Source organism: Pseudomonas sp. D1-36 (assembly GCF_051132205.1).
Lineage (GTDB): Bacteria > Pseudomonadota > Gammaproteobacteria > Pseudomonadales > Pseudomonadaceae > Aquipseudomonas.
Window position 1 is genome coordinate 574,186 of the sequence record NZ_CP071674.1, and the last position, 459,115, is coordinate 1,033,300.

At 60.3% G+C, this 459,115-nt stretch carries 403 protein-coding genes, 7 tRNA genes, 3 rRNA genes, 1 other RNA gene and 3 pseudogenes (1 of these 417 cut by a window edge); 232 read left to right on the forward strand and 185 right to left on the reverse strand.

The features are described 5' to 3' along the window. Window positions 1-1,824 carry the 3' portion of a DNA topoisomerase IV subunit A gene (parC, locus tag J3P76_RS02530; protein ID WP_420766173.1) on the forward strand. It extends 441 nt beyond the left edge of the window, so the window shows 1,824 of its 2,265 coding nt (coding positions 442-2,265); its start codon lies off the left edge, out of view; it ends in the stop codon at window positions 1,822-1,824. 179 nt (window positions 1,825-2,003) lie between these two features. Then, window positions 2,004-2,708, forward strand: a complete 705-nt coding sequence (locus J3P76_RS02535; protein WP_420766174.1) for a PqiC family protein — start codon at window positions 2,004-2,006, stop codon at window positions 2,706-2,708. 236 nt (window positions 2,709-2,944) lie between these two features. On the opposite strand, the gene J3P76_RS02540 is transcribed toward J3P76_RS02535, so the two are convergent. Further along, complete coding sequence (locus J3P76_RS02540) at window positions 2,945-4,459, reverse strand: AhpA/YtjB family protein (protein ID WP_434675787.1); 1,515 nt, start codon at window positions 4,457-4,459, stop codon at window positions 2,945-2,947. A gap of 133 nt (window positions 4,460-4,592) precedes the next feature. On the opposite strand from J3P76_RS02540, the gene serB reads away from it, so the two are divergent. Next, window positions 4,593-5,807: a phosphoserine phosphatase SerB gene (gene serB / locus J3P76_RS02545; RefSeq protein WP_420766176.1), complete on the forward strand. Its 1,215-nt coding sequence runs from the start codon at window positions 4,593-4,595 to the stop codon at window positions 5,805-5,807. Window positions 5,808-5,977: 170 nt separating this feature from the next. On the opposite strand, the gene J3P76_RS02550 is transcribed toward serB, so the two are convergent. The 4 genes from J3P76_RS02550 to J3P76_RS02565 all read right to left on the reverse strand — a co-directional run bounded on the left by J3P76_RS02550 (window position 5,978) and on the right by J3P76_RS02565 (window position 11,143). Continuing rightward, entirely contained in the window at window positions 5,978-7,738 is a 1,761-nt protein-coding gene (locus J3P76_RS02550) for a molecular chaperone (protein ID WP_434701455.1), read from the reverse strand. Window positions 7,739-7,868: 130 nt separating this feature from the next. Beyond that, the gene (gene asd / locus J3P76_RS02555; protein ID WP_420766178.1) at window positions 7,869-8,729 is read right to left on the reverse strand and encodes an archaetidylserine decarboxylase; all 861 of its coding nucleotides are present in this window, start codon (window positions 8,727-8,729) and stop codon (window positions 7,869-7,871) included. A gap of 17 nt (window positions 8,730-8,746) precedes the next feature. Beyond that, window positions 8,747-9,562, reverse strand: a complete 816-nt coding sequence (locus J3P76_RS02560; RefSeq protein WP_434701456.1) for a rhodanese-like domain-containing protein — start codon at window positions 9,560-9,562, stop codon at window positions 8,747-8,749. 42 nt (window positions 9,563-9,604) lie between these two features. After that, window positions 9,605-11,143: an HDOD domain-containing protein gene (locus tag J3P76_RS02565; protein WP_420766180.1), complete on the reverse strand. Its 1,539-nt coding sequence runs from the start codon at window positions 11,141-11,143 to the stop codon at window positions 9,605-9,607. Between the two features lie 166 nt (window positions 11,144-11,309). Between J3P76_RS02565 and motA the strand changes: the two genes are divergently transcribed. Both motA and motB read left to right on the forward strand, forming a co-directional pair. Continuing rightward, window positions 11,310-12,161, forward strand: a complete 852-nt coding sequence (motA, locus tag J3P76_RS02570) for a flagellar motor stator protein MotA (RefSeq protein WP_198797221.1) — start codon at window positions 11,310-11,312, stop codon at window positions 12,159-12,161. Between the two features lie 162 nt (window positions 12,162-12,323). Next, window positions 12,324-13,382, forward strand: coding sequence for a flagellar motor protein MotB (gene motB / locus J3P76_RS02575; protein WP_434701457.1), 1,059 nt, complete (start codon window positions 12,324-12,326; stop codon window positions 13,380-13,382). Window positions 13,383-13,462: 80 nt separating this feature from the next. On the opposite strand, the gene rsgA is transcribed toward motB, so the two are convergent. Next, entirely contained in the window at window positions 13,463-14,494 is a 1,032-nt protein-coding gene (gene rsgA / locus J3P76_RS02580; RefSeq protein WP_053117887.1) for a small ribosomal subunit biogenesis GTPase RsgA, read from the reverse strand. Window positions 14,495-14,612: 118 nt separating this feature from the next. Between rsgA and orn the strand changes: the two genes are divergently transcribed. Beyond that, window positions 14,613-15,155 (forward strand): oligoribonuclease, encoded by a 543-nt coding sequence (orn, locus tag J3P76_RS02585; RefSeq protein WP_420766315.1) that lies wholly within the window; start codon window positions 14,613-14,615, stop codon window positions 15,153-15,155. Between the two features lie 263 nt (window positions 15,156-15,418). After that, on the forward strand, window positions 15,419-16,030 hold the full coding sequence (locus J3P76_RS02590; protein ID WP_420766182.1) for a trimeric intracellular cation channel family protein: 612 nt from the start codon (window positions 15,419-15,421) through the stop codon (window positions 16,028-16,030). Here J3P76_RS02590 and queG read toward each other — a convergent pair. Then, on the reverse strand, window positions 16,012-17,091 hold the full coding sequence (queG, locus tag J3P76_RS02595; protein ID WP_420766183.1) for a tRNA epoxyqueuosine(34) reductase QueG: 1,080 nt from the start codon (window positions 17,089-17,091) through the stop codon (window positions 16,012-16,014). The two genes, J3P76_RS02590 and queG, sit on opposite strands and share 19 nt — an antisense overlap. Window positions 17,092-17,154: 63 nt before the next feature. Here queG and J3P76_RS02600 point away from each other — a divergent pair, with 63 nt between their 5' ends. From J3P76_RS02600 to J3P76_RS02660, 13 genes and pseudogenes are all read left to right on the forward strand, one after another. Further along, window positions 17,155-18,654 (forward strand): NAD(P)H-hydrate dehydratase, encoded by a 1,500-nt coding sequence (locus J3P76_RS02600; protein WP_434701458.1) that lies wholly within the window; start codon window positions 17,155-17,157, stop codon window positions 18,652-18,654. Beyond that, window positions 18,642-19,112 carry a tRNA (adenosine(37)-N6)-threonylcarbamoyltransferase complex ATPase subunit type 1 TsaE gene (gene tsaE, locus J3P76_RS02605; protein WP_305482479.1) on the forward strand — a complete coding sequence of 157 codons (471 nt, stop codon included), beginning with the start codon at window positions 18,642-18,644 and terminating at the stop codon, window positions 19,110-19,112. The genes J3P76_RS02600 and tsaE overlap by 13 nt, the downstream gene beginning before the upstream one ends. Beyond that, window positions 19,113-20,543, forward strand: a complete 1,431-nt coding sequence (locus J3P76_RS02610) for an N-acetylmuramoyl-L-alanine amidase (RefSeq protein ID WP_434560970.1) — start codon at window positions 19,113-19,115, stop codon at window positions 20,541-20,543. Then, window positions 20,540-22,453 carry a DNA mismatch repair endonuclease MutL gene (gene mutL, locus J3P76_RS02615; protein ID WP_420766187.1) on the forward strand — a complete coding sequence of 638 codons (1,914 nt, stop codon included), beginning with the start codon at window positions 20,540-20,542 and terminating at the stop codon, window positions 22,451-22,453. The genes J3P76_RS02610 and mutL overlap by 4 nt, the downstream gene beginning before the upstream one ends. After that, the gene (gene miaA / locus J3P76_RS02620; protein ID WP_434701459.1) at window positions 22,453-23,424 is read left to right on the forward strand and encodes a tRNA (adenosine(37)-N6)-dimethylallyltransferase MiaA; all 972 of its coding nucleotides are present in this window, start codon (window positions 22,453-22,455) and stop codon (window positions 23,422-23,424) included. Before mutL ends, miaA begins: the two co-directional genes overlap by 1 nt. 92 nt (window positions 23,425-23,516) lie before the next feature. Then, the gene (gene hfq, locus J3P76_RS02625; protein ID WP_003186419.1) at window positions 23,517-23,777 is read left to right on the forward strand and encodes an RNA chaperone Hfq; all 261 of its coding nucleotides are present in this window, start codon (window positions 23,517-23,519) and stop codon (window positions 23,775-23,777) included. Between the two features lie 12 nt (window positions 23,778-23,789). Further along, complete coding sequence (gene hflX, locus J3P76_RS02630; RefSeq protein ID WP_434701460.1) at window positions 23,790-25,091, forward strand: ribosome rescue GTPase HflX; 1,302 nt, start codon at window positions 23,790-23,792, stop codon at window positions 25,089-25,091. Between the two features lie 85 nt (window positions 25,092-25,176). After that, complete coding sequence (gene hflK, locus J3P76_RS02635) at window positions 25,177-26,352, forward strand: FtsH protease activity modulator HflK (protein WP_434701461.1); 1,176 nt, start codon at window positions 25,177-25,179, stop codon at window positions 26,350-26,352. Beyond that, the gene (hflC, locus tag J3P76_RS02640) at window positions 26,352-27,221 is read left to right on the forward strand and encodes a protease modulator HflC (RefSeq protein WP_420766191.1); all 870 of its coding nucleotides are present in this window, start codon (window positions 26,352-26,354) and stop codon (window positions 27,219-27,221) included. Before hflK ends, hflC begins: the two co-directional genes overlap by 1 nt. A gap of 323 nt (window positions 27,222-27,544) precedes the next feature. Then, the gene (locus J3P76_RS02645; protein WP_420766192.1) at window positions 27,545-28,732 is read left to right on the forward strand and encodes an ATP phosphoribosyltransferase regulatory subunit; all 1,188 of its coding nucleotides are present in this window, start codon (window positions 27,545-27,547) and stop codon (window positions 28,730-28,732) included. Between the two features lie 55 nt (window positions 28,733-28,787). Further along, on the forward strand, window positions 28,788-30,080 hold the full coding sequence (locus J3P76_RS02650) for an adenylosuccinate synthase (RefSeq protein ID WP_039592540.1): 1,293 nt from the start codon (window positions 28,788-28,790) through the stop codon (window positions 30,078-30,080). Window positions 30,081-31,205: 1,125 nt separating this feature from the next. Beyond that, window positions 31,206-31,259 (forward strand): annotated as a pseudogene (locus tag J3P76_RS02655) (hypothetical protein); the annotation flags it as partial. A gap of 201 nt (window positions 31,260-31,460) precedes the next feature. Further along, window positions 31,461-32,165: a methyl-accepting chemotaxis protein gene (locus J3P76_RS02660; protein WP_420766316.1), complete on the forward strand. Its 705-nt coding sequence runs from the start codon at window positions 31,461-31,463 to the stop codon at window positions 32,163-32,165. Window positions 32,166-32,280: 115 nt separating this feature from the next. Here J3P76_RS02660 and J3P76_RS02665 read toward each other — a convergent pair whose 3' ends face one another. The 4 genes from J3P76_RS02665 to J3P76_RS02680 all read right to left on the reverse strand — a co-directional run bounded on the left by J3P76_RS02665 (window position 32,281) and on the right by J3P76_RS02680 (window position 35,368). Further along, on the reverse strand, window positions 32,281-33,846 hold the full coding sequence (locus J3P76_RS02665) for an ABC transporter permease (protein WP_434701462.1): 1,566 nt from the start codon (window positions 33,844-33,846) through the stop codon (window positions 32,281-32,283). After that, complete coding sequence (locus J3P76_RS02670; RefSeq protein ID WP_434675793.1) at window positions 33,846-34,856, reverse strand: extracellular solute-binding protein; 1,011 nt, start codon at window positions 34,854-34,856, stop codon at window positions 33,846-33,848. Before J3P76_RS02670 ends, J3P76_RS02665 begins: the two co-directional genes overlap by 1 nt. Before the next feature lie 164 nt (window positions 34,857-35,020). Further along, a tRNA-Leu gene (locus tag J3P76_RS02675) sits at window positions 35,021-35,107 on the reverse strand. Window positions 35,108-35,281: 174 nt separating this feature from the next. Beyond that, window positions 35,282-35,368, reverse strand: a tRNA-Leu gene (locus J3P76_RS02680). A gap of 226 nt (window positions 35,369-35,594) precedes the next feature. On the opposite strand from J3P76_RS02680, the gene rnr reads away from it, so the two are divergent. The 13 genes from rnr (at window position 35,595) to J3P76_RS02745 (ending at window position 54,052) form a co-directional block, all read left to right on the forward strand. Then, window positions 35,595-38,213 carry a ribonuclease R gene (rnr, locus tag J3P76_RS02685; RefSeq protein ID WP_434608075.1) on the forward strand — a complete coding sequence of 873 codons (2,619 nt, stop codon included), beginning with the start codon at window positions 35,595-35,597 and terminating at the stop codon, window positions 38,211-38,213. Next, window positions 38,210-38,971 carry a 23S rRNA (guanosine(2251)-2'-O)-methyltransferase RlmB gene (gene rlmB / locus J3P76_RS02690; protein WP_434560962.1) on the forward strand — a complete coding sequence of 254 codons (762 nt, stop codon included), beginning with the start codon at window positions 38,210-38,212 and terminating at the stop codon, window positions 38,969-38,971. Before rnr ends, rlmB begins: the two co-directional genes overlap by 4 nt. 304 nt (window positions 38,972-39,275) lie before the next feature. Beyond that, window positions 39,276-39,704, forward strand: coding sequence for a 30S ribosomal protein S6 (rpsF, locus tag J3P76_RS02695; protein WP_420766197.1), 429 nt, complete (start codon window positions 39,276-39,278; stop codon window positions 39,702-39,704). Window positions 39,705-39,732: 28 nt separating this feature from the next. After that, complete coding sequence (gene rpsR / locus J3P76_RS02700; RefSeq protein WP_002551829.1) at window positions 39,733-39,963, forward strand: 30S ribosomal protein S18; 231 nt, start codon at window positions 39,733-39,735, stop codon at window positions 39,961-39,963. Window positions 39,964-39,999: 36 nt separating this feature from the next. Further along, entirely contained in the window at window positions 40,000-40,893 is an 894-nt protein-coding gene (locus J3P76_RS02705; protein ID WP_420766198.1) for a hypothetical protein, read from the forward strand. 18 nt (window positions 40,894-40,911) lie between these two features. Further along, window positions 40,912-41,358: a 50S ribosomal protein L9 gene (gene rplI, locus J3P76_RS02710; RefSeq protein WP_003186385.1), complete on the forward strand. Its 447-nt coding sequence runs from the start codon at window positions 40,912-40,914 to the stop codon at window positions 41,356-41,358. 117 nt (window positions 41,359-41,475) lie between these two features. After that, window positions 41,476-42,873: a replicative DNA helicase gene (dnaB, locus tag J3P76_RS02715; protein ID WP_420766199.1), complete on the forward strand. Its 1,398-nt coding sequence runs from the start codon at window positions 41,476-41,478 to the stop codon at window positions 42,871-42,873. A 203-nt stretch (window positions 42,874-43,076) separates the two neighbouring features. Beyond that, complete coding sequence (locus J3P76_RS02720; protein WP_420766200.1) at window positions 43,077-45,377, forward strand: YgiQ family radical SAM protein; 2,301 nt, start codon at window positions 43,077-43,079, stop codon at window positions 45,375-45,377. A 300-nt stretch (window positions 45,378-45,677) separates the two neighbouring features. Next, window positions 45,678-46,604 carry an NAD synthetase gene (locus tag J3P76_RS02725; RefSeq protein ID WP_420766201.1) on the forward strand — a complete coding sequence of 309 codons (927 nt, stop codon included), beginning with the start codon at window positions 45,678-45,680 and terminating at the stop codon, window positions 46,602-46,604. Further along, on the forward strand, window positions 46,601-47,062 hold the full coding sequence (locus J3P76_RS02730) for a hypothetical protein (protein ID WP_420766202.1): 462 nt from the start codon (window positions 46,601-46,603) through the stop codon (window positions 47,060-47,062). The genes J3P76_RS02725 and J3P76_RS02730 overlap by 4 nt, the downstream gene beginning before the upstream one ends. 175 nt (window positions 47,063-47,237) lie before the next feature. Further along, a complete protein-coding gene (locus J3P76_RS02735; RefSeq protein ID WP_434701463.1) occupies window positions 47,238-50,531 on the forward strand; it encodes a DUF2126 domain-containing protein in 3,294 nt (1,097 codons plus the stop codon). A 141-nt stretch (window positions 50,532-50,672) separates the two neighbouring features. Continuing rightward, complete coding sequence (locus J3P76_RS02740) at window positions 50,673-53,159, forward strand: circularly permuted type 2 ATP-grasp protein (protein ID WP_434608069.1); 2,487 nt, start codon at window positions 50,673-50,675, stop codon at window positions 53,157-53,159. Beyond that, window positions 53,159-54,052 carry a transglutaminase family protein gene (locus J3P76_RS02745; RefSeq protein ID WP_434701464.1) on the forward strand — a complete coding sequence of 298 codons (894 nt, stop codon included), beginning with the start codon at window positions 53,159-53,161 and terminating at the stop codon, window positions 54,050-54,052. Before J3P76_RS02740 ends, J3P76_RS02745 begins: the two co-directional genes overlap by 1 nt. A gap of 121 nt (window positions 54,053-54,173) precedes the next feature. Here the strand turns inward: J3P76_RS02745 and J3P76_RS02750 are convergent, their stop codons facing one another. Next, window positions 54,174-54,365, reverse strand: a complete 192-nt coding sequence (locus J3P76_RS02750) for a hypothetical protein (RefSeq protein ID WP_434649113.1) — start codon at window positions 54,363-54,365, stop codon at window positions 54,174-54,176. A gap of 68 nt (window positions 54,366-54,433) precedes the next feature. Further along, the gene (locus J3P76_RS02755; protein WP_434608065.1) at window positions 54,434-55,021 is read right to left on the reverse strand and encodes a TIGR00730 family Rossman fold protein; all 588 of its coding nucleotides are present in this window, start codon (window positions 55,019-55,021) and stop codon (window positions 54,434-54,436) included. A 339-nt stretch (window positions 55,022-55,360) separates the two neighbouring features. Here J3P76_RS02755 and azu point away from each other — a divergent pair, with 339 nt between their 5' ends. After that, on the forward strand, window positions 55,361-55,807 hold the full coding sequence (gene azu / locus J3P76_RS02760) for an azurin (protein ID WP_434560950.1): 447 nt from the start codon (window positions 55,361-55,363) through the stop codon (window positions 55,805-55,807). A gap of 111 nt (window positions 55,808-55,918) precedes the next feature. Here azu and nadE read toward each other — a convergent pair whose 3' ends face one another. The 3 genes from nadE to J3P76_RS02775 all read right to left on the reverse strand — a co-directional run bounded on the left by nadE (window position 55,919) and on the right by J3P76_RS02775 (window position 59,025). Beyond that, window positions 55,919-56,746 (reverse strand): ammonia-dependent NAD(+) synthetase, encoded by an 828-nt coding sequence (gene nadE, locus J3P76_RS02765; protein WP_420766209.1) that lies wholly within the window; start codon window positions 56,744-56,746, stop codon window positions 55,919-55,921. A 4-nt stretch (window positions 56,747-56,750) separates the two neighbouring features. Then, window positions 56,751-57,977: a nicotinate phosphoribosyltransferase gene (pncB, locus tag J3P76_RS02770; RefSeq protein WP_420766210.1), complete on the reverse strand. Its 1,227-nt coding sequence runs from the start codon at window positions 57,975-57,977 to the stop codon at window positions 56,751-56,753. A 136-nt stretch (window positions 57,978-58,113) separates the two neighbouring features. After that, window positions 58,114-59,025 carry a LysR family transcriptional regulator gene (locus tag J3P76_RS02775; RefSeq protein WP_420766211.1) on the reverse strand — a complete coding sequence of 304 codons (912 nt, stop codon included), beginning with the start codon at window positions 59,023-59,025 and terminating at the stop codon, window positions 58,114-58,116. 191 nt (window positions 59,026-59,216) lie between these two features. On the opposite strand from J3P76_RS02775, the gene amaB reads away from it, so the two are divergent. The 8 genes from amaB to J3P76_RS02815 all read left to right on the forward strand — a co-directional run bounded on the left by amaB (window position 59,217) and on the right by J3P76_RS02815 (window position 69,231). After that, complete coding sequence (gene amaB, locus J3P76_RS02780) at window positions 59,217-60,707, forward strand: L-piperidine-6-carboxylate dehydrogenase (RefSeq protein ID WP_420766212.1); 1,491 nt, start codon at window positions 59,217-59,219, stop codon at window positions 60,705-60,707. Between the two features lie 147 nt (window positions 60,708-60,854). Further along, window positions 60,855-62,138, forward strand: coding sequence for an L-pipecolate oxidase (gene amaA, locus J3P76_RS02785; RefSeq protein WP_434701465.1), 1,284 nt, complete (start codon window positions 60,855-60,857; stop codon window positions 62,136-62,138). Between the two features lie 370 nt (window positions 62,139-62,508). Next, on the forward strand, window positions 62,509-63,645 hold the full coding sequence (locus J3P76_RS02790; protein WP_420766214.1) for an ABC transporter substrate-binding protein: 1,137 nt from the start codon (window positions 62,509-62,511) through the stop codon (window positions 63,643-63,645). Between the two features lie 191 nt (window positions 63,646-63,836). Next, a complete protein-coding gene (locus J3P76_RS02795) occupies window positions 63,837-64,751 on the forward strand; it encodes an ABC transporter permease subunit (RefSeq protein ID WP_420766215.1) in 915 nt (304 codons plus the stop codon). A gap of 2 nt (window positions 64,752-64,753) precedes the next feature. Further along, window positions 64,754-66,034, forward strand: a complete 1,281-nt coding sequence (gene livM / locus J3P76_RS02800; protein WP_420766216.1) for a high-affinity branched-chain amino acid ABC transporter permease LivM — start codon at window positions 64,754-64,756, stop codon at window positions 66,032-66,034. Beyond that, window positions 66,031-66,903: an ABC transporter ATP-binding protein gene (locus J3P76_RS02805; RefSeq protein WP_420766217.1), complete on the forward strand. Its 873-nt coding sequence runs from the start codon at window positions 66,031-66,033 to the stop codon at window positions 66,901-66,903. Before livM ends, J3P76_RS02805 begins: the two co-directional genes overlap by 4 nt. Beyond that, window positions 66,900-67,616, forward strand: a complete 717-nt coding sequence (locus tag J3P76_RS02810; protein ID WP_053117959.1) for an ABC transporter ATP-binding protein — start codon at window positions 66,900-66,902, stop codon at window positions 67,614-67,616. Before J3P76_RS02805 ends, J3P76_RS02810 begins: the two co-directional genes overlap by 4 nt. A gap of 850 nt (window positions 67,617-68,466) precedes the next feature. Further along, window positions 68,467-69,231, forward strand: coding sequence for an SDR family oxidoreductase (locus J3P76_RS02815; RefSeq protein ID WP_434608057.1), 765 nt, complete (start codon window positions 68,467-68,469; stop codon window positions 69,229-69,231). A 72-nt stretch (window positions 69,232-69,303) separates the two neighbouring features. Here J3P76_RS02815 and J3P76_RS02820 read toward each other — a convergent pair whose 3' ends face one another. The 9 genes from J3P76_RS02820 to J3P76_RS02860 all read right to left on the reverse strand — a co-directional run bounded on the left by J3P76_RS02820 (window position 69,304) and on the right by J3P76_RS02860 (window position 76,875). Then, window positions 69,304-70,437: an AGE family epimerase/isomerase gene (locus tag J3P76_RS02820; RefSeq protein ID WP_434701466.1), complete on the reverse strand. Its 1,134-nt coding sequence runs from the start codon at window positions 70,435-70,437 to the stop codon at window positions 69,304-69,306. 181 nt (window positions 70,438-70,618) lie between these two features. Beyond that, a complete protein-coding gene (locus tag J3P76_RS02825; protein WP_434560938.1) occupies window positions 70,619-71,191 on the reverse strand; it encodes a HupE/UreJ family protein in 573 nt (190 codons plus the stop codon). Window positions 71,192-71,221: 30 nt separating this feature from the next. After that, window positions 71,222-71,836, reverse strand: a complete 615-nt coding sequence (ureG, locus tag J3P76_RS02830; RefSeq protein WP_420766222.1) for an urease accessory protein UreG — start codon at window positions 71,834-71,836, stop codon at window positions 71,222-71,224. A gap of 9 nt (window positions 71,837-71,845) precedes the next feature. Further along, window positions 71,846-72,520 (reverse strand): urease accessory protein UreF, encoded by a 675-nt coding sequence (locus tag J3P76_RS02835; RefSeq protein WP_434560936.1) that lies wholly within the window; start codon window positions 72,518-72,520, stop codon window positions 71,846-71,848. Next, on the reverse strand, window positions 72,517-73,017 hold the full coding sequence (gene ureE / locus J3P76_RS02840) for an urease accessory protein UreE (RefSeq protein WP_434649100.1): 501 nt from the start codon (window positions 73,015-73,017) through the stop codon (window positions 72,517-72,519). The genes J3P76_RS02835 and ureE overlap by 4 nt, the downstream gene beginning before the upstream one ends. 368 nt (window positions 73,018-73,385) lie before the next feature. Further along, on the reverse strand, window positions 73,386-73,772 hold the full coding sequence (locus J3P76_RS02845; RefSeq protein WP_420766225.1) for a hypothetical protein: 387 nt from the start codon (window positions 73,770-73,772) through the stop codon (window positions 73,386-73,388). After that, complete coding sequence (locus tag J3P76_RS02850; protein WP_434608047.1) at window positions 73,769-75,181, reverse strand: PAAR domain-containing protein; 1,413 nt, start codon at window positions 75,179-75,181, stop codon at window positions 73,769-73,771. Before J3P76_RS02850 ends, J3P76_RS02845 begins: the two co-directional genes overlap by 4 nt. Window positions 75,182-75,538: 357 nt before the next feature. Further along, window positions 75,539-76,171: a TetR family transcriptional regulator gene (locus tag J3P76_RS02855; RefSeq protein ID WP_039592574.1), complete on the reverse strand. Its 633-nt coding sequence runs from the start codon at window positions 76,169-76,171 to the stop codon at window positions 75,539-75,541. Between the two features lie 152 nt (window positions 76,172-76,323). Further along, the gene (locus tag J3P76_RS02860; RefSeq protein ID WP_434608045.1) at window positions 76,324-76,875 is read right to left on the reverse strand and encodes a hypothetical protein; all 552 of its coding nucleotides are present in this window, start codon (window positions 76,873-76,875) and stop codon (window positions 76,324-76,326) included. A 390-nt stretch (window positions 76,876-77,265) separates the two neighbouring features. Here J3P76_RS02860 and J3P76_RS02865 point away from each other — a divergent pair, with 390 nt between their 5' ends. Further along, window positions 77,266-79,341 (forward strand): AsmA family protein, encoded by a 2,076-nt coding sequence (locus tag J3P76_RS02865; RefSeq protein WP_434608043.1) that lies wholly within the window; start codon window positions 77,266-77,268, stop codon window positions 79,339-79,341. Window positions 79,342-79,457: 116 nt separating this feature from the next. On the opposite strand, the gene J3P76_RS02870 is transcribed toward J3P76_RS02865, so the two are convergent. Both J3P76_RS02870 and J3P76_RS02875 read right to left on the reverse strand, forming a co-directional pair. Beyond that, the gene (locus tag J3P76_RS02870; protein ID WP_420766229.1) at window positions 79,458-79,988 is read right to left on the reverse strand and encodes a ferritin-like domain-containing protein; all 531 of its coding nucleotides are present in this window, start codon (window positions 79,986-79,988) and stop codon (window positions 79,458-79,460) included. Window positions 79,989-80,044: 56 nt separating this feature from the next. Further along, the gene (locus J3P76_RS02875) at window positions 80,045-80,986 is read right to left on the reverse strand and encodes a LysR substrate-binding domain-containing protein (RefSeq protein WP_434701467.1); all 942 of its coding nucleotides are present in this window, start codon (window positions 80,984-80,986) and stop codon (window positions 80,045-80,047) included. Between the two features lie 130 nt (window positions 80,987-81,116). Here J3P76_RS02875 and J3P76_RS02880 point away from each other — a divergent pair, with 130 nt between their 5' ends. The 4 genes from J3P76_RS02880 to J3P76_RS02895 all read left to right on the forward strand — a co-directional run bounded on the left by J3P76_RS02880 (window position 81,117) and on the right by J3P76_RS02895 (window position 84,296). After that, complete coding sequence (locus tag J3P76_RS02880; RefSeq protein ID WP_434560922.1) at window positions 81,117-81,755, forward strand: FMN-dependent NADH-azoreductase; 639 nt, start codon at window positions 81,117-81,119, stop codon at window positions 81,753-81,755. Window positions 81,756-81,857: 102 nt separating this feature from the next. Beyond that, entirely contained in the window at window positions 81,858-82,748 is an 891-nt protein-coding gene (locus J3P76_RS02885) for an alpha/beta fold hydrolase (RefSeq protein ID WP_434608036.1), read from the forward strand. Window positions 82,749-82,899: 151 nt separating this feature from the next. Further along, complete coding sequence (locus J3P76_RS02890; RefSeq protein ID WP_434608034.1) at window positions 82,900-83,172, forward strand: PsiF family protein; 273 nt, start codon at window positions 82,900-82,902, stop codon at window positions 83,170-83,172. Window positions 83,173-83,282: 110 nt separating this feature from the next. Beyond that, window positions 83,283-84,296, forward strand: coding sequence for an AI-2E family transporter (locus J3P76_RS02895; protein WP_420766234.1), 1,014 nt, complete (start codon window positions 83,283-83,285; stop codon window positions 84,294-84,296). Between the two features lie 120 nt (window positions 84,297-84,416). Here the strand turns inward: J3P76_RS02895 and J3P76_RS02900 are convergent, their stop codons facing one another. Next, on the reverse strand, window positions 84,417-85,691 hold the full coding sequence (locus J3P76_RS02900) for an Hsp70 family protein (RefSeq protein WP_434675803.1): 1,275 nt from the start codon (window positions 85,689-85,691) through the stop codon (window positions 84,417-84,419). A 295-nt stretch (window positions 85,692-85,986) separates the two neighbouring features. Here J3P76_RS02900 and J3P76_RS02905 point away from each other — a divergent pair, with 295 nt between their 5' ends. From J3P76_RS02905 to J3P76_RS02920, 4 genes are all read left to right on the forward strand, one after another. Then, complete coding sequence (locus tag J3P76_RS02905; RefSeq protein ID WP_420766236.1) at window positions 85,987-86,925, forward strand: DnaJ C-terminal domain-containing protein; 939 nt, start codon at window positions 85,987-85,989, stop codon at window positions 86,923-86,925. 222 nt (window positions 86,926-87,147) lie between these two features. Beyond that, window positions 87,148-87,447: a chaperone modulator CbpM gene (locus J3P76_RS02910; protein WP_420766237.1), complete on the forward strand. Its 300-nt coding sequence runs from the start codon at window positions 87,148-87,150 to the stop codon at window positions 87,445-87,447. A gap of 102 nt (window positions 87,448-87,549) precedes the next feature. Continuing rightward, window positions 87,550-92,604, forward strand: coding sequence for an NEL-type E3 ubiquitin ligase domain-containing protein (locus J3P76_RS02915; protein WP_434701468.1), 5,055 nt, complete (start codon window positions 87,550-87,552; stop codon window positions 92,602-92,604). A gap of 142 nt (window positions 92,605-92,746) precedes the next feature. Then, window positions 92,747-97,804 (forward strand): NEL-type E3 ubiquitin ligase domain-containing protein, encoded by a 5,058-nt coding sequence (locus J3P76_RS02920; protein WP_434701469.1) that lies wholly within the window; start codon window positions 92,747-92,749, stop codon window positions 97,802-97,804. 46 nt (window positions 97,805-97,850) lie between these two features. On the opposite strand, the gene ureC is transcribed toward J3P76_RS02920, so the two are convergent. From ureC to urtA, 11 genes are all read right to left on the reverse strand, one after another. Continuing rightward, window positions 97,851-99,551, reverse strand: a complete 1,701-nt coding sequence (gene ureC / locus J3P76_RS02925) for an urease subunit alpha (protein WP_434701470.1) — start codon at window positions 99,549-99,551, stop codon at window positions 97,851-97,853. A 138-nt stretch (window positions 99,552-99,689) separates the two neighbouring features. Next, on the reverse strand, window positions 99,690-99,995 hold the full coding sequence (locus J3P76_RS02930; protein WP_420766241.1) for an urease subunit beta: 306 nt from the start codon (window positions 99,993-99,995) through the stop codon (window positions 99,690-99,692). After that, window positions 99,992-100,525: a GNAT family N-acetyltransferase gene (locus tag J3P76_RS02935; RefSeq protein WP_434701471.1), complete on the reverse strand. Its 534-nt coding sequence runs from the start codon at window positions 100,523-100,525 to the stop codon at window positions 99,992-99,994. The genes J3P76_RS02930 and J3P76_RS02935 overlap by 4 nt, the downstream gene beginning before the upstream one ends. Before the next feature lie 5 nt (window positions 100,526-100,530). Beyond that, on the reverse strand, window positions 100,531-101,064 hold the full coding sequence (locus tag J3P76_RS02940; RefSeq protein ID WP_420766243.1) for a GNAT family N-acetyltransferase: 534 nt from the start codon (window positions 101,062-101,064) through the stop codon (window positions 100,531-100,533). Window positions 101,065-101,073: 9 nt separating this feature from the next. Next, the gene (gene ureA / locus J3P76_RS02945; RefSeq protein ID WP_420766244.1) at window positions 101,074-101,376 is read right to left on the reverse strand and encodes an urease subunit gamma; all 303 of its coding nucleotides are present in this window, start codon (window positions 101,374-101,376) and stop codon (window positions 101,074-101,076) included. 148 nt (window positions 101,377-101,524) lie between these two features. After that, complete coding sequence (locus J3P76_RS02950; RefSeq protein WP_434608020.1) at window positions 101,525-102,367, reverse strand: urease accessory protein UreD; 843 nt, start codon at window positions 102,365-102,367, stop codon at window positions 101,525-101,527. A gap of 31 nt (window positions 102,368-102,398) precedes the next feature. After that, window positions 102,399-103,097, reverse strand: coding sequence for an urea ABC transporter ATP-binding subunit UrtE (gene urtE, locus J3P76_RS02955; RefSeq protein ID WP_434560905.1), 699 nt, complete (start codon window positions 103,095-103,097; stop codon window positions 102,399-102,401). A 131-nt stretch (window positions 103,098-103,228) separates the two neighbouring features. Further along, the gene (gene urtD, locus J3P76_RS02960; RefSeq protein WP_420766247.1) at window positions 103,229-104,101 is read right to left on the reverse strand and encodes an urea ABC transporter ATP-binding protein UrtD; all 873 of its coding nucleotides are present in this window, start codon (window positions 104,099-104,101) and stop codon (window positions 103,229-103,231) included. Continuing rightward, window positions 104,098-105,177, reverse strand: coding sequence for an urea ABC transporter permease subunit UrtC (gene urtC / locus J3P76_RS02965; RefSeq protein WP_420766248.1), 1,080 nt, complete (start codon window positions 105,175-105,177; stop codon window positions 104,098-104,100). Before urtC ends, urtD begins: the two co-directional genes overlap by 4 nt. After that, window positions 105,177-106,679 (reverse strand): urea ABC transporter permease subunit UrtB, encoded by a 1,503-nt coding sequence (gene urtB / locus J3P76_RS02970; protein ID WP_434608014.1) that lies wholly within the window; start codon window positions 106,677-106,679, stop codon window positions 105,177-105,179. Before urtB ends, urtC begins: the two co-directional genes overlap by 1 nt. Before the next feature lie 162 nt (window positions 106,680-106,841). Next, window positions 106,842-108,107 carry an urea ABC transporter substrate-binding protein gene (urtA, locus tag J3P76_RS02975; RefSeq protein WP_434701472.1) on the reverse strand — a complete coding sequence of 422 codons (1,266 nt, stop codon included), beginning with the start codon at window positions 108,105-108,107 and terminating at the stop codon, window positions 106,842-106,844. 270 nt (window positions 108,108-108,377) lie between these two features. Here urtA and J3P76_RS02980 point away from each other — a divergent pair, with 270 nt between their 5' ends. Further along, window positions 108,378-109,913 (forward strand): class I SAM-dependent methyltransferase, encoded by a 1,536-nt coding sequence (locus J3P76_RS02980; RefSeq protein WP_434701473.1) that lies wholly within the window; start codon window positions 108,378-108,380, stop codon window positions 109,911-109,913. Here J3P76_RS02980 and J3P76_RS02985 read toward each other — a convergent pair. The 10 genes from J3P76_RS02985 to cbiE all read right to left on the reverse strand — a co-directional run bounded on the left by J3P76_RS02985 (window position 109,888) and on the right by cbiE (window position 119,037). Beyond that, entirely contained in the window at window positions 109,888-110,898 is a 1,011-nt protein-coding gene (locus J3P76_RS02985) for a FecCD family ABC transporter permease (protein WP_434608009.1), read from the reverse strand. The genes J3P76_RS02980 and J3P76_RS02985 overlap by 26 nt on opposite strands. Continuing rightward, complete coding sequence (locus J3P76_RS02990; RefSeq protein ID WP_434701474.1) at window positions 110,895-111,842, reverse strand: ABC transporter substrate-binding protein; 948 nt, start codon at window positions 111,840-111,842, stop codon at window positions 110,895-110,897. The genes J3P76_RS02985 and J3P76_RS02990 overlap by 4 nt, the downstream gene beginning before the upstream one ends. After that, a complete protein-coding gene (locus J3P76_RS02995; protein WP_434608005.1) occupies window positions 111,839-112,627 on the reverse strand; it encodes an ABC transporter ATP-binding protein in 789 nt (262 codons plus the stop codon). The genes J3P76_RS02990 and J3P76_RS02995 overlap by 4 nt, the downstream gene beginning before the upstream one ends. A 202-nt stretch (window positions 112,628-112,829) precedes the next feature. After that, on the reverse strand, window positions 112,830-114,209 hold the full coding sequence (locus J3P76_RS03000) for a PepSY-associated TM helix domain-containing protein (protein WP_434560889.1): 1,380 nt from the start codon (window positions 114,207-114,209) through the stop codon (window positions 112,830-112,832). 242 nt (window positions 114,210-114,451) lie between these two features. Continuing rightward, window positions 114,452-114,892, reverse strand: coding sequence for a DUF2946 domain-containing protein (locus J3P76_RS03005; RefSeq protein WP_434560887.1), 441 nt, complete (start codon window positions 114,890-114,892; stop codon window positions 114,452-114,454). Between the two features lie 12 nt (window positions 114,893-114,904). Continuing rightward, window positions 114,905-115,384, reverse strand: a complete 480-nt coding sequence (locus J3P76_RS03010) for a copper chaperone PCu(A)C (RefSeq protein ID WP_434560885.1) — start codon at window positions 115,382-115,384, stop codon at window positions 114,905-114,907. Between the two features lie 45 nt (window positions 115,385-115,429). Next, window positions 115,430-115,828, reverse strand: coding sequence for a DUF2946 domain-containing protein (locus J3P76_RS03015; RefSeq protein WP_434701475.1), 399 nt, complete (start codon window positions 115,826-115,828; stop codon window positions 115,430-115,432). Window positions 115,829-116,001: 173 nt separating this feature from the next. Further along, window positions 116,002-116,724, reverse strand: coding sequence for a cobalt-precorrin-6A reductase (locus J3P76_RS03020; RefSeq protein WP_434702016.1), 723 nt, complete (start codon window positions 116,722-116,724; stop codon window positions 116,002-116,004). Window positions 116,725-116,735: 11 nt separating this feature from the next. Continuing rightward, on the reverse strand, window positions 116,736-117,833 hold the full coding sequence (locus tag J3P76_RS03025) for a cobalt-precorrin-5B (C(1))-methyltransferase (protein ID WP_434560883.1): 1,098 nt from the start codon (window positions 117,831-117,833) through the stop codon (window positions 116,736-116,738). Beyond that, window positions 117,826-119,037 carry a precorrin-6y C5,15-methyltransferase (decarboxylating) subunit CbiE gene (cbiE, locus tag J3P76_RS03030; RefSeq protein ID WP_434607996.1) on the reverse strand — a complete coding sequence of 404 codons (1,212 nt, stop codon included), beginning with the start codon at window positions 119,035-119,037 and terminating at the stop codon, window positions 117,826-117,828. Before cbiE ends, J3P76_RS03025 begins: the two co-directional genes overlap by 8 nt. A gap of 360 nt (window positions 119,038-119,397) precedes the next feature. On the opposite strand from cbiE, the gene cobG reads away from it, so the two are divergent. The 6 genes from cobG (at window position 119,398) to J3P76_RS03060 (ending at window position 131,176) form a co-directional block, all read left to right on the forward strand. Continuing rightward, window positions 119,398-120,717 (forward strand): precorrin-3B synthase, encoded by a 1,320-nt coding sequence (gene cobG / locus J3P76_RS03035; protein ID WP_434607993.1) that lies wholly within the window; start codon window positions 119,398-119,400, stop codon window positions 120,715-120,717. After that, window positions 120,710-121,336, forward strand: coding sequence for a precorrin-8X methylmutase (locus tag J3P76_RS03040; RefSeq protein WP_434560877.1), 627 nt, complete (start codon window positions 120,710-120,712; stop codon window positions 121,334-121,336). Before cobG ends, J3P76_RS03040 begins: the two co-directional genes overlap by 8 nt. Continuing rightward, a complete protein-coding gene (locus J3P76_RS03045) occupies window positions 121,336-122,067 on the forward strand; it encodes a precorrin-2 C(20)-methyltransferase (RefSeq protein WP_434676534.1) in 732 nt (243 codons plus the stop codon). Before J3P76_RS03040 ends, J3P76_RS03045 begins: the two co-directional genes overlap by 1 nt. Next, the gene (gene cobJ / locus J3P76_RS03050; RefSeq protein ID WP_434675813.1) at window positions 122,064-123,764 is read left to right on the forward strand and encodes a precorrin-3B C(17)-methyltransferase; all 1,701 of its coding nucleotides are present in this window, start codon (window positions 122,064-122,066) and stop codon (window positions 123,762-123,764) included. The genes J3P76_RS03045 and cobJ overlap by 4 nt, the downstream gene beginning before the upstream one ends. Before the next feature lie 337 nt (window positions 123,765-124,101). After that, window positions 124,102-130,092 carry a TcdA/TcdB pore-forming domain-containing protein gene (locus J3P76_RS03055; RefSeq protein WP_434701476.1) on the forward strand — a complete coding sequence of 1,997 codons (5,991 nt, stop codon included), beginning with the start codon at window positions 124,102-124,104 and terminating at the stop codon, window positions 130,090-130,092. Further along, the gene (locus J3P76_RS03060) at window positions 130,052-131,176 is read left to right on the forward strand and encodes a hypothetical protein (protein ID WP_434701477.1); all 1,125 of its coding nucleotides are present in this window, start codon (window positions 130,052-130,054) and stop codon (window positions 131,174-131,176) included. The genes J3P76_RS03055 and J3P76_RS03060 overlap by 41 nt, the downstream gene beginning before the upstream one ends. Before the next feature lie 99 nt (window positions 131,177-131,275). Here the strand turns inward: J3P76_RS03060 and J3P76_RS03065 are convergent, their stop codons facing one another. Further along, window positions 131,276-131,938, reverse strand: a complete 663-nt coding sequence (locus J3P76_RS03065) for a hypothetical protein (protein ID WP_434649066.1) — start codon at window positions 131,936-131,938, stop codon at window positions 131,276-131,278. A 223-nt stretch (window positions 131,939-132,161) separates the two neighbouring features. Between J3P76_RS03065 and J3P76_RS03070 the strand changes: the two genes are divergently transcribed. Next, window positions 132,162-132,986: a hypothetical protein gene (locus J3P76_RS03070; RefSeq protein ID WP_434607984.1), complete on the forward strand. Its 825-nt coding sequence runs from the start codon at window positions 132,162-132,164 to the stop codon at window positions 132,984-132,986. Between the two features lie 18 nt (window positions 132,987-133,004). Here the strand turns inward: J3P76_RS03070 and J3P76_RS03075 are convergent, their stop codons facing one another. The 8 genes from J3P76_RS03075 to prmA all read right to left on the reverse strand — a co-directional run bounded on the left by J3P76_RS03075 (window position 133,005) and on the right by prmA (window position 143,355). Then, window positions 133,005-133,601 carry a MarC family protein gene (locus J3P76_RS03075; protein ID WP_230148745.1) on the reverse strand — a complete coding sequence of 199 codons (597 nt, stop codon included), beginning with the start codon at window positions 133,599-133,601 and terminating at the stop codon, window positions 133,005-133,007. 62 nt (window positions 133,602-133,663) lie between these two features. Further along, window positions 133,664-136,438, reverse strand: coding sequence for a response regulator (locus tag J3P76_RS03080; protein ID WP_434607982.1), 2,775 nt, complete (start codon window positions 136,436-136,438; stop codon window positions 133,664-133,666). A 99-nt stretch (window positions 136,439-136,537) separates the two neighbouring features. Next, window positions 136,538-137,833, reverse strand: a complete 1,296-nt coding sequence (purD, locus tag J3P76_RS03085; protein WP_434560865.1) for a phosphoribosylamine--glycine ligase — start codon at window positions 137,831-137,833, stop codon at window positions 136,538-136,540. Window positions 137,834-138,022: 189 nt separating this feature from the next. Continuing rightward, window positions 138,023-139,630, reverse strand: a complete 1,608-nt coding sequence (purH, locus tag J3P76_RS03090) for a bifunctional phosphoribosylaminoimidazolecarboxamide formyltransferase/IMP cyclohydrolase (protein WP_434675815.1) — start codon at window positions 139,628-139,630, stop codon at window positions 138,023-138,025. An 83-nt stretch (window positions 139,631-139,713) separates the two neighbouring features. Beyond that, on the reverse strand, window positions 139,714-140,034 hold the full coding sequence (gene fis, locus J3P76_RS03095) for a DNA-binding transcriptional regulator Fis (protein ID WP_007921650.1): 321 nt from the start codon (window positions 140,032-140,034) through the stop codon (window positions 139,714-139,716). Continuing rightward, window positions 140,031-141,038: a tRNA dihydrouridine synthase DusB gene (gene dusB, locus J3P76_RS03100; RefSeq protein WP_434560863.1), complete on the reverse strand. Its 1,008-nt coding sequence runs from the start codon at window positions 141,036-141,038 to the stop codon at window positions 140,031-140,033. The genes fis and dusB overlap by 4 nt, the downstream gene beginning before the upstream one ends. Window positions 141,039-141,222: 184 nt before the next feature. Continuing rightward, window positions 141,223-142,446: a DUF3426 domain-containing protein gene (locus J3P76_RS03105; protein ID WP_434607976.1), complete on the reverse strand. Its 1,224-nt coding sequence runs from the start codon at window positions 142,444-142,446 to the stop codon at window positions 141,223-141,225. A 30-nt stretch (window positions 142,447-142,476) separates the two neighbouring features. Then, a complete protein-coding gene (gene prmA / locus J3P76_RS03110) occupies window positions 142,477-143,355 on the reverse strand; it encodes a 50S ribosomal protein L11 methyltransferase (protein ID WP_420766273.1) in 879 nt (292 codons plus the stop codon). Window positions 143,356-143,546: 191 nt separating this feature from the next. On the opposite strand from prmA, the gene J3P76_RS03115 reads away from it, so the two are divergent. Then, window positions 143,547-147,524 carry a dermonecrotic toxin domain-containing protein gene (locus tag J3P76_RS03115; RefSeq protein ID WP_434701478.1) on the forward strand — a complete coding sequence of 1,326 codons (3,978 nt, stop codon included), beginning with the start codon at window positions 143,547-143,549 and terminating at the stop codon, window positions 147,522-147,524. Between the two features lie 79 nt (window positions 147,525-147,603). Here the strand turns inward: J3P76_RS03115 and accC are convergent, their stop codons facing one another. From accC to J3P76_RS03140, 5 genes are all read right to left on the reverse strand, one after another. Further along, the gene (gene accC / locus J3P76_RS03120) at window positions 147,604-148,959 is read right to left on the reverse strand and encodes an acetyl-CoA carboxylase biotin carboxylase subunit (protein WP_420766275.1); all 1,356 of its coding nucleotides are present in this window, start codon (window positions 148,957-148,959) and stop codon (window positions 147,604-147,606) included. 17 nt (window positions 148,960-148,976) lie between these two features. Next, a complete protein-coding gene (gene accB, locus J3P76_RS03125) occupies window positions 148,977-149,441 on the reverse strand; it encodes an acetyl-CoA carboxylase biotin carboxyl carrier protein (protein WP_434560857.1) in 465 nt (154 codons plus the stop codon). 48 nt (window positions 149,442-149,489) lie between these two features. Then, complete coding sequence (gene aroQ, locus J3P76_RS03130; RefSeq protein WP_420766277.1) at window positions 149,490-149,942, reverse strand: type II 3-dehydroquinate dehydratase; 453 nt, start codon at window positions 149,940-149,942, stop codon at window positions 149,490-149,492. Between the two features lie 349 nt (window positions 149,943-150,291). Further along, window positions 150,292-150,840, reverse strand: a complete 549-nt coding sequence (locus tag J3P76_RS03135; protein ID WP_420766319.1) for a methyl-accepting chemotaxis protein — start codon at window positions 150,838-150,840, stop codon at window positions 150,292-150,294. Between the two features lie 1,449 nt (window positions 150,841-152,289). Continuing rightward, on the reverse strand, window positions 152,290-153,960 hold the full coding sequence (locus tag J3P76_RS03140) for a diguanylate cyclase (RefSeq protein WP_434607968.1): 1,671 nt from the start codon (window positions 153,958-153,960) through the stop codon (window positions 152,290-152,292). 418 nt (window positions 153,961-154,378) lie between these two features. Between J3P76_RS03140 and J3P76_RS03145 the strand changes: the two genes are divergently transcribed. From J3P76_RS03145 to J3P76_RS03170, 6 genes are all read left to right on the forward strand, one after another. Continuing rightward, window positions 154,379-155,446, forward strand: coding sequence for a DUF2333 family protein (locus J3P76_RS03145; RefSeq protein WP_420766279.1), 1,068 nt, complete (start codon window positions 154,379-154,381; stop codon window positions 155,444-155,446). 3 nt (window positions 155,447-155,449) lie between these two features. Next, window positions 155,450-156,007, forward strand: a complete 558-nt coding sequence (locus J3P76_RS03150; RefSeq protein WP_434701479.1) for an NUDIX hydrolase — start codon at window positions 155,450-155,452, stop codon at window positions 156,005-156,007. A gap of 169 nt (window positions 156,008-156,176) precedes the next feature. Further along, window positions 156,177-156,548 carry a translation initiation factor Sui1 gene (locus J3P76_RS03155; RefSeq protein WP_420766281.1) on the forward strand — a complete coding sequence of 124 codons (372 nt, stop codon included), beginning with the start codon at window positions 156,177-156,179 and terminating at the stop codon, window positions 156,546-156,548. A gap of 209 nt (window positions 156,549-156,757) precedes the next feature. Beyond that, complete coding sequence (gene speA / locus J3P76_RS03160; RefSeq protein ID WP_039593533.1) at window positions 156,758-158,671, forward strand: arginine decarboxylase; 1,914 nt, start codon at window positions 156,758-156,760, stop codon at window positions 158,669-158,671. A 237-nt stretch (window positions 158,672-158,908) separates the two neighbouring features. Beyond that, on the forward strand, window positions 158,909-160,219 hold the full coding sequence (locus tag J3P76_RS03165) for a contractile injection system protein, VgrG/Pvc8 family (RefSeq protein WP_434701480.1): 1,311 nt from the start codon (window positions 158,909-158,911) through the stop codon (window positions 160,217-160,219). Continuing rightward, a complete protein-coding gene (locus J3P76_RS03170; RefSeq protein WP_434560851.1) occupies window positions 160,216-161,013 on the forward strand; it encodes a DUF4123 domain-containing protein in 798 nt (265 codons plus the stop codon). The genes J3P76_RS03165 and J3P76_RS03170 overlap by 4 nt, the downstream gene beginning before the upstream one ends. A 3-nt stretch (window positions 161,014-161,016) precedes the next feature. On the opposite strand, the gene J3P76_RS03175 is transcribed toward J3P76_RS03170, so the two are convergent. Together J3P76_RS03175 and J3P76_RS03180 are read right to left on the reverse strand one after the other, a co-directional pair. Further along, window positions 161,017-162,366 carry an MATE family efflux transporter gene (locus J3P76_RS03175; RefSeq protein ID WP_420766284.1) on the reverse strand — a complete coding sequence of 450 codons (1,350 nt, stop codon included), beginning with the start codon at window positions 162,364-162,366 and terminating at the stop codon, window positions 161,017-161,019. 70 nt (window positions 162,367-162,436) lie between these two features. Beyond that, on the reverse strand, window positions 162,437-162,730 hold the full coding sequence (locus J3P76_RS03180; protein WP_420766285.1) for a hypothetical protein: 294 nt from the start codon (window positions 162,728-162,730) through the stop codon (window positions 162,437-162,439). Window positions 162,731-162,894: 164 nt separating this feature from the next. On the opposite strand from J3P76_RS03180, the gene J3P76_RS03185 reads away from it, so the two are divergent. From J3P76_RS03185 to J3P76_RS03200, 4 genes are read left to right on the forward strand one after another with little or no spacing between them, the layout of a single operon-like run. After that, window positions 162,895-163,200, forward strand: coding sequence for a MazG-like family protein (locus J3P76_RS03185; protein ID WP_420766286.1), 306 nt, complete (start codon window positions 162,895-162,897; stop codon window positions 163,198-163,200). Continuing rightward, window positions 163,197-163,946, forward strand: coding sequence for a methyltransferase (locus tag J3P76_RS03190; RefSeq protein ID WP_434607957.1), 750 nt, complete (start codon window positions 163,197-163,199; stop codon window positions 163,944-163,946). Before J3P76_RS03185 ends, J3P76_RS03190 begins: the two co-directional genes overlap by 4 nt. Before the next feature lie 25 nt (window positions 163,947-163,971). Further along, window positions 163,972-164,580 (forward strand): DUF4136 domain-containing protein, encoded by a 609-nt coding sequence (locus J3P76_RS03195; protein WP_434701481.1) that lies wholly within the window; start codon window positions 163,972-163,974, stop codon window positions 164,578-164,580. Window positions 164,581-164,601: 21 nt separating this feature from the next. Then, window positions 164,602-165,159: a DUF4136 domain-containing protein gene (locus tag J3P76_RS03200; RefSeq protein WP_420766289.1), complete on the forward strand. Its 558-nt coding sequence runs from the start codon at window positions 164,602-164,604 to the stop codon at window positions 165,157-165,159. A 32-nt stretch (window positions 165,160-165,191) separates the two neighbouring features. On the opposite strand, the gene J3P76_RS03205 is transcribed toward J3P76_RS03200, so the two are convergent. Together J3P76_RS03205 and J3P76_RS03210 are read right to left on the reverse strand one after the other, a co-directional pair. Next, the gene (locus J3P76_RS03205; RefSeq protein ID WP_434701482.1) at window positions 165,192-166,046 is read right to left on the reverse strand and encodes a MaoC/PaaZ C-terminal domain-containing protein; all 855 of its coding nucleotides are present in this window, start codon (window positions 166,044-166,046) and stop codon (window positions 165,192-165,194) included. 2 nt (window positions 166,047-166,048) lie between these two features. After that, window positions 166,049-167,401 carry a 3-oxoacyl-ACP reductase gene (locus J3P76_RS03210; RefSeq protein WP_434649055.1) on the reverse strand — a complete coding sequence of 451 codons (1,353 nt, stop codon included), beginning with the start codon at window positions 167,399-167,401 and terminating at the stop codon, window positions 166,049-166,051. A gap of 144 nt (window positions 167,402-167,545) precedes the next feature. Here J3P76_RS03210 and J3P76_RS03215 point away from each other — a divergent pair, with 144 nt between their 5' ends. Continuing rightward, window positions 167,546-168,823 (forward strand): acetyl-CoA C-acetyltransferase, encoded by a 1,278-nt coding sequence (locus tag J3P76_RS03215; protein WP_420766292.1) that lies wholly within the window; start codon window positions 167,546-167,548, stop codon window positions 168,821-168,823. On the opposite strand, the gene J3P76_RS03220 is transcribed toward J3P76_RS03215, so the two are convergent. Next, window positions 168,810-169,838, reverse strand: a complete 1,029-nt coding sequence (locus tag J3P76_RS03220; RefSeq protein ID WP_434607947.1) for a bile acid:sodium symporter family protein — start codon at window positions 169,836-169,838, stop codon at window positions 168,810-168,812. The genes J3P76_RS03215 and J3P76_RS03220 overlap by 14 nt on opposite strands. Window positions 169,839-169,917: 79 nt before the next feature. On the opposite strand from J3P76_RS03220, the gene J3P76_RS03225 reads away from it, so the two are divergent. Then, window positions 169,918-170,709, forward strand: coding sequence for an AraC family transcriptional regulator (locus tag J3P76_RS03225; RefSeq protein ID WP_434607943.1), 792 nt, complete (start codon window positions 169,918-169,920; stop codon window positions 170,707-170,709). Between the two features lie 209 nt (window positions 170,710-170,918). After that, entirely contained in the window at window positions 170,919-171,812 is an 894-nt protein-coding gene (locus J3P76_RS03230; RefSeq protein WP_434701483.1) for a PA4780 family RIO1-like protein kinase, read from the forward strand. 59 nt (window positions 171,813-171,871) lie between these two features. On the opposite strand, the gene cueR is transcribed toward J3P76_RS03230, so the two are convergent. From cueR to J3P76_RS03245, 3 genes are all read right to left on the reverse strand, one after another. Continuing rightward, window positions 171,872-172,273, reverse strand: coding sequence for a Cu(I)-responsive transcriptional regulator (gene cueR / locus J3P76_RS03235; protein WP_434649053.1), 402 nt, complete (start codon window positions 172,271-172,273; stop codon window positions 171,872-171,874). Continuing rightward, on the reverse strand, window positions 172,270-174,663 hold the full coding sequence (locus J3P76_RS03240) for a heavy metal translocating P-type ATPase (protein WP_434701484.1): 2,394 nt from the start codon (window positions 174,661-174,663) through the stop codon (window positions 172,270-172,272). Before J3P76_RS03240 ends, cueR begins: the two co-directional genes overlap by 4 nt. 127 nt (window positions 174,664-174,790) lie before the next feature. Further along, complete coding sequence (locus tag J3P76_RS03245; RefSeq protein ID WP_434560831.1) at window positions 174,791-175,174, reverse strand: hypothetical protein; 384 nt, start codon at window positions 175,172-175,174, stop codon at window positions 174,791-174,793. 147 nt (window positions 175,175-175,321) lie between these two features. On the opposite strand from J3P76_RS03245, the gene J3P76_RS03250 reads away from it, so the two are divergent. Beyond that, window positions 175,322-175,519, forward strand: coding sequence for a heavy-metal-associated domain-containing protein (locus tag J3P76_RS03250; protein WP_420766298.1), 198 nt, complete (start codon window positions 175,322-175,324; stop codon window positions 175,517-175,519). A 93-nt stretch (window positions 175,520-175,612) separates the two neighbouring features. Then, the gene (locus J3P76_RS03255; protein WP_420766299.1) at window positions 175,613-176,815 is read left to right on the forward strand and encodes a multidrug effflux MFS transporter; all 1,203 of its coding nucleotides are present in this window, start codon (window positions 175,613-175,615) and stop codon (window positions 176,813-176,815) included. A 1-nt stretch (window position 176,816) separates the two neighbouring features. Here the strand turns inward: J3P76_RS03255 and J3P76_RS03260 are convergent, their stop codons facing one another. Continuing rightward, the gene (locus tag J3P76_RS03260; RefSeq protein ID WP_420766300.1) at window positions 176,817-176,987 is read right to left on the reverse strand and encodes a hypothetical protein; all 171 of its coding nucleotides are present in this window, start codon (window positions 176,985-176,987) and stop codon (window positions 176,817-176,819) included. A gap of 153 nt (window positions 176,988-177,140) precedes the next feature. Further along, complete coding sequence (locus J3P76_RS03265; RefSeq protein WP_434649045.1) at window positions 177,141-178,154, reverse strand: zinc-binding alcohol dehydrogenase family protein; 1,014 nt, start codon at window positions 178,152-178,154, stop codon at window positions 177,141-177,143. 357 nt (window positions 178,155-178,511) lie between these two features. Between J3P76_RS03265 and J3P76_RS03270 the strand changes: the two genes are divergently transcribed. Beyond that, entirely contained in the window at window positions 178,512-179,246 is a 735-nt protein-coding gene (locus J3P76_RS03270; RefSeq protein ID WP_420766302.1) for an ArsR/SmtB family transcription factor, read from the forward strand. Window positions 179,247-179,331: 85 nt separating this feature from the next. Then, window positions 179,332-180,714, forward strand: a complete 1,383-nt coding sequence (locus tag J3P76_RS03275; RefSeq protein WP_434560827.1) for an MFS transporter — start codon at window positions 179,332-179,334, stop codon at window positions 180,712-180,714. A 116-nt stretch (window positions 180,715-180,830) separates the two neighbouring features. Here the strand turns inward: J3P76_RS03275 and J3P76_RS03280 are convergent, their stop codons facing one another. Beyond that, on the reverse strand, window positions 180,831-181,784 hold the full coding sequence (locus tag J3P76_RS03280) for an adenosine deaminase (RefSeq protein ID WP_420766304.1): 954 nt from the start codon (window positions 181,782-181,784) through the stop codon (window positions 180,831-180,833). A 164-nt stretch (window positions 181,785-181,948) separates the two neighbouring features. On the opposite strand from J3P76_RS03280, the gene J3P76_RS03285 reads away from it, so the two are divergent. After that, window positions 181,949-183,040, forward strand: a complete 1,092-nt coding sequence (locus J3P76_RS03285) for a calcium:proton antiporter (protein WP_420766305.1) — start codon at window positions 181,949-181,951, stop codon at window positions 183,038-183,040. Window positions 183,041-183,100: 60 nt separating this feature from the next. Here the strand turns inward: J3P76_RS03285 and J3P76_RS03290 are convergent, their stop codons facing one another. The 5 genes from J3P76_RS03290 to J3P76_RS03310 form a co-directional block, all read right to left on the reverse strand. Next, complete coding sequence (locus J3P76_RS03290; RefSeq protein ID WP_420766306.1) at window positions 183,101-184,459, reverse strand: 8-oxoguanine deaminase; 1,359 nt, start codon at window positions 184,457-184,459, stop codon at window positions 183,101-183,103. Between the two features lie 149 nt (window positions 184,460-184,608). Further along, window positions 184,609-185,295: an SDR family oxidoreductase gene (locus tag J3P76_RS03295; RefSeq protein WP_420766307.1), complete on the reverse strand. Its 687-nt coding sequence runs from the start codon at window positions 185,293-185,295 to the stop codon at window positions 184,609-184,611. Between the two features lie 423 nt (window positions 185,296-185,718). Continuing rightward, window positions 185,719-186,312, reverse strand: coding sequence for an IMPACT family protein (locus J3P76_RS03300; protein ID WP_420766308.1), 594 nt, complete (start codon window positions 186,310-186,312; stop codon window positions 185,719-185,721). 6 nt (window positions 186,313-186,318) lie between these two features. Continuing rightward, the gene (locus tag J3P76_RS03305) at window positions 186,319-186,981 is read right to left on the reverse strand and encodes a TetR/AcrR family transcriptional regulator (RefSeq protein ID WP_434701485.1); all 663 of its coding nucleotides are present in this window, start codon (window positions 186,979-186,981) and stop codon (window positions 186,319-186,321) included. A gap of 104 nt (window positions 186,982-187,085) precedes the next feature. Continuing rightward, on the reverse strand, window positions 187,086-188,006 hold the full coding sequence (locus tag J3P76_RS03310; protein WP_434560819.1) for a LysR family transcriptional regulator: 921 nt from the start codon (window positions 188,004-188,006) through the stop codon (window positions 187,086-187,088). Between the two features lie 122 nt (window positions 188,007-188,128). On the opposite strand from J3P76_RS03310, the gene J3P76_RS03315 reads away from it, so the two are divergent. From J3P76_RS03315 to J3P76_RS03375, 13 genes are all read left to right on the forward strand, one after another. Then, window positions 188,129-189,478 (forward strand): aspartate aminotransferase family protein, encoded by a 1,350-nt coding sequence (locus tag J3P76_RS03315; RefSeq protein WP_434607926.1) that lies wholly within the window; start codon window positions 188,129-188,131, stop codon window positions 189,476-189,478. Between the two features lie 62 nt (window positions 189,479-189,540). Beyond that, window positions 189,541-191,034 carry a CoA-acylating methylmalonate-semialdehyde dehydrogenase gene (locus J3P76_RS03320; protein WP_434701486.1) on the forward strand — a complete coding sequence of 498 codons (1,494 nt, stop codon included), beginning with the start codon at window positions 189,541-189,543 and terminating at the stop codon, window positions 191,032-191,034. 636 nt (window positions 191,035-191,670) lie between these two features. Continuing rightward, window positions 191,671-193,209: ribosomal RNA gene (locus tag J3P76_RS03325) — 16S ribosomal RNA — on the forward strand. A gap of 65 nt (window positions 193,210-193,274) precedes the next feature. After that, window positions 193,275-193,351: transfer RNA gene (locus J3P76_RS03330), tRNA-Ile, on the forward strand. A 27-nt stretch (window positions 193,352-193,378) separates the two neighbouring features. Continuing rightward, window positions 193,379-193,454: transfer RNA gene (locus J3P76_RS03335), tRNA-Ala, on the forward strand. Between the two features lie 250 nt (window positions 193,455-193,704). Then, window positions 193,705-196,596, forward strand: a 23S ribosomal RNA gene (locus J3P76_RS03340). Between the two features lie 154 nt (window positions 196,597-196,750). After that, window positions 196,751-196,866 (forward strand): 5S ribosomal RNA (gene rrf / locus J3P76_RS03345). Together the 16S, 23S and 5S rRNA genes with 2 tRNA genes alongside form the textbook arrangement of a ribosomal RNA operon. A 155-nt stretch (window positions 196,867-197,021) precedes the next feature. After that, window positions 197,022-200,474 carry an exodeoxyribonuclease V subunit gamma gene (recC, locus tag J3P76_RS03350; protein ID WP_434701487.1) on the forward strand — a complete coding sequence of 1,151 codons (3,453 nt, stop codon included), beginning with the start codon at window positions 197,022-197,024 and terminating at the stop codon, window positions 200,472-200,474. Continuing rightward, window positions 200,471-204,160, forward strand: coding sequence for an exodeoxyribonuclease V subunit beta (recB, locus tag J3P76_RS03355; RefSeq protein WP_434701488.1), 3,690 nt, complete (start codon window positions 200,471-200,473; stop codon window positions 204,158-204,160). The genes recC and recB overlap by 4 nt, the downstream gene beginning before the upstream one ends. After that, complete coding sequence (gene recD / locus J3P76_RS03360; protein ID WP_434701489.1) at window positions 204,157-206,244, forward strand: exodeoxyribonuclease V subunit alpha; 2,088 nt, start codon at window positions 204,157-204,159, stop codon at window positions 206,242-206,244. Before recB ends, recD begins: the two co-directional genes overlap by 4 nt. Window positions 206,245-206,390: 146 nt before the next feature. Further along, on the forward strand, window positions 206,391-206,966 hold the full coding sequence (locus J3P76_RS03365) for a YfiR family protein (protein ID WP_434701490.1): 576 nt from the start codon (window positions 206,391-206,393) through the stop codon (window positions 206,964-206,966). Next, window positions 206,963-208,231, forward strand: coding sequence for a diguanylate cyclase domain-containing protein (locus J3P76_RS03370; RefSeq protein ID WP_420765645.1), 1,269 nt, complete (start codon window positions 206,963-206,965; stop codon window positions 208,229-208,231). The genes J3P76_RS03365 and J3P76_RS03370 overlap by 4 nt, the downstream gene beginning before the upstream one ends. A 4-nt stretch (window positions 208,232-208,235) precedes the next feature. Beyond that, the gene (locus J3P76_RS03375) at window positions 208,236-208,739 is read left to right on the forward strand and encodes an OmpA family protein (protein WP_420765644.1); all 504 of its coding nucleotides are present in this window, start codon (window positions 208,236-208,238) and stop codon (window positions 208,737-208,739) included. Here J3P76_RS03375 and J3P76_RS03380 read toward each other — a convergent pair. Further along, the gene (locus tag J3P76_RS03380) at window positions 208,736-209,683 is read right to left on the reverse strand and encodes a LysR family transcriptional regulator (RefSeq protein ID WP_434702017.1); all 948 of its coding nucleotides are present in this window, start codon (window positions 209,681-209,683) and stop codon (window positions 208,736-208,738) included. The genes J3P76_RS03375 and J3P76_RS03380 overlap by 4 nt on opposite strands. A 141-nt stretch (window positions 209,684-209,824) precedes the next feature. Between J3P76_RS03380 and J3P76_RS03385 the strand changes: the two genes are divergently transcribed. Continuing rightward, entirely contained in the window at window positions 209,825-211,351 is a 1,527-nt protein-coding gene (locus J3P76_RS03385) for a CoA-acylating methylmalonate-semialdehyde dehydrogenase (protein ID WP_434607913.1), read from the forward strand. A gap of 10 nt (window positions 211,352-211,361) precedes the next feature. Next, window positions 211,362-212,249 carry a 3-hydroxyisobutyrate dehydrogenase gene (gene mmsB, locus J3P76_RS03390; RefSeq protein WP_434607911.1) on the forward strand — a complete coding sequence of 296 codons (888 nt, stop codon included), beginning with the start codon at window positions 211,362-211,364 and terminating at the stop codon, window positions 212,247-212,249. Window positions 212,250-212,368: 119 nt separating this feature from the next. On the opposite strand, the gene J3P76_RS03395 is transcribed toward mmsB, so the two are convergent. Next, window positions 212,369-212,713, reverse strand: coding sequence for a cupin domain-containing protein (locus tag J3P76_RS03395; RefSeq protein ID WP_003177747.1), 345 nt, complete (start codon window positions 212,711-212,713; stop codon window positions 212,369-212,371). Window positions 212,714-212,811: 98 nt separating this feature from the next. After that, window positions 212,812-213,693 carry a LysR family transcriptional regulator gene (locus J3P76_RS03400; protein ID WP_420765641.1) on the reverse strand — a complete coding sequence of 294 codons (882 nt, stop codon included), beginning with the start codon at window positions 213,691-213,693 and terminating at the stop codon, window positions 212,812-212,814. 213 nt (window positions 213,694-213,906) lie between these two features. Between J3P76_RS03400 and J3P76_RS03405 the strand changes: the two genes are divergently transcribed. Next, on the forward strand, window positions 213,907-214,671 hold the full coding sequence (locus tag J3P76_RS03405; protein WP_434627941.1) for a sulfite exporter TauE/SafE family protein: 765 nt from the start codon (window positions 213,907-213,909) through the stop codon (window positions 214,669-214,671). Here the strand turns inward: J3P76_RS03405 and J3P76_RS03410 are convergent. After that, entirely contained in the window at window positions 214,661-214,975 is a 315-nt protein-coding gene (locus J3P76_RS03410; protein ID WP_420765639.1) for a putative quinol monooxygenase, read from the reverse strand. The genes J3P76_RS03405 and J3P76_RS03410 overlap by 11 nt on opposite strands. Before the next feature lie 198 nt (window positions 214,976-215,173). Here J3P76_RS03410 and J3P76_RS03415 point away from each other — a divergent pair, with 198 nt between their 5' ends. After that, complete coding sequence (locus J3P76_RS03415; protein WP_420765638.1) at window positions 215,174-215,764, forward strand: NAD(P)H-dependent oxidoreductase; 591 nt, start codon at window positions 215,174-215,176, stop codon at window positions 215,762-215,764. A 42-nt stretch (window positions 215,765-215,806) separates the two neighbouring features. Continuing rightward, complete coding sequence (locus J3P76_RS03420; protein WP_434560799.1) at window positions 215,807-216,733, forward strand: LysR substrate-binding domain-containing protein; 927 nt, start codon at window positions 215,807-215,809, stop codon at window positions 216,731-216,733. 120 nt (window positions 216,734-216,853) lie between these two features. On the opposite strand, the gene J3P76_RS03425 is transcribed toward J3P76_RS03420, so the two are convergent. Next, complete coding sequence (locus J3P76_RS03425; RefSeq protein WP_434701491.1) at window positions 216,854-218,299, reverse strand: SulP family inorganic anion transporter; 1,446 nt, start codon at window positions 218,297-218,299, stop codon at window positions 216,854-216,856. A gap of 273 nt (window positions 218,300-218,572) precedes the next feature. On the opposite strand from J3P76_RS03425, the gene J3P76_RS03430 reads away from it, so the two are divergent. The 6 genes from J3P76_RS03430 (at window position 218,573) to J3P76_RS03455 (ending at window position 223,505) form a co-directional block, all read left to right on the forward strand. Continuing rightward, complete coding sequence (locus J3P76_RS03430; protein ID WP_434607902.1) at window positions 218,573-219,922, forward strand: gluconate:H+ symporter; 1,350 nt, start codon at window positions 218,573-218,575, stop codon at window positions 219,920-219,922. A gap of 21 nt (window positions 219,923-219,943) precedes the next feature. Continuing rightward, complete coding sequence (locus tag J3P76_RS03435) at window positions 219,944-220,804, forward strand: MurR/RpiR family transcriptional regulator (RefSeq protein WP_434675833.1); 861 nt, start codon at window positions 219,944-219,946, stop codon at window positions 220,802-220,804. A 1-nt stretch (window position 220,805) separates the two neighbouring features. Further along, window positions 220,806-222,272 carry an N-acyl-D-amino-acid deacylase family protein gene (locus J3P76_RS03440; RefSeq protein ID WP_434611668.1) on the forward strand — a complete coding sequence of 489 codons (1,467 nt, stop codon included), beginning with the start codon at window positions 220,806-220,808 and terminating at the stop codon, window positions 222,270-222,272. Window positions 222,273-222,403: 131 nt separating this feature from the next. Beyond that, window positions 222,404-222,772, forward strand: a complete 369-nt coding sequence (locus J3P76_RS03445) for a glyoxalase superfamily protein (RefSeq protein WP_434701492.1) — start codon at window positions 222,404-222,406, stop codon at window positions 222,770-222,772. A 71-nt stretch (window positions 222,773-222,843) separates the two neighbouring features. Further along, window positions 222,844-223,089, forward strand: a complete 246-nt coding sequence (locus tag J3P76_RS03450) for a FitA-like ribbon-helix-helix domain-containing protein (protein ID WP_434560791.1) — start codon at window positions 222,844-222,846, stop codon at window positions 223,087-223,089. Next, window positions 223,086-223,505 (forward strand): type II toxin-antitoxin system VapC family toxin, encoded by a 420-nt coding sequence (locus J3P76_RS03455; protein ID WP_434560789.1) that lies wholly within the window; start codon window positions 223,086-223,088, stop codon window positions 223,503-223,505. The genes J3P76_RS03450 and J3P76_RS03455 overlap by 4 nt, the downstream gene beginning before the upstream one ends. A 53-nt stretch (window positions 223,506-223,558) precedes the next feature. Here J3P76_RS03455 and J3P76_RS03460 read toward each other — a convergent pair whose 3' ends face one another. The 14 genes and pseudogenes from J3P76_RS03460 to phnD all read right to left on the reverse strand — a co-directional run bounded on the left by J3P76_RS03460 (window position 223,559) and on the right by phnD (window position 238,107). Then, the gene (locus J3P76_RS03460) at window positions 223,559-224,422 is read right to left on the reverse strand and encodes a methyl-accepting chemotaxis protein (RefSeq protein ID WP_434635627.1); all 864 of its coding nucleotides are present in this window, start codon (window positions 224,420-224,422) and stop codon (window positions 223,559-223,561) included. Window positions 224,423-224,464: 42 nt separating this feature from the next. Further along, a pseudogene (locus J3P76_RS03465) lies at window positions 224,465-225,478 on the reverse strand (methyl-accepting chemotaxis protein); the annotation flags it as partial. A gap of 338 nt (window positions 225,479-225,816) precedes the next feature. Further along, a complete protein-coding gene (locus J3P76_RS03470) occupies window positions 225,817-226,557 on the reverse strand; it encodes an SDR family oxidoreductase (RefSeq protein ID WP_434649019.1) in 741 nt (246 codons plus the stop codon). Next, the gene (locus tag J3P76_RS03475) at window positions 226,554-227,711 is read right to left on the reverse strand and encodes an alkene reductase (RefSeq protein ID WP_434701493.1); all 1,158 of its coding nucleotides are present in this window, start codon (window positions 227,709-227,711) and stop codon (window positions 226,554-226,556) included. Before J3P76_RS03475 ends, J3P76_RS03470 begins: the two co-directional genes overlap by 4 nt. Window positions 227,712-227,746: 35 nt before the next feature. Continuing rightward, a complete protein-coding gene (locus J3P76_RS03480) occupies window positions 227,747-229,216 on the reverse strand; it encodes an NAD-dependent succinate-semialdehyde dehydrogenase (RefSeq protein WP_434701494.1) in 1,470 nt (489 codons plus the stop codon). A gap of 93 nt (window positions 229,217-229,309) precedes the next feature. After that, window positions 229,310-229,993, reverse strand: a complete 684-nt coding sequence (locus tag J3P76_RS03485) for a type 1 glutamine amidotransferase domain-containing protein (protein WP_420765626.1) — start codon at window positions 229,991-229,993, stop codon at window positions 229,310-229,312. 318 nt (window positions 229,994-230,311) lie between these two features. Then, complete coding sequence (locus J3P76_RS03490; protein ID WP_434701495.1) at window positions 230,312-230,914, reverse strand: TetR/AcrR family transcriptional regulator; 603 nt, start codon at window positions 230,912-230,914, stop codon at window positions 230,312-230,314. A gap of 186 nt (window positions 230,915-231,100) precedes the next feature. Then, window positions 231,101-231,928 (reverse strand): phosphonoacetaldehyde hydrolase, encoded by an 828-nt coding sequence (phnX, locus tag J3P76_RS03495; RefSeq protein WP_434560780.1) that lies wholly within the window; start codon window positions 231,926-231,928, stop codon window positions 231,101-231,103. Between the two features lie 78 nt (window positions 231,929-232,006). Further along, entirely contained in the window at window positions 232,007-232,879 is an 873-nt protein-coding gene (locus tag J3P76_RS03500) for a LysR substrate-binding domain-containing protein (RefSeq protein ID WP_420765623.1), read from the reverse strand. A gap of 41 nt (window positions 232,880-232,920) precedes the next feature. After that, window positions 232,921-234,216, reverse strand: coding sequence for an MFS transporter (locus tag J3P76_RS03505; protein ID WP_434560779.1), 1,296 nt, complete (start codon window positions 234,214-234,216; stop codon window positions 232,921-232,923). Between the two features lie 114 nt (window positions 234,217-234,330). Beyond that, window positions 234,331-235,422 carry an iron-containing alcohol dehydrogenase PsrA gene (psrA, locus tag J3P76_RS03510; RefSeq protein ID WP_420765621.1) on the reverse strand — a complete coding sequence of 364 codons (1,092 nt, stop codon included), beginning with the start codon at window positions 235,420-235,422 and terminating at the stop codon, window positions 234,331-234,333. Between the two features lie 204 nt (window positions 235,423-235,626). Further along, window positions 235,627-236,445, reverse strand: coding sequence for a phosphonate ABC transporter, permease protein PhnE (phnE, locus tag J3P76_RS03515; protein ID WP_434702018.1), 819 nt, complete (start codon window positions 236,443-236,445; stop codon window positions 235,627-235,629). Window position 236,446: 1 nt separating this feature from the next. Further along, window positions 236,447-237,244, reverse strand: coding sequence for a phosphonate ABC transporter ATP-binding protein (gene phnC / locus J3P76_RS03520; RefSeq protein ID WP_434560775.1), 798 nt, complete (start codon window positions 237,242-237,244; stop codon window positions 236,447-236,449). Further along, window positions 237,241-238,107, reverse strand: a complete 867-nt coding sequence (gene phnD, locus J3P76_RS03525) for a phosphonate ABC transporter substrate-binding protein (protein ID WP_434701496.1) — start codon at window positions 238,105-238,107, stop codon at window positions 237,241-237,243. The genes phnC and phnD overlap by 4 nt, the downstream gene beginning before the upstream one ends. 111 nt (window positions 238,108-238,218) lie before the next feature. Here phnD and J3P76_RS03530 point away from each other — a divergent pair, with 111 nt between their 5' ends. Beyond that, window positions 238,219-239,103 carry a LysR substrate-binding domain-containing protein gene (locus J3P76_RS03530; protein WP_420765618.1) on the forward strand — a complete coding sequence of 295 codons (885 nt, stop codon included), beginning with the start codon at window positions 238,219-238,221 and terminating at the stop codon, window positions 239,101-239,103. A gap of 351 nt (window positions 239,104-239,454) precedes the next feature. On the opposite strand, the gene J3P76_RS03535 is transcribed toward J3P76_RS03530, so the two are convergent. The 12 genes from J3P76_RS03535 to J3P76_RS03590 form a co-directional block, all read right to left on the reverse strand. Then, window positions 239,455-242,472 carry a type I restriction endonuclease subunit R gene (locus J3P76_RS03535; RefSeq protein WP_434701498.1) on the reverse strand — a complete coding sequence of 1,006 codons (3,018 nt, stop codon included), beginning with the start codon at window positions 242,470-242,472 and terminating at the stop codon, window positions 239,455-239,457. 114 nt (window positions 242,473-242,586) lie between these two features. After that, window positions 242,587-242,811 (reverse strand): hypothetical protein, encoded by a 225-nt coding sequence (locus J3P76_RS03540; protein WP_434701499.1) that lies wholly within the window; start codon window positions 242,809-242,811, stop codon window positions 242,587-242,589. Beyond that, on the reverse strand, window positions 242,811-244,148 hold the full coding sequence (locus tag J3P76_RS03545; RefSeq protein WP_434701500.1) for a restriction endonuclease subunit S: 1,338 nt from the start codon (window positions 244,146-244,148) through the stop codon (window positions 242,811-242,813). Before J3P76_RS03545 ends, J3P76_RS03540 begins: the two co-directional genes overlap by 1 nt. After that, the gene (locus J3P76_RS03550; protein ID WP_434701501.1) at window positions 244,141-246,540 is read right to left on the reverse strand and encodes a type I restriction-modification system subunit M; all 2,400 of its coding nucleotides are present in this window, start codon (window positions 246,538-246,540) and stop codon (window positions 244,141-244,143) included. The genes J3P76_RS03545 and J3P76_RS03550 overlap by 8 nt, the downstream gene beginning before the upstream one ends. A gap of 258 nt (window positions 246,541-246,798) precedes the next feature. Then, window positions 246,799-247,074: a hypothetical protein gene (locus tag J3P76_RS03555; protein WP_434701502.1), complete on the reverse strand. Its 276-nt coding sequence runs from the start codon at window positions 247,072-247,074 to the stop codon at window positions 246,799-246,801. Continuing rightward, on the reverse strand, window positions 247,071-248,051 hold the full coding sequence (locus J3P76_RS03560; RefSeq protein WP_434701503.1) for an integrase domain-containing protein: 981 nt from the start codon (window positions 248,049-248,051) through the stop codon (window positions 247,071-247,073). Before J3P76_RS03560 ends, J3P76_RS03555 begins: the two co-directional genes overlap by 4 nt. Before the next feature lie 953 nt (window positions 248,052-249,004). Beyond that, a complete protein-coding gene (locus J3P76_RS03565) occupies window positions 249,005-250,261 on the reverse strand; it encodes an integrase domain-containing protein (RefSeq protein ID WP_434701504.1) in 1,257 nt (418 codons plus the stop codon). 289 nt (window positions 250,262-250,550) lie between these two features. After that, complete coding sequence (locus tag J3P76_RS03570) at window positions 250,551-252,098, reverse strand: ATP-dependent nuclease (protein ID WP_434701506.1); 1,548 nt, start codon at window positions 252,096-252,098, stop codon at window positions 250,551-250,553. Window positions 252,099-252,104: 6 nt separating this feature from the next. After that, window positions 252,105-253,295: an Arm DNA-binding domain-containing protein gene (locus tag J3P76_RS03575; protein WP_434701507.1), complete on the reverse strand. Its 1,191-nt coding sequence runs from the start codon at window positions 253,293-253,295 to the stop codon at window positions 252,105-252,107. An 804-nt stretch (window positions 253,296-254,099) separates the two neighbouring features. Then, on the reverse strand, window positions 254,100-254,546 hold the full coding sequence (locus J3P76_RS03580) for an Arc family DNA-binding protein (RefSeq protein ID WP_434701508.1): 447 nt from the start codon (window positions 254,544-254,546) through the stop codon (window positions 254,100-254,102). A gap of 62 nt (window positions 254,547-254,608) precedes the next feature. Then, window positions 254,609-254,989 carry a LuxR C-terminal-related transcriptional regulator gene (locus J3P76_RS03585; RefSeq protein ID WP_434701509.1) on the reverse strand — a complete coding sequence of 127 codons (381 nt, stop codon included), beginning with the start codon at window positions 254,987-254,989 and terminating at the stop codon, window positions 254,609-254,611. A 123-nt stretch (window positions 254,990-255,112) separates the two neighbouring features. Beyond that, window positions 255,113-255,952: an XRE family transcriptional regulator gene (locus J3P76_RS03590; protein WP_434701510.1), complete on the reverse strand. Its 840-nt coding sequence runs from the start codon at window positions 255,950-255,952 to the stop codon at window positions 255,113-255,115. Window positions 255,953-256,030: 78 nt separating this feature from the next. On the opposite strand from J3P76_RS03590, the gene J3P76_RS03595 reads away from it, so the two are divergent. From J3P76_RS03595 to J3P76_RS03795, 41 genes are all read left to right on the forward strand, one after another. Continuing rightward, the gene (locus J3P76_RS03595) at window positions 256,031-256,351 is read left to right on the forward strand and encodes a hypothetical protein (RefSeq protein ID WP_434701511.1); all 321 of its coding nucleotides are present in this window, start codon (window positions 256,031-256,033) and stop codon (window positions 256,349-256,351) included. Continuing rightward, entirely contained in the window at window positions 256,348-256,542 is a 195-nt protein-coding gene (locus J3P76_RS03600) for a Cro/CI family transcriptional regulator (RefSeq protein ID WP_434701513.1), read from the forward strand. The genes J3P76_RS03595 and J3P76_RS03600 overlap by 4 nt, the downstream gene beginning before the upstream one ends. Before the next feature lie 278 nt (window positions 256,543-256,820). Next, a complete protein-coding gene (locus J3P76_RS03605) occupies window positions 256,821-257,153 on the forward strand; it encodes a hypothetical protein (protein ID WP_434701514.1) in 333 nt (110 codons plus the stop codon). Further along, the gene (locus tag J3P76_RS03610; protein WP_434701516.1) at window positions 257,150-257,449 is read left to right on the forward strand and encodes a hypothetical protein; all 300 of its coding nucleotides are present in this window, start codon (window positions 257,150-257,152) and stop codon (window positions 257,447-257,449) included. Before J3P76_RS03605 ends, J3P76_RS03610 begins: the two co-directional genes overlap by 4 nt. Then, window positions 257,449-257,745, forward strand: coding sequence for a hypothetical protein (locus J3P76_RS03615; RefSeq protein WP_434701517.1), 297 nt, complete (start codon window positions 257,449-257,451; stop codon window positions 257,743-257,745). The genes J3P76_RS03610 and J3P76_RS03615 overlap by 1 nt, the downstream gene beginning before the upstream one ends. After that, the gene (locus tag J3P76_RS03620; protein WP_434701519.1) at window positions 257,742-258,470 is read left to right on the forward strand and encodes a Rha family transcriptional regulator; all 729 of its coding nucleotides are present in this window, start codon (window positions 257,742-257,744) and stop codon (window positions 258,468-258,470) included. Before J3P76_RS03615 ends, J3P76_RS03620 begins: the two co-directional genes overlap by 4 nt. Further along, the gene (locus tag J3P76_RS03625; protein ID WP_434701520.1) at window positions 258,467-259,081 is read left to right on the forward strand and encodes a hypothetical protein; all 615 of its coding nucleotides are present in this window, start codon (window positions 258,467-258,469) and stop codon (window positions 259,079-259,081) included. Before J3P76_RS03620 ends, J3P76_RS03625 begins: the two co-directional genes overlap by 4 nt. Next, window positions 259,078-259,314 carry a hypothetical protein gene (locus tag J3P76_RS03630; RefSeq protein ID WP_434701521.1) on the forward strand — a complete coding sequence of 79 codons (237 nt, stop codon included), beginning with the start codon at window positions 259,078-259,080 and terminating at the stop codon, window positions 259,312-259,314. The genes J3P76_RS03625 and J3P76_RS03630 overlap by 4 nt, the downstream gene beginning before the upstream one ends. Further along, window positions 259,311-260,120, forward strand: coding sequence for a helix-turn-helix domain-containing protein (locus J3P76_RS03635; RefSeq protein WP_434701522.1), 810 nt, complete (start codon window positions 259,311-259,313; stop codon window positions 260,118-260,120). The genes J3P76_RS03630 and J3P76_RS03635 overlap by 4 nt, the downstream gene beginning before the upstream one ends. Further along, window positions 260,117-260,902 (forward strand): ATP-binding protein, encoded by a 786-nt coding sequence (locus tag J3P76_RS03640; RefSeq protein WP_434701523.1) that lies wholly within the window; start codon window positions 260,117-260,119, stop codon window positions 260,900-260,902. Before J3P76_RS03635 ends, J3P76_RS03640 begins: the two co-directional genes overlap by 4 nt. Beyond that, a complete protein-coding gene (locus J3P76_RS03645) occupies window positions 260,899-262,275 on the forward strand; it encodes a replicative DNA helicase (RefSeq protein WP_434701524.1) in 1,377 nt (458 codons plus the stop codon). Before J3P76_RS03640 ends, J3P76_RS03645 begins: the two co-directional genes overlap by 4 nt. Then, on the forward strand, window positions 262,268-262,555 hold the full coding sequence (locus J3P76_RS03650) for a hypothetical protein (protein ID WP_434701525.1): 288 nt from the start codon (window positions 262,268-262,270) through the stop codon (window positions 262,553-262,555). The genes J3P76_RS03645 and J3P76_RS03650 overlap by 8 nt, the downstream gene beginning before the upstream one ends. Next, window positions 262,552-262,935, forward strand: a complete 384-nt coding sequence (locus tag J3P76_RS03655; protein WP_434701527.1) for an antiterminator Q family protein — start codon at window positions 262,552-262,554, stop codon at window positions 262,933-262,935. Before J3P76_RS03650 ends, J3P76_RS03655 begins: the two co-directional genes overlap by 4 nt. A gap of 160 nt (window positions 262,936-263,095) precedes the next feature. Continuing rightward, entirely contained in the window at window positions 263,096-263,566 is a 471-nt protein-coding gene (gene gvpU, locus J3P76_RS03660) for a gas vesicle accessory protein GvpU (RefSeq protein ID WP_434701528.1), read from the forward strand. Between the two features lie 62 nt (window positions 263,567-263,628). Beyond that, on the forward strand, window positions 263,629-263,931 hold the full coding sequence (locus J3P76_RS03665; RefSeq protein WP_434701529.1) for a DUF2513 domain-containing protein: 303 nt from the start codon (window positions 263,629-263,631) through the stop codon (window positions 263,929-263,931). 88 nt (window positions 263,932-264,019) lie between these two features. Beyond that, window positions 264,020-264,391 (forward strand): chemotaxis protein, encoded by a 372-nt coding sequence (locus J3P76_RS03670; protein ID WP_434701531.1) that lies wholly within the window; start codon window positions 264,020-264,022, stop codon window positions 264,389-264,391. After that, window positions 264,391-264,708 (forward strand): hypothetical protein, encoded by a 318-nt coding sequence (locus J3P76_RS03675; protein WP_434701533.1) that lies wholly within the window; start codon window positions 264,391-264,393, stop codon window positions 264,706-264,708. The genes J3P76_RS03670 and J3P76_RS03675 overlap by 1 nt, the downstream gene beginning before the upstream one ends. A gap of 45 nt (window positions 264,709-264,753) precedes the next feature. After that, the gene (locus J3P76_RS03680; RefSeq protein WP_434701534.1) at window positions 264,754-265,137 is read left to right on the forward strand and encodes an HNH endonuclease; all 384 of its coding nucleotides are present in this window, start codon (window positions 264,754-264,756) and stop codon (window positions 265,135-265,137) included. Between the two features lie 208 nt (window positions 265,138-265,345). Then, window positions 265,346-266,008 (forward strand): DUF6680 family protein, encoded by a 663-nt coding sequence (locus tag J3P76_RS03685; RefSeq protein WP_434701535.1) that lies wholly within the window; start codon window positions 265,346-265,348, stop codon window positions 266,006-266,008. Window positions 266,009-266,026: 18 nt separating this feature from the next. Then, on the forward strand, window positions 266,027-266,512 hold the full coding sequence (locus tag J3P76_RS03690; protein ID WP_434701536.1) for a phage terminase small subunit P27 family: 486 nt from the start codon (window positions 266,027-266,029) through the stop codon (window positions 266,510-266,512). Further along, the gene (locus J3P76_RS03695; protein WP_434701537.1) at window positions 266,512-268,233 is read left to right on the forward strand and encodes a terminase large subunit; all 1,722 of its coding nucleotides are present in this window, start codon (window positions 266,512-266,514) and stop codon (window positions 268,231-268,233) included. The genes J3P76_RS03690 and J3P76_RS03695 overlap by 1 nt, the downstream gene beginning before the upstream one ends. Next, window positions 268,233-269,504 carry a phage portal protein gene (locus tag J3P76_RS03700; protein ID WP_434701538.1) on the forward strand — a complete coding sequence of 424 codons (1,272 nt, stop codon included), beginning with the start codon at window positions 268,233-268,235 and terminating at the stop codon, window positions 269,502-269,504. The genes J3P76_RS03695 and J3P76_RS03700 overlap by 1 nt, the downstream gene beginning before the upstream one ends. 18 nt (window positions 269,505-269,522) lie before the next feature. After that, complete coding sequence (locus tag J3P76_RS03705; protein WP_434701539.1) at window positions 269,523-270,185, forward strand: HK97 family phage prohead protease; 663 nt, start codon at window positions 269,523-269,525, stop codon at window positions 270,183-270,185. A gap of 3 nt (window positions 270,186-270,188) precedes the next feature. Then, window positions 270,189-271,352 (forward strand): phage major capsid protein, encoded by a 1,164-nt coding sequence (locus tag J3P76_RS03710; RefSeq protein WP_434701540.1) that lies wholly within the window; start codon window positions 270,189-270,191, stop codon window positions 271,350-271,352. Between the two features lie 35 nt (window positions 271,353-271,387). After that, window positions 271,388-271,588 (forward strand): hypothetical protein, encoded by a 201-nt coding sequence (locus tag J3P76_RS03715; protein ID WP_434701541.1) that lies wholly within the window; start codon window positions 271,388-271,390, stop codon window positions 271,586-271,588. Continuing rightward, entirely contained in the window at window positions 271,585-271,932 is a 348-nt protein-coding gene (locus tag J3P76_RS03720; RefSeq protein ID WP_434701542.1) for a head-tail connector protein, read from the forward strand. The genes J3P76_RS03715 and J3P76_RS03720 overlap by 4 nt, the downstream gene beginning before the upstream one ends. A gap of 8 nt (window positions 271,933-271,940) precedes the next feature. Continuing rightward, window positions 271,941-272,303, forward strand: a complete 363-nt coding sequence (locus J3P76_RS03725; RefSeq protein WP_434701543.1) for a phage head closure protein — start codon at window positions 271,941-271,943, stop codon at window positions 272,301-272,303. Beyond that, complete coding sequence (locus J3P76_RS03730; RefSeq protein ID WP_434701544.1) at window positions 272,296-272,817, forward strand: hypothetical protein; 522 nt, start codon at window positions 272,296-272,298, stop codon at window positions 272,815-272,817. The genes J3P76_RS03725 and J3P76_RS03730 overlap by 8 nt, the downstream gene beginning before the upstream one ends. A 23-nt stretch (window positions 272,818-272,840) precedes the next feature. After that, the gene (locus J3P76_RS03735; RefSeq protein ID WP_434701545.1) at window positions 272,841-273,431 is read left to right on the forward strand and encodes a phage tail terminator protein; all 591 of its coding nucleotides are present in this window, start codon (window positions 272,841-272,843) and stop codon (window positions 273,429-273,431) included. Next, on the forward strand, window positions 273,428-273,634 hold the full coding sequence (locus tag J3P76_RS03740) for a DUF2635 domain-containing protein (protein WP_217861829.1): 207 nt from the start codon (window positions 273,428-273,430) through the stop codon (window positions 273,632-273,634). The genes J3P76_RS03735 and J3P76_RS03740 overlap by 4 nt, the downstream gene beginning before the upstream one ends. Then, on the forward strand, window positions 273,634-275,130 hold the full coding sequence (locus J3P76_RS03745) for a phage tail sheath subtilisin-like domain-containing protein (protein ID WP_434701546.1): 1,497 nt from the start codon (window positions 273,634-273,636) through the stop codon (window positions 275,128-275,130). Before J3P76_RS03740 ends, J3P76_RS03745 begins: the two co-directional genes overlap by 1 nt. Window positions 275,131-275,190: 60 nt before the next feature. Continuing rightward, entirely contained in the window at window positions 275,191-275,538 is a 348-nt protein-coding gene (locus J3P76_RS03750; RefSeq protein ID WP_217861831.1) for a phage tail tube protein, read from the forward strand. Further along, window positions 275,535-275,831, forward strand: a complete 297-nt coding sequence (locus J3P76_RS03755) for a phage tail assembly protein (protein WP_434701548.1) — start codon at window positions 275,535-275,537, stop codon at window positions 275,829-275,831. The genes J3P76_RS03750 and J3P76_RS03755 overlap by 4 nt, the downstream gene beginning before the upstream one ends. A gap of 130 nt (window positions 275,832-275,961) precedes the next feature. Continuing rightward, the gene (locus J3P76_RS03760; RefSeq protein WP_434701549.1) at window positions 275,962-277,977 is read left to right on the forward strand and encodes a phage tail tape measure protein; all 2,016 of its coding nucleotides are present in this window, start codon (window positions 275,962-275,964) and stop codon (window positions 277,975-277,977) included. Between the two features lie 3 nt (window positions 277,978-277,980). Then, on the forward strand, window positions 277,981-279,237 hold the full coding sequence (locus J3P76_RS03765; RefSeq protein WP_434701550.1) for a DNA circularization protein: 1,257 nt from the start codon (window positions 277,981-277,983) through the stop codon (window positions 279,235-279,237). 3 nt (window positions 279,238-279,240) lie between these two features. Next, window positions 279,241-280,356 (forward strand): phage baseplate assembly protein, encoded by a 1,116-nt coding sequence (locus J3P76_RS03770; protein WP_434701551.1) that lies wholly within the window; start codon window positions 279,241-279,243, stop codon window positions 280,354-280,356. Continuing rightward, window positions 280,353-280,859: a phage baseplate assembly protein V gene (locus J3P76_RS03775; RefSeq protein WP_217861836.1), complete on the forward strand. Its 507-nt coding sequence runs from the start codon at window positions 280,353-280,355 to the stop codon at window positions 280,857-280,859. The genes J3P76_RS03770 and J3P76_RS03775 overlap by 4 nt, the downstream gene beginning before the upstream one ends. Beyond that, window positions 280,859-281,257 (forward strand): phage GP46 family protein, encoded by a 399-nt coding sequence (locus J3P76_RS03780; RefSeq protein ID WP_434701552.1) that lies wholly within the window; start codon window positions 280,859-280,861, stop codon window positions 281,255-281,257. Before J3P76_RS03775 ends, J3P76_RS03780 begins: the two co-directional genes overlap by 1 nt. After that, window positions 281,247-282,284: a baseplate J/gp47 family protein gene (locus J3P76_RS03785; protein ID WP_434701554.1), complete on the forward strand. Its 1,038-nt coding sequence runs from the start codon at window positions 281,247-281,249 to the stop codon at window positions 282,282-282,284. The genes J3P76_RS03780 and J3P76_RS03785 overlap by 11 nt, the downstream gene beginning before the upstream one ends. After that, window positions 282,275-282,874 carry a YmfQ family protein gene (locus tag J3P76_RS03790; protein ID WP_434701555.1) on the forward strand — a complete coding sequence of 200 codons (600 nt, stop codon included), beginning with the start codon at window positions 282,275-282,277 and terminating at the stop codon, window positions 282,872-282,874. Before J3P76_RS03785 ends, J3P76_RS03790 begins: the two co-directional genes overlap by 10 nt. 10 nt (window positions 282,875-282,884) lie before the next feature. Then, window positions 282,885-284,090: a hypothetical protein gene (locus J3P76_RS03795; RefSeq protein ID WP_434701556.1), complete on the forward strand. Its 1,206-nt coding sequence runs from the start codon at window positions 282,885-282,887 to the stop codon at window positions 284,088-284,090. A gap of 183 nt (window positions 284,091-284,273) precedes the next feature. Here the strand turns inward: J3P76_RS03795 and J3P76_RS03800 are convergent, their stop codons facing one another. Then, the gene (locus tag J3P76_RS03800) at window positions 284,274-285,194 is read right to left on the reverse strand and encodes an alpha/beta hydrolase family protein (protein WP_434701557.1); all 921 of its coding nucleotides are present in this window, start codon (window positions 285,192-285,194) and stop codon (window positions 284,274-284,276) included. Window positions 285,195-285,275: 81 nt separating this feature from the next. On the opposite strand from J3P76_RS03800, the gene J3P76_RS03805 reads away from it, so the two are divergent. Both J3P76_RS03805 and J3P76_RS03810 read left to right on the forward strand, forming a co-directional pair. Next, on the forward strand, window positions 285,276-285,809 hold the full coding sequence (locus J3P76_RS03805; protein ID WP_434701558.1) for a glycoside hydrolase family 19 protein: 534 nt from the start codon (window positions 285,276-285,278) through the stop codon (window positions 285,807-285,809). Further along, the gene (locus J3P76_RS03810; RefSeq protein ID WP_434701559.1) at window positions 285,806-286,321 is read left to right on the forward strand and encodes a lysis system i-spanin subunit Rz; all 516 of its coding nucleotides are present in this window, start codon (window positions 285,806-285,808) and stop codon (window positions 286,319-286,321) included. Before J3P76_RS03805 ends, J3P76_RS03810 begins: the two co-directional genes overlap by 4 nt. Window positions 286,322-286,436: 115 nt before the next feature. Here J3P76_RS03810 and J3P76_RS03815 read toward each other — a convergent pair whose 3' ends face one another. The 14 genes from J3P76_RS03815 to J3P76_RS03880 all read right to left on the reverse strand — a co-directional run bounded on the left by J3P76_RS03815 (window position 286,437) and on the right by J3P76_RS03880 (window position 298,993). Then, window positions 286,437-286,655: a hypothetical protein gene (locus J3P76_RS03815; protein ID WP_434701560.1), complete on the reverse strand. Its 219-nt coding sequence runs from the start codon at window positions 286,653-286,655 to the stop codon at window positions 286,437-286,439. A 120-nt stretch (window positions 286,656-286,775) separates the two neighbouring features. Next, the gene (locus J3P76_RS03820) at window positions 286,776-287,309 is read right to left on the reverse strand and encodes a hypothetical protein (RefSeq protein ID WP_434701562.1); all 534 of its coding nucleotides are present in this window, start codon (window positions 287,307-287,309) and stop codon (window positions 286,776-286,778) included. Window position 287,310: 1 nt separating this feature from the next. Continuing rightward, entirely contained in the window at window positions 287,311-288,372 is a 1,062-nt protein-coding gene (locus J3P76_RS03825; RefSeq protein ID WP_434701563.1) for a hypothetical protein, read from the reverse strand. A gap of 227 nt (window positions 288,373-288,599) precedes the next feature. Next, window positions 288,600-288,809: a hypothetical protein gene (locus J3P76_RS03830; RefSeq protein WP_434701564.1), complete on the reverse strand. Its 210-nt coding sequence runs from the start codon at window positions 288,807-288,809 to the stop codon at window positions 288,600-288,602. Between the two features lie 166 nt (window positions 288,810-288,975). Beyond that, a complete protein-coding gene (locus J3P76_RS03835; RefSeq protein ID WP_434701565.1) occupies window positions 288,976-289,323 on the reverse strand; it encodes a helix-turn-helix domain-containing protein in 348 nt (115 codons plus the stop codon). A gap of 9 nt (window positions 289,324-289,332) precedes the next feature. Further along, entirely contained in the window at window positions 289,333-289,536 is a 204-nt protein-coding gene (locus J3P76_RS03840; protein ID WP_434701566.1) for a helix-turn-helix transcriptional regulator, read from the reverse strand. Between the two features lie 302 nt (window positions 289,537-289,838). Further along, the gene (locus tag J3P76_RS03845) at window positions 289,839-290,207 is read right to left on the reverse strand and encodes a helix-turn-helix transcriptional regulator (RefSeq protein WP_434701567.1); all 369 of its coding nucleotides are present in this window, start codon (window positions 290,205-290,207) and stop codon (window positions 289,839-289,841) included. Window positions 290,208-290,496: 289 nt separating this feature from the next. Further along, window positions 290,497-290,890, reverse strand: a transfer-messenger RNA (tmRNA) gene (ssrA, locus tag J3P76_RS03850). A 95-nt stretch (window positions 290,891-290,985) separates the two neighbouring features. Then, the gene (locus tag J3P76_RS03855) at window positions 290,986-291,267 is read right to left on the reverse strand and encodes a hypothetical protein (protein ID WP_420765600.1); all 282 of its coding nucleotides are present in this window, start codon (window positions 291,265-291,267) and stop codon (window positions 290,986-290,988) included. A gap of 128 nt (window positions 291,268-291,395) precedes the next feature. Next, window positions 291,396-294,206, reverse strand: coding sequence for an FAD-binding and (Fe-S)-binding domain-containing protein (locus J3P76_RS03860; RefSeq protein WP_434701568.1), 2,811 nt, complete (start codon window positions 294,204-294,206; stop codon window positions 291,396-291,398). Continuing rightward, window positions 294,203-294,874, reverse strand: a complete 672-nt coding sequence (locus J3P76_RS03865) for a LutC/YkgG family protein (protein ID WP_434701569.1) — start codon at window positions 294,872-294,874, stop codon at window positions 294,203-294,205. The genes J3P76_RS03860 and J3P76_RS03865 overlap by 4 nt, the downstream gene beginning before the upstream one ends. Next, complete coding sequence (locus tag J3P76_RS03870; protein ID WP_434701570.1) at window positions 294,871-296,328, reverse strand: LutB/LldF family L-lactate oxidation iron-sulfur protein; 1,458 nt, start codon at window positions 296,326-296,328, stop codon at window positions 294,871-294,873. The genes J3P76_RS03865 and J3P76_RS03870 overlap by 4 nt, the downstream gene beginning before the upstream one ends. Next, a complete protein-coding gene (locus J3P76_RS03875) occupies window positions 296,325-297,149 on the reverse strand; it encodes a (Fe-S)-binding protein (protein ID WP_434701572.1) in 825 nt (274 codons plus the stop codon). Before J3P76_RS03875 ends, J3P76_RS03870 begins: the two co-directional genes overlap by 4 nt. Window positions 297,150-297,298: 149 nt before the next feature. Then, window positions 297,299-298,993, reverse strand: coding sequence for a lactate permease LctP family transporter (locus J3P76_RS03880; protein ID WP_434607855.1), 1,695 nt, complete (start codon window positions 298,991-298,993; stop codon window positions 297,299-297,301). 264 nt (window positions 298,994-299,257) lie between these two features. Between J3P76_RS03880 and J3P76_RS03885 the strand changes: the two genes are divergently transcribed. After that, the gene (locus J3P76_RS03885) at window positions 299,258-300,025 is read left to right on the forward strand and encodes an FCD domain-containing protein (RefSeq protein ID WP_420765594.1); all 768 of its coding nucleotides are present in this window, start codon (window positions 299,258-299,260) and stop codon (window positions 300,023-300,025) included. A gap of 117 nt (window positions 300,026-300,142) precedes the next feature. Here the strand turns inward: J3P76_RS03885 and smpB are convergent, their stop codons facing one another. Further along, on the reverse strand, window positions 300,143-300,625 hold the full coding sequence (gene smpB, locus J3P76_RS03890) for an SsrA-binding protein SmpB (protein ID WP_030139770.1): 483 nt from the start codon (window positions 300,623-300,625) through the stop codon (window positions 300,143-300,145). A 118-nt stretch (window positions 300,626-300,743) separates the two neighbouring features. On the opposite strand from smpB, the gene J3P76_RS03895 reads away from it, so the two are divergent. From J3P76_RS03895 to J3P76_RS03905, 3 genes are read left to right on the forward strand one after another with little or no spacing between them, the layout of a single operon-like run. After that, complete coding sequence (locus J3P76_RS03895; RefSeq protein ID WP_434627872.1) at window positions 300,744-302,147, forward strand: sodium-dependent transporter; 1,404 nt, start codon at window positions 300,744-300,746, stop codon at window positions 302,145-302,147. 7 nt (window positions 302,148-302,154) lie between these two features. Further along, a complete protein-coding gene (locus J3P76_RS03900; protein WP_420765592.1) occupies window positions 302,155-302,598 on the forward strand; it encodes a type II toxin-antitoxin system RatA family toxin in 444 nt (147 codons plus the stop codon). After that, window positions 302,595-302,894 (forward strand): RnfH family protein, encoded by a 300-nt coding sequence (locus J3P76_RS03905; RefSeq protein ID WP_434675848.1) that lies wholly within the window; start codon window positions 302,595-302,597, stop codon window positions 302,892-302,894. The genes J3P76_RS03900 and J3P76_RS03905 overlap by 4 nt, the downstream gene beginning before the upstream one ends. Window positions 302,895-302,956: 62 nt before the next feature. On the opposite strand, the gene bamE is transcribed toward J3P76_RS03905, so the two are convergent. Then, window positions 302,957-303,484, reverse strand: coding sequence for an outer membrane protein assembly factor BamE (gene bamE, locus J3P76_RS03910; protein WP_039592330.1), 528 nt, complete (start codon window positions 303,482-303,484; stop codon window positions 302,957-302,959). Between the two features lie 97 nt (window positions 303,485-303,581). Here bamE and fur point away from each other — a divergent pair, with 97 nt between their 5' ends. After that, window positions 303,582-303,986: a ferric iron uptake transcriptional regulator gene (fur, locus tag J3P76_RS03915; protein WP_420765589.1), complete on the forward strand. Its 405-nt coding sequence runs from the start codon at window positions 303,582-303,584 to the stop codon at window positions 303,984-303,986. Window positions 303,987-304,063: 77 nt separating this feature from the next. On the opposite strand, the gene recN is transcribed toward fur, so the two are convergent. Next, a complete protein-coding gene (gene recN / locus J3P76_RS03920) occupies window positions 304,064-305,737 on the reverse strand; it encodes a DNA repair protein RecN (protein WP_434701573.1) in 1,674 nt (557 codons plus the stop codon). Window positions 305,738-305,978: 241 nt separating this feature from the next. Here recN and grpE point away from each other — a divergent pair, with 241 nt between their 5' ends. From grpE to J3P76_RS03960, 8 genes are all read left to right on the forward strand, one after another. Continuing rightward, entirely contained in the window at window positions 305,979-306,545 is a 567-nt protein-coding gene (grpE, locus tag J3P76_RS03925) for a nucleotide exchange factor GrpE (protein ID WP_039592327.1), read from the forward strand. 101 nt (window positions 306,546-306,646) lie between these two features. Beyond that, on the forward strand, window positions 306,647-308,563 hold the full coding sequence (gene dnaK / locus J3P76_RS03930) for a molecular chaperone DnaK (RefSeq protein WP_434701574.1): 1,917 nt from the start codon (window positions 306,647-306,649) through the stop codon (window positions 308,561-308,563). A gap of 290 nt (window positions 308,564-308,853) precedes the next feature. Further along, entirely contained in the window at window positions 308,854-309,978 is a 1,125-nt protein-coding gene (gene dnaJ, locus J3P76_RS03935; protein WP_420765586.1) for a molecular chaperone DnaJ, read from the forward strand. Between the two features lie 9 nt (window positions 309,979-309,987). Beyond that, window positions 309,988-310,794 carry a 4-hydroxy-tetrahydrodipicolinate reductase gene (dapB, locus tag J3P76_RS03940; protein WP_420765585.1) on the forward strand — a complete coding sequence of 269 codons (807 nt, stop codon included), beginning with the start codon at window positions 309,988-309,990 and terminating at the stop codon, window positions 310,792-310,794. A gap of 255 nt (window positions 310,795-311,049) precedes the next feature. Further along, a complete protein-coding gene (gene carA / locus J3P76_RS03945) occupies window positions 311,050-312,186 on the forward strand; it encodes a glutamine-hydrolyzing carbamoyl-phosphate synthase small subunit (protein WP_420765584.1) in 1,137 nt (378 codons plus the stop codon). A gap of 105 nt (window positions 312,187-312,291) precedes the next feature. After that, window positions 312,292-315,513 (forward strand): carbamoyl-phosphate synthase large subunit, encoded by a 3,222-nt coding sequence (gene carB, locus J3P76_RS03950; protein ID WP_434701576.1) that lies wholly within the window; start codon window positions 312,292-312,294, stop codon window positions 315,511-315,513. 2 nt (window positions 315,514-315,515) lie between these two features. Then, the gene (gene greA, locus J3P76_RS03955; protein WP_420765659.1) at window positions 315,516-315,992 is read left to right on the forward strand and encodes a transcription elongation factor GreA; all 477 of its coding nucleotides are present in this window, start codon (window positions 315,516-315,518) and stop codon (window positions 315,990-315,992) included. 28 nt (window positions 315,993-316,020) lie between these two features. Next, window positions 316,021-316,425: an MFS transporter gene (locus J3P76_RS03960; protein ID WP_420765582.1), complete on the forward strand. Its 405-nt coding sequence runs from the start codon at window positions 316,021-316,023 to the stop codon at window positions 316,423-316,425. A 10-nt stretch (window positions 316,426-316,435) separates the two neighbouring features. On the opposite strand, the gene J3P76_RS03965 is transcribed toward J3P76_RS03960, so the two are convergent. Continuing rightward, complete coding sequence (locus J3P76_RS03965) at window positions 316,436-316,744, reverse strand: YhbY family RNA-binding protein (RefSeq protein WP_181287543.1); 309 nt, start codon at window positions 316,742-316,744, stop codon at window positions 316,436-316,438. 107 nt (window positions 316,745-316,851) lie between these two features. On the opposite strand from J3P76_RS03965, the gene rlmE reads away from it, so the two are divergent. From rlmE to J3P76_RS04050, 17 genes are all read left to right on the forward strand, one after another. Next, window positions 316,852-317,502 (forward strand): 23S rRNA (uridine(2552)-2'-O)-methyltransferase RlmE, encoded by a 651-nt coding sequence (rlmE, locus tag J3P76_RS03970; protein ID WP_039592319.1) that lies wholly within the window; start codon window positions 316,852-316,854, stop codon window positions 317,500-317,502. 192 nt (window positions 317,503-317,694) lie between these two features. After that, window positions 317,695-319,605 (forward strand): ATP-dependent zinc metalloprotease FtsH, encoded by a 1,911-nt coding sequence (gene ftsH / locus J3P76_RS03975; protein ID WP_434701577.1) that lies wholly within the window; start codon window positions 317,695-317,697, stop codon window positions 319,603-319,605. A gap of 8 nt (window positions 319,606-319,613) precedes the next feature. Beyond that, on the forward strand, window positions 319,614-320,465 hold the full coding sequence (gene folP / locus J3P76_RS03980) for a dihydropteroate synthase (RefSeq protein ID WP_434607838.1): 852 nt from the start codon (window positions 319,614-319,616) through the stop codon (window positions 320,463-320,465). Window positions 320,466-320,481: 16 nt separating this feature from the next. Then, the gene (gene glmM / locus J3P76_RS03985; RefSeq protein WP_420765579.1) at window positions 320,482-321,819 is read left to right on the forward strand and encodes a phosphoglucosamine mutase; all 1,338 of its coding nucleotides are present in this window, start codon (window positions 320,482-320,484) and stop codon (window positions 321,817-321,819) included. A gap of 66 nt (window positions 321,820-321,885) precedes the next feature. Beyond that, window positions 321,886-322,641, forward strand: a complete 756-nt coding sequence (gene tpiA / locus J3P76_RS03990) for a triose-phosphate isomerase (protein ID WP_420765578.1) — start codon at window positions 321,886-321,888, stop codon at window positions 322,639-322,641. Window positions 322,642-322,645: 4 nt separating this feature from the next. Continuing rightward, complete coding sequence (gene secG / locus J3P76_RS03995) at window positions 322,646-323,029, forward strand: preprotein translocase subunit SecG (RefSeq protein ID WP_420765658.1); 384 nt, start codon at window positions 322,646-322,648, stop codon at window positions 323,027-323,029. 21 nt (window positions 323,030-323,050) lie between these two features. Then, window positions 323,051-323,136 (forward strand) — tRNA-Leu (locus J3P76_RS04000). Between the two features lie 97 nt (window positions 323,137-323,233). Beyond that, window positions 323,234-323,310 (forward strand) — tRNA-Met (locus tag J3P76_RS04005). A 136-nt stretch (window positions 323,311-323,446) separates the two neighbouring features. Continuing rightward, window positions 323,447-323,905, forward strand: a complete 459-nt coding sequence (gene rimP / locus J3P76_RS04010) for a ribosome maturation factor RimP (RefSeq protein ID WP_420765577.1) — start codon at window positions 323,447-323,449, stop codon at window positions 323,903-323,905. A 59-nt stretch (window positions 323,906-323,964) separates the two neighbouring features. Then, window positions 323,965-325,446 (forward strand): transcription termination factor NusA, encoded by a 1,482-nt coding sequence (nusA, locus tag J3P76_RS04015; RefSeq protein WP_420765576.1) that lies wholly within the window; start codon window positions 323,965-323,967, stop codon window positions 325,444-325,446. Between the two features lie 27 nt (window positions 325,447-325,473). Continuing rightward, window positions 325,474-327,993, forward strand: a complete 2,520-nt coding sequence (infB, locus tag J3P76_RS04020; RefSeq protein ID WP_434607835.1) for a translation initiation factor IF-2 — start codon at window positions 325,474-325,476, stop codon at window positions 327,991-327,993. A gap of 159 nt (window positions 327,994-328,152) precedes the next feature. Next, window positions 328,153-328,554: a 30S ribosome-binding factor RbfA gene (rbfA, locus tag J3P76_RS04025; RefSeq protein WP_181287552.1), complete on the forward strand. Its 402-nt coding sequence runs from the start codon at window positions 328,153-328,155 to the stop codon at window positions 328,552-328,554. Window positions 328,555-328,557: 3 nt separating this feature from the next. Further along, window positions 328,558-329,475: a tRNA pseudouridine(55) synthase TruB gene (truB, locus tag J3P76_RS04030; RefSeq protein ID WP_420765573.1), complete on the forward strand. Its 918-nt coding sequence runs from the start codon at window positions 328,558-328,560 to the stop codon at window positions 329,473-329,475. Between the two features lie 143 nt (window positions 329,476-329,618). Next, the gene (gene rpsO, locus J3P76_RS04035) at window positions 329,619-329,888 is read left to right on the forward strand and encodes a 30S ribosomal protein S15 (protein WP_011332409.1); all 270 of its coding nucleotides are present in this window, start codon (window positions 329,619-329,621) and stop codon (window positions 329,886-329,888) included. Window positions 329,889-330,082: 194 nt separating this feature from the next. Beyond that, window positions 330,083-332,188: a polyribonucleotide nucleotidyltransferase gene (gene pnp, locus J3P76_RS04040; protein ID WP_420765572.1), complete on the forward strand. Its 2,106-nt coding sequence runs from the start codon at window positions 330,083-330,085 to the stop codon at window positions 332,186-332,188. Window positions 332,189-332,315: 127 nt separating this feature from the next. Further along, window positions 332,316-332,388 (forward strand) — tRNA-Thr (locus J3P76_RS04045). A gap of 135 nt (window positions 332,389-332,523) precedes the next feature. After that, window positions 332,524-332,829, forward strand: coding sequence for a DUF6388 family protein (locus J3P76_RS04050; RefSeq protein ID WP_420765571.1), 306 nt, complete (start codon window positions 332,524-332,526; stop codon window positions 332,827-332,829). Between the two features lie 38 nt (window positions 332,830-332,867). Here J3P76_RS04050 and nadC read toward each other — a convergent pair whose 3' ends face one another. Further along, window positions 332,868-333,716, reverse strand: a complete 849-nt coding sequence (gene nadC / locus J3P76_RS04055) for a carboxylating nicotinate-nucleotide diphosphorylase (RefSeq protein WP_434607831.1) — start codon at window positions 333,714-333,716, stop codon at window positions 332,868-332,870. A gap of 233 nt (window positions 333,717-333,949) precedes the next feature. Between nadC and J3P76_RS04060 the strand changes: the two genes are divergently transcribed. The 4 genes from J3P76_RS04060 (at window position 333,950) to J3P76_RS04075 (ending at window position 339,944) form a co-directional block, all read left to right on the forward strand. Next, window positions 333,950-336,160, forward strand: coding sequence for a DUF1631 domain-containing protein (locus tag J3P76_RS04060; RefSeq protein WP_434607829.1), 2,211 nt, complete (start codon window positions 333,950-333,952; stop codon window positions 336,158-336,160). Window positions 336,161-336,223: 63 nt separating this feature from the next. Then, complete coding sequence (ampD, locus tag J3P76_RS04065; RefSeq protein WP_434560713.1) at window positions 336,224-336,784, forward strand: 1,6-anhydro-N-acetylmuramyl-L-alanine amidase AmpD; 561 nt, start codon at window positions 336,224-336,226, stop codon at window positions 336,782-336,784. Next, complete coding sequence (gene ampE, locus J3P76_RS04070; RefSeq protein ID WP_434701578.1) at window positions 336,781-337,617, forward strand: regulatory signaling modulator protein AmpE; 837 nt, start codon at window positions 336,781-336,783, stop codon at window positions 337,615-337,617. Before ampD ends, ampE begins: the two co-directional genes overlap by 4 nt. Before the next feature lie 1,622 nt (window positions 337,618-339,239). After that, window positions 339,240-339,944: a methyl-accepting chemotaxis protein gene (locus J3P76_RS04075; RefSeq protein WP_434676536.1), complete on the forward strand. Its 705-nt coding sequence runs from the start codon at window positions 339,240-339,242 to the stop codon at window positions 339,942-339,944. A gap of 133 nt (window positions 339,945-340,077) precedes the next feature. Here J3P76_RS04075 and J3P76_RS04080 read toward each other — a convergent pair whose 3' ends face one another. After that, the gene (locus J3P76_RS04080) at window positions 340,078-340,854 is read right to left on the reverse strand and encodes a TatD family hydrolase (protein WP_434607827.1); all 777 of its coding nucleotides are present in this window, start codon (window positions 340,852-340,854) and stop codon (window positions 340,078-340,080) included. A 16-nt stretch (window positions 340,855-340,870) separates the two neighbouring features. Continuing rightward, window positions 340,871-341,866 (reverse strand): catabolite repressor/activator, encoded by a 996-nt coding sequence (gene cra / locus J3P76_RS04085; protein WP_434607825.1) that lies wholly within the window; start codon window positions 341,864-341,866, stop codon window positions 340,871-340,873. Window positions 341,867-342,152: 286 nt separating this feature from the next. Between cra and ptsP the strand changes: the two genes are divergently transcribed. The 4 genes and pseudogenes from ptsP (at window position 342,153) to J3P76_RS04105 (ending at window position 349,454) form a co-directional block, all read left to right on the forward strand. After that, window positions 342,153-345,017 (forward strand): phosphoenolpyruvate--protein phosphotransferase, encoded by a 2,865-nt coding sequence (ptsP, locus tag J3P76_RS04090; RefSeq protein ID WP_434607823.1) that lies wholly within the window; start codon window positions 342,153-342,155, stop codon window positions 345,015-345,017. Then, window positions 345,017-345,958: a 1-phosphofructokinase gene (pfkB, locus tag J3P76_RS04095; protein WP_434560703.1), complete on the forward strand. Its 942-nt coding sequence runs from the start codon at window positions 345,017-345,019 to the stop codon at window positions 345,956-345,958. The genes ptsP and pfkB overlap by 1 nt, the downstream gene beginning before the upstream one ends. A gap of 13 nt (window positions 345,959-345,971) precedes the next feature. Continuing rightward, a pseudogene (locus J3P76_RS04100) lies at window positions 345,972-347,715 on the forward strand (PTS fructose-like transporter subunit IIB). A gap of 197 nt (window positions 347,716-347,912) precedes the next feature. Further along, window positions 347,913-349,454, forward strand: coding sequence for an alkaline phosphatase D family protein (locus tag J3P76_RS04105; protein ID WP_434607818.1), 1,542 nt, complete (start codon window positions 347,913-347,915; stop codon window positions 349,452-349,454). A gap of 135 nt (window positions 349,455-349,589) precedes the next feature. On the opposite strand, the gene J3P76_RS04110 is transcribed toward J3P76_RS04105, so the two are convergent. Together J3P76_RS04110 and J3P76_RS04115 are read right to left on the reverse strand one after the other, a co-directional pair. Continuing rightward, window positions 349,590-352,115, reverse strand: a complete 2,526-nt coding sequence (locus J3P76_RS04110) for a PepSY domain-containing protein (RefSeq protein ID WP_434607816.1) — start codon at window positions 352,113-352,115, stop codon at window positions 349,590-349,592. Between the two features lie 216 nt (window positions 352,116-352,331). Continuing rightward, the gene (locus J3P76_RS04115) at window positions 352,332-354,650 is read right to left on the reverse strand and encodes a TonB-dependent receptor (protein WP_434607813.1); all 2,319 of its coding nucleotides are present in this window, start codon (window positions 354,648-354,650) and stop codon (window positions 352,332-352,334) included. 207 nt (window positions 354,651-354,857) lie between these two features. Here J3P76_RS04115 and J3P76_RS04120 point away from each other — a divergent pair, with 207 nt between their 5' ends. The 4 genes from J3P76_RS04120 to J3P76_RS04135 all read left to right on the forward strand — a co-directional run bounded on the left by J3P76_RS04120 (window position 354,858) and on the right by J3P76_RS04135 (window position 359,763). Then, window positions 354,858-355,538: a Fe2+-dependent dioxygenase gene (locus tag J3P76_RS04120; protein WP_434560693.1), complete on the forward strand. Its 681-nt coding sequence runs from the start codon at window positions 354,858-354,860 to the stop codon at window positions 355,536-355,538. A gap of 57 nt (window positions 355,539-355,595) precedes the next feature. Then, window positions 355,596-356,306, forward strand: a complete 711-nt coding sequence (locus tag J3P76_RS04125) for a tetratricopeptide repeat protein (RefSeq protein ID WP_434628600.1) — start codon at window positions 355,596-355,598, stop codon at window positions 356,304-356,306. A gap of 257 nt (window positions 356,307-356,563) precedes the next feature. Next, complete coding sequence (locus J3P76_RS04130; RefSeq protein ID WP_434607810.1) at window positions 356,564-358,795, forward strand: alpha-xenorhabdolysin family binary toxin subunit A; 2,232 nt, start codon at window positions 356,564-356,566, stop codon at window positions 358,793-358,795. 89 nt (window positions 358,796-358,884) lie between these two features. After that, window positions 358,885-359,763, forward strand: coding sequence for a hypothetical protein (locus J3P76_RS04135; RefSeq protein WP_434627866.1), 879 nt, complete (start codon window positions 358,885-358,887; stop codon window positions 359,761-359,763). A gap of 42 nt (window positions 359,764-359,805) precedes the next feature. On the opposite strand, the gene J3P76_RS04140 is transcribed toward J3P76_RS04135, so the two are convergent. The 5 genes from J3P76_RS04140 to J3P76_RS04160 all read right to left on the reverse strand — a co-directional run bounded on the left by J3P76_RS04140 (window position 359,806) and on the right by J3P76_RS04160 (window position 364,937). Next, entirely contained in the window at window positions 359,806-360,969 is a 1,164-nt protein-coding gene (locus J3P76_RS04140; RefSeq protein ID WP_420765555.1) for a type III PLP-dependent enzyme, read from the reverse strand. A gap of 501 nt (window positions 360,970-361,470) precedes the next feature. Continuing rightward, window positions 361,471-362,628 carry an osmoprotectant ABC transporter ATP-binding protein OsmV gene (locus tag J3P76_RS04145; protein ID WP_434607804.1) on the reverse strand — a complete coding sequence of 386 codons (1,158 nt, stop codon included), beginning with the start codon at window positions 362,626-362,628 and terminating at the stop codon, window positions 361,471-361,473. Further along, the gene (locus J3P76_RS04150; protein ID WP_420765553.1) at window positions 362,625-363,278 is read right to left on the reverse strand and encodes an ABC transporter permease; all 654 of its coding nucleotides are present in this window, start codon (window positions 363,276-363,278) and stop codon (window positions 362,625-362,627) included. Before J3P76_RS04150 ends, J3P76_RS04145 begins: the two co-directional genes overlap by 4 nt. A 15-nt stretch (window positions 363,279-363,293) precedes the next feature. Beyond that, entirely contained in the window at window positions 363,294-364,196 is a 903-nt protein-coding gene (locus J3P76_RS04155; protein WP_434607802.1) for a glycine betaine ABC transporter substrate-binding protein, read from the reverse strand. 24 nt (window positions 364,197-364,220) lie between these two features. Next, the gene (locus J3P76_RS04160) at window positions 364,221-364,937 is read right to left on the reverse strand and encodes an ABC transporter permease (protein ID WP_420765551.1); all 717 of its coding nucleotides are present in this window, start codon (window positions 364,935-364,937) and stop codon (window positions 364,221-364,223) included. 333 nt (window positions 364,938-365,270) lie between these two features. Between J3P76_RS04160 and J3P76_RS04165 the strand changes: the two genes are divergently transcribed. From J3P76_RS04165 to J3P76_RS04175, 3 genes are all read left to right on the forward strand, one after another. Further along, entirely contained in the window at window positions 365,271-366,854 is a 1,584-nt protein-coding gene (locus J3P76_RS04165) for a peptide chain release factor 3 (protein ID WP_434607800.1), read from the forward strand. 425 nt (window positions 366,855-367,279) lie between these two features. Then, window positions 367,280-367,528 (forward strand): hypothetical protein, encoded by a 249-nt coding sequence (locus J3P76_RS04170; RefSeq protein WP_434611663.1) that lies wholly within the window; start codon window positions 367,280-367,282, stop codon window positions 367,526-367,528. A gap of 191 nt (window positions 367,529-367,719) precedes the next feature. After that, window positions 367,720-369,561, forward strand: coding sequence for a glycosyltransferase (locus J3P76_RS04175; RefSeq protein ID WP_434607798.1), 1,842 nt, complete (start codon window positions 367,720-367,722; stop codon window positions 369,559-369,561). A 165-nt stretch (window positions 369,562-369,726) separates the two neighbouring features. Here J3P76_RS04175 and J3P76_RS04180 read toward each other — a convergent pair whose 3' ends face one another. Beyond that, on the reverse strand, window positions 369,727-370,086 hold the full coding sequence (locus tag J3P76_RS04180) for a DUF6124 family protein (protein ID WP_434607796.1): 360 nt from the start codon (window positions 370,084-370,086) through the stop codon (window positions 369,727-369,729). Between the two features lie 198 nt (window positions 370,087-370,284). Between J3P76_RS04180 and J3P76_RS04185 the strand changes: the two genes are divergently transcribed. Then, complete coding sequence (locus J3P76_RS04185) at window positions 370,285-370,536, forward strand: hypothetical protein (RefSeq protein ID WP_420765549.1); 252 nt, start codon at window positions 370,285-370,287, stop codon at window positions 370,534-370,536. Between the two features lie 221 nt (window positions 370,537-370,757). Here the strand turns inward: J3P76_RS04185 and J3P76_RS04190 are convergent, their stop codons facing one another. The 10 genes from J3P76_RS04190 to J3P76_RS04235 form a co-directional block, all read right to left on the reverse strand. After that, complete coding sequence (locus tag J3P76_RS04190; RefSeq protein WP_030139820.1) at window positions 370,758-371,738, reverse strand: peptide ABC transporter ATP-binding protein; 981 nt, start codon at window positions 371,736-371,738, stop codon at window positions 370,758-370,760. Then, window positions 371,738-372,706, reverse strand: coding sequence for an ABC transporter ATP-binding protein (locus J3P76_RS04195; protein WP_420765548.1), 969 nt, complete (start codon window positions 372,704-372,706; stop codon window positions 371,738-371,740). The genes J3P76_RS04190 and J3P76_RS04195 overlap by 1 nt, the downstream gene beginning before the upstream one ends. Window positions 372,707-372,716: 10 nt before the next feature. After that, window positions 372,717-373,628 carry an ABC transporter permease subunit gene (locus J3P76_RS04200; protein ID WP_434607793.1) on the reverse strand — a complete coding sequence of 304 codons (912 nt, stop codon included), beginning with the start codon at window positions 373,626-373,628 and terminating at the stop codon, window positions 372,717-372,719. A gap of 10 nt (window positions 373,629-373,638) precedes the next feature. After that, window positions 373,639-374,649: an ABC transporter permease subunit gene (locus tag J3P76_RS04205; RefSeq protein WP_063322947.1), complete on the reverse strand. Its 1,011-nt coding sequence runs from the start codon at window positions 374,647-374,649 to the stop codon at window positions 373,639-373,641. Between the two features lie 76 nt (window positions 374,650-374,725). Beyond that, window positions 374,726-376,321, reverse strand: coding sequence for an ABC transporter substrate-binding protein (locus J3P76_RS04210; protein WP_434701579.1), 1,596 nt, complete (start codon window positions 376,319-376,321; stop codon window positions 374,726-374,728). Between the two features lie 75 nt (window positions 376,322-376,396). Further along, window positions 376,397-377,833, reverse strand: a complete 1,437-nt coding sequence (locus J3P76_RS04215; RefSeq protein WP_434560673.1) for an OprD family porin — start codon at window positions 377,831-377,833, stop codon at window positions 376,397-376,399. A gap of 172 nt (window positions 377,834-378,005) precedes the next feature. Further along, window positions 378,006-379,607 (reverse strand): ABC transporter substrate-binding protein, encoded by a 1,602-nt coding sequence (locus tag J3P76_RS04220; protein ID WP_434560671.1) that lies wholly within the window; start codon window positions 379,605-379,607, stop codon window positions 378,006-378,008. 300 nt (window positions 379,608-379,907) lie between these two features. Beyond that, on the reverse strand, window positions 379,908-381,533 hold the full coding sequence (locus J3P76_RS04225) for an ABC transporter substrate-binding protein (protein WP_434607785.1): 1,626 nt from the start codon (window positions 381,531-381,533) through the stop codon (window positions 379,908-379,910). A gap of 255 nt (window positions 381,534-381,788) precedes the next feature. Beyond that, the gene (locus tag J3P76_RS04230) at window positions 381,789-383,390 is read right to left on the reverse strand and encodes an ABC transporter substrate-binding protein (RefSeq protein ID WP_434607783.1); all 1,602 of its coding nucleotides are present in this window, start codon (window positions 383,388-383,390) and stop codon (window positions 381,789-381,791) included. A 697-nt stretch (window positions 383,391-384,087) separates the two neighbouring features. Then, the gene (locus tag J3P76_RS04235; RefSeq protein ID WP_434607781.1) at window positions 384,088-384,804 is read right to left on the reverse strand and encodes an SIMPL domain-containing protein; all 717 of its coding nucleotides are present in this window, start codon (window positions 384,802-384,804) and stop codon (window positions 384,088-384,090) included. Window positions 384,805-385,147: 343 nt separating this feature from the next. Between J3P76_RS04235 and J3P76_RS04240 the strand changes: the two genes are divergently transcribed. The 4 genes from J3P76_RS04240 to J3P76_RS04255 all read left to right on the forward strand — a co-directional run bounded on the left by J3P76_RS04240 (window position 385,148) and on the right by J3P76_RS04255 (window position 389,783). Further along, on the forward strand, window positions 385,148-386,410 hold the full coding sequence (locus J3P76_RS04240; protein ID WP_420765538.1) for an ATP-binding protein: 1,263 nt from the start codon (window positions 385,148-385,150) through the stop codon (window positions 386,408-386,410). Next, window positions 386,403-386,963, forward strand: coding sequence for a response regulator transcription factor (locus tag J3P76_RS04245; RefSeq protein ID WP_003177957.1), 561 nt, complete (start codon window positions 386,403-386,405; stop codon window positions 386,961-386,963). Before J3P76_RS04240 ends, J3P76_RS04245 begins: the two co-directional genes overlap by 8 nt. Window positions 386,964-387,053: 90 nt before the next feature. Continuing rightward, the gene (locus tag J3P76_RS04250) at window positions 387,054-388,781 is read left to right on the forward strand and encodes an ABC transporter ATP-binding protein/permease (protein WP_420765537.1); all 1,728 of its coding nucleotides are present in this window, start codon (window positions 387,054-387,056) and stop codon (window positions 388,779-388,781) included. Between the two features lie 255 nt (window positions 388,782-389,036). Then, window positions 389,037-389,783, forward strand: a complete 747-nt coding sequence (locus J3P76_RS04255) for a FadR/GntR family transcriptional regulator (RefSeq protein WP_420765536.1) — start codon at window positions 389,037-389,039, stop codon at window positions 389,781-389,783. 192 nt (window positions 389,784-389,975) lie between these two features. On the opposite strand, the gene J3P76_RS04260 is transcribed toward J3P76_RS04255, so the two are convergent. Then, window positions 389,976-390,359: a hypothetical protein gene (locus tag J3P76_RS04260; protein ID WP_434607778.1), complete on the reverse strand. Its 384-nt coding sequence runs from the start codon at window positions 390,357-390,359 to the stop codon at window positions 389,976-389,978. A gap of 371 nt (window positions 390,360-390,730) precedes the next feature. On the opposite strand from J3P76_RS04260, the gene kdgD reads away from it, so the two are divergent. The 5 genes from kdgD to J3P76_RS04285 all read left to right on the forward strand — a co-directional run bounded on the left by kdgD (window position 390,731) and on the right by J3P76_RS04285 (window position 397,355). Continuing rightward, a complete protein-coding gene (gene kdgD / locus J3P76_RS04265) occupies window positions 390,731-391,642 on the forward strand; it encodes a 5-dehydro-4-deoxyglucarate dehydratase (protein ID WP_186613371.1) in 912 nt (303 codons plus the stop codon). Window positions 391,643-391,770: 128 nt separating this feature from the next. Continuing rightward, the gene (locus J3P76_RS04270) at window positions 391,771-393,216 is read left to right on the forward strand and encodes an aldehyde dehydrogenase family protein (RefSeq protein ID WP_434648955.1); all 1,446 of its coding nucleotides are present in this window, start codon (window positions 391,771-391,773) and stop codon (window positions 393,214-393,216) included. Between the two features lie 85 nt (window positions 393,217-393,301). Next, window positions 393,302-394,666 (forward strand): MFS transporter, encoded by a 1,365-nt coding sequence (locus J3P76_RS04275; protein WP_434560659.1) that lies wholly within the window; start codon window positions 393,302-393,304, stop codon window positions 394,664-394,666. A gap of 12 nt (window positions 394,667-394,678) precedes the next feature. Further along, window positions 394,679-396,232: a galactarate dehydratase gene (garD, locus tag J3P76_RS04280; RefSeq protein WP_434701580.1), complete on the forward strand. Its 1,554-nt coding sequence runs from the start codon at window positions 394,679-394,681 to the stop codon at window positions 396,230-396,232. 181 nt (window positions 396,233-396,413) lie between these two features. Next, window positions 396,414-397,355: an AEC family transporter gene (locus J3P76_RS04285; protein ID WP_434607773.1), complete on the forward strand. Its 942-nt coding sequence runs from the start codon at window positions 396,414-396,416 to the stop codon at window positions 397,353-397,355. A gap of 136 nt (window positions 397,356-397,491) precedes the next feature. Here the strand turns inward: J3P76_RS04285 and J3P76_RS04290 are convergent, their stop codons facing one another. The 6 genes from J3P76_RS04290 to gatC form a co-directional block, all read right to left on the reverse strand. Beyond that, complete coding sequence (locus tag J3P76_RS04290) at window positions 397,492-397,872, reverse strand: carboxymuconolactone decarboxylase family protein (RefSeq protein ID WP_420765530.1); 381 nt, start codon at window positions 397,870-397,872, stop codon at window positions 397,492-397,494. Next, window positions 397,869-398,930, reverse strand: a complete 1,062-nt coding sequence (locus tag J3P76_RS04295) for a calcium/sodium antiporter (RefSeq protein ID WP_434702019.1) — start codon at window positions 398,928-398,930, stop codon at window positions 397,869-397,871. The genes J3P76_RS04290 and J3P76_RS04295 overlap by 4 nt, the downstream gene beginning before the upstream one ends. 49 nt (window positions 398,931-398,979) lie before the next feature. Continuing rightward, the gene (locus tag J3P76_RS04300; RefSeq protein WP_420765529.1) at window positions 398,980-399,357 is read right to left on the reverse strand and encodes a septal ring lytic transglycosylase RlpA family protein; all 378 of its coding nucleotides are present in this window, start codon (window positions 399,355-399,357) and stop codon (window positions 398,980-398,982) included. Between the two features lie 184 nt (window positions 399,358-399,541). Beyond that, complete coding sequence (gene gatB / locus J3P76_RS04305; protein ID WP_434560651.1) at window positions 399,542-400,987, reverse strand: Asp-tRNA(Asn)/Glu-tRNA(Gln) amidotransferase subunit GatB; 1,446 nt, start codon at window positions 400,985-400,987, stop codon at window positions 399,542-399,544. 10 nt (window positions 400,988-400,997) lie between these two features. Beyond that, window positions 400,998-402,449 (reverse strand): Asp-tRNA(Asn)/Glu-tRNA(Gln) amidotransferase subunit GatA, encoded by a 1,452-nt coding sequence (gene gatA / locus J3P76_RS04310; protein WP_434607770.1) that lies wholly within the window; start codon window positions 402,447-402,449, stop codon window positions 400,998-401,000. 16 nt (window positions 402,450-402,465) lie between these two features. Further along, on the reverse strand, window positions 402,466-402,753 hold the full coding sequence (gene gatC / locus J3P76_RS04315; RefSeq protein WP_039592252.1) for an Asp-tRNA(Asn)/Glu-tRNA(Gln) amidotransferase subunit GatC: 288 nt from the start codon (window positions 402,751-402,753) through the stop codon (window positions 402,466-402,468). A 214-nt stretch (window positions 402,754-402,967) separates the two neighbouring features. Here gatC and mreB point away from each other — a divergent pair, with 214 nt between their 5' ends. The 8 genes from mreB (at window position 402,968) to tldD (ending at window position 414,211) form a co-directional block, all read left to right on the forward strand. Continuing rightward, window positions 402,968-404,005: a rod shape-determining protein MreB gene (mreB, locus tag J3P76_RS04320; protein WP_002555108.1), complete on the forward strand. Its 1,038-nt coding sequence runs from the start codon at window positions 402,968-402,970 to the stop codon at window positions 404,003-404,005. A gap of 171 nt (window positions 404,006-404,176) precedes the next feature. Next, the gene (gene mreC / locus J3P76_RS04325; protein WP_434560647.1) at window positions 404,177-405,265 is read left to right on the forward strand and encodes a rod shape-determining protein MreC; all 1,089 of its coding nucleotides are present in this window, start codon (window positions 404,177-404,179) and stop codon (window positions 405,263-405,265) included. Next, on the forward strand, window positions 405,262-405,750 hold the full coding sequence (gene mreD, locus J3P76_RS04330; RefSeq protein WP_249876151.1) for a rod shape-determining protein MreD: 489 nt from the start codon (window positions 405,262-405,264) through the stop codon (window positions 405,748-405,750). Before mreC ends, mreD begins: the two co-directional genes overlap by 4 nt. 98 nt (window positions 405,751-405,848) lie before the next feature. Beyond that, window positions 405,849-406,445: a Maf family protein gene (locus tag J3P76_RS04335; RefSeq protein WP_434701581.1), complete on the forward strand. Its 597-nt coding sequence runs from the start codon at window positions 405,849-405,851 to the stop codon at window positions 406,443-406,445. 56 nt (window positions 406,446-406,501) lie between these two features. After that, window positions 406,502-407,959: a ribonuclease G gene (rng, locus tag J3P76_RS04340; RefSeq protein WP_420765526.1), complete on the forward strand. Its 1,458-nt coding sequence runs from the start codon at window positions 406,502-406,504 to the stop codon at window positions 407,957-407,959. A 60-nt stretch (window positions 407,960-408,019) separates the two neighbouring features. Further along, window positions 408,020-411,823 (forward strand): YhdP family protein, encoded by a 3,804-nt coding sequence (locus tag J3P76_RS04345; RefSeq protein ID WP_434701582.1) that lies wholly within the window; start codon window positions 408,020-408,022, stop codon window positions 411,821-411,823. Window positions 411,824-411,899: 76 nt separating this feature from the next. Then, entirely contained in the window at window positions 411,900-412,763 is an 864-nt protein-coding gene (locus tag J3P76_RS04350; RefSeq protein WP_434560641.1) for a carbon-nitrogen hydrolase family protein, read from the forward strand. Between the two features lie 5 nt (window positions 412,764-412,768). Next, window positions 412,769-414,211 carry a metalloprotease TldD gene (gene tldD, locus J3P76_RS04355; protein WP_186710681.1) on the forward strand — a complete coding sequence of 481 codons (1,443 nt, stop codon included), beginning with the start codon at window positions 412,769-412,771 and terminating at the stop codon, window positions 414,209-414,211. 44 nt (window positions 414,212-414,255) lie between these two features. On the opposite strand, the gene yjgA is transcribed toward tldD, so the two are convergent. Next, window positions 414,256-414,780 (reverse strand): ribosome biogenesis factor YjgA, encoded by a 525-nt coding sequence (yjgA, locus tag J3P76_RS04360; RefSeq protein ID WP_420765523.1) that lies wholly within the window; start codon window positions 414,778-414,780, stop codon window positions 414,256-414,258. Window positions 414,781-414,933: 153 nt separating this feature from the next. Between yjgA and pmbA the strand changes: the two genes are divergently transcribed. Further along, entirely contained in the window at window positions 414,934-416,280 is a 1,347-nt protein-coding gene (pmbA, locus tag J3P76_RS04365) for a metalloprotease PmbA (RefSeq protein WP_420765522.1), read from the forward strand. A 218-nt stretch (window positions 416,281-416,498) separates the two neighbouring features. Here the strand turns inward: pmbA and J3P76_RS04370 are convergent, their stop codons facing one another. The 10 genes from J3P76_RS04370 to J3P76_RS04415 form a co-directional block, all read right to left on the reverse strand. Continuing rightward, entirely contained in the window at window positions 416,499-416,774 is a 276-nt protein-coding gene (locus tag J3P76_RS04370) for an HPr family phosphocarrier protein (protein WP_420765521.1), read from the reverse strand. A 15-nt stretch (window positions 416,775-416,789) separates the two neighbouring features. Further along, window positions 416,790-417,647, reverse strand: coding sequence for an RNase adapter RapZ (gene rapZ, locus J3P76_RS04375; protein ID WP_420765520.1), 858 nt, complete (start codon window positions 417,645-417,647; stop codon window positions 416,790-416,792). 2 nt (window positions 417,648-417,649) lie between these two features. Further along, window positions 417,650-418,114 (reverse strand): PTS IIA-like nitrogen regulatory protein PtsN, encoded by a 465-nt coding sequence (gene ptsN / locus J3P76_RS04380; RefSeq protein ID WP_420765519.1) that lies wholly within the window; start codon window positions 418,112-418,114, stop codon window positions 417,650-417,652. 12 nt (window positions 418,115-418,126) lie between these two features. Further along, window positions 418,127-418,435, reverse strand: a complete 309-nt coding sequence (gene hpf, locus J3P76_RS04385) for a ribosome hibernation-promoting factor, HPF/YfiA family (RefSeq protein WP_090281780.1) — start codon at window positions 418,433-418,435, stop codon at window positions 418,127-418,129. A 75-nt stretch (window positions 418,436-418,510) separates the two neighbouring features. After that, a complete protein-coding gene (locus tag J3P76_RS04390) occupies window positions 418,511-420,007 on the reverse strand; it encodes an RNA polymerase factor sigma-54 (protein WP_434560635.1) in 1,497 nt (498 codons plus the stop codon). 195 nt (window positions 420,008-420,202) lie between these two features. Then, window positions 420,203-420,928, reverse strand: coding sequence for an LPS export ABC transporter ATP-binding protein (lptB, locus tag J3P76_RS04395; protein ID WP_047228667.1), 726 nt, complete (start codon window positions 420,926-420,928; stop codon window positions 420,203-420,205). Beyond that, a complete protein-coding gene (gene lptA, locus J3P76_RS04400; RefSeq protein ID WP_420765517.1) occupies window positions 420,928-421,476 on the reverse strand; it encodes a lipopolysaccharide transport periplasmic protein LptA in 549 nt (182 codons plus the stop codon). Before lptA ends, lptB begins: the two co-directional genes overlap by 1 nt. Beyond that, window positions 421,463-422,035 carry an LPS export ABC transporter periplasmic protein LptC gene (gene lptC / locus J3P76_RS04405; RefSeq protein WP_420765516.1) on the reverse strand — a complete coding sequence of 191 codons (573 nt, stop codon included), beginning with the start codon at window positions 422,033-422,035 and terminating at the stop codon, window positions 421,463-421,465. The genes lptA and lptC overlap by 14 nt, the downstream gene beginning before the upstream one ends. 7 nt (window positions 422,036-422,042) lie before the next feature. Next, window positions 422,043-422,567: a KdsC family phosphatase gene (locus J3P76_RS04410; RefSeq protein ID WP_039592232.1), complete on the reverse strand. Its 525-nt coding sequence runs from the start codon at window positions 422,565-422,567 to the stop codon at window positions 422,043-422,045. Next, window positions 422,567-423,541: a KpsF/GutQ family sugar-phosphate isomerase gene (locus J3P76_RS04415; RefSeq protein WP_420765515.1), complete on the reverse strand. Its 975-nt coding sequence runs from the start codon at window positions 423,539-423,541 to the stop codon at window positions 422,567-422,569. Before J3P76_RS04415 ends, J3P76_RS04410 begins: the two co-directional genes overlap by 1 nt. Before the next feature lie 272 nt (window positions 423,542-423,813). Between J3P76_RS04415 and J3P76_RS04420 the strand changes: the two genes are divergently transcribed. From J3P76_RS04420 to hisC, 10 genes are all read left to right on the forward strand, one after another. Then, complete coding sequence (locus J3P76_RS04420; RefSeq protein ID WP_434701583.1) at window positions 423,814-424,623, forward strand: ATP-binding cassette domain-containing protein; 810 nt, start codon at window positions 423,814-423,816, stop codon at window positions 424,621-424,623. After that, window positions 424,623-425,420: a lipid asymmetry maintenance ABC transporter permease subunit MlaE gene (mlaE, locus tag J3P76_RS04425; RefSeq protein WP_420765513.1), complete on the forward strand. Its 798-nt coding sequence runs from the start codon at window positions 424,623-424,625 to the stop codon at window positions 425,418-425,420. Before J3P76_RS04420 ends, mlaE begins: the two co-directional genes overlap by 1 nt. Further along, window positions 425,420-425,887, forward strand: a complete 468-nt coding sequence (gene mlaD / locus J3P76_RS04430; protein WP_420765512.1) for an outer membrane lipid asymmetry maintenance protein MlaD — start codon at window positions 425,420-425,422, stop codon at window positions 425,885-425,887. Before mlaE ends, mlaD begins: the two co-directional genes overlap by 1 nt. A gap of 11 nt (window positions 425,888-425,898) precedes the next feature. Further along, window positions 425,899-426,552, forward strand: coding sequence for an MlaC/ttg2D family ABC transporter substrate-binding protein (locus J3P76_RS04435; RefSeq protein ID WP_420765511.1), 654 nt, complete (start codon window positions 425,899-425,901; stop codon window positions 426,550-426,552). 8 nt (window positions 426,553-426,560) lie between these two features. Continuing rightward, on the forward strand, window positions 426,561-426,866 hold the full coding sequence (locus tag J3P76_RS04440; RefSeq protein ID WP_434702020.1) for an STAS domain-containing protein: 306 nt from the start codon (window positions 426,561-426,563) through the stop codon (window positions 426,864-426,866). 114 nt (window positions 426,867-426,980) lie between these two features. After that, a complete protein-coding gene (locus tag J3P76_RS04445) occupies window positions 426,981-427,220 on the forward strand; it encodes a BolA family protein (protein ID WP_003221710.1) in 240 nt (79 codons plus the stop codon). Window positions 427,221-427,242: 22 nt separating this feature from the next. Next, complete coding sequence (gene murA, locus J3P76_RS04450) at window positions 427,243-428,508, forward strand: UDP-N-acetylglucosamine 1-carboxyvinyltransferase (protein ID WP_144922830.1); 1,266 nt, start codon at window positions 427,243-427,245, stop codon at window positions 428,506-428,508. Between the two features lie 126 nt (window positions 428,509-428,634). Continuing rightward, entirely contained in the window at window positions 428,635-429,270 is a 636-nt protein-coding gene (gene hisG / locus J3P76_RS04455) for an ATP phosphoribosyltransferase (RefSeq protein ID WP_047699553.1), read from the forward strand. A gap of 123 nt (window positions 429,271-429,393) precedes the next feature. Continuing rightward, window positions 429,394-430,719, forward strand: a complete 1,326-nt coding sequence (gene hisD, locus J3P76_RS04460) for a histidinol dehydrogenase (protein WP_434701584.1) — start codon at window positions 429,394-429,396, stop codon at window positions 430,717-430,719. 1 nt (window position 430,720) lies between these two features. After that, on the forward strand, window positions 430,721-431,773 hold the full coding sequence (gene hisC / locus J3P76_RS04465; protein WP_434648945.1) for a histidinol-phosphate transaminase: 1,053 nt from the start codon (window positions 430,721-430,723) through the stop codon (window positions 431,771-431,773). Window positions 431,774-431,977: 204 nt separating this feature from the next. Here the strand turns inward: hisC and J3P76_RS04470 are convergent, their stop codons facing one another. The 3 genes from J3P76_RS04470 to algW all read right to left on the reverse strand — a co-directional run bounded on the left by J3P76_RS04470 (window position 431,978) and on the right by algW (window position 434,415). Further along, complete coding sequence (locus J3P76_RS04470; protein WP_434701585.1) at window positions 431,978-432,697, reverse strand: DUF4198 domain-containing protein; 720 nt, start codon at window positions 432,695-432,697, stop codon at window positions 431,978-431,980. Between the two features lie 120 nt (window positions 432,698-432,817). Next, entirely contained in the window at window positions 432,818-433,096 is a 279-nt protein-coding gene (locus J3P76_RS04475; protein ID WP_434611704.1) for a hypothetical protein, read from the reverse strand. Between the two features lie 158 nt (window positions 433,097-433,254). Beyond that, window positions 433,255-434,415: a Do family serine endopeptidase AlgW gene (gene algW / locus J3P76_RS04480; protein ID WP_420765507.1), complete on the reverse strand. Its 1,161-nt coding sequence runs from the start codon at window positions 434,413-434,415 to the stop codon at window positions 433,255-433,257. Between the two features lie 104 nt (window positions 434,416-434,519). On the opposite strand from algW, the gene J3P76_RS04485 reads away from it, so the two are divergent. From J3P76_RS04485 to cysN, 3 genes are all read left to right on the forward strand, one after another. After that, complete coding sequence (locus J3P76_RS04485; RefSeq protein ID WP_434560621.1) at window positions 434,520-435,278, forward strand: Nif3-like dinuclear metal center hexameric protein; 759 nt, start codon at window positions 434,520-434,522, stop codon at window positions 435,276-435,278. Window positions 435,279-435,531: 253 nt separating this feature from the next. Continuing rightward, a complete protein-coding gene (gene cysD / locus J3P76_RS04490; RefSeq protein ID WP_434675861.1) occupies window positions 435,532-436,449 on the forward strand; it encodes a sulfate adenylyltransferase subunit CysD in 918 nt (305 codons plus the stop codon). Window positions 436,450-436,458: 9 nt separating this feature from the next. Beyond that, window positions 436,459-438,357, forward strand: a complete 1,899-nt coding sequence (gene cysN / locus J3P76_RS04495; RefSeq protein ID WP_420765505.1) for a sulfate adenylyltransferase subunit CysN — start codon at window positions 436,459-436,461, stop codon at window positions 438,355-438,357. Between the two features lie 177 nt (window positions 438,358-438,534). Here the strand turns inward: cysN and J3P76_RS04500 are convergent, their stop codons facing one another. The 3 genes from J3P76_RS04500 to J3P76_RS04510 form a co-directional block, all read right to left on the reverse strand. After that, window positions 438,535-439,443, reverse strand: coding sequence for an acyltransferase (locus J3P76_RS04500; RefSeq protein WP_434701586.1), 909 nt, complete (start codon window positions 439,441-439,443; stop codon window positions 438,535-438,537). Continuing rightward, window positions 439,444-441,543 (reverse strand): phosphate acetyltransferase, encoded by a 2,100-nt coding sequence (gene pta / locus J3P76_RS04505; protein ID WP_420765503.1) that lies wholly within the window; start codon window positions 441,541-441,543, stop codon window positions 439,444-439,446. A gap of 89 nt (window positions 441,544-441,632) precedes the next feature. Next, window positions 441,633-441,971 carry a DUF3565 domain-containing protein gene (locus J3P76_RS04510; RefSeq protein ID WP_420765502.1) on the reverse strand — a complete coding sequence of 113 codons (339 nt, stop codon included), beginning with the start codon at window positions 441,969-441,971 and terminating at the stop codon, window positions 441,633-441,635. Between J3P76_RS04510 and J3P76_RS04515 the strand changes: the two genes are divergently transcribed. From J3P76_RS04515 to J3P76_RS04525, 3 genes are all read left to right on the forward strand, one after another. Then, complete coding sequence (locus J3P76_RS04515; protein ID WP_265066092.1) at window positions 441,940-442,425, forward strand: FKBP-type peptidyl-prolyl cis-trans isomerase; 486 nt, start codon at window positions 441,940-441,942, stop codon at window positions 442,423-442,425. The two genes, J3P76_RS04510 and J3P76_RS04515, sit on opposite strands and share 32 nt — an antisense overlap. Window positions 442,426-442,547: 122 nt before the next feature. Continuing rightward, window positions 442,548-443,030, forward strand: coding sequence for a glutathione peroxidase (locus J3P76_RS04520; protein WP_434607742.1), 483 nt, complete (start codon window positions 442,548-442,550; stop codon window positions 443,028-443,030). A 189-nt stretch (window positions 443,031-443,219) separates the two neighbouring features. Beyond that, window positions 443,220-444,323, forward strand: a complete 1,104-nt coding sequence (locus J3P76_RS04525; protein ID WP_434648939.1) for an NADH:flavin oxidoreductase — start codon at window positions 443,220-443,222, stop codon at window positions 444,321-444,323. Window positions 444,324-444,379: 56 nt separating this feature from the next. On the opposite strand, the gene J3P76_RS04530 is transcribed toward J3P76_RS04525, so the two are convergent. Both J3P76_RS04530 and cysZ read right to left on the reverse strand, forming a co-directional pair. After that, window positions 444,380-445,579 (reverse strand): glycosyltransferase family 4 protein, encoded by a 1,200-nt coding sequence (locus tag J3P76_RS04530; protein ID WP_434701587.1) that lies wholly within the window; start codon window positions 445,577-445,579, stop codon window positions 444,380-444,382. 40 nt (window positions 445,580-445,619) lie between these two features. Further along, the gene (gene cysZ / locus J3P76_RS04535) at window positions 445,620-446,375 is read right to left on the reverse strand and encodes a sulfate transporter CysZ (RefSeq protein WP_434607736.1); all 756 of its coding nucleotides are present in this window, start codon (window positions 446,373-446,375) and stop codon (window positions 445,620-445,622) included. Between the two features lie 313 nt (window positions 446,376-446,688). Between cysZ and trxB the strand changes: the two genes are divergently transcribed. Then, window positions 446,689-447,651: a thioredoxin-disulfide reductase gene (gene trxB / locus J3P76_RS04540; protein ID WP_420765497.1), complete on the forward strand. Its 963-nt coding sequence runs from the start codon at window positions 446,689-446,691 to the stop codon at window positions 447,649-447,651. Window positions 447,652-447,844: 193 nt separating this feature from the next. Here trxB and J3P76_RS04545 read toward each other — a convergent pair whose 3' ends face one another. From J3P76_RS04545 to folM, 6 genes are all read right to left on the reverse strand, one after another. Beyond that, window positions 447,845-449,095: a 2-aminoadipate transaminase gene (locus J3P76_RS04545; protein ID WP_434701588.1), complete on the reverse strand. Its 1,251-nt coding sequence runs from the start codon at window positions 449,093-449,095 to the stop codon at window positions 447,845-447,847. A 180-nt stretch (window positions 449,096-449,275) separates the two neighbouring features. Then, window positions 449,276-449,614 (reverse strand): HopJ type III effector protein, encoded by a 339-nt coding sequence (locus J3P76_RS04550; protein ID WP_420765495.1) that lies wholly within the window; start codon window positions 449,612-449,614, stop codon window positions 449,276-449,278. After that, a complete protein-coding gene (locus J3P76_RS04555; protein WP_420765494.1) occupies window positions 449,607-449,903 on the reverse strand; it encodes a DUF1244 domain-containing protein in 297 nt (98 codons plus the stop codon). The genes J3P76_RS04550 and J3P76_RS04555 overlap by 8 nt, the downstream gene beginning before the upstream one ends. Before the next feature lie 97 nt (window positions 449,904-450,000). Continuing rightward, window positions 450,001-450,381, reverse strand: a complete 381-nt coding sequence (folX, locus tag J3P76_RS04560; RefSeq protein ID WP_420765493.1) for a dihydroneopterin triphosphate 2'-epimerase — start codon at window positions 450,379-450,381, stop codon at window positions 450,001-450,003. Continuing rightward, the gene (gene folE / locus J3P76_RS04565) at window positions 450,382-450,939 is read right to left on the reverse strand and encodes a GTP cyclohydrolase I FolE (protein WP_434560605.1); all 558 of its coding nucleotides are present in this window, start codon (window positions 450,937-450,939) and stop codon (window positions 450,382-450,384) included. A 21-nt stretch (window positions 450,940-450,960) separates the two neighbouring features. Continuing rightward, window positions 450,961-451,665, reverse strand: a complete 705-nt coding sequence (gene folM / locus J3P76_RS04570; protein WP_434701589.1) for a dihydromonapterin reductase — start codon at window positions 451,663-451,665, stop codon at window positions 450,961-450,963. A 345-nt stretch (window positions 451,666-452,010) separates the two neighbouring features. Between folM and J3P76_RS04575 the strand changes: the two genes are divergently transcribed. Beyond that, the gene (locus J3P76_RS04575; protein WP_434560603.1) at window positions 452,011-452,970 is read left to right on the forward strand and encodes a MerR family transcriptional regulator; all 960 of its coding nucleotides are present in this window, start codon (window positions 452,011-452,013) and stop codon (window positions 452,968-452,970) included. Window positions 452,971-452,977: 7 nt separating this feature from the next. Here J3P76_RS04575 and J3P76_RS04580 read toward each other — a convergent pair whose 3' ends face one another. After that, window positions 452,978-453,583: a hypothetical protein gene (locus J3P76_RS04580; protein WP_420765489.1), complete on the reverse strand. Its 606-nt coding sequence runs from the start codon at window positions 453,581-453,583 to the stop codon at window positions 452,978-452,980. A gap of 49 nt (window positions 453,584-453,632) precedes the next feature. Beyond that, on the reverse strand, window positions 453,633-454,106 hold the full coding sequence (locus J3P76_RS04585; protein WP_434560601.1) for a PAS domain-containing protein: 474 nt from the start codon (window positions 454,104-454,106) through the stop codon (window positions 453,633-453,635). A gap of 154 nt (window positions 454,107-454,260) precedes the next feature. Between J3P76_RS04585 and J3P76_RS04590 the strand changes: the two genes are divergently transcribed. The 4 genes from J3P76_RS04590 to J3P76_RS04605 all read left to right on the forward strand — a co-directional run bounded on the left by J3P76_RS04590 (window position 454,261) and on the right by J3P76_RS04605 (window position 457,595). Continuing rightward, window positions 454,261-454,719 carry a flavodoxin gene (locus tag J3P76_RS04590; RefSeq protein ID WP_420765487.1) on the forward strand — a complete coding sequence of 153 codons (459 nt, stop codon included), beginning with the start codon at window positions 454,261-454,263 and terminating at the stop codon, window positions 454,717-454,719. 132 nt (window positions 454,720-454,851) lie between these two features. Next, window positions 454,852-455,634, forward strand: a complete 783-nt coding sequence (locus tag J3P76_RS04595; RefSeq protein ID WP_434701590.1) for a class II aldolase/adducin family protein — start codon at window positions 454,852-454,854, stop codon at window positions 455,632-455,634. Then, entirely contained in the window at window positions 455,634-456,536 is a 903-nt protein-coding gene (locus J3P76_RS04600; protein ID WP_434607723.1) for an alpha/beta fold hydrolase, read from the forward strand. Before J3P76_RS04595 ends, J3P76_RS04600 begins: the two co-directional genes overlap by 1 nt. Window positions 456,537-456,683: 147 nt before the next feature. Further along, the gene (locus J3P76_RS04605; RefSeq protein ID WP_420765484.1) at window positions 456,684-457,595 is read left to right on the forward strand and encodes an SDR family oxidoreductase; all 912 of its coding nucleotides are present in this window, start codon (window positions 456,684-456,686) and stop codon (window positions 457,593-457,595) included. Window positions 457,596-457,637: 42 nt separating this feature from the next. Here J3P76_RS04605 and J3P76_RS04610 read toward each other — a convergent pair whose 3' ends face one another. Continuing rightward, window positions 457,638-458,402, reverse strand: a complete 765-nt coding sequence (locus tag J3P76_RS04610; protein ID WP_434560595.1) for an N-acetylmuramoyl-L-alanine amidase — start codon at window positions 458,400-458,402, stop codon at window positions 457,638-457,640. Window positions 458,403-459,115: the final 713 nt, after the last annotated feature.

The following is a 459,115-nucleotide window of genomic DNA, read 5'->3' on the forward strand; positions in this document are numbered from 1 at the left end:
GCGGACTGGGGCCCTAACTTCGACGGCACCCTCGACGAACCCCTGGTGTTACCGGCGCGTTTACCGAATATCCTCCTCAACGGCACCACCGGCATCGCCGTCGGCATGGCCACCGACGTGCCCCCGCATAACCTGCGGGAAGTGGCCACTGCGTGCGTGCGTTTGCTGGACGAGCCGAAGGCCACGGTGGAGCAGCTCTGCGAGCATATCCAGGGGCCGGATTATCCGACCGAAGCGGAAATCATCACGCCCCGCGCCGATCTGCTGAAAATCTATGAAACCGGTCGCGGTTCGGTGCGCATGCGCGCCGTGTACCACATCGAAGATGGCGACATCATTGTCACGGCGTTGCCGCATCAGGTGTCAGGGGCCAAGGTCCTGGAACAGATTGCTGCGATGATGCAGGCAAAGCCTTCGAAAGCACCGCAAGTGGCTGACCTGCGTGACGAATCCGACCACGAGAACCCATGCCGCATCGTTATCATCCCGGTCAACAGCCGGGTCGACCACGAAGCGCTGATGCAGCACCTGTTCGCCAGCACGGACCTGGAGTCCAGCTACCGGGTCAACATCAATATCATCGGCCTGGACGGCAAGCCGCAGCTCAAGAACCTGCGGGCGTTGCTGGTGGAGTGGCTCGAATTCCGGGTCAAGACCGTGCGCCGGCGCCTGCAATTCCGCCTGGACAAGGTCGAGCGCCGCCTCCACCTGTTGGACGGTTTGCTGATTGCCTACCTCAACCTGGACGAAGTGATCCACATCATCCGGACCGAGGAGCACCCCAAGGCCAAGCTGATCGAGCGTTTTGCGCTGAGCGAAATCCAGGCCGACTACATCCTCGACACTCGCCTGCGCCAGTTGGCGCGCCTGGAAGAGATGAAGCTGCGTGCCGAGCAGGACGAACTGCTCAAGGAGCAAGCCAAGCTGCAAGCCTTGCTGGGCAGCGAAGCCAAGCTCAAGAAGCTGGTGCGCACCGAGCTGCTGAAGGACGCCGAAACCTACGGCGACGACCGTCGCTCGCCGATCGTCGAGCGCGCCGAAGCCAAGGCGTTGAGCGAGCACGACCTGCTGCCGAACGAGAAGGTTACCGTCGTGCTCTCTGAAAAAGGCTGGGTGCGCTCGGCCAAGGGGCATGATATTGACGCCGCCGGGCTTTCCTATAAGGCCGGGGATGGCTTCAAGGCCTTGGCGCCGGGGCGTTCGAACCAGTTTGCGGTGTTCATCGACTCCACCGGGCGTAGTTATTCGGTCCCGGCCCACACCTTGCCATCGGCCCGTGGACAGGGCGAACCGCTGACCGGTCGTCTGACGCCACCACCGGGTGCAACTTTTGAATGTGTGCTGATGCCTGATGATGACGGGCTGTACGTTATCGCGTCGGACGCCGGGTACGGGTTCGTCGTCAAGGGTGAGGATCTGCAAGCCAAGAACAAGGCGGGCAAGGCGCTGTTGAGCCTGCCGAACAACGCCAAAGTCATCGCGCCTCGCCCAGTCATCGACCGCGAGAGCAATTGGCTGGCGTCGGTGACGACAGAGGGCCGGTTGCTGGTGTTCAAGATCAGCGATCTGCCACAGCTCGGTAAAGGCAAGGGCAACAAGATTATCGGTATTTCCGGCGAACGGGTGGCGAGTCGCGAGGAATATGTCACGGATATTGCAGTGATACCGGAGGGTGCCACGCTTGTGCTGCAGGCTGGAAAGCGTACGCTTTCATTGAAAGCGGACGATCTTGAGCATTACAAAGGTGAACGTGGTCGGCGGGGCAATAAGCTTCCAAGAGGTTTTCAGCGGGTGGATGCACTGCTCGTCGAAAACCTCAATTGAGCGTGCTAGAGGGCTCGGTCCGCGATTAAAAGCCGCGGATCGGTGCTTTGGCGCTGGAGTCGGGACGCATATTCACGGATGATAGGCCCTTTCAAGCGCCGGCGTGGCCGAGCGTTCTTCAATAATGACCGAGTATTTTTCACTGTGGTAAGCCTTGTGGCCGCCACCTGGACGAGACGATGACTGCTCTGCGCCTTCCTATTTTGTGGCTCGCCGGCCTGCTTGGCCTGGCGGGCTGCAGCATGAACCAGCCGGTGTCGCTGTACCAACTGGACAGCGGTACCCCGGCCCAGCCTGCACAAAGCACAGGCATGGCCGTACTGCTTGGCCCGGTTCTGATCGCTGACTACCTGCAGCGTGAAACCTTGTTGCAACGTCAACCGGACGGCAGCCTGCAAGCCGCCACCGATGGTCGTTGGGCCGGCAGCCTGTCTTCGGACATCGATCAATTATTGCTGCGTCAGGTGGCCGGACACCTGGACAGCCAGCGCGTGGTACTGGCCCCCGCTACCCAGGGGTTCACTCCGGACGTACAGGTCTTGTTGTCGATTACCCGTCTGGACTCAGGCAAATCCCAACCTGCGGTACTGGATGCCCAGTGGCGGCTGATCGATCGTCGCGGCACGGTTCGCGAAAACCGTATCGTGCACCTGCAGGAGCAGCATGCAGGCACCACCGCGGCGCAGGTCCAGGCTCAAGGCGTGCTTTTGCAGCGCCTGGCCGAGCAACTGTCCGTGTCGCTCAAGCCTCTGGCCAACCAACCCCCTATCGCGGAAGTCCCGCGCAAGGCGGCGCCCGCTCCGGCCAAGCCGGTGGAAAAGGAAAAGGACAAGATTCCCATGGCTCTGCCGATTCGTACGGACATGGAAGTGTTCCGGTTCTGACGATTTGATGACTGCCAGACAAAGCCCGCGTTGATGCGGGCTTTGTTGTTTCTGCCGGTTGGAATATCTGGTGTCTGTGCTGGCCTTATCGCGAGCAAGCTCGCTCCCACAGGGGACCTACGGTCGTATGAAGATCCCTGTGGGAGCGAGCTTGCTCGCGATAGGGCCAGCGAAGGCAACAAAAAACCCGCAGATGATTACTCATCTGCGGGTTTTATTATTTCAGGGCCGAGACCTCAGGCCTGACGCTCATGCATGCGCGCCAGTTGCCGCTCCAGCATCGATGGATATGGCTCCATCAATCGTTCCACACAGCAAGCGCCTTCCGGGCTGGCGATGGGGCGAATGCGGGTGCGTTGGCGGATCAGGGCGTCATCGTTGATCTTGCGCTCCACCAGCAACAAGTTGCGGCTGTGTTGGGAGAGGGCCAATGCGTCCTGGGCGGTTTCGGTGAGCAGCAGGTCGATCTGGCTCAGGCCGAACAGGCCGTCGCCCAAGGTCAAGCCCAACTGCAATTGCAGGGTGATGCCGCTGTCGGCGACTTCGATTTGCAATTGATGACCCAGCGCGCGCAGCAGTTCACCGCAGCAAATGGCGTTGGTCAGGTAGTCGTCGCCGCTGTCTTCGGCATGGAAGAGCATCAGCGTACTGCCGTCATTGAGGGTATGCAGTTCGCCTTGATAAAGCGATGCGGCTTGGTCAAGGCAGTCGCGATAGCGTTCGAGCAGCTCCTTCAGGCGCGCCTGGGGCAGGCGGCGCAGCTGATCCTGGGCACCCAGTTGAACGGCCAGCACGGCGCTGTGCTGGGGCACGTTCGAGGCGGGGCGGGCAGCCGGTTGAGGAGCGCCGGTCACCGCGTCGTCGCGCAAATCGGCAAAGGCGTCGTCGTCTTCCTCGTCTTCGACCGTGCGCACCACATGGCGCGGCGCAGAGCGGGAGGCGGGCATCGGTGCGCTTTCGTCAAAGCCCGGGTCACGCAGGTTGCGCACCTCGAAGCCCGGCTCGGCATCGTCCTCGTCGACGTAGTCGATGTCTTCAGGCTCCGGCACCGGCTCAGGTTCCGGCGCGAAGCTGGCGTGTAGTTGCCGAGCCAGGTCGCCGATCTCATCCTGGCGCTGGGTCGCCGGCGTGTGTTCATCGATGTCCCGCAGCCAGACGCGCAATTGCAACAACGGCGTGGAGATGTGCCGTCCCAGGCGCAGGCTCAAGGCCAGGGCAAGCGCCAGCAGGATCGCGCTGAGAATGCCCATGCTTTGCAGGCTGATGGTCATCGGTTGTTGGAACTGGTCCATGTCCAGGCTGATGCGCAGTTGCCCGGCCGTCACATCCTGGAAAGTGATCTTGCTCTGGTACATGCCGCCGGTCTCGCCCAGCAGGCCAGGTTTAGGGCGCTGGCCGGCCTCCGCGAGGATGCGGTTGTCCACGCTGTAGATGGCGGCGTGGGCGACCAGTTTGTTCTTGGTCAGGTTGTTGAGCAGCACGTTGAGGCTGAGGATGTCGTTGGACACCAGCAACTCGGTGGCGGAGGTGGCGGTCTGGGTGGTCAGGCTTTCACCCAGGGCGTCCGCCTGCTCATGCATGGCCTGCTTGAATTGCAGGCCCATCACGCATGCATAGATGACCAGGGCCAGGGCGACCAGGATCACGTTATGGCTGGCGATGCGCAATGCAATCGGCACGCGGCGATGGCGCAATGCACGGAAGATCAGCAGGAAGAAGTTGTCGGTTTTGACTGGCGTGGGCCGGTTCACTGAGCTCGGCTCTTTGTCCGTGAAGTTGACGCGCAGTATAGCGACAGGCCCATGGCCGGCAAAGCACTGGCGGTGCCCGATGGTCACTGAATGTGGGTAGAATGCGGTTTTTTTCCACCTGCGGGGGTGCGCCTTGCGCGAAATCGTCCTGATAAACATCACTGGCAGCGACCGTCCGGGTCTGACTGCGGCCATTACCGGCGTTCTGGCCCAGGGTGGTGTGACCATTCTCGACATCGGTCAGGCGGTGATCCATGACACGCTGTCGTTCGGCATCCTGGTTGAAATTCCGGACGCCGAACAAAGCAAGTCGGTGCTCAAGGACATCCTGTTCACGGCCTACAAGCTTGACCAGCAGGTGCGTTTCACCCCGGTATCCGAAGCCGATTACCAGCATTGGGTAGCCGGCCAGGGCAAGAAGCGCCACATCGTGACGCTGTTGACCCGCAAGGTGACCGCCGAGCAGTTGCAACGGGTCAGTTCGATCACCGCCCAATACGGGCTGAACATCGACCATATCGACCGACTCTCCGGGCGTATGCCGCTCGATACTCCGGCTGACCAGGGCAAGGGCTGCATCGAGTTTTCCGTGCGCGGCGAACCGGCCGATCCCCAGGCGCTACGGGCCGAGTTCCTCAGCGTGGCCCAGGAGCTGAACGTCGACATCGCGTTCCAGGAAGATTCGCTGTTCCGCCGCAACCGTCGCCTGGCGGTTTTCGACATGGATTCGACGTTGATCGAAGCCGAAGTCATCGACGAATTGGCCAAGGCGGCTGGCGTGGGCGATAAGGTCTCGGCGATCACCGAGCGGGCCATGGCCGGCGAGCTGGATTTTCGTGCCAGTTTCAAAGAACGCCTGGCGCTGCTCAAGGGCCTGGACGTCAGCGTGCTCGATTCCATCGGCGCCTCACTGCGGCTGACCGAGGGCGCCGAAACCCTGTTCGCCGAACTCAAGCGCCTGGGCTACAAAACCGCCATCCTGTCCGGCGGCTTCACCTATTTCGCCAAACAGTTGCAGGCCAAGCTCGGCATCGACTACGTGTTCGCCAATGAACTGGAAGTGGTGGACGGCAAGGTCACCGGCGTGGCCGTCGAGCCGATCGTCGATGCCCAGCGCAAGGCGGACCTGCTGCGCGAATTGGCCGAAAAAGAAGGCCTTCGCCTGGAGCAGACCATTGCCGTGGGCGACGGAGCCAACGACCTGCCGATGCTGGCCATCGCCGGCCTGGGCGTGGCGTTCCGGGCCAAGCCGCTGGTCAAGCAATCGGCCCGGCAGGCGATTTCGACCTTGGGGTTGGATGGGGTGTTGTACCTGTTGGGCTTCCGGGATCGCGACGGGCAGGTTTGAGCAATTCGCCGATCGTTGGATTTCGCATACCCGTGGCGAGGGAGCTTGCTCCCGCTGGCCTGCGCAGCAGGCCCAATACGGCCCACCTGAAACGCCTGGGTGTCAGGTTTCGGGGCCGCTTCGCGGCCCAGCGGGAGCAAGCTCCCTCGCCACGCAATAGTTGTTGTTCCTTAGAGCGACTTCCACAACGAATCGAAATCCCCCTCTTGCGTGCCGTCACCCCCGTTCGCCGCTGATTTGTCCTGGCGATAAGCGAACTGGTTGAAACTGTGGGTGCTGGTCACTCGTCGATCGAGCCCAGCGCGCCGTTCCTCGCCATTGGTGTTGATCAACACCTGCTGGCCTTCCTGGAAAGGCAGGCGCGGGGCGATTACGGTGGGGGGCAAGTCGATGGCGCTGATCTCCGGAAGCAGCAGCCCGCGCAGATAGTGCCCTTGCTCGTTTTGCTCTCGAAGCAATTGCAGGCCGCACGGCTGGGCATGGGGCGCGACCAGTTCGATCCCCATCTGCATGGCGCCATTGCGCACCTGGCGAATCCAGCGCACCACGGCGATGCTCCAGCTCTGGTCGTTGGCGTCCCGGATACCCACCATTTCCCCAGCCTGTAGTTGTTCCGGCACCTCCTTCGGCCAGCCAAGGCAGTAACCTCCCGGGCTGTGGTTGATGATCGGCAAGTCGTAGGTGGGGAAATGGTGCTGGTTGTCGGAGCTTGCGGCGTCATCATCGGCCGGATTGACCGGGTATTCGATTTCTTCGTAGGGCAAAAGCTCACTGTCACCGCTGGGCGCTGCGTCGAAGGCTTGGTCCCAGGTATCGTTTTTCCGGGTGGGCGACGCCTCGAAGCGGGCCTTGCGGGTGGCCGGGTTCTTCAGGATTTCACTGAATGAGCGTTCGCCGCCAAGGTAATAATGCAAGGCGCTCATGCCCACGCACAGGGTCAGTGTGCCGTTGCCCTCGGTGCGCTGGAAACTGCGCTCGGCAGCTTCGCCCCAGGCGGCTTGCAGATGATGCAAGGTGTCGGCGCTCATGCCGGCCGGTACCGTCAACGTCGACTCGACCGGTTGCGCCAAGTGGGTGGTAATGGCACGCACCAGCGGCTGTGGGTCGAAACCCAGCAGCGTGGGTTGCTGTTCCGCCCGGAATTTCGAGCGGTAGCGCGGACCGACATCCAACTGCGGCGCGACCGCGAACAGGCTGGAGGCGGTCACGGCCGGGTCCAGCTTGACCCCTTGGCTCCAGGGTTCGAGCACTTCGGCCAATCGGGCAATCTGGCTCTGGCGCAATTGGTTGCTGCGCGAGGCGCCCAGCAATAGCGCGACGACGTAGGTTTGCTCGACGTTCAGTTGGTGAACCTGGCTGGCCAGTTCATCGCTGACGGCCAGGTGCTGCAGTTTATGCCGGCAAGCGATCCGGTACAGCTGATGCAGATCGAGCCAGAGCCCCTCGGGCACAGGGCTGTACAACTGGCTGGAGCGTAGCAACGTGCTATTGAGCGCGTGGACTGCCCGTTGCGCTGCGGTAGCCAGCAGGCGCGCCCGGTCCTTGGAAAATTTCGACGAGATACGCCCGACGATCTGTTTGTAGCCCATCGCCAGGTGGGCTTGCAGGGCCTGGCACAGGTTGACGATCTTGCGCGATCGCTCATCCAGCACGATGGCCTGCTGCAGAAAGTGCCGCTCAAGGTGCTTGCAGACGTAATAAACCTCTGGTCGCAGCAGCTCCAGCAGTTGCAGGCGATTATCGCTGGGGGTCAGCAGTTGGTTCAGCTCGCCGAGTGCCTGGTACAGCAGGCGAGCGGTTTCGCCGATGTTGGCCTTGGGCAGGTTGGCGATCCAACGCTTGAGGTCGCGTGGCGCGGCATCGCAGAAAGACAGGCGCGACTGGGTCGGTGTCAAGACGCGCAGTAGCTGGAGAGGGCTGGTCTCATTCATGCCGTGGACGGGCTCCGGCGGGAAATGAAAAGGATGTTTCCAACTCTAGCAGCTGTAGGCGAAAGAGGTGCTCTGTGATTGTCGGATACCCAGTGGGAGCGAGTTTGCTCCCACTGGGTGAGCTTTTGGATCAGGCGTTCGGCAGTGCCAGGGCCTGGCCCATCTGCACCGGCGAGCCCGCCACGAGGTCTTCGGCCCATTTCACCTGGTCTGGTCCAAACAGCACGATAGCGGTTGAACCCAACTTGAACCGGCCCAGTTCGGCGCCTTTTTCCAGGTGGATCGGCGCGCGAGCGGCCTCATCGTAGCGGAAAGTCTTCAACTCGCGCTTGGGCGGTGTCACCAGGCCGGCCCAGACGGTTTCGATGGAGGCGACGATCATCGCGCCCACCAGCACCACGGCCATCGGCCCGCGCTCGGTGTCGAAAATGCACGCGACGCGTTCGTTGCGGGCGAACAGCTCCGGGACGTTTTCGGCGGTGGTCTGGTTGACCGAGAAAATCCGTCCTGGGATGTAGACCATTTCCCGCAGGGTGCCGGCCAGCGGCATGTGTACGCGGTGGTAGTCCTTGGGCGACAGGTAGATGGTGGCGAAGTCGCCGCCCATGAATGGCGCCGCGTTGGCCGCATCCCCGCCCAGCAGTTCCAGCACGCTGAAACTATGGCCCTTGGCCTGGAACACCCGGCCATGCTCGATCGGGCCGAGTTGGCTGACGGCGCCGTCGGCGGGACTGAGGATCGCGCCGGGCGTTTCGTCCAGGGGACGCGCACCGTCTTTCAATGCGCGGGTGAAAAACGCGTTGAAGTGTTCATAGGCAGTGAGGTCTTCCACCAGCGCCTGGGACATGTCCACCTGGTAACGCTTGGCGAACCAGGCCGTGAAGGCGTTCTTGAACCAGCGAACGCGACACTCGGCGATGCAGCCGGCCAGCCGCGACAGCAGGTGGTGCGGCAGCAGGTATTGGGAGAGGATGAACAAGCGGTTTTTCATTAACTGTCCTTAAATCTTCAAAGCTCGATGGGCGTGTCGGGATGATTGCCCCATTCGCCCCATGAACCGGCATAGCCCTTGACCCGCGGATAACCGAGCGCCTTGGCCACCAGATAGGTGAAGCCAGAGCGGTGGTGGGTCTGGCAGTGGGTGATGACTTCTTTATCGGGCGTGATGCCCAGCTGTTCGAGAATCTGCGGCATGTCCTTGCGGATGCGCAGGCTGTGCGCAGGATCCATGCCGGCCGTCCATTCGAAATTGACCGCTCCGGGGATGTGTCCGCCCCGGGCCGCCACGACTTTTTCACCGGAATATTCCAGCGGGCCGCGCGCATCCCAGATCGCCAGGTCTTTCGAGCCAAGACGGCTTTGCAGGTACTCGCGAGTGGCGGTGGGTTCGTCGTGCAGCACCAGGCTGACATCGCCGGCGGCCGGCGCCGGGGTGTCGATCGACACCGGCAGGCCCTGGTCCAGCCAGGACAACAGCCCGCCGTCGAGATAGTGGTAGTTGGAGTGCCCGATCACGTCGAGCAGCCAGATAAAACGCCCGGCCCAGCCGCCGCCTTCGTCGTCATACACCACATAGACCGCGCCAGGGTTATGCCCGAGTTCGCCGAACAGCGTTTCCAGGTCGGCCTTCGCCGGCAACAGTCCCGGCGCCGGGGGCTGGCCCAGTTGCGTGCGTTTGGGATCGACGAAGCGCGCGCCAGGAATATGGCCGGTGCTGTAGCGCGCCGCGCTGGTCAGGTCCACCAGAATCAGATTGGGAGCATCGAGGCGCGGCAAGAGCTCGTTGGGCTCGATTACCAGCGGCAAGCCAGAGAAGTCAGGCATGTGAGGTCTCCTGGGGCGCAAAGGGAAAGGATTGTAGCAAGTTCAGCGGCCACGGTTGGTAAAGCTGTGCAGGGCCCTTTCGATGCATTGCACGGTCTTGCCGAAAGCCTGAACGGTCACGTCCGAGAACGGACCGCCACCCTGGTCCGCGACCACTAGCATGATCACCCGTCCATTACACGTCAGTGAGCGCAACAGCAGGTGCTCGCCTCGGAACAGGGCGCGAAGGCCCGGAGGCAGCAAGGCGGAGAACTGGGCGTTGTTCTCAGGAGTCAGGCGAACCTGGGCCTGTTGAGCCAGTAGTCGCTGCAAGACCTTGCTTTGGCTGATGGAGAAGCTCATCGCCGCCGCTTCCTTGGGCAGGCCGGCGGTCTGATGCACACGAACGCTGGTCTGGCTGCGATCGGGCATTAAAATCATCACCCGGCGCATGCCGCACGCCACCAGGGTATCTCGCGCCGAAGTGGTCAGGTGCATGGCGTTGCTGAAAGGGCTCGGTTCCACCAACAGCGCGGCGCATTGCTTGCGCCATTGGGACAGGTCCTGGGCGCTGGGCGGGGCGGCGGGCAACAAGCCGGGATGCACGCGGCGGCTGCCCGGGGGCCAGATCAGTGCCACGGCGGGGTGCCAGAGGTCCGGCATGGTGTGCTGGCGAGCACTGTTGGCGGCTTGTTGGTGCAGTTGCTGCTGAAGTTCGTCCATCGGCATCTGCAGATACAGGCTGGTGAGGTATTGCCAGCGAGCGCTGTGCGGGCTTTCCCAGGCCTCTTGCGCCGACAGTGCCAGACCATTGGCCAGCAGCACTGTATTGGCGGGTTGATTGAGCCAGCGCCGCAGCGTCGGGTCGTCGTCCAGGCGATTCTGCTGGCGTAGCGGATGTTCGCTGTCGCGGGCGATGCGCAGCACTTTCATCAGTTCGCGGCGTTCATTCAGCAGCAGGCGATAGCCTTGCGCCACCCAGATGGGCAGGCGCCACGCCTCCACCAACGCGAGGCAGATGTTCAGCAGGCTGACGCCGAACAGTTCGCGCTCGACCTGTCTGGCCGGCTGGCGTTTATGGACGACCCGCAGCTCCCATTCCGCCAGCAGGCGTGGATGGGTCAGGGCCAAGGGCCAGAGCGGCGACAGGAACAACAGGCTGCCCCAGTGGATGTCCTGCCACAGCCGCGCCAGGCGGCTGGCGAAAAAACCATTGGCCTGTTGTGTAGCGTGCTGGCTGATCAATTGCAACTGGCGCAGGGCGACCGGTATCTGGTGCGCCGGTAGCGAAGGCAGGCGCGCGAGCAATTCCTCGGTGCGCTTGAGGCCGAGGCGGTTGATCGCCACTTCGAGGTTCTCAGCCGGCTCCGCCAGGCTGCCGTGGGTGTGATGGTTGGCTTCGCGGATGACGCTCAGGGCCAGCGCGGGGCTGTCCTGCATCAATTCGGCGATGTCGCGCAACGAGCGGCGGCTGTCGGAAATGGCCTTGCAGACCAGGTCATGACTGGCCTGGGGCACCGGCAAATGGACGCCTTCGAGCAGCTTTACCCAGCCTTCGATCGTGGTCGGTCTTGGAGTTGGAACGTTCGTTTCGTTAGCCATGGTTGGACGTGATCTTCGCATGAGGTATCTACGCCCGGAACGGGGCAAATTGGCTTTTCGCCGGAACTGGCTATAGTCTGGCGCAGTTTTGCCGATAAGTAGAAGAAGAGATTTTTCAGCTTCCGAATATGACCTTGAACCCGACTTAAATAAGAACCTTCTATCTATGGCTAAAATTATCGGCATCATTGTCGTGTTCGCGAGCGTGCTCGGCGGATACGTGCTTTCCCATGGCAAGATCGCTGCGCTGATCCAACCGTTCGAGGTGATGATCATCGGCGGTGCGGCTCTTGGCGCATTCCTCCAGGCGAACCCTGGCTATATGACCATGCATGTGCTCAAGAAATCCTTGAGCATGTTCGGCTCGCGCTTCAGCCACACCTTCTATCTTGAGGTGCTGGGGCTGGTCTACGAGATCCTCAACAAGAGCCGCCGCGAAGGCATGATGGCGATCGAGGGCGACATCGAAGACGCCGCCGCCAGCCCGATCTTCGCCAAGTACCCTTCGGTGCTGAAAGACGAGCGCATGACCGCGTTCATCTGCGATTACCTGCGCATCATGTCGTCCGGCAACATGGCGCCCCATGAGCTGGAAGGCTTGTTCGACATGGAGCTGTACAGCCTCAAGGAAGACCTGGAGCACCCATCCCACGCAGTCAACGGCATCGCCGACGGCATGCCCGGCTTCGGTATCGTTGCGGCGGTATTGGGTATCGTGGTGACCATGGCGTCCCTGGGGGAAGGCGACCAGGCTTCCATCGGCCTGCACGTGGGTGCGGCACTGGTGGGTACCTTCTTCGGTATTTTGGCCGCGTACGGTTTCTTCGGCCCGCTGGCCCACTCCCTGGCCCATGACGCCAAGGAAGAACTCAATGTCTATGAAGCCATCAAGGCTTCCCTGGTGGCCTCGGCCTCGGGCATGCCACCGTCCCTGGCGGTGGAGTTCGGCCGCAAGGTCCTGTACCCGGCGCACCGTCCAAGCTTTGCCGAGCTGGAACAAGCGGTTCGCGGTCGATAGTGCTCTGCTTTGCAGATACGTTCCTTTTTTGGCGAGTGACTGTTGCTGCCAGACAAGGCGCCGCGACGAGTCATGGCCCGCTATGGCGAGGAGCGGCAACACAGTATGGCAGCAACAGGCACCGTCAAAATGGAACAGTATTTGTGAAGCAGAGCACTCGTTATGGAGAATAACCAACCGATCATCGTCAAGCGCGTCAAGCGTATAGCTGGCGGGCATCACGGCGGCGCCTGGAAAATCGCTTTCGCTGACTTTGCCACGGCGATGATGGCGTTCTTCCTGGTGCTGTGGCTGCTGTCCACGGCGACGCCGGAACAGAAGATCGCGATCGCCGGTTACTTCAAGGACCCGGTGGGTTTTTCCGAGAGCGGCACGCCGTACATCATCGATCTGGGCGGCTCGCCTGTCCTGGCACCGGAAAATACCCTCAACCCCGAGGTCAAGTCCCAGCCCCAGCCCGACAAGGCGACCGTCGACGCCAATGAGGCCGAGGGCATGGCCGAGCAGGTCGAGCGCGAGCGTCTGGAATTGCTCCTGCAAGAGTTGCAGAACAAGGTCGAAGAAAATCCCGAATTGCAGAAATTCAAGGACCAGATCCTGTTCGAGATCACGCCGAACGGCCTGCGCATCCAGATCATGGACGCCGATAACCGGCCGATGTTCGACTCTGGCAGCGCGCGGCTCAAGCCGTATTTCGAAGACATCCTGCTGGCCATGGCCGACACCATCAAGGCGGTGCCGAACAAGATCAGTATCAGCGGCCATACCGATGCCAAGCCGTACGTGGGCAAAGGCGATTTCGGTAACTGGGAACTCTCGGCCAACCGCGCCAACGCGGCACGTCGCGCCCTGGTGGCGGGCAGCTATCCGGACGAGCAAGTGGCGCGGGTGGTCGGTTATGCGTCTTCGGCACTGTTCGATCGCCAAGACCCCTTCAATCCGGTCAACCGGCGTATCGATATCGTGGTGTTGACCAAGAAGGCCCAAAAAGCCATCGAGGGTTCACAAGCAGACGATTCGGTGCCCGATTCGGTGCCCGATTCGGCCCAAGGCGAGGGCGCGCCAGGTGAAGTGTCGGTGCCAGCGGCCGCGCCAGGTGCAGCGGACGATCCGAACGCCTTGCCGGCGGACCAGCAGCCCGTGCCGGCCCACGAGTTGCGCGAACGCCTGAACCTGTTCGACGACGCCGCACCGAAACCGGCCGAGCCGCCGGCGCAGTGATCCACAAAAAAGCCGACATCATTGTCGGCTTTTTTGTGGGTATCGGTTTACCTGAGACTCGTCACCATAGTGACCAACAGTCAGTAACTGCTCTCCGGCAGGCTGGCGATGATCGAGCGGTAACTGTTCATCCGTTGCTGGTGCACGCGGCCTTCTTCCAGTGCCTTGAGCAAGGCGCACCCGGGTTCGCGATCATGCTTGCAGTCGCGGAAGCGGCAGGTGCCGATCAGCTCGTTGAATTCGATGAAGCCGGCTTCGACATCCGCCCGGCTGACGTGGCCCAGGCCGAATTCGCGGATGCCCGGCGAGTCGATCAGTTCGCCGCCGCCGGGAAAGTGGAACAGCCGCGCGGTGGTTGTGGTGTGTGTGCCCTGGCCGGACAGCTCGGACAACGGCCCGACGCGGGTCTCGACCTCCGGCAGCAGGCTGTTGACCAACGAAGACTTGCCGACGCCGGACTGGCCGACGAACACGCTGATGCGTCCGTCCAGTTGCCGCTGCAATTGTTCCATGCCGTTGCCGTGATGGGCCGAGACCTCCAACACTGGGTAACCCAGGTCCCGATAGACCGACAGCAGTGCGTTCAGCGCCGGGGCGTTGTGCTCATCGATCAGGTCGAACTTGTTGAGCAGCAGCAGCGGACGGATGCCGGCGTGTTCGGCCGCTACCAGGTAACGGTCGATCAGGTTGGCGTGGGGCTCGGGCAACGGAGCGAACACGATGACGATCATGTCGACGTTGGCGGCCACTGGCTTGAGTTGGCCCCGGCTGTCGGGACGGCACAGCTCGGTGTGCCGGGGCAGTTGCGCGACGATCACGCCGATGCCCTGGTTGCCGGCACGCCAGACCACTTGGTCGCCGGTCACCAGCGCTGGCAGGTTGGCGCGCAGGTGGCAGCGGAACACCTGGCCGGCCAGTTCGCCTTCCTGCGCCTCGACCTCGACCTGCACACCGAAGTGAGCGATCACCAGGCCGGTCTGCTCGGGGCCCAGGTCGCCGCCTTCCAAGGCTTCGACAGCGCTGGATTCGCGCTTGGCGGCACGGGCGGCACGCTCGCCCTGGATCTTTTCGATGCGCCAGTTCTGACGACGATTGAGTTGGCGTTTGGCCATGGGTGTTCCGTATGAAGAAATACATCGATTGGTTTAAAACGGCGGCGAGTTTAGCACGCCCAAGGGGCTGCCTAAGCTAAACTGCGCAGCTAAGCCGAGGAGCTCCCCCATGCAAAACCTGCAAAACCCGCAGAACCTGATCTGGATCGACCTGGAAATGACCGGTCTGAACCCTGACACCGACGTCATCATCGAAATGGCCACCATCGTCACCGACAGCGATCTCAATACCTTGGCCGAAGGGCCGGTGATCGCAATCCATCACAGTGACGAGATCCTGGCCGGCATGGACGAGTGGAACACCCGCCAACACGGCGGCTCGGGCCTGACCCAACGGGTGCGCGAGAGCAAGATCAGCATGGCCGAGGCTGAAGCCCAGACCATCGCTTTCCTCGAACAATGGGTGCCTAGGGGCAAGTCGCCGATCTGCGGCAACAGCATCTGCCAGGACCGTCGCTTCCTGTACACCCACATGAAATCCCTGGAAAGCTATTTCCATTACCGCAACCTTGACGTCTCCACGCTCAAGGAACTAGCCGCTCGCTGGGCTCCCGAAGTGCGCGACAGTTTCCAGAAAGGCAGTACGCACCTGGCCCTGGACGACATCCGCGAATCCATCGCCGAGCTGAAGCATTACCGCAAGCACTTCATCAAGTTCTGAGCCAACCCCAAGCGATTGGCGGGCAAGCTTTTGTGGCGAGGGGATTTATCGAAACGTCGCACCGCCCCGTTGGGCTGCGGAGCAGCCCCTTGACCTGATGTCTGGTTGTGTCAGGCCGGTCGGTGTTGGTTGTATTTGGGGCTGCTTTGCAGCCCAGCGGGGATAAATCCCCTCGCCACGCTCCGGCAGCCGGCGGATCTTGCCCTCTTTTGGTGCCCGCCCAAACTGGCTAGACTGCGCGCCTTCCCGCAAGGACCGCCACCATGTTGCTGATGCTGTATCTGATCGCCATTACCGCCGAAGCCATGACCGGCGCGCTATCCGCCGGGCGGCGTGGCATGGACTGGTTTGGTGTGGTGCTGATCGCCTGCATCACGGCGCTGGGTGGTGGCTCGGTGCGCGACGTGTTGCTCGGTCACTACCCGCTCACATGGGTCAAGCATCCGGAATACCTGGTGCTCACCACCGCGGCTGCGATGCTCACGGTGTTCCTGGCGCGCTGGATGCGTCACCTGCGCTCGCTATTTTTGGTGCTCGATGCCGTGGGGTTGGTGGCATTTACGCTGATTGGCTGCATGACTGCGCTGGAAATGGGCCATGGCATGTTGGTCGCCTCGGTGAGCGGCGTGATCACGGGGGTATTTGGCGGCATCCTGCGGGATATCTTCTGTAACGATATTCCGCTGATCTTCCGTCGCGAGCTCTACGCCAGCGTCTCGTTTGCCGCCGCGTGGTGCTATTTGTTATGCGTCTACCTGCAATTGCCCAGCGAGCAGTCGATCCTCATCACATTGTTTGGCGGTTTTCTGCTGCGGCTCCTGGCGATTCGTTTTCACTGGGAAATGCCTAAGTTCGTCTATAACGACGAAGTCTGACGCGTGGCGTGCTGGCGCAGCGCCCATTCCACGTGTTCGCGCACCAGTTCCGACGGATAATCGCGCCGCGCCTCCAGCGCTTGCAGCACGGGAATCGTTGACGGCGCGTTGCCCAGGCCCACCGCCAGATTGCGCAGCCAACGTTCGTACCCAGCACGGCGCAACGGTGAGCCTTCGGTACTGCTGAGGAATTTTTCCTCGTCCCACATGAACAGCTCCGCCAGCCCGGCGTTGTCCAGGTTGTGCCGTGGCTTGAAGTCGCTTTCGCCGGATGGCCGGGCGAAGCGGTTCCATGGACAAACGATCTGGCAGTCATCGCAACCGAACACCCGGTTGCCGATCAAGGGCCGCAGATCCTCTGGAATGGCGTTCTTCAACTCGATAGTGAGGTATGAAATGCACCGTCGGGCATCCAGTACATAAGGGCCGACGAAGGCATTGGTCGGACAGATGTCCAGGCAAGCGGTGCATTTCCCACAATGCTCGGTGCCGTGGGGCGGGTCCACCGGCAACGGCAGGTCGACAAAAAGCTCGCTGAGGAAAAAATAACTGCCGGCCTTGCGGTTCAGGACCAGGGTGTTCTTGCCGATCCAACCCAGGCCGGCCTGTTCGGCAATGGCTTTTTCCAGCACCGGCGCGCTGTCGACGAAGGCGCGATAGCCGAAGGGGCCGATGGCCTCTTGGATTTTTTCCGCCAGTTGCTGCACGCGCTTACGGATCAATTTGTGGTAATCGCGGCCCAACGCATAACGCGAAACGTAGGCTTTTTCCGGTTCGCCAAGTAATTGGGCCATTTGGGTGTCGCCCGCCAGGTAATCCATGCGCAGCGACACCACCCGCAGCGTGCCGGGCACCAGTTCTTCAGGGTGCGAGCGTTTGCTGCCATGGGCGCCCATATAGTCCATTTCGCCGTGGTAGCCGGCCTCGAGCCAGCGTTGCAGATGTTGTTCATGCTCGGCCAGGTCCAGGCCGCTGATGCCGACCTGCTGGAAGCCCAGCTCGCGGCCCCATTCCTTGATGGATTGGGCGAGGGTGGCAAGGTCTGTGGGAATGGCAGGCATGAGGCGAGAGAAACCGGAGCTGAGATGCGTATAATTCTGCCAGACATCGGAGCCCGAAGACGCATGCCGCAGACTAAAGATGATTTTCCCGACGCGCTGTACAGCGCCGCGCAGGTCCGGGCCTTGGATGCACAGCTGATCGCGGCAGGCACCAGCGGCTTCGAACTGATGCAGCGTGCCGCCCGCGCCACGTGGCGAGCTATCGTGCGACGTTGGCCGCAAAGTGCTGAATTGACCGTGCTGGCCGGGCATGGCAACAACGCCGGCGATGGCTACCTGGTCGCTGCCCTGGCCCGCCGAGCCGGCTGGTCGGTACGGGTCCTGGCCGTGGGCGAGCCCCGGCGCCTGTTGGGTGATGCCGCCAATGCCCATGCAGAGGCCGTGGCCGTGGGTGTGCCGGTGGAGCCTTGGACGGACGATAGCGAGCTGCGGGGAGTGCTGCTCGACGCGCTGCTCGGCACCGGGACCACCGGCGAAGTGCGCGAGCCTTATATCCGGGCGATCGATACGGTCAATGTCAGCGGTTTGCCGGTCGCGGCGGTGGATATACCGTCGGGGCTGTGTGCGGACACCGGCCGAGTGCTCGGGACCGCCGTGGCGGCTGACCTGACCGTGACGTTCATCGGCTTGAAGCTTGGCTTGTTCACCGGAGATGCGGCGGATCGAGTCGGTGAGTTGGTGTTCAACGACCTGCACGCCGACCCTGACATTGTTGAGTCGGCGCCTTCCAGTGCCCGCCTGCTCCTGCCTGTTAATCTGCCGCGCCTGACGCCTCGCCCGCCCACGTCCCACAAAGGCAAGTTCGGTCACGTGCTGTTGATCGGCGGCGACCGGGGTTTCGGCGGCGCGATCCAGATGAGCGCCGAAAGTGCGCTGCGCTGCGGCGCGGGCATGGTTTCGATGGCCACCCGCAGCGAGCACGTCGCCTCGGCGCTGGTCCGTTTGCCTGAGGTGATGGTGCAGGGCACTCATTCGGCCAATCAATTGATGGGCTTGCTCAAGCAGGCCAACGTCCTGGTGGTCGGCCCGGGCTTGGGCCAGGCTGCCTGGGGACGCAGCCTGCTGTCGGCGGCGGCCAATGCTGCGCTGCCCCAGGTGTGGGACGCCGATGCCCTGAATCTGTTGAGCCTTGGCGCGGTCAGCCTGCCCGAACATTGCGTCATTACCCCGCATCCGGGCGAGGCAGCGCGATTGCTGGGGATATCCACGGCTCAGGTGCAGGCCGACCGCTCGGCGGCGGCCCACGCCTTGAGCCAGAAATACACAGCTACCGTGATCCTCAAGGGGGCCGGCAGCTTGATCGCCAGCCCGGACGGCCGCCTGGCGGTTTGTACCCAAGGCCACCCGGCCATGGCCACCGCCGGCCTGGGGGATGTGCTCGCTGGGGTCGTCGGCGCGTTGCTGGCCCAGGGGCTGGAAGCGTTCGAGGCCGCATGCCTGGCGGTCTGGCTGCATGCCAGCGCGGGCGTCCAGTGCGGTCGCTCGGGCCGGGGATTGGCGGCGACCGATCTGATCCCGGCCATTCGTCAGTTGTTGGAGGAGCATTCACCGTGTCTGAAGTAACCCTGTACGTGGCGGACGAACAAGCCATGACACAATTTGGCGCGCGTATCGCGCAAATCACCGCAGGGCATGGCTTGATCTTTCTCGAGGGCGACCTCGGCGCGGGAAAAACCACCTTGTCCCGTGGCATCATCCGTGGTCTCGGGCACGTCGGCTCAGTCAAGAGCCCTACTTTCACCCTGGTCGAGCCCTACGAGATCGGCGACATCCGAGCGTTTCATTTCGATCTGTATCGGCTGGTCGATCCCGAAGAGCTGGAGTTCCTCGGCATCCGTGATTACTTCGAAGATGACGCCTTGTGCCTGATCGAATGGCCCCAGAAAGGTGCAGGCTTTTTGCCAAAGCCGGACCTGACCATTACCATTGGCGCGCAGAATGGCGGGCGTTCGCTGAAACTGACACCGCAAGGCTCGCGTGGCGAGTCGTGGTGTGCCGCCTTGGCTTTGGAAACTAATTAAATGATGGGGTTTGGTATGCGCTTTCGCGCGGTGGTTGCTGTCGTAGGACTGTTGCTTACGGCACTGGCCGTCGATGCTGTGGCTGAGACAAAGGTCAACAGCGTTCGCCTCTGGCGGGCGCCGGACAATACCCGGCTGGTGTTCGACCTGACAGGCCCGGTGCAGCACAGCGTATTCACCCTGACCGCCCCGGATCGCCTGGTGATCGACATCAATGGCGCGTCCTTGGGCGCGCCGCTGAACGTGCCCACCGCCAACACTCCGATTACCGCCATGCGCTCGGCCCAGCGTACGCCGACCGACCTGCGGGTGGTCGTCGACCTGAAACAAGCGGTGACCCCGAAGAGCTTCACCCTGGCGCCCAACGCCCAGTACGGCAACCGGCTGGTGGTGGACCTGTTCGATAACCCGGCCGATGCCGCGCCGACACCGCCGCCGCCGACCAAAGTCGCCACGGTGCCCGCCGTGCCGGTCACGCCCACTGAACCCGCGATCAAGCTGCCACCGGCCCCGGCCGGCAAACGCGACATCATTGTGGTTATCGACGCCGGCCACGGTGGCGAAGACCCTGGCGCCTCGGGTTCGCGCGGGCAGCGTGAGAAGGACGTGGTGCTGTCCATCGCCCGCGAACTGCAACGCCAAGTCAACGGCATGAAAGGCTTCCGCGCCGAACTGACCCGCACGGGCGACTATTTCATTCCCCTGCGCGGACGCACGGAAATCGCCCGCAAGAAGGGCGCGGACCTGTTCGTCTCGATCCATGCCGACGCCGCACCCTCCAAGGCTGCATTTGGCGCCTCGGTATTTGCCTTGTCCGACCGTGGTGCCACTTCCGAGACCGCCCGCTGGCTGGCCGACAGTGAGAACCGTTCCGACCTGATCGGCGGTGCTGGCAACGTCAGCCTCGACGACAAGGACCGGATGCTCGCCGGTGTGTTGCTGGACTTGTCAATGACCGCCTCGTTGACCTCCAGCCTGAACGTCGGCCAAAAGGTGCTGAGCAACATCGGCCGCGTCACGCCATTGCACAAGCAGCGGGTCGAGCAGGCCGGGTTCATGGTGCTCAAGTCGCCGGACATCCCGTCGATCCTGGTGGAAACCGGGTTCATTTCCAACGCCAACGAAGCCTCTAAACTGTCGTCGTCAAGCCACCAGCAGGCCTTGGCCCGATCCATCAGCAGTGGCGTGCGGCAGTTCTTCCAGCAGAATCCACCGCCCGGCACCTACATCGCCTGGCTGCGCGATTCGGGCAAGATCGCCCAGGGCCCGCGCGACCATCGAGTCAACCCGGGCGAAACCCTGGCGATGATCGCCGTGCGCTACCAGGTGTCGCCCGCGACCTTGCGCAGCGCCAACAATCTGCAAAGTGACGAGCTGAAGATCGGGCAGACCCTGACCATTCCTGGCAACGAAGTGGCGGCCAAGCAATGAGCGATGACGTGATCGACAGCACCGCCCGCATCGAACTGCTCAGCCCTCGGCTGGCGAACCAGATCGCCGCCGGCGAAGTGGTCGAGCGCCCCGCGTCGGTCATAAAGGAGCTGCTGGAAAACAGTCTCGACTCCGGGGCCAAGCGCATTGACGTCGATGTCGAGCAGGGCGGGGTCAAGCTGTTGCGGGTGCGCGACGACGGTCGCGGCATTCCCGCCGATGACCTGCCGCTGGCCCTGGCGCGTCACGCGACCAGCAAGATTCGTGACCTGGAAGACCTCGAACGGGTCATGAGCCTGGGGTTTCGTGGCGAGGCGCTGGCGTCCATCAGTTCGGTGTCACGCCTGACGCTCACGTCCCGCACCCGAAACGCCGATCAGGCCTGGCAGGTCGAGACCGAAGGCCGCGACATGGCTTCCCATGTGCAACCCGCCGCTCATCCGGTGGGCACGTCGGTTGAAGTACGGGACTTGTTCTTCAATACTCCGGCCCGGCGCAAGTTCCTCAAGGCCGAGAAAACCGAATTCGATCATTTGCAGGAAGTCATCAAGCGCCTGGCCCTTGCACGGTTTGACGTGGCGTTTCACCTGCGCCACAACGGCAAGACCATCCTCAGCCTGCACGAGGCCAACGATGATGCGGCTCGCGCCCGGCGTGTGGGCGCGGTGTGTGGCGCGGGTTTTCTGGAGCAGGCCTTGCCCATCGAGGTGGAGCGCAATGGCTTGCACCTGTGGGGTTGGGTCGGCTTGCCGACGTTTTCCCGCAGCCAGGCGGACCTGCAATATTTCTACGTGAACGGCCGTGCGGTGCGCGACAAATTGGTGGCCCATGCGGTGCGCCAGGCCTACCGCGATGTGCTGTTCAACGGTCGGCATCCCACCTTCGTGCTGTTCTTCGAAGTCGACCCATCGGTGGTGGACGTCAACGTCCACCCGACCAAGCACGAAGTGCGTTTCCGTGATGGACGCATGGTCCACGATTTCCTCTATGGCACGTTGCATCGAGCCCTGGGCGATGTTCGGCCGGAAGATCAGTTGGCGGCCCCGGCGGCCGTGGCCGGCATGGTCCGGCCGACCGGGCTGGAGGCCGGCGAGTTTGGCCCCCAGGGGGAAATGCGCCTGGCGGCCCATGCCCTGCTGGAGCAACCCCAGCCCCAACCAGCCTACAACACAGGCGGAAGCGGCGCTGGCAGCGGTTATCAGTATCAATACACGCCGCGCCCACAATCCAATGTGCCGGCAGCCGAGGCCCAGGCCGCGTATCGCGAGTTCTTCAAGCCTCTGCCTGAAACCGCTGCGGCGACATTGCCCGACGGTCAGGGAGATATACCACCGTTGGGTTATGCCCTGGCGCAGCTAAAAGGCATCTACATCCTTTCCGAAAACGCCCAGGGCCTGGTCCTGGTGGATATGCACGCCGCTCACGAGCGGATCATGTACGAGCGATTGAAGATCGCCATGGCCAGCGAAGGCTTGAGCGGCCAACCGTTGTTGGTTCCCGAATCCCTGGCCGTCAGCCAGCGCGAAGCCGATTGCGCTGAAGAGCACATGAGCTGGTTCCAGCGCCTGGGCTTCGAGCTACAGCGCCTGGGCCCGGAAACCCTGGCGATCCGGCAGATCCCAGCCTTGTTGAAACAGGCCGAGGCCAATCGCCTGGTCAGCGACGTGCTGGCGGACCTGATGGAATATGGCACCAGCGACCGGATCCAGGCGCACTTGAACGAATTGCTCGGCACCATGGCCTGCCACGGCGCGATCCGCGCCAACCGGCGCCTGGCCTTGCCGGAAATGAACGGCCTGTTGCGGGACATGGAAAACACCGAACGCAGCGGTCAATGCAACCATGGCCGGCCGACCTGGACTCAACTGGGCCTGGACGACCTGGACAAACTGTTCCTGCGCGGTCGTTGATGAGCCAGTTGCCACCCGCGATTTTCCTGATGGGGCCGACGGCCGCCGGCAAGACCGACCTGGCCATCGAACTGACCAAGGTCTTGCCCTGCGAGTTGATCAGCGTCGATTCGGCGCTGGTCTACCGGGGCATGGACATCGGCACCGCCAAACCGTCGAAAGCTTTGCTGGCTGAATATCCCCATCGGCTGATCGACATCCTCGACCCGGCCGAAGCCTATTCGGCGGCTGATTTTCGGCGTGATGCGCTCCAGGCCATGGCCGAGATCACTGCGCGAGGCAAGATTCCGCTGCTGGTGGGCGGTACGATGCTGTACTACAAAGCCCTGGTCGATGGCCTGGCGGACATGCCGGCGGCCGATCCCGAGGTGCGCGCACAGATCGAAGAAGAGGCTGCGCGCTTTGGCTGGCAAGCGCTTCACGAACAATTGGCGGTGATCGATCCTGAATCGGCGGCGCGCATTCACCCCAACGACCCGCAGCGGCTCAGCCGGGCCCTGGAGGTTTATCGGGTGAGCGGCCAGAGCATGACGGCCCTGCGGCAGCGACAATCTGCGCAAAGTACTGAAGCAGCCGCTTCGGGACTGCAACAATTGCCCTATACTGTCGCGAATCTGGCCATCGCTCCGGCGAACCGGCAAGTGCTGCATCGGCGAATTGAACAAAGATTCACATTAATGTTGGAACAGGGATTCATAGACGAGGTCGTAGCCCTGCGTGAGCGAAGTGACCTGCATGCCGGGTTGCCGTCTATACGTGCGGTGGGTTATCGACAAGTCTGGGACTACCTGGACGGCATGCTGACGTCAGCCGAGATGCGCGAGCGTGGAATCATTGCCACGCGCCAATTGGCGAAACGCCAGTTCACCTGGCTGCGCAGCTGGACTGACTTGCATTGGCTTGACAGCCTTGATTGCGACAATCTGCCACGCGCCTTGAAATACCTCGGGACCATCTCCATATTGAGCTGAGTCCTTGCAATTGCCGTCTATCCTTGGGGGTGTGACGGCCCAAGCCATCTGAATTCCGATTTTTATAATTGATCCTTAAAGGAGTGCGGCACATGTCAAAAGGGCATTCGCTACAAGACCCTTACTTGAACACTTTACGTAAAGAGAAAGTTGGGGTGTCCATCTATCTGGTCAACGGGATCAAACTGCAAGGCACGATCGAGTCGTTCGACCAGTTCGTCATCCTGCTGAAGAACACCGTCAGCCAGATGGTCTACAAACACGCTATCTCGACAGTGGTGCCGGTTCGTCCGATTCGTCTGCCTAGCGCAACCGAATCCGAAGGCGGTGACGCTGAGCCGGGTAACGCTTGATAGGAGCCTCCTTTGTTCTTTGAGCGCCACGGTGGTGGTGAGCGGACCATTCTCGTTCACTTGGAAGGACAGGACCCTGAGGCGCGCGAAGATCCGCAGGAGTTTCAGGAATTGGCAATTTCGGCCGGCGCCGAGACCGTCGCGTTTTTCAACGTGCCGCGTCATCGGCCAACCGCCAAATTCCTGATCGGCAGTGGCAAGGTCGAGGAGTTGCGCGACCTGGTCAAAGCCGAGCACATCGATCTGGTGATTTTCAATCACATCCTCACGCCCAGTCAGGAACGCAACCTCGAACGTGTCTTCGAGTGCCGCGTGATCGACCGCACCGGGCTGATTCTCGATATTTTCGCCCAACGCGCGCGTACCCATGAAGGCAAGCTCCAGGTCGAACTGGCCCAGCTTGAGCACATGAGCACGCGGCTGGTCCGCGGCTGGACTCACCTTGAGCGCCAGAAAGGCGGTATCGGCCTGCGGGGCCCAGGTGAAACCCAGCTCGAAACCGACCGGCGCCTGCTGCGGGTTCGCCTGCGCCAGATCAAAGGGCGGCTGGAGAAAGTCCGCAGCCAGCGCGAGCAATCGCGGCGCGGCCGCAAGCGGGCCGACATCCCGACGGTTTCACTGGTGGGTTATACCAACGCCGGCAAATCGACCCTGTTCAACAACGTCACCAAATCCGATGTCTATGCCGCCGACCAGTTGTTCGCCACGCTCGACCCGACCTTGCGTCGGCTCGACCTGAGCGACCTCGGGCCCATCGTGCTGGCCGATACCGTGGGTTTCATCCGGCATTTGCCGCATAAGCTGGTCGAGGCTTTCCGGGCTACGCTCGAAGAGTCGAGCAACTCCGACCTGCTGCTGCACGTGATCGATGCCGCCGAACCGGACCGGATGCTGCAGATCGAACAGGTCATGGTGGTGCTGGGAGAGATCGGGGCCCAGGACTTGCCGATCCTCGAGGTATACAACAAACTCGATTTGCTCGAAGGCGTGGAGCCGCAGATCCAGCGCGATGCCGACGGAAAGCCGCAGCGGGTCTGGCTTTCGGCCCGTGATGGCAGTGGCCTGGACCTGCTCAAACAGGCCGTGGCGGAACTGCTGGGCGATGACCTGTTTGTGGGCACCTTGAAGCTGCCGCAGCGTTTTGCCCGGCTGCGTGCGCAGTTTTTCGAGTTGGGGGCGGTGCAGAAAGAAGAACACGACGAAGAAGGCATCTGCCTGCTGGCCGTTCGCCTGCCTCGGTCGGAACTGAACCGGCTGGTCAGTCGCGAAGGGCTCCAGCCGATGGAATTCATCGAGCAACACACTTTGCAATAAAAGCCTGAGAAAGCTGTGTCAGGCATTCTGTAGCATTGGCCGGCGCGCCGTGGGTGCGTCTTTGCTTTATCAGATGGAGAGCGCTATGGCTTGGAATGAGCCGGGTGGCAACTCGAATAACCAGGATCCCTGGGGCGGCAAGCGTCGTAACAACGGCGACCGCAAGGGACCACCGGATCTCGACGAGGCCTTCCGCAAGCTGCAGGACAGCCTGAACGGTTTGTTCGGTGGTGGTAGGAAACGCGGTGACGATGGCGGCAGCCGTCCGGGCAAGGGCGGCGGTTTCGGCCTGCTCGGCATCGGCCTTGTCGTGCTCGCGGCTGTCTGGCTGTACAGCGCGGTGTATGTCGTGGACGAGCAGGAGCAGGCCGTGGTGCTGCGCTTCGGCAAATACTACGAAACCGTCGGCCCGGGCCTGAACATCTATTTCCCGCCGATCGACCAGAAGTACATGGAGAACGTCACGCGCGAGCGTGCCTACTCCAAGCAGGGCCAGATGCTGACCGAAGACGAGAACATCGTCGAAGTGCCGCTGACCGTGCAGTACAAGATCACCAACCTGCAGGACTTCGTGCTCAACGTCGACCAGCCGGAGATCAGCCTGCAACACGCGACTGAAAGCGCCCTGCGCCACGTGGTGGGTTCCACCGCCATGGACCAGGTGCTGACCGAAGGTCGTGAGCTGATGGCCAGCGAAATCAAGGAGCGCCTGCAACGGTTCCTCGATACCTATCGCACCGGTATCACGGTCACCCAGGTCAACGTACAGAGCGCAGCGGCACCGCGCGAAGTGCAGGAAGCCTTTGACGACGTGATCCGCGCCCGTGAAGACGAGCAACGCTCGCGCAACCAGGCCGAAACCTATGCCAACGGCGTTGTGCCGGAAGCCCGTGGTCAGGCCCAGCGCATCATCGAAGATGCCAACGGTTATCGCGACGAAGTGGTTTCCCGCGCCAAGGGTGAGGCTGATCGCTTCACCAAACTGGTAGCCGAGTACCGCAAGGCGCCTGAAGTCACGCGCCAGCGCCTGTACCTGGACACCATGCAGGAAGTCTTCAGCAACACCAGCAAGGTCCTCGTGACCGGCAGCAAGGACGGCCAGAGCAATCTGCTGTACTTGCCGCTGGACAAGATGGTCGAGAGTGGTCGCAACGCCGGCACACCGCCAACCGGCGCGGCGGCAGCCGCCAGCAATGAAGCCAATGCCCGCGCGGCGGCGGACCTGCAGCAACAGCAAGCACGTACCAGGGAGAGTCGCTGATGAGCAATAAATCGCTGATCGCCCTTATTGTCGGCGTCGTCGTGGCGATCGCTGCCTGGAACTGCTTCTATATCGTGGCTCAGACCGAGCGCGCGGTGTTGCTGCAATTCGGTCGCGTGGTCCAGGCTGATGTCCAGCCAGGGCTGCATGTGAAGGTGCCGTACGTTAACAAGGTGCGCAAGTTCGATGCGCGCTTGATGACGTTGGACGCACCGACGCAGCGCTTCCTGACGCTGGAAAAGAAAGCCGTGATGGTCGATGCCTACGCCAAGTGGCGCGTGAAGGATGCCGAGCGCTTCTACACCGCGACCTCTGGTCTCAAGCAGATCGCCGACGAACGTTTGTCCCGTCGCCTGGAGTCGGGCCTGCGTGACCAGTTCGGTAAACGTACCCTGCACGAAGTGGTGTCCGGTGAGCGCGACGCGCTCATGGCAGACATCACCCGCTCGCTGAACGCGATGGCGGAAAAAGAGCTGGGTATCGAAGTGGTCGACGTGCGTGTCAAGGCCATCGACCTGCCGAAGGAAGTGAACCGCAGCGTGTTCGAGCGCATGAGCACCGAGCGTGAGCGTGAAGCCCGCGAGCACCGCGCAAAAGGTAACGAGCTGGCCGAAGGCATCCGTGCCGACGCCGATCGTCAACGCCGCGTGCTGCTGGCCGAAGCCTATCGTGAATCGGAAGAGGTCCGGGGTGATGGTGATGCCCAGGCCGCTGCGATCTACGCCAAGGCCTATGGCCAGGACCAGGAGTTCTACGCGTTCTACCGTAGCCTGCGTGCCTACCGTGAAAGCTTCGCGAACAAATCCGACGTCATGGTCCTGGACCCAAGCAGTGACTTTTTCCATTACCTGGAAAAGGCCAAGCCTTGATGCGACGTTGACCTGAAGCACTCCGCCCGGCGGCTAAAACGTCGGGCGGGGTGATCCTTTGGGAAAACGTGTGTATGATGCGGCAGCCGGGAAATTCCCGGCTTTTTTGCGTCTGCGCGTTCGATTGTGGTTTATACGGTGCAGGCGTCGGGTTGAATGACCCGACAGGTTTTTCGAGGAAAGTGCTTGGCGAGGCCGATCCAGGGCCATTCGTCACGTCGCCCTTGCGCGTTGTTTGCGGTTTTTCGCATGACGCGGGCATTTTCTGCTTCACTCAAGGCCAGCCCGAAAGCTGGCCGCCCGGACCATAGGGGAATGGCGTAATGGCAACGGTAGACCGCTGGCTGCTGCCAGATGGCATCGAAGAAGTACTGCCACCGGAAGCCGCGCGTATCGAAGTAGCGCGTCGGCAGGTGTTGGATCTGTTCCAGAGTTGGGGTTACGAGTTCGTCGTTACCCCGCATATCGAGTACCTGGAATCCTTGCTGACCGGCGCGGGCCAGGACCTGGATTTGCGCACCTTCAAGGTTATCGACCCGCAATCGGGCCGGCAGATGGGCTTTCGGGCCGACATCACGCCACAAGTGGCACGCATCGATGCCCACACCTTGCGCCGCGAAGGCCCGAGCCGTCTGTGCTACGCCGGCAGTGTCCTGCATGCCCAGCCGCGTGCCTTGTCGTCTTCGCGCAGCCCGATCCAGTTGGGCGCCGAACTCTATGGCGACGCCAGCCCAGTCAGTGACGTGGAAGTCATCAGCCTGATGTTGGCCATGCTGCAACTGGCCGACGTGCCGGATGTCCACATGGACCTGGGCCATGTCGGCATCTACCGTGGCCTGGCCCGTGCGGCCGGTTTGTCCGGCGAAGTGGAGCAGCGGTTGTTCGACGCCTTGCAGCGCAAGGCCATCGATGAAGTCATCAGCCTGACCGAAGGGCTGCCGAGCGACCTGTCCGGCATGTTGCGGGCATTGGTGGATCTTTGCGGCGGCCGTGAAGTGCTGGGCGCGGCCCGCGAACGCTTGGCCGGCGCGCCGGCACCGGTGTTGGCGGCGCTGGACGACCTGTTGGCGATTGCCGAGCGTCTGTCGGTGCGTTTCCCTGAGTTGCCGCTGTATTTCGACCTGGGTGAGCTGCGCGGCTATCACTATCACACTGGCGTGGTGTTCGCAGTGTTTGTACCGGGCGTTGGTCAGTCCATCGCCCAGGGCGGTCGCTACGACGACATCGGCGCCGACTTCGGTCGCGCCCGTCCGGCGACCGGCTTCTCTACCGATTTGAAAACCCTGGTGACCCTGGGGCGTGCTGAAATCGAGTTACCGTCCGGCGGTATCTGGATGCCTGACAGTACGGATGCGGCACTCTGGCAGATGGTCTGCCAGTTGCGCAGTGAGGGTCAGCGTGTCGTCCAGGCCTTGCCTGGGCAACCTTTGGCCGCCGCCCGTGAAGCGGACTGCGACCGGCAATTGATTCAGCAGAACGGGCTTTGGCAAGTATTGCCGCTGGCTTCTTGAGTTTTCCTGCCGGCCTGGAGCCGGCACCAAGTTTGCGCGAATGAGGACAAGTGTTATGGGTAAGAATGTCGTAGTCCTGGGCACCCAGTGGGGTGATGAGGGCAAAGGCAAGATCGTTGATCTGCTGACCGAACATGCTGCCGCCGTAGTGCGCTACCAAGGTGGCCACAACGCCGGTCACACCCTGGTGATCGACGGTGAAAAAACCGTTCTGCACCTGATTCCATCGGGCGTGCTGCGCGAAGGCGTGCAGTGCTTGATCGGCAACGGTGTGGTGGTGGCGCCCGACGCCCTGCTGCGGGAAATCATCAAGCTGGAAGAGAAAGGCGTACCGGTGCGCGAGCGCCTGCGCATCAGCCCGTCCTGCCCGCTGATCCTGTCCTATCACGTTGCGCTGGACCAGGCCCGTGAAAAGGCCCGTGGCGAGCTGAAGATCGGCACCACCGGCCGCGGCATCGGCCCGGCCTATGAAGACAAGGTGGCCCGTCGTGGCCTGCGGATCGGTGACCTCTTCCACCGTGAGCGTTTCGCCGCCAAGCTGGGCGAGTTGCTGGATTACCACAACTTCGTGCTGGTCAATTACTACAAAGAGCCGGCCATCGACTTCCAGAAGACCCTGGACGAGTGCATGGAATACGCCGAGTTGCTCAAGCCGATGATGCTCGACGTCACCGCCGAGCTGCACGAGCTGCGCCGCGCCGGTAAGGACATCATGTTCGAAGGTGCCCAGGGCTCGCTGCTGGACATCGACCACGGCACCTATCCGTACGTCACCAGCTCCAACACCACCGCTGGCGGCATCGCCACCGGTTCGGGTTTTGGCCCGATGTACCTGGACTACATCCTGGGCATCACCAAGGCCTACACCACCCGCGTCGGTTCGGGGCCGTTCCCGACTGAGCTGTTCGACGACGTCGGTGCGTTCCTGGCCAAGCGTGGCCACGAGTTCGGTGCAACCACCGGTCGTGCCCGTCGTTGCGGCTGGTTCGACGCCGTCATCCTGCGTCGCGCCATCGACGTCAACAGCATCTCGGGCCTTTGCCTGACCAAGCTGGACGTGTTGGACGGCCTGGAAACCATCAACATCTGCGTGGGTTACAAGAACCAGGACGGCGCTGTCATCGACGCACCGACCGACGCCGACAGCTACATCGGCCTGGAGCCGGTTTACGAGCAGATGCCAGGCTGGACCGAGTCCACCGTGGGTGCCAAGACCCTGGAAGAGCTGCCAGTGGCCGCGCGCAACTACATCAAGCGCGTCGAAGAGTTGGTCGGCGCGCCGATCGACATTATTTCGACGGGGCCGGACCGCAACGAAACCATCGTTCTGCGTCATCCATTTGGCTGATAAGTCGTTGATGTAACAAGCAAAGGGCTCCGTATGGAGCCCTTTGTCGTTTCTGCCTGTCGGGCGGCATGACACTTGCTACGCATCTCCATTAAGGCACCCCTTCCAGGCGTGCCATCAAATTAATGGCGTTTGGTAGAGGGATTTCACGTGTCGGCCGTTCTCTCACTGTTACAAAGCCGTTTGTTGCGGCCTGTTTTCGTTACCCTCGGTATCGCCCTTTTGGTGCAGGTGCTGGTGGCCGTTGCGCTGACCCGAAGCACGGTCACCGCGCTTGAGTCCGACCTGGGCGCGCGCCTGGGCGTTGACAGCCAGAAACTGGCGGGTGAGTTGGAGCAGGCTGGGCGAGAAGTCACCTCCAGCCTGGACAGCTTGTCCACCAGTACCCGCCAGCGATTGACCGCGGGGTTGTCTTCCCGTCTGAAGGAAGAGCAGGCTCAACTGCGTGCGACCCTGGAAAAAGACCTGAGGGATTCCGCCAATGATATGGCGCAGCTTCTGGCCTCGGTCGCGCCCCGGGCAATGTGGGACAGCGACGTGCCCACCCTGTCCGAATTCGCCCGTCGGGCCCAGCGCAATCCCAATGTACTGTTCGTCATCTATGACGACGCCGCAGGGGAACACCTGACTCGCTACCTGAACCGGGAAAATCCGATCAACAAGGCCCTGCTGGAAAAGGGCAAGGGCGATCGGGCGTTGGATAAAGTATTGGATGCGGCGAAGAACGATCCATCGGTTTATTACCTCGAAGCGTCGATCAACCCCAATGGCGTCGAGATCGGCAAGGTGCTGATGGGCGTTTCCACCGCCTCGGTGGAAACCGACCTCAAGGCGCTCGACCAGCGCTTCTCCGCGCTGATTGCCAGCAGCGATCAATTGGTGGGCGACAGCCTCAAGGGCGCGGCTGCCGACAGTGCCGCAGCCATGCGTGGCCGCCTGGGCTCGGCGCAGGCCACCGCCACCGATATGCAGACCAATACCGCCGTCACGGTTCAAGAAGCCGCAGAGACCTTGCGTTGGCGCATCGGCCTGGGCCTGGCGTTGGTAGGGTTGGGCGTGTTGGTGTTGTTGGCCGTGGTGCTGGGGCGTCGGGTGGTCAATCGCTTGAAGTTGTTGATCGCCGCGATGAACGATCTGGCGGCGGGCGAGGGTGACCTGACCAAGCGCGTGCAAATCAACAGCAAGGACGAAATCGGCGACATGGCTTCGGCGGTCAACCGCTTTGTGGATAAATTGCAACCCATCGTGCGCGAGGCGGGCGATGTGGCCCAGCGTACCGGTCAGGAGATCGGCGCGATGACGCTGCGCAACTCGGGCGCCGACGCGGCGGCCGGCATGCAGCGCGATGAAGTGGCCGAGAGCCTGCGTGCGCTGTCGCAGATGGCCGATGAGGCTCAATCGGAAAGCCAGGCGATGCAGGCGGCCTTGCAACAGGTAGCGGAGATCCGTCAGGCCACCGATGAAACCACCCGCACGTCAGCCAAGGTCGGCGGCTTGATCGAAGCGTTGGCCGGGCAGGTCGACACGGGGGCGAAAGTCATCGAACGGCTGGCCCAGCAGAGCGAGCAGATCGAAGTCGTGTTGACGGTGATCCATGGTATTGCCGAGCAAACCAACCTGTTGGCCCTGAACGCGGCCATCGAGGCGGCGCGCGCCGGGGAGACTGGACGCGGCTTCGCGGTGGTGGCGGATGAAGTGCGGGCGCTGGCAAGCAAGACCCAGAGCTCGACGGGCGATATCCAGGCGCACATCGTGGCCTTGCAACAAGGCGCGCGCGAAGCCGTGGCGGCCATCGGCCAAGCGGGACGGCAGGCCAATGAAGGTCTGTCAGTGTTGCGTGACAGCGCGCGGCTGCAGCAGTCGGTGCAGGCGTCGGTCGAGCAGGTTCACGCGGCCATCGGCTTGGCGACTCAAGCAGCCGCGCATCAAGCCCAGGGCGCGCAAGCGGTACGCGGCCGGGTTGAGACCATTCACGCCCAGGCCGAGAAGGCTGCCCAGGCGGTGGTCGAGACCACGGCCAGCGGCAAGGTGCTGGATAAACTGGCGGCGCAGTTGAAGGCCAGCCTGGGTCAGTTCAGGGCTTGATTCGAGGTTGTGGCGGGCCCTTCGCGAGCGGGCTCGCTCCCACAGGTTTATTGCCGTTTACAAAACGGGTGTCCACACCAACTTTGTGGGAGCGAGCCTGCTTGCGAAAGCGGACTCAGCGACTCAGATACATCCGCGTCGTCAGCAAATAGACTGGCAACCCCGACACCAGAATCAACAGCGCCGCATAGGGCGCCGCCGCTGCGAATTCCACATTCGACGTATGTGCCCAGACCGCCGTCGCCAACGTATTGAGTCCGGTCGGGCTCAGCAACAGCGTCGCGGTCAATTCCTTCATTGCATCCAGGAACACCAGGGCGAACGCCGCGCCCAGGGCCGGGAAGATGATCGGCAGGGTCACCCGACAAAACGCACCGAGCGACGAAGCCCCCAACGTCCGCGCCGCTTCTTCCAGTTGTGGGGCGGCCTTGTTCAGCGCCGTACGCACCGGTGCTTGGGCCAGCGGCAGGAACAGCAGCGCATAGGCAATCAGTAGCAGGCCGGAAGTCTGGTACAGCGCGGGCACGTAGTGCAGGGCGAAATACACCAGGCTCAGGGCGATGACCAGGCCCGGCAGCGCGTGCAGCAAGTAGGGCAGGCGCTCGGCCCAGATCGCCAGCCGCCCCTTGTGGCGCACCACCAGCAGGCCCACCGGTACCGCCAATACGAGGCAGAGGGCGGCGCCGCCCAGCGAAAGCGCCAGGGACGACAGCAGCGCTTCGCCGATCTCGCCCGCCGGGAACGCCGCGGAAGTGCCCACGGCCAGCCAATACGCCAGCATTCCCAGCGGGATACCGCTGCCGATGATCGCCAACGCCAGGCAATACAGTTGACCGCAAAGCATCCACCGGCCCAGGCGTACTTGTTCGGCCTGGCGTGCCGCGCCTTGCCCGGTGCGCACATGGCGCCCCTTGCCGCGCACCCGCAGTTCCAGCCACAACAGGACCAGGCACAGCGTCAGCAATACCGCCGACAACATGGCGGCATTGGCGTTACTGAATTCCAGCTCGAATTGTTGATAGATGGCTGTGGTGAAGGTCTGCAGCCCGATGATTGACAGTGCGCCGAACTCCACCAGCATGTGCAGGGCAATCAGCAACGAACCGGCCAGCAGCGAAGGCCAGAGCAGCGGGAGCGTGACGCGAAAGAACACGCCCCAGCGATTTTGCCCCAGGGTGCGGGCAGACTCTTCAAGGGACGGGTCGAGATTACGCAGCGTTGCGGCCACGGGGAGGAAAATCAGTGGGTATTTGGACAGGGTCATCACCAGGATTGCCCCGCCCAATCCCTCGAATTGCGCACTGAGGGATACCCAGGTGAAGCTGCTGACAAACGCCGGCACGGCGAACGGCAGGCACAAGACAACGCCCCAGATCCGACGCCCCGGCAGGTTGCTGCGTTCCAGCAGCCAGGCCAGGGACAGGCCGACGATGCCGCAGGCCAGCGTGACGCCGGCCATCAACGCCAAGGTGTTGCGCAGCAAGCCGAATACATAGGGCCGCCACAACAGATGCAGTGCCTCGGTCCAGCCGGCCTGCCAGGTCTTGGTGACGACGTAGAGCAGTGGCAGCAGGCTCAGCAAAACGAGCAGCAGCACGGGCAGCAGCAACCCGATCGAGGGGCGCTTGCGCCGGGGCACGTAAACCCCGGCTGGAGGAGAGGCGCTCAGCGACGGCGTCATCAGTTCAAGCCGACTTCACGTTCCAGCTCCAATGCTTCTTCGGCGTTACCCAGGTCGGCGGGCGTCACTTTTGGCGGCTCCAGTTCATTGAACGGCTTGAGGCCGCGATCCGACGCCATGCCCTTGTGCAAAGGATATTCGGCGGACGTCTGGGTAATCACCCGCTGCCCCTCCTCGCTGGCCATATAGGCAAGCAACTGTTGGGCCTCCTTGGGGTGTTTGCTGGATTTCAGTGCCGCGGCGCTGGAGACGGTGACCAGGCCACCGGCATCGCCGCCAGTGAAGTAATGCAGCTTGGAATCCAGCTGTCCCTTCTCCCGCTGCAGGGCGAACCAGTAGTAATTGTTCACCAGGACCGTCGCCACTTCACCGTTCTCCACGGCTTTGAGGGCGACCATGTTGTTGCTGTAGACCTTGCCGAACGCACGTAGCCCGGTGAGCCATTCTTCGGCGGCTTCCTTGCCGTGCAATTTGATGATCGCAACGGCTTGTTCCTGGAATGCGCCGCTGGTCGGTACGAAGCCGACCTTGCCTTGCCATTGTGGCTGGGCGAAATCGAGGACGGTTTTCGGCAGGTCCTTTTCATCGATCAGTTTGGGGTTATAGGCAACCACGCGAACGCGAGCGGTCACGCCCATCCAGGAGCCGTTGCTGGCGACATAATCCTTGGGAAGCACGTTGAGGGTCGCATCGTCGATCTTCGCCAGCAGACCTTGTTCACCAAGTTTGTTCAGCGGCGGCGATTCTTCGGTATAGATCACATCGGCCGGGGAGCGGTCGCCTTCCTCGACGACTTGGCTGGCGAGCTGGTTGCTGCTGCCCTTGCGAACGTTGACGTGGATACCGGTCTTGGCTTCGAAGGCCTTGGCCAGTTCATCGCCGACTTCTTTGTGTTGGCCGTTATAGAGTGTCAGTTCAATTTTGTCGGCGGCTTGGGTGAGGGGTGTTGCGAGGGTCAGGCCGAGCAGGGTGCAGGTCAGGGCGCGGCGCAGGGTGGTTCGAAACATCATTCGCGGGGTTCCTCACTGTCGTGTAGCAAAAACTTGTAACAATGATAAACGATATTGTTTCTCATGTGCGTTGTGGCGAGGGAGTTTTCGGGTGCCGGAAACGCAAAAACCCGCTTTCGCGGGTTTCTGTGAGGTTCAAGGTGTATAACCTTGAAGCTTGAATTTGGTGCCCAGAAGAAGACTCGAACTTCCACGACCTTGCGGTCACCAGCACCTGAAGCTGGCGTGTCTACCAATTTCACCATCTGGGCAGCATCTGCAGCGTTGCCGCTGTTGATGTGGCGCACTATACGGAGCGCGTTTTGATCTGTAAACCCCTGTTTTTATTTTGATAATTGCCAAACACATTCCAGGGGCCTGAAACGCAAAAACCCGCTTTCGCGGGTTTTGTGAGGCTGGCAGGCCGTTGACCTGCTGCTCGAAATTGGTGCCCAGAAGAAGACTCGAACTTCCACGACCTTGCGGTCACCAGCACCTGAAGCTGGCGTGTCTACCAATTTCACCATCTGGGCAATATCGGCAACGTCAGTGCGTCGTCGATGGCGCGCACTATACGGAGCGTGTTTTTAACTGTAAACCCCCAGGAACAAAAAAAACGCTAAATTTCACGAGCGGTGCAATCAGGGGCTTCAAAGGCCTGTCGAAAGACTTTAGAAAAGGCATCTGCTGCTTGAAATTTCCCGTTTCATTACGCCTATGCCAAACTAACCCGCATATAGACAAGGTGAAAACTCTCTAATGGCCGATTGGCAGTCCCTCGATCCCGAGGCCGCTCGTGAAGCGGAAAAATATGAAAACCCTATTCCTAGCCGCGAACTGATCCTGGCGCATCTCGCCGATCGGGGTTCGCCTGCTAGCCGTGAGCAGCTGGTCGAAGAGTTCGGCCTGACCACCGAGGACCAGCTCGAAGCCCTGCGCCGCCGTCTGCGTGCCATGGAGCGCGATGCTCAACTGATCTACACCCGGCGTGGCACTTATGCTCCGGTCGACAAGCTCGACCTGATCCTGGGCCGTATCGCCGGTCACCGCGACGGTTTCGGTTTCCTGATCCCCGACGATGGCAGCGACGATCTGTTCATGAGCCCGGCGCAGATGCGCCTGGTGTTCGATGGCGACCGTGCGCTGGCCCGGGTGTCCGGCCTGGACCGGCGCGGGCGCCGTGAAGGCGTGATCGTCGAAGTGGTGTCCCGTGCGCACGAAACCATCGTGGGACGTTATTTCGAGGAAGGTGGCATCGGCTTCGTCGTCGCCGACAACCCGAAGATCCAGCAGGAAGTGCTGGTCACCCCAGGTCGCAACGCCAACGCGCAGATCGGGCAGTTCGTCGAGGTGAAGATCACTCACTGGCCAACCCCGCGCTTTCAGCCTCAGGGCGATGTGGTGGAAGTGGTCGGCAACTACATGGCGCCGGGCATGGAAATCGACGTTGCCCTGCGCACCTACGACATTCCTCACGTCTGGCCTGAAGCGGTCCTGAAAGAGGCCGCCAAGCTCAAGCCGGAAGTCGAAGAGAAGGACAAGGAAAAGCGCATCGACCTGCGTCACCTGCCGTTCGTCACCATCGACGGTGAAGACGCCCGGGACTTCGACGATGCGGTCTACTGCGAAGCCCGGCCCGGCAAGTTGCGCCTGTTCTCCGGCGGCTGGAAGTTGTACGTGGCCATTGCCGACGTTTCCAGCTACGTGAAGCTCGGCTCGGCGCTGGACGCTGAAGCCCAGGTGCGCGGCAACTCGGTGTATTTCCCCGAGCGCGTCGTGCCGATGTTGCCAGAGCAACTGTCCAACGGCTTGTGCTCGCTCAACCCCCATGTCGATCGCCTGGCCATGGTTTGCGAGATGACCATCTCCAAAGCCGGCGAGATGACTGACTACTGCTTTTATGAAGCCGTGATCCATTCCCACGCGCGCCTGACCTACAACAAGGTCAGCGCGATGCTGGAAACGCCGAAGCTGGCCGAGTCGCGCAAGCTTCGTGGTGAATACACGGATGTGCTGCCGCACCTCAAGCAGCTCTATTCGCTGTACAAGGTATTGCTGGCGGCGCGTCACGTACGGGGCGCGATCGATTTCGAAACCCAGGAAACCCGGATTATCTTCGGTACCGAGCGCAAGATCGCCGAAATCCGGCCGACCGTGCGCAACGATGCCCACAAGCTGATCGAGGAATGCATGCTGGCGGCCAACGTCGCTACCGCCGAGTTCCTGAAGAAGCATGAAATCCCTGCCTTGTACCGGGTCCACGACGGCCCGCCGCCGGAGCGCCTGGAAAAATTGCGGGCCTTCCTCGGTGAGCTTGGCTTGTCCCTGCACAAAGGCAAGGAAGGTCCGACGCCGAAGGATTACCAAGCCCTGCTGGCGAGTATCAAGGATCGTCCGGACTTCCACCTGATCCAGACTGTGATGCTGCGTTCTTTGAGCCAAGCGGTGTACAGCGCCGATAACCAGGGCCACTTCGGCCTCAACTACGAGGCGTACACCCACTTCACATCGCCGATCCGTCGCTATCCCGATCTGCTCACGCACCGGGCCATCCGCAGCGTGATCCATTCGAAGATGAACACCCCGCACGTCAAGCGTGCCGGTGCGATGACCATTCCGAAGGCGCGTATCTACCCGTACGACGAAGCGGCTCTGGAGCAACTCGGCGAGCAGTGCTCGATGAGTGAGCGGCGCGCCGACGAAGCGACTCGCGACGTGGTGAACTGGCTCAAGTGCGAGTACATGAAGGATCGCGTTGGCGAGTCGTTCCCGGGCGTGATCACCGCCGTGACCGGGTTTGGCCTGTTCGTCGAGTTGACCGATATCTACGTCGAGGGCCTGGTGCATGTCACCGCGCTGCCGGGTGACTACTACCACTTCGACCCTGTGCATCACCGCCTGGCCGGCGAACGCACCGGCCGCAGCTTCCGTCTTGGCGATACCGTCGAAGTACGGGTGATGCGCGTCGACCTGGATGAACGCAAGATCGACTTCGAGATGGCGGAAAAAACCATCAGCGCACCGATCGGCCGCAAGAAGCGTGGCGCCGAAACCACAGCGCCTGCCGCCAAGACCGCCGCCGAGCCCGCACCGTCCAAATCCGGACGTCGCGGTCCGGCCAAGGAAAAGGCCGGCGAAGCCTATCGTCCGAGCGATGCGGCGGCGAAGAACGCCGAATTGCGTAAGAGTCGCGAAATGAAACAGGCCTTGCTGGCCGAAGCCAAGAGCGGCGGTAAAGCGGCGTCCGGGGGCAAGGCCGGCCGGTCGGCTCCGGAGAAGGCGAGCGGCAAGCCGAGCAAACACCGTAAAGGCCCGCCGAAAGCAGGCTCGGCCCCTGCCAAGAGTGGCGGGGCGCGTAAACCCAAGGCCAAATCATGAGTCAGTTGGAAAAAATCTACGGCGTGCATGCCGTGGAGGCGTTGTTGCGTCACCACCCCAAGCGGGTCAAGCAGATCTGGTTGGCGGAAGGTCGTAGCGACCCGCGGGTCCAGACCTTGGTCGAGCTGGCCGGCGAAAACCGCGTTGCGGTCGGTCAGGCCGAGCGGCGCGAGATGGACGCCTGGGTCGAAGGGGTGCATCAAGGCGTCGTGGCCGAGGTCAGCCCGAGTCAGGTATGGGGCGAGGCGATGCTCGACGAGCTGCTCGATCGCACCGAAGGCGCGCCGTTGTTGCTGGTACTGGATGGCGTGACCGACCCGCACAACCTCGGCGCCTGCCTGCGTTCGGCGGACGCCGCCGGTGCGTTGGCGGTGATCGTGCCCAAGGACAAGTCCGCGACATTGACGCCGGTCGTGCGCAAGGTCGCTTGTGGCGCTGCGGAAGTTATCCCGTTGGTGGCAGTGACCAACCTGGCGCGCACCCTGGAAAAGCTCCAGCAGCGCGGCTTGTGGGTTGTCGGCACGGCGGGCGAGGCCGAGGTCAGTATTTATGACCAGGACTTGACCGGCCCTACCATCCTGATCATGGGCGCCGAAGGAAAGGGCATGCGCCGTCTGACCCGCGAGCATTGCGATTACCTGGTCAAGCTGCCGATGGCCGGCAGCGTCAGCAGCCTCAATGTCTCGGTCGCCACCGGTGTGTGCCTGTTCGAGGCCCAGCGCCAGCGTGGCGCCAAGTCGGCCGCCAAAAAGCCCTGATCCAGACGCGGTCAAAATGTGGGAGCGAGCTTGCTCGCGATGACGGTGTATCAGTGACGGAAATGTCGACTGACACGGCGCTATCGCGAGCAAGCTCGCTCCCACAGTGTTTTGTGTAGGGCCAGGAACGGCGCTGTTCAAATAATCACCAATTGCCTTGCGCCGCCCTCGGCCCTTCTCTACAATTGCGCCCCTTGCTGTGATGGCAGGCACTTATGTGTCTAGCGTCCTCAAGTCCATAAGTGTCATTCACTCCTTGTCTGACCGTTTTTGAGCGGCAGGCTACAACCCGTAAGGAGCATTCATGCGTCATTACGAAATCATCTTTTTGGTCCACCCGGATCAAAGCGAGCAAGTCGGCGGCATGGTTGAGCGTTACACCAAGCTGATCGAAGAAGACGGCGGCAAAATCCACCGTCTGGAAGATTGGGGCCGTCGTCAACTGGCCTACGCAATCAACAATGTTCACAAGGCTCACTACGTGATGCTGAACGTTGAGTGCACCGGCAAGGCCCTGGCCGAGCTGGAAGACAACTTCCGCTACAACGATGCAGTGATCCGTAACCTGGTCATCCGTCGCGAAGAAGCCATCACTGGCCAATCCGAGATGCTCAAGGCTGAAGAAAACCGCAGTGAGCGCCGTGAGCGTCGCGACCGTCCTGAGCATTCTGACAGCGCCGAAGGCGATGACAGCGATAGCGACAGCGACAACAGCGATAACGCTGACGAGTAATCCACGGACCTTTTAAGGAGCCAATCACATGGCACGTTTCTTCCGTCGTCGTAAATTCTGCCGCTTCACCGCTGAAGACGTGAAAGAGATCGATTACAAAGATCTCAACACTCTGAAAGCCTACGTATCCGAGACCGGCAAAATCGTTCCAAGCCGTATCACCGGTACCAAAGCTCGTTATCAGCGTCAGCTGGCCACCGCTATCAAGCGCGCCCGCTTCCTGGCCCTGCTGGCCTACACCGACAGCCACGGCCGCTGAGACCGGGCAGTCGACAAGTAGTAAGGGATTGAATGCATGCGCGCCTTAGCTGACTTCATCATGCGGGGACGTATGCAGGCCACTCTTGTAGTGGCTGGATGTGCGGCATTGCCGTTGTTGTACTGGTTGGGTGCTGCCGCCGGGAGTCTTGTACTCCTGCGGCGCGGATTGAGGGACGCCTTGGGCGTTCTTGCTCTGGGACTTCTGCCAGCCTTGCTCTGGTGGATGTATTCCGCGGACCCGCGTGCAGTCATGGTGCTGCTGGGGTCTTCGGCGCTGGCGTTGGTGTTGCGCGCCAGCGAATCCTGGAACCGCGTGCTGCTGGTCAGCATAGCGATAGGTGTGGTGTTTTCAGTGGTGCTCGGGGTGGCTTTTGCGCCCCAGATCGAGATGCTGTCGCAGGCTTTGATAAAAATCCTGCCCGAGGCGCTCGGTGATCTCTACCAACGGATGTCGGTAGAAGAGCAGGCGCGTTTCGCGTCCCTGATCGCCCCCGTCCTGACCGGACTGATTGCGGCCTTGTTGCAGATCGTCAGTGTGCTGAGCCTGGTTATCGGGCGCTACTGGCAGGCGTTGTTGTACAACCCGGGTGGTTTTGGTCGCGAGTTTCGCGCCATCCGTTTCCCGCTTGGGCTGGCGATGTTGCTGTTGGCGGGCATGCTTCTGGGGCCGAACTTCGGTCCGCAGATGGCAATGCTCACGCCGTTGTGCAGTGTACCGCTGGTCTTTGCCGCCCTGTCCCTGATTCACGGGCTGGTGGCGCAAAAGCGACTGGCCAGATTCTGGCTGGTGGGGTTGTACGTCACGTTGCTGCTGTTCATGCAGCTGATCTATCCGTTGCTGGTGGTCCTGGCCATCGTCGACAGCCTGATTGATTTTCGCGGTCGTATGGCGCCGAAAGACGCCGACAACGCGAACGGTGAAGGTTAAAAGTTAGAGGATTTTCACATGCAACTGATCCTTCTGGAAAAAATCGCCAACCTGGGCAACCTGGGCGACAAAGTAAACGTTAAGGCCGGCTACGGTCGTAACTACCTGCTGCCTTTCGGCAAGGCCACCGCTGCGACCGCTGCCAACCTGGCTGCGTTCGAAGAGCGTCGCGCCGAGCTGGAAAAAGCCGCCGCAGACCGTAAGGCATCGGCTGAAAGCCGTGCTGCCCAACTGGCCGAGCTGGAAGTGACCATCACTGCCACCGCTGGCGACGAAGGCAAGCTGTTCGGTTCGATCGGTACTCACGACATCGCTGACGCACTGACCGCCTCCGGCGTTGAAGTTGCGAAAAGCGAAGTTCGTCTGCCGAACGGCACCATCCGCAACGTAGGCGAATTCGACGTAGCCGTGCACCTGCACGCCGAAGTTGAAGCCACCGTACGCGTTGTCGTGGTAGCAGCCTAAGCAACACCTGTCGGCTGGCACCCTCGGGTGCTTGCCGGTAACATCGGGCACGATCCTGTCTACAGGTCGTGCCCTTTGTCTTTCTGCAATTGCTGAATTTCATAACCAGACGTGGCCATGAACGAAATCACCGCCCCCGAGCAATATGATCTGCAAACCGCTGCCCTGAAGGTGCCTCCGCATTCCATCGAGGCCGAACAGGCCGTGCTCGGTGGCCTGATGCTGGACAACAACGCCTGGGAGCGTGTGCTCGATCAAGTTTCCGACGGCGATTTCTACCGGCATGACCACCGCCTGATTTTCCGCGCGATCGCCAGGCTGGCCGACCAGAACATGCCGATCGACGTCGTGACCCTGGCCGAGCAATTGGACAAGGAAGGGCAGACGTCCCAAGTCGGCGGCCTCGGTTACCTGGGCGAACTGGCGAAAAACACACCGTCGGTCGCCAACATCAAGGCGTACGCACAGATCGTGCGCGAGCGGGCAACCTTGCGTCAGCTGATCGGCATCAGCACCGAGATCGCCGACAGCGCGTTCAACCCGGAAGGACGCACCGCCGCCGAGATCCTCGACGAAGCCGAGCGGCAGATCTTCCAGATCGCCGAGGCACGACCGAAAACCGGCGGCCCGGTGAGCGTCAACGACCTGTTGACCAAGGCCATCGACCGCATCGACACCTTGTTCAACACCGACAACGCCATTACCGGTTTGTCCACTGGCTACACCGACCTCGACGAGAAGACCAGCGGCCTGCAGCCGTCCGACCTGATCATCGTCGCCGGCCGTCCGTCCATGGGTAAGACGACCTTTGCGATGAACCTGGTGGAAAACGCCGTGCTGCGCAGCGACAAAGCGGTGCTGGTGTACTCCCTCGAGATGCCAGGCGAATCGCTGATCATGCGTATGCTCTCGTCCCTGGGGCGTATCGACCAGACCAAGGTCCGTTCCGGCCAACTGGAAGACGACGATTGGCCGCGCCTGACCTCGGCGGTCAACCTGCTCAACGACCGCAAGCTGTTCATCGACGACACGGCGGGGATCAGCCCATCGGAAATGCGCGCCCGGACCCGCCGCCTGGTGCGTGAGCACGGCGACATCGCGCTGATCATGATCGACTACCTGCAATTGATGCAGATCCCCGGGTCCAGCGGTGACAACCGGACCAACGAGATTTCCGAGATCTCCCGTTCCCTCAAGGCCCTGGCCAAGGAATTCAACTGCCCGGTGGTGGCCCTGTCCCAGTTGAACCGCTCGCTGGAACAGCGTCCGAACAAACGCCCGGTGAACTCCGACTTGCGGGAATCCGGAGCGATCGAGCAGGACGCCGACGTGATCATGTTCGTCTACCGTGACGAGGTGTATCACCCCGAGACCGAGCACAAGGGTATCGCCGAAATCATCATCGGCAAGCAGCGGAACGGCCCGATCGGCTTTGTTCGCCTGGCCTTCATCGGCAAATACACACGCTTCGAGAACCTGGCGCCGGGTAGCTACAATTTTGATGATGACGAATAACCTGTTCTCTTGATCAGCCTTTGTGGCGAGGGAGCTTGCTCCCGCTGGGCTGCGAAGCAGACCCAGTTGTACTTGTAATCGAGCTGTGTGGGATATCCGGCTGCTGCGCAGCCGGACGGGAGCAAGCTCCCTCGCCACAATTGGTTATTTTTTGTGCTATATTCCGCGCCCGCGATTTTTCATCCTTTATACCGGTCATCGACATGCAAGCAGCCAAGCCGTTATTTGACTATCCCAAGTACTGGGCCGAATGTTTCGGCCCGGCGCCGTTCCTGCCCATGAGCAGGGAGGAGATGGATCAGCTCGGCTGGGATTCGTGCGACATCATCATCGTGACCGGTGATGCGTACGTCGATCACCCGTCGTTCGGCATGGCGATCATTGGTCGTTTGCTGGAAGCCCAGGGCTTTCGTGTCGGTATCATTGCGCAGCCGAACTGGCAGTCCAAAGACGATTTCATGAAGCTCGGCGAGCCTAATCTGTTTTTCGGTGTCGCGGCCGGCAACATGGACTCGATGATCAACCGCTACACCGCCGACAAGAAAATCCGTTCCGATGACGCCTACACCCCAGGTGGCCTGGCGGGCAAGCGGCCGGACCGTGCGAGTCTGGTCTATAGCCAGCGCTGCAAGGAAGCCTATAAGCACGTACCCATTGTGCTGGGCGGTATCGAAGCGTCCCTGCGTCGCATTGCTCACTACGATTATTGGCAGGACCGGGTGCGCAACTCGATCCTGATCGACGCCTGCGCCGACATCCTGCTCTACGGCAACGCCGAGCGAGCGATCGTCGAAGTCGCCCAGCGCCTGTCCTACGGCCACAAGATCGAAGACATCACCGATGTGCGCGGCACCGCCTTCATCCGCCGTGACACGCCGCAAGGCTGGTATGAAGTCGATTCCACGCGCATTGACCGTCCGGGCAAGATCGACAAGATCATCAACCCGTACGTGAATACCCAGGACACCGCTGCTTGCGCCATCGAGCAAGAGAAGGGGCCGGTTGAGGACCCGAGCGAAGCCAAGGTCGTGCAGATCCTGGCGAGCCCGAAGATGACCCGCGACAAGACCGTGATCCGCCTGCCGTCGGTGGAAAAGGTCCGTGGCGACGCGGTGCTCTACGCCCACGCCAACCGTGTGTTGCACCTGGAAACCAACCCGGGGAACGCCCGTGCGCTGGTGCAGAAGCACGGCGAAGTCGACGTCTGGTTCAACCCGCCGCCCATTCCGATGACCACCGAAGAAATGGATTACGTGTTTGGCATGCCTTACGCACGTGTTCCTCATCCAGCGTACGGCAAGGAGAAAATCCCGGCCTACGAGATGATCCGTTTCTCGGTGAACATCATGCGCGGCTGCTTTGGTGGCTGCACCTTCTGCTCGATCACCGAGCACGAAGGGCGGATTATCCAGAACCGTTCCGAAGAGTCGATCATTCGCGAGATCGAAGAGATCCGCGACAAGGTTCCAGGCTTCACCGGTGTCATCTCCGACCTCGGCGGCCCGACCGCGAACATGTACCGCATCGCCTGCAAGAGCCCGGAAATCGAATCCGCGTGCCGCAAGCCGTCCTGCGTGTTCCCCGGCATCTGCCCGAACCTGAACACCGACCATTCTTCGCTGATCCAGCTGTACCGCAGCGCCCGGGCCTTGCCTGGGGTGAAGAAGATCCTGATTGCCTCCGGCCTGCGTTACGACCTGGCGGTCGAGTCGCCGGAATACGTCAAGGAGCTGGTGACGCACCACGTCGGCGGTTACCTGAAGATCGCCCCGGAGCATACCGAGGAAGGCCCGCTCAACCAGATGATGAAGCCGGGCATCGGCAGCTATGACAAGTTCAAGCGGATGTTCGAGAAGTACACCAAGGAAGCGGGGAAAGAGCAGTACCTGATTCCGTACTTCATTGCCGCCCACCCAGGCACCACCGACGAAGACATGATGAACCTGGCGCTGTGGCTCAAGGGAAACGGCTTCCGCGCCGACCAGGTGCAGGCGTTCTATCCGTCGCCGATGGCCACGGCCACCGCCATGTATCACTCGGGCAAGAACCCGTTGCGCAAGGTGACCTACAAGAGCGACGCGGTGACCATCGTCAAGAGCGAGGACCAGCGCCGTCTGCACAAGGCCTTCCTGCGCTATCACGACCCGAAAGGCTGGCCGATGCTGCGCGAGGCGCTGACCCGCATGGGTCGCGCCGACCTGATCGGGCCGGGCAAGCATCAGTTGATCCCGCTGCATCAGCCTTCGACCGACAGCTACCAGAGCGCTCGTCGCAAGAACTCGACGCCGGCTGGCAGCCACAAAGTGGGCAAGGAAACCACGAAGATCCTGACCCAGCACACCGGCCTGCCTCCGCGCGCCAGTGATGGCGGCAATGCCTGGGACAAGCGCGAGCAGGCCAAGGCCGCCGCGTTCGCCCGCAACCAGAAGGCCGCCAAGGAGCGCAAGGACGCGGCCAAGGGCAAGGGGCCCAAGCCGGCGCGCAAGCCTGTCGTGCCGCGCTGATCATCCGCCACCTCGTAAAACGCCAGCTTAAATGCTGGCGTTTTGCTTTCTAGCGGGCGTGCTGGCTGTTTGTTATCGTGGCGACCGCCAACGGCGTGACGGCGGATGCATAGCTTTTTGTGGCGAAGGAGCTTGCTCCCGCTGGGCTGCGAAGCGGCCCCAACAATCCCATGCAATGTTCCCAGGCAGACCGTGCCGGCCGGTTTACGACGGCTTCGCCGCCGAGCGGGAGCAAGCTCCCTCGCCACAGGGGTTCTGTGTGGAAAGAATTAAATCCATCGATTTTCAAGGACGATTCATATGAGCAGCGCTACAACGGGCATCGGCATGGACCTGAACTTCTCCCAGTTCATGGCCCGCAAACGCATTGAAAGCCAAGTCAACCTGCCACGTCTGTTCGCCGCCATCGATGCCGACCCCAACATTGCCGGGGCGGGCGTGGTGTACATCGATTCCGAGTACAACGTAGTGACGCTGCGCGAATTCAAGCCGATTTGCAGCATCGCGCCCAAGCGAATCATCTTGCGCGAGGCCAAGAAGTACATCGCCCCGCAGCAATTCATCGATCAGGTAAAAAGCAGCCCGCGTGAGTCAAAGCTCGGGACTGAGTCGATGAATGCCGGTTTTTCCTGTGTCGCCGCTGTCATCGGTTGGGTGGTGGTGTTCAGTGGGAGCGTCGCTGTGCCGTTTACGGCGGGGGCCAGTGCCTTTGTCGTTGCGCTGGGCGCCGCTGCCGCGACGGCCAGTACCGCGCAATGCGTCATAGGCGGGATGCGGGTGGCGAATGAGTTGACCAATCCTACTGGCAACGATGAGATGAACGACGCCGATTGGTACAACATCGTAAGCCCCATTCTTGACGGTGTTTCCCTTGTCGGCGTCGGTGGCTCAGCTCTCACGACTGTTCGGCTGCTAAAGGCCAGCAAAGCAGCGGGCACCGGGAAGAGCTGGTATCAGTTGCTCAAAGGCCTGAGTCGTCAGGAGCGCAGCAAACTGACAAAGGAATTGTTGACCCTGAAAGATCCGAGTCTTACCGCCAAGCTGCTTAAACTGCAGCAACGAGCGGGCGCCTTGCCCAAGCGTTATTCCTCCGCTGAAATCAGGCATGCCACGCTGACTCAGATAAAGGATTCTCTCGGCGGCGCTTTGGGGATCATCGGCAGTTATACCGGTGATGGCGCCGTGAAGACTGTTGCCGTCGGGCTGTATGAGGAGTTCACGGAATGATCGGCGGCGGATCACTGAGGCAGTTCCTCGCCCGTTATTTTCCGGTGTTCATGGGGGCGATCTTTCTGGGCTGCTTTTCCGGGTCTACGCTGCTCGTTTTGTGCGCAGGTACTTATTGGCGTGCCTTGGAGCCTTCCGTCAGGAGCAACTACGTTGGTCTCGGCACTTTGGCTCTAGTGAGTGTCCTGGTCTTGGGCAATCTCATGATCGCACGCGGGCGCGCCTGGGCGATCTGGTGCGTGGCGGGTTATTTCCTCGCTTGCCTGGCGGCGGTGCTGCCGACGTTCGCTTATGGACCGCACCAAGGTGTTTACGTGTTTGCAGTGCTGTTGCCGCTACTGGGGCTATTGCTGCTCAATAGCAAACGCCACCGGGAAATGCGCAGCGAACTCATCGAAATCCGTCACCAACGCGAACGCATCATCCAGTCCGCCAAGGCCTCGCGCCCGCGCCGCTGAGTCGATTCGCTACCCTCTGCGCCGCATTTATGTGCGGCCTTCGCAGATCAATACAGGCATCGCGCGGTTTTAGTGCTCTACTGCCCTGAGTAGAGGTTGAAAGTGTCCGGCCTGCCTGCATGGCATAAGTCTTGCGCCGCTTTCGATAACGCCCAGGCTCCGCAGGAGGCACGCCGTGTCGATCCATGTCGCTTTGCACCATGTCACACACTATCGCTACGAGCGCGCTGTCGAACTCGGTCCACAGATCGTTCGCCTGCGTCCGGCGGCCCATAGCCGCACGCGCATTCTTTCGTACGCGCTGAAGGTTTCCCCCGATCAGCATTTCATCAATTGGCAGCAGGATCCCCAGGGCAATTACCTCGCGCGGCTGGTGTTCCCGGAAAAGACAGATGAGCTGCGGGTGGAGGTCGATCTGGTCGCCGAGATGGCGGTGTTCAATCCGTTCGATTTTTTCCTCGAGCCTTACGCCGAGAAAATCCCGTTCACCTATGCGGCTGACGAAAAACACGAGCTGATGCCCTACCTGGAAAAGCTTCCGCTGACGCCGAAATTCAAGGCGTATCTGGACAGCGTCGACCGCACGCCGTTGCCAGCGGTGGACTTTCTGGTGGCGCTCAACCAGCGCTTGAGCGAAGACATCAACTACCTGATCCGCATGGAGCCGGGCGTGCAGACGCCGGAGCATACGTTGGAGCACGCGTCCGGCTCCTGTCGCGACTCGGCCTGGCTGCTGGTGCAGCTGTTGCGTCACTTGGGCCTGGCGGCGCGTTTTGTCTCCGGTTACTTGATCCAGCTGACCGCCGATGTGAAAAGCCTCGACGGCCCGTCCGGTACGGAAGTGGATTTCACCGACCTGCATGCCTGGTGCGAAGTGTACCTGCCCGGCGCCGGATGGATCGGCCTCGATGCCACGTCCGGGTTGTTCGCCGGCGAAGGGCATATCCCATTGGCGTGTAGTCCTGATCCGTCCTCGGCGGCGCCCATCAGTGGCCTGGTGGAACCGTGCGAGTGTGAGTTCAGCCACGAGATGTCCGTCGAGCGAATCTGGGAAGCGCCACGGGTCACCAAACCCTACACCGAAGAACAATGGCTGGCGATCCAGGCGTTGGGTCGGCAGATCGATGCGGACCTGCAGGAAGGTGACGTGCGCCTGACCATGGGCGGTGAGCCGACCTTCGTTTCCATCGATGACCCGGACGGCGCCGAGTGGAACACCGCGGCGCTTGGACCGGACAAGCGCCGCCTCAGCGCAGAATTGTTCCAGCGCATGCGCGAACATTACGCGCCGCAGGGGCTGGTGCATTTCGGCCAGGGCAAGTGGTACCCCGGCGAGCAATTGCCGCGTTGGTCGCTCAACTGCTATTGGCGGCGTGACGGGGTGCCGATCTGGCACAACAGCGCGTTGATTGCCAATGAGAAAAAAGACTACGGCGCCGATGGCGAATTGGCTGGGCGTTTTCTGGCGAGTGTCGCTGAACGCTTGAAAATTCCCACGCAATTCGTGTTTCCCGCCTACGAGGATAATTTCCATTATCTCTGGCGCGAAGGCTCGTTGCCTTCGAACGTGACGGCTGAGGATTCCCGTCTGGAAGACCCGTTGGAGCGGGCGCGATTGCGCAAGGTCTTCAGCCAGGGGCTGGGCAAGGTGGTCGGTCAGGTCCTGCCGCTGGCACGCACCGCCAAGGGCGACCAATGGCAAAGCGGGCGCTGGTACCTGCGCGACGATCATTGCCGGCTGGTGCCGGGGGATTCGCCACTGGGCTATCGCCTGCCGCTGGCGTCTCAGCCGTGGGTGACGGCGGCCGAATATCCGTTCATCCACCCCACCGACCCGAACCAGGATTTGCCCGAGCTACCCGACACCGAGCAGTTGAAGCATCACGGCGAGCCGGCGCTGGAACAGGAGCGCGTGCCAAAGGTCGACGAATCGGCCGATTGGCTGACCCGCACCGCCTTCTGCGCAGAGGCCAGGGAAGGGCGGCTGTACCTGTTCATGCCACCGCTGGAGCGGGTCGAGGATTACCTGGAGTTGGTCAGCGCCATCGAAGCGACGGCGCAGGAACTGGGTTGCCCTGTTTTGTTGGAGGGCTACGAGCCACCGAGCGATCCGCGCCTGAGCAATTTTCGTATCACGCCAGACCCAGGTGTCATCGAGGTCAACGTGCAGCCTTCGGCAACTTGGGAAGAATTGGTCGAGCGCACCGAGTTTCTTTACGAGCAAGCGCGACTGAACCGGCTGACCACCGAGAAATTCCTGATCGATGGCCGGCACACCGGTACCGGTGGCGGTAACCATTTCGTACTGGGCGGCGCGACACCGGCAGATTCACCGTTCCTGCGGCGCCCGGACTTGCTGCGTAGCCTGATCAGCTACTGGCACAACCACCCGTCATTGTCCTACCTGTTTTCCGGATTGTTCATCGGCCCGACATCCCAGGCACCGCGCGTGGACGAGGCGCGCAACGATGCGTTGTATGAGTTGGAAATAGCCTTTGCGCAAATGCCACAGCCTGGCGACGAATGCCCGCCGTGGTTGGTGGATCGGCTGCTGCGCAACCTGCTGATCGACGTCACCGGCAACACCCATCGCGCCGAGTTTTGCATCGACAAGCTCTATTCGCCGGACGGCGCCACCGGACGGCTCGGCTTGCTGGAGCTGCGCGCTTTCGAAATGCCGCCCCACGCGCGCATGAGCCTGACCCAGCAATTGCTGTTGCGGGCGCTGGTGGCGCGGTTCTGGCGCGCGCCCTATGCACCGGCCAAACTGGCGCGCTGGGGCACCGAGCTGCATGATCGTTTCCTGTTGCCGCACTTCATCGAGCAGGATTTTGCCGAGGTCATCGAAGAGTTGAATGGCGCCGGCTACCCGCTGCGTGCCGAGTGGTTCGCCGCGCACCTGGAGTTTCGCTTTCCCAAAGTGGGCGACTACGCAGTCAACGGTGTCGAGCTGCAGTTGCGCCAGGCGCTGGAGCCTTGGCATGTGCTGGGGGAAGAGGGCTCGGCGGGCGGCACGGTGCGTTATGTGGACTCGTCCCTGGAGCGGTTGCAGATCAAGCTTACGGGGCTGGCGCCACAACGTTACCTGCTGACCTGCAATGGCGTGCCGGTGCCGTTGCAGCCCACCGGCCGGGTGGGGGAGTTTGTCGCCGGGGTACGTTTCCGTGCGTGGCAACCGTTCAACTGCTTGCAGCCGACCATCCCGGTCCATGCGCCGTTGGTCTTCGATGTGCTCGACACCTGGATGCAGCGCTCCCTGGGCGGCTGCCAATACCACGTGGCGCATCCGGGCGGGCGCAACTATGACAGCCTGCCTGTCAACGCCAACGAAGCGGAGAGCCGGCGGATGGCGCGATTCTTCCGTATTGGACATACGCCCGGAAAATTGCCGATACCCAGCCTGGCGGTGGATGACGATTTTCCCTTCACGCTCGATCTGCGACGCTTTCACCGGACCTCAAAAAGCTAGCTGGACCTTGTGGCGGGGGATAAATCCCCTCGCCACGATTGCACTCTGAAAACCCAGGTCGGATCCAACACAAACACACCTATCCGGGCGTCATGCGCTTGCGCTAGTCTCACCTATCATCGCTGTCCTGCCGAGCTTTCCATGCCTGACCTGCTTGACCGTTACCCGCTGACGACGGGCACCTATCACGAACTGCTGGACGGCAGCGGCGCGGTGCGTGCGCACTGGCAACGGCTGTTCGACCAGTTGCAGCGCAGCACGCCGGGCCAATTGGTCCAGCGCCAGGCACTGCTGGCACGGCAGATCCAGGAAAACGGTGTCACCTATAACGTCTATGCCGACCCTAAGGGCGCCGACCGGCCGTGGGAGCTGGACCTTCTGCCCCACGTCATCGACGCCCAGGAATGGAAGCTGTTGTCGGCCGGCATTGCCCAGCGCGCGCGTTTGCTCAATGCGGTACTGGCCGACCTGTACGGACCGCAGCGGCTGATCAGTGAAGGGCTGCTGCCAGCGGAGCTGGTCTTCGGACACAACAATTTCCTCTGGCCTTGCCAGGGCATCGCTCCGCCGGACGGTGATTTCCTGCACTTGTATGCCGTGGATCTGGCGCGTGCGCCCGACGGCCGCTGGTGGGTCACCGCCGATCGGACCCAGGCGCCCTCAGGGGCGGGTTATGCGCTGGAAAACCGCATGATCGTCTCTCGTGCCTTTCCCGATCTCTATCGCGACCTGAAGGTGCGGCATCTGTCCGGTTTCTTCCGCACCTTGCAGGAAACCCTGGCGCGACAGGCCCCCAGCGATGGCGAGCCGCCGCTGGTGGTATTGCTCACGCCGGGACGATTCAACGAAAGCTATTTCGAACATCTCTACCTGGCGCGCCAACTCGGCTATCCCCTTGTGGAGGGCGGTGACCTGACCGTTCGGGACGCCACGGTGTACCTCAAGACCCTCAGCGGCCTGCGCCGGGTTCACGCGATCATGCGTCGGCTCGACGACGATTTCTGCGACCCCCTGGAGTTACGCACCGATTCGGCCCTTGGCGTACCCGGATTGTTGGACGCGGTGCGCCAGGGCCGGGTATTGGTGGCCAATGCCCTGGGCAGTGGCGTGCTGGAGTCGCCAGGTCTGCTGGGCTTCCTGCCGCGGATCAACCAGTATCTGTTCGGCGAAGAACTGCTGCTGCCCTCCATCGCCACCTGGTGGTGCGGCGAGCCGCCGGTGCTGGCCCAGGCGCTGGAGAAATTGCCCCAGTTGTTGATCAAGCCGGCGTTTCCTTCCCAGAGTTTCGCACCGGTGTTCGGCCGCGATCTGAACGAGGAGCAGCGCGGCCAGCTGGCGGCGCGCATGCAGGCGCGGCCCTATGCGTATGTCGCGCAAGAGTTGGCGCAACTGTCCCAGGCTCCGGTGTGGCAGGCCGAACACGGCCAGCTCCAGCCCCGGGCGATCGGCATGCGCGTGTATGCCGTAGCGGGAAAAGACGATTATCGGGTCTTGTCCGGCGGCCTGGCCCGAGTGGCCGCCGAGGCCGATGCCGAAGTGGTATCGATGCAGCGCGGCGGTGCCAGCAAGGACACCTGGGTGCTTGGAGAGCAGGCACCCGGCGGCGAGCAATGGAAGGCCCAGCGTACCGTGGGTGTTCACGATCTGGTGCGGCGTGATCCGTACCTGCCCTCCCGGGTGGTGGAAAACCTGTTCTGGTTCGGTCGCTACTGCGAGCGTTGCGATGACAGTGCGCGTCTTTTGCGGATCATGTTGGCGCGGTACGTCGATGGCGATGACCCCCAGGCCTTGCAATCGGCGGTGTCTCTGGGCGAAAGCCTGATGTTGTTGCCTGAGGAGGGGGCATTGCCCGAGCGCTTGCTGGCTGCAGTCCTGGGGGATGACTGGTCGTTCAGCCTGCGCTCCAACCTGCAGCGCTTGCAGTGGGCGGCCTCGCAGGTGCGCGGCAAGCTGTCGCGGGAGAACTGGCAGGCACTGGTGGAGTTGCAGCGTGAAGCCATGGAGCTGGAAACCAGCGAGCCGGATTTCGGCGAGCTGTTGGATTTCCTCAACCGCCTGGTGATGTCCCTGGCCGCATTGTCGGGGTTCGCCCTGGACGACATGACGCGCGACGAGGGTTGGCGTTTTCTCATGATCGGCCGACGCCTGGAGCGCTTGCAATTTCTCAGCAGCAGCCTGGCGGCGTTCCTGCGGGGCGAGGCGGTATTCGATCAGGCCGGGCTGGAATGGTTGTTGGAATTGGGCAACAGCAGTATCACGTACCGCTCGCGCTACCTGGCGGTGGCGCAGTTGATTCCGGTGCTCGACCTGTTGTTGCTGGACGAACAGAACCCCCATGCGGTGCTTTTCCAATTGAAACTGGTGGCGCGCACCCTCAAGCGCTTGAACGATGATTTTGCCGCGCCGAGAGAAACCGCCCTGCCGGAGTTGGTGGCGCGCCTTTCGCGGTTCGACTTGCGGTGCCTGGAGAATCCGCTGTTCGGTGAGGCCAGCTTGCGCGCGGCGGTCGATGGCCTGGCCGATCTGTTACAGGAAGTCGCCGACGTCAGCGCCCAGGTCTCCGATCGCCTGGCCTTGCGACACTTCGCCCACGTTGACGATGTCAGCCAACGCACGGTATCCGTCTGATGAGTGCCCGTTACCAGATCCTCCACGACACCCATTATCACTACGACAGCCCGGTGTCCCTCGCGCAGCAACTGGCTCATCTATGGCCGAGACACTGCGAATGGCAGCGCTGTACCGAGCAACAGCTGTCCATCAGCCCGGAGCCGACGACCCGCCGTGACGAACACGATGTATTCGGCAACCCGCTGACCCGCCTGGCTTTCGAGCGGCCTCACGATGAGCTGCTGGTCAACGCCCGGCTGAGCGTCGAGGTGCTGGCGCGGCCCGCGCTGGATTTCAACCTTTCGCCGGCCTGGGAGTCGACCGGTAACGCCCTGACCTACAGTGGCCGGCCCCTGACGGCACAATGGATGGACGCGTGCCGCTACCGTTTCGAATCACCCTACGTGCATCTCAAGCGCAGCTTCGTCGAGTTTTCCGAGAGCTGTTTCCCGGCCGGCCGACCGTTGATGGTCGGTGTGCGGGCGCTGATGGAAAAAATCTTCGAGGAGTTCACCTTCGATGCCGAGGCCACCCAGGTCGCGACACCGCTGGTAGAAGTGCTGGAGCGACGCCGGGGTGTCTGTCAGGATTTCGCCCATCTGATGTTGGCCTGCGTGCGTTCCCGCGGGTTGGCGGCGCGGTATGTCAGTGGCTACCTGCTGACCCAGCCACCGCCCGGCCAGGCCCGGCTGATCGGGGCCGATGCGTCACACGCCTGGGTCTCGGTGTTCTGCCCGATGCTGGGCTGGGTGGACTTCGACCCGACCAACAACGTGCAGCCGGCGCTGGAACACATCACCTTGGCCTGGGGGCGGGATTTTTCCGATGTGTCGCCGCTGCGCGGGGTGATCCTGGGGGGCGGTACCCATGATCCGGATGTTCGGGTGACGGTGATGCCGCTGGAGTCATAAGAAGATCCATCGTGGGAGCGAGCCTTCTCGCCAAAGCGGCGGTTCAGCCAGCATGGAAGGGCCAGGCAAACCGTCATCGCGAGCAAGCTCGCTTCCACAGGGCATCGGCGGAACGCTGAATTCAGGCGTCGGGTGCCTGGTCTTTCGGCACATCCACATCGTGTTCTGCCGCCACGTCGCCGTCGCCGTCGCTGTCCGGGTTCAGGGCCGCTTCTTCAGCCGAAGCCTTCTTGCGCTGGAGCTTTTCCTCTTTCTTCTGCTCCTTGGCCAGGTCTCTTTGACGTTTGGCGAAGGAATAATTGGGTTTAGCCATGGGCGATCCTCTGGGGTCGAAGGTGAGGTTGAGCGGCGCGTATTCTGCCCTGTATCGGGACCGAGCCGTTAGCTTGGTTTTTGTTCGGCCCACTTTGGCTGCACGGACGGTTGCCATTCGTCCAGCGCATCGAGCAGTGTGTGCGCAGATTCGCTTACCTGCAGCATGTCACGATGCGGCGCGCGGACGAAGCCTTCGCCGACGATATGATCGAGGAAGCCGGTGAGCTTGCTATAGAAACCGTTCACTTCCAGCAGCCCCAGCGGCTTGCCGTGATAACCGAGCTGACCCCAGGTCCAGACTTCGAACAGTTCCTCCAGGGTGCCGAGCCCGCCGGGCAAGGCGATGAAGGCGTCGCTGAGCTCAGCCATGCGGGCCTTGCGCGCATGCATGCCGTCTACCACTTCAAGGCGCGTCAGGCCGCTGTGACCGATTTCCTTGTCTTTCAAACTTTGCGGGATGATGCCAATCACTTCGCCGCCAGCGGCGAGGGCTGCATCGGCAACGACACCCATAAGACCGACCGCGCCACCGCCGTAGACCAAGGTGAGTTTTCGTTCGGCCAAAGCACGGCCCAGGGCCTGGGCCGCTTCCAGATAGGCCGGGTGGCTGCCGGTGCTGGCGCCGCAAAATACACAAACAGACGCTATGGACATGCTTCACTCCGCGATTCGATGACCGGACCAGAGTAAAGCCTGCCCTTTGTTGCGCAAAGAATTAAACCTCGCGGCGAGGTTTTTCATAGGTGCCACTGGCACCGCAGGCGTAGGCGGCGAGCAAGCTGCATAACAGGCTGTTGAGGTTCATGACCAGCACTCCAGGGTTGATGGGACAGATCTTAGAGGTGCGTCATACTTCTGGCCGGTTGATTCTGTCCATCAGGCTGATAGTCTTAAGTTGTATACAATCTTTGACTCAGGTCATAGGAACTTGCCAGAAAATCAGGCAGTCTTCCCCTCTGACGGATTTCGTTAACCATGCTTTGGAGATTCATGATGTTCGCCAAACTTGTAGCAGTATCCCTGTTGACGCTGGCCAGCAGCCAACTGATGGCAGCGGAGTGCAAGACCACCATCGATTCCACCGACCAGATGACCTTCAGCACCAAGGCCATCGAAATCGATAAGAGCTGCAAGACGTTCACCGTTGAGCTGACTCACTCGGGTAACCTGCCGAAAAACGTGATGGGTCATAACTGGGTGCTGAGCAAAGAGGCCGACATGCAGCCGATCGCCACCGATGGCCTGGGCGCCGGTATCGACAAGAACTATCTCAAGGAGGGTGACGCCCGCGTTATCGCACACACCAAGGTTATCGGCGCCAAGGAAACCGACTCGGTGACTTTCGATGTCTCTAAGCTGGACGCTGCCGAGAAGTACGGTTTCTTCTGCTCGTTCCCGGGCCACATCTCGATGATGAAAGGCACGGTTACCCTGAAGTAACAAATTTCAGGCAGAAAAAAGCGCCCCCGTGCAGGGCGCTTTTTTTATACCAGGCAATAACCTTTGTGGGAGCAAGCTTGCTCCTACATGGGCCTGTCCACCAAATGGTGGTCAAGGAGCGTACGGCATCACTCGCTTGTGCTCGGTCTTGCGGTAGGTGTCGCAGATAATCTTCGCCGCTTCTTCGCGAATCGGTTGGCCATGCAGGAACGCGTCGATCTCGGCATAGGTCACGCCGTGGGCCGCTTCGTCCGGCTTGCCAGGCGACAGGTCTTCCAGGTCGGCGGTGGGGACTTTTTCCACCAGCGATTCCGGCGCGCCAAAGTCGCGGGCGATGGCCCGGACCTGGTTTTTCACCAGCCCGCTCAGCGGCGCCAGGTCGCAGGCACCGTCACCGAACTTGGTGAAGAACCCCATCACCGCTTCGGCGGCATGATCGGTGCCGATCACCATGCCCTGTTCGGCGCCGGCGATGGTGTATTGCGCCACCATGCGCATCCGCGCCTTGGTATTGCCCAACACGAAATCCCGCGAGCCCGGCGCCTTGCCCTCAAACGCGAGGACTTCCTTGGCCAATGCCTTGACCGCCGGGCCGATATTGACGGTATGGCGCTCGTCTGGCTCGATGAAATCGACACAGGCCTGGGCTTCGTGTTCGTCGAACTGGGTCTCGTACGGTAAGCGCACGGCAACGAACTTGTACGCCGCATTGCCGGTTTTTTCCCGCAACTCGCGCACGGCACGCTGGGCCAACAGGCCGGCGGTCAACGAGTCGACCCCGCCGCTGATGCCCAGTACCAGGCTCTTGAGCCCGGAGTTGACGAGGCAGTCCTGGATGAAGCTCACCCGACGAGCGATTTCGGCCTTGAGGGCGGCGTCATCGGCAAATGGCGGTTGGACCTTGAGCTGTTCAGCAATCTCACGCTGTACGGCTTGCATGAATTCACTCCTTGCTTGATGTGCCAGAAAGGGCGGCAGGTACTTGGAAAACATGTCGCATATAGGCGACGAAATTCGGGTCCTTGCAGTGGGTCTTACCGGGCTCGTCTGAAATCTTGGCCACGGGTTGCCCGTCACAACTGATCATTTTAAGCACGATGCTCATGGGCTCCACGCCTGGAATGTCACAGGTCAGGTTGGTCCCGATACCAAAGCTCACATTAATGCGACCACGCAAGGCGCGGAAAATCTCCAGGCATTTTGGCAATGTCAGGCTGTCGGAGAACACCAGGGTCTTGCTCATCGGGTCGATACCCAGCTTGTGATAGTGGGCAATGGCTTTCTCGGCCCAGATGACCGGGTCACCCGAATCATGGCGCAAGCCGTCAAACAGCTTGGCGAAGAACAGATCGAAATCCTTGAGGAAGGCGTCCATGGTGATGCAATCGGTCAGCGCGATGCCCAGCAGCCCTCGGTATTCGCGCACCCAGCAGTCGAGCGCGGCGATCTGACTGTCGATCAGCCTTGGGCCCAGTTGCTGGTGAGCCATGATCCACTCATGGGCCATGGTGCCCAAGGGTTTCATGTCCAGTTCACGGGACAGATGCACGTTGCTGGTGCCGACGAAGCGTCCCGGAAAGTCGTGCTTGAGCACGTTGACCACTTCTTCCTGGGTTCGGTAGGAGAACCGACGGCGGGTGCCGAAATCGGCCACTTGCAGTTCGGACAATTCCTCGGCACTGGCATTGGCGTTCAGCCAGTCGAACTTGCGATAAAGCTGTTCCCGCGCCTGTTCCAGAACGATTTCACGGTAGCGATAGCGGTTGCGCACTTCGCTGACAATGGCCAGCAAAGGCACTTCGAACAGGATGACGTGCAGCCATGGCCCGCGCAGGCGGATAAACAGCTCGCCGTTTTCGATGCCCGTGTGCACATAGCGCAGGTTGAAACGGAACAGGCCCAGAAAGCGCAGGAAATCCGGTTTCAAGAAGCAGATGCGTTCGAGAAAACCCAACTGGTCGGCGCTCAGGCTCAGCTCGGCCAAGCGTTCGATCTGGAAGCGGATCTCCGCAAGGTAGGGCCGCAGGTCTTCGCTGTTTCGGCAGCGGAACTCCCACTCCACTTCGACGTTGGGGTAGTTATGCAGCACCGCCTGCATCATCGTCAGCTTGTAGAAGTCGGTGTCGAGCAGGTTCTGCACGATGCGATCGGCAAATACACTCTCGCTCATAACGTGAATCTCCAGACAGGTGGCTGCGGCGGGCAGCGGCGTACGGCAGTTCGTAGTGAAAGGGCTAGTGGCGCATAACCGTGGTGGGTTTTGCCAGTGTTTTTTGCCTCACACGCCTTCGTGGCGAGGAGCCCTCTTATTGTTGCGCAATATCAGCACCGTCGATCTGCTCCAACATCCACTCCACGAACATCCGCACCTTGGGCACTTCCGCCGAATGTTCCGGATAAGCCAGATAATAGGCATTGGTGCTGGGCATCGCATGCTGCCAGGGAATGACCAGCTTGCCGTCGGCCAGTTCTTCTTCCACCAGGAACCTGGGCAGCAGGGCCACGCCGCAGCCGACCTGGGCTGCGCGGATGCACATATAGAAGGTTTCGAAGCGCGGCCCGTGGTAGCTGTGTTCGGTGTGATAACCCAGGTCTTCGAACCAGTCGTGCCAAGCCTGTGGGCGCGAGGCGTTTTGCAGCAGGACCAGATCGGTCAGTTGCGTCGGGTCGGTGAAAGGCTGGTCCGGCAGGCTGCCCGGAGCGCAGACTGGCACCAGTTCTTCGCCGAACAGTTTCAAGGATTCAGTTCCGGGTCGTGAGGCTTGGCCAAAATAGAACGCCAGGTCACTGCGACCTTGCTGTAAGTCATCGGCCTCTTGCTCGCTGCACAGGTCCAGATGAATGCTGGGATGGCGCAGGCGCCAGCCCTTGAGCCGTGGGACCAGCCAGCGCGCACCGAACGTTGGTGGCGTAGACACGCGCAGGACTTCGGTGTCACCACCGTAGGAACGCAGGTAATGAGTGGACATCTCAACTTGGGTGAGGATTTTTCGTACTTCCCCCAGGTACAAATCCCCTGCGGGAGTCAATTGCAGGCGTCGACGCACGCGACGGAACAGCAAATGCTGGAGCAACTCTTCCAACTGCGCGACCTGTTTGCTGACGGCGCTCTGGGTCAGGTTCAATTCTTCGGCGGCGCGGGTGAAGCTCAGGTGACGGGTCACCGCTTCGAAGCACTGCAGCGCGGTGATCGACGGCAAATAGCGTTTATTGAGCATGATGGAGCCTTATTTTTTGTCGCTCTGCTTTTGTGCTGAAGAGTCTGCTTCAGGGGCAGCATGAATAAACGGAATGATATCTCGCTTAAAGGTCGTTTGTTGGCAAGTCTCGGGCCAGCTACAACTACAGGTCTGATCAGCCGTGTTCGTCCGGCTGCCAACCCATTGTCTTTCGCTTGAGGAATTTACCCATGGTTGCTGCATTGCTTGATCGTCTGGGTGTTGACCCGGCCCTGTACCAGAACGGCACACAGCCAGTGCATTCGCCCATCGATGGCAGTCGCATCGGCGCGGTGAACTGGGAAGGCGCCGCCGAGGTCGAGCAGCAGGTCAGCCGGGCCGAGCATGCCTTTGACCTGTGGCGCAAGGTGCCGGCCCCCCGTCGTGGCGAGCTGGTGCGCCAGTTCGGCGATCTGTTGCGTGAATACAAGGCCGACCTCGGTGAACTGGTGTCCTGGGAAGCCGGCAAAATCACCCAGGAAGGCCTGGGCGAAGTGCAAGAGATGATCGACATCTGCGATTTCGCCGTCGGCCTGTCCCGCCAGCTTTACGGCCTGACCATCGCGTCGGAGCGCCCCGGCCATCACATGCGTGAAACCTGGCACCCGCTGGGCGTGGTCGGCGTAATCAGCGCCTTCAACTTCCCTGTTGCAGTCTGGGCCTGGAACACCACGTTGGCCCTGGTCTGCGGCAACCCGGTGATCTGGAAGCCTTCGGAAAAGACTCCGCTGACCGCCCTGGCGTGCCAGGCCTTGTTCGAGCGCGTACTGAAGAACTTCAGCGACGCGCCACCGTACCTGAGCCAGGTGATCATCGGCGGTCGCGATGCCGGCGAAGCCTTGGTGGACGACCCGCGCGTGGCGTTGATCAGCGCCACCGGCAGCACCCGCATGGGGCGTGAAGTGGCGCCGAAAGTCGCGGCGCGCTTCGCCCGCAGCATTCTCGAATTGGGCGGTAACAACGCCATGATTCTGGCCCCGAGCGCCGACCTGGACATGGCGGTGCGCGCGATCCTGTTCAGCGCCGTCGGCACCGCTGGCCAGCGCTGCACCACCTTGCGCCGGCTGATCGCCCATGAGTCGGTGAAGGAAGAAATCGTCACCCGGCTCAAGGCTGCTTACTCGAAAGTGCGCATCGGTCATCCGTTGGAAGGCAATCTGGTGGGCCCGCTGATCGACAAGCAAAGCTTCGAGAACATGCAGGACGCACTGGAGCAGGCCCTGAGCGAAGGCGGGCGGGTGTTTGGCGGCAAACGCCAGCTCGAAGACCAGTTCCCGAATGCGTATTACGTTTCGCCCGCCATCGTCGAGATGCCGGAGCAAAGCGACGTGGTGCGCCATGAAACGTTCGCACCGATCCTTTATGTGGTCGGCTACAAGGATTTCGCTGAAGCGCTGGACTTGAACAACTCCGTGCCCCAGGGCCTGTCCTCCTGCATTTTCACCACCGACGTGCGTGAAGCCGAGCAATTCATGTCGGCGGTGGGCAGCGACTGCGGCATCGCCAACGTCAACATCGGCCCGAGCGGCGCGGAAATCGGCGGCGCCTTCGGTGGCGAAAAGGAAACCGGCGGCGGTCGCGAATCCGGCTCCGATGCATGGCGCGCCTACATGCGCCGTCAGACAAACACCGTGAATTACTCGTTGGAGTTGCCGTTGGCGCAGGGGATTACGTTCGACTGAGAACCGGTCAAGTGTCCCTGTGGGAGCGAGTCTGCTCGCGATAGCGGTGTGCCAATCACTTCTGATGTGACTGATTCGCCGCCATCGCGAGCAGGCTCGCTCCCACATTGAATTGTGTGTTTGTTGGGTTTCTGTTGGAGTCTGGCAATGCCGTTACGCGAAGAATGTCTGTGGGAAAAACTGACGCCGCAAAGGCCTGAAAACACTGCGCTCACTGGCGAGATCAAGGTGGACGTCTGCGTCATCGGCGCAGGTTTTACCGGCCTGTCGGCGGCGGTGCATTTGCTGGAGCAAGGCAAGCGTGTCGCGGTGCTTGAAGCTCATCGGGCCGGGCATGGCGGATCGGGGCGTAACGTTGGGCTGGTGAATGCCGGCCTGTGGATTCCACCGGACGAGATCGAGGCTGGGTTTGGCGCGGCAGTGGGCAGCCAGCTCAACCGTATGCTGGGCGCCGCGCCGGCGTTGGTGTTCAGCCTTGTCGACAAGTACGCCATCGATTGCCAGCTGCGCCGCGAAGGCACCTTGCACATGGCCCATAACGCCCGGGGCGAGGCGGACCTGCGCAGCCGCGAAGAACAATGGAAGCGCCGTGGCGCGCCGGTTGAGCTGCTCACCGGCCAAGCCTGTGTCGATGCCACCGGCACCGACAAGATCGCCGCGGCGTTGCTCGATCGCCGGGCCGGCACGCTCAATCCGATGGCCTTTGCCAGTGGACTGGCCAAAGCCGCCAAGGATCTTGGCGCCCAGATGTTCGACCATTCGCCGGTGACGCGGTTGGAGCGCCAAGGCCAGCGTTGGTCGGTTCAGACCGCCCAGGGCTCGGTGCTGGCCGAGCAAGTCGTGATCGCCTCCAACGCCTATACCGAGGGCGACTGGACCGAATTGCGGCGCAATTTTTTCCCCGGTTATTACTACCAGGTGGCCTCGGTCCCGCTGGACGACGAGGCGGCCCGACGCGTCCTGCCGGGCGGGCAGGGCTCTTGGGATACCCGCCAGGTGTTGAGCAGCATTCGCCGGGACAAGGACGGTCGCCTGCTGCTGGGCAGCCTGGGCAACGGTAACCGCAAGCCAGCCTGGTTCCTCAAGGCCTGGGCTGACCGGGTGCAGCAGCACTATTTCCCTTACCTGAAGCCGGTGGAATGGGAATGCACCTGGACCGGTTGCATCGCTTTCACGCCTGATCATTTGATGCGTCTGTTCGAACCGGCACCCGGCCTAGTGGCAGTGACCGGTTACAACGGGCGGGGCGTGACCACCGGCACTGTCGTGGGCAAGGCATTTGCCGATTACCTGTGCCACGGCGATGCCAAGGCGCTGCCGATCCCCTTCGCGCCGATGCAGCCTTTGGCGGGTGTCGGCCTGCGCAGCTGCTTGTATGAAGCGGGCTTTTCGCTGTACCACGCGGGCCAGTGCTTGCGCATCGTCATCTGATTGTTGAAAAGTGTTTCGGATGGCGGCGTTTTTTAGTTCAACGTCTAGCCTGTTATGGTGCGGGTTGTAGCAGCCGCGCACCGACAGTGTGCAGTTCGGTGACGTAGGTTGTTACACAGTGGTTGCACGCCGTTTCATGCGGCGGTTGCAATGATGGCTCATGGAGGGTTTTACCTACTTTTAAATCAGGTTGCACCTCGTGCGGTTTAGACGGTTGCACGCCCTGTGAAAAAGGGCCCGAAACAGTCGAAATAACAATAAAGCAGCGACTTTTTTAAGAATAAAAAACCGATGGCACGGCCCTTGCTCTGAGCTTTTCAGTGAAGTGAAGTCGCAGTGCCAACTAAAAAAAACCTTGGAGCACCACCTCATGTCCCAGACGTTTTACAAGAAAGGCTTTCTGGCCCTCGCAGTGGCAACTGCGCTGGGTGTTTCTGCGTTTGCTCAAGCTGATGTGAAATTCGGTGTGGCGGGGCCGATGACCGGTGCCAACGCTGCGTTTGGCGAGCAATACATGAAAGGTGCGCAGGCAGCGGCCGATGTCATCAACAAAGCGGGTGGCGTCAACGGCGAAAAAATCGTACTGGTAGCCGGCGACGACGCCTGCGAACCCAAGCAAGCCGTGGCCGTGGCCAACCGTCTGGTTGACCAGGACAAGGTCATCGGTGTGGTCGGGCACTTCTGCTCGTCCAACACCATCCCGGCTTCCGAGGTCTATGACGAAGCCGGCGTCATCGCCATGACCCCCGGTTCGACCAACCCGGCCGTGACCGAGCGTGGCCTGAGCGCGATGTTCCGTATGTGCGGTCGTGACGACCAGCAAGGCATCGTGGCCGGCGACTACATCGTCGATGTCCTCAAGGGCAAGAAAGTCGTCGTGCTGCACGACAAGGACACCTACGGCCAAGGCCTGGCGGATGCCACCAAGGCACAACTGGCCAAGCGTGGTGTGACCCCGGTGTTGTACGAAGGCCTGACCCGTGGTGAAAAAGACTTCAGCGCCGTGGTCACCAAGATCCGTTCGGCCGGTGCCGATGTGGTCTACTTCGGCGGCCTGCATCCGGAAGCCGGCCCGTTGGTTCGCCAGCTGCGCGAACAAGGCCTCAAGGACGTGAAATTCATGTCCGATGACGGCATCGTCACTGACGAACTGGTCACCACCGCTGGCGGCGCGCAATACGTCGATGGCGTGTACATGACCTTTGGCGCCGACCCACGCCTGCTGCCCGACAGCAAGGCCGTAGTGGACGCTTTCCGTGCCCAGGGCGTCGAGCCTGAAGGCTACACGTTGTACGCCTATGCGTCGGTCCAGGCCTTGGCCGCCGGCTTCAACGGCGCCAAGTCCAACAAGGGCGAAGACGCTGCCAAGTGGCTGAAAGCCAACCCGGTGAAAACCGTCATGGGCGAAAAAACCTGGGATTCCAAGGGTGACCTGAAAGTCTCCGACTACGTGGTCTACCAGTGGGACAAGGATGGCAAATACCACCAGTTGGAAAAACAGAAGTAATTTGAAGGGATGACTAGCCTGTGGCGAGGGAGCAAGCTCCCTCGCCACAGAGACTGTGCTCACCCTGTCCTGATTGGCATTAGCCAACGGCCCGTCTGTTTTTTTCTACGAGCCGCACATTTTTGGGCGCTGGGCTTCGAACCCGTCGTCGCGTCCCCGGGATGTGCTGTCTCACTGCGTGAGATTGCGTTATGGATGGTATTTTCCTGCAGCAACTGATCAATGGCCTGACCCTCGGGTCGGTCTATGGTCTGATCGCCATCGGCTACACAATGGTCTACGGCATCATCGGCATGATCAACTTCGCCCACGGCGAGGTTTACATGATTTCCGCTTACCTCGCGGCAATCAGTCTGGCTCTGCTGGCTTACTTCGGTATCGAATCCTTTCCGCTGATGATCCTTGGCACCCTTGTGTTCACGGTCGTGGTCACCGGGGTCTACGGCTGGGTCATCGAACGCGTCGCCTACAAACCCCTGCGCAACTCAACCCGGCTGGCACCGCTGATCAGTGCCATCGGCATTTCGCTGATCCTGCAAAACTACGCACAGATCAGCCAGGGCGCCCGCCAACAGGGTGTTCCGACACTGCTTGAAGGCGCCATGCGCGTCGACATCGGTACCGGTTTCGTGCAGCTCACCTACACCAAGATCTTCATTCTGATCGCCGCGTTCGCCGGCATGGCGCTGCTGACCTACATCATCAAGTACACCAAGCTCGGACGCATGTGCCGCGCCACCCAGCAAGACCGCAAGATGGCCTCGATCCTGGGGATCAACACCGACCGGGTGATTTCCTACGTGTTCATCATAGGTGCAGCCATGGCGGCCCTGGCCGGTGTGCTGATCACCATGAACTACGGCACCTTCGACTTCTATGCCGGCTTCATCATCGGCATCAAGGCGTTCACCGCGGCGGTACTCGGCGGCATCGGCTCCCTGCCTGGGGCGATGCTCGGCGGGATCATCCTCGGGATTTCCGAGTCGCTGTTCTCCGGTCTGATCAACTCCGACTACAAAGACGTGTTCAGTTTCTCGCTGCTGGTGCTGATTCTGATCTTCCGTCCCCAAGGCCTGTTGGGTCGCCCACTCGTGGCGAAGGTGTAAGTATGTCTGCTGCCAATAAACCGCTTGATATCAAACAGAGCGTCATCGACGCGATCCTGGCCGGCCTGATCTCGCTGATTGTGTTCGGGCCGATCGTCGGCGTGGTGCTCGATGGCTACAGTTTCAACCTGCAGCCGGCCCGCGTCGGCTGGCTGGTGGCGATCGTGATGGTCGGGCGCTTTGCCCTGAGCCTGTTCCTGCAAACCCCCAAGGGACTCAAGATTCTCCAGGGTTTCGAGAGCACCGGCTCCGGCGTGCATGTGCTGCCCCCGGACTACAAGTCGCGCCTGCGCTGGATCATCCCGGCGCTGATCGTGATCGCCATCGTGTTTCCATTCTTCGCCAACAAGTACGTGCTGACGGTGGTCATCCTCGGGCTGATTTACGTGCTGTTGGGCCTGGGCCTGAACATCGTGGTCGGCCTGGCCGGGCTGCTCGACCTGGGTTATGTGGCGTTCTACGCCATCGGTGCCTATGGGCTGGCGCTGGGCTACCAATACCTGGGGCTGGGTTTCTGGACCGTGTTGCCGCTGGCCGCCATCGCTGCGGCGATGGCCGGGTGCATATTGGGCTTCCCGGTGTTGCGAATGCACGGCGACTACCTGGCCATCGTGACCCTGGGGTTTGGCGAAATCATCCGGTTGGTGCTCAATAACTGGCTGTCGTTCACTGGCGGACCGAATGGCATGCCGGTGCCTTCCCCGACCTTCATGGGCCTGGAATTTGGCAGGCGAGCGAAGGACGGTGGGGTGCCGTTCCATGAGTTCTTCGGCATCGCCTACAACCCCAACGTCAAATTCCTGTTCATTTACATCGTGCTGTTCATCACCGTCCTGTTGGTGCTGTACATCAAGCATCGCCTGACCCGCATGCCGGTCGGTCGCGCCTGGGAAGCCTTGCGCGAAGATGAAATTGCCTGCCGCTCCATGGGCCTGAACCATGTGCTGGTCAAGCTCTCGGCCTTCACCATCGGTGCCTCCACCGCGGGCCTGGCGGGTGTGTTTTTCGCCAGCTATCAGGGCTTCGTCAACCCATCCTCGTTCACCTTCTTCGAGTCGGCGCTGATTCTGGCCATCGTCGTGCTGGGCGGCATGGGGTCGACGGTGGGTGTAGTGATCGCGGCATTCGTGCTCACCGTGGCACCGGAGCTTCTGCGCAGTTTCTCTGAATACCGGGTGCTGCTGTTCGGCGTGTTGATGGTGTTGATGATGATCTGGCGCCCGCGCGGCCTGATTCGTATCAGCCGTACCGGCGTGACGCCGCGCAAGGGGGTAGCGCCATGAGCGAAGTCGTACTCAAAGTCGAAAACCTGATGATGCAGTTTGGTGGCATCAAAGCCCTCAGCGACGTGAGCCTGCAGGTCGAGCGCAACTCGATCTTCGCCCTGATCGGCCCCAACGGCGCGGGCAAGACCACCGTGTTCAACTGCCTGACCGGCTTCTACAAGGCCTCGGGCGGCAAGATCGAACTCAACGTACGCGGCGAACAGACCAACGTGATCAAGCTGTTGGGCGAAGCGTTTCGTCCTACTGATTTTGTCTCGCCGAAATCCTTCGCCAGCCGGCTGTACTACAAGATGTTCGGCGGCACCCACCTGGTGAACCGCGCCGGCCTGGCGCGCACCTTCCAGAACATTCGCCTGTTCAAGGAAATGTCGGTACTGGAAAATCTGCTGGTGGCCCAGCACATGTGGGTCAACCGCAGCCTGATCGCGGGCATCCTCAACACCAAGGGCTATCGCAAAGCTGAAAGCGACGCCCTGGACCATGCCTTCTATTGGCTGGAAGTGGTGGACTTGGTGGATTGCGCCAACCGCCTGGCCGGCGAGCTTTCCTACGGCCAGCAGCGCCGCCTGGAAATCGCCCGGGCCATGTGCACGCGTCCGCAGATCATCTGCCTCGACGAACCGGCCGCCGGCCTCAACCCCCAGGAAACCGAAGCGCTGAGCGCAATGATTCGGCTGCTGCGCGACGAGCATGATTTGACCGTGGTGCTGATCGAACACGACATGGGCATGGTGATGAGTATTTCCGACCACATCGTGGTGCTGGACCACGGCAACGTGATCGCCGAGGGTGGTCCCGAGGCGATTCGCAACGATCCGAAGGTGATCGCGGCCTACCTGGGCGCCGACGAAGAGGAGCTGGTATGAGTGGACCTATCCTCGAACTCAAGGAACTGGACGTATTTTACGGGCCGATCCAGGCCCTGAAGAAAGTCTCGATGCACATTGGTGAAGGCGAAACGGTGAGCTTGATCGGCTCCAACGGCGCGGGCAAATCCACGCTGCTGATGTCGATCTTCGGCCAGCCCCGCGCTGCGGGCGGGCAGATCATCTACCAAGGCGTGGACATCACCCACAAGTCGTCGCACTACATCGCCTCCAACGGTATCGCCCAATCGCCGGAAGGACGGCGGGTATTCCCGGACATGACCGTCGAGGAAAACCTGCTGATGGGCACCATCCCCATTGGCGACAAATATGCCAGCGAAGACATGCAGCGCATGTTCGAGTTGTTTCCCCGGCTCAAGGAGCGGCGCAACCAGCGGGCCATGACCATGTCCGGCGGCGAGCAACAAATGCTCGCCATTGCCCGGGCACTGATGAGCCGGCCGAAGTTGTTGCTGCTCGATGAGCCGAGCCTGGGGCTGGCGCCGATCGTGGTGAAACAGATCTTCGCCACCCTGCGTGAATTGGCTTCCACCGGGATGACTATTTTCCTGGTGGAACAGAACGCCAACCACGCGCTCAAGTTGTCGGACCGGGCCTATGTCATGGTCAACGGCGAAATCCGCCTGACCGGTACCGGCAAGGAACTGCTCGCCAACGAAGAGGTGCGTAACGCGTATCTTGGCGGCCATTGAGGCGGCGGCTGCAACAAAAAAACCGGCGAGTGATCGCCGGTTTTTTTATTTCCCCAAAACGCCACCAACCCCTGTGGGAGCGAGCCTGCTCGCGAAGGCAGTGGATCAGGCGACATTCATGTATCTGATACGCCGCCTTCGCGAGCAGGCTCGCTCCCACAGTGAAATTTGTAGGGCTTCAGCAATTGTGGACAACAATCCTGACCCTCTGTGAAACCGCGACATAAAGTCGCCGCAAACAGTTGTTTTGTCACGGTTTTGACTTGTCCCCGTTTGCTGTGGAACTGGCTGTGGGTAACGTGGGAGTAGCTGGCTGTAAGCCTTTGAATACGTGCCTTTCAGGCCTGTGATCGTTTTTTGATCAGGCATTTTTGGTTAAAGGGGAGCGGCTGTTGTCAACAGTTTTATGGGGGTGGAAATGGGCTCGAAAGTCTGGGGGAAAGCCTGTGGATAAGTCTGTGACTAAACTCTGGAAAGACGGCGCTCAGCGGCGTGATTGCTGGCTTGGAGCCATCGCGACATCAAGCGCCGCCTTATAGCAGATAACCTGATCTGCACAACCTGACTTGCCAGGTCAAGCGAAAAAATATTCCAAAACCCGTGCAAAGCCTTGTGCACAAAGGGTTACCGGTTTTTCACTTGCCCCCGTTTATTGTGGACCTTCCTGTGGATAAGGTGCGGGCAACCCGCTGCGGCCCTTGCTGGACAAGGCCTGACGGTCATTGTTTGTTTTTTGAGCAATCGCAGGATTAAAGCGTTGATCAAGCCTTGCCCCTGGCGGGCCAGCCCGGGCATGCTGTGGGCCGATTTCCATTCAATGGCTGTTTGAAGCCCAAGCAAGGAGAACACGATGTCTGACACCCTGTTTATCACTGGCGCGACGTCCGGTTTTGGTGAAGCCTGTGCCCGTCGTTTCGCCGAGGCCGGTTGGAAGCTGGTGCTGACCGGCCGTCGTGAAGAACGCCTCGATGCCCTTTGTGCCGAGCTGTCGAAGCAGACCGAGGTCCATGGCCTGGTGCTGGATGTGCGTGATCGCAAGGCCATGGAAGAGGCCATCGGCAACCTTCCGCCATCCTTTGCCACGCTGCGCGGGCTGATCAACAATGCCGGCCTGGCCTTGGGCGTCGATCCGGCGCCCAAGTGCGACCTTGATGATTGGGACACCATGGTCGACACCAATGTGAAAGGTCTGATCTACAGCACGCGCCTGCTGCTGCCGCGCCTGATCGCCCATGGTCGTGGCGCTGGCATCATCAACCTGGGTTCCATTGCCGGTAATTACCCGTATCCAGGCAGCCATGTTTATGGCGCGAGCAAGGCGTTCGTCAAACAGTTCTCCCTGAACCTGCGTTGCGACTTGCAAGGCACGGGTGTGCGGGTGAGCAACATCGAGCCGGGCCTGTGCGAGAGCGAGTTCTCGCTGGTGCGTTTTGGTGGCGACCAGGCGCGCTACGACGCGACCTACGCCGGCGCCGAGCCGATCCAGCCGCAGGACATCGCCGACACCATTTTCTGGGTGCTCAACACCCCGGCGCACATCAACATCAACAGCCTCGAACTGATGCCGGTGAGCCAGACCTGGGCCGGGTTCGCCATCGAACGCAACAAGGCCTGACCGCTGGCCTTATTGAGCTGGAATTGATGAGCTGTTGTGGCGAGGGTGCAAGCTCCCTCGCCACGAAAAGTGTTACGCCAGGTAGTCGGCCAGACCGCGGTAGCAGGTCAGAAGATGATAAGGGGTGGTCGAAGGCATGTCCCGGCGGCTGACGATGCCGTCGGCGTCAAGACATTCATTCCAGCCCCGGGGATGCAGGAAATGCTGCTGCAACGCTTGCAGTTGACGCAGCAAGGCATTGTCGCTTCCCGGGCGCAACGTCAATGCCCGCAGGTATTCCGCTTGGGCCCAGATGCGTTGAGTGGCGTCGCGTGGGGTCGATTGCGGCGCCAGGCTCAGCATCGCGCGTACCGCGCTGGAGTCCGGATCGACACCTTGTCGCTCGGTAAAACCAAAGCTGTGCTTTAGCGCCGTGTGCAGCTTGCCACCACGCAACAAGGGCGATGAGGCCAGCAGGAAATACCATTCGAATTGATGGCCTGGCTCGAACCAGTTATCCACAGCCTTGAGTGGTTTCTCCATCATGGCCTTCTGTTCCGGGTCCACGAAGTGCCGGTACATCCCATCGCAAAGGCTCAGCAACGCCTGGCGCACGGTGGCATCGTCGCGAACCGAGAGGGTTGCCAGGAACGCTTCGGCCAGGTGCATCAGCGGATTCTGCAACGGGCCGGATTGGCAGGTCGACCAGTCACGCCCCAGGCTGGCTTCGTAGAGACCGTCCCCGGTGGCGAAGCGCCGGCTGATCACTTCCAGCGCGGCGTTCAACGTCGATTCCACCAACGGCTCGCGAACCTTGCCCCAGTAATGGGCGCAGGCGAACAGGATAAACGCGTGGGTATAAAGGTCTTTGCCCGTGTCCAGCGGCGCGCCCTGCGGGTCGATGCTGTAGAACCAGCCGCCATGTTCGGCGTCGTGGAAATGCCGCTGCAATGAGCGGAACAATGCGGCGGCGCGCTCCTCGGCCTGCGGCACCTCACCGATCAGGCTGGCGAACACATACAGCTGCCGCGCACAGGCCATGGCCCGGTAACGCTGGGGCGGCAGCGGCTGGTGCTGGCTGTCGAGGGATTCATAGGGCAACGCCAGTTCGGCATTCCAGCCCGGGCCCTGCCACATCGGCACGATCACGTCGTGAAAATGCTGGCGCACCGTGGCGAACAGGGCGGTCAATTCAGGCTGGGGAGCGGGGCGGGAAGCATCAGGCATTGGCGGACGTCGTCACGGCGGGGGCGAATGCGCGACATGGTAGCAGAGTGACCGACTCCAGAGAGATGACGCCTGTAAGTCCGTCATCGCGAGCAAGCTCGCTCCCACAGGGCGGGGCGTACACCGATCAAAGTGGGGGAGCGAGCTTGCTCGCGATGAGGGCCGGCTGGGCGCTAGAGAATCAACCCGCCAACAGCCAAACCCCAGCCGCCGCCGAAGCCGCCCCAGCCAACCGCACCAATGGCGCCGCCGCTCGCGGCAACACCCGCACCAGCGCAAAACCTGCGCCGTGCAACGCCGCTGTCGCTGCGACAAAGCCTACGGCGTAAGCCCAGGGGCTGGACATGTCCGGCAGCTCCAAGCCATGCGCCACGCCATGGAACAGCGCAAACACCGCAGTCGCAGCGACAGCCAGGCCCAGCGGTGGACGCACGGCCAGTGCCACCGCCAGGCCCAGGGCGAGTACCGAGGCGGCGATCCCGCTTTCCAACGCCGGAAGGTGCAGGCCTTCAAAACCCAGCACGCCGCCAAGCAGCATTGCGCCGACGAAGGTACACGGCAGTGCCCAGCGCGCAGCGCCTTGTTGTTGGGCGGCCCACAAACCGACCGCGAGCATCGCCAGCAAATGATCGAGCCCGCCGATCGGGTGGCCCAGCCCGGCGATCAGGCCATTATCGCCGTGGCCGGGGTGGGCGAAGGCCAGCGCCGGGGTCAATAGCAGGGCGAGGGCGCCGCAGATACGTTTGCATGTCATGGAGAAGCTTCCTTGTTGAAATGGGAAAGATCACGCGGCCGTCAACAGGCCTTGGCGCTCGATGAAGGCGATGATGTCGTCCAGGCCCTGGCCGGTCTTCTGGTTGCTGAAGACGAACGGCTTGCCGTTGCGCATCCGCTGGGTATCGCTGTTCATCATTTCCAGGGACGCGCCGACCAGTGGCGCCAGGTCGATTTTGTTGATCACCAGCAAATCGGACTTGCAGATACCCGGCCCGCCTTTGCGGGGCAGCTTGTCGCCCGCCGAAACGTCGATGACATAGATGGTCAGGTCCGACAGTTCGGGGCTGAAGGTAGCCGACAGGTTGTCACCGCCGGACTCCACCAGGATCAGGTCCAGGCCTGGGAAACGCCGGTTCAACTGGTCCACTGCTTCCAGATTGATCGACGCGTCTTCACGGATCGCCGTGTGTGGGCAGCCGCCGGTTTCGACGCCAATGATCCGTTCCGGCGCCAGGGCTTCGTTGCGCACCAGGAAGTCGGCGTCCTCGCGGGTATAGATGTCGTTGGTGACCACCGCGAGGTTGTAGCGCTCGCGCAGGGCCAGGCACAGGGCAAGCGTGAGCGCGGTCTTGCCGGAGCCCACCGGGCCGCCGATACCCACGCGCAGAGGTTGTGTGTTCATATGTGTCTCCTAGGAACGAAACAGGCGGCTGTACTGGCGCTCATGAGCCATGCACGCCAGGGACAGGCCAAACGCGGCGCTGCCGTAATGATCGGGATCGATGTTCGAGGCGATGTGCTGGGCTTGTTGAAGCACCGGCAGCAACTCGCTCGTCAGACGCTGGGCGGCTTGTTGACCCAGGGGCAGGGTTTTCATCAGCACCGCCAATTGGTTTTCCAGCCAGCTCCACAACCACGCGGCGAGGGCGTCCTGCGGGCCGATGTTCCAGGCGCGCGCCGCCAAGGCCCAGCCCAGCGCCAGGTGGGGTTCGCCGCGCTGCTGCAGAAAGTTCCGGGCCGCACTGTCGAGTTCCGGCAGGCCGGCGAGCAGCTGCTGCAACGAGTAACCCATCTGCCGGCTTTCCTGAAACAGCTCGCGGGTTTCCCGGCTGGCGCGGTGTTGCTCGCAAAGTTGCCGCAGCCCGTCCCAATCGTCAGCCGCGGCGGCTGTGCAATGGGCCAGCAGTAGAGGCGCTTCGAAGCGCGCCAGGTTCAGCAGCATTTGGTCGCTGAGCCATTGGCGTGCGTCGTCGGGCGTCCGAACCTGGCCGTTATCCACCGCCATTTCCAATCCCTGGGAATAGCTGTAGCCGCCAATCGGCAGTTGTGGACTGGCCAGGCGCAGCAGCGCCCAGGCCGGGTTCATGTGCGCACACCAAACTGGTGCAGGCGCGGCGCGTAGTTGAAATCTTCATCGCCGTGCCGGGAATGATGGTGGCCGCCGCCGTAGGCGCCGTGTTCTGGCTGGAATGGGGCTTCGATGGATTCGGCGGTGGCGCCCAACTGTTCGAGCATCGCCTTGAGCACGTAGTCGTCCAGCAAGCGCAGCCAGCCATCGCCTACTTGCAGGGCCACGTGGCGATTACCCAAGTGGTAGGCCGCGCGGGTCAACTCGAACGCATTGGCGCAGGTGACATGCAGCAACTGCTCGGGACGCGCGCAGACACGCACGATGCGCCCGTCCTCGGCCTGCAGGCATTCGCCGTCGTACAGCGGTGGCTGGCCTCGTTCGAGGAACAGCCCCACGTCCTCGCCTTCGGCACTGAAACAGCGCAGGCGGCTTTTGCTGCGTGCGTCGAAGGTCAGGTGCAACTCGGCGTCCCAGCCTGGTTGTGTGTCGATTCTGCGGTGAATCACCAGCATCGGAGTGCTTCCAGCAATGAACATTGCTGTGTTTAGAGCAAGGGGCTTGCCAATCGAAGATGGTGTAGGAAATACCTGGGGATGGCGTTTCAGGATGGGGCGGATTGCGTGCCGTTATGGTGCGCTTGGTGGTGTTGCGCACCATCTTGTAGCTTGCACGGCGCACTGTGGAAGCGAGCTTGCTCGCGATAGCGGTAGACCAGCCGACATCTGTGTTGCCTGACCTGCCCCCATCGCGAGCAAGCTCGCTCCCACACGAAAGCGCTGCCTAGTTCAAGCCTGACAGTGCCTTTCTGGCCATATGATGTGCTGACCATCGCGATCAGAGTTGAATCACAAGACACAGGTCGAGCTATGGGACAGGAAGACTAAGCGAGACCAAACTTAACGAGCATGGCAAGAGCAATCATTACCGATAGAAGTGCGATAACACACCACTGCAGTGCTACTAGCTTGCGCTTAAGGCTCGCGGGAAAACTATTTATGTCTTCGACATTAAGTCCGCCTCTTTTGAGGTAGAAATTGGGAAAGGTGATGAGTCCGGAAATACCGCCTACCAGCATCAATTTTCCCCAAGGACCACCATGGCGCAGTGATGCGATCGTCATGACAGCTGAACAATTTTTCAAGTGATCCAATATTAGGTCCATTTTTTTGTAAGCCAAGTACAGACACATTCCAATCCAAATGAAAATTCCTCCCAAATCAATTATCCCAACGACCATAAATAATTTTTCAGAGACGCTCACAGTCATTGGGCAGCCTCATAGATAAGTTCGCCTGTTTTTTCACCCAGTATTCCTCCAAGGACACCCCCCGCAAGCGACCCCGTTCCGACCACCAGAAGACCGCACCCCACCATTGCCAACCCTCCTGTCGGCACACTTAACCCGATACAGATCGCTCCAACCACAGGCCCAGTCAGGGCGGCGCCTGCTGCTACACCACCTGCCACGCCACCCGCGAAGCTGCCAGTCTCAGCGAACTTAACTTTCTTACAAGCCTGCGCACTATCTGCCGTGCAAACATCCTGGACCTTCATATACGAAGCTCCACCACCAATAATCGGGCCAACCCACCCCCCGTACTTGATGATTTTGGCCGCTTTGGAGACACCCTCAATATGTGTCGCATAACCTGGAATCTGACCTGCGCCACCAGCCTTGGTCCAACGGTGGACCAAACTGCGACTGGAGATGCCCAAGGCGCTTTTCAAGTTTGGATGATCTGGAAGCCCAGTGCCCTTTCGCGTCAGGGTGGTCAGATGAGTGTCGAGCCTAGAGAGCAGTTGTTTGCGCTCTGCAAAAAAATCCGACGACCGTAAGTGCCCATCGCGCCGGAAAGTACGTTGATGCAACGCCTCGATATCCCGCAGAACAGTTTTAACGTCCTCCAGATTTTTGGCGAAGATGGCTTCACCAACACCGATGGCAGTCGAGCCTTGGGCGAAGAAAGTCTCGATTTCATCTCGATGCCGGGCCATGAAGTCGGCCTCGTCCGCGCTTAGCGGCTCAAGGGCATCGTTGATCCATATTGCTGTTTCCATCAACAGCGCCTCTTCGCGGGTGCATTGATGATTGTTCGGATCGCTCAGCACGATCATCGAACCGGCCTTGACCACATCGCGATAAGGATTGAGCGCGCGGAATTTGCGCATCACCGCCGGGTCGGGTGATTGGAACAGCGTCGCCTCCAGCGCTTCGCGGGTCACGCTTCTGGGCACAACGTAGAAGCCCGGTTCCAGGGGTTCTACGCGGGTGGATGTGCGGGGCGGCGGGCTGATTGACGGGGCGAGAAACGATTGGCGTGAAGCACTTGGTGCGTGGGTCGCGGTCGCGGGCTGTGGAGCCGGCTGAGCGGCTCGGTTGGCTTGCGGTGCAGAATTCGCACCTTCATAAGTGGCCCAGGATACCGAGGGGATCAGTTGCGCTTTGCAGGGGCAGGTACTGTGACTATCCAACGTGCCGGCCATTCGCTTGCCATGGCTGACCATGTGCGCTATGCCGCCCCTGATCTGATAGATTTTTCCGTCCTTTCCACACGAAACCCGGTCCCCTTCGCGGGCGTGCAGCAGGCCGAACATATTGACCCTGCCATCGCCATCCAGCACTTCACCACCACACGTGGTCTTGTCGCCCCGGCCAATGAAATAGCCTCTGTTCATTGCGTGTTCTCCTTCATTTCATTCCGGCGCGCACGGCGGCCCACGGCTGGCTCTACCGTGGGCAAAAAATCTTCTGCGTTCATTTTCATGGCTCCTATACCAGTCCGTCTTACGCAAGGGCGCGTTGACAGTTCTCGGAAGCGATGAATAAGACGATGAGCCGCTGATTGAGCGCAATTCCGGCGCGGGTGGCATTTGCAGCGAATAGGAAAGTTCGCAGGCTCGGATGCGCCTTTTCCTACATCGCGGAACATCTGTCCCGTGGTTTTTCGGGAGGCGGTGTGTCAGGTAAGCAACCAGGGGACCGAGACTCCGCCATCGCGAGCAAGCGCCTTCCCACTAAGGAAACATCAGGCGCTATTCGGTACTGCCCAATCCACGCCAATGCTTGAGGCCAATGAAGATGAACCGCAGTTGCTGGGTAATCTTCGCCTGGGGCGTGAGATGCTCGGGCAGGGCTTCGGCGGGCGGGTCGATGATGTCCGGCAAGGTGGCGAAGACACTCTTGACGATGAGATCGGCCATTACGTTGAGCCCGGCGAGGTCCAGGTGCTGGAGTTTCGGCATCAGCGCCAGGTCGGCGGCCAGGTCCGAGCTGATGTCTTCACGCAGCCTCGCGATGGCTTGTCGGACCGGCTGCGATCCACCGTATTGCTCGCGAGCCAGGAACAGAAACTGGGATCGGTTGGCATGAACCACGTCGAGAAAAATCCGCACTGACGCGTCGATGATGCCGCCCATGACGAACTCGTTGTGACGTACCAGTCGTATGGTTTCGCGAAAGGTCTGGCCGACTTCGCTGACGAGCGCCAGGCCCAATTGGTCCATGTCCTGGAAGTGTCGGTAGAACCCGGTCGGTACGATGCCTGCCGTCTTGGCCACTTCACGCAGGCTCAGGCTGCCGAACCCCCTGCCACATTCCATCAAGTGGCGGGCTGCGTCCATCAGGGCGTTTCGGGTCTGTTGTTTCTGTTCGGCGCGGGGCAGCATCGCAGGACTGACTTCCGAGTCATGGGAGCGACGCACTCTAGCAAATCGGCTTTGCCGTCGTCGAACGGTAGGAGGTAATCGGGGAAAACGAGGTGCTGGAAAATCAAAAGCCCGATTCAAGGAATCGGGCTTTTTTCATAACCACCATGGGCTCAGCTCACTTCGCCGCGGCGTTTGATGACGCGATCGCCGCCGTCCGCAGCAAGGAGTTGGCCTTGTGGAGTGCGACCGGAACCATCGGCAGCCAGGGTCTGGCCTTGTGGGGTGCGGTCGGAACCGTCAGCGGCCAGGGATTCGCCCAGTGGGGTGCGGTCGGAACCGTCAGCGGCCAGGGATTCGCCCAGTGGAGTACGGTCGGAACCATCGGCAGCCAAGGTCTGGCCTTGTGGAGTACGGTCGGAGCCATCGGCAGCCAAGGTCTGGCCTTGTGGAGTACGGTCGGAACCATCGGCAGCCAAGGTCTGGCCTTGTGGAGTACGGTCGGAACCATCGGCAGCCAAGGTCTGGCCTTGTGGAGTACGGTCGGAGCCACCTTCAACCAGGCCTTTTTCTTCCAGGCGGTCACGGCCACCTTCGGCGACGGTTTGGCTGTAGACAGAGTGGCTGTCCTTGACCTGTGGAGTGGCTTGTTCGGAAGCTGGCAGGGCGAAAGCGGTAGAGGCCAGCAGTGAAAGGGAAAGGCTCATCAGTATTTGGCGTTTCATGATCGTTGCTCCTCGGGAGGGCTGAAAAGTGGGTACGAGGGCAATGCTACTCTCGATAAGTCGATATAAAAGTTCATAAAGACAATGGTAATAATCAACAGAATTGATTGTTCCGCGCAAAGGCTCTAGAACGGGGGTTTCAGGGCAGCAGTTTTGCCCTGAAGTGGGTAGTTTGTACTCACTCGCGCCCCGCAGATGTGCGGGGGCGGTAACAGGTAGCTGTCGAGTCGGTCAGGTTCGTGCGTGTTTTTTTAGTGCCGTTCGTCACCCTTGGTGGTAAACCTGTTGGCCGTTTTGCCTGTCCAACGATCATCGCAACGAGCCGGCTACAGGTTCGTGCTGCCCCAGACGTCGCGGTCCGGACGTCCATCTGCCTCAGGAGCCTTGTGCATGACGCGCACCTCAAAAATCTTCGCCTGGGGCTTTGCCTGCCTCGTTGTCCTGCTGACCGTGCTGGTGCTGTTCATCGCGTTCTTCGATTGGAACCGCATCAAGCCTGCGCTCAATGCCAAGGTTTCCGAAGAGCTGCATCGCCCATTCGCAATCAATGGCAACCTGGCGGTGATCTGGCGGCGCGAACCCGGCGAGGGCGGCTGGCGGGCATGGCTGCCATGGCCGCATGTGGTCGCCGAAGACCTGACCCTGGGCAACCCGGATTGGTCGAAGCTCCCGCAGATGGTCACGCTCAAGCGCGTCGAGTTGCGTATCTCGCCCCTGGCGTTGCTGGCGCGGCGGGTGGCCATCCCGCGTATCGACCTGACAGGCCCCGACGCCAGCCTGCAGCGCCTGGCCGATGGACGGGCCAATTGGACTTTCCAGTTCGATCCAAAGGACCCGGACGCCGAACCGTCCAGTTGGGTGGTGGACATCGGCGCCATCGGTTTTGACAAGGGGCATGTCACGCTCGACGACCAGACGCTCAAGACCCGGCTCGACGTGCTGGTCGACCCGTTGGGCAAGCCCATTCCCTTCAGTGATATCGTCGGGGAAAAAACCGCGAAAAGAACCCGGGAACAGGGCTCGTCACCACAAGACTATGCCTTTGCCTTCAAGGTCGACGGGCAATATCACGGGCGGGGTCTCAGCGGATCCGGCAAGGTCGGCGGCCTGCTGGCGTTGCAGGATGCGGCACAACCTTTTCCATTGCAGGCCCAGGCGAAGATCGCCGACACCCGCGTCGAACTGGCCGGCACCCTGACCGACCCAAAGAACCTCGGCGCCCTTGACCTGCGTTTGAAACTGTCCGGCAACAGCCTGGCCAATCTTTATCCGCTGACGGGCGTGACCCTGCCGGATTCGCCACCGTATTCCACGGACGGCCGATTGATCGCCAAGCTCCACGAGCCGGACGGCGCACAGTTTCGCTACGAGGCGTTCAACGGCAAGATTGGCGACAGTGACATCCACGGTAACCTGGCCTATGTCGCCAGCCAGCCCCGGCCGAAACTCAGCGGTGCGCTGGTGTCCGACCAGTTGTTGTTCAGTGATTTGGCGCCGTTGATCGGCGCAGACTCCAATGCCGAACAAAAAGCCCGTGGCGGCGCCAGCAAACAACCGTCCGACAAGGTGTTGCCGGTGGAGGAGTTCCGCACCGAACGCTGGAGTGCGATGGACGCCGACGTGGAGTTCACCGGCAAGCGTATCGTTCACAGCGAGCAGTTGCCGTTCACCGATCTCTACACGCACCTGGTGCTCAACGACGGCCAACTGAGCCTGGAGCCCCTGCGCTTTGGCGTCGCCGGTGGCCGGCTCGATGCGCAGATCCGCCTCAACGGCCACACCCAGCCCCTCGAAGGCCAGGCGAAATTGACTGCGCGGGGCTTCAAGCTCAAGCAGTTGTTCCCGGGATTCGAGCCAATGAAGACCAGTTTTGGTGAACTCAATGGCGACGCGGATATTTCCGGGCGCGGCAATTCGGTGGCGGCGTTGCTGGGCACCTCCAATGGCACCCTGAAGATGCTCATCAACGACGGCGCCATCAGCCGCGAGCTGATGGAACTGGCGGGGCTCAACGTCGGCAATTACGTGGTGGGAAAAATCTTTGGCGACAAGGAAGTGAAGATCAACTGCGCAGCGGCTGATTTCGATATCAAGACCGGCCTGGCGACCACGCGCCTGTTCGTGTTCGACACCGAGAACGCGATTATCTATATCGACGGTACGGCGAACATGGCCACCGAACAACTGGACCTGACCGTCACGCCCGAGTCCAAGGGCTGGCGGTTGATTTCTCTACGCTCGCCGCTGTACGTGCGGGGCACGTTTGCCAACCCTGCCGCCGGCGTCAAGGCCGTGCCACTGATGTTGCGCGGTGCCGGGATGGTTGCCCTGGGTGTCATCGCCGCACCGGCGGCGGGGCTGTTGGCCCTAGTCGCGCCCAGCGGTGGCGAGCCGAACCAGTGCGCGCCGTTGCTTGAACAGATGAAGGCGGGCAAGGCGCCGGTCACGGTCAAGCCTACCCGGTAGCCGAGTAGTGATGCTACCGGCCTCACCGCGATCAGGCTCGCTCTCGCCTTCGATCGAGTTTCTTCAAAAGAAGAACGCGATCCCCTGTGGGGGCGAGCCTGCTCGCGAAAGGCGTATCAGAGATCGGCCAGGATATCGGCCATGTCATCAGCGTGCTCTTCTTCCTGGGCCAGGATGTCTTCGAAGATGCGCCGAGTGGTTGGGTCTTTTTCGCCGATGTATTGGACGATTTCCCGATAGCTGTCGATGGCGATACGTTCGGCGACCAAGTCTTCGAACACCATTTCCTTGAGCGTATTGCCTGCCACGTACTGGGCGTGGGAGTGCCGAGTCAACAGGTCGGGGTTGAATTCCGGTTCGCCACCCAGTTGCACGATGCGTTCGGCGAGCCTGTCGGCGTGCTCGGATTCCTGGTTGGCGTGTTCGAGAAACTCACTCGCCGCGACACCGGCCTTCAGGCCGGTGGCCATGAAATAGTGACGCTTGTAGCGCAGTGTGCAGACCAGTTCGGTGGCCAATGCTTCGTTGAGCAGGCGGATGATTTCCTGTCGATCGGCGTTGTAGCCTTCGGTGACCGCGCCGTTCTGGACGTTCTGGCGCGCACGTTCGCGCAGGGTCGTGACGTCGGATAAGTGCATGTCGCTCATCTCGTTCTCCTGGAGGCTGATCCGGTTAGGCGTCACGCTCTGCTGGCGCGATCGCTCTAGTTCTGAGTGATGCGATCCTGGAAAAGTTTTACCGGATTTTTCAAGGCGTGCCCGGAGAAGCGTGCTTCCTCCTCCACCCATTGGAAAAAAGCCCGCACGGGCGGGTGCCGCTCTCGTCCCGGCACGCAAAGCGCGCTGTAGCCGGCACCGCTGACTTGGACCTTGGGGCGATAACCCACCAGCAACCCGCTGGCGACGCTTTGCGAAGCGAGGATATTGCTCGCCAATACCAGGCCCTGGCCGGCGATAGCCGCTTGCAGGGCGTAGTGCTCTTCATCGTATTCACGTATGCAAGGTTGCCGGGTCATCCAGCTTTCCTCCGCCTGGGCGCACCAGGCGTCCCAACCGTGGGCGTACAGCTTGGCGTTATGCCAGCGCACGCTGATCAGTGTCGGCGGCTGCCGGGTGGCCAGCGCGACTTGTTCCGGCGAGCCATACACGCCGAAGCTCTCTTCGAACAGGCACATGCCATAGAGGTTCGAGTAGCCGTCCAGGCTGTAGCGCACCACCAGATCGACGCTGGCGTCCTGAAGCAAGTCGATGACTTCGCAATGGGTGTCCAGGCGTACGTTGATGTTCGGATGGCGCGCGTAAAACCGCCCCAGGCGCGGCACCAGCCACAGGGCGGCAAACGCCGCCGTGGTGGATATCGTCAGGTGCGTGGTGCTGCGTTGCGGGCGCAGGCTGTCGACGCTTTGTGCAACTTCCAGCAATGCCCCGTGCAAGCTGTGAAACAGCCGCTGTCCCGCGTCGGTGAGGCGTACCCGGCGCGGCAAGCGTTCGAACAACTGCGCCCCCAGCCAGGTTTCCAGGGAGCGGATCTGGTGGGAAATCGCTGTCGGGGTGACCGCCAGCTCTTCGGCCGCCGCCTTGAAACTGAGCAGGCGTGCAGCCGCCTCGAAGGCTCGCAAGGCATTGAGGGGCAGGGTGGCAAACATTGGAAATCTCCGTATGGATGAAAACAACTCATCCGGATGAACTAACGCTCATTTGCGATCGAGGGCGACCGGGCTCCAACCTTAAAGCCACAGGCCGTTCCGATTGTAGTCGCATTAGAAGGAGTTACAGATGAGCAGCATTCTTGTCGTACAGGGTAGCCCACGCGGTGAGCGTTCCCATTCCCGACGTCTGACGGAGGCATTCATAGCGGCGTGGCAGGCCGCCAATCCACTTTGCCAACCGACTCGCCGCGAGGTGGGCCGCACCGTCATCCCTGCGGTCAACGAAGCCTTTATTGCGGCGGCGTTTTACTCCGAGCCCCAGGCGCGGCCATTGACCATGCAGGCCGACCTGGCGCTGAGCGATGCGCTGGTTGCCGAACTGCAAGCCCACGATCGCTTGGTAATCTCGGCACCCATGCACAATTTTGGCGTGCCCAGCGGCGTGAAAGCCTGGGTCGACCAGATCGTACGCATCGGCGTGACGTTCAACCACAGCCTCGACAACGGTGTTTCCCAGTACGAGCCGCTGGTGTCGGGCAAAAAGGCGCTGATCGTGACCAGCCGTGGGGACTTCGGTTTTGGCCCCGGTGGCCAATTGGAGGCCATGAACCACGCCGACACCTGGCTGCGGGCGGTGCTGGGCTTCATCGGTATCAACGACGTGACGGTGGTGGCGGCCGAAGGCGAAGAGTCCGCCGAGCACAGCTTCGCGCGTTCCTATGCCGAGGCCGAGCAACGCTTGCTAGCGCTCGCCCGAACCTTTTGAGGACCTGGGGCTTGCCGCGATCGGGCTGAAGTGCCTCGGGTGTCATAGACTGGTCATCATCGGTACTGATGCTGACCACCTCTTGATCGCAAGGATGTCGCCATGTCGCAACGCTGTGCCACTCGCTACCCCTTGGTGCTGGTCCCGGGCATGCTCGGTTTCATTCGCCTGGTGTTGTATCCGTACTGGTATGGCATCGCAGAGGCATTGCGCCGGGGCGGGGCCGTGGTGATTCCTGTGAAGGTCTCGCCCTTGCATTCATCCGAGGTTCGCGGCGAGCAGCTGTTGGCCCGGATTGAGGAAGTGCTGCGGCAAACCGGCGCGCAAAAGGTCAACCTGATCGGCCACAGCCAGGGCGCCCTCACTGCCCGCTACGCCGCGGCCAAACGCCCGGACCTGGTGGCGTCGGTCTCTTCGGTGGCCGGCACCAACCACGGTTCCGAGCTAGCCGATTATCTGCAAACCCATTACCCGGCCGACAGCGCCAAGGGCCGGGTGCTCAGTGCCTTGCTGCGGCTGATCAACGCGATCATGAGCCTGCTGGACACCGGTTATCACGGGCCACGGCTGCCAGCCGACCTGAAGGCATCCCATGCTTCGCTCACCACTGCCGGGGTGGCGCTGTTCAACGAACGTTATCCACAGGGGCTGCCCCAAACCTGGGGCGGACACGGGCCGGAAGAGGTCAATGGCGTGCGTTACTACTCCTGGTCGGGGACGTTGCAGCCGGGCAAGACCGACAAGGGTCGCAACCTCTTCGATGGCACCAATCGAAGCTGCCGGTTGTTCGCCCGCACCTTCGTGCGCGAAGCCGGGCAGAGCGACGGCATGGTCGGGCGCTACAGTTCGCACCTGGGCACGGTGATCCGGGATGACTACCCGCTGGACCATTTCGACATCGTCAATCAGTCGCTGGGGCTGGTGGGCAGGGGGGCGGAGCCGATCCGGTTGTTTGTCGAGCATGCCGAGCGGTTGAAGGCGGCAGGCTTGTAGGACGCAGGGCGTCGCGCGTTATCGTTCGTTGCCGACATGCTCCAGACACTGGTAGTTCATGCTCGGGAAATCGAACAGATGAAGGTGTAACAGGCTTTGTCTACACTGCACCCCATCGCCACACCCTCGTGCGGCAACCAGGAGAAACACCATGAAGATGCTCCGTGTCCCTTTGTTGATGATGGGTTTGCTGCTGTGTTCCCAGGGGTTCGCCGCCACGGCCCAACAAACCAAGATGACCACCTGCAACGCCGACGCCACCACCAAGGCCCTCAAGGGTGACGAACGCAAGGCCTTCATGAGCAACTGCCTCAAGGCGACCCCACAGGACCGCATGAAAAGCTGCAATGCCACTGCCACCGAGCAGGCGTTGAAGGGTGACGCTCGCAAGGCGTTCATGAGTGAGTGCCTGAAGAAAAAATAAGCGCCGGATCTTCTGAGCCCTGGGCCAAATCGGCCGATACAATCCCTAGTGCTGCCAGCGGATCGCTGGCAGACTGCCGATCCTTTCATGCCGTTTTGTCCTGGGGCTGTATGCCAACGTTTTCTCAGCGTCATGTGTTGTTGGTGATCAGTTGGGTGATCATTTTTGGTGGGCTGTTGCTGGTGTTGCCGCTGCGCCTGTTGCCGAGCCTGTTGGCCGGGTTGCTGGTGTTCGAGCTGGTCAACATGCTCACTCCGCAGTTGCAACGATTGATCGAAGGCCGGCGTGCCCGCTGGTTGGCGGTGGCATTGCTCGGCACGTTGGTGGTCAGTGTGCTGACCCTGATCTTTGCCGGCGCCTTCAGTTTCCTGCTGCACGAAGCGGAAAATCCCGGGGCCTCCCTGGACAAGTTCATGACCGTGGTCGATCGCGCCCGTGGGCAACTGCCGCCGTTCATCGATGCCTACCTGCCGGCCAGCGCCGCCGAGTTCCGGGTGGCGATCGGTGATTGGGTGAGCAAGCACTTGAGCGACCTGCAGCTGGTGGGCAAGGACGCGGCTCACATGTTCGTGACGCTGTTGATCGGCATGGTGCTCGGCGCCATCGTCGCCCTGCAGCGCATCCCCGACCTGACCAAGCGCAAGCCCCTGGCCGCTGCGCTGTTCGATCGCCTGAACCTGCTGGTCAAGGCCTTTCGCAACATCGTCTTCGCCCAGATCAAGATTTCCCTGCTCAATACGTTCTTCACCGGGATTTTCCTGGCGGTGGTGCTGCCGCTGTTCGGCATCCAGCTACCCCTGACCAAGACCCTGATCGTGATGACGTTCCTGCTGGGGCTGTTGCCGGTGATCGGCAACCTGATGTCCAACACCCTGATCACTGTGGTCGCCCTGTCATTGTCGATCTGGGTGGCGGTGGCCGCGCTGGGTTACCTGATCGTGATCCACAAGCTCGAATACTTCCTCAACGCCCGTATCGTCGGCGGACAGATCAGCGCCAAGTCGTGGGAATTGCTCATGGCGATGCTGGTGTTCGAAGCCGCGTTCGGCCTGCCGGGGGTGGTGGCGGGGCCTATCTACTATGCGTATCTCAAGAGTGAGTTGAAGCAGGTAGGGATGGTTTGATCCGACCGTTGTATCGATTGATCTACCGCTTTCGCGAGCAGGCTCGCTCCCACAGTTCGATCGCATTCGGTCAAACTGTGGGAGCGAGCCTGCTCGCGAAGGGTGCGCCTCGGTCCTGAATCAGGCCTGACTCCCATACCGCTTCATCGCCTCGATCGCCAATCCACTGCCGATACTGCCAAAGATATTGCCTTCCACATGCCGCGCCTGGGGAAGCATCGCCGAGACGCTGTTGCGCAGCGCCGGGATGCCGCTGGAGCCGCCGGTGAAGAACACGGTGTCAACCTGGTCCACACCGATACCGGCATCGTTGAGCAGTTGCGTGACGCTGCCGCGCACCCGCTCCAGCAAGCTGTCGATGGCCGACTCGAACAGGGCGCGGCTCAAGTCCACGCTCAGGCCCGGCTCGATCCGGTCCAGGGCCACGTGGCGCTGGTCGGCGTGGGTCAGCTGGATCTTGGTTTCTTCCACTTCCATCGCCAGCCAATGCCCGGCGCGCTGTTCGATCAGCTTGAACAGCCGGTCGATGCCGCCGGTGTCTTCGATGTCGTAGCGCATGCTGCCCAGGGCGAGGGTGGATTTCTGCGAATACACCGCGTTGATGGTGTGCCAGGTCGCCAGGTTCATGTGATGGCTTGTGGGCATGTAGGCGCCGCTTTTCATGCGGCTGCCGTAGCCGAACAGCGGCATCAGGCCTTGCAGGCTGAGTTGCTTGTCGAAGTCGGTGCCGCCGATGTGCACGCCGCCGGTCGCCAGGATGTCGGCGTGACGGTTATCGTGGGTACGACGCTCGGGCGACAGGCGCACCAGGGAGAAGTCCGACGTACCCCCGCCGATGTCGACGATCAGCACCAGCTCTTCTTTCTCGATGGTCGATTCATAGTCGAAAGCCGCCGCGATGGGCTCGTACTGGAACGACACTTCCTTGAAGCCAATGGCGCGGGCGACGTCTACCAGGGTGTTCTCGGCTTCCTGGTCGGCCATTTCGTCGTCATCGACAAAAAACACCGGGCGGCCCAGCACCACTTCTTCGAATTCTCGACCGGCGGTGGCTTCGGCGCGTTTCTTCAATTGGCCGATGAACAACCCCAGCAGATCCTTGAACGGCATCGCCGTGCCCAACACGCTCGTGTCGTGCTTGATCAGCTTGGAGCCCAGCAGGCTCTTGAGCGAACGCATCAGCCGGCCTTCGTAGCCTTCCAGGTATTCGTGCAGCGCCAGGCGACCGTACACCGGGCGGCGCTCTTCCTGATTGAAAAAGACCACCGAGGGCAAGGTGATCTTGTCGTCCTCCAGCGCGATCAACGTTTCCATGCCGGGGCGCAGCCAGCCGACAGTGGAGTTGGACGTGCCGAAGTCGATGCCGCAGGCACGGGCCGGGGATGCGTTTTTCATGTCTTTCAGATTCCGGTCGAAAAAACGGCCGCGCAGTGTATGCCAGTGCGGCGCGGATTCGAAGGCCGGTTATCCGCTAATTCGCAAACACGGCCTTGAAAGACGACGTCACACCCCCAAACTTGCTGGCATGAGCCTGGCAGCCATCGGGCGGACACAAGAACCGCCACCCGCTGCCGATAAACTTCTGATGCGCCGCCCGGTCCCAATCTTGAGGCTGGTCAACCCGCTGTCCGGTCATCCGGGCATGCCGTGCGTGGCGGTGCGACATCGATAACGGATGGTGATGCTTAAGATGGACTTCAAAGACTATTACAAGATCCTGGGTGTCGAGCCGACGGCCGACGATGCCACGATCAAGGCTGCCTATCGAAAGTTGGCGCGCAAGTACCACCCGGACGTGAGCAAAGAGAAGGACGCCGAAACCAAGTTCAAGGACGTCTCCGAAGCCTATGAGGCGTTGAAAAGCGCCGACAAGCGTGCCGAGTACGACGACCTGCGCCGTTATGGTCAGCACGGACAGCCATTCCAGGGACCGCCGGGTTGGCAGAGCCGTGGCGGTTTTGGTGGCCAGGATACGGGTGACTTCTCGGACTTCTTCAGTTCGATCTTTGGCAATCGCGGGCCGGGTTTCGGTGGCCGTCAATCGGGTCGCAGCGCCGGCCGTCGGGGGCAAGACGTGGAAATGGAATTACCGATCTTCCTGGAAGAAACCCTGTCGAACGAGTCGAAGAAGGTCAGTTTCCAGGTGCCGCAATACAACGCGGCGGGCCAGCACGTGAGCAATACCAGCAAGAGCCTGAACGTGAAAATCCCGCTGGGCGTGACCGATGGCGAGCGCATCCGCCTCAAGGGCCAGGGCGCGCCCGGCATCGGCGGTGGCGCCAATGGCGACTTGTACCTGACCATTCGTTTCGCCCCGCACCCCAAGTTCGACGTCGAAGGCCAGGACCTGATCATCACCTTGCCCCTGGCGCCGTGGGAATTGGCCCTGGGGACCGAGGTGGCGGTGCCGACCCTCACCGGCAAGATCAACCTCAAGGTGCCGGCAGGCAGCCAGAACGGCCAGCGCATGCGCGCCAAGGGCCACGGCCTGCGCAACAAGGCCGGCGAGCGCGGCTACCTGTTCGTACAGCTCAAGGCCGTGATGCCCAAGGCCAGCGATGAATCGGTCAAGGCGTTGTGGGCCGAGTTGGCGAAGAAAGCTGCGTTCGATCCTCGGGAGCACTTCTGACCGGTAACCACAGGCCTGGCAACGCACTCCGTGGCGAGGGAGCTTGCTCCCGCTGGGCTGCGAAGCAGCCCCAAAACCATTCGACACGGTGCGCCAGGAAAAACCGGTAGGCAGGTTTTACGACTGCTGCGCAGCCGAGCGGGAGCAAGCTCCCTCGCCACAAAACCGGGTTTTCACAATCCTGGCTAGACTCGACAGTTGAAGCATTGGGAGAAGCAGACCATGAACGACCCGATCATCGAACTGAACCTGATGGAATTCTGTGAAGCCGCTGCGTTGGCGGATGTCCACGTGATTGAAATCGTCGAGCACGGCATCCTCGAGCCCCACGGCGCGGCCCCGACCGATTGGCGTTTCACCGATTACGAACTGGTCCTGGCCCGCCGGGCCGCCAAGCTGCGCCGTGAGTTGGAACTGGAATGGGAAGGTGTCGCGCTGGCGCTGGATCTGTTGGAGGAGGTCCAGCAGTTGCGATCCGAGAACCGTCGGCTGCGCCAGCAACTGGGCCGTTGGGTGGAGTAGGAACGCGCGGGGTCCCTGGCGGAAAAAAACGATAAATAGTTACCGCACTCGTCAGTGACGCGCTGGGTAGGCTCGGGTTTTCCACCATCAAGGATGATCCGAATGCCATTACCTATTTCTGCCGTTAGCGACCCCGGCATGACGCCGCTGCCTGAAAATCGCGGCGTCCATGTCGACCTGCTCAGGCAGCGCGTTCCCGATTGGTACATCGGGGCCGTCATGCGGCGCCAGCAGGCGTTGAGCGACCACGACCTGAAACTCCCGGCCTGGTACCCCAAGACCTCCCACGAAACCCGGACCCGCCTCAAGGACCAGCATGCGCGCTACCGCGCCAGCCTGAACCTGATCGACAACAGCTTGGGCCGCATCGAGGATATCCGCGCCTTTGCCAAGCCGTTGCTGACCCAGGCCATCCAGCAGGAATTCAAGCGAACCCTGGATGTGGAGAAGGTTTATTACGCCCGCCAGTACGCCAGCAAGACACGCAAGGACCTGGGCAGCACGCTGCTTCACCGCCTGACGGGCGAGGCCTGGGATACCTACGAGTACCGAGGTGCTTCGCTGCTGGAAACGGCACTGGCGAACTTCGAACCCGACGAAGAGCAAAAGCTCGATTGCGATGGCTGCCATGTCATCACCACCACGGCGCTGACCGTCAGCGGTACGCCTGCGCCTACGCTGGAGGCCGTTCGGGCGGGGGCGTTGCCAATCGCTCCGCACGCCTTTGCCAGACTATGCCGCAAGCTGGACCTGGGGCGCCGCTACCAGCAGCACATTCGCGCCATCGCTCGACCCGCTGACGAAGACGCCCGCCGCCGTCTGGACCAGCAAATGCGCGACCACCACCGTCAGTCGTTGGCGCTGAGTGTCGAAGTCGCCTGGGCCAAGGCCGACATCAGCCGTGACACGTACCTGATGCTGCGGCAAGTGGTCGGCGATCAGGACGGCGCCATGCTCGACGGGCGACCGGTGACGTTCACTTCGCTGAAAATCTTCGACACCGAACTGGTCGGCCCGGTACTGATGGGGCCCGACCGGGAAAATACCCGGCGCCTGGAGCGTGTGGTGGCGTATCTACCGGGCGATCCCGAGCATCCTCTCAAGGAGTATCCGTCCAGCACCGAATTCATGGTGGAACTGCGTCGGCGCCTCCATGGCATCGCCTACCGACAGTTTTTCAGCCGTTTCGTACCGCTGAGTCAGCAAGGGCATTTTTTCAAGCAGTTCGACCAGTTGTACCAACCCTCTCCCGAGGCCGATACCCAATCGGACTATCCGCTCAAGCCCTCGTTGAAAAATTTGCGCATGGCCGCATCGCCCATCACCGGCTCGCTGTGGGAAGCCTTGCGCCGCGAGCAACTGCAGAAAATCGAGATGGACGCGCGAACGGTGGCGGTGCCCACCGCCGATGAAGACAAAGCCGCCCGCCTGGCGCGCCTGGAGAGTTGGACGAACACGGTGATCGACGTGCTTAACCAATTGGCATTCGTGGTGCCTGCGTTGGGGCCACTGATGCTGACCGTGGCGGCCGTGCAGATGTTCGAAGAAGCGTTCGAAGGTATCGAGGCGTTCGAGCAAGGGGAAACCCAGGAGATGTGGGCGCACTTTTCCAGCGTGGCGCTCAATATCGCGTTTATCGTCGCAGGCGCCAAAGTGTTGCCGAAGATCCAGGCATCGGCCAGGGTGGATCGGTTGGAAGCGGTTGAACGGGCCAGCGGGGAGTCGCGACTCTGGAACCCTGATCTCACGCCGTACCGCAGTCCTTTGCGCCCACTCGCCGGCGCCGTCCCGGACAGTCTAGGGCTGTACGAGGTCAGTGGCCGCAAGGTCCTGCCATTGGACGGGCACCACTACGAAGTACAACAGGACCCGATTACCCACCGCTATCGCATCCGTCATCCTTCCCGGCCGGATGCCTACCAGCCCAAGCTGACGCACAACGGCAGCGGCGCCTGGAACCATGAACTCGAAAGACCACAGGGTTGGAAAGGCACAACCCTGATGCGCAGGCTGGGCCATCGGGTCGAGGATTTCAGCGACAGCGAACTGGAGCAGATCCGCATCGCCAGTGGCACCAGCGAGGACGTGTTGCGACGCATGCATGTGGAAGGCGAGCCGATGCCCGCATTGCTGGCCGATACGGTCAAGCGCTTTGACTTGGCGCGACAAGTCGACAATTTTATCGGGCAACTGCAAAGCGACGATTCGCTGCGACAGGACGAAGCCGATCCAGTGACGCAGTTGCACTTGCTTGCCGGTTATGGCCCCTGGCCAAGCGGGCTGAGATTGAAGGTGGTGGACGGGGCGGGCAAGACGCTCTGGCGGTATGTTCGTCCATCCCAGGGCTCGGCTCCGGTGAGTGATGTGATCATTCCCGAGGCAAAGGTGCGTACCTCTTCGGTGCTGAAGAATCTGATCGAGGCGGTGGACGCGACCGGGAAGGATCTGCTGGCCGACACCCGTCCGGCGATAGCGAAAACGAACATGGATGCTCGGATTCGCCAGCTCAGGAACAACCTCGCGGAAGTGGCGCGGCGTGAAAAAGTCCAGCTGCTCAATGATTACTACGCCAGGAGCCAAGAGCCAGTCGACCCTCGGGTGGCGTTGATCAAATCCCGCTTCCCATCGGTGCCGGCCGCGGCCATCGAGCAGATGATCACCGATGCCAACCGTGGGGAGCTTCAGCAGATGGCCGCGTGGAATGACGCCGATCCCACCCAGACCAAGCCGATTCCGCTGCGCATCGCCGAGGAACTGCGTCATTGTCAGCGAACGGTGCGTTTGAACCGGGCCTATGAAGGCCTGTACCAGCCTGCGTTGGCGACCGCGGACACGCCCCGATTGGCGCTGGCAACGCTCAAGACCCTGCCCGGCTGGAGCGACACGGTGCGTATCGAACTGCGAGACGATCATGCCTCCGGCGCCTTGGTCGACAGCATCGGGCCGCTGGAGGCGGCGCAGACCAAGATCGTGGTCAGGGACGGTGCTCGCTACCAGGCCCTTGATGACCGGGGCAATGAATTGAGCCATTGGGGCAGCGTCTTCGACGCGTTGCAACACGCCCTGCCGGACGCCGAGCGCCAGGCCATGGGGCGCCCTTCGATCCACCAGGGCGGCCTGCTGGAAAAGGCCCTCGGGAAAGCGCCAGTGCCGCGCAATTCGTTGGCGCGAATCTTGAACTTGCCCGCCATCAAGCCATCGTTCCGCTCACCGATGCGCCTGGCGTCGGGCGCGGTGGGATACCCGCTGAGCGGGCTGCGAGCCTTGTTGGGGCTGGGGCGTTCGGTGGAAAGTCGCGTTCTGGAGTTGTACCCCAACCATACGAACGAACAGGTCCGGGCGTTGCTGGCTTCATTGGGCGACGGCGCCGTGGCGGAGCTCAAGCGACGCAAGATCGAGCTGGACATGCTGGATCGGGACCTCGACCGTTGGGCTAATACGACCAGTTGGATTTATTCGGGCGACCGCATGGAGCAGGTGCCACCCGTGCGCAAGCGCGGGGTGGCCGATCAGATCAAGCGTTGCTGGAGGCGCCAGACCGCCGTGGTGACAGCCGCGGATGGCCGCGCGGCGGGCTATCAGCTCGATCTGGGCCGGCTGACAGTCGGTTACCTGCCGGAGCTGTCGGCGGATTTCAGCCACGTGGCCTCGCTGAAAATGGCAGGCATGGACCTGTCACAACAGGCCTGCGAAGGTTTTCTCTCCGGTTTTTCCTCTCTTCGCTGGCTGGACATGACTGACAACCGCCTGGCCCAAATTCCCGCGGCCTTGGGGGCAATGGATGGCCTGACCAAGCTGCTGCTCAAGGACAACACCATTACTCTGACCCCTCGTTGTGTTGAAGTCCTGCAGGGTCTTACCCGACTGAAGGTCCTCAATCTGGAAAACAACCCCGTGGGGCAGCTGCCGGATTTCAGTCGAATGTCCGATTTGCGCGGCCTGGGCCTCAAGGGCACCGGAATCGACACCTGGCCCGCCGGCCTGCACGGCTTGCCGCTGGAGTTCGTCGATTTGCGCGACAACCAGTTGACCGACGTTCCGGAGGCGCTGCTCAACCCGGCGGCGGCTGACGTCCTTGCCACGGCCCGCGTCAACGGCGTGACTTTCCTCCAAGGCAATCCATTGAACGCAGCGACCCAGCAGCGCCTGCATGATTACTGGGCGGACCTGTGGCGTGAGCATCCCGAGTGGATAACGTTGCGTCAACACGGGGCGTTTGGTCATGTCGCGGTGGGAACGGCGGCCAATGTGCAGCAGTGGGTGCAGAATTTGCCCGACAGCCAATTACCCAACAAACGCGCGTTGTGGCAAAGCCTGGCGAGTGAACCGCAATCGGGTGAGTTCTTCGAGCTGTTGAATCGCCTGGCCACCTCCTATCAAGGCGAAGAAAGCTACTCGGACCTGCAGTTGCGTGTCTGGCAAATGCTGGAAGCGGCCGAGGCTTCCACCGACCTGCGTCGTGAGTTGTTCGAACTGGCGGGGGCTCCGGCGTGTGAGGACCGCGCAGCGTTATCGTTCAGCTACCTGGAAATCAGATTGATGATTCACGACGCCAAGGCCACGGCCAATGGCGAGGCTGAGGCCGGGACGTTGATCAAATTGGCCAAGGGATTGTTTCGCATCGATGAAGTGGAGCGCATCGCTCTGGAGGACATTCAGCGACGGCGTGACGCCATCACGGCCCGCCGGGACCTGTCGGCCGAGCAGAAGGCCCGGCACCTGGCAGAGATAGAGGAAGTCGAAGTGCGCCTCGCCTACCGGGTGGGGCTGAGGGATCGGCTGGCGTTACCGGGGCAGCCGAAAGGCGGGCGTTTTGTCCACCTGGGCAACGTCACCCAGGACATGCTGGATGCAGCCGCTACCCAGGTCCTGGCCCTGGACGATTCACCTCGGCAGGTGCAATCGCTGCTGGAGCGTGAATTCTGGATCGACTTTTTGAAACAGCAGCATGAAGCCGCGTTCCAGGCGCTGACCGACACCCTTATCACCGACCAGCTTGCATTGGATGAGGCCAAGGCAGCCGGAACCCTGGAGGAGGCTGACTATGGGACCAAGTCCGAGGCACTGGGCCTGCAGCACAGCGTCAAGGAAGCGGAGCTGATCCAGTCATTGACCGAGGAAGAGCTGGACGCGCAGGTGCAAAGTACTGATCTGTAACGCGGATTCTTGGGTCCGGAGCGGGGGTGAGGCCGCGGTGGGTTGTTTGTCATGTCCTGTGATGGAAGCGATAAATAGTTACCGCATTCACGGAGCGAGCAATGGATAGGCTCGGGTTTTCCAACCTCAAGGATGACCCGATATGCCAGAGCCTACCGTTGCAAAAAGCGCCACGACTTCACCCGCTTCGAAACACGGCGAGCACGACGATCTGCTCAGAAGTCGCATTTCCTCCTGCTACATGAAAGCCACCGCGCAGCGCCAGAAGGCGCTGAGCGATCATGACCTGGAGCTTCCAGACTGGTACGTGAAGACGACCCACCAGACCAGGGCCAACCTAAAAAGCATTCACGAGCGCTACTGCGCAATTTTCAACCAGGTCGACTACGCGCTGGGCAAGGTCCAGGACATACGGACCTTCGCCGAACCCTTGCTCAGCCAGGCCATCCAGACAACCTTCAGGCGTACGCTCAATGTCCGGGAGGTTTATTTTGCCCGCAAGTTCGCGGTCAAGACGCGTACCGACATGGGTATCAACTTGCTCCATCGACTGACGGGCGAGGGCTACGACACTTACCAATACCGGGGCGGTTCGTTATTGGACGTCGCGCTGGCCAATTTCGAACCCGATGAAGAGCACAAGCTCGACTGCGATGATTGCCACCTCATTACCACCACGCCGGTGTCCGCCGATGGCACCTTGAGTCATACCCTGGAATCCGTGCGCGCGGGAGCATTGCCCATAGCCCCCGAGGCGTTCATCAAGCTATGCCGCAAGCTCGACCTGGGACGCAAGTATCGGGAACACCTCACGACGATCCTGGAACCGAACGACCGCCAGGCCCGCGAACGGTTGGATGAACAGTTGCGCGAGCATCACAAGCAACTCCTCACGATCAGTACCGAGATCGCCCACGCCAAGGCGGACATCCGGCAGGACACCTACCGAATGTTGCAGCGGGTAGTGGGTGGGCAGCCCTCGGCCGAGCTGGACGGCCGCGCGGTGACCTTCGCGACGTTGACGGTCCTTGACGTCGAGCTTGTCGGGCCTTTGCTGATCGGACCGGAGCGCGACCGCAGTACCCGGTTGGAGCGGGTCGTGGCGTATATCCCGGACGACCCCGAGCACCCGGTGAAGGAATACGCCTCCAGCTACGAATTCATGGTCGAACTGCGTCGCCGCCTCCACAACCTCGACTACCGGCGCTTCTTCAGCCGCTTCGTGCCGCTGCATGAGCAAGGGCATTTCTTCGAGCGTTTCAACCGTCTCTTCAAACCCTCTTCGCAAACCGATGCCAAAGGCGACTTCCCCCTCAAGTCGAACCTGCCCAGGCTGCCGATGAGCGCGTCCGACCTCAAGGGTTTCTTGTGGGAGACGCTACGGGTAAATCAGGTCCGCAAGATTTACCAAGACGCACGGGTCGCGGCAGTTCCTACAGGGGATGAAGACAAGAAGGCGCGTCAGGCGCGCCTGGAAAGTTGGGAAAGCACGGTCATCGATGTGCTCAACATGGCGGCGTTCGTTGTTCCCGGGCTCGGTCAGGTGATGATGGCGGTGTGGGCGTTGCAGATGCTGTACGAGGCGTTCGAAGGCATCGAGGCGTTCGAGCAGGGCGAAACCAAGGAAATATGGGCGCACGTTTCCAGCCTGGCGCTTAACGCCGCGTTCATGGTGGCAGGCGCCAAAGTGCTCCCGCGCATCATGCCATCGGCTACGGTGGATCAACTGGCGCCCGTCACTTCGCCGACTGGCGAAAGACGGCTCTGGCGACCCGACCTGGCGCCTTACCGGAGCGATCTGGAGCCGCCCGCGAATTCGCAACCCGATGCCCTGGGCTTGTACCGCGTCAACGGTCGCGACGTCTTGCCATTGGACGACAGTCACTACGAAGTCCAGCAAGACCCGGCCACCCAACGTTATCGCATTCGCCATCCTTCCCGACCGGATGCCTATCAGCCCGAGCTGACAAACAACGGCAGCGGTGCCTGGAACCATGAGCTGGAACAGCCGCGAAGCTGGGACGGTGCGACCCTGATGCGCCGGCTCGGCCACCGCGTCAAGGATTTCAGCGATGCCGAGCTCGAGCACATTCGTACCGCCAGTGGCACCAGCGAGGACGTGCTGCGGCGCATGCACGCCGAGGGCGAGCCGGTGCCGGTGTTGCTGGACGACACGATCAGGCGCTTCGACATCGCTCGCAAGGTCGATGCTTTCCTGCTGCACATGCAAAGCGAAGATCCGCTGATCTATGAGAAAGCCGATTCGATGACGCAGCTGCACTTGCTCACGGGTTACGGCCCATGGCCAGAAAACTTGAAGCTGAAGGTGATCGACAGCGCGGGCAAGTCTCTGTGGGAATACGCTCACCCAACGGATGGAACGTCCATGATCCGTGAAGTCATCGTCAGCGATACGGAAGTGGATTCATCTTCATTCCCCAGGAACCTGATCGAGGCCGTGGATGCGACGGGCAATGATCTGTTGGCCGGCACGCGGCCGGCCATCGCGAAAACCGACATGAACGCCCGGATCCAACAGTTTCGCAAGAATCTCCTTGAAGTGGCGGTGCGTGAGAAAAACCAACTGATCCATGATCACTACGCCAAGGGCGATGTGTCGAAAGACCCGCGGGTCAAGCTGATCAAATCCCGTTTTCCTTCGGTTCCGGCGGCCGCCATCGAGCAGATAATGGCCCACGCCAGTCCCGGCGAAACCCGGCAAATGGCCGGATGGGATTACACCGATGCGACCCAGACCAAACCCATCCCGCTGCGCATCGCCGAAGAGCTGCGTCACTTCCAGCGGGCGATCCGCTTGAACCGGGCCTACGAAGGGTTATACCAAGAGAGCCTGGCCACGGCGGATACACCCCGCCTGGCGCTGGCGACCCTCAAGACCCTGGCGGGTTGGAGCGATACGGTACGCATCGAACTGAGGGAGGATTTCACCTCGGGCAGATTGATTGACAGTGTCGGGCCGTCGGATTCGACGCAGGTCAAGATCGTGGTCAAGCGTGACGATCTCTATCAAGCCCATGACGACAGCGGCAACGACCTGAGCAGCGAGGGCAGCCTCTATGCGGCCTTGCAGCACGCGCTGCCGGATGCCGAACGCCAGGCCATGGGCCGCCCCTCGATTCATCATGGCGCGTTGCTGAAGACGGCTATCGGCGCGGCGCCGGTGAGGCGGGGCTCATTGGCAAAGGTCTTGAAGATGCCGGCAGCCAAACCGTTGCTCGTGTCGCCAATGCGCCTGGCCTCGGGCAGATACGGCTATCCATTAGGCGGGCCGCTGGAATGGCTGCGCCTGGGCCGTTCGCCTGAAAGACGGGTGCGAGAGTTGTTTCCCGATTATTCGTCCCAGGAAGCCCGGGTCTTCGTGCGGGAACTGGGCGACAGAGCGGCCGCGGAGATCGGTCGCCTTGAAACCGAGTACCGTACGTTGCGCGATGAGCTGGACCGTTGGGTCGCTTCCACCGAGGCGGATGAAGGGAACGACGATTTATCGGCGTCATGGCGACGAGTCAAGCAAATCACCGCCGATCGTATCCGTAAATGCTGGAGACGCCAGTCCCGGGCCATCATCGTGGTCGACGGCCGGCGTGTCGGGTATGAGCTTGATTTGAGCTGGATGCATCTGAGGTCGTTGCCGCAACTGTCGGCTGATTTCAGTCACGTGACCTTCCTGAAACTTTATAACATGGGTTTGTCGCAACAAACCTGCAACGGTTTCCTCACGCGTTTTCCTGCCCTTCGTTGGCTGGACATGAGCCATAACAACCTGACCGAAGTGCCGGAGGCGTTGGCGGCAATGCCCCGTCTGAGCAACCTCACGCTGGCATCGAACCAGATCGGCCTGACGCCGCGAGGTGTTGAGATCCTGGCCGGCCTGCCCGCCATGGAATTCCTTACCCTCAGCGACAATCCACTGGGTCGTTTGCCGGACTTCAGCACCATGCCGGCCCTGACGGAGCTGTCGCTTCGAAATACCAGGATCGACACCTGGCCCACGGGCCTGCTGGAACAGCCGCTGGAGGAACTGGACTTGCGCGCCAACCAACTGACCGAAGTGCCGGCACACGTGATCGATCCGCCCGCCGACCAGGCCCACGCCACGGCCCGGCTCAATGGCGTGACCTTTATCCAGGGCAATCCGATGAGCGAGGCGACTGGGCAGCGCTTGCGGGAATATTGGGCGAATCTTCAGCAGGCCCATCCCGAATGGGTCGCGCCGCGCAGGCCAGGAACACTCCAGCTGGCGGCCAACGCTGTGGTGGGCATGCGGCCAGACGTGCGGCCATGGCTGCGTGATCTGCCGTCCGAACAACGGGAGGATAAAAAGGCCCTGTGGCAGAGCCTGCAGGCAGATCCGTTATCCGGGGAGTTCTTCCAGTTGCTGAGTCGGTTGATCGGGTCCTATCAGGACGTGGCTGACTATTCGGACCTGCAGGCCCGCGTCTGGCAGATGCTGGAGGCTGCCAGGGATTCCACTGAATTGCGTCGTGAGCTGTTCGAACTGGCCGGCGAGCCGGCCTGTGAAGATCGGGCTTCGTTGTCATTCAGCAACCTGGAAATAAAGATGATGATCCACAACGCCAAGGCCCTGTCGGTGGAAGGGGATGAGGCTGCCACGCTGATTCGCTTGGCCAAGGGATTATTCCGGCTGGATGAAGTGGAGCGGATTGCCCTGCGGGACATCCAGGGGCGCCGTGATGCAATCAACGGCCGTGAGGGGCTCACAGCCGCGCAAAAGACCGAGCTGATCAGGCTGATCGAAGAAGTCGAGGTCCGCTTGGCCTATCGTACGGGGCTCAGGGATCGGCTGGAGCTGCCGGGGCAACCGGGAGGGGGACGCTTCACCAACCTGGGGAACGTTTCCAGCGCCATGCTCGATGCCGCTGCCGCCGAGGTCCTGGCCCTGGACGGCTCGCCCCAAGAGATGCAGTCACTGGTGGGCCGTGATTTCTGGATCGACTACTTGAAGCAGCAGCATGCGGCAGATTTCCAGGCGTTGACCTACGCCCTCACTGAGGACCTGCTGGCGCTGGATGAGCAGAAAGCGGACGGAACCCTGGAGGAGGCTGACTATGCCAACCAATCCGAGGCGCTGGGCCTGCAACACAGGGTCAAGGAAGCGGAATTGATCCAGTCGTTGACCCAGCAGGCGTTGGATGCGCCTCAGGACAGTACAGACCTGTAAGGCGAACCGGCGGCGAGGGCACTTGCCTTCTCGCCGCCGGCTCTGTTCAGAACAGGAAATAGCGCTGCGCCATCGGCAACACGTCGGCCGGTTCACACCACAGCAGCACGCCGTCGGCCTTGACCTGATAGGTCTGCGGGTCGACGTCGATACTCGGCAGGTAGTCGTTGTGGATCAGGTCGGTTTTCTGCACGTTGCGGCAGCCTTTGACCACGGCGATTCTTTTCTTGAGCCCAAGCTGTTCCGGCAGCCCGGCCTCGGCGGCGGCCTGGCTGATGAAGGTCAGGCTGGTGGCGTGTCGCGAGCCGCCGTAGCTGGCGAACATCGGCCGGTAATGCACCGGCTGCGGCGTCGGGATCGAGGCGTTGGCGTCCCCCATCAGGCTGGCGGCAATCGCTCCGCCCTTGAGAATCAGCGTCGGCTTGACGCCGAAGAATGCCGGGCGCCACAGCACCAGGTCGGCCCATTTGCCCACTTCGATGGAACCCACTTCGTGGCTGATGCCGTGGGTGATCGCCGGGTTGATGGTGTACTTGGCGATGTAGCGCTTGATGCGGAAGTTGTCGTTGCCTTCGCCGTCGCCGGGCAGGGCGCCGCGTTGCTTTTTCATCTTGTCGGCGGTCTGCCAGGTGCGCGTGATCACTTCGCCAACGCGGCCCATGGCCTGGCTGTCGGAGCTGATCATGGAGAAGGCGCCGAGGTCGTGGAGGATGTCTTCGGCGGCGATGGTCTCGCGACGGATGCGGCTTTCGGCGAACGCCACGTCCTCGGCAATGCTCGGGTCCAGGTGGTGGCAGACCATCAGCATGTCCAAGTGTTCGTCGATGGTGTTGCGGGTGAACGGCCGGGTCGGGTTGGTGGAGCTGGGCAGCACGTTGGGGAAACCGCAGGCCTTGATGATGTCCGGCGCATGGCCGCCACCGGCGCCTTCGGTGTGGTAGGTGTGGATGGTGCGGCCCTTGAACGCGGCCAGGGTGGTCTCGACGAAACCGGACTCGTTGAGGGTGTCGGTGTGGATCGCGACCTGCACGTCGTACTGGTCGGCCACGCTGAGGCAGTTGTCGATGGCCGCCGGGGTGGTGCCCCAGTCTTCGTGCAGCTTCAGGCCGATGGCGCCGGCCTTGACCTGTTCGACCAGCGGTTCCGGCAGACTGGCGTTGCCCTTGCCGGTGAAGCCCATGTTCATCGGGAAGGCATCGGCGGCCTGCAGCATGCGCGCCAGGTGCCACGGCCCGGAGGTGCAGGTGGTGGCGTTGGTCCCGGTGGCCGGGCCCGTGCCGCCGCCGATCATGGTGGTGACGCCGCTCATCAGGGCTTCTTCGATCTGCTGCGGGCAGATGAAGTGGATGTGGGTGTCGATGCCACCAGCGGTGAGGATCATGCCTTCGCCGGCAATCACTTCGGTGCTGGCGCCGATGGCGATGGTGACGTCGGGCTGGATGTCCGGGTTGCCGGCCTTGCCGATGGCCGCGATGCGTCCCTCTTTGAGGCCGACGTCGGCCTTGACGATGCCCCAGTGGTCGATGATCAGCGCGTTGGTGATCAGCGTGTCGACGACCTCGGCAGCCAACAGCTGGCTCTGGCCCATGCCATCGCGAATCACCTTGCCGCCGCCGAATTTCACCTCTTCGCCGTAGGTGGTGAAATCCTTTTCCACCTCGATCCACAGCTCGGTGTCGGCCAGGCGGACCTTGTCGCCGACGGTGGGGCCGAACATGTCGGCGTAGGCTTGTCTCGAAATCTTCATGTGCTCGCCTTGAGACTCAATTAATAGTAAGGCCGTTCGCTGCGCTCACTTTTCGCGAGCAGGCTCGCTCCCACAATTGATCGCATTCCCTTGTGGGAGCGAGTCTGCTCGCGAAAGGGCCAACGCAAATGCCGTGACCTAAAGGTCGCCCATGATCCGCCCGGCAAACCCGAACACCCGGCGATGCCCGGCCAGGTCCACCAGTTCCACCTCTCGGCTCTGACCCGGCTCGAAGCGCACGGCGGTGCCGGCCGGTATGTTCAGGCGCATGCCACGGCTGGCGGCGCGGTCGAAGGCCAGGGCGTCGTTGGTCTCGAAAAAATGAAAATGCGACCCGACCTGGATCGGCCGGTCGCCGCTGTTGGCGACCTTCAGCGTCACGGTGCGGCGGCCGGCGTTGAGCTCGATATCGCCGGGCTGAACCTGGTATTGGCCTGGAATCATTGCGGTTGTCCCAAAGTCTTGTAGTAGATGGCGGTCGGGGTATAGGTCCCGTCCGGGCTCTGGCAGTAGTCGGGCAGTTCTCCGACGCGGGTGTAGCCCATGGCGCAGTAGAACGCCTCGGCTTCGGAACCGGCCTCGGTGTCGAGGTACAGCAGCCCACGCTTGTGCTGACGGGCGCCGAGCTCCAGGGCGCTCATCAATTGCTGGCCCAGGCCCCTGCGACGAGCGTCGCCGCGCACCAGCAGTTTTTGTACTTCGGCACGGTTGAGGCCGTTGGGCTTCTGGCACAGGGCGAGCTGGACGCTGGCCTGTACCTGTTCATCCTTGACCACCACCCACAACAGCAGGTGACCCTGATTGAGGCTGGCCTGGACTTCGTCGAAATAAGCCCTGGCCTGTACGGCATCCAGGTCGGCCATGAACCCCACGCTGGCGCCATGACCCACGGCGTCGAGCAACAGGTCGACCAGGCCCTGGCGATAATGCGCAAAGCTTTCAGCGTGGATTCGACGCAACTGGGCGGCGTTCATCGGTATCACTCCTTGTCCATGGCGGGCGGTGGCGCCCCGGGGTCGAGGACCAACTGCATGAAGGTCAGGTCCAGCCAACGGCCGAACTTGGTGCCCACCTGGGGCATCTGCCCGGTGGTGACGAAACCCGCCCGCTCATGGAGGCGAATCGACGCCGCGTTGCCGCTCTCGATAGCGGCAACCATGACGTGCTTGCCGCAGGCCCGGGCGCGCTCGATCAGGTCACTCATCAGCACAGGGCCAAGGCCCTTGCCGCGCTGGTCCCGGCAGACGTACACCGAATGCTCGACGGTGTGGCGGAAGCCGTCGAACGGCCGCCAGTCGCCGAACGAGGCATACCCAAGCACGTTGTCCTCGGCATCGATGACCACCCGTACCGGGTAGCCCTGGGAGCGCCGGGCACTGAACCAAGCCTGGCGATTGCCCAGGTCCACGGGCTGCTCGTTCCAGATCGCCGTGGTGTTGAGCACGGCATCGTTGTAGATGTCGCGGATCGCCGGCAGGTCGCGATGCTGGGCGTCTCGGATCTGATAAGTCATGCCGTTGCCTCAGACGATGGGTTGGTGGACGGTGACCAGTTTGGTGCCGTCGGGAAACGTCGCCTCTACCTGGATTTCCGGGATCATTTGCGGGATGCCTTCCATCACCTGCTCGCGGCTCAGCAAGGTGGTGCCGTAGTGCATGAGCTCGGCCACGGTCTGGCCGTCGCGGGCGCCTTCGAGCAACGCGGCGGAAATGTAGGCCATGGCCTCTGGGTAATTGAGCTTCAAGCCCCGGGCCAGTCGCCGCTCGGCGACGAGGCCGGCGGTGAAGATCAGCAGCTTGTCTTTTTCGCGTGGGGTCAGGTCCATGTGCAATCCATAAGGGCAGATAAAAATTTTGCAGTAGACACATTCCACTGTGGGAGCGAGCCTGCTCGCGAAAGCGGTGTGTCAGTCAACAATCATGTTGGATGTTCTATTGCTTTCGCGAGCAGGCTCGCTCCCACAGAGGAAATAACTAAGTACTCCAGATTCTTGGTGGCACGGCTTCTTTTCCAAGCAATGCAGGCCTGAGCAAGCGCCACAACTCAATCAACCACCCCCGCGCCAACAATGCCTCGCTCGCCAGGCAGCGTGCCACGACCAGGCCGGGCAGTTGGGTCAGGTCGCCACGCACGGCATGGTCCAGGGAGCGGCAGCGCTCCAGCAGCTCGCTGTCGATCTCGCCGGTCACCAGCAAGGTGGCTAACACCGGGTCGCCGCCCAGGCCGATGGGGGAGTCGAGCAACCCATCGCCACCGGCGATGCGCTGACGCTCGTGCCAGAGCAACTGGCCGTCGCGGCGGATGTCCAGCCACGATTGAAAGTGTCCCACGTCGAACCGCTCGCCGCTGGCCGGCCGACCGAGGGCAACGATGTCCCAGTAGAACAAGCGGGCGTCGCCTTGCAGATCGATGTTCGTGCTGAGTTCGGCCTGGGCCGCGCTGAAGACGATGGTTTCCTGGGGCAGCCATTCCAGGGTCGCGCCGGGGGCCACGCTCAGGCTCAGTTGCTGGTACGCCGGGCCGGCGGCGCGGTACCACTTGGCCGCGCCGGGGCTGGTCAATTGCGCCCAGGCGCCCTGGCCGACCTGGGCCGAAATGTCCAACCGATCCCCACCGGCAATGCCGCCGGGCGGGTGGACGATGATGTGCTGGCACACCTCGGGACCTTCGGCGTACAAGTGCTTCTGCACCCGCAACGGGCCTTTGTGCCGGCGCTGGACCGGGCGCGTGCAATCACCGAATCGGGCATAGCCCAAGTCCAGCTCGGCGTGCCAGCTGGGGGTGAACAGGGCGGATGGCGATACAGGTAGATTCATGATTTTCTGATTGTCGTCGGGACGCTACAGACTAGATCGTAACCAATCCGCGCACACCCTCGGCTTCCATATTTTCTCCACGGCCCTGCTGCACGATCTCGCCCCGGGACATCACCAGGTACTGATCAGCCAGCTCGGCGGCGAAGTCGTAGAACTGCTCCACCAGCAAAATCGCCATGTCGCCCCGGGCCGCGAGTTTCTTGATCACCGCGCCGATCTCCTTGATCACCGACGGTTGGATGCCCTCCGTGGGCTCATCGAGAATCAACAGGCGCGGCCGACTGGCCAGGGCCCGGCCGATGGCGAGCTGCTGTTGCTGGCCGCCGGACAGGTCGCCACCCCGGCGTTGTTTCATCTGCAGCAGCACCGGGAACAATTCGTAGATGAAGGCCGGTACTTCCTTGGCTTCTGAGCCCGGAAAGCGCGACAGGCCCATCAGCAGGTTTTCTTCCACCGTCAGCCGCCCGAAAATTTCCCGGCCCTGCGGCACATAGGCGATGCCGGCGTGGACCCGCTGATGCGGCTTGAACGTGGTGATGGCCTTGCCTTCCCAATTCACCACGCCTTCCTTGGCCGGCAGCAGGCCCATCAAGCATTTGAGCAGGGTGGTCTTGCCCACGCCGTTGCGACCGAGAAGGCACGTCACCTCGCCGACCTTCACGTCGAACGACAGGCCGCGCAGGATGTGGCTACCGCCGTAGTATTGGTGCAGCTTGTCGACTTGCAGCATGTCTTGAATCCCCTTGTGTCCCTTGTGGGAGCGAGCCTGCTCGCGAATGCGGTGTGTCAGTCACAGTTATCCCGACTGATACCCCGCATTCGCGAGCAGGCTCGCTCCCACAGGGAACAGCATGTTTCGATCTAGCGACCGAGGTACACCTCGATCACCCGCTCATCGGCCTGCACCTGTTCCAGCGACCCTTCGGCCAGCACGCTGCCCTGGTGCAGCACGGTGACGTGGTCGGCAATCGCGCCGACGAAGCCCATGTCGTGCTCCACCACCATCAGTGAATGCTTGCCCGCCAGGGACTTGAACAGCTCGGCGGTGAAGTCGGTTTCGGCGTCGGTCATGCCCGCCACCGGCTCGTCAAGCAGCAGCAGTTGCGGGTCCTGCACCAGCAGCATGCCGATCTCCAGGAACTGCTTCTGGCCGTGGGACAGCAGCCCGGCGGCGCGGTTGACCGAAGGGGCGAGGCGGATCGTCTCGAGCACTTCGCTGATGCGGTCGCGTTGCTCGCCGGTCAGCTTCGCCCGCAGGCTGGCCCACACCGATTTGTCGGTCTTGAGCGCCAGTTCCAGGTTCTCGAACACGCTCAGGGCTTCGAACACCGTCGGCTTCTGGAACTTGCGCCCGATGCCGGCCTGGGCAATCTCGACTTCGCTCATGGTCGTCAGGTCAAGGGTTTCGCCGAACCAGGCCTTGCCGTGGCTGGGACGGGTCTTGCCGGTGATGACATCCATCAGGGTGGTCTTGCCGGCGCCGTTGGGGCCGATGATGCAGCGCAGTTCGCCGACGCCGATGTACAGGTTCAGGTCGTTCAGCGCCTTGAATCCGTCGAAGCTGACGCTGATGTCTTCCAGGGTCAGGATGGTGCCGTGGCGGGTGTTCAGGCCTACGCCGGCGGCCCGGCCGAGGCCAATGGCGTCGCGGCTGCTGCCTTGGTCCCGATTGGCATCGAGAGGGGGTTCAATAATCGGTTCGAGCATGAAATCCGCTGTCGGTGTGATTTTCATTGTTCGCCCCTTTTCTTCAACAGCCCGATAACGCCTTTGGGTAGATACAGGGTCACGACGATGAACAGGGCGCCGAGGAAGAACAGCCAATATTCCGGAAACGCCACGGTGAACCAGCTCTTCATGCCGTTGACCACGCCGGCGCCCAGCAACGGCCCGATCAGCGTGCCGCGCCCGCCGAGCGCCACCCACACGGCGGCCTCGATGGAGTTGGTCGGCGACATTTCGCTGGGGTTGATGATCCCCACCTGCGGCACGTACAGCGCCCCGGCCAGGCCACACAACACCGCGCTCAACACCCAGACGAACAGCTTGAAGCCACGGGGATCGTAGCCGCAGAACATCAGGCGGTTTTCCGCGTCGCGCAGGGCGGTCAGCACCCGGCCGAACTTGCTGCGAGCCAGGCGCCAGCCGATGAACAGGCTCGCCACCAACAGCAGCACTGTGGCAAAAAACAGCACCGCGCGGGTGCCCGGCTCGGTGATGCCAAAGCCCAGGATCGAACGGAAATTGGTGAAGCCGTTGTTGCCGCCAAAGCCGGTCTCGTTGCGGAAAAACAGCAACATCCCGGCGAAGGTCAGGGCCTGGGTCATGATCGAGAAGTACACGCCCTTGATCCGCGAGCGGAAGGCGAAGAAACCGAACACCAGCGCCAGCAAGCCCGGCGCCAGCACCACCAGGCACATCGCCCAGAGGAAGCTGTCGGTGCCGGCCCAGTACCAGGGCAGCTCGGTCCACGACAGGAACGTCATGAACGCCGGCACGCCATCGCCGGCGGCCTGGCGCATCAGGTACATGCCCATGGCGTAGCCGCCCAGCGCGAAGAACAGGCCGTGGCCCAGGGAGAGCAAGCCGGCGTAGCCCCAGACCAGGTCCAGCGCCAGGGCGACAATGGCGTAGCAGAGGATCTTGCCCACCAGGGTCAGGGTATATGCCGAGACATGCAGCGGGTTATCCACCGCCAACAGCGACAACACTGGCAGGCTCAGCAGCACGGCGAGGATCACCGCGCCGACGGCGAGGGTGACTTTGGGTCCGGCCTTTTGCGTGGCCGTAAGCATCAGGGGCTGGTTCATCAGTCGATTACCCGTCCTTTAAGCGCGAAGAGGCCTTGCGGACGCTTCTGGATAAACAGAATGATCAGCGCGAGGATCAGGATCTTGCCGAGCACGGCGCCGATCTGCGGTTCGAGGATCTTGTTGGCGATGCCCAGGCCGAACGCGGCGAACACACTGCCGGCCAACTGGCCGACGCCGCCGAGCACTACCACCAGGAACGAGTCGATGATGTAGCTCTGGCCCAGGTCCGGGCCGACGTTGCCGATCTGGCTCAGGGCAACGCCACCGAGCCCGGCGATGCCCGAGCCGAGGCCGAAGGCGAGCATGTCCACCCGCCCGGTGGGCACGCCGCAGCAGGCGGCCATGTTGCGGTTCTGGGTCACGGCGCGCACGTTCAGGCCCAGGCGCGTCTTGTTCAGCAGCAACCAGGTCAGCACCACCACGAACAGCGCGAAAGCAATAATCACGATGCGGTTGTACGGCAGCACCAGGTTCGGCAGCACCTGGATCCCGCCCGACAGCCAGGCCGGGTTGGCGACTTCCACGTTCTGCGCGCCGAACACCAGGCGCACCAGCTGGATCAGCATCAGGCTGATGCCCCAAGTGGCGAGCAGGGTTTCCAGGGGCCGTCCGTAGAGGTGGCGGATTACCGTGCGTTCCAGGGCCATGCCGATGGCGGCGGTGATGAAAAACGCCACCGGCAAGGCGATCAGCGGATAGAACTCGATGGCGTTCGGGGCGAAGCGCTGGAACAGCATCTGCACCACATAAGTGGAATAGGCGCCGAGCATGAGCATCTCGCCGTGGGCCATGTTGATCACCCCCAGCAAGCCAAAGGTGATCGCCAGGCCAAGGGCGGCCAGCAGCAGGATCGAGCCCAGGGACATGCCGCTGAACGCCTGGCCCAGCAGCTCGCCGATCAGGAGTTTGCGCTTGACCTGGCCGAGGCTGGTTTCGGCGGCGGTGCGCACGGCGGCATCGGTTTCGACACCGGGTTCGAGCAGGTTTTCGAGGCGAGTGCGGGCCAGCGGGTCGCCGGTTTCCCCCAGCAGTCGCACGGCCGCCAGGCGCACGGCGGGGTTGGTGTCCACCAGTTGCAAATTCGCCAGGGCCAGGCTCAGGGCGGCGTGGACATCTTCGTCCTGCTCGCCGGCCAGTTGCCGATCAAGGAACGCCAGTTGCGCCGGGCGGGCGCTTTTTTGCAGCTGTTGCGCGGCAGCCAGGCGCACGCCGGCATCGACGGCGAGCAGTTGATGGCTGGCCAGGGCGGTTTCGATCAGCCCTCGCAAGCGGTTGTTCAGGCGCAGGGTCTTGGGTTGGCCATCGACGGTCAACTGGCCTTGCTGCAAGGCGTTGATCAGTTCGACACGCTCAGGCTCCGGCTGCGCGGCCCAGGTTTCCAGGAGCTTGGCCTGCTGGGTCGGGTTGGCGGCGACGAAGTCTTCGGCGTCGCCGGCATGGGCGCCCAGTGGCAACAGCAGGGCCAGGGCGAGGATGAGGCGGTAAAGGGCGGTGGGCATATGCTAGGCCTTGCGCAAACTTCTTTCTTTGTGGGAGCCAGCTTGCTCGCGATAGCGGTGTGTCAGTCACATGTCTTCTGGCTGATCCGCTGCTATCGCGAGCAGGCTCGCTCCCACAAGGGGTGTGTGTCGGCCCGGGGATCAGGGCCGACTCCCATGGGCTCAGTTGCTCTTCACCGCGTAGTCAGGCTTCTTGTCGTTGCCGGCGATGAACGGGCTCCACGGTTGCGCGCGGATCGGCCCTTCGGTCTGCCAGACCACGTTGAACTGACCGTCGGCCTGGATCTCGCCGATCATCACGGGCTTGTGCAGGTGATGGTTGGTCTTGTCCATGGTCAGGGTGTAGCCCGACGGTGCGGCAAAGGTCTGGCCGGCCAGGGCTTCGCGGACTTTGTCGACGTCGGTGGACTTGGCTTTTTCCACCGCTTGGGCCCACATGTGGATGCCGACGTAGGTGGCTTCCATCGGGTCGTTGGTCACGGCTTTGTCGGCACCCGGCAAGTTCTTGGCCTTGGCGTAGGCTTTCCAGGAGTCGACGAACTTCTTGTTCGCCGGGTTATCCACGGACTCGAAGTAGTTCCACGCCGCCAGGTTGCCGATCAAGGGTTTGGTGTCGATGCCGCGCAGTTCTTCCTCGCCCACCGAGAACGCCACGACCGGTACGTCGGTGGCCTTCAGGCCCTGGTTCGCCAGCTCCTTGTAGAACGGCACGTTGGAGTCGCCGTTGACGGTGGAAATCACGGCAGTCTTGCCGCCGGCCGAGAATTTTTTGATGTTGGCCACGATGGTCTGGTAATCGCTGTGGCCGAATGGGGTGTAGACCTCTTCGATGTCCTTGTCCGCCACGCCTTTGGTGTGCAGGAACGAGCGCAGGATCTTGTTGGTGGTGCGCGGGTAGACGTAGTCGGTGCCCAGCAGGAAGTAGCGCTTGGCGCTGCCGCCTTCTTCGCTCATCAGGTATTCCACCGCCGGAATCGCCTGCTGGTTCGGCGCCGCGCCGGTGTAGAAGACGTTCGGCGACATTTCTTCGCCTTCGTATTGCACAGGGTAGAACAGCAGGCCATTGAGCTCTTCGAACACCGGCAACACGGATTTACGCGACACCGAGGTCCAGCAGCCGAACACCACGGCGACCTTGTCCTGGGTCAGCAATTGCCGGCCCTTTTCGGCGAACAGCGGCCAGTTCGACGCCGGGTCCACGACCACCGCTTCGAGCTTCTTGCCGTTGACCCCACCCTTGGCGTTGATCTCGTCGATGGTCATCAACGCCATGTCCTTGAGGGACGTCTCGGAGATCGCCATGGTCCCGGACAGCGAATGCAGGATGCCAACCTTGATGGTCTCGGCGGCCTGGACGGTCCAGGTCATGCCCATCGCGGCAATGCTTGCCGAGAGTGTAAAAGCCTTGATCAAGCTACGACGCTTCATTGTGCGATCTCCGTGGACTTATGATTTTTAAGGGCAGATGCAAACGCTGGAAGCGCTTTTGCAAGGGGTGTGCCCAGTTGGAGAAAGGCGTTGAAACGCGGGGATGGCGGCGAGGCAGGAAAATGACAATGCACCATCAGTGACCGTATCGCGGGTGTTGGTGCAATGTGCCGCTCCGCATTGGGGCGTGGATCGGGGTTGACTCAAGGTGAAATTTTCAACTGCCCGACTATGCTGACGCTTCTGCCATTCTGAAGTAGGGGAATCCGTTTGAATGACGCTGGCGTTGCGAACCATTTTCTTTTGGACGAGACGGCTGTTTTTGACGTGCTGCCTGAAGTCAGACGGGCCGAGCATCCCCGATGGATGCATGTGACGCATTTGAGGGAAGGACGGTATTCGCTGATTCTCACCGCTGGTGAACGCCTTCGAAGTAGCACGCTGAGGGTGTCTTCTGATTCAAGGTTATACGTTCGCTTTTCGGCTGCCCTGCCCAGCATCAGTTTGGATGGGCTCACCTGTGCCTTTGTTTTTTTGGATGATGGGGCCCAAGCCGAATGTCCACTTGGCATGTTTCATTTTGGAGGAGGGCCTACGCCGTCGGAATGCAGGACGGTAACGCTGGATCTGGCTTGGTTGGCCGGCAAACGTGGCCGTCTCTTGATAGAGTGCGGGCCAGGTGCGCAGAACGATCCTACCGCCGACTGGCTAGCGATATCTGACTTGTGCATCGCCAGGGAGGAGGAGATGAAGGCCCTTCTGGCGAAGACACATCATTCAATGCGCATGAAAAACGAGATAGCGCATTTCAGTAGCGTCTACCGGAACGAGTTCTACTCCAAAGTGCAGGAACAACAGCGTGCTAATGCAATGGGCGTTGCTCGCAACGTGCGCCGATTGGATGGAATGGCTCCTGCGCCAGAGCGTGGTGCGCAGGCTGATGTTGTGATCCTCGAACCGTTCGAAGGTGAGGCAGCCTACTCCTATGCGACTCGTCTCCTGAGGGCGAATGTCCCGCAAACTCCGCCTGATTTCCAAGCGAGGCTGCGCCAGAAAGTCAGGGATCATGGGGAAATAAAAGTCTTGTCGATCTGCAGTGGCGCCGCGCGGATAGAGGCGGGCCTGTCGGCGGCTATTCCCGAAGGGGTGCAGTGGTCGCTGTTGGATATCAATGAGGACCTGCTGCAGATCGCTGCAAAGCAGTTTCCGCCAGGCATCAGCCTCGACTTGATCGTGGCGGATGCGAACAACCTGGTGCCTACCGGTGAGCAGTGGGATGTCATTATTTGTGTTTCGGCATTGCATCATTTGGTAGAGCTGGAAAAGGTCATGTTCTTTATCTCCCGCAGTTTGAAAAATGACGGCGAGTTCTGGAGTGTCGGGGAGGCGGTGGGACGTAATGGCAATCGCTTGTGGCCCGACGCGATAGTCGCTGCTGATGCGGCGTTCTCAGCCTTGCCGGCGCGTTATCGGTTAAATGCCGATACCCAGGTCGTCGATTCAGTCATTCCAGACAAGGACCACTCGATTGGGTGTTTCGAGGGGATTCGAAGCGAGGACATTACCGCGCTGCTTGAACGCTGGCTCAAGCCTGTGGATGTTTACCGTACCAACTGCTTCCTCTGGCGAATGGTCAATCTGGCCTACAGTGGAAATTTCAATCTTGAACAAGCGCAAGATCGGGCGCTGGTCATTGATATGGTCCGAGCGGAGCTTGAGCATTTTCGTCATGGAGGGCTGGGGACCGAGCTGTTCGGCGTGTACAAAAAGAAGCATCTTTTCAACGACGGCGCATCAAGCCAATGAAGAAAAGCCCGCCGATGGCCGCGGTAGCGACCCCAATCGGCAAATCCTCCGGCGCGATCAGCGTGCGGGCCGCCACGTCCACCCACACCAGGAACAGGCTGCCGAGCAGCACGCAGGCAGGCAACAACCGACGGTGCTCGGCGCCCACCAGGCGCCTGGCGATGTGCGGCACCATCAACCCGACAAAGCCGATCGAGCCGCTGATGGACACCAGCACGCCGGTCATCAAGGACGCGATCAGGAAAATCCACAGCCGCACCTTCGCCGCGTTCAGGCCCAGGGTCACGGCGGTCTGCTCGCCGGCCATCAGCGCGTTCAAGGGCCGGGCCATGCCCAGCAGCAACACCAGCCCCAACAGCACGCTGGCGGCTGGCACGGCCAGCAGTTCCCAGCGCGCCAGGCCCAGGCCACCGAGCATCCAGAACATCACCGCCGAACTGGCGCGATGATCACCGAGGAATAACAGCAGGTTGGCCGCCGCCATCATCACGAAGGACACCGCCACGCCACACAGCAATAGCCGATCGCTCTCCAGGCGACCGTGGCGGGCAGCGATGGCCAGCACCAGCAACATGCTCAGCAATGCACCGATGAACGCGGCGAGGGGCAGGGTCAGCAGGCCGATGATTTCACCGACATGCAACACCACGATCACCGCACCCAGGGTCGCGCCGGAGGTGACGCCCAGCAGATGCGGATCGGCCAGTGGGTTGCGCGTGACCGCTTGCAGCACCGCGCCGATCAACGCCAGCCCCGCGCCCACCAGGGCTCCGAGCAGCAGGCGCGGGACGCGTATCAGCCAGACGATATGTTCCTGGCCGGGCGTCCAATACACCTCGCCGACACCGAAGGCCTTGTGCAGCAACAGGTCCCAGACCACGGCCACCGGCACCCGCGCCGGCCCGAAGCCCAGGGACACCACGCACGACACCAGCAACAGCGCGCCGAGAGTCATCAGCAGGGCGGCGTAGCGACGATCGTTCATTGGCCGTGGAAACCCCGCGCCAGGGTTTGCACCGCCAGCACGTTATCGATGCCCGGGGTGGCCTGCACGTAGGGGATCACGATGAAGCGCCGGTGCTTGATCGCATCCACCGATTGCAGCGCCGGGTTCGCCAGCAAGAACTGCTGCTTCTGCTCGGCACTGACTTCGCCATAGTCGACGATCACGATGACCTGGGGGTTGCGCTCCACCACGTTCTCCCAGTTCACCCGGGTCCAACTGGTTTCCACGTCATCGAGGATGTTGCGTCCGCCGGCAGCGTCGATCAGGGCCTGGGGCATGCCCAGGCGCCCAGAGGTCATGGCGCGATCTTCGCCGCTGTCATACAGGAACACGCGCTGTCTTTGGGTTGGAAGATGCTTGCGCACCTCGGCCACCTGGGCCTGCATCGTCTCGATCAGCGCATCGGCGCGGTCCTGCACGTCGAAAATTTTCCCCAGGTTGCGCAGGTCGTTGTAGGTGTCTTCCAGGGAAGCCGGCGGACGTTTCATCACGAAGGCGCAGGATTCGGTCAACTCGTACACATTGATGCCCAGTGGTTGCAGGGTTTGCGGGGTCAGGTCGCCGCCCTCGCGCATGCCGTAGTCCCAGCCGGCGAAGAAGAAATCGACGTTGGCATCGAGCAGGGTTTCCACCGAGGGGTATTTGGCGGCCAGTTCCGGCAGGCCCTCGAGGATCTTCGCCATCTCGGGTGTCACCGATTTCCAACCGCTGATGCCGCTGTAGCCGACCATGCGCGGCTTGAGGCCCAAAGCGAGCATCATCTGCGTCATGTTGATGTCATGGCTGACGGCGTGGCGAGGGGCCTCGTTGAACACCACCTGGCGATTGCAGCTCTGGATCGTCAAGGGGTAGCGGGTGGCTTCGGCCAGGGCATGGGCACTGCCCAGCAGCAGGGGTAGCAACAGCAGCAAGCGCAAGGTCATGGTTGGGTTATCCAAGTGATTCGTGGGTAGCCGGACAGGGGATGTTCGTCCACCAGGGCTTCGACGCCGAACACCTCGCGCAACAGCTCGGCGGTGAGGACATCCCTGGGCGTGCCGCTGGCGACGATGCGCCCATGTTCGATCACGTACAGGCGATCGCAGAAGGCGGCCGCCAGGTTGAGGTCGTGGAGGCTGGCGAGGGTGCCGATGCCCAGGCCCTTGATCAGTTGGAGCAATTGCAACTGATAGTGGGGGTCGAGGTGGTTGGTCGGTTCGTCGAGGATCAACAACTGCGGTTGTTGGGCCAGGGCGCGAGCAAGGATCACCCGCTGTTTTTCCCCGCCCGACAACGTGGCGAAGGCATGATCGCCAAAGCCTTCGAGCCCCGCCGATTCCAAGGCCTGGAGCACCCATCTGCGGTCTTCTTCGTTGTCGCCATCAAACAAGCCCTTATGAGGCGTGCGACCCATGGCGACCACTTCTTTCACCGTCAGGCCGAAGGCGTCGGGAAACTCTTGCAGCACCACGGCGATGCGCTGTGCGCACCAGCGCGAGGATTGTTGCCAGAGGTTGTGATGCTCGAGTCTGACCTCCCCCTGTTCCGGCCGGCTGAAGCGATAGGCGCAGCGCAACAGGCTGGTCTTGCCGCTGCCATTGGGGCCGATCAATCCGACAAACTCCCCGGCCGCCACCTGCAACGTGGCGTCACGCAGCTGGAACTGGTGATGGCAATGGCCATGGCCCAGGGGCGTCCAGGCGAGATTGGAAAGGGTCAGGGAGGTCATGCGTTCACTCAAGTTATTGGCTCGCAACCCCAGTCCATTGTGGGAGCGAGCCTGCTCGCGATCGCGGTGGGTCAGCCGATTAAGATGCGACTGACCGATTGCGATCACGAGCAGGCTCGCTCCTACAGGGGAAGGTATTCATCCTTTGGGAAGCGGGCGCGATTGTAGAGGTTTCGCGCCGCTTTTCGTTAACGCGCGGTCTTCAGCTTGAAGATGAGACGATCTCAGGTTGACGATTCAAGCGTGTGACGAGCCGGTCCAGCAACCACACCACCACCAGCGAAACCCCCACCAGCGGGAACACCACCGCCAGGGCCAGCATGATGAACACCCCGGTCTTCCACGTCGGCAGGTCGTGGCGCAGCGGCGGGACGCCGAACTTGCCCAGGGGCCGGCGCTTCCACCAGATCACCACGCCGCTCACGGCGCTGAGCAGGATCATCAGGCAAACCAGCAGCACAAGGATCTGGTTCAGCGGGCCGAACATCTTGCCTTCGTGCAGCATCACGCCGGTTTCGGTGGCGCGGGCCACGACGCTGTAATGTTCCCAGCGCACATCGGCCAGGACCTTGCCGGTGTATTGGTCCACGTGCAGAGTCGCGTCGTTGCGCGGGTCATCGGCGAACACGGCGATGGTGAACACGCCCGAGGCGGTCGTTGGGAAGGTGATGCTGTAGCCGGGCTCGACCTGGCGTTCGGCGGCGATGTCCTGCACCGCCTGCAGGCTGACGGTTGGCGCGGCGGGGCCTTCGTGCATGCCGCCGTGGGCCATGTGTTCGGCATGGTCGCCGGACATCGGCATCGGCGTGTTCTCCATGGCCCATGGCACGGTCTGGCGGTGAGCGTTGTTGAGGCTGCCGGCTTCGACGTCGGACTTGGGCACGTCATTCCACATCGCCGCCGGGAAGCGGTTCCAGAGGTCCGCGTATTGCTTGCCCCAAAAGCCGGTCCAGGTCATGCCGCTGAGCAACATCACCAGCAGGAACGCGGCGCCCCAGAAGCCGACGACGACGTGCAGGTCACGCCAGAACACCCGCCCGCGCGCGCTCCAGCGCGGCCAGAGGACGCCGGCCGACGACTGCCCGCGCGGCCACCACAGGTACAGGCCGGAAACCACCAGCACCACGCCCCAGCCGGCGGCCATTTCTACCAAGCGGTCACCCACCGTGCCGATCAGCAACTCGCCATGGATCGCCCGGGCCATGGCTTGCAAATTGTTTTTTGCATCCTGCTCGCCGAGTACGTTGCCACGGAAGGGGTCGATGAAGACGTTCAGCTCGTGGCCCTTGTCGATCACCACGAATTGCGCGCTGCGTTCGGCGCTGACCGGTGGCAGGTACTGCGTGACCTGGCCTTCGGGGTAGGCCTGGCGGACCTGCTTGAGCAGATCGTCGGCTGCCAGGGTGTGATGCCCGGCCGGTACGTTCAACAGGTTGCCGTACATCAATGGGTCGAGTTGCGGCTTGAACAGGTAAATGATGCCGGTCAGGGCCAGCATGACCATGAACGGCGCCACGAACAGCCCGGCATAAAAATGCCAGCGCCAGGCCAGGTTGTAGAAGTTCGGTTTCGGTAGGCTCATTGCAAAACGCTCCGCAGGGCAAATTCGGTTCTTCAAATGGGGGCTGAACGATGCAATCGATGTGGGAGCGAGCCTGCTCGCGAAAGCGGACCAGCCAACAATGATGTGAATGACACATCACTTTCGCGAGCAGGCTCGCTCCCACAGTTTTTTATGTTTGCTTCGGCCAAGCTGTCAGGCGCTCATACCCGCATGCAGGACAGCCTTGGGCTGTCCCGCATGCGGGTGAGCAAGCGTCAGGCTTACGCGTCGAGGGGCGGTGCGCGGGTGCGGGCGCCAGGGAAGAGCGCCGGTCGGGCATGGCCCAGGCGCGGGAAAGGGCTCGTGTAGGTGCGGGTAAACGGTGTGGCGAAGACGGTGAACGTGTGGCCGCCAGGCAACGCGGGGCAGTTGAACAGCAGGCTGCAATAACCGCATTTCTCCCACAGCGCATGATGGTCGCTCTGGGGCGGGCAATCGTCATCTGCTGGCGCTTCGTGTGCCGACATGTCCATGCCCATCTCCATGTCCATGCCTATGGATACAGGCGTGGACATGGACATGCGCTGATCCATCGGCATCGACTGGGAAACCAGCGGGCCGATAAAAATCATCAGCATGGCGAACAGGCTGATCCAGCTACCGCGGGTCAGGCTCAATGGCTGACGGCGGTGCATGGAAAGGCTGGCGCGACGAAGTTGCATGGGCGGCTATGTCTATTGGGCGTGCATGTGCGTTTGGGTGCCGTCGGGGGCTTTTTTCTGCACCGTGACGTTCACCGTGACATCCCCGGCCTTTTCGAAATGCAAGGTCATGGGGAAACGTTTGCCGTCGCTGAGCAGGCTACGGTCCTTCAGGTCCAGCAGCATTACGTGGTACGCCATCGGTGCGAAGGTCACCGTTGCGCCTGGAGCGATAACTATGCCGTCCACCGGTTGCATTTTCATCAAGTCGTTTTGCATCACATGTTCATGGAGCTCGGCCTTGCCGGCGATGGGTGAGTCGACACTGAGCAGTTTATCCTCGGACCTGCCGCTGTTGTGGATAATGAAGTAGCCGGCGACGGTCGGCGCATTGGGCGGCAATTCCTGGGACCACGGGTGGGCGATCTCAAGCTCCCCGGCCTTGTACTGGTGAGCTTGGGCGAAGCCAACGGGAAGCAGCAGGGCGACCAGCAGGATGAGTCTGTTCAACATGGCAATTCTCCGGAACGATTCAGGGCGCAGGTGGGTGCGGAAGAATCAGGCCAGAGGCGAGGCGCGGGGATTTAGACTGGGCCATTGTTGGCGTGGCGTGGGGCTGTCGAGCTTCGAATGGACGACATTGCGATGGGCCAGTTGCGCATCCAGATACAACTGCGGGGCGTGCCCGGCAATCGCCACCAACGGCGCCGGGCCTGAGCAGCACCAGCAATGCTGCATGGTCGAGTGAGGATCCTGTCGCGGCGTTCCCTGTTCGAACTTACCCAGGGAAATCGCCACCAGTTTTGTTCCGCCGGAAGAGCAGAAACTGCCCCAGAGCAATTGTTCGGTTGGCGTGTCGGCGGTCGCACCGCTGCCATTGGAAAGCGGCATGGCGAGCATGTTGAACAGCACTGCGAAGCAGGCGATCCAGGCAAATGCAAGCCGTTGTCGGGACATGGGGCAATCCGCTCGGTTGGGCGATCAGGTGGCCGGTATTTAGCCTGATCGGGAGGCAGAAGTAAAAAAGCCACGTGCGGTGTAGGGTCGCAGGGCTTGTGAGTAACAGTCGCAAAATATTTTCAGATGAGTGGTGCTGACAGGACAGGCTTGTAGGACTGTGCAGGTTTCTGTCAGGCCAACTGCCGCAGCCCCTGCAACACCTCATCCGCCGTCCCAAACTCCCGATCCACCTCCGGCAACATTGGCCGCTTCAATACCAATACCGGCACTCCTCGCTCCCGCGCCACGTCCAGCTTCGGTTCAGTCGCGGTGCTGCCGCTGTTCTTGCTCACCAGCACATCGATCCGCCGCCGTTCGAACAGCTCACGCTCGCCCTCGATATGAAACGGCCCCCGGGCTCCAATCACTTCGCAGCGCTCATTGCCGGGGTAAACGTCCAACGCCCTCAAGGTCCAGAATTGCTCTGGCGGGATTTCATGCATGTGTTGCAGCGGCTCTCGGCCAAGGGTGAACAGAGGCCGGTGGAAGGGGCGCAGGGCTTGGATCAGTTCGGCCCAGTCGGCGACTTCGCGCCAGTCATCGCCGGCCCGGGGCTGCCAGGCCGGACGGCGCAGGGCCCAGCAGGGGATGGCACAGGCGTGGGCCGCATGGGCGGCGTTGTGGCTGATTTGGGCGGCGTAGGGGTGAGTTGCATCCAACAGCAGGTCGATGCCCTCGGCGCGGATGAATTGCGCCAATCCTGCGGCGCCGCCATAGCCGCCGACGCGCACCTGGCAGGTCAGGTCGGTGGGGATGCGGCCGATGCCGGCCAAGCTGTAGATGTGCTGGGGGCCAAGCGTGCGGGCGATGGCCAGGGCTTCGGTGACGCCACCGAGGAGCAGGATGCGTTTCATTTCAAGGCTCTTCATGACAAGGCTCCCGCGTGACCGACGATCCCACCCTGACGGTCGATGGCGAAGACTTCGACCTGGACCTGGGCCGGCACCACGCTGCGGGCGAACGCCAGCGCGTGCTCGCACACTGCATCGCCGAGGGCGATGCCGGCGGCGCTTGCCATTGCCAGGGCTTGCTGGCTGGTATTGGCTTGCCGGATGCCCTGTTGCAAAACCTCATCGGCGCCGAGGGCGGCGGCCCATTCGGCCAGTTGTGGCAGGTCGATGCTCGAATGGCGGCTGTGCAGGTCCATGTGGCCGGCGGCAAGTTTGCTGATCTTGCCAAAGCCGCCGCAGAGGCTGAGTTTTTCCACGGGTACCTTGCGCACATGCTTGAGCACGGCGCCGACGAAATCGCCCATTTCGATCAGGGCGATTTCCGGCAGATTATAGACCCGGCGCATGGTGTCTTCGCTGGCGTTGCCGGTGCAGGCGGCGATGTGCAGGTAGCCGTTGGTTTTCGCCACATCGATGCCCTGGTGGATCGAGGCGATGTAGGCCGCGCAGGAAAAGGGCCGGACGATGCCGCTGGTGCCAAGGATCGACAGGCCGCCGAGAATGCCCAGTCGCGGGTTCATGGTTTTCAGCGCCAAGGCTTCGCCACCCTCGACATTGACCGTGACTTCGAAGCCACCGGCGTAGCCGCTTTCCTCGGCCAGCCGGCCCAGGTGATCGTTGATCATCTGGCGTGGCACCGGGTTGATTGCCGGCTCACCGACGCCCAGCACCAGCCCCGGTCGCGTCACCGTGCCCACGCCGCGACCGGCGACGAAGCGCACGCCGGGTTCGGCTACCAAGCGCACTTGGGAAAACAGCAGGGCGCCGTGGGTTACGTCCGGGTCATCGCCAGCGTCCTTGATCGTCCCGGCCTCGGCGCCTTGCTCGGTCAATCGGCAGAACTCCAGGCGCATCTGCACCTGCTTGCCCTTGGGCAAGACGATTTCCACGGCGTCGGCCTCGGTGCCGCGCAACAACAAGCGGGCCGCCGCCAGGCTGGTGGCGGTGGCGCAACTGCCGGTGGTCAGGCCGCTACGCAGGGGGGCGGGTTGTTCGGCGGTTTCGTCACGCATCGAGGGGCTTCGTCAGGTCCAGCAAGGTAATCGGCAGCGCCTGGCGCCAGGTGTCGAACTCACCCAACGGCTGCGCCTGGGCAATGTGGATGCGGGTCAGCTCACCGCCATGGCGTTCGCGCCAGCCCATGAGGGTCATTTCGCTCTGCAGGGTCACGGCGTTGGCGACGAGCCGCCCGCCGGGCTTGAGGTGGGCCCAGCAGGTGTCGAGTACGCCTTCGCGGGTGACGCCGCCGCCGATGAATACCGCGTCCGGCCGCTCCAGGTTTTCCAACGCTTGCGGGGCGCTGCCGCGAATCAATTGCAGGCCCGGCACGCCGAGTGTGTCGCGGTTGCGTTCGATCAAGCCTTGGCGGCCCTCGTCGACTTCGATGGCCAGGGCCCGGCAACTGGGGTGGGTGCGCATCCATTCGATGCCGATGGAGCCGCTCCCGGCACCGACATCCCACAGCAATTCACCAGGCGTGGGGGCGAGGCGGGCGAGGGTGATGGCGCGCACGTCGCGCTTGGTCAATTGGCCGTCATGTTCGAACGCGGTGTCCGGCAGACCGGCCAGGCGTGACAGGCGCTGTGTCGATGGTTCGGCCCGGCATTCGATGGCGATCAGGTTCAGGTCGGCGACGGTTTCATCGGACCATTGCGCGGCGCAACCGTCGATCCGGCGTTCTGCCGCACCGCCGAGATGCTCCAGCACAGTCATGGCGCTCGGGCCGAAGCCGCGCTCGCGCAGCAACGTCGCCACCGCGCCGGGGCTGTGGCGATCATTGCTCAGCAGCAACAGCCTCACGCCTGTGGATAAATACCCATTGAGCACCGCCAGGGGGCGCGCCACCAGCGACAGCGGGACCACGTCCTGCAGCGGCCAGCCCATGCGCGCCGCCGCCAGCGAACAGGAGGACGGCGCGGGGATGACCAGCATCTGATCACCCGGCACTTGTTTCGCCAGGCTGGCGCCCACGCCATAGAACATCGGATCGCCGCTGGCCAGCACGCACACTGCTTCGCCCTTTCGAGCCAGCAGCGGCTCCAGGGAGAACGGGCTGGGCCATAGCTCCCTTTCGCCGCGAATACACAGTGGCAACAGTTCCAACTGACGAGCGCTGCCCAGAATCCGCGGCGCCCGCAGCAATGCATGGCGAGCCGTTCGGCCCAGGCCCTTGAAGCCATCTTCACCGATGCCCACTACAGTCAGCCAGGGGGTCATCTCTGTTCCTCGAATAAATGGGGTTGTTCGGCGCACTGGTTGCGTCCGCGAACCGGGCCGCCATCATACCGCGCCCTGGCGGATCAGGCGTGGACCATCCCTCGTGGGAGCGAGCCTGCTCGCGATGCCGGCGTCACATTCAACACTCATTTTTTCAGGCACACCGCTATCGCGAGCAAGCTCGCTCCCAAGTGTTCGCCTTTACTGAACAGCATTGCTCCCACAGTGGGATGTGTGATGGATACAGGATTTGTGTATGCACGATCGGCAATCCGACCAGCAAGCTTTTCATGACCCCAGGCAAAGCAGGCATAATGGCGGCCTTTCGCCGATGCGGCGCTCCTACTTGCCGGTTATAACTTGAACGAACGTCCGTCCCGCCACGTCATACGCCCCTCGGGTTGCCCCGGGTTGCTGCGTGTCGTCCAGGCGCTGGACGGTGGGATCTGTCGGATCAAGCTCGATGGCGGTTCGATCCAGGCGGACCAGGCCGAGGCCGTGGCATTGGTGGCCGAGCGGTTCGCCGGCGGTGTGATCGAGGCGACCAACCGAGCCAACCTGCAAGTTCGTGGGATCGGCCCCGAGCGCGACGCGCTGATCGAGTCTTTGCTGGCTGCTGGGCTTGGCCCTCGCAATCCGGCCGGCGATGACGTGCGCAATCTCATGCTCAGCCCCTCGGCCGGCATCGATCGGCGGATGCTCATCGACACTCGCCCATTGGCCGAACAGATCCTCACTACGTTGCAAACCCACGAACGTTTCCATGAACTGTCGGCCAAGTTCGCCGTGCAACTGGACGGTGCAGAAGCACTGGCGATGCTGGAACATCACCACGACCTGTGGTTGTCGGCGTTGGTACGCGATGGTGAGCCCTGGCTGGCCTTCGGCTTCGCTGGCGTCCCGCTGGACGAGCCGGCGGGACGGGTACCCCTGGCCGAAGGGCACGCCTTGGTGGTGGCGGTACTTGAGCTGTTCCTCGACCTGGCCCGCCCCGACCAGAACCGCATGCGTGAGTTGCTGGCTGAACTCTCCGCGGATGAATTCGTCACGCTTTTGGCCCGCCGGGTACCGCTGCAACCCTGCCCGGATTGGCGGCGGGTTGCTTCGACTGATGGCTTGCACATCGGTATTCATCCCCAGCATGACGAGGGCGTTTTCGTTGGCGCCGCGGTTCCCCTGGGCCGGCTCGATGCCGCCATGCTGCGCGGCGCGGCGCGGCTGGCGCGGGAGAAGGGCGACGGCAGCCTTCGTTTCACCCCTTGGCAAAGCCTGTTGCTGCCTAACGTTCGCGCCGATAACGCCGCCGGTGTACTGGCGCGGCTTCAGGCGCTGGGCCTGTTGGTTTCGGTCGATCAGCCCCTGGCGCAGCTCATCGCGTGCACCGGGTCCAGTGGCTGCGCCAAGGCCATGGCCGACACCAAGGCCGACGCTCACCAATTGGCGGAGCGGCTGCACCGCCGTGGCCAGGCGCTGAGCATTCATTTGTCCGGTTGCCCGCGTTCCTGCGCGGCGGCCCATATCGCGCCCGTCACCTTGTTGGCGGTCGCCCCCGGTCGTTATGACCTGTATTTTCGCGATGCGACGCTGCCGGGTTTCGGCGCGTTGCAGGCGCACAATCTGACTATCGAAGCGCTCGACCACTGGCTCGACGCTCATCCCCGGAGCCCCCTTGATGCTTGATTACATCCGCGACGGTCAGGAGATCTATCGCAACTCCTTCGCGATCATCCGCGCCGAGGCCAACCTGGCGCGCATACCGGCCGATCTGGAAAAACTCGCGGTGCGGGTGATCCACGCTTGCGGCATGGTCGAGGCGGTCGATGGCCTGCAGTTTTCCGAGGGCGCGGGCACGGCCGGTCGCCAGGCGCTGGCGGCCGGCGCGCCGATCCTGTGCGACGCGCGGATGGTTTCCGAGGGCGTGACGCGGGCTCGCCTGCCGGCCAACAATCCGGTGATCTGCACCTTGCGTGACGAGCGCGTGCCGGCGTTGGCCCTGGACCTGGGCAACACCCGCTCGGCGGCGGCCCTTGAGCTGTGGCGCCCACACCTGGAAGGCAGCGTCGTGGTCATCGGCAATGCTCCAACGGCACTCTTCTACCTGCTGGAAATGCTCGACGCCGGGGCGCCAAAACCGGCCCTGATCCTCGGTTTTCCGGTGGGGTTTGTCGGCGCCGCCGAATCCAAGGCGGCGCTGGCGGCCAACAGCCGGGGCGTGCCGTTCGTGATCATGCAAGGGCGGCTCGGCGGCAGCGCCATGGCCGCCGCCGCCGTCAACGCCCTCGCCACGGAGGTGGAATGATGCAGCAGCCAGGACGCCTGATCGGCCTCGGCGTAGGGCCCGGTGACCCCGAACTGATCACAGTCAAAGCCTTGCGCCTGCTGCGCGAATCGCCCGTGGTGGCGTACTTCGTCGCGAAGGGCAAGAAGGGCAACGCTTTCGGCATCATCGAGGCGCATTTGCAGGTCGCGCAAACGTTGCTGCCGCTGGTCTATCCAGTCACCACCGAGGTGCTGCCAGCGCCGCTGTCCTATGAAGAGGTGATCGCCGACTTCTACGACACCGCCGCCGAACAGTTGGCGGTACACCTGGACGCCGGTCGCGACGTGGCGGTCATCTGCGAGGGCGACCCGTTCTTCTACGGCTCCTACATGTACCTGCACGATCGGCTGGCCGAGCGTTATGTCGCCGAAGTCATCCCGGGCGTGTGCTCGATGCTCGGTGGTGCCTCGGTGCTCGGCGCGCCGCTGGTCTATCGCAACCAGAGCTTGTCGGTGCTTTCGGGGGTATTGCCCCACGGGGAACTCAAGCGCCGGCTGGCCGACGCCGACGCGGCGGTCATCATGAAGCTGGGACGCAACTTCCCCAAGGTTCGACAGGTGTTGCAGGAGCTGGGTCTGGATGGGCGGGCGTTGTATGTGGAGCGAGCTACCATGGCCAATCAGAAAATCGTCCCGCTGGATGAAGTCGAGCCGATGTCCTCGCCGTATTTCTCGCTGATCATCGTCCCTGGCGAACGGTGGCAGGGATGACGGCAAAAGCTCCTGCCATTGTCATTCTCGGCACCGGCAGCCTGGCAACGGCCCGGCGAATCCAGCAGCGTTATCCCGAGGCTTTGATCCATGGGCTGGCGGGCCGGGTCGAGGGCAGCGATCGGCCATACGCCGAGTTTGGCGCAACGTTGCGCCAGCTCTATCAGGAGGATTCGCCGATCATCGCGCTATGCGCGGCTGGCATTGTCATCCGCACGCTGGCGCCGCTGTTGCTGGAGAAGGGCGTCGAGCCGCCGGTGCTCGCCGTGGCCGAGGATGGCAGCGCCGTGGTGCCGTTACTGGGCGGCCTGGGGGGCGTGAACGTCATGGCCCGCGAGATTGCCGGGGCGCTCCAAGTCGCGCCGGCCATCACCACCAGCGGCGAATTGCGTTTCGGCACATGCCTGCTTAATCCGCCAGGCGGCTACAGCCTTGGCGACCTGGAGCAAGGCAAGCGCTTCGTGTCCGACCTGTTGGCCGGTGAGCCGGTGCGGATCGAGGGCTCGGCGCCGTGGCTGGACCAGGCGCAGTTGCCACAGGATGCACAGGCGCGGCTGGCGATTCGTGTCGACAGTGCCGCGGGCGTGCCGGCGGCGGATGAGTTGCGCATCTATCCGCGCAACGTCGTGGTCGCGGTGAGCGCCGGCGCGTCAGACGATTCCACCGCCATTGTCCAAGCGCTGGCCCAGGCGGGGCTTGCAGTGCAGTCACTGGCCTGCCTGTTGGCGGCGGACAGCGACATGGCGCGCCCGCAATTGCAACAAGCCGCTTCGGCCTTGGGCGTACCGCTGCGATTCGCCGCGCCCGACGGCAGCGTCGCGCAGTGGCTGGCCGGTGCCTTGGGGCAGCCGGTATCGATTCAGACCACGGGCAATATCGCCATTGCCGTGGCCGCACAACCCGTCGATCCGCAACGGATCGGACGCGCGCGCGGACGTCTGGCGGTGATCGGTCTTGGCCCTGGCGCGGCCGAGCTGATGGTGCCGGCCGTGCGCGCCGAACTTGACCGCGCCACCGACGTGCTGGGGTATGAAACCTATGTGCGCATGGCCGGCCCTTTCCGTGCCGACCAGATGCAGCATTGCACCGACAATCGTGAAGAGATGCAGCGCGCCCGGCACGCCTTTGAACTGGCTGCCCAGGGGCGATCGGTGGTGGTGGTGTCTTCGGGTGACCCTGGCGTATTCGCCATGGCGGCGGCGGTGCTCGAAGCGTTGCATGAATCCAGTGACCCGGGCTGGCATAACGTCGACTTGCAAATCCTGCCGGGCGTGTCGGCCTCCCTGGCCACTGCCGCCCAGGCCGGCGCGCCGCTGGGGCACGATTTCTGCGTGATGTCGCTGTCGGACAATCTCAAGCCCTGGTCGATTATCGAGAAGCGCCTGGCCCTGGCGGCGGAAGCCGACCTGGCCCTGGCGTTCTACAATCCGATTTCCCGTTCTCGCCCATGGCAACTGGGCCGTGCGCTTGAGATCGTGGCAGAACACCGTGCTCCGGATACTCCGGTGGTCTTGGGGCGCGACATAGGCCGTCCCGGCCAGACATTGCGTGTTACGACACTGGGGCAGCTGACCCCGGAGCAGGTCGACATGCGCACGATGGTGCTTGTGGGTTCTTCCACGACCTGTGTCTTCCCTCGTGCCGAGGGTGGGAACTGGGTCTACACCCCACGGTGGTACGGCGATAAACCGCTCTGAAAAAATCTGGCGGCCCGTTCGGGTCGCTGTCTTTAAGTTACCCTCCTTTTTATGAGTCTGGACCGATTCGTTGAGGCGAGTTAGTTCAGGTTAGTTGTCAGGTCTTGTTTGACGGTATTCGGCTGCCTCGCGGTGAAGTGTAACTTTTTAATGGTTTTATCTTGAATGATGATTGACGGAGCGACTGGTTGAGGTTCGCCCGGGTGACGGTTATGTTTGTGTCGTCAAATGTGAACTGTTCTATTGTTTTTTAAAAGTATGCGCGAGTGCAGGGAAGTGCTCGATTAAAACAATGCCCGCCCCGTCGGGCTGTTATATCAAATGGAATTGCCGTTTTATGAAACGATTCAAAGATTCACCCGTGAGGGATTACGCCACTTTCGACAAGTTGGTGGCGCGCGATGCGCTAGAGCGAATATTGACGCCTTATACAGGTACCGAAGGATACGACGCAGCGCTTAGATACTATGACAGCTGTGTCAAAACGCGAGATACGCCTGAAATGCTGACGCCTTTGGCGTTCCTGAAAAGAACCTTGGAGTCGCTTCAGGGGCAAAGCAGGCGTAGGCGTGCGTCAGAATCGTCTTCGGACCCGGCCAGCGAGGATATGGGCCTGAGGCGTAGTCACCGCAGGGTAGAAAGTTACGAAACGCGCCTGTCCAACCGTATTGAGTTAATGAAACAACCCGTCAGCGAAGTGCCAAGAAAACTGCATTTTGTTTGGCTTGGCGGAGGCTTGGGCGATATTCAGCTGGATTACCTTCGCCTGTGGAAACAGGTAATGCCCAAAGATTTCACCGTGAATGTCTGGCATGACCCGGATGGGCTATTGGTACACGAAACTACGCGAATTATCGTTGAGGCGGCTAAGGCTGATACATGGGGTGGCGAAGAGCAGTCGGCGGCGTCTGGCGATGATCTGGCCACTCGCTACGAGATGAGAGTGACGGCGTTGAAGCGCCAGATGTCAATGCACATTGACCGAGCTATCAAACGGGGTAAGCGTGCGGACGAAGCACGCATAGACTTGTTGGTTCGCGGATATGAACGCGATGAAAGTGTTCTGCGCGCACTGAAGAATAAGAACGCTCAAGTCATGCACGGTTTGAGCGACGAAGGCATGCAACTGCGCGACGTCCGTGAGCTTCAGGCTTTCCCTCGTCTGGGGGAATTTTATCATCGTGAAATGTCCTTGCGCGGTAACCTCGCGGCAGCCTCGGACATTGTGCGGATGCTGGTGGTGCATGACGAAGGTGGTATCTACAGCGATGTGGACTTCTTGCCGCCCTTTGTCCAAGGCGTGGCGGGCGTTGATATCAACCGTCTGGAGAAGCAACCACGGCTGGGCGCGTTGCAGTTGTTGCTCAACAATAATCCCGATTGGATGCCGGGTCGCCAGGCGCTGGCCGATCGATACAAGGACTACACCGCTGCCATCCCTGAAGAGCATCGCGGGGCGTTGGAACAATTTGCAAAAACTACCCCGTCGTTGAAGCAAGTGTTTGCTCCGTTCACGGATGGCAGCGCGCGTGCCGACAGTTTGCGCCTGGCCCAAATCGAAGGGGGGGAATCCAATGCCTTGATTATCAGCCATCCGGGGTCGGCTGCGGTCAATGCCATTATCGAGCGTTTCGAGATTCATCATCAGGCACTGCTCGCTGTTGAGCGCGAAGCCCGCAAAAATAATATCGATTTCCATGAGGCCAACCGCATCTTGAATCTTGCGGAGCGAGTCCTCAAGGTTGAATTCGATATCGTCGAGGAAAAGGTCAGCATTGAAGATAGCCATGCCTTGAGGCTTCGCGTGGCAATAATGGACTATTTCAGTGACGGTTTACGTCCCCAGGCCCAGGGTTCGATATTCCTGACGGGGCCGGGCGCTGTGCGGGCGGGGCTGATGGAGTATGGGAGCAGGTTTCTCACGCCACATGGGGCTCAAGCGCTACGCAAATCCATTCGGTTGAAGACGGGCTTCAACAACAATACGGAGGAAGAGCAGGACCATTCATGGAAGGAAAACACCGAAGACATGGACGCCTGGTTCGCAGCCGAAAAAGCTCGCTGGACCGAAGGCCGGATGCAAGCCCGCTACACCGCGAACCTGGCGGAACTGCTCAAGCCGTACAGTATCGAGTTCGAGGAAGGCTGGCCGTTGATCGAGGGGCGCCATGTGCTCTCCACCGACGTGCTACAGCCACTCGCCGATGAGTTGGGTGAGCCCTTCATCACCGCGATGAGTCAGGGCCACACCGGTGAGGTGGTATTCGATGAGGTCATTCCCCTGGGGTTCGATGACCGCCAATCCATTCGTGCCCAAAGCAACGGAAAACTCATGCCAGCGCCACCGCGCGAACAGCGGGTGCAACCGTTATCCATTGGGCAACTCTTGAACGAGATGGCTGGCGGGCATCTTGACGTTCTCCAGTTGGGACCGCTGCAACGCCTTCAGATTGGGGCATTGATCGGTTTGAAGAGGCTGGACAATGCCAGTTTCGACGCGGCTCGCCCGCAGTTGGAAAACCTGCTCAATGATTTCAAGAAACCCGGGACCCTGAACCGTTACACAGCAATCGAGCGCGCGTTATATGCGCATCAGGCCCCGGCGTTCCTGGCAGGGATTGAAAGTGCGGTGAACGGTGGTCCCCGGCATGACGAAACCGCGTTGGGGCTGAGGAGGTCCCTGCTCGAAAAGCCGTTGACGTTACGTCAGTGGGGTCAATACGTAGAGCGCGTCCAGCAGGCGGCGATGCATGAATACCGGAGCCAGATAGTCAGGCGGTTGAACACTGTTCTGTTTGCCGTTGACCCGAACGCTTTCAGGTCCGTACCACAGGACCTACTGTTCCAGGGCCCGGGTGATCGCGTAGCTGGGCGTTGCTACCCATTGTCCCTGGCCATGGCGGCTGCTTTTTCTCAGGGGGCGGATGCCATTCGAACCCTGTGTAATCGATTCGAGCTGGCGATCGCGGCATCTGACGAGGGGGACTCGCCTGATTTCATGAGCAGCCTGGAATCGTTGCGTGAGATGAAAGTGGACAACGTGGGTAATGCCCTCGAACGCGCTGATCTGGGTGAGGTCGTGCATATTCTGCAGAACAAGACGGCCAGTACATTGATGCTCAATTCAGATAATCACGTCATGCTTGCCGCAAAGACTATCGAAGGCGGACACGAAACCTACCACTTCTACGATCCGAATTTTGGCGTGTTCGGTTATGAGGACGCCACGGGTTTTACGAAGGCGCTGGAAGAGTTTTTTATCACCCAGGGGATGGCCGCCCAGTACGGCGCATATGGCGAAGAGACTCATCCTTCGTTTGACTTGATCGAGCTGGATGGTAGCCGGGTGGCAAAGGAGGTATTACCCAATACGGTACGGGTTTCGCAGTTGTTGCTACCCGACGCCTTACGAGGCCAGTCGCAACGCTCTGTCAGGACGCGGATCGCCAGCGCCCGGGGACAATCGCTCCAGGACAATCCGCGACTTGGCAGTTGCTTGCTGGCCTTGGATGGCCATTGGTGGGCGCAACAGATCGCTGACGCGACAACGCGTTTGCAACAGACGAGTGAGTCTGCCTCAAGCCTCGTACCGCTGTTCGACACTCTGGAGGGTGATCCGGACGGGACGTACCGGATAACCATGGTCGATCCGGCCGATCCAGGGCATCCGGTACAGATCAAGACCGATGACCATCGTCTCCTGCGCATAAAAAACCACCTTTCGGAACGTTTCTCGACGTTGGCCAACCAGCCCACCGCCACGGACGATGCCCATGCGGTGGGCGGCGTTCATACGTTGAACGCCGGTTTCGCCATCCAGGCGTTGATGAACGCGCTGAGGGGACGGGAAGGGGCCGACCGTCCCCTCACCCTGGCGGTGCGATTGCATGCCTATGTCAATTACGCGCAAATGGCCCATGGCACTGTGGCCGACGTCGCCGGGCTGGTCGGCCTGGTTCGCAAAGCGTTGGATGAGGAGAAACTGATCGCTAGCACCGTCGCGCCGGTGGTCAAGGCCTCCGTGGGCGCCACTATGAGCGAAGCGACGGGGGGGTTGCTGCAACTGGCGAATGTCGGGTTCGACATCTACCAATTAGCGACCGCGCATAACGATGTTGAACGCGCGCAGTTCGGTACCCAACTGGCTTTCGATTCGGGCGGCCTTGCATTGTCGGCGGGTGCCCTGATGGCGGGCGCCACGACCGGGGCGTTCCTCGGCAGCGCTTCCGTGTTGCTGGCGGGGCTGGGCGTTGGAGTCGCCGCACTGGCCCAGGGGTTTGCCAACATTGCCGAGGAAGCCAAGCAGGTCGGGTTGTTTTTCGATGAGGTGGCAAAAGCCCACTTGAACGCCTATCGGCTCGACGCGGCTCATGGCGCCTGGAAGCCACGCCCGTCGCTGATCATCGACGCCGTGAATCTGGCCGATGGAACCCTGAACCTGGGCAGTCCCAAGCTGTATCCCTTGTACGATCATTTTGGCGTGCCATCGTTTTCGACCGACCGCGGCCAGCCGATCGATATCCGCGGGGAACTGGACTTGCCGTCTCGAGTCAGCTTCACGCCGCCCGCCGGCCAAGCCATCGTCTTGCCGTGCATTCCGCAGACCTGTTACCGCTACGAATACAAGGCTCTGCCCTTTGCGAACTGGCGCCATGACACCGGTTTCGACACGGCGCGACGCCTGGAGAAAAGAAAGGCGAACGGCGAATGGCTGTTCCTTTTTTCCTTCTATTCGTTTCCCAGTGACTACATCCTCCATCGTCTTTTCGAGCCGGACTATAGTTCAACCACGATCGATGTAGTGCTGGATGATACCGATCGTTCGCTGGTGATCCCCGAGCTTCCGCCGATCTGGCACAAATTGATCACTTATCGCATCCAGGGCGCCGGCAAGCGGTGTGCGGTGCTGATCAACCCCGGTGTGAAGCTGGCTCTCGGTACAACGCAATCAGGTCATTCGACCTGGATACTGGACGCTCCCTGGGCCGAGGAAAGCGATATCAAGTTTCCATCCACGGAACGTCTGTCCATTGGTGACGTTGAGGTGACATTCACTGCAACTGGAAGCCATGAGGTTTTGTTGCGGACCGCCCAAGGAAAAGTGTTCCAGGTAGACCGAGGCTCTCGCCAGCTCAATGTTGTCCTGGAGGTGGTGCCGGAGTGCCAGGGCCAGCAGGCACTGCAGGAACATTTCAAGGCCTTGAACCAACAGCACCGGCTGACGGCACCGTACACGCCGGTTCGTCAATACCTGATTCCGTTCGAAGACCCGAAACCCCCGCGACACGTTACGGCTTGGTACGACTCGAAAGAGGACCGTTTCCTCTACATCCGCGATGAAATCATAGGTGACGAACCGACATCGCTTGGGGCGGTGGTAAATGGTTATGCCTGGTTCTATGACACGAAGGATGTGAGGATCTGGCAAGTCGACGCTAAGACAGGGCTGTTGAGCCGACACTATTGGTTGTGGGGTTCAATAAGCGTAAAGGCGGTGATCAAGAGTGTCGAGGCAGACGCACAGGGGATCATCCATATCGTGCAGCAGATTACCCGCAAGGATCGCAGCATCGATGTTCTGGCTTACGTCATCCAGGATGAGAGACTGCTGCTGACTTCGATCACGCGAGGTTTGGACCCCCATCTGGAAGCACTTCTAGGGAGCAGCGAAACCCTTCGCGACTGGTCGCTAGTGCTTGCGGATGGTTTTGAATATTCGTCAACGTTTGGAGGGATGCACACTTTCGAAACTGTCACCTGGCAACCGGCGCCCTTTGTATCGATCTGCTGGAAGCTGAACGATGCAGACAGGGATATGGCGTGGGTGCGCTGGGGCGATAACCTGATCATTCGTCCCGTGCCGCCACCCAAGCATTACCGCAGCTGGCCTGACACGATCAAGGACGGGACCGAGCTGACCCTGTTGAGCCTGGCAGACGAAATCGATGCATTCATGATTTTCGACCGCAAATACCGGACGGTGTGTCGTCGGCAGCGCACCCTTGTCGATGGCAAGGCAGTTTGGTCCGATAAATGGCGGCAGAGAGGGTTCGTCGAGGATTTCGTTGCCATGGACAACGGATACGCGGCCATGAGGACCGACGGCTTGTTCTTCAACCTGACCCGCCAGGGAGACCTTCGGTTTGGGGGCATAAACGAACATTGGTTCAAGGCGCCGCCGCAGAAACAACAGCATTGGTGGCCTGCCCTGGAGTCACTCGCCCGCAAGCAAAACACCGATCGTTTCGATCTTCTGGGGCTGGTCGCTCCCCGACGGCAAGACGAGGTTGTACGCCTGGTACATCGACAACAGGCTGCTGCTGGCTAAACCGGAGCACGCGACCGTCCTTCGTCTTTTGAACGTCACCCCGGATGGCGAGGCGGCCTGGTTGTTCGATATGTCCAATGGCGAGGTCCTTCGCCAGGCCCTGATCGATCATGAACAGGTGGAGCGCGCGTTCGGTCAAGGTTCGCAGTTGCTCCAGGCTGACGTGTTGGCTCCTGCGAAACGTGAGTGGGCGCCCTGGAAGTTCGTCAACCTGACGGTCGACGGACCGGGATTGCGTGGTGTCACCGAGGAGGGCCTGGTGATCATGCTGCGAGATCCTGGACACGCTTTGCTCACCGGAGTCACCCGTGAGTGGGTGGTCACCCAGGGCGGGCGAGAGCAAGAAGCGCTTGAGCGATTGGCGAGGTCCGTCGCCCATAGCGCCCTGTTGACGGTGGAAGTGCCTGATGGCCTGGCGTGGTTCGTCGCCGATACCGGGCGCATGATCCGGGTGCCCAGGGTTGCCTTCGCGCAAGGATTCGAGGTGCTTGGAACCCAGCACCAGACCAACGTGTTACTTCGCGAAAACAAGGATGGGAAACTGCTGACATACCCCCGCGAAGGGGATGCGGGACCGCTCAGCTATGTTCAGCGTGAGGGCGAGGTGCTGGTTGTCCAGAGCGCCGAAACGAAGATTGATGATCTGCCCGCGCTGCTTCCAGACGATGTGACAACGTTGGTCCTGCGCATGGGCGAAGGTGCGGTGACTTACCGACTTCCACCGTCCATCTGGTGGCAAGTCCAGTCGGTCATCCTTGACTGCCGGCCTTCATTGCCCGACAAGGCTACCGTTCCCGGCACGTTGGTCTGGGACCTCAAGGAGCCTGAGCAACTACAGTTGAGCATTGTCGATGAACACCTGGTGATTTTTGATCCGAACAGCGGACGCAGTGTGATTTGTCGTGAGGTGTTTGCCACCGATGTCAGCTTGCGTGGCAATGTGCGGTTCAGTTTCGGCGGGGCTCGTTACTATTCCGTTTCGACATGGGTGACGCAGGTGGTCGCTTTGTCGGGTAGCCAGAGCATCACGCTAAAGGAGTTACTGGAAACATCGGCGGCGAGGGAAGTCGATTTGGCGGGTTGATCCCTGGCTAAATCGAGCGGTAAGAAGAAGGGCTGCGCATGTGATCCATTAGCAGCCTTTTTAATGGGCGCTAAACGGATAGCGCCCCCTTGAGTTCCGTTACTGGCCGCTTATGCGGCGATTGCTTCGTAGGGAAAATCGTCTCATGACTTGTTCGTCAAGTTTCTTCCGGATTAATTCCCTTCGTGTGTCCAGCGTGCTTCTGTCAAGTCTCAAGTACGCTTTGCGTTGGATCACTCGGGCAGTGCGGTTTTCCCAGTTCCAGAACAAAAAACTGCTTCTTTTTACATTTACGCTCAGTTCGAGCTTAAACAGAGCGATATGCAGGTTGCCTTGTGAGTCGTACCGGGCCGGGACGATTTGAAATGACTCGCCCTGGAGCGTTTCCGTATCGAACGATAACAGGGCAGGACTGTTGGCCTTGAAGGTGTCCAATGTATCGATCATCGCATTCGCTTGCCGTGAATCACGCATGGCGTCGGCGCTTCGTACCAGGAACTCTGCCACGGAACCGGATAAAGAGTGTTGTGTGCTTTCGAAGATAGACCCGTCATAAAGCCCCCAGCCGAGAAAATTCAGTGTGTTGACATATTCGCCAAACCAATCGCGGGGGTTGGCGTGACGGAGATAGCCGAGGTCGGCCGATAGGGTGGCTATATTGGTGCAGTCTGCAATGTCGTCGTGGTCTTGTAGGGAAAGTGCCCCGATATATGAGAACAGATTCGGGCCCGTTACGAGTCCGGTTAATGGTTTGTCGGCCATGACAAAAATTTCCTTCATTAGAGAGGGTGGGTTAGTTGAAGGGCTACTATCGCAGAGTGTTTATAAAGGTAGGAATGATAGTTGTCGTCTAAATATGTTTTTGGCGGTGGTAGGGGTGGTGCGACATATATCGTATTTGCTTTTTGATTGTGAGTTTGGTTGTGCGTGGTTTAGATTGTTTTTTGTCCGCAGGAGCGGTCAGTCATTAAAAAAGGAAAGTAGTATGGAAAAGTTTGATAGTGTCGTTAGCGTTGCGCAAAGTTTGGAGTTGGTGAGTGCTCGCATCAATAGGCGGAAGGCGTTGGTTGATACCGGGCGGCGTACGCGCAGGTCCGTTATGCAGACAGTGCAGGATAATCCCAACAAGGAAATGGATGCCTTGATGCTCGGGGATGCACTTTTGGGTTATGGCAATAATATGTCGCTCAATAACATGGCGATCATGGAGAACCTGATCACCATGTCAATCATGGAGGCCAACTATGAGGTGCCTGGCGGCAAGAATACTCATGGCTGGTATGAGGCTTTCATTCGATGCTTGCAGGATCTTGGCTGCTTTGTGGCCGATGACGGCTACTCGCGCTATTCCGAAAATTCGCTACAGGTGGATATGGACAATGTCATCAGCGACATCGTCAAAGGAGTTATCGATGGCGTGAAAGCCAGCCTACCGGCGGCAACGGTACTTGGTGCGGTGGTCAGTACGACAATTGATGGTTTGAAGCAGGACAAGGAGACCATTGACCTATTCAATACCCAAGTCAAGTCCGCCGATGGTGCGCGCCTGTCTGTCCTTCCTTGTGAGCAGTTACCCAACGGTATTCTCATCGCATCCTCCAGTTCGATAAAACAGACCGGCTCCTCAAGTAACGGTGGCGTTCTTTTCGTGAACTGGCGTGCGTCGGCACGGGATATCTTCCGGGGCAAATCGTTCGTGACCTTCAACCCGGAACGTTACGAGGCACTCAGGAACGATATTGAAGGGTATTTGGGCAAGCATCGCAGGGAAGTTCTTAGTAAACGCTTCAGCCGCCGCAAGAGCAGCTAATTCCTTTCTCGGCCAAGGTCACGGCACCAGATAGCCTCTCACCCCGGTAAAAATGATCTGGGCCGCCAGCGCACAGACAAACAACCCCATCAGCCGGCTGACAATCTGCAAGCCCTGGTCGCCGAGGATTCGCTCGATGCGGCTGGACAGGTAGAGCACCACGCCGACGGTGAAGCTGGCCAGGGCGATGCTGATGATCGCCATGAGCTTGTCGTCCCAGTGCGGCTGGCTTACGCCCATCACCAGCAGGGCGCCGATGGTGCCGGGGCCGACGGTCAACGGAATGGTCAGCGGGACGATGGTCACGTCCTGCTGAACATTATCGGTTTGTACCGCCGACTTGCCCTGGGCCATGCCCAAGGCCGAAATGAACAAGACGCTGCCGGCGCCGATACGGAACGCATCCACCGTGATGCCGAACACGCTGAAGATCACCCTGCCAAACAAATACAGCAACACGCTGGAAACCAGCGTTGCGGTCGCGACTTTCCAGGCCAGGCGACGCTGTTCCTTGCGGGAATAGCCGCGTGTCAGGCTGATAAAACACGACAGCACGAAAAAGGGGCTGTAGAGCACCAACATTTTCAGGTAAACGCTGAACAGCACATGGAGCATGGTCAAGGCTCGTGACAGAGGAAGACGACGGGAGTCTATCAGGCGATTTGGCGCCTGTCGGCTCAGGACGTATGCGCTGTATTGTTTTGCTGATCGCGCTGGGCCACCCAGTGTTCGATCAGCTCACGCAACTGCGACAGTTCCACCGGCTTGGCCATGTGCCCGTCCATGCCCGCCTGGCGAGCGCGCTCCTTGTGTTCGGCGAGGATATGCGCGGTGAGCGCCACCACTGGCGTGCGGGTGCGCTGGTTTCCGACTTCCCAGGCGCGTAGCTGTTGGGTGGCGGAGAACCCATCGAGAATGGGCATCTCACAGTCCATCAGGACCAGGTCGTAGCGTTGCTCTTTCATCGCCTTGAGCGCTTCTTCGCCGTTGCTGGCGGTGTCGGGTTGCAGATTGAGCTTGCCGAGCATGCCGCGAATGACCTTGGTGGAGATGGTGTTGTCTTCTGCCACCAGGATGCGGAAATCGCTGGGGACCTTCACTGGGAGTGGCAGGCCGGCGTTGACCGGGACATTCGGCGCCTGGCCTTTATTACGCTGGTTCAGTTCGTCCGCCAGGGTGGTCTTGAGCGTGTAACCTGCCACGGGTTTGGCGAGGATGCGCTTGACACCGCTGTTGCGCGCCACGATCTTGCTCGGCGCGTTGCTGATGCCGGTCAGCATGATCAGCAGGATATCGTGGTTGAGGCTTGGGTCTTCCTTGATCTTGGCGGCCAGTTGCATGCCGGTCATGCCAGGCATGTTCTGGTCCAGCAGCACCACGTCGAAGTAGTCGCGCAGGTGCGCCTTGGTGCGCAGCAGCGCGAGGGCTTCCTTGCCCGACGGTACGGCGCTGACGTTCAGGCCCCAAGCGCTGCATTGCTGCACGAGCACCTTGCGGCAGGTGTCGTTGTCATCGACCACCAAGACCCGCGCGCCTTGTAGCGGGCCATCGAGGTCGGCGGTCGGATGTTCCAGGCGGTCTGGGTCCAGCGGCAAGGTCAGCCACAAGGTGCTGCCTTGGCTGCTGCCACTCTTGATGCCGAATTCGCCATTCATCAGCATGATCAACTGGCGAGCGATGACCAGCCCCAGGTTGCCGCCCAGGCGCGTGGCCGATAGGACGTTCTTGCTGTGCAGCTCGGCATGCATCAGCGTTTCGCGTTCTTCGGCATCCATGGGCGAGCCGCTGTCCTGTACCGCGATTCGCAGGCGCGGTTGACTGCTGCGCTCGTCGAGGGCGACAACGATCAGGACCTCGCCTTCATCGGTTTTCTTCAAGGCATTTTCCAGCAGGCTCAACAGCGCCTGACGCAGCCGCGTCGGATCGCCGCTGATGACCCGAGGCACTTGGGGCTGGATGAAGCTGATCAGCTCGACATTCTGCTGTTCGGCCTTGGCGCGGAAGATGCTCAGGCAGTCCTCGATCAGTGCATTGAGATCGAACTGCACGTCATCCAGCTCGATTTGCCCGGATTCGAGACGGGAAATGTCGAGAATCTCGTTGATCAGGGTAAGCAGTTCATTGCCGGCGCTGTGGATCGTCTGCACGTAGTCGCGCTGTTTGACGGAGAGCGGCGTGCCCAGCAACAGCTCGGTCATGCCCAGCACGCCATTCATCGGTGTGCGGATCTCGTGGCTGATCTTGGCCAGGAACTCGGCCTTGGCGTTGATCTCGGCATTGCTCGCCGCCAGGTCGCGGCTCAGGCTGAAACGGTTTTCATTGATCGATCGCTGGCGTTCGCCCAACGCGACGCTCATCAGCAGGCCGCTGACGCAGATAATGACCAGCAAGGTGACGATCAGCCCTTGGGGCGCGACTTCGGTCAGCCCTTGCAGGGCTGGAAGAATGATCAGCGTACCCAGGTTGAACACCACCATGGCGGCGACGAAAAGCCGCGCCGGGCGGTAGCCCTTCTGCCAGTGCCAGGCGCTGACGAACAGCATGCTCAGGCCGGCCAGGGCCACCAGCGCATAAGTCATGATATTGAGGGGCAGCGTGTTGACGAATAACAGCAACAGGCTGCAGAGCATAATGAAGACAATTTCGCCCAGCAGCAGCCGGTCCAATGGATGCGGTCCCAGTGGGGCGAAATAACGATAGGCGAACATCAAGCCGCAGGGCGCGGTCAGCAACAAGGCCAGATAGGCACCCGGCGTCTGGATCGCCGGCCAGTCAGGCAGCCAGGCCCCAGCGAGGTTCAGCAGCAGTACCAGGCTGAGCATCAGCAGCCCTTCGCAGGCGGCCAGCCACAGGCAACTGCGCGACCGGGTATAAGCGTAGCGGGTGAGGTTGTGCAGGATCAGCATGGCGATACAGCCGAACAACAGCCCATAGACCAGCGTCTGGTTCTGGTTGGCCGCCGCCAGGACCGCCGGCTGCAACGTGACATAGGGGCGCAGTTCGTAGCGCGATGCCAGTCTCAGGTAGACGTCCAGCGATTTATCGCTGCGCGGCAAGGGCAGCATGAAATCGCTGCTGGGCACCGTAGGTTCGGTATGCGGCATGGCGTTGCCGGTGACTTGTTGGCTGACCAGAGTGTCGCCATCCAGCACATAAAGATTCAGGCGCGACAGATCGGGCGCGAAGACCCGCAGGATCTGTTCATGCCTGTCGGGGGAAAGCCGGAAGCGCAGCCACAGGGCTCCCCCCGGCTCGGCTGCCTTGAGGTGATCCAGGTCAATGGGGCTGAACTGGTTGGTATAGCGGGCAGAGCGGATGTCGCTCAGCTTCAGGTCGCCCTGTTCGTCGAGCAATACCGCCCAGCCGCTGCCGGGCGCAGCCTGTGCCGGGAACACGCAGAGCAGCGTCAGCAGGGTAACGGTCAAGCTTATGGCAATCCTGAGCCAGCGCACGGCGAAATCCCTTCGTAGGTTGATGCCAGATGATAACTATGCGCGGCGCCCGAGCAGACAGGCAAGAGCTCTGGACCCTTGCCTGTCTGAATGACCGGATTATTCCAGGTTTTCGCCACGCTCGCGTGCAATGGCACGGTAGCCAATGTCCTTGCGGTAGAAACAGCCTTCCCAATCAATCTGCGCGGCAAGCTTGTAGGCTTGCTGCTGAGCGGCGTCGACGCTGGCACCCATGGCAGTGGCGCATAACACTCGACCACCAGCCGTCACGACCTGGCCGTCCTTCAATGCCGTACCTGCGTGGAAAACCTTACCTTCCAACTGGGCGGCGGCTTCCAGGCCCTTGATGGCGCTGCCCTTGGCGTAGTCGCCCGGGTAACCACCGGCCGCCAGCACGATGCCAACGCTCGGACGTGGATCCCATTGGGCTTCAACCTTGTCCAGCGCTTGGGCCAGAGCGGCCTCGACCAGCAGCACCAGGCTCGATTGCAGGCGCAGCATGACCGGCTGGGTCTCAGGATCGCCGAAACGGCAGTTGAATTCGATGACTTTTGGGTTACCAGCCTTGTCGATCATCAGGCCAGCATAGAGGAAACCGGTGTAGACGTTGCCTTCCTCGGCCATGCCACGCACGGTTGGCCAGATGACCTGGTCCATCACGCGCTGGTGAACGTCGGCGGTGACCACTGGCGCGGGGGAGTAGGCACCCATGCCGCCGGTGTTCGGGCCGCTGTCGCCATCGCCGACGCGCTTGTGGTCCTGGCTGGTGGCCATGGGCAGGACGTTCTTGCCATCGACCATGACGATGAAGCTGGCTTCCTCGCCGTCGAGGAATTCTTCGATTACCACACGGGAACCGGCGTCACCGAAGGCGTTGCCAGCGAGCATGTCGCGTACGGCTTCTTCGGCCTCGCTCAGGGTCATGGCCACGATCACGCCTTTACCAGCGGCCAGGCCATCGGCCTTGATCACGATCGGTGCGCCTTTTTCGCGCAGGTAAGCCAATGCCGGTTCGATTTCGGTGAAGTTCTGGTAGTCGGCAGTTGGGATCTTGTGGCGCGCCAGGAAATCCTTGGTGAACGCTTTCGAACCTTCCAGCTGCGCGGCGCCGGCAGTCGGGCCGAAGCAGTCCAGGCCACGGGAGCGGAACAGATCGACTACACCGGCAACCAGTGGTACTTCCGGACCGACGATGGTCAGCGAGACATTTTTCTCGGCGAAATCGGCCAGTTGCTCCAGGGCCAGCACGTCGATGGCGACGTTCTCGCACTTGGCTTCGATGGCGGTGCCGGCATTGCCCGGAGCGACAAAGACCTTCTGCACGCGCGGATCCTGAGCCACTTTCCAGGCCAGGGCGTGTTCACGGCCACCGCTGCCAATGATCAAAACATTCATTTCAAAAAACCTCGATGACGCTGATTCGGTTTGGAGCCTAAGGCGTTTTTACGCCGTAGGAGGCTGCAATGAAGTCGGTAGATGCAAGGCGGAGTCGACCTTGATGAGCGGAGTTGCCTTATGGCAATGAGCATCATCGAGGTCGGCTCCAACGCAGCAGATGCCGACTTCAGTGCGGCCGTTCTCTTGTTAGTGACGGAAGTGGCGCATGCCGGTGAACACCATTGCAATCCCTGCCTCGTCGGCGGCAGCAATCACTTCTGCATCACGCATCGAACCACCCGGCTGGATCACCGCGGTGATGCCGACCTTGGCCGCATTGTCGATGCCATCACGGAACGGGAAGAACGCATCGGAGGCCATGACCGCGCCCTGGACCTGCAAACCAGCGTGTTCAGCCTTGATGGCGGCGATGCGAGCCGAGTTCACGCGGCTCATCTGACCGGCGCCGACGCCGATGGTCTGGCGGTTCTTGGCGTAGACGATGGCGTTGGATTTGACGTACTTGGCGACTTTCCAGGCGAAGATCAGGTCGTTGATTTCCTGCTCGCTCGGGGCGCGCTGGGTCACGACCTTCAGGTCTTCACTGCCGATCATGCCGATATCGCGGCTCTGGACCAGCAGGCCGCCGTTGACGCGCTTGTAGTCCCAGGCTGGCGCCCGGTCGGCCGACCATTGGCCGCAGGCCAGCAGGCGCACGTTGGCCTTGGCGGCAACAATAGCGCGGGCTTCTTCGCTGACGGAGGGGGCAATGATCACCTCGACGAACTGGCGCTCGACGATGGCCTTGGCGGTCTCGGCGTCCAGTTCACGGTTGAAGGCGATGATGCCGCCAAAGGCCGACTCGGTGTCGGTGGCGTAGGCCAGCTCGTAGGCCTGGCGGATGCCGCCCTCGGCGTCCGGGCTCACCGCCACGCCGCACGGGTTGGCGTGCTTGACGATTACGCAGGCTGGCTTGACGAAGCTCTTCACGCATTCCAGCGCGGCGTCGGTATCGGCTACGTTGTTGAAGGAAAGTTCCTTGCCTTGCAACTGGGTGGCGGTGGCGATGCCGACTTCGGCAGGCTTGGCTTCCACGTAGAACGCCGCGCTCTGGTGCGGGTTCTCGCCGTAGCGCATTTCCTGGGCCTTGACGAATTGGGTGTTGAAGGTGCGCGGGAATTCGCTGCGGCCTTCGGTGCCCAGGGTTTCGGCCGCCTGGTTCACGGTGCCCATGTAGTTGGCGATCATGCCGTCGTAGGCCGCGGTGTGTTCGAAGGCCTTGAGCATCAGGTCGAAACGCTGGGCGTAGGTCAGGCCACCGGCCTTGAGATTTTCCAGCACGCTGGCGTAGTCGCTGGCGTTGACCACGATCGCCACGTCTTTATGGTTCTTGGCCGCCGAGCGGACCATGGTCGGGCCGCCGATGTCGATGTTCTCGATGGCGGTCGGCAGGTCGCAGCCGGGCTTGTTGATGGTGGCTTCGAACGGGTAGAGGTTGACCGCTACCAGGTCGATCGGCTTGATGCCATGTTCGTTCATGATGGTGTCGTCGATGCCGCGACGGCCCAGTATCCCGCCGTGGATTTTCGGGTGCAGGGTCTTGACGCGACCGTCCATCATTTCCGCGAAACCGGTGTAGTCAGCGACTTCCACCGCGGCGACGCCGTTGTCCTGCAGCAACTTGAAGGTCCCGCCGGTGGAGAGGATCTCGACGCCCAACTGTTGCAGCTCGCGGGCGAATTCAAGGATCCCGGTCTTGTCGGAGACGCTGATCAAGGCGCGGCGGATCGGCAGGCGGGTGGTCTGGTCGGTCATTTCAGGTTCCATCAAAAGCAAGGGAAGTCAGCAAAAAAGGCGACCGTTTTTTACGCGGGCGCCTTTCTGGTTTGATTGAATGCTTAAAGTAGATCGTACTGCTTGAGTTTCTTGCGCAGGGTTCCGCGATTCAAGCCCAGCAGCTCGCTGGCCTTGGTCTGGTTGCCCTTGACGTAGTTCATCACGCTTTCGAGCAGAGGCGCCTCGACTTCGGAGAGCACCAGGTTGTACACATCCGTGACGGCAGCGCCCTCAAGGTGGGCGAAATAATTGTGCAGCGCCTTCTCGACGCTCCCGCGAAGGGTCTGGCCTTCTTCGCTGGGCGTATTGAGGTGCTGTTTCAAATTCACGTTGTCGCTCACGGGTGCTGTTCCACTCACTAAAGTCTCGGTCATCATCGTCATGCGGCCACCCCTTCGTCCCCTGTCAGGCTCTTGTAACGTTCGGCGAAAAACGCCTGAACGTCGGCGCATTGTGCTTGCGTACCATCCAAACGATTGAAACGGGCGCGAAACTCCCTGGCGCCCGGCAGGGTTGCGAGATACCAGCCCACATGCTTGCGAGCGATGCGTACGCCCATGACTTCTCCGTAGAAGGCATGCAGCGCGGCCAGATGCTCTAGCAGAATACGTTCCACCTCGGACAACTGCGGCGCAGCGAGCTTTTCTCCCGTGCGCAGGTAATGTTCGATTTCACGAAAAATCCATGGCCGCCCCTGGGCGGCCCGGCCGATCAACAGGCCGTCGGCACCGGTCGCGTCCAGCACGTACCGGGCCTTCTCGGGCGAGTCGACATCGCCATTGGCGAAGACCGGAATGGACACCGCCTGCTTGATCGCGGCTATGGTGTCGTACTCGGCTTCGCCGGTGTACAGGTCGGCACGGGTGCGGCCATGGACCGCAAGCGCCGTGATACCTGCCTGTTCGGCGATCTTCGCCACCGTCAGGCCGTTCTTGTTCTCCCGGTCCCATCCGGTGCGGATCTTCAGGGTCACCGGCACATCGACCGCGGCGACAACCGCCTGCAGGATCTCGGTGACCAGCGCTTCGTCTTTCAACAGTGCCGAGCCTGCGGCCTTGTTGCAGACCTTCTTCGCCGGGCAGCCCATGTTGATGTCGATAATCTGCGCCCCCAGCTCTACGTTGGCTCGGGCCGCTTCCGCCAACATCTGTGCATCACCACCGGCGATCTGTACCGAGCGCGGCTCGGGATCACCTTCGTGGATCATGCGCAGGCGCGATTTGCGGGTGTTCCACAAACTCATGTCGCTGGTGACCATTTCCGAAACCACGAGTCCTGCGCCCAATCGTTTGCACAACTGACGGAAGGGCTGGTCGGTGACGCCCGCCATAGGGGCCAGGACCAGACCGTTCTGCAATGTATATGGGCCGATGCGTACCGCCGACATAGGAGTTCCCTGAAGTGGGGCCGGATCATGAGACTTCGAAAAAGGGTTGGCATGATACCCGCTCTCGATGACTGGATAAAGGTCGAATTGGATAAAATCTGAACAGCTATTCCGTTATCGCCAGCGGTTTGGTTTGGGTCGGGCGAGTCAGAATGCCGTCGTCAATCGATCGACCCTGCAGCCTTCATTCGGGCGAATGGAAGCTCAGGCTGTAGTTCACCGCCTTCGGTCCCGGATCGAGGATGTCCAGGGCGATATGGATCGGCGTCTGCGGCGGCATTTCCCCCCGGCCTTCGAGATCGCCGCCCAAATACTCACCCGGCTTGAAACGGCGACTGGCGATCAGGTGGCCGTTGAGGTCGGCAAAGCGCAGCTCCAGCAGTGGGAAGGGCTGGGAGAAGGGCGCGCGGTTGTAGATGATCGCATCCACCACCAGGGCTGCGCTGAACTCTGGATGGCTGCGCACCACCAGGTTGCTGCTCTTGATCTTGGCGATGTCGACCTTGGAGGGGACGTCGCAGCCGATGGCCGGGCAGATTTGCAGGAACCACGGGCGGTACTGGTCCTGGCGAGCCAATTCCTCGAAGTGATAGGCGATGTACTGACCGCCCAGGGCGGCGGCGGCGAGCAGCACCAGCAAACCCCAAAGCAAGCGCCGGCCCCAGGGCGAGCGGCGTTTGCGCCAATCCAGTTGCAGCGGGTCGTCGTCCAGGTCCTGGAGGGCTTCGGCGCGTATGCCGGGCTCCTGGCGATCACGTTTCTTGCGCGGTGTCGCCAGCGGCTCCGGCTCGTCGTCCAGGTCGTCCGTGGCGGACAGTCGCTCCAGGTGCTCGTCGGTCTCCTCGTCCGGCGCCAGGCTCAGCGGGGCGACGGGCTCATCGTCCGGTTCCAGCGGCTCGAGGGCCAGGGACAAGGATGGCTCGGTTCGCGGCGGGCGGGCCGGTTCATGGGGCTCGAACGGTTCGAGAGGGGGCTGGATGGCGGTCTCGGCGCGCTCGGCGGTGGATTCGCTGTACAGGCTGTCAGCCCAGGGCTCCTGGTCGCTCGAAGGATGCTCGCGCAGTGCGCTCAGGTTGTCTTCGCGGCGCCGTCCGAAGGTGTCGGGTGCGCGTTTGTCGCGCCGTTCCAGACGAGCCAGTTCCTTGTCCAGGTCATCGAGATCCAGTTCGGCGGCAGTCCATTGTTTCTGGCTGATCGCCCGTGGCGCTTCGACCACGGGTTTTGCCGGGGAAGCTGGAGCAGTAGCGACGTCCTTGGTGGCGCGTTGCTCCAGCAATTGCTTCGCGGCATTGAACACTTGCAGGCACGAGCCGCAACGAACCACCCCGCGTGCGACGCTCAATTGAGCATGGCTGACGCGAAAACTGGTGTGGCAATGCGGGCACTGAGTGACGAAGCTGTCGGTCATGCGGCAATCCGGTCGATACAGGCGGTCATTCTAGCGCCGACGTCCAGTGATGCGCACCCAGCCATCGCGATTGGCGATCGGGTCCAGGTTGAAATCCGCGGCATAAGCGGCAGCGACTTCTTCACCCTGTTCGGCGAGGATGCCCGACAATGCCAGGCGTCCGCCCGGTTTGACCAGGCTCGACAATTGCGGCGCCAGGGACACCAGCGGGCCGGCAAGAATGTTCGCCACCAGCACGTCGGCCTGTACCTTCGGCAGATCCTCGGGCAAGTACAGCGGGAACAGCGCTTCGTCGATGTTGTTGCGCCCGGCGTTGTCGCGGGAGGCTTCCAGGGCCTGGACATCGATGTCGGTGCCGACCGCTTCCTTGGCACCCAGCAGCAGGGCGGCGATGGCCAGGATCCCCGAGCCGCAGCCGAAGTCAAGCACATTGCAGCCGTCCAGGTCCTGGCCGTCGAGCCATTCCAGGCACAGCGCGGTGGTGGGATGAGTGCCAGTACCGAAGGCCAGGCCCGGGTCCAGCAGCAGGTTCACCGCGTCCGGTTCCGGCGCTGCATGCCAGCTCGGCACGATCCACAGGCGCTGGCCGAAACGCATGGGTTGGAAGTTGTCCATCCAACTGCGTTCCCAATCCTGGTCTTCAATCACTTCGCTGTGATGTTCGGGCAACGGGCCGCCGGTCAGCAGCTCCAAATGGGCGAGCACGCTGGCCGCCTCGGTGCCGCCTTCGAACAGCGCCAGCAGGTGGGTGTGGGACCACAGCGGGGTGGTGTTGAGCTCAGGCTCGAAGATCGGCTGGTCTTCGGCGTCCATGAAAGTCACCGATACGGCACCTACTTCAAGAAAGGCGTCTTCGTAGGTTTCGGCTTGTTCCGGGCTGATGGCCAGGCGTACTTGCAGCCAAGGCATGGCGGGCACCTTTGAAAAATCGATAGGGGGCAGCAGGAGGCTGCAAAGGCGCGCAGTGTACGCCAGGTCGCTCCCAAAGTGGATAAGCGAGGCCTGGACTGGCCCGGTTGGTGTTTCGATATATATATGTATGACATTGGCCTGCCGCAGGGCGGATAAGGTGCGCATCCACACAACAGGGAAGGATGTGCATGGACGACATGGCCGAGTGGCAACAAGACAGGGATGGCGCGACGTCGTTATCTGACCGGAAAGAGGCATCTGCCCAGGCGATTCTGGAAAAGCTGACGGGCTGGCAGACTGTTATCGAGGCAAAGATGCAGGCCCAGAATACTTTTCTGGAGGAGCTGGAAGTTTATCTGCTGGTCGGGCTGCGTACCCATTATCGTCATGGCAACATCGATTCAGACTTCATTGGCACGCTGCTCGACGCGGTGTTGCAACGCAAGATCGACCCGTCGCCCGCGGTTTATGACGAGCATCAGGATGCGCCTTATCGCTGGGAAGGGGGGGCTGACCTGGGGTTCTCGGCTGAACGTCGGGATATCCTCGAGCAGGTCCTCGAAGGGACCGCTTCGACCATCCTCAACCATTACGAGGACTATCTTCGGCGCCATTGGAAAATGGCCGGACACGATGCTGCGCTCGAAAGCATCGTCCAGGAAAAACTCAACGAGCATGTGGCGGCAATCGACGCCATCCTTCAACCGCAAAGGTTGGTTGGGTTGGATGTCGAGCAACTGCGCGCAAGGATAGAGGAGCTGCAACAATCCTGGCGCCACATGGGGAAAGCGAATGCGCTGGCGACCCCTCGGGAGCGACGGGCATTGGAAGCGATAATGCGTGCGCAATTGCCTGATTGGCTACGGGGGTTGGGTGCAGCCGACCGTAAACGGTTGGAGGCGTTGAGCGAACATGCTGGGCAAACCCAGGCAATGGTCGATGAATTGCTCGACGGCTTGGGCTCCCTGGAAGCGTTCGCTCGGCGCCAGGCCCAAGGCTACATCAGGCGCGAGCTGGACATGGAAGTCGAACCTGACAGGGTTCGCGTGCAGCTGCAGTGGCGAGCGGTCATTGGCCAGCCTGTGCGAACCTATAACCTGAGTGAACTGGTGGCGGCGGGGCCGGTCAGGCCCGATGCGGTGACGGTGCGCCTGGTGGAGAATGGCGGCATGCTGCGCAACGAGCCCCTTGCCTCGGCATTCGTGGGGCAGATGTTGTCGAGCCTGGACGCACCTGCCGGTTACTTTTCTGCATTGTCGAGTCGGTACAACCGCGCGGACCTCAAGGACGCCCTGCTCGATTGGTTCATGGCGCGATTGCGACACAGCGCATTTGTCGCGCGGTGCGCGGGCCTAGTCACGGTGTCCAGCCACGACGAGCTCTACACCTTGCTGAACAGCTCATTTGCTGGACAAGGCGTGGGTGGATTGCAGGTTACCAATGTCGAACTGCCCAATTCGTTCCGATGCGCCGATCTGCTGCTGTTCTACCACGATGATGCACAGGGACAAGTCAGCGCCCCCCTGCTGTATGCCCCTGGTAAGCCCGATGGGCAGGAGTGGATCGCCCTGCCTTCGCTTCGGGCCGTGAGCGCCGAGATCGGTAGCTGGATTGCGAGCGAAACGGGTCGTGAATACCTGTTGCAGCAGATCTCCCCGGTTGAACGTGACAGCGCTCGGGGATATTTTGTCGGCGTGAGGCAAAAGCCGACCACGTGGGATTTGAGCAGGGACCCCAGAGGGACGCAAAAAGGGCTCAGGCATTGTCTTGAGCAGGCTGTCCTGACAGGGCTGAACCACAATCTGCAGCAGGTGGAATGGCACGACTCGCCTCGCTGGTACTCGGCCTTGCCACTTGAATCGCGGCGAAGCATCAGTGGCTTGAAGCAAGAGTCCCTGGTCCATCAGCAGGTCTTCGATGAGCAGTTGGCGGGTTATGAACTTTTTGTCGACTTTGCCAAGCGTACCGTCACGCAAGCGATTGCTCCGTATATGCGCAGCAAGGGCGTACGAGAACCGGTGGATCCGGAAACGGTTCTTATCGACTACTTCCCGGGTCTGGGAAGTGACAGGAGGGTAACCAGCCTGCTGGAACTCGCGATTTATGGGTACGACGACAACGCTGGGATAGACAACCCGAAACAAGGTGTGCGCTCGTCCGTTGGACAGGATTTGGGCCAGGTCCGCAGCGCCGACCTGGCGCTTTATGTTCGTGGGGCCTACCTGGGCGAAAAATACGCCAAGGAAATCCGTGCCAGGTTTCTCGATGCCAATGACGCGCAATACCAGAAGCGTCGCGATGCCTGTCGCTACATGCTGCTGGCGAAGATGGATCGCGACCTACGTATCGCGTATGGCCGGTCAGTGTTGAGCACCGACGCGTTCAACTGGCTCACGCGGCAAGTCACGTTGCTGAGCGACAGGAGACCGGCTGGCGGCCCCATCTATCCAGCGACGGCGGTCACGCGTGAGGGTGTGTTCAAGTTTACGGTCAACGGACATGTCGTGTTGGGCGTCTACGTTTTCGCCTACTTCGAACCGAAGGGCTCCTACTGGCTGTACACGCCCGATGCCCCGGACGGCATCCGGTTTCGCAACTATCTGGCCTTTACCGGGCGCACCGCGGCGCAACTGCACGATTATGTCGTGGAGCGGGTGGCATTGATCGCGCGCGGTTCCGTCGAACAATCGTTGCGGGCATTGGGGGCAGGTACCACGCGCGTCGATACCCTGCGTGAATTCAGCCGGGTGGTCGATATCGACGCTGAGTTCGATGCCTGTATCGAGCGGGCTATCGCCGACGTGGAAGATGTCACCACCCGTCGTGCAGAGGCCATCACGCAGCAGATTCAGAAAGGGCTGCTCTTTGCGGCTGCGCCGGTCTGCATGGTCTTCCCGCCGTTTGCCCTGCTGTTGGATATCGTATTTATCGGCCTCAGCTCCAAGCAGGCAATCGAGGCGCATAGGCAGGGCGATACCCAGGAGGCTCTCGAGCATTGGCTGGAGGTTTCCTGGGGCGCGCTGCTGGCGGTGCCAGGGGTGACCGGCATGGCTGCATTGCTGCGCCGTTCGGTGATGAGTCTCAAGCGTGCGGCCAAGCCGTTGTCGTTGTCGGCGCAACGCCTTAAAGGCGCTGCGGTATCCGCTGTGAACAAGGATACCGGGCCGCTGGTCCAGCCCATCCGTTTGAAGCCAAGGCAGGCGGTCGAGGCAACCCCTGAACATCTGCAATGGGTGAGCGAGGAGGGGATTTTCTACGGCACCTACCGCAGTCCGCCCAGCGCATCGCAGCCACGAAGTACCTATTACATACGCAGCCGGGGCCGGTACTTCCAGGTAAAGGAGGACGCTTACTTTGGCGGTCTATGCCTGGTGGATGCCAGTCGTCCCGGCGCGCTATACAACATGCCCATACGCAGGATGACGAATGGCAAGTGGACGCATAACAGCGTTGGCTTGAGAGGGGGTAATGATGGCGTGCGTAACCTGGGGCGAGTCGACGATCTACGGGAGGCGTTCCCGGGGCGCGTCGATCCTGACGTGACAAGAGGCGCGTTGCAGGGCGAGGCCGTAGTAGCACGCTTCAATGAGGCGACGGCTGACGGGTATCTGTTCTCGCTCAACGCCCAGACATGCGTGATCGCTTCGTTATATAACCCCGTTACCCGAGTGGGGGCGGTCATTCATTTCGATCACAATATTGGCAGGCTCATAGAGGAAGGTGTCGAGGCTCTGTTGCGGCGCCTTGGCGGATCCGCAAAGGATATCCGCGTCACGCTTGTAGGTGGGGACTGGTTGACGGGTCTGGACATTGGCGAGCCGGTCAGGACCGTGATGCGGCGCAAAGGCCTTGAGCCAACCTGGGACTTCTGGTCGTATTCTTCCTGCTTCGGTAATACCTATGGTGTATCGCTGAACCTCAAGAGCGGCATCACTTCGGTCTTCAAGATGTCGCAGACCCAAGTCGAGCGTTATTACGCCCCAGTGCTGTCTCGGGCCAAGTACAGTACCGATCCGGTATCGATACGTGCGCGTAGATTCATGACGCGCACGCGCAGCGAACCTTTGATGGCAAACGCCAACGGTGCCGTCCGCACCCGCCAGGGCAGGCCAGCGACAACGGCGCAACTTGCGATGAACAGGTTCTCGATGGTGAGCCTGAACTGAGTGGGTCTTCTAGCCCGACGATGGGCAAAAAAAGACCCCGGGCCAAACGGACCGGGGTCTTTTCACATCCCTTGGAGCATCAGTGCTGGTTGCCCAGCTTGTGTTCCAGGTAATGAATGTTGACGCCACCCTCACAGAAACCCTCGTCGCGGACGAGATCGCGGTGCAGCGGGATGTTGGTCTTGATCCCGTCCACCACGATTTCATCCAGCGCATTGCGCATGCGCGCCATGGCTTCTTCACGGGTCGCCCCGTAGGTGATCAGCTTGCCGATCAGCGAGTCGTAGTTCGGCGGAACCGCATAACCGCTGTACAGGTGCGAATCGACGCGAACGCCGTTGCCACCTGGCGCGTGGAAATGCTTGACCGTGCCTGGGCTCGGCATGAAGGTCTTCGGATCTTCAGCGTTGATCCGGCACTCCAGCGAGTGGCCGCGAATAACGACGTCATCTTGAGTGAACGACAGCTTGTTGCCGGCGGCGATGCTGAGCATCTCCTTGACGATGTCGATACCGGTGACCATCTCCGAAACCGGGTGCTCCACCTGAACACGGGTGTTCATTTCGATGAAGTAGAAACGACCGTTTTCGTACAGGAACTCGAAGGTGCCGGCGCCACGGTAGCCGATGTCGATGCAAGCCTTGACGCAGCGAGCCAGGACTTCCTGGCGAGCTTGCTCGTCGATGCCCGGTGCCGGTGCCTCTTCGAGGACCTTCTGGTGACGACGCTGCAGCGAGCAATCGCGGTCGCCCAGATGGATGGCCTGGCCCTGGCCGTCGGACAGAACTTGCACTTCGACGTGGCGTGGGTTGGTCAGGAATTTTTCCAGATAGACCATCGGGTTGCCGAACGCCGCGCCTGCTTCGGAGCGGGTCAGTTTTGCCGAGGAAATCAGGTCTTCTTCCTTGTGAACCACGCGCATGCCGCGACCACCGCCGCCGCCGGCGGCTTTGATGATCACCGGGTAGCCGACTTCGCGGCCGATGCGCAAAGCGGTTTCTTCGTCTTCAGGCAGCGGGCCGTCGGAACCCGGAACGGTGGGTACGCCTGCGGCGATCATGGCGTGCTTGGCGGAAACCTTGTCGCCCATCAGGCGGATGGTCTCGGCTTTCGGGCCGATGAAGGCAAAACCGGAGTTTTCGACCTGTTCGGCGAAGTCGGCGTTTTCCGCCAGGAAGCCGTAGCCAGGGTGAATGGCGGTGGCGCCGGTCACTTCGGCGGCGGCGATAATCGCCGGGATGTGCAGGTAAGAGTGCGCAGCCGACGCGGGACCGATGCAGACGGATTCGTCCGCCAGGCCCAGGTGCATCAGTTCTTTGTCGGCCTTGGAGTAAACGGCGACGGTCTTGATGCCCATCTCTTTGCAGGCACGCAGAATCCGCAGGGCGATCTCACCGCGGTTAGCGATCAGAACTTTTTCCAACTTCGCAGTCATCAAAGGCTCTCCGCGGTTCAAACGATGGTGAACAGCGGTTGGTCGTACTCAACCGGCTGGCCGTCTTCAACGAGGATGGCTTCGATCACACCGCTGGTTTCAGCTTCGATGTGGTTCATCATCTTCATGGCTTCGACGATGCACAGGGTGTCGCCTTTCTTCACGGTCTGGCCAACTTCAACGAAGGAAGGCGAGGTTGGGGAAGACTTGCGATAGAACGTGCCCACCATTGGCGAGCGGGCAACGGTGCCGTTCAGCGCTGGCGCGGCAGGTGCGGCTGGCGCTGCGGCGGCGGCCGGAGCTGCTGCGGGAGCAGGCGCAGCGGCTGGAGCCTGCATCGGTGCAGGTGCGTAGAACTGCTGGGCCGGGGTCTTGCTGTGACGGCTGATGCGTACGGACTCTTCGCCTTCCTTGATCTCGAGCTCGTCGATGCCGGACTCTTCCAGCAACTCGATCAGTTTCTTAACTTTACGGATATCCATGAATCATCAACTCCCAAGGGTCGGTCAGGGGCGTTTAACGCTTGTTGTTCAAGCTGTTGCCTGTTTTTCAAGCTGCTCTAGGGCGGCCTCCAGGGCCAGTCGGTAACCGCTGGCGCCAAGGCCGCAGATCACTCCCACCGCTACATCGGAGAAGTAGGAGTGATGGCGGAAAGGTTCGCGTTTGTGCACGTTGGACAAATGCACTTCGATGAATGGGATGCTCACCGCCAGCAGCGCGTCACGTAATGCGACGCTTGTATGTGTAAAAGCTGCTGGATTGATCAAAATGAAGTCCACGCCTTCGCCACGCGCGGCATGGATGCGGTCGATCAACTCGTATTCGGCATTGCTTTGCAGATAAAGCAAATGATGGCCGGCGTCCCGGGCCCGCTGTTCCAGGTCCTGGTTGATCTGGGCCAGCGTCACGGCGCCATAAACGCCCGGTTCACGGGTGCCAAGCAGGTTCAGGTTGGGTCCGTGCAGGACCAATAGGGTCGCCATCTGCTGTTCCTTGTTATCTGTGAGCAGGTGTCAGAACCCGGAGACTATGCCGCAAAGCCTTTATGACTGTCCAGTTCTCGGCAATAGCCAGCACGTTGACCGATGTTTACGCGAAGTTTGTGACTGAGCTTTATCATCCGGTCATTCGGTTGAACTGACCCACCGCTATCGCGAGCAGGCTCGCTCCCACAGGGGGATGTGCGGTGAGCATCTTCCTTGGGCCATACCCAATAAATGTGGGAGCGAGCCTGCTCGCGATGACGCCGGCACATTCAATACCCATGCAAACTGAGCCACCGCTATTGCGAGCAGGCTCGCTCCCACAATGGGTTTGTAGTGTTTGCTGAGGTCATACCCGAAATGCCTGGACTGCGGTGTGCAACCGCCCGCCGAGCACCAGGAGGTTGTCGCCTTGCTCGCGACCCTGGCCGATGCGCAGCAGGTTATCCCCGCCCAGTTGGTGAATGCGCTCGCTGTGGTCGCGGATTTCGCTGACAGCGCCGCTTTGCTGAGCCGTGACATCGGCGATTCGCACGGCGGTATCGGCGATGGTCTGGATGGCTGCGACGATTTCATCCAAGGCGCCGTCAGCCGCCTGGGCCTGGCTGGCGGTGGCCTCGGCGTGTTCAACCTGGGCGCGCATGCCATCCACTGATTGGCGCGCGGCCAGTTGCAAGCGGGCGATCAGCGCCTGGATTTCCGAGGTGGCGCCAGCGGTGCGTTGGGCCAGGGAACGGACTTCTTCAGCCACCACCGCAAAGCCCCGGCCCATTTCCCCGGCGCGGGCGGCTTCGATGGCGGCGTTGAGGGCAAGCAGGTTGGTCTGGTCGGCAATCGAGCGAATGACCGTCAATACGCCACCAATGGTTGCCGACTCCTCGGCCAGTTGTTCGATCATTTGCGCATTGCCTTGCACTTCGCCCACCAACGCATGGAGGCCGGCGAGACTCAAACCGATGACTTGCTGGCCATGTTCCACGGCGTTACCGGCGCTGCGACTGGCCTGCGCGGCCTGGCTGGCATCGCCAGCCACTTGCTGGATGGTCGCTTCCAGTTCGCCGAGCGAGTCACGGATCAATGCGGTGTCGCCGGCCTGGTCCTCGGCGCCACTGTGCAGTTCGCCGCTCAACTCGGCCAGGGCGCGGCTACTGCCAGCGACCTGTTCGGCGTTCACCCGAATGGTGCCCACCAGGTCCACCAGATAAGCGCGCAGGCGATTGAGGGACGCCTCGATGTCTTGCATTTCACGGTTGCTGGCGCCCATGTGGATGCCCCGGCTGAAGTCGCCTTCGGCCCAGGTGGACAAGGCCGGCGCCAGGTGCGTCAAGGTGCGGGCCAGGCGTCGTTGCAAGGTGTCGATGAGCAGCGCGATCAGCAGGATCAAGCCGATCATCACGCCCTGGATCAAGCGAACCTCCCTCTGAATCTGCCCATGCTGGGCACGTACCGCCGGTTCCAGGGTGTCGATGGCCGTCTGTGCATCAGCGATTTTCAGGTGGGTGGCGCGGCTCAGTTCGGTGCGCTTTTGGATCAGCTCCCGAGTGCGGGTCAATTCCGCAGGGTAGCGGCCGAGCAGGCTGTTGAGCTCACGCTTGAGACCGATGCCGGCGTCCTCGCTGACAGTTTTTTCCTGGGTTTGCAGGCCCATCAGCGCGGCAAAATCATCGCTACCCGATTCGCTGCTGGCGGTTACGCCCAGCAGAGGCAGGCTCTCGAGGCGTTCTGCTTGCACACGGATGCCTGCCAGTTCCCGCTCGACATCGGCGGCCAGTTCGCTGCGACCGCTGCTGACCAATTTGTCACGGGTGAGGGACAACCGACCCAGGTGCTGTGAAGCGGCGAACAATGGAGGCGAGTAGGCCGGGGCGCCACTTGCGTACTGGGCGAGTCGATCGAGACTGGCGCTCAGTTCCCGTTCGGCCTGCAACAACAGGGCCTGTGGGTCGCCGGCCAGCTTGCCGGCGGCCAGCAGGTCGGTCTTGCTGAAGTTGTCGAGGTTGGACAGGCTTGGGCGCAAGGTCTTGGCCAGGTCCGGTGGGAACTGGTCCAGCTCCTTTTGCAGGCCCTCCAGTGCTTGGGTGGCCGCGCTGAGGCGCAGGGCGTCGCCGCTGGCCAGGTAGTCCTCGATGTTGCGCGCCACTTCGCTCTGGAACTGCCGCGACAGGCCGAGGTAGCGTTCCATCAACAGGTAGGGTCGCTCCAAGGCAATCTGCGACCACCAAAGGGTCGCGCCAAGGCCAAGGCATACGGCAACTAAGAGAAGGGTGTTGAGATTGGTCAGCAGCTTCAGGCGCATCAAGGGTCTACCGGGGGCAGAATCGAAGTGCCTGAAGTTATTGCGTTTGCGTTACACGTTTATGACCGAATCAGTGGAATCCGATGAAAAGGTGGCACTTTGCTTTGATTGTCTGGCGCTCTGTACCCGGTTGCGTCCGGCATGCTTGGCGCGGTACAACGCTTCGTCCGCCTGGCTGGCCATCATCAGGCTGTCGGACGCTTCGCTCATTTCCACCACGCCGGCGCTGAAGGTGCACCACAGGTCCTGGGGTTGGGCCGGGTAATGGATTTCGGCGAAGCGTTGGCGGATTTCGTCCAGCACCTGGCAGGCTGCATCAATATCGGTGTCGGGCATGACGATAGCGAACTCTTCGCCGCCATAGCGCCCGATGAAATCGGTCTTGCGCAGGCGCTGCTTGAGAAACAGCGCCAGGCTCTTGATCACTCGGTCCCCCATGGGGTGGCCGTGGCTGTCATTGACCCGCTTGAAATGATCGATGTCCAGCATGGCGAAACTCAAGGGCTTGCCTTCGCGGCGGGCGCGAAAACTGCAATCCTCGAGCAATTGCAGGATATGGGTGTGGTTGTAGAGGCCGGTGAGGCTGTCGCGCACCATTCGCGCCTTGAGATTGCGCGCCCGGGCCGCGCGGTTGCGCACGGTGGTGATCAGGTGCCGGGGTTTGATCGGCTTGGTCAGGAAGTCGTCGCCGCCTTCGCTCATGGCGTCGAGCTGCTTATCCAGGTCGTCTTCGGCGGACAGGTAGATGATCGGCACGCTGACATAACGGTCGTTGTGGCGAATTACCTTGGCCAGTTCCGTGCCGGTGCATGCGGGCATGTACATATCGAGAATGATCAGGTCGGGCTGGAAGTCCGCCAGTTCGGCCATTGCCTGGATCGGCTCGATCAACGTCCGGGTGATGATGCCGGCGCTGTTCAGCAGCCGTTCGGTGTGCAAGGCCTGGGCGCGGGAGTCATCGATGATCAGCACTTTATAGGGCTCGTACTGGGCGACGCAGGTCAGCACTTCGATTTTTTCCAGCAGGCTCGACGCCTCGAGCGTGCCGGTTAGAAATTCCTGGCCGCCGGCGCGCACCGCCGCCAGGCGGGTGGGCGTATCGGTTTCAAGCAGGCTGAAAAAGAGCAGCGGGATGGCCTGGTCGAGGCCTTCCTGGGCTTGGGCCGCCAACGTCAGGCCCACGCCAGGGCCGCTGAAATCCACGTCCATGACGATCGCCGCGGGCAGGCGCTCGACCATCGCGGAGCGGAACGCGGCGATACTGTTCAACGCATGGGCGCTGAGGCCAAAGAATACCAACTGCTTGGCCAGCCGTTCCGCGCGGTCATGGTCTTGCAGCATCACGTAGATGGGCTTGCGCAGCGGTGGCAGAAAGGTCTGCTCGAGTTGATCGCCGTGGCGCAGGCCGGTGCGGGACAGGCGTTGCATCAAACGGTTGATGTCGCTGATCAACTGGCTGCTCAGGCGGCCGCGATTGGCATCCACCGCTTGCAGCGACTGGCTGATGCCGTGGGCAAGCTGGCAATGCTCGGGCTGTTCGAAACGCTCGGCAAAGCGCAGCAGGCGCAGATTGGCTTCGCTGAGCTCAGACAGGTCGTTACTCGACCACTCGCTGCGTTGCAGGCGCTGCCATATCTCAAGGATCTGGCGAGCCTGATGAATTACCCGCTGGGCAAAGTGGTGCTTGAGGCGCTCACGGCTGGGGTCTTCTGACTCGGTCATATCCTGACTACTAGTTAGGGGGCATGCTGAGGTCGACTGGTGGCTCTATGCTAGCACCTCTTTTCCCTTACATGAGTGTCGTACGTCAATAAACTGCCAAGAGATGCGATTCAGTTTTCGACCGCACGGTCTTCGATTGGCGGCCTGTCATGCACCGGGGGCCGAGAATAGAGGCTTTCGGGGGTTTTTTGGACTGTTTGTCCAGTTGCTTCGTTGGGTGCGCAAGCACGATTCGATTCGCTGATATCGAGTCAGCTCGCTACCAAATCATGACTGGCAGGGTTAAGGGAAACCCTTAGGTGGCTCCTGGTCTGGTGGCGGTAATTGTCCTATAAGCCCAACGACGGATGCCGGCCAAGGCACGTTGATGTAAGGTTGTGGTCGAACCGTGAACTCAAGTGATTGAAGGAACATCGCCATGCTGGACTGGAAAAACCGCGCGGGCAGCGCGCCTGAACGCGCCGCCGAGCCGAAATCGGACACCCGCAGCTACCTGGGCGGGCTGTTTTTCAGCCGGGCACTGGCCACGCTCATTGGTTTGTATCTGCTGGTGACCATTGCGGTGGGTTGGTATTGGAGCCAGGAGCCGGCGCTGTTTCCCGTGCAGCAGAACGCCCAGGCGGCGGCCGAGAAGGACGGCAGGCAAATGGTGGTCGGCTACACCACCGTCGAAACCCTCAAGACCGTGGCCGGAACCTTGCTGACCAAGCAGGGTGGCTACATTTCCAATGACCGCTTCCCGCCGGGCCTGTGGATGGACAACATGCCGAGTTGGGAATACGGCGTGCTGGTGCAGGTGCGCGACCTGAGCCGCGCCTTGCGCAAGGATTTCGCCCGCTCGCAGTCACAGTCCGCCGAAGATGCGGACCTCGCCAAGGCCGAGCCGCGCTTCAACTTCGACAACCGCAGCTGGGTGCTGCCCTCCAGTGAGTCGGAGTACCAGGAAGGCATCAATTCCTTGAGTCGTTACCAGGCGCGCCTCTCCGATCCAGGCCAGAAGAGCGCATTGTTCTATGCCCGCGCCGACAACCTGAACAACTGGCTGGGCGATGTCGGCACTCGCCTGGGGTCGTTGTCCCAGCGGCTGTCCGCCAGCGTCGGCCGGGTCAAGCTCAACACGTCGCTGAAAACCGAAATCCCCGCGCCCGGCCAAGTGCCGCAGGTCGACGAAGAAGTGGTTGAAACCCCATGGCTGCAAATCGACAACGTGTTCTACGAAGCCCGTGGTCAGGCCTGGGCGCTGTCTCATTTGCTGCGCGCCATCGAGGTGGACTTCGCCGACGTGTTGGCCAAGAAGAACGCCACGGTCAGCGTGCGGCAGATCATTCGTGAGCTGGAAGCCTCGCAAGAGCCGGTCTGGAGCCCGATGATCCTCAATGGCAGCGGTTTCGGTGTATTGGCGAACCACTCGCTGGTCATGGCCAACTATATTTCCCGCGCCAATGCGGCGGTCATCGACCTGCGTCAGTTGCTGAACCAAGGCTGATCGATGGACGAAAGCACTCGGGAGGCGGCTCACCGAGCGGCTTCGGATGCCGAGCTCATCGCTTGGGTCGACGAGCATGACAACCTGCTCGGCAGCCTGGTGCGCTCGGATCTGCGCGAGCGCGGCCTGATCGGGCGGGGCACCTACATCATGCTGTTCAATTCGGCCGGGGAGTTGTGTGTCCATCGGCGGACGCTGAGCAAAGCCATCTATCCCGGTTACTGGGATGTCGCGGCCGGCGGCATGGTGCAGGCGCACGAGAGCTACGCCGAGTCGGCGGCCCGCGAGCTTGCCGAAGAGCTCGGTGTCAGCGGCGTGGAGCTGGTCGCCCACGACCATTTCTATTTCGAAGACACCGGCAGCCGCCTGTGGTGCTCGGCGTTTTCGGCCGTGTGGGATGGTCCGTTGGTGCTGCAGCCCCAAGAAGTGCTGGAGGCGCGTTTTCTGCCCGTCGAGCAGGTGCTCGATGAAATCCGCCACAAGCCTTATTGCCCGGACTCCCTGGCGGCTCTTGGGCGCTATTTGCGCGCCTGCGAAGCCGGTGTCGCAAAGAAGCTCTAAATTGGCGCCGATTGGCCCTTAGCAAGTCGCCTTTTTGCCGTTACACTGCGCGACTTTTCAAGCTTGGCCGACATCGTTCGGCCCAGTTGCGCTGCCCCTGCCTGAGTGGGGCTTCGCGGTCGAGGCTTTCGCCCCTTGACCAGTCTTTGTCCTCCGAAGAGGATTGCCGGTGGCCAAAAAAGCCGCATCCTTCGCCGCCCTGGGTGGCCTGGTATTTTCTACCGACGCCGGTCGTCATTGCCCCGATTGCCGCCAACCGGTGGATGCCTGCATCTGCAAACAGACGATCATCCCCGAAGGGGACGGTATCGCTCGCGTGCGCCGCGAAAGCAAAGGTCGCGGCGGCAAGACGGTGACGACCATTACCGGTGTGCCGCTGGCCGAAGACGCCCTCAAAGAACTGGCGACGACGTTGAAAAAACGCTGTGGCACGGGTGGCGCGTTGAAGGACGGCGTCATCGAGATCCAGGGCGATCACGTCGAGCTGCTGTTGGCGGAACTCACCAAACACGGTTTCAAGGCAAAGAAATCCGGCGGCTAGCAGCCTCTGTGAAAACCACCCCGGCTTGATCCGAACCCCGGTTCGGGGTCGCCCACATGGTTTTCACAGAGCCTGTTCTGAACGGGTTCTAAACTCAGCGCTGCGGGCAGGGTCTACCGTGCTTACAGGCAAATCGTCATTTCCATTCTCTACACTGCGCCAGCCTGCGACCGGGTGGGTGCATTTTGACTTCTTTATAGGGGACTTCGATGTCCGTACGACGCACACGCAAAGACGATGGCAGCCAATGGACAGTTGCGGACAGCCGCAGTGTTTACGGGATTCGCCATTGGGGGGCCGGGTATTTCGCGATCAATGAAGCCGGTCGCGTCGAAGTCCGTCCGAACGGCCCCGACAGTTCGCCCATCGATTTGTACGAGCAAGTCGACCAGTTGCGCCAGAGCGGCCTTTCGCTGCCCTTGCTGGTGCGCTTCCCCGACATCCTGCAAGACCGGGTGCGTCAGCTCACCGGCGCGTTCGACAGCAACATCGCGCGCCTGGAATACCAGAGCCAGTACACCGCGCTTTACCCGATCAAGGTGAACCAGCAGGAAGCGGTGATCGAAAACATCATCGCGACACAGAACGTGTCGATCGGCCTGGAAGCCGGCTCCAAGCCCGAGCTGCTGGCGGTGCTGGCCCTGGCGCCGAAGGGCGGGACCATCGTCTGCAACGGCTACAAAGACCGCGAGTTCATCCGCCTGGCGCTGATGGGCCAGAAGCTGGGCCATAACGTTTTCATCGTGATCGAGAAAGAATCCGAAGTCGGCCTGGTGATTGAAGAAGCCGCGTCGCTCAAGGTCAAGCCACAGGTCGGCCTGCGGGTTCGCCTGTCGTCCCTGGCGTCGAGCAAGTGGGCCGACACCGGTGGCGAAAAATCCAAGTTCGGCTTGTCGGCCGCGCAGCTGTTGTCGGTGGTCGAGCGCTTCCGTGGCGCGGGCCTGGACCAGGGCATCCGCCTGCTGCACTTCCACATGGGTTCGCAGATCGCCAACCTGGCGGACTACCAGCATGGCTTCAAGGAAGCGATCCGTTATTACGGCGAGCTGCGCAACCTTGGGCTGCCGGTGGATCACATCGACGTCGGCGGCGGCCTGGGCGTGGACTACGACGGCACGCACTCGCGCAACGCCAGCTCCATCAACTACGACATGGACGATTACGCCGGTGTCGTGGTGGGCATGCTCAAGGAGTTCTGCGATGCCCAGAGCCTGCCGCATCCGCACATCTTTTCCGAAAGCGGTCGTTCGCTGACCGCGCACCACGCCATGTTGGTGGTGCAAGTGACCGACGTCGAGAAACACCACGATGACGTCCCGGTCATCGAGAACAAGGAAAGCCTGCCGGAAACCGTGCAGTGGCTGGTGGACCTGCTGGGCCCGACCGATATCGAGATGGTCACCGAGACTTACTGGCGAGCCACCCATTACATGAGTGACGTGGCAGCCCAATACGCCGATGGCAAGCTGACCCTGGCGGAAAAAGCTTTGGCCGAGCAGTGCTACTTCGCGGTGTGCCGTCGCCTGCACAATTCGCTGAAGGCCCGCCAGCGTTCGCACCGCCAGGTGTTGGACGAGCTCAACGACAAGCTGGCCGACAAGTACATCTGCAACTTCTCTGTCTTCCAGAGCCTGCCGGACACTTGGGCGATCGGCCAGGTATTGCCGATCCTGCCGCTGCATCGCCTCGACGAAGAGCCACTGCGCCGTGCCGTGCTGCAAGACCTGACCTGCGACTCCGATGGCAAGATCAAGCAGTACGTCGACGAGCAGAGCATCGAGACCAGCCTGCCGGTCCACTCGCTCAATCCAGGCGAGGATTATTTGTTGGGTATTTTCCTGGTGGGTGCCTACCAGGAAATCCTGGGTGACATGCACAACCTGTTTGGTGACACCGACTCGGTGAACATCTACCAGAACGCCGATGGCAGCGTGTACCACGCCGGTATCGAAACCCACGACACCATCGAAGACATGTTGCGCTATGTGCACCTGTCGCCGGAGGAGTTGATGACTCACTACCGTGACAAGTGCGCCAGCGCCCGGATCACGGCGGCCGAGCGCACTCAGTTCCTGGATGCGCTGCGTCTGGGGCTGACGCGTTCGTCCTACCTTTCTTCCTGACGGCGGCCCCTTGCGGGGCCGCTGTTGCAGGCTAGAGCGATTCATCGTGGCGAGCTTCCTCGCCACGTTGTTTCTGCATTGCAAACCCGTGCGCCGCGTTTATCGGCCTATTGATGCCGTTTAGCTGACGGCGTCCTAATTTCATGTAGTCCCTTTCCTAAATAGTGCTTGAGCCCTCTACTCGTCCTCTGCTGTCGGCGAGAATGCCCGGTCGCCCCTCCTGTAGAGAAAACGCCGATGTCCGATCCAGCCTGCGAGCTACCTTTTCGTCTGGAGATAGCCGGTCTGTCCGAACCTTTCGTCGTCGTAGCCTTAACAGGCAATGAAGCCATCAGCGAACCCTTCGTTTTCGAAGTGGAGCTGTCGGTCAGCGACATGGCCCTGGACATGGCCGGGTTGCTGTACCGCAACGTCTGGCTGAGCTTTGGAATCAAGGATCAAGGCATCCACGGGCGACTTCACGAAATCGTCCACCGCCATGGCGAGAGCTGCCGGGTACGAATCGGGCCGAAGCTGGCGAGCCTTGCGCAGCGTTTCAGTCAACGGGTCTTCAATGCCTGCTCGGTGCCACAGATCATCCGCCAGGTCCTGGGCGGGCATGGTATCAACGGCCGCAGCCTGTGCCTGGATCTGAGCAACGCTTATCCTTCGTTGGATCTGTATACCCAGTACCGCGAATCCGACCTGCATTTCCTACAACGAATGTGCGCCCAGGCGGGTATCCACTTTCATTTCGATCACACCCGGGACGGGCAATGCCTGGTTTTTGCGGATACGGCGGGCAACGTTCCGACGATGGACAAGGCTTTGTACAGTGTTGAAGGGCGGGCCCGCGCAGTGCGTGCGTTCACGGTGAAGGCGGATATCCACGGAGCGTTGATCGCCCAGGGCCGTAGCGATCTGACGCACTTGCACGCCGGCCAGATCCTGTCGCTGAAGGGCCATCCTCATGGGCAGTGGAACCAGGGCTGGTTATTGACGCAGGTTGAACACCACGGTCATGCGGGCGGTTATGGCAATCTTTTCCAGGCCATTCCCTGGGGGATGCCCTTCCTGGTGGACAGGGCGCCGGACAAGCCTGTCATGGTGAGCAGGCAACGCGGCTGGGTCGTGGAAGTGGATGAGCCGCGAGTGGCCGGGCGAGTGGCGGTGCAGTTCGACTGGGCCTATCAGGGAGAGGGCGCCATCCCCAGCCATTGCTGGCTGCCCTTGGCACCCGAGCTTGCGGCGCGTGGCGTGGGGACGATTGCCGAGGGCACCGAGGTTCTGGTGAGTTTTATCGAGGGCGACCCGGACCGTCCCCTGGTCAGCGCATTCCTGGGTGGCGCCCCCGGCGCGCAGTCAACGCAGGCGCCTTCTCCCACCGCGCCTGCCGGGGAAATTCCCGGGGCTTCTGGAGTCGATTCATCCTTGTTGTCCGCAATCAAGGATGGTGAGCCACTGGTCTTGCTGTGCCTTTTGCCAGGCGGGGGGCGTTTCAGCCCTTGTGCGCAGCCGGTGTGTACCTGTCGCATGGTGATGGGACAGGGCGCGGGCGCGGCGCCATGAATGTGGCCACCTTGCCGGGTCCCGCTCCCCAATGGCTGCTGTTAGACGTTCCGGACGCGCCCGAGGCCGCACAGCGCCTGAAGGAACAGTTTGCCGAGGTGCCGCGTTTTGCCCTGTTCGAGGGAACCGAGTTCGACGGAGCGAGATCACACGGCCCGTTGTTGGTGGATCTTAGGCAATCGCCTGCGCTGGCCAGCCTGTGCCATCTGGACGCTCGATCCTGGCCCGGGTTGCTGTTGGTGACCTCGACGCCAGCCGAGTCCTTGCTGGTACATTTGCGGCGCATGCTGACGGTGACGCTGGGCCTGCATTACAAGGCCTTCCTGAGTTATTACAACCCGCACACCGCCAGCTATTTCTTCGATGCCTGCGATCCCCGGGAGCTCAGTTGCTGGCTGGGACCGATCAGCCTGTTGCGCTGGTTCGGTGGCACCTGGTCCGATCGGACGATGGGGTGCCAGGGGTGGCAACAGCTCTCCAATCCCAGGCTTGCGGTGCCTGCGCTGGAAAACGAGCATGGCCTCAGCGACAGGCAACAGGTCAAATTGCAGGAGTGCTTCCTGGAACGTCACGTCTGGCGATGGTCTCGCTCCACTGGCCATGACTATTGGGTGCTCTGGGACTACGTGCAACAGGGGCGCAAGCTGGGGTTCAGCGAGCAGGCCGTTCTCGACGGCTGGTTATGGCTGCGCTTGCAATACCCCGATGCCGAGCCCGTGCCGGGGCTGCCTGGTGGTTCCCAGCGAGAACGTCTCGATCATTTGCGACGCCTCTGGCAAGGCAAACAGGGCTGAACATCATCGAGTTTCGGCATCGACCCAGCCGCCACGACGGTGCAAGAGCCAGGCGACCGTCCCGAGCGTCAGGCTGCGCACCGTCATGAACAACAGGAAAGTGATCCACAGTCCGTGGTTGCCGAGTCCTTGCAGCGCCCAGGCCAGCGGCAACACCAGCAACAGGGTCAGGAGCATGCCGTTGCGCATTTCCCGGGCGCGGGTGGCGCCGATGAACAGGCCATCGAGCAGATAGCTCCACACGGCAATCAATGGCAGCGTTGCCAGGTAAGGCAGGTAGCGGTAAGCGGTGTCGCGCACGTCGGCAATGTCGGTCTGCATGTCGATGAACAAATGTCCGGCCAGCAGAAACAGCAGTGCGAACCCGACGCTCGCGATCAAGGACCAACCGCAGGCGACCACCAGCGAACGGCGCAGGGCCAGTCGGTCGCGAGCGCCAATGGCGTGGCCGCACAGCGCTTCCACCGCATGGGCCAGGCCATCCAGGGCATGCGCGGTAAGCAGCAGGCCATTGAGCAGCAGCGCATTGGCCGCCACCGTCGCGTCCCCCAGCCGCGCGCCTTGCACGGTGATCAGGAAAAACACCGATTGCAGCACCAGGCTGCGGATGAAAATGTCCCGGTTTACCGCCAGCAGCGGTCGCCAGCTCTGCCACAGGCTCAGGGCGGCCCAGGCGATCCGCCCTGGCCAGGCGCGCAGCGTCCTTCGGGCCAGGGCCAGGCCCACCAGCGCGCCCGCCCACTCGGCGATGACCGAGGCGCGTGCCGAACCCGTCACGCCCCAATCCAGGCCGATGACGAACCACAGGTTCAAGGCGATGTTCACCAGGTTGGTGACCAACAGGATCGTCAACGGTGCGCGGGCGTTCTGGGCGCCAAGGAACCAGCCCACCAGCGCGTAACTGGCCAGCGCCGCCGGCAGGCCGAAAAGCCGGGTGTGGAAGAAATCCCGGGTCAATTGGTCGAGCTCGGCCGAGGGCTGCATGAAGTGCAATGCCACGTCGCTCAACGGAACCCCGACCGCCCCGAGCACCACCGACAGCCCCAACGCCAGCAAGAGTCCTTGCAGCAAGACCTGCCGCAACGCAGCGCCATCGCCACGCCCGGCTGCCTGGGCGGCGAACCCGGTTGAGCCCATGCGCAGGAACCCCATGGCCCAGGCCAGCACCGTGTACAGACTCGCCCCGACCGCCACCGCGCCCAACTGATGGGCATGGGGCAAGTGGCCGATGACGGTACTGTCCACCAGTGCTACCAGCGGTACGGATATATTCGAGAGGATCATTGGCGCGGCCAGCGCCCATACCCGACGGTGGGTGAGGCGGTCGCGCCAGTCGGCGATCAGGTTGGACATGGTGGCTCCTTGATGGAGCGCGATTGTAGCGTTATCGCAGCGTTCGTTCCTGATGTCGCCCTGTTTGTCTTCAGTGGATGATCCAGCTCAGCAACCACAACCCCAATACCAGCCAGATAATACCCATGACAATCGAGGCCCGCATAAAGGCGCGGATCGCCGAATACAGCAGCATCAGCCCGAGGATCAGTGCGACGATGCTGATGATCGAGGTGTCCATGCCAAGCGTGCGGGACAGGCCATCGACAAAATTGCCACCGGCATTGGCCAAGGTGTTGAACAGCCCGCTGAGCAGGTCGACGATGAAACGGATCACCGAACCGAGCGCCTGGCCGAGCCATTCGAAGAAACTTTCTACCTGCATGTTTGCATCCTGATGGAGAGGAATCGGAATCGAGCCGTCGGCCCCTGACTGTAGGAGTTGTGGCGGCTGCGATCGTTCGATTATGGAGCAATTCACCGCTTCGTACCGAGACGCTTGCCTTCCCTCGTCATCGCCCCGAAGCTATGCGCATTCAGGAGAACCCGATGAACCTTGTTGAACTGACCGAACGCCTGCATGCCATTCGTGACCGTAACGATTGGCGGCAATTCCACAGCCCGAAGAACCTCGCCATGGCCGCCAGCGTCGAGATGGCCGAGCTGGTCGAGATTTTCCAATGGCTGACCGAGGACCAGTCGCGCCAGCTGCCCGCGGATAAACTGGCCCACGCCGGGCAGGAAGTCGGTGACATTGTGTTGTACCTGTTGCTGCTGTGCAGCGAGTTGGGCTTGGATATGGACGCCGTGGTGCGCGGCAAATTGGCCGACAGCGAGCGGCGGTTCGCCCCATGAGTGACCGTCATTTCGACCAGCTCGCCACGCGTTTCGCGGAAAAAATCTACGGCGGGGCCAAGGGGGCGATCCGCCTGGCGGTGCTCCAGGCCGATTTGCTTGAAGCCTTGCCTGACCGGCCGTTGCGTATTCTGGATGTTGGCGCGGGCCTGGGGCACATGTCACTGTGGCTGGCCGAGCGTGGTCACCAGGTCACCTTGGCTGAACCGGCCGAGCCCATGCTTGAGGGTGCCCGTCAGCGGTTTGCCGAGGCCGGCCAGGACGCAACGTTCATTCAGGCGCCGTGGCAGGACCTGCTCGGCCAGCTCACCGAACCGTACGATCTGGTGCTGTGTCACGCCGTGCTGGAGTGGCTGGCCGAGCCCCACGCGATCCTGCCGGTTCTGCATCAACTGACGGCGTCTGGCGGCTGGTTGTCGTTGGCGTTCTACAACCGCGACGCGCTGGTTTATCGAAACTTGCTCAAAGGGCATTTCCGCAAGTTGCGCAAAAACGACCTGGCCGGTGAAAAACAGAGCCTGACCCCGCAACAACCCCTTGATCCTCGCCAATTGGCGGCGCAACTTGAAGACCTGTGGCAGGTCGAAATTCAAAGTGGCGTGCGGGTTTTTCATGACTACATGCCGGTGCAATTCCAGGGCCGCGTAGAACTCGCGCAATTGCTGGAAATGGAACTGGCCCACCGGCGCCACCCAGCGTTTGCCGGGTTGGGACGCTACCTGCATTGGGTCTGTCGTCCCCTCTGATCCGGAAGAGCAGTCGGAGAGCGAAATGAAAGGTCGTTCAGGATTATTGGTGTTATGCCTTGGGCTGGCAGCCTGCCAGAGCGACAATCCGTATGTCGCGACTTCCAATCCGTTGCCGCCGGCGCCGCCCGAGGCCGCCAAAGTGTTCGATCGCAGCGCCTATCCGGCGCCGCCCCGTGACTATGGCCGCTATCGCAGTTGGGCCTGGCTCAACGGTCGGTTGCCGCCGGGTACTGCCTGGGCGGATTCGGCCCAGGTGGCCGAAGCGGTAAGCGCAGCGTTGGACCAACGCGGGCTGCGTCCGCTGCATGACAATCGCCCGGCGGACCTCTTCGTCAGTGCCGACCTGCGCCTGGAAACCCGGCTGCGGCAGGTCCGGGACGACTATGACGCGGGCTATTACGGCGGCTACAACCGCTACGGGCCGGGTTATGGCATGTACAACACCATTCCCGTGGTGCGCACCTATCAGGAGCAGGTCGTGGTGGTTCGGGTCGATCTGTTCGACGCCCGCAATGGCCAGCCCGTGTGGAGCGCCAGCGCCGAGACCAGCCAGCGCGGCAATCAGAGCGAGCGCACCGATGCCATTCGTGACGCGGTGGAAAAGGCCATGTCGGCCTATCCTCCCAGTTGATTCAAACAACGGAGAAAAACCATGTTTCGCCGTCTTGTCCCGCTTGCCCTTGCCCTGTTGCTCAGCGCCTGCGCTTCCAACCAGGTCAATCATGATTTCGACACCAGCCGCGACTTCGCGGCCTACCGCAGCTGGAGCTGGAAGGAGCCGGCGTTGCAATATCGCCCGGACGATCCGCGCATCAAGAGCGACCTGACCGAACAGCGCATCCGCCAGGCGGTCGCCGATCAACTCGACCAGCGTGGCCTGCGTCCGGCTTCGGGCGGCGCGCGGGGCGATGTGCAGGTCCAGGCCTACCTGATCGTCGAGGATCGCCAGCAACAGGTGACGACCAACTATGGCGGCGGTTGGGGCGGCCCATGGAATGGTTATTGGGGCGGACCGATGTACAACGAAACCCGTAACCTCAGCTACAAGGTCGCCACCGTGCAGATCGACCTGCTCGACGGCAAGGATGGCAAGCTCGTCTGGCGTGGCAGCGACGAGCAATTGCTCAGTGATTCACCCAACCCGATGGATCGCAGCGCGAAGGTGCGCGAGACGGTGGGGCGGATCCTGTCCAACTACCCACCGCGTTGATTGGTTGACCCATAGGTTGGGTGGAAATACTTTCAAGCAACCGGCTGCCAAATTCCCAGCATATGCTCCAGCTCACCAGCCCCCACCAATCGCAATTGCCCGCTGGAACCGGCCGCGCTCGCCAACAATGTCACCTCGCTGGGCAGGCGCACTGGCTTCTTGAACGTTACGTCGATTTCGATATTGGCTTCGGGCAAATGATCATCGAGCGCCGCCAACGTCCTTGCCTTGTTCCACAGACCATGGGCGATGGCAGTGGGGAAGCCGAACAACCGGGCGCTGGCGCCGCTCAGGTGGATCGGGTTGTAGTCGCCTGACACCTTGGCGTATTGCCGGCCAATATCCACGGGTGCGGTCCAGCGTGTCACTTGCGTCAACTCGGGGCTGTCCTCGGATGAGTCCTCGGCCAATGCGCCGTCAAGCTGGACGCCTTTGCAGAGCATCTGGCTTTGGGCCTGCCACAAGGGGCCCAACTGATCTTCGATACGGGTCACCAGATCGAATACCGCCCCCTTGGCATGAGGCCGCAGGTTCTCGACGTTGACGCTCGCCCGCACCTGGCTGACACCGCCCATGGGCCGCAGCACGCGGATGCGGTTGTTCAGGTGGATCAAGCCCAGCAATGGGAACGGGAAATCCCGGGCGGTCAGCAATTGCATCTGCAAGGCGAACGCCAGCACGTGTGGATAGGTCGGCGGCAATAGTCCGCTTTCGCTGAAACCACACACTTTGCGATAGGCCGCCAGGTTCTTTTGGTCGACCTGGATCACTTGGCGCAGCCCGACGTCAGGCAGGACCGTGCCGGTGATCTTGCGGCGAGTCGCGGCCTTGGCGTAGAGCCCTGACATCGAAGGGGCGGTGTTTATTTCCTGCCATTGGATCGTCATGGTCACGCCCCCAACAAGCTTTGCCCGCACACGCGCAGCGCCTGCCCGGTTACGGCGCCGGTGCCTGGTTGTGCCAGCCAGGCCACGGCTTCGGCGACGTCCTGGGGCAAGCCGCCCTGGCCCAGCGAACTCATGCGGCGCCCGGCTTCACGCAGGGCGAAGGGAATGTCGGCGGTCATGCGTGTCTCGATAAAGCCCGGTGCCACCGCGTTGATGCTGATTCCCCGCGCCTCCAGGCCAGGCGCCCAGGCTTGGGCGAGGCCGATCAGGCCGGCCTTGCTCGCGGCATAGTTGGTCTGGCCGCGATTGCCGGCGATGCCGCTGATGGAGGCAAGCAACACGATCCGGCCATTGTCCCGCAGGGTGCCGCTGTCGAGCAGGGCCTTGGTCAGCACCTGCGGCGCGTTGAGGTTGACCGCCAGCACCGCGTCCCAGAACTCGGGCGTCATGTTGGCGAGGGTCTTGTCCCGGGTGATGCCGGCGTTGTGCACCACGATGTCGACGCCGTCGGGCAGGTGTTCGATCAACTGCGCGGCGGCATCTTCGGCGCAGATGTCCAGCGTCACGCTGCGCCCACTCAGGCGCGCGGCCAGGGCGTCCAGGTCGGCCTTGGCTTGCGGGACATCGAGCAGGATCACATCGGCGCCGTCACGGGCCAGGGTTTCGGCGATGGACGCGCCGATGCCACGGGCGGCGCCGGTTACCAGCGCCTTGAGCCCGGTGAGCGGTCGCGTCCAATCCTGGACCTGGGTCTGGCAGACCTTGAGGCGGATAACCTGCCCGGAAACGTAGGCACTCTTGGGCGACAGGAAAAACCGCAGGGCCCCCTCCAACTGCGCTTCGGCGCCGTCACCGACATAAAGCAACTGCAGCGTCCCGCCATGGCGCAACTCCTTGGCCAGGGAGCGGCTGAAGCCTTCCAGCGCCCGTTGCGCACTGGCGGCAAACGGGTCATCGAGGCTTTCCGGGGCGCGACCGAGGATGACGACATGGGCGCTGTGGTCGAGGTTTTTCATGAGGGGCTGGAAGAATTCGCGCAACTGCTTGAGCTGCTCGACCTGCACCAGATGGCTGGCGTCGTACACCACCGCCTTGATTTTCGGGCCGTGGCCGGGGATCCATTCGGTCGCCAGCGTCGGTTCGCCACCGTAGATGAAAATCGCGTCGGTCAAGCGCTTGGCGAACGTGGCGACCTGTTCGGTCAGGGGGCCACCGCCCAACAGCAGGGCGCCCTCGATAGGCCGCAGCCGCCCGGCCTGCCAGCGTTCCAGGCGCACCGGCGAGGGCAAGCCCAGAGCGCCAACCAGACGCAGGCCAATGGGCGAATTGGCGAAGTCTATGTAACGGTCTGACATGGAACATACTCCGGCTGATGAGGTTCCAAGTGTGGACCATGTTTGGCAATTGGTCGTTCGATCGCCCGGATAAAGCCTAAGCTTGTGGCTGGGCACGTTACCGCAGGCCAATTTCACACATTCGCGCATACAGGGGAGTTCTTCATGGCACAGCTACGCCGCGTCGCGATCATCGGTGGTAACCGCATTCCGTTCGCCCGCTCCAACGGGCCCTATGCCACCGCCAGCAACCAGGCGATGCTGACGGCTGCGCTCGAAGGTTTGATCGAGCGCTACAACCTGCACGGTGCTCACATCGGGGAAATGGCCGCGGGGGCGGTGCTCAAGTTTTCCCGGGACATGAACCTGACTCGCGAATGCGTGCTCGGCTCACGGCTGGCACCCAGCACCCCGGCCTATGACGTGCAACAGGCGTGCGGCACGGGGCTTGAGACCGTGCTGCTGGTGGCGAACAAAATCGCCCTGGGCCAGATCGACAGCGCCATCGCCGGCGGCGTGGACACTACCTCCGACGCGCCCATCGGCGTCAATGAGGGGCTGCGCAGGATCCTGCTGCAAGCCAATCGCTCCAAGACCACCGCCGATAAGATCAAGGCTTTTCTGCAACTGCGTCCCCAACACTTGGTTCCCGACCTGCCGCGCATCAACGAACCGCGCACGGGCCTGAGCATGGGCGAGCATTGCGAGTTGATGGCGCAGACCTGGCAGATTCCCCGAGACGAGCAGGACCGTCTGGCCCTGGAAAGTCATCAGAAAATGGCCGCTTCCTATGCCGAAGGCTGGCATAACGATTTGATGACGCCGTTCCTGGGCCTGACCCGCGACAACAACCTGCGCCCGGACCTGACCCTGGACAAGCTCGCGTCCCTCAAGCCGGCCTTTGAAAAAAGCGCCAAGGGCACGCTGACCGCAGGCAATTCCACGCCGCTGACCGATGGTGCCTCCCTGGTATTGTTGGGCAGCGAAGAGTGGGCGAACGCCCGCGGACTGCCAATCCTGGCCTACCTGCGTGACGGTGAAACGGCAGCGGTGGATTTCGTCAACGGCGCTGAAGGCCTGCTGATGGCGCCGGTCTATGCGGTGCCGCGCTTGTTGGCACGCAACGGCCTGACGTTGCAGGATTTCGACTACTACGAAATCCACGAGGCGTTCGCGGCCCAGGTCTTGTGTACATTGAAGGCCTGGGAGGACCCGGATTACTGCAGATCCCGGCTGGGCCTCGACACGCCGCTGGGCGCCCTCGACCGCAGCCGATTGAATGTGAAAGGCAGCTCATTGGCCGCCGGGCATCCATTCGCCGCGACGGGCGGCCGTATCGTCGCCAACCTGGCCAAACTGCTGGACGCGGCCGGGAAGGGCCGGGGCCTGATTTCCATCTGCGCGGCGGCCGGCCAAGGTGTGACGGCGATCATCGAGCGCTGACCATCGCCTCGCGCGTGGGCGCAGCCTGGGCTCGCTGGCGGCTGGCGTAGCGTTCGGCGAGGATCGAACAGACGATCAGTTGCATGGGGTGATAGATCATGATCGGCAGCAGGATCAGCCCCAGGCCGGGATCGGTGCCGAAGATCAACGCCGCCATCGGCACCCCGGCGGCCAGGGATTTTTTGCTCGCGCAGAACACTGCAGCGATTTCATCGGCGTTGCTGAACCGCAGAGCGCGGGCGGTGCGGGTGGTCATCCACAGGATAATGGCCAGCAGTACGGCGCTGCCGAGCACCGCGCTAACCAGCACGCCATTGCCTTGTTGTCGCCAGATCCCGGAAACCATCGAATTGCAGAACGCGGCGTACACCAGCAGCAGGATGACCAATTTGTCGATGATGCTGGTATAGCGCTTGTATCGGGCGAAGAAACCGGCCAGCCAGCGCCGCAGGAATTGCCCAAGCACCAATGGCAGCAGCAACATCAGGCACAGATCGAGAAGGGTCGAGCCCAGGTCGATGCCACCGGCACCGCTGCCGACCACCAGGCTGACCAGCAGTGGCGTCAGGAAAATCCCGAGCACGCTGGACAGGCTGGCGTTGAGAATCGCCGCCGGCACGTTGCCGCCCGCGCTGCCTGTGAGGGCCACCGACGAGGAGATGGTCGAGGGCAGGGCGCACAGGTAAAAGAACCCCAGCATCAATAGCGACGGCACATGGCGGCCCAATGACCAATCACCGATCAGCCAGATCAAGGGAAACACGACGAAGGTAAAACCTTGCACCATCAAATGCAGCCGGACGTTCTTCAAGCCGTGGCGGACCTGCTCCCCGGACAAGTTGATCCCATGGAGGAAAAACACCACGAAGATGCCGATGTTGACCACCCACTCCGCATGCATCGCGCCGCCCGTGGCGCCGAATCCGGGAAAGAAATACGCCAACAAGGTGGCAAGCAACATGCCGCACAGGAACCAGTCGGTCACCAGGCGTTTGAGGTGTCTGAGGATGTGCATAGGGCACCGCAAGTTGTATGAGAAGTCGACTTAGCCTAACGTCGGCCTGAACAGTCGTCTTGCGATATAAGGCCAATCAATGCCGACTAACGGACAGCAGCAGCTTGAACGGCGCATTCCCGACCTGACGGAACTGCCTCGGCCACTTTATGCTCGGGTCGAAAGCCTGGATGCGGGTTCATGGACCCAGGTGCATCGACACGATTGGGTGCAGTTTTCCTATGCCATCAGCGGTGTGCTCGGCGTTCATACCGCCGAGGGCAGTTTCTTCGCGCCGCCGCAACGGGGCATCTGGATCCCGGCCGACCTCGAACATCACGTCGTGACATCCACCCGTGCGGAAATGCGCAGCCTTTATGTGCATCGCCAGGCTTGCCCGTGGGGCGATGGGCGTTGCCGGGTGCTGGAGGTCACGCCCTTGGCGCGAGAGCTGATCAAGGTCTTCTGCCAATTTCCCGCCGCCTACCCGCAAGGCGATACCCAGGAGGCGCGGCTGGTGCAAGTGCTGCTGGACCAGTTGGCGGCATTGCCGGAAGTGGGTTTTTCCCTGCCGCTGCCACGGCATGCCCGCCTGCTGGAGCTGTGCAACGAGTTGATCGAACAGCCCGAATCCTGCGTCACCCTGCAAGCCTGGGCCGAGCGACTGGGCACATCGGAAAAGACCCTGACCCGTTTGTTTCTACGTGAAACCGGCCTCAACTTTCGCGCGTGGCGCCAACGCATGCGGCTGTTGTCCTCCTTGGGATCGCTGGAGAAAGGCGACAGTGTGACCAGCGCGGCGCTGTCTTGCGGGTATGAGTCGACGTCCGCTTTCATCGCGGCATTCAAGGGATTGTTCGGTTTCACCCCGGGCGAACTGTTCACGCATTGAGCCCTTGTCAGTTCTTGTCGCAAATACTTGCTTATCCAATGACCTGCGACGGGCCGGGTCTCGGCTATGATCTTGCGCGGTTGATCTGATCCGGCACAGTGTGTGCATTCAGGGTTCATAGGTCGGAACCCCTCCCCGTGAAGGGAGGATTGCCGTATAACGACCTGTCATTCGCGTGTTTGGTAATAAAGGACCCAGAATAAAAGCTGATGAAGACTCCAAAACGCATTGAACCCCTGATCGAGGACGGTCTGGTCGACGAGGTGCTGCGCCCACTCATGAGTGGCAAAGAAGCAGCTGTTTATGTGGTGCGCTGCGGCAATGAGCTGCGTTGCGCCAAGGTCTACAAGGAGGCGAACAAGCGAAGTTTTCGCCAGGCGGCCGAATACCAGGAAGGTCGCAAGGTCCGTAACAGTCGTCAGGCCCGCGCCATGGCAAAAGGTTCGAAGTTCGGGCGCAAGGAAACTGAAGACGCTTGGCAGAACGCCGAAGTGGCTGCGTTGTTCCGGTTGGCCAACGCCGGTGTGCGAGTGCCCAAGCCGTACGACTTCCTTGAAGGCGTGCTGCTGATGGAACTGGTGGCCGACGAGTATGGCGATGCTGCGCCACGCCTGAACGATGTCGTGCTGGAGCCGGAACAGGCACGCGAATATCACGCCTATCTGATTTCTCAGATCGTACTGATGCTGTGTACCGGCCTGGTGCACGGCGACCTGTCGGAGTTCAACGTGCTGCTCACGCCGACAGGCCCGGTCATCATCGATCTGCCGCAAGCGGTGGACGCCGCTGGCAACAACCACGCCTTCAGCATGTTGGAGCGGGATGTCGGCAACATGGCGTCTTACTTCGGCCGTTTCGCTCCGGAGCTGAAACGCACCCGGTACGCCAAGGAAATGTGGGCGCTTTATGAAGCCGGCACGTTGCACCCGGGCAGTGTGTTGACCGGTGAGTTCGACGAGCCCGAAGAGCTGGCGGATGTTGGCGGGATCATGCGCGAGATCGAGGCCGCGCGCCTGGACGAAGAACGACGCCAGGCTGTGCGCGCCGCCGACGATGCGCCGCCAGGCAAGACCGAGGAGCCGCCTCCGCCTTGGATGCAGTGATCGGTTGTCCCAGAAACCCGGCCCAGGCCGGGTTTTTTATTTGTGTTCGGTATAGGGCATCACTTCTTGCAACACCCCGATTCCAGCTCCTTGAGGATCGGGCAGTCGGGCCGGTGATCGCCCTGGCAGTGCTCCACCAAGTCCTGGAGGGTATCGCGCAGCTCCGCGAGTTCACGGATTTTCTGGTTCAGTTCATCGATGTGTTGCTTGGCCAGGGTCTTCACGTCGGCACTGGCACGTTGGCGGTCCTGCCAAAGCGTCAACAGTTTGCCGACTTCCTCCAGGGAAAACCCCAGGTCCCGGGAGCGCTTGATGAACGCCAGCGTGTGCAAATCATCGGTGCCGTAGATCCGGTAGCCGCTGTCCGTGCGATGGGCCGCCTTGAGCAAGCCAATGGATTCGTAATACCGGATCATCTTCGCGCTAAGGCCACTCTGGCGGGCCGCTTGGCCGATGTTCATCGCTTGTCCTCCAGATCTGCGGGTGTCCAGAACTTCAACAGTAATGCATTGCTGACCACGCTGACGCTCGACAGCGCCATGGCCGCGCCGGCCAGCACCGGGTTGAGCAAGCCGAACGCGGCCAGGGGAATCCCGACCAGGTTATAGACGAAGGCCCAGAACAGGTTCTGGCGGATCTTTGCGTAGGTCTTGCGGCTGATATCCAGCGCCGCCGGCACCAGGCGAGGGTCGCCGCGCATCAGCGTGATGCCGGCGGCGTGCATCGCCACGTCGGTGCCGCCGCCCATGGCGATGCCAATGTCGGCTGCGGCCAGGGCCGGGGCGTCATTGATGCCGTCGCCAACCATCGCCACCACCGAATGGCCCCTCAGTCGCTCGACGATGGCGGATTTGTCGGCCGGCAATACTTCGGCGTGGACGTTGTTGATTCCCAGCGCCTGGGCCACAACCCGAGCGCTGCCTCGGTTATCGCCGGTGAGCAGATGGATGGTGATATGACGCTGGTTCAAGGCCTCCACCGCCGCCAAGGCGCCCGGCTTGAGTGTGTCGCCGAAGGCAAACAGGCCGAGGACGCGAGGTGTCGAGCCTTGATCGATCAGCCAGGACAACGTCCGACCTTCGGTTTCCCAGGCCTGCGCCGCCTCGGCCAGCGACTCGGGGTCTGGCCCGAGCTCTTCCAGCAAGCGCCGATTGCCCAGCGCCAGGCGGTGCCCGTCGAGGCTGCCGGCAATGCCGCGCCCGGTAAGCGACTGGCTATCGCTGATGTCCGGTACGTTCAAGCCGCGCTCGGCGCAGACGTCCAGCACTGCTTTGGCCAGCGGATGCTCGCTGCCCCGTTGCAGGGCGCCGGCCATTCTCAGCAGCGCATTTTCTTCACCTTCGAGCGCCGCCAAGTGAGCAATGCGCGGCGCGCCGGACGTCAAGGTTCCGGTTTTGTCGAACACCACTGTGTCCACATCATGGGCGCGCTCCAGCGCCTCGGCGTCCTTGATCAAGATGCCGTGGCGCGCGGCGACGCCGGTGCCGGCCATGATCGCTGTCGGCGTCGCCAGGCCCAGGGCACAGGGGCAGGCGATCACCAGCACGGCGACGGCGTTGATCAGTGCTGTCTCCAGCGGCGCTCCGTAGAGCCACCAGCCCGCCAATGTCGCAAGAGCCAAAAGCAACACAACCGGCACGAAGACCTGGCTGACTTTGTCCACCAGCTTCTGGATGGGGGCCTTGGCCGCCTGGGCGTCTTCCACCAGGCGAATGATGCGCGCCAGGACCGTCTCTGCGCCAAGGGCCTGGGTGCGCACCAGCAAACGACCTTCGCCATTGATCGCGCCACCGGTGACCTTGTCACCGGGTTGCTTGGGCACGGGCAGGCTTTCGCCACTGATCAGTGCCTCGTCGGCATGGCTCTGGCCTTCGATCACTTCGCCGTCCACCGGGAATCGCTCGCCAGGCTTGACCAACACCCAGTCATTCAAGCGCAGCGCGTTGATGGCAACATCCCGTTCCTCGCCGTCGATCACCTGAACAGCCCGCTCCGGTCGCAGGGCTTCGAGGGCGCGGATGGCACTGGCGGTTTGTCGTTTGGCACGGCTTTCCAAATATTTGCCGAGCAATACCAGGGCAATCACCACGGCCGAGGCCTCGAAGTACAAGTGCGGCATGCTCCCGGGCTGGGCAATCGCCCATTCGTAGAGACTCAGGCCATAACCGGCGCTGGTGCCCAGGGCGACCAATAGGTCCATATTCCCGGCCCCGGCGCGGACAGCTTTAAAAGCCGCGACGTAGAAACGTGCACCGAAGATGAATTGGACGGGCGTCGCCAACGCGAACTGCAGCCAGGCTGGCAGCATCCAGCTCACGCCGAAGGGCTGCAACATCATCGGCAATACCAAGGGCAGGGACAGCAGAATTGCCAGTATCAGTGCCAGCCGCTCGCGGTTCAGTCGATCGCCCTGGTTTTTTCGCGGTTGTTCCACCTCCCAGACACTGGCGTCATAGCCGGCGCGCTTGACCGCTTCGAGGAGCGTTTGCGGGTCGATCTGGCCCAGCAATTCGAGGTGAGCCCGCTCATTGGCCAAGTTCACGCTGGCGCGATGCACGCCGGCGACTTTGCTCAATGCTCGCTCGACCCGTGCAACGCAAGAGGCGCAGGTCATGCCTTCGATGCTCAATTCCAGGGTCTGCACGGGAACGCCGTAACCTGCTTGTTCGACTGCCTCCATCAAGGCGGGCAGGCTTCCTTCTGGCGCCTGGACCCGCGCCTGTTCCGTCGCCAGGTTGACGCTGACGGCACTGGCGCCGGTCACCTTGCGCAACGCTCGCTCGACTCGCCCGGCGCAGCTGGCGCAGGTCATGCCGCAGATCGGCAGATCAAAAATAGTGGGTTCAGGCATGGGGCAGGCTCCCTGTAGTGGACGACCACAGGATCAACCTTGCCATGTTGGCAAGGTCAAGCGCCAATGCAAAAGCTTGCACGTTGCACTGTGGGAGCAAGTTCGCTCCCCCATGTTAGGGGCAACGTCAGTATCCGAGGTCAGCCTGCTTGAGGTACATGCCTTCCCCATTCGCTGCGATTCGGTATTTCAGAATGTCGCCGGCCTTGAGCGTGATGTCCTGCGATCCCGGAGCGAGCATGCCCGGGGCGCAACCCGCGGCCTGGCCAGGCAGTAGTTTCAGGCGCAAGGAAAACCGACCGGGCGGCAGATTGAAGGAGGTGCTTTGCTCTTGGAATAGCCTGGCCGAGAGCTGATCCTCGATGTAGATGCCGATTTCGCAACTGGTCGGCACTTCCAGGCGCTCACGAGAAATGATCAGCACACCATAGTCTTCGCCAACAGCCGATGCCTGGGGGGCCACTGCTGAAAGACCGAGCATGCAAAACAGGCTGAACGCTGACCAGCGCATGGCTGAACCTCCGGTATGAAATCCTGATAGGTGCAGCTTGGCCGAGCAGGACGCCGATTGCCAGCCCGGCAGTTTTTGCCAAAACTTGACCTTGCCATGATGGCAAGCTTGAAACTGTGGGCAATTCCAATCCCAAGGAGTAATTTCATGCAAATCTTCAATGTTCGAGGAATGTCTTGCGGTCATTGCGTAAAGGCCGTTACCCAGGCTGTGCAGGCTCAGGATCCAACGGCGCAGGTGCAAGTGGATCTGGGGGCTGGGACCGTCCAGGTCCAAAGCACGTTGCCGCAGAAGACGGTGATCGATGCGATAAGGGAGGAGGGCTACGAAGCCAGTCCCGCCTGAGATTCTTAATCGTTAGCGACCTATCGGAATGTTCAAGAGCGCTCAGCCCGGCTAAACTGTCGGGCTGCCGACTGACGCTGATCTGGACGCCTGATGAACCTCCGTACCATTCTGATTCTTGGCGCCTTGAGCGCTTTCGGTCCCTTGGCGATCGATTTTTATCTGCCGGCGTTCCCGGCGATGGCAATCGCTTTTGGCACCGATGAAAAACATATCCAACTGACCCTGGCGGCTTATTTCCTCGGGCTGTCCCTCGGCCAACTGGCCTACGGGCCGGTGGCGGATCGCTTCGGACGGCGTATCCCGCTGCTGGCGGGGGTCGGCTTGTTCACCGTGGCATCCCTGGCCTGCGCCTACGCGCCAAGCCTCGAATGGCTGATCGGCGCCCGCTTCGTGCAGGCCTTGGGCGGATGCGCGGGAATGGTGATTTCCCGGGCGGTGGTCAGCGACAAATGCGACGCAGTGGGCTCGGCCAAGGTGTTTTCGCAGTTGATGCTGGTAATGGGCCTGGCGCCGATCCTCGCGCCGATGCTTGGCGGCCTGCTGGTGAACGTTTACGGTTGGCAATCCATTTTCATTGGGTTGACGTTGTTCAGTGCGCTTGCGGCGACGGCGGTTGCCTTGTGGTTGCCGGAAAGCCTGCCTGAGCATGTGCCACGGCAACCGTTGTCCGGGGCATTGCGCCAATACGGTCGCCTTCTCAAGGACTCTGTTTTCCTTGGTCATGCCTTGACAGGCGGCATCGCGATTGCCGGGATGTTTGCCTACATCGCCGGTTCGCCGTTCGTTTTCATCAAGCTCTATGGCGTGCCCGCTGAGCACTTTGGCTGGCTGTTTGGTACCAACGCGGCGGGCTTCATCCTGGTGGCGCAAGTCAATGCCAGGCTGTTGTCCAAACGCGGTCCGGCCTTCCTGCTGGCCCGCGCGGTCTGGGTCTATTGGATTGCCGGGCTGAGTTTGTTGGCCATCAGCGCCTTCCAGCCGGAGCGGTTGTGGCCGTTGTTGATCCCGCTCTTTATCTGCATCGCCAGTCTGGGTTGCATCATCCCCAATGCGTCGGCTTGCGCCATGAACGGGCAGGGTGCCCGGGCGGGGAGCGCCTCGGCCATGTTGGGATGCCTTCAGTTTTCCGTCGCTGCGGGTGCCGCCGCGTTGGTGGCAGCGCTACATGACGGCACGGCGGTGCCGATGGCGATCGTCATCAGCCTTTGCGGATTGTTGGTGGTCGGCGCGGCAATGCTGACCCGTCGTCTGCAAAACGCTTTGGCGCTTGCCCAGGCGAGTCAGCGAAGCTGATTCAACCGGCCGCGCGCTGCTGATGTTCGGGAAAGTGATGGGGCGCTCGAATGCGCGCTTGCAGGGTGTTCGCGAAAGCCTGGGCTTCGGCTTCGGAGCGAAAGGTCACGACATGCTGGTCAAGGCGCACTTGCCATTGAGATTTTGCCACCTCTTTTATCAGGATCTTCATTGCTGACCTCCTCGTGTAAAAGATTGCGTTGCAAAGGCCTCGAGTGTAGACCCGATTGCGAGCGCAGTTGTGACAACGGTCAATTGTCGGACTGACGGTGCAGGCTTTTGTGGCGAGGGAGCAAGCTCCCTCGCCACGGGCGACTGCCCGGCATCAGAATCCTTCAAGCACGATCTTACCCTTGGCCTTCCCACTTTCAAGCAATGCGTGGGCTCGGCGCAGGTTCTCTGCATTGATCACGCCGAAATGTTCGCCCACCGTTGTTTTCAAGGTGCCGGCGTCGATCAATCCCGCCACGCGATTGAGCAGCTTGTGCTGTTCAAGCATGTCGGCTGTCTCGAACAGGGAACGGGTGTACATGAACTCCCAATGCAAGGACAGGCTCTTGCGCTTGAGCTTGGTCACGTCCAGGGATTTCGGGTCGTCGATGAGGGCCAGCTTGCCTTGGGGCGCCAAGGCTTCGACCAATTGATCCAGGTGCTGGTCGGTCTGGGTCAGGCTGGCCACGTGGGTCACTTGAGCCTGGCCTGCCTGCTTGAGGACTTCGCTCAGCGGCTGGCTGTGATCGACCACCAGGTCGGCACCCAGGTCACGCACCCAATCCACTGTCTGCGGTCGGGACGCGGTACCGATGACCTTGAGGCCGGTGAGCTGGCTGGCCAGTTGCGTCAGGATCGAACCCACGCCCCCGGCGGCGCCGACAATCAGCAGGGTCTGGCCCTGGTCATCCTGGCCTTCTTTTATCTGCAGCCGGTCGAACAGTAGTTCCCAGGCGGTGATCGCCGTGAGCGGCAGCGCGGCGGCTTCGGCGAAACCGAGGGTCTTGGGCATGTGGCCGACGATACGCTCATCCACCACATGCATTTCGCTGTTGCCACCGGCCCTGGCGATGGATCCGGCGTAGAACACCTTGTCGCCAGCCTTGAACAGCGTGACTTCGCTGCCCACGGCCTTGACGACTCCAGCCACGTCCCAGCCCAATACCTTGCCGGCACCGCCTTCTGGCTGCACGTTCTGGCGAACCTTGGTATCGACGGGGTTGACCGAGATGGCCTTGACCTCCACCAGCAAATCTCTCGGGCCGGCAACCGGCTCCGGCAGCTCGACGTCTTGCAGCGCGCGAGGATCGCTGATGGGCAGTGATTGGTAATAGGCGATGGCTTTCATGAAGCGGCTCCGTAAGCAGGGACGATGGCGCCCATGTTTGGCGATTTGGGGGCGGGGTAAAAGCGGCTAAACCAACAGGCTCTTTCAGTGTTTTTTTGATAATGACCATTAGTCGCGGGCAAATAGAGATTTTTCCCTCACGCACAATCGCCTCCAAAGGTTTCTGGAGGACAGGAAACCTTGATCCGCACGCTTATACTAGCGGCCGCCTGTGTCAGCGTTGAAACGGGCACGACGGCAAGCGAAGTCCGCACGGGCATGCCGGTCTTCCAGGCGGTCAGCCGCTTTGGGCGGCACCTTCTTACGGGTCAATATGCCCCAAAGCAGTAGACAGACGATTCAACAGGGAGTGAATACATGGAACATGCACCTTGCATCAGCCAGATTGCCACGCTGCTGGCCGACCCAAAGCGTAGCGCGATGATGTGGGCGTTGATGGATGGTACGGCCCGACAGGCCGATGAATTGGCTTTGCTGGCCGGGCTTTCGCCCTCTTCGGCCAACGCCCACCTGGGGCGGTTATCCACGGGCGGTCTGTTGAAAGTCGAAGTCCGCGGCCGCAAGCGTTTTTTTCGCCTGGCGGCCCCCGAGATCGGTGCCGCCGTCGAGGCGTTGGCGAGTGCAACCCTTGCCAGCACGCCGCGACAGGTTCCAGAAGTTTTCAAACGCGGCCTCATGCCAACCAAGGCGCCGACGGCACCGGCTTCGCTGATGCGCGCCAGGCTTTGCGATGATCATCTGGGCGGTACCCTGGCGGCGGATCTGTATCAGCGATTGTTGGATGCCGGATGGCTTGAACAGGTTGAGCAGCGGGTAATCGTCACGCACAAGGGCGCGAACCAGTTGGCCGGGCGTGGCCTGTTCATCCAGGCACTGGCTCATCGCAACGCGCGCATTGCTTGCCCCTGCCCTGATTGGAGTGAGCGGCGCCCGCACTTGGGTGGCGCGCTGGGGGCTGCGTTGCTGCAGTTGTTCATGCAATCGGGTTGGCTGAGCCTTCCAAATGACTCGAGGGCCCTGCAGGTGACCACCCTCGGCCAGCAGGAAATCCATCGGTTCGCCAGGCAGGACACCTTGGAAATGGCGCTCTAGGGCTGTCGGCAGGTCGCTATCAGCAATAGTCGCCTGTGAGGTTCGCGCACACTCGGTCTGGGGTTCTTTCGGATTGGGGAATGCAATGGACACTCACGTTTACAGTGCCGCGGAACGACTGGAGCGATTGCCGATCAGCGGCTATCACCGGGTCATATTCATCATCATCGCCTTGGCGTTTTTCTTCGACTCCATGGACCTGGCCATGATGACGTTCTTGCTGGGGTCGATCAAAACCGAGTTCGGCCTGAGTTCGGCCCAGGCAGGGTTGCTGGCCAGCTCGAGCTTTTTTGGCATGGTGGTGGGCGCCTCGCTGTCGGGCATGTTGGCCGATCGGTTTGGGCGAAAGCCGGTGTTCCAGTGGAGCATCGTACTGTGGGGGGTGGCCAGTTACCTGTGTTCCACCGCCCAGGACATCGAGACATTGACGTTGTTTCGTGTCCTGTTGGGCGTCGGCATGGGCATGGAGTTTCCAATCGCCCAGTCGATGCTTTCGGAGCTTATTCCAGCGAAGCGCCGTGGACGCTACATCGCCTTGATGGACGGCTTCTGGCCGCTGGGCTTTGTGGCGGCGGGCGTGTTGTCGTATTTCCTCCTGCCGGTGATCGGCTGGCGTGACATTTTCCTGGTATTGGCGGTGCCGGCGGTCTTCGTCCTGGTGATTCGTTTTTTCATTCCCGAATCGCCGCGTTGGCTGGAGCAGGCTGGCCGGGGCGATGAAGCGGATGCCGTGCTCAAGCGGATCGAAGACAAAGTCCGCGCCTCGCTGGGCACGCACGATTTGCCCGAGCCCATTCGCCTGCCGAGGCTGGCGACCGTGCCTGGCAACTTTTTCTCGGCTTTGGCGCAGATTTGGTCACCGTTGTATCGCCAACGCACGGTGATGATCTGGAGCGTCTGGTTCTTTGCCCTGCTCGGGTTCTACGGGCTGACGTCCTGGCTCAGCGCCTTGTTGCAGCAATCGGGTTTTGCGGTGACGCAGTCGGTCTACTACACGGTTCTGATTTCTCTGGGCGGGATCCCCGGTTTCCTGATGGCGGCCTGGCTGGTGGAACGTTGGGGGCGCAAGCCGGTGTGCATCATCACGCTGCTGGGCGGCGGGGTCATGGCATTTCTGTATGGTCAGAGCGCGGTGTTCGGCGGCAACGTCGGCCTGCTGATAAGCACCGGACTGTTGATGCAGTTCTTCCTGTTCGGCATGTGGGCGGTGCTTTACACCTATACACCGGAGCTTTACCCCACTTCGGCGAGAGCCACGGGATCGGGCTTTGCCTCGGCGGTCGGACGCATCGGTTCGCTGCTTGGGCCCTTGGTAACAGGGTTGGTATTTCCGATCACCGGGCAAGGCGGTGTGTTTGCCCTGGGCGCGCTGTGCTTTGCGGTGGCGGCGGGTGTGGTCTGGTTGTACGGAATGGAGACGCGGGGCAAGACGCTGGAGGAGTTGAGCGAAGCGAATGTCGCTGACTGAACACAGTCTCCTGTGGGAGCGAGCTTGCTCGCGATAGCGCCGGGTCAGCCAACATCAATGTTGAATGATCGACCGCCATCGCGAGCAAGCTCGCTTCCACAGGCGTTGAGACGGGCTTAAGGTTTTACCAGTCGCGCATCCAGGCTGTTTTGCGCCAAGCGCTTGGCCTGGTCTTGAGTCATGCCCAAATGCGTATGCAGCGCATGGAAGTTTTCGGTGACGTAGCCGCCGAAATACGCCGGGTCATCGGAGTTCACCGTTACCTTCACGCCGCGTTCGAGCATATCGAGGATGTTGTGCTGCGACATGTCGTCGAACACGCAGAGCTTGGTGTTGGACAACGGGCACACCGTCAGCGGGATTTGCTCGTCGATGATTCGCTGCATCAGCCGTTCATCTTCGATTGCCCGAACGCCGTGGTCGATGCGCTGGATCTTCAGCAGGTCCAAGGCTTCCCAGATGTACTCGGGCGGACCTTCCTCGCCAGCGTGGGCGACGGTCAGGAAACCTTCGTTTCGCGCGCGGTCGAACACCCGCTGGAATTTGCTTGGTGGATGGCCCATCTCCGAGCTGTCGAGGCCGACGGCCACGAACGCGTCACGGAACGGCAGCGCCTGGTCGAGGGTCTGCTCGGCCTGTTCTTCGCTCAGGTGGCGCAGGAAACTCAGGATCAGGCCGCTGGTGATGCCCAGTTGCTGTTCGCCGTCCTTGAGGGCGGCGGCGATGCCGTTGAGCACCACTTCGAATGGAATGCCGCGATCGGTGTGGGTCTGGGGATCGAAGAACGGTTCGGTGTGGATCACGTTCTGCGCCTTGCAACGCAGCAGGTAGGCCCAGGTCAGGTCATAGAAATCCTGGGAGGTGCGCAGCACGTCGGCGCCCTGGTAGTACAGGTCGAGAAATTCCTGCAGGTTGTTGAAGGCGTAGGCCTGGCGCAGGGTGTCAACGTCGTTCCATGGCAGGGCGATCTTGTTGCGTTCGGCCAGGGCAAACAGCAACTCAGGCTCCAGCGAGCCTTCCAGGTGCAGGTGCAGTTCAGCCTTGGGCAAGGCGTTCAGCCAGTCGTACATGTCTTTTTCTCATCAGCGAATCGATGGCGGGCATTCTACAGGGGTAGGCGCCGATGTCTGGTAAAACCTGACCGGGTGATCCACTGCGCAGGCCGCATCCGCACGAAACGTTCCCGGCCCGTCACAGTCTAGTAGCTCATGACCCGTCCATTGCCAGGCCCACGATGTTCTCGTTGATCAAGCAAGAAAAACTGCTGTTGTTGGCCCTGCTCGCCGCCTTCGTCGCCTACCCGCTGGAACATTGGTTTCTGGGCAGCGGGCAGGCCGTGGCGCTGGCGAGTGGGTTGGTGCTGATCGGTTTTATTGTTTCTGCGTCCATGCGCGTTGCTCATCACGCGGAACTGTTGGCGGAAAAGGTTGGCGATCCCTACGGCACCATGATCCTGACCTTGTCGGCGGTGCTGGTGGAAGTCGTGATCCTGGCGATCATGATGAGTAACGAGGCATCACCCACCCTGGTACGAGACACGATTTATTCTGCGGTCATGCTCGACATCAACGGCATTCTCGGGCTCGCGGCTTTGATGGGGGGGCTCAAGCATGGCGAGCAGGTCTATAACGATGACTCGGCGCGCACCTACAGCGTGATGATTCTCACCGCCATGGGCGTGTCGATGGTGGTGCCGGAGTTCATTCCACAGGAAAACTGGAAACATTATTCGGCGTTCACCATCGGCGCGATGGTCGTGTTGTATACCTTGTTCCTACGGATGCAGGTGGGACCCCACAGCTATTTTTTCAGCTACAGCTACCCGCAAAAGCGCCGCAGGAAAGAGCCCGTGGAAACCGAGCCGAAACCCATCAGCCTGGCATTTTCCATCGGCGCATTAGTGTTTGGCGTAGTGGTAATCGGTGCGCTGGCAGAAGTCATGTCCAAAGCCATCGACCTGGGGCTGGAGGGCTCCGGCGCGCCGCCGGTGGTCACGGCAATCCTGGTGGCGGCCATCTCCGCTGCGCCGGAGATCCTCACGGCCCTGCGCGCAGCCCTGGCCAATCGCATGCAGTCGGTGGTCAACATCGCGCTGGGGGCGTCGTTGTCCACCGTGATCCTGACCGTGCCGGTGATGGAAGCGATGGCGCTCTACACCGGGCAACCTTTCCAGATGGCGATGACGCCGGTGCAGACGGTGATGATTTTCATCACCCTGATCGTCAGCGCCATCAACCTCAACGATGGCGAAACCAACGCCATCGAGGGGATGACCCATTTTGTGTTGTTTGCGACGTTTGTGATGTTGTCGTTGCTGGGCCTTTAGCTTGTCAGAGTCCTTGTAGGAAGCGAGCAGACTCGCTCCCACATTCGTCCTTTGATTGGGTCACGATGCAGCAATCAGCTCCCGCGCGGCCTGGCTGTGATCGGCAATCAACCCTTTCAGGTCGAGGCCTTCGATCTGTCCGTCGATCACACGCCACTCGCCTGCAACCATAACTCGATCCGCCCGATCGGCACCGCACAGCAGCAGTGCCGAGATCGGGTCGTGGCTGCCGGAAAAGCGCAACTCATCAAGTTTGAATAGCGCCAGGTCAGCCTGCTTGCCCACCGCCAATTCACCGATGTCGCTGCGCCCCAGCAATTGCGCCGAACCCCGGGTGGCCCAGCCCAGTACTCGTTCCGGTGTGATCGCTTGTGCGCCGTAGCGCAGGCGCTGGATATAGAGCGCTTGGCGGGCTTCCAGGATCATGTTCGAGGCATCGTTGGAGGCTGAGCCGTCAACCCCCAGGCCCAGCGGGGCGCCGGCGGCAGTGAGTTCTAGCGTCGGACAGATCCCCGAGGCCAGGCGCATGTTCGAGCTGGGGCAATGACAGATACCGGTGCCGGCGGCGCCGAGACGGACGATTTCGTCCGGATTGAAATGAATGCCATGGGCCAGCCAGGTGCGCGGGCCCAGCCAGCCGACGCTGTCCAGGTAATCGACGGTGCGCAGGCCGAAGCGTTGCAGGCAGAAATCTTCTTCGTCGAGGGTCTCGGCCAGGTGCGTGTGCAGGCGTACGTCGAGTTTTTCCGCAAGTTCGGCGCTGGCGCTCATGATCTCGGGCGTGACTGAAAACGGCGAGCACGGCGCCAAGGCAATCTGGATCTGCGCGCCATCGCCTCGTTGGTGATAGCGGGCAATCAATCGCTGGCTGTCGTCGAGAATCACCTGGCCCTGCTGGACGGTCTGTTGCGGCGGCAAGCCACCGTCGGCTTCGCCCAGGCTCATGGAGCCGCGAGTCAGCATTGCGCGCATGCCCAGCTCGCGAACGCTTTGAACCTGCACATCGATCGCATTTTCCAGGCCTTGCGGGAACAGATAATGATGATCGGCCGCCGTCGTGCAGCCTGAGAGCAGCAGTTCAGCCAGCGCCACCTTGCTTGCCAGGGCGAGTTTTTCCGGCGTCAGTCGTGCCCATACGGGATAGAGGGTTTTCAACCAAGGGAATAGCGGCTGGTTGACCACCGGTGCCCAGGCGCGGGTGAGGGTCTGATAGAAGTGGTGATGAGTGTTGATCAGCCCAGGCAGGATTACATGATCGCGGGCGTCAAAGACTAGGTCGCAGGGCTGGCGAGGTTGCTGGCCGAGGCCCAGCAGTTCGACGATCGCACCGTCCTGCAGGACGAGACCGCCACGGGCATCGAGGCCGTTGGCCGTGAAGACGGCGAGGGGATTTTTTAACCAGGTACGGGTCGCAGGCATGATGGCCGGCTCCTCTGAAAGTGGGTTCAGGTTAGCCAGCTCAGTGATGCCCTGTCTGCTGATCCAGGGGCGCCATGGGAGGGCGCGGGTCGGAGTTTACTCAGGTTGTTCGGCACATATCCAGTCCCCGGCGACGTAATGGGTGGCGTTTACCAGGGAATCGTCTCGCCCCTGTAATTGACGAAGTGATGCCCGCCCTTGCCGGTGAAGGCATTGACCTGGTCGATCAGCCCACGGGTACTGGTCGGTACGTCTATCTCGGCACCTTCACCGCCCATGTCGGTCTTCACCCAGCCCGGATGCAGGGACAGTACGGTCAGCGACTGCTCGCCCAATTGACTGACGAAACTGTTGGTCATTGAGTTGAGGGCGGCTTTGCTTGCCTTGTACAACGCCAGTTCCGGCGCGTCGGGCATGGTCACGCTGCCCAGTACGGAGCTCATGAAAGCCAGCACGCCGCTACGTTCGCGAATCTGCCCGACGAAGCGCTGGGCCAGATTGATCGGTGCCACTGCGTTGGTGAAGAACAATTGGCCCACCTCCGCCAGCGTTGCGCCGCCAGGGTTCTGATTGGCCGGGCCCTTTACGCCGGCGTTGACGAACAGCAGGTCGAAGATTTCGCCCTTGAGTTGCTGGCTCAAGGCGATGACGGCTTGCTGGTCGTCCATGTCGAGCCTTTCGATTCGCACCGGACCCAGCGCTTTCAAGGCGTCCGCGTGCTGCGGGTTGCGCACGGTAGCAGTGACGTTCCAGCCGTCGCTGAGCAACGTCTTTACCAAACCCAGGCCCAAGCCCCTGGAAGCACCGATGATCAATGCATTTTTCGCCGAATTCATGAAGGCATCCTTGAAAGAAAAGGCCATGGATTTAATGGACAACATTGCCCGAGCCGTTGTTTCAACTCGTGACGCAACGCGTCGGGTTTGTATCACCGTATCGATTGATTAAAAATTGATCAAGCGGCTGCGGTCCATGCCGTTACTGAGGCTGCTGGACCCATGAACGGGTTATCCACAGCTTGTTCCACAGTAATTGTGCGCAAGCTCCAAGGTCGGGAATAAGCCCCGGGCGGCTTTCTTCTAAAGGTGATAAAGCGCCGCAAGTGATTGTTTTGCTGACGGATCTCTGAAGTCTGGATGCCCCTGTACGAAAAATGTACAAATCCCCGAAAGCCGCATGACAGAAGGGTTACAGCGTGGTACGCCCAGGTTATCCACAAGCGGGTGCACAGCGCGTGTGGGCAAATCCGCGTTTTGCCGTCACACGGCGGTCTCACGCTCCAGGCGTATGTGCCCGCGACTCAGGTCGGCCAGCCGTGCCTGCAGCGTTTCGATGTGTTCTTCGCCCACCGCCAATTGAAGCTCTACACCATCGGCGGTGAAATGCTCGGCGTTCACCAACCCCCCGCATTCGGTTGTGCGCAGTTTCACCAGGGCCAGTTCCGCGAACCCGCAAACGCAGCGCAGCCCCACGCGGCTGATCAATTCAATCTTCTCGGCGTTTTGCAGGCATTTGTTTGCACCGCCGCCGTACGCCCGCGCCAACCCACCGGTCCCCAGCTGGATTCCGCCGTACCAGCGGATCACGAGCACCACCACCTGATCGCAGGCTTGGGCCTGGATGGCTGCCAGGATCGGACGTCCGGCGGTACCGCCTGGTTCGCCATCGTCGCTGCTGCGGTACTGGTTGCCGAATTTCCAGGCCCAGCAATTGTGCGTGGCGGCCAGGTCGCTGTGCTGTTCGATAAAGGCCTGGGCCTCGGCAGGGCTGTTGATGGCGGCGGCAAGGGTAATGAAACGGCTTTTGCGGATTTCTTCACGGTACTCACAAAAGCCGGCGAGGGTATAAGGCATGTAGTCCTAGGATCTGTATGAGAGGTCAGGTGTCAGGCCGCAGCCTTTTAGAATGATACGGATCAAGTTGTCGCCAGCGTCGATCATGTCTTGCTTGGTCAGCTTGCTGCGACCGGTCACGCGGCAGATCTGGGTAGCAAAGTCGGCATAATGCTGGGTGCTGCCCCATAGCAGGAAGATGAGATGCACCGGATCGACCGGGTCCATTTTTCCTGCATCGATCCAAGCCTGGAAAACAGCCGCTCGGCTCTTGAACCAGGCCTGATAGTCCTGGTTGAAATATTCGCTCAGGCACTCGCCGCCACTGATCACTTCCATGGCGAAGATCCGCGATGCCTGAGGTTGGCGCCGCGAGAACTCCATCTTGGCGCGGATGTAGCGGGTCAATGCCTGCGCCGGATCGTCTTCGGCCGTCAGGGAATTGAACGTGCTGTCCCATAACTCGATGATGTTGCTCAATACCGCCACGTAGAGCCCGAGCTTATTGGTGAAATAGTAGTGGAGGTTGGCCTTGGGCAATCCAGCCTTCAAGGCAATCGTATTCATGCTGGTGCCCTTGAAACCGTGACGAGCGAACTCATCCTCGGCGGCCCTGAGGATGGTCTCTTCGTTCTGTTGACGAATGCGGCCGGTAGGCTTGCCGCCATGGGCGGGAACTTCAAAAGTCATGGACGTTTCCGGGCTGGGTCTGTGGGTGCGGGCAAATGCGTTCATAGCGCACCGGCGCGGATCAGACAAGTGCTGCGGCTATAAAAGCGGCACGTTGAAGAAATTCAGCGTGTTGCCGCGAGATTTTCGAGGAAGCTTTCCAGCACCAAATGAGGGCGACGTCCCTTGCGCGTGACTGATGCCAGGCTCAGGTCGTAGAAACGCGCGAAGGGTTTGAGCGCGCGTAGGCGACCTTGTTGTACCCAGAGATTGGCGTAGTGATCTGGTAGATAACCGATATAACGACCCGTGAGAATCAGAAACGCCATGCCTTCGCGGTCCGATGCGCTGGCCGTGCAGTTCAGTGCCTGGTAATGGGCCTGGATGTCGGCCGGCAAGCGAAAGGTTGGCGCGATGGCGTCTTGGGTATTGAGGCGAGCGTCTTCGAGTTGCTGGTCGTCCACGTAAAACAGTGGATGACCGACCGCGCAATACAGCAGCGAGCGTTCGCTGTAGAGCGGTTGGTATTCAAGACCTGAAAGGGCGCTGGCCTGGGGGACCACGCCGACGTGAAGGCGACCGTCGAGTACGCCTTGCTCGACTTCGTTGGGTGCGATCATGCGAATCTGGATTTGCACGTCTGGCCCGCGTTCTTTCAACTGGGCCAAGGCGTGGGTGATACGCATATGCGGCAGGGTGACAAGGTTGTCCGTCAGGCCAATGATCAATTCGCCGCGTAAATGTTGATGGAGGCCGTTGACCTCGGTACGGAAACTTTCCAGCGCACTTAATAGTTGCAGCGCCGACTGATAGACCTCGCGGCCTTCTTCAGTCAGGGAAAAGCCCGCGCGGCCACGCTGGCACAAGCGCAGCCCTAGGCGTTGTTCAAGATCATTCATCTGCTGGCTGATAGCCGAGCGGCCGATCCCGAGGACCGTTTCGGCGGCAGAAAAACCACCGCATTCCACCACGCTGCGGAAAATGCGCAGCAAGCGGATATCGAAGTCGCTGACCTGGGCCAGCGGATCGGAACGACGCATGCTCATAGTTTAGTAATCCGCTGACTGAAGGTTAGAAAAGCTGGGTTTCACCGACTTTATCGCCGTGGCAACGTAGTCGCAAGAACGCTCCTGATTTCATACCGTTTATGTCTTGCGAGGTTTTGTCGATGAACATGCCCGAACACGCTGTCGGTTCCCTGGCCAGCCAGCTCAAGCTGGACGCTCATTGGATGCCTTATACGGCCAATCGCAATTTCCAACGCGACCCTCGCCTGATCGTCGCTGCCGAAGGTAGCTGGCTGACCGATGACAAGGGACGCAAGGTCTACGATTCGCTGTCGGGATTGTGGACATGCGGCGCCGGGCACACCCGCAAGGAGATCCAGGAAGCGGTCGCCAAGCAACTGGGCACGCTCGATTACTCGCCGGGATTCCAGTATGGACATCCGTTGTCGTTCCAATTGGCGGAAAAGATCACCAACCTGACCCCGGGCAACCTCAACCATGTGTTCTTCACCGATTCAGGTTCCGAGTGCGCCGATACCGCAGTGAAGATGGTTCGCGCTTATTGGCGCCTCAAGGGGCAGGCCACCAAGACCAAGATGATCGGTCGTGCCCGCGGTTATCACGGTGTGAATATTGCCGGCACCAGCCTGGGCGGGGTCAGCGGCAACCGCAAATTGTTCGGCCAAGCCATGATGGATGTTGATCATTTGCCCCATACCTTGCTGGCCAGTAACGCCTATTCCCGCGGCATGCCCAAGGAGGGCGGGATCGCCTTGGCCGATGAGCTGTTGAAGTTGATCGAGCTGCACGACGCTTCCAATATCGCCGCCGTGTTTGTCGAGCCGATGGCTGGGTCCGCCGGTGTGCTGGTGCCGCCAGAGGGATACCTGAAGCGTCTGCGGAAAATCTGCGACCAGCACAACATTTTGCTGGTGTTTGACGAAGTGATCACCGGGTTCGGTCGTACCGGCGCGATGTTTGGTGCCGACAGCTTTGGCGTGACGCCGGACGTGATGTGCATCGCCAAGCAAGTCACCAACGGTGCAATTCCGATGGGGGCGGTCATTGCCAGCAGCGAAATCTACCAGACGTTCATGAGCCAGCCGACACCTGAATATGCCGTGGAATTTCCCCATGGCTATACGTACTCGGCGCACCCAGTGGCGTGCGCGGCGGGACTGGCGGCGTTGGACCTGCTGCAAAAAGAAAATCTGGTGCAGGGTGTGGCCGAGGTGGCGCCGCATTTCGAGACCGCATTGCATGGCTTGAAAGGCTCGAAAAACGTTATCGATATTCGCAACTTTGGCTTGGCCGGGGCGATCCAGATCGCCCCCCGTGACGGCGACGCTATCGTGCGTCCTTTCGAGGCGGGAATGGCACTGTGGAAGGCTGGGTTCTATGTGCGCTTTGGCGGCGATACCTTGCAGTTCGGGCCGACGTTCAACAGCAAGCCGCAGGACCTGGATCGCCTGTTCGACGCAGTTGGTGAAGTGCTGAACAAGATCGACTGATTTCTTCTATATAGAGAGACGCTCGTTAATGGGCGTCTGGTGATCATTTTCCTGGAGTCCCCATGAGCCTCATCCCGCATTTGATCAATGGCGAACTGTTGACCGATAACGCTCGTACAGCCGATGTGTTCAACCCGTCCACCGGCCAGGCAATCCATCAAGTACCGCTGGCGGATCGCGCAACTGTCCAGCAGGCGATCGATGGCGCCAAGGCCGCTTTCCCGGCCTGGCGCAACACGCCGGCGGCGAAGCGCGCCCAAGTAATGTTCCGTTTCAAGCAGTTGCTGGAGCAGAACGAGTCGCGCATCGCCCAGTTGATCAGCGAAGAACACGGCAAGACCCTGGAAGACGCGGCGGGGGAACTCAAACGGGGTATCGAAAACGTTGAGTTTGCCTGTGCGGCGCCGGAAATCCTGAAGGGCGAATACAGTCGCAATGTAGGGCCGAATATCGATGCTTGGTCAGATTTCCAGCCTTTAGGTGTCGTGGCGGGTATCACGCCGTTCAACTTCCCGGCAATGGTGCCGTTGTGGATGTACCCGCTGGCTATCGTCTGTGGGAATTGTTTCATTCTCAAGCCGTCGGAGCGCGATCCGAGTTCGACACTGCTGATCGCCCAGCTTTTGCTGGAAGCCGGTTTGCCCAAAGGTGTATTGAACGTAGTCCATGGCGACAAGGCGGCAGTGGATGCTTTGATCGAGGCGCCGGAGGTAAAAGCGCTGAGTTTTGTCGGGTCGACACCGATCGCTGAATACATCTATGCCGAAGGTACTCGTCGAGGTAAGCGCGTCCAGGCGCTGGGTGGTGCGAAGAACCATGCGGTGCTGATGCCGGATGCAGATCTGGACAACGCAGTCAGCGCCTTGATGGGCGCGGCGTACGGTTCGTGCGGTGAGCGCTGCATGGCGATTTCGGTGGCGGTATGTGTCGGCGATCAAGTAGCGGATGCCCTGGTGGCCAAGTTGGTGCCGCAGGTCAAGGCACTGAAGATAGGTGCGGGGACTACTTGCGGATTGGACATGGGGCCGCTTGTTACCGGGCAGCACCGTGACAAGGTCAGTGGGTATATAGAGGAGGGCGTGTCGGCGGGGGCATCATTGATTGTCGATGGTCGTGGCTTGAGCGTTGCTGGGCACGAGGAAGGCTTTTTCCTGGGTGGCTGCCTGTTTGACCGCGTGACGCCTGAGATGCGCATCTACAAGGAAGAAATCTTCGGGCCGGTGCTGTGTATCGTCCGGGTCAATAGCTTGGAAGAGGCGATGCAACTGATCAACGATCACGAATATGGCAACGGCACCTGCATCTTTACCCGTGACGGCGAAGCGGCGCGGTTGTTTTGCGATGAGATTGAAGTCGGCATGGTCGGCGTCAATGTTCCATTGCCAGTGCCCGTCGCCTATCACAGCTTCGGTGGTTGGAAGCGTTCACTTTTTGGTGACTTGCATGCCTATGGTCCGGACGGGGTGCGTTTTTATACCCGTCGCAAGGCCATTACCCAACGCTGGCCGCAGCGTGCCAGCCATGAGGCTTCGCAGTTTGCATTTCCCAGTTTGTAACCTGTAAGTGAAGAGGCCGGCGCCTCTGGGCGTCGGCCTCTGTATTCCCGGGGTTTCTGACTGATATGACAGAACTATGAAAATAAAGGGTTGACGGCAAATTCTGGATGTCTATAATTCGCCCCACTTCCGGCGCAGTCGAAACGGAAAACTCCTTGAGTTTCAACGAGTTAACCAGGTTTCGGTAAGTGCTTCGCTTCAGTTCATCGAGGCGCGGAAGGAGTGGGTAGGCCGGTTTGTTGGGCGCTATCGACGGTTCGATCTTCTCGGTCGAAAGCGGTAAAAAAGAGGTGTTGACAGCAGCGAGTAACGCTGTAGAATTCGCCTCCCGCTAACGAGAGATCGGAAGCGCAAGTGGTTGAAGTTGTTAAGGATTTCCAAGCGAAACTTTGAAAACTTCTTAAAATAACCGCTTGACAGATACACGGGGCGCTGTAGAATGCGCGCCTCGGTTGAGGCGAAAGGCTCAACCCACCGCTCTTTAACAACTGAATCAAGCAATTCGTGTGGGTGCTTGTGGAGTCAGACTGCTAGTCAACAGATTATCAGCATCACAAGTTACTCCGCGAGAAATCAAAGATGTAACCAACGATTGCTGAGCCAAGTTTAGGGTTTTCTCAAAACCCAAAGATGTTTGAACTGAAGAGTTTGATCATGGCTCAGATTGAACGCTGGCGGCAGGCCTAACACATGCAAGTCGAGCGGCAGCACGGGTACTTGTACCTGGTGGCGAGCGGCGGACGGGTGAGTAATGCCTAGGAATCTGCCTGGTAGTGGGGGATAACGCTCGGAAACGGACGCTAATACCGCATACGTCCTACGGGAGAAAGCAGGGGACCTTCGGGCCTTGCGCTATCAGATGAGCCTAGGTCGGATTAGCTAGTTGGTGAGGTAATGGCTCACCAAGGCGACGATCCGTAACTGGTCTGAGAGGATGATCAGTCACACTGGAACTGAGACACGGTCCAGACTCCTACGGGAGGCAGCAGTGGGGAATATTGGACAATGGGCGAAAGCCTGATCCAGCCATGCCGCGTGTGTGAAGAAGGTCTTCGGATTGTAAAGCACTTTAAGTTGGGAGGAAGGGCATTAACCTAATACGTTAGTGTTTTGACGTTACCGACAGAATAAGCACCGGCTAACTCTGTGCCAGCAGCCGCGGTAATACAGAGGGTGCAAGCGTTAATCGGAATTACTGGGCGTAAAGCGCGCGTAGGTGGTTCGTTAAGTTGGATGTGAAATCCCCGGGCTCAACCTGGGAACTGCATTCAAAACTGTCGAGCTAGAGTATGGTAGAGGGTGGTGGAATTTCCTGTGTAGCGGTGAAATGCGTAGATATAGGAAGGAACACCAGTGGCGAAGGCGACCACCTGGACTGATACTGACACTGAGGTGCGAAAGCGTGGGGAGCAAACAGGATTAGATACCCTGGTAGTCCACGCCGTAAACGATGTCAACTAGCCGTTGGGAGCCTTGAGCTCTTAGTGGCGCAGCTAACGCATTAAGTTGACCGCCTGGGGAGTACGGCCGCAAGGTTAAAACTCAAATGAATTGACGGGGGCCCGCACAAGCGGTGGAGCATGTGGTTTAATTCGAAGCAACGCGAAGAACCTTACCAGGCCTTGACATCCAATGAACTTTCCAGAGATGGATTGGTGCCTTCGGGAGCATTGAGACAGGTGCTGCATGGCTGTCGTCAGCTCGTGTCGTGAGATGTTGGGTTAAGTCCCGTAACGAGCGCAACCCTTGTCCTTAGTTACCAGCACGTTATGGTGGGCACTCTAAGGAGACTGCCGGTGACAAACCGGAGGAAGGTGGGGATGACGTCAAGTCATCATGGCCCTTACGGCCTGGGCTACACACGTGCTACAATGGTCGGTACAGAGGGTTGCCAAGCCGCGAGGTGGAGCTAATCCCACAAAACCGATCGTAGTCCGGATCGCAGTCTGCAACTCGACTGCGTGAAGTCGGAATCGCTAGTAATCGCGAATCAGAATGTCGCGGTGAATACGTTCCCGGGCCTTGTACACACCGCCCGTCACACCATGGGAGTGGGTTGCACCAGAAGTAGCTAGTCTAACCTTCGGGAGGACGGTTACCACGGTGTGATTCATGACTGGGGTGAAGTCGTAACAAGGTAGCCGTAGGGGAACCTGCGGCTGGATCACCTCCTTAATCGACGACAGCAGCGGCTCCATGAGCTCCCACACGAATTGCTTGATTCATTGAAGAAGACGATTGGGTCTGTAGCTCAGTTGGTTAGAGCGCACCCCTGATAAGGGTGAGGTCGGCAGTTCGAATCTGCCCAGACCCACCAATTTCATGGTGTACCCTGTAGCGATACGGGGCCATAGCTCAGCTGGGAGAGCGCCTGCCTTGCACGCAGGAGGTCAGCGGTTCGATCCCGCTTGGCTCCACCATTACAGATTGGTTCCAACGTTTAAAGCTTAGAAATGAGCATTCCATCCGCGGGATGATGAATGTTGATTTCTAGTCTTTTGATTAGATCGTTCTTTAAAAATTTGGGTATGTGATAGAAAGATAGACTGAACGTTACTTTCACTGGTAACGGATCAGGCTAAGGTAAAATTTGTGAGTGGCTCTTAGAGCCAGATCGAATTTTCGGCGAATGTCGTCTTCACAGTATAACCAGATTGCTTGGGGTTATATGGTCAAGTGAAGAAGCGCATACGGTGGATGCCTTGGCAGTCAGAGGCGATGAAAGACGTGGTAGCCTGCGAAAAGCTTCGGGGAGTCGGCAAACAGACTGTGATCCGGAGATGTCTGAATGGGGGAACCCAGCCATCATAAGATGGTTATCTTATACTGAATACATAGGTGCAAGAAGCGAACCAGGGGAACTGAAACATCTAAGTACCCTGAGGAAAAGAAATCAACCGAGATTCCCTTAGTAGTGGCGAGCGAACGGGGACTAGCCCTTAAGCTTCTTTGATTTTAGCGGAACGCTCTGGAAAGTGCGGCCATAGTGGGTGATAGCCCTGTACGCGAAAGGATCTTAGAAGTGAAATCGAGTAGGACGGAGCACGAGAAACTTTGTCTGAATATGGGGGGACCATCCTCCAAGGCTAAATACTACTGACTGACCGATAGTGAACTAGTACCGTGAGGGAAAGGCGAAAAGAACCCCGGAGAGGGGAGTGAAATAGATCCTGAAACCGTATGCGTACAAGCAGTGGGAGCCCACTTTGTTGGGTGACTGCGTACCTTTTGTATAATGGGTCAGCGACTTATTTTCAGTGGCGAGCTTAACCGAATAGGGGAGGCGTAGCGAAAGCGAGTCTTAATAGGGCGTCTAGTCGCTGGGAATAGACCCGAAACCGGGCGATCTATCCATGGGCAGGTTGAAGGTTAGGTAACACTGACTGGAGGACCGAACCGACTACCGTTGAAAAGTTAGCGGATGACCTGTGGATCGGAGTGAAAGGCTAATCAAGCTCGGAGATAGCTGGTTCTCCTCGAAAGCTATTTAGGTAGCGCCTCATGTATCACTGTAGGGGGTAGAGCACTGTTTCGGCTAGGGGGTCATCCCGACTTACCAAACCGATGCAAACTCCGAATACCTACAAGTGCCGAGCATGGGAGACACACGGCGGGTGCTAACGTCCGTCGTGAAAAGGGAAACAACCCAGACCGTCAGCTAAGGTCCCAAAGTTATGGTTAAGTGGGAAACGATGTGGGAAGGCTTAGACAGCTAGGAGGTTGGCTTAGAAGCAGCCACCCTTTAAAGAAAGCGTAATAGCTCACTAGTCGAGTCGGCCTGCGCGGAAGATGTAACGGGGCTCAAACCATACACCGAAGCTACGGGTATCACGTAAGTGATGCGGTAGAGGAGCGTTCTGTAAGCCTGTGAAGGTGAGTTGAGAAGCTTGCTGGAGGTATCAGAAGTGCGAATGCTGACATGAGTAACGACAATGGGTGTGAAAAACACCCACGCCGAAAGACCAAGGTTTCCTGCGCAACGTTAATCGACGCAGGGTTAGTCGGTCCCTAAGGCGAGGCTGAAAAGCGTAGTCGATGGAAAACAGGTTAATATTCCTGTACTTCTGGTTATTGCGATGGAGGGACGGAGAAGGCTAGGCCAGCTTGGCGTTGGTTGTCCAAGTTTAAGGTGGTAGGCTGAGATCTTAGGTAAATCCGGGATCTCAAGGCCGAGAGCTGATGACGAGTTACCCTTTGGGTGACGAAGTGGTTGATGCCATGCTTCCAAGAAAAGCTTCTAAGCTTCAGGTAACCAGGAACCGTACCCCAAACCGACACAGGTGGTTGGGTAGAGAATACCAAGGCGCTTGAGAGAACTCGGGTGAAGGAACTAGGCAAAATGGCACCGTAACTTCGGGAGAAGGTGCGCCGGTGAGGGTGAAGCACTTGCTGCGTAAGCCCACGCCGGTCGAAGATACCAGGCCGCTGCGACTGTTTATTAAAAACACAGCACTCTGCAAACACGAAAGTGGACGTATAGGGTGTGACGCCTGCCCGGTGCCGGAAGGTTAATTGATGGGGTTAGCTAACGCGAAGCTCTTGATCGAAGCCCCGGTAAACGGCGGCCGTAACTATAACGGTCCTAAGGTAGCGAAATTCCTTGTCGGGTAAGTTCCGACCTGCACGAATGGCGTAACGATGGCGGCGCTGTCTCCACCCGAGACTCAGTGAAATTGAAATCGCTGTGAAGATGCAGTGTATCCGCGGCTAGACGGAAAGACCCCGTGAACCTTTACTATAGCTTTGCACTGGACTTTGAATTTGCTTGTGTAGGATAGGTGGGAGGCTTTGAAGCGTGGACGCCAGTCTGCGTGGAGCCATCCTTGAAATACCACCCTGGCAACTTTGAGGTTCTAACTCAGGTCCGTTATCCGGATCGAGGACAGTGTATGGTGGGTAGTTTGACTGGGGCGGTCTCCTCCTAAAGAGTAACGGAGGAGTACGAAGGTGCGCTCAGACCGGTCGGAAATCGGTCGTAGAGTATAAAGGCAAAAGCGCGCTTGACTGCGAGACAGACACGTCGAGCAGGTACGAAAGTAGGTCTTAGTGATCCGGTGGTTCTGTATGGAAGGGCCATCGCTCAACGGATAAAAGGTACTCCGGGGATAACAGGCTGATACCGCCCAAGAGTTCATATCGACGGCGGTGTTTGGCACCTCGATGTCGGCTCATCACATCCTGGGGCTGAAGCCGGTCCCAAGGGTATGGCTGTTCGCCATTTAAAGTGGTACGCGAGCTGGGTTTAGAACGTCGTGAGACAGTTCGGTCCCTATCTGCCGTGGACGTTTGAGATTTGAGAGGGGCTGCTCCTAGTACGAGAGGACCGGAGTGGACGAACCTCTGGTGTTCCGGTTGTCACGCCAGTGGCATTGCCGGGTAGCTATGTTCGGAAAAGATAACCGCTGAAAGCATCTAAGCGGGAAACTTGCCTCAAGATGAGATCTCACTGGAGCCTTGAGCTCCCTGAAGGGCCGTCGAAGACTACGACGTTGATAGGCAGGGTGTGTAAGCGCTGTGAGGCGTTGAGCTAACCTGTACTAATTGCCCGTGAGGCTTGACCATATAACACCCAAGCAATTTGTAGACTCGAAAGAGGCCAGATTGCGGTGTTGTGAAGACGAAACGAACCGAAAGTTCGAGATACTCACAAGCAACACGCTATCACATACCCATTTGCTGGAACGTGACCGCAAGGCACGCGCTGGCTACCGAATTTCTTGACGACCATAGAGCATTGGAACCACCTGATCCCATCCCGAACTCAGAAGTGAAACGATGCATCGCCGATGGTAGTGTGGGGTTTCCCCATGTGAGAGTAGGTCATCGTCAAGATTAAATTCCGAAACCCCTATCTGCTGATGCAGGTAGGGGTTTTGTTTTGCCCGCAGGAAAGTTCTTACGATAAGCGCGGACAGCTCCCGGCTGCCACAGCCCACCGACAGTGCTAAGGTTCTGCCCTAGCTTTTGCACTTTTCAAGGATGCCTTTATGCCGGACGCGACGTCCCTCAGCCCTGCTTTCATGGTGGTTCATGGGAATCGCCTTGATGAGTTGCGCAGCCTGGTTATCAGCCTGATGCGACGCTATCCGCTAGGCCCGCTTGAAAATGAAATCGCCCTCGTTCAAAGCAACGGCATCGCCCAATGGCTGAAGTTGGCACTGGCTGAAGATCCTGAAGACGATGACAGTGGCGGCTGCGGAATTGCGGCTGCCATCGAGGTGCAGCTGCCCGGCAGTTTCATGTGGCAGCTCTATCGAATGGTGCTTGGCAGTGATGAAATTCCGGCTAAATCCTTACTGGATAAGGCGCCGCTCACATGGAGGCTGATGCGTCTCCTGCCGCAGCTAATTGAACAGCCTCATTTCGAACCGTTGCGACGTTTCCTGTCTGACGACACTGATTTACGTAAGCGCTACCAATTGTCCGAGCGTCTGGCTGATCTTTTCGACCAGTATCAGGTGTACCGAGCCGACTGGCTTGAAGATTGGGCGCAGGGACGGCACCAGACAAGGAGCGTGCGTGGTGAAACAAAGCCGCTCGCGCCGGCAAATTGCTGGCAAGCGGAGCTGTGGCGAGCGCTGCTGTTGGATGTGGGTGAAGAGGGCATGGCTCAAAGCCGTGCCGGCGTTCACCAGCGCTATCTTGAGCGCATCAATCACCTTGAAGCCGCTCCCGAAGGCCTACCGGCTCGCGTAATCGTGTTCGGTATTTCTTCACTGCCAGCCCAAGCGCTTGAGGCCCTGGCCGGTCTTTCACGGTTCAGCCAGGTTTTACTGTGTGTTCACAACCCCTGTCGTTACCATTGGGCGGACATCGTCGCCGACAAGGACCTGCTTCGTCACCAATACAAACGGCAGGCACGAAAAAGCGGCATGCCAAATGTCCTGGATTCGCAGACTTTGCATCAGCATGCACATCCGCTGTTGGCTGCCTGGGGAAAGCAAGGGCGCGACTACATCAACCTTCTCGACAGCTATGATGATCCAAACACCTATCGCTCGGTATTTCGCGAAGGGCGTATCGATCTGTTCAGCGACGGTAATCCCACGACCCTTCTTAGTCAGTTGCAGGACGATATCCTGGAATTGCGCCCCTTGGATGAAACCCGGCAACACTGGCCTTCAGTCGATACGCAACAAGACGAGTCGATCCGTTTCCATGTGGCCCACAGTGCCCAGCGTGAAGTTGAGATCCTTCATGATCAATTGCTTGCGCACTTCAGCAAGGATTCGTCCCTGCGTCCCCGGGATATCATCGTCATGGTCCCGGATATCGACAGTTATACGCCGCATATCCGCGCCGTGTTTGGCCAGCTTGATCGGGGTGACCCTCGTTTCATCCCCTTCACCCTGACAGATCAGGGCCAGCGTGGCCGTGACCCTTTGCTCATCGCCGTCGAGCATTTGCTCAGGCTCCCGGATAGTCGGTTTCCGGTCAGCGAGATTCTCGATCTGCTGGACGTGCCAGCGTTGCGCGAGCGGTTTGGCATCAATGAGGCCGACTTGCCGATACTGCACCGCTGGATTGAGGGAGCAGGCATTCGCTGGGGGATGAATGCCCGGCATCGCGCCAGTTTGGGTTTGCCCGCAGAGCTTGAGCAGAACAGCTGGCGTTTCGGCCTGCGTCGCATGTTGCTGGGGTATGCGGTTGGCGATTCAGAGGCTTACGAGGGCATCGAGCCCTATGACGAAATCGGTGGCCTCGATGCGGCTTTGATCGGTCCGCTGGTGGCTTTGCTGGATGCGCTGGAAGTCGCTCACCGGGAGCTGAGCCAGCCAACCTCTCCCAAGGAATGGGGGGCGCGTTTGCATGACTTGATGCAATTGTTCTTCCTGGCAAGCAACGAGCACGACGATTATCTGCTGGCCCAACTCGAGGACCTGCGTGAAACCTGGCTGGAAACCTGCGATTCGGTCGGGCTGGAGGATGAGCTTCCTTTGACGGTTGTCAGGGAAGCCTGGCTGACCGGACTGGATCAGGGGAAGTTGTCCCAACGTTTCCTCGCCGGAGCGGTCAACTTTTGTACGTTGATGCCGATGCGAGCGATACCCTTCAAGCTGGTTTGTTTGCTGGGAATGAATGACGGCGACTATCCACGAGCTCAGCCACCGCTGGATTTCGACCTCATGGGCAGCGATTACCGCCCAGGCGATCGTTCCCGGCGTGAGGACGATCGGTACCTACTGTTGGAAGCGCTGCTTTCTGCCCGGGAAAAGCTCTACATCAGTTGGGTCGGTCGCAGTATTCGTGACAACAGCGATCGGCCGGCATCGGTCTTGATCGGCCAGTTGCGTGATCATCTTGCCAGTGGGTGGCGGTTGGCAAATGGTGATGAGGGTCTACTCGAGGCGTTGACTCAGGAGCATCCTTTGCAGCCGTTCAGCGCCCGGTACTTTTATCAGGGTGACGGGCTGTTCAGCTATGCCGGTGAATGGCGTTCGCTTCACGAGGCCCAAGAACACAGCGCGCTGCCTGCAATGTTGGAGCCCTATGCCCAGGAAGAGCCATTGGGGATCGCTCAGTTGCAGGATTTTCTGCGCAATCCTGTTCGTCATTTCTTCAGCCAGCGACTCAAGGTGTTCTTCGAGACTTTCGAAGCCCCCCTGGCCGATGACGAACCTTTCGTTCTTGATGCCCTGCAGCGCTACAGCTTGAGCGACAGCCTGCTCGAGGCCGCCCTTGTTCGCCTCGACCAATCGGACCTGGCGTTGGCGGCGCACGCCAAGCGGTTACAGAACAGTGGCCTGCTGCCCATGGCGGGTTTCGGTGAAAGCCTGCAGCGCGAGTTGATCGAGCCGTTGCCTGACCTGCTGCAGCGCTACCAGCAGCTCCTGTCTTCATGGCCCACTCCACTGACCAGCGCCGTCCCCGTCAGCCTTCGTATACACGATGTCAGCATAGAAGGATGGCTTAGCGGCCTGCATCAGCGAGGCGATGGCTCGGTCCTCGCCATTACCGCTATCCCCAACAGCATCGGATCTACCAAGACCCGCAAATGGCATCGACTGATACGGGTCTGGGTCAACCATCTTGTAGCCTGCGCCAGTGGGCTTTCGATGACTACGGCGTTGGTCGCCAGTGATGACAGCTTGCTGCTCGCCCCTTTTGACGAAACCGTAGCGCGCCAGGTCCTTGGCGACCTGCTGCAAGCCTGGCGGGCTGGTATGCGCCAACCCTTGCCAATCGCGGTGAAGACCGCGTTCGCCTGGCTCGACCAAAGCGACCCGGAGAAAGCCCTGGCGGCGGCTCGCAAAGCCTACGAAGGTGACGGGCTGACGTTTGAGGGGGAGCGCCGGGAAAGCCCTGCCCTGGCACGACAATACCCCGACTTCAATGCGCTGGTCGCTGACGAAACATTTCCCGACTGGTGTGATGCGGTTTATCGGCCGCTACTCGAAGCGCCTTGGCGCTCACTGGTGAGCGAGGACGTACATCCATGAGCCGGAAAACTCCCTTGGCCCTGGCCTTCCCGCTACGTGGCAGTCAATTGATCGAGGCCAGTGCCGGTACCGGGAAAACCTTTACCATTTCGGCGTTGTATTTGCGCCTGGTGTTAGGGCATGGCGACCCGCAGACGCGGTTTGACCGCGAGCTGCTTCCTCCGCAGATTCTGGTAGTGACCTTCACCGATGCCGCGACCAAGGAACTGCGGGAGCGTATCCGTACGCGCCTGGCGGAAGCGGCGCGTTTTTTTCGCGATGAGATTCCCGCCCCGGACTCGTTGATTGCCTCGTTGCGTGATGAGTTCGGGGAAGGGCAATGGGCAGCCTGCGCGAACCGGCTCGATATAGCCGCGCAATGGATGGACGAAGCGGCCGTTTCGACTATCCATAGCTGGTGTCAGCGAATGCTTCGCGAGCATGCCTTCGACAGTGGCAGCCTGTTTACGCAAACCCTGGAAACCGATCACAGCGAGTTGCTCGCAGAGGTGCTGCGCGACTACTGGCGCCTGTTCTGCTATTCGATGCAAGGTGAAGCGCTGCACTGGGTGCGGGCTCACTGGGGCGGGCCTGCCGCCCTGCTGCCCCGGGTAAGGGGTTTGTTTTCCAGTTCTCGAGGTGAGGCGCAGGGGATCGAGCCGGCCGAGCTGATCGTCGCATCCCTTCAGGAACGCAGCGCGGCATTGCTCGACCTCAAGGCTCCTTGGCGACAATGGGCCGTGGAGTTGTTGGAAATCTGCCAGCAGGGCGTTGCCAATAAAAGCGTCGACGGACGCAAGATGCAGGCTCGCTATTTCGAACCCTGGTTCCAGAAGATCACGGCCTGGGTCGAGGACGAAAGTCTCGAGCTGCTGGACATTGGCACCGGCTTCACACGGCTGACGCCCGAGGGCATGGCCGAGGCCTGGAAAGGCGATGTGCCCAGTCATCCCGGGCTGGATGCGATGTCGGGCCTCAAGGCCAGCCTGGACGCCCTGCCCACCCCGGACGCGGCGGTGTTGCAGCATGCCGCGCAATGGGTCGGGACACGCTTCGAAGCGGAGAAACGGCGCCGGGCTGAAATGGGTTTCGACGACATGCTGCTGCGCCTGGACGCGGCGTTGCAGGCTGAAGGCGGGGAGCGGCTGGCTAGCCTGATTCGCGAGCAGTTCCCAGTGGCGCTGATCGATGAATTCCAGGACACCGATCCGATCCAGTACCGAATCTTCGAAAGCATCTATCGCATTGAAGACAACAATCCGCAAAGCGGGCTGTTCCTGATCGGTGATCCGAAGCAGGCCATTTATGCGTTTCGCGGCGCCGATATCTATACCTACCTGCGCGCCAGGGAAGCCACCGCTGGCCGGTTGCATACGCTGGGGACAAACTTCCGCTCCAGCCATGCCATGGTCGGCGCGGTGAATCAGGTTTTCCAACATGCCGAGGCGCGTCAGCAGGGGCGAGGGGCTTTCCTGTTCCGCGAGCCATCGGGTGACAATCCCGTGCCGTTCCTGCCCGTCGAGTCCCAAGGGCGCAAAGAGAGCTTGCGGGTTTCGGGGCAGACTGTCGCTGCCCTTAATGTTTGGCACCTGGTCTCTGACCAGCCAGTTTCCGGAGCGGTGTATCGGCAGCAGATGGCTGCAGCCTGCGCCAGCGAAATCACTGCGCTGCTCAACGGCGGACAGTCGGGGCGCGATGGCTTTTTCCATGATGGGGAAATGCTTCGTGGTCTTCTGCCGGCCGACATCGCCATTCTCGTGCGCGATGGCAAGGAAGCGCAGGCCGTGCGCGGCGAGTTGTCCGCACGAGGCGTGCGCAGTGTCTATCTATCAGACAAGGACTCGGTATTTGCTTCCCAGGAAGCAAGGGATTTGCTGACCTGGCTCAAGGCATGCGCCGAGCCGGATGTGGAGCGACTGCTGCGCACAGCCCTGGCCAGCACTACGTTGAACCTGCCGCTCACAGAGCTTGAGCGCCTGAACCAGGATGAGTTGGCGTGGGAAAGCCGTGTGATGCAATTCCGGGGCTATCGGATGGTCTGGCGCGCGCAAGGTGTGCTGCCGATGCTGAGGCGCTTGTTGCACGACTTCAAATTGCCTCAGTCCCTGATGGCACGTGATGACGGCGAGCGGGTGCTGACCAACCTGCTGCACCTTTGTGAGTTGTTGCAGCAGGCCGCCGTCGAGCTGGATGGCGAGCAAGCCATGATTCGTTACCTGGCCGAGCATCTGGCCATGACCGGGCAGGCGGGAGAAGAGCAGATCCTTCGCCTCGAAAGCGACGAGCAGTTGGTCAAGGTAGTGACGATCCATAAGTCCAAGGGACTCGAATACCCCCTGGTGTTCCTCCCGTTCATATGCTCGACGAAGCCGGTGGATGGCAGTCGACTTCCGCTGCATTACCACGATGAGCGCGGCCTGGCGCAGATCAGTCTCGCCCCGACCCCGGAATTGATCGCCAAGGCCGATGACGAGCGTCTGGCAGAGGACCTGCGTCTTTTGTACGTGGCACTTACCCGTGCCCAGCACGCCTGCTGGCTGGGTGTCGCCGATCTCAAGCGCGGCAGTAATAACCGCTCGATTCTACATTTGTCTGCCCTGGGCTATCTGTTGGGTGGTGGTGCGCCGTTGAACGAGTCGGTAGAGCTCAGACGTTGGTTGGAAGACCTGCGGCAAGGCAGCCAGGCGGTGAGCTGCCTGGATATGCCCCAGCCCAGCGACGAGCACTACCGACCCGCACGCAACGACGCGGTATTGCTTGAACCCTTGATTCCGTTGCGCAAAGCCAGTGAGAACTGGTGGATTGCTTCCTACAGTGCGTTGCGTTTCGGCGACAGCCTCAACGTGGGCGGTGACACCGCACCGGAAAATCCCCAAGCCCAGAAACTGTTCGATGATGAGCGACTCGATCCAGACGCCCCGCGGGAAGTTGCGGCTGCGGGCGGTGACATCCACCGTTTTCCCCGTGGCCCCAACCCCGGTACCTTCCTGCATGGGCTCCTGGAGTGGGCTGCCGGCGAAGGATTCCCGACGGCGCCAGCCATCATTGAGGATGCCATTGCCCGACGCTGCAACCGCCGGGGTTGGAATGGCTGGATCAAAACCCTTGGCGACTGGTTGTTGCACCTGATCAAAACGCCTCTGTGTATTGGCGGCGGCCAAGCGCCGGTGGTGCTGGAAGACTTGACCCGGTTCCAAGTGGAAATGGAATTCTGGTTCGCCAGCCACAAGGTCGATGTGCTCAAGCTCGATGATCTGGTTTGCCGATTCACCCATGACGGCGTGGCTCGTGTCGCTGCGGAACCGGTATTGCTCAATGGCATGTTCAAGGGTTTCATAGACCTGACCTTCGAGCACGACGGTCGATATTATGTGGCCGATTACAAGTCCAACTGGCTGGGATTGGACGACGCCGCCTACACCATGCAGGCCATGGAGCAATCGATCCTGGATAACCGCTACGACTTGCAATACGTGCTGTACCTGTTGGCCTTGCACCGCCAGCTCAAGGCGCGCTTGCCCCACTATGACTACGACAAGCATGTTGGCGGCGCGCTGTATATATTCCTTCGTGGCACACGCGCTGCCAGCCAGGGTGTCTACTTCACCAAGCCTGCGCGCGCCTTGATAGAGCAACTGGATCGCCTGTTCCGAGGAATGCCCGAGCCCAAGGCGGAGCCGGCTTGGGTGCAGGGAGAACTGTTATGAGTCGTTCTTTTGCGGACCTGCTTCCCAAGAATTCCGACGACGAGAGCCTGGTGGATTTGGCGCCCTTGAGCGACGTGGACGACCTGTTGCTGCTGCTGACTCGCTGGGTGGAGCGCGGTTGGCTGCGAGCCTTGGACAGGGCATTCGTGGCGTTCCTCCATGAACTGTGCCCAGAAGACGACCCGCTGGTGTTGCTTGCCGCGGCCCTTGCCAGCCATCAATTGGGGCACGGGCATGTCTGCCTGGATCTGTTCGAAACACTCAAGGAGCCGGATTTTGCGTTGTCCTTGCCACCGGAGGGAGACCTGCAGCCCGGCGTGATGCTATTGCCGTCGCAGGTTTTGCAGACACTCGATGGTGCCGACTGGTGCAAAGTACTGGCTTCCAGCCCGCTGGTCGCCCTGGCAGGCGACGAGCGTGAGCAGGCACGACAACGGCCGCTGGTACTCGCCGGTAAACGTCTTTATCTGCGTCGCTACTGGGGCTACGAGCGACGAATCGACGATGCGTTGCGTCAACGGCTGGCCGACCACGGAGCGGTGCCTGATGACTTGGATGAGCGCCTGGCCGGGCTGTTTGGTCCGGCCAGCGCGACGGGGCCGGTCGACTGGCAGAAACTGGCCTGCGCGCTCGCGACCCGAAGCGCGTTCAGTATCGTCACGGGCGGCCCCGGCACCGGCAAGACCACCACGGTCGTGCGTCTGCTCGCCTTGTTGCAGGCACCCGCTGTCGAAGCAGGTAAGCCGCTGCGCATTCGTCTGGCCGCGCCCACCGGCAAGGCGGCGGCACGCCTGACCGAGTCCATCAGCCAACAGGTTCGCACGCTGGACGTCACCGATGCCGTGCGTGAACGCATTCCCTGCGAAGTCACCACGGTCCATCGCCTGCTGGGCAGTCGTCCCGGTACCCGTCATTTTCGTCATCATGCAGGCAATCGCCTGCCACTGGATGTGCTGGTCATCGATGAGGCTTCGATGATTGATCTGGAGATGATGGCCAATCTGTTGGATGCGTTGCCGTCCCATGCGCGTTTGGTATTGCTGGGGGACAAGGACCAGTTGGCTTCGGTCGAAGCCGGCGCGGTGCTTGGCGATTTGTGCCGCGATGCCGAAGAGGGTTGGTATAGCCCACAGACTCTGGCGTGGCTCGAATCCGTCAGCGGCGAAAACCTGATGACAAGTGACCTGAAGCAGGACCTCGAAGGTACTCACCCCCTCGCCCAGCAAGTGGTCATGCTCAGGCATTCCCGGCGTTTCGGCGAGGGCAGTGGGATTGGCCAGTTGGCCCGCCTGGTCAATGGACAACAGCCGGAGCAGGCGCGGAACCTATTGCGCAAGGGCCAATACCCCGATCTATCCACGTTGGCGTTGAAAGGCGAACACGATAATGCGCTGGAACGTTTGCTGCTGGATGGCCAAGCCTCCGGGCCGCAGGGATATCGGCATTATCTGAGCATCTTGCGGCAACGGCGTCCGGCGGCCTCCCGCCCGCTGGAAGACGATTGCTGGAATGATTGGGCTCGGGAGGTCTTGTCGGCGTTTGACGAATTCCAGTTGCTTTGCGCGGTGCGCAGAGGCCCGTGGGGTGTCGAAGGGTTGAACCAACGGATCACTGCCGCGCTGCTCAAGGCGCGGCTGATCGACAATGACCAGCTTTGGTATGAGGGGCGTCCGGTATTGATGACGCGCAATGATTACGGGTTGGGATTGATGAATGGCGATATCGGCATTGCCCTCAGGTTGCCTGAGCGTGACGGACCGGATGCCGGAAAACAGGTGCTGCGGGTTGCATTTCCTCGTAACGACGGCCGAGGTGGCGTGCGTTTTGTGCTGCCCAGCAGATTGAACGATGTGGAAACCGTATACGCCATGACCGTGCATAAGTCCCAAGGCTCGGAGTTCACTCACACGGCGTTGATCCTTCCGGATGCCCTGAATCCTGTACTGACCAAGGAATTGGTGTACACCGCTATCACCCGGGCCAAACAATGGTTCAGTCTGATAGAGCCACGCGCGGGGATTTTCGAAGAGGCGGTGCAACGCAAGGTCAAGCGCTTGAGCGGCTTGATGTTGGAATGGGAGTAAGGTGACGCAATGATCGGTTTTGGTGTGCCAGTGCGTTGCTTGCGCTAATGCCTGTTTTTTGTCGGAGCTCTTTGTAGGACACTGTCTCGCTGGCTTTTTGACACTGTGCTATCGTTCCGGCTCTTATCTACAACAAGAGATCATTCATGACGGCGGTGGGACGGGAGGCGGTGCGCAGCAAGGATTGCAGGCATTATTTGCTTGCCTTTCTTTTGTGGCTGCTGTCGCCTGCGGTCATTGCCCAGGAGCCGTCGGCTGTTACTCGAGCCGACCAGCGAGCCGAGGCGGTCACCCAGGTTGTATTAGGCATTCTCAGTTATGCGCGGTGGCCGGTCGAGCCAACGCAACTGCAACTGTGTATCGTCGGCCCCACCCAATATACCGATGACCTCGTCAAAGGCACCACCCAGGCGACCGGTCGCCCCGTGACCGTGCAGCGTGTGCTGGCTGATTATCCGAGCATCACCGCTGACTGCAACGCCGTCTATATCGGCAATCTGAGCACTGCTGAACGCTCCCGTCTGTTTGCTTCGCTGATTGGCCAACCTGTGTTGAGCATCAGCGAGGGCGGGGATGAATGCACCGTGGGCAGTCTGTTTTGCCTGCGGGTCGGTGATGAGCAAGTGTCGTTCGAGGTCAATCTCGACTCGGTCGCCCGTAGTGGCGTGCGCATCCATCCCAGTGTCCTCCAACTATCACGCCGCAGGCCTGCCGCCCCATGAGTTCGTCAAAACCACGAATTCGTCCCACGTTGGGGTCGGTCATCGGTCGCGGTCATTTGATCGTCGCGCTGGTGGCGATCGCCATGGCCAGTGTTTCCCTTACATTGCTGGGCGTGCTTGCCTTGCGTGTCTACGCCGATCACAACCTGCACCTCATCGCCCGTTCGATCAACTACACCGTGGAAGCGGCAGTGGTGTTCGATGACGAGGCCGCCGCCACCGAAGCGCTGGCCTTGATCGCCACCACCGAAGAGGTGGCCGATGCGCAGGTATTCAACGAGCAGGGCCGCTTGTTAGCGCGCTGGCAGCGGCCGGAGACCGGACTTCTTTCAGAGCTGGAAATGCACATCGCCAAGGCGTTCCTGGAAAAACCCATCAGCCTTCCCATCGTCCACCAAGGGCAAAATATCGGCAGGATCCTGCTGGCGGGGCATGGCGGCAGTCTGTTGCGTTTTCTGCTCAGCGGCCTGGCGGGAATCATTGTGTGTACGGCGGTCAGTGCCTGGGTCGCGCTGTATCTGGCGCGACGTCAGTTGCGGGCGATCACTGGACCGTTGCGCAGCTTGGCTGAGGTCGCCCACGCCGCGCGCTGCGAGCGAGCCTTGGACCGAAGGGTTCCCCCGGCCGACATCGCCGAGCTGGATAACCTGGGAAATGACTTCAATGGATTGCTCGCTGAGCTCGAGTCCTGGCAGACCCACCTGCAAAGTGAAAACGAGACCTTGGCTCACCAGGCCAGCCACGACAGCCTGACCGGGTTGCCGAACCGGGCATTTTTCGAAGGTCGATTGATCCGCGCCTTGCGCAATGCCAGCAAGCTCGACGAGCAAGTAGCCGTCCTGTATCTGGACAGCGATCGCTTCAAAGGCATCAATGACAACTTCGGCCACGCCGCCGGCGACGCGGTGTTGACTGCCGTCGCGACCCGGGTGCGGGCTCAGTTACGAGAAGATGACCTTGTGGCACGCCTGGGCGGCGACGAATTCGCGGTGCTGCTGACGCCGTTGCACAAGATCGAGGATGCCGAGCGAATCGCCGAAAAAATCATCGCCAGCATGGAAATGCCGATCCAGTTGCCAGGTAACGCCTCGGTGTTGACCTCCCTCAGTATCGGCATTGCCGTTTACCCCGAGCATGGGGCAACGCCCGGTGCGCTGCTCAGCGCCGCCGATGCGGCGATGTACCAGGCCAAACGCCTCGCCCGAGGCGGTCAACACACGGCGGGTGCGGAGCACCCGGTCGCGGAACTTCAAACCAGGAGCTGAATGCATGCTTTCGAATGCTCGTTTTTCTCTGCTGCGGTTCGCAGCATTTTTATTGATCACCGTATTTACCCTCGCTGGGTGTCAGACCGCCCCGCAAAAGGGCCTGACCCCAGCGCAAATCGCCGTCCTCAAGGAGCAGGGTTTCAAGTTGACGGAGGAGGGCTGGGCCTTCGGCCTCTCAGGCAAAGTGCTGTTTGGCAGCGATGTGGAAACTCTCAATCCAGCCAGCACCGAAATTGTCGAGCGCATTGGCAAGGCGCTGCTGGGCGCGGGTATCGAGCGAGTTCGCATCGATGGTCACACCGACGCATCAGGCTCCCAAGCCTATAACGAACAACTGTCGATACGTCGGGCCGACAGCGTCGGTAAAGTATTGATCGGCGTGGGCATGCGCGAAGAGAACGTCCAGTCGCGCGGCCTCGGCAGCAGCCAGCCCGTCGCGTCCAATGACACCGCCAGCGGCCGCACCGAAAACCGCCGCGTTGCCATCGTGGTCATCGCCGATTAGTCGGCAAAAACCATCTCCCGGCTGTTGCCCATCAGCAATGGCCGGTTCTGCTCAGTCACATCCCTGATGTAGTCCCACAACAACGTAATCCGCTTGAGCTTCCTCAAGTCCTCCCGGCAGTACATCCAGAACTGCCGCGTAACGGTGATTTCGTCTGGCAGCACCGGCAACAGGCGTGAGTCCTGGGCCGCGAGGAAGCACGGCAGGATTGCCAGCGACCGACCTTGCTGCGCAGCGACGAACTGCGCGATCACGCTGGTGCTGCGCAGATGTGCGTGCGCGCCGGGCAAGACATTGGCCAGGTACAGCAGCTCGGAGCTGAATGCCAGGTCGTCGACATAACTGATGAACGAATGCTTGCCCAGATCCGCCGGATGGTGGATGGGCGGATGGTTGTCCAGGTAGTGCTGGGTTGCGTAGAGCTGCAGCCGGTAATCACACAGCTTGCAGCAGACATACGGGCCATGTTCAGGGCGCTCGAGGGCGATGAGAATGTCGGCTTCGCGCTTGGAGAGGCTGATGAAGTGCGGCAGCGGCAGGATGTCCACTGAAATCGCCGGGTACGCATCGACGAAGTGGCTCAATTGCGGCGTGATGAAAAAGCTGCCGAAGCCTTCGGTGCAACCCATGCGCACATGGCCGGACAGCGCGACGCCGGAGCCAGACACCTGTTCGCAAGCCATGTGCAGCGTGCTTTCGATCGATTCGGCGTAGCCCAGCAACCGCTGGCCTTCGGCCGTCAGAACAAAACCATTGGTCCGGGATTTTTCGAACAGCAGCGTACCCAATGAAGCTTCCAGCGAGCTGATGCGTCGCGACACGGTGGTGTAGTCGACCGCCAGGCGCTTGGCGGCTGTGCTGGCCTTGCGGGTACGGGCCACTTCGAGGAAAAACTTGAGGTCGTCCCAGTTCAGCGAACCGAGGGAGGTGATGTTTTTTTGCATGATGGACCGGTTTTTATGTGCGTTCTTATTAGAAGTTTGCACATCTATACTCCATAAACCGTCTCATCACCAAGCGTGCTCGTGCGTCTTGGTCTTAGCTGAACCAGCGCTCTCTATATAAGAACAATCCCGGAGGCCAGCATGAACGTTTCCCTCACGCCCAGCGACACTGCCCTGCATACCGTCAAACTGTTGATCGATGGCGAGTGGGTTGAATCCCGATCCAACGAATGGCACGACATCGTCAACCCGGCTACCCAACAGGTGCTGGCGAAGGTCCCGTTTGCCACGGCCTCGGAAGTCGATGCAGCCATCGCCGCTGCCCAGCGTGCCTTCCAGACCTGGAAACTGACGCCCATCGGTGCGCGGATGCGCATCATGCTCAAGCTCCAGGCCCTGATTCGCGAGCATTCCAAGCGCATCGCCGCGGTGCTGAGCGCCGAACAAGGCAAGACCATCGCGGATGCCGAAGGCGATATTTTCCGTGGCCTTGAAGTGGTCGAGCACGCTTGTTCCATCGGCACCCTGCAGATGGGCGAGTTCGCCGAGAACGTCGCCGGGGGCGTGGACACCTACACACTGCGCCAGCCGATCGGGGTATGCGCGGGAATCACGCCGTTCAACTTTCCGGCGATGATCCCGTTGTGGATGTTTCCGATGGCCATCGCCTGCGGCAATACATTCGTGCTCAAGCCGTCCGAACAGGATCCGTTGTCGACCATGCTGCTGGTGGAACTGGCCATCGAGGCCGGCGTACCGGCAGGCGTTCTCAATGTGGTGCACGGCGGCAAGGACGTGGTGGATGCGCTTTGTACCCACAAGGACATCAAGGCCGTTTCCTTCGTCGGCTCCACAGCGGTAGGCACCCACGTCTATGACTTGGCGGGCCGCCATGGCAAGCGCGTGCAATCGATGATGGGCGCGAAGAACCATGCGGTGGTGTTGCCCGATGCCAATCGCGAGCAAACCCTCAACGCCTTGGTCGGCGCCGGTTTCGGCGCGGCGGGCCAGCGTTGCATGGCCACCTCCGTCGTGGTGATGGTGGGCGCGGCCAAGCAATGGTTGCCGGAGCTGAAGGCGCTGGCGCAGAAGCTCAAGGTCAACGCAGGCAGCGAGCCGGGCACTGATGTCGGCCCGGTGATTTCCAAGCGAGCCAAGGCGCGGATCCTTGAATTGATCGAAAGCGGCGTGAAGGAAGGCGCGAAGCTGGAGCTCGACGGACGGGAAATCAGCGTGCCGGGTTTCGAGCAGGGCAACTTTGTCGGCCCGACCCTGTTTTCCGGCGTGACCACCGACATGCGCATCTACACCGAAGAAATCTTCGGCCCGGTGCTGGTGGTGCTGGAAGTCGACACCCTGGATCAGGCCATTGCCCTGGTCAACGCCAACCCATTCGGCAACGGCACCGGCCTGTTCACCCAGAGCGGAGCGGCGGCGCGCAAGTTCCAGAGCGAAATCGACGTCGGCCAAGTGGGCATCAACATTCCGATCCCGGTGCCGGTACCGTTCTTCAGCTTCACCGGTTCCCGTGGTTCGAAGCTTGGCGACCTTGGCCCTTACGGCAAACAGGTGGTGCAGTTCTACACTCAGACCAAGACCGTTACCGCGCGTTGGTTCGATGACGACAGCGTCAATGACGGTGTGAACACCACCATCAATCTGCGTTAAGGAGCCGGACATGAACATCGCATTTATCGGCCTGGGTAATATGGGCGCTCCTATGGCGCGCAACCTGCTCAAGGCGGGCCATTCGCTGAACCTGTTCGACCTGAACCAGACGGTGCTGGCCGAACTGGCGGCGTTGGGCGGCACGATCAGCGCCTCGCCCCGCGATGCGGCCCAGGGTGCGGCGCTGGTGATTACCATGCTGCCGGCCGCCGCCCATGTACGCAGTGTCTGGCTGGGTGAGGACGGCGTGCTCGCCGGCATCGCCGCTGATACGCCGGCCGTTGATTGCAGCACCATCGATCCGCAGACCGCTCGTGACGTGGCGGCCGCCGCTGCGAAGCAAGGAGTGGCGATGGCTGATGCGCCCGTCTCGGGCGGTACTGGCGGCGCGGCGGCGGGCACGTTGACCTTCATGGTTGGGGCTACGGACGAGCTGTTCGCCACCCTGCAACCGGTGCTGGCGCAAATGGGCCGCAACATCGTGCACTGCGGCGAAGTCGGCACCGGGCAGATCGCCAAGATCTGCAACAACCTGCTGCTGGGGATTTCCATGGTGGGTGTCAGCGAGGCCATGGCGCTGGGCGATGCCTTGGGGATCGACACCCAGGTGCTGGCCGGCATTATCAACAGCTCGACCGGGCGGTGCTGGAGTTCGGATACCTACAACCCATGGCCGGGCGTGATCGAAACGGCACCAGCGGCGCGCGGTTATACCGGCGGTTTCGGCGCGGACTTGATGCTCAAGGACTTGGGCCTGGCCACCGAAGCCGCGCGCCAAGCCCGTCAGCCGGTGATATTAGGCGCGGTGGCGCAGCAGCTATATCAGGCGATGAGCCAGCGGGGCGAGGGCGGCCAGGATTTCTCGGCGATTGTTAACAGCTATCGCAAGCCGCAGTAAAACTTGAGGCGCTCTGAAGTTTTTGTGGCGAGGGGATAAATCACCTCGCCACAGGGTGATGCATTCTGGAAGTTATTTGCCGAGCGACCGCGTCGGGTGGTCTCTCGGCTTTTTTTATGTCAGGCAAACACGAAATACTTGCGCACGGTCTCGACCACTTCCCAAGTGCCTTTCATGCCCGGCTCGACGACAAAAATGTCACCGGCGCGCAGATGGATCGGCGCCATGCCGTCCGGGGTGATCACGCAATAGCCTTCCTGGAAATGGCAGTACTCCCACTTCACATAGTCCACACGCCATTTGCCGGGCGTGCAAATCCAGGTGCCCATGATCTTGCTGCCGTCTTCGCTGGTGTAAGCATTGAGGTTGACGGTGTGCGGATCGCCTTCGAGTTTTTCCCATTTGCAGGCATCGAGTACGGGCAGCGGATGGGTGTCGCGCAGGACGGTGATGGGGGCGGTCATGTGAGCTCCGAAAAGGGGCAAAAAAGAAGCTGCACCCTAGCGCGGAGCAGGACTGGGCAGATGCCTGTGCTCGACACCGGGCTGTCCAGAAGCGCGCATTATTCGGCCAAATGCTGAGCCAGGGCTTTGGCATAGGGCGGCAAACCTTCGAAGTTACGGGCGCAGAGCAGCAGCGCTCGTCGGGTCCAGGTCTCTTGCAACGGGACGCACCGATACGCGGGCTCGGACGGTCGCCGGTCGATGGCAGCCTTTGGCACGATAGCGATGCCAGCGCCGTGGGCCACCATGCGAATCACCCCATCGAAACTGTCGGCGCGAATGCGGATCTGCATGCGTGAGCCGATGTGCAGGGCCTGTTCTTCCAAGTGGATCGCCAAGGCGCTGGAGGCGTTCAGGCCGATATAGTCGTGATTGAGGGTCTCGCTGAAACGCACGGCTCGGCCGTCAGCCAGCGAATGTCCGGTCGGTAGGATCAATACCAGCGGGTCGTCGCGAAATGGCCAGGCCTGAAGGTCATCGGTGTTCACCGCGTCGGAAACGATACCCAGGTCCGCTGTGCCCTGGCGCAGCGCATGGGTGATCCGGGAGCTGGGCAACTCCTGCAGGTCGATGTCGAGATTGGGATGGGCCTTGAGAAAACCGGCGAGCAATTCGGGCAGGTACTCGGTCATGGCGCTGGTGTTGCAGAGCAGCCGCACCCGGCCTTTCGCGCCTCGGGCGTATTCGGCCAGATCCTGCTGGAGGCGTTCGGCATGTTGCAGCAGGATCCGCGCATGTTCGGCCAGCGCCTTGCCGGCCGGCGTCGGGGTGACGCCGCGTCGCCCGCGTTCAAGCAGGTCGATGCCCAGGGACGCCTCCATGGCACGGATTCGCGCACTGGCCGCAGCCAGGGACAAATGGCTGCGGGCCGCGCCGGCGGTGATGTTGCCAGCGTCGAGGACGTTCAGGTAGAGGCGCAGGTCGGTGAAGTCGAGGTGCATGGCCGGGGTTCCTGTCTCAGTGTTGCGGCGCCGGGTTTATCGTCATCGCGAGCAAGCTCGCTCCCACAGTTTCGAATGCAATCCATTGTGGGAGCGAGCTTGCTCGCGATGGCGCCAGTAGCATCGCCAAAGTTACCAGCCTCTTGCAGGAAGAGAGGCACCCTCAGTATATGGCACATTTCAAAACCAAGGCCCGGGGCGCACGATAGCCCTATGGACACACTCTTCGCTTTCTACCAGGACCTCGGTCTGGCCCTTTCGTTGCTGGTCATTGGCACCTTCCTGCTGGCCGGTACCGTCAAGGGGGTGATCGGTCTCGGCCTGCCGACCATCGCCATGGGCTTGCTCGGGCTGGCTATGGCCCCGATGCAGGCTGCAGCGCTGTTGATTATTCCGGCGACACTGACCAATGTCTGGCAGTTGACGTTTGGCGGGCATTTGCGCGCGCTCATACGGCGGCTGTGGCCGCTGCTGCTGGCGATTTTCATCGGCACCGGATTCGGTACGTTGTGGATCGGCATGGTGGGCGGGGCATGGGCAATAAAGGGACTGGGCGCCGCGCTGATGGTTTACGCGTTGAGCGGCTTGTTTCTACCAACGTTGCGGGTCGGTGTCGGGCAAGAAGGCTGGCTTGCTCCGCTTTGCGGCTTGCTCACCGGTGTGATCACTTCGGCCACTGGCGTGTTCGTGATTCCAGCGGTGCCTTATCTCCAGGCGTTGGGCTTGAACCGAGATGAGCTGGTCCAGGCCCTGGGCTTGTCATTTACCGTTTCAACATTGGCCTTGGCGGCCGGGCTGTTGTGGCGAGGCGCCTTGGGCGGCGGCGAGTTGAGCGCGTCGCTGCTGGCGCTAATACCGGCGTTGCTGGGGATGTGGTTGGGGCAATGGTTGCGCCAGCGGCTCAGCGCCGTGCTGTTCAAGCGGGTGTTTTTCATCGGCCTCGGCGTGCTCGGCGGCCATCTTTTGATCAGCGGTTAGCCGAAGAGGGGCTGAGCATGTCGACGCGACGAATCTCGAAGTCTCGTTCCAGGTAATCCATACGTTGTTCGAAAAATTGCTTCATATGCGGCAGGTTCGAGTGCACATCCAGATCGGCCTGGGATGCCCAGATTTCATAGAAGATGAACAACGTCGGGTCCTGCTGGTCCCGCAACATGTGGTACTCGATGCAGCCGGGCTCGGCCCGACTCGGTTCGACGTAAGCGCGGAACAAGGCTTCGAAGGCTTCGGCTTTTTCCGGTCGGGTCTTGGCATGCAGGATGAAACCGTGCAATTCACTCATCAGGGCTCGGGCTCCAGGATTAAAGGACTGTAAGAGTTTAAGGCAACAATCGGGCAGCGATTCGTGCATATGGATCAAAACAGTTTTGCCGTTCGGGTGCTTATTCCACGCGAGTCTCATCGGTACTCTGCCGCCATCTTTTTAATCTTCCAGTGAGCGACGGCCCAGCGGCCACGCCTGGAATCGATGAGGCTTGCAATGAAAAAAGTCCTGTTGCTCAACGGCGGTAAGCAATTCGCCCATTCCGACGGTCGCTACAACGCCACCCTTCACGACACCGCGCTCAGCGTCCTGGACCGAGGCGGCCTTGATGTGAAAACCACCTTCATCGACGGTGGCTACGACATCAAGGAAGAAGTCGCCAAGTTTCTCTGGGCCGACGTAATCATTTATCAGATGCCCGGCTGGTGGATGGGCGCTCCGTGGACCGTGAAGAAATACATCGACGAAGTCTTTACCGAAGGCCACGGTAGCCTCTATGCCAGTGACGGCCGGACTCGTTCCGATGCGTCGCAAAAATACGGCAGCGGTGGTTTGGTACAGGGCAAGCAATACATGTTGTCGCTCACCTGGAACGCCCCGCAGCAAGCCTTCGACGACCCGACGGACTTCTTCGAAGCCAAGGGCGTGGACGCGGTGTATTTCCCGTTCCACAAGGCCAATCAATTCCTGGGCATGACCGCTCTGCCGACCTTCCTGTGCGTGGACGTGATGAAGCGCCCGAACATCGAAGAAGATGTGGCGCGGTATGAGCGGCATCTGATCGAGGTGTTCGGCCTTTCGCGGTAATCGGGCTACTATCGGGACTTGCCTGAAAGCGAGAGGACACCTGTGAAAGCCAGATCCGACGAGTTGCAGATCTTCGTCTGCGTGATCGAATGCGGGTCGATCTCCGCCGCCGCCGAGCAAGTCGGGCAGACACCCTCGGCGGTCAGTCGCACCTTGTCGCGCCTGGAAGCCAAGCTCGACACCACGTTGATCAACCGCACCACGCGGCGCATGGACCTGACTGAGGAGGGCAAGTACTTCTTCGAGCAGGCCAAGGGCATTCTCGACCAGATGGATGAGCTGGAAGAGCGGCTGTCGTCTCGCCATAAGACCCCCGCCGGGCGCTTGCGGATCAACGCGGCATCGCCGTTCATGCTCCACGCCATCGTCCCCCACATCGAAGAGTTCCGCACGCTGTATCCGGATATCCAGCTGGAGCTCAACAGCAACGACTTGATCATCGATTTGCTCGAACAAAGCACGGACGTCGCCATTCGTATCGGTACGCTCACGGATTCGACGCTCCATGCCCGCTCACTGGGTTGCAGCCCGTTGCACATTCTTGCCAGTCCGGCTTACTTGAAGCGGCGGGGGACGCCCTCAAGCGTTGCCGAGCTGGCGGAACATTCGCTTTTGGGGTTTGCCCAGAACGACGGGCTCAACCAGTGGCCACTGCGTCACATCCACGGCGATCGCTGGCCGATCCAGCCGGCCATCAGTGCGTCCAGCGGCGAAACGGTGCGTCACCTGGCGCTGCAAGGGCAGGGCATTGCCTGCCTCTCGGACTTCATGACCCGGGACGACATCCGCGCCGGTCGGCTCAAGGTGTTGCTCGCCGATGCCAACAGCGGTTATCGCCAGCCGATCAATGCGGTGTACTACCGCAACTCCCAACTGGCCCTGCGCATCCAGTGCTTCCTGGACTTCATCCAAGGCAAGCTCGCCGGGTACGCTTCGAGTCCCAAGAGAGCCGACCAGATCGTTAATTAAAGCGTGGAACCTGTGGGAGCGAGCTTGCTCGCGATGGCGCCGGGTCAGTCAGCATTGATATGGCTGGCCCAACGCTGTCGCGAGCAAGCTCGCTCCCACAAGTTTTGTGCCGGGGTCCTGTCAATCCTGGTGCACATCCGCGCGCTTGAGCATTTGCTTGCAACGCTCGGACAGATGAAACACCCGCAGGTGCTTGCCGGCCTTGCTGTAGCGCTCGCGCAGGGTCATCAGCGCGGCGATGGCCGAGTAGTCGACGAAACTCAGGTGACGACAGTCAAGGGTAACGAGATCAGGGTCGTTGGCCGGGTCGAACTGGTTGAGAAACGGCGTCGTCGAGGCGAAGAACAAGGTGCCGTGCACGCGATAGAGCTTGCTGCCGTCCGCTTCCAGTTGCGCGTCGGCATACAGCTCCCGGGCTTGTTGCCAGGCGAAGTTGAGCGCCGCGATGATAATCCCGCAGAGCACGGCGACGGCCAGGTCGGTGAATACCGTGATGACGGTCACCGCGATGATCACCAGCACATCGTTCGCCGGTACCTTGTTGACCACTCGCAACGAGGCCCAGGCGAATGTCTGCTGCGACACCACGAACATCACGCCCACCAGCGCCGCCAGCGGAATGCGCTCGATCAGCGGCGACAAGAACAACACGAACAGCAACACCATCACCCCGGCCACGACGCCCGATATCCGCCCGCGCCCGCCCGAGCTGAGGTTGATCATCGTTTGGCCGATCATGGCGCAACCGCCCATGCCGCCGAATAACCCGGAGGCCATGTTGGCCGCGCCCAGCGCCACGCATTCACGGTCAGGATAACCGCGGCTCTCGGTGATCTCGTCGGTCAGGTTCAGGGTCAGCAGGGTTTCCAACAAACCGACCATCGCCATGATGACGGCGTAAGGCGCGACGATCAGCAGGGTTTCGAGATTCCAGGGAATGTCCGGCAGGGCGAAAACCGGCAAGCCGCCTGCAATGTGCGCCATGTCGCCCAGCGTTCGGGTAGGCAAGCCAAGCAGATAGACCGCCAGGCCAACGCCGAGGATCGCCACCAGGGCGGGCGGCACGCTGCGGGTCAGGCGCGGCAGCAGGTAGACGATGGCCATCGTCAGCGCCACCAGGCCGACCATCAGGTAGAGCGTGGGGCCACTGAGCCAGGCGCCGTCGCGCTTGAAATGCTCCAGTTGCGCCAAAGCGATGACAATTGCCAGGCCATTGACGAACCCCAGCATCACCGGATGCGGCACCATGCGCACCAGCTTGCCCAGTCGCAGCAGCCCAAACGCCGTCATGATCAACCCGCCCAGCAGCACGGTCGCCAACAGGTATTGCACGCCGTGCTGTACCACCAGCGCGACGATCACCACCGCCATGGACCCCGCCGCGCCCGACACCATCCCGGGCCGACCACCGAACAACGCGGTCAGCGTGCAAATGATGAACGCGCCGTACAGCCCCATCAGTGGGTTGAGGTGCGCCACCAGGGCGAAGGCGATGCATTCGGGGAGCAAGGCGAAAGAGGTCGTGAGGCCGGCGAGGGCGTCGGCGCGAAGGCGTGCTGGTTTCATGGTTTACCTGACTGGGCGCCGGTGGACGGTCGGCTGCCGGGGAAGCGGTGTGAAGACAGGTGCGGATGGTACGGAATTGAGTGCAGGGCGGCCAGTCGTCTGTGGGCGATGAAAATCTTGCGCTGAATTTTCATCGTCGCCCTGTCGCGATGTCCATCAGCGACATTTTTTGTCTGTGCGCGAAAATTACTTTCAGTGGGTTTGAAGATTTCCCGTCGAAATGATTTATGACTTTCACAACACATCGACGTGACCCCATTCGAGGAGTAACGCATGGCACCTGCTTTCGGTTATTGGCTATTGGTCTACGCGGCCATCGCCATCATTGCACTGATCGTTTTGATTGCGCGCTACCGGCTCAATCCGTTCATCGTGATTACCCTGGTTTCCATCGGCCTGGCGTTGCTGGCCGGGATGCCGCCCTCGGGTGTGGTGGGGGCGTACGAGGCGGGTGTCGGCAAGACGCTGGGGCACATCGCGTTGGTGGTGGCCTTGGGCACGATGCTTGGCAAGATGATGGCCGAGTCCGGCGGCGCGGAGCGGATGGCGCAGACGTTGATCGAACGATTCGGCGAGCGCAATGCCCATTGGGCAATGGTCTGCATCGCATTCCTGGTCGGTTTGCCGCTGTTTTTCGAAGTCGGTTTTGTGCTGTTGGTGCCTATCGCCTTTACCATCGCCCGACGCGTGGGCGTGTCGATTTTGATGGTGGGGCTGCCCATGGTCGCCGGGCTTTCGGTGGTCCATGCGCTGGTGCCGCCGCACCCGGCGGCGATGCTGGCGGTGCAGGCGTTCCAGGCGTCGGTGGGGCAGACCTTGCTGTACGCGATCCTGGTCGGCATTCCCACTGCGATCATCGCCGGACCTCTGTACGCCAAGTTCATCGTACCGCGCATCCAACTGCCCGCTGAAAACCCGCTGGAGCGCCAATTTCTCGATCGGGAGCCACGGGCCAATCTGCCTGGCTTCGGCATAACGCTGGGGACGATTCTGTTGCCGGTGATCCTGATGCTGATTGGCGGCTGGGCCAACCTGATCTCCACGCCGGGGAGCGGTTTCAATCAGTTCCTGTTGTTTATCGGCAACTCGGTGATCGCCCTGCTGTTGGCGACCATCCTCAGCTTCTGGACCCTCGGCCTCGCCCAAGGCTTCAGCCGCGAGTCGATCCTCAGGTTCACCAACGAATGCCTGGCGCCGACGGCCAGCATCACCTTGCTGGTGGGGGCGGGCGGTGGTTTGAACAGGATTTTGGTGGATGCCGGGGTCACTCAGCAAATCGTCGGCCTGGCCCAGGAGTTTCAATTGTCGCCCCTGGTGATGGGGTGGCTGTTCGCCGCATTGATGCGTGTTGCAACGGGGTCGGCCACGGTGGCGATGACGACGGCGTCGGGCATTGTCGCGCCCGTGGCGATTGGCCTGGGTTATCCCCATCCCGAGTTACTGGTGCTGGCGACCGGAGCTGGGTCGGTTATCTTGTCCCACGTCAATGACGGCGGCTTCTGGCTGATCAAGGAATACTTCAATATGACCGTCACGCAAACGTTCAAGACCTGGACGGTGCTCGAGACATTGATATCCCTGGTCGCGTTCGCCTTGACCCTTGGGCTTGCCCGCGTGCTCTGACCGCCATTGCAAGGAACCGTCATGGACATCCTCTACCAGATCCGCTCCCGTCAGGATTCTTTCAGCGCCGGCGAAGGAAGAATCGCCCGGCTGATGCTCGACGACGTAGGATTTGCCGCCTCCGCCAGCCTGGAAGAGTTGGCCCAGCGCGCGGAAGTCAGCAGCGCCACGCTGTCGCGCTTTGCCCGTACCGTCGGTTGCCGCGATCTGCGAGACCTACGCCTGCAACTGGCCCAGGCCAGTGGCGTCGGCAGCCGCTTCCTCGACCCCGCCGGCGCGCCCGAGCAATCGGCGTTTTATGGACAGATCGTTGGGGACATCGAATCGACGTTGCGTCAGCACTTGGCAGCGTTCGAAGAGCCGCAGTTCGGCGATGCGGTACGGATGATCGGCAAGGCACGAATGGTCCATGCGTTCGGCCTCGGTGGCTGGTCGGCGCTGTGTGGCGAAGAATTACAGGTGCGCCTGGTGCGTTTCGGCTACTCGATCGCCGCCTGCCGCGACCCGGTGATGATGCGCATCACGGCCACTTCGCTGAGCGATCAACACTTGGTGATTGCCTGTTCACTGACTGGTATCACGCCAGAGTTGTTGAGCGCGGTTGAACTGGCCCGCGGCTACGGTGCTCCGATCTTGGCCATCACCCGTGCCGACTCGCCACTGGCCCGCCTGGCCGACGTGGTGCTGCCGCTGCAAGGCGCCGAAACCTCGTTCATCTACAAACCCACGGCGGCGCGCTACGGCATGCTGCTGGCCATCGATGTGCTCGCCACTGAACTGGCGCTGGCTCATCCGCAAGACAATCAAGAGCGCCTGCGGCGGGTCAAGCTTGCCCTGGACGATTACCGTGGCGGCGACGATCGCCTGCCGCTGGGAGACTGAAATGCTGTACGACACACTCATCCGCAACGCCTTGGTGATCGATGGTCACGACAAGCCTGGCTATAACGCCGACGTGGCGATTCGCGCGGGTCGCATCGAGCGCATCGGCGATCTGGGCGACACCCGGGCGGTTGACGAAATCGACGCCGCTGGCCGCGTGCTGGCGCCAGGATTCATCGACGTGCACACCCACGACGACACGGTGGTCATCCGCCAACCGCAAATGCTGCCCAAGCTCAGCCAGGGCGTGACCACGGTGATCGTCGGCAACTGCGGCATCAGCGCGTCGCCGGTTCGCCTTCAGGGCGATCCGCCGGACCCGATGAACCTGCTCGGCACCGCCCAGGCGTTTGCCTACCCACGCTTCGCTGATTATCGTTCGGCGGTGGAGGCGGCGACACCAGCGGTCAACGTAGCCGCCTTGGTCGGGCACACGGCGCTGCGCAGCAATCATCTGGACGACTTGTTGCGCACCGCCAGCGCAGGAGAAATCGCCGCCATGCGTCAGCAACTGCGTGAAAGCCTGGAGGACGGTGCGCTGGGCCTGTCCACCGGCCTGGCCTATGCCAACGCGTTCTGCGCATCCACTGACGAGGTCATGCAATTGACCGAAGAGTTGGCGGCGTTCGGCGCGGTCTACACCACCCATCTGCGCAGCGAATTCGAGCCGGTGCTGGAAGCCATGGACGAGGCGTTTCAGATCGGTCGTCATGCCCAGAGCCCGGTCATTGTTTCCCACCTCAAATGTGCCGGCGCCGGTAACTGGGGACGTAGTCCACAGGTGCTCGCGGCGTTGGAAAACGCGGCGAAAACCCACCCAGTTGGTTGTGACTGCTATCCCTATGCGGCGAGCTCTTCGACACTGGACCTCAAACAGGTGACCGATGCCCATCGCATCACCATCACCTGGTCGACACCGCATCCGCCCATGGGCGGTCGAGACCTGGCAGACATCGCCGCCGAATGGGACGTGTCGCTTCTGGAAGCGGCGAGTCGCCTACAGCCGGCAGGTGCGGTGTATTACGGCATGGATGAAAGCGATGTAAGACGAATCCTCGCGCACCCTTTGTCCATGGTCGGCTCTGATGGCCTGCCCGAAGACCCCTTTCCGCACCCACGGCTGTGGGGCGCTTTCCCTCGAGTCTTGGGACATTTCAGTCGAGACATCGGGCTTTTTCCGCTGCATACCGCCGTCCACAAGATGACAGGGCTTTCAGCCGCGCGCTTCGGCCTGAAGGAGCGGGGCGAAATACGTGAAGGACATTGGGCGGACCTGGTGTTGTTCAATCCACAGACCATCCGCGACGTCGCGGACTTCAACGAACCGCAACGGGCGGCGGAAGGCATTGACGGCGTGTGGGTCAACGGCATCCTGAGTTATTGCAAAGGGCAAGCGAATGGCAAAAGAGAAGGACGTTTCCTGGCGCGTGAAGGCGACCTGCGCCACGGATTTCACTGCTCCCGATAGCATTCAAAGACAAGCAGTTGCATTAGTTGACGTCACAATAATGGCACTACGACACTAAAGAAGCCCAATCACAGGCCGAAGCATTGGGGTCAACCCATCTAAACTGGGTCTTTTCAGCCAGGGAGCAACCCATGAGCTTCGGTAAAACCACTCCGATCCTGCGGATCTTCGATGAAACCAAGGCGTTGGCGTTCTATGTCGACTTCCTGGGCTTTACCGTCGACTGGCAACACCGCTTCGATGACGACTTTCCGTTGTACCTGCAAGTCTCCCGTGGTGACTGCGTGCTGCACCTGTCCGAGCACCATGGCGATTGCACGCCGGGCTCGGCGTTGCGAATCGAGACTGATGAACTGGAAGTCTTCCAGCAGCAATTGATCGCCAAGCAATATCGCTACGCCCATCCACAGATCCAGGCCATGCCGTGGGGTAGCCAGGACATGACCGTGATGGATCCGTTTGGGAATCGGTTGGTCTTTACGAACGCGATCAGTGTGTAACGGCGGCTGGACAATTCGACGACTCGTCGACTAATCTTGCAGTCAATGATTTCATTGATTGCGGTGGCGTTATGGCTAGTATCACGATTCGAAATCTAGATGATCAAATAAAAGAGCAACTGCGTATCGCTGCGGCTCACAATGGTCATTCAATGGAGGAAGAGGCTCGTCTTATCCTGGGGCGCGCACTGGCCACGGTTAATTCTGCGGGAGGATTGGGAAGTCGTATTCGAAACAGGTTCCGGGCCCTGGGGGGCGTTGAGCTTGACCTACCGTCCCGTGACGAAAAAGCAAAGGCGTTGGATTTCTCTGAATGATAATCCTCGATACCAATGTGATTTCCGAATTCATGCGCGTTGAGCCGGATACAAAAGTTCTGACTTGGGTCGATTCACAGCCAGCGATGGATCTGGTCATCTGCGCTATCACGGTAGCGGAAATTCTTCATGGTATAGCCAGGCTGCCCTTCGGCAAGCGAAAGCAGAAGCTCGAATCCCATGCGATGGCAATTTTTGAAGAGGATTTTGCAGGCAGAATTTTATCTTTTGATGCCCATGCGGCTGTTGAGTACGCAACGCTTGTTGCGTCGTGTGAGGCCAAGGGTAAGGCGGCGGGTATGGCCGATGCGCAAATTGCGGCTATTTGCCGGTCTCACGGCGCGCCGATTGCCACACGCAACATAAGAGACTTCGAGTTTCCGGGGATTGAGGTGATCAACCCCTGGAACGCTTGAGCTGCATCGGTAGGCAAGACGCCCGTTTCCATTGGAAGCGGGCGTTTGCGTAATCAAACCCTGAAATGACTGACCATCTGCTGCAACTGACCGCCCAACCGCGCCAGTTCAACACTGGACGCTGCGGTCTCTTCGCTGGCGGCGGCGGTTTGTTCGGAGACATCGCGCACGTTGATGATGCTGCGGCTGATCTCTTCGGCCACGGCGCTCTGTTGCTCGGCGGCGGCGGCGATCTGCTGGTTCATCGACTGGATGTTCGACACCGTGCGGGTGATGTTCTCCAGTGACACGCCGGCCTTGCGGGTCAGTGCCACGCTACTGTCGGTGAGGTTGCGGCTGTTGTTCATCACGGCGGCCACTTGCTGGGTGCCGTTCTGCAGGCCGGCCACCAGGCCTTCGATTTCCTCGGTGGATTTCTGCGTGCGTTGGGCCAGGCCACGGACTTCGTCGGCGACGACTGCGAAGCCACGACCGGCTTCACCGGCGCGGGCCGCTTCGATGGCGGCGTTGAGCGCCAGCAAGTTGGTCTGCTCGGCGACGGCCTTGATGACGTCCATCACCGCGCCGATCTTGTCGCTTTCCTGCTGCAGAACGGTCATCGCATCGGTAGAGCGCACCACTTCACTGGCCAGGCGTTCGATCTGAGCGATGGCTTCGTTGACCACCTGGTCGCCATCACGGGCTTCGCCGTCGGCGGCGGCCGCGGCTTGGGACGCTTCTTCGGCGTTGCGGGCGACTTCCTGGACCGTGGCGGTCATCTCATGCATGGCGGTCGCGACCTGGTCGGTCTCGACTTTCTGGCTGTTGACCCCGGCGCTGGTCTGCTCGGTGACGGCCGACAGCTCTTCGGCGGCGCTGGCGATCTGCGTCACGCCATCGCGGATGCCGCTGATGAGGTCGCGCAAGGTCACGCCCATGCGGGCGATGCCTTGTTGCAAGACGCCGAGTTCATCGCGACGGGTAACGATAACGTTCTGCGACAGGTCGCCGCCGGCGATGCGCTCTACCACGGCGAGCGTTTCACGCAGCGGGCGAGTGATCTGGCGAGTGATGACCACGGCGGCAATGACGCCCACCAACAAGGCCAGCAAGGTGCTGACCAGTTGCAGCGTGCGGGCTTGGGCGCTTTCGGCGTCGCGACGATCGAGTTGGATCTGGTACAGCTGCTCGCTCAGGGAGACGATGGCCGCGCCTTGGTCAGTCATTTCCTTGCGTGCCTGTACAACATCGGCCGTGGCCAATTTGAAAGCCTGTACGGCGCTGCGGTATTGGACCAGGGTCGACTCAAGCTGGCGCAGCTCACCTTGGCGGGTACTGGCGAAGTATTCATCGAGCGGCTTGAGCGACGCGATGGCGGCATCCAGTTGGGCGAAGGCCTTGCGTTCGGTATCGGCGTTGGGGTTGGCGGTATAGCCGCGCACTTCATAACGAGCCAGCATGAACGCCTGCTTGGTCTGGGTAATGGCCTGGAACTGCTCAAAGCGTTCATCGCTGAGGGCCATTTGCTTGACGTCCGAATCGATTGCTTCGATCAGCTTGTAGGCCGTCTCGGCGTTTGCGCCCATGACCTCACGGGCGGAGTTGCCGGTACGGTAGGCGCTGCGCATTTTGTTCAGCGACACTTGATAGGCGTTGATGGTCGCATTCTGCTCTTTGAGCAGTTTGACGTTTGCAGGGCTTTTGAAACTGTTGAGCAGCGCGTTCTGCTGCGCCAGGAAACCATCAAGGGTGGTCTGTACATTTTGCGCGGCGGTCTCGTCGCCGTTGGTCAGCATGTATTGCAGGCGCGTGACGCGCAGCTTGGTCAGGCCAGCGTTGAGCTGGGTGATGTCGCTCATCCAGTTGCTGCGGTCGATCAAGCCACCCAGGCTGGTCCAACTGGTCAGGGCCAGGAGACAAGTCAGTACCAGCACCAGGCCGAAGCCCAGGCCCAGTTTCATGTTGACGCTAATGTTGCCAAACCAGCTATTCATCAAATTCCTCCAGGAACGTTGCGCTGCTTGATCGTCGGTTGGCTGGAAGATTGTTGTTGTTAAGAGCCAGCAAAAACGTTTAACGGAGCTGTATCGGCGGCTGGTCCTGAATCTGAAAGTTTTTTTGTCGGGATGAGGAATGACAGGCAAAAAAAAGCCCGCGGGAGAGCGGGCTAAAACCTTAGTTTCTTGAATGAGCGAGGGGACTGTAACGGATCACATGAAGACCCGGGGTGAAGAAAAATTCATTCGATGCGGCTACGTATGTCCCGAGTACCGGTGGACGATCCGCACCTGAAGTCCTCTACCGTCAAGTCCCCTTTTGTCTTTCCCTTTTGTCAAAACTCCTGTTGAGTCGGACGGAGCACGATTTCGTTGATGTCCACATCGTTCGGCTGCTCGATCGCGAAAGCGATGGCACGAGCCACCGAGGCAGCCGGGATTGCTTTCTTGTAGAAGTCCAGCACGGTGTCTTTGGCTGTGCCGAAGGTGCTGTGCTTGAGGTCGCTGTCCACCGCGCCGGGTGCGATGGACGTCACGCGAACCTTGTCGCCTACTTCCTGGCGCAAGCCTTCGGAAATGGCGCTGACGGCGAACTTCGTTCCCGAGTACACCGTTCCACCGGGTGCAAAGACTTTCACTCCAGCCACGGAGCTCAGGTTGATGATGTGTCCGCTTTCCTGCGCGAGGAAACGTGGCAGCGCCGCTGCAATACCGTAAAGCGTGCCCTTGAGATTGACGTCGATCATGGCGTCCCATTCATCGGTGTTGACCTCTGCCATGGGGCGAATCGGCATCAGTCCGGCGTTGTTGATCAGCACGTCGAGCTTGCCGAAGTCGGTCACGACCGCGGCGACCACGGCCTCGACCTGGCGTTTGTCGGTGACGTCGAGGGTGTAGGCTTTGGCCGCGCCACCCTGGCGAGCGATCCCGGCCACCACGGCCTCCAGTTTGTCAGTCCGCCGTGCGGCCACTGCCACCTTGGCGCCGCGTGCGGCCAGCAGGCGAGCGACTTCGGCGCCGATGCCGGTACTGCCGCCGGTAATCAGGACGACTTTGCCTGCGATTCCTTCGTTCATGCCAATACCTCTTCTTTTACGTCAGATGTGGAGGGGCTGTACCGCGGGTAGTCGGTGAACCCTTGCTCGTTGCCGCCATACAGCCCAGCGGCGTCCAGAGTGTTCAGCGGCCAGCCGTTGGCGATGCGCTCAGGCAAGTCGGGGTTGGCAATGAAGGGACGACCGAACGCAACCAGGTCGGCCAGGCCCGCTTCGACCAGGCGTGCCGCGCGATCCGCAGTGTACAAACCGGCATAGATGATGCGACCGCTGAACGTGCGTCTGACCTCGCGACGAAACGCGTCGGGCAGGTCCGGCGCATTCGGCCAGTCGGCTTCGGCGATCGAGAGGTAGCCTACGCCTGCTTGCTCAAGCACCTTGATGGCCTCGATGTAGGTCTGGTGCGGATCTTCTTCGACAAAGCCGATGTACACCCGGTCTTCGTCGGTGCTGGTGAACAGCGGCGTGAAGCGCACCCCGACGCGTTCGGGCCCGACCACGGCGCTGACGGCTTGCACCACTTCGCGCAAGAAGCGCAGGCGGTTGTGCAGCGAGCCGCCGTATTCATCGGTGCGCTGGTTGGCATGGGTCGAGATGAACTGATTGACCAGATAGCCATTGGCCGAGTGGATTTCAATGCCATCGAAGCCGGCGCTCAGGGCATTGCGTGCGGCCTGGGCATAGAGTTCGACCAGCGTCTTGATCTCGGCGACGCTCAATTCCCGAGGCATGGACGGCTCCACCAGAGTACCGGTGCCATGGCCGGTTTCGATGAAGGCCTTGGCCTTTTGCGCCTGGATCGGCGACGGCGCGATGGGGGCGGCGTTGTCGGGCTGCAGTGCGTTGTGGGACACCCGGCCAACGTGCCAAAGCTGGGCGAAAATCACCCCGCCCTTGGCATGCACGGCGTCGGTCACGGTGCGCCAGCCATCGATCTGCGCCTGGCTGTAGATGCCTGGCGTCCAGGCATAACCTTTGCCCCGAGGCTCGATCTGGGTGCCTTCGCTGATGATCAGGCCGGCGCTGGCCCGTTGTTGGTAGTAGCGCGCCATCAGGGCCGTGGGAATGTCGCCGGGCTGTCCGCTGCGTTGGCGGGTGAGTGGCGGCATGACGATGCGGTTCTTCAGCGTGATGGAGCCCAACGAGGTGGGCTCGAACAACGAGCGATGTTCCATGATTCGATTCCTTGTCGCGTCAATGTCGGGTGGGCTTACAAACCACCGAGGCTGAGGTATTTGAGGTTGAGGTATTCATCCAGGCCATGAGTCGAGCCCTCGCGGCCGATACCGCTATCCTTGACCCCGCCGAAGGGCGCTTCGACGGTGGTGATGACCCCGGCGTTGATGCCGATCATGCCGCTCTGCAAGGCGCGGGAGACGCGGAAGGTGCGCGCCAGGTCGCGGGTGAAGAAGTACGCGGCCAGGCCGAACTCGGAGGCGTTGGCGGCGTCGATGCCTTCTTGTTCGGTGTTGAAGCGGAACAGCGCGGCCACGGGGCCGAAGGTTTCTTCCTGGGCGATGAGCATGTCGGCTGTGGCGTCAGCGATCACGGTGGGCTCATAAAACGTCGCGCCGAGCGCATGGCGTTTACCACCCAGCAATACGCGACCGCCTTTGGCTTGGGCGTCTCGCACGTGCGCATCGACCTTGCTGACGGCGGCCTGGTTGATCAGCGGGCCTTGCTCGACGCCCTCATCGAAGCCGTTGCCGATTTTCAGCTGCCGGACCCGCGCCGTCAGGCGCTTAGCGAACTCGTCATAGATACCGTCCTGGACATAGAAGCGGTTGGTGCATACGCAGGTCTGGCCACTGTTGCGAAATTTTCCGGCGATGGCATTTTCGACGGCCAGGTCGAGGTCGGCGTCGTCGAAAATGATGGTCGGTGCGTTGCCGCCCAACTCCATCGACAATTTCTTCATGCTGTCGGCGGATTGCTTGTACAGCAGCTTGCCGACGCGGGTGGAACCGGTGAAGGTGATCTTGCGCACCAACGGGTTGGCGGACAGTTCGCCGCCCACCGCGGCACCGTCGCCTGTGACGACATTGACCACACCGGCGGGGATGCCCGCTTGCTGCGCCAACACACCATAGAGCAGGCCGGAGAACGGCGTGAATTCGGATGGTTTGATGACGATGGTGCAGCCGGCCGCCAGCGCCGGAGCGACTTTGCGCGAGAGCATGGAGAAGGGGAAGTTCCACGGCGAGATCGCTCCCACCACGCCGACGGGCTCGCGGGTGACCAGGATCTGCCGGTCTTTCCAAGGCGAGGGAATGATCTCGCCATTGATGCGCCGCGCCTCTTCGGCAAACCACTGAATGTAGTCGGCGCCCAGTTTCATTTCGTTGCGCGCTTCGGCCAGCGGCTTGCCTTGTTCGAGCGTCAGCATGCTGGCGAGGATGTCGAGGTTGTCGCGTACCAACTGCGCCATGCGATTGAGCAGAATGGCGCGCTCTGCCGCGGTGGTCAGTGACCAGGATGCGAACGCTGCCTGTGCGGCGTCGATGGCGCGGCGTGTTTCAACAGCGCCGCTCCAAGGGATCTGGCCGATCTGGCTCTCGGTGGCTGGGTCGTTTACCGCGAAGTGGCTGGCGTCATCCGCTGCCACCCACAGGCCGTCGATATAGTTGGCTTCTTTCAGCCAGCCAGCGTCTTTGATCTGCTGCAAGTTGAACGCAGTCATGGGTGTCTCCAGGAATGTGAGGGCTTTTGCCGATGGCGTCGGGGGATGTCGTAGAGTGCGGGAGACCTGCGGCGTCTCCCGCCCAAGGCTTGATCAGGCGTTGTTCAGCAGCTCTGTCAGGACCTTCGCGGCTTCGCTGGACGAGCCGGGGTTCTGGCCGGTGATCAGCAGGCCGTCGCGAACCACGTAGGAGGCCCAGTCCGGGCCTTTCGAGTACAGGCCGCCGTTGGCCTTGAGCATGTCCTCGACCAGGAACGGCACGACGTGGGTCAGGCCGACTGCCTCTTCTTCGGAATTGGTGAAACCGGCAACTTGCTTGCCTTCGACCAAGGGTGTGCCGTCAGCCTTCTTTACATGGCGCAGGACGCCCGGGGCATGGCACACCAAGGCAGCGGGCTTGCCGGCGGCGATGAAGGACTCGATCAACTGGATCGAGACCGGGTCTTCTGCCAGATCCCACAGCGGGCCGTGGCCGCCTGGGTAGAAAACCGCATCGAAATCGGCAGGCGATACGCTGTCCAGGCGCACGGTGTTGGCGAGCAGCGCGGTGGCTACGGCATCGGTTTCGAAGCGGCGGGTCAGGTCAGTCTGGAAGGACGGCTCGTTGCTCTTCGGATCGAGCGGCGGCTGGCCACCCGCTGGGGACGCCAGGACGATCTCGGCGTTGGCGCCCAGGAAGGTGTAATAAGGCGCTGCCAGCTCTTCGAGCCAAAAACCGGTTTTGCGGCCGGTATCGCCAAGGGTGTCGTGTGAGGTCAGAACCATGAGAATTTTCATTTTGTGCTTCCTTTTTTCAGTTGGGTCGTGAGGTCACGACAAATCGTGAAATTAGACCGGTCGTCTAGTTGGTTGGCGGCGAACGATCATTGGTTGACTGGCTAAGGCTGTAGTTCTTTGTTCCCAGAGGTGAACGTGCTGCTACGGTATTTCAAATTAGACCGGTCGTCTAGTAACTTTTTGAAATTTTTTACGGGTGCTGTTCAGGGGCTGCAAGTGAGCGTAGGAAGCATCGCAGAAACGTCGGGGAAAAAGCGGCGAGGGATGACGCGAGCAGTGCGACGCCGTGACGGGCGCTACATCGCTCATGCCGGTGTATCAGGACAGGTTGAGAAGCTGGCGAGTCGTGGACATCGCCGTCTCGAAGGGTTGGGCGCTCTTGGTGATCTTCACCATGACGCTAGCGCCGACCCAAAGTTGATAGAGGCTCTGCGCAACCTCGTGGGGAGTACCGCTGATGGTCAATGAGCCCTCGGCCAAGCCGGACTCGATCCCACTCGCCAGGCGATCGATGATTCCTGACGTACCGCGGTTAAGCACTGCACGCATGGCCTCGGAAAGGTCAGCGACTTCCACGCCCAGCTTCACCGCCAGGCACTTGCCCTGGCAATCATGAAAGGACTGGGTGTCCTGCCAGATGCGGAAATAGTCCAGCAGACGCTGCGCCATCGTCAGGCCCGGCTGGGCGAGGGTCCGGTCGATATCGTCGAGATAAGTCTCGAAATAGTTCTCGAGCAGGGCCTCGCCAAACGCGTCCTTGGAGCCAAAGTAGTGATAGAACGAGCCCTTCGGCACACCGGCAGTCGCCAGGATCTCGTTCAGACCCACCGCGGTATAACCTTTGGCGGCCATGATTCTTTGGCCCACATCAAGGATGCCTTGGCGGACGTCGGATGTTTCGCGGATCTTTAGAGTATTCATGGGGGCGATGCTAATCGTTTCTAGTCGATCGGTCTACTAGTAGGAGATGAATGCCGCTGCTTCGTGGGTTATGAAATGGCAGACACAAAAAAAGACGCCTTTTGGACGTCTTTTTTGTTGGGCTGCGCCAGGGTCGGCGCGCCTGATAGGGCAATTGACGATGCCAGCTGCCCGGTACCCGGGAACTCAGGTGTTTTGAGGCATTTCGCCTCTCGACAGGCGTGCATTGATGTCATCGATCACTGCCGGCAACTCGGCGATGGTGTCGATCAAGTAGTGCGGGCGCGAACCCTCGAACATGCGACCGATGCGGTTGCGCTCCTGATCCAGCTTATCCCCAGGCATGCTCTTGTATTGCTCGTAGGTCATCCCTAGAGCATTGCCCGAGCAGGTCAGTGCGACCGTCCACATGCCGGCGCTGCGACCTTCCAAAATGCCTGGCCAGGTGTCATCGACTTTCACACAGGCCGCGACATCACTGATACCCAGTGCGATGACGTTGGCCAGGGACTGTGCCGGATAAGGGCGGCCATTGGGCACTTCATCGGTGGCCACGACGTGATCAGGCTCATAACCGTTGCGGCGAGCCAGCTCCACGACCTTCTCCATCACCACCGCCGGGTAGCCCGAACAGGTGCCGATCTTCAAACCCTTATCACGCAACACCGTGATGGCCTCCAGCGCGCCCGGAATCAATGCCGAATGAAGGCCGATCTTGTCGATCTGCAGCGGCATGAAGCGCTCATAAATCGCCGTGACGTCCGCATCCGTAGGCGTACGGCCAAATTTTGCGCGGTAGCGCTCGGCAACCGCGGGCATGTCGCACAGGGTTCGGATGTGATCCCACTTGCCCATCCCCATCGGACCGCGTGCCTCTTCAAGGGACACCTCGACCCCGAACTCGCCGAACGCTTCGACAAAGATCTGCGTAGGCGCGAAGGAGCCAAAGTCAACGACGGTACCTGCCCAGTCGAGAATGGCCGCTTGCAGTTGTGTCGGTTGGTTGTAGTTCATGGTGCATCTCCAAATGACGAGTGAAAAAGTCCTGCCCCCCCATTGAATGGGCAGGCTGAGTGATGAAATCGATGGCATTCAGGTCGGTGGCGGTGTGCAGTTTTCGAACAGCTCGACAATCATTGGTCGGTTACGACGAATGCCCAGGCAGCACAGGTGATATTCGATGTGAAACGGATGATCGACAAAGGTGACCGGCCGGGTACCGGGCGTTTCCGCGTATTCCACCGCCGAGACGAAACCGATACCTATGCCCTGAGCGATGGCATGCACGATCGCTTCGCGGCTGTTGAGCTGCATGGCGCAGTCGAGCTCGATGCCGGCTCGATGACAGGCCTCTTCCACCAACTGCCGGGTGCGTGAAGCCTGCTCGCGCAAAACCACTCGCTCGCCGCGAATCTGTTCGATCCGAACCTGTTCCAGCCCTGCCCATGGATGATCCTCGCGGACCACGCCGACAATCGGGTAACGCCGATATAACTGTGTGTGCAGGCGATGATCGAACTCCGAGAGCGCCAGGATCGCCACATCGATGTCGAAGTTGTAAAGCCGATCCAGTGTTTCCCGTTCAGAGGAAAAAGAGGTTTCCAACTCCACATCCGGGTACTGCTGCATCAACGCATACGTCAGGCTCATGGCGATGGGCGGCGAAACTGCGCCGAGCCTCAACAACCCTGCCTTTCGTTGGCGGAAGCTCTGCAGCAATTGCACGGCTTCATCCTCCTGACCGAACAGGCCCTGGGTGATCGCATAGAGTTGGCGACCGGCAGCCGTCATCTCGATGGAACGCCCGCGACGATGGAAGAGCTCGACGGAGAACATGTTCTCCAACGCGCTCACCTGCTCGCTGACAGTCGGCTGTCCCACGCTCAGATACTCAGCAGCAAGCGTGAAGCTGCCATTGCGAGCGACTGCGTGAAAGGAGCGAAGCCATTTGTGGTACTGATACATGGCGATTACCGATTTCGTGAGTTCCGCTGGTTAAGCCTAGGTCAGCGCCGTACGAACAATGCGACCATTGCACTGCAGATACAGGCAGAAGCGACGACTACGAATATCAATGACGTGTTGCCCGTGCTGTCCAGCATGCTGCCGATCAATGGCTCAGCCAGGCCGGCGAACAGGTAAGAGGAGAAATTCATGATGCCGGTGGCGGTGCCTGCGCGCTTGGCGCCAACCAGATCGGGGCACAGCGCCCAGAAGCTGGAGGCGGGGCCGTAGACGAAGAAACCGCAGAGGAACAGGGCGATCAAGCCGACGGTGCTATGTGCCGGCAGGCTCCACATCCATAGGCTGGTGGCTGCGCCGAGGAACATGTACAACATGATGGCCAGGTAGCGCTTGGAGCCGAATAACTTGTCGGACACCCAACCGTTGCTGAGCGCACCTACCGCCATGCCAACCGGCAGCGCGACGGTGATCCATTTCGGATCGATCCAGCTGTCGCCGCTTTTCCAGTCGGCACCCAGGAAATGCACCGGCACCCAGACGATCAAGCCATACCGCGCCGCATTCTGAAACCCGAGAGAAACGGCGGCGATGATCAGGCGCGTATTCTTCAGGACTGCTTTGTAGCGCTGAGCCGAGGTCTCGACTTCATCCGAGGCTTCTTGTCCCTTGTCATCGGCGTTTGCCACGCCGGTGTCGGTAAGCGGCTCGAACCCCATGTCCTGTGGGCGCTCCCGGGCGATGAAGTAAAACAGGATACCGCCGGCCAGCATGAGCAACACTGGCAGACGGAAAATCCAGCGCCATTCGAGCTCTAACACTTCCAGCACGACCACCGATGTGACATAGGACAGAATCGAGGCACAACCTGCCGCGAACACGTAGAACCCATATACCTTGCCGCGCTCCGACACTCCCCACCAATTGGACAGCAGACGGCTACCTGGCGCCCAGCCAAGCGCCTGAAAGTAGCCATTGACGCCCCACGGTAGGATGAGGCTGACAATGCCGCTGGCGAAGCTGGTCACCCAATTGGCGGCGCAGGAGAGGACAGCCCCCAGCGTCATGATGCGGCGCCCGCCGAACTTGTCCGCCAGGTTTCCATTGATAGCTTGGCCGATGGCGTAAGCCCACAGCATCGCCGCAGAAACCCAGCCCAGGGTCTCCTTGCTCAGGCCGAACTCAGCCTGCATGCCGGGAATTGCGAAGCCGAACGTTTGCCGACCGGTGTAGAAAAACAGGTAGCAGAACATCGCCGCCAGCAGCATTCGCCACTGAGCCAAGCGAAAGGATGGGGCTGCGGACACAGCGAGACCAGACAGAGCATGCTCACGATTCATCATGTTTTCCTTTTTGTTACGCCTTCAACCAGGTGGTCGAAGAACGGCACTCTTATTCGGTGCAACAGGAAATAGGCGGCCTAATCAGTCGCCCTCGTTTGGGTAAGCGACGTATCAGGCAGCCCGCGAGCCGATGAAATTCTTGCCGCGGGCGCCCTGCATGGCAGAAAGGATCATCTCCTGCGCCTCGACCTCCGTCACCCCGTAGTCGGTGAACTCGGTCTTCACGTCCAGGTGATGGAGAAAGCTGCGCAAGCGCTCCTGGGCCTCGGCCAGGTCAGTTCCAAAGACACGCTGTAGCGTCTGGTCCCGAGCGGCGTCGCGGCCCCACGCCAGCCCCAGTACGTGTGGCAGCGTAAAGGAGCAGGCGATGCCGTGCGGCAAGCCATGACGCAGCGTCATCTCGTAGGAAATGGAATGGGCCAGTGCGGTCTTGGTGTTGGAAAATGCCAGGCCCGCTTTCAGGGCTGCCAACGCCATTCGCGAACGAAGCTCGCGGCTGGACAGGTCTTGGCGCAAGCGAGGCAGGCAGTCCAGGATGTCTTCGATGGCAGAGGTCGCAAAAGTGTCGGAGATCGGGTTGGCGTTGACGTTCCAGATCGACTCCAGCGCATGTGACAGGGCATCAAGGCCGGTGGATACCGTCACACCTGCCGGCACAGTGAGCATCAGGTCCGGGTCAATGATTGCCGCTTTGGGCCAGGTACATTCCAGATGCAGCGAGTACTTCTTTTGCTGGCCTGAATCCCAGATCGTTGCCCATGGCGTCACTTCGCTGCCAGTACCGGCTGTTGTAGGTGCTGCAATGAGCGCCTTGCAGCGCGCCGGCGTAAAGGGCTTGCCACTGCCCAGCAAAGTCAGCAGTTCATCGAAACGCCCTGATGCCGTACCGACGATCAGAGCCTTGGCGGTATCGATCGCACTGCCCCCTCCCACCGCCAACACGGTTTCACAACCTCCGGCCTGTGCCCAGAAGCGCTCGTAAGTGGCGCTCAACTGCGAGACATCCGGGTTGGGCTGCACATCTTCCACGATATGAATAAGACGCTCACCCAGCAGCGCCTGGATCTTATCGATCACGCCCAGGCCACGGGCTTCCGGGAAAGTCACCAAGGCGACCGTCTGGCCCTCGGTGAGTGCAGTGATCTGGCTCAAGCTACCGCCGCCAAAGTAAGTGGCGACCGGATTATGGAAGTGGGCAGGCATGACGTTCCCCTTGTTATTGGAAGGTGCGGCCATGTTCGCTGGCGCATTACATGAGCTCAAATCGATTGATACGAGTTCTGCATCGGCCAGGCCGATACTGCCAGGCGTTGAATGGGTGTGCGTGATCACCTGGGATACTCCGCTGGATCAGGTCGGGTAAAAGGGCGTGATCGCCCGCTGAAACGCGGCGACGAGCGTGATGGGCTAGTGTCTGCCGCCCTGCTGAATCGAGGCTCGCAAGCGGTTCGAAACCATGTCGGCGGCGATTACCATCACCGTGATCACAATGATGCAGGTGGCAGTCTCCTGGTATTTGAACAGCTTGATGCTGCTCACCAGCTCGAATCCGAGACCACCAGCACCGACCATGCCCAGCACGGTCGCCGAGCGCAGGTTGACCTCGAAGCGATAGAGGATCACGGCGATCCAGGCTGTGATGACTTGCGGTATGACCCCGAACACAATCACCTGCAGCGGTCGCGCGCCCGTGGCTCGAAGTGCTTCCAGAGGGCCCTGATCAATCTCTTCGATGCTCTCGGCGAAAAACTTGCCGAGCATGCCAATGCCATGGACGGCAAGCGCCAGTACGCCGGGAAAGGGTCCCAAGCCCACAGCGGAGACAAAGACCAGCGCGAGGATCAGCTCGTTGATACTGCGAATGACGTTGAGCGCTTGTCGGGTTCCTTGATACAGCCAGCGGTTGCTTTGCAGATTACGTGCAGCGAGAAAGGCCAGCGGCACGGCGAAGAGGATACCCAGGAGCGTGCCCCATATTGCGATCTGCAAGGTCTCCAGAGCCGGCGCTATCAACTTGGGCAAGATATCCAGGTTGGGTGGCACTGACCGAGACAGGAAGTCGCCGATTTGCGGAAGGCCGGCCGCCAACTCCCCCCAACTGAGCTGAGCGCCATTGGCACTCCAGTGCAAAGCGACCATCAATATCAGTACCAGCGAGGCTGTTGAAGCCCAGCCGCGAAGGCTGTCCGGCGTTTTAACCATCCAGCGGTAATTTTCAGTGCGCATGTCAACCTCCCAAGCTATTGCTGTAACGCAGCGGCGAGGAGCATTCAATGTCCGTCGCATTGTCATCCGCGCCTGTCGCTGGATAGATACGATTTAGCGTGGGTTGATCGAGACCGCTCGCGTCACCGTCATAAACGAGGCGACCATGGGCAAGGCCGATGATTCGGTCGCCAAACTCTCTTGCGAAATCAACTTGGTGCAGGTTGCACACCACGGTAATGCCGAGCTCGCGACTGGCATCACGCAGGTACTGCATGACCAGCCGCGCCGTCTTTGGATCAAGACTGGCAACGGGCTCGTCAGCGAGAATTACCTTGGGTTGCTGGGCGAGTGCGCGTGCGATCCCGACCCTTTGCATTTGCCCACCCGACAGCGAGTCGGTGCGCGCGTCAGCTTTGTGCAGCAGCTCTACTCGGCGCAGGCATTGTTGCGCTAATTCCACGTCGGCTCGACTGAACAGCTGGAGTACCGAGGCCAGTGTCGACAGCGATCCCAGGCGTCCAGTGAGTACGTTCTTCAACACCGAGAGGCGCGGTACCACGTTGTGATGCTGGAAGATCATCGCCACCTGACGACGCAGGGCGCGCTCGTCACGTGACTGCATCGCGTCGACCCCAGCGATGTGAAGCTCGCCACCATCTGCCTGGGCCAGCCGATTCATGCAACGCAGCAGCGTGGATTTTCCAGCACCTGATTGCCCAAGCACGACGACGAACTCACCGGCTCCGATCTGCAGGTCGATGCCTCTGAGCACGGGGTTGTCCCCGTAGTGCTTGGTGAGTTGATGAACCCTGATCATTTCATTTTGCTCAGGTCGAGATCGAGTACCTTGGCGGTCTCTCGGACCACGTCGTACGCGCCGTCGCGGGTGGGTTGAAAACCGTTGAGCATGCCCTGATCGCCCCAGGGGATGTCCTTGACCTCGGCCAGTGCTGCCGCCAGCTTCTGCTTCAGCGCCGGGTCCAGATCCTTGCGCCAAACCATCGGGGATTCGGGAATATCCGATGAGCTCCAGACGACGCGTAACTCGTCCGGTTTGACTTCGCCCTGCGTCGTCGCGGTAGCCAGAATGCGGTCAGCCACAGCGGCAGCGTCCACCTTGCCGTTGGCCACGGCCAGGATGCTCGCATCGTGCGAGCCAGAAAAAATCACGCGGGAAAACAGCTTGTCCGGCTGATAACCAGCCTTCTCGATACCGGCTTTGGGAAAGAGGTGACCGGACGTCGAACTTGGATCGACGAAAGCGAACGTATGACCCTTCAGGTCGGCCAGCGACTTCAGGCCGCTGTCGGAGCGGGCCACGATCAGGCTGCGATAGGCACTTTTGCCGGTTTTTTTAGTGACTGCCACGGCGAACGCTTCCACGTCGGCCACCTGGCTGGCAAGCACGTAGGAAAATGGCCCAAGGTAAGCAACATCCAGCTTCTTGGAGCGCAACGCCTCGATCACACCGTTGTAGTCGGTGGCCACGAACGGCTTGACGGGCATGCCCAACTTCGCCTGCAACTGGTCGAGCACCTGTTGGCTGCTCTCGATCATCGATTGAGAATCTTCGGATGGAATCAGGCCGATCCTCAGCGCCGTCTCGGCAGATACTTCACTGCTGATCAGCAGCGGTAGGGACACACTGGCAGCGCAAAACAGCTTACGAAGAGTTTTCATGGCATATCCGAGTCGTGGTTGGGTATGCCGCTTACCTTATTTTTGTAATGTGACCGTCATGCCATCGATTCAATATTGGTTTACACGAAAAAGTATTGAGGGAGTCTATGGATGTCGAACAGTAAGCTGCGCGCGTTTCTGGCTGTGGCCCGTCAGGGAAGCTTCAGCGCGGGGGCACGATCACTTGGGCTTAGCCAACCGACGGTGACCACGCAGATACAGGCGTTGGAGCGCTTGCATAACCTGGAGTTGTTCCACCGCCGTGGGCGCCGCGCCGAGCTGTCGACGGTTGGCCGCCAACTGCTGCCTATCGCCCAGCAGTTGATGGCCCTTGAAGCCGAAGCGCATGGCTTATTGCGTGACTCCGGGACAATGGTCAGGGGACAGTTGCGACTGGGGGCGGTTGGCCCGTTTCACGTCATCGAAATGGTCGATGCTTATCGTCGCGAGTTCCCCCAGGTAGAGCTGTCGATCCGGGTGGGCAACTCGGCCTCGGTGTTGGCGGACTTGGAAAACTACGTGACAGACATCGGAGTCCTCGCAGGCCTGCATGAAGATCCGTCGTTCCACTCCACGCTCTATGCCCGGCACCGGGTAATCGTGTTTGCTCATCACCAGCATCCGCTGGCACAGCGCGATGTCGTACGCCTGGAAGAACTACAGGGGCAGCCGATGTTACGCCGCGAGCAAGGCTCGACGACACGCCTGGCATTTGAGCGGGCGCTGGCCGAGCGGGACGTGACGCCGCGTATGGTCATGGAGATCGGTAGTCGAGAGGCACTACGGGAAGCAGTCGCCAGGGGCATCGGCCTGGGTGTTGTGTCCGAGGCCGAGTACATCCCAGGTGCAAACCTCAAAGCCATTCGTATCGAAGGGGATCCGGTGCATACAGAGACGTACCTTTACTGCCTCGCCGAACGCCGCAGCCAGGTCATCGAGACGTTCCTGGCCTGTGCAAACCAGGCCCGGCTCAAACGTCCTGACGGAGCTCAGTGACTCGTCACCTGAGGCGGATAGTTGGTGAATGCACGATCTGCGTGAAGTGCTATGGCGCTGGAGGCCGCGTATTTACTGGATTTCAAGCACGAAAAAAGACGTCCGTGGAGGTCTTTAGAGCCGGGGTAATTTGAAAGGGTTCTGTAGCTTGCTGTTTTTATTGGCTAATAATTGATCCGATAAACTCCTTGGAATACCAGCTGGAATGCTGCTTGGTCTGGTTTTCGATGGACCGTCATTTTTGAGTTGCGCCCCCGCCAGAGCTTCGGGGTTAAAGCTCCAAGCGAATGGGCGTGACGGCGTTAGTCGTATGGACCGGAAATACTTAGACACACCGAGCTTGCACATATCTCAGCCCAGCATGCCCCTCATGCTCTGCTGCAATGAAGACTTGAGCGCTTCATCACTGGCTACCAGCCGGTAAAGCTCTAGGTCCTGGCGGCGGCGTATCAGCATTACTTCTTCAAAAATCTTTTCGAACGCCAGTGCACGATGGTCTTCGTCCTGGCTCTTTTGGTACTTTGGCTCAAAGTCCGGATGTTCCTGAATGCCCTTTAGAATACTCAGGAACTTCACGCGCTTTTCTTCCGTGGTCACGCCCCAGCCTTGGAACCAACGCTCATTAAAGCTCTGGATGATTTGGTCAAGCAGGTCTTTTTCCTGCTCAACACCATGTACCCCACGCGGATTTGGGTTGGCTGGATCCAGCTCGGTTTCCGTGTCATCCAGCGCAATGCTGTGGTTCAACTTGACCCGTTCCAGCCCATAGGACGCGAGGTCAACCGAGTTAAGCAGAGCATCGATTTCGTCGGCGTCTTTGTCCTGCACTTTGAGTTTCGGGATCAGGAACTTGAGGAACCAGAACAGCTTTTCCCAGGCCACAATCTCATACGGCATGATCGAGGCCATCTGGCCGTAGATCTTCACGAACTGCTTGGCCTTGATCTTGAAATCGACCTTGTCCTCATCCTCTAGCTCTAGTTCTACGTCGAAACGTTCAGCGGCGATATCTATCAGCACGGCCAGCTTTTCAGCATCGACGTTGTCGAAATACTGCGCGGCAAATGCCTCTACTTCCGGCCACTCGTAGACGCCGACCTCGTCCAGCTGGTCCTTGAGTTCGTGCAACACATTGATATCCGTTGCTCCGGACAGACTGGTAGCCGTGTAGAACGGGTCGAAGGAGGCTTTGATGTCCTCCACCTGGTTGAAGAAATCCAGAACGAACAGGTCTTCGGTCTTCTTGCCCCACTTCGGCGCGGCACGATTAAGGCGCGACAGCGCTTGCACTGCGAGTACGTACTGCAGCTTCTTGTCCACGTACATGGCACACAGCTTAGGCTGATCGAAGCCTGTCAGATACTTGTTGGCCACCACCAGCAATCGGTATTCGTCGGTGTCGAATTTGTCTCGCGTATCCGCTTCGGGGAATCCGTTGATGCCGGCTTCGGTGTACTCGATACCATCAACCAATTTTTCGCCGGAGAAGGCAATTAGCGCCTTGAACGGGTTGCCGCGCGCTGCCAGCAAGCGGCTGATGGCCTTGTGATAACGGATGGCGGCTTCGATGTTTTGGGTTATGACCATGCCCTTAGCCTGGCCCTTAAGCTTTTTCGGCGTGACCACCTGCTCAATAAAATGCTCTAGCATCACCTCGGCCTTAACGTCGATGGTCTGCTGGTCGCGTTCGACATAGGCGCGTAGCTTCTTCTGTGCTTTCAGCGTGTCAAACAGCGGATTGTCCTCGATGGACTTCTGAATTTCGTAGTAGCTGCGGTACGTGGTGTAGTTGGCCAGCACATCGAGGATAAAGCCCTCTTCAATGGCCTGCTTCATCGAGTACAGGTGGAAGGGCGCGAAGCGGCCATCGGCCTGCTGCTCGCCGAACTTCTCTAGCGTGCTGTTCTTCGGCGTGGCGGTGAAGGCAAAGTACGAGGCATTGCCGCGCATCTTGCTGTTCTTGATGGCGCTGAGGATCTTCTCCTGAATGTCTTCTTGCTCGTCGCCGCCCATCACCTTGTTCATCGTGCCATGACTGCTACCGTCCTGCGAGCTGTGTGCCTCGTCGATGATCACGGCAAAGCGTTTGCCGGCCATATCGTCGATGCCATCCACGATCACGGGGAATTTCTGGATGGTGGTAATGATGATTTTTTTTCCCTGCTCCAGCGCCCGCTGGAGGTCAGAGGACTTCAGCGCCGGAGCGATGATGTTTTTCACCTCAGAGAACTCGCGTAGGTTCTCGCGCAATTGCTTGTCCAGCAGGCGGCGGTCGGTCACCACAATCACCGAGTCGAACAGCGGTACATCTAGAGCGCGCGCGCCGAAAATCTCCAGCGAAGCCGGATAGGTTTCTATCAACTGATAGGCCGCCCAGGTGATGGAGTTCGATTTGCCCGAGCCGGCCGAGTGCTGGATCAGGTAGCGCTGACCCACACCATGCTGGCTGGCATGCGTCACTAGGCGGCGCACCACATCCAGTTGGTGGTAGCGCGGGAAGAACAGCGTACGCTTGGCCAGTGGCATCTTGCTGCTGCCGTCCAGGCGCACAAAGTGCTGGATGATGTTGGCCACACTTTCGCGGCTGAAAATCTCCTGCCACAGGTAGGAACTCTTGTGCCCGGCGGGGTTTGGCGGATTGCCAGCCCCGTGGTTATGGCCCTTGTTGAATGGCAGGAAGAAGGTCGTGACACCGGCCAACTTGGTGGTCATGTAGACCTCGTCGGTGTCTACCGTCATGTGCACTAGGCAGCGGCCGAATTGCAGCAGCGGCTGGCCCGTGTCGCGGTCCTGCTTATACTGCTTTTGCCCGTGATAACGGGCATTCTGGCCCGTCCAGGGGTTCTTTAGCTCCAGCGTGGCGAAGGGCAAGCCATTGATGAACAGTACCAGGTCGATCTCTTCCAGTGGATTACTCAGGGAGTAACGCACCTGGCGGGTGCTGCTAAAGATATTCGCCGCAAACTGCTGTTTGACTCGCTCCGAACTGCTGGCAAGCGGCGCGGGGTACATCAGGTTGAAGTGCATATCGTCGATAGCCAGGCCGCGCTTGAGAAGGTGCAGCGCACCGTACTTCTTCGCGAGCCGGTCGAAGCGTTCGAGGATGCGCAAATCCCAATCATCGTAGCGCTGCTTGAGGCGTTCCAAATCATCGCCCTGGCTGGCCTCAAGAAATTGCCACAAGCAACAGCGATCCACGGCATAGCGGGCATCGAAATCCTGAGCGCGGCCCAGTTGATACCCATGGTTGAAGCCCGCCAGCACGGGCGCCGCGCTGTCACGGACCACCGCCTGCTCTTCTAGACAGGTGCCGGTCAAGTATTTCTCGATGCTAGCTTCGAGCGCCTGTTCGTTGGTCTTGCTTACCATGCCGGCTTCCTTGTGCCTGTTCTTTCTTATCTCTGCCAGGCGAGCCTGGCGCGTGGTGCAAATGTCTAAAATTATCCGGCCAACGGGACTGACATTCGCCCCTGCCCACCTCACTTACCACTGCTCGTGAAAGCGCGTAACCACAACCTGTTGGCGATCATTAACGTCGGAAACCAGCCAGGCAATATTCACGTCCCTCTGGTTGGCCTCGTTACTCAGGGCAGAGAAGTATTTACGGAGCTTAGTGATGTCATAGCCGTACTTAGCCTCCTTGAGCTCCACCAACTCGCTCTCATCACTGCCTACCAACAGGCGCTGCGGTTGCCGCTGGGCATCCATCAGGCCACCTCTATATCCGGTATAACCGGCTCCACCACACCAGGCACCTTGATCTTGCCGGTAATGGCGGTATTGATCAGGATGGCCTTGTATTCTTTGAGTTTGCTGATTTGTTGCTCTAGCAGTGCTACGGCAGCGTTCTGCTTTTGCATGGCCTGCTCGATATACTCAATGATGGATTGTTGTTCATCAATCGGAGGGACAAGGGTTATCAGTTGTTTGAAGCCATCCCAGTAGAGCCGTTTGCGGAAGTCCGTAATGCCCTTGGAATAGCGATCCATCTGTTGGATAAACCCGGGGGTACGGTACTGATACTCAAAGTATCGAGCATCTAGGCTGGGACGGGGTATCGCAATAGTGTAAGCCGGGCTGACCATGCCCTCTACTCGCACCGCACCAATGGCCCCTTGCCAGGCACGCATCATATTGAAGGCAATATCGCCTGGGCGCACGCAGATGTATTTGGATTTATCTTCAATCTTTACACGACCGCGAATGTTCTCTTCTTCGGAGATTTCTTCTTCGGATACGCCAGAATGGATGGAAACCGACAACAAAGGTAAATCCTCTCGCCCGGGCTCCACCCGCTCGCGGAATAATGCACGGTTGGCCATCATGCTCCAGTGCGCCGGAATTTCGCCAATCCATTCGAGGCCGCTATCCTGCATGGGGGCGTGCGAATCAAGGCCGCGGGTTACGACCTGCTGGATCAGTATCTGTTTGCGCTCTTTAAGACGATCGATCTGGCGTTCTTTGACCCGAATTGCCCTATCGATTTGCGTCAGTTTCTTATCGAGAAATGAAGCAATCAGAGACTGCTCTTCGAACGGAGGAACGGGCAATAACAATTCAGAAAAATCTTTAAATCTGAAATCGGTCGAGCGCTCTCGAATACCTTTAGCAAGAGAGGTCAGATAGCCGGATAGTGCCAAGTCCCGCATGAAGTATGCATAAAAGTAAGGATTCACTCGCTTGGGGTTTATCGGGGTGCACGCGGCATAGACCGGCGATGACTTACCGTCAGAGTCAGAAACGCCGATGGCACCAGCGAACGCATCCATGGCATGAATAACCAGGTCATTTTTTCTAATTCCCTGATAACCATGTTCTAGCAGAGCGTTGGTAAACCCTTCCGTTCTTCTGTTGCGCCGTAGGGTCACTTCCCCATCACGAAAGCAAGTTACAACTTCGTCTTTTTGCTGGACGGGCCTGTTCTCCTTCTTGAATAGCCACTTACCTTTTTCTACATTCCAATGGGTTGGCAGGCTCGGTAGATAATTGACCTCAGTGGGCCCTACCGAATGGTACTCGCTAAAAATTAGGGGGATCTCAACCATTTGCCACTCCCGACACATCCTTCACATCCAACCCCAGAATCTCCGCAATCAACCCCTCCGCCTGCTGCTCCAACGCGACAATCTCCCGCGCAACCTCATCCATGCTGCGCAGCGGCTGATGTTTGTAAAAATATTTGTTGAAGCTGATCTCGTAGCCTATCTTTACCGACTCCAAATTGATCCAGGCTTCTTCCAAATGGGGTTGCACTTCGGCCTTGAAGAAGCGGTGGATGGTGTCGGCCAGTGGGATGCTTTCACTGTCGCGCAAGTCGCTGTTGGATTCGTAGGTGATAAATTCGCCGGCCTTGTCGCTCGGGTAGTAGCCGAAATCGGCCAGGTCGGCCTCGCGGCAACCCAGCCGCTTCAGCAGGGTGGCCAACTCGGCACGGTCGAATTTCTCCACCTTGCGGATGACCTTGGCGGCGTTGTCGTCGTACCAGCTCACTGCATTGAGCACCTGATTGCGATCGCTGGCACCGAGCTTAATGCCGGCCTCTTTGCTCAGTTGTTTAAGCGCCTTGTCCACCAGTTTGGCGAACAGGTTGAAGTTGTCATATTCCTCGCTGCCGATGGCTTGCATCAGGTAGTTGGCCACCGTGACCAGCAGGGACTGCTTGGCCCAGGTTTCCAGGCTCAGCAGCTTTTTGCGTTGTTTGGCGTTGAGCTCCAGGCCTTGTTCTTCACACAAGGCGAGGATGGCTTTTTCATGGGTGGCCAAGGTGGCGTCCTGGTACACCGCCTCGCCCCACTCTTGGTAAATCCACTGCATGGGTTCGCGCAGGGCCTTGTCGAAACGCAGGGTTTCGATGCGCTCGGCGCTGAACTGCGCCTTGCGCCGGTCTGGCCGTTCGATGCTGACCTTGTGGTAGCCGAAGTCGCGGTTATCAAACACCTGCGCGGCAATGCCGTCGCCACCGGCCGAGCGGTCGAAGCTGGCCAGGTCGAGGTAGGTTTGGGTGATCCACTCGATATGCTCGGGGGCAAATTCACAGTTTTTGTTGCCGAGGTTTTTGCGCAGTTTGCGGTACAGCAGGCTGGCGTCGATCAGTTGCACCTTGCCTCGGCGCTGCGCCGGCTTGTTGCTGGAGAGCAGCCAGATATAGGTGGTGATGCCGGTGTTGTAGAACAGGTTGTTGGGCAACTGGATGATGGCATCGAGCAGGTCGTTTTCGATCAGGTGGCGGCGGATATTGCTCTCGCCACCGCCGGCGTCGCCGGTAAAAAGGCTGGAGCCGTTATGCACCGAGGCGATGCGCGAGCCGAGGCCGCTGTCGCCGGGTGCTTTCATTTTGTTGACCATTTCCATCAGAAACAGCAACTGGCCGTCGCTGGAGCGCGGGGTGGCGTCCTGCAACTCGGCGTTTCCCCAATAGTCCGCGAGGCTGACCTTGAAGCGCGGGTCGATCACGTCGCCGCCGTCTTTGATGAACTTCTGCTCGCTGGCCCAACTTTTACCGTAGGGCGGGTTGGACAGCATGAAGTCGAAGTGGCTGCCGGCGAATTCGTCCACCGAGAGGGTGGAGCCGGGGCGGATGTGGGCAGGGTTGTTGCCCTTGATCATCATGTCCGACTTGCAAATGGCATAGGTCTCGTCGTTGATCTCCTTGCCATAGAGGTGGATGTCGCGCTTGATAGTCGAGTCCGGGTATTTTTCTTCAATAAAATTCTGCGACTCGGTTAGCATGCCGCCGCTGCCGCAGGCCGGGTCGTAGATGGTCATCACTGTGGGCAGGCGATCCTTGATTGGGTCGAAAACCAGGTGGGTCATCAGCTCGATCACTTCGCGCGGTGTGAAGTGCTCGCCGGCTTCCTCGTTATTCTCTTCGTTGAACTTGCGGATCAGCTCTTCGAACACATAGCCCATACCCAGATTGCTCAGGGCGGGCAGGCGGTTGCCTTGTGGATCTTCGCTGTCTTGCGGGGTGAGGTTGATGGTAGGCGAGGTGAATTTTTCCAGTACATCAAGCAGCACGTCTTTGCTGGCCATGTGACGCATCTGAGACTTGAGGTTGAAGCGCCGGATGATGTCTTTGACGTTGTCGCTAAAGCCGTCGAGGTATTCCTCAACGTTGCTCAGGAGGATCTGCTGGTTGTTGGTGGCGGTCTTCTGCAGCTGGCTTAGCGTCCACTTGCTGGTGTTGTAGAACACATAGCCAGAAGCGGCACGCAGGGCGCTGTCGTCCAGTTCGGTCTGGCTCATTTCACGTTGCTGAAAGGCCAGCTCTTCCATCACCTTGGCCTTGCTGGTCTCTAGCAGGGCATCGAGCCGGCGCAGCACTACCATGGGCAGGATGACGTCACGGTATTTTCCGCGTACATACACGTCGCGCAGGCAGTCGTCGGCGATCGACCAGATAAATGAAACCAGTTTGTTGTGGACCGCGTGGTTCAACTGCAGATACTCCAAATCAAAGCGCTGAATGGCAGCGCTGCTAGGGTGGCTGTACCGCACCCATGTGCTAGCTAAGGAGCGCATCTTAACCAATGCAGAGGAGCTTTGGGCGGTGGAGATGCCAGCGGATGGAAGCCAGCCTGGTAGGCAATTGTAGCGAGGATGTTCGTGACTAGGTGTTGGAGAGCATAGAAAAGCGGTTCGAGGATCAACTATTCTGAGCTCTAAGGATTCGCCCAACTCACTGTGCATCGCTGACTAACTGTGAAATACCCAAGATTTTTCTAATCGACGAGTGAGCAGTTGCACTGTCAGCAAGTAGTAGTACCGCGTTGCCTGACTGCGCTCGGCTAGGCGATGATCGAGAAACCACGCAACGTGCTTTCTCTTCCAAGCCCAAGGTGTTTCCAACTGCCAGCGTTTAGATAACTCAGCTTGGATGAGCTTTGCTTGCCGTAAGTGGCGCTGCCGGGTTGAGTACGAACCCCTCAGCACCCCATCTAAGAACAGATCCATGTCGAATGGCTGACTCATTGCCTCCCTCCAATGTAAGCAGCGACCACATCGATCCGACCGTGCCCAAGCTCATAGCTGATTTGCCTCCGGGCCTCCCGATCAAGTCTTCTATCGACTTGGCAACATTGACCGCCGTTTATTGGCGCGCGGTGCTGAGTGATCTGCTCATAGCGATCGCAGGCATACGCCGCTCGGAGTTCATGGAAGCATTTGAGGTTGTGCGCATGCAGGATGTCCCGTGCAGGGCGGGTGATTTGTTGCAGAAGATTTAGATAGCTTTCGTGTGGCTCAATCAGGTTGCGGCTACCCGCAGGCGACACCTGCCTTGCAAACTCAAGTGCACCTCGAACATGGTCGTCCACCGCGATCCAGCGTGGCGCCGAAGCCCCCGCGCGGCCGCCCTTGGTGCCGTCCTGAATATTAATCCTGCCTAGGTCGTTGGCCTCACGGTTAAGCCTTGGCAGGTCAGCCAAAATGGCCTCACGCAACCGCATGCCGGTGGCTCGCGCCAACAAAACAATCGCAGCGGCTCGTAGCTGATGGTGGCGGCAAAGCGCATCGACGATCTGCTTAATCTGTTCTCGGTCTTGGCCTTGGGGAACCGAGTGGCGAACCCCGGTGCGCTGCATACCCAGCGCCTTACTTGGACTTGGCAATTTCACATACTGATCACCGCGAAGCGCTGCCATGGTCCTGTTAACGCTGGATAGTCGGTTTTGCGCGGTGCTGACGGCGAGATCGCCGCGCCTAACCACGACGCGCAGATACGCCGCATAGTCCGCCAGTACCTTCCGATCAATCTGCCGCGCATCGTTGATACCGGGCCCTTGTTCGGAGCGGCACCATTTGACGAATACCCGCCACCGATCACAGTGTGCCTTGACCGTGCCGTAGTGGCCTCCGCCGAACATATCTTTCAGCGCCTGCGGACCTGCGTAGCTCAATTGCCTGCCGTAGCCGAAATTACGGCCCTCGCGTCTACCCACCAATGCCATGTCGATCACCTCATCTGCAGTTCTCCGATCCTCGCCCCACGTCATCCCGCCAAGAATGCTGAGTGTTATCAGGGATCAAGGCCCCTGCGACCTGTGGGGAATGTCCTCTACGCGGGACTGGCGGCTCCTTACAACCGGGAGCAAGGGCATCTCATGATCTGGCCTCCTTAACACCGTTACCGGTGGGCGGGTGGAGGCAGTGCTGGCTGACGAAACCAGCACCTGAAGATCCTGAGTCGGGTGAACACAGCGATGCGATGACCGGGGCATGCCTGACTGTCAGTCAGGTGCAGTCCATTCCTTGGTCTGCGGCACCATCATCTACAGCGCTGTTGCTGGTGACTTCGGCATTTGTCACGCCGATTGTCACGAGTGGAGTTGCCGCAAAGCCCTGTGCGATCAGGGCTGCAGCAGTGTTAGAAGCGCCCGTCTCTTTCCAGGAGAAAGAGACGGGCGCAGGTTGGCGCAAGATTCGGCCAAGCGGATAGGTTGTTGCAGGGCAGCGAAGTAGGAGGTGTTGTCTGGCGCACGAGGGCCAAGATGTGAAGTAGGCATCCATCACCGGGGAGGTGACCGGGCGAGCTGCCGGATGCGAATCGCCATTTGGGGGGAGAACCACCGCGAGAACGGCGTGACCTTCAAGGTTCGGGTCACCTAGGTTGCTGTCATCGACAGCGCTTGCACGGCCAGTTCTACGCCTGTGGATAAACCCGGTCAAGGGTCGAAATTCAGCGCCACTTTGGACTTTAAGAGCGGTTATCCACCGGTGGAATTCCGTGGTAAATCCTGGACAACGTGTTCGCTTTTAGCTCTTCAAAGTGAGGTCCTTCCAAACAGGGCGGCTTTGCAGCCCTGTTTGGAAGGACCCGTGCTGAGAAGCGGATAAGCGAGGCTGTTTGCCCCGAATCTTGAACGTTCAGTTGTTGCTGCTGCCGTTCTTGCGCCGTACAGAGCTAGCGGATCGGCACCACGTTCTTGTCTCTGACTTGGCCGTACGCTGAGGCGAGCAGGCTGCCGGTGGCGGCTTTCTGGATGTACTCACTCCACCAAGCCATCATTGGGCGCCGGCGCTCGATGTAGTCGGCTCGGTTGTAGGCGCTGCGCACCTCATCCTTGTCGACGTGCGCCAGTGCCACTTCGATGAGCTCCGGGTCCCACCCATGTTCATTCAAGATGGTGCTGGCCATCGAGCGCATGCCGTGGCTGACCAAGCGGTCCTGGAAGCCCATGCGTTTCAACGCCATGTTGGCCGTTTGGCTATTAGCGTGGGTGCGCGGATTTCTATCGGCCGGGAAGACGTATTCGCGGTGGCCGCTGTGAGTCTTCAGTGACTCCAACAGTGCGACAGCGTGATCACTCAACGGGATGCTATGTGGGCGGCGCTTCTTCATCCGCTCCGGAGGGATAGTCCAGACACGCCTTTCAAAGGCGATGTCTGCCCAGCGAGTAGTCGCTGCTTCTGCCGGGCGCGTCATGGTGTGCAACTGCCATTCGATCAGGCAGCGGGTGGTCCGTTTGATACTGGCGTTCGCGATCTCCAGCATGAGCTCGGGGAGTTCTTCGGGCGGAAGCGCAGCCATATTCTCTTTCTTGGGCTTCTTGAATACTGCCCTGATGCCGCTGAGCGGATTGGCGAAGATCAGGCCGGAGTTTACGCCGTAGGTCATGATCTCGTTTAGCCGCTGGCTAAGACGTTTGACCGTCTCCAGGCTGCCTTTCGCTTCGATTGGACGAAGCAATGCGATCACCATCGGCGCGGTGATTTTCGTCAGTGGGGTTGTCTTCAAATCGGGGAACACGTGCAGCGTAAGCGACCGCCAAATGTCCTCGGCGTAGGCCGGGGTAACCGAGTCTTTTTTCAGCTCGAACCAGGCGGTGGCCACATTCTCGAAGGTGTGTTCCGTTTCTGCGCGCTTGGCTTCATTCAACGTATTGCGCTGCACCTTTGGATCGATGCCCTGAGCGAGCAGCTCACGCGCATCGACTGCCATCTTTCGTGCGTTTGCCAATGACAGTTCGGGGTAGGTCCCGAAGCCGATGTTGATGCGCTTCTTGGTCACCGGTTCGCGGTAGTTGAAATTCCACAGCAACGAGCCGTTGCTGCGTACGCGGAGCTGCAAACCGTCACCGTCAGTAAGGACGTAATCCTTGGACGCCGGTTTGACTCCCTTGAGCTGTCGATCGGAGAGGCGGAGGTTTTGAGCAGGCATGAGATTGTCCTCAGGCACTGATTCGGTATTCCAAAGATTAGCACCGGACGGACTGGAATACCGTCTGGAATACCCGAACGGCTGGAACTCAAAAACTCTCAAAAGACCGCAAAAGCGCTGGAGGCCGCGTATTTACTGGATCGCAGGCACAAAAAAAGACGTCCGTGGACGTCTTTGTTTGATCATTTGGTGGAGCCGGGGGGATTTGAACCCGCATCCAACTCTGGTGTGGCGGAGCTTCCAGCTACGAAGCTGTCAAATTGCTGTCATTTATTTTTGGACATTCACGTTAAGCAGCTTTTTTTGCGCCGATTTGGGCAGATACGAACTCCATGATGTCCGTCCAAAACTCAGCGTTTTCCTCGTTGAAAATGTCGATCATTCCTCCACGAATGTAAACTGCTGACACAAAATCAAGGCGCTGACTTAGCTCGGTGAAATACAAGTGGTGATCACAAGCAGAGTTCATTACTCCCTGCAACGCACCTAATATTCTGTCTTCATCGAACTGTGATAGAAAGCACCGTTGCCTAATTATTGAGGCAAGCCTCACGCGGTTATCATAGATGTACTGGAATACAGTAGCGTCCGGATATCCCTCACCAATAAATCGAGCATGTTGGGGAAGCGCGGGATAAGTATTTGCGTCGTAAATATCTCCATCTACAAGCGCGACCGACGGAATCGCTAAAAGAGGATTTTCATTATGGAATTGACTGACCTTAACTAAGTTAGGGTAACCTCCCGCAGCGAACACTTTGGTTGATTCGGCTAACCCTTTTCCATAGCGACCTAACGCATTCTCTACCCATTCTTTTACAAAATTATCCTCGACGTAAATAACACGAGTGTTTATGATCTCGCCCGTGATAGCGCGCAGGCTTTCTATACTTAGCTTGCCATTCCAGGTGCGCTTGTTGATTGACGCCCACACTGCGTCGGCGGGCAGCTCGTTAACAGCATCTTGAGAGTGCGTAGTAAATACTATCTGGAGTTTTTTGCGTTTCGCCGCATTCTGTAAATATTGCACGAAAAGCCTCACCGCGACAGGGTGTAAGCCGTTTTCTACTTCTTCTATCAATATCAAAGCATTGTCTGGGGCTAATTCAATTCGATCAATAGTTTCAATTACTGACGCCTCCCCAGCACCGAAGTGGAACTGAGAGTAACCTGCTACGGTATCGGTAGCTCCTACATACATCTTAATCGCGGGATTATCTTTTTTTTGTACGATCTTGTAATGTTCTATGCTTTTGTCTAGAACGGCTGTGGCGTATTTAATAGTGTTGGCATTGAGAGGAGTTGTGTTGAAGTCATCCATGTTCCCTGCAAGAAACTTTTTAAACCGCGAGATTTCTCCAGCGGGAACTGTCCTTAAAATTTCAACATACTCAACATGGCGCTCACGGAAATCGTCCCGACGCCATTTCGATTGTGTGAATTTCGCAGTGCGAGAAAAGGTCCGGTCGCGAAACACACTCTTGTCGACCATTTCAATTTCAACACTCCAGTCCGACATGCTTTCATCGCCGACAAACGCTTTTGGGAAAAACTGCCCGGGTTTGATGTTTTTGTATGCCAGTGCCGCTGAGCCTAATATCGTGGATTTCCCACCACCATTGGTGCCTACCAATGCTGTTACAGGCGTTTTGAATTCGACGGTTTCATCATGGAACCCCCTGACATTACGAAGGCGCACACGTTTAATAAATTGGTTGTAACTGTTTGTTCTGACTTTTTCCATTTCCTGCTGAACTTCTGATGGCGAGAGCTTCATGCGCGTCCGTCCCTGATGGTTGTTCGACAGATCATCGCTCGATTGAAGGCGAAGTGCCATACCTTTTCACTCCTGTTTAGTGAGCCTGTTCTCTGGTTCTCTCTGCGAGGAGTGGTTGCCGAAGGCGGCAACGGCTTTCAGCCCCGAAATGACGTGGTCTTGGGGCATCCAGCGGCCATAGACTCTCGCGATCATAGTCCAATCGGTGTGCCCCATTTGCTTGGCCACCCACATAGGATGTTCGCCGGCAGATAGCATCATTGAGGCGTAGGTGTGGCGAGTCTGGTACGGCCGGCGATAGCGGACGCCAGCCTTTTTCATCGCGGGCACCCACATTGTTTTGCGGATCGGGCCATCCCCCGCCCAACGTTCAAGCGTACGCGGATTCTGGAAGATCTCGGCGTCCGCCAAGAACGTATGCGCCTTTTGCGCTTTCAATGCCTCCAGCGCGGGTCTGAGAAGCTTCACGCTGCGTCGCCCGGCGGCAGTCTTCGTGATCTCTGCCTTCCCCTTGCTCGCCTGGGTAATTGCTCGGCTCACCATCACCTCTTCGCGAAGCCAGTCGACATCGCCCCAGTCCAACGCCACCAATTCGCTGGTGCGCAGGCCAGTCCATAAGGCGAACTGCATCATGTTGCGGGCCTGGCCGGTGAGGGCGCCAAGCACTGCCTGCTGCTCCTCGGGACTGAACGGGTCGACATCGTCCTCCTTCGGCGGAGCTGCCTTGCGTGAGTAGGTCCAACCCGCTAGCGGGTTCAGCTCGATCAACTCTTCCTCGACCGCATCGTTCAGTGCGGAGCGCAGGCAGCTCTGGATATTACTGAGCGTCTTATTGCTCACCTCCAAGGTGTCGAGCCAGTCGCGAACTGTCTTCCGCTTCAAGTCCACGAGCATGGTGTCCCCCAGGGCGGGGATCAGGCGCAGGGTGACCAGCTTCCTATAGCCATCGAACGTGCTGCTCGCGACGTGCTTCTTCTTCGCCTCAAGCCACCTGGTCAAGAAGGCGTTCATGGTTTCGCGGGAGGCCTCAGGCGCGAACTTCGCCGCCCGGGCCGAGCCAGGAAACGTCACGGAATAATCGAAGGTGCCAATCGATATCGCATGCTCGATCGCCGCCTTGTGCTGCTCGGCTTTCTTCAAATTAGTGGCGGTGGGCTTGAGCGTGATCCGCTCGCGGCACCGGACGCCCCGATACATGAACGTGATTTCGATACTCGAATCGGAGACTGCCCGAACTCCCCTCCCGCCTCTACCCATGATTCATATCCCTCTATGTCGAGCAGCGTCCGGCCATCCGGTGCCTTGATCCATATCTCACCGAGCCGCCAGATTCCGTCACGGATCTTGGAGCGGATCGCGTCTTCTGTGTAGCCAGAGTCGCTGGCAAATTTCCTGACGGTCACATAGCGCATAGCTTCACCGCACTTCGTGTCGCAACATGTAAATGCATACCGATTTCGCTGAAACGTTCCTTCTGTAACATCTGCGAGAAGTCATTGACTCTCTAGCGAAGCGGTCGTATTGAACTATTGGGACCCGGAATGTAGCGACTTTCTTGAAAACAGGAGTGCGAGAAAAATGCCTCATCGAGGATCGACTTTTTGGCTTTGGGCTGACTGCGAACTGCATCACCGAACGCACAGTGAAGTGTTGGACGGGGGCATCACCATTGATGTCCAAGTCCGCCTTTCCCGACAGGGCGTTACGCAGTTGTTTTTGGGGGTTTACTCCGAAAATCTCAGAATCATCCACGAAGAGGCGTATACCGAGCGAGTCGGCGAGACGATGACCACTGCGCTCCTGTGGGGAGTGGGCAAGGCTCGAAGTGTGGCTGCGGATGCTAAAGCGCTTAGCGGGAATCGGATTAGTCACGCGCACGCTCCCGCGCGTCGTGGGCCACGCGCAACTTGAGGTTGATCCCGCAGGCCTGGGCCAGGCGCATCAGTTCGCTGACGGTGCTGCTGGGCTCTTGCATGGCCTGACCGAAGCGGACCAGGCGAGACCCGAGTTGGCTGAACTCATTCTGAAGAGCAATCCTACTTCCACCTGGCGATGTATTTGTCATGGCTGCGTCTCCGTTCCTTCTGGTTCCTTAATCGCTGTCCGGTAACCAGCGAGGAAAATCAGGTAGTCCGCATGAGTGCGTTCGTCGACGAATCCGCTTCGACCCTTCGTCAGCTCATCATCGGTGGCGCCGACTGGGTTGGCTGCGATGAACAGGTCGCGAGGGTCGGCCATCGCTCTTACGCGATTATCAATGTGCATCGAATCGTGGATGCCGGGACGCTGCGGCCCACCCACCTTCGGGATGGCAGCGCTGGCAAGAGCGTCCAGCAACAGTTCCTGGCGCCGCTGACCATCAAGGTACTGACGGACCGCCTGAACAAAAACGCTGTTCATGCTGCGATCGCTGGCATTTGCTACTGTCTCGACACCCGCTCGAAGGCCATCGGGCAGCCGTGCGACAAACTTGTCTGCAGTTCTCGAATCGTATTGGTTGGTACTCATGGCTTTCTCCAGGCCGAGCGAATCCCGGCCGCGTTGTTGGCTTTCGCGAAGATCGAGTTTGGTTAAGCGGTGAGGGCGACTTCGGTTCGACGTATTGATACGCGGGTTTCGACGCGACGCTCGCCCGGTTTGCGGATGCGGTTCAGCGAGTGGTCACTGATTGCTGACTGGCCCACGAGGATGGCGCAAAGGGCCAATATCATTGGGCTGATTAGGCCGCGGCGCATGGCTTCGGCGACAAGAGCAGGACGTTTATAGACGCCGAGCTTGAACATGGCCGATTCGATGCGGCCTTTGATGGAGCGTGGCGAGAGGCCGTCACGCCTGGCGATTTCCTTATCAGTGTGACCGGCAGCTACGGCCAGAATACATACGAGCTCGCGCTCCGCTAGACCGTTACCGAGAACGCCTTGCCAAGATCCAAATTGAATTGTCCGGTTCATTTGAGTACCCGTGGTCCGTTTGTGAACCAAGGATGGATCTTTTAAAGCGTACTGTCAAGTACCTACGGTACGCTTTTGTGGCGAAATAATAGCGCCATTGGGCGCTACATGTTCCGATTTTTTTTAGTGGAATGTGGCTGACCAGAATACGCGCCCGAGAATTACGATGTCTCGGTCCACCATTTCTTCGGGACTATAAAGCTCATCAGGATGCTCAGCTTGGTTGAAGCTTCTAAGCCTAATCCCTCCACCCGGCAGCCGATACAGCGTTTTCACTCGGAGCTGACCGTCATGGGCAATCGCATATATTTTTCCATCTACGACGCTAGTGGCGCCCTTGTTTATCGCTACGGTACTTCCGTCTGGGAGTACTGGCTCCATGGAATTGCCGTGGACTGGCACGCATACGATTTGATCAAGCTGTACACCATGCTTTCTCAGCATCATCTTATCGAATCGTAGTCTAGCGCTGCTGTGTTCTTTAATCGCTGTACGGCTATTGCCAGCGGACAGCTCTACTTCACCAAGAAAAGGGACTTCAATCTCTTCCTGCCCTTGCAATGCCTCATCGCCCGGATCATCCAGGTGTGTAGTTAAGTCCCCACGATGTGCCGCGTCTTTCTTGTCGCCACCAAGCTCTCTGAGGCTTTTGAATTCGCCGTTTTTGCTGAGGATCATCGTTTGCATTGGGCGAGAGACGACTGGTATTCCGCCGACAATCCGGTTGGTGCTGATATCGGTATCGTGACCCCACAGCAACCATTCCGGATCAACGTGCAAGACGTCGGCGATCTTAGCGATCCTTTCAAATGTGGGCATTGAGTCGCCCTGAATCCACTTGGCTGCTGCTTTCGGGGTGACGCTAAGTTCTCTCGCCAAGCGCGCAGCGCTACCGTGCCCGACGAAACCTGCGTCGCGCATCGATTGGAGTAATCGTTCTGCAAACTGTTCTTTAAGTACCATAGGTCCATTTTGCCTCTACTTGACTGCTCTGTCAGTCCTTTTTACAGTGCGTACCAACAGTCCTAATTGGTACCAATCATGAACCCGATTAAACGCGCTATCACCGCGGTTGGCGGCGTCTCCGCTGCGGCAAGGCTTTGTGGCGTGTCTGCTCGAGCGATCAACAAGTGGGTTGCGGCAGGCAAGTTACCTAGGACCGAATACACCGGAGAGACTCGCCACGCTGAAAAACTTGCAAAAGGTTCTTCTGGCGAGTTTACAGCCGGATGGCTGAAAGATGCCTCGGCTACCGCGTACCAACTGCTCAGCCATGACCAAGATCATACGCCGATGAGTACCGTGAGTTCAGCGCCAGATGTACCTGTTCGCATGTCCAGTGCCCAGCAGGAAGGTCAATGACTCCCGTATTGAGCGTCATCCCACTCCAAGATTTCATCGCGCGCAAGGGACGGAAGCTGGCAGCGTCGGAGCTGGGCTGCACCGGCCCCGCTTTGTCGAAAGCTATCGCAGCAGGAAGGAACATTTTTGTGGAACTAGCAGCAGACGGCATGGCATCGGCAAAAGAAATTAGCAAGTTTCCAGGACGCTAACGAGTTGTGTTCCTCCGATGCGCAGGTCTGGTTGTGGTTTGGCTGGATACCTTAAGTATCCTATGCGAACTGGATATAACCCCAGTGAAAGGAATTCAAGAATGAAGCACGCAGGCGCACCAGAGCTACCAACAACAGGACCGCCCTGATAGCGCGCCTACTCAAACTCTGCTTATGGCATAAGCCAAAAAGCAGAAAACCCGCCTGGCAGCGGGTTCTCAATCGGCACTTGTTGACGCAAGCGCCTAGGTACTACTTCGTCTGTGGAGGACGATTTCATGCACACAAAAAATAGCAGCAACCCACTTGCATCGCAAGCATTGCTTACAGGACTCGTTGGCTTTTGCGATACCCCTATAGACAGCCGAGGCATTCAACTGCTCAACGTCGCAGCCGGCACTAACGCGGAGGATGCAATCCAAACCGCCAAAGTCCTGTCGTCTGGGCTGGGACAGATCTGCCGCCATATGCACGACAGCCTGAACATGGGCGAGATTGCTTATTGCGACGGCATGGCAGCGCTGGGCTTTCTGGCTGAAACGGTCAGTGCGTTGGTCTGGTCGGTTCAGAAGGGCGCGGAGTCCTCACTGGAAGCCGGGGGTGAACAATGAGCGCGCTGACAATCTCCCGCTTCAAAGCCGAAGCCCAGGCGAATCATGACGCGGCCTATTTCGTGGACGCGCTGGCCAAGTTCATCGACATCGTGGGTACCTACGATCCATGCCTTTGTGAGCAGGCGCTCGACGGGTACGTCGTTGGCGGCCTCGTCACCGGTCTGCGTCAGGTTGCCGGCGAAATGATGAACCGCAACAGCGATCTGATCGACCTCCTTGAGAAACAGGAACTCGCGACACAAACCGAGGACGGCCAAAACGTGTCGCACGCTTCTGGCGGGAGGACTTCTTGATGAATAGTCTCAAGATGCAGCTGGCTGTGATTTCAATTGATGGCGAGGTCCTGCGAGACGCGGTGCTGAGTTCGGAGGACATGGCCCGCATGAACGAGGCCCGGGCTGCTTTCAAAGACCTGAGGTCGATTCTGCTCGCTCAGGTTGTGCCGGCCCTCGGTGGGTGGAGTCATCCACTCGCTACCGAAATTGAGCGCCATATCGAAATGGTGACTTTTGGGAGCCGAAACTTCCTTTGGCCGCATCGGCATGCTGGAGCCGCTCATGACGCTATCGATGTGGGGGGCAGCCAATGACCATCGCCAAATTCCAAGGCGGCGATACCGCCACAATGACCTCCCGCGAGATCGCCGAATTGGTCGAGTCCCGCCACGATAGCGTGAAGCGCACCATCGAAAGGCTGGTCGAGCGAAAGGTAATTGGTTCTCCACCAATGGTGGAATACCTCGACGGGCTCGGACGGCCGGCCACTGAGTACCTGTTCTCTGGTGAGAAGGGTAAGCGCGACAGTCTCGTTGTGGTTGCCCAGCTCAGCCCTGAGTTCACTGGCGCGCTGGTTGACCGCTGGCAACACCTGGAGCAGCAGGTTAAGGCGCCAGCTCTGCCCGGCGACTACATCTCAGCCCTAGAGCACCTGCTGGAATCCAAGCGCTCCGAACAGCTGGCGCTCGAGCAGCGTGACCACGCAATCGAGACGAAGGCCCAGATCGGCGCCCGTCGTGAAGCGACGGCAATGGCCACCGCATCCGCAGCCGTGCGTCAGGTCCGGAGGCTCAAAGACGAGCTTGGGCTTGGCACCCGGCAAGCAGCAGTGCTTGCGGTGGAAAAGGCTGTCGGCCGCAAGTTCGGCGTATCCGGCTACGTGCCCCTACGCCGCTGGTGCAAGGATCGCGGCATCACGGCCCCCAAAGTATTCCACCCAACCTTCGGTTCTGTCCGGTGCTGGCCCGCTGGCGCCTGGATGGACGTTTACCAGATTGACCTCGCTGACCTGTTTGGCGCCGATGGAGAACGAGCATGAATACAATCAACCTCGAAGTGGCGCAGAAAATTGCTGGTATCGCCCGCAAAAACCTATCACAGCGCGACATGTTCATTTTGATGCGACGTGTCATCCGTAACAGCCTGAGGCACCAGGCGCAGATCCGAGACGAGCGCCGTATCTTTCGGCGTGAGGCCGCGAAGCTTAAACCGTACCTCCCATTTGCTCAGCGCCAGATGGACATGCTGATCGAGAGGTCCAGGCGGCACCGGGACGATGAGCTGAAGGTCATCAAGCAAGGCCTTGTTGGCTTCGGCTACAACCTGATCCGGGACTCAGAAGGCGCATATGAGTCGATCGGCTTTTCAGGGATGTGCGACCTGCTAAACATCAACCCGGTGCACAGGGAGGAGGCAAGCCAGGACGCAAAAAACCTTGCTGATTTGATCTACGTCGCACGACTGGAGGACAGCGTCAGCCCGAAATCTGAGGCATGGGGGGAGGGGGGGGCGCTGTTCGAGGCCTGCTTCCTGGCCATGATCGAGTGGATAAAAACCGCTCCAGAAGAAGACCTTCCTGATCTGTTCGGCGCGGGCTCCCCGTTCGCTGGTGTGCATGTGGTGCAGGTCAAGAAGGAGACTCTGCAATGACCACCACCACCAAAACAACTACCCGGGATTTGGGCAGTTTGCCCGCCACTGCCGAAGTGGTCGCCGGTCCTTGGCCGAACTATTCGAACTGCCGTCACCTTTCTGAACGCGACCGCTGGGAGGTCTATGGCATGGCCAAGGCTGCCCGCGGCGCCCTGGAGGACCGTGGCGTCGTCATGGCTGAGGCCTATGACGACTTCGTGCGCCGCGTGACGCGGGAGTTGGACATATGACCAACCCTGACATTCTGCGGAAGTTTCAAGGGGTCTGGATTCCGGCCGAGCTTTGGAAGGACCGGACGCTATCAATTACCGAGAAGGTCATGCTGGTGGAAATCGGCAGTCTTGAGGACGACGAAAGGGGTTGCTATGCCAGCAACGCCAAGTTCGCCGAGTTCTTTGATCTGTCGATATCCAGGGTGTCTGAGATCATCAGCGGCCTTGCCGAAAAGCGGTTGGTATCGGTTGAGCAGATCCGAGACGGCGTGCGTGTGGTCGAGCGAAGGATTCGACTGATCCACCCCTTCGGAAAACCGAATACCCCTTCGGAAAACACTTCGAACCCCTTCGGAAAAGACGGTGAACCCCCTTCGGAAAACACGCAGGGGAGTAATACATTACTGAGTAATACATTGAGGGTAATCAAAACCCCTTCCGCTACCGCTCCAGGCAATGGGAAAAAGGCTGCTGGAAAGCCTAGGACTTCGAAGTTCGATCCTCTCTCCGCAAAACCGGCGAACGTTTCAGCAGACGCATGGGCTGGGTTCTGTGAAATGCGCAAGGCGAAGCGGGCACCGTTGACCCTCAGAGCCTGTGAGCAGATCGCCAAGAAGCTGGCCAACCATCCCGACCCCGATGCCGTTCTGGATAAGTCCACCACCAGCAGCTGGTCGGACATCTACCCAGATTCGGTTCTGCCAGGTGCTGGCGCCAAGAACGGCAAGCAGTCCCGCCATACCAATCTGGACCAGATCAACCATGAGGACGGCCTTGAGCGGCAGTCCGACGGCACCTACCGAATTGCGAGCGTGACCCCATGACCACAACACCCAAGTACACCCTGGAAACCCGGGCGGGCGATTGCCGTGAGCATGGCCGCTTTCCTGACAACTTGGTGGCACAGTTCGGCGCCGATCCGGTTTGGTTCGGCTGCCCTCGCTGCCACTTCGATGCTCGTCATTCTCAGGATATGGACCAACGCTCAACGGCGGTAGGCATCCAGCGCGATAGGCTGCTGAACGAGCGCCTGCTCGACGCGGGCATCCCTGAACGCTTCATGGGCTGCACGCTGACCAATTGGAGTGCAGCTACGCCAGCACAGATCCAGGCACTTGCCGCCTGCGGCGGTTTCGTCGAGGCGTTTGAGGAAAACTTCGCCGTTGGCCGATCCGCCATGCTGCTGGGCACGGTGGGCACGGGTAAAACCCACCTGGGCACGGCGATGCTTCAGGCGGTGATCCGGGAATACGCTCTCCACGGCCTGCGGGGGCTTTACTCCACCGCCGGTTCGATCATCCGTGACGTGAAGGCGACGTTTGGCAACCGAGGGCGCACTGAGGCAGACGTTTATGCCGACCTGATCCGTCCCGACCTCCTGGTGATCGATGAGGTGGGCGTCCAGCACGGTACCGACTTCGAGCGTCAGGTGCTGTTCGAAGTTATCAACGGACGGTATGAGCGGGTTAAGCCCACCATCGTGGTGAGCAACCTTGGCGTGACCGAGCTTCGCCAGTGTCTGGGTGATCGCGCTGTAGATCGCCTGAGGGACAAGAGCGGCGTTGTCGTGGTGTTTCGCTGGGCTTCGGCACGAGGTGCAGCATGAGCCGCGAATTGTTCAGCGATGAGGCCGAGTTCGGCGTGCTGGGTGCCATCCTGCTCAAGCCCGAATTGTTCGATGAAATTTCCAGCAAGGTGGCTGTGGCTGACTTCCACGACCTGGAAAGCGCAGCGCTGTATCAAGTCATGATTGATTGCCACGCTGCAGGGATCCCTATCGATGTTGTCACCCTGAGCGATCGTCGGCAGAACCTGCCCAGCGGCACGCCGACGATTGTCCATGCCGGCGAGGTCGCCAGGAACGTCCCAAGCGCTGCCAACTGGAAGGCCTACGCTCGCATCGTTCGAGAGCGGGCAGTTCTTCGGCAGGTGGTGGATGCCGCCTATGTGATCTGTGACACCGCGAACGAAGAGCGCCCGCTTTCGGAGGTTATCGCCATGGCCCAACAAGCTACGGCGGATCTGCGCGACCTGGATGACGACGGCCAGCAGGATTACTACAAGGCAAGCGAAATCCTGCCAGCGGTGGTGGACACCATCGACGCGAAGTACAAGAAGACCATGCCCACGGGCCTTTCTACCGGCTTGGAAAAGCTGGACGAGCTGGTGCGCGGCCTGCGCCCGGGCAACATGGTTGTGATTGGGGGCCTGACGGGCTCTGGCAAAACTATCCTTGGCCTTCAGATAGCCCAACACGTCACCTGCAAGCTCGGCGGCTCCGGCCTGGCGTTCTCCATGGAAATGACCAAGGAGGAACTGATCACCCGCGGCTTGGCTTCCATTGGCGGGATCAACCTGAGCGCGCTCGACAGCGGTGAGCTTGAGGACGATGACTGGCCGAGGCTTACCAGTGCCGCTGGCGAGTTAATGAATGCCCAGCTGTTCGTAAACGACCAGGCCGGCATGACGGTGGCGCGTATCCGTTCTATTGCCCGCCAGTGCCAGCGCCGGGAAGGTCTCAGCATCCTGGTGATCGATTACATCCAGCTGATCAGCGCGGAGAGCAGTTCGAACCGATCTTTGGAGGTGGGGAAAATATCCACAGCTCTGAAGAACTTGGCCAAGGAACTCAAGATTCCAGTAATCGTGCTGGCGCAGCTCAACCGCGGATCGACCAACCGGCCGGACAAGCGACCACGCCCGAGCGATATTCGCGACTCTGGGCAGATCGAACAGGACGCTGATGTCGTGATACTGGTGCATAGGGACATGGAAAGCGAGGAGGGACAGAACGGCGTCACCGAGCTGATCGTCGGCAAGGTTCGTCACGCCCGGGTTGGTTCGTGTCTGGTCCAGCAGCAGGGCAAGTTTGTTCGGTTTGTCGACTTCGAAGGGCAGCCGCCCAGTAACGAGGAAGTCGAGATGGGCAGATCGGGCTACGCCGGCAAGTACGGCAAGGGGAGGAAAGACTATGAGTAACGTCAGAGCAGTACCGTCGCGAAAGGCCATGAGCGATATCGAGTGCCAGTTCCTGAAAATCGCCGGTGAGGAGTTGGCGAAGGTCAAAATGGGCGGCCCGGCCGCGCTGGCGGCTCTGTTGGATATGGTCGCCAGTTGGCACTCGAGCCGGTTGCAGATCGGTTTCCATGATTACGGCCAGCGCTGGCTTCTTGAGGGCAATGCGAAGAAGGCCGCGGCTGACCGCTTGCTTCGAGACCTTTTCGGCCTGAGTGACCCTGACCCGAGGAAAGCAGCATGATGATTCGAAAGCCGTTGCAGCGCCCCCTGGGCGATACCGAGTACATGCTGGAACAGTGGGGCTGGTGGCGCATGGATGGGATGGGTATTCCCAGCTACGCCTCGCCGATGATGGCGATCATGCGGGAGGTGATGCCGGCCACCACCAAGTCCTATGTGATCACGGACGAACTGGCCGGCGTGGTTGATGGAGCGGTGGCCAGGCTCTGCAAGCGAGATCAGCAGATGGGCGACATGATCTGGCTTTACTACGGTGCGAAGTGGGCCGCGGTGCGAGTCGGACGCCAATACGGCATGAGCGAAGGCAAGGCCCGGGAGCTGATCAAGGCCGGCGTCGCATGGGTGGATTGCGTCTTGGAGCGGACGAGGGAGGCAGCTTGAAAAAAAGAGTTGTCCATATGGAATAGCTCTGTTTTCATAGCACCGTGTTCAGCTTTTCAAGCGCGACACCACAGAGAAAGCCCGGCCATTGCGTCGGGCTTTTCGTTTTCTTGGCTTTGGTGTATAGATCTGTCTCTATCCCAGTGGCAAGGAGCTATCAGTGACAGGCGAACAAGTAAAAACGCGCATCGAAGCACTTCGAGAGCAATTTGGTGATGAGATCTACACCAAAACTAAATGGGAGGGGCGGCAAACTGACTGGCTGATCCAATGGTTTGCCAATTTCCTCGATAGCGCCCAGGGAGTCTCGATACCTATGACTTTCACCGTCGGTGGAAATCTAGTTAGTGGTTTTTTGATCTCGGAGGCTGATTATTTTGAGCAGTTAGCGTCTGATTTCTCTGCGGCGCTGCCCCAAGCAGCCAAAGCTGCAGGTGAAGAGTTAATCAAAGCGCTTCAGCCCCAGCCCGCTATCGATGAACATAGTCAGCCGGCCTGCCAATTCGTGCATTTAAAAAGCGCACAAGTATTTGGAGCTTCTTCGCAGCCGGTTCCCATGAGCGGGGCGCTTTGGCGAGGGAAGATATCCAGCGTCGAAGGTTTCAATCTCGGCTCTCTCAGTCAAGACTGATTTAATTATGTTCACAGTCGGCCCCGTCACCGTGCGGGGCTTACACTTCGGCTGAGGTCCATATGCTAGGATCGTTGGCTATCAATATTGCAATAATGGAAAAGAAAATGCGTCGGGATATGGACTTAGTTCGTGATATTTTGCTGCGAATTGAAGGATTAAAGGGCGACTTCAACATTTACTCGATGTACCCCGAATACTTTGATCAATACAAAGTCGTGAAGGGGACCGAAGAGCAGGGTAACCTGGTGATTGCCCATTACGGCTTGCTAGTGAAGAGCGGGTTCGTAGACGGTGTAGCGCAAACCGGTAATGTGCATGGCTTGACGTGGGACGGGCACAATCTCTTGGATAAACTCCGTTAATCCAATCCTTTAACTTCACCTTTATAGCCCGCCTTGAGCGGGTTTTTTCTTGCTCCCTACTTGGGAGATACCAAGGCACGGAGTAACAATGGATCCTACCGACTTCGGCACAGGCACAGCTACCTGGCTGACCGGTAGTGCCACCGTCATTCTTGGAGGTCTTCTATGGCTGCGCAGATTCCTGTCGAAAGATGCCGCTGACCGAGCGATGGACAATGCCGATATCGGTACCGTCCGCCGCTTGAATGAACTGCTCGATTCCGAGCGAACCGCCCGAAAAGAAGCCGAGGCCCGTGCCGACCAATTCGCAAAAGAGCGAAACGATCTGGCCGCTGCCGTCGGCCGCATGGAAGGGAAGATTGAAGCGCTGACCAGCCAGGTCGCCCAGCTCACGGAGCGAGTGACACTGCAGAGCGACGAGATCAACCGCCTGCGGACAAAGCTTGGAGGTGCTGCCTGATGGACAGATGCGCACTGGAATTCATCGCCCGCCGATGGTGGAGACGCACCGAGGTATGGGCCATCGCCGTGTTGTTGGTAGGCGGTGGTGCTGTCCTTGGATACCAAGCCGCGTACTGGTCTCTCGCGGAAAAGCAGAGCAGCCAGGTACAGGACATCCGCAACGCTTATGACGCGGCAATGAACGAGCGTGACCGGCTGCTGGAGGAGCTGACACGCAAGACGGGTACCGCTGCTGAAAAGGCATCAAAGGCCGCAACTACCGCCGCCCAGGCAGCCGACAAGGCAGATGAAGCTCTCAACCGAGTGGGTCAGTGATCGCCTGCTGTGAATGCTTCGCCCAACCAAAATAGGAAATATTTGATGCCCCCAAGACCGCAAAAGCCTTGTGCTGCGTTGGGGTGTCGTGCGCTCACACGCAACCCAAGGTATTGCGATGAGCACGCCGGCTTAGCCACGGCACAGGCAGAGCGTCAGGCTGCCAAGAAGCGTGAGAGCAGCACACAGCGCCTCTACACGTACAAGTGGCAGAAGGCGAGCAAGGGTTTCCTCGCGCGCTACCCGCTGTGTGCTGAGCATGAGCGCCAAGGCGAGGTGGTTGCTGCCACAGAGGTCGACCACATCGTGCCCCATAAGGGTGACGCGACGATCTTCTGGAACCGAAACAACTGGCAGTCTCTGTGCCATAGCTGCCACAGCCGCAAAACGGCCCGTGAGGATGGCGGCTGGGGAAACCCAAGGCGCTGACCAGGCAGAATGCCCGGAAAACAGCCTAGATGAGAGGTATTCCCATCCACGGGGAGGGGGAGGGTCAAAAGTCGAGGGCTTTTGCCTTCTAGACCGTCCGCCCAGCCTTCCTTTCACGACCGCAAAATTAAAAAATCAGGACGTGGAAAAGTGAAGGCTCGCTCACATAGTGGCAGAATGGTGACTCCACACATTGAGGTGTCCCATCATGGATGCAGGTATTTGGCTTGGTCTGAGTACTGTATTTGCTACGCTGCTTGGGCCGGTCCTTGCGGTGCAAGCCCAGAAGTTTTTAGAGGCTAGGCGTGGTTTAAAAGACCAAAAAATGAGAATTTTTAGTACCTTGATGGCTACTAGAGCATCACGGCTTTCTCCCGATCATGTACAAGCATTGAACATGATCGATTTAGCGTTTAACGGCGGGAGTCGCAGTCGGCAACGTACTGAAACTGATGTACTGGACGCTTGGCGAGATTACTTGGATCATTTGAATTCTCGTTTCAACGAGCAATCAGCCGATCGCTGGAATGAGAAACAAAACGAATTTTTGATAACGCTTTTGAGTTCGATGGCTGCGGATCTAGGACTCAGATATGACCGAGTTTTACTTCGGAATGGAGCCTATATTCCCCAAGGTCATATGGATATCGAAAGTGAACAGCACCGCGTGCGTCGACTCGCCATCTCAGTCTTATCAGGGGAGCAACCAATTAGCATGAACGTCACTGGGCTACCGGTTGATCCCCAGTTCGTCAAATCGCAGCTAGAGGTTCAGGCGGGCCTGGCTAGTGTTCTAGCTGGTGAGTCCAGTATCGGTGTGCATATTCAACCCGATAATAGCCCTCCACGGACGATTGAACATAACAATTAACGTATTAGGAGGCGCGCGATGGGTGGCACCGCCACGGTCGCCGGCCGTGGTCGCAAACCCAAGCCGACGGCCCAGAAGAAACTCGCTGGGAACCCCGGTAAACGGGCCTTGAACGAGGCTGAGCCGCAGTTTTCCACCGTCACAAATATTGACCCGCCGGACTGGCTGAGCTCTCGGGCTGCGACCATGTGGCGGATGCTGATACCTGAGTTATTGCGCGAGCATGTTGTTGCGCTCACTGATTTGCACAACGTCGAAGCGTTCTGCACTGCCTACGACAAGTGGCGGATGGCAGAAGAGGCGGTCCAGCAGTTCGGCATCGTGGTCGAGTCAGCCCAGGGCAGCCCCATGAAAAACCCGGCACTCACCGCAGCGAACGAATCCATGCGGCAACTGGTGACCTTCGGCTCGCTGCTGGGCCTGGACCCGTCCAGTCGCACCAGGATCATCGGTGGTAACAAGCAAACCTCAACCAACGAATTCGCCAAACTACTGAGTTCCTGATGACCAAAGCCGCGCACGCCAACGTCGACAAGGCGATGGCGTGGGCTCGGTCTGTACTGCGGGGGAAGGTACCGGCGTGCCGATATATCCATCAGGCGATTCAACGCCACTTCGATGACCTGGCCGCTAGCCGAAAGCGCGCATTTCGCTTCAAGTTCGATCCAGCAAAGGCGGAGAAGAAGCTGAAGCTGATCCAACTCCTGCCCCACACAAAGGGTGAGTGGGCATTCAAGCGTCAGTTGATATCGCTGGAGCCTTGGCAGTTGTTCGGCCTGGCGGTGACGTTCGGTTGGGTCAAGAAGAAGGGCGGGCACCGCCGGTTCCGCGAGAGCTACTGGGAAGTGCCGCGCAAGAACGGGAAGTCTGTTGTCGCCGGCGGTGTGGGCATCAGCATGTTCGTTGCAGACGGGGAGTTTGGCGCCGAGGTGTACGCCGGCGCGACAACCGAGAAGCAGGCGTGGGAGGTGTTCCGGCCGGCCAAGCTGATGGTCAGTAAGTCGCCCATGCTGGTCGAGGCCGCCGGCATCGAGGTCAACGCCTCGAACATGAACATTCCCGCGGACTTCAGTCGCTTCGAGCCGCTGATTGGCAACCCAGGTGACGGCGCTTCACCAAGTTGCGCAATTGTCGACGAGTATCACGAGCACCCGACTTCGGCCCAGTACGACACCATGCTTACCGGCATGGGCGCCCGTCGGCAGCCGCTGATGTTCATCATCACCACGGCGGGTGCCGACATTGAAGGGCCGTGCTACGACAAGCGCCGTCAGGTTGTAGAAATGCTGGCTGGAACCGTGCCCGACGAAGAGCTCTTCGGCTGGATATGGACGCTGGATGAAGGCGACGACTGGACAGATCCGAAAATGCTGGCCAAGGCCAATCCTAATCATGGGGTTTCGGTGTTCCAGGAGTACCTGGAGAGTCAGCAAGCCAGGGCAATTCGCTCGGCTCGCTTCGCGAATACCTTCAAAACCAAGCACCTCAACCTCTGGGTAAGCGCGAAGTCCGGTTTTTTCAACATGGAGGACTGGAAATCGTGCGAAGACACCACGCTCACGCTAGAGCAATTCGAGGGTCAGGAGTGGAATGCCGGCTTCGACTTGGCGCGAAAGCTGGACATGAACTCTCGGGCGCGACTTTTCTGGCGTGTCATCGATGGAAAAACTCATTACTACAGCGTGGGCCCCAAGTTCTGGGTGCCATACGACACCGTCTATCACAGTGACAACAAACGCATGACGGAGCGTTTTCAAGCGTGGATCAACTCTGGTCATCTGGAGGTCACGGACGGTGCAGAGATCGACTATCGGGAAATCCTCGAGGACACGAAGGAAGCCAATCATCATGCGCCGCTTCGGGAGTCCCCAATCGATCCTCATGGGGCGACAGGTTTGAGCCACGATCTCGACGACGAAGGTTTCAACCCGATCACCATTACTCAGAACTACACAAACATGTCGGACCCCATGAAGGAACTGGAGGCGGCCATCACCGCAGGCCGGTTTCATCATGACGGTAACCCGATCATGACCTGGTGTATCGGTAACGTGATCGGCAAAAACCTGCCAGGTAACGATGACGTTGTCCGCCCGATTAAGCAGGGCGACGACAACAAGATAGATGGCGCGGTGGCGCTGATCATGACGATAGGCCGGATACTCGCGAATGCGGATATCCAGGGTTCTGTCGACGACTTCCTATCCAGACCGATGAGCATGTAATGGCAGAGACCGACTACAGCATTGACCTGCGCACCCGCAGCCCCTTTTGGGCGCGCATGGCGAGCTTCTTCGTCGGCGGACGGCTCGTCACTCCCGAGAAAGGTTCGCAGACTGGGCCGGTGTCAGCATCCGGTGTGGTGGGTGACTCAGTCGTCAACGATGAGCGCTCGTTGCAGATATCTACGGTTTTCGCCTGCGTCCGATTGATCTCGAGTGTTACGGCTTGCATGCCCTTGGACGTATTTGAGACCAAGGGGGATAACCGAAAGAAGGTTGGTTTGGACAATCCGTTGGCGCGACTTCTGCGATACAGCCCGAATCAATACATGACGGCGTTCGACTTCCGCGTTTCGATGACCATGCAGCTTTGCTATTACGGCAACGCTTACGCCTTGATCGAGCGGAACAGCGTCGGCGACGTGATAAGCCTCGTTCCCCTCATGTCGGTAAACATGGATGTCCGACTCGAAGGGAAGCGAGTTGTCTACCGGTACCGCCGTGACAGCGAATATGCCGACTTCAAACAGAGTGAAATTTTCCACCTCAAGGGCTTTGGATTCAACGGACTGGTCGGTCTTTCGCCTATCGCATTTGCCGCCAAGACCGCCGGCGTAGCGGTGGCGATGGAGGATCAGCAGCGCGACTTCTACGCGAATGGTGCGAAGTCTCCCCAGTTGCTGATGACGGGGGAAGGGAAGGTCCTCAACAAGGACCAGCGAGCCCAGGTTGAGGAAAACTTCAAGGAAATATCCGGCGGCCCAGTCAAGAAACGACTGTGGATTCTGGAGGGTGGTTTCACGACGCAAGCCATCGGTGTGAGCCCGCAAGATGCCGAAACAATGGCTGCAAGGAAATTTCAAGTTAGCGAACTTGCGAGATTCTTTGGTGTGCCACCGCACCTGGTGGGCGACGTTGAAAAGTCCACAAGCTGGGGGTCAGGCATTGAGCAGCAAAACCTCGGGTTTCTTCAGTACGCACTCGATCCCTACTTGGAGATTTGGGAAGGCTGCATTCTTCGCTGGCTTGTAAAGCCCCAAGACCTAGGCGTGATACACGCCGAGCACAACCGCGACGGCCTGCTGAGTGGTGATTCTACCGCCCGTGCGAATTACATGAAGACTTTGGTAGATACGGGCCTTCTGACTATCAACGAGGGAAGACGGGTGAACAACCGGCCTCCAGTGCCAGGCGGTGATGTTGCGACCCGTCAATCACAAAACGTACCGCTTACCCAACTCGGCCAAACGAACCCCGCACCCAGCGGGGTTTAGTTTTTCTGGAGCTACCCAATGTCCAATATTCAAAAGACCTTGGCCTTTGATCAGGTCGAGATCAAGTTCGATTCGTCTGGAAAAACGGGGACGTTCGAGGGCTACGCGAGTGTCTTCGGCGTGGTCGACAGCGATGGCGACATCATCATGCCTGGCGCTTTCAAAAAAGCGCTATCAAGCCAAAGCCGTCAGGTTGGAATGTTCTTCAACCATCGCACCTGGGAGCTTCCTGTAGGCAAATGGCTGTCGCTGGAGGAGGACAGCAAGGGCCTGCTTACCCGTGGCGAATTGACCCCGGGGCTATCGATGTCTACCGATCTACGCGCCGCTATGGAGCACAAGACGGTTGAAGGGATGTCTGTCGGATTCACGGTCCTGAAGGACGGCTTCGACCTGATCGGCACCGGGCGCGCCTTCAAAAGTGTGCAAGACCTGCGTGAGATCAGCATCTGCACCTTCCCAGCCAATGAGCAGGCAACCGTCGAGTCCATGAAGAGCCTGGAGTCGATCACCACTATTCGTGATCTAGAGCACTGGCTGAGGGATTCGGCCGGACTTTCTAAGTCGCAAGCCCTGGGCTTCATTGCCCGGATCAAGTCCGCAGTTCGGAGCGATTCCGAAGGTGGCGAAATCACCGCGATTCTCAATCGCCTCAAAACCTTCCCAACTGTAGGAAACTGAACCATGTCCGAATTGGCCCAGATCCAAAAGGCAATCGAAGACGCGCAAACGAACATGACCCAACTGTTCGAGGCGCAGAAGAAGGAAATCACCGAGACCGGCGCGATCAGCAAAAAGCTGCAAACCGACCTCCAAACCGTTCAAGAAGAACTGACCAAGTCCGGAACCCGACTGTTCGACCTCGAGCAGAAGCTGGCCAGCGGTAACCTAGACAACCCCGAAACCAAAAAGTCATTCGCCGAGCAGACCGCGCTGGATCTGCAAAAGTCCTGGGATGGAAAGTCGTCGGGCAAGGTTGACGTCAAGAGCTTCAACAAACAGCTCGGCAGTGGTGCAGGTTCTGCTGGCACCCTGATTGAGCCGCAGCGCAACGCCGGTATTTTGATGCCAGGCCTGCGCCGCCTGACCATTCGCGACCTGCTCGCCCAAGGCCGCATCAGTTCGAACTCGCTGGAATATGTTCGGGAGAACATTTTCACCAACAGTGCAGCGCCAGTCGCAGAGGGCACGCTGAAACCAGAGTCCAACCTGACCTTCACCAAGGAAACCGCGAACGTCAAAACTATCGCCCACTGGATCCAGGCATCTCGCCAGGTCATGGACGATGCACCGATGCTCGAGTCCTACGTAAACAATCGCCTGCTATTCGGCCTCGCGCTGGTCGAAGAAGGTCAACTGCTGAATGGCGACGGTACCGGCGACAACCTCGTCGGCCTGAACACCGTTGCCACCGCGTACGACGCAACCCTGAACGTCACCGGCGATACCCGTGCAGACAAAATCGCTCACGCCATTTTCCAGACCAGTGAGTCAGAGTTTGAAGCCTCCGGCATCATCCTTAACCCTCGCGATTGGCATGCGATCGCTCTGCTGAAAGATGCCGAGGGACGCTACATTTTCGGCGGTCCGGCTGCTTTTGCTGCGAAGGTGATGTGGGGCTTGCCGGTCGTAGCGACCAAGGCCCAAGCATTGGGCACCTTCACTGTCGGCGGCTTCGACCTGGCTTCCCAAGTCTGGGACCGCATGGATGCAACCGTTGAAGTAAGCCGCGAAGACCGCGACAACTTCGTGAAGAACATGCTGACCATTCTTTGTGAAGAGCGTCTGGCCCTGGCGCACTACCGGCCAACCGCGATCATCACCGGTCCTTTCGCCACCGCACCGTAATCGAGGGCGGGGCAGGCAACTGCCCCGTTTGAACCATGATCAAGATTCGCGCGTTGCGCCAGTTTTCACACTATCACGCCGGTAACTTCAGCCAGTTCGAGACCCGAGAGGTTAAGGAAGAATATGCCGAGGCACTGATCGGAATGGAGTTGGCGGAGTACGTCGATGGACCTGCGGCGAGATCGGAGTCAGGCCACGAAAAAGTGCCGCCCAAGAAACCAGGTACTAAAAAATGAGCGTAGCCCTTGCGGAACTGCTCTCTATCGAGTTGATCCGCAGGCATCTGCGCGTTGACCATCTCGACGAAGACGACCTGATCCTGCTGTATGCGGAGTGTGCTCTGGCATGGGCTCTTTGGTACTGCGACAACCCGAACCTGGTCGCTGCTCAGGACTTTCCAGCAAGCTTCAAGGGTGCTCTCCTGCTGCTTATCTCCCACTCGTATGCAAATCGTGAAGCGGTGGTGCTCGGTAGTTCAGGGACGGATGTTGCGACCTTGCCCCTCGGGGTTGAAGCGCTTCTATGGTCCTCAAGGAATTTCAGAGGGCCGCCTGATCCTGACCCTGAAACTCAACCGTAGGGGGAGTCATGGCTTATAGAGATTTGGGGGCGGGCGAACTGGACCGGCGCATCGTGATCCGCCAGCGCTCCGACCTTCCGGCAAGCGACATGGGCCTCGACTCTGTGATTCTCGAGCCGACACCTCGCTGGGCGAGAATCGAAGCCGTAGGCACTGCTGTTTATACGGAAGGGGTTCAAACTGATAACAAGATCACCCACAGGATATTCATTCGATACATGACTGGGATCACTACCCAGCATGAGATCGTCGAAGGCGGTGTGATCTATCGTGTGAAGCGAAACGCCCAGATGAATGGGCGAAAGCGCTTCACCATCATCGAAGTAGAAGAACTCGGGCCGGCCAAGGCTGGAGGGGGCATCTATGTCTAACTCCGCCTCGATCGACGGATACCTGCACGTCGAGGGTTTCGACAACTTCGAGCGCGATGCCTTCGACAAGCGAAAGATCCGGGCGGGCATGCGTAAGGTCGGCCTGCTGATCACCCAGCGCGCCCAGATGAACCTGGTGCTGGGCAAAGGCCAGGAGGGCTACCCAATCAATCGGACCGGGGCGACGGTCGAATCGGTTTCCTTCAAGGTGTCCCGCTCCGGCTTCCTGGTGCGGATCTCCCCAACCAAAACGTCGGCCATGGAAGAGTTCTATCCGGCCTATCTGCACTACGGCGTGAAGAAGGGCAGGAAGCTCGGAAAGCTCGCTCCCGGCCAAGGCAAAGGCCGTTCCAATCGAAGGGCAAAGGGAGTTAGAGCTGCTGCCCTGGCTGAGCGCGCTGCTGGGGAGTGGCGCATCAAGCCTCGCGACAACTACATGGCCGACGCCCTGCAGGACTCGGCCTCGCAAGTTCAATCGATTCTCTCGGCAGCATTCGCCGCCGCCCTGGGCTGATCACTGCCCCAACGGACTCAAGCATGAAACTGAACCCCATCGTTGCCCATCTGCGGCTGACGTGCCCAACCTTTGCCGGCCGAGTTTCTGGCGGTATCGACTGGGACGCTGTCGTTGACAGTGCCCAGCTCGCGCTACCGGCTGCTTACGTCATCGCCACGGCGGATGCGGCAGAGCCGAGCAAAGCGCAGAACATGGTGCTTCAGGCCATCACTGATCAGTTCAACGTGGTGATCGTCCTGGCAACCTCCGACGAGCGCGGGCAAGACGATAACGACCTGCTGCACGACATCCGTGCCGAGCTGTGGCGCTCACTGGTTGGCTGGGAGCCTGGTCCGGAATACAACCGCATCGAATACGGAAAGGGCGCGTTACTGCATATCAGTCGGGCCCGCGTCGTTTATCAGTTCACCTTCTTTTCCGAATTCCAGCTTGGCCGAAACCATGCGAGCGACCCGCCAGAGACTTGGCAGGAATACGTGCTGGACGGCCTGCCGGGCTTCACCGGCGCAAACATCAACATGGACTGCATCGACCCGGCAGACCCGAACCTGAAACGACCCGGCCCGGACGGGCGCATCGAAGCGCAATTCACTGGAGACGTAACACCATGACCAATCGCATCACTGTGGTGCCGGCCTCTGGCCGTTCTGTGCCCGACCCCGAGGCCGGCGACTTGCTGCCCAAGGAAGGCCGCGAGGTTCCAGACAACGCATGGTGGCGCCGCCGTCAGGCCGATGGCGACGTGACTCTGAAAGCCGACAAGGCCCCATCCACCAAAGCCGGCGCGCCGGCGAAAGCTGAGGAAGCGCAATAATGGCTATCGGATTCAGCAACATCCCGGCCGATATCCGGGTGCCGTTGTTCTACGCGGAAATGGATAACTCGGCGGCCAACAGCGCATCGTCGGCCATGCGCCGCTTGATCGTCGGCCAGGTCAATGACAACGCGACCAGCGAAAGCATCGGCCAGTTGGTTCTGGTATCCAGCGTGGCGCTGGCGAAGGAAATCGGCGGCCAAGGCTCCATGCTAGCCGCGATGTACGAAACCTGGCGCAAAGTTGACCCGATCGGCGAAATCTGGTGTCTGCCGTTGCAGAACGACACCGGTTCCGTGGCGACGTCGACCGTCACCATCACTGGAGCGGCGACCGAGGCTGGCCTGCTGAACCTGTATGTCGGTGGTACCCGGGTGCAGTCGGTCGTAGCATCGGCGGCAACCCCAACGGTGGCCGCAGCTGCCTTGGCGGTGAAGATCAACGCAACGCCAGACCTGCCCGTTACCGCTGCGGCGGTCGCCGGTGTGGTTACCTTGACCTGCAAATGGACGGGCGAAAGCGGTAACGACATCTCTATCGCCATGAACCGCCTGGGTAAGTCCAACGGCGAGATGACCCCGGCTGGCCTGACGGTCGTCACCACAGCAATGGCCGGTGGCGTCGGCGTGCCGGATCAGGTGGACGCCGCGGCGGCCCTGGGCGATGAGCCGTTCGAATTCATCTGCATGCCATGGACCGACACGACCAGCCTGAACGTCTGGAAGGACACGATGGACGACAACACCGGTCGCTGGTCCTGGGCCAAGCAGTTGTTCGGCCACGTCTACAGCGCCAAGCGCGGCACCATCGGCACGCTGGTAGCGGCAGGCCAGGCGCGCAACGACCAGCACGTCACCATCCAGGCCGTCGAGGCGGGCGTTCCGCAGCCGGTATGGGTGCAGGCGGCCGCATTGGCTGGGCGCACGGCCGTGTTCATTTCAGCGGACGCCAGCCGGCCCACCCAGAGCGGGAGCCTGCCGGGCCTGGACTCAGCGCCGGCCAGTGAGCGGTTCACCCTGACCGAGCGTCAGTCCTTGCTGACCTACGGCATCGCCACAGCGTATTACGAGGGCGGTTACGTGCGGATTCAGCGCTCGATCACCACCTACCAGAAAAACCCTTTCGGCCAGGCGGATAACTCCTACCTGGACAGCGAGACCATGCACCAGTCGGCGTTCATCATCCGCCGGATGCGCAGCGTGATCACCAGCAAGTACGGACGCCACAAACTGGCGAGCGACGGCACTGCGTTCGGCGCCGGCCAGCCGATCGTCACCCCGGCGGTTATCCGTGGAGAGCTGATCGCGCAATACGCCAAGCTCGAGCTGGAAGGACACGTGGAGAATGCCGAACTGTTCGCGCAGCACCTGGTGGTGGAGCGCGACACGCAGGACCCGAGCCGGGTCAACGTGCTGTTCCCGCCGGACTATATCAACGGCCTGCGCGTCTTCGCCTTGCTCAACCAGTTCCGCCTGCAATACGACGAAGCGGCGTAACCCCGACCCACGACATCCAGCCCGCCCAGTGCGGGCTTTTTCATTCTGGAGACACAGACCATGGGTCAAAAAGTAGCGGGCACCGTCTACGTCAAAGTGGACGGCGAACAGCTGATCATCACCGGTGGCGCCGAAGCCCCGTTGATGGACGTGAAACGAGAAACGGTCTACCCGGGCTATTACAAGGAAGAGGCAATGACCCCTTCCCTGAAGGTGACAGCGGTGCACACGCCGAACTTCCCGATCAAGGCGCTCACCAACGGTCGCGACATGACCGTGACCTGCGAATTCAGCAACGCATCGGTCTATGTGTTGGCCGGCGCCTACCTGGTGGACGAACCATCGTCGAAGGGCGACGACGGCACCATTGAACTGCAATTCGACGGCATCAAAGGGAGCTGGCAATGAGTCACGTTCAGAAACTTCAGGTCGCGATCGAGGCCCACGGTGAGCCGCTGACCGAGCTCTCCTTGCGCCGGCCCACCGTGCAGGAAGTGCGGACGATCAAGGCGCTGCCGTACAAGATCGACAAAAACGAAGAAGTCAGCCTGGACATGGACGTTGCCGCGAAATACATCGCGGTCTGCGCCGGCATTCCACCGTCGTCGGTCAACCAGTTGGACCTGTCCGACCTGAACGCCCTGAGTTGGGCGGTTGCCGGTTTTTTCATGAGTGCGGCGTCGCAGCCATCGGCGACCTGATTGCAGCCGCCTATGACCTGGCCTGGTTCTGGAAGGTTGACCCCGAACAGATGATGGCCAGGCCACTGGATGTGCTCCGCGAATCGCTGGAGCACGCCCAACGAATTAACGCAGCCCAGCAGGTGCAGTGATGGCGGATAAGTTTCAGCTCAAGGCGTTGATCACCGGCGTCGACAAGCTATCGCCGACGCTGGCGGGCATTCGCAAAAACGTTGCGGGTTTTCGCAAGCAGATGAACAGTTCGGGCCTGGGCAACATCGGCTTCAAGGATCTGGTCCAGGGCGGCGCGTTTGCTGCGCCATTCATTGCCGGGGCCAGAGCGGCGATGGAATTCGAAACGGCCATGGCCGACGTTCGAAAAGTCGTCGACTTCGAGACGCCCAAGCAATTCGAGCAGATGGGACAGGATGTCCTGGACATGTCCGAGCGGCTGCCAATGGCGGCTACTGGCATCGCGGCTATCGTCGCCGCTGGCGGCCAGGCCGGATTCGCCGCAGGTGAGTTAAGGCAATTCGCTGAAGACGCGGTGAAGATGGGTATCGCGTTCGACCAGACCGCCGAGCAATCGGGCGACATGATGGCGAAGTGGCGGACGTCCTTCAAACTGACGCAGCCTGAAGTCGTAAAGCTGGCTGATCAGATCAACTATTTGAGCAACGTTGGGCCGTCTTCGGCGGCGCAGATCTCCGACATTGTGACCCGCATCGGTCCGTTGGGCGCTATCGCTGGTCTTGCCTCCGGACAGATCGCCGCCATGGGCGCGACCCTTGCGGGTGTGGGCGTGCCCAGCGAGGTCGCCGCCACCGGCATGAAGAACTTCATGCTGGCCCTGACCAAGGGTAGCGCTGCTACCAAGCAACAGGCCGAGGCATTCAGGTCGCTGCGCCTGGATGTGAAGGATGTGTCCAAGAGCATGCAGAAGGATGCCCAGGGCACCATCGAGGATGTGCTTGAGCGCATCGCGAAGGTTGACCCAGCCAAGCAGGCTGGCCTGCTGACTCAGTTGTTCGGTAGCGAGTCGGTGACCGCGATCGCTCCGCTGTTGACCAACCTCGATCTTTTGAAGAAGAGCTTCGACGCGGTGGGTGCCGGCGGCAAATTTGCCGGCTCCATGGAAGCAGAGTTCACCGCGCGCTCCAAGACCACAGCAAATGCCATGCAACTGCTGACCAACAAGGTCAATCGGCTTGGCGTAGAGGTGGGTAGCGCTTTGCTCCCGCCATTCAACGATTTCATGACGCTGGTAGGTCCGCTCGTTTCTGAGCTTGCTTCGCTTGCCTCTCAGCACCCTGGGTTGATCAAGGGCGTGCTCGGCGCGGCGGTGGCCTATGGCGCGCTGCGTGTCGCGGTCACCGCGGCAATCTTTGTCATGAAGCTGCTCGACGGAACCATGAAGCGATCCATTGTGGGCTTGGCTGTCATGGGCATCGCGTTGGCAGCTGGGGTGCTGATCGCCAACTGGTCAACCGTCGCGCCGTATTTTCAGCGCGTTTGGCAGCTTATCCAGGTGCCGGTGCTCGCGGCTTGGGATCTGTTGAAGGCCTTCGCAAATTGGGGCCCCATCGCGCTCATCAGAGAGAACTGGGAACCACTGACCGAACTGTTCGGTGCTACCTGGAACCTACTCATGGCGCTCTCAACTCCGGTGATGGACTACCTCAAGACCATGTTCGACTGGTCGCCTCTGGGGATGATCATCAACAACTGGGGCTCGATCACGGCTTGGTTCCAGCAGCTCTGGGAAAAGCTGCGACCTATCATCGAGCCGATCATGAAGTGGTTCGGCGGAGGGGAGGGTGGCGAAGGCATCATCCAGAACGCCACGGACAAGGTGAACGCTTTCACTGAAGCCCAGCAAAAACGGAACGCTGGCGCCGGAGGCGGTACCGGTGAGTTGCTGCTGGCGGACGCCACTCAATCAGCCGCCGCCCGCCAAGCCATGAACAATCAGGCGTTCGGGATCAGCAACAACCAGCTCCTACAGCAGACCGCAGCCACCAACGGGCAAAAGCTCAACGGCGAACTCAACATCAACCTGAACGGCGCACCGCCGGGCACGACGATCGAGCAGCCGAAAACCAACCAGCCGGGGCTGAACATCAAGCCCAACGTCGGTACCCGTACCGTGGGCGTCATGAAGGGGTAAACCATGGCACGCAATTGGCGCGATGAACTGTTGCCGGCGTCGTTCCGTGGGATCAGTTTCTTGATCCCGCAGGCGTCGGTGCCGGTCGGCCAGAAGGGCCAGCTTCACGAATACCCGCAGCGGGACGAGCCGTTCTTTGAACAGCTCGGCAAGCAGGCCCAGGTGCACACAATGACGGCCTGGGTCATCGGTGATGACTGTTTCGAGCGGCGCGACAAGTTGCTTGAGGCGTTGCAGACCCCGGGCCCTGGTGAATTGGTCCATCCCTGGCTTGGGCGCATGCAGGTCAAGGTTGGCGATTGCAAGGTGTCCCACGAGCTGACCGCCGGCGGCATGGTCAGCTTTGACCTGACGTTCTACCCGGACAAGCCCCTGACGTTCCCGACGGCCAAGGTCAACAGCCAACAGCAAGTGGTGAAAGCTTCGGACAGCATGCTGGGATCGGCCTTGGAGCGGTACAAGCAGGCAATGGCGAAGGTTGACCAGGCCCGCCTGGGCCTGCTCCGTTTGCGCAATAGCCTGTCGAACGTCTACGCCGTCATCCAGCAGCAGTTCGCACCTTTCGTGGGGGTGTTCACCAACCTGACAGGGTTCGCCCAGTCATTGATGAATTCACCCGGGGCGCTGTCGTCGCTGTTCTCCAGCTACTTCAGCGACTTTTCGTTGCAGGATAGCGCTTTCACTGACACCAGTTCGAGCTACAAGAACGCGGTGGCCACCACCACACAGCAAACCGAGGCCGTGACCGCCATCAACACCGTGAGCCAGTCCGGCGGCATCGACTCGGCGGCCGCAGCCCAGGCGACCGCGAATCTGGTACAGGACGCGCTGTTGGTTCAGATGGCGCTGATCATCAGCGAAATGCCCATCGCCTCGCAGCCCGTCTCCAGCGGGTCAACGCCCAGCGTTGAGCAGCAGGCCATCTTGCCGGTGGTTCGGCCAGAGGTGCCCGTGGCGGACGACGTGCTACAGCTGCGCGACAGCCTCAGTGATGCGATTTTTGAAGCATCGCTGAAAGCCGATCCCGCTCATTACGTCGTGATGAACACGTTGCGCCAATCCCTAGTGAAACACCTGACGACGGTGGCCGAGTCTGGGGTGCGGCTGGTCGACATCACGCCGCCCGAAACCATGTCAACGCTGGTGCTGGCCTACCAGCGGTTCGGAGATGCCACCCGTTCGGCAGAAGTCGTGCAGCGCAATCGCATCAGGCACCCGGGCTTTGTTCCGGCGGCATCGATCAAAATCGCCCAGAGGTAGTCCATGACCGAAGATCAGAACACCGTCAGCCTCACGGTTGACGGTCTGGATTATTCCGGCTGGAAATCGGTCGAGATCGCCGCCGGGCTCGAGGATCAGGCCCGGTCGTTCACCCTGAGCATCACCTGGAAGTGGCCGGGGCAGAACGTCTCGGTACCGATCCGGCAGGGTGCCAAGTGCCATGTGCGTATCGGCGGCGACCTGGTGCTGACTGGCTGGGTGTTTTCTTCGCCGATCGACTACGACGACAAGCAAATCACAACGACCATCAGCGGCCGTTCATTGACTGCCGATCTGGTGGACTGTGCGGCCGTGAACAAGCCTGGGCAGTGGAACAACCAGAGCGTTCTCACCATTGTCAGGGCACTGGCGGCGCCGTATGGGATATCCGTGCGCACAGAGATCCCCGAGGGGGCGAAGCTGTCGGACCACACCATCGAGCCCGGCGAGACGGTTTTCGAATCCATCGACCGCTTGCTGACGTTGTTCCGGGTATTCTCCACCGACGATGCGCGCGGCATGGCCGTGCTGGCCCGGCCCGGAAGTGAAGGCCGGTCCTTCGATCATCTGGAGGTTGGCAAGAACATCCTCACCGGTAGCGCGCCGCTGGATTTCTCCGGGGTGTTCTCCGAATACCAGGTGCTCGGCCAACGCTCGGGCACGGATGATGAGTTCGGCGCGGCGGCGGCAGAGGTGTCGGCTGTCCTGACGGATGATCGAACGACCCGTAAGCGGGTGCTGATCATTCAAGAGTCTGGGCAGATGACCAGCGAGCTTGCACAGGCCCGGGCCAACTGGGAGCGCGGTACCCGCATGGGCAAGGCGCTGACCACCACCTACACCGTCCAGGGTTGGCGTCAAACAAACGGGGCGCTTTGGAAGCACAACACCCTGGTGCGTGTGATCGACCCGATCATCGGCTTCGACCGCTGGATGCTGATCGCCCGGGTGACCTACACCCTGACCGACGCCGGCATGATCACGAAAATGGAAGTTGGCCCGCCGGACAGCTACGAGCCGGAACCGCATGACCCGCACAAGAACCGCAAGCTGAAGAAGGGCGGCAAGGCCGACAACTTCGAATACCTGATTCCCGCCGACTACGAGCCAAAACAATGACCGTGAAAAACATGCTGGCCCGCGGCACCGTGGTGCTCGTCGACGCCCTGAAGAAAATGCAGTCCTTGCAGATGCGCCTCACCGCCGGCGAACTGAAGGACAACGCCGAGCACTTCGAGCCCTACGGCTTCACCAGCAACCCGCTGGCCGGCGCCGAGGTGCTGACCGCCTTTATCGGCGGCGACCGCTCCCATGCCGTGGTGCTGGTCGCGGCTGATCGCCGGTACCGGATCCAGTCCATGAAGCCCGGCGAAGTCGCGATCTACACCGATGAGGGCGATAAGATCCACTTCAAGCGCGGCCGGATTATCGACATCGAAACCGGCACGCTGAACATCAAGGCCACGACGGCTGTGAACTTCGAGACGCCGGTGATTAACCAGACCGGCCAGATTGTCTCTGTAGGTGACCAGCTGGCCGGTGGCATCAGCCAGATCAACCACGTACACACCGGTGTCCAGGCCGGTAGCGGACAAAGCGGCGCGCCCGCTGCGGGGGGCTGATGCTTACTCAAGCTTCCGTTGAATCCGCGCTGATTCGGGCGGTGGTGATCAGCCTGTACACCTGGCGCCGCGCTGATACCGATGACCCGGTAGACGATGACCAGTTGTACGGCTGGTGGGGCGACAGTTACCCGGCCATCGCCGACGACCGCATCGGCTCGCGCCTCTGGTTGCTGCGCCGGGTCAAGCTCACCGGCGCCACGCAGCGTGACGCGGAGTTCTATGCCGCGGAGGCGCTGCGCTGGCTGATTGATGACGGGCATGTCCTGGACGTTTCCGTCAGCAGCGACAGAGCGGACACCAACCGATTGAACCTCGGTGTGGTCCTGACCATAGCGGACGGCACGCGCCTGGAAATCCCATCTACCCCTACATGGCAGGTGATCTATGCCGTTTGAAACGCCTTCGTTGCCGGTGCTGGTCGACCGCACCCAGAGCGACCTTGCCAGCGACACGCTGCGCCGTTCGGACGCCCAGGTGCTGGCGCGTACGCTGGCCGGTACCGCTTATGGCCTGTACGGCTATTTGGATTGGATCGCTGAACAGATCCTGCCCGACCGGGCGGACGAAGAGACACTGGAGCGGATTGCCCAGTTGCGCCTGACCCAGCCGAGAAACCCCGCGCAGCCTGCGTCGGGGACGGCTTCGTTCACCGCTGTGGCGGGCGCCGTGGTTGATGCTGAAACTGTGCTCCAGGCGGCAGACGGGCGCACCTACCGGGTAACGGCAAACGTCACCACCGTTGCGGGGCTCAACACCGTGGCGGTGGAAGCGGTAGACGCCGGAACCCTGGGTAACGCAGACGTCGGGCTGGCGCTGACGCTGGTTCAGCCCGTGGCAGGCGTTACCAACAGCTTCACCGTTCTGGCGCCTGGCCTCACTGGCGGCATCGCGCAAGAGAGCATCGAGTCGCTTCGTGCCCGGGTCATTCGCTCGTACCGCGTCATCCCGCACGGCGGGTCGGCGGCAGATTACGAAACCTGGGCGCTTGAGGTGCCAGGCGTTACCCGGGCCTGGTGCCGAGGAAACTACGTTGGACCCGGAACGGTGGGCCTGTTCGTCATGCGAGACGGTGACGACGTGCCCGTGCCCAATCCTGCCCAGCTTGCCGAGGTGAAGGACTACATCGAGCCGCTTCGCCCTGTGACTGCTGAGCTGTACGTGCTGGCGCCCGTTGAGGTGCCGGTGACCTACAGCATTCACCCGGTACCGGACACCACGGCGATTCGCGCGGCCATCCAGGCACAGCTTATTGACCTGCACGACCGTGAAGCCGGCCTGGGTGAAACCTTGCTGCTGACGCACATTGCCCAGGCCATCAGCGGCGCGTCCGGCGAAACGGACCACGACCTTGTGTCGCCTGTGGCCGATGTGCCGGCGGGCATCAACCAGTTGCTCACCTTCGGAGGCATCACATGGCTGTAGCGCGAACTGCCGACCAATATCGGCAGCAGCTGACCGGTCTGCTGCCGTCCGGCCCCGCCTGGGATCCTGAGCTGGTGCCGGAAATCGCGCTGGTTCTCGCTGGCGTGTCGCAGGAGTTCGCCCGGCTCGATGCCCGTGCAGTGGACTTGTTGAACGAGATGGATCCGGCCTACGTGAGCGAGCTGGTGCCCGACTGGGAGGCCATCATGGGCCTACCTGATCCTTGCCTGGGCCTAACCCCCGCGTTTGATGACAGACGCCTGGCGGTTCGCCGTCGACTCGTCGAGGTTGGCGGGCAAAGCATCTCCTACTTCATCGACATAGCCGTCAGCCAGGGCTACCCCGACGCCACCATCACTGAACATCGAGCGCCCCGAATGGGGCGTTCTCGTTTCGGCGTCGCGCGCTTTGGTGGTTGGAACGCCCAGTTTATCTGGACCCTAAACACCGGAGGCCGCCAGCGTCTAGGCCGGCGTTTCGGCGCGAGTTATTGGGGCGAGCGCTTCGGCGTGAATCCAGGCAACCCGCTCGAATGCCAGATCCGGCGCGCGGCGCCAGCGCACACCGTTGTGCATATCAATTACAACTGAGGGATAAAGCGTGGACTTTCCGAAAAGCGTGCCGAGCGTAGGCCTGGTAGATGGGAAATTTGTTGATGAGGACGTGGTAGCAGGAACACCCGGTTCGTTGATTCCTGCTCAATGGGGCAACGCTGTCACTGAAGAACTTCTGAACGTCATTGAGTCCGCCGGCCTAACCCCGGACGAAGACAACAACGCCCAGCTCTTGGCGGCCGTCAACTCGAAGATTGCTGCTGCGATTCCAGCAGCGCCGCCAGACGCGTCTACTACGGTCAAAGGGCTGGTCGAGCTCGCCACTAGTTTGGAGACCCAAACTGGGACGGATCCACAGCGTGTAGTCACTCCTTCAGCACTAAGTGCACGCACGGCCACCGACACGCGCACCGGCCTTGTTGAGCTGGCGACCAACTTAGAAACGCAGACCGGTACCGACCCCCAGCGAGCTGTGACGCCAGCAGGGCTCGCCTCTACTGCGACTACCTCAACGCTTGACGCGACAGTTGGAAAGCTCGCGCGTATCGGCGACTTTGGACTTGGCGGATCAGGCCCGGATGCGGCAAATGTGGACGCGATTACAGCAATGGGAGTGTATAGCGTATCCGCAAGCACGCCGGGCACGCTGCCATCTCCTGGAATGCTAGGGACATTGTTCCATTTGGAGCGAAACAGTTCTCTTGGGCGCGCTCAGATTTTTGTCGATTCGGCGGGCGCATTTTGGTACAGAAGCACTGTGTTCGGTACTGGCGCGTGGCGGAGCTGGTCTAACAATATGCCTGTTCAAGCAACAACATCTGTGGCGGGCATTGTTGAACTTGCCACGAGTGCAGAAACTACAGCGGGTGCAGATAATACGCATGTAGTGGTTCCAAGCGGCTTGCAGACAAAAATGTCTGGAGTTGTCTCAGGGCCATACCCGATTACTCCGGGGGCTCAAGCTGTTTTTAACCACAACCTCGGCGTAGTTCCGTTTATTGTTGAGTTCAGCTTTATTTGCATAAATGCTGAAGGTGGATGGTCGGCTGGAGATGTGGTCCATCGTGGTAACTGGTATCAGAACTCGTCAGGGACAGATATCTCAGTCGGGATATTTTGGTATGGAGAAACCTCCACCCAAGTTACATTTGGGGTTGGTTCTATAGCTATGCTGTTGCCTAGCAAAACCACCGGTTTACGGTTTTCTGCTACGGCTGCGAACTGGCGGTTCACTGCGAGGGTGATCGGATGAATGAGGAATTGAAATTTTTTGCGAATGACCATGGCACCTATCTAGGCGCCATGGGAGGTGAATTGTTGCCTGACTCGCCCCATCCTTACCCCGCGGGAGTGGAAGTCGATTCTGCTCCCGAAAGTATGACTTACCGATGGGACTTCGCTGAGAAGGTCTGGCTGCCTCCAGAAGACACCGATGCTACTTAGGAGCAGACATCTGCTTGCCCGTCGTGGTCGCCTTCTGTTGCTGTGCCAGGGCCCACGCGGCGGCCATTTCATGCTCGCTCGTTGAATGCCCTTTCTTTGGTGTCAGTATTGCAGTCAGATCCACGGCGTCTGGGCTTCCTGCCTCCGTTATACCGGAAATCAAATATATGGTTTCCGTAGTTCCAACCCGGTCATCATCGTTGTTGATCTGGATAAATACGTGTTTCTTCGAAAGAGCCGGGTAATAAGGCACCAGGGTGTACACCGATTTATTGGCTTTCGAGCCATCGAACTCTCGCAAGCGGAATACATCGGTGACGGGGGCCATTGCGATGACTGTAGTGATGCTCGGTATTTCGGCCGCCGCCTTCATCGCGATGTAGCCGCCACGAGATATGCCGAGGACGGTGACGTCCCCCAGTCGAGCGTTATGTTTGTCCGCTACATCGCTAAGCACAGATTTTAGACTGCTAATATAGCTGTCGAAAATGTTATCGCTCGTGTTGTCGGCTCTCACTCGCCAGCATTCCAAGCCGCTCCCTTCTTTTTTGTTTGTATCCTTGCCGTGGCATGGAACATCGATAGCCGCCACGCTATAACCCTTCGCAGATAAAAGTGCTCCAACAGGACTGTAAGTGTTGGTCATTGATTCTTTTATGTCGGTTGTAATAATAACCAGAAGCGGCCCGCCTCCTGTGCCCTGGTGATATCCGTACTCAGCGCCTGATTCTGTTCTCTCAAGGGTGTAGTCATATGCCGATGCAATAGCAGGGAGCATCATTGTTAGGGTAAAAATGATGGTTTTTAAATCGATCATCTTGGGGTGACCAGTCTCTTGGTGTTCAGTGCGAGTGGAGGCCAGCTGCTGCGATTGGTCAGGAGTGATACGAGACAAAGTGAGTTTCCATTTCATTGATTGTGTCGAGCCCCGCGCATCATACGGGCTGGCACTATGCCCGCCTAGTTGCGGGTTATTTTTTGCCTGGAGAAAGCCATGCCTGTTACCGCGCAGCAGTTGCGACAGATCCTCCCGAACGCTGGCGCTAAAGCCGGCTTCTTTGCGCCTGCCCTCAATACAGCTATGGGCCGGTACCAGATTATCGGCCTGCAACGTGTGGCGGCGTTTATCGCGCAGATCGGCCACGAGTCCGGCCAACTGCGCTACGTCCGTGAGCTGTGGGGGCCAACGCCGGCCCAGGCCCGTTACGAGGGCAGGGCAGACCTTGGCAACACCACGCAAGGCGACGGATTCAAGTTCCGAGGCCGTGGCCTGATTCAGGTTACTGGCCGGGCCAACTATGCCGAGTGCGGCGAAGCCCTGGGCTTTGACCTGATCAGCCAGCCTGAACTGTTGGAGCAGCCAGAGTGGGCCGCGAAGTCGGCGGCATGGTTCTGGTCCACGCGGGGGCTCAACGGGCTCGCGGATGCAGGCGCCTTCGAGAAGATCACCCGCAGGATCAATGGCGGGCAGAACGGCGCTGCTGATCGCCGGGCCCTGTACGAGCGGGCCTTGGAGGTTCTTGCATGAATCCAGCCACCCTAAAATTGCTGATCGCCAGCGTGGCCGTGGCGTTGATCCTGGCGATGAGCGCGACCTGGAAGATCCAGGACTGGCGGTATAGCGGTCGGTTGGCGGAGCAGGGCCGCCTGCACCTGGACGATCTGAACAAGATTAGTAGCGCGGCCGCCGCCCAGGCCCAGGCGGAGCAGGGCAAGCGCCTGGCCCTGGAGCAACGGCTGATCGCCAATGACCAAACCCACCACAAGGAACTGAGCGATGCTCAAACGAACCAGGCTCGCCTACGTGATCGCCTTGCCACTACTGATGTCCGGCTGTCAGTCCTCCTCGCCAAGGATCCAGCCAGTTGCAACGCGGTGCCTCCCACCGCCGGCGCCGGCGGCGTGGTTCATGGAGGAGCAAGAGCCCAACTTGACCCAGCGCATGCTCAACGAATTATCGCCATCACCGACGCCGGCGACCGGGGGTTGATCGCGTTGCGGGCTTGCCAGGCCTACGCTGAAGAAGTGAGTCGGCGATAGGCCTGATCAGGTCGGGCCGAACTACGCACAATAAAAAGCCCGGCGCTGGGCCAGGTCCTTGACGCACGTTACCACGCCTTTGGGTTGAGTTCATTGTGCTGGATGTGCGATGAGATCAGTGGAGTACAGGGGAAAAGAGTGCCTTGGCGGCCTCGTACAGCTGCTTCTCGATCTCAATCAGCTCGGCTTTTTTGATACCAATCGCGCTTTCGTAGCTGCAGGCCATGAGCCGCAGTAGCTCAAGGTCAGAAATATTCGCGAGATCATCTTTTAGGTCGGGACGCTCGCTGAGTAGAAGCGCTCGCATCTCTTCTGCGGATTTCGACTTGTCCATGCGTAATCCCTCCATAGATCAACTCGATTTTAGCCTATGAGAATGTGGGGCAATGGCCGCTGATCGCCAAGCTGGCTGAGGGGGTGGTCCTAGATACAGGAAGCCCGGCGCTGGGCCGGGCTATTTGTCTTTTGGTGATTGCAGGGCTGTTAGCTTTTTTCCGAGCTGCTTGTTGCGTTGGGCTCGCTCAGAAACCTTGTTCTTGAAGTCGGCCAGCTCTCGGCTCTCACTCAAAATCAGGAAGAGGCTCGCCATACTCACACCCAAGCTCGAGCCTGTGAAAATGGTGATGAGGTGGTAAACCTTCCAATTTCCGGTTGAGAAGAGCAGGCCAAAGCCAATAATCAGTGCTGACGCCGCGTAGAACAATATGGCGAACTGAATTTGACGAAGTTTTGCGCTGACCGTCTCGGTTACCCTGCGCCGCTCGCTACCAGTTATTCCCTTAATCTCCCTCAAGCCATTGAAGTTCACCCATAGCTGAGTGGCAAACGTAAGGGGAATCAAAAAGACGGAAATCAGACCCCACTGAACAGACGGCGGGGATGCCTGATCGAGTGATGAAATGATGTAATGGGCAAGAATCCCACCCATAGCGGCGCAAAGCAGCACTGCAAGCGTGCCACCCCCTGTCCATCCGCCTTGGTTTCTCATATCACAGATCATCCGCCGTTATTGCTGGATCAGCATCTCCTTGTCTGAGCTTGCCGACCAACCAGCCGTGCATTTTATGGTACAGAATGCCTTCGTCCAACAGTCCATTTATCAATTTTGTAACCGAAATCGGACCACAAAGACGCAGGTCACCTCCTTTGAGCTCACCGCCGCCGGCCAGTTCAACCCTCACATCCGCCTCTTCGGCGTGTCGAAGCGAGGTCGCGATGTTGTCAATTACGACTTGACCGATCCTGGTTGTCTGTCGGAGGTACGTGATTTCAAGACTGACCTTGAGGTTAGCATCATCCAGATCCTCTTCAAGGTCGAGTCTATTAAACCAATCGGCCCCCATAGCGGCCTTGATCACGTCGCCAGCGAAACCAGTAGGGAAAAACCGAACCCTACGGGCGTTGACTTCCACTTCTTCTTGCTGCGCCAGGGGTTCAGGCTGGCGTTCGCCTTCGGGGATATTCTGCGCAGTAGTGATCGGTGCGCCAATTTGTATTTTTTTCACCGGAGCCCTAGCGATTCGCTCGTAAGTCTCCTGGGAAGGCTGGTCTTGCAGAATGATTGCCGTCCCGACAGCAACCCCACCAAAGCTGCCGATTAGCCAGCCAAGATGAGCTTCAAGTTCTCTGGATCTCAACTGGCTAGATTGAAGGACGACAAGGTGATTTTCGAACACGCCGAAATACAGGAACGAGTCCACAAACTCTCGTCTATGACGCTCTCTATCGAAAGGGCCTTCTATATTGTTGAGCGCCTCGTTAGTCAAGGCGTCCAGCGCGTACGAGTCTGCGTCTTCATTGAGTGTAATATAGGCCTGACTTCGACCCGGCTCAAAATAGATCATCTGACAGAACAGCATGCCATTGTAGTCGCGCTTATGGTTGACTACCCGAAAGCTGGCGGTGTCAGCATTCACAATCTCTTTGCGCTGCCCAACTCTGTGCGCTGGGCTTTCGTCGGCAAATACTCTGGCAAGGATTTCCTGTAAATTCCCGCCACCACTGATGACTGCTCGCTTGTAGTGAATCGTTTTCGTTACTGACTCAGCCATGCCCCTCTCCCTGGTAACGCAATAAGTGCAGATTCTCTGGTCTTATCTTTCTTCTTTTGAGTTTCCGACTCGCGACCTATTCCAGCTTGGTACGCGTTATCTGCCCGGCCTTCACCTCATCCGCATAGCTTATCAGCCGACTCTCGTTATCATGAAGGATGGCGGGCCGGCCAGCAATCAATGCTGTATGCGTTCCGGCGAAGCTGGGGTCGACGAGCTGCGCGACCTCACTCGAGCGTCATCAGGACCGCGAGCGTCATCTTGATGAACTCTTCGTTCTTGTCGATGGTATCCAGGGCACCCCGCACATTATCGACGACGTCGGCCGAGCCGCGCGCTTTGACCCAGTTGGAAAGCTCCATGATGTCCGCTTCGAGAGCCAGCTGGTTTTCGTTGATTTTGTACAGCAGGGAGGGAAGCAGGTCTGAATTCGGCACGTGACGATTCCTTTGGCAATGGAATCAGCGTAGCAGTCTGAGACGGGGCCGATAGGCCGGCAAGACGCCAGGGGTGCGAGGTTCTAATACTATCCTTAGCAGTGTTACAGCTGAACTCTTCGGAATCCTCACTCTCCTCTCTGGCTCGTGATTCGTCTGAGGTTGATCAAAGGTTAGGATTCTTCGGTCTGGCCTGGAGCAGCTCGTCGAGTTCTTGGGTGAGTTGGGCTGGAGACTTTGATCCTCTGGCTCCTGCTTGATTTGCAATGCTGGGGGCAGGGTTGCAATTTGAGCGTTGGGTGGAAGTCACGCTTGCGTCGGCTTCCCCATCAACCAAAGCTTGTAGTCTTTCTGCGTGAACCCTTAATGGCCCAAAGCTTCGCACGCATGGGATGCGACCTTCCTTTGCAAGACGATAGGCAGTGGTGCGACCGATACCCAATAGGGATGCGGCCTTTGTTATTGATATCAGCGTCATGATAGTGCTCTCCTTTTCACAGATTTCAGTCGTCATCGGCGTCTTTCATTTTGGTACGAGCGAGTCCATCCACTCAATTATCGCTGACTGACGCCACGCTACTGAATTGGGGCCTATCCTCAGCTGTTTTGGAAAGGTGCCTTCCCTGATGCGGCGGTAAACCGTGTTGCGGCCAAGGCCGGTCACGTGGAGTACCTCTTCGAGGCGCATGAAACGGTCGATGCTGTTTGTTTCGGCTCTGCTTTGCATGGGCCGCTCTCTCTTCAGCGAAGAGCTACGAGCGTCGGTGGCGGCCGGCGCTTCCTGCCCACTTTCGGCGTCTTGTTTTCGCCATCCCGGCAAGCGCGCAGGAACTCCTTCACATCATCCTTGAGCCAGCAATGCCTGGAGCCCATCTTGAATCCCTTCGGCAGCCAGTCCACGCCCCGCCGGATTCCCTCCCGCACTGAAGCCTCGGTCCGCCCGAGCATTTTCCCTAGGCCTGCTACGTATACGACCTCACACTCATCATCCACAAGCAACCTCCCAGGCAACGCATGCTTGGATCCTGATTAGAGCTTCCGTTTTTGTCTGCCTAACATCGTCTCTACCAGCCTTTCAAATTCTTCCTTGGTTGCGTGAGCGGGCGCCATTTTCCTATTGGCCACTCCAGGCTGCCTTCGCGATATTGGTTGTGCAACGGCCGCCGGCGGATGCATTGACATGTAGGTTGGTGGATGTTTTTCGATAGCGTTGGCGGCAATGTACGCATCGGCCCAGGCATCAAGCTCCACACGATCAAAGCCGACGCCCCGTTTGCCGATTGGGAACTCTCGCACGTTCGGTCGGACTGCCTTATTGAACTCATCCCGGCACATGCCCAGGTAGGCTGGTGCTTGAGAAACCCTAAGGATTCGAGGCTGAACGAGTAGTTTGGCCATGGATGCACGATTTTACGTTTTATCGAAGGGATTTTACGTTTTATGGAAGGTACGGCCCCTTCTGGCTGCGCAGCGGGCGGCAGTTTCGATTGGATGGATAGGCGCCGTACCTTAGTTGAGAGTAGCAGTAATTCAGTGGTCCGCCAGTTGCGCTAGGCGAGGCCCGGACTGCTCGCGACAGTCACTGCCGGGCTGTCATAAAGCTGGCATAACCGAGCCAAAACCACCCATTCAGGCACAAAAAAGGCACTTGCGTTAGACGCTAAGTGCCTGATTTATATAGCTTATTTGGTGGAGCCGGGGGGATTTGAACCCCCGTCCGCCAGTACTCCGCTGTCGGTACTACATGCTTAGCCGTGTCTATTGAGTTAACCCGCAGCGACCCGACGGGCAGGGTGCTTTGGGCGAGTTGTGTAAGTTTTAGCCGCTTCGTCCACAACGTACTGCACGGCGATTCCGTTCTATATGACAATCACTTTGGGTTTACGGACATCCCCTGGTGATTGCTGGACCCGAAGGTACCAGAAGGGAAGGGCTAAGGCTGCTTACGCAGCGAGAGCGTATTCCCCGTAGGTTTCGTCATTGGCAACTATAGGAAGTTGCAACAGTGGATTTACGAGTTCTGTTACCAACTCGGCATGCACCTAAAGTTTCGCAACCGGCGTCGAATCCTAAACGGCCCCGAACCTGGCACTCCGTGAATCTCTGGAGCGACAGGCCTGCGTAGTGTACGCCAATCGAGCGAGCAGGCCAACCCGAAGGTTGGCCTGCTCATCGATCACTTGTTGGTGCCGTCAGAGGTTTTTCTGATTTCCAGGATGGTCCGATCGGTTTCGGCGACACAATCGTCAACTTTCCCTTCGGCCTTGAGCGCCTTTGCCTTCGCCACGCTGGTTTCCACACGGCCCTGTAAGTCGGGTGAAGACTGATACTGCGTCTTGGCGTTCTCGATGGTTTGGATATTGGTGTCACACTGGCTGTCCGGCTTACTTGCTGCGAACGAACCGGTTGCCAACATTGAGGCGGTAACGAACAGACCTAACAGTGCAGAACGCTTCATATCTATCTCCTTGAACTGAGGATCCAGACTTCGCTGGCCGTCAGGACGGATAACCGAATGGAGGGAAAGCCCCGATCTTCAGGGCTTGTTCTGTGGACTACCGTCTCGCTCAAGGGTTCTATTTTTCTTCACGTCACCCTGGCACGGGTCACTCGATCAACCAGGTAGACCAGGCCGTGGTAGTCGATTGCGCCATGCTGCGTAAGACCGATCTCACAGGTCCGGCTGGTGGAAATTCCCTCGCTGCAATGCTGTACCGCGTCCTTCAAGGTGCGTAATGAGTGGGCGTTCAGTTCCGGCGTGGTGAAACCTTTGTCACCGGCAAAACCGCAGCAATGGATGCCTTCAGGTATGACCACGTTTTTGCTGCACCTGCGCGCCAGGTCAATCAACGCCTGGCTTTCACCGAGGTGTTGGGTGCTACACGTGACATGCACTGCGATAGGCGCCTCCTGTGGCATGAAGTCGAGGCGATCCATCAAGTGCGTGCGAATGAAGCGCACCGGGTCGTAGAGATCCAGGCGTACGTCACTCAAGTCCTGGACCAGGCGCAGGGTGCAGGGGCTGGTGTCGCAGTAGATCGGGTCGAGTCCGCCCCGGCTGGCTTGCAGCAACGCGCCGATCAGTTCCTGGCGTTTCTGCTCGGCTTGGTCGGCGTAACCTTTGGACGCAAAGGGCTGGCCGCAGCAAAGGCTGTCCACATTGTCCGGGATGACAACTTGATAGCCGGCCTTTTCCAACAGGCCACGAGTCTTGTCATGCAGCGACATTTGTTCCTTGTCCCCTGCCGCAGGTCCCATGACTCGCGACACGCAGGCCGCCAGATAAACCACTCTGGGTCGTTCATCCGACACGGCGGGACTGAATCGAATGGCCCTTTCCGGCTGCGGCATGGCGTGGGTCCACTGTGGGACCTGGCCTTTGGACAAGCGTGTCAGTCCTGCGGACAAACGCGCCAGCCTCGGCGCCCCCAAGAGCATCCGCGCACCATTGGCAACATGCAGGGTAAAGCGCGCCCCTTGCAATGCGGTTGTGAAATTACTCGCAAGCCAGTCGGCGGTTTTCGTACGCGTCGCGTCACGTCCGCGGAGCTTTTTAACCAGTTCGCCGGTATTGATGCCTACAGGGCAGCGTTGGGCGCACAGCCCGGTGGCGGCGCAGGTGTCGATGCCCTGGTATTGATAGGCCGCTTCGAGCTGCGAAGTGTCCATGCCATCGCGTTTTTTCGCCTGGATGTCCCGCCAGATCACGATGCGCTGGCGCGGGCTCAGGGTCAGGTCTTTGGACGGACACACCGGCTCGCAGAAGCCGCATTCGATGCACTTGTCCACAATCTCATCGGCGGCTGGCAAGGGTTTGAGGTGCTTGAGATGAATCTGTGGGTCCTCGCTGAGCACCACATCCGGGTTGAGAATGCCGTTGGGGTCGAGCAGGCGTTTGAGTTGCCACATCAATTGATAGGCATCGCTGCCCCATTCCAGCTCGACGAACGGCGCCATGTTGCGGCCGGTGCCGTGCTCGGCTTTCAGTGAGCCGCCAAACTCCACCGCCACCAGGTGCGCCACGTCATCCATGAACGCCTGGTACCGTGCGACTTCTTCGGTATTGTTGAAGCCCTGGGTGAAGACGAAGTGCAGATTGCCCTCCAGCGCGTGGCCGAAAAGGATCGCTTCGTCGTAGTGATGTTTGTCGAACAGCGCGATCAGGCGATTCACGCCGATAGCCAGTTGTTCGACCGGGAAGGTCACGTCTTCGATGATCACAGTGGTCCCGGTCTTGCGAACCGCGCCCACGGCGGGGAAGGTGTCCTTGCGGATCGCCCAGAGGCGAGCGTTTTCCCGTGGGTCTTCGGTGAAGTCGACCTGCTTTTCCACCGGGAAGCCGGCCAATGAGGCCATGATCCGTGCCAGCTGTTCTTGCAGCAATGATGACGAAGCCGCGCGGGATTCGATCAGCAGGGCGCAGGCATTGTTCGACAAATGCTGTACGAAATCCGGCATGCCGGGTTTGTCCTGTACCGAACGCAGGCTGCGGCGGTCCAGCAGCTCGACGGCGGAAACCGGCTGGCTTTTCAACACGGTGACGGCGTTGCAGCAGGTTTCCACGTCCGGGAATACGATCAGCGCTGACGCTTTGTTCGGGTGATCGATGACGGTGTGGTAGGTCACCGCGCTGATGAAGCCGAGGGTGCCTTCGGAGCCCACCAGCAGGTGGCTCAAGATATCCACAGGCTCGTCGAAATCCACCAAGGCGTTGAGCGACAGGCCGGTGGTATTTTTCAGACGGTATTTGTGGCGAATTCGGGCGGCCAGTTCCGTGTTGGCGCGGGTCTCGCGGCCGAGGGTCGCCAGTCGTTCCAACAGTTCACCGTGGCTCGTTCGGAACGCCGCCACGCTGGCGGCGTCTTCGGTGTCCAGGCGCGTGCCGTCGGCCAGGACCAGGCGGATGCCGGCCAGGGTGTGATAGGTATTCTGTGCGGTGCCGCAGCACATGCCGCTGGCGTTGTTGGCGACGATACCACCGATCTTGCAGGCATTGATCGACGCTGGGTCAGGGCCGATCTTGCGCCCGAACGGGGCGAGCCAGGCGTTGGCCTGAGCGCCGATCACGCCGGGTTGCAAACGAATCTGCGTGCCCTGCTGGCGAATCTCGCGACCGTTCCAGTTATCCCCCAACACAATCAGCACCGAGTCGCTGATGGCCTGGCCGGACAGGCTGGTGCCGGCCGCGCGGAACGTGACGGGAACGCGATCACGCTGGGCCAGTTTCAGCAGAGCAATCACTTCGTCTTCGGACTCGACGCGTACCACCAGTTTCGGAACCAGCCGATAGAAACTGGCGTCGGTGCCGAACGCCAAGGTCGACAGCGGGTCGTCGAAACGTCGCTGCTGCGGGATCAGCTGTAGGACATCGCGCAGGAAAGGGGCCGGAAGTATCATTGGTCCTCCAGGATCAGCACCACCAGATCCTTCGGGCCATGGGCGCCATAAGCCAGGACTTGCTCGATGTCGGCGGTTTTCGACGGACCCGATACCAGCAGGGCGTTGGTGGGCATGCCCTGGGCCCACTCGAATTCCTGTTGCACTTCATAGAAGTTGTCGCGGATCTCGCTGGCCTTGAGCAAGGCGAAATGCACCGGTGGGACGAGGCTCATCAGTCGCGGTTCTTCCCGCGTCGGCCACAAAATCAGGCTGCCGGTCGCGGCGATGGCACCCAGGGTGCCGGTCAGGCTGGCGGGGGTTTCGTTGAACAGTTCGGCTTTCCATTCTTCCACAGGCCGATCGTAGGACTTAAGAGCAGGCAGGTCCGGATTGTTCGCCCAGAACTGTGCGATTTTTTGCCCGTGAGGCGTCGTCGGGGCGATCAGCAGGCTCGGCAGTTGGCGGTCCCGCAGCAGTTGCGCCAGCAGCGTCGGCCAGTTGTCACCAGAGGTCAGGTGGATCTCGGTGTGTACCGCCTCCATCAGCTTGCGCAATTGCGGGATGCGTTCTTCGGGTGCGTAGCGGTAGGTCTGCGTCACCAATTCGACGTCATAGTTGTCGGCAACCGGAGTTGTGCCTGTGAGGCTTTTACGCAATTTGGCGAGGATATTTTCCTTGGCGCTCATCGGCGGTCTCCCTGCGGGTTCAGGTGGTCGCGGGCCAGGTCATGCAGCGAGCGGGCGGCGGGTTTCGGGGCGCTGTGGTTCTGGGTCCAAGGCCCGACGTTCTGCGGTGTCAGGGCGCGCAGGCGCGTGGCGAAGAACGCGAACAACCGGTACAGCCGTGGCGAGCTGTTGAGCCGGGCCCAGGCATTCCAGATGAACCGTTCCTTGGCCGAGTATTTGCTGCCCTGGCCGCGCATCACCGGGTTAGGGCTATCCGGTGCCTTGACGTTTTCCTCTCGCAGCCGCCGCAACAGGGCCGGGATCGGAATCTTCACCGGACACACTTCGCCACAGGCGCCGCACAACGAGGAGGCGCTTGGGTGATCCGGCACCTTCGCCAATCCGACCATGTGCGGCGTGATGATTTTTCCGATAGGCCCCGGGTAGACCTCACCGTAGGCATGCCCGCCAATTCGGGTGTAGACCGGGCAATGATTCATACAGGCGCCGCAGCGGATGCAATTCAGGGTCTGGCGCAGTTCGCTGTCGGCAAATGCCTGGCTGCGACCGTTATCCAGCAGGACCAGGTGGACTTCCTGAGGCCCGTCCAACTCATCGGCCTTGCGTGGCCCGGAGATCATGTTGACGTAGGTGGTGATCGGCTGACCCAGGGCCGAGCGTGTCAGCAGCGAAAGCAGCGGAACGACGTCCCGCAGGTTTTCCACGACTTTTTCGATGCCGGTCACGGCAATGTGCACCGGCGGCACCGTAGTGGACATCCGCCCGTTGCCTTCGTTTTCCACCAGCAGCAACGTGCCGGTTTCGGCGACGGCAAAATTGACGCCCGAAACGCCGATGTCGGCTTCGAAAAATTTCTGCCGCAAGACCTTGCGACCGATCTGAATGAGTTGGTCAACGTCCTTGGTGTACTCCACGCCAAGTTTGTCGTGGAACAAGGACGCGACCTGACCGGCATTCTTGTGGATCGCCGGCATAATGATGTGGGAAGGCTTCTCGTGATCGAGCTGGACGATGTATTCCCCCATATCGGATTCGAGACACTCAATGTCCCGAGCCTCGAGGAAATGGTTCATCTCCATCTCTTCGCTGACCATCGATTTGCCCTTGATCACTTGCCGCGCCTCGTGAGCGCGGATGATCGAAAGAACGATGCCGTTGGCTTCGTCCACCGTTTCCGCCCAGTGCACTTTCACACCGTTGCGGGTCAGGTTGCTTTCAAGTTGCTCGAGCAGGTCGGGCAGCTTGGATAACGCGCGGGCCCGGACAGCGTTGCCGAGCACTCGCAAATGTTCTCTTTCGTGGGCATCGCTGAAAGACGTTGCCCGTTTTGTCATCAGTGAATCCATCGCGCTGCGAAAGTTGTTTCGCAGTTGCGTGTCGTCCAGCGCCTTGTGGGCGCGGGCGCGAAAATCTTCCTGCACCTCAACGGTCGGAATCAGCGTCGGCGTGCTCATGCGGCACCTCCGGTTCGCTGCCAGAGGAAACTTGCCAAGTGTTGGCCGCGCAACGCTTCCTGCTGTTTTTCCAAGGCGCCGTTGATGTTCATCAAGCACCCGCAGTCGGCGCTGACGACCTGGTGCGCGCCGGATTCCTTCAGCGCTCGGGTCTTGTCGGCCACCATCGCGCCGGAAATATCCGGCATGCGAACGCTGAACGTCCCACCAAAACCACAGCATTCACTCTCATGGCTGTGGTCGACTCGCTCCACATTGCGCAGCTGGGCCAACAACGCACGGCCATGCAGGTGGGTGTTCATTTCCCGTCGTGCCGAGCAAGACGTATGCAGCGCGACCTTCACTGGCGTGCCACTGTCGTTCAATTGCACCTTGCAAACGAACAGCAGGAACTCCGCCAATTCATAGGTCCTGGCGGCCAGCGCCTGGACCTGCTTGAGCATTTGCGGCTCGCCCTTGAACAGGTCGGCATAATGCTCGCGCAGCATGCCGGCACATGAGCCCGAAGGCACGACCACCGGGTAATCCTCGGCGAATAACGCCAATTGCGCCCGCGCCACTGTCCGCGCCTGTTCGGTGTAACCCGACGTGTAGGCCGGTTGCCCACAACAGGTCTGGCCCTGTGGGTAGTCCACCCGGATTCCTTCGCGCTCGAGGAGATGAATCGCATCCATCCCGGCTTCGGGGTAGAACAGGTCGACCACGCATGTCCCGAAGAGGTAGACCCGAGCAGGTTTCTCGCTGGGGTATTGCCGGGGCTCGGGCAATGGCGGGGCGACACGGGTCGCGTTCGGCACGGCGTTATAAAAAAGCTCGCTCATCAGGCGTGTCTCCGGGTGGTCCCGGTTATCCGTCTGCTGAGGCTGCTGAATATAGAGGGGAAATCTTTCAGCAGCCTTGCAGACCCGGTTGTGAATAGCGGACGACGATTACGGTTCGGCGTCGGTTTTTTCAGTGCTTCGTGTAGTACTCAGTGAACCAGCATGCCGGTGAACCAGTAGGCCTGAGCCAGCGTGATCAGGCCAACGATCGTTGCAAAGAATAGGCTGTGTTTCAGGGTGAAACGGAACAGATCGGATTCTTTGCCAACCAGCCCGGTCGCTGCGCACGCCACGGCGATCGATTGTGGCGAAATCATCTTGCCGGTCACGCCGCCGCTGGTATTGGCCGCCACCAGCAAGGTGTCATTGACGCCGATCTGGTGCGCGGTGGTCGCTTGCAGCGAACCGAACAGCGCGTTGGACGAGGTATCGGAGCCGGTCAGGAACACGCCCAGCCAACCGAGGAACGGCGAGAAGAACGGGAACGCTGCGCCAGTGCCAGCCAATACCAGGGCCATGGTCGACGACATCCCCGAGAAATTGGTGACGAAGGCGAAGGCCAGCACCATGCCGATGGACAGGATCGGCCAGCGCAACTCAAAAAGCGTCTCTTTAAAAGTGGTAAGACCAGTTCTGAAATCGATTTTCAACACCAGCATCGAGATCAACGCGGAGAAGAAAATCGCTGTGCCGGTCGCCGAAATCGGATCGAGCTTGAACACCGCCGGGATGGCGGTCGGGTTGACCACGATTGGCGCGGACTTGATCACCAACTGGTCCAGGTGCGGGATCGCGAAGTTGAACACCCAACCGTACATCGAGCCGCCAGGGGCGAACATTGCCTTGAATGGCTTCAGCGTCCAGATCGTCACCAGCACGGTGAGGATCAGAAAAGGCGACCACGCCTTGATGATTTCTCCCAGGCTGTAGGGGGACGCCACGGTGCTGCGAGGCTGGCCGAAACCACCGGCGCTGGCGGTGATGGCTGCGCTGGACGTTGCGCCGGCGATCTGGGCGCCTGCGGTGCGCTTGGGCTGCCAGATTTTCAGGAACAACGTCAGCGAGACCAGGCTGGCCAGGGCCGAGGTGATGTCTGGCAGTTCCGGGCCGATGAAGTTCGAGGTGAGGTACTGAGTGATGGCGAAACTCAAGCCCGCCACCAGTGCCGCCGGCCAGGTTTCTCGCACGCCGCGCAGGCCATCCATCATGAATACCAGCCAGAACGGCACGAACAGCGACAGCAATGGCAGCTGTCGGCCGGTCATGGCGCCGATCTTGAACGCATCGATGCCGGTGACTTGGCCTGCCACGATTATCGGGATGCCCAGCGCGCCGAATGCCACCGGGGCGGTATTGGCGATCAGGCACAGGCCCGCGGCATAGAGGGGATTGAAGCCCAGGCCCACCAGCAATGCGGCGGTAATCGCGACGGGCGCGCCGAAGCCGGCGGCACCTTCCAGGAAGGCGCCAAAGCAGAAGCCGATCAGCAGCACCTGAAGGCGCTGGTCGTCGGTGATCGACAGCACCGAGCTGCGGATCACTTCGAACTGGCCGCTCTTGACGGTCAGCTTGTAGAGAAATACCGCGGCAACGATGATCCAGGCGATAGGCCACAACCCATACGCAAAACCATAACCCGCCGCCGCGAACGCCATGTCCGCCGGCATCTGGAATGCAAAAATCGCGACCGCGATCGCCAGCGCCAGGGTGATGCTGCCGGCCACGTGCCCCTTGAGGCGAAACACCGCCAGGGCAAGGAAGAAAAATACGATTGGAATGACGGCCGCGAGTGCGGACAGGCCTAGGCTGCCGAGCGGACTGTAAAGCTGTTGCCAGGTTTGCATATTGGGTGAGCCCCTAATTGTTTTTGGTCAGGCACTGGTCAGCGGCTTTGGATAATTGGTAATACCAATTTACAAGCGCTGTCGGCTAGGGTAAAAGCCTTGGTTGTCATGTGTCAATTTGTCGCCCGGAAACTTTCGTCGCATAACACCCAGCCGATGGCATCCGCCCCGTCGGCATCCGTGGTTTTTGATAGGTGTGGAAGGGGCTCGGATGGGCCAGAATAGAGAGCCCGGCGAGCTGTCGGGTCCGTGGAGAGTCGAGTTATGGGGTTTGATCAGATTCGTCAGCGCCGTTTGTCTGACGATATTGTCGAGCGGCTTGAAGGCATGATCCTTGAGGGCACGTTGAAATCCGGCGAGCGGTTGCCGGCCGAGCGGACCCTGGCCGAGCAGTTCGGCGTGTCACGTCCTTCGTTGCGTGAAGCGATCCAGAAACTGACGGCCAAGGGCTTGCTGATCAGTCGCCAGGGCGGCGGCAACTATGTTGTGGAGTCGCTGGGCTCGACGTTCAGTGATCCGCTGCTGCACCTCTTGGAAAGCAACCCCGAAGCGCAGCGCGACCTCCTTGAGTTCCGGCATACCCTGGAAGCGTCCTGCGCTTATTACGCAGCACTTCGGGCCACGGAGGTCGATCGGGAGCGGCTGACGACAGCCTTTGAAGCGTTGCAGGATTGTTATTCGCGCCACGAGGACGTGAGCCGGGCAGAGGAGGGCGCGGCAGATGCGCGTTTTCACCTGGCGATCGCCGAGGCCAGCCATAACGCTGTCTTACTGCATACGATCCGAGGATTGTTCGACCTGCTCAAGCGCAATGTGGTGACCAATATCGGCGGCATGTACAAGCAGCGCAGCGAGACGCGCGACATGCTGATCAGCCAGCATCGGGAGCTTTATCAAGCCATCATGGACGGGCACGCCGAGTTGGCGCGGGAAGTGTCCAGCCGACACATCTTGTACGTGCAGGAAGTCTTGGAAGAGGTGCGTCAGGAAGTGCAGCGGGTGGCGCGAGCGGAGCGGCGCAAGGGCATCTGATCGTACTTGCGGACCCTGTGGGAGCGAGCTTGCTCGCGATGGCGACCTGTCTGGCACATCAATTTTGGATGGGGCGACGTCATCGCGAGCAAGCTCGCTCCCACAGGGTGATTCCCGCTAGTCTTCCTTGCCCTTGTTGCGCACCGCACGTTGCAATTCGCGACCGGCATCGCGCTCGCGTTCGGTATCACGCTTGTCGTATTCCTTCTTGCCCTTGCCCAGCGCGATCTCGCACTTGATCAAGTGCTTGCTCCAGTACAGCGATGTACAGACGCAGGCATAACCCTTCTGCTGCACGGAAGCGAAGAGCTTCTCCAGCTCGCGCTTGTTGAGCAGCAGCTTGCGCGAGCGCACAGGGTCGGCGATGACGTGGGTGCTGGCGGTGGTCAGCGGCGTGATATGACTGCCCAGCAGCCATGCTTCGCCGTCCTTGAGCAAGACATAACTGTCGACCAGTTGCGCCTTGCCGGCACGCAAGCTCTTTACTTCCCAACCGGCCAGGACCATGCCAGCCTCGAAACGTTGTTCGATGAAGTAATCGTGTCGCGCCTTTTTGTTTTGCGCGATGGTCCCTGTGGGGTGTTTCTTCTGTTTAGCCATAGGGGCGGCATTATAGGCAGTTGCGTGCGTGTCGGCTACGGTGAACCTGTGTGCTTGAGCAGGTTGCATGAATCCCGGACAATGCGGCCTCTTTTTTGAACGCTTGGGCGTGATCACGATGTCGACAGACAAGGTTTCTGTCCACGGCAGTTGGGCTAGCCGCTGGGTCTTCATATTCGCCGCGACCGGTTCGGCCGTCGGGCTGGGTAGTATCTGGAAGTTTCCGTACATGGTCGGTGTCTATGGCGGCGGCGCCTTCGTGCTGATGTTCCTGGCGTGCATCGCGCTGATCGGTGCGCCGGTGATGTTGGCTGAGACGCTTATCGGTCGTCGCGCCCGGCAAAGTCCGGCCAATGCCCTGAAAGTGCTGGCGGTGGAGGCGGGGCATTCGTCGAAGTGGTCCTGGGGCGCATTCGCCGGGATGATCACGGCGCTGCTGATCCTGTCGTTCTATAGCGTGGTCGGTGGCTGGTCGCTGGACTACATCATCGACATGGGGCGCGGCGACTTCCAGAACGCAACGCCCGATCAGGTTGGCGCCTACTTTGGGAGCGTGATCGCCGATCCCTGGAGGCTGACGCTCTGGCACACGCTGTTCATGGTGCTTTCCGCCGTCGTGATTGCCCGTGGTGTCGTCGCGGGCCTTGAGCGCAGCCTGCGAATCATGATGCCGCTGCTGTTCGTGATGATCCTGGTGCTGCTGGGCTACAGCATGACCACGGGGCACTTCATGGAGGGCGTGCATTTCATGTTCGATTTCCAGCCAGAAAAAGTCATGGATGGACTGTTGCCGGCCATGGGGCACGCTTTTTTCTCTCTGAGCGTGGGGGTCGGTTCGATCATGATCTACGGCGCCTACATGCCCAAGAGCGCCTCTCTCACCAAGACAGTTGTCGGCGTTGCGCTGCTGGACACCTTCGTGTCGTTGTTGGCTGGGGTGGCATTGTTTCCCATTGTGTTCGCTGCTGGCCTGAACCCTAGCGAGGGGCCGGGGCTGATGTTCGTCAGCCTGCCATTTGCCTTCGGCAGCATGGCGTTCGGCCAAGTGATGGGCGTGGTGTTTTTTGTCCTGGTGGCAATCGCCGCCTGGAGTTCGGCCATTTCCTTGCTCGAGCCGATGGTGGCTTATCTGGTTGAGCGGACTCGCCTCAGTCGTGCCTGGGTGACTTTCTGGCTGGCTTTCACTTGCTGGTTCGTGGGGCTGGGTACGGTTTTTTCCTTCAATATATGGAAGCAGGCAAAGTTTTTCGTGAACGAAGGCGACCTGTTCCACCTCTATCAGTGGGGAGCAACCGGAGGGCTGGATTTCTTCGGTGTGATTGATTTCTTCACGTCGCGGATCATGTTGCCCTTGGGCGGTTTGTGTTTCGTGGTGTTTGCAGGGTGGATCATGGGGCGTGAAGCCGTGCGCGATGAGCTGTCGCTACGCAGTCCTGTATTGTTCGCCTTGAGTCTGTTCTTGATGCGCTATGTGGCGCCCATTGGCATTCTTGTAGTGTTTGCCACCCAGCTGTGGAAGTGACGCTTACATGACGACACATATTCAACGCTCGGCCCTCCTGCCCTATCCGGCCCAGGCGCTGTACGACTTGGTCAACGACGTGGCGAGTTACCCGCAATTCCTGCCCTGGTGCTCGTCCGCCGAGGTGCTCGAAAGCTCCGAAACCCATATGCGCGCGAGCCTCAATGTCGCCAAGGGCGGGTTGAGCCAGCACTTCGTCACTCGTAACACCTTGGTGCCGGGCCAGTCCATCGAGATGAACCTTGAGGAAGGGCCTTTCAATCAGCTCCATGGCGTCTGGGTGTTCAAGGCGCTGGGTGAGAAAGCCTGCAAGATCAGCCTGGACCTGTCGTTCGATTACGCCGGGCCGCTGGTGCGGGCGACGTTAGGCCCGTTGTTCAATCAGGCGGCCAACACCCTGGTCGACGCTTTTTGCCAGCGTGCCAAGCAGAATGCCGAGCTCAAGCGTTGATTGAGATAGAAGTGGTGTATGCCGGTGTCGATCGTCAGGTATTGCGACGATTCGCCGTCAAGGAAGGGACGTCCGTTCGTGCTGCCCTGATGGCGTCGGGTATCGCTGCGGATTTTCCGGAGCTAGATCTGACGACGAGTCCGATCGGGATTTTTGGTCGGGTGGTTGCTGATCCGGACCGGCAGCTGGTGCAGCCAGCCGACCGGCTTGAGATTTACCGGCCATTGTTGGCTGATCCCAAGGAAATTCGTCGCCTGCGGGCGGCCAAGGCAGCCCAGGCTCGTCGAACTGAGTAAAAAACTGGCTTGTATTGCAGGCAATAAAAAACCCGGCATGCCGGGTTTTTTATTGTCGCGATTTATTGCGGCGAGGTGTCCAGAGGTTCTGGCGTCGGGACAGGTACGGTCTCGACGTTGTCCACGTCCTTCTGGATCTGATCCAGCAGCGAACCTGGCTTGGCCGGTTTTTCCGGTTTCGGCTGTTCGGTGTTCTGGGTCGGGTCGGTGACCGTGGTGCCGCTATCCTTGCCCATGATGGCCTCGTCGCGGCTCACGCCGGGCATGAAATCTCCCGACAAGCTGACGAGTTGATCATTGGCATTGAAAATAACGCTGATGCGTTCCTGCTGCCGCTCGCCGCCGCCTGGCTGCAAGCTGTACAGGTAATCCCAGCGATCGGCATGAAACGTGTCGGTCAACAGAGGGTTGCCCATGATAAACCGTACTTGCCGGCGGGTCATTCCCGGGCGTAACTGGTCTATCATGTCCTGTGTGACGACATTGCCCTGCTGGATGTCGATTTTGTAAACCCCGGGGAATGAACAACCGGCGAGTGCGAGCAGTCCCACGAAGGTGAAACTGGTTAGCAAGAGCTTGGTGTTTTGCATCGGTGGGCGACTTCCACTATCTTGGCTGGGACAACGTAAACACCGATCATACCCGCATTAAGAGAAGCTGCGAAGCAGCATCGCGAGAAAGCTGACCATGGTTGAAAATAGCGAACTACGCAAAGCCGGCCTCAAAGTGACCCTGCCAAGGGTCAAGATTCTGCAAATGCTCGACTCTGCCGAGCAGCGCCACATGAGTGCCGAAGACGTCTATAAGGCGCTCATGGAAGCTGGCGAGGATGTCGGTCTGGCCACGGTCTACCGTGTCCTGACTCAATTCGAAGCTGCCGGGCTGGTCGCTCGTCATAACTTCGATGGCGGTCATGCTGTCTTTGAATTGGCTGACGGGGAGCACCATGACCATATGGTGGATGTTGAGACCCGTGAAGTCATCGAATTCATCAGTCCTGAAATCGAGCAACTGCAAAAGGCTATTGCTGAGGAGTATGGCTTCGAGCTGATCGATCACCATCTCGTCCTGCATGTGCGCAAGCGCAAATAAGCTTGTGACGTGGGCTCAGGCCCTCAGAACAAAAGAAGGCGACCCTCGGGTCGCCTTCTTTCTTTCAACGGCCTTTGTCAGGTTTTTGCCGCAACCACCATTTTTTTAGCGTGGGCCAAGGATTCCTTGGTCAGGTCTATTCCTCCGAGCATCCGAGCGACTTCTTCCACGCGTTCATTTTTGTTGAGTTTGGACACTGCTGTACGAGTGGCGTCTTCGTCTCGCACCTTGTGGACAAATAGATGTTGGTGTCCCTGGGCGGCAACCTGGGGCAGGTGAGTGACCGTCAGGACCTGTCCACGCTCGCCCAATCTGCGCAGCAACTGGCCGACAATTTCCGCCGTAGGGCCGCCAATGCCGACATCCACCTCGTCGAACACCAGCGTTGGCACCCGCGATGTCTGCGCTGTGATCACCTGGATGGCCAGACTGATACGCGACAGCTCGCCGCCGGAAGCCACTTTTGCCAATGCCTTAAGGGGTTGCCCGGGGTTGGCGCTGACCAGCAGTTCCACTTGCTCCAGCCCGTTAGGCTGAAGATCATCACCGCCGTTAGGGTGCAGTTCGATGGTGAATCGGCCCCCTGGCATGCCCAGGCGCTGGATCTCCTGTTCTACCGCGCTCGCCAAGCCCGTCGCGGCTTGTCGGCGCAATTCGCTGAGCTCCTTGGCCTTTTCCTGATAATGGCGCGCAAAGGAGGCCAGTTCATCCCCGAGCCGCTCGATGGATTCATCATTGGCGTTCAGGCTTTCCAGTTCCTCCAGCAGCCGTTGCTGCAGTTCGACGACATCGGTTGGCTGGACGCGATGCTTGCGGGCCAGCGTATAGATAGTGTCCAGGCGCTCTTCCAGAAACTGGAGGCGTGCCGGGTCGGCATCGAAATGATCAAGGAAACGGTTCAACTCCCCGACGGCTTCTTCGACCTGGATCTGGGCGCTGGTCAGCAGGTTGCTCGCTTCGCCCAGGGCTCCCACGGCATTGCTGACGCTGGAAAGTCGGTTGATGCTTGCGGTCAGCGCACTGAGCACATTGCCGGAATCACTTTCGCTGCATTGCTCGACCACTTGCCGACAGACACCGAGGAGTGCCTCGGCATTGGTCAGGTTCTTGTGCTCCTGCTCAAGTTCCTCCAGCTCGTTTTCGCCCAGGGCCAGGTTTTCCAGCTCTTCAAGCTGGTAGCTCAACAGTTGGTGGCGGGCCCGTTGTTCATCGCCTGAGTTGGAAAGTCGATCCAGTTCCTGCCGGGTCTGTCGCCAGCGTTGGGCGGCCAATTGAACCTGGCGGGCCAGGTCGGTGGCACCCGCGTACTCGTCGAGCAAGCGACGATGTGTGTCGGTCTTGAGCAGCGATTGGTGTTCATGCTGGCTGTGAATATCGATCAGCAGTTCGCCGAGTGCCTTGAGGTCGCCGAGGGGGCAAGGGGTGCCGTTGATATAGCCTCGGGAGCGGCCCTCGGCGGTGATGACCCGGCGCAGGATGCACAGCCCATCGGTGTCCAGGTCGCGCTCGGCCAGCCAGGCGCTGGCTTCGGAGATGTCGACGAGGTCGAATGTCGCCAGGATGTCGGCCTTTTCCGCACCGGGACGTACCACGCCGCTATCAGCGCGGTCGCCAAGTGTCAGTCCCAGGGCGTCGAGCATGATCGATTTGCCGGCACCGGTTTCACCGGTAATCACGCTCATGCCTCGATCGAGTTCGAGGTCGAGATGTTCGACGATGGCGTAGTTGTGTACGGACAGGTGCACCAGCATAAGGCCGCTCCCAGGCATTAGGTCTGGTTATTTATACAGTGTTTTGTTTCGCGCTGACAATGCCTGTGCTTAGCTCGATTTGCTTGGACCAGCAGATTCCTTAGTGCTGCGAGGAATGATTATGCTGCTGCCTTTTGTAGGGTTAATTCGTCAGATGGCCCTTGAAGCTGGAAAACCCGGCCCCATATACCGGGGCAGAAGCGCGAGTCGAGCTCGCGGACGAAATTGAAAGGAGAAATCTATGGCTGACGAACAGACGCAGGACACCCAAAATCTAGACGCCAATCAGGCTCCCCAAGATTCGGGTGAAGACCTGGCGGCACGTGTACAAGTGCTCGAAGAGCAACTGGCCGGTGCGCAGGATCAGGCGTTGCGTGTAGCAGCCGATCTGCAGAACGTCCGCCGTCGTGCCGAGCAGGATGTGGAAAAGGCTCATAAATTCGCCTTGGAACGTTTTGCTGGCGACCTGCTGCCGATCATCGACAGCCTGGAGCGGGGTCTGGAGCTGTCCAACCCGGACGACGAGAACATCCGTCCAATGCGTGAAGGCATCGAGCTGACCCTGAAGATGTTCCAGGACACGCTCAAGCGTTACCAGCTTGAAGCGATCGATCCTCACGGTGAACCCTTCAACGCCGAGCACCATCAGGCCATGGCGATGCAGGAAAGTGCAGACGTCGAGCCAAACAGCGTGCTGAAAGTGTTCCAGAAGGGCTATCTGCTCAACGGTCGCCTGCTGCGCCCGGCCATGGTTGTGGTCAGCAAGGCGCCAGCGCCGGTTTCGCCTTCTATTGATGAGCAGGCTTGAAATCGGGCGAAACGGCCCCATTAAGAAGTCAAGCGTTTAAGTGCTACCGCAGTTAACCACCAATGCTGCGGCAACAAAATCCAAGTTCCGGGAGAGTCAAGATGGGCAAAATTATCGGTATCGACCTGGGGACCACCAACTCGTGCGTCTCCGTGCTGGAAAACGGCAAGGCCAAGGTTATTGAAAACGCTGAAGGCGCGCGCACCACGCCGTCGATCATCGCGTACGCCAACGATGGCGAAATCCTGGTGGGTCAGTCCGCCAAGCGCCAGGCTGTGACCAATCCGCATAACACCCTGTACGCGGTGAAGCGTCTGATCGGTCGCAAGTTCGACGAAGAAGTCGTTCAGAAAGACATCAAGATGGTGCCTTACAAGATCGCCAAGGCTGGCAACGGCGACGCCTGGGTTGAAGTGAACGGCCAGAAAATGGCGCCGCCACAGATCTCGGCTGAAATCCTGAAGAAGATGAAGAAAACCGCCGAAGATTACCTCGGCGAAGCAGTGACTGAGGCTGTTATCACTGTCCCTGCTTACTTCAACGACAGCCAGCGTCAGGCGACCAAAGACGCCGGCCGCATCGCGGGCCTGGACGTAAAACGCATCATCAACGAACCCACCGCGGCCGCTCTGGCCTACGGCATGGACAAGGCCAAGGGCGATCACACCGTGATCGTTTACGACCTGGGTGGCGGTACCTTCGACGTTTCCGTGATCGAGATCGCTGAAGTCGACGGCGAGCACCAGTTCGAAGTGCTGGCGACCAACGGCGACACGTTCCTCGGTGGTGAAGACTTCGACATCCGCCTGATCGACTACCTCGTCGATGAGTTCAAGAAAGAAAGCGGCATGAACCTCAAGGGTGACCCGCTGGCCATGCAGCGCCTCAAAGAAGCCGCTGAAAAAGCCAAGATCGAACTGTCCTCGAGCCAGTCGACCGACGTGAACCTGCCGTACATCACCGCAGACGCCACCGGTCCGAAGCACCTGAACGTGAAGATTTCCCGCGCCAAGCTCGAAGCGCTGGTTGAAGACCTGGTTCAGCGCACCATCGAGCCTTGCCGCATTGCGATGAAAGACGCCGGTATCGACGTGGGTTCGATCAACGACGTGATCCTGGTCGGCGGCCAGACCCGTATGCCGCTGGTGCAGAAGCTGGTAACCGATTTCTTCGGTAAAGAAGCTCGTAAGGATGTGAACCCTGACGAAGCCGTTGCCATGGGTGCCGCCATCCAGGGCGCCGTTCTGGCTGGTGACGTGAAAGACGTTCTGCTGCTCGACGTCAGCCCGCTGACCCTGGGTATCGAAACCATGGGCGGCGTGATGACTGCGCTGATCGAGAAAAACACCACGATTCCTACCAAGAAATCCCAGGTGTTCTCGACTGCCGATGACAACCAGAGCGCCGTGACCATCCACGTGCTGCAAGGCGAGCGCAAGCAAGCCGCCCAGAACAAGTCGTTGGGCAAGTTCGACCTGGCCGAGATTCCACCGGCTCCACGTGGCGTGCCACAGATCGAAGTGACCTTCGACATCGACGCCAACGGCATCCTGCACGTCGGCGCGAAAGACAAGGCCACCGGCAAGACCCAGTCGATCGTGATCAAGGCCAACTCCGGCCTGTCCGAAGAAGAAATTCAGCAGATGGTTCGCGATGCTGAAGTCAACGCCGAGGAAGACCGCAAGTTCGAAGAGCTGGCAAGCGCGCGTAACCAGGGCGATGCCTTGGTGCACTCGACTCGCAAGATGATCGCCGACGCCGGTGACAAAGTGACCGCCGAAGAAAAAACGGCGATCGAAGCGGCTGTAGTTGCTCTTGAAGCTGCCGTCAAAGGCGACGACAAGGCGGCCATCGAAGCGAAGATCGAAGAGTTGTCGAAAGTCTCCGCGCCAGTGGCTCAGAAGATGTATGCCGAGCAGGCCCAGCCCGCTGAAGGCGCAGCGCCGCAAGGCGAGTCGGCCGAGAAAACCGACGATGTCGTCGACGCTGAGTTCGAAGAAGTGAAAGACAACAAGTAATCGCTTGTTGGTCGGCCGGTTGACTGCTTTTGTGCGGTGGCTGGTAGGATGTCGCCGCGCGGGAGCTTGCTCCCGCGTTGGCGTGTCTGGAGGCAGCGAATTTTTGCAGCATGCGACAAAGCTCGGGTGCTGACGGTGGGTTCGGGAATGCTCCTGCTTTCCGGGCGATATGCACCGAGACCAGGATCGTTGAATCGACGTGAGTTGGGTTCGGGCCTGTATGGAGGCCCAACGAGTTTGGCGAGGTTCAGGAGAGGTTTGCCGAACGTCCTATAAGAGTGCAAAGACTAATGGCAAAACGTGATTTTTACGAAGTATTGGGTGTTGAGCGGGGGGCCAGCGAAGCAGAGCTGAAGAAGGCCTATCGTCGCCTGGCGATGAAACACCACCCGGACCGTAATCCCGGCGACAAGGCTTCGGAAGAGATGTTCAAGGAGGCCAACGAGGCCTATGAAGTCCTGTCCGATTCCAGCAAGCGCGCGGCTTACGACCAGTACGGCCATGCCGGCGTCGACCCTAGCATGGGTGGCGGCGGTGCCGGTTTCGGCGGACAGAACTTCTCCGATATTTTCGGCGATGTGTTCAGTGATTTCTTCGGTGGCGGCCGTGGCGGTGCCCGTGGTGGCGCTCAGCGAGGCAGTGACCTGCGCTACACGCTGGAGCTGAGCCTCGAGGAGGCGGTGCGGGGGACCACGGTCAATATCCGTGTTCCGACGCTGGTCAATTGCAAACCATGCGACGGCTCGGGTGCCAAGAAGGGTTCCTCGCCAGTCACTTGCCCTACCTGTGGCGGTATCGGCCAGGTTCGCATGCAGCAAGGCTTCTTCTCGGTCCAGCAGACCTGTCCGCGCTGCCATGGCCAAGGCAAGATCATTTCCGATCCGTGCGATGCCTGCCATGGCGAAGGGCGTGTCGAAGAGTACAAGACGCTGTCGGTGAAAGTGCCGGCCGGTGTCGACACGGGCGACCGTATCCGCCTGTCCGGCGAAGGCGAGGCAGGTGCCCAGGGTGGTCCGACTGGCGACTTGTATGTGGTCATCAACGTGCGCGAACACGCGATCTTCCAGCGTGACGGCAAGCACTTGTTCTGCGAAGTGCCTATCAGCTTCGTCGATGCGGCGCTGGGTGGCGAGCTGGAAATCCCGACCCTCGATGGTCGCGTCAAGCTGAAGATCCCTGAGGGGACGCAAACAGGCAAGCAATTCCGGATTCGCGGCAAGGGCGTGGCGCCGGTGCGTGGCGGTGGTGCGGGTGACCTGATGTGCCGCGTTGCGGTAGAGACACCGGTCAACCTGAGCCGGCGTCAGCGAGAACTGTTGGAAGAGTTCCGCAGCTCGTTGGCGGATGACAATAGCCACTCCCCTAAAACCACTGGCTGGTTCGAAGGCGTGAAGCGCTTCTTCGGCGACCTGTAAGGAGTGGGCATGCGACGTATTGCTGTGATGGGCGCCGCGGGGCGCATGGGCAAGGCGCTGGTCGAAGCGGTGCAGCAACGCTCGCCGCTTTCGGGCCTGACCGCTGCCATCGTGAGGCCCGACAGTACGCTGGTAGGCGCCGATGCTGGCGAGTTGGCCTCGCTTGGGCGTATCGGCGTGCCAATGTCCGGTGGGCTGGAAAAGGTGCTCGACGAGTTTGACGTCCTGATCGATTTCACCCTTCCGGAAGTGATGCTCAAGAACCTTGCCATCTGCCGCAAGGCTGGCAAGGCCATGGTGATCGGCACGACCGGCCTGGATGCCGCGCAAAAGCAATTGCTGGCCGACGCAGGCAAGGACATCCCGATTGTATTTGCGGCGAACTTCAGCGTCGGCGTGAACCTGTCGCTGAAGTTGCTGGACTTGACTGCTCGAGTGTTGGGCGACGATGCGGATATCGAAATCATCGAGGCACATCACCGGCACAAGATCGATGCGCCTTCGGGCACCGCGTTGCGCATGGGTGAAGTGATTGCCGATGCGCTGGGTCGCGATTTGCAGGAAGTGGCCGTGTACGGGCGCCAGGGGCATACCGGTGCTCGGGACAGAGACACCATCGGTTTCGCGACCGTGCGTGGCGGCGATGTGGTGGGTGATCACACCGTGCTGTTCGCGACTGAGGGCGAGCGTTTGGAAATTACCCACAAGGCATCGAGCCGGATGACCTTCGCCAAGGGCGCTGTGCGTGCCGCGCTTTGGTTGGATGGTCGTGAGCCTGGTTTGTACGACATGCAGGATGTTCTCGACCTGCGTTGATGTCTCTGAAGACGGGGTTCAGGTTATACTGAGCCCCGTTTTACGCCGCTTCGCGACGACCTGTCGCATTCCCCTGCCTTTCAGGCTCATTAGCGGTGGACCAAAAAAGCCTTTTTCTGTAAGCTACAGCTTTAGTGTGTCCACTAAAAGCGCGCAGAATAATTCAGTGAACAAGCGGGGTGACGTGTCCATACGTCACTCCGCTTTTTTACAACCTGCGATCGCCCTTTCAGGCTTTATTTACGGGAGGTCTTCTTGACTAAGCCAGCCATACTCGCCCTTGCTGATGGCAGCATTTTTCGCGGCGAAGCCATTGGAGCCGACGGTCAGACCGTTGGTGAGGTGGTGTTCAACACCGCAATGACCGGCTATCAGGAAATTCTTACCGATCCTTCCTACGCCCAACAAATCGTTACCTTGACCTATCCGCACATCGGCAACACTGGCACCACGCCGGAAGACGCTGAGTCCGATCGTGTCTGGTCCGCTGGCCTGGTCATCCGCGACTTGCCGCTGGTAGCGAGCAACTGGCGTAACACGATGTCCCTCTCCGACTACCTGAAAGCCAACAATGTCGTGGCGATTGCCGGTATCGATACCCGCCGCCTGACCCGCATCCTTCGGGAAAAAGGCGCGCAGAACGGCTGCATCATGGCCGGCGACAACATTTCCGAAGAGGCGGCCATCGCCGCCGCCCAGGGGTTTCCAGGCCTCAAGGGCATGGACCTGGCGAAGGTCGTCAGCACCCAGAAGCAATATGAGTGGCGCTCCTCGGTCTGGGATCTGAAAACCGACAGCCACGCGACGATCGAAGCCTCCGAGCTGCCGTACCACGTGGTCGCGTACGACTACGGCGTCAAGTTGAATATCCTGCGCATGCTGGTCGCACGTGGCTGCCGCGTGACGGTAGTGCCAGCACAAACCCCGGCGGCTGACGTCCTGGCGCTCAAGCCTGATGGCGTGTTCCTGTCCAACGGTCCGGGTGACCCGGAGCCTTGCGACTACGCCATCCAGGCGATCAAGGATGTGCTGGAAACCGAGATTCCGGTATTCGGTATCTGCCTCGGTCACCAATTGCTTGCCCTGGCCTCGGGTGCCAAGACCGTCAAAATGGGTCATGGCCATCATGGTGCAAACCACCCGGTCCAGGACCTGGACACCGGCGTCGTCATGATCACCAGCCAGAACCACGGTTTTGCCGTCGACGAAGCGACCCTGCCGGCCAACGTGCGCGCGATTCACAAGTCGCTGTTCGATGGCACGCTGCAAGGTATCGAGCGTACCGACAAGAGCGCGTTCAGCTTCCAGGGCCACCCAGAAGCGAGCCCGGGCCCGAACGACGTGGCGCCGCTGTTCGATCGCTTCATCAACGAGATGGCCAAGCGACGCTGACCGCGTGAAGCCCGAGGGCGGCCCCGAAAACGGCGGCCCCCTCGGGCGCTTCAAAGATTGTTCGACGGCCTAGCCGACTGACCTGCGGATTTGAGTGACAAACCCATGCCAAAACGTACAGACATAAAAAGCATCCTGATTCTCGGCGCTGGCCCGATCGTGATCGGCCAGGCCTGCGAATTCGACTACTCCGGCGCCCAGGCCTGCAAAGCCCTGCGCGAAGAGGGCTATCGCGTCATCCTGGTGAACTCCAACCCGGCCACCATCATGACCGACCCGGCCATGGCCGACGCCACCTACATCGAACCGATCAAGTGGCAAACCGTTGCCAAGATCATCGAGAAGGAGCGCCCGGACGCTCTGCTGCCTACCATGGGCGGCCAGACCGCGCTGAACTGCGCCCTTGAGCTGGAGCGCGAAGGCGTCCTGGAGAAATTCGGTGTGGAAATGATCGGCGCCAACGCCGACACCATCGACAAGGCCGAGGACCGTTCGCGTTTCGACAAGGCGATGAAATCCATCGGCCTGGACTGTCCGCGCTCGGGTATCGCCCACAGCATGGAAGAAGCCAACGCGGTCCTGGAGCGCCTTGGTTTCCCGTGCATCATCCGTCCGTCCTTCACCATGGGCGGCACCGGTGGTGGCATCGCCTACAACCGCGAAGAATTCGAAGAAATCTGCGCCCGTGGTCTCGATTTGTCGCCGACCAAGGAATTGCTGATCGACGAATCCCTGATCGGTTGGAAAGAATATGAAATGGAAGTTGTCCGTGACAAAAAGGACAACTGCATCATCGTCTGCTCCATCGAGAACTTCGACCCGATGGGTGTGCACACCGGTGACTCGATCACCGTTGCGCCGGCCCAGACCCTGACGGACAAGGAATACCAGATCCTGCGTAACGCCTCCCTGGCGGTATTGCGCGAGATCGGCGTGGAAACCGGCGGCTCCAACGTCCAGTTCGGCATCTGCCCGAACACCGGTCGCATGGTGGTCATCGAGATGAACCCGCGGGTGTCCCGTTCCTCGGCACTGGCCTCCAAGGCCACCGGTTTCCCGATCGCCAAGGTCGCCGCCAAGCTAGCCGTGGGCTACACCCTGGACGAGCTGTCGAACGACATCACCGGCGGCAAGACACCGGCGTCCTTCGAGCCGTCCATCGACTACGTCGTGACCAAGCTGCCACGCTTCGCCTTCGAGAAGTTCGCCAAGGCCGACGCTCGCCTGACCACCCAGATGAAGTCGGTCGGTGAAGTCATGGCCATCGGCCGGACCTTCCAGGATTCCCTGCAGAAAGCCCTTCGCGGCCTGGAAGTGGGTGTTTGCGGCCTCGATCCGAAGCTGGACCTGAGCAACCCGGAAAGCATGAGCGAGCTCAAGCGCGAGCTGACCGTGCCGGGCGCCGAGCGTATCTGGTACGTGGCCGATGCCTTCCGCGCCGGCATGACCGTCGAACAGATTTTCGGCATGAACATGATCGATCCTTGGTTCCTGGTGCAGATCGAAGATCTGATCAAGGAAGAAGAGAAGGTCAAGACCCTGGGCATGTCCAGCATTGACCGCGACACGATGCTGCGCCTCAAACGCAAAGGCTTCTCCGACCAGCGCCTCGCCAAGTTGCTGGGCGTGACCGACAAGAGCCTGCGCGCCCATCGTCACAAGCTGGAGGTTTTCCCGGTCTACAAGCGCGTCGACACCTGCGCCGCTGAGTTCGCCACCGATACCGCCTACCTGTACTCCACGTACGAAGAAGAGTGCGAAGCCGCGCCGTCGAGCCGTGACAAGATCATGATCCTGGGTGGCGGCCCCAACCGGATCGGCCAGGGCATCGAATTCGACTACTGCTGTGTACACGCGGCACTGGCCCTGCGCGACGACGGTTACGAGACCATCATGGTCAACTGCAACCCGGAAACCGTATCCACTGATTACGACACGTCCGATCGTCTGTACTTCGAGCCTGTCACCCTGGAAGACGTGCTGGAAATCGTCCGCGTCGAGAAGCCAAAAGGCGTGATCGTCCAGTACGGCGGCCAGACCCCGCTGAAACTGGCTCGTGCCCTTGAGGCCGCTGGCGTGCCGATCATCGGTACCAGCCCGGATGCCATCGACCGCGCGGAAGACCGCGAGCGCTTCCAGCAGATGGTCGAGCGCCTGAACCTGCGCCAGCCGCCAAACGCCACCGTGCGCAGCGAAGACGAAGCCATTCGCGCCGCCGCGAAGATCGGCTACCCGTTGGTTGTTCGTCCGTCCTATGTATTGGGCGGTCGCGCGATGGAAATCGTCTACCAGGAAGACGAACTCAAGCGTTACCTGCGCGAAGCGGTCCAGGTGTCCAACGACAGCCCGGTATTGCTTGACCACTTCCTCAACTGCGCCATCGAGATGGACGTGGATGCGGTCAGCGACGGCAAGGATGTGGTGATCGGCGCGATCATGCAGCACATCGAACAGGCCGGTGTTCACTCCGGTGACTCCGCTTGCTCGTTGCCACCTTACTCGCTGCCGGCGCACATCCAGGACGAGATGCGCGAACAGGTCAAGAAAATGGCCTTGGAGCTGGGCGTCATCGGCCTGATGAACGTGCAACTGGCCCTGCAGGGCGAAGACATCTATGTCATCGAAGTCAACCCGCGCGCTTCCCGGACCGTGCCGTTCGTTTCCAAGTGCATCGGTGTTTCCCTGGCAATGATCGCTGCACGGGTCATGGCTGGCAAAACCCTGCAAGAGCTGGGCTTTACCAAGGAAATCATCCCGAACTTCTACAGTGTGAAAGAAGCGGTGTTCCCGTTCGCCAAGTTCCCGGGTGTTGACCCGATCCTCGGCCCGGAAATGAAATCCACCGGTGAAGTCATGGGCGTGGGCGATACTTTCGGTGAGGCTTTCGCCAAGGCCCAGATGGGCGCCAGCGAAGTGTTGCCGACGGGTGGCACGGCGTTCATCAGTGTGCGTGATGACGACAAGCCACTGGTTGCAGGCGTGGCCCGTGATCTGATCAACTTGGGCTTCGAAGTGGTCGCCACTGCCGGTACTGCCAAGCTGATCGAAGCAGCAGGCCTGAAAGTGCGCCGCGTGAACAAGGTGACCGAGGGCCGTCCGCACGTGGTCGACATGATCAAAAATGACGAAGTCACGCTGATCATCAACACCACCGAAGGTCGCCAGTCGATCGCTGATTCCTATTCCATCCGTCGCAATGCGCTGCAGCATAAGATCTACTGCACCACGACCATTGCTGCCGGCGAAGCGATCTGCGAAGCGCTCAAGTTCGGCCCTGAGAAGACCGTACGTCGCTTGCAGGATCTACATGCAGGATTGAAGGCATGAGCATAACCAAGTACCCCATGACCGTTCAGGGCGCTCGCGCCCTGGAAGAAGAGCACGCTCACCTGACCAAGGTCGAGCGTCCTCGCTTGAGCCAGGCCATCGGTGAGGCCCGTGAACTGGGCGACCTGAAGGAAAACGCCGAATACCACGCTGCCCGTGAAGAGCAGGGCATGGTCGAGGCGCGTATCCGTGACATCGAAGGCCGTATGCAGAACGCGGTGATTATCGATGTCACCACGATCCCGCACACGGGCAAAGTGATTTTCGGCACCACCGTGGAAATCGCCAACGTCGAGACTGATGAAAGCGTCACTTACCAGATCGTTGGTGAGGACGAGGCGGACATCAAGCTCGGCAAGATTTCAGTCGGTTCCCCTATCGCCCGTGCCTTGATTGCCAAGGAAGAGGGTGACGTGGTTGCCGTGAAGACGCCTGGCGGTGTCATCGAGTATGAGATTGTCGAAGTCCGTCATATCTGAACGAAGGCGCCCGCTGCGAGCGGGCGCCATGATCTGGCAGCTCGCCCAGATGTTGTGGGTGGGCGGCGTCTGGTTGCTGCACATCGGTCTGCTGCCGGTACTGGGCAAAATTGGCCTGGCGCCGCTGCTTATCGATGAAATCGCGAGCATGCTGACGGCGCTGCTGGTGGGATTTTCCGCAGCGTGCGTGCTGTTTCAGGCTCTGGTGTTGGTTCAGGCTGAGGGTTTTGTCAGTCTATGGCGCGACATTCGTGGGCAATTGCTGCTCATGTCGTTGTACGCATGCGGAATGTTCCTGGCGGTGCGTCTCGGTTGGCCAAGTGCAACGCAGTGGCAGGTATTCAGTTACCTGATACTGGGCTTTTCCGGATTGGTGCTAGTGTTGCAACCGGTTCCCGGCTGGAGCGGCAGGGTGTGCGAAGCACACCCTTGACCCTTTGGTATCACTTGAAGCGGTGAACGTTCGACAATTGCTTGTTGACGCTGAAGTTCTTGCGGTAAATCAGCGCCATCTTGCCGATGACCTGCACGAGGTCTGCCTTTCCGACTTTACACAGTTCGGCAACGGCAGCCAGGCGGGCTTCGCGGTCGAGGATGTTGAGCTTGATCTTGATCAGCTCGTGATCGCCCAAGGCGCGTTCCAGTTCGGCGAGCACACCCTCAGTCAAACCGTTATCAGCCACAGTCAAAACCGGTTTCAGATGGTGGCCAATGGATTTGTATTGTTTCTTCTGCTCTTGAGTGAGCGGCATAATCTGACCCCTGCGTCTGATCTTGTAAAAAGCGGCGGCCAGTTTACCCGAGCGAGTCCGGGACCGCCCAGTTAATCACGACGCGATTTATTTTTTAGAGGTGGCCCGTGGCCCGTTCCAAGACTAGCCAGAACTGGCTCAAAGAACATTTCAACGACCCGTACGTCAAAATGGCGCAAAAAGACGGCTATCGTTCGCGCGCCAGCTATAAATTGCTGGAGATCCAGGAAAAAGATCGCCTGATTCGTCCTGGCATGACCGTGATCGATCTCGGCGCAGCGCCGGGAGGCTGGTCGCAAGTGACCAGTCGTCTGATTGGCGGCCAGGGGCGGCTGATCGCTTCCGATATCCTGGAAATGGACGGCATCCCCGATGTCACCTTCATCCAGGGCGACTTCACGGAAGACGCGGTGTTGGCGAAAATCCTGGAGGCCGTCGGAAATACCGAAGTCGACCTTGTGATTTCCGATATGGCCCCCAATATGAGTGGATTAGCGGCTGTCGACATGCCTCGTGCGATGTTTTTGAGCGAGCTGGCCCTGGATCTGGCTGGGCGGGTTCTGCGTCCGGGTGGTGACTTCCTGATCAAGGTTTTCCAGGGTGAGGGCTTCGATGAGTACCATAAGGGTATCCGCAAGCTGTTCGACAAAGTGCAGATGCGCAAGCCGTTGTCGTCCCGTGACCGTTCTCGCGAGCAGTACCTGCTGGCGCGTGGGTTCCGCGGGATTGAAGGCGCTGCCAGTGATGAGCGTCTTTAATCAGGGGCGATAGTTTTTTTTGTCTCGCCTTGAAAATGGCAGGTAACGAAAATTCCGCGAGTCAAAGTTTCACAAAGGGTTACAGACGGCGCCTGCCAAGTCGCAGGTAATGTAGTAAGTTAGGCCGGTGAATATCATGCGAAGCGCGCGCCAGTAGCGGAGCTTGCTTCAGAGGGTAGTTAATTGAACGATATGGCAAAGAATCTGATCCTGTGGTTGATCATCGCTGCTGTCCTTGTGACCGTGATGAACAACTTCTCCAGCCCTAACGAGCCGCAGACCCTCAACTATTCCGACTTCCTCCAGCAGGTCAAGGAAGGCAAGGTCGAGCGCGTAGCCGTTGATGGCTATGTGATTACCGGCAAGCGCGCCGATGGCGACACTTTCAAGACCATTCGTCCGGCTATCCAGGACAACGGCCTGATTGGCGACCTGGTGGACAATCATGTCGTGATCGAAGGCAAGCAGCCCGAGCAGCAAAGCATCTGGGCCCAGCTTCTGGTCGCCAGCTTCCCTATCCTCGTGATCATTGCGGTGTTCATGTTCTTCATGCGCCAGATGCAGGGTGGAGCCGGAGGCAAGGGCGGGCCGATGAGCTTCGGCAAGAGCAAGGCTCGGCTGTTGTCCGAAGATCAGGTCAAGACCACCCTTGCCGACGTCGCGGGTTGCGATGAGGCGAAGGAAGAAGTGGGTGAGCTGGTCGAGTTCCTGCGCGATCCGGGCAAGTTCCAACGCCTGGGTGGCCGCATCCCACGTGGTGTGCTGATGGTTGGCCCGCCGGGTACAGGTAAAACGCTGTTGGCCAAGGCGATTGCCGGCGAAGCGAAAGTACCGTTCTTCACGATTTCCGGCTCCGACTTCGTCGAAATGTTCGTCGGCGTGGGCGCCAGCCGTGTTCGTGACATGTTCGAACAAGCCAAGAAACACGCGCCGTGCATCATCTTCATCGACGAAATCGACGCGGTCGGTCGTCACCGTGGTGCTGGTATGGGTGGTGGTCACGACGAACGTGAGCAAACCCTCAACCAGTTGCTGGTGGAGATGGACGGTTTTGAAATGAACGACGGCATCATCGTGATTGCCGCCACCAACCGTCCTGACGTGCTTGACCCCGCGCTGTTGCGTCCAGGTCGTTTCGACCGCCAAGTCGTGGTGGGGCTGCCAGACATCCGCGGTCGCGAGCAGATCCTGAAGGTCCACATGCGCAAGGTGCCAATGGGTGACGATGTCGCTCCAGCGGTCATCGCCCGCGGTACGCCGGGTTTCTCCGGTGCGGATCTGGCGAACCTGGTAAACGAAGCGTCGTTGTTCGCGGCCCGTTCCGGCAAGCGCGTCGTTGAAATGAAAGAGTTCGAATTGGCCAAGGACAAGATCATGATGGGCGCCGAGCGCAAATCGATGGTCATGTCGGAAAAGGAAAAGCAGAACACGGCTTACCACGAGGCGGGTCACGCTATCGTCGGTCGAGTGGTGCCTGAGCATGATCCGGTTTACAAGGTTTCGATCATCCCGCGCGGTCGCGCGCTGGGTGTGACGATGTTCCTACCGGAAGAAGACCGCTACAGTCTCTCCAAGCGTGCCTTGATCAGCCAGATCTGTTCGCTGTACGGCGGTCGTATCGCTGAAGAGATGACGTTGGGTTTCGATGGCGTGACGACTGGTGCGTCAAACGACATCATGCGTGCCAGCCAGATTGCGCGAAACATGGTGACCAAGTGGGGCTTGTCCGAGAAGCTCGGGCCGCTGATGTATGCCGAGGAAGAAGGCGAAGTGTTCCTTGGCCGCGGTGGCGGTGGTCAACATGCAAGCTTCTCCGGTGAGACTGCCAAGCTGATTGACACTGAAGTTCGCAGCATCATCGACCACTGCTACGGCACGGCGAAGCAGATCCTCACGGACAATCGCGACAAGCTGGATGCGATGGCTGATGCCTTGATGAAATATGAAACCATCGATGCCGAGCAGATCGACGACATCATGGCAGGCCGCACGCCACGTGAGCCTCGGGATTGGTCCGGTGGCACGGGTGCCTCAGGTACGCCTCCGGCGGTGCAGGGCGAGCGCCCGGAAACACCCATCGGCGGCCCGGCTGCCGACGTTTAAGGCTTGAAATGACTTCTGTTCAGTCCTCGACCCGGTTGCCTTGCGGCAACCGGGTTCTTGATTTGGCCCGTGTGCATGTCATGGGCATCCTCAATGTCACTCCAGATTCCTTTTCCGATGGTGGGCGCTTCAGTCAGCTCGACGCTGCGTTGCGACATGCGCAAGCCATGGTCTGCGCTGGCGCGACGTTGATCGATGTTGGCGGAGAGTCCACTCGTCCCGGTGCGCGGGCGGTTTCGCCTACGGAAGAGCTGGAGCGAGTGGCGCCGATTGTCGAGCGCATCCATCGCGAGCTCGACGTCGTCATCTCAGTCGATACGTCCACGCCGGCAGTCATGCGGGAGGCGGCGCGCTTGGGGGCGGGGCTTATCAATGATGTTCGCTCCTTGCGTCGAGATGGCGCTCTGGATGCGGCCGCCGCTACGGGCCTGCCGGTTTGCCTGATGCATATGCTGGGCGAGCCTGGAACCATGCAGGACGACCCGCATTATGACGACGTGACCAAGGAGGTGGGCGAGTTCCTGGCGGAGCGCATGAACCAGTGCGCTGCCGTGGGCATTCCCGCCGAGCGCATTATCCTTGACCCTGGATTCGGTTTTGCGAAGACAGTGGCCCACAATCTAAGCCTGTTCAAACATATGGAAGCCTTGCATGCCCTTGGGCGACCCTTGTTGGTTGGGGTTTCGCGAAAGAGCATGATAGGCAACGCCCTGGGGCGTCCGGTAGGAGAGCGCCTCTATGGAGGTCTCGCCCTGGCGGCCCTGGCCATTACGAAAGGCGCGCGTATATTACGGGTGCATGATGTGATCGAAACAATGGATGTCGTGCGGATGATCGCCGCGGTGGATTCAGCCGAATAAGAATGATGGAGCACTTATGAGCAAAAAATACTTTGGCACCGACGGTATCCGTGGTCGGGTCGGCGAATACCCCATTACCCCCGATTTCATGCTCAAGCTTGGCTGGGCTGCCGGCATGGCGTTCCGAAAGATGGGGGCCTGCAAGGTCCTGGTCGGAAAGGACACGCGCATATCCGGCTACATGTTCGAATCGGCCCTTGAGGCCGGCCTGACCTCCGCAGGTGCCGATGTCATGCTGCTCGGACCGATGCCCACACCTGCCATTGCCTACCTGACGCGTACATTCCAGGCGCAGGCTGGCATTGTGATCAGTGCGTCGCATAACCCTCATGACGACAACGGCATCAAGTTCTTCTCCGGCAAGGGCACCAAGCTGCCGGACGAAATCGAACTGATGATTGAAGAGTTGCTGGACGCGCCCATGACGGTCGTCGAGTCGAGCAAGATCGGCAAGGTATCCCGGATCAACGACGCATCGGGTCGCTACATCGAATTCTGCAAAGGCAGTGTTCCAACCGGTACCAGTTTTTCGGGGCTGAAGATCGTTGTCGATTGTGCCCATGGAGCAACCTACAAAGTTGCACCGAGCGTTTTTCGAGAGCTGGGCGCCGAGGTGGTGGTGCTTTCTGCCCAGCCTAACGGGCTGAACATCAACCATAACTGCGGTTCGACCCACACCGAGGCATTGCAGGCGGCTGTACTGGCTGAGCATGCGGATCTCGGTATCGCCTTTGACGGTGATGGCGACCGAGTGCTGATGGTCGATCACACCGGTACGGTTGTCGACGGTGATGAGCTGCTGTTCATTATTGCTCGTGATTTGCACGGTCGGGGCAAGCTGCAAGGTGGTGTTGTCGGGACATTGATGAGCAACCTCGGACTTGAGCTGGCCCTGGCTGACCTGGATATCCCCTTCGTGCGCGCCAATGTGGGCGACCGCTACGTGATTTCCGAGCTGCTGGAGCGCAGTTGGGTGATTGGTGGTGAGAACTCGGGGCACATCGTTTGCTTCGACCATACCACCACCGGTGATGCGATCATTGCCGCGTTGCAGGTGCTGATGGCGCTCAAGGCGCGCAACGAAGGGCTCGCCCAGTCGCGCCAGGCGTTGCGCAAGTGTCCGCAGGTATTGATCAACGTACGTTTCGGTGGCGGTGTGAATCCACTCGAACACACGATGGTCAAGCAAGCCAGCGAGCGAGTGACCCAGGCGATGGCTGGGCGCGGAAGGGTTTTGTTGCGCAAGTCAGGGACAGAGCCTTTGGTGCGTGTAATGGTCGAAGGCGAGGATGAAGCACAGGTCCGTGGTTATGCCGAAGAGTTGGCAAAACTCGTTACTGAAGTTTCTGCCTGAATTCGGCTTGCCAGTCATGAAACGGTTGGGTAACATCTGCGCCCACTTTGACCGACGAGGTACAGCATGCGTCGCCCTATGGTAGCTGGTAACTGGAAGATGCACGGTACCCGCGCCAGCGTCGCTGAGCTGATCAAAGGCCTTCGTAGTCTGGCCTTGCCAAGCGGTGTTGATGTCGCGGTATTCCCGCCTTGCCTGTATATCAACCAAGTGGTTGATGGCTTGAAAGGCAAGTCGATTTCGATCGGTGCGCAGAACTCTGCGGTGGAATCCATGCAAGGCGCGTTGACCGGTGAGATTGCACCGAGCCAGCTCGTTGATGCAGGTTGTTCGCTGGTTCTGGTAGGGCACTCCGAGCGCCGCATGATCATGGGCGAGCAGGATAAAGCCCTGATCCGCAAGTTTGCTGCGGCCCAGGCCTGTGGCCTTGTTCCGGTGCTGTGCGTAGGGGAGACCCTGGAACAGCGTGAATCCGGGCAGACGCTTGAAGTGGTAGGGCGCCAACTGGGTAGCATTATCGAGGACCTGGGTGTCGGAGCCTTTGCCAAGGCGGTCATCGCTTACGAGCCTGTCTGGGCCATTGGTACCGGACTGACGGCTTCGCCGCAGCAGGCGCAGGATGTGCACGCCGCCATCCGAGCGCAGCTGGCGGCAGAAAATTCTGAAGTGGCACGAGGTGTGCGGCTTCTATACGGCGGCAGCGTGAAGGCGGCCAATGCGGTCGAACTGTTCGGCATGCCGGATATCGATGGGGGGCTCATTGGTGGAGCGTCCCTGAATGCAGATGAGTTCGGTGCGATCTGTCGCGCCGCGGGAAACTGAAAAAATGCTGGAAACAGTCGTAGTCGTTTTTCATCTGCTGGGCGCGCTGGGTGTTGTCGCTCTCGTATTGCTGCAGCAGGGTAAAGGTGCGGATGCTGGTGCGTCTTTTGGTGCAGGTGCTTCAAATACTGTATTCGGAAGCCAAGGTTCCTCTACCTTTCTTAGTAAGTTTACTGCTATACTCGCCGCCGGTTTCTTCATAACCAGCTTAGGGTTAGGTTACTTTGCTAAAGAGAAGGCTCATGAGCTGACTCAGGTAGGTTTGCCAAACCCAGCGGTGTTGGAAGCGCCAAAGCAACAACCGGTTTCTGATGATGTCCCGGTGCTTCAAGAGCAAAAGTCGGCCAACTCGGCGACTGACGTGCCTCCAGCTCAAGAGCAGAAGTAGGAAAGTTTCAAACGCTGTATTGCCGAGGTGGTGGAATTGGTAGACACGCAACCTTGAGGTGGTTGTGCCCATAGGGTGTAGGGGTTCGAGTCCCCTTCTCGGTACCAATTATCAGGAGAGCCCGCTATTGCGGGCTTTCTTGTAGGTGGAAGGGTTACATTGACCCTATAAGGGATCGGTCGTATACTTCCGCCCCAGCTTTGTCGCGGGATGGAGCAGCCTGGTAGCTCGTCGGGCTCATAACCCGAAGGTCGTCGGTTCAAATCCGGCTCCCGCAACCAGTTTCAGGGCCCCTTCCAAGGGGCTTTTTGTTAGCTGGACACTTTACAACGCCGCTGTTCAACGGCGTTTCAAGGATGGGCGTTTCGCCCATTTTTTATTTTGCACAGCATGCACTACATGCACGAGGGGGTTCAGGTGTCGAGCAAGCTAGAAGAGTTGCAGGCCTTGTTGGCCCCGGTGGTCGTGGCCCTAGGCTATGAATGCTGGGGTATTGAGTTTTCGGCTCAAGGTCGCCACTCAATGTTGCGCGTTTATATTGATAAAGAAGGCGGTGTGCTGGTGGACGATTGCGCCATTGTCAGCCGTCAGATCAGCGGTGTGCTGGATGTTGAAGATCCAATCACATCCGAATACACCCTTGAAGTTTCCTCGCCTGGCATGGAGCGCCCTCTGTTCACCCTTGAGCAGTTCGCTTTGTTTGCCGGTGAACAAGTGAAAATCAGGCTGCGCTCGCCTTTCGAAGGTCGACGCAACTTCCAAGGCCTTCTACGCGGTGTAGAAGAGCAGGACGTCGTGGTTCAAGTAGATGAACACGAATTCCTGTTGCCGATCGATATGATCGACAAGGCCAACATTATTCCCAGTTTTGACTGATACGTGCCAGATACTGCGGATCCCGCGGATCCAATGGCTTGCGAAAGGCGAGGCGTACGATGAGCAAAGAAGTACTGCTGGTTGTTGAGTCGGTATCCAATGAAAAGGGCGTACCGGCTAACGTTATTTTTGAAGCGCTGGAGCTGGCCCTGGCCACTGCTACCAAGAAGCGGTTCGAAGACGAAGTTGATCTGCGTGTGGAAATCAATCGCCACACCGGTGCCTACGAGACTTTCCGTCGCTGGACGGTAGTCGAGGAAGAGGACCTGGACGATCCGGCTATCGAAACCTGGCCGAGCAAGGTCGCGGAAACGCACCCGGGCGCCAAGGTCGGCGATGTCGTCGAAGAAAAAATCGAATCCATCGAGTTCGGTCGCATCGCTGCACAGACTGCCAAGCAGGTCATTGTGCAGAAAGTTCGCGAAGCCGAGCGCGCACAAGTTGTTGACGCTTATCGCGAGCGCCTGGGAGAAATCATCTCCGGCACCGTGAAAAAAGTGACACGCGACAACGTGATCGTCGACCTGGGCAACAACGCCGAAGCGTTGCTGGCCCGTGAAGACATCATTTCTCGCGAAACCTTCCGGGTCGGCGTGCGTTTGCGCGCGCTGCTCAAGGAAATCCGCACCGAGAACCGGGGCCCGCAGCTGATCCTGTCGCGTACCGCGCCGGAAATGCTGATCGAGCTGTTCCGCATCGAAGTGCCGGAAATTGCTGAAGGTCTGATCGAAGTCATGGCCGCGTCCCGTGATCCGGGTTCGCGCGCCAAGATCGCGGTCCGCTCCAAGGACAAGCGCATCGACCCGCAAGGTGCCTGCATCGGCATGCGTGGTTCGCGTGTCCAGGCCGTATCCGGCGAGTTGGGCGGCGAGCGTGTGGACATCGTCCTCTGGGACGACAACCCGGCTCAGTTCGTGATCAATGCCATGTCGCCTGCTGAAGTGGCGGCAATTATCGTCGACGAAGATGCCCACGCCATGGACATCGCCGTTGGCGCAGACAATCTCGCTCAGGCCATCGGTCGCGGTGGTCAGAACGTGCGTCTGGCCAGCCAATTGACTGGCTGGACCCTGAACGTGATGACCGAATCGGACATCCAGGCTAAGCAGCAAGCTGAAACCGGCGACATCCTGCGCAACTTCATCGAAGAGCTTGAAGTCGATGAAGAGCTGGCGCAGGTGCTGGTGGATGAGGGCTTTACCAGCCTGGAAGAGATTGCCTACGTACCGGTGGAAGAAATGCTCAACATCGACGGCTTTGACGAGGAAATCGTCAACGAGCTTCGCGCTCGGGCCAAGGATCGTTTGTTGACCAAAGCCATCGCTACTGAGGAAAAGCTGGCAGACGCCCATCCGGCCGAAGACCTGCTCTCGCTTGAGGGCATGGACAAGGATTTGGCGATGGAACTGGCGGTGCGCGGCGTAATTACCCGCGAAGACCTGGCCGAGCAGTCTATTGACGACCTGCTCGACATCGACGGCATTGACGATGATCGTGCCGGCAAGTTGATCATGGCCGCCCGAGCCCACTGGTTCGAGTAATTAGGCGCGGCCTGAGGAGAGAAGTGCATGACGCAAGTCACGGTGAAACAACTGGCCGATGAGGTCAAAACACCGGTAGAGCGCCTGTTGCAGCAGATGCGTGAGGCAGGTCTGCCGCACACCGCCGCCGAGGAACATGTGACCGACAGTGAGAAGCAGTCCCTGCTGACTCACTTGAAGAGCAGTCACAAGGCGAAAGTGGAAGAACCGCGCAAGATCACACTGCAGCGTAAAACCACCAGCACCCTGCGTGTTGCCGGTAGCAAAAGCATCAGCGTTGAAGTACGCAAGAAGAAAGTCTTCGTACAGCGCAGCCCGGAAGAAATCGAAGCCGAGCGCAAACGCGAACTGGAAGAACGTCGTGCAGTGGAAAATGCTGCTCGCCAGAAGGCTGAAGAAGAAGCCAAGCGTCGCGCTGAAGAAGAAGCGCGTCGCCAGCCTGCTGCTGCGCAACCCGCTCCAGTCGAAGCTGTCGAGGCTGCGGCCCCGGTAGCCGAGCCTGTGCGTGAAGCCGCACCGGTCGCGGCACTAGCGCCGGCTCCGGCCGACACTCGCAAGCGCGATGAGCAGCGTCGTCCCGACAAGCCACGTGCCGACGACAACCGTCGTGGCGGTAACGATGGCGAGCGCAAGAATGCTCCTCATCGTGCTTCGGTCAAGGAAAAGGCGCCGGCTCCACGCGTTGCGCCTCGTACTACCGACGAAGAAAGCGATGGCTTCCGTCGCGGCGGTCGCGGCAAGGCCAAGCTGAAGAAACGCAACGCCCACGGTTTCCAGAGCCCTACCGGCCCTGTCGTGCGCGAAGTGAAGATCGGCGAGACCATCACTGTGGGCGACCTGGCCCAGCAGATGTCGGTCAAGGCTGCTGAAATCATCAAGTTCATGTTCAAGCTGGGTACCCCGGCCACCATCAACCAGGTACTGGATCAGGAAACTGCCCAGCTGGTCGCCGAAGAACTGGGCCACAAAGTGACCCTGGTCAGCGACACCGCCCTGGAAGATTCCCTGGCCGAGTCGCTGAAGTTCGAAGGTGAAGCGGTCGCCCGTGCGCCGGTCGTGACCGTCATGGGTCACGTTGACCATGGTAAGACGTCGCTGCTCGACTACATTCGTCGCGCCAAGGTTGCGGCGGGCGAGGCTGGCGGTATTACCCAGCACATCGGCGCCTACCACGTTGAAACCGACCGCGGCATGGTGACGTTCCTCGACACCCCGGGTCACGCCGCGTTTACCGCGATGCGTGCCCGTGGTGCCAAGGCCACCGACATCGTTATCCTGGTGGTCGCGGCGGACGACGGCGTCATGCCGCAAACCATCGAAGCTGTTCAGCATGCCCAGGCAGCTGGCGTGCCGCTGGTGGTTGCAGTGAACAAGATCGACAAGCCGGGCGCTGATCTCGATCGCATCCGCAGCGAACTGTCGGTTCACGGCGTGACCTCTGAAGAGTGGGGTGGCGACACTCCATTCGTCCCGGTTTCCGCGAAGATGGGTACTGGCGTCGACGAACTGCTCGAAGCCGTCCTGTTGCAGGCCGAGGTTCTGGAATTGACCGCTACGCCTTCGGCTCCAGGCCGTGGCGTGGTGGTTGAATCGCGCCTCGACAAGGGCCGCGGCCCGGTGGCGACCGTGCTCGTCCAGGACGGTACCCTGCGCCAAGGCGACATGGTGCTGGTCGGTTCGAACTATGGCCGCGTGCGCGCCATGCTCGACGAGAACGGCAAGCCAATCAAGGAAGCCGGTCCGGCTATCCCGGTCGAGATCCTCGGCCTGGACGGTACTCCGGACGCTGGCGACGAAATGAGCGTTGTGGCTGACGAGAAGAAAGCCCGTGAAGTCGCGCTGTTCCGTCAAGGCAAGTTCCGCGAAGTCAAGCTGGCCCGTGCTCACGCCGGCAAGCTGGAGAACATCTTCGAGAACATGGGCCAGGAAGAGAAGAAGACGCTCAACATCGTCCTCAAATCCGACGTCCGTGGCTCGCTGGAAGCTTTGCAGGGCGCTCTGAACGGCCTGGGTAACGACGAAGTGCAAGTGCGCGTGGTCGGTGGCGGTGTCGGTGGTATCACCGAATCCGACGCCAACCTGGCACTCGCCTCCAACGCTGTACTGTTTGGCTTCAACGTGCGTGCCGATGCCGGTGCTCGCAAGATCGTCGAGCAGGAAGGCCTGGACATGCGTTACTACAACGTGATCTACGACATCATCGAAGACGTCAAGAAAGCGTTGACCGGTATGTTGGGCAGCGACGTGCGGGAGAACATCCTGGGCGTGGCCGAAGTTCGCGATGTGTTCCGTTCGCCGAAGTTCGGTGCGATCGCCGGTTGCATGGTGATCGAAGGTGTCGTTCACCGTAACCGTCCTATCCGTGTATTGCGTGAAGACATCGTTATCTTCGAAGGCGAGCTGGAATCCCTGCGCCGCTTCAAGGATGACGCTTCCGAAGTGCGTGCCGGCATGGAGTGCGGTATTGGCGTCAAGAGCTACAACGACGTCAAGGTTGGCGACAAGATCGAAGTCTTCGAGAAGGTCCAGGTTGCTCGCAGCCTCTGACTCGCGCACTTCAAGAGCCGCATCGGGCAGCCGCATGAACATGCGCTGCCGTGCAGGCGGACTCTAAACGCAACGCCCGGTCTGGCTTTTGCCAGGCCGGGCGTTTGCCGCTTTCAGACCTCGCGGGTTTCACCGTGGGGCAGTAACAGGTAACAAGACATGGCAAAAGAATACAGCCGTACCCAACGAATCGGCGATCAGATGCAGCGCGAGCTGGCCCAACTGATCCGTCGCGAAGTCAAGGACCCGCGCGTTGGCCTGGTCACCATTACCGCAGTGGAAGTCAGCCGTGACGTCGGTCATGCCAAGATTTTCATCACCGTGATGGGCCAGGACAGCGCCGAAGAAATCGCCCAGAGCATCAAGGTGCTCAACTCGGCCGCCGGCTTCCTGCGCATGCAGTTGGCCCGGGAGATGAAGCTGCGCAGCGTTCCGCAGTTGCACTTCCACTACGACGAAAGCGTCGTGCGAGGCGCGCATCTGTCAGCGCTGATCGAGCGCGCCGTGGCTGAAGACAGCCAGCACCCGGCTGCGGCTGAACCCGAAGACACCAAGGAGTAACCGGTGGCTCAGGTCAAACGTATCCGTCGTAACGTCAGCGGTATCATCCTGCTCGACAAACCGTTGGGATTCACCTCCAACGCAGCCCTGCAGAAGGTTCGCTGGTTGCTCAACGCCGAGAAGGCTGGCCACACCGGTAGTCTCGATCCGCTGGCTACTGGCGTGCTGCCCCTGTGTTTCGGCGAGGCGACCAAGTTCTCCCAGTACCTGCTCGATTCCGACAAGGGTTATGAAACCCTGGCGCAGTTAGGCAAGACCACCACCACGGCGGACGCCGAAGGTGAGGTTTTGCTGGAACGCCCGGTGACCGTTGGTCAGACGGATATCGAGGCGGTCTTGCCGAAGTTTCGCGGGCAAATCAGTCAGATACCGCCGATGTACTCTGCCCTCAAGCGCGATGGACAGCCGTTGTACAAACTGGCCCGTGCAGGTGAAGTAGTGGAGCGTGAACCGCGTTCTGTTACTATTGCGCGCTTGGAATTGCTGGCCTTTGACGGTAATACTGCACGGCTAGCCGTGGATTGCAGCAAAGGCACCTATATCCGTACCCTGGTGGAGGATATCGGCGAGCAACTCGGCTGTGGCGCGTACGTGGCAGAATTGCGGCGGACCCAGGCCGGGCCTTTCACGTTAGCCCAGACGGTCACGTTGGAAGAGCTCGAAGCCGTGCATGCCGAAGGCGGGAATGAAGCGGTCGACCGCTTCCTGATGCCGTCGGACAGCGGTTTGCTCGACTGGCCGCTGCTGCAGTTCTCTGAACACAGTGCGTTCTACTGGCTCAACGGCCAGCCGGTACGTGCCCCGGATGCGCCGAAGTTCGGCATGGTTCGGGTACAGGATCACAATGGTCGCTTCATCGGTATCGGTGAAGTGAGCGAAGACGGGCGCATTGCGCCACGTCGATTGATTCGGTCGGAATGACCGGAACCAGCCTGCGTAACAACAGGCTGGCGAGTGTGGCTGTTAACAGGCACGGTCACTACTCATTTATAGATACAGGGATTTGTCCCTGGCCTGTTGAAGCTGTTTCATTGAAACAGTTTCCTGACTAAAAGGATTGCCTCATGGCTCTCGACGTTCAAGAAAAAGCTCAAATCGTAGCTGACTACCAGCAAGCTGTTGGTGACACTGGTTCGCCAGAAGTGCAAGTTGCACTGCTGACCGCCAACATCAACAAACTGCAAGGTCACTTCAAGGCCAACGGTAAAGATCACCACTCCCGTCGTGGTCTGATCCGCATGGTAAACCAGCGCCGTAAACTGCTGGACTACCTGAAAGGCAAGGACGTGAGCCGTTACAGCGCTCTGATCGCTCGCCTGGGTCTGCGTCGCTAATAAGCGATTGCGCTAGAGGTTGGTGGTCTGTCGTACGTCAGGGGTTTCCCGTTGGCGCATGGCAGGCTCCCAGCCTCAAGTTTTATCTGGATGCACGTTTTACCCTGGACAGTTGCCGGGCCGATTCCCGTCATTGCCCAAGAATTTCGCAAGAAGACAAGTTCCCCCAAGAGCCACAAAGAAGGTAGGACACCGTGAACCCGGTAATCAAAAAATTCCAGTTCGGTCAGTCGACCGTTACCCTCGAGACCGGCCGTATCGCCCGTCAGGCCTCCGGCGCAGTGCTGGTCACCGTTGACGACGACGTCAGCGTATTGGTGACCGTTGTCGGCGCCAAGCAAGCCGATCCAGGCAAGGGCTTCTTCCCTCTGTCTGTCCACTACCAGGAAAAGACTTACGCAGCCGGTAAGATCCCTGGCGGTTTCTTCAAGCGCGAAGGCCGTCCTTCCGAGAAAGAAACCCTGACTTCACGACTGATCGACCGTCCGATCCGTCCGCTTTTCCCAGAAGGCTTCATGAACGAAGTGCAGGTCGTCTGCACCGTCGTGTCCACCAGCAAGAAGACCGATCCGGACATCGCTGCGATGATCGGTACCTCGGCTGCCCTGGCCATCTCCGGCATTCCTTTCGATGGCCCGATCGGCGCTGCCCGCGTCGCCTTCCACGAAAGCACCGGCTACCTGCTGAACCCGACCTACGAGCAGTTGAAGGCATCGAGCCTGGACATGGTCGTGGCCGGTACTTCCGAAGCCGTGCTGATGGTTGAATCCGAAGCCAAAGAACTGACCGAAGACCAGATGCTGGGCGCCGTGCTGTTCGCCCACGACGAGTTCCAAGTGGTGATCAACGCCGTCAAGGAACTGGCCGCCGAAGCCGCCAAGCCAACCTGGACCTGGGCGCCACAGCCAGAAGCCACCGAGCTGCTGGGCGCGATCCGTGCCGAGTTCGGCGACGCGATTTCCCAGGCCTACACCATCACCATCAAGGCCGACCGTTATGCGCGTCTGGGCGAGCTGCGTGACCAGGTCGTCGCCAAGTTCTCCGGCGAAGAAGGCCAGCCATCGGCCAGCGACGTGAAGGCTGCGTTCGGTGAAATCGAATATCGCACCGTTCGCGAAAACATCGTCAACGGCAAGCCGCGTATCGATGGTCGCGACACCCGCACCGTACGTCCGCTGAACATCGAAGTCGGCGTTCTTCCGAAGACCCACGGTTCGGCACTGTTCACCCGTGGCGAGACCCAGGCACTGGTCGTTGCAACACTGGGCACCGCCCGTGACGCGCAACTGCTGGACACCCTGGAAGGCGAAAAGAAAGACCCGTTCATGCTGCACTACAACTTCCCTCCGTTCTCGGTGGGCGAGTGTGGTCGCATGGGTGGCGCCGGTCGTCGCGAAATCGGCCACGGCCGTCTGGCCCGTCGTTCGGTCCAGGCCATGCTGCCAGCCGCTGACGTGTTCCCGTACACCATCCGCGTGGTATCGGAAATCACCGAATCCAACGGCTCGAGCTCGATGGCTTCGGTCTGCGGCGCTTCCCTGGCCCTGATGGACGCTGGTGTGCCGATGAAGGCTCCGGTTGCCGGCATCGCCATGGGTCTGGTTAAAGAAGGCGAGAAGTTCGCTGTCCTGACCGACATCCTGGGTGACGAAGACCACCTGGGCGACATGGACTTCAAAGTGGCCGGTACCGCCAAAGGCGTCACCGCACTGCAGATGGACATCAAGATCAAAGGCATCACCGAAGAGATCATGGAAATCGCCCTGGGCCAAGCCCTGGAAGCGCGCCTGAACATCCTCGGCCAGATGAACCAGATCATCGGTCAGTCCCGCACCGAGCTGTCGGAAAACGCTCCGACCATGATCGCGATGAAAATCGACACCGACAAAATCCGTGATGTCATCGGTAAAGGCGGCGCGACCATCCGTGCGATCTGTGAAGAAACCAAGGCCTCGATCGACATCGAAGACGACGGTTCGATCAAGATCTTCGGCGAAACCAAGGAAGCGGCGGAAGCAGCACGCCAGCGCGTCCTGGGCATCACCGCCGAAGCCGAGATCGGCAAGATCTACGTCGGCAAGGTTGAGCGCATCGTCGACTTCGGCGCGTTCGTCAACATCCTGCCGGGCAAGGACGGCCTGGTTCACATCTCCATGCTGAGCGATGCTCGTGTCGAGAAAGTGACCGACATCCTGAAAGAAGGCCAGGAAGTGGAAGTGCTGGTACTGGACGTGGACAACCGCGGCCGTATCAAGCTGTCCATCAAGGACGTCGCGGCAGCCAAGGCATCGGGCGTTTAATCACTCCCTCGCTTAGCCGCTGAACAAGCAAACGCCCCGACTGGTTCGGGGCGTTTTGCTGTGCGCGCAAAAATCATTTTTGCCGCGGGTTGCCTGCCCTCTGGCTCAATGCTAGGTTTAGCCCCACGCCCGTGTAGCTCAGTCGGTAGAGCAGCGCACTCGTAACGCGAAGGTCGCAGGTTCGATTCCTGTCTCGGGCAAAGTCACACTTGTTTTCAGATGATCCCCCGAATGGTTCTGAAGGCCAGGTAAACCGGGCTTCCAACGGCTTCCTGCGTCAGAGAGATCCTTGATGATCCAGATCCATCTTCCATTCCCAGATCAGCGAGAACGCCATGACCGTTAAAGAATTGAGTCAAGAAGCCAGACACCAAGAAGCCCTGGAAAAGTACTTGAACGAAACGCCGCAGCTGCGGGATGAGATCAAGGACCTACCCGCCGATGATCAGAAAGACCAGATCCAATGGGCGTTCGAAGACGAGGCCGAAGCCCAGGGGCTACAGCCTTGGGAGTTGACGCTCAAATACACCAGCACGCCTGAAGAGTTCGAGGCGCAGCGCCTTGCCTTGCACAAGGAGGCTGCCGAGGTGTTGGGTGTGGAATGGGATGAATATTGCGAGATGAACAATCTGGTGGTCTGAAGAAAACGCCAGCCTTTTGAGGCTGGCGTTTTTCGTTATCAGAGGCTCAAGCGCATCGACAAATCCACGGCCTTCACATCCTTGGTCATCGCACCGATAGAGATGTAATCCACTCCGGTCTCGGCAATCGGGCGCAACGTGCTCTCGTTGATGCCGCCGCTGGCTTCCAGCTTGGCCTTGCCGCCGTTCAGACGTACCGCTTCGCGCATGTCGTCCAGGCTCAGTTCGTCGAGCATGATGATGTCGGCACCTGCCGCCAGCGCTTCTTTCAATTCCGCCAGGCTTTCGACTTCGACTTCCACCGGTTTACCCGGTGCGATCTGCTGGGCGGCGCTGATGGCCTGGGCAATCCCGCCGCAAGCGGCAATGTGGTTTTCCTTGATCAGGAACGCGTCGTACAGGCCGATGCGGTGGTTGTGACAGCCACCGCAGGTCACGGCGTACTTCTGGGCCAGACGTAGCCCAGGCAACGTTTTGCGAGTGTCCAGCAGCTTGACCTGGGTATCGGCGACGAAGTCGGCCAGGTAGCGAGCCCGGGTGGCAACGCCCGATAGCAACTGCAGGAAATTCAGCGCGCTGCGTTCGCCCGTCAGCAGTGAGCGGGCCGGGCCTTCGAGGTGGAACAGGGCTTGGTCAGGGCTCACGCGGTCGCCGTCATGTACTTGCCAATGCACCGCGACACGTTGGTCCAACTGCCGGAACACTGCATCCACCCAAGCCGTGCCGCTGATGATCGCTGCTTCACGGGTGATGATGGTGGCCTTGGCCAGGCGTTCGGCGGGGATCAGTTGCGCGGTGATGTCGCCGCTGCCGATGTCTTCCAACAGCGCGCGGCGCACATTGGCTTCGATTTCGGCGGTCAGGTCGGCGAGATGTAGATTCGGCATAACAGGCTCCACGAACAAAGTGGCCGGATTATATCCGCTTGGCACCTGTTGGCTTGCATTTGGTCGCGTCCACGCAACATTTACCCGAAATGCCGGTCATTTATTGCGATCTCTTTGAGCCTGTTCACAGAGTCCTCTGGTATGGCGGGCTCTTTTTACCGGATAATCCGCCTTTCGTTTGACGTCATGAGTTTGACGTCGCGAGCCGAAGAATGCCGTTTCAGGAGTCCAGGATGCATAACGACGGGAATGTAGTGCCTTTGCATAAAGTGCCTACCGACCAGGCGAATCGTTCGCCGCTCGCCCGGCTGCCGGTCATTCTGCTCCAGGTTCGCGACAAGGCCGCGCAGCAGTTGCGCGTGGGTCTGCAGGGCTTGTTCGATAACGCCGATGACACGTTGTTCGAGATGGCCGACCGGGCGCGCAATGATCTCGAGCAGAACCTCTACTTCGAAGCCATGCGCGACTTGCGTTTGAAACGCAAAAGCATCGAGCGTGAATTCATTGAACAGTTTTTCGAGGCTTTTGTCAGTCTCGCCCAGTACGACCTTACCCAGGCGACCCTGGCACCCGTGGTGGGCGCCATACCGGCCCAGCCAAACCATGACGAGCTGGAGCGCCGCCTGGCGGTGGAAACCATGGTCGCCCGAGTGATCAGCCGCGACGGCGTGTCGCTCGACCAACTCACGGCGCGGCTCAGTGTGTTGCTGGACCGGCCATTGACGAACCAGTTGAACCCGTTAAGCCCAGGTTTATTGTGCGGGCATTTCCTTCAGGCTGGACGCAACCTGGGCGTGGGGATCAAGGTCAAGCTGATCCTGCTCAAGCTGTTCGAGCGTTATGTGCTCAGCGAATGCGACCAGTTCTATGCGCAGGCCAATCAATTGCTCGCCGCGACGGGCGTCTTGCCGGACCTCAAGATCTCACCGTCGCGACGGGCATCGGATCGTGTCGAGGAAGTCGCCCAACCCAACGTCGATGGCGCCGCCAGGCCAAGGGCCGATGACGTCGACGACAGCGTCCAGGAGGTCTTCGCCGCGTTGCAGAAATTGCTGGTGCAGGTACGCGGCAGCGTCGCGCCAACCTTGGAAGCCAGCGCCCCAGCCCAGCCGATTTCGAAACGGGACCTGCTGCGATTGTTGTCTCATTTGCAGCAGTACGTTCCCTCGCTCACGGTGCAGGACGAGTTCGACCTGCGCAGCCAGCTCGAACAGTTGCTGACGCGTGTCAGCGTCAAGAGTGGCAAGTCCCGGGTCGTCGACGGCGCCGACGAAGACGTGATCAACCTGATCGCGATGATGTTCGAGTTCATTCTCGACGACCAGAACCTGCCGGACTCCCTCAAGGCGCTGATCGGTCGACTGCAGATTCCGATGCTCAAGGTCGCGGTACAGGACAAGAGTTTCTTCAGCCGAGGCAATCATCCGGCCCGCCGGCTGCTCAACGAAATTGCTGCCGCTGCGATGGGCTGGGGCGATTGCGATGATCATCAGCGCGACAGTCTTTACCTGCGCATCGAGCAAGTCGTGCAGCGTTTGTTGAACGACTTCGTTGACGACCCGGCGATATTTTCCGAAGTGCTGGCGGACTTCCTGGCGTTCACCAGCGACGAACGTCGTCGCAGCGAACTGCTGGAGCAACGCATTCGCGACGCTGAAGAAGGGCGGGCCAAGGCCGAACTGGCCCGACAGCGGGTCGAAGGGGCGCTGAACCACATCATGCTGGGCAAGGTCTTGCCCCAGGCCGTGGTGGATTTCGTCCAGCAGGCCTGGAGCCAGGTGTTGTTGCTGACCGGCTTCAAACATGGCGAGCAATCAGCTGAATGGCAGGCCGACGTGCTGACCCTCGAGCAGTTGGTGTGGAGCGTCCAGCATCACGAAGAACCCGACGCCGGCCTGCGCTTGCTGGCGATGGTGCCGGAGCTGCTCAAGGCCCTGCGCGACGGCTTGAGCCGTTCGGCGTTCGATCCGTTCGCCACCAGCGAATTCTTCAGCGAACTGGAAGTGCTGCATGTCCAGGCTCTCCAACGGCTGGGCCAGGCAACGGAGCAGGCACAGCCGGCGGATTCGCCGGTGCTGGTCGAGGTGGTGGAGCCCATCGTCCTGCGGGCTGCGCCGGTAACCGCGACGGACGAACCGACCGTACGCTTGCCTGCCGATGACGTGGGCCTACTCCAGGTCGATCAATTGCGCCTGGGAAGTTGGGTCGAGTTCCAGGAAGACGAAGACAACAACCTTCGTTGCAAACTCGCGGCGATTATCCAGGCCACTGGCAAGTATGTCTTCGTCAACCGTACCGGCCTCAAGGTCCTTGAGCACAGCCGCACCAGCCTGGCCTTGGAGTTCCGCCGTGGGGCGGCGCGGTTGCTGGACGATACCCTGTTGTTCGACAGGGCGCTGGAATCCGTGCTGGGCAACCTGCGCCAGCTCAATCGCGGCAAGTGATCGCGCAGCCGGGCCCGATCGCGGCATACTGACGGCCTTCACCGTCTCATCGAAGGAACCTGTATGCAGCTGGACTCCGCGAGCGGTTGGTGCGATGGCGTGCGTCATTGCCCTTCGCCCAACTTCAATGCGCGCCCCGAGGGCGAGATCTCCCTGCTGGTCATCCACAACATCAGCTTGCCACCGGCACAGTTCGCCACGGGCAAAGTGCAGGAATTTTTCCAGAATCGCCTGGATGTCACGGAACATCCCTATTTTGCGGGTATCGCGGACCTGCGCGTGTCCGCGCATTTTCTGATCGAACGTGACGGCACCGTGACCCAGTTTGTCTCTTGTCTTGATCGTGCCTGGCACGCTGGTGTTTCGTGTTTCGAAGGGCGGGAGACGTGTAACGATTTTTCCATAGGCATCGAGCTTGAAGGCACCGATGACCTGCCGTTCACCGACGGGCAATATGTCGCCTTGGTGGACTTGACCCGGCAGCTGCAGAAAGCGTTTTCGGCGATCACGGTGCAGCGCATCTGCGGGCACAGCGACATCGCGCCGGGACGCAAGACCGATCCGGGGCCGGCATTCGACTGGGCGCGCTACCGCGCGGCCCTGACAGAAGGGGAAGGACAATGAGTTTTCTGGTGTTGCTGCTGGCGGTCTGGATCGAGAAGTTCTCGGCCTTGCGCCAGCGGGTCCAGCGTGACGGCGGCTGGCTGGGCGAGCTGAACAAACTCGAGGCGAGTCCGCGCTGGGGCAACCGGCCCTGGCTGGTGCTGGTGATGATGGTTCTGCTGCCGGTTTCGCTGCTGGCGTTGCTACTCTGGGTGTTGGAGCCGGTGGCCTATGGTTTGCTGGCGCTGCCGATTCACCTGTTGGTGGTCATCTACAGCCTGGGGCGCGGCGATCTGTTGGCTGATCTCGGGCCGTTTCGCGATGCCTGGCGACGTGAAGACCTGCAAGCGGCCACCCATGTGGCCAAGCGTGACCTGAACATCGATGCCGATGACGGTGAGCAGTTGCTCGAACGGGTCCAGGGGCATTTGCTATGGCAGGCTTACCAGAGTTTTTTCGCGGTGATCTTCTGGTACTTCCTGCTGGGACCCGTGGCCGCCCTGAGTTATCGATTGTTGGCGTTGGCCGCCGAGCACAGCCAGAACCCGGGTGTGGCCGAGCGTGCAGCGCAACTGCGCCACGCCTTCGACTGGGTACCGGTGCGATTGCTGGCGGCGAGCTTCGCCCTGGTGGGCAACTTCGTCGCGGTCAGTCGGGTCATGCTGCATGAACTGTTGAACTGGAACATCAGCGCCGCCGACCTCATCGACAAAGTCGGCTTGGTCGCCGGCGAGATTCCCACGCCGGTCGCCGGGCCGGACGGCATCAACAGCCTGGATCGACTTTGGGAATTGCTGCTGCGCGCTGCGTTGCTCTGGTATGCCGGGTTCGCGTTGTGGACGGTGTTGGCCTGATCGAACCCAGCAAGTTCGTAACGCTAAGCTGTCGTGGCGAGGGAGCTTGCTCCCGCTCGGCTGCGCAGCAGTCGTAAACCAGGATAAAAACGATCCCCTCTGCGCAAAACCCACGGGGCCTGCCGCACAGGCCAGCGGGAGCGAGCTCCCTCGCCACTGGATCGTGTGCCCTCGTTAACCTTAAGTTACAAATCTCTCCGCCGAATTAGGCTATACAGGAACAGCGTCCGAATAGTGGCTTTGTGCTGTCTCCGTGCGCAGCTCATAACAATAAAAACTACCGGGAGACTTCCCTTGTGAAGAGTTTGCTCTGGCCCGCCGTCGCCCTGATGAATCGCCTGAGCTTCGGCATGAAGTTCAGCCTGATCAGTGTTTTGTTCCTGCTGCCGATGCTGGTGACCAATTTCTTTCTGGTGCGTGATTCCTACCGCGAGTTCCAGGGCACGCAAGTGGAGCTGCAAAGCCTGGATTTGCTGGGCAGCAGCCTGGCGCTGCGGCGCGACCTGGAGACGCTGAACGACCTGGTGCAGATCAATGCCAGCCTGGGCCAGTCGGGCAAGGCCGGCGACGTGGACGCGAAGATCGCCGCGCTCGAGCACAAGGTGCTCGCCCGGTTGCAAGGCATGACGGCCATGGCGATGGAGCCCGAGCACGTCAGTGCCTTCGATACCAAGCGCGACGAAATGATCGCCGCTTTCAAGGCCCAACAAGCCGAAAGCTCGCTGCAGAGCAAAAGCGCGTTGATCGGCAATCTGCTCAACAATGCACAAATATTCGGCCAGATCATCGCCAGTCAGGCCGGCCTGAGCCGTGACAACCAGGCCGACATCCGCCAGCTCAGCGAGCTGATCGTCGGCCTGACGCCCAGGGTCACTCAAATTTTGGGCGAGGGCCGTGCCTTGGGCGCTTCTTCGTTGGGGTTGGGTTTCCTCAATTCCGCGTCGAGTACCCGGTTCGATGAGTTGCTGGTGCAAATCGAGAAGCTCCAGGGCGAATATGAGCTGAAACTGCAGGACGCGCTGGGCTCGAGCAAGGCGGTCGGACAAGCACTCGCCGATCAGGCCGGTGGCAGCAAGAGCACCCTCAAGCAAGCGGCCGAGCTGATTGAAAACCAGGTTGTCATGGCGGACACCCTCGATGCGCCATGGCCGGCATTCTTCGATCAGGTCAGCGGCCTGATGGAGCAGACCTATCGGTTGAACGAGGCGACGTTGGGCTTTCTCGGTGTGCAATTGCAGCACCGCCTGGAGCAGAACCGCAGCCACATGGTGCTACAGGCGGTGGCGCTCGCAGCGGTGTTCCTGTTGATTTTCTATCTGTACGCCGGTTTCTACGCCTCGACACGCACGACGCTCAAGCACCTGGGGGCGATGATGGACAAAGTCGCGGCGGGGGATATGACAGTCAGTTTCGTCGCCCGCAGCAAGGATGAGCTGGGCGAGTTGGGCGAGGTGTTCAATGGCACCGTGGCGAAGATCCATGATTTGATCGAACAGGTCGGCCACACCGTCGCCGAGGTCGAGCGCCAGGCCGGGCAGGTGGAAACGGTATCGGCCCAGAGCAACCAGGCCGTGGCCGGCCAGCGCAGCCAGATCGAACTGGTCGCCACGGCGATGAACCAGATGTCCGCCACTGCCCAGGAAGTCGCCCGCAGCGCTGCGGCGGCGGTCAGCAGCGCCCATAGCGTGAATGATGAAACCCTCAGTGGACGAGGCTTGGTGGAATCCCAGCAGGGCAGCATCGCCCGGCTCGCCAGCGAAATCGACCAGTCGGTGCAGGTGATCAATCAACTGGCGACCGACAGCCAGGCCATCAGCCGCGTCCTCGATGTGATCAAGAGCATTGCCGAGCAAACCAACCTGCTGGCCCTCAACGCCGCTATCGAAGCCGCCCGGGCTGGCGAGCAAGGGCGCGGATTCGCGGTGGTGGCCGACGAGGTGCGAACCCTGGCCAAGCGGACCCAGCAGTCGACCGAAGAAATCGAAGCGATGATCAGCCGCCTGCACGGCGGCGTCGGTGCCGCCGTCAAGGCGATGGGCACCAGCCATGAGATGGCCAGCGGCACGGTTGGCCAGTCGGAGAAGGTCCAGCAGGCGCTGGAAAACATTCTTGGCGCCGTTGGCATGATCGTCGACCAGAACCAGCAGATCGCCGCTGCGGTGGAGCAGCAGACCGCCGTCGCCCATGACATCGACCAGAACATCGTCGAGATCAACCGCGCCGGCGAACGCACCGCCGAAGGGGCTCACCAGACCGAAGACGCCAGCCGCGAACTGTCCTCCCAGGTGGTGCGGCTCAAGCAACTGATCAATGCGTTTCGGGTGTGATCTCCTGCCTCACCACAGGCCCAATGTGGGAGCGAGCCTGTGTGGGAGCGAGCTTGCTCGCGATGGCGGAGTGTCAGCCAATGAAAGGTTGCCTGGATCACCGCTATCGCGAGCAAGCTCGCTCCCACAAGGATCACCACTGGAATAGCTGCCGGGCGTTTGCCGTGCTGGCCTCGGCCAGTCGTTCAGGCGTCACCGCCATGATGCCCGCCAACGCCTCGCAAATCGCCGGCAAATGCACCGGGCTGTTGCGTTGCCCGGGAAACATCGACGGCGCCATGTCCGGTGAGTCGGTCTCCAGCACCAGCGCATCCAGCGGCAGTTTCGGCAGCACCCGGTGCATGCGCAGGGCCTGGGGCCACGTGGCCGCGCCGCCGAGGCCGAGCTTGAAACCGAGCTTGATGTATTCGCGAGCCTCTTCGAAGCTGCCGGCAAAGGCATGGATGATGCCCGCACGGGCCGGGCAGATGCGTTTGAGCGTCGCGATCACGGCGGCGTGGCTGCGACGTACATGGATCAGCGCCGGCAGTTCGAAATCCCGGGCCAGTTCCAGCTGCGCCTCGAACAGCGTTTGCTGGCGATCGCGGTCCAGGGTCTGGACGTAATAGTCCAGGCCGATTTCCCCCACCGCGCACAACTGCCGATGCCCGGCCAGGCGCTCCAGCCATTCGCGCAACTGCGCCAGGTCTTCGCCGCGATGCTCGTCGAGAAACACCGGGTGCAGGCCCAGCGCGGCATGCAGGTGCGGGTCGCTTTGGACCAGGTCCCAGACGCGCTGCCAATTGTCCCGATATACGCCCAGCACCACTATTTCCCGGACACCCAAGGCGCGGCTTTCGGCCAGCAGCGCCGGGCGATCCGCGTCGAAATCCGGGAAGTCCAGATGAGTGTGCGTGTCGATCAACTGCATATCCGCACCCTGAACCTCAGCCCTGGTGAATGCGCTGCTTGAACGTGCGCGCAATCGCCTGGACACCGGGTTGATAGACATCGTTTTCGATGGCCGCCAGCGCCAGTTCCAAGGCTTTGTCGGCGATCAGTTGATGCTGCTGGGACATGGCGTTGACCGGCAGCGGCAGGAAATCCAACAGTTGCGTGTCGCCAAAGGTGCCCAGGCGAAGGGGACGCGCCTTGAGCGGAAAATCATGCAGGGCATCGAACACCCCTTGCAGCAGCACATAAGAGGTGGTGATCAGCGCGTCGGGGAGATGGCCCAGGCGCGCGAGCATGTCATCCATCAGCTGACGACCGCATTCACGGCTGAACGACTCGCCGTGCTCGATCAGCACCTGGCCTTCGAACCCGGCCAGCGCCTCGCGGAAACCGGCGGTCCGCTCCTGGCTGATGCTCAGTTCGGGGCGGGCGCTGATCAGCGCGATCTGCCGTGGATTCGTTTCCAGCAGGCTTCGAGTCAGTTGCAGGCTGGCCTGGCGGTCGTCGCTGATTACCGAGCAGAACTGCGCCGGTTCCATCACCCGGTCGATGGCGATGATCGGGATGCCCTTGGCCTGCAATTGGCGGTAGCTATCGTCTTCGGCGGGCAGGCAACTGGCAACGATCAGCGCATCGCAGCGTCGGGCGCGGAACAGTTGCAGCAACTGGCGCTCGCTATCAGGCGCATCATCGGAGCTGGCGATCAGCAACTGATAACCTCGGGCGCGGGCACCTTGTTCCAGCAGCTTGGCGATACGCGCGTAACTGGGGTTCTCCAGGTCGGGCAGGATGAACCCCAACGTGCGGGTATGCCGGCTGCGCAGTCCGGCGGCCTGTGGGTTGGGCGTGAAGCCATGCTCTTGGACCACCGCCCGCACCCGTTCGACGGTCGCGTTGCTGATGCGTTGCTGTTCGGCCTTGCCGTTGATGACGTAGCTGGCGGTGGTCACGGACACACCGGCGAGCTGGGCGATATCACTGAGTTTCAACCCGGTTTTCCTTGTTTTTTCGAGTTTGCCCCGACAATGAAGGCTCATCCTACCCGATTCGGATCGATGGTCACCCCCGGACGCTTTCGACAAGTTGCACTTCAAGGATGGGAGATTATCGAGTAACGTGCCAATCTTTCTAGATTAAACGTTTCAGCAGGCGTATTTTCAGGGCTTCAGGGTTTTCGGTCGCACTGCCGCGATACCGCCGCAAGCCGTTTGCAACGCTAAGCTGATTCATTCAAAACAATACCTGGCGCCAACCGGACGCCAAAAAGGAGAAAGCATGCTCGAGCTCACTCTAGAGCAGATATCCATGGCCCAGGTGGCTGTGGATAAAGACGCCGCGCTGCAACTGCTCGCTGACAAACTGGTGGCCGATGGCCTGGTAGCCGAGGGTTATCTTGCCGGATTGCAGGCCCGCGAGGCCCAGGGCTCGACCTTTCTTGGCCAAGGTATTGCCATCCCCCACGGTACTCCGCAGACCCGCGACCTGGTGTATTCCACCGGCGTGCGCTTGCTTCAATTTCCCGAAGGCGTGGACTGGGGCGACGGCCAGATCGTTTACCTGGCGATCGGCATCGCCGCCAAGTCCGACGAACACCTGCGCCTGCTGCAACTGCTGACCCGCGCCCTCGGCGAGACCGATCTGGGCCAGGCATTGCGTCGCGCCGGCAGCGCCGAAGCCTTGCTGAAACTGCTGCAAGGCGCGCCGCAGGAACTGGCGCTGGATGCGCAGATGATCGGCCTCGGCGTGTCGGCCGACGATTTCGAAGAACTGGTGTGGCGCGGCGCCCGTTTGTTACGCCAGGCCGATTGCGTGAGCAACGGCTTCGCCGGCGTGCTGCAGCAGGTCGAAGCGTTGCCTCTCGGCGATGGGCTCTGGTGGCTGCACAGCGAACAGACCGTCAAGCGCCCGGGCCTGGCCTTCGTCACGCCCGACAAACCCATTCGTTATCTGGGCCAACCCCTGAGCGGGTTGTTCTGCCTGGCCAGCCTCGGCGAGGCCCACCAGGCGTTGCTGGAAAGGCTTTGCGCATTGCTGATCGAAGGTCGCGGCCACGAATTGGGCCGCGCTACCAGCAGCCGCAAGGTCCTGGAAGTGCTGGGGGGCGAACTGTCCGCCGACTGGCCCAGCGCGCGCATCGGACTGGCGAATGCCCACGGCCTGCACGCGCGCCCAGCGAAAATCCTTGCCCAGCTGGCGAAAAGTTTCGAAGGCGAGATCCGCGTGCGCATCGTCGACGGCCAGGACAGCGCCGTATCGGTGAAGAGTCTGAGCAAACTGCTGAGTCTGGGCGCCCGTCGCGGTCAGGTCCTGGAGTTCATTGCCGAACCCAGCATTGCCGCCGACGCGTTGCCGGCGTTGCTCGCAGCCGTCGAAGAAGGTCTCGGCGAAGAGGTCGAACCGCTGCCGCCACCGAGCGCGCCGCGAGAAACCACCATTGCCGAAGTTGCCACCGTGCTGCTCGCGCCGGAATCCGGCAGCCTGATCCAGGCCGTCGCCGCCGCGCCGGGCATTGCCATCGGTCCGGCGCATATCCAAGTGCAGCAAGACATCGATTATCCACTGCGTGGCGAGTCTCCGGCGATCGAGCGCGAGCGTCTACAAAACGCCCTAGGCCAGGTACGTCGGGACATCGAGGGCTTGATCGAGCGCGCCAAGGCCAAGGCCATCCGCGAGATTTTCATCACCCACCAGGAAATGCTCGACGACCCGGAACTGACCGACGAAGTCGACACCCGCCTGAAGCTGGGCGAGAGCGCGCAAGCGGCGTGGATGGGCGTGATCGAAGCCGCCGCGAAGGAACAGGAAGCCCTGCAGGATGCCTTGCTTGCCGAGCGCGCCGCCGATCTGCGGGATGTTGGCCGTCGGGTGCTGGCGCAGTTGTGCGGCATCGAGACCCCGGCTGAACCGGATCAACCCTACATCCTGGTGATGGACGAAGTCGGCCCCTCCGACGTCGCGCGCCTGGACCCGGCCCGCGTGGCGGGGATCCTCACCGCACGCGGCGGCGCCACCGCCCACAGTGCCATTGTCGCCCGCGCCCTGGGCATTCCGGCCTTGGTGGGCGCAGGCGCGGCGGTGTTGCTGTTGGCGCCGGGCACGTCCTTGCTGCTGGATGGGCAGCGTGGTCGGCTGCATGTCGACCCGGACGCCGCGACCCTGCAACGGGCCGCTGAAGAGCGCGACACCCGTGAGCAGCGCCTGAAAGTCGCCGCCGAACAGCGCCACCAACCGGCGCTGACCCGCGACGGTCATGCCGTTGAAGTATTCGCCAACATCGGCGAAAGCGCCGGCGTCACCAGCGCGGTGGAGCAGGGCGCCGAAGGCATCGGCCTGTTGCGCACCGAGCTTATCTTCATGGCCCACACCGAGGCCCCGGACGAAGCGACCCAGGAAGCCGAATACCGCAAGGTGCTCGATGGCCTGGCCGGTCGGCCGCTGGTGGTGCGCACCCTCGACGTCGGCGGCGACAAGCCGTTGCCTTATTGGCCGATCGCGAAGGAAGAAAACCCCTTCCTCGGCGTGCGCGGCATCCGCCTGACCTTGCAGCGCCCCCACGTCATGGAAGCGCAACTGCGCGCCCTGTTGCGCTCGGCGGACAACCGTCCGCTGCGGATCATGTTCCCCATGGTCGGCAGCATCGACGAGTGGCGCCAGGCCCGGGACATGACCGAGCGTCTGCGTCGGGAGATCCCCGTGGCGGATTTGCAGTTGGGCATCATGATCGAAGTGCCGTCCGCCGCGCTGCTGGCGCCGGTACTCGCCAAGGAAGTCGATTTCTTCAGCGTCGGCACCAACGACCTGACGCAATACACCCTGGCGATCGACCGTGGTCACCCGACCCTGTCGGCCCAGGCCGACGGCTTGCACCCGGCGGTATTGCAACTGATCGACATCACCGTGCGCGCCGCCCATGCCCATGGCAAATGGGTCGGTGTGTGCGGCGAGCTGGCGGCCGATCCGCTGGCGGTGCCGGTGTTGGTGGGCCTGGGCGTGGACGAGTTGAGTGTCTCGGCCCGCAGCATCGCGGAGGTCAAGGCACGAGTCCGCGAATTGAGCCTGACACAAGTACAAACCCTGGCCCAAGCGGCATTGGCCGTGGGCAGCGCCGATGACGTGCGCGCATTAGTGGAGGCGCTGTAATGGCGAAGATTCTTACCCTGACCCTTAACCCGGCGCTCGACCTCACGGTTGAGTTGGCGCGCCTGGAACCGGGCCAGGTCAACCGCAGCGACGCCATGCACGCCCACGCCGCCGGCAAGGGCGTGAACGTGGCGCAGGTGCTGGCGGACCTCGGCCACACCCTGACCGTCAGTGGTTTCCTGGGTGAAGACAACGCCCAAGTGTTCGAGACGCTGTTTATCCAGCGTGGCTTCGTCGACGCTTTTATTCGCGTCCCCGGCGAAACCCGCAGCAACATCAAGCTGGCCGAACAGGACGGACGCATCACTGACCTCAACGGTCCTGGCCCGATGGTCGATGAAGCCGCGCAACAAGCGTTGCTGGAACGTCTCGAGCAGATAGCCCCAGGCCACGATGCCGTAGTGGTTGCCGGCAGCATGCCCCGAGGCGTCAGTGCGCAATGGTTGCAGGCGCTGATCATGCGGCTCAAACAGCTCGGCCTGAACGTCGCCCTCGACACCAGCGGCGAAGCGTTGCGCGTCGCCCTGGCGGCGGGGCCATGGCTGATCAAGCCCAATACCGAGGAACTGGCCGATGCGCTAGGTTGCGACGTGGTGACCGAGGTCGCCCAGGCACAAGCGGCTCAGCGGTTGCATGCCCAAGGCGTGGAACATGTGGTGATTTCCCACGGCGCCGACGGTGTGAATTGGTTCAGCGTTGGTTCGGCCCTGCATGCCTCGCCGCCCAAGGTCACTGTCGCCAGCACCGTGGGCGCCGGCGATTCGCTGCTGGCCGGCATGCTGCATGGATTGCTCGCTGCCCACGCACCGGAGCAGACCCTGCGCACCGCCACGGCCATCGCCGCCATGGCGGTCACCCAGATCGGGTTCGGCATCCACGACACCGCCTTGCTGGCGTCGCTTGAACAGGGCGTGCGCGTGCGCCCCCTGACAGAACAATAAGAGGGTTCGCAAGATGAAATTAGCCATTGTGACGGCTTGCCCGAACGGCATGGTCACCAGCGTGTTGTGCGCCCGCCTGCTGGATGCGGCGGCCCAGCGCCAAGGTTGGAGCACCAGTGTCGAAGTCCATGACGCGGCCCACCCGGAACGCCAGTTGTCGGCGGCGACCCTCGAAGCGGCCGAATGGGTATTGCTGGTTGCCAGCGGCCCGGTGGACCTGTCGCGATTCGTTGGCAAGCGGGTGTTTCGCAGCACCCCGGCCCTCGCCCTGCAGGACGTTGACGCGGTGCTACGTCGCGGCGCCGAAGAGGCCCAAGTGCTGGGCGAGGCCGAGGTGCTCGCCGAAGAACCTGCGCCGTCGACCGAACGCGCCCCGCGCCTGGTGGCCATCACCGCGTGCCCGACCGGCGTCGCCCATACCTTCATGGCCGCTGAAGCCTTGCAACAGGCAGCGGCACGCTTGGGTTATGACCTGAAGATCGAAACCCAGGGCTCGGTGGGCGCCCGCAACCCGCTCAGCCCCGAGGCGATTGCCGAGGCCGATGTGGTGTTGCTGGCGACCGATATCGAGGTCGCCACCGAGCGTTTCGCCGGTAAGAAAATCTATCGCTGCGGCACCGGCATTGCGTTGAAACAAGCCGAAGCCACGCTGAAAAAAGCCTTGGCCGAAGGCGTCCAGGAAAGCGCAGCGAGTGGTGCTTCCACGGGCCCGGCGAAGGCGGAAAAAAGCGGTGTCTATAAACTTGCTGACGGGTGTTTCGTTCATGCTACCGATGGTGGTAGCGGGTGGCTTGATGATCGCTTTGTCGTTCGTGTTTGGCATCGAGGCCTTCAAGGAACCTGGCACTCTCGCAGCGGCGCTGATGCAGATTGGCGGCGACACCGCATTCAAATTGATGGTGCCGCTGCTGGCGGGCTACATCGCCTATTCGATTGCTGACCGACCTGGCCTGGCGCCAGGGATGATCGGCGGGATGCTGGCCAGCACCCTGGGCGCTGGATTCATCGGCGGCATCATCGCCGGTTTCCTCGCCGGTTATGCGGCCAAGGCGATCAACCGTTACGCGCGCCTGCCTCAGAGCCTTGAAGCGCTCAAGCCGATCCTGATCATTCCGTTGCTGGCGAGCCTGTTCACCGGCCTGGTGATGATCTACATCGTCGGCAAACCGGTGGCGGGCATGCTTGAGGGTCTGACCCATTTCCTCGACAGCATGGGCACCACCAACGCGCTTTTGCTGGGCGTGCTGCTGGGGGCGATGATGTGCGTGGACCTCGGTGGGCCGATCAACAAAGCCGCCTACGCGTTTTCCGTGGGACTGCTGGCTTCGCAAAGTTATGCACCCATGGCCGCGACAATGGCCGCCGGCATGGTGCCGCCGATTGGGCTGGGCATCGCCACGTTCATAGCCCGCCGCAAGTTCGCCAAGACCGAGCGTGAGGCCGGTAAGGCAGCGCTGGTGCTGGGGCTGTGCTTCATCTCCGAAGGCGCGATCCCGTTCGCGGCCAAGGATCCACTGCGGGTGATCCCGGCCAGCATTGCCGGCGGCGCGCTGACCGGTGCGCTGTCGATGTACTTCGGCTGCAAACTCATGGCGCCTCACGGCGGGCTGTTCGTGATGCTGATCCCCAATGCCATCAACCACGCGCTTTTGTACCTGCTGGCGATCGTGGCGGGGAGTTTGGTGACGGCAGTGGCGTATGCGCTGCTCAAGCGACCGGAAGTGGTGGAAATGGCGTTGGAGCCGGCGAAGGCCTGATCGCTTTTGAGACAGTAACTTTCCCCTTGTGGGAGCGAGCCTGCTCGCGAATGCGGTGTGTCAGTCGATGAGTTTGTTGTCTGACACACCGCTTCGCGAGCAGGCTCGCTCCCACAAAGGTCATTGATGTCCGTAAAATCCCTGTCACACCCACTTCACACAGCCATGCTTAAGTTTTCCCATTTGGGGAGAACACCATGAGCGAATTCGACCTGGGCCGCCGCCGTGTGATGCAAGTCGTTGGCGCGGGCTTGTTGCTGCCCGGGCTGGCCCCGGCCGTGATCGCTTCGGTCAAGGACCGGCCCGTGTTGACCGAAGGTGTGCAGTCGGGCGACTTGCAAGGTGATCGCGCGATGATCTGGAGCCGCAGTGACCGCCCGGCGAGGATGGTGGTGGAGTGGGACACCCGCAGTCAGTTCCCCAACCCCCGGCGCTTCGTCTCGGCGCTGGCCGATAGCCGCAGCGATTTCACCGCTCGGGTCGAGCTCACCGGCTTGCCACCCGACCAGGCGATTTTCTACCGCGTGCATTTCCAAGACGCCCAGAGCGGTGTGGCCAGCGAGCCGTGGCTCGGCCACCTGCGCAGCGTGCCGCAGTTCAAGCGCAACATCCGTTTTGTCTGGAGCGGCGACACCGTCGGCCAGGGTTTTGGTATCAATCCGGACATCGGCGGCATGCGCATCTATGACGCCATGCGCCTGCGCCTGCCGGATTTCTTCATCCACAGCGGCGACACCATCTATGCCGACGGCCCGGTGCCGGCGCAGATCACCACAGAGGGCGGGCGCATCTGGCGCAACCTGACCACCGAAGCCAAGAGCAAGGTCGCCGAGACCCTGGATGAATATCGCGGTAACTACCGCTACAACCTGATGGATGATAACGTCCGCCGTTTCAACGCCGAAGTGCCGCAGATCTGGCAGTGGGACGATCACGAAGTGGTCAACAACTGGTCGCCGGGCAAGCAACTGGACGAGCGCTACCAGACCAAGGATATCCACAGCCTGGTCGGTCGTGCGCGACAGGCCTGGTTGGAATACGCGCCGATGCGCCTGCAGAAGGCCGATGGGGGAGGGCGCATCTACCGCAAGCTCGGTTACGGGCCGATGCTGGATGTGTTTGTGCTGGACATGCGCAGCTATCGACAAGCCAATGACGCGAACCTCGGTGCGGCCAAACCGTTCCTCGGGCGGGAGCAGTTGGACTGGCTCAAGCGCGAATTGAAGCAATCCGGTGCCCAGTGGAAAGTCATCGCTGCTGACATGCCCATCGGCCTGGGCGTGCCGGATGGCGAGGTCAGCCCCGGCGTTGCGCGTTGGGAAGCGGTCGCCAACGGTGACCCGGGCGAGGCCCAGGGGCGCGAAGTCGAGATCGCCGAATTGCTCGGTTATCTGCGCAAGCATCAGGTGCGCAACTACGTCTGGCTCACCGCCGATGTCCACTATTGCGCCGCCCACCACTACCACCCCGAACACGCCGCGTTTCAGGATTTCGAACCCTTCTGGGAGTTCGTCGCCGGCCCATTGAACGCCGGCAGCTTCGGGCCCAATCCCTTGGACAAGACCTTCGGCCCTGAAGTGGTGTTCCAGAAAGCCCCTCCGGCCCAGAACACCTCGCCGTTTGCCGGCTATCAGTTCTTTGGCGAGGTGGACATCGACGGGCAGAGCGGGGAGATGAGCGTGGTGCTGCGGGACCTGGAAGGCGTGGCGGTGTTCGAGAAGAAGTTGCAGCCGGTGTGATCAGAGGCCACTACAGACCCCATGTGGGAGCGAGCCTGCTCGCGAAAGCGGTGTGCCAGGCAACACTTGTGCAAACTGACACACCGCTTTCGCGAGCAGGCTCGCTCCCACAGGGTTGATGTTGGGTGACCAGGATCAGTACACATCCCGCCGATACCGCCCTTGCTCGATCAGCTTCTCCACTTCCTCACGCCCCAGCACCAGGTTGAGCACGTGATCCACCCCTGACGCCATGCCTTGCAGGCTGCCGCAGACATAGATCACCGCGCCGTCGGCCAGCCATTGCTTGAGCAATGCCGCCGATTCCAGCAGGCGATTCTGGACGTAGATTTTCTTGTCCTGGTCTCGGGAGAAGGCCAGGTCCAGTCGCTCCAGGTCGCCGGAGGTGACCCATTCCTGAAGCTCATCGCGACAATGGAAATCGTGTTCGCGGTTGCGTTCGCCAAACAGCAGCCAGTTGCGTTGCATGCCCTCGGCAACACGGGCCTTGAGCAAACTGCGCAGGCCGGCCAGGCCGGTTCCGTTGCCCAGCAGGATCATCGGTACGCCTTGGGGTGGCAGATGAAAGCTGCTGTTGCGTCTTACCCGCAAGCTGATTGGGCTGCCCAGCGGCGCATGTTCGGTCAGCCAGCCGGAGCCGACGCCCAGGCTGCCATCGGCGCGGCGCTCCTGGCGCACGATCAGTTCCAGCACGCCATCGGCGGGGATCGATGCGATGGAGTATTCGCGCATGCCCAGCGGTGCCAACGCCTCCACCAGTGCCTGGGCGTGCAGGCCGACCAAGTGGGCGCGGTTTTCCGGCAACTGGCGTGTCGCCAGGGCTTGTTCGAGTGTCTGCTGCAAGCCGTCGACGTGTACCCGAGCAATACCGGCGATGCCCAGCCCATCGAGGAAATGTTCAATGGCCCATGGATCATTGCGCGGCAGGATTTCCACCAGGTCACCGGCCAGCCAACTGCTCGGCCCCGGTGCGGTGAGGCCCAGCAGGTATACGCCAGACCCGCAGCTGTCGGGGTTGAGCAGGGTGCGTTGGTTCAACGTCCAATGCTCGAAACTCGGCGCCTGCCAGGCGTCCGCCGGGGCCTGGCCGGTGAGTTCCGCCAGCTGTTGTTGCCAGTGGCGCAAGGCGTAAGGATCGCCGCTGTCCACTTCCACCGGCGCGAACAGTGTCTTGCCGCCGTGTTCCGCCAGCCAGGCATGCAGGCGGCGGGCGAAGCCGCAGAAGTTTTCATATTGGCGGTCGCCCAGGCCCAGCACCGAATATTGCAAGCGTTCCAGGCTCAGCGGCTGGCCCAACACCTTGCGCTCGAAACCCCGGACACTGTCGGGGCCTTCGCCATCGCCAAAGGTACTGACCACGAACAAGGCGCGAGTGGAGCTGTTCAAATCCTGCTCGCTGACGCCGGCCAATGGCCGGACCTTCACCGGCAGGCCGGCGGCCTGGAGCTGGCCGGCGGTCTGCCAGGCCAGTTGCTCGGCGAAACCGCTCTGGCTGGCGAAACCGATCAGCCACGCCGGGGCGTCACCAGGGGTTTGGGTCAGCGCCTGGCGGGCCTTTTGGACCTGGCGCTTCTTGCGTCGACGATCGAGATACAACAGCCAGCCAGTGATGAAAAACAGCGGCATGGCCAGCGCGGCGACGGTCACCAGGATCCGGCCGACCAGGCCGAAGTAGCTGCCGACATGGAGGGCGTAGATGCTGGTCAGCAATTGCGCCTTGAAGCTTTTGTCGCTGTAGCGGCTGTGACGGCTGACGACGCCGGTGGCCGGGTCGAGGATAAGCTGGTTCAGCGCCCGGTCATGGGGGGAGTTTTTCAGCAGGTAGAACACGGTCGCCGGTTGTCCCGCTACCGGCGGCATGCGCACGTTATAGGCGGACAGGTCGGGGCCGGCGGCGCTGTAGATGCTGCTCCACATGGCGCGGTAGTCGGCGATCGGCGCCGGGCCACCGGGTGCGGGGCCGCGCTTGCGCACGCGCTCATCCTTGGGCGAATCGGAAAGCAGGCGGGTTACGCCTTTGTTGTACCACTCGTAGGACCAGGTCAGCCCGGTCAAGGCGGCCAGCAGGTAGAACACCAGGCACCAGGTGCCCGCGACGGAGTGCAGGTCCCAATTGAAACTGCGGCCTTTTTTCGCCCAATCGAGGGTCAGCCAGGCGCGCCAGTTTTTCCATTGGCGCGGCCAGCGCAGGTAAAGCCCGGACAGGCAGAAAAACACCAGGATCAGCGTGCACGCGCCGGTGATCTGCCGGCCTACGTCGTCCAGGGTGAGGACGCGGTGCAGACGGAGCATCAGACCAAAGAAGTCCTGCCCCACCACATCCCCCATGAATTGCGCGTTGTAGGGATTGAAGTAGCGCATCGGGCCACGCTTTTCCCCGGGCGAGGCGGTGAAAACCGCCCGTGCGGCGTTGCCGCTGTCGGTCTCTACCCAGAGCATGCTGACGGTCTTGCCGGACGCGGCTTCGATCTGTTCCACCAGTTCGGCAGGCGGCAATATGCCGGCCGGTTGCTTTTCAACCGTCAGCACCTGTGGGTTCAGCGCGCGCAGGATCTCGTCCTGAAACGACACCAACGCACCGGTAATGCCCATCAATGCCAGGACCAGCCCGGCACTGATGCCAAAGAACCAGTGCAACTGGAACAGGGTTTTCTTCAACACGTCGCCCGCCTTGTTCGTTCAATACTGTTTGTCACGGCGTGCATTATGCCGTGTGTTATCGAGAACCATTCATAAACACACCTGAAAGCCCCGATCATTTGCATGAGCGGGGCTTTTTGCCCGGTGCCGGTCCGTGATGGCCGGGGGCTCAGTCCCGTGGGAGCGAGCTAGCCCCCACAAGTACATTGCCTGACCATCGGCATCGGGTTTTCGCCTTTAGAAGTGGAAGTTGGTACTCAACAACGCGGTACGCCCGGCCGCCTGGTTGGCGAAGTGGGTCGAGAAAGCCTTGTCGTAGTAAGTCTCGTCCGTCAGGTTCTGCACGTTGAGTTGCAGGTCCAGGTTTTTGCTGACCTTGTAGCTGGCCATGGCGTCGTAACGCACGTAGGAATCGACCATCGTAGTATTCGCCACGCTGCCAAATACATCGTCCACATAAAAGGCACCGCCACCGATGGTCAGCTTCGGCGTGAGGGCATAGGTGGTCCAGACGCTGGCGCTGTTCTTCGGTGTGTTGGGCAATTGATTGCCATCGGTAACACTCAACGGCCCGCCATCGACCTGTTCGCTGTCCAGGTAGCTATAGCCGGCGAACACTTGCCACTTTTCCGTGAGCTTGCCGCTGGCTGACAGTTCGAGGCCGTCGACGCGGGTCTTGCCGGCGTTTTCATAGGTGGTGGTGTCGACCTGGACCCGGGCGTTTTCCTTCTCGGTGCGGAAGATAGCGGCCGTCAGTGACAGGCGACTGTCGAGCAAGTCCCACTTGGTGCCGATTTCGTAGTTCTTGGTGGTTTCCGGCTCCATGTCGCTGGCGAGCAGGTTGCCGCTGCGGTCCGGCGTGCCACCCAGCGGGTTGCCTTCCTGACCTTCACCGACCGTGTTGCCCGGCGGCGTGGCCGAGGTGGCGTAGGACGCATAGATGCTGCCGTTGTCCGCCGGTTTCCAGACCAGGCCGAACTGGCCGGTAACGAACTCGCTGGTGTCATCACCCTTGGAAGTGGTGGTGCCGGCGGCATTGTAGGTTTTGTATTTCGTGTCGAAGTGGTCGTAACGCAAGCCCATGTTCACCAGCCATTGCGGTGACAGCTCCAAAGTGTCGAACACGTAAAGCGCACGGGTGACGCTGGTGGTGTCGGTGCCGGCGTAGTTGCGGGAAATCGCGCCGTTCCAGGGATCGTTCGGGTTTGGATTGGACAGCGACGTGCAGTTGTTCCCGCTTGGCGAGCCGACTGTCGCCGGGGTGCAGTTGGTGTTCGCGGCGGCGGTGCCCGGCACGGTGTCGGTGTTGACGTTGTAAGAGGATTTCTCGCCGGTTTCGCGGCTCAGTTCGATGCCTGTGGAGAAGCTGTTCTTGAATCCTGCGACGTAAAAATCGCCAAACAGATCGGTCTGGTTGGTGGTGGTGTCGACATTGCTGACGCGGGTGTTGGCCCGGCGCCAGACCGTACCATTGTTGACGTTGCCCTTGCTGTCGTCGGGCTGGGTCAGGATGTAGTCCTGCATGCTGGAGCCGTGGCGCAGGGTGTTCTTGACCGTCAGTGCATCGCTCAGGTCGTGCTCGATGGCGATGGTCGCCGTGTCGACGCGAGTCTTGCGGAAGTCGCGGTCGGTGAGGCCGTAGAAGTTACTGCTGTCGCCGCCGGCGTAGGGCTTGTCGGGGTTGGCCTTGGTGCGATCGGCCGTACGACCCGAGGCGGGCACGGTGTAGGGAATGCCCGAATCCGGCAGGTCGTTGCTTTCCAGGTGGTAGTAATCGAGGTTGACCCGGGTATCGGTGCCCAGGCCGAACGCCAGCGATGGCGCGACGCCCCAGCGGTCGTAGTTGACCTTGTCACGACCGGCGACGTTGCTTTCATGGCTCATCAGGTTGAGACGGCCGGCGGCGCTGTCGCTGAACTGGTAATTGCCGTCCAGTGTGTAGCGCTGGGTCTGGTCCGAACCCCAGGTGAAACCGCCGTCGAAGGAGTCGCCCAGATGCGCTTTCTTGCTCACCAGGTTGATGGTGCCGCCGGCGGCGCCACGGCCACCGATGGCGGAGTTGGGGCCCTTGCTGACCTCGATGGACTCGACCGCGAAGATCTCCCGGCTCTGGGAACCGGTGTCACGCACGTTATCCAGGTAAGTGTCGCCCTGGGCATCGAAGCCACGGATGAAGGGGCGGTCGCCCTGGGGGTTGCCGCCTTCACCCGCGCCGAAAGTAATGCCGGGCACGGTGCGCAGCGCGTCTTGCATGTTGAGCGCGCCGGTGTCCTTGAGCACTTGCTGGGGGATGACCGTCACCGAGCGTGGCGTGTCGACCAGCGGCGCGGTGTATTTCGAGGACGAGGCTTTCTCGACCTGATAGGACGTCGTGTCCTGGGCTTCGCCGGTGATACTGGTGGCATCCAGGGAAATGGCATTGCGCGGGGCTTTTTCTTCGGTATTTTCTGCCGCCTGGGCCATCTGCGCCACGGAGGTTGCACTGAGCGCGACGCCGATGGCGGAAGCCAGTAAACGAGGTGAATGGGCCGGTGATTGTAGTTGTTGACGCGACATGAACAGTGCCTTCCCCAAGGTTTGAGGCCGCGGAATATAGGGGAAACAGGTATTTGTATCAATTGCGAAATATTGCTATTTGAGAGGAATTTACATTCTTTACAATTTGCCCTTACGGTTTCCGTCGAGTGGTGCGTTGTGCGGGGTTGTGCACAGCCAATAAGAATCACTACCATTGGCGCCCCTCTATCCACAGGTCCGAATGCCATGTTGTTGCACATCCCCGGTGTGTTTAGCGCCGAAGAAGCGCAGCGTATTCGTGAAGCGCTGGAGCAGGCCGAATGGGAGGACGGCAAGGTCACCGCCGGTTATCAATCGGCCAAGGCCAAGCACAACCTGCAACTGCCCGAGGGCCATCCCCTGGCCAAGGAGATCGGCGCGGCCATGCTTGAACGGCTGTGGAAAAACCCGCTGTTCATGTCGGCGGCCCTGCCGCACAAGGTGTTCCCGCCATTGGTGAACTGTTACAGCGCTGGCGGCAGCTTCGATTTCCACATCGACAATGCCGTGCGCCAGCCCAAGGGCAGTGCCGAGCGGGTGCGCACCGACCTATCGGCGACGCTATTCTTCAGCGACCCGCAGGACTACGACGGCGGTGAGCTGGAAATCCAGGACACCTACGGCACCCAGCGGGTCAAGCTGCCGGCCGGCGACATGGTGTTGTATCCGGGGACCAGCCTGCACAAGGTCAACGCCGTCACCCGGGGCGCGCGCTACGCCTCGTTTTTCTGGACACAAAGCCTGGTGCGCGAAGACAGCCAGCGGGCACTGCTGTTCGAGATGGACGGCGCGATCCAGCAATTGACCCGGGACGTACCCGACCACCCTTCGTTGATCCGCCTGACCGGCACCTATCACAACCTGTTGCGCCGCTGGGTCGAGGTGTAAGTGGCGGATTTTCGTCTGCGCCGAGAAGAGGTGCTCGACGGCGAAAGCCTCAAAGCCATGCTCAAGGACAGCCCGGCGCGCGCGGCCCAAGCGATTCTCATCGCTGCTGGCGCTGGCGTGCTGGAGGCCCAGGCGCTGCTTGGGCAAATTCTGTTGGATGGGCAGGGCATCGAACAGGACAAACCCCTGGCCCTGCGCTGGTTCGACATCGCCGCCCAACGCGGGCACTTGATGGCGCGCAACATGCTGGGCCGTTGCCATGAGCATGGTTGGGGCTGTGTTGCCGATCCTGCAGTCGCTGCCGCCCATTATCGACAGGCCGCCGAGGCAGGGCTGGATTGGGCGATGTACAACTACGCCAACCTGTTGGCGACCGGGCGTGGGGTTACTGAAGATCAGCCGCAGGCGTTGGCCCTGTACCGCCGTGCCGCAGAATTGGGCCACGCCAAGTCAATGAACCTGCTGGGGCGTTATCTGGAGGACGGGCGCTGTTGCCCGGCGGATCCAGTTGCGGCGGCCGAGTGGTATCGGCGTTCGGCCGAAGCTGGAGATTTCCGAGGCCAGTTCAGCCATGCGGCGGTGCTGGCGCAAGAAGGTCGCATCGACGAGTCCCTGACTTGGCTGCGCGAGGCGCTGGCGGGTGGAAATGTGAGTTTCCTTCGCGTGAGCAGTGAGGCGTTGCGGGATGCTCTGCATCCGGAAGTTCGTGCCATGGCTTGTGCTTATCGGCAGCGGCTTTTTCAAATAACGGGCAGCAACAACTCATAACTAGGCCTGCCGCCAGCCCTATGTCTTTCAACAGTGTCGCTTTCCATAAACATATTTGGACCTTTTTAACTTTCAGGATTTGTCGGGTCGACAGTTTTGCGCTTTGGCGCGCTCGGCTGTTTTTTTTGTTAATACTTGAATCGTTGTCGGTGGTCATGGATCTGCTCTAGAGTCTTTTCGCGATCGGCTATTAATAAAGTAGGTATTTATGCGCGGTCGATGGCGGTAATCTATCAATTGAAGACAGGAAGTCTTTTATGGAATTCAAGTTGAGGAAAGAGGTGGTCGAGGCGGCCGCTAAAGCGCCCAAAGTTTTCGTCGAGGCGTCGCTTGGGGGGGGTGGTCAATATAACAGAGCGCCTGGGATACAATTAACCAAGGAACAGGTCATCAGCTTGAGACGGTATGAAATGTTGGGATTGTCGCTTCCTCAGCGGCTAACTGACGTGATTAGCTATTTGAACTATGGCGCCGGTGATGCGGGTCGCCCAGGGCTGACGCCCATGGATTTTTTGGGAACATTTACCACGACGTATGATCATGCTAGGCGTTGGTCACCGTTACGTGAAAAAATTCAACTGACCGGCGCTGACCTGCAAGGCTTTGCCCGTATTATCGTCGGGCGGGGAGCTGCGATCTCCGAAGTTTATGGTGATCTTAGATCGTCCAGGTATCTGGAAGAACACAACATAACTACCATTGAAGAATACCTGAAGCTGAAGGTTGAAATTCCGCACCTTCCTGATCTGGCGCTCCCATCGGGGGATATCCGGGAAATAAAGTTCTATCTCAACAGCATACTGGATGGGGTCAAGAGCCGTCATGTCTCCGCTGAAGCGGTCCGACGGGAGCTGGATAGTTTCGGGACCGACATGCGAGAAAAGGTATTGCCGAGAATTAAGTTGCGCTTGAAAGCTGTGACTGAAAACCCCTATGAAGACGAAATTCGGAGCATTCAGGAGGACATCGATCAACGTGCCGCTGAGATTGATGAACTCAACAACCAATACGATGCCATGGTCAAGGAAGCGATTGTTGCCGCAGCGACATTGAATGTCGGCGGTCTGATCATGGGTATTTACCAGGGCGTTCAGGCCGAGAACATACGCAAAAAGCGTAACGAACTGAAAAGCACCCAAGATACCGCTATCGCGAAATTGGGTAGCAAACATCAAACACTTTCTTCATTGAACCGGGTGCGGGGTGATCTTCAAAATCTCAGTGCGGTCACGATTGAAGCGGAAGTCGCTACGCAGAACCTTATGTTGGTCTGGAATTCGCTCAGCCAGTTCATTGAGGACTCTCTGAAGACAGTCGATGAGGTACACGATGCGGTGTCTCTGAGATCGTTCCATAATAGTCTCAAACTGGTGGTTGAACCTTGGGGCGAAGATATAGGCCCTACCGCGCGGGCGCTGAACGCGATTTTTGAAGAGGCTCAACGGGAAATTGATGCCGGTAATTTGATCAGGACAAGGAGCGTACAAATGTATTCGTTATCAAGTGGTGTGGATTATCCGCAAATCAATATCATGGCGTTGTATGGCTACAACTCGAATGTCCAGACTGCAAAGACGCAAACGCAGTTTCTCGCTGAACGGCATGATTACCTACCGGCCGTGGTGGGCAGAATGACGGGTTTGGCCACCGCTATTGACAGCCAGACGTTCAACCTTCGCAACACCGCACAGAGTGCGCTTCATATCCTGAATAGAACAAACGGACGGCTTGAAAGATATCAGGACGAACTTGAAGAGCCTGGCAGTGAGTCGGATAAGCAAGAGGTACGCTACGATATGGAGAAAGCGCTTCGAGCCACATCCGGAGAAATTAGCCAGCAGGTCGACAACCTCAAGCAGATCGAACTTAACCTGAGCGCCCGATACGACAGGGAAGCATCGAAACAATGGACGCTTGCATTGCTGCAAGACCGGACATTTGTAGAAGAGCAAAAAGATAAGGCCGAAGCCAAGCGTGTCGAGCTGCTTGAACAGGTCGCTTCGGTGTCCAATGCTATCGAGTTGATTGGAAGAAACGGCGTCGAAAAAATTGGCCAGGAAGCTCAGCTGACAGTGGAGAGTCTGATGGCAATGGGTATGGCACCTCCTCAGATGCAGGTGGCATTGTTGGCGATGGACACTTTGAAAAAAACGATCGCAGGTATAGGAGAAACCCTTTCCTACCTCAATATGGTTGCCGGGCGCGACAGGCTTCGTGACAGGGCTCATCAACTGATGATGGAGGCGGGAGACCGGCACAAGGAACTTTCTGAGGTCCAAGGGAAAATCGACTTGGTTGAGAGTCTGGATAGGTTGGACAGTGTTCGCTGGGACTACCTCAAGGAGTTTGGAAATGTCGTGGCTGCCTATGAGAAGTTTTCAAAGGCATTCGCGTGGGAAAGGTCGCGGCCCGTCGAAGAGAATGTCCGTAACGCGCGCGCGCTCATTCCTGGATTCACGCAATACTTACGACCCATTCTCCAGCCATGAAAAAGTCTGGCACCGCGTCGGCATGCGCCGATTGAATTAATGCTATAGGCGATGGCGGTCCGAGAGGCGGCCATCGCCAGGAACATCTCATGGATCGATATGGACATGATTTTACTGAGGGGCAGCGCAGGGCATTGGACCGTTATATTTCTTTCCTTGGCGGCTTGCGCTCGGTCTTTGACAGGATATCGGCAGTTCTTGAAAGGAGCCGCGTCAGCGGTCATCAGGCAGCGTCGCTTCCTAGGGATTCGCGATTAGACAACGCGTACTTCAACGGGCGGGCCCTTTCGGCATTAGGGGGGGATGTCAGTGATACCAAGGCGCTCGTCGATACTCATGTGGCTGAACTGAGGCTGTTCGCGGGAGAAGCGTTGGGTCTGGCAGAGAAAACCCCCAGGCAAACGCCACTTTCTGAAATTGACTACAGACGTTTCAGTCTTTCTCGTTCCGAACGTTGGAAACTAACGTCACCGAAGAATGTTGGGGATCTGGTCCATGAGCTTTACCTTCGTCTTGTTGACGTCAGAAGTGCCATCAGGCAACTCGACTTCAAGTTCGCCGGGATAAACCAGGACTCGTTTGGGGTGTACTCGATATTCACGAGGGCCATGGATCACCGAAGCTGCTATTGCCATGATCGACCGACGCTGGCGCAGGCACTGTTCCAGCAGGCCAGCACTTCACCGTCATGGGACCTGGGTTATTCCTCCACGGATGCGTCAATCAGGGCTACGGAGTACAAGGCTGATATTGCCGCCCTGTTCAATATTTTCAGTAACCTTAATTCCCAGATGGGGTTGCTTGCCCGAGCGTTATACCTGTCCATGGACGCTGCGATGCTAGAGGTCGAGCGAGCAAGTTATGCCGGCAATCTCAAAGAATTGAATTTTGGATTGGGCGCAGCCATTGAGACACTCGAGCAATGCACGACGATGCTGGATGACTTTCACAGGTGGCTATGCAGATAAAAAAGGTCCATGGTTTCCCATGGACCTTCTCATTCAGCCGTATTAAACGTAAAACGACTTCAACGGCGGAAACCCATTGAACTCCACCGCGCTGTAGCTGGTGGTATAGGCGCCGGTCGACAACCAATACAGGCGATCACCGATCGCCAGGTTAAGCGGCAAGCCGTACTTGTAGTTCTCATACATGATGTCGGCGCTGTCGCAGGTCGGGCCGGCGATCACTACTTCTTCCATCTCGCCTTTTTTCTCGGTCCAGATCGGGAACTTGATGGCTTCGTCCATGGTTTCGATCAGGCCGGAGAACTTGCCCACGTCCGTGTACACCCAGCGCTCGACGGCGGTACGGGACTTGCGCGCCACCAGCACCACTTCGCTGACCAGGATACCGGCGTTTGCAATCAACGAACGGCCCGGCTCCAGGATGATTTCCGGCAGGTCGTCACCGAAGTCTTCCTTGAGGAAACGGATGATTTCCTCGGCGTAGGTTTCCAGGCTGTTGGTACGAGTGATGTAGTTGGCCGGGAAGCCGCCGCCCATGTTGATCAGCTTCAAGACGATGCCGTCTTCTTCCTTCAGGCGCTCGAAGATCACCTTGACCTTGGCGATAGCCGCGTCCCAGACGCTGATGTCGCGCTGTTGCGAGCCAACGTGGAACGAGATGCCGTACGGCACCAGGCCCAGGTCGCGGGCGAGGATCAGCAGGTCCATGGCCATGTCGGTCTGGCAGCCGAACTTGCGCGACAATGGCCAGTCAGCGGTGGTCGAGCCTTCAGTGAGGATCCGCACATAGACCTTGGAGCCCGGCGCGGCCTTGGCGATGTTGCGCAGGTCGGCTTCGGAGTCAGTGGCGTACAGGCGCACGCCCTTGTCATAGAAGTAGCGGATGTCTCGGGATTTCTTGATGGTGTTGCCGTAGCTGATCTGCTCCGGGCCGACGCCACGGCTCAGGACCTTGTCCAGCTCGTAGATCGAGGCGATGTCGAAGTTCGAGCCTTTTTCCTTGAGCAGGTCGATGATTTCCACCGCCGGGTTGGCCTTGACGGCATAGTAGACCTTGGCGAATTCGAAACCGGCGCGCAGGTCGTCATAGGCCTGGGCGATCATCGCGGTGTCGATCACCACGAACGGGGTTTCCTGCTTGTCGGCGAACGCCTTCATTTTCTGAAAGGTTTCGCGCGCGAAATAATCTTCGACCTGGATCGACATACTTGGGACTCCTACTGGCAAACATCAGAATCAATGGGTTTGAGGGCAAGCTGCCCCCGCGAACGTCCTCCGTATCCCCACTTTGGTTCGCCTACTTCCCAAGGCATGTCGCCGAAAGCAAAAAGGCCATGGGACGCTTGATTCCCTTGGCCTTGCTGTCTCGTCGTCAGTACTTGAGCCGGATGGATCGTTTCCAGCATGGACGTTCGGCGCGAACTTTAGGGCGTGAGGGACCTGAGATCAACTAAAAATGTCGCGTTTTTGCACGCATCCGTCGTGCGGTCCGCGACAGCTCATGATGTAACCGACCTGCGTGACAGATTGACGTTCCCCTCGATCGGTTTTCGAGCTTGCTCAATATGGCTTTTGCCTTTGTGGCGAGGGAGCTTGCTCCCGCTGGGGCGCGCAGCGGCCCCAAAAAAGCGACGAGCGCTTCGCACTGGAGCGCCAGCCCGGTCAAGCGGGAGCAAGCTCCCTCGTCACAAAAGCAGTCGTGCTTGGTCAGACTGAGGCAGCCTCCGCCGGCGAGACAATACTGGTCTTGCCCCCACGGGACTTGCCGGAGCTCAGGTACTCGGCAATCGATTCCTGCGTCACTTCGCCGAGGAACACCCGCTCGGCGTCCATCACCGGCAGCCACGAGCGATTGAACTCGTACATGCGTGACAACAGGATCCGCAGATGTTCGTCGTAGGCGGCGGTGGCATTGAATTCCCGCAGGTACTGGCCGCAGGTTCCGGTCTGACGGTACAGGTCGCGGCGTCTTACATACCCCAGGGCCTTATTCTCGGCACAGGTGACCACCACGTAGCGCCGGTCATGTTCGTCCATCAGTTCCAGCGCCTCGGCCACCGGGGTTTCGGGGCTGACCGAGGGGGCGTTGTCCGCCGCGTCTTCGGCCTTGACCAATAGCAGGCGCTTGAGCGTGCTGTCCTGGCCGACGAAATTGCTGACGAACTCATCGGCGGGATGTGCCAGCAGCGTGTCCGGGTGATCGCACTGGATCAATTTACCGGCGCGGAAGATCGCGATCTTGTCCCCCAGCTTGATGGCCTCGTCGATGTCGTGGCTGACCATGATCACGGTCTTGTTCAGCGCCCGCTGCATCTCGAAGAACTCGTTCTGGATCATCTCGCGGTTGATCGGGTCGACCGCGCCGAAGGGCTCGTCCATCAGCAACAGCGGCGCATCGGCCGCCAGGGCGCGGATGACACCGATCCGTTGTTGCTGGCCGCCGGACAATTCGCGCGGGTATCGGTGCAGGTATTGCTTGGGTTCAAGCTTGATCATGCTCATCAATTCGCGGGCGCGGTCGTGGCATTTCTGCTTGTCCCAGCCCAGCAGGCGTGGGACGACGGTGATGTTTTCCTCGATGGTCATGTTCGGGAACAGACCGATCTGCTGGATCACGTAGCCAATATTGCGGCGCAGGGTCACCTCGTCCAGGCCGGTGGTGTCTTCGCCATTGATCAAGACCTTGCCCGAGGTCGGCGGGATCAGTCGGTTGATCATTTTCAGCGTGGTGCTCTTGCCACAGCCCGACGGCCCGAGGAACACGCAGATCTCGCCTTCGTTGACGGTCAGGTTCACCGAGTCCACGGCTTTCACATCCTTGCCGTTGCTCTTGAAGGTTTTGCTGAGGTTTTGTAATTCGATCATTTCAGTAATCCTTTCGGAGTCAACGAGCGTTGCAGCCATTGCAAAAGCAGGTCGGCGAAGATGGCCAGGAGGCTGACCAGCAAGGCGCCGACGATCAGCATCGACATATCGCTGCGGCTGATGGAAGCGAGGATGAGCACGCCCAGGCCACCGGCGCCGATGGTGGCGGCGATGGTCATGACGCCGATGTTCATGACCACGGCGGTGCGCACGCCGGCCAGGATCACCGGCACGGCGATGGGCAGTTCGACCATGCGCAGGCGCTGGCCGAAGGTCATGCCGATGCCGCGGGCGGCTTCGCGAATACCGGGTTCGACCCCGGTCAGGGCCAGGTAGGTGTTGCGCATGATCGGCAACAGTGAATAAAGAAACACCGCGGTGATCGCCGGCATCGGCCCCAGGCCTTGGCCGAACTTGGAATAGAACGGCAGCAGCAGCCCGAACAGGGCAATCGACGGAATCGTCAGCAGCACCGTGGCGCTGGCCTGCAACGGGCCGGCGAGCGCCGGGAAGCGGGTCATGAAAATGCCCAGCGGCACGCCGATCACGATTGCCAGGGTCACGGCGATGCCCACCAGGGTGATGTGCTGCCAGGTCAGGTGCAGCACCAGCGGCCAGTCCAGATGGGAAAAGGCGTCAAGAAAATCCATGGCTTTTCCTCCAGGTCATTGGGTTGAGAGCAGCGAATGCTGACGCAGGAAATCGGCGGCAACGGCGGAAGGGCTTTCATGATCCACGTCCACGCGGGCATTGAGCTGGCGCATGGTTTCGTCGTCGAACAGTTCGGCCAGGGGCTTGAGTTGCGCGGCCAGTTGAGGGTGCGCGTCAAGGAATGCCTGGCGTACCACCGGCGCGGCGGTGTAGTCGGGGAAGTAATGCTTGTCGTCTTCCAGCAGCTTCAGTTTGAAGGCATTCAGGCGCCCGTCGGTGGTGTACACCAAACCGGCGAAAACCTGGCTGTTGCGCAGCGCCGTGTAGACCAGGCCCGCGTCCATCTGGCGGATGTTCCTGCGGGTCAGGTTCATACCGTACTGCTTGACCATGCCGGCCAGGCCGTCGGAACGGTTGGCGAACTCGGTGTCCAGGGCAACCAGATGGTTCTCGTCGGCCTCGGCCTGCAACACCGCGTTCAACTGGCTGATGGAATTGATCTGCGGGTACTTCTTCGCGACTTTTTCAGGAAGGGCCAAGGCGTAGGTGTTGCTGAATTTCGACGGAGCAAGCCAGACCAGGCCTTTTTTCGCGTCGAGTTCTTTCACTCGAGCGTAGGATTGGGCGCTGTCGAGTTTTTCGGTGACATGGTTGTAGGCCACCAACGACACGCCGGTGTACTCCCAAAGCAAATCCAATTGCCCGGATTCCTGGGCGCTACGGGCCAGGTTGCTTCCCAGGCCGCCGGTGACTTGCGCGTCGTAACCTTTGTCACGCAGGTATTGCGCGGTGATTTCCGCCAGCAATGTCTGCTCGGTGAATACCCGGGCGCCGAGGCGGATCAGCGGTTTTTCAGCGGCTTGGGCAAACCCTGCGAACAGCAGCAGGCACCCCAGAATCAAGCTCATCTTCTTCATAACGTTTCCTTTATCCAGCCAGGCTCAGGACGGTCGTAGACCGCGTTCCAGCCAGAGGCGGCTGGCCAGTGTCACCAGCCCGTCGAGCAGCAAAGCGAGCAGGGCGGTGCAGGCTGCGCCGAGCAGCAATTGCGGCTGGTTGTTCAAGGCGATGCCGGGGAAGATCAGGCTGCCAAGGCTGTTGGCGCCGATCAGGAACGCCAGGGGCGCGGTGCCGACGTTGATCGCCAGGGCCACGCGCACCCCGCCGACTATGATTGGCACGGCGTTGGGCAATTCGACTTTCCACAACACCTGGCGCGCAGTCATGCCGATGCCGATAGCGGCTTCCTTGAGGGAACCCTGAACGTTTTTCAGGCCTTCATAGGTGTTGCGCACGATGGGCAATAGTGAGGCGAGGAAGAGGGCGAAGATGGCGGGCCCGTTGCCGATGCCCAGGACGCCTAGGGCGATGGCCAATACGGCCAGGGGGGGCACGGTGTTGCCGATGTTGAACACTTGCATGAAGCGTTCGGCACGCCCGACCATGCCGGGGCGGCTGAGGAGTATGCCGGCTGGGATGCCGACTATCAGGGCCGCCAACATGGATGCCAATACAAGCATCAGGTGCGCTTGCAGGTAAAACAGCAGATCGTCGCGGTAGCGTTGGATCGTATCGATGCCAATCCAGTGGACCAACAGGGCCAGGAGTGCGACGACGAACGCAGCCCCTGTCAGCCCTTTGCCATAGCGGATAGCCACAGGCGGACTCCTTTTTCTTTTAGTCGGCGCACGCTTTGCTCGGGCGGCAAACCATCATGGGATGCCGGGAAAACGTTCGCGAGAAGCAGCTCTTTTCGAGGCGGGTCAAAGGACCGTCGAAGCGAGCCATGGGCGCAGCCTCGTCAGGCTAACTTGCTGATTTTGCAGGCCCCGACGGTTGCTCATATCAGGGTTGTGGACGGCTCCACGCGGCAAAAGGTTCCCATGCTGGGCAGCATTTGGCCACCCTCGATGTGCTCAACGGTTCGGTTCCTGGCCCAAGTTGAGCTATAATCGCCGCCCTTTTTTGAATCACCTGCCAGGCGATTTCCCATGACCAAACAGGCCGCCGAAGTCGCGAAACGCCGCACTTTCGCCATTATTTCCCACCCCGATGCCGGTAAGACCACCATCACCGAAAAGCTCTTGCTGATGGGCAAGGCGATTGCGGTGGCCGGCACGGTGAAATCCCGCAAGTCCGACCGCCATGCCACCTCTGACTGGATGGAGATGGAAAAGCAGCGGGGTATCTCCATTACCACGTCGGTCATGCAGTTCCCGTATCGCGATCACATGATCAACCTGCTCGACACCCCGGGCCACGAAGACTTCTCGGAAGACACCTACCGCACCCTGACCGCGGTGGACTCGGCCTTGATGGTTCTCGACGGCGGTAAGGGCGTCGAGCCACGGACCATCGCGCTGATGGACGTCTGCCGTCTGCGTGACACGCCGATCGTGAGCTTCATCAACAAGCTCGACCGCGACATCCGCGACCCGATCGAATTGCTCGACGAGATCGAAGCCGTCCTCAAGATCAAGGCCGCGCCGATCACCTGGCCGATCGGTTGCTATCGCGACTTCAAGGGCGTGTACCACCTGGCCGACGACTACATCATCGTCTACACCCCAGGCCACGGCCATGAACGCACCGAAACCAAGATCATCCAGAAGCTCGACTCCGACGAAGCCCGCGCGCACCTGGGCGATGAGTACGAGCGTTTCGTCGAGCAACTGGAGCTGGTGCAGGGCGCCTGCCATGAGTTCAACCAGCAGGAATTCATCGATGGGCAACTGACCCCGGTGTTCTTCGGGACCGCCCTGGGCAACTTCGGCGTCGACCATGTGCTAGACGCCGTGGTCGACTGGGCCCCGCGCCCGCTGCCGCGCGTTGCCAACGAGCGCACCGTGGAGCCGGTGGAAGAGAAGTTCGCAGGCTTCGTGTTCAAGATCCAGGCGAACATGGACCCCAAGCACCGCGACCGCATTGCCTTCATGCGTATCTGCTCCGGCAAATACGAAAAAGGCATGAAGATGCGCCACGTGCGCACCGGCAAGGACGTGCGTATCGGCGATGCCTTGACCTTCTTCTCCTCGGAACGCGAGCAACTGGAAGAAGCCTTCGCCGGTGACATCATCGGCCTGCACAACCACGGCACCATCCAGATCGGCGACACCTTCACCGAAGGCGAAGCCCTGGGCTTCACCGGCATCCCGCACTTCGCCCCGGAACTGTTCCGCCGCGTACGCCTGAAGGACCCGCTCAAATCCAAGCAGTTGCGCCAAGGTTTGCAGCAATTGGCCGAAGAAGGCGCCACCCAGGTGTTCTTCCCGGAGCGCAGCAACGACATCATCCTCGGCGCCGTCGGCGTGCTGCAGTTCGACGTCGTCGCCAGCCGCCTGAAAGAGGAATACAAGGTCGAATGCTCCTACGAGCCGATCACCGTTTACTCCGCCCGTTGGATTGAATGTGACGATAAGAAAAAGCTCGAGGAATTCTCCAACAAGGCCGTGGAAAACCTTGCGCTGGATGGTGGTGGGCACTTGACCTACCTGGCGCCTACCCGGGTGAACCTGGCGCTGATGGAAGAGCGCTGGCCGGATGTGAAATTCCGCGCGACGCGGGAGCATCACTAAGCAGTAAGCGTTTAAAGCCAAAAGCTGTGGGAGCGAGCCTGCTCGCGAAAGCGATAGGTCAGCTTGCCTGGATGTTGGTTGTGCCGGCCTCTTCGCGGGCAAGCCCGCTCCCACAATGGTCTTGTGTCAGATCCTCGATCTCCCGGTCATCCATAGCCCCTGTGGGAGCGAGCCTGCTCGCGAAAGCGGTGGGTCAGGCTGCCTGGATGCTGGATGTGCCGACCTCTTCGCGAGCAGGCTCGCTCCCACACTGGGTTTTGGGTGTTAGTTGGTTTTGAAATAAGGCTTATTCGAAACCATTCTGTCGTGTGGGGGCATTTCTGGCGGTTCGGTGGCGTCTTATCTGGTGAACCGGGCAGTTCAGAACAAGATTTTCTTGAGCGCCGTCGGGCCCCGGCTTTATCCGGAAAAAGAAGGAATTGGTCATAAATAAGCTGCTACGCATGATGTTTTTGCTGAAGGTGTTGGTGATGCTGTCTCTCGGTTCAACGGTTGCCTGGGCTGAGTGCGATGAGCATGAAAAACATGCATCAAGCGGATCGGTGGCGCAGGGTGAGTTGATGCTTGCCGCGACCGATGCGGACGCAGGCGATCCGGACGATGGCGAGGATGATGATGGTTCGCCAATCGATACGCCGGATGATGAGGATCCGGAAGGCGATAGCCAGACGTAGATTTTTGACCTGAAGAAAACCCCTCCAGCCCCAACTGAAACTTAGTTGGGGCTGGAGGGGTTTTTTGTTTACTACTTGCTAATAACTTAGGCTGTCTACTGTCATCTTTGACAGTAGACAGCCCTATCCCGACGCGCATAGATTCGGCTCGACAAACGCTTCACATGTAATGTCAATACAGGGAGACGATCGTGGAGTCGTTATATTTTGCTGCCACACTTAACGTCTTAAGTGCGCTTATTCTTTGGGCCAGATATTCCTATGCCAAGCCGTCGGCATATTTTTGGAGTGGTCTCTGGATAACGAGTTTCATATCGAGTCTCATCTCAGTCGCCGTCGTTACAGGAGAGATGGAGGGGGCGTTGTTTTCTTTGCTAGGCGGAGTAGCTTTAGGGTTTTTAGTTCGTTTTTATATTCCAATTATCAGTCTGTTTGGTGTCGGGCTGCTGGTGGCTAGGTTTACTGTGCCTGTGGCTATCCTGATTTTTGTAAATCAAAAAATTCAGCAAGTGGAGTTGGGGATTTTACTTTGGGGTTGTATCTATGTTTTTCAGCTTATTTGTCTGCTCATCGCGGTATTTTATATGCTTTGCAGAGTGCTTGAAGACTTGCCGAGATTTACCATCAATTTTCCGAAGCGTGATGCTGCGCTGCAAAAAATAAGTATGGCCGATGGGCGGTGGAATCCGTTGATTTCCATACATGTTCCTTGTTATGCGGAACCTCCGGCTTTGGTTATTGCCACCCTAAGTGCAGTGGCGAACCTTGAGTATAATAATTTTGAGGTGTTGGTTGTTGACAATAACACAAAAGATCCTGAGCTTTGGAAGCCGGTTGAAAAATTCTGTACAAAACTAGGGCAACGATTTTGTTTTTTTCATGTCGATCCTCTCGCTGGTGCAAAGGCGGGCGCCATAAATTTTGCGCTACGTCACTCGAACGTCGACGCAGAAATTGTTTTGATTATCGATGCGGATTATATAGTGGACCCTGCGTTCATAAGGCGATATATCGCACTTTTTGAAGATGAAAAAACGGGGTTCGTGCAGACCAGTCATGACTATCGGGAGTGGCGGGGTAATCCGTTTTTATCTGGCGTTTATCATCACTATTTAATTGGCCATAAAACAGTACATCCTGCCTTGAACGAATACGGTGCCGGTTATTTGGTGGGTACGGTGTGTATGGTTAGGCGTCATTTGATTGAAGAACTCGGCGGGTGGGCAGAATGGGCGCTTACCGAGGATCTGGAGCTGGCCATGAGAATTATGGCTAAGGGATATACAGGGCATGTATTCAGCGACACATGGGGCAAAGGGCTTATACCAGAAACTCTGGACGGGATAAAAAAACAACAGTTTCGTTGGTGGGCGGGAGCCACCCAGGAGTTCAGGGTGAATTGGCGTCGATACCTTGGGCTGACTAACGAAAAAATGACGGTGGCTCAAAGAAGCTTGAGATTGTATACGACCTTTAAAGATTGTATCGGTGCGTGCGCATTTTTGGTGGATATATCTTTTTTTCTCGTTTGCGTCTTTCTGGTGTCGAGTTCGCAGGTATTGCAAATACCCCATGGTTTCTTGGGTTTGATTGGGGCGGCAGTGGTTGTAAAATTTCTTGAAATATGGATCGGCGTCAGAGAACTGGGGAGCAACGAAGTGCGTGATTATTTCATGACATTGATGCTCAAAGGTGCCCTGAGATGGGTGGGTGTGAAGGCGTTCATTTTACCTTTATTTAAACTCCAGATTTCGTGGGTTAGAACGAATAAGTTCAAACAATCCGGAAATTTTCTGCGAGGGGTTAAGTCGTCTTCGGTCGAAATTTTGATAGGGCTCATTTATCTCCTGTGTGCTCTGTTTCTCGTGCCTTTTGCACATTTCGTAGAGTTTGACCTCGTGGCGTTGGTGTCCATCTGGTTTTTTATTCAAGGCGGATCGTTCTTCTGTACGCTAGTCATGGCAATCGTTAGTGAGAGCGCATTGGATCAGGAGCGACTGGAATTAGCCAAGGTGACTGATAGCGAGGTGTGAGGATCTAGCGCTTGGCGCTAAGTTGACGCGCGGCTTGTGGGGGCGAGCTTGCTCGCGATGGCGGCGTTTTTCAAGGTAGTGGTTCAGCTTGCATGGACGGGCTGCCGGCCTTGTAGTCGAGGCGCCTACAAATGCCGGCCAGCCCTTTTGATGTGCGGCGAGTTGCTAGCGTGGATCGGCGATATCCAGCGCCCGATTCGCCAGTAGCTCACTCACCTCTGTCACTTGTAGGATCCCCATCGCAACATGCCGGCGAGAACCCTCAAGATCGAACGCCAAGTCGCTGATCATGGCGTTGGCGGAGGCCAGGTTTTCGCTGAGGTTGGCGAGCAGGCTTTCAGTATCGATGCTCTCGACGACAGTGAAGAGCTGCGCTGCTGACGGGGCTTTCTTGGCTTTGGCCTGTTCCGGCTTCAAATAATAATCGAGCGCCCGCTCAGTGGCTTCGTGGAATTTTTCCGGGGCGAGGCTTGAATAGGACGAGGTGGGGTCTGATTCTGGTGGGTTTTTGTGCCACTTCTCCATTCTTGATCACCCAAACCCAGGCAATGGGAAACGGCGATCAGCACCTTTTGTAATAAGGTTTATTCAAAACTTGTCTTTACGATGGCGGCATTTCTAGCTGTTTCGGGGCGTCCTATCTTGTGTGCTACTTTGTTCAAAATTAGCTTCCCTTAAGCGCCATCGGGCTCTGCTGTATCCGGATAAAGAAGGAATTGGGCTATGAATAAGCTGCTGCGCATGATGTTTTTGCTGAAAGTTTTGGTGGTGCTTTCCCTCGGCTCAACGGCTGCGTGGGCCGAGTGCGATGAGCATGAGAAACACGCCTCGAGCGGTTCGGTGGTGCAAGGCGAGATGATGCTGGCCGCGACCGATGCGGACGCAGGCGATCCGGACGATGGCGAGGATGATGATGGTTCGCCAATCGATACACCGGATAGCGATGAAGATGCAGAGGGCGATAGCCAGACGTAGATTTCTGACCTAAAGAAAACCCCTTCAGCCCCAACTGAGAGTCAGTCGGGGCTGGAGGGGTTTTTTATGCCAGATGTACTGCCCCCAAGGCGAAGATTCACCCCTGTGGCGAGGGAGCTTGCTCCCGCTGGCCTGCGCAGCGGGCCCAAGAAAGGGGGGCCGCTGCGCGGCCCAGCGGGAGCAAGCTCCCTCGCCACAAGAGCTTTATCTACCTTCTGCGTTTATGCAGCACCGTCGAGGAACCGCTCGGCGTAGTGACACGCCACCAACCGGTTATCCAACGGCCGCAACGCCGGTTCTTCAGTCTTGCAGCGCTCGGTCGCGTACGGGCAGCGCTTGTGGAAGGCGCAGCCGGACGGCGGGTTCAACGGATTGGGCAGTTCGCCGACGATTTTGATCTTCGGCTTGTTCGGGTCCGGGTGGATGGTCGGGGTGGCCGACAGCAGCGCCTGGGTGTACGGGTGCAGCGGGCGGCTGTAGATCGACTCGTTGGGGCCCATTTCCACTGGGCGGCCGAGGTACATCACCATCACGTCGTCAGCGACGTGCTGGACCACCGCCAGGTTGTGGGAAATGAACACGTAGGCGGTGTTGAATTCCTGTTGCAGGTCCATGAACAGGTTCAGCACCTGGGCCTGGATCGATACGTCCAGCGCCGAGGTCGGTTCGTCCGCCACCAGCACCTTGGGTTGCAGCATCATGGCGCGGGCCAGGGCGATGCGCTGGCGCTGGCCGCCGGAGAACATGTGCGGGTAGCGCTGGTAATGCTCGGGACGCAAGCCCACCTGCTTCATCATCGCCTGGACTTTCTCACGCCGCTCGGTGGCCGACAGGTTGGTGTTGATCAGCAACGGCTCGGCCAGTTGATCACCGATTTTCTGCCGCGGGTTGAGGGACGCATACGGGCTCTGGAACACCATCTGCACGTCTTTACGCAGTTGCTTGCGTTCGGCCTTGTTGGCGCCGGCCACTTCCTGACCGGCGATTTTCAAGGAGCCCGCGGACGGCTCTTCGATCAGCGTCAGAGCCCGGGCGAGGGTGGATTTGCCGCAACCGGATTCGCCCACCACGGCCAGGGTCTTGCCGGCCTCCAGTTCGAACGACACCCCGTTGAGGGCGCGCACAGTCGCATGGCCCTTGAACATGCCACGGGACACTTCGTAATGACGGGTCAGGTCACGGGCGGTAAGTACGACGGCCATCACGCCACCTCCTGGTTCAACGGGTAGAAGCAGCGGGCGAGGCTGTTGGTTTTCGGATCGAGGGCAGGGCGCTCCTGGCGACAGTTGTCGCGCACATACGGGCAGCGCGGCGACAGCAGGCAGCCTTGCGGACGGTCATAGCGACCGGGAACGATACCCGGCAAGGTCGCCAGGCGCTCGGCGCCCATGCTGTGTTCCGGAATCGCCGCCAGCAGCGCTTCGCTGTATGGGTGGGCGGGAATGTCGAACAACTGAGGCACCTTGCCCACTTCCACGGCCTGGCCGGCGTACATCACGCACACGCGCTGGGCGGTTTCAGCCACGACGGCGAGGTCGTGGGTGATCAGCACCAGGCCCATGTTCTGCTCTTTTTGCAGGGCCAGCAGCAGGTCCATGATCTGCGCCTGGATGGTCACGTCCAGGGCGGTGGTCGGTTCATCGGCAATCAACAACTTCGGCTCGCCGGCAATCGCCATGGCAATCGCCACGCGCTGGCTCATGCCGCCGGACAGTTGGTGCGGGTACGCGTCCATGCGGCTCGCGGCGCCGGGAATTTCGACTTTTTCCAGCAGTTCGATGGCGCGCTTGCGGGCGGCTTTGCCGGACATCTTCAGGTGCAGGCGCAGCACTTCTTCGATCTGGAAACCGACGGTGTAGCTGGGATTGAGCGCGGTCATCGGGTCCTGGAACACCATCGCCAGGTCCTTGCCGACGATCTGCCGACGCTGGCGGTTGCTCAGCTTGAGCATGTTCTTGCCGTCGAAGTTCAGCGCGTCGGCGGTGACGATGCCGGGGTGCTCGATCAGGCCCATCAGCGCCATCATGGTCACGGATTTACCCGAGCCCGATTCGCCGACGATCGCCAGGACTTCGCCTTTGTCCACGCTCAGGTCCAGGCCGTCGACCACCGGCACGGCGGTGGCGTCGCCGAAGCGGACGTTGAGATTCTTGATTTCTAGCAGTGACATGGGAATCTCCTCAGGCGGCATTCTTGAGTTTCGGGTCCAGCGCATCGCGCAGCCCGTCGCCCATCAGGTTGATTGCCAGCACGCTGAGCAAAATGGTCAAGCCAGGCAGGCTCACGACCCACCAGGCGCGTTCGATGTAGTCGCGGGCCGAGGCCAGCATGGTGCCCCATTCAGGGGTTGGCGGCTGCACGCCGAGGCCGAGGAAGCCCAGGGCGGCGGCGTCGAGGATCGCCGAGGAAAAGCTCAGCGTCGCCTGGACGATCAGCGGTGCCATGCAGTTGGGCAGCACGGTGATGAACATCAGGCGCGGCAGGCCGGCACCGGCCAGGCGGGCGGCGGTCACGTAGTCGCGGTTCAGTTCGCCCATCACGGCGGCGCGGGTCAGGCGCACGTAGGATGGCAGCGAGACGATGGCGATGGCGATCACGGTGTTGATCAGGCCTGGGCCGAGGATGGCGACGATCGCCACGGCCAGCAGCAAGGACGGCAGGGCGAGCATGATGTCCATCAGACGCATGATGGTCGGGCCGAGGATGCGCGGGAAGAACCCGGCGAACAGCCCCAGCAGGATGCCCGGGATCAACGACATCACCACCGACGACAAGCCGATCAGCAGCGACAGGCGCGAGCCCTGGATCAGGCGCGACAGCAGGTCGCGGCCCAGTTCGTCGGTGCCCAGCAGGAATTGCATCTGCCCACCTTCCAGCCAGGCCGGTGGCGTCAGCAGGAAGTCACGGTATTGCTCGCTCGGGTCATGAGGCGCGACCCACGGAGCGAAGATCGCGCAGAACACGATCAGGGTCATGAACATCAGCCCGGCGACGGCGCCCTTGTTGCGGGAAAACGCTTGCCAGAATTCTTTGTAAGGGGACGGGTACAGCAGGCTTTGATCGACTGCTACCGCGGTAGTTGGAGTACTCATGGTCTTGATCTCAGCGCTGGTGACGGATACGTGGGTTGGCAAAGCCGTAGAGGATGTCCACGACGAAGTTGACCAGAATCACCAGGCAGGCGATTAACAGGATGCCGTTCTGCACCACGGGATAGTCCCGGGCGCCGATGGCTTCGATCAACCACTTGCCGATGCCCGGCCAGGAGAAGATCGTTTCGGTCAGGACCGCACCGGCCAGCAGCGTGCCCACTTGCAGGCCGACCACGGTCAGCACCGGGATCAGCGCGTTGCGCAGGCCATGCACGAACACCACGCGCGACGGCGACAGGCCCTTGGCCTTGGCGGTGCGGATGTAGTCTTCGCGCAGCACTTCGAGCATCGAAGAGCGGGTCATGCGGGCGATCACCGCCAGCGGAATGGTGCCCAGCACGATCGCCGGCAGGATCAGGTGATGCAGCGCATCGAGGAACGCGCCCGGCTCGTCGGCCAGCAGCGTGTCGATCAGCATGAAGCCGGTTTTCGGCTCGATGTCGTAGAGCAGGTCGATCCGCCCCGACACCGGCGTCCAGCCAAGGGACACCGAGAAGAACATGATCAGGATCAGGCCCCACCAGAAGATCGGCATCGAGTATCCCGCGAGGGAGACGCCCATCACCCCATGGTCGAACAGGGATCCTCGCTTGAGTGCCGCGATCACCCCAGCCAGCAGGCCCAGGATACCGGCGAACAACAGGGCGGCCATGGACAGTTCCAGGGTCGCGGGGAACAGGGAGCTGAACTCGGTCCATACGCTTTCACGGGTACGCAGCGATTCGCCGAGATCGCCCTGGGCCAGTTTGCCGATGTAGTCCAGGTATTGGGCATACAGCGGTTTGTTGAGGCCAAGGCGTTCCATTGCCTGTGCATGCATTTCGGGATCGACCCGACGTTCGCCCATCATCACTTCCACGGGGTCGCCGGGGATCATGCGAATCAACGCGAAGGTCAGCAAGGTGATGCCGAAGAACGTGGGGATCAATAATCCCAGTCGGCGGGCAATAAAACTAAACATCTTCAGGTGTACCTCATCAGCCGGTTAGGCGTGCCCTTCGAGGCTTGGGGTCAAGCGTCGAAGGGCGTTTTCTTATCTACTTCACCTGGGTGGTGGCGAAGTTGTTGGTGGTGAGCGGGCTAATCACGTAGCCCTCTACGTTCTTGCGCATTGCCGTGAACATGCGGGTGTGGGCCATGCTGATCCATGGCTGGTCCTGGTTGAAGATCACCTGGGCCTGTTCATAGAGCCTGGCGCGCTCCTCGGGGTTCACTGTGGCGCGTGCCTGGTCGAGCAGCGCCTGGAATTTCTCGTTGCACCAGCGCGCGTAGTTTTCGCCGTTCTTGGCGGCTTCGCAACTGAGCATAGGCGTCAGGAAGTTATCCGGGTCGCCGTTGTCGCCCGCCCATCCGGCGGACACCATGTCGTGCTCGCCGTTTTTCGCGCGCTTGAGCATTTCGCCCCACTCCATCACGCGGATGTCGACCTTGATCCCGACTTTCGCCAGGTCGGCCTGCATCATTTGCGCGCCGAGCATCGGGTTGGGGTTGGTCGGGCCGCCGCCGTTGCGGGTGAACAAGGTAAACACGGTGCCTTCCGGCACGCCGGCTTCCTTGAGCAACTGGCGGGCCTTGTCGAGGTCGCGGGTCGGGTTCTTCAGTTCGTGATTGAAGCCCAGCAGTGTCGGCGGGTACGGGTTAACCGCCACGGTGGCGTTGCCCTTGCCGAACAGGGCGTTGACGTAGGCTTCCTTGTCGAAGGCCAGGTCGATGGCCTTGCGTACACGCACGTCGCTCATGTACTTCTTGCTGGTGTTCAGCGCGGTGTAGGAAACGGTCATCGCGTCCAGCTCGGTGACCTTCAGGTTCGGGTCTTTCTTGATGCTGGGGATGTCATCGGGTTTTGGGTACAGCGCGATCTGACATTCGTTGGTCTTGAGTTTCTGCATGCGCACGTTGTTGTCGGTGGCGATGGCCAATACCAGCGCATCGGCCGGTGGCTTGCCACGGAAGTAGTCCGGGTTGGCCTTGAAGCGAACCTGGGCATCCTTGCTGTAGCGCTGGAACACGAATGGGCCGGTGCCGATCGGCTTGCTGTTGAGGTCGCCGGCCTTGTTGGCCTTGAGCAACTGGTCGGCGTATTCAGTCGGGTAGATCGAAGAGAACGCCATGGCGATGTCGGCCAGGAACGGCGCTTCGCGGCGGGTCAAGGTGAACTTGACCGTGTGCTCGTCGACTTTCTCGACGTTTTTCAGCAGCTCCTTGAAGCCCATGCTTTCAAAGTACGGGAAGCCCACGCTCGACAGTTTATGCCACGGATGATTCGGGTCCAGCTGGCGCTGAAAGCTCCAGACCACGTCGTCGGCGTTCATGTCGCGGGTCGGCTTGAAGTAATCGGTGGTGTGGAACTTGACGCCCTTGCGCAGGTGGAAGGTGTACGTCAGGCCATCGTCGCTGATGTCCCAGGATTCGGCCAAGGCCGGAATCACTTCGGTGGTGCCGGGCTTGAAATCAGCCAGGCGATTGAAAATGGTTTCCGCCACGGCATCGGCGGTGACTGCAGTCGTGTACTGGACCATGTCGAAGCCTTCCGGACTGGCTTCTGTGCAAACCACAAGGGGTTTGGCCGTGGCGCCAACGGCGACACTCAGCAGCGCGGCGGCGATGGCGGCGCGTAGGGGGTTCATGTTCATCGTCAATCCTCTGCAATCGGGTAATTGGCAAAAGACCGGGCGGGCGACCTTATGAGTCGACCGCCCGGTGGCAGTTTAGAGAATGTTGAACGGGATGGTGGTGACCAGACGGAATTCATTGATGCTGCCGTCGGCCTGGTTCTCGCTGGCGCGGTGAGCGGTGTAGGTCGCACGAATCGCGGTGGCCTTCAACGGACCGCTCTGCACGGCGTAGGAAGCACCGATGCCGTACTCGTAGTGATGTTCACCGTCCATGGCCTGGACGCCGTCGTAACCCTTGCCAACTACGCCTTTGTTACCGGTGTAGTGAGTGCCATCGATACCCCAGCCGCGGGCTTGGTAGACGTTGAACTTCAGGCCCGGCACGCCGTACTCGGCCATGTTCAGGCCATAGGCGATCTGGAAGGATTTCTCGTTCGGGCCGTTGAAGTCCGACAGCAGGGAGTTGGCCAGGTAGATGCCGTTGGTTTCGTGCAGGTAGTCGAAGTACTCGTCGCCATTGATTTCCTGGTACGAGAAGGTCACGGTATGAGCCTGGTGAGTCAGGCCGAACGACAGCGAGTAGGTATCGTTGTCGATATCGCCCAGCAGGGCAGAACCCGAATCGACGGTCTTATAGTAGTTCAGGCCAGTGGTCAGGCTCAGTACCGAGCTGTCGCCAAGCACGTGGCTGGCGCCGAAGTAGTACTGGTTCCACAGGTCTTCGGCCTGGGTGCCCCACAGGCTGGTGGTCAGGCTGGCGAGCGGCTGGTAAGTGATACCGGCGGTATTTACATGGTCGGCTTCAGCCGAGGAGTTACCGTATTCGGAGCGGAACTTGCGCTGGCTCTGTTCGGTACGAGGCGAGTTGCGATCGAAGGTGCCGATATCGAAAGACAGGTTCTCCAGCTCTTCGCTGTGCAGGCTCACACCTTCGAAGCTCGAAGGCAGGGCACGGTTGCCGATCACATCGACCATCGGGCTGCTGAAATTCTGGCGACCTGCAGTCAGGGTAGTGTTCGAGACACGGGCCTTGACGTTGGCCAGGCCCAGCTTGCTCCACTGGTCGACAGCATCGCCGCCACTCTCAGTCAGGGTACGGTTGTTTCCGCGGCCGCCTCGTCCTGGCTCTGGAGCGCCACCATTGGCCGATGCCAGATTCTTGCGGTCGCGCTCCAGCGCGATAGCGTTGTAGGCAGCCACTTCGGTACTGAAGCCAACAGTGCCCTCGGTGAAGCCCGAGTTGTACTTGATGATGGTGCCTTGCATCCAGTTGATGCGGCGATCAGTTGGAGCCAGGGCGCCGTTCTTCTGATACGAGAATTTTGCGCCACGCTTGAGTTGTTCGTTGGAGTACCAGTTACGGGTACTGCCCTCAAGCTTTTGCCCTTCAATAAAGCCCTTGGCTTCGGATTGAGCGCTGCTGGTCTTGACCGTCACCGGCGTAACCGCCTGGCTCTGGGACTCTGCATAGGCCGTCGCGGTGATGCTGCTGATGGCCAAGGCCAGTATCGCGGTGCTGCTCAGTTTCATCGGTAACGCTCCTTTTTCTTTCTTTTTTATGCCGTTCTTTTTTGGTGATACGGCTATTTGGTTTACAGCTCATTTGCAGCGTGCAAACGTTTGCCTGGCGCCGGATCGGCGAATTACGGCAAGACGTCTGCGTGAGGGCTTCCAGGAAAGCCCTCGCTGTGCGGCGATACGGTTATGGGTTCAGGCTGACGCCCGAGAAGACGTTGCGACCGAAGGGGCTGACTTTGAACCCTTCGACTTTGGCGCTCAGCGGCTGGTTGACCGTCGAGTGGGCAACAGGGGTGATCGGCACTTGCTGCTTGAGCAACTGCTGGGCCTGTTTGTAGAGCACGGTGCGCTTTTCGCGGTCGGTGACGATCTTGGCCTGCTTGATCAGCTTGTCGTAATCCTGGTCACACCACATGGAGTAGTTGTTGCCACCAATGGCGTCACAGCTGTATAGCGTGCCCAGCCAGTTGTCCGGGTCACCGTTGTCGCCGGTCCAGCCGATCAGGCTGATGTCGTGCTCGCCGTTCTTGGTGCGCTTGATGTACTCGCCCCATTCATAGCTGACGATCTTCACTTTCAGGCCGATTTTCGCCCAGTCGGCCTGGAGCATCTCGGCCATCAGCTTGGCGTTGGGGTTGTACGGGCGTTGCACGGGCATGGCCCAGAGGGTGATTTCGGTGCCTTCCTTGACTCCGGCGGCCTTGAGCAGCTCTTTGGCTTTTTCCGGGTTGTAAGGCGTGTCCTTGATGGTCTCGTCGTAGGACCATTGGGTCGGTGGCATGGCGTTCTGCGCCAGTTGCCCCGCGCCCTGGTACACCGCGTTGAGAATCCCTTGCTTGTTCACCGCCATGTCCAGCGCACGGCGCACTTCGACCTGGTCGAAGGGTTTGTGGCGAGTGTTATAAGCGATGTAGCCGAGGTTGAAGCCGGGCTTCTCGATCAACTGCAGCTTGGGATCGTTTTTCAAGGCGGGCACGTCGGCAGGACGCGGATGCAGCGTGACCTGGCATTCGTTGGCCTTGAGTTTCTGCACCCGCACCGACGCATCGGTGTTGATGGAGAAGATCAGGTTTTTCAGCTTCACCCGCTCCGGTGCCCAGTACTTGTCGTTGGCGACGTAGCGAATGTTGGAGTCTTTCTGGTAGCTCTTGAACTCGAACGGCCCGGTGCCGATCGGCTTTTGGTTGATATCGCTCGGCTTGCCGCCCTTGAGCAACTGGTCGGCATATTCAGCCGACAGGATCGAGGCGAAGCTCATAGCGATGTTCTGGATGAACGCGGCGTCGACGCTGTTCAGCGTCATGACTACCGTCAGCGGCCCGGTCTTTTCTACCTTGGCGATGTTCTTGTTCAGGCTCATGCCGTTGAAGTACGGGAACTCAGTGGGGTAGGCCTTGCGGAACGGATGCTGCGGGTCAAGCATGCGGTTGAAGGTGAACAGCACGTCGTCGGCGTTGAAATCCCGGGTCGGCTTGAAGTAATCGGTGGTATGAAACTTCACCCCTTCGCGCAGGTGGAAGGTGTACTTCAAGCCGTCTTCGGAAATGTCCCAGCTTGTTGCCAGGCCCGGGACGACATTGGTCGCGCCTTTTTCAAACTCGGCCAGGCGGTTGTACAGCGGCTCGGCGGCGTCGTTATCAGTGGCGGTGGTGTATTGCGCGGTGTCGAAACCGGCGGGGCTGCCTTCGGAACAGAACACCAGGCTGCCGCCGGCGGCCTGGGCTGCGGATGTGGCGGCCAGCAGGCCGGTGCCCAGCAATGCGGATAAAACCAAGGTATGGCGCATGACGCTCCCTCTCTCGTTCGGGGTGTTTGTCAGCGAACCGGCGTCCTTCTTCGGGGACAGGTCCGGGGCACTGGGCTCATTCCATTGCGTAAAACAGCGATGCCACAGCATTAGCAAACCGGTAGCCCGACGGTATGAGTCGTGGGCGAGGCGGTAAATGCGTAACGCCTGAAAGACATGTGGGAAAAGGCGATGCCCTCTCGGCTACCGCTGTGTGCGGTGCTTCCAAAGGCAGGCGGTTTCCTTGGGTCTTGGCGGATAGCACAACGGCGACGTTGAAAGCGCCGCCGTTGCCTATCGTTATTTGCTGACGCTGACGCCGTAGAAGGAGTTCAAGCCAAATGGGCTGATCTTGAAGTCCTGCACGTTGGCGCGCATGGGTTGATACACCGTCGAGTGAGCGATAGGTGTCATCGGCACAGCATCCTTGAGGACGTGTTGTGCCTGTTTGTAGAGGTCGGTGCGCTTGGCCTGGTCGGTGGTGCGCTTGGCTTCTTTCACGAGGCCGTCGAACTTCTTGTCACACCATTTGGAAAAGTTGTTGCCTTGCAGCGAGTCGCAGCCGAACAGCACGTTGAGCCAGTTGTCCGGGTCACCGTTGTCACCGCTCCAGCCAATGATCATGGCCTGGTTCTCGCCACCTTTGGAACGCTTGATGTACTCGCCCCATTCGTAGCTGGTGATCTTGACCTTCAGGCCGATCTTGGACCAGTCATTCTGCAGCATTTCCGCCATCAGTTTGGCGTTCGGGTTGTACGGACGCTGAACCGGCATGGCCCACAGAACGATCTCTGTGCCTTCTTTGACGCCGGCTTCCTTGAGCAGCGCCTTGGCTTTCTCTGGGTCGTATTTGGCATCTTTGATGGTGGTGTCGTAGGACCACTGGGTCGGTGGCATGGCGTTGACCGCCAGCTGGCCCGCTCCTTGGTACACAGAGTCGATGATCTGTTGCTTGTTCACAGCCATGTCCAAGGCTTGACGAACTCGAAGGTCAGCCAGTGGGTTGGGCTTGTCGTCGCCTTTGACTTTGTCCATCACGTTGTAAGCTACATAACCCAGGTTGAAACCCGCCTGGTCAGGCATCTTCAGCGCTTTGTCGTCCTTAAGGGCCTGGAGGTCGGCCGGGCGTGGGAAGAGAGTGATCTGGCACTCGTTCTTCTTCAATTTCTGGATACGCACCGACGGGTCGGTGGTGATGGCGAAGATCAGGTTGTCGATCTTCACGTCTTCAGGCTTCCAGTATTCCTTGTTGCCTGTGTAGCGGATGTTGGAATCTTTCTGGTAGCTCTTGAACACGAACGGGCCGGTGCCGACCGGCTTCTGGTTGATGTCCGGGGCCTTGCCTTCCTTGAGCAGTTGGGCGCTATATTCGGCGGACTGGATCGAGGCGAAGCTCATGGCCATGTTCTGGATGAACGCGGCGTCGACATCTTTGAGGGTGAACTTGACGGTGTGGTCGTCGACTTTATCGATCTTGGTGATGTTGGTGTCCATCCCCATGTCGGTGAAGTACGGGAATTCGGTTGGGTACGCCTTACGGAACGGGTCGTCCTTGTTGATCATGCGATTGAACGTGAACAGCACGTCGTCGGCATTGAATTCACGGGTCGGCTTGAAATACGGGGTGGTGTGGAACTTGACGCCTTCACGCAGGTGGAACGTATAGGTGAGGCCGTCTTCGGAGATGTCCCACTTGGTGGCCAGGCCAGGAATCACGGCGGTGCCGCCGCGCTCAAACTGGGTCAGGCGGTTGAACATGGTTTCTGCAGAGGCATCGAAGTCGGTTCCGGTGGTGTACTGACCGGGGTCGAAACCGGCCGGGCTGCCTTCGGAGCAGAACACCAGGTTAGTCGCGGCGGAAGCGAAAGGAGCGCTGGCTAACAAGCCTGCACCGACTAAAAACGGAATGACCGCGTGTTTAAGCATGTTGGCCTCATGATTTGTTGTCATTTTTGGATTTGAGGGCGACCTCGTGAGTCGTCCTGCGGATACTTATGCAGGCCCCATACCCAATGCAAGATCTAGAGCGGTTTCAACTCTGAAACAGTGGCACGAACGTACCTTAATGTCGCATCTTTGTAACTTTTGACGCATTTGATCGTTTGCGCAGGTTTTTTTGGGGCAAAAGGCGCCCGCTGGCGGTGCGGCGCAGGGCTGCTGCGCACCGCCATGGGGCGGGTTTTACTTGTTCAAACCCACGCCGTAGAAAGGTGTCAGGCCAAACGGGCTGAGTTTGAAATCCACCACTTCCTTGCGTATCGGCTGGAACACCGTTGAGTTGGCAATGGGTGTGATGGGCACCTGCTGCTTGAGGATTTTCTGCGCCTGCTGGTACAGCTCGATCCGTTTTTGCCGGTCGGTCGCGACCTTGGCCTGCTGGATCATCCGGTCATAGGCCGGGTCGCACCACTTGGCGTAGTTGCTGCCCTTGACCGCCGCGCAGCTATAAAGCACGCCGAGCCAGTTGTCCGGATCACCGTTGTCGCCGGTCCAGCCATAGATCATTGCGTCATGCTCGCCGTTCTTGGCGCGCTTGATGTATTCGCCCCATTCGTAGCTGACGATGTTCGCCTTGATACCAATCTTGGCCCAATCCTGCTGGATCATTTGCGCCGACATCCGCGCGTTGGGGTTGGAGGCGCGCTGCACCGTCATCGCCCATAAATCAATGGTTGTACCGGGCGCAACCCCGGCTTCCTTGAGGAGCGCCTTGGCCTTGGTCACGTCATGGGGCGCGTCCTGGATCGCAGGGTCGAACGACCATTGGGCCGGTGGCAAGGCGTTTTGCGCCAGTTGCCCAGCGCTCTGGTACACCGCTTTGATGATCGCTGGCTTGTCGATGGCCATGTCCAGCGCCTGACGGACCTTGAGCTGGTCCAGCGGCGGGTGCGTCACGTTGTAGGCCAGGAAGCCCAGGTTGAAGCCGGGCTGCTTGAGCACCTGCAGGTTCGGGTCTTGCTCCATCACTTCGATATCGGCCGGGCGCGGATAACCGCTGACCTGGCATTCGCCACGCTTGAGCTTTTGCAGGCGTACGGCGGCGTCCGGGGTGATGGAAAAAATCAGGTTGTCGAGCTTCACGTCCTCGGGTTTCCAGTACGCGGTGTTGGCGACGTAGCGGATCTGCGAATCCTTCTGGTAGCGCTTGAACACGAACGGCCCGGTGCCGACGGGTTTCTGGTTGAGGTCGCCGGCCTTGCCTTCTTTCAACAATTGCGCGGCGTATTCGGCCGATTGCACCGAGGCAAAACTCATCGCCAAATTTTGCACGAACGCGGCGTCGACGTTATTGAGGGTGAAGCGGACGGTGTGCTCGTCGACCTTCTCGACGCTCTTGATCGTGGTGTTCAGGCCCATGTCGGTGAAATACGGCGATTCGGTGGGGTAGGCCAGGCGGAACGGGTGTTGTGAGTCGAGCAGACGCTGGAAGGTGAACAGCACGTCGTCGGCGTTGAAGTCGCGGCTCGGGGTGAAGAAGTCGGTGGTATGAAATTTCACACCCTCGCGCAGGTGGAAGGTGTAAGCCAGGCCATCGGCGGATACGTCCCAGCTTGACGCCAACCCGGGCTCGACCTCGGTGCCGCCGCGCTTGAACTGGGTGAGGCGGTTGAACACGGTTTCGGCCGAGGCATCGAAGTCGGTGCCGCTGGTGTATTGGCTGGGGTCGAACCCGGCGGGGCTGGCTTCGGAGCAGTAGACCAGGGTGGTGGCGGCTTGGGCCATTGGGGCGCTGCTGATCAGGGCCAGCGCGAGCAGGAGGGGCTTGAAGGTGGTTCTGTCCATGAAATCCCTTGGGGGCGGTGAGGTTTTCAGGAGAGTAGCGTTGCGGGTGGGGGTGGGGGAAATATCGAAAAGTGAGGGGGACCGTGGGGTTTGGGTATAGCGTTTCTCCCGGGTCGTACACCTGTCAGGTCTGTGGGAGCAAAGCTGAACTGGTAGTCGACCTGGCTCTCCCGGTCATACCCAATCCATTTGTGGGAGCGAGCCTGCTCGCGAAGGCGGCCTTGTAGCCTGCCTATCTTTTCACGGATGTACCCGATCAGTTGTGGGTGGGTTTGTTCGCGAAGGTCACCTGAAGGCCCAGGTGTGAAGGCTGTACATTTCATGCCTGAGAAAAACATTTTGACTTTTCAAGGAGGCCTAATCTTTCGCTGTCCACGTTCCATAAAACGTGGCCAGTTCTCTCGTGCTGCTTTTGGAAATGTCAAAACTATTGTGCGACTCCGTTCCGAGAAGACCCCAGCAGAGGTCGAAGCAATATGCCTATGTCCCGCCGACCACCAAACCTGTGGCGAGGGAGCTTGCTCCCGCTGGGGCGCGAAGCGGCCCCAACAGCAGCGACTGCATCCATCTGATACACCTAGGTGTCTGGTTTGGGGCCGCTGCGCAGCCCAGCGGGAGCAAGCTCCCTCGCCACGGAGTTTTTGTCGCTCGGCTTCGGTGGTTCAGTCAGTAAAATTAACTGAACCACCGCCGATCATCACTGCATCAACACCTCAACAACCCCATCCGCCGTCATCGTCACTTTGCTGGTGCCTGCTTCCACTTCCGGCGTGACCGACTCGGCATCCATGGACGCCGCTTTCATCATCATCTGCGGGCGCATGTACGGTTGTGGATAACCGTTGGTGTTGAAGTTCAGGTTGACGATCTTGTAACCCTTGCCGCCCAAGGCTTCGGTGGCGAGTTGGGCGCGGGCCTTGAAGGCGTTGACGGCGTCCTTGAGCAGGGCGTCTTCGCTGGTCTGGCGGGTGGCGGTGGCGATGGCGAAGTCCATGCCGGCCATTTTCATGTCGGTGAGCAACTCGCCGGTGAGTTTGGACAGGGCGGCGAAGTCGGCGCTTTCCAGGCGCAGCTCGGCGCGTTCGCGCCAGCCGGTGATCTTCTGACCCTTGTTATCGTAGACCGGGTAGCTGTTGCGGCTGCCTTGGCGCAAGTTGATGTCCTTGACCTGCTTGGCCTGGCCAATGGCTTTGTTCAGTGTGGTGCTGACGGTGGCCGCGAGTTTGGCCGGGTCGGTGTTCTGTTCCTCGGTGTAGAGGGTGACGATCATCAGGTCGCGGGCCACTTCCTGGCTGGCTTCGGCGCGCAGGGATATCTGGTTGTAATGAAGCTCATCGGCGGCCACGGCCGGCAGGCTGGCGACGGTGCCGAGGCTGAGGGCGAGCAGGGCGGCGGGGCGACTGAACGTGTGCATGAAAGCTCCTTGGGATGATGCGCAGGGGTAGGTTCCGGGCCTGCGTGAACGATAAGACTCTAGCGTTTATGGTGCGGTTCGCACAGTTACAACTTCTATACAGATTGCGGCCCAGTGGCTTTTCGTGGCGAGGGAGCTTGCTCCCGCTCGGCTGCGCAGCAGTCGTAATCTTTTGGGCCTGCTGCGCCCGAAGCGTCGGACCGGTCCAGCGGGAGCAAGCTCCCTCGCCACAGGGGGCTATGTAGCGTCCAAAGCTGTGGCGCTTTGCCGCATATCCGCCGCTGCAAGCCCTGCCTTGGTTATACTCCATGCGATCCGCCTGGAGCGCTCATCAGGAGAGCTCATGCTCGCCCCTTTGCAAATGACTTCCGCTTCGCGCCAGAACCTATGGCGCCTGACGTTTATCCGCATTCTGGTCCTCGCAGCCCAGGCCGGCTCGGTGGGGCTTGCCTATTGGTTCGACCTGCTGCCGCTGCCTTGGCTGCAACTGGCAATCACGCTGGTCTTTTCCAGCGTACTTTGCGCGTTGACTGCGATTCGCCTGCGCACCTCATGGCCAGTGACCGAACTTGAATACGCTGTGCAACTGGCCTGCGACCTGTTTATCCACAGCGCGCTGCTGTATTTCTCCGGCGGCTCCACCAATCCTTTCGTCTCTTATTACCTGGTGCCGCTGACCATCGCCGCCGTGACACTGCCGTGGCGTTTTTCGCTGATCCTGTCCGGCATCGCCCTGGCGCTGTACACCTTGTTGCTGGCGCGCTTCTATCCGCTGGAAACCTTCCCCATCGCCCGGGAAAACCTGCAGATCTACGGCATGTGGCTGAGCTTCGCCCTGGCGGCTGCGGTCATCACCTTTTTTGCCGCGCGCATGGCCGAAGAATTGCGTCGCCAGGAAGAGTTGCGCGCGATCCGTCGTGAAGAAGGCCTGCGGGACGAGCAACTGCTGGCCGTGGCGACCCAGGCCGCCGGCGCTGCCCATGAACTGGGCACGCCGCTGGCGACCATGAGCGTGCTGCTCAAGGAAATGCGCCAGGACCATAAAGACCCGGCGTTGCAAGAAGACCTCAGTGTGCTGCAAGACCAGGTCAAGCTCTGCAAGGAAACCCTGCAATACCTGGTGCGCGCCGCCGAGGCCAACCGCCGGCTGGACATCGACATGCAGGCGGTCACGTTCTGGCTCGACGATGCCCTGAACCGTTGGCACCTGATGCGCCCCGAAGCCAGTTATCGCTTCCAGTGCCTGGGCAAGGGCACGGTGCCGCGCATGGCGCCGCCGCCGGACTTGACCCAGGCCTTGCTGAACCTGCTGAACAATGCCGCCGACGCCTGCCCGGAAAACTTGGAAGTGGTGCTGGACTGGGACGCCTATGAACTGACGATCTGTATTCGCGATCACGGCGCCGGTGTGCCGCTGGCGATTGCCGAGCAGATCGGCAAACCGTTTTTCACGACCAAGGGCAAGGGTTTCGGCCTGGGCCTGTTTTTGAGCAAGGCCAGCGTGACACGCGCCGGCGGCTCGGTGAAACTCTACCCCCATGAGGAAGGCGGTACGCTCACCGAGCTGCGCCTGCCCCATGCCGACCGAGGAGACGAATATGAGTGACGAGATCCAAGTCGACGGCGAAGAACTGCCGCACCTGCTGCTGGTGGATGACGACGCCACCTTTACCCGCGTCATGGCCCGGGCCATGTCCCGTCGCGGTTTTCGGGTCAGCACCGCCGGTTCCGCCGAAGAGGGCCTGACCATCGCCCAGGCCGACCTGCCGGACTACGCCGCCCTCGACCTGAAAATGGACGGCGACTCCGGCCTGGTGCTGCTGCCCAAGCTGCTGGAGCTGGACCCGGAGATGCGCGTGGTGATCCTCACCGGTTATTCGAGCATTGCCACCGCGGTCGAGGCCATCAAGCGCGGCGCGTGCAACTACCTGTGCAAACCGGCGGATGCCGACGATGTGCTGGCGGCGCTGCTGTCCGAGCACGCCGACCTCGATACCCTGGTGCCGGAAAACCCCATGTCGGTGGATCGCCTGCAATGGGAACACATCCAGCGGGTGCTGACTGAGCACGAAGGCAATATTTCCGCCACGGCTCGTGCCTTGGGCATGCACCGGCGGACCTTGCAGCGCAAATTGCAGAAGCGTCCGGTGCGTCGCTGAACCTGCGCTGAACGAATGCTGTCCCTCTCGCGACAGATCGGGCCGTTGCTCTATCATCGGCCCGAGTTATTCCTTTATTGAGCCTTAACCATGAATCAGAACGCTGAATATTCCGCGGTCAATGACGCGGTGCGCGGCCATTTTTTGCGCCGTGTCTGGCAGATGACCACGCCATACTGGCGCAGTGAGGAGAAGGGCAAGGCCTGGACGCTATTGATCGCCGTGATCGCGCTGTCGTTGTTCAGCGTGGCGATTTCGGTGTGGGTCAACAGTTGGTACAGGGATTTCTACAACGCCCTGCAAGAAAAGGACACCGTGGCATTCTGGCGGTTGATCCTGTACTTCTGCGGCATCGCGGCGGTAGCGATCCTGGGGGCGGTGTACCGCTTGTACCTCACGCAAATGCTCACCATCCGCTGGCGGGCCTGGCTCACCGAGCAGCATTTCGCCCGCTGGCTCAACAACAAGAACTACTACCGGCTGGAGCAGGGTGGCTACACGGACAACCCCGACCAGCGGATTTCCGAAGACCTCAACAGTTTTACCAGCAACACGCTGGAGCTGGGCCTGGGGCTGCTTCGCACGGTGGTCAGCCTGGTGTCGTTCTCGATTATCCTGTGGGGCGTGTCTGGCAGCATCGAGGTGTTCGGCTACACCATCCCTGGCTATATGTTCTGGTGCGCGTTGGTCTATGCGGCGGTGGGCAGTTGGCTGACGCACCTGATCGGCCGTCGCCTGATCGGTCTGAACAACAACCAGCAGCGCTTCGAAGCCGACCTGCGTTTCTCCATGGTGCGGGTGCGCGAGAACGCCGAGAGCATCGCGCTCTATGGCGGCGAGCCTAATGAGAATCGTCGCTTGAGTGGTCGTTTCGGCCTGGTCTGGCACAACTTCTGGGACATCATGCGGGTGTCCAAGCGCCTGACATTCTTTACGTCCGGCTACGGCCAGATCGCAATCATTTTCCCATTCATCGTCGCCGCGCCGCGTTATTTCGCGGGCAAGATCCAACTGGGCGAGCTCATGCAGATCAACTCGGCGTTCGGTAATGTGCAGGAGAATTTCAGTTGGTTCATTACCGCCTACGCCAACCTCGCCGCGTGGCGCGCCACCTGTGACCGTCTGCTGAGTTTCCGCCAGGCGATGAGCGACAACGAAGAGCGCGTGCCGGCCATTGATGTACAGAGCCAGGGCAACGAGCTGAAGGTCCACGATCTCGGGCTGGACCTGAACGATGGTCGGCATCTGCTGACCCATGGCGAACTGAGCGTGGAGCCGGGCGAGCGGGTGATGCTCAGTGGTCGCTCCGGCAGCGGCAAGTCAACGTTGCTGCGGGCGATGGGGCATTTGTGGCCTGCGGGGCATGGCAGCATTCTCCTGCCCTCGGCGCGTTATCTGTTCCTGCCGCAAAAGCCCTACTTGCCGATTGGCAGCCTGCGGGAAGTGCTGAGTTACCCACAGGCGGGCGATGTCTACCCCAACGAACGTTATGCACAGGTGCTCGAAACCTGTCGCCTGCCGCACCTGGTGGCGCGGTTGGATGAAAGCAACCACTGGCAGCGCATGCTCTCGCCCGGCGAGCAACAACGCCTGGCCTTTGCCCGTGCGTTGCTTTACGCGCCACTGTGGTTGTACATGGACGAAGCGACTTCGGCGATGGATGAAGAAGACGAGGCGACGTTGTACCAGGCGCTGATCGACCAGTTGCCAGGCCTGAGCATTGTCAGTGTCGGGCACCGAAGCAGCTTGAAACGTTTCCATCCGCGACATGTGCGTATCGAAAATGGCCAACTGGTGGAGCAGGCCGTGACCGCTTGATTGTCATTGTCGAACGCTGTTGTGGCGAGGGGATTTATCCCCGCTGGGCGCGAAGCGCCCCTTTCAAATCAACGGTCTCGATATTGAGTCTGCCAATAGACCAAGGGGCTGCTACGCAGCCCAGCGGGGATAAATCCCCTCGCCACAGCGATGCATGGCAGTAACCTTTGAAAAGGCCCACCAGTGAGCACGGTGATCGTACAACCACGTTGCGCTATGATGCATACTTAGCCGCCTGTCAGATAGAGACACACCATGGAAAACCCGATCAACGTCCCACGCCTTCCCCGCAAGCGCCGCAGCCTGGCGCAGGAGCTGGTGACGGTGCTGACCGAGCAGATTCGCGACGGCCTGCTCAAGCGTGGCGATAAGTTGCCCACCGAGTCGGCGATCATGGAGGCCCATGGCGTCAGCCGCACGGTGGTGCGCGAGGCAATTTCCCGTTTGCAGGCGGCCGGCCAGGTTGAAACCCGCCATGGCATCGGCACCTTCGTGCTGGACACGCCCAGCCCGAGCGGCTTTCGCATCGACCCGGCGACGGTGGTCACGCTGCGCGATGTGCTGGCGATCCTGGAGTTGCGCATCAGCCTGGAAGTGGAATCCGCCGGGCTCGCGGCGCAGCGCCGCAGCGATGAGCAACTGTCGGCGATGCGGGCGGCGCTCGATGCCTTGAACGAAAGCGCGGCCCACGCCAGCGACGCGGTGGCCTCGGACTTCGCCTTCCATCTGGAAATCGCCCTGTCCACCGGCAACCGTTACTTCACCGACATCATGACCCACTTGGGCACCAGCATCATCCCGCGCACCCGGCTGAACTCGGCGCGCCTGGCCCATGACGACCAACAGCACTACATGGATCGACTGAGTCGCGAGCACGAGGAAATCTACGAGGCCATCGCTCGCCAGGATTCCGATGCGGCCCGTGCGGCCATGCGTTTGCACCTGACCAACAGCCGCGAGCGGCTGCGCCAGGCCCATGAAGAGGCGCAGGCGCAGGGCTGAAAGTCGCTCACTGCTAGGGCGCCGAGGATGCTGTTGTGGCGAGGGAGCTTGCTCCCGCTGGGCTGCGAAGCGGCCCCAGGTTGATGGCGGTTGCTGCGCAACCGAGCGGGAGCAAGCTCCCTCGCCACAACGGTGCTTTGTTTGACTTCGGATCTTTGTGTCGACCTTACGTGCAGGTATGTGGACAATAACTTACGGCTCGATCTTCAGCCTTATCGGCTTGGAGTACCTGTATTCCTCCGACTCACCATATGTCTGATAGCGCAGTTGGACCTCTTCGCCTAAGTACTTTTTCAGTGCCTCCTTGGGCAGAGTCATCACAGTGTTCTCGGTTTTTTGCTGGGGATTTTCAGGGTCCGTGAAGTCCACCAATGATCCACGTTCTCCCGTCCACCCAGGTTTTTCCCCATCGGGAGCGAGTATCAAAAAGGCATCGTCGTATAGAGGTACTTTTTGCTTTCCCGCAATCACAACGGTGAGTCCACTTTCTTGCATCGCTGACAGGCTGATGTTGACCGTCCCTGTGGATGGGTTTTCTGGATAGTTCTGAACGGTTGGCTTCGCATATATTTCCATGATGTCACTCCTTGTGAGGCAGCCCTGATCGTCGCGTACGGGCGACTCACTTAAAAGATTGTGAAAAGGGACTACGGCCGTGTCCAGCACAGCCATGTCTGGTTATGCCCCCATGCAGTAACGACGCCTACTGACAGAGTTGACAGTGGCGACGAGCGGTCGTGGAGGCCCGGCCAGCAAGTTTCATCCGTCTCCCAATCACGCCCAAAGCCCCGGTTTACAAGGCCTCGCGCGGAACACCCCAACCCCGACACCCGACAAAAGACGAAATACAGTTGACGCCCACATTTTAAGTTGTACGATGACCTACAACTTCACATGAAGCTGAACCATTTCCACAACACAACATTTGCGTCCAGGGTGTTCGAATAATGAATCCACAAGAACTGAAGTCCATCCTCTCGTCGGGCCTGCTGTCGTTCCCGGTTACCGATTTCACTGCCAATGGCGATTTCAATCGCGACAGCTACATCAAGCGCCTCGAGTGGCTGGCCCCGTACGGCGCCTCTGCATTGTTCGCGGCGGGCGGCACCGGTGAATTCTTCTCCCTGGCCGCCAGTGAGTATTCGCAAGTCATCAAGACTGCCGTCGATACCTGCGCCACCAGCGTGCCAATCCTCGCCGGCGTCGGCGGTGCCACCCGCCAGGCTATCGAATACGCTCAGGAAGCCGAGCGCCTGGGCGCCAAGGGTCTGTTGCTGCTGCCGCACTACCTGACCGAAGCCAGCCAGGACGGCGTTGCCGCCCACGTTGAAGCCGTGTGCAAATCGGTGAAGATCGGCGTGGTGGTGTACAACCGCAACGTCTGCCGCCTGAACGCGACCCAGCTGGAACAACTGGCCGAGCGCTGCCCGAACCTGATCGGCTACAAGGACGGCCTGGGCGACATCGAACTGATGGTGTCGATCCGTCGTCGCCTCGGCGACCGTTTCAGCTACCTGGGCGGCCTGCCGACCGCTGAAGTCTACGCCGCGGCCTACAAGGCCCTGGGCGTGCCGGTCTACTCCTCGGCGGTGTTCAACTTCATCCCGAAAACCGCGATGGACTTCTACCACGCCATTGCCCGCGAAGATCACGAGACTGTCGGCAAGATCATCGACGACTTCTTCCTGCCATACCTGGACATCCGCAACCGCAAGGCGGGTTACGCGGTGAGCATCGTCAAGGCCGGCGCGAAGATCGTTGGTTATGACGCGGGCCCAGTGCGCACGCCGCTGACCGACCTGCTGCCAGAAGAGTACGAAGCCCTGGCCGCGCTGATCGACAAGCAAGGCAAGCAGTAACAGACCCGACAAGGCCGCTGAGCAATCAGCGGCTTTTTGCGTAAGGCTTGATCGTTTCCACGTGCGCGTGGAAACGCAGCCAGGGACGCCCTGCGTTCCTAGACAGCTTTTGTGAGAGGAGAAGCTCCGTGGCAGATGCAAAGCGTTTCGATAACTACATCAACGGTGAGTGGGTGGCCGGTGCTGACTATTGCACCAACATCAACCCGTCTGACTTGTCCGACGTCATCGGTGAATACGCCAAGGCTGACGCAGCGCAAGTCAACGCCGCCATCGAAGCCGCCCGTGCCGCGTTCCCGGCCTGGTCGACCTCGGGCATCCAGGCCCGTCACGATGCGCTGGACAAAGTCGGCAGCGAAATTCTCGCCCGTCGCGAAGAGCTTGGCCAACTGCTGGCCCGGGAAGAGGGTAAGACCCTGCCCGAAGCCATCGGCGAAGTAACCCGCGCCGGCAACATTTTCAAATTCTTCGCCGGTGAATGCCTGCGCCTGTCGGGCGACTACGTGCCGTCGGTGCGCCCGGGCGTCAACGTCGAAGTGACCCGCGAAGCCCTCGGCGTGGTTGGTCTGATCACTCCGTGGAACTTCCCGATCGCCATCCCTGCGTGGAAAATTGCCCCGGCCCTGGCCTACGGCAACTGCGTGGTGATCAAGCCCGCCGAGCTGGTGCCGGGCTGCGCCTGGGCCCTGGCCGAGATCATTTCCCGTGCCGGTTTCCCGGCCGGTGCGTTCAACCTGGTGATGGGCAGCGGCCGTGTGGTCGGTGACATTCTGGTCAACAGCCCGAAAGTCGATGGCATCAGCTTCACCGGTTCCGTGGGCGTCGGCCGGCAGATCGCGGTAAACTGCGTGGCGCGCCAAGCCAAGGTCCAGCTGGAAATGGGCGGCAAGAATCCGCAGATCATCCTCGACGACGCCGACCTCAAGCAGGCGGTCGAATTGGCGGTGCAGAGCGCGTTCTACTCCACCGGCCAGCGTTGCACGGCATCGAGCCGACTGATCGTCACTGCCGGTATCCACGACAAGTTCGTTGCCGCCATGGCCGAGCGCATGCAATCGATCAAGGTCGGTCACGCGCTGAAGGCTGGCACCGACATCGGCCCGGTCGTTTCCGAAGCCCAGCTCAACCAGGACTTGAAGTACATCGACATCGGCCAGAACGAAGGTGCGCGGCTGGTCAGCGGTGGTGGTGTAGTGACTTGCGACACCGAAGGTTACTTCCTGGCGCCGACCCTGTTCGCCGACAGCGAGGCTTCGATGCGCATCAGCCGCGAAGAGATCTTCGGCCCGGTGGCCAACGTCGTGCGCGTGGCTGACTACGAGGCGGCGCTGGCGATGGCCAACGACACCGAGTTCGGCTTGTCGGCCGGTATCGCCACCACGTCGTTGAAGTATGCCAACCACTTCAAGCGCCACTCCCAAGCAGGCATGGTGATGGTCAACCTGCCGACCGCCGGCGTGGATTACCATGTTCCGTTCGGTGGGCGCAAAGGTTCGTCCTACGGTTCGCGCGAGCAAGGTCGCTACGCGCAAGAGTTCTACACCGTGGTGAAGACCTCCTACATCGGCTCGTAATACGCAAGACCGGCCGGCGCCGGGCTCTGGCGCCGACCGTACAATTTGATTTCCCGCATAAAAATAAATAGTGGAAGTAGATTACATGCAAGAGACCAAGCCGACGCACGTCCGCTATTTGATCCTGCTCATGCTGTTTTTGGTGACGACGATCAACTATGCCGACCGCGCCACCATCGCCATCGCTGGTTCCAGCCTGCAAAAAGACCTCGGCATCGACGCCGTCACCCTCGGTTACATCTTCTCCGCTTTCGGCTGGGCCTACGTGGCCGGGCAGATTCCTGGCGGCTGGCTGCTCGACCGTTTCGGGTCGAAGAAAATCTATGCACTGAGCATTTTCACTTGGTCGCTGTTCACCGTGCTGCAGGGCTACGTCGGTGAGTTCGGCATGTCCACGGCGGTGGTTGCGCTGTTCATGCTGCGCTTTCTGGTCGGGCTGGCCGAAGCGCCTTCTTTCCCCGGCAACGCCCGTATCGTCGCGGCCTGGTTTCCCACCGCCGAACGTGGCACCGCCTCGGCGATCTTCAACTCGGCGCAGTATTTCGCCACCGTATTGTTCGCGCCGCTGATGGGCTGGATCGTCTACCGCTTCGGCTGGCAGCACGTGTTCATCGTCATGGGCGTGATCGGCATCGTGTTCTCGCTCGTCTGGCTGAAGGTCATCTACAGCCCGCGCCAGCACCCGATGATCAACGAGGCCGAGTTCAACCACATCGCTTCCAATGGCGCGATGGTCGACATGGACCAGGACAAGGGCAAGGAAAAGAAAGCCGACGGTCCGAAGTGGGATTACATCCGCCAACTGCTGACCAACCGCATGATGCTCGGCGTGTACCTGGGCCAGTACTGCATCAACGGCATCACCTATTTCTTCCTGACCTGGTTCCCGGTGTACCTGGTGCAGGAGCGCGGCATGACCATCCTCAAGGCCGGTTTCATCGCGTCCTTGCCGGCCATCTGCGGTTTCATTGGTGGCGTCCTCGGCGGGGTGATTTCCGACTACCTGCTGCGCAAGGGCCATTCGCTGACCTTCGCCCGCAAGGCGCCAATCATCGCCGGGCTGCTGGTGTCCAGCAGCATCGTGGCGTGCAACTACGTCGATATCGAATGGATGGTGGTGGGCTTCATGGCCCTGGCATTCTTCGGCAAGGGCGTGGGCGCATTGGGTTGGGCCGTGGTGTCCGACACGTCGCCAAAACAGATCGCCGGCTTGAGCGGTGGCCTGTTCAACACCTTCGGCAACCTGGCGTCGATTACCACGCCAATCGTCATCGGCTACATCATCAGCGCCACCGGTTCGTTCAAGTGGGCCCTGGTGTTCGTCGGTTGCAATGCGTTGGTGGCGGTGTTCAGCTATCTGGTCATCGTGGGCCCGATCAAGCGTGTGGTGCTCAAGGAGCCCACGGCCAGGGAAGCCGACCTATCCAGCCTGTCTGAAGCCAAATCCTGAGGAATGGCGTCCATGAATCTGATTGAACATGCCGATTCGCCCCGTTACATCCGCCTGCACGAGCGGGACAACGTGGTGATTGTTGTCAACGACCAGGGCGTACCCGCCGGGACCGAGTTCCCGGACGGCCTGGTCACCGTGGACTTCGTGCCACAGAGCCACAAGGTCACCCTGGTGGACATTCCCGAGGGTGGCGAGGTGATTCGCTACGGCCAGGTCATTGGCTACGCGCTGCAACCGATCCCTCGTGGCAGCTGGGTCAAGGAAGACCAATTGCGCATGCCCACCGCGCCACCCTTGGACAGCCTGCCGCTGTCCACCGATGTGCCGGCGGCGGATGCGCCACTGGAAGGCTACACCTTCGAGGGCTACCGCAACGCCGACGGCACCGTCGGCACGCGCAACATCCTGGGCATCACCACCACGGTGCAGTGCGTCACCGGGGTGCTGGACCATGCGGTCAAGCGCATCAAAGAAGAGCTGCTGTCCAAGTACCCGAACGTCGATGACGTGGTGGCGCTGACCCACAGCTATGGCTGCGGTGTGGCGATCACCGCCACCGACGCCTACATCCCGATCCGCACCGTGCGCAACCTGGCGCGCAACCCGAACCTGGGTGGCGAGGCGCTGGTGATCAGCCTGGGCTGCGAGAAATTGCAGGCCGGGCAGGTGATGCACGAAGGCGATAGCTCGGTGGACCTCAGCGAGCCATGGTTGTATCGCTTGCAGGATTCCAGCCACGGCTTTACCGAGATGATCGAGCAGATCATGGAGTTGGCCGAGACGCGCCTGAAGAAACTCGACCAGCGTCGGCGCGAAACCGTGCCCGCCTCGGAGCTGATCCTGGGCATGCAGTGCGGCGGCAGCGATGCGTTCTCCGGCATCACCGCCAACCCGGCCCTGGGCTACGCCTCGGACCTGTTGCTGCGGGCCGGTGCGACGGTGATGTTCTCTGAAGTCACCGAAGTGCGCGATGCGATCTACCTGCTGACCTCCCGGGCGCAAACCCAGGAAGTCGCCCAGCAACTGGTGCGCGAAATGGACTGGTACGACCGTTACCTGGCCAAGGGCGAGGCCGATCGCAGCGCCAACACCACGCCGGGCAACAAGAAGGGTGGGTTGTCGAACATCGTCGAGAAGTCCTTGGGCTCGATCGTCAAATCCGGCAGCAGCGCAATCAGCGGCGTGCTTGGCCCGGGTGAGCGCTTCAAGCAAAAGGGCCTGATCTTCTGCGCCACGCCGGCCAGCGACTTTGTCTGCGGCACGCTGCAACTGGCGGCGGGGATGAACCTGCACGTGTTCACTACCGGTCGGGGCACCCCGTACGGCTTGGCCATGGCGCCGGTGGTGAAGGTCTCGACCCGTACCGAACTGGCCCAGCGCTGGCCGGACCTGATCGACATCGACGCCGGCCGCATCGCCACCGGGCGCGCGACCATCGAAGAGTTGGGCTGGGAGCTGTTCCACTACTACCTGGACGTGGCCAGCGGCAAGAAACAGACCTGGGCCGAGCAGCACAAGTTGTTCAACGACATTACCTTGTTCAACCCGGCGCCGATTACCTGATCCGGCGCTGATCGCGAGCAGGCTCGCTCCCACAGGGATGTGGGGGTGAATGTGGATTCTGTTATCGCTGGAGATCCAATGTGGGAGCGAGCCTGCTCGCGAAGAGGCTCGACCAGACGCCAACGTCGTGAGTGGCTTATCATTAGCCACCTAACGACACCTCCTTCTCAAGGTCCTCGGCATGCTGGCAATTTTCCTCGAAACCCTGAACGTCACCGCGCCGGTGTTCGCCATGCTGTTTCTGGGGACGCTGCTCAAGCGCATCGGCTGGATCAACGACAACTTCATCCACATCGCCTCGTCGCTGGTGTTCAACGTCACCATGCCGGCGCTGTTGTTCCTTGGCATTCTGCACGCTGATTTGCACGCGGCTTTGCAGCCAGACCTGCTGATCTATTTCTCGATTGCCACCCTGGTGAGTTTCGCCATGGCCTGGGGCTGGGCGATCTGGCGTTGCCCGCGGGAGGATCGCGGGATCTACACCCAGGGCGCGTTTCGTGGCAACAACGGCGTGATCGGCCTGGCATTGGCCGCGAGCATGTATGGCGACTATGGGATTTCCCTGGGGGCGATTCTGGCGGCGCTGGTGATCCTGTTCTACAACACCCTGTCGACCATCGTGCTGGCGGTCTACAGCCCGGTGATCAAGTCCGACCCCTGGAGCATCTGCAAGAGCGTGATCAGCAACCCGCTGATCATCAGCGTGCTTGCCGCCGCGCCGTTCGCCTATTGGCGGATCGGCCTGCCGAACTGGTTCGAGACGTCGGCCAAGTATCTGTCCCAAATGACCTTGCCCCTGGCGCTGATCTGCATCGGCGGCACGCTGTCCCTGGCGGCCTTGCGCAAGAGCGGCAAGATGGCCCTGAGTTCGAGCCTGGTGAAGATGGTCGGCTTGCCGTTGGTGACTACTCTGGGCGCATGGTTGTGGGGTTTTCGCGGGGCGGAACTGGGGATCCTGTTTCTGTACTTCGGCAGCCCCACCGCCGCCGCCAGCTACGTCATGGCCCGCGCCGCGAATGGCAACCACGAGCTGGCGGCGGCGATCATCGTCATCACCACCTTGATGGCGGCGATTACCACCAACCTGGGGATCTTTGTGTTGCAGTGGGGTGGGTGGATCTAGCTTCAGGTTTGCAGCGTTCTATCGATCCTTTCGCGAGCAGGCTCGCTCCCACAGGGGATTTTCGGTGGGCACAAATCTTGTGTTCACCACCGGCCAAATGTGGGAGCGAGCCTGCTCGCGAAGGCGATCGCCCAATTCACTCAGGTTTTTGGTAACTATCGATCACTTCCTGCGCCGCCCGAAACGCATCGATCGCCGCTGGCACGCCCGCGTACACCGCGCAATGCAGCAACGCTTCGCGAATTTCTTCTACCGTGCAGCCATTGTTCAGCGCACCACGCACGTGGCCCTTGAGTTCCTGCGGGCACTTGAGGGCGGTGAGGGCGGCGAGGGTGATCAGGCTGCGGGTCTTCAGCGGCAGGCCTTCGCGGCTCCAGACGCTGCCCCAGGCATGTTCGTTCACGAAATCCTGCAGCGGCTGGGTGAATTCGGTGGCGCTGCCCAGGGCGCGGTCGACGAACGCATCGCCCATCACTTTGCGACGCATATCGAGGCCGGTCTTTGGATTGTCGGTCATGGCAAATCCCTCTTGTGGTGTTGGCGGCGCCAGGCGCGCAAGGAAGTGAACAGCAGAAACGCGAGCAGGGCCGGCAGCACGTAGAACAACATCAATCGTTCAAGCTGGCCGGCCAATGGCATGCCGGTGGTGAACGACACCACATGCAGCCCGTACGCCGTGTACAAGCCCAGGAACAGCAGCCCTTCGGCACGGGTGACGCGATAGCCGGAATAGAACACCGGCAGGCACAGCACCGCGACGCCAAGCATCACCGGCAGGTCGAAGGCCAGGGCATTGGGCGAGACCGAGAGCGGAGAGGGCGCGGCGAGGGCGGTCACGCCCAATACACCCAGAAGGTTGAACAGGTTGCTGCCGATTACGTTGCCTACTGCGATGTCCCGTTGACCCCGAAGGGCGGCGATCAACGAAGTGGCTAGCTCCGGCAGCGAGGTGCTCACGGCAACGATGGTCAGGCCGATGATGCGCTCGGACAACCCCAGGTCGGTCGCCACTTCCACCGCCGCGCCCAATAACAGGTTCCCGGCGAAGACCAGCATCGCCAGGCCCGAAACGATCATCACCAGGCTCTTGGGCCACGAACCATGGGCAACTGCGCCTCCCAGCGGATGTGGTCGCGCGGAGTGCCGGGACTGGCGCAGCAACAGGCCCAGGTACACCGCCAGGGCTACCAGCAGCAGGACGCCGTCGAGTCGGGTCAGTTCTTCGTTCCAGGCCAGCACGAACACCAGCAGGCTGGCGCCGATCATCAGCGGGATATCCAAGCGCACCAATTGACGCGAGACGCGCAGCGGAATGATCAGCGCCGACAGCCCGAGGGTGACGAGGATGTTGAAGGTACTGCTGCCGATCACACTCCCCACGGCGATGTCAGCGTTCTGTGCCAGGGTCGCTTGCAGGCTGACAGCCATTTGCGGTGCGCTGCTGCCGAATGCGACGACGGTCAGGCCGATAATCAGCGGCCGCACCTGCAAGCGTGCCGCCAGCCCCACGGCGGCACGCACCAGCAACTCGGCGCCGGCGACCAGCAACAGCAGGGCGCCACACAGTTCGATCAGGCTGAGCAGCGGTAAAGCATTGATCAGGGAAATGGCCGGGCTCCGTCTATCAGTCGTCGAGGGCTTGCACACGCACGCGCGCGGTACCGCTGCGCAGCATGCCCAATTGTTCGGCCGCGGCGCGGGACACATCGATCAGGCGCCCACGGGTATACGGGCCACGATCGTTGATACGGACCACGACGCTGTCGTTGTTTTTCAGGTTGGTGACTTTCACCCGGGTGCCGAACGGCAACTGGCGATGCGCGGCGGTCAGGCCGTGCTGGTCGAAGCGCTCGCCGCTGGCGGTACGCTTGCCATGGTGCCTGGAGCCGTAATAGGAGGCGACGCCGGTCTGGTCGTAGCCGTGTGGATCGACCGTCCCGCTCTGGCTGGCGCAACCGGCCAGCAGGGACAGCAGGGCGCAGGCGCCGAGGAGACGCTTCATGTAGGGGGTTCCACATCAGTGTGGTTGTGAAAATTATTGTGGCGAGGGAGCTTGCTCCCGCTGGGTCGCGGAGCGACCCCCAACAATCTGTTGCCAGACACAGGGGGCTGCTGCGCAGCCCAGCGGGAGCAAGCTCCCTCGCCACGGGGGATCGAGCCAGACCGGAATACTGGCTCCATGGCAATCAGCCCTCGAGCTTGCTTTTCAGCAGTTCGTTGACTTGCTGAGGGTTGGCCTTGCCCTTGGAAGCTTTCATGGCCTGGCCGACGAAGAAGCCGAACATCTTGCCGCGCTTGGCTTCGTCCGCCGCACGGTATTGCTCGACCTGCTCGGCGTTGGCCGCGAGCACTTCATCGAGCACGGCGCTGATCGCACCGGTGTCGGTGACCTGCTTCAAGCCGCGCTTGTCGATGATCTCGTCGGCGCTGCCCTCACCATTGGCCATGGCTTCGAACACCATTTTGGCGATCTTGCCGGAAATGGTGTTGTCCTTGATCCGCAACAGCATGCCGCCCAGTTGCTCGGCCGAAACCGGCGACTCGTCGATTTCCAGGCCCTGCTTGTTCAACAGGCTGCCCAACTCGACCATCACCCAGTTGGCCGCCAGCTTGGCGTCGCCGCCGATGCTCACGACTTTCTCGAAGTAGTCGGCCTGTTCGCGGCTGGTGGCCAGGACGTTGGCGTCATAGCTCGACAGCCCGAACTGCGCCTGGAAGCGCTCGCGTTTCTGTGGCGGCAGTTCCGGCAGGGTGGCGCGTACTTCATCGAGGAACGAATGCTCGATGACCACCGGCAGCAGGTCCGGGTCGGGGAAGTAACGGTAGTCGTTGGCTTCTTCCTTGCTGCGCATCGGACGGGTCTCGTCCTTGTTCGGGTCGTACAGGCGGGTCTGCTGGATGACCTTGCCGCCGTCCTCGATCAGTTCGATCTGGCGTTGGATCTCGCTGTTGATCGCCTTTTCGATGAAGCGGAACGAGTTGACGTTCTTGATCTCGCAGCGGGTGCCGAACTCGGCCTGGCCTTTCGGACGGATCGACACGTTGCAGTCGCAACGCAGCGAGCCTTCGGCCATGTTGCCGTCGCAGATGCCCAGGTAGCGCACCAGGGCATGGATCGCCTTGACGTAAGCGACGGCTTCCTTGGCGCTGCGCATGTCCGGCTCTGAGACGATTTCCAGCAGCGGCGTGCCGGCGCGGTTCAGGTCGATGCCGGTAGCACCGTTGAATTCTTCGTGCAGGCTCTTGCCGGCGTCTTCTTCCAGGTGCGCGCGGGTGATACCGACGCGCTTGACCGTGCCGTCTTCCAGGGCGATGTCCAGGTGGCCCTTGCCGACGATCGGCAGCTCCATCTGGCTGATCTGGTAGCCCTTGGGCAGGTCCGGGTAGAAGTAGTTCTTGCGGGCGAACACGTTGTGCTGGCCGATCTCGGCGTCAATCGCCAGGCCGAACATCACCGCCATGCGCACCGCTTCGGCGTTGAGCACCGGCAATACGCCGGGCATGCCCAGGTCAACCAGGCTGGCCTGGGTGTTGGGCTCGGAACCGAAGGTGGTCGAGCTACCGGAAAAGATTTTCGACCGGGTGGTGAGCTGGGTATGAATCTCCAGCCCGATCACGACTTCCCATTGCATGTGTTTCTCCTCAGAAGCCGGTTGGGGTGCGGGTGTGCCAGTCAGTATTCAATTGATACTGGTGGGCGACATTCAACAGGCGGCCTTCCTGGAAATACGGCGCGAGCAACTGCACGCCCACCGGCAGGCCATCGACGAAGCCGGCCGGCATGGACAGGCCCGGCAAGCCGGCGAGGTTGGCGGTGATGGTGTAGACGTCTTCCAGGTACTCGGCGACCGGGTCGCTGTTCTTGGCGCCGAGCTTCCAGGCCGGGTTCGGCGTGGTTGGGCCGAGGATGATATCGACCTCGTTGAAGGCGGCCATGAAGTCGTTCTTTACCAGGCGGCGGATTTTCTGCGCCTTTAGGTAGTAGGCATCGTAGTAGCCGGCGGACAGCGCGTAGGCGCCAACCATGATCCGGCGCTGCACTTCGGCGCCGAAGCCTTCGCCACGGGAGCGCTTGTACAGGTCGACCAGGTTTTGCGGGTTCTCGCAGCGATAGCCGAAGCGCACGCCGTCGAAACGCGAGAGGTTAGAGGAGGCTTCCGCCGGGGCGATCACGTAATACGCCGGAATGGCGTGCTGCATGTTCGGCAGGCTGATTTGCTTGATGACCGCGCCGAGCTTTTCCAGCTCCTTGATGCTGTTTTGAATCAGATCGGCGATGCGCGGGTCGAGGCCGGCGCCGAAATATTCCTTCGGCACGCCGATGCGCAGGCCTTGCAGCGAACCGTTGAGGCTGGCGCTGTAGTCCGGCACCGGTTCATCGATGCTGGTGGAATCGTTCGGGTCGAAGCCGGCCATGCCTTGGAGCAGGATCGCGCAGTCTTCGGCGGTGCGGGCCAGCGGGCCACCCTGGTCGAGGCTGGAGGCGTAGGCAATCATGCCCCAGCGCGAGACGCGGCCGTAGGTCGGTTTCAGGCCGGTGAGGTTGGTGAACGCAGCTGGCTGGCGAATCGAGCCACCGGTGTCGGTGGCGGTGGCGGCCGGCAACAGGCGCGCGGCCACGGCGGCGGCGGAACCACCGGACGAGCCGCCCGGTACGTGTTCAAGGTTCCACGGGTTTTTCACCGCGCCGTAATGGCTCGACTCGTTGGCCGAGCCCATGGCGAACTCGTCCATGTTGGTCTTGCCCAGGGTCACGGTGCCGGCGGCGGCCAGCTTGGCGACCACGGTGGCGTCGTACGGGGCCTTGAAATTGTCGAGCATCTTCGAGCCGCAGCTGGTGCGGATGCCCTGTGTGCAAAACAGGTCCTTGTGGGCAATCGGCGCGCCAAGCAGGGCGCCGTTCTCACCCTTGGCGCGACGGGCGTCGGCGGCCTTGGCCTGGCTCAGGGCCAGTTCTTCGGTGAGGCTGATGAAGCTGTTGAGCTGCGGATCGAGCTGGGCGATGCGCGCCAGCAGGGCCTTGGTCAGCTCTTCGGAGGAAAACTTTTTGTCGGCGAGTCCGCGGGCGATCTCGGCCAGGGTCATCTGATGCATGAGAGGCTCTTTCCCTTTAGTCGATGACTTTCGGAACCAGGTACAGGCCGTTTTCGACCGCTGGCGCGATGGACTGGTAGGCCTCGCGGTTATTGGACTCGGTGACGACGTCGGCGCGCAGGCGCTGGCTGGCTTCCAGTGGGTGGGCCAGCGGCTCGATACCGTCGGTATCGACCGCCTGCATTTCGTCGACCAGCCCGAGGATGCTGTTCAGGGCAGAAGTGATGTGTGGAAGATCGGCTTCATTGAGGCCCAGGCAGGCCAGATGAGCGATTTTTTCCACGTCGGAGCGTTCAAGCGCCATGGGATTCTCCAGTGGAAAACAAAACGGACGCAGTCTGTCCGTGTGTTAGATTGTCGGAACACTACCGCATTTCTACGGCGCTACGGCCGCGATTGTAGGGTTTGGTGCACAGAAAAGCGGCCAATTTAACATATTGGCGCCTTGCCCAAAATCCCTGTCGTTGTTAGAGTTTGCCGCACTTTTTTACCCACGCGTTGCCTAGGGTCCCTTTCCCATGTTCAAGAAACTGCGTGGCATGTTTTCCAGCGATCTCTCCATCGACCTGGGCACTGCCAACACCCTTATTTACGTGCGCGAGCGCGGTATCGTCCTGAATGAACCCTCGGTCGTGGCCATCCGCACCCACGGTAACCAGAAAAGTGTCGTGGCTGTCGGTACGGAAGCCAAGCGCATGCTGGGCCGTACACCGGGCAACATTGCAGCCATTCGCCCCATGAAGGACGGCGTGATCGCCGACTTCAGCGTCTGCGAAAAGATGCTGCAGTACTTCATCAACAAGGTTCACGAAAACAGTTTTCTGCAGCCCAGCCCTCGTGTGCTGATCTGCGTGCCCTGCAAGTCCACCCAGGTGGAGCGTCGCGCCATCCGTGAATCGGCCCTGGGTGCCGGTGCTCGCGAAGTATTCCTGATTGAAGAGCCAATGGCCGCAGCCATCGGTGCCGGCCTGCCGGTGGAAGAAGCCCGTGGTTCGATGGTCGTCGATATCGGTGGTGGTACCACTGAAATCGCCTTGATCTCCCTCAACGGTGTGGTCTACGCCGAATCCGTGCGTGTGGGCGGCGACCGTTTCGACGAAGCGATCATCACCTACGTACGTCGCAACTACGGCAGCCTGATCGGCGAATCCACCGCCGAGCGCATCAAGCAGGAAATCGGCACGGCCTACCCGGGCGGTGAAGTGCGCGAAGTCGATGTTCGCGGTCGCAACCTGGCCGAAGGCGTTCCACGCGCGTTCACGCTCAACTCCAACGAAGTGCTCGAAGCGCTGCAAGAGTCGCTGGCAACCATCGTCCAGGCCGTCAAGAGCGCCCTGGAGCAATCGCCGCCGGAGCTGGCCTCGGACATCGCCGAGCGCGGCCTGGTGCTGACCGGTGGTGGCGCGCTGTTGCGTGACCTCGACAAACTGCTGGCCCAGGAAACCGGCCTGCCGGTGATCGTTGCCGAAGACCCGCTGACGTGCGTTGCCCGCGGTGGTGGCCGTGCGCTGGAAATGATGGACAAGCACACCATGGACCTGCTCTCCAGCGAATAAATCTGGCGCAGTGGTCTATGTTGTTTGCGCTCGGGCGGCACTTTGCAGTGCTGCCCGTTGGCGTTTATCTTCTGTCATTCGTATCCAGGCCGGTTCGATACCGTATGAATAAAGACAACGTTTGCCTGGGAGGAGCGGCTTATTAAACCGCTTTTTGCCAAAGGCCCCTCATTGGGTGTACGCCTGCTGGTGTTGACCGTGCTGTCGGTTGCGCTGATGGTGGTGGATGCCCGCTTCACGCTGCTCAAGCCAGTGCGCAGCCAGATGTCGCTGGTGTTGATGGAGTCCTACTGGATCACCGACCTGCCGCAACGGTTGTGGCAGGGTGTGGCCAGCCAGTTTGGCAGCCGGACCGAACTGGTCGCCGAGAACGAAAAACTCAAGACTGAAAACCTGCTGCTGCAGGGGCGCATGCAGAAGCTGGCGGCCCTCACCGAACAGAACGTGCGGCTGCGCGAGTTGCTCAACTCCTCGGCGCTGGTCAATGAGAAAGTCGAAGTGGCCGAGCTGATCGGCATGGACCCGAACCCGTTCACCCACCGCATCATCATCAACAAGGGCGAGCGCGACGGCGTGGTCCTCGGCCAGCCGGTGCTCGATGCCCGTGGCCTGATGGGGCAGGTGGTGGAATTAATGCCTTATACGTCTCGTGTGCTGTTGCTGACCGATACCACCCACAGTATCCCGGTGCAGGTCAATCGCAACGGCTTGCGGGCAATCGCAAGCGGCACCGGCAACCCCGAGCGCCTCGAACTTCGCCATGTGGCCGATACCGCCGACATCAAGGAAGGCGACCTGCTGGTCAGTTCCGGCCTCGGCCAGCGGTTTCCGGCTGGTTATCCCGTGGCGACGGTCAAGGAAGTGATTCATGACTCTGGCCAGCCGTTCGCGATCGTGCGGGCGGTGCCAACGGCTGCGTTGAACCGCAGCCGCTACCTGCTGCTGGTATTCAGCGACAACCGCACGCCTGAAGAGCGCGCCAACGATGCCGCCGTGGCCCAGGAGGCCCAGGACCAGCAGAGCGGCGAATCGCCTGCTCCGGCCACACCTGCGCCCGCGCCCGCACCTGTACCAGCCACTGTGCCCAAGCCCCAGGCTGCGACGGCCCCGGCAACAACAGCTCCGGCCGCACACGCCGCGGCTCCCGCCCGACCGGCCGCAGCCCAGCAGCCGGCGGTCCAACCCGCCCGGCCCGCGACCAAGCCACCGGCCCCAGCGCCTGCCGCTACGCCCGCCACCAGGGGAGCACGTGAAGAATGAGCAGTACTCGATCCGGTAATGGCTGGATGGTCTGGCTGACCTTTGCCATCGGCCTGTTGCTCAGCGTTTCCCCGCTGCCGCAGTTCATGGAAATCCTGCGCCCGCTGTGGCTGGCCTTGCTGCTGGCCTTCTGGGCCCTGGCCTTGCCGCACAAGGTCGGCATGGTCACGGCCTGGTGCCTGGGGCTGGCCGAAGACGTGCTCTATGGCACGTTGCTGGGTCAGAACGCGCTGATCCTGACCTTGATCACATTCCTGGTGCTGTCGTTGCAACAACGCCTGCGCATGTTCCCGATGTGGCAACAGTGCTTGGTGATCCTGGTGATCTTCGGGTTGGCGCAACTGGTGCAATTATGGCTCAGCGCCTTGACCGGTAATCGCCAGCCGACCCTGGCGCTGGTCTTGCCGGCCCTGGTCAGCGCATTGCTCTGGCCGTGGATAAGTTTCGGTTTGCGCGGCTTGCGGCTGCGTTTCAAAATCAACTGATTCGGTCAGGATATCTACACTTTTTTGATGACTTACATCCCTGTGGCGAGGGAGCTCCCTCGCCACAAAAGCCGGTCGCCTATAAGGGAGATGTCTTGATGAAACCGCTTTACCTCGCCTCAGGGTCGCCGCGCCGGCGTGAATTGCTCACGCAGATCGGGGTGCCATTTACCGCCATCGGTGCGGACATCGACGAAACTCCTCACGATCACGAAACCCCATCGGCCTATGTAGAGCGCTTGGCGCGTGGCAAGGCCGATGCTGGACGACGTGCCCTATCAAATGACATCGATGGCTGCGTGCTCGGCGCGGACACCGCCGTGGTGCTGGATGGACGAATTCTCGGCAAGCCTCAGGATCAGGCCGACGCCGTGTCGATGCTCATGGGCCTGTCCGGGCGCGATCATGAGGTATTGACCGCCATTGCCGTGCTGGATGCCGAACGCTGCGAATCCCGGGTGGTTCGCAGCCGCGTGCGCTTTCGCCTGATCACGGAACAGGAAGCGCTCGCCTATTGGGCCAGCGGCGAACCGCGAGACAAGGCCGGCAGCTATGGTATCCAAGGGCTGGGCGCGGTGTTCGTCGCCGGGCTTGAGGGCAGTTATTCGGCCGTGGTCGGCCTGCCGCTCTGCGAAACCGCAGAATTGCTCGGCCATTTCGGCATACCCTGTTGGCAAACCTTGAGCGCGCGTTGAGCGCCGTCTGACTAGATGCGGCCATAATCGTGAATATGCCTGAACGAGACCCTGCCATGAGTGAAGAGATTCTGATCAACATCACGCCGATGGAGTCGCGCGTGGCGGTGGTTGAAAACGGTGTCCTGCAAGAAGTTCACGTCGAGCGCACGCAAAAGCGTGGCATCGTCGGCAATATTTACAAGGGCAAGGTGGTGCGGGTTTTGCCGGGCATGCAGGCAGCCTTCGTCGACATCGGCCTGGACCGCGCGGCGTTCATCCACGCCTCGGAAATTTCCATGCGCGAAGGGCCGGCGGTGGAAAGCATCAGTGCGCTGGTCCATGAGGGCCAGAGCCTGGTGGTGCAGGTCACCAAGGACCCCATCGGCTCCAAGGGCGCGCGCCTGACCACCCAGCTGTCGATTCCGTCGCGCTACCTGGTGTACATGCCGCGCACCGCCCACGTCGGCATATCCCTGAAGATCGAAGACGAAGCCGAGCGTGAGCGCCTCAAAAAAGTGGTCAGTGACTGCGTGGAAAAAGAAGGCATCAAGGAAGCCGGCGGCTTCATCCTGCGTACGGCCGCCGAAGGCGCCGGGGCCGATGAGATCCTCATGGATATCCGCTACCTGCGCAGGCTCTGGGACCAGATCGCCGCGCAGATCAAGACCATCGCCACTCCCAGCGTGATCTACGAAGATCTGGGACTGGCGTTGCGAACCCTGCGTGACCTGGTCAGCCCGAAGATCGAGAAGATCCGCATCGATTCCCGGGAAACCTTCCAGAAAACCACCCAGTTCGTCGCCGAGCTGATGCCGGAAATCGCCGACCGCCTGGAGCACTACCCTGGCGAGCGGCCGATTTTCGACCTGTACGGCGTCGAAGATGAGATCCAGCGCGCCCTTGAACGCAAGGTGCCGCTCAAGTCCGGCGGTTATCTGGTGGTCGATCCGGCCGAGGCGATGAGCACCATCGACGTCAACACCGGTGCCTTTGTCGGCCATCGTAATCTCGAGGAAACCATCTTCAAGACCAATCTTGAAGCGGCCACGGCCATTGCCCGGCAATTGCGCCTGCGCAACCTCGGCGGGATCATCATCATCGATTTCATCGACATGGAAGACGAAGAGCACCAGCGCCAGGTGCTGCGCACCCTGGAAAAACAGCTGGAGCGCGATCACGCCAAGACCAACATCATCGGCATCACCGAACTGGGCCTGGTGCAGATGACCCGCAAGCGCACCCGCGAAAGTCTTGAACAAGTGCTGTGCGAACCATGCAGCAGTTGCCAGGGCCGGGGCAAGCTCAAGACCCCGGAAACCGTGTGTTACGAAATCTTCCGGGAAATCCTCCGGGAAGCGCGCGCCTACCAGGCCACTGGCTATAGAGTGTTGGCGAACCAGAAAGTAGTGGACCGGTTGCTCGATGAAGAGTCGGGCAACGTCGCGGAGCTGGAAACCTTTATCGGCCGCACGATCCGTTTCCAGGTGGAGACCATGTATTCGCAGGAACAATACGACGTGGTGTTGCTCTGACGTGGCATGCGCAGTGGCGAGGCCGCGGCGAGAATGCCTTTGCCAAGGGGGGCTGCTGACATGGAGCGTCTGACACGCCTGTTGGGCACATTGACACGCTGGGGGCTTGGCCTGTGTGCGCTGCTGCTGGTCGTGCTGGCCTTGTACGTGAGCCTCGGCCGGGAGTTGGTCCCGCTGGTGGCTGAATACCGTAGCGAGGTCGAGGCCCGTGCCGGCGAAGCGCTCGGCATGCCGGTGCACGTCGGTAGCCTCGAAGGCGGCTGGAACGCCCTGGCCCCCATCTTCGCCGCGCGCGATGTAGTGGTCGGCGACGGCCCCAATGCCCTGCACCTGGATCATGTGCGCGCCGTGCCCGCGGTGTGGGACAGCCTGGTGGCCCGCCAGGTGCGCATCGCCCATCTGGAAATCAGCGGCCTGAAGATCAGCCTCAAGGAAGGCGCCGACGGGAAATGGGCCCTGGAAGGCCTGCCAGTACGGGACGACCAGCCACTCGATCCGCAGCAACTGTTGAACCGCATGCAAATGGTCTCGAAGCTGTCGGTGCTCGACAGCCAAGTGACGTTGCAGCCACTGGACCATCCGCCCCTGAGCCTCACCTACGTTGGCTTGAGCCTGCGCACCGGTGCCTCCCGCCAGCGCCTGGACGCTCGGCTGACCCTGCCCGACGGCCAGCCCGTGGCGATCAACCTGCGTACCCGCATCCGCGCCAGCGATTGGAAAAATGGCGTGGCCGATGCCTACCTGAGCCTGCCGCAAAGCGATTGGTCCCAATGGCTGCCTAAACGCCTGACCCGGCAATGGAATTTTTCCGAAATCAAGGCGGGGGGCGAGTTCTGGCTCAGCTGGGGCGCGGGCACGGTGCAAAGCGCGGCCGTGCGCTTGAACGCGCCGCAGCTCCAGGGCGCCTATGCCGACCGCAAGCCCGTGCAGATCCATAACCTGGCCCTCAACGGCTATTTCCAGCGCAGCAGCCAAGGATTTATCGCAACCTTCGACACTCTGGCGATGAGCCTGGGTGACACCCGCTGGGAGTCGCGCCTGCAGCTGCAGCAGACCGACGCCTCCGACAAGGCCGAGGAACGCTGGCACGTGCAGGCCGATCGTCTCGACTTGACGCCGCTCACGCCGCTACTCAATGCCCTGGCGCCATTGCCGGAAGGCGTCGCCACCGCCATCGACCGACTCAAGGTGACCGGTGGCTTGCGCAACGTCTTGCTCGACTACCGGCCACACAATACCGGTGATCAAAAAGTCAGCTTCGCCACCAACCTCGACGCGGTGGGTTTCAACGCCTATCACGGGGCCCCGGCGGCACGTAATGTTTCGGGCAGCCTGAGCGGCGACCTCGGCGGCGGCGAACTGCGCATGGACAGCAAGGATTTCTCCCTGCACCTGGACCCGATCTTCGCCAAGCCCTGGCAGTACTTGCAGGCCAACGCACGGCTGACCTGGAAGTTGGACAAGCAAGGGTTCACCTTGATCGCGCCTTACCTGAAGGTGCTGGGCGAGGAGGGCCGGATTGCCGGGGATTTCCTGATTCGCCTGCATTTCGATCACAGCCAGGAAGATTACATGGACCTGCGGGTCGGCCTGGTGGACGGTGATGGGCGCTACACCGGCAAGTACCTGCCGGCCGTTCTCAGTCCGGCGCTGGACGAGTGGCTGCGCACCGCAATTGTCAAAGGCGCGGTGGATGAGGGCTTCTTTCAGTATCAAGGCTCGCTGAACAAAGGCGCCGAGGATGCGGCTCGCAGCATCAGCCTGTTTTTCAAGGTGCATGACGCTGAGCTGGCGTTCCAGCCCGGCTGGCCTTCGGTCAGTAAGGTCAGCGGCGATGTGTTTGTCGAGGACAGCGGCGTACGCATCTTCGCCAGCCAGGGGCAACTGCTGGGCACCCAGGTAAAAGACGTTTCGGTGAACATTCCCCACGTGCCGACCGGGCAAAACTCTCATTTGCTGCTCGACGGTGGGTTTGCCGGAGGGCTCGGCGACGGGTTGAAGATCCTCCAGACCGCGCCCATCGGCACGGCCGAAACATTCGCCGGCTGGGAAGGCGAGGGCGACCTGCGCGGCAGCGTAAAGCTCGATATCCCGCTCGTGAAAGGCGAGCAACCGAAGATCCTCGTGGATTTCTCAACGGACAAGGCTCGGCTCAAACTCAGCGAGCCGGCCTTGGAACTGACTCAGCTCAAGGGGGATTTCCGCTTCGACAGCAGCAAGGGGCTGAGCGGCAAGAACATTGCGGCCCGGGCATTCGACCGACCCGTGACCGCGCAGATATTCGCCGAGGGCCGCACCGGCGCGCTCAATACGCGTGTCACGGCGTCCGGACGGGTTGAGGTGAAGAAACTCACCGACTGGCTGAGCGTGACCCAGCCGTTGCCCGTCTCCGGCGTGATTCCTTACCAGTTGCAAGTGATCCTGGACGGCGCCGACAGCCAGCTGTCGATCAATTCCAATCTCAAAGGCGTCGCGGTGGATCTGCCGGCGCCCTTCGGCATGGCGGCTGATGCCGAGCGCGACACCGTGTTCCGTATGACATTGCAGGGGCCGGAGCGGCGTTACTGGGCCAATTACGGCGACCTGGCCAGCTTCACTTATGCCGCCCCGAGCGGAAAAACGGCCGATGGCCGTGGCGAATTGCTCCTGGGCGGGGGCGATGCAGTGCTGCCGGGAGCGAAGGGGCTGCGCCTGCGAGGCACGCTATCGGAGCTGGATGTGGGTCCCTGGCAGGATCTGTTGGGCAAATACGCCGGCCAGGACCCGGGCGGCAGCGCCCGGCAAGTGCTCAGCGGTGTCGACCTGAAAGTGGGCAAACTCACGGCGATGGGCACGACGCTGGACCAGGCATCGGTGCAACTGGACCGCAAGCCGGACGCCTGGGCCATGCGGCTCGACAGCCAGCAGGCCAAGGGCAGCGTCAACGTGCCGGACGCAAAGGCCGCCCCCATCGGTATCAAGCTGGACTACGTGCGCCTGCCCGCTGCCGACCCGACGGTGCAGGCCGACGAAAACGCCCCGGATCCGCTGGCTTCGGTTGATCCGAGCAAGATACCGGCCCTGGATATCGCCATCGACCAGTTGTTCCAAGGGCCTGATCTGATCGGCGCCTGGTCGTTGAAGGTGCGTCCAACCGGTAAAGGTATTGCGTTGAACGATCTGGACATGGGCCTCAAGGGCATGGTCCTCAATGGCAATGGCGCTTGGGAAGGTGCGCCGGGCTCGACCAGCAGTTGGTACAAGGGGCGGATCAAGGGTAAGAACCTGGCCGATGTGCTGAAAGGCTGGGGATTCGCCCCCAGCGTGACCAGCCAGGAGTTTCGCCTGGACGTTGACGGCCGTTGGCCTGGTTCGCCCGCCTGGGTGGCCACCAAGCGCTTCTCCGGAAGTCTCGATGCGTCGCTTACCAAGGGGCAGTTCGTCGAGGTCGAAGGCAGCGCGCAGGCGTTGCGGGTATTCGGCCTGTTGAACTTCAACTCCATCGGCCGCCGCCTGCGCCTGGATTTCTCCGACCTGTTTGGCAAGGGGCTGAGCTATGACCGGGTCAAGGGCTTGCTGGTGGCGAGCAATGGCGTCTATGTAACGCGTGAGCCCATCGCCTTGACGGGACCTTCGAGCAACCTGGAACTGAACGGAACGCTGGACATGGTCACTGACCAGGTCGACGCCAAGCTGCTGGTGACGTTGCCGGTGACCAACAACCTGCCCATCGCCGCGCTGATTGTCGGCGCCCCGGCGGTGGGTGGGGCATTGTTTTTGATCGACAAACTGATCGGTGACCGCGTAGCGCGTTTTGCCAGCGTAAGATACGACGTCAAGGGGCCGTGGAAAGAGCCAAAGATCAGCTTCGACAAGCCGTTCTGACGAGTAACGCTAGCCCTTGTGGGAGCGAGCAAGCTCGCTCCCACAAGAGGATGATGCACAAAATGAGGGAGGCAGCATGCCAGTCGCCGTGATTCAAATGGTCAGCCAAAGCGATGTCCTCGCCAACCTGGCCCGCGCCCGTGTGCTGTTGGAACAGGCAGCGGCTGGCGGTGCGAGGCTGGCGGTGCTGCCGGAAAACTTCGCCGCCATGGGGCGGCGGGACGTTGCCGACATCGGTCGCGCCGAAGCCTTTGGTCAGGGACCGATCCTGCCTTGGTTGAAACAGGTCGCTCGCGACCTCAGGTTATGGATTGTCGCCGGCACGCTGCCATTACCGCCGGAGGACGAGCCCGAAGCCAGGGCTCATGCCTGTTCGTTGCTAGTGGACGACCAGGGCCAGATCGTGGCGCGTTACGACAAGCTGCACCTGTTTGACGTGGACGTGGCGGACAATCGTGGGCGCTACCGCGAATCCGATGACTATGCTTATGGTCGCAACGTGGTGGTCGCCGATACTCCCGTGGGCCGGGTGGGCCTGACGGTCTGTTACGACTTGCGTTTCCCGGAGCTCTACAGCGAGTTGCGAGCGGCCGGGGCTGAGTTGATCACCGCGCCTTCGGCCTTTACAGCAGTAACCGGCGCCGCCCATTGGGACGTATTGATTCGCGCCCGAGCCATCGAGACCCAGTGCTACCTGCTGGCGGCAGCCCAAGGCGGGACGCATCCGGGGCCAAGGGAAACCTTCGGCCACGCTGCAATTATCGACCCATGGGGGCGGGTGCTGGCGCAACAGGATCAAGGCGAGGCGGTGCTGCTGGCCGAGCGCGACAGCAGCGAACAGGCGTCCATCCGGGCGCGCATGCCGGTGGCGAGCCATCGGCGCTTTTTCTCGCAGGGCGCCCGACAGCGACCTGCCCAAGACGACGAATTCAAGGCGTAAAACATATGAGCGGGTTGTTGTCCTCAGTCAGTGAACACCTTTTAGCCCCCGGTGGCGTGACCCTCGAAAGCCTGCAAGGCGTGCTGGGTGACCTGGCCGGCCCGGGCATCGATGCCGCCGACCTGTATTTCCAGGGGCAGATTTCCGAGTCCTGGTCGTTAGAAGACGGCATCGTCAAGGAAGGCAGTTTCAACCTTGACCAGGGCGTCGGCGTACGGGCCCAGTCCGGTGAAAAGACCGGTTTTGCCTACAGCAACGCCATCACCCTCGAAGCCCTCGGCGCCGCGGCCCGTGCCGCTCGTTCGATCTCGCGCGCCGGGCAAAACGGCACGGTCCAGGCGTTCAGCAGCCAGGACGTGGCGCAGCTGTATGCGCCGGATAATCCATTGGAGGTCATGAGTCGCGCCGAGAAAGTCGAGCTGCTCAAACGCATCGACGTTGCCACTCGCGCCCTCGATCCGCGGATCCAGCAGGTGTCGGTGAGCATGGCGGGCGTCTGGGAGCGAATCCTGGTGGCGTCCACCGATGGTGGCCTGGCGGCGGACGTCCGGCCCCTGGTGCGGTTCAATGTCAGCGTGATCGTCGAGCAGAACGGCCGGCGTGAGCGCGGCGGTCATGGCGGCGGCGGGCGCACCGACTATCGTTATTTCCTCAGCGAAGACCGCGCCATGGGCTACGCCCGCGAAGCCCTGCGCCAGGCGCTGGTCAATCTGGAAGCGATTCCGGCCCCGGCCGGCACGTTGCCGGTGGTGCTGGGCTCCGGCTGGTCCGGCGTGCTGCTGCATGAAGCGGTCGGCCACGGCCTGGAAGGCGATTTCAACCGCAAGGGCAGCTCTGCCTACAGTGGTCGCATGGGTGAAATGGTCGCCTCGAAACTCTGCACGATCGTCGACGACGGTACATTGGCCGGGCGTCGGGGCTCCCTGAGCGTTGATGACGAAGGCACCCCGACCGAGTGCACCACCTTGATCGAAAACGGCGTGCTCAAGGGCTACATGCAGGACAAGCTCAATGCTCGCCTGATGGGCGTCGCTCGCACCGGCAACGGTCGTCGCGAATCCTACGCGCACCTTCCGATGCCGCGCATGACCAATACCTACATGCTGGGCGGCCAGAGCGATCCGGCGGAAATCATCGCCTCGGTGAAAAAAGGCATCTATTGCGCCAACCTCGGCGGCGGCCAGGTGGACATCACCAGCGGCAAGTTCGTGTTTTCCACCAGCGAGGCCTACCTCATTGAAGACGGCAAGATCACCGCGCCGGTCAAGGGCGCGACCCTGATCGGCAACGGGCCGGAGGCGATGAGCAAAGTGTCGATGGTCGGTAATGACCTGTCGCTGGACAGTGGCGTGGGCACGTGTGGCAAAGACGGCCAGTCGGTGCCGGTGGGTGTCGGCCAGCCGACCTTGAAGATCGATGCGATCACCGTGGGTGGCACGGGCGCATGACGGAGCCTTGGGTGGAGTGCAAGGCCTCCACCCAAGGACGAGACTCAGCGCAGGCCGCGTTGAGTCTCGTCTAGCTCACGGATGTATTTGAAGATTTTACGGCTCGAGGCCGGCGGCTTGTTGTGCGCCAGTTCGTGCTGGGCCTGACGGATCAGGGAGCGCAATTGCTGGCGATCGGCCTCCGGGTAGTCGATGACGAATTTTTCCAAGGTGCCGTCATCGCCAGCGATCAAGCGATCACGCCAGCGTTCCAGGTTGTGGAAGCGCTCGTTGTACTGCCGGGTGGAGGCATCGAGCTGGTCTAGCAAAACCAGGATCGCGTCAGTGTCCTGGTCGCGCATCAGTTTGCCGATGAACTGCAGGTGCCGTTTACGCGCGATATTCGCGGTGTGCTTGGGCGCATCGGCCAGGGCCCGGCGCAAGGCGTCGGTCAACGGCAGTTTGGCCAGCAAGTCAGGCTTGAGTGTTGTCAGGCGCTCGCCGAGGTCAACCAGAGCATGCAGCTCGCGTTTGACCTGGGATTTGCTTTTTTCACCCTCGTAGAGGGAGTCGTCGTAAGAATCAACCATGGTGGCAGTCCGCAAAGAAACGCCGCCATGATAACCAGTCGGGGGCCGCTTGTCCGGCCCGGTCGCTAGAAGGCCAAGGGTTTGTACGAAAAACAGCGCAGGCAGTTTGCGTGCAAACCCGATACCGAAAGCAGAATTTGAGTGGAGAACACCATGAGTGCAGTTCAGAGCGTCGGTCCGCAGGCATTGCCGGCACTGCAGGAGCAAGTCGAGCAGATTCTCGCCGAGGCCAAGCGACAAGGTGCCAGCGCCTGTGAGGTGGCGGTATCGCTGGAGCAGGGATTGTCGACTTCGGTGCGCCAGCGCGAAGTGGAAACCGTTGAGTTCAATCGGGATCAGGGTTTCGGCATTACCTTGTACGTAGGCCAGCGCAAGGGATCGGCCAGCACTTCGGCCAGCGGGCCCGACGCCATTCGTGAAACGGTGGCCGCGGCGCTGGCGATCGCCAAGCACACGTCCGAGGATGACGCCTCGGGGTTGGCCGATGCCGCCCTTATGTGCAAGGAACTGAAGGATTTCGATCTGTTCCACGCCTGGGACATCACGCCCGAGCAAGCCATCGAACAGGCGCTGCGCTGTGAGGCGGCGGCATTCGATGCCGACCGCCGGATCAAGAATGCCGACGGTACGACGCTCAATACGCACCAGGGTTGCCGGGTTTATGGCAACAGCCATGGCTTTATCGGCGGTTACGCTTCGACCCGTCACAGCCTCAGTTGTGTGATGATCGCCGAGGCGGACGGGCAGATGCAGCGCGACTACTGGTATGACGTCAGTCGCCAGGGCACGTTGCTGGCGGACCCGGTGAGCATCGGCCAGAAAGCCGCACAACGGGCAGCCAGCCGCTTGGGCGCGCGGCCGGTGCCGACCTGTGAGGTGCCGGTGTTGTTTTCTGCCGAGCTGGCCGGTGGTCTGTTTGGCAGCTTCCTGTCGGCGGTGTCTGGCGGCAACTTGTACCGCAAGTCGTCGTTCCTGGAAGGCGCGCTGGGGCAGAAGCTGTTCCCGGAGTGGATGACCATTGACGAGCGTCCGCACCTGATGCAGGCCATGGGCAGCTCGGCATTCGACGGCGATGGCCTGGCCACTTACGCCAAGCCGTTCGTGGAAAACGGCGAGCTGGTGTCCTACATCCTTGGTACCTATTCGGGCCGCAAACTCGGCATGCCGAGCACCGCCAACGCTGGCGGTGTGCATAACCTTTTCGTTACCCATGGCGAAGAAGACCAGGCGGCATTGCTTCGGCGCATGGGCCGGGGGCTGTTGGTAACGGAGTTGATGGGCCATGGGCTGAACATGGTGACCGGGGATTATTCCCGTGGCGCGGCGGGTTTCTGGGTCGAGAATGGCGAGATCCAGTTCCCGGTTCAGGAAGTCACCATCGCCGGAAACATGCGTGACATGTTCAAGCAGATCGTGGCGGTGGGGAATGATTTGGAGCTGCGCAGCAACATCCGCACGGGCTCGGTGTTGATCGAGCGGATGACCGTGGCGGGTAGCTGATACTCAAGGCCACAAAAAAAGGCGCGTCATTCATGTGGATGACGCGCCTTTTTTGTGTCGATTAGAGCTCATGGCAAGTCCGTTTTTGTGGCGAGGGAGCTTGTTCCGCTGAGCCGCGAAGCGGCCCCAACATCTTGCGGCCGCTGCGCACTGGAGCGCCAGCCCGGCCGAGCGGGAGCAAGCTCCCTCGCGACGAAATGGCCTTGGGTCCGGAGGAGTTATTCCCCCTCGTCGAAATAGTTGTTGATCAGCGCCACCAAGGCATCCATCGCCTCCTGGGCCTGTTCGCCCTCGGTGCTCAAGTGGATCTTGGTGCCCTTGCCAGCGGCGAGCATCATCATCGCCATGATGCTTTTACCATCGACGGTACTCTCAGGCGTGCGCCCGACCCGGATCGTGGTCTCAGGAAACTGACCCGCCACACCTACGAATTTCGCCGACGCTCGGGCATGCAAACCCAGCTTGTTGATGATTTCAATTTCACGAGCAGGCATCGCGGTGTGAATCCTTTAGCTGAGGTCGCGGTGGCGAACCTGGACGTTCTTCAGGGATTGTTGCAGGAGCTGACCCAGGCGTTCGGTCAGGTAGACGGAGCGGTGATGGCCACCCGTACAGCCAATGGCGATCGTGACGTAGGCGCGGTTGCTAGCGGCAAAGCGGGGCAGCCATTTGAGCAGGTAGCTGGAAATGTCCTGGTACATCTCTTCGACATCCGGCTGGGCGGCCAAGTAGTCGATTACCGGTTGGTCCAGCCCGGACTGCTCGCGCAGTTCCGGTTTCCAATAAGGGTTGGGTAAACAGCGGACATCGAACACCAGGTCGGCATCTACCGGCATTCCGCGTTTGAAACCGAACGATTCGACGAGAAAGGCCGTACCCGGTTCTGGCTGGTTCAGCAGGCGCAACTTGAGGGTGTCGCGCAGTTGATACAGGTTCAGGTTCGTGGTGTTGAGCTTGAGGTCCGCCAGGTCCGCGATGGGCCCGAGCAGTTGGCTTTCGTCATGGATCGCTTCGGCCAGGGAGCGGCTCGCATTGCTCAGTGGATGGCGCCGGCGAGTTTCGGAGAAACGCTTGAGCAAGGTTTCTTCGTCGGCATCCAGGTAGAGCACATCGCATTGGATATGGCGGCTGCGCACTTCCTCGAGCAGTTCGGGGAAGCGCGACAAGTGGCTGGGCAGGTTACGGGCATCGACCGACACGGCGACCAGCGGTTGCGCCAGTTCGGTGTGGATCAGGGCGCGCTCGGCCAACTCCGGAAGCAGGCCTGCCGGCAAGTTGTCGATGCAGTAGTAGCCGCTGTCCTCGAGCACATTGAGGGCGGTACTTTTACCGGAGCCGGAGCGGCCACTGACGATGATCATGCGCATGTTTAATGACCGTTCTGCTCGTCCAGGACAACCTGATACAAAGCGTCGTTACTCGTTGCGCTGCGCAGTCTTTCGCGCACTTCCTTGCGGTCCAGCATGCTGGCGATCTGGCGCAGCAGCTCAAGGTGCGCATCGGTCGCCGCTTCCGGAACCAGCAATACGAACAGCAGGTCGACCGGGGCGCCGTCGATGGCGTCGAAATCTATGGGTGCTTCAAGGTGCAGTAGCGCGCTGATGGGCGACGTACAGCCTTTGAGGCGGCAATGTGGAATGGCGATGCCGTTGCCAAAACCGGTGGAGCCTAGTTTTTCACGGGCGATAAGGGCCTCGAAGACGTCCTGCATTTCCAGATCCGGCACTTCGCGGTGGATCAGGTTGGCAATTTGTTCGAGGGCTTTCTTCTTACTGCCACCCGGCGCGTTCACCTGGGAACGGCCGGGGGTCAGGATGGTTTCTAGTCGGATCATGGATTGGGGGGGTTAACGACCGGTTGCGCCCTGGAGGAGGCTCTGGGTCTTTTCCTTATGCTTTTTGAGTTGGCGATCCAGCTTGTCGGTCAGCAGGTCAATCGCGGCATACATGTCATCATGCTCCGCATTGGCAACCACTTCTCCGCCGGGAATATGCAGTGTGGCTTCGATCTTCTGCTTCAGCTTTTCGACGTTCAGAATGACTTGCACGTTGGTGATCTTGTCGAAATGCCTCTCCAATCGGTCGAGTTTTTCGCCGATGTAGGTGCGCAGGGGTTCGGTCACTTCCAGTTGGTGTCCACTGATGTTGACTTGCATACAGCTTCTCCTTCGTTGCCAGTGCATAAAGCGGCAGGCTGGGTGCCTGCCACTGGAACGCTGTGGCGTGGCCTGTTACATCAACCGCTTGCGTTCGCTCGAAGGTGCGATCCCCAGGGATTCGCGGTATTTGGCGACGGTACGGCGGGCCACCTGAATGCCTTGTGCCTCCAGTAAACCAGCGATCTTGCTGTCACTCAACGGCTTTTTCTGATTTTCCGCCGCGACCAGTTTTTTGATGATCGCGCGGATGGCCGTGGACGAGCATTCGCCGCCTTCGGAGGTGCTGACGTGGCTGGAGAAAAAGTATTTCAATTCATAGATGCCCCGAGGGGTATGCATGAATTTCTGGGTGGTCACCCGTGAAATCGTCGATTCGTGCATGCCCACCGCCTCGGCAATGTCATGCAGGACCAACGGCTTCATCGCTTCGTCGCCATATTCCAGGAAGCCGCGCTGATGCTCGACGATCTGGGTGGCGACTTTCATCAGGGTTTCGTTGCGGCTCTGCAGGCTCTTGATGAACCAGCGCGCTTCCTGCAACTGGTTGCGCATGAAGGTGTTGTCGGCGCTGGTATCGGCGCGTTTGACGAAACCTGCGTACTGGGCGTTGACGCGCAGCTTGGGCATCGACTCCTGGTTGAGCTCCACCAGCCAGCGATCGTTGTGCTTGCGCACGATTACGTCGGGGACGACGTATTCGGGCTCGGTGGATTCGATCTGTGAGCCAGGACGCGGGTTGAGGCTTTGCACCAGCTCGATGACCTGGCGCAGTTCATCTTCCTTGAGCTTCATGCGACGCATCAGTTGGCTGTAGTCGCGTCCGCCCAAAAGGTCGATGTAATCGGTCACCAGGCGCTTGGCTTCGGCCAGCCACGGGGTTTTGGCGGGCAATTGGCGCAGCTGCAGCAACAGGCATTCGCCCAGGTTGCGAGCACCGATGCCGGCGGGTTCGAACTGCTGGATGCGATGCAAGACGGCTTCGATCTCGTCCAGCTCGATGTCGAGCTCGGGGTCGAAGGCTTCGAGGATTTCTTCCAGCGTCTCGTCCAGGTAACCCTGGTTGTTGATGCAATCGATCAGGGTCACGGCGATCAGGCGATCGGTATCGGACATCGGCGCCAGGTTCAATTGCCAGAGCAGATGACTCTGCAAGCTCTCGCCGGCGGACGTGCGGGTAGTGAAATCCCATTCGTCGTCATCGCCGCTCGGCAGGCTGCTGGCGCTGGTCTGATAGACGTCTTCCCAAGCCGTGTCCACGGGCAGGTCGTTGGGAATGCGCTCGTTCCATTCGCCATCCTCAAGGTTGTCCACCGTGGGGGCGGCTTCCTGTTGGTAGGTTGGTTCCTGGATTTCCGGGGTGGTTTTCTGCTCGACATTGTCGGCCAGTGGATCGGTGTTGTCGAAGTCGTCGCCCTCTTCCTGGCGTTCGAGCATCGGATTGGATTCCAGGGCCTCTTGGATTTCCTGTTGCAGGTCCAGGGTCGACAATTGGAGCAGGCGGATGGCCTGTTGCAGCTGCGGTGTCATCGTCAGCTGCTGGCCCATTCTCAAGACTAGCGATGGTTTCATGGCAGGGGCTTAACACCTTATTTGCCGGCGCACATGCGCCATCCACTACAGGGCGCCGGAGCGCCAAACTTAAGCAAATTATATGCCTGAAACTGAAGTGTTTGCCTAGGGGGCGTCTTCAATTAATTGAGAGTGCCCCACGGGTCGTCATCGGACATTCGGCGCCACCCAGGCCTTCGCCTGAGGCTTCGTGGCTTAAAGGCGGAACTCGTGGCCCAGATACACTTCCTTGACCAGCTCGTTGGCCAGGATGGTGGCCGAGTCGCCCTCGGCGATCAACTGGCCGTCGTTGACGATATAGGCGGTCTCGCAGATGTCCAGTGTCTCGCGCACGTTGTGGTCGGTGATCAGCACGCCGATCCCCTTGGCCTTGAGATGATGGATGATCTGCTTGATGTCGCCCACCGAAATCGGGTCTACGCCGGCGAAGGGTTCGTCGAGCAGAATGAATTTCGGCGCGGTAGCCAGGGCGCGGGCAATTTCCACGCGACGACGTTCGCCGCCGGACAGGCTCATGCCCAGGTTGTCGCGAATGTGGCTGATATGGAATTCCTGCAGCAAGCTCTCCAATTCCTGACGGCGGCCGGCCTTGTCGAGCTCCTTGCGGGTCTCGAGGATGGCCATGATGTTGTCGGCCACCGACAGTTTGCGGAAGATCGACGCTTCTTGCGGCAGATAACCGATACCGGCCTTCGCCCGGCCGTGCATCGGCTGGTGGCTGACATCCAGGTCGTCGATCAGTACGCGGCCCTGGTCGGCCTGAACCAGCCCGACGATCATGTAGAAACAGGTTGTCTTGCCCGCGCCGTTGGGGCCGAGCAAGCCAACGATCTGGCCGCTGTCGATGGACAGGCTGACATCGCGCACAACCTGGCGGCTCTTGTAGCTCTTGGCCAGGTGCTGGGCTTTCAGAGTTGCCATTACTGCGCCTTCTGCTCGTCGGTTTTCTTTTTCGGCTGGATCACCATGTCGATCCGCGGACGCTGTTCGGTCACCTTGCTGCCAGTGGCACGGCCGGCGCTGGCCAGCTTCTTGACCGTGTCGTAGACGATCTTCTCGCCTTGGGTCACGTTGTTGTCCTTGTCGACGACCTTGGCGCGGTCGATCAATACAACGCGGTCCTGGGCGGCGTGATACTGGATGGTGACCCCGTAACCCTGCACAGGCTTGGTGTCGCCTGCGGTCTGCAACTGTTCGAAGTACGCCAGGTTGCCCACGGATGTCACTACGTCGATATCGCCGGACTGGGTGCGGGTGATGGTGACGGTATTGCCGGTCACCTTCATCGAGCCCTGGGTAATGATCACGTCACCCTTATAGGTGGCGACACCGTTCTTGTCGTCCAGTTGCGCGTCGTCGGCCTGGATGCGGATAGGCTGGTCGCGGTCGTTGGGAAGGGCCCAGGCGCTCGCGCTTCCCAGTGCAGCGCCCAGACTGAGCAAAATAGGGAGGGTTTTAGCGAGCTTCATACTGTCCTCTTACTTTCGATAGCAGGTGTATCCTGCTTTCCTTCAAATACGCCTTCATTCCCACGCCGGTCGACACGCCGCCAGCGCCGTCGATTCTAACGGGTTGCTCGGTCTGCGCATATTCTCGCTGCGGGAAGACCGTCATGCGACTGCTGGTGATGATGGTCGTACGGTTCTTTTCATCGGTCCGTGCGATGCGCACCGAGTCGATCAGTTCGACTTCGGTGCCGCCGGGATTGACCTCGGCCCGTTCGCTCTGCACGTGCCATGGAAATTCGGTACCCCGGAACATGTTCAGGTCCGGTTTGGTCACCAGCGTGACGTCGCTGGCCTTTACATGATCGACCTTGTCGGCCGTCATTTCGTACTGCACCTTTCCGTCCGGCAGGTATTGCAGGGTATGCGTATTGGTCGCATACCAGTCGATGTCATTTTCCTCGACCTTGGCCGCGGGTTGGTCAAGGAAGCGTTCCGGGCTGATGTTCCAATAGCCCACCGCAGCGAAAATCGCGGCGATGCAGCTGAACACCAGAATGGTGCGAATCTTCTTGCTTAGCATAAATGGCTCACAAGTATGCGGCGTTGGCCGCTTCGAGGTGGCCCTGGGCACGCAGGATCAGTTCACAGAATTCACGGGCTGCACCTTCGCCGCCCCTTGCCGTGGTGACGCCATGGGCGTGCTCGCGCACGAACGCCGCTGCGTTGGCCACTGCCATGCCCAGGCCGACCCGACGGATGACCGGCAGGTCCGGCAGATCGTCGCCCAGGTAGGCGACCTGTTCATAGCTTAGATTGAGTTGGCCAAGGAGCTCGTCCAGAACCACCAGTTTGTCTTCGCGGCCCTGGTAAAGGTGGGGGATGCCCAGGTTCTTCGCCCGCCGTTCGACCACCGGGGTCTTGCGGCCGCTGATAATGGCCGTTTGCACGCCCGAGGCCATCAGCATCTTGATGCCTTGGCCGTCGAGTGTGTTGAAGGTCTTGAATTCGCTGCCGTCTTCGAGGAAATAAAGGCGGCCGTCGGTGAGTACACCGTCGACGTCGAATACGGCGAGCTTGATGGTCTTGCCCCGTTGCAGCAGGTCGGTCGTCATTACATTACTCCAGCACGCAGCAGGTCGGACAGGTTGAAGGCGCCGATCGGGCGGTCTTCGTCATCCACTACCACCAGTGCGTTTATCCTGTGGTCTTCCATGATTTTAAGGGCTTCGGCGGCAAGCATGTCGGCGCGGGCGGTCTTGCCGTGCAGCGTCATGACTTCGTCGATGGTTGCGTTGCGAATGTCGATCGCGCGGTCGAGGGTGCGGCGCAGGTCGCCGTCTGTGAAAATCCCGGCGAGCTTGCCGTCGGCTTCGAGGATCACGGTCATGCCCAGGCCCTTGCGGGTCATTTCCATCAGCGCATCTTTGAGCAGCGTGCCGCGTTGCACCTGCGGCAGCTCTTCTCCGGCGTGCATCACGTTTTCGACTTTCAGCAGCAGGCGACGGCCCAGCGCGCCACCGGGATGGGAAAAGGCGAAATCCTCCGCCGTGAAGCCACGGGCTTCCAGCAGGGCCACGGCCAGGGCATCGCCCATGACCAGTGCCGCGGTGGTGGAGGAGGTCGGGGCCAGGTTCAGCGGGCAGGCTTCGTGCTCGACATGGACATTGAGGTTCACCTCGGCGGCCTTGGCCAACGGGGAGTCCGGGTTGCCGGTGATGCTGATCATCTGGATGCCCAGGCGCTTGATCAGCGGCAGCAACGTGAGGATTTCATTGGTCGAGCCGGAGTTGGACAGGGCCAAGATGACGTCGTCCCGGGTAATCATGCCCATGTCGCCGTGGCTGGCTTCGGCCGGGTGGACAAAAAATGCCGTCGTGCCCGTGCTCGCCAGGGTGGCGGCGATCTTGTTGCCGATGTGGCCGGACTTACCCATGCCGACCACGACCACGCGGCCCTTGCTGGCCAGAATCATCTCGCAGGCACGTACGAAATCAGCGTCGATGTGGGCCAGTAAGCCTTGTACGGCTTCGAGCTCGAGGCGGATGGTACGTTGTGCCGATTGAATCAGGTCGCTGGATTGGCTCATGTCAGATCGTATAGCCCGATGAAAAGGCGGCGATTATAGCGGTAATGAACGATTCCCTCACGTTAGTTCGTCACGCTTTGTTCGAACGGTTGCAAGGCTGGACATAAAATGTGGTGTTTTACCTTAAGCCAGGCTTAACGGGCGGGGGGTTGGCCTTGGGCGCCTGACGCTTGCAGTGATATAGTTCGCCGCCGGTTCGTGTGCCCGGCGGTACCGGCATTTGTCGGCTGGCCTGGGCATTCGGATATGAGGCTGCATCGCAAGGAGTTTAGATGAGTGCCGACAACGCCTACGCGGTCGAGCTGAAGGGACTGTCCTTCAAGCGAGGGACGCGCAGCATTTTCAATGACATCGATATTCGCATCCCGCGCGGCAAGGTGACCGGCATCATGGGGCCTTCCGGGTGCGGAAAGACCACGCTGCTGCGGCTGATGGGGGCACAACTGCGCCCTAGCGCCGGCGAAGTCTGGGTCAATGGCGAGAACCTTCCAAAGTTGTCGCGCAGCGATCTGTTCGATGCGCGCAAGCATATGGGGGTGCTGTTCCAGAGCGGCGCGCTGTTTACCGACCTCGATGTGTTCGAGAACGTGGCGTTTCCCCTGCGGGTCCATACCGAACTGCCGGACGAAATGATCCGCGACATCGTTTTGCTCAAGCTGCAGGCCGTCGGGCTGCGCGGGGCTCTGGATTTGATGCCGGATGAACTGTCCGGTGGCATGAAGCGTCGCGTGGCGTTGGCGCGGGCCATCGCCCTCGATCCAAAAATCCTCATGTACGACGAGCCCTTTGTTGGCCAGGACCCCATTGCCATGGGCGTGCTCGTGCGGTTGATCCGCCTGCTCAATGACGCCCTGGGCATCACCAGCATCGTGGTGTCCCACGACCTGGCCGAAACCGCGAGCATCGCCGACTACATCTATGTCGTTGGCGATGGCCAGGTGCTGGGGCAGGGTACGCCCAAGGAATTGAAGGATTCGGACAACCCACGCATTCGCCAATTCATGAAAGGTGACCCGGACGGTCCGGTGGCGTTTCATTTTCCGGCCACGGATTACCGTACCGATCTGCTGGGGAAGCGCTGATGCGCAAGAAATCATTAATAGAAAGAATTCGCCTGTTCGGCCGTTCCGGCATCGACGTGCTGGCCGTGCTGGGGCGTTCCACGCTGTTCCTGATGCACGCACTGCTCGGACGCAATTCGACCGGAGGCGGTTTTGGCCTGCTGGTCAAGCAATTGCATTCGGTGGGGGTGATGTCCCTGGTGATCATCGTCGTCTCGGGCATCTTCATTGGCATGGTACTGGCGCTCCAGGGCTTCAGCATCCTGTCCAGCTATGGATCGGAGCAAGCGGTCGGGCAAATGGTCGCGCTGACCTTGTTGCGCGAGCTCGGGCCCGTGGTGACGGCGCTGCTGTTCGCTGGGCGTGCCGGGTCGGCGTTGACCGCTGAAATCGGCAACATGAAGTCCACCGAGCAGTTGTCCAGCCTGGAAATGATTGGTGTCGACCCACTCAAGTACATCATTGCCCCGCGCCTGTGGGCCGGCTTCATCTCGCTGCCGGTGCTGGCGATGATCTTCAGTGTCGTGGGGATCTGGGGAGGCTCCTGGGTGGCCGTCGATTGGCTGGGGGTCTATGAAGGTTCCTACTGGTCCAACATGCAGAACAGCGTCGACTTTCTCGACGATGTGCTCAACGGTGTGATCAAGAGTGCCGTATTCGCTTTCGTGGTCACCTGGATCGCCGTGTTCCAAGGTTATGACTGTGAGCCCACGTCAGAGGGGATCAGCCGTGCCACAACCAAGACCGTGGTCTATGCCTCGTTGGCCGTCCTGGGCCTTGACTTTATTCTGACCGCCTTGATGTTTGGAGATTTCTGATGCAAAACCGCACCCTGGAAATCGGTGTCGGCCTTTTCTTGCTGGCTGGCATCCTGGCTTTGCTGCTGCTGGCCCTGCGAGTCAGTGGACTGGCGCCGACCGCGAGCACCGATACTTATAAACTTTATGCTTATTTTGACAATATCGCCGGTTTGACGGTCAGAGCCAAGGTAACCATGGCCGGTGTCACCATCGGCAAGGTCACGGCAATCGATCTGGACCGCGACAGTTTCACCGGTCGGGTAACGCTGCAACTGGAAAAGCGGGTGGATAACCTGCCGACTGACTCCACTGCATCGATTCTCACGGCTGGGCTGTTGGGCGAGAAATACATCGGTATCAGCGTGGGTGGGGAAGATGCCTTGCTCAAGGACGGTGGGACCATCCACGATACACAGTCGTCCCTGGTGCTCGAGGACCTGATCGGTAAATTCCTGCTCAATACCGTGAACAAAGACGCCAAATGAGGAGCTATTGAATGATCTCTATCCTGCGACGCAGCCTGCTGGTCTTGCTGGCGGCCCTGCCGCTGATGGGCAATGCCGTGGCGGCGCCTTCGGCGCACGACATCATCAAGACCACCACGGATCAACTTCTGGCGGATCTCTCTGCCAATAAGGAAAAGTACAAGCAGGACCCGGGTGCGTTCTATGAATCCCTGAACCGTATCGTCGGGCCGGTCGTGGATGCCGATGGCATTTCCAAGAGCATCATGACCGTCAAATACTCGCGCAAGGCTACGCCCGAGCAGATGACCCGCTTTCAGGAAAACTTCAAGCGCAGCCTGTTCCAGTTCTATGGCAACGCCTTGCTCGAGTACAACAACCAGGGCATCACGGTCGATCCGGCCAAGGATGAGTCAGGTGATCGCACCAGCGTCGGCATGACGGTCAAGGGCAATAACGGCGCCGTATATCCGGTGTCCTACACGCTCGAGAAAATCAGCGGCGAGTGGAAAGTACGCAACGTGATCATCAACGGCATCAACATCGGCAAGTTGTTCCGCGATCAATTCGCCGATGCGATGCAGCGCAACGGCAACGACCTGAACAAGACCATCGACGGTTGGGCGGGTGAAGTCGCCAAGGCGAAGGAAGTTGCCGAAGATGCCCAAGAGAAGCAGCAACAATGAATGCGTCGGTGAGTGAGTCGGCCATTCGCCTGGGCGAGTCTGGCGAGTTGCTGCTCAGTGGCGTGCTGGATTACCGCACCGGCCCGGGTTTGCGCAAGCAGGGCCAGGCGTTGATCCAATCCGCCAAGGCCGCCGAGTTGGTCATTGACTGCTCGGCGGTGGAGAAGTCCAGCAGCGTCGGTCTGTCCCTCCTGCTGTGCTTCATGCGCGACGCCAAGGCCGCCGGCAAGACGTGGAGCATCCGTGGGATGCCTGAGGACATGCGCGAAATAGCCCAGGTCAGCGAATTGACCGAGCTGTTGGAGCACCCCTGATTCACAACTTCGTAAAAGCCCCCCGTCAGAGTCCTGCTTCGCGGGGTTCGCAGGCGCGGGGCTTTTTTGTATGATGTGCGACCCGTGCGCACAGGGCGCCGATTGAGGTTGAGCATGCAGGCTGTAGAAGTGAAGAGCTTCCTTGAAGGAAAGCTGCCTGGTACGCAGGTGGAAGTTGAAGGCGAAGGCTGCAATTTCCAGCTGAACGTGATCAGCGATGAACTGGCGGCGTTGAGCCCGGTGAAGCGTCAGCAGAGCATCTATGCCCATTTGAACCCATGGATCGCCGATGGCAGTATCCACGCGGTCACTATGAAATTTTTCAGCCGCGCGGCCTGGGCCGAGCGCACCTGAGCCCAAGGGCGTCGAGATTCTTATGGATAAATTGATTATTACCGGCGGCGTTCGCCTCGATGGCGAAATCCGTATTTCCGGAGCAAAGAACTCCGCGCTGCCGATCCTGGCCGCGACGCTGCTGTGCGATGGCCCTGTGACCGTGGCCAACCTGCCGCACCTGCACGACATCACCACGATGATCGAGCTGTTCGGCCGCATGGGCATCGAACCTGTGATCGACGAGAAACTCGCCGTCGAAATCGACCCACGTACCATCAAGACCCTGGTCGCGCCGTACGAACTGGTCAAGACCATGCGTGCCTCGATCCTGGTGCTCGGCCCGATGGTCGCCCGTTTCGGTGAAGCCGAAGTGGCGCTCCCTGGCGGTTGCGCCATCGGTTCGCGTCCAGTGGACCTGCACATCCGTGGCCTGGAGGCCATGGGCGCGGTGATCGATGTCGAGGGCGGCTACATCAAGGCCAAGGCCCCTGAAGGGGGCCTGCGTGGCGCGCATTTCTTCTTCGATACCGTCAGCGTGACCGGGACCGAGAACATCATGATGGCCGCCGCATTGGCCAAGGGCCGCAGCGTGCTGCAAAACGCCGCTCGCGAGCCCGAGGTGGTGGACCTGGCGAACTTCCTGATCGCCATGGGCGCCAAGATCAGCGGCGCTGGCACCGACACCATCACCATCGATGGCGTCGAGCGACTGCACTCGGCCACTTACAAAGTGATGCCGGACCGTATTGAAACGGGCACCTACCTGGTTGCCGCCGCCGTCACCGGCGGCCGCGTCAAGGTCAAGGACACCGATCCGACCATCCTTGAAGCTGTGCTGGAAAAACTCAAGGAAGCTGGCGCCGAAGTCACGTGCGGCGAAGACTGGATCGAAGTGAACATGCACGGCAAGCGGCCGAAAGCCGTCAACGTGCGGACCGCTCCATACCCAGCGTTCCCGACCGACATGCAGGCGCAGTTCATCTCCCTCAACGCCATTGCCGAAGGCACGGGCGCGGTGATCGAGACGATCTTCGAAAACCGCTTCATGCACGTCTATGAGCTGCACCGCATGGGCGCCAAGATCCAGGTCGAAGGCAACACCGCCATCGTCACCGGCGCCGAGAAACTCAAGGGCGCGCCGGTCATGGCAACCGACCTGCGGGCCTCGGCCAGCCTGGTGATCTCGGCCCTGATCGCCGAGGGCGATACCCTGATCGACCGCATCTACCACATCGACCGTGGCTACGAGTGCATCGAAGAGAAACTGCAGATGCTCGGCGCCAAGATCCGTCGCGTGCCGGGCTAGTTCCGGCTGCATGGCACAAGGATGTGCCAGGATTTCGTTTCAAATCGAGGGTGGTTGCGCCCTCGATGTATGTCCGGCGCCGCTTGCGACCGGGCATGAGTACCTTGATTAGGACTGACGTTTCCCATGTTGACCATCGCACTGTCCAAGGGCCGCATCCTTGACGACACCCTGCCGCTTCTGGCTGAAGCGGGCATTGTGCCGACCGAGAATCCGGACAAGAGCCGCAAGCTGATCATCCCCACGACCCAGGCCGACGTGCGCTTGTTGATCGTGCGCGCCACCGATGTGCCGACGTACGTGGAGCATGGCGCCGCCGACCTGGGCGTTGCCGGCAAGGACGTACTGATGGAATACGGCGGCCAGGGTTTGTACGAGCCGCTGGACCTGCGCATCGCTCGCTGCAAGCTGATGACCGCTGGCAAGGTCGGCGCGCCCGAGCCCAAAGGGCGCCTGCGGGTCGCGACCAAGTTCGTCAACGTTGCCAAGCGCTACTACGCCGAACAAGGCCGCCAGGTCGACATCATCAAGCTCTACGGCTCGATGGAGCTGGCGCCGTTGATCGGCCTGGCGGACAAGATCATCGACGTGGTCGACACGGGCAACACCCTGCGCGCCAACGGCCTGGAACCCCAGGATTTCATCGCCGACATCACCTCCCGGCTGATCGTCAACAAGGCTTCGATGAAAATGCAGCACGCCCGTATCCAGGCTTTGATCGATACCCTGCGCAAGGCAGTGGAATCGCGACACCGCGGCTGATTCACCTGCGCGACCTTGAGTCGCGCCCGTCTATCCGCGTCATAGCCAATTTTCTCAGGTGCCCCCGCGAATGGACTGGTAGCTTAGGGCGCCTGAGCATTTGCCATTAATGAGGCCCTCGCTATGACCGCTCCCACCTCGATTCGCCGACTCAATGCTGCCGACCCGGATTTCGCACATCATCTGGATCATCTGCTGAGCTGGGAGAGTGTGTCCGACGACTCGGTCAACCAGCGGGTGCTGGACATCATCAAGGCCGTGCGCGAGCGTGGCGACGATGCCTTGGTGGAATTCACACAGAAGTTCGACGGCCTGCACGTGGCGTCGATGGCCGACCTGATCCTGCCGCGCGAGCGTCTGGAACTGGCCTTGACCCGAATCACCGTGGCCCAGCGCGAAGCCTTGGAAAAAGCCGCGTCCCGGGTACGCAGTTATCACGAGCGGCAGAAACAGGATTCGTGGAGCTACACCGAGGCCGACGGCTCGGTGCTGGGCCAGAAGGTCACGCCGCTGGACCGCGCCGGCTTGTACGTGCCGGGTGGCAAAGCGTCCTATCCGTCCTCGGTGCTGATGAACGCGATCCCGGCCAAGGTCGCCGGCGTGACTGAAGTGGTCATGGTTGTCCCGACCCCGCGCGGCGAAATCAACGAACTGGTGCTGGCTGCCGCCTGCATTGCCGGCGTGGACCGGGTGTTCACCATCGGCGGTGCCCAGGCCGTGGCCGCGTTGGCCTATGGCACGCAAAGCGTGCCGCGGGTCGACAAGGTAGTCGGTCCGGGCAACATCTATGTCGCCACTGCCAAGCGCCACGTGTTTGGTCAGGTCGGCATCGACATGATTGCTGGCCCTTCGGAAATCCTCGTGGTGTGCGACGGTCAGACCGATCCGGACTGGATCGCCATGGACCTGTTTTCCCAGGCCGAGCATGACGAAGATGCCCAGGCCATCCTGGTCAGCCCGGACGCCGAATTTCTCGACAAAGTGGCCGCCAGCATCGACAAGTTGCTGCCGACCATGGACCGCGCCGAGATCATCAACACCTCCATCAATGGCCGTGGTGCCCTGATCAAGGTCGATGACATGGAACAGGCCATCGAAGTCGCCAACCGCATCGCGCCGGAGCACTTGGAACTGTCGGTTGCCGATCCCCAGGCTTGGCTGCCGAAGATCCGCCATGCCGGCGCGATCTTCATGGGCCGTCACACCTCCGAGGCGCTGGGCGACTATTGCGCCGGACCGAACCATGTACTGCCGACCTCCGGCACCGCGCGCTTCTCGTCGCCGCTGGGGGTTTATGACTTCCAGAAACGCTCCTCGATCATTTTCTGCTCGGAGCAGGGCGCGTCCGAACTGGGCAAGACCGCGTCGGTGCTGGCCCGTGGCGAATCGCTGAGCGCCCACGCCCGCAGCGCCGAATACCGCATCAAAGACGAACGGAAGGGGAACTGAAATGAGTAGATTCTGGAGCCCGTTCGTCAAGGACCTGGTGCCGTATGTGCCAGGCGAACAGCCGAAGCTGACCCGCCTGGTCAAGCTCAACACCAACGAGAATCCCTATGGCCCATCGCCCAAGGCCCTCGCGGCGATGCAGACCGAACTCAATGACAACCTGCGCCTGTATCCGGACCCCAATAGCGATTTGTTGAAAAGCGCCGTCGCCCGGTATTACGGTGTGCAAACCAACCAAGTGTTCCTGGGCAACGGTTCGGACGAGGTGCTGGCGCACATCTTCCACGGTCTGCTTCAGCACAACCAACCGGTGTTGTTCCCGGACATCAGCTACAGCTTCTACCCGGTCTATTGCGGGCTGTACGGCATCGCGTTCGACGCGGTGCCGCTGGATGAACAGTTCCGGATCGACCCGACGGATTACGCCAAGCCGAACGGCGGGATCATCTTCCCCAACCCGAACGCGCCGACCGGCTGCCTGCTGGCGCTTGACGCGGTCGAGCAGATCCTCAAGGGCAGCCCGGATTCGGTGGTGGTCGTCGACGAGGCTTACATCGACTTTGGTGGCGAAACGGCCATCAGCCTGGTGGATCGGTATCCGAACCTGCTGGTCACGCAGACGCTGTCCAAGTCTCGCTCGTTGGCGGGATTGCGAGTGGGCCTGGCGGTGGGGCATCCGGATCTGATCGAAGCGTTGGAGCGGATCAAGAACAGCTTCAACTCCTATCCGTTGGATCGTCTGGCAAATGTCGGTGGCGCGGCGGCGTTCGACGATCGCGAGTATTTCGACCGAACCTGCCGGTTGGTGATCGAGCACCGCGAGTGGGTGGTGGCCAAACTGGAGGCCAGGGGCTTTGAAGTGCTGCCATCGGCGGCCAACTTCATTTTCGCTCGTCACCCCCGGTACGACGCAGCGGGGTTGGCGGCGAAACTGCGTGAGCAGGGCGTGATCGTGCGGCACTTCAAGCAGGAGCGCATCGCGCAGTTCCTGCGGATCAGCATCGGTACGCCGGAGCAGAACCAGGCGCTGATCGACGGCCTAGGCGAGCTCTAAAGCGCTGCATGGATCCTGTGGGAGCGGGCTTGCTCGCGAAGGCTGTGTGTCAGTTAACGCCTGGATGACTGACCCAACGCCATCGCGAGCAAGCTCGCTCCCACATTGATTTCAGGGCGTCCTAACGATCAGCGACACTGAAATCCTTTGTGGGAGCGAGCTTGCTCGCGATAGTGGCCAGATCAGCTCCCACAATTTCAGCGCTTACTCGTGATGCGGCTCGCCAAGGAACGTCAGCGACGTAAACACCCCGCGCGTCGCGACATCCTTATTGTCCTTGAGCGGGATTTCCATCTGCGCGGCAATGACATTCAACCCTTCATTACGTACCGGTACCTTGGCCCGTCCCTCGGCGTCGGTTTGCGTGGTGACAGTACCTGGCGCGCTGCGATAGTCGCCTACCAGTTTCACGCCAGCGGCAGGTTTACCATCGATCAGCACCCGCACCGGCAAAGGCTGGTCGGGGCCGACGGTCAGTGGGTCGACTTCCGGTACGATGACGAACTTGATCTGATCCAGTTTCGGCAGCTTCGCTCCCGGCTCATAGATCGCCAGGCTGTACTTGAAGGTCTGGGTCGATTCGATCGCCCCGGGTACCTTGCTGCGGCCTTCGTTGATCCACTTCTTGTCGGCGGTCTGTGACCACATGCCGTTGTCCAGGGCGACGGCCAGCACGGCCGGCGGCTTGAGGGGTTGCAGGCGAGCGTGGTCCGGCAGACGCTCCACGGTGACGGGGATCATGTTGCCGCCCAGGTCGTAGGCCCAGGCGCCACTGATTTTCTTCGCCTTGAAGGCGTTGTCCTCGGCGCCGTGACCGTAGATCACTTCGATGTTGCCGCGTCGCTGTTCTGTCCACAGGCCATGGGCCGAAGCCTGGGTGGCCAGGAGCAGGGCGAGCAGGGTGAAGGTCTTGGGGTATTTCATGCTGACTTCCTTATAGATTGGGGGTGAGGCTGACAGTGAAGTTGCGTGGATCACCGGGCGTGACCCAGTAATTGCTGTAGGAGCGTTCGTAGTATTTTTCGTCGAAAATGTTGTTCAGGTTCAGGCCCCGAGGTCGACCATCCCCCGTACTTCAAGTTGAGTAATGCTGTCGTGCCAATTGTTGTCTCGCTCACGGTAACGACGGTTCACCGTGTGGCCGTCGGCATTCAACGGGCGCGCTTCGGAAGCGAATCCCCAGAGTTCACCCTGCTTGTAATGGCTGGCCAGATGCACATTGATGGCATCCAGTTCCAGGGGCTGGATTTCTTCGGCAAAAGCCGGATCGCCGAGCAACCCCAGGGTGAGGCTGGCAATGGAAATCCGTTTCAGAGATGACATGTTATGTTGTTCCAATTTTTAGCATTGAAACAATATAACACTACTAATGAGAATTTATGCTATCTGTAATTTCAGGTGTGGTTGTGGTCGCTGGATATCGAGAAGATGTGGCGAGGGGATAAATCCCCTCGCCAAGTAATCTCGCCAAAGTGGCGTGCTTACTGTTCTTCTTTAAGCACCACCGGCGCGGGTGGCGGGCGCAGGCCAATCTCAGCCGTGAGCTTGAGTTCCTTGCCGTTGCGCATGACCTGAATCGTGACCTTGTCGGTGGGTTTGATCCGCGCCACCTGGTTCATCGAGCGCCGGCCATCGCCGGCCGGTTCGCCGTCGATGCTCAGGATGACATCACCCAATTGCAGGCCTGCCTTCTGCGCCGGACCGTCGCGGAAGATGCCCGCCACCACGATGCCGGGTCGCCCGGACAAGCCGAACGACTCCGCCAGTTCCTGGGTCAGCGGTTGGACCTCGATGCCCAGCCAGCCACGAATCACCTGGCCGTGTTCGATGATGGACTTCATTACCTCCATGGCCAGCTTCACCGGAATGGCAAAACCGATGCCCTGGCTGCCACCGGATTTGGAAAAGATCGCCGTGTTGATCCCGGTGAGATTGCCGTTGGCATCCACCAGGGCGCCACCGGAGTTGCCAGGGTTGATGGCAGCGTCTGTCTGGATGAAATCTTCGTAGTTGTTCAGGCCCAGTTGGTTTCGGCCGGTGGCGCTGATGATGCCCATGGTCACGGTCTGGCCAACGCCGAACGGGTTGCCGATTGCCAGGGTCACGTCGCCGATTCGGATGCTGTCGGAACGGCCAATGGTGATCGCGGGGAGGTTCTTCAGATCGATCTTCAGTACCGCGAGGTCGGTTTCCGGATCGCTGCCGATCACCCGGGCCAGGGTTTCACGGCCGTCCTTGAGTGCTACCACGATCTGGTCGGCACCGCTGGTGACGTGGTTGTTGGTCAGGATATAACCTTCCGGGCTCATGATCACACCCGAGCCCAGGCTCGACTCCATGCGCTTCTGCTTGGGCGAGTTGTCGCCGAAAAAACGCCGGAATTGCGGGTCTTCAAACAGCGGGTGGTTGGGCTTGTTGATGACTTTGGTGGTGTACAGGTTCACGACCGCCGGCGCCGCCAGGGTGACCGCGTCGGCATAGGACACCGGCCCCTGCTGCGGCGCCTTGGCTTGGGGCGCTTGTTGCAGGTTGACGTCGAGGCTTGGCAGCCCGACCCATTCCGGGTAGCGCTGGATAATCAATAAAGCGACAAGCACGCCGGCCAACAGCGGCCAGCCGGAAAAACGCAGCGCCTTGAACATTAAGCACGTCCTACAAAGGTTGCAGGCGGGATGGGACCGCCCATAATGTCGCGCATTATACGAGGCCGCGCGCGCCTCTGGACGGGATATTTAGGAGTCTTTTCATGGCCGTCGCCCTGAACACCCTGGTAGAAGAAGCGGACCGTTACCTGGCAAGCAGCCGGATCGCCGATTATTGCCCTAACGGCTTGCAGGTCGAAGGCGCCCCGCAGGTGATGCGTATCGTCAGCGGCGTGACGGCCAGCCAGGCGTTGCTCGATGCTGCCGTGGAGGCCGAGGCCGACCTGGTCCTGGTGCATCACGGCTATTTCTGGAAGGGCGAGAATCCCTGCATCACCGGGATGAAGCAGCGGCGCCTGAGAACCTTGCTCAAGCACGATATCAGCCTGCTGGCCTATCACTTGCCCCTGGACTTGCATGCCGAAGTCGGCAACAACGTACAACTTGCCCGACAACTGGACATCACCGTCGAAGGGCCGCTGGATCCGGATAATCCAAAGATCGTCGGCCTCGTGGGTTCTCTGTCCGAACCGATGACGCCTCGGGATTTCGCCCGCAAGGTCCAGGAAGTCATGGGCCGCGAGCCGTTGCTGATAGAAGGGGAACAGATGATCCGCCGAGTCGGCTGGTGTACCGGTGGCGGCCAGGGATACATCGACCAGGCGGTACTGGCCGGCGTCGATCTGTACCTCAGTGGCGAGGCGTCCGAGCAGACCTTCCACAGCGCGCGGGAAAACGGCATCAGCTTCATCGCCGCCGGGCATCATGCGACCGAGCGCTACGGCGTCCAGGCGCTGGGCGACTACCTGGCGCGGCGTTTTGCGCTGGAACACATCTTCATCGACTGCCCGAATCCGATCTGAGCCACTGATTGCCCCCTGTGGGAGCGAGCCTGCTCGCGAAAGCGTTATACCAGACACATTGATATTGACTTAGACACCGCCTTCGCGAGCAGGCTCGCTCCCACAAAAGACCAATGCGGCACCCGAACCGGCAGGCATATCCATATGCTGTTTCGATCTAGTTGGCGCCCTGATTAGAAGAGGTCGCTGTGCTAGGATTCCCCGCTCGAACACGGCCCGCTGGCCGTTCATAAGAAAGCTTTCGTGAGTAGCCATGGTCGACAAACTGACGCATCTGAAACAGCTGGAGGCGGAAAGCATCCACATCATCCGCGAGGTGGCCGCCGAGTTCGATAACCCGGTGATGCTGTACTCCATCGGTAAAGACTCCGCCGTGATGCTGCACCTGGCACGCAAGGCGTTCTTCCCCGGCAAGCTGCCGTTTCCGGTGATGCACGTCGACACCCGGTGGAAATTCCAGGAAATGTACAAGTTCCGCGACCGCATGGTCGAAGAACTCGGCTTGGACCTGATCACCCATATCAACCCGGACGGCGTGGCGCAGAACATCAACCCGTTTACCCACGGCAGCGCCAAGCACACCGACATCATGAAGACCGAGGGCCTGAAACAGGCGCTCGACAAGCATGGTTTCGACGCAGCCTTCGGTGGCGCCCGTCGTGATGAAGAGAAGTCCCGCGCCAAGGAGCGCGTCTACTCGTTCCGCGACAGCAAGCACCGCTGGGACCCGAAGAACCAGCGCCCGGAGCTGTGGAACGTCTACAACGGCAAGGTCAACAAAGGCGAGTCGATCCGCGTCTTCCCATTGTCGAACTGGACCGAGCTGGACATCTGGCAGTACATCTACCTCGAAGGCATCCCGATCGTGCCGCTGTACTTCGCCGCCGAGCGTGAAGTGATCGAGAAGAACGGCACGCTGATCATGATCGATGACGAGCGCATCCTCGAGCACCTGTCCGACGAAGACAAAGCCCGAATCGTCAAGAAGAAAGTACGTTTCCGTACCCTTGGCTGCTACCCGTTGACGGGCGCGGTGGAGTCCCAGGCCGAGAGCCTGACGGACATCATCCAGGAAATGCTCCTGACGCGAACTTCCGAGCGCCAGGGCCGGGTCATCGACCACGATGGCGCAGGCTCGATGGAAGATAAAAAACGTCAGGGTTATTTCTAAGGGGTTGTCATGTCGCACGCATCTGATTTGATCAGCGAGGACATCCTCGCCTACCTGGGCCAGCACGAGCGTAAAGAGCTGCTGCGCTTTTTGACCTGCGGTAACGTCGATGACGGCAAGAGCACCCTGATCGGGCGCCTGCTGCACGACTCCAAGATGATCTATGAAGATCACCTGGAAGCCATTACCCGTGATTCGAAGAAAGTCGGCACCACCGGTGACGATATCGACCTGGCGTTGCTGGTCGATGGTCTGCAGGCCGAGCGCGAGCAAGGCATCACCATCGATGTCGCCTACCGCTATTTCTCCACCGCCAAGCGCAAATTCATCATCGCCGACACCCCCGGCCATGAGCAGTACACCCGCAACATGGCCACCGGTGCTTCCACCTGTGACCTGGCGATCATCCTGGTGGATGCCCGCTACGGCGTGCAGACCCAGACCCGTCGCCACAGCTTCATCGCCTCGTTGCTAGGCATCAAGCACATCGTCGTGGCCATCAACAAGATGGACCTCAAGGACTTCGACCAGGGCGTGTTCGAGTCGATCAAGGCCGACTACCTCAAGTTCGCCGAAGGCTTGAAGATGAAGCCCACCAGCATGCACTTCGTGCCGATGTCGGCCCTCAAGGGCGACAACGTGGTGAACAAGTCCGAGCGCTCGCCGTGGTACACCGGCCAGTCGCTGATGGAAATCCTCGAGACCGTGGAAGTGGCGGGCGATCGCAACTTCACCGACCTGCGTTTCCCGGTGCAGTACGTCAACCGTCCGAACCTGAACTTCCGCGGTTTCGCCGGCACCCTCGCCAGCGGCATCGTGCACAAGGGCGACGAAGTGGTGGTGCTGCCTTCCGGCAAGAGCAGCCGCGTGAAATCCATCGTCACCTTCGAAGGCGAGCTGGAGCACGCCGGCCCGGGTCAGGCTGTCACGCTGACCATGGAAGACGAGATTGATATCTCCCGTGGCGACCTGCTGGTGCATGCCGACAATGTCCCGCCGGTCACCGACAGCTTCGAAGCGATGCTGGTGTGGATGGCCGAGGAGCCGATGCTCCCGGGCAAGAAATATGACATCAAGCGCGCCACGAGCTACGTGCCCGGTTCGATTGCCAGCATCGTCAACAAAGTCGATGTGAACACCCTCGAGGAAGGTCCGGCCAGCGCGTTGCAACTCAACGAAATCGGCAAGGTGAAGATCGCCCTGGATGCGCCGATCGCCTTGGACGGTTACGAGAGCAACCGCACCACTGGCGCGTTCATCGTCATCGACCGTCTGACCAACGGCACCGTGGGCGCGGGCATGATCGTGGCCCAGCCGCTGGCCCACGGCAGCAGCACGCACCACGGCAAACTGGCCCATGTGTCGGTGGAAGAACGTACCCAGCGCTTCGGCCAGCAGCCGGCCACGGTGCTGTTCAGCGGCCTGTCGGGCGCGGGCAAGAGCACGTTGGCCTATGCGGTGGAACGCAAGCTGTTCGACATGGGCCGTGCGGTGTTTGTACTCGATGGCCAGAACCTGCGCCACGACCTGAACAAGGGGCTGCCGCAAGACCGTGCCGGACGTACCGAGAACTGGCGTCGCGCGGCTCACGTCGCCCGTCAGTTCAACGAAGCCGGCCTGCTGACCCTGGCTGCGTTCGTCGCGCCGAGTGCCGAAGGCCGTGAACAGGCCAAGGACTTGATCGGCCGCGAGCGCCTGGTGACCGTCTACGTCCAGGCCTCGCCAACGGTATGTGCCCAGCGCGATCCACAAGGGCTGTACGCGGCTGCCGGCGATAACATTCCGGGCGAGTCGTTCCCATACGACGTGCCGCTGGATGCCGACCTGGTGATCGACACCCAGTCGCTGACGTTGGAAGAAAGCGTCAAGCAAGTGCTGGATCTGCTGCGCAAGCGTGGCGCGATCTAAGCAACGCCGCTGTAAATGAAAAGCCCGCGGATGAGTGATCATCTGCGGGCTTTTTCGTTTATCTGGAGTTCGACTCGATCAACTGTGGGAGCGAGCCTGCTCGCGATGGCGGTGGTTCAGTCTCCATCTATGCCGGCTGAAACCGCAATCGCGAGCAGGCTCGCTCCTACAAGGAGTTCAGTGGCGGTCTGGATATTCCCGATGCATCTGCTCAAGCAATGCATCCTTGTCCTGCCACAGCTGGTTGATCCAACCCTGGAACTCCAGGCGATATTCCCCGTCCTGGTCGTAGCTTTTGCCAATGAACTGCGGCGGTATCTTCAGCTCCTGGAAGTGCACCACCACCTCGCCAACGTTGCCGCAGAGCAAATCCCAATACCCCGGGCGGCCGCCCGGATAATGAATCGTCACGTTGATGATCGACTCCAATTGTTCGCCCATCGCATCGAGCACAAACGCGATGCCGCCGGCCTTGGGCTTGAGTAGGTAGCGAAACGGTGATTGCTGCTGGGCATGCTTGCTTTCGGTGAAGCGCGTGCCCTCAACGAAATTGAAAATACCCACCGGGTTGTTGCGGAATTTCGCACAGGTCCTGCGGGTGGTTTCCAGGTCCTTGCCTTTCTTTTCCGGATGTTTTTCCAGGTAAGCCTTGGAGTAACGCTTCATGAACGGGAAGCCCAGTGCCCACCAGGCCAGGCCAATCACCGGCACCCAGATCAGCTCTTGCTTGAGGAAAAACTTCAACGGTCGGATGCGTCGGTTCAGCACGTACTGCAACACCATGATGTCGACCCAGCTTTGATGATTGCTGGTGACCAGATATGAGTGTTGGTAGTCCAGGCCTTCCAGCCCGCTGATATGCCAGCGGGTACGGCGCAACAGGTTCATCCAGGCCTTGTTGTTGCTGATCCAGGCTTCGTGGATATGGCTCATCAGCCAGTCGGTAATACGCTGGGCAGCGGGGAAGGGCAGCAACAGTTTGAAGATCGCCACGATGAACAGCGGCGTGCAGCAGGCGATGGTGTTCAACGCCAACAGCAGCGAGGCGATCACGCCCCGTACAGGGGGAGGCAGGAAATCCAGCATTTAAATATCCAGAGGTCGGTTGGCGGCTTGAATCGCGGTCAAGGCGATGGTGTAGACGATGTCATCGACCTGGGCGCCACGCGGCAAGTCATTCACGGGCTTGCGCAGACCTTGCAGCATTGGCCCGAGGCTGACGCAATCGGCGCTGCGCTGCACGGCCTTGTGGGTGGTATTGCCGGTATTGAGGTCCGGGAAAATGAACACGGTGGCCCGACCTGCGACCTGGCTGTTGGGCGCCAGTTGCCGTGCCACGGCTTCGTTGGCGGCGGCATCGTATTGCAGCGGGCCGTCGATCAACAGCCCCTGTTGCGCCTCATGGGCCAGCAGCGTTGCTTCGCGGACCTTTTCCACTTCTTCGCCGCTGGCCGACTCACCGCTGGAATAGCTGAGCATCGCGACCCGTGGCGTGATGCCGAACGCCGCGGCGGAGTCGGCGCTTTGCAAGGCGATCTCGGCCAGTTCCGCAGCGCTTGGGTGCGGGTTCATCACGCAATCGCCGTACACCAGCACTTCCTCGGGAAACAGCATGAAGAATACCGACGACACGAGCGAACAGCCCGGCGCGGTCTTGATCAATTGCAACGCCGGGCGGATGGTGTTGGCGGTGGAGTGGATGACGCCGGAGACGAGCCCGTCCACTTCATCCAGCGCCAGCATCATGGTGCCGATCACCACGGTGTCTTCCAGTTGCTGCTCGGCCATGGGAGCGTTCAGGCTTTTGCTCTTGCGCAGCCGCACCATGGGCTCGACGTAACGCTCGCGAATCACATCCGGGTCGAGAATCTCCAGCCCCGGCGGCAGTTCGATACCCTGGGCGCGGGCCACGGCCTCGACGTCGGCCGGTTTTGCCAGCAACACGCAGCGGGCGATGCCCCGCGCCTGGCAAATGGCGGCGGCTTGCACTGTCAGCGGTTCGCTGCCTTCCGGCAATACGATGCGTTTGTTGGCAGCCTGGGCGCGCTGGATCAGTTGATAGCGGAACACTGCCGGTGACAGGCGCATCTCCCGTGGCGTGCCGCAGCGCTGGTGCAGCCATCTGGCGTCCAGGTGGCTGGCGACAAAATCGGTGATGATTTCCGCGCGTTCGCGGTCATCGATGGGGATTTCCTTGTTCAAGCCGTTGAGCAGATTGGCGGTGTCGTACGAGCCGGTGCTCACCGACAGCACTGGCAACCCGGCCTGCAACGCACCGCGGCAAAGGTCCATGATGCGTGGATCGGGCAGGGTGTCGCTGGTCAGCAGCAGGCCGGCCAGCGGTACGCCGTTGATCGCCGCCAGGCTCACGGCGAGGATGATGTCGTCGCGATCACCAGGGGTCACCACCAGTACGCCGGGCTTGAGCAGTTCCACGGTGTTGCGCATGGTGCGGGCGCAAATGATGATGTTGCTCATGCGCCGCGTTTCGTAGTCGCCGGCATTGAGCACCTGCGCGCCCATCAGGTCGGCCACGTCGCGGGTACGCGGGGCGTTGAGCTCGGGGCGAAACGGGATGCAGCCGAGCAGGCGGAAGTCGCCGCTGCGCAGCAACGGCGAATGTTCCTTCAGGCGCGCGGTGAACGCCTCCATGCTTTCGTCGGTGCGAACCTTGTTCAAGATCACGCCGAGGACTTTCGGGTCCTTGGGGCCGCCAAACAGTTGTGCCTGCAACTCGACGCGACCGGAAAGCTCCGTCAGCACTTCGTTTTCCGGCGCCGACACCAGAATCACTTCGGCGTCCAGGCTCTTGGCCAGGTGCAGGTTGACCCGGGCGGCGTAGCTCGCGCTGCGGGTCGGGACCATGCCCTCGACGACCAGTACGTCCTTGCCGACGGCGGCCTGCTGGTAGAGTGTGATGATTTCTTCCAGCAGCTCATCGAGCTGGCCATCGCCGAGCATGCGCTCCACGTGAGCCAGGCCCAGCGGTTGCGGTGGCTTGAGGCCGTGGGTGCGGGCCACCAGTTCGGTGGAGCGTTCCGGGCCGGTATCGCCAGGATGAGGCTGGGCAATGGGTTTGAAAAAGCCGACTTTGAGCCCGGCCCGTTCCAGGGTACGCACCAGCCCGAGGCTGATGGAGGTCAGGCCCACGCCAAAATCGGTGGGTGCGATAAAAAAAGTTTGCATGCGGATTCTCTAAGGGTGCATGGCCAGTGCCCTGTATTTGCGAAACAGGGCACCAGGGCGCGACCTATGACTGGTCATCTACCCACAATTCAGTCGCCAAGGTTATCGCTAACCGGGCCTTGAGCGCACCAGCCGCAAGCAAAGGGCTGGCCGATTTTTTCAATACGTTGCGCCGGGTCCAGTACCCAGGCCCGGGATTGCCACGGTGGCTGGTGGCGCAGGTGCTGGGTGTGGCCGCATGACAGCTCGACGACCCAGTGTCCGTCCTCATCCTGGCGGAAACCCGTGACCGTTGGTCTGTTCGAGCTAGCCCGTTTGTCCGGGTTCCGTTCGCTTTCGGGCAAATCCTTGTTTAGACTTGTCCGTTCTTCATTCTTATGCAAAAGGTCTCGCCCCATGCTGATCGCCGCCAATAAGGCTGTCTCCATCGACTATACCCTGACCAACGACGCTGGTGAGGTCATCGACAGCTCTGCCGGCGGCGCTCCGCTGGTCTACCTGCATGGTGCAGGCAACATCATCCAGGGCCTGGAAAAAGCCCTCGAAGGCAAAACCACCGGCGACGAGCTGAACGTGACCGTCGAGCCGGAAGACGCCTACGGCGAGTACTCCGCCGAACTGGTCAGCACCCTGAGCCGCAGCATGTTCGAAGGTGTGGATGAGCTGGAAGTCGGCATGCAGTTCCACGCTTCGGCGCCGGATGGCCAGATGCAGATCGTCACCATTCGCGACCTGGACGGCGATGACGTCACCGTTGACGGCAACCACCCGTTGGCCGGCCAGCGCTTGAACTTCCAAGTCAAGATCGTCGATATCCGTGACGCCAGCCAGGAAGAAGTTGCCCATGGCCACGTCCATGGCGAAGGCGGCCATCACCACTGATTCCTGCGCTACGTTCAAGGAACCAGTGAACTGGAAAGGCGCCATACGGCGCCTTTTTAGTCGCTTGCTGTTAGCATCACCCATGGCTGTATCGAAAAGATCTGCAAACCTGGAGTTTCGTCATGAGTGCTTTCCACGACCTTAAACTGACAACCCTGGATGGTCAGGAGCTTCCTCTGGCACCGTTCAAAGGGCAAGTCGTGCTGGTGGTCAACGTTGCCTCCAAATGTGGCCTGACGCCTCAATACGCGGCGCTGGAAAATCTCTACCAGCAGTACAAGGACAAGGGCTTCAGTGTGCTGGGCCTGCCCTGCAACCAGTTCGCCGGACAAGAGCCTGGAACCGAGCAGCAAATCCAGGAATTCTGCAGCCTCAACTATGGCGTGACGTTCCCGCTGTCCAGCAAGCTGGAAGTGAACGGTCACGAACGTCATCAGCTCTATCGTCTGCTGGCGGGCGAGGGCGCCGAGTTCCCTGGAGACATTACCTGGAACTTCGAAAAATTCCTGCTCGGCAAGGACGGCCGGGTGCTGGCGCGTTTCTCGCCGCGCACGCCGCCCGATGATCCTGCGGTGATCCAGGCGATCGAAAAAGCCCTGAGCTAAACCGTCAGGCGAACCTTTGTGGCGAGAGGATACATTCCCTCGCCACGTATTGCGGGCCTCAAAACAAAAGCGTTCTCTCGGCTCCCTTCTGATCCTTAATCACTCCAATCAATAGTGCTACCCAGCTCTGCTTCAGTTTCATATTATCGTCGTCATATATGAACCGTGACCGATCCCGTGGAGTGCCCCATGCCTGTACAAGCCCTGTTCAAACCCTTTCAGCTCGGCACGTTCCAGCTGCCGACCCGGGTCGTGATGGCGCCGATGACCCGTTCCTTTTCGCCGGGCGGCGTACCGAACAGCAAGGTGATCGAGTACTACCGTCGTCGCGCGGCGGCCGGGGTTGGCCTGATCATCACCGAGGGCACGACGGTCGGTCACAAGGCGTCCAATGGCTACCCGAACGTACCGCATTTCTACGGTGACGCCGCGCTGGCGGGTTGGAAGAAAGTAGTCGATGCGGTGCACGCCGAAGGCGGCAAGATCGTTCCGCAACTGTGGCACGTAGGCAATGTCCGACGCCTCGGTACCGAGCCGGACGGCGCCGTACCAGGCTATGGCCCGACTGAAAAGCTCAAGGATGGCCAGGTCGTGGTTCACGGCATGACCCAGGCAGACATCGACGAAGTCATCGCCGCCTTCGCCCAAGCGGCAAAAGATGCCAAGGGTATCGGCATGGACGGCGTCGAGATCCACGGCGCCCACGGCTATCTGGTGGATCAGTTTTTCTGGGAAGGCAGCAACCAGCGCACGGACGGTTACGGCGGCGACCTGGCCAACCGTTCGCGCTTCGCCATCGAGCTGATCCGCGCCGTGCGCGCTGCGGTGGGCGAAGATTTTCCGATCATTTTCCGATTTTCTCAATGGAAGCAGCAGGACTACACAGCGCGCCTGGTGCAGACGCCTGAGGCGCTGGAAGCGTTCCTCAAGCCGTTGGCCGATGCCGGCGTGGATATTTTCCATTGCTCCACGCGTCGGTTCTGGGAGCCTGAGTTCGACGGTTCGGACCTGAACCTGGCCGGCTGGACCCGCAAGCTCACCGGCAAGCCAACGATTACCGTCGGCAGCGTCGGCCTGGACGGCGAGTTCCTGCAGTTCATGGTCAATACCGACAAGGTTGCCCAACCGGCCAGCCTGGAAAACCTGCTGGAGCGCCTGAACAAGGAAGAGTTCGACCTGGTGGCGGTGGGCCGTGCTCTGCTGGTGGATCCCGACTGGGCGCAGAAAGTGCGTGACGGGCGTGAGCAGGACATCCTGCCGTTCAGTCGCGAGGCGTTGATGACCTTGGTGTAAGCGGCGTCTGCCTTCGCGAGCAGGCTCGCGATGGCTGCCTCGGCATCATCGGATAATTAACGCACAGTCGGCGCAGCAGGCAGCACCTGCTCGCCGACACAAGCGCTTCGCAATAACGCCTCGAACTGCTCGATCACCGCCCCCCAGCCCTGGCGGCTGGCATGCTGGCGCGCGTTGAGCCTCACGCAACGCAAGGCCTCTGGCTCTTCCAACAGCCAACGGGCCGCGTCGCAAAATGCCTCTTCATCCCCAGGCATCGCCAATACGCCGTTATAGCCATGACGGATGTGCTGCGCCGCCGCGGCCTGGTCGTAGGACACCACGCCCAGCCCGGATGCCAGTGCTTCCAGCACAACGTTGCCGAAGGTTTCGGTCAGGCTCGGAAAGACAAACACATCCCCGGACGCGTAATGGGCGGCCAGCGCTTCGCCTCGTTGCGCCCCGCAGAATATCGCCTCGGGCAGTTGTTGCTCGAGAGCGAGCCGCTGTGGGCCGTCTCCAACGATCACCAGTTTGATTTGCCGTGTCGCAAAAGCACTGCGCAGGGTGTCGAAACTGCGTTTGAGCAGCGCCAGGTTTTTCTCCGGCGCCAGGCGTCCCACATGAAGCACCGCGATAGCGTCATCATCCAGGCCCCAGCTCTTGCGCAAGGCGGCTGAGCGTTTGGCCGGATGAAATAAATGGCTATCCACGCCACGGGACAACAATGCCACGCGTTCGAAATGCCGGCGTTCCAGTTCCAGGCGCTGGCTGACGCTGGGCACCAGCGTCAGGCTTGAGCGGTTATGGAACCAGCGCAAGTAATGCGTGAGCCCACGGCTCAGCAGGCCGAGGCCGTATTGCTGGGTGTATTGCTGGAAGTTGGTATGGAAGCCACTGACCACCGAAATACCCAGGCGCCGCGCGGCACGCAACGCAGACAAGCCCAGCGGCCCTTCGGTGGCGATATACAACACGTCCGGGCGATGACGCTTCCAGCGCCGCAACAGCTTGTGTATCGAAGCCTGTCCCCACTGCAAACCCGGATACCCCGGCAATGGCCAGCCCCGGCACAGCAGCAATTGGTCATCACTGGTCAGACCCTGGTCTCCCGCCTGGCGAGGGCGAATCAGTTCTACCCGATGCCCGCGGGCGCGCAAACCGTCATGAAGACGACCCAGGGTATTGGCTACGCCATTGATTTCCGGCGCAAAGGTTTCGGTGACGAGCGTAACGTGCAGGAGTGTGGTCATGGCCCCAGTGTCGACCGGGGCCATTTCGCCAGTGTGACGTCAGGATGACGGATTTGTGACCGGGTCAGCCCTGTCGCGCCAGCGCCGTCTCGGCGCCTTGCTCCCGCACCCAGAACAACGTCGCCCCGGCCACCGCCGCCGGCATCATCAGAATGTTCACGAAGGGAATCAGCAGCACCAGGTACACGCTGCCGCCAAAACCCAGGCTCTGCCAGCGCTTTTCCCGCAGCCAGGCGAGCATTTCGTTCCAGCCCAGCTTGTGGTTGTCCGCCGGGTAGTCGATGTACTGGATCGCCATCATCCAGATCCCGAACAGCAACCACAGTGGCGCGGCCACCAGATTGACCACCGGGATGAACGAAAGCACGAACAGCCCCAGGGCCCGGGGCAGAAAATAACCGAGCTTGCGCGCCTCTCGAGCCAGGGTGCGCGGGACCATGGCGACCAACTCGCCCCAACTGAACGCTGGGAAATCATCCGTGCCGCGTACTACCACTTCGACCTTCTCGGCGAGAAAACCGTTGAAAGGCGCCGCGATGATGTTGGCAAGCATCGTGAAAGTGAAAAATACCATCAGCACCACAAGGACGACGAACAGAGGCCACAGGACATAGCTCAGGAAACTCAGCCAATCCGGCAGCGACGGCATCAGCGTGTCGACCCACAAGCTGAACTGGTGGCCGGCGAGGTAGATCAGCCCGACGAACAACACCAGGTTGACAGCCAGCGGCAGCAGAACAAAGAGGCGCAGGCTGGGGCTCAGGACCAATTTGAGCCCTTCGCGCAAATATTGCGGGCCGGACAGGACGGGGGCGGGCATAGGTGGCTCCAAGGGTAGTGGACGCGCCCGACCTTACCGACTTTGCCTTGTGCGGGAAAGTCGCGACACGGCGTGTAACAAAGGTTTAGCGCAGGTTTGTCGCTATCGGCAACGTCGCGGCGGATAGAGCTCACCTATGAGCTGGATTGTTAAACCGTATTTCCTTAATCTTCGGTCCCTCGATACGCTGCACCCATTCTTTTTTACAGGACTGTCGAACCCAAGCCTTCCCCAAGTGCATCAACAGTCTTTTTTTATTCCCGCCGCTCAGCCGGCGTTCCGGGCCGCAGGGTCCGGTCAACAGGAGCAGGTCATGTCTGAAGTCCGTCATTCGCGTGTGATTATTCTCGGTTCCGGCCCTGCCGGTTACAGCGCCGCGGTTTATGCGGCACGTGCCAACCTCAAGCCGTTGTTGATCACCGGCATGCAAGCCGGCGGTCAATTGACCACCACCACCGAAGTCGACAACTGGCCAGGCGACGTCCACGGCCTGACCGGCCCGGCCTTGATGGAGCGCATGAAAGAACACGCCGAGCGCTTCGAGACCGAGATCGTCTTCGACCACATCAATGCCGTGGATTTCGCCGCCAAGCCATACACCTTGACCGGCGACAGCGCGACCTACACTTGCGACGCCCTGATCATCGCCACCGGCGCCAGCGCTCGATACCTGGGCCTGCCGTCGGAAGAAACGTTCATGGGCAAAGGCGTTTCGGCCTGCGCTACCTGCGACGGTTTCTTCTACCGCAACAAACCCGTGGCGGTGGTCGGCGGCGGCAACACCGCGGTCGAGGAAGCGCTGTACCTGGCCAACATCGCCAGCACGGTCACCCTGGTTCACCGTCGCGAAACATTCCGCGCCGAGAAGATTTTGATCGACAAGCTCAACGCCCGCGTCGCCGAAGGCAAGATCATCCTCAAGCTCAACGCGACCCTGGACGAAGTGTTGGGTGACAACATGGGCGTGACCGGCGCGCGCTTGAAGAACAACGATGGCAGCTTCGAAGAAATCAAGGTTGACGGCGTATTCATCGCCATCGGCCACACGCCGAATACTTCGTTGTTCGAAGGCCAGCTGGAGCTCAAGGACGGCTACCTGGTCGTCAAGGGTGGCCGCGACGGCAACGCTACCGCCACCAGCGTCGAAGGTATCTTCGCCGCCGGCGACGTGGCCGACCACGTCTACCGCCAGGCCATCACCTCGGCTGGCGCTGGTTGCATGGCGGCCCTGGACACCGAACGTTACCTGGACGGCCTGCAGAACGTTTCGTTCTGATTCATCGGGCATTAAAAAAACCGGCTTCGGCCGGTTTTTTGTGCTTGGTATTTAACGCAACTTCATAGGCGGTTTCTGTGGGAGCGAGCTTGCTCGCGATGGCGTCAACCAGTCAATGTCGGTGTTGGCTGATATACCGCGATCGCGAGCAGGCTCGCTCCCACAAGGTTATGTGTGGTCAGGAAAACCTTGATCAGGCCAGTTCCCCCAGGCACGCCTCCAGGATGTCCAAGCCCTCTTCCAGCACCGCCGCTTCGGTCGTCAACGGCGCCAGCAGCCGGATGATGTGCCGCGATTTACCACTGGGCATCAGCAGCAGGCCCGACTCACGTGCCAGGGCCAGCAGTTGTGTCAGTTGTGCCGGGGCCGGGGTGCCATCGGCGTGGGCCAGTTCGATCCCGCGCATGGCGCCGACGCCGGTCAGGCGGCCCAGGTACGGCGACAGCCCACGGCGGCGCCACGACTCGTAGCGGCTGACGATCGCTTCTTCCTGTTGTGCGCCCCACGCGTGGAGATTGGCGTCAGTCATTTCATCCAGCGTTGCCAGCGCGGCGGCGCAGGCGATGGGGTTGCCAGAATAGGTCCCACCGAGCCCACCCTTTGGCAGGTTATCCATCAGCGACTTGCGCCCTACCACCGCCCCCAGAGGGACACCGCCAGCGATGCTTTTGCCCAGCAGGATCAGGTCCGGGTCGATCCCCAGTCGCGAGAACGCGAAGCGCTGGCCGGTGCGGCCGAAACCGGACTGGATCTCATCGACGATCAGCACGATGCCCTTGTCGTCGCAGAACTGCCGCAACGCCTGGGCGAACGCCACGTCCATCGCCAGGAAACCGGCTTCGCCCTGCACCGGCTCGACGATGAAACAGGCCACGTCGTTTACATCGATCTCGACGCTGAACAGCCTGTCCATGGCTTTCAGCGCTTCGGCGCACGTCACGCCATTGTCGTGGCTGGGGTAGGGCAGGTGATAGACCGGTCCGGGCAGTACGCCGACTTTCTGTTTGTACGGCGCGACCTTGCCGTTGAGATTGAGGGTGGCGAGGGTTCGCCCATGGAAGCCGCCGTCGAAAGCAATCACGGCAGTGCGTCCCGTGGCGCCGCGCACGATCTTCAAGGCATTTTCAGCCGCTTCGGCGCCGCTGTTGGTCAGCATGCCGCTCACCGGATAACCGACCGGGATGAATGCGGCCAGGCGCTCCATCAATTGGAGGTAAGGCGCGTGGGGCGCGGCATTGAAGGCGTAGTGCGTCAGGCGGGTGGCTTGCTCGCGGATCGCCTCGACGATGCGAGGATGACAATGGCCCAGATTCAACACGCCAATGCCACCCACGAAATCAATATAGCGCTTGGCGTCGCAATCCCAGACCTCGGCATTTTTCCCGTGGCTGAGACTGACGGGGTGAACGAAGGAAATCGATTGGCTGATGCTGTCGCGGCTCATGGATGACGGCTCGGAAGAAGAAAGGATTTGCCTTATCTAAGCCGCGAGAAGCAGTGCCCGGCAAACGAAATAAAGTCGCCGGGTCAATCATAAAAGTCGGGATGTGGTGAGGTGCCACTTAACTTGAGACGTATTCCCCGTAGCGAGGGAACAAGCTCCCTCGCTACGACAGCGGGTGAATCAGCGGCGTTGCAATGGCTGGGCTTCGAACTTCACCCCCGCCAACCCGTGGGCTATCAGCGCGCGGATATTGCCGTGGTCGCTGCCTTCGGGCGTGTTCAGTACCGAACGGTAGTGCTCGCCGAATGCCAGGAGCGCCTCTTTGTCGCTCAAGCCTTCAAGCAGTGCCAGGCCCAACGTCTTGCAGGAGCCTTCGTTCTGCCCGGCCGCGTTCTTCACGCCACCGTTGTCGAAGGCCTGGGGCTGGTAGTCGTAGCCTTCGGCAATGAACGCCAGGGTGTCGGCAAAGACATGCTCACCGCTCTCGAGGCTGGCGCGGAAAGTGTTCAGGTCAAGCATCGGGGTTTCCTTTGGCAAACGCCGCTTGCTGCTCGGCATTGGCTTCTTTCTGGTATTGGGCTTTCCATTCGGCATAGGGCATGCCGTAGACAACTTCGCGCGCATCATCGAGGCTGACCTCGACCTGGCGCTCATCGGCGGCGGCCTTGTACCACTTGGACAGGCAGTTGCGGCAGAAACCGGCGAGGTTCATCAGGTCGATGTTCTGCACATCCTTGCGGCTGTCGAGGTGGGCAACCAGCCGGCGGAAAGCGGCGGCTTCAAGTTCGAGGCGTTGTTGGTCGTTCATGAGGGTCTCTGCGAGACAGCTTCAAGCGGCGAGCTTCAAGCTGCTAGTTGGTTTGCGGCGTTCAGGCTTGAAGGTTACAGCTTGAGACTGTTGGCGGCTACGGAGTAGCCCTGCTTGCTGCGAGCGTGATCGATACGGACTCGGCGAAGCGCAACGCGTGTGGCTTGTCGACTTCGACCTCGGCGTACAGCACCGACTCGTTCGCCATGACCAGGTCCAGCAACTCCTGGGTGAGGCGTTCGAGCAGGGCGAAGCGATTGCCTTCCACATGGGCAATGACTGCCTTGGTAATGGTGCGGTAGTTCAGGGCGTGGTCGATGTCGTTGTCGCGCACGGCCTCTTGAGCCGCGTAGAGGATGGTCAGGTTGATCAGCACATCCTGCTTGTTGAGGATTTCATCCTCATTGATGCCGATGAACGTACGCAGGCGCAGGTCCTTGACCTTGATACGCGCCATGGCGGGTTGAAGTTGAGGCATTTATTGGCTCCGTCGAATCAATTGCAGAAACTCCTGACGCGTGGTGCTGGATTCGCGAAAGGCACCGAGCATCACCGAGGTGTTCATGGTCGAGTTCTGTTTTTCCACACCGCGCATCATCATGCACATGTGTTGGGCTTCGATCACCACCGCAACGCCGGCAGCCTGGGTGACCTCCTGCACGGCGTCGGCAATTTGCCGGGTGAGATTCTCCTGGATTTGCAGGCGGCGGGCGAACATGTCCACCAGCCGGGCGACCTTCGACAGCCCCAGGACCTTGCCCGTTGGAATATAAGCCACATGGGCCTTGCCGATGAAGGGCAGCAGGTGATGTTCGCACAGTGAATAAAGCTCGATGTCGGCAACGATCACCATTTCATCGCTGTCGGAAGCAAACAGAGCGCCGTTGACGATCTGCTCGACGCTTTGCTCGTAGCCATGACACAGGTACTGCATGGCCTTGGCCGCGCGCACCGGAGTATCCAGCAGGCCTTCGCGCTCCGGGTCTTCGCCCAGGCCGATCAGGATCTCACGGTAATGCTGGGGCGAAAGCGCCATGGATACTTCCTCGAACCGTGACTATTTGAAGTGCCGCCCGCCATTTACCGTCAGGGTCGTGCCGGTGACATATGAGTTATCCAGCAGATAACGCAAACTCTGGTACATGACTTCGCTGCCGGGCTCGATACCCAGCGCGGACTTGGCCAGGGCCTTGGCACGATAGGTTGGGTCGTCGCCGGGATTGAACAGTAGCAGGGCCGGGGCGATACCGTTGACTTTGATGGCCGGTGCATACTTCGCCGCAAATGACAGTGTCAGACTTTCGAGGCCGGCCTTGGTGGCGCAATAGGCGATGTGCTTGCTGCTGCCTTTGCGTGTCACGTCATCGCTGATGTGCACGATATCCGCTGGGACCGAACGGCGCAGAAGCTCGGCGCAATGCAGGTTGATCAAGTAAGGCGCGAGCATATGGACGCCAAACATGGCGTTGAACGCGGTGGCTTCGCTATCCGGCGTCTCTGCCAGCCAGGCCGAGGCGTTGTGCACGATGGCTCGCAACTGGTCGGTGTGCTGCTTGAGCAGATCGATGAAGGCCAGGATTCCCGGTTCGCTGGCAAGATCGGCAAACAGCACCGTGGCCCCCAGGTCCCGCAGCGTCTGCACGCCCGGGCGTTCGGTGCGGTAAGTGGCTATGACCGGCTGCCCGTCCTCCAATAAACGTCGGGCGCAGTGCAGGCCGACGCGTTGGGCTGCGCCGGTGATCAGGATCGGGGCGGTGGACATGGGACGGTTCGGCTCGGTTCGCGGCACAAGCAAAAACTATAACAGCGACGGCCGGCGCCTCCTATGCGTAAAGACGAGTCCAGCGCTGGGGCGCTGTCAGGGGTTAACGATTTCGAGACCGGTTCCCTTGACCGGGGACCCAGACATTTTGTTTCGCTTTGTAACGAGGGCTATGGGAAAAACGCCCCGTGGGCGTTGGGCTGCGCCTGGTAGCAGGGTGCGCGAGCGTTGTTCCTTTCGAGCAATAAACAACGAATCCGCAGGGAGGACGTGTTTGTCCTTGTCAGCCCATGGCAGGAAAGGGGTAAACTGGGATCCAATTTTCCAGCTGGGAAATCCAGGCAAATGAGCGCGATAGTCGAGGAAAACCACCCTTCTCAGGCATCTGTCGCTTCGACCCGCGAGGATTTGCTTCCGATTCGGGAAGTCGCCCGGTTGACGGGGGTCAACCCGGTGACCTTGCGTGCATGGGAGCGTCGCTACGGCCTGATCCAGCCCACACGCACCGAAAGCGGGCATCGCTTGTATTCTTTGATCGATATCGAAAAGGTGCGGAGCATTCTCGCCTGGATCGAGCGCGGGGTCGCCGTGAGCAAGGTGGGTAAGATCCTTGCGAAAACCGAATCGGTACGGCCAGTCTCCAAGTTTATTTCACCCGATCTGGTTCGTGCCGATTACAGCGATTGGCAGCAGCAGGTGTCGGATGCGGTCGGCAATTTTGACGACATCGAACTGGATCGTGTCTACGGAAAGATTTTCTCGAGTTACGCCGAGCCCGTGGTATTCCAGGACATTCTGATGCCGCTCTGGCGAGACCTGCTGCATCGCCAGCATGAGTTCGGGCATACCAGCGAATGGCTGTTCTTCGACGGTTTCTTGCGTTCGCGGGTCATGCACCGTCTCTTGCTCAAGCGTGAGGCAACCTCGCGGCGAGTGCTGGTCAGTGCCGTTGCTGGTCAATGCCGGGAGTTGGAGTTGCTGGTAACAGCGCTGTTCGTTTCCAAGGCAGAGGTGGGCGTGCGGGTCATGCCCGTCGGGCAGCCCTTTGATGAACTGACGCTGGTTTGCCAGAAGATCCGGCCGTTGGCGTTGGTGCTGGTCTCCAATCATGCACCGGCCGCCGAATTGCCCAGGCGGCTGACCAAATTGGCGATGGGCCTGGATTGTCCCCTGTTGCTGGCCGGCGAAGCCTCCGATCTGGCACAGGAAAGCCTGGCGGGATCGCCGATCGCTTGTCTGGGAAATGAGGGTTCGGTGATGGGGCAGCGCTTGCATCAGTTCCTGGCGGGTAACCTGGATACGTGAACCGCGTTTAGAAGTGCATCGCCGGATGGGTCAGGCGGTGCTGTTGCAGGATGTATTGGCGCAGGCGCTCGGTTTCGTCCTGGTCATGCTGGGCCAGGTGATAGGCATACATGCCTTGCTCTGTTTCCCGTTCGAAAGTCCCGCGAAGAGAAATCCTTTCATAGCCAGACGGGCTGAACCACAGGGCGAATTGCTTGGGCGGCTTGGTGCGATTGCGTATTTCCAGCAATACGCCTTTGCAAGAGACCTCGTGCACCCATAAGGGCCCTGGCTGGCCCTTGGCGTTCTCCAGGGCGACTGGCTCATCAAGCGTCAGGCGCCACGGGCGCACCTTCGGCCCCTCTTCATAGATGCTCGGCACACCCAGGCGAAGGTGCATCGCGTGGAATTCATCTTCGACGAGTTGTAACGGAAAGGTCATCTGTTGATTTTCGAAATTGGCCTGCAGCGTGACCTGTTCATTCGCCGCCAGGCGTGTCAGCAGATCACGGATCTGCGACCCACCGTTTACCAGCAAGCTCGACGTGACATCCCGCTCGTTCAACTGCGGGTTGTGCTGCATGGTCCGGATGAAATCCAGCTCATCCTGGGTGAGAAGGGCGTCGCGCTGCATAAGGTGCTCGAAAAAAATTACTTTCACCGGTGATTGTAGTGACTGACCGCTAATTCGCGGTTTTGTTTTCGCCATTCGTCGCATGGAGGCGCGCGACGGTTTCCCGGGCTTCAGCCAACTCCGCTTCCAATTGGGTAATGCGCTGTTGAGCCTTCACTTGGGCCGTTACGTCTTTTTGCACACCGACGAAATAGGTGTGGCCGTCAGCCTCGTTTTTCACCGTGGACAGCGACAACTCGTTCCAGAACGGTGTGCCGTCCTTACGGTAGTTGCGCAGGATCTGCCGGCAGGAGCCGCCTTGCTTCAACGTTGTGCGAATGAACTCGAGGGAAGGCTGGTCGCGATCACCCGACTGCAAAAAACGGCAGTCCTGGTAGAGGATTTCGTCACTGCTATAGCCAGTCAGCCGCTCGAATGCAGGGTTCACGTAGATCAGTATGTTGTCTTCGCCTTCCTTCTCGGCGATGACGATCCCGTCGTTCGAAGCGTTGATCACCAATTGCATCAGATGAGCGTTGATCATGAAACCTTCCCTGTTGAGCAGCCGAATAAACGCTTTATAAAAAAGAACGTCCAGCGATGTCTATTTGCCATTATCTGGTGTTGAGAGTCAATCGCAGCTTTCACCCGCAGCCTGTTACTATTCCGGTCTTCTATTCAGCTTCAGGATCAGATTGATGAAAGTCGCGATTCTTTCCGGCTCCGTATACGGCACGGCCGAAGAAGTTGCCCGCCACGCCGAAACAATGTTGCGTGATGCCGATTTCGAAACCTTCCTTAATCCGCGGGCAACCTTGGCGGATATTCTGTCCTTCGGACCACAAGCGTTGCTGGCCGTAACGTCGACAACGGGCATGGGTGAGCTGCCGGACAACCTGATGCCGCTGTACTCAATGATTCGCGACCAGTTGCCCGCATCGTTCCGCGGCTTGCCTGGCGCTGTCATCGGCCTGGGTGATGCCAGTTATGGCGACACGTTCTGCGGCGGCGGCGAGCAGATGTGTGAATTGTTCGCCGAGCTGGGCGTGCAGCAAGTACTGCCTATGTTGCGCTTGGATGCCAGTGAAAGCGTTACGCCTGAGTCGGATGCCGAACCCTGGCTGAAGGAGTTGATCGGCAAATTGAAGCCGGCCTGATGTGACCCGCTCGGCCAGTAAGCTGGCTGCCAATGCAACTACCGCCCTCGCTGGAGCTGACTAGACTGGTTTTTTTGTTCACGAAGAAGTGGACGTTTTCTTATAACAAGAAGCCAGAGAGAGGTCATAGCCGTGAGCGTAGCGTCCCTTCAATTGGCAGCCAGCATCAAGGATCAGGTCAGTGCAGCCGAATGGCAAACCCGAGTCGATCTTGCGGCCTGTTATCGGCTGATCGCGCTGCATGGCTGGGACGACCTGATCTTCACCCATGTCTCTGCGAAGGTGCCTGGCACGGAAGAGTTTCTGATCAATCCGTACGGCTTGATGTTCCAGGAAATCACCGCCTCGAACCTGGTCAAGATCGATCAGGCTGGCAACAAGCTAATGGACAGCCCCTACGAGATCAACCCCGCGGGCTATACCATCCACAGCGCGATTCACGAGGTGCGGCACGACGTGGCGTGTGTGCTGCACACCCACACCGCCGCCGGCGTCGCGGTGTCGGCGCAGAAGCAAGGAGTGCTCCCGATCAGCCAGCAGTCGTTGTTCGTATTGTCGAGCCTGGCGTACCACCCTTATGAAGGGGTGGCTTTGAATCCTGAGGAAAAAGTCCGCCTGCAAGCTGACCTCGGTGAGAACAATTTCCTGATGTTGCACAACCATGGCCTGCTGACCTGCGGCGGGACGATTGCCGATACGTTCCTGATGATGTTCATTTTCCAGCGAGCCTGCGAAATCCAGGTCCTTGCCCAGACCGGCGGCGCCGAGCTGATTGCCATCGAGCCGCAGGTGCTGGCCGGTGCCCGTGCGATGGTGGCCGGCGTGACCAAGAGCGCCCAGGGCATGGGAGGCGCGTTGGCCTGGCCGGCGCTCCTGCGCAAACTCGACCTGCAAGATCCGAGTTATAAGAGCTGATGCCCATGGTCCAGATCCCCTTGCGTATCTGGCGCCAGCGCGGCCAGACGTTCATGTTTCGTGGCCACGCTATCCGTTACTGGACTGCGGGGCACGGCGAGCCATTGCTGCTAATCCACGGGTTCCCTACCGCAAGCTGGGATTGGCACTACCTTTGGCAGCCGCTGGCACAACGTTATCGGGTGATTGCCTGCGACATGCTCGGTTTTGGTGACTCCGCCAAGCCAGTGGACCATGTCTACAGCCTGCTCGAACAGGCCGATCTGCAACAGGCACTGCTGGCCCACCTGAATGTGACGCAAGCGATCCATATACTGGCCCATGACTACGGCGACAGTGTGGCGCAGGAGCTCATCGCCCGGCATGGCGAGGCACGCGCCAATGTCGCCAGTTGCACCTTTCTCAATGGCGGTTTATTCCCGGAAACCCATCGTCCGGTGCTGATGCAAAAACTGTTGCTCAGCCCTCTGGGTTGGCTGATCGGCCGGGCGTTTTCCAGGGATGGCCTGGTCAAGAGTTTCCGACGGATCTTCGGCCCTTGGACTGCTCCCACCGAGAGTGAACTGGATGATTACTGGAGCCTGGTCGAAACCCATCGCGGGCCACGGATCATGCACAAACTCATTGCCTATATCCCGGAGCGGCGCGTGCAGCGTGATCGCTGGGTCAAGGCGATGCAGCGCGGCGAGGTGCCCATGCGGGTGATCGATGGGGCGTTCGATCCCATTTCCGGCGCGCATATGGTGGCGCGCTACCAAGCCCTGGTTCCCAACCCCGACACAGTGTTGTTGCCCGATATTGGTCACTACCCCCACACCGAGGCGCCTGTACAGGTGCTCAAGCATTACCTCGCGTTTCGTGAAGCCATCGCTGCGCCTTCCCGGCAACTGGCGTGTTCCTGACGCTTGCCTCAGGGCGACGTAGCGCAACCGGGGCATCATCCCTGCACCTTATCGGCTGCTATTCACTTTCTCCCTTGTTGATTGTGACTGGTCGGCTTGTACAGGAGACTCGTGGCAATGTCCTATCGGCCTGTTGGAGTTCTGCCCATGAATGATTCTGTGCGCTTCGAAGATAAAGTCGTGATCGTCACCGGAGCCGGTGGCGGCCTGGGTCGCGCCCATGCGCTGTTGTTCGCCAGGCATGGCGCAAAAGTGCTGGTCAACGATCTTGGCGGTTCGGCGCAGGGGGAGGGAGCCAACGCTTCGGCGGCGGATCGGGTGGTCAGTGAAATTCGCGAAGCCGGCGGCGTTGCCGAAGCCAATCACGATTCGGTTACCGATGGCGACAAGCTAGTACAGAATGCCCTCGACGTGTTCGGCAGGGTTGATGTTGTCGTCAACAACGCCGGTATCCTGCGAGACAAGACTTTTCACAAAATGGACGATGCCGATTGGGACCTGGTGTATCGCGTTCATGTCGAAGGCGCTTACAAAGTTACTCGTGCGGCCTGGCCGCATTTGCGCGAGCAGAATTATGGCCGGGTAATCTTCACGGCTTCCACGTCTGGCATCTACGGCAACTTTGGCCAGTCCAATTACGGCATGGCCAAGCTTGGTCTCTATGGCCTGACTCGCACCCTGGCCATCGAAGGTCGCAAGAACAACATCCTGGTCAATGCCATCGCTCCCACCGGCGGCACCCGCATGACCGAAGGCCTGATCCCGCCTCAAGTGTTCGAGCAACTCAAGCCTGAACTGGTCAGCCCACTGGTGGTGTACCTGGCCAGTGAAGCCTGCCAGGAAACCTCCGGATTGTTCGAAGTGGGCGGCGGCTGGATGGGCAAGGTGCGCTGGGAGCGCAGCCTCGGCGCGGGGTTCGACCCGCGCGAAGGTTTCTCGCCGCAAGACGTCGCCGCCCACTGGCAGCAGATCTGTGACTTCCAGGATGCTGTTCACCCGAATGACAACCTCGAAGCCTTGAAAGAGATGATGGCTAACCTGCAGCGTTACGCCGTTTAAACCCATCGCCCGGACCGGTTGCCGTCAGCAGCGGTGACCGATTCAGGGGAAGTATTTCTTCACCAGGGCAGCCAGATTCGCGGCGGTCTCGATGTCCATCACACCGTCATACTTGGCCGGGCGGAAGTGCAGTTGGAAGGCGCGTACGAGTCGTTGAAAGCCTACGGTTGTGGTGGCCGCCGACGTGTCATAGCCATACCTCCTGAATAATCCCAGCAATTGTTCGCGAAGCGGGATTCCCTGGGTTTGGTATGCCTGCATGTAAGTTTTCTGGGTGCAATCGTCAAACCAAGCCCCAATTCCCTTGAGATACAGCGCGCGCCAAGGAAACATCGGGCCCGGGTCGCTTTTTCGCCCCGCAGCGATGTCCGAATGCGCCACCACGTTGACCGGGCTGATGTCCGGATATCGCTTGAGAATGTCGGATGCCAAATACTCGATGGCCTCGATTTGCTGGGCCTTATAGGGCGGAAAGGTAAATTGGCCTTGGTTGTCGGTGGCCAGGTTGACAATTTCAACGCCAATCGAAGTGTCATTCAAATTGCTGCGGTTGCCCCAACTGCTCACACCGGCATGCCAGGCCCGCTGGTTTTCGTCTACAAGGTTGAAGATCTGTGGCTCTTTGAAGCCAGCCTTCAAGTAAGTGGGGTCGGCAAAGTCGGGGATAAGGTAATGAGCACTGACCGAAGGACCGGTCAGTGCGGTGATGGAAGAGGCGAAGTTGCCGGCTGTGTAATGGAAGACCAGAAAACGAATGCGGCTATTAAAACCTTTTCTTGAGCGATAACTTGTATTGTTTATCTGCATATCAATAATCCACTGATGAAAATCGAAGCGAAGTGCCGCGATTGACTTCAGCGTAACAGTGAAATTTTTATGTGCGCGTAGTTGGGTTCTCGGTTTGTTGTAGGAACTGGCGCTAGGTGGTTGAGGATTTTTTAATGGCAGTGAGGGTTAGATAGATAGGAAGAGTTTGAATGGCCGAAATAGCTATTCCTAGCGTCCCGTCGCGAAAGTTGATAATGGCTAATTAAATAAACTCGGCAGCTGAGGGATTACCTAAGTGTTGTAGGAATCGAGAAGTTTTTATCGAGAAAAATAACCTACAAATAAAAAAGGCCGCTGCAAAAGCAGCGGCCTAAGCATGACGTTGGAAAGGAGCTACAAATCAACGTCAGTTGTACACGGGGACGATGGATTGATGCGCAATCCATCCGAATGACGGTGCGTCAGGCGCGGGGGACGCCAGGCGACTTGTGCTTGCGGGCCCGTTGTCCTGCAAGCCCGGCCAGCATAGTAGGCGCAGGCTGTAGGAAACAGTCCGGTTACGGACATGCACTGTTGCAGTGCGCGCAACAGTTGCGAGCACCATGTTGGTCATGCGCGGCATTGATGACCCATCATCCAGTCCGTTCATGCTTGCCGCATAAGCCGTTCCCGCACGGGCAGTAATCCTTTTGGGGTACAGCGCGAATACCCCCTTGGTGCGCTTATCGCCCAATGCCGGCGGCAGTAGGGTG

What these genes read in the sequence shown, in the direction of transcription:
- J3P76_RS02535 (WP_420766174.1), top strand. Translation starts at nt 2,004, where the DNA reads ATGACTGCTCTGCGCCTTCCTATTTTGTGGCTCGCCGGCCTGCTTGGC.
- J3P76_RS02550 (WP_434701455.1), bottom strand. Translation starts at nt 7,738, where the DNA reads ATGAATGAGACCAGCCCTCTCCAGCTACTGCGCGTCTTGACACCGACC.
- asd (WP_420766178.1), bottom strand. Translation starts at nt 8,729, where the DNA reads ATGAAAAACCGCTTGTTCATCCTCTCCCAATACCTGCTGCCGCACCAC.
- J3P76_RS02560 (WP_434701456.1), bottom strand. Translation starts at nt 9,562, where the DNA reads ATGCCTGACTTCTCTGGCTTGCCGCTGGTAATCGAGCCCAACGAGCTC.
- J3P76_RS02565 (WP_420766180.1), bottom strand. Translation starts at nt 11,143, where the DNA reads ATGGCTAACGAAACGAACGTTCCAACTCCAAGACCGACCACGATCGAA.
- motA (WP_198797221.1), top strand. Translation starts at nt 11,310, where the DNA reads ATGGCTAAAATTATCGGCATCATTGTCGTGTTCGCGAGCGTGCTCGGC.
- motB (WP_434701457.1), top strand. Translation starts at nt 12,324, where the DNA reads ATGGAGAATAACCAACCGATCATCGTCAAGCGCGTCAAGCGTATAGCT.
- rsgA (WP_053117887.1), bottom strand. Translation starts at nt 14,494, where the DNA reads ATGGCCAAACGCCAACTCAATCGTCGTCAGAACTGGCGCATCGAAAAG.
- J3P76_RS02590 (WP_420766182.1), top strand. Translation starts at nt 15,419, where the DNA reads ATGTTGCTGATGCTGTATCTGATCGCCATTACCGCCGAAGCCATGACC.
- queG (WP_420766183.1), bottom strand. Translation starts at nt 17,091, where the DNA reads ATGCCTGCCATTCCCACAGACCTTGCCACCCTCGCCCAATCCATCAAG.
- J3P76_RS02600 (WP_434701458.1), top strand. Translation starts at nt 17,155, where the DNA reads ATGCCGCAGACTAAAGATGATTTTCCCGACGCGCTGTACAGCGCCGCG.
- J3P76_RS02610 (WP_434560970.1), top strand. Translation starts at nt 19,113, where the DNA reads ATGATGGGGTTTGGTATGCGCTTTCGCGCGGTGGTTGCTGTCGTAGGA.
- mutL (WP_420766187.1), top strand. Translation starts at nt 20,540, where the DNA reads ATGAGCGATGACGTGATCGACAGCACCGCCCGCATCGAACTGCTCAGC.
- miaA (WP_434701459.1), top strand. Translation starts at nt 22,453, where the DNA reads ATGAGCCAGTTGCCACCCGCGATTTTCCTGATGGGGCCGACGGCCGCC.
- hfq (WP_003186419.1), top strand. Translation starts at nt 23,517, where the DNA reads ATGTCAAAAGGGCATTCGCTACAAGACCCTTACTTGAACACTTTACGT.
- hflK (WP_434701461.1), top strand. Translation starts at nt 25,177, where the DNA reads ATGGCTTGGAATGAGCCGGGTGGCAACTCGAATAACCAGGATCCCTGG.
- hflC (WP_420766191.1), top strand. Translation starts at nt 26,352, where the DNA reads ATGAGCAATAAATCGCTGATCGCCCTTATTGTCGGCGTCGTCGTGGCG.
- J3P76_RS02645 (WP_420766192.1), top strand. Translation starts at nt 27,545, where the DNA reads ATGGCAACGGTAGACCGCTGGCTGCTGCCAGATGGCATCGAAGAAGTA.
- J3P76_RS02650 (WP_039592540.1), top strand. Translation starts at nt 28,788, where the DNA reads ATGGGTAAGAATGTCGTAGTCCTGGGCACCCAGTGGGGTGATGAGGGC.
- J3P76_RS02660 (WP_420766316.1), top strand. Translation starts at nt 31,461, where the DNA reads ATGGCCGATGAGGCTCAATCGGAAAGCCAGGCGATGCAGGCGGCCTTG.
- J3P76_RS02665 (WP_434701462.1), bottom strand. Translation starts at nt 33,846, where the DNA reads ATGACGCCGTCGCTGAGCGCCTCTCCTCCAGCCGGGGTTTACGTGCCC.
- J3P76_RS02670 (WP_434675793.1), bottom strand. Translation starts at nt 34,856, where the DNA reads ATGATGTTTCGAACCACCCTGCGCCGCGCCCTGACCTGCACCCTGCTC.
- rnr (WP_434608075.1), top strand. Translation starts at nt 35,595, where the DNA reads ATGGCCGATTGGCAGTCCCTCGATCCCGAGGCCGCTCGTGAAGCGGAA.
- rlmB (WP_434560962.1), top strand. Translation starts at nt 38,210, where the DNA reads ATGAGTCAGTTGGAAAAAATCTACGGCGTGCATGCCGTGGAGGCGTTG.
- rpsF (WP_420766197.1), top strand. Translation starts at nt 39,276, where the DNA reads ATGCGTCATTACGAAATCATCTTTTTGGTCCACCCGGATCAAAGCGAG.
- rpsR (WP_002551829.1), top strand. Translation starts at nt 39,733, where the DNA reads ATGGCACGTTTCTTCCGTCGTCGTAAATTCTGCCGCTTCACCGCTGAA.
- J3P76_RS02705 (WP_420766198.1), top strand. Translation starts at nt 40,000, where the DNA reads ATGCGCGCCTTAGCTGACTTCATCATGCGGGGACGTATGCAGGCCACT.
- rplI (WP_003186385.1), top strand. Translation starts at nt 40,912, where the DNA reads ATGCAACTGATCCTTCTGGAAAAAATCGCCAACCTGGGCAACCTGGGC.
- dnaB (WP_420766199.1), top strand. Translation starts at nt 41,476, where the DNA reads ATGAACGAAATCACCGCCCCCGAGCAATATGATCTGCAAACCGCTGCC.
- J3P76_RS02720 (WP_420766200.1), top strand. Translation starts at nt 43,077, where the DNA reads ATGCAAGCAGCCAAGCCGTTATTTGACTATCCCAAGTACTGGGCCGAA.
- J3P76_RS02725 (WP_420766201.1), top strand. Translation starts at nt 45,678, where the DNA reads ATGAGCAGCGCTACAACGGGCATCGGCATGGACCTGAACTTCTCCCAG.
- J3P76_RS02730 (WP_420766202.1), top strand. Translation starts at nt 46,601, where the DNA reads ATGATCGGCGGCGGATCACTGAGGCAGTTCCTCGCCCGTTATTTTCCG.
- J3P76_RS02740 (WP_434608069.1), top strand. Translation starts at nt 50,673, where the DNA reads ATGCCTGACCTGCTTGACCGTTACCCGCTGACGACGGGCACCTATCAC.
- J3P76_RS02745 (WP_434701464.1), top strand. Translation starts at nt 53,159, where the DNA reads ATGAGTGCCCGTTACCAGATCCTCCACGACACCCATTATCACTACGAC.
- J3P76_RS02750 (WP_434649113.1), bottom strand. Translation starts at nt 54,365, where the DNA reads ATGGCTAAACCCAATTATTCCTTCGCCAAACGTCAAAGAGACCTGGCC.
- J3P76_RS02755 (WP_434608065.1), bottom strand. Translation starts at nt 55,021, where the DNA reads ATGTCCATAGCGTCTGTTTGTGTATTTTGCGGCGCCAGCACCGGCAGC.
- azu (WP_434560950.1), top strand. Translation starts at nt 55,361, where the DNA reads ATGTTCGCCAAACTTGTAGCAGTATCCCTGTTGACGCTGGCCAGCAGC.
- nadE (WP_420766209.1), bottom strand. Translation starts at nt 56,746, where the DNA reads ATGCAAGCCGTACAGCGTGAGATTGCTGAACAGCTCAAGGTCCAACCG.
- pncB (WP_420766210.1), bottom strand. Translation starts at nt 57,977, where the DNA reads ATGAGCGAGAGTGTATTTGCCGATCGCATCGTGCAGAACCTGCTCGAC.
- J3P76_RS02775 (WP_420766211.1), bottom strand. Translation starts at nt 59,025, where the DNA reads ATGCTCAATAAACGCTATTTGCCGTCGATCACCGCGCTGCAGTGCTTC.
- amaB (WP_420766212.1), top strand. Translation starts at nt 59,217, where the DNA reads ATGGTTGCTGCATTGCTTGATCGTCTGGGTGTTGACCCGGCCCTGTAC.
- amaA (WP_434701465.1), top strand. Translation starts at nt 60,855, where the DNA reads ATGCCGTTACGCGAAGAATGTCTGTGGGAAAAACTGACGCCGCAAAGG.
- J3P76_RS02790 (WP_420766214.1), top strand. Translation starts at nt 62,509, where the DNA reads ATGTCCCAGACGTTTTACAAGAAAGGCTTTCTGGCCCTCGCAGTGGCA.
- J3P76_RS02795 (WP_420766215.1), top strand. Translation starts at nt 63,837, where the DNA reads ATGGATGGTATTTTCCTGCAGCAACTGATCAATGGCCTGACCCTCGGG.
- livM (WP_420766216.1), top strand. Translation starts at nt 64,754, where the DNA reads ATGTCTGCTGCCAATAAACCGCTTGATATCAAACAGAGCGTCATCGAC.
- J3P76_RS02805 (WP_420766217.1), top strand. Translation starts at nt 66,031, where the DNA reads ATGAGCGAAGTCGTACTCAAAGTCGAAAACCTGATGATGCAGTTTGGT.
- J3P76_RS02810 (WP_053117959.1), top strand. Translation starts at nt 66,900, where the DNA reads ATGAGTGGACCTATCCTCGAACTCAAGGAACTGGACGTATTTTACGGG.
- J3P76_RS02815 (WP_434608057.1), top strand. Translation starts at nt 68,467, where the DNA reads ATGTCTGACACCCTGTTTATCACTGGCGCGACGTCCGGTTTTGGTGAA.
- J3P76_RS02820 (WP_434701466.1), bottom strand. Translation starts at nt 70,437, where the DNA reads ATGCCTGATGCTTCCCGCCCCGCTCCCCAGCCTGAATTGACCGCCCTG.
- J3P76_RS02825 (WP_434560938.1), bottom strand. Translation starts at nt 71,191, where the DNA reads ATGACATGCAAACGTATCTGCGGCGCCCTCGCCCTGCTATTGACCCCG.
- ureG (WP_420766222.1), bottom strand. Translation starts at nt 71,836, where the DNA reads ATGAACACACAACCTCTGCGCGTGGGTATCGGCGGCCCGGTGGGCTCC.
- J3P76_RS02835 (WP_434560936.1), bottom strand. Translation starts at nt 72,520, where the DNA reads ATGAACCCGGCCTGGGCGCTGCTGCGCCTGGCCAGTCCACAACTGCCG.
- ureE (WP_434649100.1), bottom strand. Translation starts at nt 73,017, where the DNA reads ATGCTGGTGATTCACCGCAGAATCGACACACAACCAGGCTGGGACGCC.
- J3P76_RS02845 (WP_420766225.1), bottom strand. Translation starts at nt 73,772, where the DNA reads ATGACTGTGAGCGTCTCTGAAAAATTATTTATGGTCGTTGGGATAATT.
- J3P76_RS02850 (WP_434608047.1), bottom strand. Translation starts at nt 75,181, where the DNA reads ATGAACAGAGGCTATTTCATTGGCCGGGGCGACAAGACCACGTGTGGT.
- J3P76_RS02855 (WP_039592574.1), bottom strand. Translation starts at nt 76,171, where the DNA reads ATGCTGCCCCGCGCCGAACAGAAACAACAGACCCGAAACGCCCTGATG.
- J3P76_RS02860 (WP_434608045.1), bottom strand. Translation starts at nt 76,875, where the DNA reads ATGAAACGCCAAATACTGATGAGCCTTTCCCTTTCACTGCTGGCCTCT.
- J3P76_RS02865 (WP_434608043.1), top strand. Translation starts at nt 77,266, where the DNA reads ATGACGCGCACCTCAAAAATCTTCGCCTGGGGCTTTGCCTGCCTCGTT.
- J3P76_RS02870 (WP_420766229.1), bottom strand. Translation starts at nt 79,988, where the DNA reads ATGAGCGACATGCACTTATCCGACGTCACGACCCTGCGCGAACGTGCG.
- J3P76_RS02875 (WP_434701467.1), bottom strand. Translation starts at nt 80,986, where the DNA reads ATGTTTGCCACCCTGCCCCTCAATGCCTTGCGAGCCTTCGAGGCGGCT.
- J3P76_RS02880 (WP_434560922.1), top strand. Translation starts at nt 81,117, where the DNA reads ATGAGCAGCATTCTTGTCGTACAGGGTAGCCCACGCGGTGAGCGTTCC.
- J3P76_RS02885 (WP_434608036.1), top strand. Translation starts at nt 81,858, where the DNA reads ATGTCGCAACGCTGTGCCACTCGCTACCCCTTGGTGCTGGTCCCGGGC.
- J3P76_RS02890 (WP_434608034.1), top strand. Translation starts at nt 82,900, where the DNA reads ATGAAGATGCTCCGTGTCCCTTTGTTGATGATGGGTTTGCTGCTGTGT.
- J3P76_RS02895 (WP_420766234.1), top strand. Translation starts at nt 83,283, where the DNA reads ATGCCAACGTTTTCTCAGCGTCATGTGTTGTTGGTGATCAGTTGGGTG.
- J3P76_RS02900 (WP_434675803.1), bottom strand. Translation starts at nt 85,691, where the DNA reads ATGAAAAACGCATCCCCGGCCCGTGCCTGCGGCATCGACTTCGGCACG.
- J3P76_RS02905 (WP_420766236.1), top strand. Translation starts at nt 85,987, where the DNA reads ATGGACTTCAAAGACTATTACAAGATCCTGGGTGTCGAGCCGACGGCC.
- J3P76_RS02910 (WP_420766237.1), top strand. Translation starts at nt 87,148, where the DNA reads ATGAACGACCCGATCATCGAACTGAACCTGATGGAATTCTGTGAAGCC.
- J3P76_RS02915 (WP_434701468.1), top strand. Translation starts at nt 87,550, where the DNA reads ATGCCATTACCTATTTCTGCCGTTAGCGACCCCGGCATGACGCCGCTG.
- J3P76_RS02920 (WP_434701469.1), top strand. Translation starts at nt 92,747, where the DNA reads ATGCCAGAGCCTACCGTTGCAAAAAGCGCCACGACTTCACCCGCTTCG.
- ureC (WP_434701470.1), bottom strand. Translation starts at nt 99,551, where the DNA reads ATGAAGATTTCGAGACAAGCCTACGCCGACATGTTCGGCCCCACCGTC.
- J3P76_RS02930 (WP_420766241.1), bottom strand. Translation starts at nt 99,995, where the DNA reads ATGATTCCAGGCCAATACCAGGTTCAGCCCGGCGATATCGAGCTCAAC.
- J3P76_RS02935 (WP_434701471.1), bottom strand. Translation starts at nt 100,525, where the DNA reads ATGAACGCCGCCCAGTTGCGTCGAATCCACGCTGAAAGCTTTGCGCAT.
- J3P76_RS02940 (WP_420766243.1), bottom strand. Translation starts at nt 101,064, where the DNA reads ATGACTTATCAGATCCGAGACGCCCAGCATCGCGACCTGCCGGCGATC.
- ureA (WP_420766244.1), bottom strand. Translation starts at nt 101,376, where the DNA reads ATGGACCTGACCCCACGCGAAAAAGACAAGCTGCTGATCTTCACCGCC.
- J3P76_RS02950 (WP_434608020.1), bottom strand. Translation starts at nt 102,367, where the DNA reads ATGAATCTACCTGTATCGCCATCCGCCCTGTTCACCCCCAGCTGGCAC.
- urtE (WP_434560905.1), bottom strand. Translation starts at nt 103,097, where the DNA reads ATGCTGCAAGTCGACAAGCTGCACCAATACTACGGCGGTAGCCACATC.
- urtD (WP_420766247.1), bottom strand. Translation starts at nt 104,101, where the DNA reads ATGAAAATCACACCGACAGCGGATTTCATGCTCGAACCGATTATTGAA.
- urtC (WP_420766248.1), bottom strand. Translation starts at nt 105,177, where the DNA reads ATGAACCAGCCCCTGATGCTTACGGCCACGCAAAAGGCCGGACCCAAA.
- urtB (WP_434608014.1), bottom strand. Translation starts at nt 106,679, where the DNA reads ATGCCCACCGCCCTTTACCGCCTCATCCTCGCCCTGGCCCTGCTGTTG.
- urtA (WP_434701472.1), bottom strand. Translation starts at nt 108,107, where the DNA reads ATGAAGCGTCGTAGCTTGATCAAGGCTTTTACACTCTCGGCAAGCATT.
- J3P76_RS02985 (WP_434608009.1), bottom strand. Translation starts at nt 110,898, where the DNA reads ATGAACGATCGTCGCTACGCCGCCCTGCTGATGACTCTCGGCGCGCTG.
- J3P76_RS02990 (WP_434701474.1), bottom strand. Translation starts at nt 111,842, where the DNA reads ATGACCTTGCGCTTGCTGCTGTTGCTACCCCTGCTGCTGGGCAGTGCC.
- J3P76_RS02995 (WP_434608005.1), bottom strand. Translation starts at nt 112,627, where the DNA reads ATGACCTCCCTGACCCTTTCCAATCTCGCCTGGACGCCCCTGGGCCAT.
- J3P76_RS03000 (WP_434560889.1), bottom strand. Translation starts at nt 114,209, where the DNA reads ATGAGCCTACCGAAACCGAACTTCTACAACCTGGCCTGGCGCTGGCAT.
- J3P76_RS03005 (WP_434560887.1), bottom strand. Translation starts at nt 114,892, where the DNA reads ATGCAACTTCGTCGCGCCAGCCTTTCCATGCACCGCCGTCAGCCATTG.
- J3P76_RS03010 (WP_434560885.1), bottom strand. Translation starts at nt 115,384, where the DNA reads ATGTTGAACAGACTCATCCTGCTGGTCGCCCTGCTGCTTCCCGTTGGC.
- J3P76_RS03015 (WP_434701475.1), bottom strand. Translation starts at nt 115,828, where the DNA reads ATGTCCCGACAACGGCTTGCATTTGCCTGGATCGCCTGCTTCGCAGTG.
- J3P76_RS03020 (WP_434702016.1), bottom strand. Translation starts at nt 116,724, where the DNA reads ATGAAACGCATCCTGCTCCTCGGTGGCGTCACCGAAGCCCTGGCCATC.
- J3P76_RS03025 (WP_434560883.1), bottom strand. Translation starts at nt 117,833, where the DNA reads ATGCGTGACGAAACCGCCGAACAACCCGCCCCCCTGCGTAGCGGCCTG.
- cbiE (WP_434607996.1), bottom strand. Translation starts at nt 119,037, where the DNA reads ATGACCCCCTGGCTGACTGTAGTGGGCATCGGTGAAGATGGCTTCAAG.
- J3P76_RS03040 (WP_434560877.1), top strand. Translation starts at nt 120,710, where the DNA reads ATGCTTGATTACATCCGCGACGGTCAGGAGATCTATCGCAACTCCTTC.
- J3P76_RS03045 (WP_434676534.1), top strand. Translation starts at nt 121,336, where the DNA reads ATGCAGCAGCCAGGACGCCTGATCGGCCTCGGCGTAGGGCCCGGTGAC.
- cobJ (WP_434675813.1), top strand. Translation starts at nt 122,064, where the DNA reads ATGACGGCAAAAGCTCCTGCCATTGTCATTCTCGGCACCGGCAGCCTG.
- J3P76_RS03055 (WP_434701476.1), top strand. Translation starts at nt 124,102, where the DNA reads ATGAAACGATTCAAAGATTCACCCGTGAGGGATTACGCCACTTTCGAC.
- J3P76_RS03065 (WP_434649066.1), bottom strand. Translation starts at nt 131,938, where the DNA reads ATGGCCGACAAACCATTAACCGGACTCGTAACGGGCCCGAATCTGTTC.
- J3P76_RS03070 (WP_434607984.1), top strand. Translation starts at nt 132,162, where the DNA reads ATGGAAAAGTTTGATAGTGTCGTTAGCGTTGCGCAAAGTTTGGAGTTG.
- J3P76_RS03075 (WP_230148745.1), bottom strand. Translation starts at nt 133,601, where the DNA reads ATGCTCCATGTGCTGTTCAGCGTTTACCTGAAAATGTTGGTGCTCTAC.
- purD (WP_434560865.1), bottom strand. Translation starts at nt 137,833, where the DNA reads ATGAATGTTTTGATCATTGGCAGCGGTGGCCGTGAACACGCCCTGGCC.
- purH (WP_434675815.1), bottom strand. Translation starts at nt 139,630, where the DNA reads ATGACCGACCAGACCACCCGCCTGCCGATCCGCCGCGCCTTGATCAGC.
- fis (WP_007921650.1), bottom strand. Translation starts at nt 140,034, where the DNA reads ATGACGATGATGACCGAGACTTTAGTGAGTGGAACAGCACCCGTGAGC.
- dusB (WP_434560863.1), bottom strand. Translation starts at nt 141,038, where the DNA reads ATGTCGGCGGTACGCATCGGCCCATATACATTGCAGAACGGTCTGGTC.
- J3P76_RS03105 (WP_434607976.1), bottom strand. Translation starts at nt 142,446, where the DNA reads ATGACCGACAGCTTCGTCACTCAGTGCCCGCATTGCCACACCAGTTTT.
- prmA (WP_420766273.1), bottom strand. Translation starts at nt 143,355, where the DNA reads ATGCCTTGGCTGCAAGTACGCCTGGCCATCAGCCCGGAACAAGCCGAA.
- J3P76_RS03115 (WP_434701478.1), top strand. Translation starts at nt 143,547, where the DNA reads ATGGACGACATGGCCGAGTGGCAACAAGACAGGGATGGCGCGACGTCG.
- accC (WP_420766275.1), bottom strand. Translation starts at nt 148,959, where the DNA reads ATGACTGCGAAGTTGGAAAAAGTTCTGATCGCTAACCGCGGTGAGATC.
- accB (WP_434560857.1), bottom strand. Translation starts at nt 149,441, where the DNA reads ATGGATATCCGTAAAGTTAAGAAACTGATCGAGTTGCTGGAAGAGTCC.
- aroQ (WP_420766277.1), bottom strand. Translation starts at nt 149,942, where the DNA reads ATGGCGACCCTATTGGTCCTGCACGGACCCAACCTGAACCTGCTTGGC.
- J3P76_RS03135 (WP_420766319.1), bottom strand. Translation starts at nt 150,840, where the DNA reads ATGATCGAACAACTGGCCGAGGAGTCGGCAACCATTGGTGGCGTATTG.
- J3P76_RS03140 (WP_434607968.1), bottom strand. Translation starts at nt 153,960, where the DNA reads ATGACCGAGTCAGAAGACCCCAGCCGTGAGCGCCTCAAGCACCACTTT.
- J3P76_RS03145 (WP_420766279.1), top strand. Translation starts at nt 154,379, where the DNA reads ATGCTGGACTGGAAAAACCGCGCGGGCAGCGCGCCTGAACGCGCCGCC.
- J3P76_RS03150 (WP_434701479.1), top strand. Translation starts at nt 155,450, where the DNA reads ATGGACGAAAGCACTCGGGAGGCGGCTCACCGAGCGGCTTCGGATGCC.
- speA (WP_039593533.1), top strand. Translation starts at nt 156,758, where the DNA reads ATGTCCGTACGACGCACACGCAAAGACGATGGCAGCCAATGGACAGTT.
- J3P76_RS03165 (WP_434701480.1), top strand. Translation starts at nt 158,909, where the DNA reads ATGTCCGATCCAGCCTGCGAGCTACCTTTTCGTCTGGAGATAGCCGGT.
- J3P76_RS03170 (WP_434560851.1), top strand. Translation starts at nt 160,216, where the DNA reads ATGAATGTGGCCACCTTGCCGGGTCCCGCTCCCCAATGGCTGCTGTTA.
- J3P76_RS03175 (WP_420766284.1), bottom strand. Translation starts at nt 162,366, where the DNA reads ATGTCCAACCTGATCGCCGACTGGCGCGACCGCCTCACCCACCGTCGG.
- J3P76_RS03180 (WP_420766285.1), bottom strand. Translation starts at nt 162,730, where the DNA reads ATGCAGGTAGAAAGTTTCTTCGAATGGCTCGGCCAGGCGCTCGGTTCG.
- J3P76_RS03185 (WP_420766286.1), top strand. Translation starts at nt 162,895, where the DNA reads ATGAACCTTGTTGAACTGACCGAACGCCTGCATGCCATTCGTGACCGT.
- J3P76_RS03190 (WP_434607957.1), top strand. Translation starts at nt 163,197, where the DNA reads ATGAGTGACCGTCATTTCGACCAGCTCGCCACGCGTTTCGCGGAAAAA.
- J3P76_RS03195 (WP_434701481.1), top strand. Translation starts at nt 163,972, where the DNA reads ATGAAAGGTCGTTCAGGATTATTGGTGTTATGCCTTGGGCTGGCAGCC.
- J3P76_RS03200 (WP_420766289.1), top strand. Translation starts at nt 164,602, where the DNA reads ATGTTTCGCCGTCTTGTCCCGCTTGCCCTTGCCCTGTTGCTCAGCGCC.
- J3P76_RS03205 (WP_434701482.1), bottom strand. Translation starts at nt 166,046, where the DNA reads ATGACGATCCAATGGCAGGAAATAAACACCGCCCCTTCGATGTCAGGG.
- J3P76_RS03210 (WP_434649055.1), bottom strand. Translation starts at nt 167,401, where the DNA reads ATGTCAGACCGTTACATAGACTTCGCCAATTCGCCCATTGGCCTGCGT.
- J3P76_RS03215 (WP_420766292.1), top strand. Translation starts at nt 167,546, where the DNA reads ATGGCACAGCTACGCCGCGTCGCGATCATCGGTGGTAACCGCATTCCG.
- J3P76_RS03220 (WP_434607947.1), bottom strand. Translation starts at nt 169,838, where the DNA reads ATGCACATCCTCAGACACCTCAAACGCCTGGTGACCGACTGGTTCCTG.
- J3P76_RS03225 (WP_434607943.1), top strand. Translation starts at nt 169,918, where the DNA reads ATGCCGACTAACGGACAGCAGCAGCTTGAACGGCGCATTCCCGACCTG.
- J3P76_RS03230 (WP_434701483.1), top strand. Translation starts at nt 170,919, where the DNA reads ATGAAGACTCCAAAACGCATTGAACCCCTGATCGAGGACGGTCTGGTC.
- cueR (WP_434649053.1), bottom strand. Translation starts at nt 172,273, where the DNA reads ATGAACATCGGCCAAGCGGCCCGCCAGAGTGGCCTTAGCGCGAAGATG.
- J3P76_RS03240 (WP_434701484.1), bottom strand. Translation starts at nt 174,663, where the DNA reads ATGCCTGAACCCACTATTTTTGATCTGCCGATCTGCGGCATGACCTGC.
- J3P76_RS03245 (WP_434560831.1), bottom strand. Translation starts at nt 175,174, where the DNA reads ATGCGCTGGTCAGCGTTCAGCCTGTTTTGCATGCTCGGTCTTTCAGCA.
- J3P76_RS03250 (WP_420766298.1), top strand. Translation starts at nt 175,322, where the DNA reads ATGCAAATCTTCAATGTTCGAGGAATGTCTTGCGGTCATTGCGTAAAG.
- J3P76_RS03255 (WP_420766299.1), top strand. Translation starts at nt 175,613, where the DNA reads ATGAACCTCCGTACCATTCTGATTCTTGGCGCCTTGAGCGCTTTCGGT.
- J3P76_RS03260 (WP_420766300.1), bottom strand. Translation starts at nt 176,987, where the DNA reads ATGAAGATCCTGATAAAAGAGGTGGCAAAATCTCAATGGCAAGTGCGC.
- J3P76_RS03265 (WP_434649045.1), bottom strand. Translation starts at nt 178,154, where the DNA reads ATGAAAGCCATCGCCTATTACCAATCACTGCCCATCAGCGATCCTCGC.
- J3P76_RS03270 (WP_420766302.1), top strand. Translation starts at nt 178,512, where the DNA reads ATGGAACATGCACCTTGCATCAGCCAGATTGCCACGCTGCTGGCCGAC.
- J3P76_RS03275 (WP_434560827.1), top strand. Translation starts at nt 179,332, where the DNA reads ATGGACACTCACGTTTACAGTGCCGCGGAACGACTGGAGCGATTGCCG.
- J3P76_RS03280 (WP_420766304.1), bottom strand. Translation starts at nt 181,784, where the DNA reads ATGTACGACTGGCTGAACGCCTTGCCCAAGGCTGAACTGCACCTGCAC.
- J3P76_RS03285 (WP_420766305.1), top strand. Translation starts at nt 181,949, where the DNA reads ATGTTCTCGTTGATCAAGCAAGAAAAACTGCTGTTGTTGGCCCTGCTC.
- J3P76_RS03290 (WP_420766306.1), bottom strand. Translation starts at nt 184,459, where the DNA reads ATGCCTGCGACCCGTACCTGGTTAAAAAATCCCCTCGCCGTCTTCACG.
- J3P76_RS03295 (WP_420766307.1), bottom strand. Translation starts at nt 185,295, where the DNA reads ATGAATTCGGCGAAAAATGCATTGATCATCGGTGCTTCCAGGGGCTTG.
- J3P76_RS03300 (WP_420766308.1), bottom strand. Translation starts at nt 186,312, where the DNA reads ATGCCTTATACCCTCGCCGGCTTTTGTGAGTACCGTGAAGAAATCCGC.
- J3P76_RS03305 (WP_434701485.1), bottom strand. Translation starts at nt 186,981, where the DNA reads ATGACTTTTGAAGTTCCCGCCCATGGCGGCAAGCCTACCGGCCGCATT.
- J3P76_RS03310 (WP_434560819.1), bottom strand. Translation starts at nt 188,006, where the DNA reads ATGAGCATGCGTCGTTCCGATCCGCTGGCCCAGGTCAGCGACTTCGAT.
- J3P76_RS03315 (WP_434607926.1), top strand. Translation starts at nt 188,129, where the DNA reads ATGAACATGCCCGAACACGCTGTCGGTTCCCTGGCCAGCCAGCTCAAG.
- J3P76_RS03320 (WP_434701486.1), top strand. Translation starts at nt 189,541, where the DNA reads ATGAGCCTCATCCCGCATTTGATCAATGGCGAACTGTTGACCGATAAC.
- recC (WP_434701487.1), top strand. Translation starts at nt 197,022, where the DNA reads ATGCCGGACGCGACGTCCCTCAGCCCTGCTTTCATGGTGGTTCATGGG.
- recB (WP_434701488.1), top strand. Translation starts at nt 200,471, where the DNA reads ATGAGCCGGAAAACTCCCTTGGCCCTGGCCTTCCCGCTACGTGGCAGT.
- recD (WP_434701489.1), top strand. Translation starts at nt 204,157, where the DNA reads ATGAGTCGTTCTTTTGCGGACCTGCTTCCCAAGAATTCCGACGACGAG.
- J3P76_RS03365 (WP_434701490.1), top strand. Translation starts at nt 206,391, where the DNA reads ATGACGGCGGTGGGACGGGAGGCGGTGCGCAGCAAGGATTGCAGGCAT.
- J3P76_RS03370 (WP_420765645.1), top strand. Translation starts at nt 206,963, where the DNA reads ATGAGTTCGTCAAAACCACGAATTCGTCCCACGTTGGGGTCGGTCATC.
- J3P76_RS03375 (WP_420765644.1), top strand. Translation starts at nt 208,236, where the DNA reads ATGCTTTCGAATGCTCGTTTTTCTCTGCTGCGGTTCGCAGCATTTTTA.
- J3P76_RS03380 (WP_434702017.1), bottom strand. Translation starts at nt 209,683, where the DNA reads ATGCAAAAAAACATCACCTCCCTCGGTTCGCTGAACTGGGACGACCTC.
- J3P76_RS03385 (WP_434607913.1), top strand. Translation starts at nt 209,825, where the DNA reads ATGAACGTTTCCCTCACGCCCAGCGACACTGCCCTGCATACCGTCAAA.
- mmsB (WP_434607911.1), top strand. Translation starts at nt 211,362, where the DNA reads ATGAACATCGCATTTATCGGCCTGGGTAATATGGGCGCTCCTATGGCG.
- J3P76_RS03395 (WP_003177747.1), bottom strand. Translation starts at nt 212,713, where the DNA reads ATGACCGCCCCCATCACCGTCCTGCGCGACACCCATCCGCTGCCCGTA.
- J3P76_RS03400 (WP_420765641.1), bottom strand. Translation starts at nt 213,693, where the DNA reads ATGCACCTCGACTTCACCGACCTGCGCCTCTACCTGAACGTCCTCGAC.
- J3P76_RS03405 (WP_434627941.1), top strand. Translation starts at nt 213,907, where the DNA reads ATGGACACACTCTTCGCTTTCTACCAGGACCTCGGTCTGGCCCTTTCG.
- J3P76_RS03410 (WP_420765639.1), bottom strand. Translation starts at nt 214,975, where the DNA reads ATGAGTGAATTGCACGGTTTCATCCTGCATGCCAAGACCCGACCGGAA.
- J3P76_RS03415 (WP_420765638.1), top strand. Translation starts at nt 215,174, where the DNA reads ATGAAAAAAGTCCTGTTGCTCAACGGCGGTAAGCAATTCGCCCATTCC.
- J3P76_RS03425 (WP_434701491.1), bottom strand. Translation starts at nt 218,299, where the DNA reads ATGAAACCAGCACGCCTTCGCGCCGACGCCCTCGCCGGCCTCACGACC.
- J3P76_RS03430 (WP_434607902.1), top strand. Translation starts at nt 218,573, where the DNA reads ATGGCACCTGCTTTCGGTTATTGGCTATTGGTCTACGCGGCCATCGCC.
- J3P76_RS03435 (WP_434675833.1), top strand. Translation starts at nt 219,944, where the DNA reads ATGGACATCCTCTACCAGATCCGCTCCCGTCAGGATTCTTTCAGCGCC.
- J3P76_RS03440 (WP_434611668.1), top strand. Translation starts at nt 220,806, where the DNA reads ATGCTGTACGACACACTCATCCGCAACGCCTTGGTGATCGATGGTCAC.
- J3P76_RS03445 (WP_434701492.1), top strand. Translation starts at nt 222,404, where the DNA reads ATGAGCTTCGGTAAAACCACTCCGATCCTGCGGATCTTCGATGAAACC.
- J3P76_RS03450 (WP_434560791.1), top strand. Translation starts at nt 222,844, where the DNA reads ATGGCTAGTATCACGATTCGAAATCTAGATGATCAAATAAAAGAGCAA.
- J3P76_RS03455 (WP_434560789.1), top strand. Translation starts at nt 223,086, where the DNA reads ATGATAATCCTCGATACCAATGTGATTTCCGAATTCATGCGCGTTGAG.
- J3P76_RS03460 (WP_434635627.1), bottom strand. Translation starts at nt 224,422, where the DNA reads ATGGGCGTGACCTTGCGCGACCTCATCAGCGGCATCCGCGATGGCGTG.
- J3P76_RS03470 (WP_434649019.1), bottom strand. Translation starts at nt 226,557, where the DNA reads ATGAACGAAGGAATCGCAGGCAAAGTCGTCCTGATTACCGGCGGCAGT.
- J3P76_RS03475 (WP_434701493.1), bottom strand. Translation starts at nt 227,711, where the DNA reads ATGGAACATCGCTCGTTGTTCGAGCCCACCTCGTTGGGCTCCATCACG.
- J3P76_RS03480 (WP_434701494.1), bottom strand. Translation starts at nt 229,216, where the DNA reads ATGACTGCGTTCAACTTGCAGCAGATCAAAGACGCTGGCTGGCTGAAA.
- J3P76_RS03485 (WP_420765626.1), bottom strand. Translation starts at nt 229,993, where the DNA reads ATGAAAATTCTCATGGTTCTGACCTCACACGACACCCTTGGCGATACC.
- J3P76_RS03490 (WP_434701495.1), bottom strand. Translation starts at nt 230,914, where the DNA reads ATGAATACTCTAAAGATCCGCGAAACATCCGACGTCCGCCAAGGCATC.
- phnX (WP_434560780.1), bottom strand. Translation starts at nt 231,928, where the DNA reads ATGAACTACAACCAACCGACACAACTGCAAGCGGCCATTCTCGACTGG.
- J3P76_RS03500 (WP_420765623.1), bottom strand. Translation starts at nt 232,879, where the DNA reads ATGTATCAGTACCACAAATGGCTTCGCTCCTTTCACGCAGTCGCTCGC.
- J3P76_RS03505 (WP_434560779.1), bottom strand. Translation starts at nt 234,216, where the DNA reads ATGAATCGTGAGCATGCTCTGTCTGGTCTCGCTGTGTCCGCAGCCCCA.
- psrA (WP_420765621.1), bottom strand. Translation starts at nt 235,422, where the DNA reads ATGCCTGCCCACTTCCATAATCCGGTCGCCACTTACTTTGGCGGCGGT.
- phnE (WP_434702018.1), bottom strand. Translation starts at nt 236,445, where the DNA reads ATGCGCACTGAAAATTACCGCTGGATGGTTAAAACGCCGGACAGCCTT.
- phnC (WP_434560775.1), bottom strand. Translation starts at nt 237,244, where the DNA reads ATGATCAGGGTTCATCAACTCACCAAGCACTACGGGGACAACCCCGTG.
- phnD (WP_434701496.1), bottom strand. Translation starts at nt 238,107, where the DNA reads ATGAAAACTCTTCGTAAGCTGTTTTGCGCTGCCAGTGTGTCCCTACCG.
- J3P76_RS03530 (WP_420765618.1), top strand. Translation starts at nt 238,219, where the DNA reads ATGTCGAACAGTAAGCTGCGCGCGTTTCTGGCTGTGGCCCGTCAGGGA.
- J3P76_RS03535 (WP_434701498.1), bottom strand. Translation starts at nt 242,472, where the DNA reads ATGGTAAGCAAGACCAACGAACAGGCGCTCGAAGCTAGCATCGAGAAA.
- J3P76_RS03540 (WP_434701499.1), bottom strand. Translation starts at nt 242,811, where the DNA reads ATGGATGCCCAGCGGCAACCGCAGCGCCTGTTGGTAGGCAGTGATGAG.
- J3P76_RS03545 (WP_434701500.1), bottom strand. Translation starts at nt 244,148, where the DNA reads ATGGTTGAGATCCCCCTAATTTTTAGCGAGTACCATTCGGTAGGGCCC.
- J3P76_RS03555 (WP_434701502.1), bottom strand. Translation starts at nt 247,074, where the DNA reads ATGAGTCAGCCATTCGACATGGATCTGTTCTTAGATGGGGTGCTGAGG.
- J3P76_RS03560 (WP_434701503.1), bottom strand. Translation starts at nt 248,051, where the DNA reads ATGGCATTGGTGGGTAGACGCGAGGGCCGTAATTTCGGCTACGGCAGG.
- J3P76_RS03565 (WP_434701504.1), bottom strand. Translation starts at nt 250,261, where the DNA reads ATGCCTGCTCAAAACCTCCGCCTCTCCGATCGACAGCTCAAGGGAGTC.
- J3P76_RS03570 (WP_434701506.1), bottom strand. Translation starts at nt 252,098, where the DNA reads ATGGCACTTCGCCTTCAATCGAGCGATGATCTGTCGAACAACCATCAG.
- J3P76_RS03575 (WP_434701507.1), bottom strand. Translation starts at nt 253,295, where the DNA reads ATGGGTAGAGGCGGGAGGGGAGTTCGGGCAGTCTCCGATTCGAGTATC.
- J3P76_RS03580 (WP_434701508.1), bottom strand. Translation starts at nt 254,546, where the DNA reads ATGAGTACCAACCAATACGATTCGAGAACTGCAGACAAGTTTGTCGCA.
- J3P76_RS03585 (WP_434701509.1), bottom strand. Translation starts at nt 254,989, where the DNA reads ATGAACCGGACAATTCAATTTGGATCTTGGCAAGGCGTTCTCGGTAAC.
- J3P76_RS03590 (WP_434701510.1), bottom strand. Translation starts at nt 255,952, where the DNA reads ATGGTACTTAAAGAACAGTTTGCAGAACGATTACTCCAATCGATGCGC.
- J3P76_RS03595 (WP_434701511.1), top strand. Translation starts at nt 256,031, where the DNA reads ATGAACCCGATTAAACGCGCTATCACCGCGGTTGGCGGCGTCTCCGCT.
- J3P76_RS03600 (WP_434701513.1), top strand. Translation starts at nt 256,348, where the DNA reads ATGACTCCCGTATTGAGCGTCATCCCACTCCAAGATTTCATCGCGCGC.
- J3P76_RS03605 (WP_434701514.1), top strand. Translation starts at nt 256,821, where the DNA reads ATGCACACAAAAAATAGCAGCAACCCACTTGCATCGCAAGCATTGCTT.
- J3P76_RS03610 (WP_434701516.1), top strand. Translation starts at nt 257,150, where the DNA reads ATGAGCGCGCTGACAATCTCCCGCTTCAAAGCCGAAGCCCAGGCGAAT.
- J3P76_RS03615 (WP_434701517.1), top strand. Translation starts at nt 257,449, where the DNA reads ATGAATAGTCTCAAGATGCAGCTGGCTGTGATTTCAATTGATGGCGAG.
- J3P76_RS03620 (WP_434701519.1), top strand. Translation starts at nt 257,742, where the DNA reads ATGACCATCGCCAAATTCCAAGGCGGCGATACCGCCACAATGACCTCC.
- J3P76_RS03625 (WP_434701520.1), top strand. Translation starts at nt 258,467, where the DNA reads ATGAATACAATCAACCTCGAAGTGGCGCAGAAAATTGCTGGTATCGCC.
- J3P76_RS03630 (WP_434701521.1), top strand. Translation starts at nt 259,078, where the DNA reads ATGACCACCACCACCAAAACAACTACCCGGGATTTGGGCAGTTTGCCC.
- J3P76_RS03635 (WP_434701522.1), top strand. Translation starts at nt 259,311, where the DNA reads ATGACCAACCCTGACATTCTGCGGAAGTTTCAAGGGGTCTGGATTCCG.
- J3P76_RS03640 (WP_434701523.1), top strand. Translation starts at nt 260,117, where the DNA reads ATGACCACAACACCCAAGTACACCCTGGAAACCCGGGCGGGCGATTGC.
- J3P76_RS03645 (WP_434701524.1), top strand. Translation starts at nt 260,899, where the DNA reads ATGAGCCGCGAATTGTTCAGCGATGAGGCCGAGTTCGGCGTGCTGGGT.
- J3P76_RS03650 (WP_434701525.1), top strand. Translation starts at nt 262,268, where the DNA reads ATGAGTAACGTCAGAGCAGTACCGTCGCGAAAGGCCATGAGCGATATC.
- J3P76_RS03655 (WP_434701527.1), top strand. Translation starts at nt 262,552, where the DNA reads ATGATGATTCGAAAGCCGTTGCAGCGCCCCCTGGGCGATACCGAGTAC.
- J3P76_RS03665 (WP_434701529.1), top strand. Translation starts at nt 263,629, where the DNA reads ATGCTAGGATCGTTGGCTATCAATATTGCAATAATGGAAAAGAAAATG.
- J3P76_RS03670 (WP_434701531.1), top strand. Translation starts at nt 264,020, where the DNA reads ATGGATCCTACCGACTTCGGCACAGGCACAGCTACCTGGCTGACCGGT.
- J3P76_RS03675 (WP_434701533.1), top strand. Translation starts at nt 264,391, where the DNA reads ATGGACAGATGCGCACTGGAATTCATCGCCCGCCGATGGTGGAGACGC.
- J3P76_RS03680 (WP_434701534.1), top strand. Translation starts at nt 264,754, where the DNA reads ATGCCCCCAAGACCGCAAAAGCCTTGTGCTGCGTTGGGGTGTCGTGCG.
- J3P76_RS03685 (WP_434701535.1), top strand. Translation starts at nt 265,346, where the DNA reads ATGGATGCAGGTATTTGGCTTGGTCTGAGTACTGTATTTGCTACGCTG.
- J3P76_RS03690 (WP_434701536.1), top strand. Translation starts at nt 266,027, where the DNA reads ATGGGTGGCACCGCCACGGTCGCCGGCCGTGGTCGCAAACCCAAGCCG.
- J3P76_RS03695 (WP_434701537.1), top strand. Translation starts at nt 266,512, where the DNA reads ATGACCAAAGCCGCGCACGCCAACGTCGACAAGGCGATGGCGTGGGCT.
- J3P76_RS03700 (WP_434701538.1), top strand. Translation starts at nt 268,233, where the DNA reads ATGGCAGAGACCGACTACAGCATTGACCTGCGCACCCGCAGCCCCTTT.
- J3P76_RS03705 (WP_434701539.1), top strand. Translation starts at nt 269,523, where the DNA reads ATGTCCAATATTCAAAAGACCTTGGCCTTTGATCAGGTCGAGATCAAG.
- J3P76_RS03710 (WP_434701540.1), top strand. Translation starts at nt 270,189, where the DNA reads ATGTCCGAATTGGCCCAGATCCAAAAGGCAATCGAAGACGCGCAAACG.
- J3P76_RS03715 (WP_434701541.1), top strand. Translation starts at nt 271,388, where the DNA reads ATGATCAAGATTCGCGCGTTGCGCCAGTTTTCACACTATCACGCCGGT.
- J3P76_RS03720 (WP_434701542.1), top strand. Translation starts at nt 271,585, where the DNA reads ATGAGCGTAGCCCTTGCGGAACTGCTCTCTATCGAGTTGATCCGCAGG.
- J3P76_RS03725 (WP_434701543.1), top strand. Translation starts at nt 271,941, where the DNA reads ATGGCTTATAGAGATTTGGGGGCGGGCGAACTGGACCGGCGCATCGTG.
- J3P76_RS03730 (WP_434701544.1), top strand. Translation starts at nt 272,296, where the DNA reads ATGTCTAACTCCGCCTCGATCGACGGATACCTGCACGTCGAGGGTTTC.
- J3P76_RS03735 (WP_434701545.1), top strand. Translation starts at nt 272,841, where the DNA reads ATGAAACTGAACCCCATCGTTGCCCATCTGCGGCTGACGTGCCCAACC.
- J3P76_RS03740 (WP_217861829.1), top strand. Translation starts at nt 273,428, where the DNA reads ATGACCAATCGCATCACTGTGGTGCCGGCCTCTGGCCGTTCTGTGCCC.
- J3P76_RS03745 (WP_434701546.1), top strand. Translation starts at nt 273,634, where the DNA reads ATGGCTATCGGATTCAGCAACATCCCGGCCGATATCCGGGTGCCGTTG.
- J3P76_RS03750 (WP_217861831.1), top strand. Translation starts at nt 275,191, where the DNA reads ATGGGTCAAAAAGTAGCGGGCACCGTCTACGTCAAAGTGGACGGCGAA.
- J3P76_RS03755 (WP_434701548.1), top strand. Translation starts at nt 275,535, where the DNA reads ATGAGTCACGTTCAGAAACTTCAGGTCGCGATCGAGGCCCACGGTGAG.
- J3P76_RS03760 (WP_434701549.1), top strand. Translation starts at nt 275,962, where the DNA reads ATGGCGGATAAGTTTCAGCTCAAGGCGTTGATCACCGGCGTCGACAAG.
- J3P76_RS03765 (WP_434701550.1), top strand. Translation starts at nt 277,981, where the DNA reads ATGGCACGCAATTGGCGCGATGAACTGTTGCCGGCGTCGTTCCGTGGG.
- J3P76_RS03770 (WP_434701551.1), top strand. Translation starts at nt 279,241, where the DNA reads ATGACCGAAGATCAGAACACCGTCAGCCTCACGGTTGACGGTCTGGAT.
- J3P76_RS03775 (WP_217861836.1), top strand. Translation starts at nt 280,353, where the DNA reads ATGACCGTGAAAAACATGCTGGCCCGCGGCACCGTGGTGCTCGTCGAC.
- J3P76_RS03780 (WP_434701552.1), top strand. Translation starts at nt 280,859, where the DNA reads ATGCTTACTCAAGCTTCCGTTGAATCCGCGCTGATTCGGGCGGTGGTG.
- J3P76_RS03785 (WP_434701554.1), top strand. Translation starts at nt 281,247, where the DNA reads ATGCCGTTTGAAACGCCTTCGTTGCCGGTGCTGGTCGACCGCACCCAG.
- J3P76_RS03790 (WP_434701555.1), top strand. Translation starts at nt 282,275, where the DNA reads ATGGCTGTAGCGCGAACTGCCGACCAATATCGGCAGCAGCTGACCGGT.
- J3P76_RS03800 (WP_434701557.1), bottom strand. Translation starts at nt 285,194, where the DNA reads ATGAAATGGAAACTCACTTTGTCTCGTATCACTCCTGACCAATCGCAG.
- J3P76_RS03805 (WP_434701558.1), top strand. Translation starts at nt 285,276, where the DNA reads ATGCCTGTTACCGCGCAGCAGTTGCGACAGATCCTCCCGAACGCTGGC.
- J3P76_RS03810 (WP_434701559.1), top strand. Translation starts at nt 285,806, where the DNA reads ATGAATCCAGCCACCCTAAAATTGCTGATCGCCAGCGTGGCCGTGGCG.
- J3P76_RS03815 (WP_434701560.1), bottom strand. Translation starts at nt 286,655, where the DNA reads ATGGACAAGTCGAAATCCGCAGAAGAGATGCGAGCGCTTCTACTCAGC.
- J3P76_RS03820 (WP_434701562.1), bottom strand. Translation starts at nt 287,309, where the DNA reads ATGAGAAACCAAGGCGGATGGACAGGGGGTGGCACGCTTGCAGTGCTG.
- J3P76_RS03825 (WP_434701563.1), bottom strand. Translation starts at nt 288,372, where the DNA reads ATGGCTGAGTCAGTAACGAAAACGATTCACTACAAGCGAGCAGTCATC.
- J3P76_RS03835 (WP_434701565.1), bottom strand. Translation starts at nt 289,323, where the DNA reads ATGACGACTGAAATCTGTGAAAAGGAGAGCACTATCATGACGCTGATA.
- J3P76_RS03840 (WP_434701566.1), bottom strand. Translation starts at nt 289,536, where the DNA reads ATGCAAAGCAGAGCCGAAACAAACAGCATCGACCGTTTCATGCGCCTC.
- J3P76_RS03845 (WP_434701567.1), bottom strand. Translation starts at nt 290,207, where the DNA reads ATGGCCAAACTACTCGTTCAGCCTCGAATCCTTAGGGTTTCTCAAGCA.
- J3P76_RS03855 (WP_420765600.1), bottom strand. Translation starts at nt 291,267, where the DNA reads ATGAAGCGTTCTGCACTGTTAGGTCTGTTCGTTACCGCCTCAATGTTG.
- J3P76_RS03860 (WP_434701568.1), bottom strand. Translation starts at nt 294,206, where the DNA reads ATGATACTTCCGGCCCCTTTCCTGCGCGATGTCCTACAGCTGATCCCG.
- J3P76_RS03865 (WP_434701569.1), bottom strand. Translation starts at nt 294,874, where the DNA reads ATGAGCGCCAAGGAAAATATCCTCGCCAAATTGCGTAAAAGCCTCACA.
- J3P76_RS03870 (WP_434701570.1), bottom strand. Translation starts at nt 296,328, where the DNA reads ATGAGCACGCCGACGCTGATTCCGACCGTTGAGGTGCAGGAAGATTTT.
- J3P76_RS03875 (WP_434701572.1), bottom strand. Translation starts at nt 297,149, where the DNA reads ATGAGCGAGCTTTTTTATAACGCCGTGCCGAACGCGACCCGTGTCGCC.
- J3P76_RS03880 (WP_434607855.1), bottom strand. Translation starts at nt 298,993, where the DNA reads ATGCAAACCTGGCAACAGCTTTACAGTCCGCTCGGCAGCCTAGGCCTG.
- J3P76_RS03885 (WP_420765594.1), top strand. Translation starts at nt 299,258, where the DNA reads ATGGGGTTTGATCAGATTCGTCAGCGCCGTTTGTCTGACGATATTGTC.
- smpB (WP_030139770.1), bottom strand. Translation starts at nt 300,625, where the DNA reads ATGGCTAAACAGAAGAAACACCCCACAGGGACCATCGCGCAAAACAAA.
- J3P76_RS03895 (WP_434627872.1), top strand. Translation starts at nt 300,744, where the DNA reads ATGTCGACAGACAAGGTTTCTGTCCACGGCAGTTGGGCTAGCCGCTGG.
- J3P76_RS03900 (WP_420765592.1), top strand. Translation starts at nt 302,155, where the DNA reads ATGACGACACATATTCAACGCTCGGCCCTCCTGCCCTATCCGGCCCAG.
- bamE (WP_039592330.1), bottom strand. Translation starts at nt 303,484, where the DNA reads ATGCAAAACACCAAGCTCTTGCTAACCAGTTTCACCTTCGTGGGACTG.
- fur (WP_420765589.1), top strand. Translation starts at nt 303,582, where the DNA reads ATGGTTGAAAATAGCGAACTACGCAAAGCCGGCCTCAAAGTGACCCTG.
- recN (WP_434701573.1), bottom strand. Translation starts at nt 305,737, where the DNA reads ATGCTGGTGCACCTGTCCGTACACAACTACGCCATCGTCGAACATCTC.
- grpE (WP_039592327.1), top strand. Translation starts at nt 305,979, where the DNA reads ATGGCTGACGAACAGACGCAGGACACCCAAAATCTAGACGCCAATCAG.
- dnaK (WP_434701574.1), top strand. Translation starts at nt 306,647, where the DNA reads ATGGGCAAAATTATCGGTATCGACCTGGGGACCACCAACTCGTGCGTC.
- dnaJ (WP_420765586.1), top strand. Translation starts at nt 308,854, where the DNA reads ATGGCAAAACGTGATTTTTACGAAGTATTGGGTGTTGAGCGGGGGGCC.
- dapB (WP_420765585.1), top strand. Translation starts at nt 309,988, where the DNA reads ATGCGACGTATTGCTGTGATGGGCGCCGCGGGGCGCATGGGCAAGGCG.
- carB (WP_434701576.1), top strand. Translation starts at nt 312,292, where the DNA reads ATGCCAAAACGTACAGACATAAAAAGCATCCTGATTCTCGGCGCTGGC.
- J3P76_RS03960 (WP_420765582.1), top strand. Translation starts at nt 316,021, where the DNA reads ATGATCTGGCAGCTCGCCCAGATGTTGTGGGTGGGCGGCGTCTGGTTG.
- J3P76_RS03965 (WP_181287543.1), bottom strand. Translation starts at nt 316,744, where the DNA reads ATGCCGCTCACTCAAGAGCAGAAGAAACAATACAAATCCATTGGCCAC.
- ftsH (WP_434701577.1), top strand. Translation starts at nt 317,695, where the DNA reads ATGGCAAAGAATCTGATCCTGTGGTTGATCATCGCTGCTGTCCTTGTG.
- folP (WP_434607838.1), top strand. Translation starts at nt 319,614, where the DNA reads ATGACTTCTGTTCAGTCCTCGACCCGGTTGCCTTGCGGCAACCGGGTT.
- glmM (WP_420765579.1), top strand. Translation starts at nt 320,482, where the DNA reads ATGAGCAAAAAATACTTTGGCACCGACGGTATCCGTGGTCGGGTCGGC.
- tpiA (WP_420765578.1), top strand. Translation starts at nt 321,886, where the DNA reads ATGCGTCGCCCTATGGTAGCTGGTAACTGGAAGATGCACGGTACCCGC.
- secG (WP_420765658.1), top strand. Translation starts at nt 322,646, where the DNA reads ATGCTGGAAACAGTCGTAGTCGTTTTTCATCTGCTGGGCGCGCTGGGT.
- nusA (WP_420765576.1), top strand. Translation starts at nt 323,965, where the DNA reads ATGAGCAAAGAAGTACTGCTGGTTGTTGAGTCGGTATCCAATGAAAAG.
- infB (WP_434607835.1), top strand. Translation starts at nt 325,474, where the DNA reads ATGACGCAAGTCACGGTGAAACAACTGGCCGATGAGGTCAAAACACCG.
- rbfA (WP_181287552.1), top strand. Translation starts at nt 328,153, where the DNA reads ATGGCAAAAGAATACAGCCGTACCCAACGAATCGGCGATCAGATGCAG.
- rpsO (WP_011332409.1), top strand. Translation starts at nt 329,619, where the DNA reads ATGGCTCTCGACGTTCAAGAAAAAGCTCAAATCGTAGCTGACTACCAG.
- J3P76_RS04050 (WP_420765571.1), top strand. Translation starts at nt 332,524, where the DNA reads ATGACCGTTAAAGAATTGAGTCAAGAAGCCAGACACCAAGAAGCCCTG.
- nadC (WP_434607831.1), bottom strand. Translation starts at nt 333,716, where the DNA reads ATGCCGAATCTACATCTCGCCGACCTGACCGCCGAAATCGAAGCCAAT.
- J3P76_RS04060 (WP_434607829.1), top strand. Translation starts at nt 333,950, where the DNA reads ATGCATAACGACGGGAATGTAGTGCCTTTGCATAAAGTGCCTACCGAC.
- ampD (WP_434560713.1), top strand. Translation starts at nt 336,224, where the DNA reads ATGCAGCTGGACTCCGCGAGCGGTTGGTGCGATGGCGTGCGTCATTGC.
- ampE (WP_434701578.1), top strand. Translation starts at nt 336,781, where the DNA reads ATGAGTTTTCTGGTGTTGCTGCTGGCGGTCTGGATCGAGAAGTTCTCG.
- J3P76_RS04075 (WP_434676536.1), top strand. Translation starts at nt 339,240, where the DNA reads ATGTCCGCCACTGCCCAGGAAGTCGCCCGCAGCGCTGCGGCGGCGGTC.
- J3P76_RS04080 (WP_434607827.1), bottom strand. Translation starts at nt 340,854, where the DNA reads ATGCAGTTGATCGACACGCACACTCATCTGGACTTCCCGGATTTCGAC.
- ptsP (WP_434607823.1), top strand. Translation starts at nt 342,153, where the DNA reads ATGCTCGAGCTCACTCTAGAGCAGATATCCATGGCCCAGGTGGCTGTG.
- pfkB (WP_434560703.1), top strand. Translation starts at nt 345,017, where the DNA reads ATGGCGAAGATTCTTACCCTGACCCTTAACCCGGCGCTCGACCTCACG.
- J3P76_RS04105 (WP_434607818.1), top strand. Translation starts at nt 347,913, where the DNA reads ATGAGCGAATTCGACCTGGGCCGCCGCCGTGTGATGCAAGTCGTTGGC.
- J3P76_RS04115 (WP_434607813.1), bottom strand. Translation starts at nt 354,650, where the DNA reads ATGTCGCGTCAACAACTACAATCACCGGCCCATTCACCTCGTTTACTG.
- J3P76_RS04120 (WP_434560693.1), top strand. Translation starts at nt 354,858, where the DNA reads ATGTTGTTGCACATCCCCGGTGTGTTTAGCGCCGAAGAAGCGCAGCGT.
- J3P76_RS04125 (WP_434628600.1), top strand. Translation starts at nt 355,596, where the DNA reads ATGCTCAAGGACAGCCCGGCGCGCGCGGCCCAAGCGATTCTCATCGCT.
- J3P76_RS04130 (WP_434607810.1), top strand. Translation starts at nt 356,564, where the DNA reads ATGGAATTCAAGTTGAGGAAAGAGGTGGTCGAGGCGGCCGCTAAAGCG.
- J3P76_RS04135 (WP_434627866.1), top strand. Translation starts at nt 358,885, where the DNA reads ATGGATCGATATGGACATGATTTTACTGAGGGGCAGCGCAGGGCATTG.
- J3P76_RS04140 (WP_420765555.1), bottom strand. Translation starts at nt 360,969, where the DNA reads ATGTCGATCCAGGTCGAAGATTATTTCGCGCGCGAAACCTTTCAGAAA.
- J3P76_RS04145 (WP_434607804.1), bottom strand. Translation starts at nt 362,628, where the DNA reads ATGATCGAATTACAAAACCTCAGCAAAACCTTCAAGAGCAACGGCAAG.
- J3P76_RS04150 (WP_420765553.1), bottom strand. Translation starts at nt 363,278, where the DNA reads ATGGATTTTCTTGACGCCTTTTCCCATCTGGACTGGCCGCTGGTGCTG.
- J3P76_RS04155 (WP_434607802.1), bottom strand. Translation starts at nt 364,196, where the DNA reads ATGAAGAAGATGAGCTTGATTCTGGGGTGCCTGCTGCTGTTCGCAGGG.
- J3P76_RS04165 (WP_434607800.1), top strand. Translation starts at nt 365,271, where the DNA reads ATGACCAAACAGGCCGCCGAAGTCGCGAAACGCCGCACTTTCGCCATT.
- J3P76_RS04180 (WP_434607796.1), bottom strand. Translation starts at nt 370,086, where the DNA reads ATGGAGAAGTGGCACAAAAACCCACCAGAATCAGACCCCACCTCGTCC.
- J3P76_RS04185 (WP_420765549.1), top strand. Translation starts at nt 370,285, where the DNA reads ATGAATAAGCTGCTGCGCATGATGTTTTTGCTGAAAGTTTTGGTGGTG.
- J3P76_RS04190 (WP_030139820.1), bottom strand. Translation starts at nt 371,738, where the DNA reads ATGGCCGTCGTACTTACCGCCCGTGACCTGACCCGTCATTACGAAGTG.
- J3P76_RS04195 (WP_420765548.1), bottom strand. Translation starts at nt 372,706, where the DNA reads ATGTCACTGCTAGAAATCAAGAATCTCAACGTCCGCTTCGGCGACGCC.
- J3P76_RS04200 (WP_434607793.1), bottom strand. Translation starts at nt 373,628, where the DNA reads ATGAGTACTCCAACTACCGCGGTAGCAGTCGATCAAAGCCTGCTGTAC.
- J3P76_RS04205 (WP_063322947.1), bottom strand. Translation starts at nt 374,649, where the DNA reads ATGTTTAGTTTTATTGCCCGCCGACTGGGATTATTGATCCCCACGTTC.
- J3P76_RS04210 (WP_434701579.1), bottom strand. Translation starts at nt 376,321, where the DNA reads ATGAACATGAACCCCCTACGCGCCGCCATCGCCGCCGCGCTGCTGAGT.
- J3P76_RS04215 (WP_434560673.1), bottom strand. Translation starts at nt 377,833, where the DNA reads ATGAAACTGAGCAGCACCGCGATACTGGCCTTGGCCATCAGCAGCATC.
- J3P76_RS04220 (WP_434560671.1), bottom strand. Translation starts at nt 379,607, where the DNA reads ATGCGCCATACCTTGGTTTTATCCGCATTGCTGGGCACCGGCCTGCTG.
- J3P76_RS04225 (WP_434607785.1), bottom strand. Translation starts at nt 381,533, where the DNA reads ATGCTTAAACACGCGGTCATTCCGTTTTTAGTCGGTGCAGGCTTGTTA.
- J3P76_RS04230 (WP_434607783.1), bottom strand. Translation starts at nt 383,390, where the DNA reads ATGGACAGAACCACCTTCAAGCCCCTCCTGCTCGCGCTGGCCCTGATC.
- J3P76_RS04235 (WP_434607781.1), bottom strand. Translation starts at nt 384,804, where the DNA reads ATGCACACGTTCAGTCGCCCCGCCGCCCTGCTCGCCCTCAGCCTCGGC.
- J3P76_RS04240 (WP_420765538.1), top strand. Translation starts at nt 385,148, where the DNA reads ATGCTCGCCCCTTTGCAAATGACTTCCGCTTCGCGCCAGAACCTATGG.
- J3P76_RS04245 (WP_003177957.1), top strand. Translation starts at nt 386,403, where the DNA reads ATGAGTGACGAGATCCAAGTCGACGGCGAAGAACTGCCGCACCTGCTG.
- J3P76_RS04250 (WP_420765537.1), top strand. Translation starts at nt 387,054, where the DNA reads ATGAATCAGAACGCTGAATATTCCGCGGTCAATGACGCGGTGCGCGGC.
- J3P76_RS04255 (WP_420765536.1), top strand. Translation starts at nt 389,037, where the DNA reads ATGGAAAACCCGATCAACGTCCCACGCCTTCCCCGCAAGCGCCGCAGC.
- J3P76_RS04260 (WP_434607778.1), bottom strand. Translation starts at nt 390,359, where the DNA reads ATGGAAATATATGCGAAGCCAACCGTTCAGAACTATCCAGAAAACCCA.
- kdgD (WP_186613371.1), top strand. Translation starts at nt 390,731, where the DNA reads ATGAATCCACAAGAACTGAAGTCCATCCTCTCGTCGGGCCTGCTGTCG.
- J3P76_RS04275 (WP_434560659.1), top strand. Translation starts at nt 393,302, where the DNA reads ATGCAAGAGACCAAGCCGACGCACGTCCGCTATTTGATCCTGCTCATG.
- garD (WP_434701580.1), top strand. Translation starts at nt 394,679, where the DNA reads ATGAATCTGATTGAACATGCCGATTCGCCCCGTTACATCCGCCTGCAC.
- J3P76_RS04285 (WP_434607773.1), top strand. Translation starts at nt 396,414, where the DNA reads ATGCTGGCAATTTTCCTCGAAACCCTGAACGTCACCGCGCCGGTGTTC.
- J3P76_RS04290 (WP_420765530.1), bottom strand. Translation starts at nt 397,872, where the DNA reads ATGACCGACAATCCAAAGACCGGCCTCGATATGCGTCGCAAAGTGATG.
- J3P76_RS04300 (WP_420765529.1), bottom strand. Translation starts at nt 399,357, where the DNA reads ATGAAGCGTCTCCTCGGCGCCTGCGCCCTGCTGTCCCTGCTGGCCGGT.
- gatB (WP_434560651.1), bottom strand. Translation starts at nt 400,987, where the DNA reads ATGCAATGGGAAGTCGTGATCGGGCTGGAGATTCATACCCAGCTCACC.
- gatA (WP_434607770.1), bottom strand. Translation starts at nt 402,449, where the DNA reads ATGCATCAGATGACCCTGGCCGAGATCGCCCGCGGACTCGCCGACAAA.
- gatC (WP_039592252.1), bottom strand. Translation starts at nt 402,753, where the DNA reads ATGGCGCTTGAACGCTCCGACGTGGAAAAAATCGCTCATCTGGCCTGC.
- mreB (WP_002555108.1), top strand. Translation starts at nt 402,968, where the DNA reads ATGTTCAAGAAACTGCGTGGCATGTTTTCCAGCGATCTCTCCATCGAC.
- mreD (WP_249876151.1), top strand. Translation starts at nt 405,262, where the DNA reads ATGAGCAGTACTCGATCCGGTAATGGCTGGATGGTCTGGCTGACCTTT.
- J3P76_RS04335 (WP_434701581.1), top strand. Translation starts at nt 405,849, where the DNA reads ATGAAACCGCTTTACCTCGCCTCAGGGTCGCCGCGCCGGCGTGAATTG.
- rng (WP_420765526.1), top strand. Translation starts at nt 406,502, where the DNA reads ATGAGTGAAGAGATTCTGATCAACATCACGCCGATGGAGTCGCGCGTG.
- J3P76_RS04345 (WP_434701582.1), top strand. Translation starts at nt 408,020, where the DNA reads ATGGAGCGTCTGACACGCCTGTTGGGCACATTGACACGCTGGGGGCTT.
- J3P76_RS04350 (WP_434560641.1), top strand. Translation starts at nt 411,900, where the DNA reads ATGCCAGTCGCCGTGATTCAAATGGTCAGCCAAAGCGATGTCCTCGCC.
- tldD (WP_186710681.1), top strand. Translation starts at nt 412,769, where the DNA reads ATGAGCGGGTTGTTGTCCTCAGTCAGTGAACACCTTTTAGCCCCCGGT.
- yjgA (WP_420765523.1), bottom strand. Translation starts at nt 414,780, where the DNA reads ATGGTTGATTCTTACGACGACTCCCTCTACGAGGGTGAAAAAAGCAAA.
- pmbA (WP_420765522.1), top strand. Translation starts at nt 414,934, where the DNA reads ATGAGTGCAGTTCAGAGCGTCGGTCCGCAGGCATTGCCGGCACTGCAG.
- J3P76_RS04370 (WP_420765521.1), bottom strand. Translation starts at nt 416,774, where the DNA reads ATGCCTGCTCGTGAAATTGAAATCATCAACAAGCTGGGTTTGCATGCC.
- rapZ (WP_420765520.1), bottom strand. Translation starts at nt 417,647, where the DNA reads ATGCGCATGATCATCGTCAGTGGCCGCTCCGGCTCCGGTAAAAGTACC.
- ptsN (WP_420765519.1), bottom strand. Translation starts at nt 418,114, where the DNA reads ATGATCCGACTAGAAACCATCCTGACCCCCGGCCGTTCCCAGGTGAAC.
- hpf (WP_090281780.1), bottom strand. Translation starts at nt 418,435, where the DNA reads ATGCAAGTCAACATCAGTGGACACCAACTGGAAGTGACCGAACCCCTG.
- J3P76_RS04390 (WP_434560635.1), bottom strand. Translation starts at nt 420,007, where the DNA reads ATGAAACCATCGCTAGTCTTGAGAATGGGCCAGCAGCTGACGATGACA.
- lptB (WP_047228667.1), bottom strand. Translation starts at nt 420,928, where the DNA reads ATGGCAACTCTGAAAGCCCAGCACCTGGCCAAGAGCTACAAGAGCCGC.
- lptA (WP_420765517.1), bottom strand. Translation starts at nt 421,476, where the DNA reads ATGAAGCTCGCTAAAACCCTCCCTATTTTGCTCAGTCTGGGCGCTGCA.
- lptC (WP_420765516.1), bottom strand. Translation starts at nt 422,035, where the DNA reads ATGCTAAGCAAGAAGATTCGCACCATTCTGGTGTTCAGCTGCATCGCC.
- J3P76_RS04410 (WP_039592232.1), bottom strand. Translation starts at nt 422,567, where the DNA reads ATGACGACCGACCTGCTGCAACGGGGCAAGACCATCAAGCTCGCCGTA.
- J3P76_RS04415 (WP_420765515.1), bottom strand. Translation starts at nt 423,541, where the DNA reads ATGAGCCAATCCAGCGACCTGATTCAATCGGCACAACGTACCATCCGC.
- J3P76_RS04420 (WP_434701583.1), top strand. Translation starts at nt 423,814, where the DNA reads ATGAGTGCCGACAACGCCTACGCGGTCGAGCTGAAGGGACTGTCCTTC.
- mlaE (WP_420765513.1), top strand. Translation starts at nt 424,623, where the DNA reads ATGCGCAAGAAATCATTAATAGAAAGAATTCGCCTGTTCGGCCGTTCC.
- mlaD (WP_420765512.1), top strand. Translation starts at nt 425,420, where the DNA reads ATGCAAAACCGCACCCTGGAAATCGGTGTCGGCCTTTTCTTGCTGGCT.
- J3P76_RS04435 (WP_420765511.1), top strand. Translation starts at nt 425,899, where the DNA reads ATGATCTCTATCCTGCGACGCAGCCTGCTGGTCTTGCTGGCGGCCCTG.
- J3P76_RS04445 (WP_003221710.1), top strand. Translation starts at nt 426,981, where the DNA reads ATGCAGGCTGTAGAAGTGAAGAGCTTCCTTGAAGGAAAGCTGCCTGGT.
- murA (WP_144922830.1), top strand. Translation starts at nt 427,243, where the DNA reads ATGGATAAATTGATTATTACCGGCGGCGTTCGCCTCGATGGCGAAATC.
- hisG (WP_047699553.1), top strand. Translation starts at nt 428,635, where the DNA reads ATGTTGACCATCGCACTGTCCAAGGGCCGCATCCTTGACGACACCCTG.
- hisD (WP_434701584.1), top strand. Translation starts at nt 429,394, where the DNA reads ATGACCGCTCCCACCTCGATTCGCCGACTCAATGCTGCCGACCCGGAT.
- hisC (WP_434648945.1), top strand. Translation starts at nt 430,721, where the DNA reads ATGAGTAGATTCTGGAGCCCGTTCGTCAAGGACCTGGTGCCGTATGTG.
- J3P76_RS04470 (WP_434701585.1), bottom strand. Translation starts at nt 432,697, where the DNA reads ATGAAATACCCCAAGACCTTCACCCTGCTCGCCCTGCTCCTGGCCACC.
- J3P76_RS04475 (WP_434611704.1), bottom strand. Translation starts at nt 433,096, where the DNA reads ATGTCATCTCTGAAACGGATTTCCATTGCCAGCCTCACCCTGGGGTTG.
- algW (WP_420765507.1), bottom strand. Translation starts at nt 434,415, where the DNA reads ATGTTCAAGGCGCTGCGTTTTTCCGGCTGGCCGCTGTTGGCCGGCGTG.
- J3P76_RS04485 (WP_434560621.1), top strand. Translation starts at nt 434,520, where the DNA reads ATGGCCGTCGCCCTGAACACCCTGGTAGAAGAAGCGGACCGTTACCTG.
- cysD (WP_434675861.1), top strand. Translation starts at nt 435,532, where the DNA reads ATGGTCGACAAACTGACGCATCTGAAACAGCTGGAGGCGGAAAGCATC.
- cysN (WP_420765505.1), top strand. Translation starts at nt 436,459, where the DNA reads ATGTCGCACGCATCTGATTTGATCAGCGAGGACATCCTCGCCTACCTG.
- J3P76_RS04500 (WP_434701586.1), bottom strand. Translation starts at nt 439,443, where the DNA reads ATGCTGGATTTCCTGCCTCCCCCTGTACGGGGCGTGATCGCCTCGCTG.
- pta (WP_420765503.1), bottom strand. Translation starts at nt 441,543, where the DNA reads ATGCAAACTTTTTTTATCGCACCCACCGATTTTGGCGTGGGCCTGACC.
- J3P76_RS04515 (WP_265066092.1), top strand. Translation starts at nt 441,940, where the DNA reads ATGCTGATCGCCGCCAATAAGGCTGTCTCCATCGACTATACCCTGACC.
- J3P76_RS04510 (WP_420765502.1), bottom strand. Translation starts at nt 441,971, where the DNA reads ATGGAGACAGCCTTATTGGCGGCGATCAGCATGGGGCGAGACCTTTTG.
- J3P76_RS04520 (WP_434607742.1), top strand. Translation starts at nt 442,548, where the DNA reads ATGAGTGCTTTCCACGACCTTAAACTGACAACCCTGGATGGTCAGGAG.
- J3P76_RS04525 (WP_434648939.1), top strand. Translation starts at nt 443,220, where the DNA reads ATGCCTGTACAAGCCCTGTTCAAACCCTTTCAGCTCGGCACGTTCCAG.
- J3P76_RS04530 (WP_434701587.1), bottom strand. Translation starts at nt 445,579, where the DNA reads ATGGCCCCGGTCGACACTGGGGCCATGACCACACTCCTGCACGTTACG.
- cysZ (WP_434607736.1), bottom strand. Translation starts at nt 446,375, where the DNA reads ATGCCCGCCCCCGTCCTGTCCGGCCCGCAATATTTGCGCGAAGGGCTC.
- trxB (WP_420765497.1), top strand. Translation starts at nt 446,689, where the DNA reads ATGTCTGAAGTCCGTCATTCGCGTGTGATTATTCTCGGTTCCGGCCCT.
- J3P76_RS04545 (WP_434701588.1), bottom strand. Translation starts at nt 449,095, where the DNA reads ATGAGCCGCGACAGCATCAGCCAATCGATTTCCTTCGTTCACCCCGTC.
- J3P76_RS04550 (WP_420765495.1), bottom strand. Translation starts at nt 449,614, where the DNA reads ATGCTTGACCTGAACACTTTCCGCGCCAGCCTCGAGAGCGGTGAGCAT.
- J3P76_RS04555 (WP_420765494.1), bottom strand. Translation starts at nt 449,903, where the DNA reads ATGAACGACCAACAACGCCTCGAACTTGAAGCCGCCGCTTTCCGCCGG.
- folX (WP_420765493.1), bottom strand. Translation starts at nt 450,381, where the DNA reads ATGCCTCAACTTCAACCCGCCATGGCGCGTATCAAGGTCAAGGACCTG.
- folE (WP_434560605.1), bottom strand. Translation starts at nt 450,939, where the DNA reads ATGGCGCTTTCGCCCCAGCATTACCGTGAGATCCTGATCGGCCTGGGC.
- folM (WP_434701589.1), bottom strand. Translation starts at nt 451,665, where the DNA reads ATGTCCACCGCCCCGATCCTGATCACCGGCGCAGCCCAACGCGTCGGC.
- J3P76_RS04575 (WP_434560603.1), top strand. Translation starts at nt 452,011, where the DNA reads ATGAGCGCGATAGTCGAGGAAAACCACCCTTCTCAGGCATCTGTCGCT.
- J3P76_RS04580 (WP_420765489.1), bottom strand. Translation starts at nt 453,583, where the DNA reads ATGCAGCGCGACGCCCTTCTCACCCAGGATGAGCTGGATTTCATCCGG.
- J3P76_RS04585 (WP_434560601.1), bottom strand. Translation starts at nt 454,106, where the DNA reads ATGATCAACGCTCATCTGATGCAATTGGTGATCAACGCTTCGAACGAC.
- J3P76_RS04590 (WP_420765487.1), top strand. Translation starts at nt 454,261, where the DNA reads ATGAAAGTCGCGATTCTTTCCGGCTCCGTATACGGCACGGCCGAAGAA.
- J3P76_RS04600 (WP_434607723.1), top strand. Translation starts at nt 455,634, where the DNA reads ATGCCCATGGTCCAGATCCCCTTGCGTATCTGGCGCCAGCGCGGCCAG.
- J3P76_RS04605 (WP_420765484.1), top strand. Translation starts at nt 456,684, where the DNA reads ATGAATGATTCTGTGCGCTTCGAAGATAAAGTCGTGATCGTCACCGGA.
- J3P76_RS04610 (WP_434560595.1), bottom strand. Translation starts at nt 458,402, where the DNA reads ATGCAGATAAACAATACAAGTTATCGCTCAAGAAAAGGTTTTAATAGC.